This window comes from Natronosalvus vescus (genome assembly GCF_023973145.1).
Taxonomy (GTDB): domain Archaea; phylum Halobacteriota; class Halobacteria; order Halobacteriales; family Natrialbaceae; genus Natronosalvus; species Natronosalvus vescus.
Genome location: NZ_CP099546.1, coordinates 1761821 through 2220721 on the forward strand (window position 1 = coordinate 1761821; position 458901 = coordinate 2220721).

410 protein-coding genes, 7 tRNA genes and 6 pseudogenes (1 of these 423 running past the window's edge) are annotated in these 458901 nt (G+C 61.6%); 201 read left to right on the plus strand and 222 right to left on the minus strand.

The features are described from left to right. The 3 genes from NGM68_RS08490 to NGM68_RS08500 form a co-directional block, all read left to right on the plus strand. Window positions 1-280: the end of a DUF7983 family protein gene (locus NGM68_RS08490; RefSeq protein WP_252701208.1), read on the plus strand. Its footprint begins 650 nt before the window's first position; only the last 280 of its 930 coding nucleotides appear in the window; its start codon lies off the left edge, out of view; the stop codon is at window positions 278-280. A 145-nt stretch (window positions 281-425) separates the two neighbouring features. Then, complete coding sequence (gene hjc / locus NGM68_RS08495) at window positions 426-944, plus strand: Holliday junction resolvase Hjc (RefSeq protein WP_252701209.1); 519 nt, start codon at window positions 426-428, stop codon at window positions 942-944. 140 nt (window positions 945-1084) lie between these two features. Further along, window positions 1085-2416: a cytochrome P450 gene (locus tag NGM68_RS08500; RefSeq protein ID WP_252701210.1), complete on the plus strand. Its 1332-nt coding sequence runs from the start codon at window positions 1085-1087 to the stop codon at window positions 2414-2416. A 33-nt stretch (window positions 2417-2449) separates the two neighbouring features. Here NGM68_RS08500 and NGM68_RS08505 read toward each other — a convergent pair whose 3' ends face one another. The 5 genes from NGM68_RS08505 to NGM68_RS08525 form a co-directional block, all read right to left on the minus strand. Beyond that, window positions 2450-4339, minus strand: coding sequence for an acyl-CoA dehydrogenase family protein (locus NGM68_RS08505; protein WP_252701211.1), 1890 nt, complete (start codon window positions 4337-4339; stop codon window positions 2450-2452). Between the two features lie 244 nt (window positions 4340-4583). After that, window positions 4584-5582, minus strand: a complete 999-nt coding sequence (locus NGM68_RS08510; protein WP_252701212.1) for an NAD-dependent epimerase/dehydratase family protein — start codon at window positions 5580-5582, stop codon at window positions 4584-4586. A 476-nt stretch (window positions 5583-6058) separates the two neighbouring features. Next, complete coding sequence (locus tag NGM68_RS08515; protein WP_252701213.1) at window positions 6059-6691, minus strand: SWIM zinc finger family protein; 633 nt, start codon at window positions 6689-6691, stop codon at window positions 6059-6061. A 297-nt stretch (window positions 6692-6988) separates the two neighbouring features. Beyond that, window positions 6989-7693, minus strand: a complete 705-nt coding sequence (locus NGM68_RS08520; RefSeq protein ID WP_252701214.1) for a rhodanese-like domain-containing protein — start codon at window positions 7691-7693, stop codon at window positions 6989-6991. A gap of 223 nt (window positions 7694-7916) precedes the next feature. Then, window positions 7917-7989: transfer RNA gene (locus tag NGM68_RS08525), tRNA-Gln, on the minus strand. Between the two features lie 237 nt (window positions 7990-8226). On the opposite strand from NGM68_RS08525, the gene NGM68_RS08530 reads away from it, so the two are divergent. Then, on the plus strand, window positions 8227-8820 hold the full coding sequence (locus NGM68_RS08530; RefSeq protein WP_252701215.1) for an IMP cyclohydrolase: 594 nt from the start codon (window positions 8227-8229) through the stop codon (window positions 8818-8820). Between the two features lie 149 nt (window positions 8821-8969). On the opposite strand, the gene NGM68_RS08535 is transcribed toward NGM68_RS08530, so the two are convergent. From NGM68_RS08535 to NGM68_RS08565, 7 genes are all read right to left on the minus strand, one after another. Next, window positions 8970-9557, minus strand: coding sequence for an NAD(P)/FAD-dependent oxidoreductase (locus tag NGM68_RS08535; protein ID WP_252701216.1), 588 nt, complete (start codon window positions 9555-9557; stop codon window positions 8970-8972). Window positions 9558-9669: 112 nt separating this feature from the next. Next, the gene (locus NGM68_RS08540) at window positions 9670-11730 is read right to left on the minus strand and encodes a DEAD/DEAH box helicase (RefSeq protein ID WP_252701217.1); all 2061 of its coding nucleotides are present in this window, start codon (window positions 11728-11730) and stop codon (window positions 9670-9672) included. 205 nt (window positions 11731-11935) lie between these two features. Then, the gene (locus NGM68_RS08545) at window positions 11936-12322 is read right to left on the minus strand and encodes a cupin domain-containing protein (protein WP_252701218.1); all 387 of its coding nucleotides are present in this window, start codon (window positions 12320-12322) and stop codon (window positions 11936-11938) included. Window positions 12323-12570: 248 nt separating this feature from the next. After that, window positions 12571-12765 carry a cold-shock protein gene (locus tag NGM68_RS08550; protein WP_252701219.1) on the minus strand — a complete coding sequence of 65 codons (195 nt, stop codon included), beginning with the start codon at window positions 12763-12765 and terminating at the stop codon, window positions 12571-12573. 319 nt (window positions 12766-13084) lie between these two features. Then, entirely contained in the window at window positions 13085-13324 is a 240-nt protein-coding gene (locus tag NGM68_RS08555; protein WP_252701220.1) for a hypothetical protein, read from the minus strand. A gap of 384 nt (window positions 13325-13708) precedes the next feature. Beyond that, on the minus strand, window positions 13709-14485 hold the full coding sequence (locus tag NGM68_RS08560; protein ID WP_252701221.1) for a carbonic anhydrase: 777 nt from the start codon (window positions 14483-14485) through the stop codon (window positions 13709-13711). A gap of 602 nt (window positions 14486-15087) precedes the next feature. After that, complete coding sequence (locus tag NGM68_RS08565) at window positions 15088-15465, minus strand: hypothetical protein (protein ID WP_252701222.1); 378 nt, start codon at window positions 15463-15465, stop codon at window positions 15088-15090. A gap of 88 nt (window positions 15466-15553) precedes the next feature. On the opposite strand from NGM68_RS08565, the gene hemL reads away from it, so the two are divergent. Then, window positions 15554-16900, plus strand: a complete 1347-nt coding sequence (hemL, locus tag NGM68_RS08570) for a glutamate-1-semialdehyde 2,1-aminomutase (protein ID WP_252701223.1) — start codon at window positions 15554-15556, stop codon at window positions 16898-16900. A gap of 486 nt (window positions 16901-17386) precedes the next feature. Here hemL and NGM68_RS08575 read toward each other — a convergent pair. Further along, a pseudogene (locus NGM68_RS08575) lies at window positions 17387-18705 on the minus strand (RNA-guided endonuclease InsQ/TnpB family protein). A gap of 219 nt (window positions 18706-18924) precedes the next feature. Between NGM68_RS08575 and NGM68_RS08580 the strand changes: the two are divergent. Then, entirely contained in the window at window positions 18925-21366 is a 2442-nt protein-coding gene (locus tag NGM68_RS08580) for an ATP-dependent DNA helicase (protein ID WP_252701401.1), read from the plus strand. Window positions 21367-21508: 142 nt separating this feature from the next. On the opposite strand, the gene NGM68_RS08585 is transcribed toward NGM68_RS08580, so the two are convergent. Beyond that, window positions 21509-22861 carry an ABC transporter substrate-binding protein gene (locus tag NGM68_RS08585; RefSeq protein WP_252701224.1) on the minus strand — a complete coding sequence of 451 codons (1353 nt, stop codon included), beginning with the start codon at window positions 22859-22861 and terminating at the stop codon, window positions 21509-21511. A 281-nt stretch (window positions 22862-23142) separates the two neighbouring features. Between NGM68_RS08585 and NGM68_RS08590 the strand changes: the two genes are divergently transcribed. Together NGM68_RS08590 and NGM68_RS08595 are read left to right on the plus strand one after the other, a co-directional pair. Next, on the plus strand, window positions 23143-23718 hold the full coding sequence (locus tag NGM68_RS08590) for a DUF5518 domain-containing protein (protein ID WP_252701225.1): 576 nt from the start codon (window positions 23143-23145) through the stop codon (window positions 23716-23718). Between the two features lie 137 nt (window positions 23719-23855). Beyond that, window positions 23856-24812 (plus strand): AAA family ATPase, encoded by a 957-nt coding sequence (locus tag NGM68_RS08595; protein ID WP_252701226.1) that lies wholly within the window; start codon window positions 23856-23858, stop codon window positions 24810-24812. Between the two features lie 180 nt (window positions 24813-24992). On the opposite strand, the gene NGM68_RS08600 is transcribed toward NGM68_RS08595, so the two are convergent. The 5 genes from NGM68_RS08600 to NGM68_RS08620 all read right to left on the minus strand — a co-directional run bounded on the left by NGM68_RS08600 (window position 24993) and on the right by NGM68_RS08620 (window position 31299). Beyond that, complete coding sequence (locus tag NGM68_RS08600; protein WP_252701227.1) at window positions 24993-26738, minus strand: DUF7519 family protein; 1746 nt, start codon at window positions 26736-26738, stop codon at window positions 24993-24995. Next, window positions 26735-28030: a DUF58 domain-containing protein gene (locus NGM68_RS08605; RefSeq protein ID WP_252701228.1), complete on the minus strand. Its 1296-nt coding sequence runs from the start codon at window positions 28028-28030 to the stop codon at window positions 26735-26737. Before NGM68_RS08605 ends, NGM68_RS08600 begins: the two co-directional genes overlap by 4 nt. Further along, window positions 28027-28725: a DUF7269 family protein gene (locus tag NGM68_RS08610; protein WP_252701229.1), complete on the minus strand. Its 699-nt coding sequence runs from the start codon at window positions 28723-28725 to the stop codon at window positions 28027-28029. Before NGM68_RS08610 ends, NGM68_RS08605 begins: the two co-directional genes overlap by 4 nt. After that, window positions 28722-30587 carry a DUF4129 domain-containing protein gene (locus tag NGM68_RS08615; protein ID WP_252701230.1) on the minus strand — a complete coding sequence of 622 codons (1866 nt, stop codon included), beginning with the start codon at window positions 30585-30587 and terminating at the stop codon, window positions 28722-28724. Before NGM68_RS08615 ends, NGM68_RS08610 begins: the two co-directional genes overlap by 4 nt. 199 nt (window positions 30588-30786) lie before the next feature. Beyond that, window positions 30787-31299: a TRAM domain-containing protein gene (locus NGM68_RS08620; RefSeq protein WP_252701231.1), complete on the minus strand. Its 513-nt coding sequence runs from the start codon at window positions 31297-31299 to the stop codon at window positions 30787-30789. Window positions 31300-31652: 353 nt separating this feature from the next. Here NGM68_RS08620 and NGM68_RS08625 point away from each other — a divergent pair, with 353 nt between their 5' ends. From NGM68_RS08625 to NGM68_RS08640, 4 genes are all read left to right on the plus strand, one after another. Continuing rightward, complete coding sequence (locus tag NGM68_RS08625; protein ID WP_252701232.1) at window positions 31653-32444, plus strand: electron transfer flavoprotein subunit beta/FixA family protein; 792 nt, start codon at window positions 31653-31655, stop codon at window positions 32442-32444. Further along, complete coding sequence (locus tag NGM68_RS08630; RefSeq protein ID WP_252701233.1) at window positions 32441-33397, plus strand: electron transfer flavoprotein subunit alpha/FixB family protein; 957 nt, start codon at window positions 32441-32443, stop codon at window positions 33395-33397. Before NGM68_RS08625 ends, NGM68_RS08630 begins: the two co-directional genes overlap by 4 nt. Window positions 33398-33641: 244 nt before the next feature. Then, window positions 33642-34925: an ABC transporter substrate-binding protein gene (locus NGM68_RS08635; RefSeq protein WP_252701234.1), complete on the plus strand. Its 1284-nt coding sequence runs from the start codon at window positions 33642-33644 to the stop codon at window positions 34923-34925. Beyond that, a complete protein-coding gene (locus tag NGM68_RS08640) occupies window positions 34922-37432 on the plus strand; it encodes a methyl-accepting chemotaxis protein (RefSeq protein WP_252701235.1) in 2511 nt (836 codons plus the stop codon). The genes NGM68_RS08635 and NGM68_RS08640 overlap by 4 nt, the downstream gene beginning before the upstream one ends. 200 nt (window positions 37433-37632) lie before the next feature. On the opposite strand, the gene NGM68_RS08645 is transcribed toward NGM68_RS08640, so the two are convergent. The 3 genes from NGM68_RS08645 to NGM68_RS08655 all read right to left on the minus strand — a co-directional run bounded on the left by NGM68_RS08645 (window position 37633) and on the right by NGM68_RS08655 (window position 41462). Then, window positions 37633-38916 (minus strand): adenosylhomocysteinase, encoded by a 1284-nt coding sequence (locus NGM68_RS08645; protein WP_252701236.1) that lies wholly within the window; start codon window positions 38914-38916, stop codon window positions 37633-37635. A 268-nt stretch (window positions 38917-39184) separates the two neighbouring features. Continuing rightward, on the minus strand, window positions 39185-39955 hold the full coding sequence (locus NGM68_RS08650; RefSeq protein ID WP_252701237.1) for a hypothetical protein: 771 nt from the start codon (window positions 39953-39955) through the stop codon (window positions 39185-39187). A gap of 214 nt (window positions 39956-40169) precedes the next feature. Further along, on the minus strand, window positions 40170-41462 hold the full coding sequence (locus tag NGM68_RS08655; RefSeq protein WP_252701238.1) for an amidohydrolase: 1293 nt from the start codon (window positions 41460-41462) through the stop codon (window positions 40170-40172). 286 nt (window positions 41463-41748) lie between these two features. Between NGM68_RS08655 and NGM68_RS08660 the strand changes: the two genes are divergently transcribed. Together NGM68_RS08660 and NGM68_RS08665 are read left to right on the plus strand one after the other, a co-directional pair. Continuing rightward, window positions 41749-43215: a threonine synthase gene (locus NGM68_RS08660; RefSeq protein ID WP_252701239.1), complete on the plus strand. Its 1467-nt coding sequence runs from the start codon at window positions 41749-41751 to the stop codon at window positions 43213-43215. Between the two features lie 81 nt (window positions 43216-43296). Next, window positions 43297-44112 (plus strand): stage II sporulation protein M, encoded by an 816-nt coding sequence (locus NGM68_RS08665; RefSeq protein ID WP_252701240.1) that lies wholly within the window; start codon window positions 43297-43299, stop codon window positions 44110-44112. Window positions 44113-44240: 128 nt separating this feature from the next. Here NGM68_RS08665 and NGM68_RS08670 read toward each other — a convergent pair whose 3' ends face one another. Then, window positions 44241-46889, minus strand: coding sequence for a heavy metal translocating P-type ATPase (locus NGM68_RS08670; RefSeq protein ID WP_252701241.1), 2649 nt, complete (start codon window positions 46887-46889; stop codon window positions 44241-44243). 514 nt (window positions 46890-47403) lie between these two features. Here NGM68_RS08670 and hisG point away from each other — a divergent pair. Continuing rightward, window positions 47404-48258, plus strand: a complete 855-nt coding sequence (hisG, locus tag NGM68_RS08675; protein WP_252701242.1) for an ATP phosphoribosyltransferase — start codon at window positions 47404-47406, stop codon at window positions 48256-48258. A gap of 152 nt (window positions 48259-48410) precedes the next feature. Next, entirely contained in the window at window positions 48411-50144 is a 1734-nt protein-coding gene (locus tag NGM68_RS08680; protein WP_425493617.1) for an MATE family efflux transporter, read from the plus strand. A gap of 4 nt (window positions 50145-50148) precedes the next feature. Here the strand turns inward: NGM68_RS08680 and NGM68_RS08685 are convergent, their stop codons facing one another. Then, a complete protein-coding gene (locus tag NGM68_RS08685) occupies window positions 50149-50514 on the minus strand; it encodes a PLD nuclease N-terminal domain-containing protein (protein WP_252701243.1) in 366 nt (121 codons plus the stop codon). 413 nt (window positions 50515-50927) lie between these two features. Between NGM68_RS08685 and NGM68_RS08690 the strand changes: the two are divergent. From NGM68_RS08690 to NGM68_RS08700, 3 genes and pseudogenes are all read left to right on the plus strand, one after another. Continuing rightward, window positions 50928-52212, plus strand: a pseudogene (locus NGM68_RS08690) (RNA-guided endonuclease InsQ/TnpB family protein). Window positions 52213-52248: 36 nt separating this feature from the next. Beyond that, window positions 52249-52533: a DUF7967 family protein gene (locus tag NGM68_RS08695; protein ID WP_252701244.1), complete on the plus strand. Its 285-nt coding sequence runs from the start codon at window positions 52249-52251 to the stop codon at window positions 52531-52533. A gap of 166 nt (window positions 52534-52699) precedes the next feature. After that, window positions 52700-53308 carry an IMPACT family protein gene (locus tag NGM68_RS08700; protein WP_252701245.1) on the plus strand — a complete coding sequence of 203 codons (609 nt, stop codon included), beginning with the start codon at window positions 52700-52702 and terminating at the stop codon, window positions 53306-53308. Between the two features lie 131 nt (window positions 53309-53439). Here the strand turns inward: NGM68_RS08700 and NGM68_RS08705 are convergent, their stop codons facing one another. Genes NGM68_RS08705 through NGM68_RS08715 form a run of 3 tightly spaced genes read right to left on the minus strand, consistent with a single transcriptional unit; the run spans window position 53440 to window position 57891 of the window. Further along, window positions 53440-56172 carry a TRAP transporter permease gene (locus NGM68_RS08705; RefSeq protein ID WP_252701246.1) on the minus strand — a complete coding sequence of 911 codons (2733 nt, stop codon included), beginning with the start codon at window positions 56170-56172 and terminating at the stop codon, window positions 53440-53442. A gap of 11 nt (window positions 56173-56183) precedes the next feature. Continuing rightward, a complete protein-coding gene (locus NGM68_RS08710; protein WP_252701247.1) occupies window positions 56184-56777 on the minus strand; it encodes a DUF1850 domain-containing protein in 594 nt (197 codons plus the stop codon). Between the two features lie 34 nt (window positions 56778-56811). Further along, window positions 56812-57891, minus strand: a complete 1080-nt coding sequence (locus NGM68_RS08715) for a TAXI family TRAP transporter solute-binding subunit (protein ID WP_252701248.1) — start codon at window positions 57889-57891, stop codon at window positions 56812-56814. 156 nt (window positions 57892-58047) lie between these two features. Here NGM68_RS08715 and NGM68_RS08720 point away from each other — a divergent pair, with 156 nt between their 5' ends. Then, window positions 58048-60195 (plus strand): alpha/beta hydrolase family protein, encoded by a 2148-nt coding sequence (locus NGM68_RS08720; RefSeq protein ID WP_252701249.1) that lies wholly within the window; start codon window positions 58048-58050, stop codon window positions 60193-60195. Between the two features lie 378 nt (window positions 60196-60573). Here NGM68_RS08720 and NGM68_RS08725 read toward each other — a convergent pair whose 3' ends face one another. The 3 genes from NGM68_RS08725 to NGM68_RS08735 form a co-directional block, all read right to left on the minus strand. Continuing rightward, complete coding sequence (locus NGM68_RS08725) at window positions 60574-61317, minus strand: DNA polymerase sliding clamp (protein WP_252701250.1); 744 nt, start codon at window positions 61315-61317, stop codon at window positions 60574-60576. A gap of 237 nt (window positions 61318-61554) precedes the next feature. After that, window positions 61555-62055, minus strand: coding sequence for a PIN domain-containing protein (locus NGM68_RS08730; RefSeq protein WP_252701251.1), 501 nt, complete (start codon window positions 62053-62055; stop codon window positions 61555-61557). Beyond that, on the minus strand, window positions 62055-62348 hold the full coding sequence (locus NGM68_RS08735) for a UPF0175 family protein (protein ID WP_252701252.1): 294 nt from the start codon (window positions 62346-62348) through the stop codon (window positions 62055-62057). Before NGM68_RS08735 ends, NGM68_RS08730 begins: the two co-directional genes overlap by 1 nt. A gap of 344 nt (window positions 62349-62692) precedes the next feature. Here NGM68_RS08735 and NGM68_RS08740 point away from each other — a divergent pair, with 344 nt between their 5' ends. After that, window positions 62693-63472 (plus strand): 23S rRNA (uridine(2552)-2'-O)-methyltransferase, encoded by a 780-nt coding sequence (locus tag NGM68_RS08740; protein WP_252701253.1) that lies wholly within the window; start codon window positions 62693-62695, stop codon window positions 63470-63472. Between the two features lie 79 nt (window positions 63473-63551). On the opposite strand, the gene NGM68_RS08745 is transcribed toward NGM68_RS08740, so the two are convergent. The 4 genes from NGM68_RS08745 to NGM68_RS08760 form a co-directional block, all read right to left on the minus strand. Further along, on the minus strand, window positions 63552-64544 hold the full coding sequence (locus tag NGM68_RS08745; protein ID WP_252701254.1) for an ornithine cyclodeaminase family protein: 993 nt from the start codon (window positions 64542-64544) through the stop codon (window positions 63552-63554). A gap of 303 nt (window positions 64545-64847) precedes the next feature. Further along, entirely contained in the window at window positions 64848-66515 is a 1668-nt protein-coding gene (gene thsA, locus NGM68_RS08750; RefSeq protein WP_252701403.1) for a thermosome subunit alpha, read from the minus strand. A gap of 165 nt (window positions 66516-66680) precedes the next feature. Continuing rightward, window positions 66681-67466, minus strand: a complete 786-nt coding sequence (locus NGM68_RS08755; RefSeq protein WP_252701255.1) for a hypothetical protein — start codon at window positions 67464-67466, stop codon at window positions 66681-66683. A 205-nt stretch (window positions 67467-67671) separates the two neighbouring features. After that, a complete protein-coding gene (locus NGM68_RS08760; RefSeq protein ID WP_252701256.1) occupies window positions 67672-68229 on the minus strand; it encodes a KH domain-containing protein in 558 nt (185 codons plus the stop codon). Between the two features lie 78 nt (window positions 68230-68307). On the opposite strand from NGM68_RS08760, the gene NGM68_RS08765 reads away from it, so the two are divergent. Then, window positions 68308-68517, plus strand: coding sequence for a hypothetical protein (locus NGM68_RS08765; protein ID WP_252701257.1), 210 nt, complete (start codon window positions 68308-68310; stop codon window positions 68515-68517). Next, entirely contained in the window at window positions 68514-69230 is a 717-nt protein-coding gene (locus NGM68_RS08770) for a hypothetical protein (protein ID WP_252701258.1), read from the plus strand. Before NGM68_RS08765 ends, NGM68_RS08770 begins: the two co-directional genes overlap by 4 nt. A gap of 136 nt (window positions 69231-69366) precedes the next feature. Here the strand turns inward: NGM68_RS08770 and NGM68_RS08775 are convergent, their stop codons facing one another. From NGM68_RS08775 to NGM68_RS08795, 5 genes are all read right to left on the minus strand, one after another. After that, window positions 69367-70908, minus strand: coding sequence for an HTTM domain-containing protein (locus NGM68_RS08775; protein ID WP_252701259.1), 1542 nt, complete (start codon window positions 70906-70908; stop codon window positions 69367-69369). Window positions 70909-71388: 480 nt separating this feature from the next. Further along, on the minus strand, window positions 71389-72984 hold the full coding sequence (locus NGM68_RS08780) for an HTTM domain-containing protein (protein ID WP_252701260.1): 1596 nt from the start codon (window positions 72982-72984) through the stop codon (window positions 71389-71391). 126 nt (window positions 72985-73110) lie between these two features. Further along, on the minus strand, window positions 73111-74808 hold the full coding sequence (locus NGM68_RS08785; RefSeq protein WP_252701261.1) for a Coenzyme F420 hydrogenase/dehydrogenase, beta subunit C-terminal domain: 1698 nt from the start codon (window positions 74806-74808) through the stop codon (window positions 73111-73113). Beyond that, window positions 74798-76537, minus strand: a complete 1740-nt coding sequence (locus tag NGM68_RS08790; RefSeq protein WP_252701263.1) for a nitrite/sulfite reductase — start codon at window positions 76535-76537, stop codon at window positions 74798-74800. Before NGM68_RS08790 ends, NGM68_RS08785 begins: the two co-directional genes overlap by 11 nt. A 507-nt stretch (window positions 76538-77044) precedes the next feature. After that, a complete protein-coding gene (locus NGM68_RS08795; RefSeq protein WP_252701264.1) occupies window positions 77045-77890 on the minus strand; it encodes an NmrA/HSCARG family protein in 846 nt (281 codons plus the stop codon). A gap of 305 nt (window positions 77891-78195) precedes the next feature. Between NGM68_RS08795 and NGM68_RS08800 the strand changes: the two genes are divergently transcribed. Beyond that, window positions 78196-78519, plus strand: coding sequence for a 4Fe-4S dicluster domain-containing protein (locus tag NGM68_RS08800; RefSeq protein WP_252701265.1), 324 nt, complete (start codon window positions 78196-78198; stop codon window positions 78517-78519). Window positions 78520-78626: 107 nt separating this feature from the next. Here the strand turns inward: NGM68_RS08800 and NGM68_RS08805 are convergent, their stop codons facing one another. After that, window positions 78627-78791, minus strand: a complete 165-nt coding sequence (locus tag NGM68_RS08805) for a DUF6757 family protein (protein ID WP_252701266.1) — start codon at window positions 78789-78791, stop codon at window positions 78627-78629. Window positions 78792-78886: 95 nt separating this feature from the next. Beyond that, a complete protein-coding gene (locus tag NGM68_RS08810; protein WP_252701267.1) occupies window positions 78887-79672 on the minus strand; it encodes a PHP domain-containing protein in 786 nt (261 codons plus the stop codon). 148 nt (window positions 79673-79820) lie between these two features. On the opposite strand from NGM68_RS08810, the gene NGM68_RS08815 reads away from it, so the two are divergent. Next, window positions 79821-80108 (plus strand): DUF5789 family protein, encoded by a 288-nt coding sequence (locus tag NGM68_RS08815; protein WP_252701404.1) that lies wholly within the window; start codon window positions 79821-79823, stop codon window positions 80106-80108. 49 nt (window positions 80109-80157) lie between these two features. Here NGM68_RS08815 and NGM68_RS08820 read toward each other — a convergent pair whose 3' ends face one another. Together NGM68_RS08820 and NGM68_RS08825 are read right to left on the minus strand one after the other, a co-directional pair. Then, complete coding sequence (locus NGM68_RS08820; RefSeq protein WP_252701268.1) at window positions 80158-81051, minus strand: cupredoxin domain-containing protein; 894 nt, start codon at window positions 81049-81051, stop codon at window positions 80158-80160. 126 nt (window positions 81052-81177) lie between these two features. After that, the gene (locus NGM68_RS08825; RefSeq protein ID WP_252701269.1) at window positions 81178-82191 is read right to left on the minus strand and encodes a DUF5784 family protein; all 1014 of its coding nucleotides are present in this window, start codon (window positions 82189-82191) and stop codon (window positions 81178-81180) included. Window positions 82192-82301: 110 nt separating this feature from the next. Between NGM68_RS08825 and NGM68_RS08830 the strand changes: the two genes are divergently transcribed. Next, complete coding sequence (locus tag NGM68_RS08830) at window positions 82302-82475, plus strand: DUF5786 family protein (RefSeq protein ID WP_252701271.1); 174 nt, start codon at window positions 82302-82304, stop codon at window positions 82473-82475. Between the two features lie 337 nt (window positions 82476-82812). On the opposite strand, the gene NGM68_RS08835 is transcribed toward NGM68_RS08830, so the two are convergent. After that, entirely contained in the window at window positions 82813-83826 is a 1014-nt protein-coding gene (locus NGM68_RS08835) for an NAD(P)H-binding protein (protein ID WP_252701272.1), read from the minus strand. A gap of 37 nt (window positions 83827-83863) precedes the next feature. Beyond that, the gene (locus NGM68_RS08840) at window positions 83864-84880 is read right to left on the minus strand and encodes a YkgJ family cysteine cluster protein (protein ID WP_252701405.1); all 1017 of its coding nucleotides are present in this window, start codon (window positions 84878-84880) and stop codon (window positions 83864-83866) included. 132 nt (window positions 84881-85012) lie between these two features. Here NGM68_RS08840 and NGM68_RS08845 point away from each other — a divergent pair, with 132 nt between their 5' ends. Further along, window positions 85013-85288 carry a DUF7561 family protein gene (locus tag NGM68_RS08845; protein ID WP_252701273.1) on the plus strand — a complete coding sequence of 92 codons (276 nt, stop codon included), beginning with the start codon at window positions 85013-85015 and terminating at the stop codon, window positions 85286-85288. A gap of 59 nt (window positions 85289-85347) precedes the next feature. On the opposite strand, the gene NGM68_RS08850 is transcribed toward NGM68_RS08845, so the two are convergent. Further along, a complete protein-coding gene (locus NGM68_RS08850; protein WP_252701274.1) occupies window positions 85348-85536 on the minus strand; it encodes a DUF8028 family protein in 189 nt (62 codons plus the stop codon). A 419-nt stretch (window positions 85537-85955) separates the two neighbouring features. Further along, complete coding sequence (locus NGM68_RS08855) at window positions 85956-87089, minus strand: S1C family serine protease (protein WP_252701275.1); 1134 nt, start codon at window positions 87087-87089, stop codon at window positions 85956-85958. 131 nt (window positions 87090-87220) lie between these two features. On the opposite strand from NGM68_RS08855, the gene NGM68_RS08860 reads away from it, so the two are divergent. Beyond that, the gene (locus NGM68_RS08860) at window positions 87221-88600 is read left to right on the plus strand and encodes a tRNA pseudouridine(54/55) synthase Pus10 (RefSeq protein ID WP_252701276.1); all 1380 of its coding nucleotides are present in this window, start codon (window positions 87221-87223) and stop codon (window positions 88598-88600) included. A gap of 171 nt (window positions 88601-88771) precedes the next feature. Here the strand turns inward: NGM68_RS08860 and NGM68_RS08865 are convergent, their stop codons facing one another. Next, complete coding sequence (locus NGM68_RS08865; protein ID WP_252701277.1) at window positions 88772-90445, minus strand: hypothetical protein; 1674 nt, start codon at window positions 90443-90445, stop codon at window positions 88772-88774. 173 nt (window positions 90446-90618) lie between these two features. Here NGM68_RS08865 and rnhB point away from each other — a divergent pair, with 173 nt between their 5' ends. The 8 genes from rnhB (at window position 90619) to NGM68_RS08905 (ending at window position 94768) form a co-directional block, all read left to right on the plus strand. After that, entirely contained in the window at window positions 90619-91272 is a 654-nt protein-coding gene (gene rnhB / locus NGM68_RS08870; RefSeq protein WP_252701406.1) for a ribonuclease HII, read from the plus strand. Window positions 91273-91297: 25 nt separating this feature from the next. Further along, window positions 91298-91900 (plus strand): class I SAM-dependent methyltransferase, encoded by a 603-nt coding sequence (locus NGM68_RS08875; RefSeq protein WP_252701278.1) that lies wholly within the window; start codon window positions 91298-91300, stop codon window positions 91898-91900. 42 nt (window positions 91901-91942) lie between these two features. Continuing rightward, a complete protein-coding gene (locus NGM68_RS08880) occupies window positions 91943-92455 on the plus strand; it encodes a DUF5810 domain-containing protein (protein ID WP_252701279.1) in 513 nt (170 codons plus the stop codon). Window positions 92456-92662: 207 nt separating this feature from the next. After that, on the plus strand, window positions 92663-93073 hold the full coding sequence (locus NGM68_RS08885) for a DUF5809 family protein (protein ID WP_252701280.1): 411 nt from the start codon (window positions 92663-92665) through the stop codon (window positions 93071-93073). Between the two features lie 31 nt (window positions 93074-93104). Beyond that, window positions 93105-93251: a hypothetical protein gene (locus tag NGM68_RS08890; RefSeq protein ID WP_252701281.1), complete on the plus strand. Its 147-nt coding sequence runs from the start codon at window positions 93105-93107 to the stop codon at window positions 93249-93251. A 3-nt stretch (window positions 93252-93254) separates the two neighbouring features. Continuing rightward, window positions 93255-93677: a hypothetical protein gene (locus NGM68_RS08895; RefSeq protein WP_252701282.1), complete on the plus strand. Its 423-nt coding sequence runs from the start codon at window positions 93255-93257 to the stop codon at window positions 93675-93677. Beyond that, window positions 93664-94308, plus strand: a complete 645-nt coding sequence (locus tag NGM68_RS08900; RefSeq protein ID WP_252701283.1) for an NUDIX hydrolase — start codon at window positions 93664-93666, stop codon at window positions 94306-94308. Before NGM68_RS08895 ends, NGM68_RS08900 begins: the two co-directional genes overlap by 14 nt. Before the next feature lie 76 nt (window positions 94309-94384). After that, complete coding sequence (locus NGM68_RS08905) at window positions 94385-94768, plus strand: rhodanese-like domain-containing protein (protein ID WP_252701284.1); 384 nt, start codon at window positions 94385-94387, stop codon at window positions 94766-94768. A 176-nt stretch (window positions 94769-94944) separates the two neighbouring features. Here NGM68_RS08905 and yciH read toward each other — a convergent pair whose 3' ends face one another. Next, entirely contained in the window at window positions 94945-95238 is a 294-nt protein-coding gene (gene yciH / locus NGM68_RS08910; RefSeq protein ID WP_252701285.1) for a stress response translation initiation inhibitor YciH, read from the minus strand. Window positions 95239-95579: 341 nt separating this feature from the next. On the opposite strand from yciH, the gene radA reads away from it, so the two are divergent. After that, the gene (radA, locus tag NGM68_RS08915; protein WP_252701286.1) at window positions 95580-96611 is read left to right on the plus strand and encodes a DNA repair and recombination protein RadA; all 1032 of its coding nucleotides are present in this window, start codon (window positions 95580-95582) and stop codon (window positions 96609-96611) included. Window positions 96612-96623: 12 nt separating this feature from the next. On the opposite strand, the gene NGM68_RS08920 is transcribed toward radA, so the two are convergent. The 3 genes from NGM68_RS08920 to NGM68_RS08930 form a co-directional block, all read right to left on the minus strand. Continuing rightward, window positions 96624-97028: a hypothetical protein gene (locus NGM68_RS08920; RefSeq protein ID WP_252701287.1), complete on the minus strand. Its 405-nt coding sequence runs from the start codon at window positions 97026-97028 to the stop codon at window positions 96624-96626. A 99-nt stretch (window positions 97029-97127) separates the two neighbouring features. Continuing rightward, the gene (locus tag NGM68_RS08925; RefSeq protein ID WP_252701288.1) at window positions 97128-97562 is read right to left on the minus strand and encodes an iron-sulfur cluster assembly scaffold protein; all 435 of its coding nucleotides are present in this window, start codon (window positions 97560-97562) and stop codon (window positions 97128-97130) included. A gap of 121 nt (window positions 97563-97683) precedes the next feature. Continuing rightward, on the minus strand, window positions 97684-98871 hold the full coding sequence (locus NGM68_RS08930; protein ID WP_252701289.1) for an MFS transporter: 1188 nt from the start codon (window positions 98869-98871) through the stop codon (window positions 97684-97686). Window positions 98872-99190: 319 nt separating this feature from the next. Between NGM68_RS08930 and NGM68_RS08935 the strand changes: the two genes are divergently transcribed. Continuing rightward, complete coding sequence (locus NGM68_RS08935) at window positions 99191-99502, plus strand: bacteriophage holin (RefSeq protein ID WP_252701290.1); 312 nt, start codon at window positions 99191-99193, stop codon at window positions 99500-99502. Between the two features lie 150 nt (window positions 99503-99652). Here NGM68_RS08935 and NGM68_RS08940 read toward each other — a convergent pair whose 3' ends face one another. Both NGM68_RS08940 and NGM68_RS08945 read right to left on the minus strand, forming a co-directional pair. Then, complete coding sequence (locus tag NGM68_RS08940) at window positions 99653-100897, minus strand: aminotransferase class V-fold PLP-dependent enzyme (RefSeq protein WP_252701291.1); 1245 nt, start codon at window positions 100895-100897, stop codon at window positions 99653-99655. Window positions 100898-101015: 118 nt separating this feature from the next. Continuing rightward, window positions 101016-101876, minus strand: a complete 861-nt coding sequence (locus NGM68_RS08945) for a DUF8054 domain-containing protein (protein WP_252701292.1) — start codon at window positions 101874-101876, stop codon at window positions 101016-101018. Between the two features lie 164 nt (window positions 101877-102040). On the opposite strand from NGM68_RS08945, the gene NGM68_RS08950 reads away from it, so the two are divergent. The 3 genes from NGM68_RS08950 to NGM68_RS08960 all read left to right on the plus strand — a co-directional run bounded on the left by NGM68_RS08950 (window position 102041) and on the right by NGM68_RS08960 (window position 105077). After that, window positions 102041-102946 (plus strand): winged helix-turn-helix domain-containing protein, encoded by a 906-nt coding sequence (locus tag NGM68_RS08950; protein ID WP_252701293.1) that lies wholly within the window; start codon window positions 102041-102043, stop codon window positions 102944-102946. A gap of 254 nt (window positions 102947-103200) precedes the next feature. Further along, the gene (locus tag NGM68_RS08955) at window positions 103201-104205 is read left to right on the plus strand and encodes an ABC transporter ATP-binding protein (RefSeq protein WP_252701294.1); all 1005 of its coding nucleotides are present in this window, start codon (window positions 103201-103203) and stop codon (window positions 104203-104205) included. Then, entirely contained in the window at window positions 104202-105077 is an 876-nt protein-coding gene (locus NGM68_RS08960) for an ABC transporter permease subunit (RefSeq protein ID WP_252701295.1), read from the plus strand. The genes NGM68_RS08955 and NGM68_RS08960 overlap by 4 nt, the downstream gene beginning before the upstream one ends. A 69-nt stretch (window positions 105078-105146) precedes the next feature. Here NGM68_RS08960 and NGM68_RS08965 read toward each other — a convergent pair whose 3' ends face one another. Continuing rightward, window positions 105147-105449: a DUF424 domain-containing protein gene (locus NGM68_RS08965; RefSeq protein WP_252701407.1), complete on the minus strand. Its 303-nt coding sequence runs from the start codon at window positions 105447-105449 to the stop codon at window positions 105147-105149. 239 nt (window positions 105450-105688) lie between these two features. Beyond that, complete coding sequence (locus NGM68_RS08970; RefSeq protein ID WP_252701296.1) at window positions 105689-106486, minus strand: tetratricopeptide repeat protein; 798 nt, start codon at window positions 106484-106486, stop codon at window positions 105689-105691. Window positions 106487-106588: 102 nt separating this feature from the next. Here NGM68_RS08970 and thpR point away from each other — a divergent pair, with 102 nt between their 5' ends. The 7 genes from thpR to NGM68_RS09005 all read left to right on the plus strand — a co-directional run bounded on the left by thpR (window position 106589) and on the right by NGM68_RS09005 (window position 111574). Continuing rightward, entirely contained in the window at window positions 106589-107146 is a 558-nt protein-coding gene (thpR, locus tag NGM68_RS08975; protein ID WP_252701297.1) for an RNA 2',3'-cyclic phosphodiesterase, read from the plus strand. Between the two features lie 382 nt (window positions 107147-107528). Further along, entirely contained in the window at window positions 107529-108485 is a 957-nt protein-coding gene (locus NGM68_RS08980; RefSeq protein WP_252701298.1) for a hypothetical protein, read from the plus strand. 159 nt (window positions 108486-108644) lie between these two features. After that, window positions 108645-109709 carry a hypothetical protein gene (locus NGM68_RS08985; protein ID WP_252701299.1) on the plus strand — a complete coding sequence of 355 codons (1065 nt, stop codon included), beginning with the start codon at window positions 108645-108647 and terminating at the stop codon, window positions 109707-109709. A 178-nt stretch (window positions 109710-109887) separates the two neighbouring features. Further along, complete coding sequence (locus NGM68_RS08990) at window positions 109888-110040, plus strand: 50S ribosomal protein L39e (protein ID WP_252701300.1); 153 nt, start codon at window positions 109888-109890, stop codon at window positions 110038-110040. Between the two features lie 2 nt (window positions 110041-110042). After that, window positions 110043-110321 carry a 50S ribosomal protein L31e gene (locus tag NGM68_RS08995; RefSeq protein WP_252701301.1) on the plus strand — a complete coding sequence of 93 codons (279 nt, stop codon included), beginning with the start codon at window positions 110043-110045 and terminating at the stop codon, window positions 110319-110321. A 1-nt stretch (window position 110322) separates the two neighbouring features. Beyond that, window positions 110323-110988: a translation initiation factor IF-6 gene (locus NGM68_RS09000; RefSeq protein ID WP_252701302.1), complete on the plus strand. Its 666-nt coding sequence runs from the start codon at window positions 110323-110325 to the stop codon at window positions 110986-110988. Between the two features lie 142 nt (window positions 110989-111130). Then, the gene (locus tag NGM68_RS09005; protein WP_252701303.1) at window positions 111131-111574 is read left to right on the plus strand and encodes a DUF4870 domain-containing protein; all 444 of its coding nucleotides are present in this window, start codon (window positions 111131-111133) and stop codon (window positions 111572-111574) included. Here the strand turns inward: NGM68_RS09005 and NGM68_RS09010 are convergent. Next, a complete protein-coding gene (locus tag NGM68_RS09010) occupies window positions 111571-111900 on the minus strand; it encodes an ASCH domain-containing protein (protein WP_252701304.1) in 330 nt (109 codons plus the stop codon). The two genes, NGM68_RS09005 and NGM68_RS09010, sit on opposite strands and share 4 nt — an antisense overlap. A 212-nt stretch (window positions 111901-112112) precedes the next feature. Between NGM68_RS09010 and pfdA the strand changes: the two genes are divergently transcribed. Both pfdA and ftsY read left to right on the plus strand, forming a co-directional pair. Continuing rightward, window positions 112113-112574, plus strand: a complete 462-nt coding sequence (gene pfdA / locus NGM68_RS09015) for a prefoldin subunit alpha (protein WP_252701305.1) — start codon at window positions 112113-112115, stop codon at window positions 112572-112574. Between the two features lie 14 nt (window positions 112575-112588). Further along, complete coding sequence (ftsY, locus tag NGM68_RS09020) at window positions 112589-113884, plus strand: signal recognition particle-docking protein FtsY (protein WP_252701306.1); 1296 nt, start codon at window positions 112589-112591, stop codon at window positions 113882-113884. Window positions 113885-113994: 110 nt separating this feature from the next. Here ftsY and NGM68_RS09025 read toward each other — a convergent pair whose 3' ends face one another. Beyond that, on the minus strand, window positions 113995-114630 hold the full coding sequence (locus NGM68_RS09025; protein ID WP_252701307.1) for a DUF502 domain-containing protein: 636 nt from the start codon (window positions 114628-114630) through the stop codon (window positions 113995-113997). 209 nt (window positions 114631-114839) lie between these two features. Here NGM68_RS09025 and NGM68_RS09030 point away from each other — a divergent pair, with 209 nt between their 5' ends. Continuing rightward, window positions 114840-115211: a thiol-disulfide oxidoreductase DCC family protein gene (locus tag NGM68_RS09030; protein WP_252701308.1), complete on the plus strand. Its 372-nt coding sequence runs from the start codon at window positions 114840-114842 to the stop codon at window positions 115209-115211. Between the two features lie 117 nt (window positions 115212-115328). Here the strand turns inward: NGM68_RS09030 and NGM68_RS09035 are convergent, their stop codons facing one another. Next, window positions 115329-116198, minus strand: coding sequence for an alpha/beta fold hydrolase (locus tag NGM68_RS09035; protein ID WP_252701309.1), 870 nt, complete (start codon window positions 116196-116198; stop codon window positions 115329-115331). A gap of 84 nt (window positions 116199-116282) precedes the next feature. Between NGM68_RS09035 and priL the strand changes: the two genes are divergently transcribed. After that, on the plus strand, window positions 116283-117371 hold the full coding sequence (gene priL / locus NGM68_RS09040; RefSeq protein WP_252701310.1) for a DNA primase regulatory subunit PriL: 1089 nt from the start codon (window positions 116283-116285) through the stop codon (window positions 117369-117371). A gap of 12 nt (window positions 117372-117383) precedes the next feature. On the opposite strand, the gene NGM68_RS09045 is transcribed toward priL, so the two are convergent. Together NGM68_RS09045 and NGM68_RS09050 are read right to left on the minus strand one after the other, a co-directional pair. Then, window positions 117384-119402 carry a histidine kinase N-terminal 7TM domain-containing protein gene (locus tag NGM68_RS09045; RefSeq protein ID WP_252701311.1) on the minus strand — a complete coding sequence of 673 codons (2019 nt, stop codon included), beginning with the start codon at window positions 119400-119402 and terminating at the stop codon, window positions 117384-117386. A gap of 185 nt (window positions 119403-119587) precedes the next feature. Then, the gene (locus NGM68_RS09050; RefSeq protein WP_252701312.1) at window positions 119588-119842 is read right to left on the minus strand and encodes a DUF7472 family protein; all 255 of its coding nucleotides are present in this window, start codon (window positions 119840-119842) and stop codon (window positions 119588-119590) included. A gap of 149 nt (window positions 119843-119991) precedes the next feature. Here NGM68_RS09050 and NGM68_RS09055 point away from each other — a divergent pair, with 149 nt between their 5' ends. The 4 genes from NGM68_RS09055 (at window position 119992) to hisE (ending at window position 121846) form a co-directional block, all read left to right on the plus strand. Beyond that, window positions 119992-120153 carry a preprotein translocase subunit Sec61beta gene (locus NGM68_RS09055; RefSeq protein WP_252701313.1) on the plus strand — a complete coding sequence of 54 codons (162 nt, stop codon included), beginning with the start codon at window positions 119992-119994 and terminating at the stop codon, window positions 120151-120153. Between the two features lie 244 nt (window positions 120154-120397). Further along, entirely contained in the window at window positions 120398-120976 is a 579-nt protein-coding gene (pdxT, locus tag NGM68_RS09060; protein ID WP_252701314.1) for a pyridoxal 5'-phosphate synthase glutaminase subunit PdxT, read from the plus strand. Window positions 120977-121092: 116 nt separating this feature from the next. Next, a complete protein-coding gene (locus tag NGM68_RS09065) occupies window positions 121093-121560 on the plus strand; it encodes a bifunctional nuclease family protein (RefSeq protein ID WP_252701315.1) in 468 nt (155 codons plus the stop codon). Between the two features lies 1 nt (window position 121561). Continuing rightward, on the plus strand, window positions 121562-121846 hold the full coding sequence (gene hisE, locus NGM68_RS09070) for a phosphoribosyl-ATP diphosphatase (protein WP_252701316.1): 285 nt from the start codon (window positions 121562-121564) through the stop codon (window positions 121844-121846). Window positions 121847-122160: 314 nt separating this feature from the next. Here the strand turns inward: hisE and thsB are convergent, their stop codons facing one another. The 4 genes from thsB to NGM68_RS09090 form a co-directional block, all read right to left on the minus strand. Beyond that, the gene (thsB, locus tag NGM68_RS09075; protein WP_252701317.1) at window positions 122161-123825 is read right to left on the minus strand and encodes a thermosome subunit beta; all 1665 of its coding nucleotides are present in this window, start codon (window positions 123823-123825) and stop codon (window positions 122161-122163) included. Between the two features lie 373 nt (window positions 123826-124198). After that, entirely contained in the window at window positions 124199-125029 is an 831-nt protein-coding gene (locus NGM68_RS09080; RefSeq protein WP_252701318.1) for a PGF-CTERM sorting domain-containing protein, read from the minus strand. An 89-nt stretch (window positions 125030-125118) separates the two neighbouring features. Beyond that, entirely contained in the window at window positions 125119-125493 is a 375-nt protein-coding gene (locus NGM68_RS09085; protein WP_252701319.1) for a hypothetical protein, read from the minus strand. 224 nt (window positions 125494-125717) lie between these two features. Further along, complete coding sequence (locus NGM68_RS09090; RefSeq protein WP_252701320.1) at window positions 125718-126482, minus strand: SOS response-associated peptidase; 765 nt, start codon at window positions 126480-126482, stop codon at window positions 125718-125720. Window positions 126483-126678: 196 nt separating this feature from the next. On the opposite strand from NGM68_RS09090, the gene NGM68_RS18180 reads away from it, so the two are divergent. Then, complete coding sequence (locus tag NGM68_RS18180; RefSeq protein WP_256469943.1) at window positions 126679-126804, plus strand: hypothetical protein; 126 nt, start codon at window positions 126679-126681, stop codon at window positions 126802-126804. Here the strand turns inward: NGM68_RS18180 and NGM68_RS09095 are convergent. Beyond that, window positions 126801-127967, minus strand: coding sequence for an MFS transporter (locus NGM68_RS09095; RefSeq protein ID WP_252701321.1), 1167 nt, complete (start codon window positions 127965-127967; stop codon window positions 126801-126803). The two genes, NGM68_RS18180 and NGM68_RS09095, sit on opposite strands and share 4 nt — an antisense overlap. A 125-nt stretch (window positions 127968-128092) precedes the next feature. Between NGM68_RS09095 and NGM68_RS09100 the strand changes: the two are divergent. Beyond that, window positions 128093-128690, plus strand: a pseudogene (locus NGM68_RS09100) (archaellar assembly protein FlaJ); the annotation flags it as partial. 312 nt (window positions 128691-129002) lie between these two features. Here NGM68_RS09100 and NGM68_RS09105 read toward each other — a convergent pair. The 3 genes from NGM68_RS09105 to NGM68_RS09115 form a co-directional block, all read right to left on the minus strand. Then, window positions 129003-129149, minus strand: coding sequence for a DUF1328 family protein (locus NGM68_RS09105; RefSeq protein WP_252701322.1), 147 nt, complete (start codon window positions 129147-129149; stop codon window positions 129003-129005). 94 nt (window positions 129150-129243) lie between these two features. After that, window positions 129244-130038 carry an NAD+ synthase gene (locus NGM68_RS09110; protein ID WP_252701323.1) on the minus strand — a complete coding sequence of 265 codons (795 nt, stop codon included), beginning with the start codon at window positions 130036-130038 and terminating at the stop codon, window positions 129244-129246. A 124-nt stretch (window positions 130039-130162) separates the two neighbouring features. After that, window positions 130163-130233 (minus strand) — tRNA-Gly (locus NGM68_RS09115). A gap of 137 nt (window positions 130234-130370) precedes the next feature. Here NGM68_RS09115 and larB point away from each other — a divergent pair. The 3 genes from larB (at window position 130371) to NGM68_RS09130 (ending at window position 131794) form a co-directional block, all read left to right on the plus strand. Next, a complete protein-coding gene (larB, locus tag NGM68_RS09120; protein ID WP_252701324.1) occupies window positions 130371-131147 on the plus strand; it encodes a nickel pincer cofactor biosynthesis protein LarB in 777 nt (258 codons plus the stop codon). A gap of 104 nt (window positions 131148-131251) precedes the next feature. Beyond that, the gene (locus NGM68_RS09125; protein WP_252701325.1) at window positions 131252-131401 is read left to right on the plus strand and encodes a DUF7563 family protein; all 150 of its coding nucleotides are present in this window, start codon (window positions 131252-131254) and stop codon (window positions 131399-131401) included. Between the two features lie 123 nt (window positions 131402-131524). Then, window positions 131525-131794: a GIY-YIG nuclease family protein gene (locus NGM68_RS09130; RefSeq protein WP_252701326.1), complete on the plus strand. Its 270-nt coding sequence runs from the start codon at window positions 131525-131527 to the stop codon at window positions 131792-131794. A 37-nt stretch (window positions 131795-131831) separates the two neighbouring features. Here NGM68_RS09130 and NGM68_RS09135 read toward each other — a convergent pair whose 3' ends face one another. The 4 genes from NGM68_RS09135 to NGM68_RS09150 all read right to left on the minus strand — a co-directional run bounded on the left by NGM68_RS09135 (window position 131832) and on the right by NGM68_RS09150 (window position 135095). Then, complete coding sequence (locus tag NGM68_RS09135) at window positions 131832-132602, minus strand: methyltransferase domain-containing protein (protein ID WP_252701327.1); 771 nt, start codon at window positions 132600-132602, stop codon at window positions 131832-131834. A 12-nt stretch (window positions 132603-132614) separates the two neighbouring features. Beyond that, window positions 132615-133220: an OsmC family protein gene (locus NGM68_RS09140; RefSeq protein WP_252701328.1), complete on the minus strand. Its 606-nt coding sequence runs from the start codon at window positions 133218-133220 to the stop codon at window positions 132615-132617. Window positions 133221-133397: 177 nt separating this feature from the next. After that, the gene (locus NGM68_RS09145) at window positions 133398-134222 is read right to left on the minus strand and encodes a helix-turn-helix transcriptional regulator (RefSeq protein WP_252701329.1); all 825 of its coding nucleotides are present in this window, start codon (window positions 134220-134222) and stop codon (window positions 133398-133400) included. A 279-nt stretch (window positions 134223-134501) separates the two neighbouring features. After that, the gene (locus tag NGM68_RS09150) at window positions 134502-135095 is read right to left on the minus strand and encodes an NADPH-dependent FMN reductase (RefSeq protein WP_252701330.1); all 594 of its coding nucleotides are present in this window, start codon (window positions 135093-135095) and stop codon (window positions 134502-134504) included. Window positions 135096-135304: 209 nt separating this feature from the next. Between NGM68_RS09150 and NGM68_RS09155 the strand changes: the two genes are divergently transcribed. The 3 genes from NGM68_RS09155 (at window position 135305) to NGM68_RS09165 (ending at window position 137727) form a co-directional block, all read left to right on the plus strand. After that, window positions 135305-136729 carry a phosphoglucomutase/phosphomannomutase family protein gene (locus NGM68_RS09155; protein ID WP_252701408.1) on the plus strand — a complete coding sequence of 475 codons (1425 nt, stop codon included), beginning with the start codon at window positions 135305-135307 and terminating at the stop codon, window positions 136727-136729. A gap of 161 nt (window positions 136730-136890) precedes the next feature. Then, on the plus strand, window positions 136891-137145 hold the full coding sequence (locus tag NGM68_RS09160) for an amphi-Trp domain-containing protein (protein WP_252701331.1): 255 nt from the start codon (window positions 136891-136893) through the stop codon (window positions 137143-137145). Between the two features lie 213 nt (window positions 137146-137358). Further along, on the plus strand, window positions 137359-137727 hold the full coding sequence (locus NGM68_RS09165) for a hypothetical protein (RefSeq protein ID WP_252701332.1): 369 nt from the start codon (window positions 137359-137361) through the stop codon (window positions 137725-137727). A 17-nt stretch (window positions 137728-137744) separates the two neighbouring features. Here NGM68_RS09165 and NGM68_RS09170 read toward each other — a convergent pair whose 3' ends face one another. Then, the gene (locus tag NGM68_RS09170; protein ID WP_252701333.1) at window positions 137745-138410 is read right to left on the minus strand and encodes a metallophosphoesterase family protein; all 666 of its coding nucleotides are present in this window, start codon (window positions 138408-138410) and stop codon (window positions 137745-137747) included. A 426-nt stretch (window positions 138411-138836) separates the two neighbouring features. Here NGM68_RS09170 and NGM68_RS09175 point away from each other — a divergent pair, with 426 nt between their 5' ends. The 3 genes from NGM68_RS09175 to NGM68_RS09185 all read left to right on the plus strand — a co-directional run bounded on the left by NGM68_RS09175 (window position 138837) and on the right by NGM68_RS09185 (window position 143975). Continuing rightward, complete coding sequence (locus NGM68_RS09175) at window positions 138837-139541, plus strand: DUF7504 family protein (protein WP_252701334.1); 705 nt, start codon at window positions 138837-138839, stop codon at window positions 139539-139541. 150 nt (window positions 139542-139691) lie between these two features. After that, window positions 139692-139764, plus strand: a tRNA-Pro gene (locus tag NGM68_RS09180). A 182-nt stretch (window positions 139765-139946) separates the two neighbouring features. Then, the gene (locus tag NGM68_RS09185) at window positions 139947-143975 is read left to right on the plus strand and encodes an LAGLIDADG family homing endonuclease (RefSeq protein ID WP_252701335.1); all 4029 of its coding nucleotides are present in this window, start codon (window positions 139947-139949) and stop codon (window positions 143973-143975) included. A gap of 72 nt (window positions 143976-144047) precedes the next feature. Here NGM68_RS09185 and NGM68_RS09190 read toward each other — a convergent pair whose 3' ends face one another. Beyond that, the gene (locus tag NGM68_RS09190; RefSeq protein WP_252701336.1) at window positions 144048-144260 is read right to left on the minus strand and encodes a hypothetical protein; all 213 of its coding nucleotides are present in this window, start codon (window positions 144258-144260) and stop codon (window positions 144048-144050) included. Window positions 144261-144300: 40 nt separating this feature from the next. Further along, a complete protein-coding gene (locus NGM68_RS09195; protein WP_252701337.1) occupies window positions 144301-144627 on the minus strand; it encodes a hypothetical protein in 327 nt (108 codons plus the stop codon). A 568-nt stretch (window positions 144628-145195) separates the two neighbouring features. Here NGM68_RS09195 and NGM68_RS09200 point away from each other — a divergent pair. Next, window positions 145196-145543, plus strand: coding sequence for a hypothetical protein (locus NGM68_RS09200; protein ID WP_252701338.1), 348 nt, complete (start codon window positions 145196-145198; stop codon window positions 145541-145543). A 53-nt stretch (window positions 145544-145596) separates the two neighbouring features. On the opposite strand, the gene NGM68_RS09205 is transcribed toward NGM68_RS09200, so the two are convergent. The 3 genes from NGM68_RS09205 to NGM68_RS09215 form a co-directional block, all read right to left on the minus strand. Next, window positions 145597-146013: an Hsp20/alpha crystallin family protein gene (locus NGM68_RS09205; protein ID WP_252701339.1), complete on the minus strand. Its 417-nt coding sequence runs from the start codon at window positions 146011-146013 to the stop codon at window positions 145597-145599. Between the two features lie 201 nt (window positions 146014-146214). Then, window positions 146215-147021: a prephenate dehydratase gene (gene pheA, locus NGM68_RS09210; RefSeq protein WP_252701340.1), complete on the minus strand. Its 807-nt coding sequence runs from the start codon at window positions 147019-147021 to the stop codon at window positions 146215-146217. A 216-nt stretch (window positions 147022-147237) separates the two neighbouring features. After that, complete coding sequence (locus NGM68_RS09215) at window positions 147238-148227, minus strand: AI-2E family transporter (RefSeq protein ID WP_252701341.1); 990 nt, start codon at window positions 148225-148227, stop codon at window positions 147238-147240. Window positions 148228-148610: 383 nt separating this feature from the next. Here NGM68_RS09215 and NGM68_RS09220 point away from each other — a divergent pair, with 383 nt between their 5' ends. Beyond that, window positions 148611-149327 carry a DUF547 domain-containing protein gene (locus tag NGM68_RS09220; RefSeq protein ID WP_252701342.1) on the plus strand — a complete coding sequence of 239 codons (717 nt, stop codon included), beginning with the start codon at window positions 148611-148613 and terminating at the stop codon, window positions 149325-149327. Between the two features lie 78 nt (window positions 149328-149405). Here NGM68_RS09220 and NGM68_RS09225 read toward each other — a convergent pair. Further along, window positions 149406-149494: transfer RNA gene (locus NGM68_RS09225), tRNA-OTHER, on the minus strand. A gap of 243 nt (window positions 149495-149737) precedes the next feature. Between NGM68_RS09225 and NGM68_RS09230 the strand changes: the two genes are divergently transcribed. Further along, entirely contained in the window at window positions 149738-151639 is a 1902-nt protein-coding gene (locus NGM68_RS09230) for an ATP-dependent DNA helicase (protein WP_252701409.1), read from the plus strand. 273 nt (window positions 151640-151912) lie between these two features. On the opposite strand, the gene NGM68_RS09235 is transcribed toward NGM68_RS09230, so the two are convergent. The 3 genes from NGM68_RS09235 to NGM68_RS09245 all read right to left on the minus strand — a co-directional run bounded on the left by NGM68_RS09235 (window position 151913) and on the right by NGM68_RS09245 (window position 155886). Further along, on the minus strand, window positions 151913-153229 hold the full coding sequence (locus NGM68_RS09235) for a class I SAM-dependent methyltransferase (RefSeq protein ID WP_252701343.1): 1317 nt from the start codon (window positions 153227-153229) through the stop codon (window positions 151913-151915). Then, window positions 153222-154349, minus strand: coding sequence for a 60S ribosomal export protein NMD3 (locus NGM68_RS09240; RefSeq protein ID WP_252701344.1), 1128 nt, complete (start codon window positions 154347-154349; stop codon window positions 153222-153224). Before NGM68_RS09240 ends, NGM68_RS09235 begins: the two co-directional genes overlap by 8 nt. 91 nt (window positions 154350-154440) lie before the next feature. Then, window positions 154441-155886 carry a PQQ-binding-like beta-propeller repeat protein gene (locus NGM68_RS09245; protein WP_252701345.1) on the minus strand — a complete coding sequence of 482 codons (1446 nt, stop codon included), beginning with the start codon at window positions 155884-155886 and terminating at the stop codon, window positions 154441-154443. A gap of 537 nt (window positions 155887-156423) precedes the next feature. Here NGM68_RS09245 and htpX point away from each other — a divergent pair. The 3 genes from htpX to NGM68_RS09260 all read left to right on the plus strand — a co-directional run bounded on the left by htpX (window position 156424) and on the right by NGM68_RS09260 (window position 160192). Then, complete coding sequence (gene htpX, locus NGM68_RS09250) at window positions 156424-157308, plus strand: zinc metalloprotease HtpX (protein WP_252701346.1); 885 nt, start codon at window positions 156424-156426, stop codon at window positions 157306-157308. 83 nt (window positions 157309-157391) lie between these two features. Next, complete coding sequence (gene pspAB, locus NGM68_RS09255) at window positions 157392-157997, plus strand: PspA-associated protein PspAB (RefSeq protein ID WP_252697802.1); 606 nt, start codon at window positions 157392-157394, stop codon at window positions 157995-157997. Between the two features lie 107 nt (window positions 157998-158104). Beyond that, on the plus strand, window positions 158105-160192 hold the full coding sequence (locus tag NGM68_RS09260; RefSeq protein ID WP_252697803.1) for a MutS-related protein: 2088 nt from the start codon (window positions 158105-158107) through the stop codon (window positions 160190-160192). Window positions 160193-160271: 79 nt separating this feature from the next. Here NGM68_RS09260 and NGM68_RS09265 read toward each other — a convergent pair whose 3' ends face one another. Further along, window positions 160272-160724, minus strand: a complete 453-nt coding sequence (locus tag NGM68_RS09265; protein WP_252697804.1) for a hypothetical protein — start codon at window positions 160722-160724, stop codon at window positions 160272-160274. A gap of 147 nt (window positions 160725-160871) precedes the next feature. Between NGM68_RS09265 and NGM68_RS09270 the strand changes: the two genes are divergently transcribed. Beyond that, complete coding sequence (locus NGM68_RS09270; RefSeq protein WP_252697805.1) at window positions 160872-162002, plus strand: ORC1-type DNA replication protein; 1131 nt, start codon at window positions 160872-160874, stop codon at window positions 162000-162002. 40 nt (window positions 162003-162042) lie between these two features. Here the strand turns inward: NGM68_RS09270 and NGM68_RS09275 are convergent, their stop codons facing one another. Then, window positions 162043-162384: a HalOD1 output domain-containing protein gene (locus NGM68_RS09275; RefSeq protein WP_252697806.1), complete on the minus strand. Its 342-nt coding sequence runs from the start codon at window positions 162382-162384 to the stop codon at window positions 162043-162045. 327 nt (window positions 162385-162711) lie between these two features. Here NGM68_RS09275 and NGM68_RS09280 point away from each other — a divergent pair, with 327 nt between their 5' ends. Next, window positions 162712-162885 (plus strand): hypothetical protein, encoded by a 174-nt coding sequence (locus NGM68_RS09280; RefSeq protein WP_252697807.1) that lies wholly within the window; start codon window positions 162712-162714, stop codon window positions 162883-162885. A 37-nt stretch (window positions 162886-162922) separates the two neighbouring features. Here the strand turns inward: NGM68_RS09280 and glmM are convergent, their stop codons facing one another. Then, a complete protein-coding gene (gene glmM, locus NGM68_RS09285; protein WP_252697808.1) occupies window positions 162923-164239 on the minus strand; it encodes a phosphoglucosamine mutase in 1317 nt (438 codons plus the stop codon). Between the two features lie 97 nt (window positions 164240-164336). Then, a complete protein-coding gene (locus NGM68_RS09290; protein ID WP_252697809.1) occupies window positions 164337-165467 on the minus strand; it encodes an outer membrane protein assembly factor BamB family protein in 1131 nt (376 codons plus the stop codon). Between the two features lie 118 nt (window positions 165468-165585). Here NGM68_RS09290 and NGM68_RS09295 point away from each other — a divergent pair, with 118 nt between their 5' ends. Then, the gene (locus NGM68_RS09295; protein WP_252697810.1) at window positions 165586-166443 is read left to right on the plus strand and encodes an HNH endonuclease; all 858 of its coding nucleotides are present in this window, start codon (window positions 165586-165588) and stop codon (window positions 166441-166443) included. A 180-nt stretch (window positions 166444-166623) separates the two neighbouring features. Here the strand turns inward: NGM68_RS09295 and NGM68_RS09300 are convergent, their stop codons facing one another. Then, window positions 166624-167043, minus strand: a complete 420-nt coding sequence (locus NGM68_RS09300) for a CBS domain-containing protein (protein WP_252697811.1) — start codon at window positions 167041-167043, stop codon at window positions 166624-166626. Between the two features lie 232 nt (window positions 167044-167275). Between NGM68_RS09300 and NGM68_RS09305 the strand changes: the two genes are divergently transcribed. Next, the gene (locus NGM68_RS09305; RefSeq protein ID WP_252697812.1) at window positions 167276-168508 is read left to right on the plus strand and encodes a digeranylgeranylglycerophospholipid reductase; all 1233 of its coding nucleotides are present in this window, start codon (window positions 167276-167278) and stop codon (window positions 168506-168508) included. A 1-nt stretch (window position 168509) separates the two neighbouring features. Here the strand turns inward: NGM68_RS09305 and NGM68_RS09310 are convergent, their stop codons facing one another. Both NGM68_RS09310 and NGM68_RS09315 read right to left on the minus strand, forming a co-directional pair. Next, window positions 168510-168740: a YgaP family membrane protein gene (locus tag NGM68_RS09310; RefSeq protein ID WP_252697813.1), complete on the minus strand. Its 231-nt coding sequence runs from the start codon at window positions 168738-168740 to the stop codon at window positions 168510-168512. A gap of 129 nt (window positions 168741-168869) precedes the next feature. Beyond that, complete coding sequence (locus tag NGM68_RS09315) at window positions 168870-169610, minus strand: SDR family NAD(P)-dependent oxidoreductase (RefSeq protein ID WP_252697814.1); 741 nt, start codon at window positions 169608-169610, stop codon at window positions 168870-168872. A gap of 105 nt (window positions 169611-169715) precedes the next feature. On the opposite strand from NGM68_RS09315, the gene NGM68_RS09320 reads away from it, so the two are divergent. The 6 genes from NGM68_RS09320 (at window position 169716) to NGM68_RS09345 (ending at window position 178835) form a co-directional block, all read left to right on the plus strand. Beyond that, window positions 169716-170171 carry a universal stress protein gene (locus tag NGM68_RS09320; RefSeq protein ID WP_252697815.1) on the plus strand — a complete coding sequence of 152 codons (456 nt, stop codon included), beginning with the start codon at window positions 169716-169718 and terminating at the stop codon, window positions 170169-170171. A 203-nt stretch (window positions 170172-170374) separates the two neighbouring features. Further along, on the plus strand, window positions 170375-171160 hold the full coding sequence (locus NGM68_RS09325) for an SDR family oxidoreductase (RefSeq protein WP_252697816.1): 786 nt from the start codon (window positions 170375-170377) through the stop codon (window positions 171158-171160). Between the two features lie 81 nt (window positions 171161-171241). Continuing rightward, the gene (locus NGM68_RS09330; protein ID WP_252697817.1) at window positions 171242-173194 is read left to right on the plus strand and encodes an AMP-dependent synthetase/ligase; all 1953 of its coding nucleotides are present in this window, start codon (window positions 171242-171244) and stop codon (window positions 173192-173194) included. A gap of 398 nt (window positions 173195-173592) precedes the next feature. Continuing rightward, entirely contained in the window at window positions 173593-175554 is a 1962-nt protein-coding gene (locus tag NGM68_RS09335; protein ID WP_252697818.1) for an AMP-dependent synthetase/ligase, read from the plus strand. Between the two features lie 249 nt (window positions 175555-175803). Further along, window positions 175804-177612, plus strand: a complete 1809-nt coding sequence (locus NGM68_RS09340) for an asparagine synthase-related protein (RefSeq protein ID WP_252697819.1) — start codon at window positions 175804-175806, stop codon at window positions 177610-177612. A 143-nt stretch (window positions 177613-177755) separates the two neighbouring features. After that, complete coding sequence (locus NGM68_RS09345; protein ID WP_252697820.1) at window positions 177756-178835, plus strand: thiamine ABC transporter substrate-binding protein; 1080 nt, start codon at window positions 177756-177758, stop codon at window positions 178833-178835. 30 nt (window positions 178836-178865) lie between these two features. Here the strand turns inward: NGM68_RS09345 and NGM68_RS09350 are convergent, their stop codons facing one another. Further along, window positions 178866-179186 carry a thiamine-binding protein gene (locus NGM68_RS09350; RefSeq protein WP_252697821.1) on the minus strand — a complete coding sequence of 107 codons (321 nt, stop codon included), beginning with the start codon at window positions 179184-179186 and terminating at the stop codon, window positions 178866-178868. A 107-nt stretch (window positions 179187-179293) separates the two neighbouring features. On the opposite strand from NGM68_RS09350, the gene NGM68_RS09355 reads away from it, so the two are divergent. Then, window positions 179294-181201 carry an ABC transporter permease gene (locus NGM68_RS09355; RefSeq protein ID WP_252697822.1) on the plus strand — a complete coding sequence of 636 codons (1908 nt, stop codon included), beginning with the start codon at window positions 179294-179296 and terminating at the stop codon, window positions 181199-181201. Next, window positions 181191-182342 carry an ABC transporter ATP-binding protein gene (locus NGM68_RS09360; protein WP_252697823.1) on the plus strand — a complete coding sequence of 384 codons (1152 nt, stop codon included), beginning with the start codon at window positions 181191-181193 and terminating at the stop codon, window positions 182340-182342. Before NGM68_RS09355 ends, NGM68_RS09360 begins: the two co-directional genes overlap by 11 nt. Window positions 182343-182352: 10 nt before the next feature. On the opposite strand, the gene NGM68_RS09365 is transcribed toward NGM68_RS09360, so the two are convergent. Continuing rightward, window positions 182353-183159: a hypothetical protein gene (locus tag NGM68_RS09365; RefSeq protein WP_252697824.1), complete on the minus strand. Its 807-nt coding sequence runs from the start codon at window positions 183157-183159 to the stop codon at window positions 182353-182355. Between the two features lie 222 nt (window positions 183160-183381). On the opposite strand from NGM68_RS09365, the gene NGM68_RS09370 reads away from it, so the two are divergent. The 6 genes from NGM68_RS09370 to NGM68_RS09395 all read left to right on the plus strand — a co-directional run bounded on the left by NGM68_RS09370 (window position 183382) and on the right by NGM68_RS09395 (window position 189906). After that, window positions 183382-184182: an N-acyl homoserine lactonase family protein gene (locus tag NGM68_RS09370; protein ID WP_252697825.1), complete on the plus strand. Its 801-nt coding sequence runs from the start codon at window positions 183382-183384 to the stop codon at window positions 184180-184182. A gap of 269 nt (window positions 184183-184451) precedes the next feature. Continuing rightward, complete coding sequence (locus tag NGM68_RS09375; RefSeq protein WP_252697826.1) at window positions 184452-185432, plus strand: hypothetical protein; 981 nt, start codon at window positions 184452-184454, stop codon at window positions 185430-185432. Window positions 185433-185474: 42 nt separating this feature from the next. Next, window positions 185475-186251, plus strand: coding sequence for a helix-turn-helix transcriptional regulator (locus tag NGM68_RS09380; protein WP_252697827.1), 777 nt, complete (start codon window positions 185475-185477; stop codon window positions 186249-186251). A 491-nt stretch (window positions 186252-186742) separates the two neighbouring features. Next, window positions 186743-187030, plus strand: a complete 288-nt coding sequence (locus NGM68_RS09385) for a HalOD1 output domain-containing protein (protein ID WP_252697828.1) — start codon at window positions 186743-186745, stop codon at window positions 187028-187030. A gap of 181 nt (window positions 187031-187211) precedes the next feature. After that, window positions 187212-188117 carry an alpha/beta fold hydrolase gene (locus NGM68_RS09390; protein WP_252697829.1) on the plus strand — a complete coding sequence of 302 codons (906 nt, stop codon included), beginning with the start codon at window positions 187212-187214 and terminating at the stop codon, window positions 188115-188117. 103 nt (window positions 188118-188220) lie between these two features. Further along, window positions 188221-189906, plus strand: a complete 1686-nt coding sequence (locus NGM68_RS09395) for an aldehyde ferredoxin oxidoreductase family protein (protein WP_252697830.1) — start codon at window positions 188221-188223, stop codon at window positions 189904-189906. Window positions 189907-189933: 27 nt separating this feature from the next. Here NGM68_RS09395 and NGM68_RS09400 read toward each other — a convergent pair whose 3' ends face one another. The 5 genes from NGM68_RS09400 to NGM68_RS09415 all read right to left on the minus strand — a co-directional run bounded on the left by NGM68_RS09400 (window position 189934) and on the right by NGM68_RS09415 (window position 195526). Then, a complete protein-coding gene (locus NGM68_RS09400; protein WP_252697831.1) occupies window positions 189934-191553 on the minus strand; it encodes a hypothetical protein in 1620 nt (539 codons plus the stop codon). 112 nt (window positions 191554-191665) lie between these two features. Beyond that, the gene (locus NGM68_RS09405; protein WP_252697832.1) at window positions 191666-192643 is read right to left on the minus strand and encodes a hypothetical protein; all 978 of its coding nucleotides are present in this window, start codon (window positions 192641-192643) and stop codon (window positions 191666-191668) included. A gap of 588 nt (window positions 192644-193231) precedes the next feature. Continuing rightward, a complete protein-coding gene (locus NGM68_RS09410) occupies window positions 193232-193867 on the minus strand; it encodes a hypothetical protein (RefSeq protein WP_252697833.1) in 636 nt (211 codons plus the stop codon). 669 nt (window positions 193868-194536) lie between these two features. Then, window positions 194537-194662: a hypothetical protein gene (locus NGM68_RS18185; RefSeq protein ID WP_256469873.1), complete on the minus strand. Its 126-nt coding sequence runs from the start codon at window positions 194660-194662 to the stop codon at window positions 194537-194539. A gap of 78 nt (window positions 194663-194740) precedes the next feature. Further along, window positions 194741-195526: a helix-turn-helix transcriptional regulator gene (locus NGM68_RS09415; protein WP_252697834.1), complete on the minus strand. Its 786-nt coding sequence runs from the start codon at window positions 195524-195526 to the stop codon at window positions 194741-194743. A gap of 174 nt (window positions 195527-195700) precedes the next feature. Between NGM68_RS09415 and fni the strand changes: the two genes are divergently transcribed. Both fni and NGM68_RS09425 read left to right on the plus strand, forming a co-directional pair. Beyond that, entirely contained in the window at window positions 195701-196774 is a 1074-nt protein-coding gene (fni, locus tag NGM68_RS09420) for a type 2 isopentenyl-diphosphate Delta-isomerase (RefSeq protein WP_252697835.1), read from the plus strand. A gap of 122 nt (window positions 196775-196896) precedes the next feature. Further along, window positions 196897-198261: an oxidoreductase gene (locus NGM68_RS09425; protein ID WP_252697836.1), complete on the plus strand. Its 1365-nt coding sequence runs from the start codon at window positions 196897-196899 to the stop codon at window positions 198259-198261. Between the two features lie 73 nt (window positions 198262-198334). Here the strand turns inward: NGM68_RS09425 and NGM68_RS09430 are convergent. Further along, window positions 198335-198415: pseudogene (locus tag NGM68_RS09430) on the minus strand (IS6 family transposase); the annotation flags it as partial. A 6-nt stretch (window positions 198416-198421) separates the two neighbouring features. On the opposite strand from NGM68_RS09430, the pseudogene NGM68_RS09435 reads away from it, so the two are divergent. Next, window positions 198422-198626: pseudogene (locus NGM68_RS09435) on the plus strand (IS5/IS1182 family transposase); the annotation flags it as partial. Between the two features lie 67 nt (window positions 198627-198693). On the opposite strand, the gene NGM68_RS09440 reads toward NGM68_RS09435, so the two are convergent. Continuing rightward, on the minus strand, window positions 198694-199146 hold the full coding sequence (locus tag NGM68_RS09440) for a hypothetical protein (RefSeq protein ID WP_252697837.1): 453 nt from the start codon (window positions 199144-199146) through the stop codon (window positions 198694-198696). Between the two features lie 172 nt (window positions 199147-199318). Between NGM68_RS09440 and NGM68_RS09445 the strand changes: the two genes are divergently transcribed. Next, the gene (locus NGM68_RS09445; RefSeq protein WP_252697838.1) at window positions 199319-199969 is read left to right on the plus strand and encodes an HAD family hydrolase; all 651 of its coding nucleotides are present in this window, start codon (window positions 199319-199321) and stop codon (window positions 199967-199969) included. A 36-nt stretch (window positions 199970-200005) separates the two neighbouring features. Here the strand turns inward: NGM68_RS09445 and NGM68_RS09450 are convergent, their stop codons facing one another. Continuing rightward, window positions 200006-200422 (minus strand): RNA-binding domain-containing protein, encoded by a 417-nt coding sequence (locus NGM68_RS09450; RefSeq protein WP_252697839.1) that lies wholly within the window; start codon window positions 200420-200422, stop codon window positions 200006-200008. Window positions 200423-200430: 8 nt separating this feature from the next. Further along, window positions 200431-201051 carry an AAA family ATPase gene (locus NGM68_RS09455; protein WP_252697840.1) on the minus strand — a complete coding sequence of 207 codons (621 nt, stop codon included), beginning with the start codon at window positions 201049-201051 and terminating at the stop codon, window positions 200431-200433. 214 nt (window positions 201052-201265) lie between these two features. Between NGM68_RS09455 and NGM68_RS09460 the strand changes: the two genes are divergently transcribed. Both NGM68_RS09460 and NGM68_RS09465 read left to right on the plus strand, forming a co-directional pair. Next, window positions 201266-202192, plus strand: a complete 927-nt coding sequence (locus tag NGM68_RS09460; RefSeq protein WP_252697841.1) for an ABC transporter ATP-binding protein — start codon at window positions 201266-201268, stop codon at window positions 202190-202192. Next, the gene (locus NGM68_RS09465; RefSeq protein WP_252697842.1) at window positions 202189-203052 is read left to right on the plus strand and encodes an ABC transporter permease subunit; all 864 of its coding nucleotides are present in this window, start codon (window positions 202189-202191) and stop codon (window positions 203050-203052) included. Before NGM68_RS09460 ends, NGM68_RS09465 begins: the two co-directional genes overlap by 4 nt. A gap of 36 nt (window positions 203053-203088) precedes the next feature. Here NGM68_RS09465 and ligA read toward each other — a convergent pair whose 3' ends face one another. Next, window positions 203089-205182, minus strand: a complete 2094-nt coding sequence (gene ligA / locus NGM68_RS09470; protein ID WP_252697843.1) for an NAD-dependent DNA ligase LigA — start codon at window positions 205180-205182, stop codon at window positions 203089-203091. Window positions 205183-205337: 155 nt separating this feature from the next. On the opposite strand from ligA, the gene rio1 reads away from it, so the two are divergent. From rio1 to leuS, 3 genes and pseudogenes are all read left to right on the plus strand, one after another. After that, window positions 205338-206204 (plus strand): serine/threonine-protein kinase Rio1, encoded by an 867-nt coding sequence (rio1, locus tag NGM68_RS09475; protein ID WP_252697844.1) that lies wholly within the window; start codon window positions 205338-205340, stop codon window positions 206202-206204. Window positions 206205-206350: 146 nt separating this feature from the next. After that, a pseudogene (locus tag NGM68_RS09480) lies at window positions 206351-207230 on the plus strand (transcription initiation factor IIB). 136 nt (window positions 207231-207366) lie between these two features. Beyond that, entirely contained in the window at window positions 207367-210210 is a 2844-nt protein-coding gene (gene leuS, locus NGM68_RS09485; RefSeq protein ID WP_252697845.1) for a leucine--tRNA ligase, read from the plus strand. A 208-nt stretch (window positions 210211-210418) separates the two neighbouring features. Here the strand turns inward: leuS and glnA are convergent, their stop codons facing one another. Continuing rightward, window positions 210419-211774 (minus strand): type I glutamate--ammonia ligase, encoded by a 1356-nt coding sequence (gene glnA, locus NGM68_RS09490; protein ID WP_252697846.1) that lies wholly within the window; start codon window positions 211772-211774, stop codon window positions 210419-210421. A gap of 122 nt (window positions 211775-211896) precedes the next feature. On the opposite strand from glnA, the gene lrp reads away from it, so the two are divergent. After that, entirely contained in the window at window positions 211897-212358 is a 462-nt protein-coding gene (gene lrp / locus NGM68_RS09495; RefSeq protein ID WP_484549493.1) for an HTH-type transcriptional regulator Lrp, read from the plus strand. Between the two features lie 442 nt (window positions 212359-212800). Here lrp and NGM68_RS09500 read toward each other — a convergent pair whose 3' ends face one another. Further along, window positions 212801-215821 (minus strand): RHS repeat domain-containing protein, encoded by a 3021-nt coding sequence (locus NGM68_RS09500; protein ID WP_252697848.1) that lies wholly within the window; start codon window positions 215819-215821, stop codon window positions 212801-212803. 236 nt (window positions 215822-216057) lie between these two features. On the opposite strand from NGM68_RS09500, the gene NGM68_RS09505 reads away from it, so the two are divergent. Next, window positions 216058-216885, plus strand: coding sequence for a DUF4397 domain-containing protein (locus NGM68_RS09505; RefSeq protein ID WP_252697849.1), 828 nt, complete (start codon window positions 216058-216060; stop codon window positions 216883-216885). Window positions 216886-216924: 39 nt separating this feature from the next. Here NGM68_RS09505 and NGM68_RS09510 read toward each other — a convergent pair whose 3' ends face one another. The 4 genes from NGM68_RS09510 to NGM68_RS09525 all read right to left on the minus strand — a co-directional run bounded on the left by NGM68_RS09510 (window position 216925) and on the right by NGM68_RS09525 (window position 221724). Then, a complete protein-coding gene (locus tag NGM68_RS09510; RefSeq protein ID WP_252697850.1) occupies window positions 216925-218862 on the minus strand; it encodes an ABC transporter ATP-binding protein in 1938 nt (645 codons plus the stop codon). A gap of 211 nt (window positions 218863-219073) precedes the next feature. Then, a complete protein-coding gene (locus NGM68_RS09515) occupies window positions 219074-219214 on the minus strand; it encodes a hypothetical protein (protein ID WP_252697851.1) in 141 nt (46 codons plus the stop codon). A 118-nt stretch (window positions 219215-219332) separates the two neighbouring features. Then, window positions 219333-220511: an aspartate kinase gene (locus NGM68_RS09520; protein WP_252697852.1), complete on the minus strand. Its 1179-nt coding sequence runs from the start codon at window positions 220509-220511 to the stop codon at window positions 219333-219335. A 94-nt stretch (window positions 220512-220605) separates the two neighbouring features. Further along, window positions 220606-221724 (minus strand): ATPase domain-containing protein, encoded by a 1119-nt coding sequence (locus tag NGM68_RS09525; protein ID WP_252697853.1) that lies wholly within the window; start codon window positions 221722-221724, stop codon window positions 220606-220608. A 102-nt stretch (window positions 221725-221826) separates the two neighbouring features. On the opposite strand from NGM68_RS09525, the gene NGM68_RS09530 reads away from it, so the two are divergent. After that, window positions 221827-222285 (plus strand): hypothetical protein, encoded by a 459-nt coding sequence (locus tag NGM68_RS09530; protein ID WP_252697854.1) that lies wholly within the window; start codon window positions 221827-221829, stop codon window positions 222283-222285. 141 nt (window positions 222286-222426) lie between these two features. Here NGM68_RS09530 and NGM68_RS09535 read toward each other — a convergent pair whose 3' ends face one another. The 5 genes from NGM68_RS09535 to NGM68_RS09555 all read right to left on the minus strand — a co-directional run bounded on the left by NGM68_RS09535 (window position 222427) and on the right by NGM68_RS09555 (window position 226655). Then, entirely contained in the window at window positions 222427-223722 is a 1296-nt protein-coding gene (locus NGM68_RS09535) for a mechanosensitive ion channel family protein (protein WP_252697855.1), read from the minus strand. A gap of 79 nt (window positions 223723-223801) precedes the next feature. After that, complete coding sequence (locus NGM68_RS09540; RefSeq protein WP_252697856.1) at window positions 223802-224494, minus strand: hypothetical protein; 693 nt, start codon at window positions 224492-224494, stop codon at window positions 223802-223804. Between the two features lie 152 nt (window positions 224495-224646). Then, the gene (locus NGM68_RS09545; RefSeq protein WP_252697857.1) at window positions 224647-225072 is read right to left on the minus strand and encodes a DUF5807 family protein; all 426 of its coding nucleotides are present in this window, start codon (window positions 225070-225072) and stop codon (window positions 224647-224649) included. Window positions 225073-225249: 177 nt separating this feature from the next. Beyond that, entirely contained in the window at window positions 225250-225438 is a 189-nt protein-coding gene (locus NGM68_RS09550; protein ID WP_252697858.1) for a hypothetical protein, read from the minus strand. Between the two features lie 197 nt (window positions 225439-225635). Beyond that, a complete protein-coding gene (locus NGM68_RS09555) occupies window positions 225636-226655 on the minus strand; it encodes a phosphoribosylaminoimidazolesuccinocarboxamide synthase (protein ID WP_252697859.1) in 1020 nt (339 codons plus the stop codon). A gap of 296 nt (window positions 226656-226951) precedes the next feature. On the opposite strand from NGM68_RS09555, the gene cofH reads away from it, so the two are divergent. Both cofH and NGM68_RS09565 read left to right on the plus strand, forming a co-directional pair. Further along, window positions 226952-228331, plus strand: coding sequence for a 7,8-didemethyl-8-hydroxy-5-deazariboflavin synthase subunit CofH (gene cofH, locus NGM68_RS09560; RefSeq protein WP_252697860.1), 1380 nt, complete (start codon window positions 226952-226954; stop codon window positions 228329-228331). Window positions 228332-228518: 187 nt separating this feature from the next. Next, window positions 228519-228791: a hypothetical protein gene (locus NGM68_RS09565; protein WP_252697861.1), complete on the plus strand. Its 273-nt coding sequence runs from the start codon at window positions 228519-228521 to the stop codon at window positions 228789-228791. 94 nt (window positions 228792-228885) lie between these two features. Here the strand turns inward: NGM68_RS09565 and NGM68_RS09570 are convergent, their stop codons facing one another. Continuing rightward, window positions 228886-229434, minus strand: coding sequence for a metallophosphoesterase family protein (locus tag NGM68_RS09570; RefSeq protein ID WP_252697862.1), 549 nt, complete (start codon window positions 229432-229434; stop codon window positions 228886-228888). Window positions 229435-229736: 302 nt separating this feature from the next. Here NGM68_RS09570 and azf point away from each other — a divergent pair, with 302 nt between their 5' ends. Both azf and NGM68_RS09580 read left to right on the plus strand, forming a co-directional pair. Beyond that, window positions 229737-230477 carry an NAD-dependent glucose-6-phosphate dehydrogenase Azf gene (gene azf, locus NGM68_RS09575; RefSeq protein WP_252697863.1) on the plus strand — a complete coding sequence of 247 codons (741 nt, stop codon included), beginning with the start codon at window positions 229737-229739 and terminating at the stop codon, window positions 230475-230477. A gap of 220 nt (window positions 230478-230697) precedes the next feature. Continuing rightward, complete coding sequence (locus tag NGM68_RS09580) at window positions 230698-231534, plus strand: DUF7089 family protein (RefSeq protein ID WP_252697864.1); 837 nt, start codon at window positions 230698-230700, stop codon at window positions 231532-231534. Between the two features lie 12 nt (window positions 231535-231546). On the opposite strand, the gene NGM68_RS09585 is transcribed toward NGM68_RS09580, so the two are convergent. Together NGM68_RS09585 and NGM68_RS09590 are read right to left on the minus strand one after the other, a co-directional pair. After that, entirely contained in the window at window positions 231547-232125 is a 579-nt protein-coding gene (locus NGM68_RS09585) for a DUF7090 family protein (protein WP_252697865.1), read from the minus strand. 173 nt (window positions 232126-232298) lie between these two features. Beyond that, complete coding sequence (locus tag NGM68_RS09590) at window positions 232299-233441, minus strand: ABC transporter ATP-binding protein (protein ID WP_252697866.1); 1143 nt, start codon at window positions 233439-233441, stop codon at window positions 232299-232301. Window positions 233442-233889: 448 nt separating this feature from the next. Between NGM68_RS09590 and NGM68_RS09595 the strand changes: the two genes are divergently transcribed. The 3 genes from NGM68_RS09595 to NGM68_RS09605 all read left to right on the plus strand — a co-directional run bounded on the left by NGM68_RS09595 (window position 233890) and on the right by NGM68_RS09605 (window position 237659). Continuing rightward, window positions 233890-235041, plus strand: a complete 1152-nt coding sequence (locus NGM68_RS09595; protein ID WP_252697867.1) for an extracellular solute-binding protein — start codon at window positions 233890-233892, stop codon at window positions 235039-235041. Window positions 235042-235243: 202 nt separating this feature from the next. After that, window positions 235244-236854, plus strand: coding sequence for an ABC transporter permease (locus NGM68_RS09600; RefSeq protein ID WP_252697868.1), 1611 nt, complete (start codon window positions 235244-235246; stop codon window positions 236852-236854). Window positions 236855-236978: 124 nt separating this feature from the next. Then, a complete protein-coding gene (locus NGM68_RS09605) occupies window positions 236979-237659 on the plus strand; it encodes a class I SAM-dependent methyltransferase (RefSeq protein WP_252697869.1) in 681 nt (226 codons plus the stop codon). A 28-nt stretch (window positions 237660-237687) separates the two neighbouring features. Here the strand turns inward: NGM68_RS09605 and NGM68_RS09610 are convergent, their stop codons facing one another. The 6 genes from NGM68_RS09610 to NGM68_RS09635 all read right to left on the minus strand — a co-directional run bounded on the left by NGM68_RS09610 (window position 237688) and on the right by NGM68_RS09635 (window position 241234). Continuing rightward, entirely contained in the window at window positions 237688-238287 is a 600-nt protein-coding gene (locus tag NGM68_RS09610) for a DUF1684 domain-containing protein (RefSeq protein WP_252697870.1), read from the minus strand. Between the two features lie 45 nt (window positions 238288-238332). Beyond that, complete coding sequence (locus tag NGM68_RS09615) at window positions 238333-238731, minus strand: hypothetical protein (RefSeq protein WP_252697871.1); 399 nt, start codon at window positions 238729-238731, stop codon at window positions 238333-238335. A 136-nt stretch (window positions 238732-238867) separates the two neighbouring features. After that, window positions 238868-239236, minus strand: coding sequence for a sensory rhodopsin transducer (locus NGM68_RS09620; protein ID WP_252697872.1), 369 nt, complete (start codon window positions 239234-239236; stop codon window positions 238868-238870). A 206-nt stretch (window positions 239237-239442) separates the two neighbouring features. Next, window positions 239443-240189, minus strand: a complete 747-nt coding sequence (locus NGM68_RS09625; protein WP_252697873.1) for an OapC/ArvC family zinc-ribbon domain-containing protein — start codon at window positions 240187-240189, stop codon at window positions 239443-239445. A gap of 3 nt (window positions 240190-240192) precedes the next feature. Beyond that, a complete protein-coding gene (locus NGM68_RS09630) occupies window positions 240193-240591 on the minus strand; it encodes a DUF2073 domain-containing protein (RefSeq protein WP_252697874.1) in 399 nt (132 codons plus the stop codon). A gap of 4 nt (window positions 240592-240595) precedes the next feature. Beyond that, window positions 240596-241234 carry an Era-like GTP-binding protein gene (locus NGM68_RS09635; RefSeq protein WP_252697875.1) on the minus strand — a complete coding sequence of 213 codons (639 nt, stop codon included), beginning with the start codon at window positions 241232-241234 and terminating at the stop codon, window positions 240596-240598. A 209-nt stretch (window positions 241235-241443) separates the two neighbouring features. Between NGM68_RS09635 and NGM68_RS09640 the strand changes: the two genes are divergently transcribed. The 6 genes from NGM68_RS09640 to NGM68_RS09665 all read left to right on the plus strand — a co-directional run bounded on the left by NGM68_RS09640 (window position 241444) and on the right by NGM68_RS09665 (window position 251070). Then, window positions 241444-242682 (plus strand): hypothetical protein, encoded by a 1239-nt coding sequence (locus NGM68_RS09640; RefSeq protein WP_252697876.1) that lies wholly within the window; start codon window positions 241444-241446, stop codon window positions 242680-242682. Between the two features lie 69 nt (window positions 242683-242751). Next, the gene (locus NGM68_RS09645) at window positions 242752-244878 is read left to right on the plus strand and encodes a S9 family peptidase (RefSeq protein ID WP_252697877.1); all 2127 of its coding nucleotides are present in this window, start codon (window positions 242752-242754) and stop codon (window positions 244876-244878) included. Window positions 244879-244999: 121 nt separating this feature from the next. Further along, window positions 245000-245644 carry a SatD family protein gene (locus NGM68_RS09650; protein ID WP_252697878.1) on the plus strand — a complete coding sequence of 215 codons (645 nt, stop codon included), beginning with the start codon at window positions 245000-245002 and terminating at the stop codon, window positions 245642-245644. Continuing rightward, complete coding sequence (locus NGM68_RS09655; RefSeq protein WP_252697879.1) at window positions 245634-246083, plus strand: hypothetical protein; 450 nt, start codon at window positions 245634-245636, stop codon at window positions 246081-246083. Before NGM68_RS09650 ends, NGM68_RS09655 begins: the two co-directional genes overlap by 11 nt. 203 nt (window positions 246084-246286) lie before the next feature. Next, complete coding sequence (locus NGM68_RS09660; RefSeq protein ID WP_252697880.1) at window positions 246287-247591, plus strand: metallophosphoesterase family protein; 1305 nt, start codon at window positions 246287-246289, stop codon at window positions 247589-247591. Continuing rightward, window positions 247588-251070 carry an ATP-binding protein gene (locus NGM68_RS09665; RefSeq protein ID WP_252697882.1) on the plus strand — a complete coding sequence of 1161 codons (3483 nt, stop codon included), beginning with the start codon at window positions 247588-247590 and terminating at the stop codon, window positions 251068-251070. The genes NGM68_RS09660 and NGM68_RS09665 overlap by 4 nt, the downstream gene beginning before the upstream one ends. A gap of 59 nt (window positions 251071-251129) precedes the next feature. Here NGM68_RS09665 and NGM68_RS09670 read toward each other — a convergent pair whose 3' ends face one another. Next, window positions 251130-251288, minus strand: a complete 159-nt coding sequence (locus tag NGM68_RS09670; RefSeq protein WP_252697884.1) for a hypothetical protein — start codon at window positions 251286-251288, stop codon at window positions 251130-251132. Window positions 251289-251452: 164 nt separating this feature from the next. Between NGM68_RS09670 and NGM68_RS09675 the strand changes: the two genes are divergently transcribed. Then, on the plus strand, window positions 251453-252457 hold the full coding sequence (locus NGM68_RS09675) for a tyrosine-type recombinase/integrase (protein ID WP_252697885.1): 1005 nt from the start codon (window positions 251453-251455) through the stop codon (window positions 252455-252457). 99 nt (window positions 252458-252556) lie between these two features. On the opposite strand, the gene NGM68_RS09680 is transcribed toward NGM68_RS09675, so the two are convergent. Further along, window positions 252557-255985: a tetratricopeptide repeat protein gene (locus tag NGM68_RS09680; protein ID WP_252697888.1), complete on the minus strand. Its 3429-nt coding sequence runs from the start codon at window positions 255983-255985 to the stop codon at window positions 252557-252559. A 412-nt stretch (window positions 255986-256397) separates the two neighbouring features. On the opposite strand from NGM68_RS09680, the gene NGM68_RS09685 reads away from it, so the two are divergent. Then, on the plus strand, window positions 256398-258116 hold the full coding sequence (locus NGM68_RS09685) for a transglutaminase-like domain-containing protein (RefSeq protein ID WP_252697889.1): 1719 nt from the start codon (window positions 256398-256400) through the stop codon (window positions 258114-258116). A 186-nt stretch (window positions 258117-258302) separates the two neighbouring features. Next, window positions 258303-258599: a PadR family transcriptional regulator gene (locus tag NGM68_RS09690; RefSeq protein WP_252697891.1), complete on the plus strand. Its 297-nt coding sequence runs from the start codon at window positions 258303-258305 to the stop codon at window positions 258597-258599. A 163-nt stretch (window positions 258600-258762) separates the two neighbouring features. On the opposite strand, the gene NGM68_RS09695 is transcribed toward NGM68_RS09690, so the two are convergent. After that, window positions 258763-259014, minus strand: coding sequence for a hypothetical protein (locus tag NGM68_RS09695; protein ID WP_252697892.1), 252 nt, complete (start codon window positions 259012-259014; stop codon window positions 258763-258765). Window positions 259015-259211: 197 nt separating this feature from the next. On the opposite strand from NGM68_RS09695, the gene NGM68_RS09700 reads away from it, so the two are divergent. Continuing rightward, on the plus strand, window positions 259212-260351 hold the full coding sequence (locus NGM68_RS09700; protein ID WP_252697895.1) for a PDDEXK family nuclease: 1140 nt from the start codon (window positions 259212-259214) through the stop codon (window positions 260349-260351). Window positions 260352-260700: 349 nt separating this feature from the next. Here NGM68_RS09700 and NGM68_RS09705 read toward each other — a convergent pair whose 3' ends face one another. Further along, the gene (locus NGM68_RS09705; protein WP_252697896.1) at window positions 260701-262110 is read right to left on the minus strand and encodes a hypothetical protein; all 1410 of its coding nucleotides are present in this window, start codon (window positions 262108-262110) and stop codon (window positions 260701-260703) included. Between the two features lie 225 nt (window positions 262111-262335). Between NGM68_RS09705 and NGM68_RS09710 the strand changes: the two genes are divergently transcribed. Further along, window positions 262336-263811 carry a hypothetical protein gene (locus NGM68_RS09710; RefSeq protein ID WP_252697897.1) on the plus strand — a complete coding sequence of 492 codons (1476 nt, stop codon included), beginning with the start codon at window positions 262336-262338 and terminating at the stop codon, window positions 263809-263811. A 239-nt stretch (window positions 263812-264050) separates the two neighbouring features. On the opposite strand, the gene NGM68_RS09715 is transcribed toward NGM68_RS09710, so the two are convergent. Continuing rightward, a complete protein-coding gene (locus NGM68_RS09715; protein WP_252697898.1) occupies window positions 264051-264617 on the minus strand; it encodes a restriction endonuclease in 567 nt (188 codons plus the stop codon). Window positions 264618-264858: 241 nt separating this feature from the next. After that, window positions 264859-265914, minus strand: a complete 1056-nt coding sequence (locus tag NGM68_RS09720; RefSeq protein ID WP_252697899.1) for a hypothetical protein — start codon at window positions 265912-265914, stop codon at window positions 264859-264861. 191 nt (window positions 265915-266105) lie between these two features. Here NGM68_RS09720 and NGM68_RS09725 point away from each other — a divergent pair, with 191 nt between their 5' ends. Continuing rightward, window positions 266106-266420 carry a hypothetical protein gene (locus tag NGM68_RS09725; RefSeq protein WP_252697903.1) on the plus strand — a complete coding sequence of 105 codons (315 nt, stop codon included), beginning with the start codon at window positions 266106-266108 and terminating at the stop codon, window positions 266418-266420. Window positions 266421-266540: 120 nt separating this feature from the next. Then, window positions 266541-267026, plus strand: coding sequence for a hypothetical protein (locus tag NGM68_RS09730; protein WP_252697904.1), 486 nt, complete (start codon window positions 266541-266543; stop codon window positions 267024-267026). A gap of 258 nt (window positions 267027-267284) precedes the next feature. On the opposite strand, the gene NGM68_RS09735 is transcribed toward NGM68_RS09730, so the two are convergent. Then, window positions 267285-267965: an SHOCT domain-containing protein gene (locus NGM68_RS09735; RefSeq protein WP_252697905.1), complete on the minus strand. Its 681-nt coding sequence runs from the start codon at window positions 267963-267965 to the stop codon at window positions 267285-267287. Window positions 267966-268325: 360 nt separating this feature from the next. Here NGM68_RS09735 and xseA point away from each other — a divergent pair, with 360 nt between their 5' ends. From xseA to NGM68_RS09750, 3 genes are all read left to right on the plus strand, one after another. Further along, window positions 268326-269561: an exodeoxyribonuclease VII large subunit gene (gene xseA / locus NGM68_RS09740; protein WP_252697907.1), complete on the plus strand. Its 1236-nt coding sequence runs from the start codon at window positions 268326-268328 to the stop codon at window positions 269559-269561. Window positions 269562-269563: 2 nt separating this feature from the next. Beyond that, entirely contained in the window at window positions 269564-269764 is a 201-nt protein-coding gene (gene xseB / locus NGM68_RS09745) for an exodeoxyribonuclease VII small subunit (protein WP_252697908.1), read from the plus strand. Between the two features lie 159 nt (window positions 269765-269923). Continuing rightward, a complete protein-coding gene (locus NGM68_RS09750; protein ID WP_252697910.1) occupies window positions 269924-271015 on the plus strand; it encodes a hypothetical protein in 1092 nt (363 codons plus the stop codon). Window positions 271016-271086: 71 nt separating this feature from the next. Here NGM68_RS09750 and NGM68_RS09755 read toward each other — a convergent pair whose 3' ends face one another. The 4 genes from NGM68_RS09755 to NGM68_RS09770 form a co-directional block, all read right to left on the minus strand. Then, the gene (locus NGM68_RS09755) at window positions 271087-272238 is read right to left on the minus strand and encodes a tyrosine-type recombinase/integrase (RefSeq protein ID WP_252697911.1); all 1152 of its coding nucleotides are present in this window, start codon (window positions 272236-272238) and stop codon (window positions 271087-271089) included. Between the two features lie 575 nt (window positions 272239-272813). Then, window positions 272814-273350, minus strand: a complete 537-nt coding sequence (locus tag NGM68_RS09760) for a hypothetical protein (protein WP_252697913.1) — start codon at window positions 273348-273350, stop codon at window positions 272814-272816. Between the two features lie 501 nt (window positions 273351-273851). Continuing rightward, the gene (locus NGM68_RS09765) at window positions 273852-274610 is read right to left on the minus strand and encodes a helix-turn-helix domain-containing protein (protein WP_252697916.1); all 759 of its coding nucleotides are present in this window, start codon (window positions 274608-274610) and stop codon (window positions 273852-273854) included. A 1300-nt stretch (window positions 274611-275910) separates the two neighbouring features. Beyond that, window positions 275911-276081 (minus strand): hypothetical protein, encoded by a 171-nt coding sequence (locus NGM68_RS09770; protein WP_252697918.1) that lies wholly within the window; start codon window positions 276079-276081, stop codon window positions 275911-275913. A gap of 231 nt (window positions 276082-276312) precedes the next feature. Between NGM68_RS09770 and NGM68_RS09775 the strand changes: the two genes are divergently transcribed. Continuing rightward, complete coding sequence (locus NGM68_RS09775) at window positions 276313-277494, plus strand: restriction endonuclease (protein WP_252697923.1); 1182 nt, start codon at window positions 276313-276315, stop codon at window positions 277492-277494. Window positions 277495-278177: 683 nt separating this feature from the next. On the opposite strand, the gene NGM68_RS09780 is transcribed toward NGM68_RS09775, so the two are convergent. From NGM68_RS09780 to NGM68_RS18400, 8 genes are all read right to left on the minus strand, one after another. After that, window positions 278178-278402 carry a hypothetical protein gene (locus NGM68_RS09780; RefSeq protein ID WP_252697924.1) on the minus strand — a complete coding sequence of 75 codons (225 nt, stop codon included), beginning with the start codon at window positions 278400-278402 and terminating at the stop codon, window positions 278178-278180. 45 nt (window positions 278403-278447) lie between these two features. After that, on the minus strand, window positions 278448-278615 hold the full coding sequence (locus NGM68_RS09785) for a hypothetical protein (RefSeq protein WP_252697926.1): 168 nt from the start codon (window positions 278613-278615) through the stop codon (window positions 278448-278450). A gap of 103 nt (window positions 278616-278718) precedes the next feature. Then, window positions 278719-279054, minus strand: a complete 336-nt coding sequence (locus tag NGM68_RS09790; RefSeq protein WP_252697927.1) for a hypothetical protein — start codon at window positions 279052-279054, stop codon at window positions 278719-278721. 261 nt (window positions 279055-279315) lie between these two features. Continuing rightward, on the minus strand, window positions 279316-280491 hold the full coding sequence (locus NGM68_RS09795; protein ID WP_252697928.1) for a type I restriction enzyme HsdR N-terminal domain-containing protein: 1176 nt from the start codon (window positions 280489-280491) through the stop codon (window positions 279316-279318). A 477-nt stretch (window positions 280492-280968) separates the two neighbouring features. Next, entirely contained in the window at window positions 280969-281886 is a 918-nt protein-coding gene (locus NGM68_RS09800) for a PD-(D/E)XK nuclease family protein (RefSeq protein WP_252697929.1), read from the minus strand. Continuing rightward, the gene (gene rdfA, locus NGM68_RS09805; RefSeq protein WP_252697931.1) at window positions 281879-282511 is read right to left on the minus strand and encodes a rod-determining factor RdfA; all 633 of its coding nucleotides are present in this window, start codon (window positions 282509-282511) and stop codon (window positions 281879-281881) included. The genes NGM68_RS09800 and rdfA overlap by 8 nt, the downstream gene beginning before the upstream one ends. 22 nt (window positions 282512-282533) lie before the next feature. Beyond that, window positions 282534-284471: an archaea-specific SMC-related protein gene (locus NGM68_RS09810; protein ID WP_252697933.1), complete on the minus strand. Its 1938-nt coding sequence runs from the start codon at window positions 284469-284471 to the stop codon at window positions 282534-282536. Between the two features lie 423 nt (window positions 284472-284894). Then, entirely contained in the window at window positions 284895-285119 is a 225-nt protein-coding gene (locus tag NGM68_RS18400) for a DUF6199 family natural product biosynthesis protein (protein WP_484549494.1), read from the minus strand. Between the two features lie 319 nt (window positions 285120-285438). On the opposite strand from NGM68_RS18400, the gene NGM68_RS09815 reads away from it, so the two are divergent. The 8 genes from NGM68_RS09815 (at window position 285439) to NGM68_RS09850 (ending at window position 299983) form a co-directional block, all read left to right on the plus strand. Beyond that, window positions 285439-286098, plus strand: a complete 660-nt coding sequence (locus NGM68_RS09815; RefSeq protein WP_252697935.1) for a DUF7978 family protein — start codon at window positions 285439-285441, stop codon at window positions 286096-286098. Between the two features lie 444 nt (window positions 286099-286542). Then, window positions 286543-287067, plus strand: coding sequence for a hypothetical protein (locus NGM68_RS09820; protein WP_252697939.1), 525 nt, complete (start codon window positions 286543-286545; stop codon window positions 287065-287067). A gap of 739 nt (window positions 287068-287806) precedes the next feature. Next, window positions 287807-288568, plus strand: coding sequence for a hypothetical protein (locus NGM68_RS09825; protein WP_252697941.1), 762 nt, complete (start codon window positions 287807-287809; stop codon window positions 288566-288568). Window positions 288569-290127: 1559 nt separating this feature from the next. Then, on the plus strand, window positions 290128-290814 hold the full coding sequence (locus NGM68_RS09830; RefSeq protein ID WP_252697942.1) for a hypothetical protein: 687 nt from the start codon (window positions 290128-290130) through the stop codon (window positions 290812-290814). A gap of 202 nt (window positions 290815-291016) precedes the next feature. Beyond that, window positions 291017-291859 carry a hypothetical protein gene (locus NGM68_RS09835; protein ID WP_252697943.1) on the plus strand — a complete coding sequence of 281 codons (843 nt, stop codon included), beginning with the start codon at window positions 291017-291019 and terminating at the stop codon, window positions 291857-291859. Beyond that, the gene (locus NGM68_RS09840; RefSeq protein WP_252697945.1) at window positions 291856-295536 is read left to right on the plus strand and encodes a hypothetical protein; all 3681 of its coding nucleotides are present in this window, start codon (window positions 291856-291858) and stop codon (window positions 295534-295536) included. Before NGM68_RS09835 ends, NGM68_RS09840 begins: the two co-directional genes overlap by 4 nt. Further along, complete coding sequence (locus NGM68_RS09845; RefSeq protein WP_252697946.1) at window positions 295533-296132, plus strand: BREX protein BrxB domain-containing protein; 600 nt, start codon at window positions 295533-295535, stop codon at window positions 296130-296132. The genes NGM68_RS09840 and NGM68_RS09845 overlap by 4 nt, the downstream gene beginning before the upstream one ends. Then, window positions 296129-299983, plus strand: a complete 3855-nt coding sequence (locus NGM68_RS09850; RefSeq protein ID WP_252697948.1) for a hypothetical protein — start codon at window positions 296129-296131, stop codon at window positions 299981-299983. Before NGM68_RS09845 ends, NGM68_RS09850 begins: the two co-directional genes overlap by 4 nt. Window positions 299984-300006: 23 nt before the next feature. On the opposite strand, the gene NGM68_RS09855 is transcribed toward NGM68_RS09850, so the two are convergent. After that, window positions 300007-300384, minus strand: a complete 378-nt coding sequence (locus tag NGM68_RS09855) for a hypothetical protein (RefSeq protein WP_252697950.1) — start codon at window positions 300382-300384, stop codon at window positions 300007-300009. Window positions 300385-300529: 145 nt separating this feature from the next. Here NGM68_RS09855 and pglX point away from each other — a divergent pair, with 145 nt between their 5' ends. The 4 genes from pglX (at window position 300530) to NGM68_RS09875 (ending at window position 310852) form a co-directional block, all read left to right on the plus strand. Then, window positions 300530-304822: a BREX-5 system adenine-specific DNA-methyltransferase PglX gene (gene pglX, locus NGM68_RS09860; RefSeq protein ID WP_252697952.1), complete on the plus strand. Its 4293-nt coding sequence runs from the start codon at window positions 300530-300532 to the stop codon at window positions 304820-304822. 127 nt (window positions 304823-304949) lie between these two features. Beyond that, window positions 304950-307145, plus strand: coding sequence for a BREX-5 system phosphatase PglZ (gene pglZ / locus NGM68_RS09865; RefSeq protein WP_252697954.1), 2196 nt, complete (start codon window positions 304950-304952; stop codon window positions 307143-307145). 520 nt (window positions 307146-307665) lie between these two features. Continuing rightward, the gene (locus tag NGM68_RS09870) at window positions 307666-308586 is read left to right on the plus strand and encodes a DUF8159 domain-containing protein (RefSeq protein WP_252697955.1); all 921 of its coding nucleotides are present in this window, start codon (window positions 307666-307668) and stop codon (window positions 308584-308586) included. Between the two features lie 913 nt (window positions 308587-309499). Further along, entirely contained in the window at window positions 309500-310852 is a 1353-nt protein-coding gene (locus NGM68_RS09875; protein ID WP_252697956.1) for a DUF8159 domain-containing protein, read from the plus strand. A 241-nt stretch (window positions 310853-311093) separates the two neighbouring features. Here the strand turns inward: NGM68_RS09875 and NGM68_RS09880 are convergent, their stop codons facing one another. Then, window positions 311094-312374: a PD-(D/E)XK nuclease family protein gene (locus NGM68_RS09880; RefSeq protein WP_252697957.1), complete on the minus strand. Its 1281-nt coding sequence runs from the start codon at window positions 312372-312374 to the stop codon at window positions 311094-311096. A 79-nt stretch (window positions 312375-312453) separates the two neighbouring features. Continuing rightward, window positions 312454-314280 (minus strand): GmrSD restriction endonuclease domain-containing protein, encoded by a 1827-nt coding sequence (locus tag NGM68_RS09885; protein ID WP_252697959.1) that lies wholly within the window; start codon window positions 314278-314280, stop codon window positions 312454-312456. A gap of 186 nt (window positions 314281-314466) precedes the next feature. On the opposite strand from NGM68_RS09885, the gene NGM68_RS09890 reads away from it, so the two are divergent. From NGM68_RS09890 to NGM68_RS09900, 3 genes are all read left to right on the plus strand, one after another. Further along, entirely contained in the window at window positions 314467-317391 is a 2925-nt protein-coding gene (locus NGM68_RS09890; protein WP_252697960.1) for a helicase-related protein, read from the plus strand. Between the two features lie 295 nt (window positions 317392-317686). Further along, window positions 317687-318049 carry a hypothetical protein gene (locus NGM68_RS09895; RefSeq protein ID WP_252697961.1) on the plus strand — a complete coding sequence of 121 codons (363 nt, stop codon included), beginning with the start codon at window positions 317687-317689 and terminating at the stop codon, window positions 318047-318049. A 186-nt stretch (window positions 318050-318235) separates the two neighbouring features. After that, the gene (locus NGM68_RS09900; RefSeq protein WP_252697963.1) at window positions 318236-319213 is read left to right on the plus strand and encodes a hypothetical protein; all 978 of its coding nucleotides are present in this window, start codon (window positions 318236-318238) and stop codon (window positions 319211-319213) included. Between the two features lie 337 nt (window positions 319214-319550). Here NGM68_RS09900 and NGM68_RS09905 read toward each other — a convergent pair whose 3' ends face one another. Both NGM68_RS09905 and NGM68_RS09910 read right to left on the minus strand, forming a co-directional pair. Further along, a complete protein-coding gene (locus NGM68_RS09905; protein ID WP_252697969.1) occupies window positions 319551-320210 on the minus strand; it encodes a hypothetical protein in 660 nt (219 codons plus the stop codon). Between the two features lie 177 nt (window positions 320211-320387). Next, window positions 320388-320834, minus strand: coding sequence for a hypothetical protein (locus NGM68_RS09910; RefSeq protein WP_252697970.1), 447 nt, complete (start codon window positions 320832-320834; stop codon window positions 320388-320390). A 305-nt stretch (window positions 320835-321139) separates the two neighbouring features. Between NGM68_RS09910 and NGM68_RS09915 the strand changes: the two genes are divergently transcribed. The 4 genes from NGM68_RS09915 to NGM68_RS09930 all read left to right on the plus strand — a co-directional run bounded on the left by NGM68_RS09915 (window position 321140) and on the right by NGM68_RS09930 (window position 325909). Then, complete coding sequence (locus NGM68_RS09915; protein ID WP_252697971.1) at window positions 321140-322465, plus strand: toll/interleukin-1 receptor domain-containing protein; 1326 nt, start codon at window positions 321140-321142, stop codon at window positions 322463-322465. A 669-nt stretch (window positions 322466-323134) separates the two neighbouring features. Next, window positions 323135-323698 carry a MarR family transcriptional regulator gene (locus NGM68_RS09920; protein WP_252697972.1) on the plus strand — a complete coding sequence of 188 codons (564 nt, stop codon included), beginning with the start codon at window positions 323135-323137 and terminating at the stop codon, window positions 323696-323698. A gap of 403 nt (window positions 323699-324101) precedes the next feature. Next, window positions 324102-324635, plus strand: coding sequence for a hypothetical protein (locus tag NGM68_RS09925; protein WP_252697973.1), 534 nt, complete (start codon window positions 324102-324104; stop codon window positions 324633-324635). Between the two features lie 446 nt (window positions 324636-325081). Then, window positions 325082-325909 (plus strand): hypothetical protein, encoded by an 828-nt coding sequence (locus NGM68_RS09930; protein WP_252697974.1) that lies wholly within the window; start codon window positions 325082-325084, stop codon window positions 325907-325909. Between the two features lie 203 nt (window positions 325910-326112). Here NGM68_RS09930 and NGM68_RS09935 read toward each other — a convergent pair. Next, window positions 326113-326185 (minus strand) — tRNA-Arg (locus tag NGM68_RS09935). 102 nt (window positions 326186-326287) lie between these two features. After that, window positions 326288-327001, minus strand: coding sequence for a ribose-5-phosphate isomerase RpiA (gene rpiA, locus NGM68_RS09940; RefSeq protein ID WP_252697975.1), 714 nt, complete (start codon window positions 326999-327001; stop codon window positions 326288-326290). 344 nt (window positions 327002-327345) lie between these two features. Between rpiA and NGM68_RS09945 the strand changes: the two genes are divergently transcribed. Together NGM68_RS09945 and NGM68_RS09950 are read left to right on the plus strand one after the other, a co-directional pair. Continuing rightward, entirely contained in the window at window positions 327346-328242 is an 897-nt protein-coding gene (locus NGM68_RS09945) for an ABC transporter ATP-binding protein (RefSeq protein ID WP_252697976.1), read from the plus strand. After that, a complete protein-coding gene (locus NGM68_RS09950) occupies window positions 328242-329528 on the plus strand; it encodes an ABC transporter permease (protein WP_252697977.1) in 1287 nt (428 codons plus the stop codon). Before NGM68_RS09945 ends, NGM68_RS09950 begins: the two co-directional genes overlap by 1 nt. A gap of 101 nt (window positions 329529-329629) precedes the next feature. Here NGM68_RS09950 and NGM68_RS09955 read toward each other — a convergent pair whose 3' ends face one another. Further along, complete coding sequence (locus NGM68_RS09955; RefSeq protein ID WP_252697978.1) at window positions 329630-329923, minus strand: GYD domain-containing protein; 294 nt, start codon at window positions 329921-329923, stop codon at window positions 329630-329632. A 3-nt stretch (window positions 329924-329926) separates the two neighbouring features. On the opposite strand from NGM68_RS09955, the gene NGM68_RS09960 reads away from it, so the two are divergent. Then, the gene (locus NGM68_RS09960; RefSeq protein WP_252697979.1) at window positions 329927-330190 is read left to right on the plus strand and encodes a hypothetical protein; all 264 of its coding nucleotides are present in this window, start codon (window positions 329927-329929) and stop codon (window positions 330188-330190) included. A gap of 60 nt (window positions 330191-330250) precedes the next feature. Here the strand turns inward: NGM68_RS09960 and NGM68_RS09965 are convergent, their stop codons facing one another. The 5 genes from NGM68_RS09965 to lipA form a co-directional block, all read right to left on the minus strand. Continuing rightward, entirely contained in the window at window positions 330251-331834 is a 1584-nt protein-coding gene (locus NGM68_RS09965) for a dihydrolipoamide acetyltransferase family protein (RefSeq protein ID WP_252697980.1), read from the minus strand. Between the two features lies 1 nt (window position 331835). Then, the gene (locus NGM68_RS09970) at window positions 331836-332822 is read right to left on the minus strand and encodes an alpha-ketoacid dehydrogenase subunit beta (RefSeq protein ID WP_252697981.1); all 987 of its coding nucleotides are present in this window, start codon (window positions 332820-332822) and stop codon (window positions 331836-331838) included. Between the two features lie 6 nt (window positions 332823-332828). Continuing rightward, on the minus strand, window positions 332829-333938 hold the full coding sequence (gene pdhA, locus NGM68_RS09975) for a pyruvate dehydrogenase (acetyl-transferring) E1 component subunit alpha (protein ID WP_252697982.1): 1110 nt from the start codon (window positions 333936-333938) through the stop codon (window positions 332829-332831). A gap of 433 nt (window positions 333939-334371) precedes the next feature. Beyond that, on the minus strand, window positions 334372-335046 hold the full coding sequence (locus NGM68_RS09980; protein ID WP_252697983.1) for a hypothetical protein: 675 nt from the start codon (window positions 335044-335046) through the stop codon (window positions 334372-334374). A gap of 284 nt (window positions 335047-335330) precedes the next feature. Continuing rightward, complete coding sequence (gene lipA / locus NGM68_RS09985; RefSeq protein ID WP_252697984.1) at window positions 335331-336281, minus strand: lipoyl synthase; 951 nt, start codon at window positions 336279-336281, stop codon at window positions 335331-335333. A gap of 133 nt (window positions 336282-336414) precedes the next feature. Here lipA and NGM68_RS09990 point away from each other — a divergent pair, with 133 nt between their 5' ends. After that, entirely contained in the window at window positions 336415-337812 is a 1398-nt protein-coding gene (locus tag NGM68_RS09990) for an MATE family efflux transporter (RefSeq protein ID WP_252697985.1), read from the plus strand. A gap of 64 nt (window positions 337813-337876) precedes the next feature. Here the strand turns inward: NGM68_RS09990 and NGM68_RS09995 are convergent, their stop codons facing one another. Beyond that, entirely contained in the window at window positions 337877-338491 is a 615-nt protein-coding gene (locus tag NGM68_RS09995; protein WP_252697986.1) for a DJ-1/PfpI family protein, read from the minus strand. A gap of 256 nt (window positions 338492-338747) precedes the next feature. Here NGM68_RS09995 and NGM68_RS10000 point away from each other — a divergent pair, with 256 nt between their 5' ends. Then, entirely contained in the window at window positions 338748-340532 is a 1785-nt protein-coding gene (locus tag NGM68_RS10000) for an excinuclease ABC subunit C (RefSeq protein ID WP_252697987.1), read from the plus strand. Window positions 340533-340586: 54 nt separating this feature from the next. Further along, window positions 340587-340877, plus strand: a complete 291-nt coding sequence (locus tag NGM68_RS10005) for an SUI1 family translation initiation factor (protein ID WP_252697988.1) — start codon at window positions 340587-340589, stop codon at window positions 340875-340877. A gap of 34 nt (window positions 340878-340911) precedes the next feature. On the opposite strand, the gene NGM68_RS10010 is transcribed toward NGM68_RS10005, so the two are convergent. Then, window positions 340912-341904, minus strand: a complete 993-nt coding sequence (locus NGM68_RS10010; RefSeq protein ID WP_252697989.1) for an asparaginase — start codon at window positions 341902-341904, stop codon at window positions 340912-340914. A 208-nt stretch (window positions 341905-342112) separates the two neighbouring features. Between NGM68_RS10010 and NGM68_RS10015 the strand changes: the two genes are divergently transcribed. Together NGM68_RS10015 and NGM68_RS10020 are read left to right on the plus strand one after the other, a co-directional pair. Then, entirely contained in the window at window positions 342113-342418 is a 306-nt protein-coding gene (locus NGM68_RS10015) for an ArsR/SmtB family transcription factor (RefSeq protein ID WP_252697990.1), read from the plus strand. A 267-nt stretch (window positions 342419-342685) separates the two neighbouring features. After that, window positions 342686-343870 carry an MFS transporter gene (locus NGM68_RS10020; RefSeq protein WP_252697991.1) on the plus strand — a complete coding sequence of 395 codons (1185 nt, stop codon included), beginning with the start codon at window positions 342686-342688 and terminating at the stop codon, window positions 343868-343870. 87 nt (window positions 343871-343957) lie between these two features. Here NGM68_RS10020 and NGM68_RS10025 read toward each other — a convergent pair whose 3' ends face one another. Beyond that, window positions 343958-345337 (minus strand): carboxylate--amine ligase, encoded by a 1380-nt coding sequence (locus NGM68_RS10025; RefSeq protein ID WP_252697992.1) that lies wholly within the window; start codon window positions 345335-345337, stop codon window positions 343958-343960. 249 nt (window positions 345338-345586) lie between these two features. After that, window positions 345587-345862: a DUF7553 family protein gene (locus tag NGM68_RS10030; protein WP_252697993.1), complete on the minus strand. Its 276-nt coding sequence runs from the start codon at window positions 345860-345862 to the stop codon at window positions 345587-345589. 305 nt (window positions 345863-346167) lie between these two features. Here NGM68_RS10030 and uvrB point away from each other — a divergent pair, with 305 nt between their 5' ends. After that, entirely contained in the window at window positions 346168-348225 is a 2058-nt protein-coding gene (gene uvrB, locus NGM68_RS10035) for an excinuclease ABC subunit UvrB (RefSeq protein ID WP_252697994.1), read from the plus strand. A gap of 50 nt (window positions 348226-348275) precedes the next feature. On the opposite strand, the gene NGM68_RS10040 is transcribed toward uvrB, so the two are convergent. From NGM68_RS10040 to NGM68_RS10075, 8 genes are all read right to left on the minus strand, one after another. After that, a complete protein-coding gene (locus tag NGM68_RS10040; RefSeq protein WP_252697995.1) occupies window positions 348276-349187 on the minus strand; it encodes a CPBP family intramembrane glutamic endopeptidase in 912 nt (303 codons plus the stop codon). A 209-nt stretch (window positions 349188-349396) separates the two neighbouring features. Further along, window positions 349397-350689, minus strand: a complete 1293-nt coding sequence (locus NGM68_RS10045; protein WP_252697996.1) for a M48 family metallopeptidase — start codon at window positions 350687-350689, stop codon at window positions 349397-349399. Window positions 350690-351095: 406 nt separating this feature from the next. After that, window positions 351096-351512 (minus strand): LWR-salt protein, encoded by a 417-nt coding sequence (gene lwrS, locus NGM68_RS10050; protein WP_311136036.1) that lies wholly within the window; start codon window positions 351510-351512, stop codon window positions 351096-351098. A 101-nt stretch (window positions 351513-351613) separates the two neighbouring features. Then, window positions 351614-351895 (minus strand): 4a-hydroxytetrahydrobiopterin dehydratase, encoded by a 282-nt coding sequence (locus NGM68_RS10055; protein WP_252697997.1) that lies wholly within the window; start codon window positions 351893-351895, stop codon window positions 351614-351616. Between the two features lie 59 nt (window positions 351896-351954). Next, window positions 351955-353289 carry a glutamyl-tRNA reductase gene (gene hemA, locus NGM68_RS10060; RefSeq protein WP_252697998.1) on the minus strand — a complete coding sequence of 445 codons (1335 nt, stop codon included), beginning with the start codon at window positions 353287-353289 and terminating at the stop codon, window positions 351955-351957. Beyond that, window positions 353286-353942: a precorrin-2 dehydrogenase/sirohydrochlorin ferrochelatase family protein gene (locus NGM68_RS10065; RefSeq protein ID WP_252697999.1), complete on the minus strand. Its 657-nt coding sequence runs from the start codon at window positions 353940-353942 to the stop codon at window positions 353286-353288. Before NGM68_RS10065 ends, hemA begins: the two co-directional genes overlap by 4 nt. Before the next feature lie 25 nt (window positions 353943-353967). Beyond that, window positions 353968-355032, minus strand: coding sequence for a siroheme decarboxylase subunit beta (gene ahbB, locus NGM68_RS10070; RefSeq protein ID WP_252698000.1), 1065 nt, complete (start codon window positions 355030-355032; stop codon window positions 353968-353970). Window positions 355033-355110: 78 nt separating this feature from the next. Continuing rightward, the gene (locus NGM68_RS10075; RefSeq protein ID WP_252698001.1) at window positions 355111-355515 is read right to left on the minus strand and encodes a DUF5778 family protein; all 405 of its coding nucleotides are present in this window, start codon (window positions 355513-355515) and stop codon (window positions 355111-355113) included. A gap of 244 nt (window positions 355516-355759) precedes the next feature. Here NGM68_RS10075 and uppS point away from each other — a divergent pair, with 244 nt between their 5' ends. Next, window positions 355760-356755, plus strand: coding sequence for a polyprenyl diphosphate synthase (gene uppS, locus NGM68_RS10080; protein ID WP_252698002.1), 996 nt, complete (start codon window positions 355760-355762; stop codon window positions 356753-356755). A gap of 39 nt (window positions 356756-356794) precedes the next feature. Here the strand turns inward: uppS and NGM68_RS10085 are convergent, their stop codons facing one another. After that, window positions 356795-357175 carry a histone acetyltransferase gene (locus NGM68_RS10085; RefSeq protein WP_252698003.1) on the minus strand — a complete coding sequence of 127 codons (381 nt, stop codon included), beginning with the start codon at window positions 357173-357175 and terminating at the stop codon, window positions 356795-356797. Between the two features lie 180 nt (window positions 357176-357355). Further along, window positions 357356-357961 (minus strand): undecaprenyl diphosphate synthase family protein, encoded by a 606-nt coding sequence (locus NGM68_RS10090; protein WP_252701411.1) that lies wholly within the window; start codon window positions 357959-357961, stop codon window positions 357356-357358. A 335-nt stretch (window positions 357962-358296) separates the two neighbouring features. Between NGM68_RS10090 and NGM68_RS10095 the strand changes: the two genes are divergently transcribed. Further along, the gene (locus NGM68_RS10095) at window positions 358297-359610 is read left to right on the plus strand and encodes a DUF92 domain-containing protein (RefSeq protein ID WP_252698004.1); all 1314 of its coding nucleotides are present in this window, start codon (window positions 358297-358299) and stop codon (window positions 359608-359610) included. Between the two features lie 3 nt (window positions 359611-359613). Here the strand turns inward: NGM68_RS10095 and cgi121 are convergent, their stop codons facing one another. Beyond that, the gene (gene cgi121, locus NGM68_RS10100) at window positions 359614-360111 is read right to left on the minus strand and encodes a KEOPS complex subunit Cgi121 (RefSeq protein ID WP_252698005.1); all 498 of its coding nucleotides are present in this window, start codon (window positions 360109-360111) and stop codon (window positions 359614-359616) included. Continuing rightward, window positions 360111-362486, minus strand: a complete 2376-nt coding sequence (locus tag NGM68_RS10105; RefSeq protein ID WP_252698006.1) for an ATP-dependent DNA helicase — start codon at window positions 362484-362486, stop codon at window positions 360111-360113. Before NGM68_RS10105 ends, cgi121 begins: the two co-directional genes overlap by 1 nt. A 93-nt stretch (window positions 362487-362579) precedes the next feature. Between NGM68_RS10105 and NGM68_RS10110 the strand changes: the two genes are divergently transcribed. Then, window positions 362580-362825 (plus strand): ferredoxin, encoded by a 246-nt coding sequence (locus NGM68_RS10110; protein ID WP_252698007.1) that lies wholly within the window; start codon window positions 362580-362582, stop codon window positions 362823-362825. A gap of 406 nt (window positions 362826-363231) precedes the next feature. On the opposite strand, the gene NGM68_RS10115 is transcribed toward NGM68_RS10110, so the two are convergent. Next, a complete protein-coding gene (locus tag NGM68_RS10115) occupies window positions 363232-363540 on the minus strand; it encodes a non-histone chromosomal MC1 family protein (RefSeq protein WP_252698008.1) in 309 nt (102 codons plus the stop codon). 240 nt (window positions 363541-363780) lie between these two features. On the opposite strand from NGM68_RS10115, the gene NGM68_RS10120 reads away from it, so the two are divergent. Both NGM68_RS10120 and NGM68_RS10125 read left to right on the plus strand, forming a co-directional pair. Beyond that, window positions 363781-363978 carry a hypothetical protein gene (locus NGM68_RS10120; RefSeq protein ID WP_117365607.1) on the plus strand — a complete coding sequence of 66 codons (198 nt, stop codon included), beginning with the start codon at window positions 363781-363783 and terminating at the stop codon, window positions 363976-363978. Window positions 363979-364496: 518 nt separating this feature from the next. Beyond that, window positions 364497-365723, plus strand: a complete 1227-nt coding sequence (locus NGM68_RS10125; RefSeq protein WP_252698009.1) for a GNAT family N-acetyltransferase — start codon at window positions 364497-364499, stop codon at window positions 365721-365723. Window positions 365724-365826: 103 nt separating this feature from the next. On the opposite strand, the gene pheT is transcribed toward NGM68_RS10125, so the two are convergent. From pheT to NGM68_RS10160, 8 genes are all read right to left on the minus strand, one after another. Next, window positions 365827-367653, minus strand: coding sequence for a phenylalanine--tRNA ligase subunit beta (pheT, locus tag NGM68_RS10130; protein ID WP_252698010.1), 1827 nt, complete (start codon window positions 367651-367653; stop codon window positions 365827-365829). Beyond that, window positions 367653-369209 carry a phenylalanine--tRNA ligase subunit alpha gene (gene pheS, locus NGM68_RS10135; protein WP_252698011.1) on the minus strand — a complete coding sequence of 519 codons (1557 nt, stop codon included), beginning with the start codon at window positions 369207-369209 and terminating at the stop codon, window positions 367653-367655. The genes pheT and pheS overlap by 1 nt, the downstream gene beginning before the upstream one ends. Before the next feature lie 116 nt (window positions 369210-369325). After that, a complete protein-coding gene (locus NGM68_RS18190; protein ID WP_256469877.1) occupies window positions 369326-369451 on the minus strand; it encodes a hypothetical protein in 126 nt (41 codons plus the stop codon). A 240-nt stretch (window positions 369452-369691) separates the two neighbouring features. Next, window positions 369692-371011, minus strand: coding sequence for a hypothetical protein (locus tag NGM68_RS10140; protein ID WP_252698012.1), 1320 nt, complete (start codon window positions 371009-371011; stop codon window positions 369692-369694). Window positions 371012-371098: 87 nt separating this feature from the next. Beyond that, a complete protein-coding gene (locus tag NGM68_RS10145; protein WP_252698013.1) occupies window positions 371099-372709 on the minus strand; it encodes a tryptophan--tRNA ligase in 1611 nt (536 codons plus the stop codon). A 97-nt stretch (window positions 372710-372806) separates the two neighbouring features. Continuing rightward, on the minus strand, window positions 372807-374864 hold the full coding sequence (locus NGM68_RS10150) for a GAF domain-containing protein (RefSeq protein ID WP_252698014.1): 2058 nt from the start codon (window positions 374862-374864) through the stop codon (window positions 372807-372809). A 73-nt stretch (window positions 374865-374937) separates the two neighbouring features. Next, window positions 374938-375975 carry a tRNA-intron lyase gene (gene endA / locus NGM68_RS10155; protein ID WP_252698015.1) on the minus strand — a complete coding sequence of 346 codons (1038 nt, stop codon included), beginning with the start codon at window positions 375973-375975 and terminating at the stop codon, window positions 374938-374940. 76 nt (window positions 375976-376051) lie between these two features. Continuing rightward, a complete protein-coding gene (locus tag NGM68_RS10160; protein ID WP_252698016.1) occupies window positions 376052-376834 on the minus strand; it encodes a DUF91 domain-containing protein in 783 nt (260 codons plus the stop codon). 102 nt (window positions 376835-376936) lie between these two features. Here NGM68_RS10160 and NGM68_RS10165 point away from each other — a divergent pair, with 102 nt between their 5' ends. Next, complete coding sequence (locus NGM68_RS10165; RefSeq protein ID WP_252698017.1) at window positions 376937-377503, plus strand: DUF8054 domain-containing protein; 567 nt, start codon at window positions 376937-376939, stop codon at window positions 377501-377503. A 103-nt stretch (window positions 377504-377606) separates the two neighbouring features. Here NGM68_RS10165 and NGM68_RS10170 read toward each other — a convergent pair whose 3' ends face one another. From NGM68_RS10170 to NGM68_RS10195, 6 genes are read right to left on the minus strand one after another with little or no spacing between them, the layout of a single operon-like run. After that, the gene (locus tag NGM68_RS10170) at window positions 377607-378143 is read right to left on the minus strand and encodes a DUF7974 family protein (RefSeq protein WP_252698018.1); all 537 of its coding nucleotides are present in this window, start codon (window positions 378141-378143) and stop codon (window positions 377607-377609) included. Window positions 378144-378191: 48 nt separating this feature from the next. Further along, window positions 378192-379574, minus strand: coding sequence for an ABC transporter ATP-binding protein (locus NGM68_RS10175; RefSeq protein WP_252698019.1), 1383 nt, complete (start codon window positions 379572-379574; stop codon window positions 378192-378194). After that, complete coding sequence (locus NGM68_RS10180; RefSeq protein WP_252698020.1) at window positions 379567-380667, minus strand: ABC transporter ATP-binding protein; 1101 nt, start codon at window positions 380665-380667, stop codon at window positions 379567-379569. Before NGM68_RS10180 ends, NGM68_RS10175 begins: the two co-directional genes overlap by 8 nt. Next, the gene (locus NGM68_RS10185) at window positions 380667-381683 is read right to left on the minus strand and encodes an ABC transporter permease (RefSeq protein WP_252698021.1); all 1017 of its coding nucleotides are present in this window, start codon (window positions 381681-381683) and stop codon (window positions 380667-380669) included. The genes NGM68_RS10180 and NGM68_RS10185 overlap by 1 nt, the downstream gene beginning before the upstream one ends. Before the next feature lie 9 nt (window positions 381684-381692). Beyond that, window positions 381693-382649 carry an ABC transporter permease gene (locus tag NGM68_RS10190; RefSeq protein ID WP_252698022.1) on the minus strand — a complete coding sequence of 319 codons (957 nt, stop codon included), beginning with the start codon at window positions 382647-382649 and terminating at the stop codon, window positions 381693-381695. 27 nt (window positions 382650-382676) lie between these two features. Next, complete coding sequence (locus NGM68_RS10195; protein WP_252698023.1) at window positions 382677-384737, minus strand: ABC transporter substrate-binding protein; 2061 nt, start codon at window positions 384735-384737, stop codon at window positions 382677-382679. Between the two features lie 522 nt (window positions 384738-385259). On the opposite strand from NGM68_RS10195, the gene NGM68_RS10200 reads away from it, so the two are divergent. Then, window positions 385260-385775: a PH domain-containing protein gene (locus NGM68_RS10200; RefSeq protein ID WP_252698024.1), complete on the plus strand. Its 516-nt coding sequence runs from the start codon at window positions 385260-385262 to the stop codon at window positions 385773-385775. 102 nt (window positions 385776-385877) lie between these two features. Further along, on the plus strand, window positions 385878-388241 hold the full coding sequence (locus NGM68_RS10205) for a DEAD/DEAH box helicase (RefSeq protein WP_252698025.1): 2364 nt from the start codon (window positions 385878-385880) through the stop codon (window positions 388239-388241). Window positions 388242-388290: 49 nt separating this feature from the next. Here the strand turns inward: NGM68_RS10205 and NGM68_RS10210 are convergent, their stop codons facing one another. Both NGM68_RS10210 and NGM68_RS10215 read right to left on the minus strand, forming a co-directional pair. Further along, entirely contained in the window at window positions 388291-388467 is a 177-nt protein-coding gene (locus NGM68_RS10210) for a ribbon-helix-helix domain-containing protein (protein WP_252698026.1), read from the minus strand. A 55-nt stretch (window positions 388468-388522) separates the two neighbouring features. Beyond that, entirely contained in the window at window positions 388523-390943 is a 2421-nt protein-coding gene (locus tag NGM68_RS10215; RefSeq protein WP_252698027.1) for a twin-arginine translocase subunit TatC, read from the minus strand. A gap of 706 nt (window positions 390944-391649) precedes the next feature. On the opposite strand from NGM68_RS10215, the gene tatC reads away from it, so the two are divergent. Beyond that, a complete protein-coding gene (tatC, locus tag NGM68_RS10220; protein ID WP_252701412.1) occupies window positions 391650-392612 on the plus strand; it encodes a twin-arginine translocase subunit TatC in 963 nt (320 codons plus the stop codon). 297 nt (window positions 392613-392909) lie between these two features. On the opposite strand, the gene NGM68_RS10225 is transcribed toward tatC, so the two are convergent. The 5 genes from NGM68_RS10225 to NGM68_RS10245 all read right to left on the minus strand — a co-directional run bounded on the left by NGM68_RS10225 (window position 392910) and on the right by NGM68_RS10245 (window position 397888). Continuing rightward, the gene (locus tag NGM68_RS10225) at window positions 392910-393500 is read right to left on the minus strand and encodes a diacylglycerol/polyprenol kinase family protein (RefSeq protein ID WP_252698028.1); all 591 of its coding nucleotides are present in this window, start codon (window positions 393498-393500) and stop codon (window positions 392910-392912) included. A 142-nt stretch (window positions 393501-393642) separates the two neighbouring features. Continuing rightward, window positions 393643-394653, minus strand: a complete 1011-nt coding sequence (locus tag NGM68_RS10230; protein WP_252698029.1) for a DUF7972 family membrane protein — start codon at window positions 394651-394653, stop codon at window positions 393643-393645. Then, a complete protein-coding gene (sp36, locus tag NGM68_RS10235) occupies window positions 394646-394846 on the minus strand; it encodes a Sp36 family protein (protein ID WP_252698030.1) in 201 nt (66 codons plus the stop codon). The genes NGM68_RS10230 and sp36 overlap by 8 nt, the downstream gene beginning before the upstream one ends. Before the next feature lie 97 nt (window positions 394847-394943). Beyond that, window positions 394944-396755 carry a glycine--tRNA ligase gene (gene glyS, locus NGM68_RS10240; RefSeq protein ID WP_252698031.1) on the minus strand — a complete coding sequence of 604 codons (1812 nt, stop codon included), beginning with the start codon at window positions 396753-396755 and terminating at the stop codon, window positions 394944-394946. Window positions 396756-397036: 281 nt separating this feature from the next. Further along, window positions 397037-397888, minus strand: a complete 852-nt coding sequence (locus NGM68_RS10245; protein ID WP_252698032.1) for a CBS domain-containing protein — start codon at window positions 397886-397888, stop codon at window positions 397037-397039. A gap of 130 nt (window positions 397889-398018) precedes the next feature. Here NGM68_RS10245 and NGM68_RS10250 point away from each other — a divergent pair, with 130 nt between their 5' ends. Beyond that, complete coding sequence (locus NGM68_RS10250) at window positions 398019-398186, plus strand: DUF7556 family protein (protein ID WP_252698033.1); 168 nt, start codon at window positions 398019-398021, stop codon at window positions 398184-398186. Window positions 398187-398345: 159 nt separating this feature from the next. Here NGM68_RS10250 and NGM68_RS10255 read toward each other — a convergent pair whose 3' ends face one another. Then, window positions 398346-399041: an enoyl-CoA hydratase/isomerase family protein gene (locus NGM68_RS10255; protein WP_252698034.1), complete on the minus strand. Its 696-nt coding sequence runs from the start codon at window positions 399039-399041 to the stop codon at window positions 398346-398348. Between the two features lie 60 nt (window positions 399042-399101). On the opposite strand from NGM68_RS10255, the gene NGM68_RS10260 reads away from it, so the two are divergent. Both NGM68_RS10260 and NGM68_RS10265 read left to right on the plus strand, forming a co-directional pair. Beyond that, window positions 399102-399959, plus strand: coding sequence for a DUF7114 family protein (locus NGM68_RS10260; RefSeq protein WP_252698035.1), 858 nt, complete (start codon window positions 399102-399104; stop codon window positions 399957-399959). Between the two features lie 108 nt (window positions 399960-400067). After that, a tRNA-Thr gene (locus NGM68_RS10265) sits at window positions 400068-400139 on the plus strand. Between the two features lie 105 nt (window positions 400140-400244). Here the strand turns inward: NGM68_RS10265 and NGM68_RS10270 are convergent. Next, a complete protein-coding gene (locus NGM68_RS10270) occupies window positions 400245-402593 on the minus strand; it encodes a PAS domain-containing sensor histidine kinase (RefSeq protein WP_252698036.1) in 2349 nt (782 codons plus the stop codon). 201 nt (window positions 402594-402794) lie between these two features. On the opposite strand from NGM68_RS10270, the gene NGM68_RS10275 reads away from it, so the two are divergent. Beyond that, window positions 402795-403271, plus strand: a complete 477-nt coding sequence (locus NGM68_RS10275) for a MoaD-like domain-containing protein (RefSeq protein ID WP_252698037.1) — start codon at window positions 402795-402797, stop codon at window positions 403269-403271. A 283-nt stretch (window positions 403272-403554) separates the two neighbouring features. Next, the gene (locus tag NGM68_RS10280; RefSeq protein WP_252698038.1) at window positions 403555-403722 is read left to right on the plus strand and encodes a DUF1931 family protein; all 168 of its coding nucleotides are present in this window, start codon (window positions 403555-403557) and stop codon (window positions 403720-403722) included. A gap of 208 nt (window positions 403723-403930) precedes the next feature. Here the strand turns inward: NGM68_RS10280 and NGM68_RS10285 are convergent, their stop codons facing one another. The 3 genes from NGM68_RS10285 to NGM68_RS10295 all read right to left on the minus strand — a co-directional run bounded on the left by NGM68_RS10285 (window position 403931) and on the right by NGM68_RS10295 (window position 407335). Further along, window positions 403931-405007, minus strand: a complete 1077-nt coding sequence (locus tag NGM68_RS10285; RefSeq protein WP_252698039.1) for an MBL fold metallo-hydrolase — start codon at window positions 405005-405007, stop codon at window positions 403931-403933. An 80-nt stretch (window positions 405008-405087) separates the two neighbouring features. After that, window positions 405088-405990 (minus strand): phosphatase PAP2 family protein, encoded by a 903-nt coding sequence (locus tag NGM68_RS10290; RefSeq protein WP_252698040.1) that lies wholly within the window; start codon window positions 405988-405990, stop codon window positions 405088-405090. A 64-nt stretch (window positions 405991-406054) separates the two neighbouring features. Next, complete coding sequence (locus tag NGM68_RS10295) at window positions 406055-407335, minus strand: YihY/virulence factor BrkB family protein (RefSeq protein ID WP_252698041.1); 1281 nt, start codon at window positions 407333-407335, stop codon at window positions 406055-406057. Window positions 407336-407474: 139 nt separating this feature from the next. On the opposite strand from NGM68_RS10295, the gene NGM68_RS10300 reads away from it, so the two are divergent. After that, window positions 407475-407675 carry a hypothetical protein gene (locus NGM68_RS10300; RefSeq protein ID WP_252698042.1) on the plus strand — a complete coding sequence of 67 codons (201 nt, stop codon included), beginning with the start codon at window positions 407475-407477 and terminating at the stop codon, window positions 407673-407675. Between the two features lie 2 nt (window positions 407676-407677). Here the strand turns inward: NGM68_RS10300 and NGM68_RS10305 are convergent, their stop codons facing one another. Beyond that, the gene (locus NGM68_RS10305) at window positions 407678-408814 is read right to left on the minus strand and encodes a tRNA (guanine(26)-N(2))-dimethyltransferase (RefSeq protein WP_252698043.1); all 1137 of its coding nucleotides are present in this window, start codon (window positions 408812-408814) and stop codon (window positions 407678-407680) included. Between the two features lie 117 nt (window positions 408815-408931). Between NGM68_RS10305 and NGM68_RS10310 the strand changes: the two genes are divergently transcribed. Next, a complete protein-coding gene (locus NGM68_RS10310; RefSeq protein WP_252698044.1) occupies window positions 408932-409306 on the plus strand; it encodes a hypothetical protein in 375 nt (124 codons plus the stop codon). A gap of 106 nt (window positions 409307-409412) precedes the next feature. Here the strand turns inward: NGM68_RS10310 and NGM68_RS10315 are convergent, their stop codons facing one another. Beyond that, entirely contained in the window at window positions 409413-410756 is a 1344-nt protein-coding gene (locus NGM68_RS10315) for a cobyrinic acid a,c-diamide synthase (protein WP_252701413.1), read from the minus strand. A 226-nt stretch (window positions 410757-410982) separates the two neighbouring features. After that, the gene (gene alaS / locus NGM68_RS10320; protein ID WP_252701414.1) at window positions 410983-413757 is read right to left on the minus strand and encodes an alanine--tRNA ligase; all 2775 of its coding nucleotides are present in this window, start codon (window positions 413755-413757) and stop codon (window positions 410983-410985) included. 336 nt (window positions 413758-414093) lie between these two features. Here alaS and NGM68_RS10325 point away from each other — a divergent pair, with 336 nt between their 5' ends. The 3 genes from NGM68_RS10325 to NGM68_RS10335 all read left to right on the plus strand — a co-directional run bounded on the left by NGM68_RS10325 (window position 414094) and on the right by NGM68_RS10335 (window position 419109). Then, the gene (locus tag NGM68_RS10325) at window positions 414094-414744 is read left to right on the plus strand and encodes a hypothetical protein (RefSeq protein ID WP_252698045.1); all 651 of its coding nucleotides are present in this window, start codon (window positions 414094-414096) and stop codon (window positions 414742-414744) included. Further along, on the plus strand, window positions 414741-415466 hold the full coding sequence (locus NGM68_RS10330) for a hypothetical protein (RefSeq protein WP_252698046.1): 726 nt from the start codon (window positions 414741-414743) through the stop codon (window positions 415464-415466). The genes NGM68_RS10325 and NGM68_RS10330 overlap by 4 nt, the downstream gene beginning before the upstream one ends. A 376-nt stretch (window positions 415467-415842) precedes the next feature. Further along, the gene (locus NGM68_RS10335; protein ID WP_252698047.1) at window positions 415843-419109 is read left to right on the plus strand and encodes a GAF domain-containing sensor histidine kinase; all 3267 of its coding nucleotides are present in this window, start codon (window positions 415843-415845) and stop codon (window positions 419107-419109) included. Window positions 419110-419152: 43 nt separating this feature from the next. Here NGM68_RS10335 and NGM68_RS10340 read toward each other — a convergent pair whose 3' ends face one another. Next, window positions 419153-420157 (minus strand): replication factor C small subunit, encoded by a 1005-nt coding sequence (locus NGM68_RS10340; RefSeq protein WP_252698048.1) that lies wholly within the window; start codon window positions 420155-420157, stop codon window positions 419153-419155. 246 nt (window positions 420158-420403) lie between these two features. Here NGM68_RS10340 and NGM68_RS10345 point away from each other — a divergent pair, with 246 nt between their 5' ends. Further along, window positions 420404-421495, plus strand: a complete 1092-nt coding sequence (locus tag NGM68_RS10345) for a bactofilin family protein (RefSeq protein WP_252698049.1) — start codon at window positions 420404-420406, stop codon at window positions 421493-421495. Window positions 421496-421587: 92 nt separating this feature from the next. Continuing rightward, window positions 421588-421812 (plus strand): ubiquitin-like small modifier protein SAMP2, encoded by a 225-nt coding sequence (gene samp2, locus NGM68_RS10350; protein WP_252698050.1) that lies wholly within the window; start codon window positions 421588-421590, stop codon window positions 421810-421812. Window positions 421813-421982: 170 nt separating this feature from the next. Here the strand turns inward: samp2 and NGM68_RS10355 are convergent, their stop codons facing one another. After that, on the minus strand, window positions 421983-422660 hold the full coding sequence (locus NGM68_RS10355; protein ID WP_252698051.1) for a class I SAM-dependent methyltransferase: 678 nt from the start codon (window positions 422658-422660) through the stop codon (window positions 421983-421985). Between the two features lie 90 nt (window positions 422661-422750). Next, the gene (locus NGM68_RS10360; RefSeq protein WP_252698052.1) at window positions 422751-423665 is read right to left on the minus strand and encodes a DUF6159 family protein; all 915 of its coding nucleotides are present in this window, start codon (window positions 423663-423665) and stop codon (window positions 422751-422753) included. 136 nt (window positions 423666-423801) lie between these two features. Here NGM68_RS10360 and NGM68_RS10365 point away from each other — a divergent pair, with 136 nt between their 5' ends. The 7 genes from NGM68_RS10365 to NGM68_RS10395 all read left to right on the plus strand — a co-directional run bounded on the left by NGM68_RS10365 (window position 423802) and on the right by NGM68_RS10395 (window position 428719). Beyond that, entirely contained in the window at window positions 423802-424182 is a 381-nt protein-coding gene (locus NGM68_RS10365; protein WP_252698053.1) for a RidA family protein, read from the plus strand. A 6-nt stretch (window positions 424183-424188) separates the two neighbouring features. Further along, on the plus strand, window positions 424189-424455 hold the full coding sequence (locus tag NGM68_RS10370; RefSeq protein ID WP_252698054.1) for a DUF7981 family protein: 267 nt from the start codon (window positions 424189-424191) through the stop codon (window positions 424453-424455). A 71-nt stretch (window positions 424456-424526) separates the two neighbouring features. After that, a tRNA-Ser gene (locus NGM68_RS10375) sits at window positions 424527-424608 on the plus strand. Between the two features lie 234 nt (window positions 424609-424842). After that, window positions 424843-425427 carry a metalloprotease family protein gene (locus NGM68_RS10380; RefSeq protein WP_252698055.1) on the plus strand — a complete coding sequence of 195 codons (585 nt, stop codon included), beginning with the start codon at window positions 424843-424845 and terminating at the stop codon, window positions 425425-425427. Between the two features lie 104 nt (window positions 425428-425531). Next, on the plus strand, window positions 425532-426398 hold the full coding sequence (locus tag NGM68_RS10385) for a TIGR01548 family HAD-type hydrolase (RefSeq protein WP_252698056.1): 867 nt from the start codon (window positions 425532-425534) through the stop codon (window positions 426396-426398). Between the two features lie 99 nt (window positions 426399-426497). Further along, window positions 426498-428048 (plus strand): FAD-dependent oxidoreductase, encoded by a 1551-nt coding sequence (locus NGM68_RS10390; protein WP_252698057.1) that lies wholly within the window; start codon window positions 426498-426500, stop codon window positions 428046-428048. A gap of 86 nt (window positions 428049-428134) precedes the next feature. Beyond that, entirely contained in the window at window positions 428135-428719 is a 585-nt protein-coding gene (locus NGM68_RS10395) for an L-threonylcarbamoyladenylate synthase (protein ID WP_252698058.1), read from the plus strand. A gap of 53 nt (window positions 428720-428772) precedes the next feature. Here NGM68_RS10395 and NGM68_RS10400 read toward each other — a convergent pair whose 3' ends face one another. Then, window positions 428773-429516, minus strand: a complete 744-nt coding sequence (locus NGM68_RS10400) for a CRISPR-associated protein Cas4 (RefSeq protein ID WP_252698059.1) — start codon at window positions 429514-429516, stop codon at window positions 428773-428775. Window positions 429517-429627: 111 nt separating this feature from the next. Continuing rightward, window positions 429628-430218 (minus strand): conditioned medium-induced protein 4, encoded by a 591-nt coding sequence (locus tag NGM68_RS10405; RefSeq protein ID WP_252698060.1) that lies wholly within the window; start codon window positions 430216-430218, stop codon window positions 429628-429630. A 177-nt stretch (window positions 430219-430395) separates the two neighbouring features. On the opposite strand from NGM68_RS10405, the gene NGM68_RS10410 reads away from it, so the two are divergent. Beyond that, complete coding sequence (locus NGM68_RS10410) at window positions 430396-432543, plus strand: (Fe-S)-binding protein (RefSeq protein WP_252698061.1); 2148 nt, start codon at window positions 430396-430398, stop codon at window positions 432541-432543. A 23-nt stretch (window positions 432544-432566) separates the two neighbouring features. On the opposite strand, the gene NGM68_RS10415 is transcribed toward NGM68_RS10410, so the two are convergent. The 4 genes from NGM68_RS10415 to NGM68_RS10430 form a co-directional block, all read right to left on the minus strand. After that, the gene (locus NGM68_RS10415) at window positions 432567-432998 is read right to left on the minus strand and encodes a type II toxin-antitoxin system VapC family toxin (protein WP_252698062.1); all 432 of its coding nucleotides are present in this window, start codon (window positions 432996-432998) and stop codon (window positions 432567-432569) included. Continuing rightward, window positions 432995-433273 carry a hypothetical protein gene (locus NGM68_RS10420; RefSeq protein ID WP_252698063.1) on the minus strand — a complete coding sequence of 93 codons (279 nt, stop codon included), beginning with the start codon at window positions 433271-433273 and terminating at the stop codon, window positions 432995-432997. Before NGM68_RS10420 ends, NGM68_RS10415 begins: the two co-directional genes overlap by 4 nt. 55 nt (window positions 433274-433328) lie before the next feature. After that, complete coding sequence (locus tag NGM68_RS10425; protein WP_252698064.1) at window positions 433329-434045, minus strand: type 1 glutamine amidotransferase; 717 nt, start codon at window positions 434043-434045, stop codon at window positions 433329-433331. A gap of 304 nt (window positions 434046-434349) precedes the next feature. After that, on the minus strand, window positions 434350-435156 hold the full coding sequence (locus NGM68_RS10430) for an alpha/beta fold hydrolase (RefSeq protein WP_252698065.1): 807 nt from the start codon (window positions 435154-435156) through the stop codon (window positions 434350-434352). A gap of 140 nt (window positions 435157-435296) precedes the next feature. Here NGM68_RS10430 and NGM68_RS10435 point away from each other — a divergent pair, with 140 nt between their 5' ends. Together NGM68_RS10435 and NGM68_RS10440 are read left to right on the plus strand one after the other, a co-directional pair. Continuing rightward, window positions 435297-436457, plus strand: coding sequence for an HD domain-containing protein (locus NGM68_RS10435; protein ID WP_252698066.1), 1161 nt, complete (start codon window positions 435297-435299; stop codon window positions 436455-436457). Between the two features lie 325 nt (window positions 436458-436782). Further along, window positions 436783-437478, plus strand: a complete 696-nt coding sequence (locus NGM68_RS10440) for a hypothetical protein (protein WP_252698067.1) — start codon at window positions 436783-436785, stop codon at window positions 437476-437478. Between the two features lie 123 nt (window positions 437479-437601). On the opposite strand, the gene hisB is transcribed toward NGM68_RS10440, so the two are convergent. Beyond that, window positions 437602-438189 carry an imidazoleglycerol-phosphate dehydratase HisB gene (gene hisB / locus NGM68_RS10445; RefSeq protein WP_252698068.1) on the minus strand — a complete coding sequence of 196 codons (588 nt, stop codon included), beginning with the start codon at window positions 438187-438189 and terminating at the stop codon, window positions 437602-437604. 271 nt (window positions 438190-438460) lie between these two features. Here hisB and NGM68_RS10450 point away from each other — a divergent pair, with 271 nt between their 5' ends. Continuing rightward, complete coding sequence (locus NGM68_RS10450; protein ID WP_252701415.1) at window positions 438461-438721, plus strand: DUF8028 family protein; 261 nt, start codon at window positions 438461-438463, stop codon at window positions 438719-438721. A gap of 116 nt (window positions 438722-438837) precedes the next feature. Here NGM68_RS10450 and hisA read toward each other — a convergent pair whose 3' ends face one another. Further along, window positions 438838-439578: a 1-(5-phosphoribosyl)-5-[(5-phosphoribosylamino)methylideneamino]imidazole-4-carboxamide isomerase gene (hisA, locus tag NGM68_RS10455; protein WP_252698069.1), complete on the minus strand. Its 741-nt coding sequence runs from the start codon at window positions 439576-439578 to the stop codon at window positions 438838-438840. 200 nt (window positions 439579-439778) lie between these two features. Here hisA and NGM68_RS10460 point away from each other — a divergent pair, with 200 nt between their 5' ends. The 3 genes from NGM68_RS10460 (at window position 439779) to NGM68_RS10470 (ending at window position 442650) form a co-directional block, all read left to right on the plus strand. After that, the gene (locus NGM68_RS10460) at window positions 439779-440960 is read left to right on the plus strand and encodes an inorganic phosphate transporter (RefSeq protein WP_252698070.1); all 1182 of its coding nucleotides are present in this window, start codon (window positions 439779-439781) and stop codon (window positions 440958-440960) included. A 94-nt stretch (window positions 440961-441054) separates the two neighbouring features. Beyond that, window positions 441055-441444, plus strand: coding sequence for a ferredoxin Fer (gene fer / locus NGM68_RS10465; RefSeq protein ID WP_252698071.1), 390 nt, complete (start codon window positions 441055-441057; stop codon window positions 441442-441444). 171 nt (window positions 441445-441615) lie between these two features. Then, window positions 441616-442650 carry an A24 family peptidase C-terminal domain-containing protein gene (locus tag NGM68_RS10470; protein ID WP_252698072.1) on the plus strand — a complete coding sequence of 345 codons (1035 nt, stop codon included), beginning with the start codon at window positions 441616-441618 and terminating at the stop codon, window positions 442648-442650. Window positions 442651-442755: 105 nt separating this feature from the next. On the opposite strand, the gene NGM68_RS10475 is transcribed toward NGM68_RS10470, so the two are convergent. The 5 genes from NGM68_RS10475 to NGM68_RS10495 all read right to left on the minus strand — a co-directional run bounded on the left by NGM68_RS10475 (window position 442756) and on the right by NGM68_RS10495 (window position 445974). Further along, window positions 442756-442995, minus strand: a complete 240-nt coding sequence (locus tag NGM68_RS10475; RefSeq protein WP_252698073.1) for a hypothetical protein — start codon at window positions 442993-442995, stop codon at window positions 442756-442758. Between the two features lie 136 nt (window positions 442996-443131). Continuing rightward, a complete protein-coding gene (locus NGM68_RS10480) occupies window positions 443132-443551 on the minus strand; it encodes an HIT family protein (RefSeq protein ID WP_252698074.1) in 420 nt (139 codons plus the stop codon). Between the two features lie 125 nt (window positions 443552-443676). Then, a complete protein-coding gene (locus tag NGM68_RS10485; RefSeq protein ID WP_252698075.1) occupies window positions 443677-444321 on the minus strand; it encodes a uracil-DNA glycosylase in 645 nt (214 codons plus the stop codon). A gap of 94 nt (window positions 444322-444415) precedes the next feature. Next, on the minus strand, window positions 444416-445450 hold the full coding sequence (locus NGM68_RS10490; RefSeq protein ID WP_252698076.1) for a lysylphosphatidylglycerol synthase transmembrane domain-containing protein: 1035 nt from the start codon (window positions 445448-445450) through the stop codon (window positions 444416-444418). 227 nt (window positions 445451-445677) lie between these two features. Continuing rightward, entirely contained in the window at window positions 445678-445974 is a 297-nt protein-coding gene (locus tag NGM68_RS10495; RefSeq protein WP_252698077.1) for a DUF6432 family protein, read from the minus strand. A 108-nt stretch (window positions 445975-446082) separates the two neighbouring features. Between NGM68_RS10495 and NGM68_RS10500 the strand changes: the two genes are divergently transcribed. After that, window positions 446083-447090 carry a DUF7093 family protein gene (locus NGM68_RS10500; protein WP_252698078.1) on the plus strand — a complete coding sequence of 336 codons (1008 nt, stop codon included), beginning with the start codon at window positions 446083-446085 and terminating at the stop codon, window positions 447088-447090. Window positions 447091-447324: 234 nt separating this feature from the next. Further along, entirely contained in the window at window positions 447325-447708 is a 384-nt protein-coding gene (locus NGM68_RS10505) for a DUF5611 family protein (RefSeq protein ID WP_252698079.1), read from the plus strand. A gap of 323 nt (window positions 447709-448031) precedes the next feature. On the opposite strand, the gene NGM68_RS10510 is transcribed toward NGM68_RS10505, so the two are convergent. After that, window positions 448032-448511 carry a hypothetical protein gene (locus NGM68_RS10510; RefSeq protein WP_252698080.1) on the minus strand — a complete coding sequence of 160 codons (480 nt, stop codon included), beginning with the start codon at window positions 448509-448511 and terminating at the stop codon, window positions 448032-448034. A gap of 94 nt (window positions 448512-448605) precedes the next feature. After that, the gene (locus NGM68_RS10515; protein WP_252698081.1) at window positions 448606-449085 is read right to left on the minus strand and encodes a hypothetical protein; all 480 of its coding nucleotides are present in this window, start codon (window positions 449083-449085) and stop codon (window positions 448606-448608) included. A gap of 116 nt (window positions 449086-449201) precedes the next feature. Here NGM68_RS10515 and NGM68_RS10520 point away from each other — a divergent pair, with 116 nt between their 5' ends. After that, window positions 449202-449390, plus strand: coding sequence for a hypothetical protein (locus NGM68_RS10520; protein ID WP_252698082.1), 189 nt, complete (start codon window positions 449202-449204; stop codon window positions 449388-449390). A gap of 51 nt (window positions 449391-449441) precedes the next feature. Here NGM68_RS10520 and NGM68_RS10525 read toward each other — a convergent pair whose 3' ends face one another. Continuing rightward, entirely contained in the window at window positions 449442-450977 is a 1536-nt protein-coding gene (locus tag NGM68_RS10525) for a heme-binding protein (protein ID WP_252698083.1), read from the minus strand. A 256-nt stretch (window positions 450978-451233) separates the two neighbouring features. On the opposite strand from NGM68_RS10525, the gene NGM68_RS10530 reads away from it, so the two are divergent. Together NGM68_RS10530 and NGM68_RS10535 are read left to right on the plus strand one after the other, a co-directional pair. Next, a complete protein-coding gene (locus NGM68_RS10530; protein ID WP_252698084.1) occupies window positions 451234-451692 on the plus strand; it encodes a Tfx family DNA-binding protein in 459 nt (152 codons plus the stop codon). A gap of 383 nt (window positions 451693-452075) precedes the next feature. Beyond that, complete coding sequence (locus tag NGM68_RS10535) at window positions 452076-452873, plus strand: SDR family oxidoreductase (RefSeq protein ID WP_252698085.1); 798 nt, start codon at window positions 452076-452078, stop codon at window positions 452871-452873. Window positions 452874-453019: 146 nt separating this feature from the next. Here NGM68_RS10535 and NGM68_RS10540 read toward each other — a convergent pair whose 3' ends face one another. Both NGM68_RS10540 and NGM68_RS10545 read right to left on the minus strand, forming a co-directional pair. Then, window positions 453020-454159, minus strand: coding sequence for a sugar phosphate nucleotidyltransferase (locus NGM68_RS10540; RefSeq protein WP_256469878.1), 1140 nt, complete (start codon window positions 454157-454159; stop codon window positions 453020-453022). A gap of 6 nt (window positions 454160-454165) precedes the next feature. Then, entirely contained in the window at window positions 454166-454477 is a 312-nt protein-coding gene (locus NGM68_RS10545; RefSeq protein WP_252698087.1) for a DUF7091 family protein, read from the minus strand. A 129-nt stretch (window positions 454478-454606) separates the two neighbouring features. Between NGM68_RS10545 and NGM68_RS10550 the strand changes: the two genes are divergently transcribed. The 4 genes from NGM68_RS10550 to NGM68_RS10565 all read left to right on the plus strand — a co-directional run bounded on the left by NGM68_RS10550 (window position 454607) and on the right by NGM68_RS10565 (window position 457056). Next, the gene (locus NGM68_RS10550) at window positions 454607-455020 is read left to right on the plus strand and encodes a hypothetical protein (protein WP_252698088.1); all 414 of its coding nucleotides are present in this window, start codon (window positions 454607-454609) and stop codon (window positions 455018-455020) included. Window positions 455021-455188: 168 nt separating this feature from the next. Continuing rightward, entirely contained in the window at window positions 455189-456118 is a 930-nt protein-coding gene (locus tag NGM68_RS10555; RefSeq protein ID WP_252698089.1) for a replication factor A, read from the plus strand. Continuing rightward, window positions 456119-456745: an RPA family protein gene (locus NGM68_RS10560; RefSeq protein WP_252698090.1), complete on the plus strand. Its 627-nt coding sequence runs from the start codon at window positions 456119-456121 to the stop codon at window positions 456743-456745. Between the two features lie 146 nt (window positions 456746-456891). Then, window positions 456892-457056: a hypothetical protein gene (locus tag NGM68_RS10565; protein WP_252698091.1), complete on the plus strand. Its 165-nt coding sequence runs from the start codon at window positions 456892-456894 to the stop codon at window positions 457054-457056. A gap of 239 nt (window positions 457057-457295) precedes the next feature. On the opposite strand, the gene NGM68_RS10570 is transcribed toward NGM68_RS10565, so the two are convergent. After that, window positions 457296-457448 (minus strand): hypothetical protein, encoded by a 153-nt coding sequence (locus NGM68_RS10570; RefSeq protein WP_252698092.1) that lies wholly within the window; start codon window positions 457446-457448, stop codon window positions 457296-457298. A 182-nt stretch (window positions 457449-457630) separates the two neighbouring features. On the opposite strand from NGM68_RS10570, the gene NGM68_RS10575 reads away from it, so the two are divergent. Both NGM68_RS10575 and NGM68_RS10580 read left to right on the plus strand, forming a co-directional pair. Continuing rightward, the gene (locus tag NGM68_RS10575; protein ID WP_252698093.1) at window positions 457631-458221 is read left to right on the plus strand and encodes a DUF7978 family protein; all 591 of its coding nucleotides are present in this window, start codon (window positions 457631-457633) and stop codon (window positions 458219-458221) included. Between the two features lie 138 nt (window positions 458222-458359). Further along, the gene (locus NGM68_RS10580) at window positions 458360-458845 is read left to right on the plus strand and encodes an MOSC domain-containing protein (protein ID WP_252698094.1); all 486 of its coding nucleotides are present in this window, start codon (window positions 458360-458362) and stop codon (window positions 458843-458845) included. Window positions 458846-458901 lie beyond the last annotated feature (56 nt).

Genomic DNA, 458901 nt, shown 5'->3' on the forward strand with positions numbered 1-458901 from the left:
TGGCATCCCCCACGAGTGGGTGCTCGGCGTCGATCCGGACAAACTCGACGTGGTTCTGGCGGTTACCGACCTCGAGTCCGATGACGTCTACGACGTCGAACAGCAGGTGTACGTCCAGAAAACCGGCGTCGACGAGGGCGAGAAGTTCTCCCGGCTACAGGGTCTCGCCGATCGGCTCGACGAACTCGAACCGGCGGAGGCGGGTCGGCTCGACCAGTCGCTGTATGACGACCTCACCGACCTCGAGCAGCGTCTCGACGAGGCGCTCTCGGCGGGGTGAGCCTGACCTGGCTCTGACCCCGACACCCGACGAGTCTACCCGACACACGAGGTGGCGAGTTGGTCACGTCGATTCTCGAGAGCGGCTTCGAACGGAATCGATGGCAGTCGGCCCGTTTATATCGTTCCGGTGGCGAGAAGGGGGTATGTCTCAGGCGAAGGGCGATCGACGGGAACGCGAACTCGTCAATCGCCTCGACGAGGCGGGCTTTGCGGTCATGCGAGCGCCCGCCAGCGGCTCCGCGACCGAACGCGAACTCCCCGACGTGCTCGCTGGTGACGGTGAGGTGTTCTACGCCATCGAGGCCAAATCGAGTTCGGGCAACCCGATCTATCTCACTGGCGAAGAGGTCGAAGCGCTCATCTACTTCGCACAGAACTTCGGCGCGAAACCCCGTATCGGCGTCCGATTCGACCGCGAGGACTGGTACTTCTTTCACCCCGCGGATCTCCACGTCACCGGCGGTGGGAACTACCGCGTGAAAAAGGAAACTGCAATTGCTGAAGGAACGGACTTCGACGAGTTCGTCGGCCGATCAAAGAAGGTCACCCTCGAGGAGATCGGTGACGACGATCCAGGGCCGGATCCCGAAATTGTTCGCGTCCTCGAGGCGGTCAAACAGGACGTGATGGACGTCGAGGAAGCCGCTGATATTCTCGAGTAACCGTCATATCGTTCCATCGACCATCGTTCAATCTTCCCCTCGAGCGTACCGTCCCGTCGCCGACGCTGCTAACGGCACCGTTTCGACTGGAGAACACAGTTCGGGCAAACCGTCTTTTCCTCTCGAGTCGAAACACTGGTATGGCAGACCACGTCGTTCCCGGGCCGAACGGCGCACCGCTGGTCGGCGTCCTCCCCCGATTCGCCCGCGACCCGTTCGCGTTCCTCGCCCAGGTTCGCCAGGCCTACGGCGAGATTTCGGCGTTTGATCTCGGCCCCAACCGCACATACCTGGTCACGTCGCCCGCGTTGATCGAACAGGTGCTCGTCAGCGACGCGAGCCACTTCTCGAAACCGACGTTCCAGACCGACGCGCTCGGCCAGCTGCTCGGCGAGGGGCTCCTCCTGAGCGAGGGCGACCAGTGGCGGGAACGCCGATCGATGGCGAGCCCGGCCTTTGCGCCCGACAGAATCGCTGGCCTGGCACCCGTGATGGCGACGCGTGCGGAGGCGATGGTCGACCGTTGGAACAACGGCGAGACCCGGAACGTCGAGTGGGAGATGACCCGCACCACCCTCGAGATCATCGTCGAGGCGATGTTCGGCGTCGACCTCCCCATCCCGACGGCTAAAAAGACGGCCCGCCTGCTCGAGCCCATCGGCCGACGGTTCGAACCCGACCCGGTACGCGCCCTGATGCCGGAGTGGCTACCAACAGCCGAAACCCTCGCGTTTGATCGGTCGATCACGGGTCTCGAGGACGTGGTCGACGACCTCGTAGCCCGTCGAAAACGGGCGGGGATAGACGACGCTGACGACGACCTGCTCGCACTCCTCCTCCGAGCGAAGGCCCGCGGTGCCATCGACGAACGAGGGATCCGTGACGAACTCCTCACGATGTTGCTCGCCGGCCACGACACGACGGCGCTGGTGCTCACGTACACCTGGGCGTTACTCTCCGAACACCCCGCCGTCGAACGGCGCGTTCACGAGGAGGTCGATACCGTCCTCGAGGGTGAGCAGCCGACGGCCGCCTCGATGCGACGACTCACGACCCTGCGGAACGTCCTCCAGGAAGCGATGCGGCTCTATCCGCCGGTGTACGTCATGTTCCGCCAGGCGAGGCGGGACGTCACCCTCGGCGGATACGACGTCCCCGAAGGATCGCTGGTCATGTGCTCGCAGTGGGCGACCCACCGCGACCCGCGGTACTTCGACGACCCGGACACGTTCGACCCGGATCGGTGGAACGAACCGAGCCATCCGACCTACGCCTACTTCCCGTTCGGCGCGGGGCCGCGTAGCTGCATCGGGAAGGGGTTCACGATGCTCGAGGCTCCGATCATCGCCGCGACCGTCGCCCAGCAGTATCGGTTGCGGCGGGTGGACTCGGGGGCAATCGAGTTGCGGGGATCGCTGACAGCGCACCCAAGAGAGGGAATGGAGATGCGCCTCGAGCACCGATCTGATTAACGAGTGGTCGCGTCCGGATCGAGCGCCGCCAGTCTAGGAGTCGGTCGCGTCCCACTCGAGCACCGACGGATCGACCGATTCGTAGCGAACGATGGCATCGAAGTGCTCGAGGGAGAAGCGGTCGCCGCTGGTGATCCCGCGGGCCGGTCGATCGTCGAAGTGTCGGTCGACGAACCGCCGTGCGACGAGGGCGATTCTGGCGTCGCCGTTGGGTTCGCTGTCGCTGTTGCTGCCGTCGTCGTTTCCGTCTTTATCCGCCGAATCCGCCGAACCAGCCGAACCCGAATCAAGTGCCCGCTGGGCTTCCGCGAGCAACAGCGCGGCCGTGAACACGTCGAACACGTAGTGCACGAGTTCCTTGGCCTGTAGCTGGGCGTACTCGCCATCCTCGGTCGCGAGCGTCGCGAGAGCCTCCCCGAGTTCGTGGAACTCGGCCTCGACTACGTCTACGGACTCGCTGAGACCCGGGTGTGTAACCGACTCGAGGCGACCCTGGACGACCTCGAGGAACGGCTCGTGGGCGGCCTCGCGCTCGAGCGCGCGGAGGACGTCCAGTGAGAGGATGTTCTCGGTTCCCTCCCAAATGGGGAGTACCTGGGCGTCCCGGAGGAGGCGATTGGTGACGAAGTCGTCGACGTAGCCGTTCCCGCCCTGGATCTCCATCGCGTAGGAAGCCGTGTCGACGGCCATCCGTCCCGTTCTCGCCTTCGCGATCGGAATGAGCAGGCGCATGAGCCGGTAGGCGTGCTCGGCCTGGGCCTCGAGTTCCGCTCGGTCGGCGGCGTCGACCTCGATATCGCCGCGGGCCGCGCGTTCGCCCCGCTCGCGGATCGAAAACAGCCGGGCGGCCTCCATCGTGAACGCCGTCGCCGCCTCGTGATCGACCGCCATATCGACCAGATCCCGGCGCATGAGCGGGTACTGGTTGATGGTGTCGCCGAACGCCTCCCGGTTCGCCGCTTTAATCTTGCTCTCGAGCAGCGCTCGACCGATGACCCCACAGGAGGCCGCCGCGTTCGACAGCCGCTCGAGGTTGAGCATCTCGGCCATCTGCCGGAAGCCCGATTCTTCCTCGCCGACCAGAAACGCCCTCGCACCGCGGAACTCGACTTCCCCCGTCGGGACGGCGATCGTGCCGAGTTTGTCCTTCAGCCGACGGTAGAGCTGGTCGTTCGGCTCCCCCTTGAGTTCGTGTGGAACCAGAAACAGCGAGAGTCCTCGTGTCCCCTCGGGAGCGCCCTCGGTGCGGGCGAGTGCGAGGGTGCCCTGGGCGTCGATATTGGAGCAGAACCACTTCTCGCCGTACAGCCGGTAACACCCAGTTTCCTCGTCCCGCTCCGCGCGGGTTTCGGTGGCACCGACGTCGCTTCCACCCTGCTTTTCGGTGAGGAACATCGCCCCCTCGATCAGGTCGTCGTACTCGCGGCTGGTGAGACCTCCGTAATAGGACTCGAGGGCACCGTCGTCGAACTTCTCGAGGACGAGCGCGGCGCCGGCGGTCATCGCGACCGGACAGTCGAAGCCAACGTCCGCATAACAGAGGAGGGACTGCATCACGAGGTTGTGCGAGAGCGGCATGGGCTCTTCACGTCCGGGTGGGACTTCGAACGAATCGGCGACGATTCCGGATTCGTAGACCAACCGCTCGTTCTCGAGTTGCTCCGGTGGATAGTGAACGTGGTTCTGGATCTCCCCGTGTTTGTCGTAGGGCTCGAGTTCCGGCCCGTGGTCGTCGATGATATCTGCGTTGTCGGCGACGGTGTTCCCGATCAGGTCGCCGAACGCCGCGAGACGGGGCCGTGCCCACTCGAGTTCATCCTCGGTGTAGATCCGTTCGACCTCCCGCTCGAGCGTCCGGTCGAGTTCCCAGTAGTTGATGTGGCGACCCTCCTCGAAGTCGCCGTAGTCGATTCCGTCGGTCATGCTCGAGGATGGGTCGGTATGCGTGATAAATTGCCACGGTGACATCAGGTCGTGCGTTGTCACCGGTTTCGTCGGTGGTTTCGGAACGACGCTGAGTACGGTGACCGACACTACGATGCTGTGAAATGTTCAGTAAGTGTCGAGAATGGTCTGCTGCATACAGAACATATATACAGCACGGCCGTTGAGTCCTGTCATCTACTGAGTGCTTTACCAAGATAGTTGGAGAAATACGAGCACCTGTCTATGTGGCTTTTTGCATTCCAAGCTCGTCCATCTCCCAGTCGAGGTACTCACGCATCCCCTGCTCAAGCGGACGGTGTTCGAGACCAAGTTCGGTTTTTGCCTTCGTATTATCGACCGGCCAAATCACATTCGTAATGCCCCTGAGCGATTCCGCTTCGAACCCGTCCGGAGGAGTTCCGAAACGCTCGACTACCGCCATAATGCTGGCAAGGCCTCTGAACACTGCGGGTGGGGCAACGCGGGGAACCGATATGCCTGTAATCGTTTCGGCGCATTCATATATCTCAGTTAATTGTCGTGATTCGCCTGCGATGAGATACGTCTCGCCCGGTTCTCCGTGGGTCATTGCGAGCATATGGCCGTGGGCTATATCCCCCACATGATCCCATGGCGCGTTCCACCCGCGTGGGATCATCGGTAGCGTTCCTTGGAGATACGCTTGCACCGATTGCCGCGATGGCGAATCAAGTTTATCGCCCGGGCCGTACACGAATCCCGGCTGGACGATCACGAGGGGAAGCCCCTCGTCGATCATCGGTTTCGCAACCTCGTAGTGTGCTTGCCACTTCGTCCGTGTGTACACGGACCAGTCGGATCGGTCGGGTACCACGGATTCATCGAGCGTTTCTTCCCTCGACGGAGGGTACACCCCTATCGTGCTCGTATAGACTCCCTTGGGAACCTCGAGTTCCTTCATCAACTCCAAAACGTTGCGAGTCCCGCCGACGTTGATCCGCTCTGCCTGTACACTCTCACGAGGGCCAGGGCCGACGAAGTACCACGCAGCGATGTGGAAGACGCCATCCACCCCCGTCATCGCTTCACGCATACTCTCTTGCTCGGTGATATCGCCTTCGACCACTGTGACCTCTTCGGGCAGGGTATTCGCATTCGACCGTGAGCGGGTTAACGCGACCACCTCGTGCCCCTCAGTGAGGAGTTGATCGACGACGTGTGATCCGATCAGTCCAGTTGCTCCAGTGACAAAATACTCCATAATTTGTGGTATGCTACCATCTACCAAATGCGTTTCGCAGTGCAGTGAACCGACAATGACTCTCGGATACTGTCTCATTAGGTGGCGGCGTGGCCGCCTCCGGAGGTCGTTCGGAATCCGCTCCGTTCCGACCTGACCTTACCGTTGTATAGGGTGTTCTTGTAATTTGAACGTTTGGACTGGAAACTCTGGATAGGGTATGTGTCGTAGGTAACGGCGCGTATCCACGGCGTAAACACCGTGGTATTGCGCCTGCCCAGCTTATAATAAGATGTTCAGTACCTGCCGATGCAACCATCCGGAGGTGCATCAGTGCAACATACGCGCTCTGTATTCGGCGCGCTTCCTGAAACATCACAGATGGTAACGTATGCAACAGAGCCAAATTCCGAGTGGGTACTCGAGGCACTCTGACGAGCGGTCACGAGGTTCACAACGATCGAATATTCGAGACCCAGCGTTGATTCCGACGATTTTCAGACGACCTTCTCGAGTCGCGTCCGCGGGAAGACGTAGACGCGAAGGGATTCGGGAATCGGCCCGTTTCGACCGATCGTGGCGTGTGGATAAACGGCACCGACGACCGGCACGTCGCCGTCGTAGCGGGCGTTGGTACCGTACTCGGCGACGGTCGTCTCGGCGGCGGTGACGCGGACGTCGTCGGCCCGCCGGTCTGAAACCGCGACGACGGTGAGGAGGTCGTCGGTTTCCCGATCCCTGACGCGGTCGCCGGAGAAGATCCGGTGGTTTCGACAGTAGGCCGGGCCGTCCGCGTCGGGACCGTCCTCGTCGACGAACGTCGGCTCGCCACAGTCGACACACGGGAGGGCGAGTTTACCCGGTGGCGGGGTTCGTCCCTCGGTGATCTCGATGGCAACCCGTCGAATGTGCTTACAGCGGGCATCCCGGAAGATGTGATCCGGGCAAGTACAGCGGCCGGCCTCGAGGTCGATCAGGTAGGTGGCCCCGCTCTCGGCTTCGATCTCGTAGAGACCGCGGCCGAGCGCCAGGACAGACATGGTTTCGGTTCGGGCGCGAACCGCCCGGTCGTCGAGGGGCTGGTGGGCTGGCAGGGGGAGCGATGCTTTCGGTGACGCGAGTGTGTTCATGGGTGCGTCCTGTGTATGGTGGTGGTCGGCGGGCTATTCGACAGTCATAGGCGCTCGAGCAGCCTAAGTATCTCGTCCGTCGGAATCGCTAGAGGTCTCAAGGAGACGACGTTCTCGATTGCTGTGGTGCCATAGTGATTCGTGGAACTTTGAGGCAGTCGAGCCGAGCCGTCACCGCTCGAGTGTCTCAGGACTTCTACGAATCGCTATCACTCGAGATCGAGGAAGCGGTTGCTCCACTCGAATGGACGAGAACTGCACCGCGGGAAGGTCGCTGGAGGCGACGGCACGACCGACTCAGGCGGTGACCGGGCCATCGGTCAGCTCCTCGAGCGTCGCCTCGAGTTCGTGCTCCGGCGCTTTCAGCGAGAGGACGGTATCGTCGGAAAGGCCATCGAACCGGACGATCAGTTTGTAGGAGCCGTCGGCTTCGACCTGGGAGACCTCCCGCTGTGACTCATCCAGCGTCGTGAGCCAGACGTAGTTGCCCTCGTGTTCCGGGGCCGATCGGCCGACGATCTCGTAGGCCTCGAGCGATCCTGTTTCTTCGCCCACAGTCGGGTAGCCCGCGTCCTGCCATGCGGGAAACCCGTCGTCGAGCGCGTAGACGTCCTCGAATCCCTCGGACATGAGTGCACTGCCCCGCCAGACTGCAAGCGTGTGCGGGCAATCACAGTAGGTGACGATGCGGGTGTCGTGATCCCACGCTTCGGTCGGGTCGTCCTCGACGCCGTCCGGGGCCGAACTCAGGACGGCCCCCTCGATGTGATCGCTCTCGTACTGGCCCGGCCCGCGCGTGTCGACGAAACGCGTGTCGCCGTCGTCGAACCAGTCGTGGGCCTCCTCGAGCGGAACGAGTGGAACCGTCTGCCCCTCGTGTTCCTGGGCGTCGTAGCCGTCGACCGTTTCGCCCTCGTCGTCCCCAGTGATGTCACCGAGACACCCTGCCAGCGAGCCGAGGGAGGCCGCCCCGACACTGGCGAGTAGCGAACGTCGTTGCATACACGGGAACAGAATTCCCGTGTGTCTAAATCTTTCTAGGATCGGTCGGATCGAGTCGTCGGTGTGCCATCGCCTACACCGCCGGATCCAGCCGATTCGCGACCGTTCGATGGCGTCGACAACCCCCGTATTTCGGCTCCATAACCGGCTCGTTACGACCCCCTTATTTCCACTGGAAAACAGCAGACATGGCTCAGATAGTTCTCGAGTGGAAGTAATGAAGTAGACCCACCAGGATTCGAACCTGGGTCGAAGCCCCCAGAAGGCTTCAGGATTGGCCGCTACCCCATGGGTCTGTGAACGCAAAGTGAGATTTGTCCGGTTCCTATTTATGGCTGTCGGGTTCCATCAGGAGAAGCGAACGAGGACGAGTCGATTGTGATCTCCGACCAACGCCGAGAGTCCGAGCAGAATTGAGTGCCGAGTCCGTCGGGAAGCCGTCATCCGGAGCGACGGAATCGGTTTCTACCCGAAATTAGGACGTCTATGCATAGATCGACACCTATTTTCCCTCGAGATACGCACAGACGCGTATGTACATCGGACGATTCGTCGTCGTCGGCCCGAACGGTGGAGCCTACCGCGTCTCTTCCCGCTCGTTTCCCAACCGCCGGATCACCGCTCGAGACGAGGCGCTGACCGTCGGCCCGACACCGGATGCTCCGGAGACGGACAACCCCTACGTCGCCTACAACTGCCTGCGCGTCGTCGACACCCCGACGGGCGAGACGGTCACCTTCGGCAACGGTTCACACGTCGACCCCATCGCGGAGAAACTCGAACTGGGCTACCCAGCACGCGACGCGCTAGCGACCGCTCTCCTGGCGCTCGATTTCGAGAAGGACGACTACGACACCCCCCGGATCGCCGCGACCATCGACGCCGACGGCGAGGCCATGATCGCGACCGTCCGCCGTGACGCCCTGCTCGTCGAGACCGTCGAAGAGCCGACGCTGGTGGCGACCTACGAGACGAACTCCCCCGAGCCAGTCGACTTCGACGTCGCGAGCGCTCAGGAGGCCGCGACAGAGGCGATCGAGGCCGAGTTCGAGCACGCCGTCTGTGCCGCCGGTGTCGTTCGAACTGACGACGGTTTCGAGACGGCGATCGACAACGGCGAAAACTAAGTCGTCATCACCATCTCGAGTCTCCGAGCACTCGAGTGCCGAGGGTCGGTCGATCGATTCGAGATCGATGAAAACGCCCGGAAGACGAGAACGACGAGAACCACAAGCAGGACGAAAACGGCGACCAGGATGAAAACGACGAAAACGAGTTACTCGTCGTCCACGAGCGACCCGAACAGCGCCTTCGCGTCGTCCGGGACGTCGAAGTCGTGGAAGTGATCGCCCTTCTCTCTCGACAGAATGTTGAGGGCGGCCGCCGCACCGTCGCCCGCCGAAATGACGGCCTGCCACTCCTCGGTTCGGCCCATTGCTCCCGTCGCGTAGGCGTTCTCGAGGCTCGTCTCCATCGTGATATCGATGTCGACGACGCCCTGGTCGGTGAAGTCACAGCCCAATTGTTCCGCGAGGTCGCGGTTAGTACCCGTCGCGAGCACGAGATATGTGCCCGTCTTCTCCCCCTCCTCGGTCGTGACCCGGTAGCCGTCGTTGGTCGCCTCGACCTCCGTGACTTCGACCCCCTGCTGGCGGTCGACCCCAAAGTCGTCGACCTGCTCGCGAAGGGTCTCGAGGTATCGCGAGCCGTCCATCGACTGCACGCCGGGGTAGTTGAACAGGTGCGCCTTGTGCATCCACGTCCCGTCCGTGTCGTAGACGGTCGTCTCGAGGCCGTTCTTCCCGCTGAAGAGCGCCGCGCTCAATCCGGCTGGGCCGCCGCCGACGATCAGTACGTCTGGCATACCCCGCGATACCACAGAGAATTGGATAAGCGTGTGGGAGACGGAAATCCGTCACACTCCTTGTTCGAGTTGCCCAATTCACCCAATTCATAGGGGCAGGAACGAATCCGACTCAGAGATCCGAATCGCGTAACTCGATGTCCGCGATCAGGTCGTAGGGATGAGCCCCCTTTCGAATTCCATCGACGATCGCGAACGCCTCACCGGGCGAAAGGAAGTGTTCGGTGACGACCCGACCCAAGGGGGTGGGGCTGAAGCCGTCGATGAAGTCGTACTCGAGCAGTTTGCCGATCGCGTGGGTCGTCGGCACCTCCCCGAGCATTCGGTCGTTGAGCGCCTTCGCCGCCTTCCCGCCGACGGTGATGTTCGCCAGGGTCTCCTCGATGGCCCCGTCCTCGTCGTAGTGGGTCATTACCGGCTCCATCTCCCCTTTCAGGAGCTTGAAGGCGACCTCGTCCTCGGTCATCTCCATCGAGTTGTGGTAGCTGCAATCGGGTTCGACCAGGACGTACACCGTCCCCGTGTCGTGGTAGTCCGGCCGGCCGGCCCGTCCGAGCATCTGGTGGAACTCCTGGACGGAGAGCCACTCGATGCCCATCGCCAGGGAGTCGAAGATCACCTGCGAGGCCGGGAAGTCGACCCCCGCTGCGAGCGCGGCCGTCGTCACGACCGCCGCGAGTTCCTGGTCGGCAAACATTTGTTCGACCCGCTTGCGGCGCTTGTAATCGAGCCCCGCGTGGTAGGGGGCCGCGTTGTACTCGAGTTTGCGCGAAATCTCGTGACAGCGCCTCCGCGAGTTGGTGAAGATGATCGTCTGGCCCCGATACCCCTTCGAGGACTCGGTGTCGAACTCCCGCCTGACGAGTTTGTTCTCCACGTTCACCTTCTCACGACCGTCCGCGAAGGTCACGTGGCGTTCGATCGGAACCGGGCGTTCCTCGAACTCGATCAAGGTGGACTCGAGCGCCGAACCCAGTTGTTCGGCGTTGCCGACCGTTGCGGAGAGATAGATCCACTGGGCGCCGTCGTAGTCGTCACGAGCGGCCGCGCGCTTTTCGGTCGTGTACTTCAGCCTCGAGATGAGGCCGTCGAGGCGGTGGCCCCGTTCGTCCTCTTTGAGCGTGTGCACCTCGTCGATGACGACGGTGCCGATATCGCCCATGTTCTTGCCCGTCCGGAGGGCGTGATCGATCCCCTCGTAGGTGCCGACGATGACGTCCGCGTTGGGGTCGAACTGGTTGCCCGAGTCGGCGATCCGACTGGCACCGACGCGGATGGAGACGTCCACGAGGTGGCCGTACTCGTCCTGGAAGTCCTCGTACTTCTGGTTGGCCAGGGCCACGAGCGGTACGAGAAAGAGGAGTTTGCCCTTCCCGTTGAGGACACGATTGAGCCCCGCGAGTTCGCCCACGAGCGTTTTCCCGGTCGCGGTGGCACTGACGACCAGTTGGTCGTCCCCATCGATCAGGCCATTTTCGACCGAGAGACTCTGTACCGGGAGAAGCGTCTCGAACCGATCCTCGAGCAGGTTCTGGAGGCCCGGGTGCAAGTTGAGCGTATCGACCCGAACCGGATCCACCTCGTCGGTCGTCGCAGAGATGGTGTCGAACTTCGTGAGGTCGGGGTCGAGCCGTCCCTTGAGCAGATTGGTAATGCGTTCGAGATCCTGCACCTCGAGCATCAGCTCCTCGAGGCGGTCTTTCGCCGCGCCGGTTACGTTTCCAACGTAGGAGAGTTCGCGCTCGAGTTCGCGGGAAGCACAGTCGGTGCAGATCCAGTCCTGATCGCTCTTGACCGCCGTCTCGGTCGTGACCGGCGAATACCGTCCCGAGGAAGCGCAGTACCGGCAGGTTCGGACGACCTTCGTCTTCTCGTCGAGCTGGTAGCCCGCCAGCATGTCTTTGAGTTCTCGTCGTCCGTCAGGAGAGGTCTGCTCGGAGATGCGGATACGCCCGGCTCGACGGGCGAGATCGACGAACTCGTCGGGTTGCCGCGGTTCCTCGCTCGAGTTGCGTTTGACGCGGAACTTCGACGGTCGCGGCCCCGCGGCGGTTTCCGAGAGTCCGAGTTTTGCCCGGAACAGCCGCTTTCCGTCCCGGTTGACGACGACGAGATAGTCGTTGCCGGTCTCGTGACAGAAGAGCGTCTCCACCTCGGGAACCTGCTTTGACACGAACAGGTGTACGGCCGGCCGGTATTTCAGCGATTCGGACTCGAATTCGGGGGCCTCGCCAATCGCGGTCAGTTCGTCGTATGTTACTACGAATTGTGTACTATACTACTATTGTATTTGTAAATATTTAATCCAGATATCGAAGTGTGAGAGGACGATGGTGTGAACAGAGTTTTAAATGTGGGGAATACGACCGAACGAGGCCCTACTCGAGCAACTCGATCTCGTCATCGCCGTTGGGGACGGCACAGATGAACGCACCTTGGTCGTCACCCTCGTTTCGGTACCAGTGTGGCGTTCCAGCCGGGATCAACAGGGAATCCCCGGGGCCGACCTCGTACTCCTCGTCATCGATTCCAACGACGTACTCGCCCTCGAGAACGTATTGCTCGTGTTCGACCGCGTTCGTGTGCCGTGGCACTTCAGTACCGGCCTCGAGGGTAAACCGACGAATCGCGAAGGTGGGTGCACCGTGATCGTCAGCGATCAGGACGCCCTTCGCGAGACCCTCAGCAGCGTCGACGGCTTCGTACTCGATGTCGTCGTGGCGGCGGATCGTGGGTTCGGTATCGGTATCGGGTTGTGTATCCATGGGAGTGCGTGCGCGTAGGAGGACTAAAAACGTCCGGGTTAAGCCGGTTCACTCAGTGTCTTATGTCTCGAGTTGAAATACTAGTGAAGGTTGTCGAAGACGTCGATAGCGGCCCAGATACAGGTCAATTAACTATAGTCGAGACCCCTTCATTTCAAGTCGAAAGGTACCGTTTCTCGAGTCCCACCGTTGGCACTCGAGGGCGTAAAATATAGTTCTAAAAACGATGCCTCAGTGAATTCGCCGAATTACAGGCGCTCGACGTTCGTCGCGCGTGGGCCTTTGGGGGCCTGCTCGATGTCGAACTCGATTTCCTGTCCTTCTTCCAGATCCGGTCCGCCAACGTCTTCCATGTGGAAGAAAACGTCGTCGTCCGCGTCCTCAGTCTCGATGAATCCGTAGCCGCCAGTGTCGTTGAAGAAATCAACGGTTCCTTTCGCCATTGCTTCTAAAGAGAACGGCGGGACACAGATAACCGTTCCGATGTGGACGGGAGATCGTATGGTGACCTTACAGCGCCGAAGGAGTGCTCTCGAGACCTCTTGGCGCGTCATGGAACCTGACTGCTCATCGAGACGTAACGAGGAGTGTGTTCGAACCGTCGGTAATCGAACGTCGGTAGCATCGATCGGCGATCGATCATCTGACTTCTCGTTGCGTTACATTGAACGCCTGCACGCCCGAACGACTGAGTGAATCTCCGGAGCACTCGATGCCAGGACGGGAGCCCCCTGTTCGTGTCGAACGCGATCGGGACTAGATTCACTCCTCGTCCTCGAGTCGCTGGGCGACGATCGAGCCGAAGAAGACCGCCATGAACAGGCCGAAGCCCACGACGAGACCGAGGAGCCCTCCCCCAGTCAGACTGACGGGGCTCACGAGGGTTGCGACTGCGAAGGCCACCACGAACACGAGAATCGTAAGGATACCGACGGCGACGTAGAACCCAGTGTCACTCGAGAGATATCGCCAGAGGGAATCCCAGATCGGCGGTCGAGGCATACTCGAGTGTTCGGATTCGGATGAGAATAACGTTCGGTATCCGGATGGAGATCCAGAGCGGCCGTCGCTATTGCCGTCGCCTTTGCCGCCGTCGTCGAACATCCGTCGAGTACTGGAGAGTGGATTCGGATCGGATTCACGGAACCGTCCACAATCCGAATCCGAACGATCGCTGGAGTCGAAAGAGAGGGGTTCGAGCGAGGATCCGGTCGTTATCGTTCAGCTGGTTCGGTTGATAATCGGCTGGCGCGAGGCCAGTTCTACCGCAGTGTTACCGCGTCGATTCCACACTCGAGGTTGCGTCGATTCTACACTCGAGGGCCGGCACTCGAATACCAATCTCCCAATTGAAAACGGATAGACAGGAGCGAGCAGCCGCCGTAATCAGTATAGGAGACTACCGACGTTCTTCGCGTACGCATCCGGCAACTGGTCGATAATGTTCTCGGGAGACGTTTCGCCGTTCAGGTTGACCAGATGGGCTCGACCGGCGTCGCTGCCGTACACCCCGTGGAAGTCGTACACGAAGCCGTAGATGGCGACACTGTCCGGAACCGTCTCCGCCGCGTGCAAGAACGCAGCCTGTCGATCGACGTTGTACTCGACGAGCTGGTTGATGACTATCGGTCGCTCGGCGTCGGCATCGATCAGGTCGCTCTCGAGACCGTCCTCGATAACGGGAACGAGCATCTCGACCCACTTGGAGACGCCCGCTGGCCCCGGTGGCTCATTCCCGTTGGCGACGTCGTATGCGGCCGTCACCGCACCACACCCGGTGTGACCGACGATGGCGATGGCGTCTGTATCTGCATAGTAAACCGGATAGAGGAGACTGCCGTCGACGATTTTCTCGCCCTCGTGATCGTCCCAGGCCTGGTTCCCGATGTTGCTTGGGGTAAAGACGGCACCGGGGCGATCGACGGCCCACATCCCTTCCTGTGAGACGCGGGAATCGGCACAGCAGATCGTCACCACGTCGGGGTGTTGCTCCTCTCGAACGGGATCGAAGTAGTCCCCAGGAAGGCCATCGACGTGACTGTCGTTTCCTTCGAGCAAGGCGACGAGAATTTCGTCGGGATCAGGAGCGTCACCGTCGGTTCCTTCAGTCGAGTCGGCATCGCTCCCAGCTGGTGTTGTTTGATTGGATTCGCGCGTGGGCATACGTGATCGCTCGAGGTCGTCAAGTAAAATTGTGCGTGATTTAGAACGCGGTGACTGGCGATCGGACGGAATCACGCCTCTCCACTGCTGTCCATCGGTGTGCTTCCCCTGCACTATCTGTCGTTTCGTATTCACTGTGTCGGTCACTCTGTCGTTTCGCATTCACTACGCTGTCGGTGAACATCCATCGAGATCCCCGACGGCACTGTTTCAGTTCGACGCGGTACGATCTGGTGGTGATACTACTTGGAGGCGGTTGGATCCGGAATGGATGCAGTCGTCGTAAATGGGACAATGTTGTCGGTAAGAAGGAGGGAGGGTTGAGTGGAATGGTGTTCTGTGGACTGAAGGAATGATGAAAGTGTGATAAAATAACCCATGTGATAGTGTGGCAGTGATTGGTCGGGAACCCCCCACCCCTTTGTTTCAGGTGGAGAAGGAAACGAGAGGGTGGGGGTTAGAGGGTGACTTTTAGGATGGAAGGATTTATGATGATGCTGTCTGAATTAGTCCGTACTCCTAGCAAATACAGCATATTACTAGACGGGTTGTATTTAGTTACTAGAAGCTACTAGAATCATCGCTCAATCAGCTTCGAGTTACTAGACACTCCCTATTACCGGAATTCTGGCTTCTCGGACATCTCTTTCATCCGTTCGAGGCGAAAAACCACCCTGAGAACGAATCATTTCCACCACTAACCACCCAACACGCACCCACCGCTCCTCTGATCTCCACCTGAAACGAAGGGGTGGGGGTGTTCTGGATCGGGAATCTTGAGACGATTCTACCAATAATACTCTGAAATTTCTCATTAGATCCCTGACTACTCTCTTCATTTCGATCGAACACCCCTTCGTTTCCACTCGAGAAAACACCACAACTCGAAGCTTTGCCTCGAGGTTTCTCACTAACCCTCTCCGGCTTTCCACTATCATCTCCTGTTTCCTGACGTCTTTCCTCCTCTCGTCGTTGAGCATTCGAGCGTCCACCATCTGGGGGATCTCGTTGCCACCAACGAACCTCGGTACATCTTTGCCATCGGCCCGCAAATCGCCATTCATAAACATGCACGATGAACGCTCACGCGAGCTCTACGATCGGGCGCTCTCCGTCATGCCTGGCGGCGTCAACTCGGCCGTCCGGGCGGCGATCGAGCCCTATCCGTTTTTCGTCCAGAAGGGTGACGGCGGTCACGTCATCGACGCGGACGGCAACCGCCTCGTCGACTGGGTCATGGGACTCGGGCCGCTCCTTCTCGGTCACGATCTTCCCGATCCCGTCCAGGCAGCCATCCAACGGGCAGCCAGCGAAGGCCCGATGTACGGCACCCCGACTGAGGTCGAGGTCGACCTCGCCGAATTCGTCGTTCGCCACGTCCCGAGCGTCGAGAAGATCCGCTTCGTTAACTCCGGCACCGAGGCCACCGTCTCCGCCGTTCGCCTCGCTCGAGGCACCACCGGTCGAAACAAGATCGTCATCATGCAAGGTGGGTATCACGGCGCTCAGGAATCGACCCTCGTGGAAGGTGATGCCGACCATCCCGCTCCGTCGTCGGCTGGCATCCCTCATGAGTTCGCAAAACACACGCTTCCCGTCCCGTTCAACGACGAGGAGGCCATGCGTCGCGTCTTCGAAGACCACGGCGATGATATCGCCGGTGTGCTCGTCGAACCGATTCTCGCGAACTACGGCATCGTCCACCCCGTCGACGGCTACCTCGAGTTCCTTCGGGAGATCGCCGACGAACACGGCTCCCTACTCATCTTCGACGAAGTCATCACGGGCTTTCGGGTCGGCGGACTCGGCTGTGCCCAGAGTCACTTCGGCGTCACGCCCGATCTCACGACCTTCGGCAAGATTATTGGCGGCGGGTTCCCCGTCGGAGCGATCGGTGGCCGCGCCGACCTGATCGAACACTTCGCACCCACGGGCGACGTCTTTCAGGCGGGCACGTTCTCGGGCCACCCCGTCACGATGGCGGCCGGTCTCGAAACGCTCACGTTCGCCGCGGAAAACGATGTCTACGAACACGTCAACGGCCTCGGCGACCAGCTTCGAAGCGGACTCACCGATATTCTCGCCGACCAGGCGCCCAGCTACACCGTCGTCGGCACCGACAGTATGTTCAAAGTCGTCTTCACGCGCGAGGGGCCCGACCGGAACGACCTCGAGGGCCAGTGTGAAGCTGGCTGTGTTCAGGATCCCGACTGTCCACGATACGAGTACTGTCCGAAGAACGCCGCGGACGTCAAACGAGCCGAAACCGAGCGCTGGCGACGAATATTCTGGGGGGAGATGCGCGAGCAGGGGATCTTCCTCTCACAGAACCAGTTCGAGAGCCAGTTCGTTAGCTACGGTCACACGGAAGAAGACGTCGAACGGACGCTCGAGGCGTACAAAGTAGCGTTGTAGCGGCTCGAGATTGTATCCGTTGTAGGACTCGGGTAGGTATCTTCCCCTCCGGCGTACTCTTTACCGTTACAGAACCCACGGGAAACTCTCAACCGTTGCAAGACACCCCAACGCTCAAGTTCAGAGGCGATGCCCCTTCTTATGGCCACTGGGGGTGGCCATCTGGGAATACAGGGTCACGGCTGGTCGTCATCACGCGCAACGCACAACCAGTCTGTGGCAGTCCGTATGTCGACGCACGCTGTGGTGGCGTGCTGATTTTTGCCAGCATCGAGTAATTCGTCCTGTCACCTGTGTTCGTACATTCTCGAGACTGGAGCTTGCCTGTTCTCGTCCGTTCTCCAGGTCGGTTCCAATCCATACTCTCGAGACGGTTCCAACCTCCCTTCGCACCCCTTCACTTCGGGTCGAGCGTTGAGCAGGTTGACATCCTCCTCCGCGTTCACGCGGAGGAATCCCACGGCTTCGCACCGCTGAGTTGGGATATTAGGGTTTGCAGTCTACCACCTCTGCCCGAGGTTGGAATCCTCGGGAGAGGTCGTGAAGGTAGACTTCGGGCTGTGCCAACCAGGCGGTACTCCTATCTTCGTCCAAACTGGCCGAAGACTCAGAGTTACTTTCATTGATATCGAGACGGATGTTCTCCGCCCCGTTCACATCAGCGTTGAACGCGCCATCACACCCCTCATAGACGTACAGTCCACGTTCGACACGCTGACTATCTTCTTCTCTCCCGCAGATGCAACACGTCTTACTCGTGTCGCGTTCGGACACTTCTACGACCTCGATACCCGCAACCTTCGCCTTGTACGTGAGAATCGACGTGAAGCGGTCGAACGCCCACCCGTGCAGGTCGAGGTTACCGTGGCGACCCCAGTTTTTCGAGTCACCGTTCTCGTCCTCTCGAACACCAGAGAGTTTCCCGACGTTGATTCGACCCACGCCACGCTCGATACACGTCTCTACGATGTGTTTTGCGAGGCTGTGGAAGAAGTGGGTGCGGCGTTCCGACCACGTGTGGTGGTGTCTGGTGGCTGCTTTGCCACCTGAGTTGTCACATCTGGCGATCTCTTTCGGGAAGTAGTAGCCGTCCTGTTTCAGGCGGTTGCCGGGGTAGAGGTCGGCTTGCTCGGTGCTGTATGCGACCGCTGCGAAGTTACAGATACCGAGGTCGACACCAGCCGACTCGGTGCCGGGTGCAGCGGGCGTCTCGATCCCGTCTTTGCAGACGAGATGCAGTTCCCACCGCCCCTTCGCTCGGTCGTAGACGGCTCTGACCTGTTGCAGATTCTCGAGGGTGATGCCAGGGCGGGTTTCGTACTCGATGAGGATGTACTCCCACGCTTTTGGGTGTTCCTTGTGATTCGCGCCTTTTGAGAGCCGAACACGGTTGTTCTTCGTGTCGTGGCGGATGCCGTTTTGTTTCCACGTCACCGTGCTACGCGGGTGTTCTTCGTGGACGCGGCGGCCTTGTGAGTCGTAGTAGTTTTTTTGCGGTAGCCAGGGGGATTCGCTCGACTGTCAGACTTCCTCTTTCCGTACCACGAGTTGAAGGATTCAGCGAGCTCCTCCAGAACGCGCTGACTGGACTGCGAGTGCAGTCCTTTGTATTTTGGATGAGTCTTCAACTCGTCTTTGAGATCGCCGTGGTCGGGAATCTCGCCCGTCTCCTCCCAGAGTTGCCGGGAGTGGTAGGTAGCGACGTTCCAGAGTTTACTGGCCGACCATCCGTGCCGGTCGAGCATCCGTTCCACTTGTGAGTGGTTGAGGATTTTCGCTCGATGTGTACGATGGACTTTCATCACTCTGAACGCCTATATATTAGCTTATTATCGATCTTATTGTAAAGCTTTGAATTGTGAATGGTGGATATCCGGCCTTGTTATCGACGGTGGACAGTGGAGGTGTTGTCGGATTCATCCTGACCCTAAAGGGTCAGGTATTCTCCTCGATTCTGTATAACCAATGACGCGGCCAGACCAGTCCGTCAACGCTATGGACGACCGACGATGAGTACGGGAAGAATGACGAACTGGCGGACGGTGTTCGGCCACGATGAACCCTACGCCGAGCAAGTCGACGGGATCGAGACGGCCATCGAAACGGCCAGAGACGGTGGCTACACAGTCATCGAAGGTGCGTGTGGAACGGGAAAGACGATGATCGCGCTCACCGCCGGCATCGATCTCGTGCGCGATCCGGACAGCCGGTACGAACGAGTGCTCGTCCTGACGAGCGTTAAACAGCAACTGCGTCAGTTCGAGACGGATCTCGAGACGATCAACGCGAACCTCCCGGCTGACTGGAACCCCGTTTCTGGACTCACGCTCGTCGGTAAGGCCGACGTCTGTCCGTACAACCGGGAAGGAGCCGGTGGAATTACCGACGAGACTGTGTACGACCGCTGTGAAACCCTTCGCGAGCGCACGCGAGAGCTCACTGGCGAAGGTGGCTCGACGACGGCCGGAGCGCTCACAGCAACCGCCCGAAGTCAACAGATCGGCCTTGCCGACAGTGCGAACGCAGGCCCACAATCCGGATCCGGATCCGGGCCCGGTTCCACTGGAACCAGGGGGGCACGCTACCTCGAGACGGCGGGCGAACCCACGCCCTATCCGCCGGAAATGCCCGAATACAGCACCGGTGGGCCAGCGGGCAGCGAGGTCGAGTACTGTCCATTCTACGCGCAGTTCCTCGAGGATCTCCCCGAGGAAAGCAGCGATAGTGACGCGTCGGAGGCCGTCCCGTTCGACGTCACCGAGACGGGATTGCTCACCCCAACCGACCTCATCGCGCAATCCGTTCGCCACGGAACCTGTCCCCACTCGGTGATGGGGGCTGTCCTGGGCCACGTCGAAGTCGTCATCGGTAACTACTACCACGCCTTCGATCCGACGACGACCGCCGCGTTCACCGGTGCCCTCCTCGACGAGTCGACGTTCGTGGTCTGTGACGAAGCCCACATGCTCGAGCCTCGCGTTCGCGACCTGGTCAGCGATGGCGTCTCCGATACGACGCTTCGGGACGCCGAGACGGAACTCTCGCGTGTCCTCCAGCCAGTGAAATTCGATCGCGAAGGTCGCCAGACGCAGGGTGGCTCGAAAACCGCCGACGCGGATCTCGTTCGCGCCGAACTGAACGATACCGACGTCTCGGTCGAGGAACTCGAACGTACTCTCGAGTTCGTGCAGGATCTCCGTGGCGAACTCGACCGGCGCGTGCGGGCTCACCTCGAGCGGACGAACCGCGGCTGGCAGTCGAACCTCACGGATCTCGAGGACGACGAGATTCCGCTTCGAGATCCGACCGAACCGGCCGAAGACGAACTCTCCGAGTGGGCCAGCGAAGCCGGATACAGCGACGCGATCTGGGTACGAGCCCAGACGGTTGGTGCGGTCGTCGAGCGTATCCTCAACGAGGCCGAAGACGAGGAGAAAACGCGGGCGATGCCCACCGTCGGTCGACTTCTGGGGGAGTGGTATCGGCAGAATCACACGGCCTACTTCCGGGAAATCGAACTCGAGCGAACCTGGGACGAGATGGAACCAGCGGACTCCTGGCGGCGGGCGTACACCGCGAGACTCGCCCTCCACAACTGCGTGCCGAGCGACGCGATCGGTTCCCAGCTCGGGTCGTTCGGGGGCGGCATTTTGATGAGCGCCACGTTGGAGCCGATGGCGGCGTTCACCGAGGTAACCGGTCTCGACTACCTCGCACGGGAGGAGGGTCGTCCGGTGGTCGAGCGCCAGTACGGACTCCACTTTCCCGAGAAAAATCGCGAGAGTTTCGCGGTCTCACTTCCCAAATTCACGTACGACAATCGTGGCCGAACTGACGAAGAGACACCGACCCGAACCGCCTACGTCGATGCGCTGGCGAAAGTCGCCCGACTCCCGGGGAACGTCCTCGTCGGAATGCCGAGTTACGGCGAAGCGGAATGGGCTGCGGCAGCGATCGAGGAACGTCTCGAGCAGCGACACGACGTCGACAAACCGGTCTTACTCGATGCTTCGAGCAGCGACGACGCGACCGAATCGCTCAAAGACGAGTTCTTCGCGGGTGACGGGAAAGTCCTCGTTACGAGTCTTCGGGGGACGCTCACGGAGGGGGTCGATTACAGCGGCGATCGCCTCACCGCGGCCGTCATCTGTGGAGTACCGATCGTCAACACCTCGAGTCCGCGGACGAAGGCCGTTCGACGAGCCTACGATGACACCTTCGGTGATGGATTCACCTACGCGTTGACTGTTCCAGCGGTTCGAAAGGCCAGGCAGGCGATCGGGCGGGTGATCCGCAGCCCCGAGGACGTCGGCGTTCGAATTTTCCTCGACGAACGGTATGCACGGGATAGCTGGGATTCGGTTCGGCACTTCCTGCCCGACGAGGCGGAGTTTCAGCCGGTCAGTCCGGACATGCTCGAGTTCGGGCTCGAGCGGTTTCGAACGCGTATCGAAGCGAAGGAGTGACTGACCCGGAGCAAAGGCGTGACCGACTCGAATCGGAGGAGTGACTCCCTCGAATCGGACGGGAAGCCACTCTACGAAAACTGACGGCAGATCGAGGCGGACGAGACCGGCTCGAGGCGTCACACAGAAACGTTCCGGCTGCTCAGGGGTCGAACTGTTCCGACCAGGTGTCGAGCCACTCGGTAAATTCGGTTCGACGCGTTTCGTACGAGTGCGACAGGATGGTCGCCGGCTCATCTGCGTAGTCTGCATAGATTTCGTACTCTTCGGGGAACTCGAGTTCGACGATCGATCGAACCGGATACTGGCCGAGGCGTGGGGCCAGCCCAGCCTGCACCTCTCTCGTGAGGAGGAACTCGAGGAACGTGTAGGCCAGGTCGACGTGAATCGCCTCATCGAAGATTGCCATCTGGAGAGGCTCTGCGTAGCTTTGGCCGTCGAGATAGGTGATCTGATACTGGCGTGGCGTTCCGTTGTCGTCGGAGAACGGATCATCGTCGGTATCGTCTTCATCGTCGTTATCGGCTCCGTTTTCGTCGTCGGATTCATTTCCGTCGTCCGAATCATCGGTATCGTTCTCGTCGTCTGCTGCCGAGTCGGTACCGTCGTCGGAGTCGTCGTTGTCGACGTCGTCGTCGGCCGACTCCTCGTCATCGTCATCAGTTTCTTCATCTGGTTCGGGTTCGACCGCCGCATCGATCGCCGCGAGTGCATCCGACGCGTACGCGATGGCCATGGGCCGTTCGCCGACGGCGTACGCTAGCAGCGTCTCGATCCAGTTTTCCCGGATCTCGATCCCGTTCGTTTCCAGCGTCTCCCACGCTTCGAGCGCCCCGTCGTCGCCGAGTGTGGTGTACAACTGGCCCAGAAAACTTCGACCTCGTCCGCGACCGGCAGGCTGTGGTTTCGGCATCAACACCGCCTCGGTGACACTGGGGTCGAGGAGTTCGTCAAGCGTGGAGGGGGCCTCGGTTGCCGTCTCGTCCACCAGCACGCAACTGTACTGGGTGCTCACGGGAAGGATGCGTCCGTCAGGGTCGTCGAGTTCCAGGCCGGTTCGAATCCCCTCGAGGGTTTCGATCCGATCACGGTTGAGCGAGCGGAAGAGTCCACCACTTCCGAGTTCTGCGTCGACGAGTGCGAGTTCGTCGACGCTCAGTCCGACATACGCGTCGACGCCGGGGAAGAAGCCCCGCTGGTTGCGCTCGATGTAGTGTTCGATTCCGGCGTTCGGGACGACCCAGTCAATTTCGGCATCCTCGAACTGGTCTTCAAATTCCTCTTTTAGCCAGGCGGAGGCTGGTTCGTCCCCGTGGAAGAACGGTTCCGTTGTCGCGACCCGGAGGGTTCCCTCGTCTCTCGGTTCGTCCGGCTCTGCATCGCCGTTCGGATCCGGCGGTTCGGGATCCGGTTCGCGAGTTGCACAGCCTGCGAGTGCCGAAAGTGCCAGCGTCGACGTGCCGGAGGTGAGACGGAGGAACGATCGCCGATCCATTCCAATCGTGTGACTGTTTGGCGCGAAAGCGCATAAGTAGCGGTGTCGGTGAACTGGAACGAGAACGGGAACAAGAACTGGAACGAGCATTGGAACGATAACTGGAACAAGAACGTGAATAGGAACGAGAACGCGACCTTCGAGCACCATCATCGATACCGATCGATCCAATTATCCGGGGCCGATACGGACTTGAGCGGTGACGTTCGACGTGCCGTCCCGTGGATCGTTCCCGTCGTGGAAGCCTACTGTTATTTCACCGTGCGATGCGAAGTAACCCTATGGCTCGTTCGTCGATGGCGCTACACGCCTTCATCGGTGCGATAGTCGGAGTCGTCCTTTCGTTCATCCCGTTTTCAACCGTCCTCGGTGGGGCAGTCGCCGGCTTTCTCGAGGGGTCTGACGTACGATCTGGGGCCATAGCGGGCACCCTTTCTGGTGCGGTCATGTTTCTCCCGGTGGCCGGCGGATTCGCGTTAGTGGTCGGGTTTCTCGGTCTCGGACTCGGGTTCGGTGGGGTTCCGGCGGGTGGATTCGTCGCGCTCGTGTTCGTCCTCTTCGTGTTCGGCGTTTTCGTGGCGATGTACACGATCGGTCTCGCCGCAATCGGTGGCCTCTTCGGCGCTATGCTCGCCGAGGAGTTTCCAGAACAACGCCAGCGGATACAGCGCTCGCTCGGATTGACGCCGTCGAAAACGGACGCACGATACGCCGACCAACCACCGTCGACTCGAAGGGCCGAGACTGACACGTCCCCACGGTCGAGCGAGACAGTGAGAGACAGGTATGGATCACCCGACCTCGAGGACGAAGAGACTGATTTCACCACACTCGACGAAGACGAACGACGTCGATGAACGGCGACGCGTTATCGACAGTAGACATGGTTGACGAGCGGAGCGTCCTTACTAGGGAGTAGAACGTGACGAGCGGTGAACCGACTCGAGTCGGGCGGGCCGAACGCTATATGGTGGTTCCGTGACTGACAGCAATCATGAACGTTTCCGAGGCCTCGAGCACCTGTGAGGCCGTTCTCGAGGAAGTCCAGACCGCCGTCATCGGCGACAATATGCTGTTCGAGACGATTATGGCCGCGATCGTCTCCCAGGGCCACGTCCTGCTCGAGGACGTCCCCGGGACGGGCAAGACGCTGACCGCCCAGACGATCGCGACGGCGCTCGACCTCGAGTTTACGCGCATTCAGTTCACGCCGGATCTGCTGCCTGCAGATATCACGGGCACTCACATCTACAACGAACACGACGCCAGTTTCGAATTCGAGCGCGGGCCGGTGTTCGCGAACGTCGTCCTCGCCGACGAGATCAACCGTGCCCCGCCGAAGACCCAGGCCGCCTTGCTCGAGGCGATGGGCGAAAAACAGGTGTCGGTGGCCGGCGATACCTACGACCTGCCCGAACCGTTTTTCGTTATCGCGACCCAGAACCCGGTCGAACAGGAGGGGACGTTTCCGCTGCCGGAGGCCCAGGTCGATCGGTTCATGATCAAGACGACGATGGGGTATCCCGACCGAGACGGCGAGTTGACGCTGATCGACCGACGGGCGAGTCGACACTCGAGGACTCCTGTCGTCGAATCCGTCGTCGACCAGCAGTCAGTACTTGACCTCCAGCAGGTACCCGAGGAAATCACCGCCGACCCCGCCGTTCGGGAGTATCTGATCGACGTCTGTCGGGCGACCAGGGAGGACAACCGTGTCGAGGTTGGGGTCTCCCCACGAGGCGTCCAGCGGCTGTTCGAGGCGAGTCGCGCTCGAGCGGTACTCTCTGATCGGGATTACGTCGCTCCGGAGGACGTTCACGCAATCGTCCACGCCGTACTCGATCATCGACTGGTGTTGACGACGGAGGCGGACGTTCGCGGCGTCGATCCAGAAACGATCGTCGACAGCGCGCTCAACAGCGTCCCTGTACCGGCGATGGCCAACGACTGAGTGCGCTTCGGCGCTCGTCCTCGAGTCCGACGTGGCGGCCGCTCTCGAGACGTACCGTTCGAGCGCGACCATCTGATTGGAGAGACGACGCAGGATTGAGCCACTGGGTGTGATCTGCTTCTCGAGCCACTGGCTGGACGTTCCTGCGTCGAGTCACACTTTCATAGACCAAGAACGGCGTTACTTTCGGAGAGCCCAGGCCACCAGTACGACCGCGAGCAACCCCGTTCCGAGGGCGGCCCCGGCGAGCCACCGCTCGACGATCGGGGCGTCGGTGACGACCCACCGATACAGTCCCAGGGTGGCGAGGGCGACTCCCGCTCCGGTGAGAACAGCGGCTGCGGCGTGTACAACTTCTGCTCGCATCGTCGCCGCATCCCGGCCGAGTTCGGTTCGCATGCCGTCGGCGTACTCGCCGATGTCCCAGACGACGAACGCTGCGGCAGCCGTCCAGATCGCGGTTTCGGTCTGCCCGATAACGGACAACGAGAGTGCCAGCCCGAAGATACCGATGGCTGCCAGTGCGGCACCGATTGCTCTCGCCGGCAGGATTCGAAACGTCCGGAGCATCGAGACCGTGAACAACAGCGACGAGAGCATCCCCAGTGCGACCACCAGTAGGCCGACGACGAGTGCGAACGTCGGGAACGCGAGCAGCAGTTCGGCGACCGTCTCCGGTTCGATTCGACGGATAATCGCCTCGAGCGTGGCTTCGACGCCTGGATCTGTAAGGACGTATGCGAGCGAGAGCGTCACGACTGCGCCGCCGACCATCGGGGCGAACAGGCGGACGAGCACCGACGCCAGCCCGCGACGAAGCGCCCGTCGAATCCACTCGGCGAGTACCAGGAGTGTAACGACGCCGACAACCGCGATTAGCAGGTACCGGAGTCCACTCGAGGTCAAGAGCGTCGCGACCCACTCGCCGAGTGGAGCTGGTACCTCCCCTCGGAGGTCCTGTGGGGAGAACGGAACGTCGTGGAAGTTTTCGAGGAACGCGGGGGCGAGGATAGCGACGAAGACGGCTCCGAGCGAGAGTTTGATTGCTACCGAGCACATTCGTTTCACCCCTCCGATGCCGGTGGAGATGACGTCACGCCGATCCGGCGGGGCGAGTCGTTCGAAGGGGATGTACTCGACGGTGGCCATCGTGAGTGCGGCCGCGACGAATAGCAGGGCAAAAAACGAGAGGACTGCCGACCGACTACCAGGATAGATGACCAGGTCTATCGCGAGCGCTGTCGCATCCGAGAGGGCCGTCCCGGCGTGTTCTCTGACGCCAGCCTCGGGGAGTATGCGGGCGAGTAGCACGATGACGACCCCAATTAGCGCGAGTGTCGCGCCGGTCGACGCTCGTCGAGCCCCGCCGTCACCGAGGTAATCCCAGGAAATCAGCGTACCGGCGAGTGCGGCGAAGATGAGCGACCAGACGGTGATCGCGGCGAATGGCCCGAAGCCAGCAATGCCAATGGCGAAGGCCCAGGCGAGCGTGATGGGCGTCGCGACGAGGGCTGCGACGGGAACCGCGATCGCACCGCCAACGGCTCGACGAAGCGGATTCCGACTCGCGAGCAAGGTCGCGGCCAGTGCCGCTCCAATGCCCGCTCCGGTTGCGACTGCGGCTAGCCGCGCCCCGATCAGTGAACCGCCGACGACGAGACAGACGACGATCGTACAGACGAACGCGGCGACGTCGCTCGCCGTTGGTTGGGCCAGCCCACCCCGAATCGCCTCGAGAACGCCGGTCGTGGCGCGCGACCCGAGCGTCAGGAGCGTCGACTGGAGCGTTTCAACCCGACCGCTCCCCCCTGATTCACCCTCGCCACCGATGGCCGCCGACCCCGGTCTTTCGGACGTTCGGCGACCCACGCTCGAGGTACCGCCGTCCGGCTGGAGTGACGATCCGGAGCGGTCGGAGCCGGTCATCGGGCCACCCCTGTCGAGCGCAGTGCACGGACGATGTCGACCGAAAGCGGCTCGGCCAGGTTCCAGTCGACGACGGTCGAGCCGAGTCCACGTAGCTCGTCGAGTCGGTTCCGGCGCTCGAGTCGCGAAATCATCGCGCCGGGTGGCGTATTGGTCGTTGCATCGATGGCCGTGGCGCTCTCGCTGTCGCTGACGCTGGTCGTCATGTCAGGACTGATGACGGTAACGGCTCGTCCTCGCAATCGGAGGTACTCGATCAGATCGACCGCGGTATCGTCGGTGAGCGGGCTGCAAAAGACGACCTGTGCGTTCCGGGGGAGCCGATTCTCGATATCGATCGCCAGACGGCCGCCGTCGGCACGAATCCGGTGGGGGGCCTCGTCGTCGATTGTCTCTTCGACCCGTTGGCGCACGTCGCTTCCGCTTCCTGGATCGATCCAGGAGCCGTGCTGGAGCAGCCCGAACCCGGTTCGGTTTCCGTCCTCGAGCGAGGCCAGGAGGCCCCGGGAGGCCGCGTACAGCGTGAGGTCGAAGGAGTCCGGCCCGCCCGAGAGCGAGCCCCGGTGAACGTCCCGTCTGTCGTCGACGAGAAAGACCATCGTGACGGCTCGCTCCTCACGGTGTTCGATCGTCGCGAGCTCGCCGGTTCGGGCCAGACGGTGCCAGTCGATTCGATTGATAGGGTCGCCGTGGCGGTACTCGCGGGCGGCGTAAAACTCGATTCCGTTGCCGCCGTCGTCGGTTGGCGTCCGGCCGACATACTGGATCGTTTGATCGTGCAGCGAGAACGAATCGAGCAGCGTCTCGCAGGTGAACGACGTCGTCCCGTCGACGTCGGGTTCGAGGGTGTCGAGTGCGCTCGAGGCGAGATTTCTGACGCGAACCCGCGGTGATCCGAACTGGTACTCCCCGCGGGGTGGCAGCAGTTCGTACTCGTGGGTGACCGTTTCGCCGGGGCGAATCGCCGTCGCGGTGGCGCTCGAGCCGTCGATCACCGGCACGTCGTCGGGGACGACATCATTGAGTCGAACGTCGGGGAGGACGCGATCCCCCTCGTTCGTCATCGAGAGGGTGACGCGAATCGGCTGACCGGGTCGGGGTCGATCGTCGTCGATCGTTCGCTCGAGGGAAAGCGTCGTTGCCGGATCGGCGCTGACGATGCTGACGAGGACGTAGCCGAGTGGGACGACGCCCAGCATGAACAGTGCTGGTGCGCCGAGAAGGACTGCTGCGAGGCTCACCAGGAGGGTGACCACGAGCGCTCCCTGCCAGCGTGGGAGTCGTCGACTCACGCCGATCCCTCCGCCGCCATCTGGAGTCCCTCGACTGACTGGAGTTCCGCGATGGCGTCGATCGTGTGCTCGAGGCTCCGATCGAACGGATCGGTCGCGCTCACCAGATCGAACAGCCAGAGTGAAAGCGGCGTGGACAGGCCGTCGTCGTCCGCGAGCAGGGCGGCGGCACGTCTATCGTCCGTCCACTCGCCGGCACGAATAGCTGCCATTGCAGCCGACTCCTCGATGCCAGCCTGTCTGGCGTAGGCGTCGGCGGCAATCTCTCGAAGCGACTCGACGAGGGCCGCTCTGGCTTCCGCTCGCAGCCACCGTGGCTGGTCGTCGTAGGCCGTTGCCTGTTCGATCTGGGTCTCGAACGCACGCCCCACCGGATGCCGGTTCTGACGAGCGCTGGTGGTACTCGAGGTGGCCGACACCCCGACGGCCGCCGACTCGTCCACGGGATCGATCGGTGTCGGCGACTCAGCCCGAATCCGACCGGCGATACCGATCGTCGGTGCGGCGACCAGCAACAGGAGTACCAGTCCGACTATGAGTAGTCGTGGGTCGACGTCCGCCAGCGCTGCCTCGAGTTCGGGGACGATTTCGAGGAGGGCGTCGGGTCGGTACAGCAACGCCCCGCCCAGGACGAGCAAGCCGGCGGTGACGGTTGTGACGAGCGTCAGGGCCAGTGTAGAGGAGGGGCGACTCATGTATCCTCCATTCTCCTGCGAACTGACGATTCATCGTCGCTCTCGAGCGTCGTGGCGAGCGAATCCTGTGCCGCCATCGTCTCGTCGACGTGGCGAGCAGGGTCGCGATTGCCGTACTCGACGTCGCGGAACGCGTCAGTGATCGTCTCCACCGGTTCGGCCGGCGCTCCCTGTGCTTTCGCGCTCGTCGCGACGTCGGATGGGGTCGCGACCGACAGGGGATACACCGTCGAGAGTGCGGCCACGGCGTCGAATGCCTCGCGGATGTGCTCTCGAGCGGTCGCCCGATCGGTATCTGGAATCGTCGCCTCCTCGTTCACAGATTCGTTGGTGCTGACGAGCGGCAGCGTCGATCGAACGGAATTCGCTTTCGATCGGAGGGATGCGAGCGCACTGATCACCGCCCCCCGGACGAGTCCGGGCAGCTCGGCAATCGACTGAACCCCTGCCAGTTTGGTGTACGCCCGCTCGAGCAGATGCGAGCAGGCGACGACGGCCCCCATCGCGACACTGACGAGTCGGCTCGGGAGCGCCCGAAGTGCGGCGATTGGGTCGTCGTTCGTCAGGAACAGGTAGCCGACGATCAGAATGAGTCCGATGAGGAGTGCGCTCACTAGCGGTCGGTCGCCGAGTGTGCCGACCGAGTCGCCGAGTGACTCGAGGAAGCTCCCTTCGTCATCGTCTTCGGTTTCGTCATCGCCGTCCCCCTCGTCGCTCTCGCGCTCATCGTTGGTTTCGCCGTCATCACTCGCTCGATCACTCGAGGCGTCGGTTCCGTCGTCTCCGTCGTCGTCGCTGGTCGGGTCATCACTCGCCGCATCACGCTCGCTCTCCGATCCCACGTCGCCGTCTTCGACGTCGGATCCCGTCTCCTCGTGGTCGGCCCCGTCCGAATCGCCGTCTTCCCATTCCGCAGAACCGTCACGCGGCTCGTCTGTCCCGTCATCCCACTCGCCGTCGTGGTCATCCCACTCGTCGTCACCATCGGACTGTCCATCGGCATCGTCCCAGTCTCTGTCGTCACTGGGCACGTCATCGTCCCCATCGTCGAAACCGTCGCTCCACTCCGGTTCGCCCGAGTCGTCCCACTCGCTTCCATCACCATCCGTCCACGAACTCCCATCCGTCGCTGTTGCATCGTCGGCATCCGTCTCGACGCCGTCCATCTCGGCCTCCTCGATGAGTTCGGACTGGGTTTGTTGGTCGTCGACCAGATCACCGTAGCCACCTTCGAGCCCGCTCGAGGAAGTTGGGACGTCGAGCAAGCCACCGGACGTGCCTTCGGTGGCTCCGTCCTCGAAGTCGTCGGGGATGTCACCATTGTAATCCTCGAGGCCCCCGTCGAAGTCAGCCGGGTCGACGGCGGACGGGTCGCCCCCTGCACCAGCCATCTCACCCGGCGATCCGCCGATTGAGGCGTAGATTGCCGCAAGTCCGAACAGAACCTCACTCGCGAGAGGATCCGTGAACATCTCCTCCTGGCCGTCTACGGCCGCCAGCACCGCCGCTTGAGTGAGTTCGTCGTCGATCAACGCGCCGTCGGCACCGAGTTGTCCGTCGGCCTGTCCGGCACCGCCGGCCAGATCGTCCCCGTCACCGAACCCACCGCCGTCATCGTTACCGAATCCACCACCATCACCGTCGCCCGCGTCGGGATCGTCTTCCCCGGCTGCCTCGAGCATCGCCTGCTGCAGCGCTCGCTCGCGCTCTTCGGCGGCTTCCTCGTCCTGGAAGGCCGCCGCGACGGGCGTGTCAGAGGCGACCATCGGCATCGCACTCGAGGCGAGGAGGATCCCGCCGATCGCACACCCGATTGCGACGACGGCGAGGAGCCGGCTCACTGCATCCGATGTGAACGCCATTCAAGAGAGACATAACAGCAGCTCTATTTACATGTTGTTGCCGCCGGCCTGACCGCTGTCACTGATTCCGGATGAAGAACTGTCTGCAAACGGTGTGTCCACCGTGTTCGGTCAGTATTCCCGACGCAGGTGTACTCGCATCGATCGGCCCGGCAATTGCCGGGGCTCAAAAGAGGATCTGTCCACGCTGTGACTCCGATCAGGAGCCCCAGAAGTTCTCGCGGCTGCCCAGTTGCTCGCGTGGTCTGCGCCGTCTGTCTTCGCCGTCATCAGCGTCTTCGGCGTCGTCGACCTCCTCGTCGCTCGCCTCCTCGCTCTCGTCGTCGTCATCGGTTGCTGGCTCGTCGTCGTCATCGTCATCATCGTCATCGTCGCCGTCGAGCGGCAGTCGTTCGACGACGTCGGCGCGAGCGTGGTTGCTGTGGACGCGCGTAATTTCGGCTCGAGCGCGGGCCTCCGGGAGGATGCCGTCGATCATGACGATGAAGCCGTCGTCAGTTCGACCGACGCCAGCGCCGCTTTCGTGCATGTCGACGACGTCGACGACCACTTCTTCGCCGCGTTTCACCGGCTGGGTTTTCAGATCGTCGATGGGCTGGTTGTACTGGTTACACCACTCTTTGCCGCCGCGGTCACCGTAGTGTGTACACCCCATTCCTGTAATGCGCTCAGAAAACTTCGGGCAGTCATCTGCGAGTGGACAGTCCGCCATACCCCTAGTATCCGTGGAATCGTTAAACCGCTTCCGGAACGGAAACGACGCCACAACGACCCGAAACACCAGTTTGGGAGAGTGTGTTGGGTTCACCGATCTCACGCTCGAGTGGCCAGTGTTACACGCTCGAGTAACCACTGGTTCAGGTTCGAGCGACCAGTCAATCGGTTCGCGTACTCGCGAGTGATCGCTGTAGCCACAGCGCATCGTTACCGTACTACAGCGATCGTCAGGTGGTGTCTCAATCACGGTGTCGCTCCCCGAGGAGCACCAAAACGGCAAATCAACCGAATACCCGATAATAGCCGTTTCGAAAACGTTTACGCACAGGAGAGCACAACTCCCTAGTGATGAAGGTACTCGTACCGGTCAAGGAGGTTGCGACCGTCGACGACGAGTTCGAAATCGACGGCACCGCCATCGACGAGCGGTATCTCGGCGCCGATCTCAACGAGTGGGACGACTACGCCATCGAGGAAGCCGTCCAGCTCGAGGAAGACGGCATCGTCGACGAGGTCGTCACCGTCACCATCGGCGACGAAGACACCGAACAGACCATTCGGCAGGCGCTGGCGAAAGGCGCCGACCGCGCCATTCGCGTCTGGGACGACGCCCTTGAGGGCGTCGACCTGCTCGACGTCGGCGCGAAAGTCGCGATTCTCGAGGCCGTCGTCGCGGCCGAAGCACCCGACCTCGTTCTGACGGGTGTCCAGTCCGGCGACGACAGCTTCGGGGCGACCGGCGTCGCGCTCGCCGAGGCCGTCGGCTACCAGTGGGGGGCCGTCGTGAACCAGCTCGACCTCGAGAACGGGGCCGAGACGGCGTCCGTCCACCGCGAACTCGAGGGCGGGATCGAGGAGCTGACCGAGATCGACCTGCCGGCCGTCCTGACGATCCAGACGGGGATCAACGAGCCACGGTACGCCAGCCTGCGGGGCATTCGGATGGCCCAGCGCAAGGAACTCGAGCACCAGACGCTCGACGACCTCGGTGTCGACGCGAGCACCGTCGCCGGTGACCTCCGTCTCACCGAGATGTACGAACCCGAGAGCCAGAGCGACACGACCGTCTACGAGGGAAGCGCCGAGGACACCGCTGCCCAACTCGCTGATCTCCTGCGCGAGAAGGGGGTGGCCCAATGAGCGACGTTCTGGCCGTCGCCGAACACCGCCAGGGCGAACTCCGCGACGTCAGTCGCGAGGTCGTCACCGCCGGCAGCGAACTCGCCGACGAAACGGGCGGGGATCTCCACGTGGCCGTCATTAGCGGCGACGTCGAGACCTTCGCGGACGCGCTGAGCCTCGAGGGCGTCGACACGATCCACACCGTCGCCCACGGCGAGGAGTTCAACCACGACGTCTACACCCAGGCAATCACTCAGCTTGCAGACGAACTCGCGCCAGGGTACGTCCTCGCCCCTAACAGCGTCAACGGCCTCGACTACGCGCCCGCGGTCGCGACCCGACTCGGCGTGCCGCTCGTCACCGATACGGTCGACCTCGCGACCGACGGCGAGACGCTCGTCGCCACGCGAGAGATGTACGGCGGGAAAGTCGAGACGACGACGGAAGTCGACGGCGACCAGGTCGTCGCGACCATCCGTGGAGCCGAGTGGGCGCCCACGGAAGCAGCGGGCGACGCGACGATCGAGGCGTTCGACGCCGAGATCGACGAGGACGCGATCGGCTCGACGGTCACCGGCTTCGAGGAGGTCGCCGGCGGCGACGTCGACATCAGCGAGGCGGACGTGCTGGTGTCGGTCGGCCGCGGGATCGACGAGGAGGATAACCTCGATCTGGTTCGCGAGCTCGCGGAGGCGCTGGACGCGACGCTGTCGTCCTCGCGCCCGATCGTCGACGCCGGCTGGCTGCCCGCAAACCGTCAGGTCGGCCAGTCGGGGAAGGTCGTCACGCCGGACGTCTACATCGCGATCGGCATTTCGGGGGCCGTCCAGCACGTCGCCGGGATGAAAGGCTCCGATACGATCGTCGCGATCAACACCGACCCGAACGCGCCGATCATGGACATCGCCGACTACGCGATCCACGACGACCTGTTCGACGTCGTGCCCGCGCTGATCGAGCAGTTCTCCTGAGCCGTTTCGAGCAACCGGCTTCGTCTTTATCATCGGTGTGCCTCGAGGGGCGTCCCCACTGGCTCCTCGAGCACACATCGAGGTCGTCGCTGCATAACAGTCTATCGCCAGGTACAAACGTGGCGCTGGCGTGGCAAAATTTGAAGAATTATTACAACACCCATTCATTTATTTATGGTATGTATATTGTAGTTTTTCTACTAATTGCCGGTACAATTATGTAGGTTATCTCATATACAGGTGTATGACCAGTTCTCCGAGACGACGCGAGTTGCTGTCAGGTCTCTGTGTTGGTGGGCTTGGTGCGTTAGCAGGGTGTCTCGACGACGTTTCCGAATTCGTCTCCCGAACGTCGACTGATGACGTCGGTGGCACCGATCGGACGATCAAACTCGGCATCATGCAACCATTGAGCGGTGACCTCGGTGCTGTCGGTGAACCGATACGAGATGCGGCGATCCTCCCGGTCGAACAGGTTCGTGATGACGTTTCGATGGATCTCGACGTTACAGTTGCCGACACCGCCGCTGATCCAGCAGTTGGGATACAGGAGGCCGTCAAGCTCGTCGACGCGGGCTATCCGATGATCAACGGCCCGGCGGCGTCGGGTGTCACCCTGCAGGTTACTCAGCAGGTGTTGATTCCCTACCGGGCCGTGACCTGTTCACCAGCGAGCACGAGTCCGACGATTACCGCGCTGAACGACGGCGGTCTCGTGTTTCGAACCGCGCTCTCAGACTCCTTGCAGGCGGTCGTTCTCGCCGAACGTGCCGCTACGGATCTGGGACACACCAGCGCGGCGACCCTCTACGTGAACAACGACTACGGCTGGCAGTTGAGCCAGGCGTTCACCCAGGCGTTCGAGACTGACCACGACGGGACGGTGACCGCGCAGGTGCCGTTTCAACCGCTCGAGGGAGAGGACGACGACCGGACGTTCGAGGCGGAGTTCGAGCGGGCACGAACGGACGACCCCGACTTGCTGATCATCATCGGCTATCCCCAGACCGGTGCGCAACTCTTCACCGACTTCTTCGAAACTGGGGGTGAGGAGGACGTGCTCGTCACCGACGGCCTGCGCGACGGGACGCTTCAGGATCACGTCGAGTACAGCCTCGAGGGGATTCGTGGGACAGCCCCGTTGACCGCTGGCCCCGGTGCGGAAGCGTTCAACGAGTTGTTCGTCGACGAGTACGAGACCGAGCCCGGAATTTTCACGGCCCACGCCTACGACGCGTCGGCGGTGTTGTTGCTCGCAAACGCGTTCGCCGGCCAGAACGACGGAACGGCGATCAGGAGCGCGATGAACGCCGTGACCACCGAACCGGGAACGGTCGTCACGCCCGAGAACCTCGGCGAAGGCCTCGAGTTAGCTGCGGCTGGTGATCCTGTCGAGTATCAGGGCGCCTCGAGTTCGGTCGTGTTCGACGAGAACGGCGACACCGTCGACGCGACGTTCGAGTACTGGGCGTTCGACGAATCGGTGGATGGCGGTATCGATACCCTCGAGGAGGTGTCCGTCCAATGAGCCGACTCGCTCGCCTCGTTCCGGGACCGATCCGACGACGGTACCTGCTCAAGTTCGTCATCTCGATTCTCGCCGTCACGCTCGTCATCGGTGCGGTCGGCGCGGTCAGTTACGCCGAGATCGATGAAACGGTTCGCGAGGATTCGACGGAGCAACTCGCCTCGACGGCCGAACTCCAGGCGGAGGGGATCGGCGACTGGGTCGAGACGATGCGCGTCCAGACTCGTACGACGTCGACCGACGCGACGCTTCGATCCGACGACGTCCAGGAAGTCCAGGGGGCGGTCGTCGAATCGCAGGCGCGACTCTCCGTCGACGTTCGGGCGATACATGTCGTCGACACCTCGAGCGGCGAAATCGAGACGAGCACGGACGCCCAGCGTCGAGGCGTCGCACTCGCTGACATTGGCGAACCGTGGACGGACGTCGACTTCGCGGCCGAACTCCGCGCCGACGAGGCGATCTGGAACTCCCCGGAGGCCTACGAATCGGCCACGCTGGGCGATCAGGTGATGGCCTTTGCCAGCCCGGTCAACGGACACGACGACCGGGTCGTCGTCCTCATCGGGACGCTCGAGTACCGGGTCAACCAGCTCGATCAGCCGGGGGCCGCCTCCTCAACCATCATCGTCGACGCCGACGACACCAGCGTGCTGGAGCCATCGGAGACGGCGTTCGACGCCTCGGACGTCGATAGCTCGGCGGTAGAAGCCGCCCTCGGCGGTCGGATGAGCGTCGCCGAAGAGGACGGCTTCGTCCGGGCGTACGTCCCGGTTGCGGACACGCAGTGGGTGGCCGTCACGAGCGTCGCAACCGCCGATGCCTACGGTGTCGCGACGGATGTCGGCCGAAACGTCCTCGCCATGCTCGGTGTGAGTCTTCTCGCGCTCGGGCTGGTCGGCGTCGTCCTCGGGCGACAGACCGTGACGCCACTGACGCGGTTGCGTGATCGAACCGAGGAGATGGAACGGGGCAACCTCGACGTCGATCTCGAGACGAATCGAACCGACGAGATCGGCCAGCTGTTCGTTGGGTTCGACAGCATGCGAAACTCGCTTCGAACCCAGATTCAGGAGGCCGAGTCGGCTCGTCACGAGGCCGAAACGGCCCGTGCCGAGTCCGAAGCGATGACCCGCCACCTCGAGTCGAAAGCCGACGAGTACCGCCAGGTGATGGAAGCGTGTGCTGCCGGCGACCTGACCCAGCGACTCGATTCCGAGAGTGAGAGCGAGGCGATGACCGACATCGCCCACTCGTTCAACGCGATGGTCGAGGAACTCGAGGAAACGACGAGCCACGTCAAGGCGTTCGCCCACGAGGTGGCGACGGCCAGCGAGGAGGTCACCGCGAGCGCGGAGGAGGTTCGCTCGGCGTCCGAGCAGGTGACCGCCTCAGTCCAGGAGATTTCCGACGGCGCTGATCGCCAGCACGAGGAACTCGCGGCGGTCTCGAGCGAGATGGAGGGACTGTCGACGACGACCGAGGAGATCGCCGCATCCTCGAACGAGGTGGCAGACATCGCCGAGCGCACGGCCCAGACCGGTCGAAAGGGCCGGGCGGCCGCTCAGGAGGCTATCGACGGGATGGCCGAGATCGAAGCCGAGTCCGAAGACGCCGTCGAAGCGATCGCCGCCCTCGAGGCGGAGATGGAACAGATCGACGAACTCGTCGAGTTCATCTCCGACATCGCCCGGGAGACGAACATGCTCGCGCTCAACGCGAACATCGAGGCCTCCCGCGGCGGCAGCGGCGAGGATCGCGAGAGCGGCTTCGCGGTCGTTGCCGCCCAGGTCAAGGAACTCGCTGCTGACGCGAAGACGACCGCCGACGACATCGAGGATCGACTGGAAGGGATCACCGACCAGACGCACACGACGGCCGCCGAAATCGAGGGGACGGCCGATCGAATCGCCGCTCACAGCGAGTCGATCGAGAACGCGGTGGCGGCGCTCGACGAAATTTCGCGGTACGCCCAGCAAACCAACGACGGCGTGCAGGAAATTTCGGCGGCGACCGAACAGCAGGCGGCGTCGACACAGGAGGCGGTCTCCATGGTTTCGAGTGCGACGGGGATTGCGGATTCGACCTCGCGGGAATCCCAGCACGTGGCAGCCGCGGCCGAAGAACAGACCTCCGCGCTCTCGGAGGTCACCACGAGCGCGAGTTCGCTGACCGATCAGGCCGCCCAGCTCAGTGTGGCTCTCGAGCGGTTCGAGACGGACACCGACCGTGCGGATACGGAAGCGGATTCGGATGCTGAATCGCCGCCAGCGGTCGAGTCACCGGACGTCGCCCGATTGACGGCCGCTTCCGAGTCGTTGAGCGAAACCGGTGACCACCGAGACGAGCCACCGATCCTCGACGACGCAGACGAGGACGCGAACGGTTCGGATGACGAAAGTGGGACGACTTACGAAGCTGAGGATACGGTTAAATCGGTCGACAGCACAACGACTGACGAAGACGGCGCTGACATGTTCACCTTCGGCGACACCGAGGACGAATAGTTGGGATAGACTCCAGCCGATCGCTGAACGGTCTGTTCGCCCCTGGATCCTGGCTCGAACCGTTTTCACGTGGACAGTGGACGCACGAACACGTACCTGCTCGAGACGTCTCTCTACCGTTCGAGATCGGAAAATAATCCCCACGTCGAAGAGCCAATCCACCGGTTACCGCGTGGTGGGGTCAGCGAGCGGTTTCCGCCCTACGTCCCGTGATCCCACGAGCCCATGTACTCGCGCTGGACGTCGGTCAGGTCGTCGAACTCCACGCCGTCGGCCGCGAGTTTGATCTCGGCGATTTTCCTGTCTAACTCGTCGGGCACGTCGTGGACGCCCGCGTCGTAGTCCTCACCGTTATCGACCAGCTCGCGCACACACGCCGCCTGGACGCCGAAGGACTGATCCATGACCTCGACCGGGTGGCCCAGCGAGACCGGGGCCGCTAGGTTCACGAGTCGCCCCTCCGCGATGACGTTCAGCCGACGTCCGTCCGCGAGTTCGTACGCGTCCACGCCGTCACGGGCCTCGTAGCGGTCGGCAGCGAGGTCGTTGAGCGCCTCGAGGTCGATCTCGATGTCGAAGTGGCCCGCGTTGGCCAGCAAGACGCCGTCCTGCATGACTTCGAAGTGCTCCTCGACGATGACGTCGCGGTTGCCCGTGGTCGTGATGAATACGTCGCCGACCTCTGCTGCGTCGGCCATCGGCATCACGTCGTAGCCCTCCATGTGGGCCTCGAGGGCGCGGCGAGGCTCGACTTCGGTGACTATGACGTTCGCGTTCTGACCTGCTGCTTTCCGGGCGACGCCTTTGCCACAGTAACCGAAGCCAGCGACGACGACGTTCTTGCTGGCCCACGAGAGGTTCGTGGTCATCGCGATGCTCGCGAGGGAGGACTCGCCGGTGCCGTGGATGTTGTCGAACAGCCGCTTCATCGGGGTGTCGTTGACGGCGAAGACTGGATACTCGAGGGCTCCGTCGTCGTCCATCGCGCGCAGGCGGTGGACACCCGTGGTGGTCTCTTCGGCCCCGCCGACGATGCCGTCGATGAGTTCGGGGTAGTCCTCGTGGATAGCGGCGACGAGATCCATCCCGTCGTCGACGGTGATCGTCGGCTCGAGGTCGATCGTGGCGTGAATCGCGTCGTAGTACCCCTGATCGTCGACGCCGCGTTTGGCGTAGCTCGTGATGTTCTCGTGGGTGTCGAGCGCCGCGCTCACGTCGTCGTGGGTCGACAGCGGGTTGCAGCCGGTGACGGCGACCTCGGCGCCGCCGTCAGCTAGCACTTCGACGAGGATCGCCGTCTTGGCTTCGACGTGCATGGCCATCGCGATGCGCTCGCCTGCGAGAGGCTGGTCGGCCTCGAACTCCTCGCGGATGGCCGCCATAATCGGCATGTGCTGGGCCGCCCAGTCCATCTTGCGTCGCCCCTCTCGCTGGGCCGACTCGAGATCCGATAGCTGCTCGCTGATCGGTGGGTAGTCGTTCATAGCTCGACAGACGACAAGGGCGCTCAAAACCCTACCGAAGGCGGCTTCCGAGGATGGGTTCTCCGTTGGAGTGGACTGTACGGCGGAAAATCGTCGAAAACGGAATACAGCGGACGTGCGGTACGGGGTGGGTGCCTCTGGAAGCGTGCTCGAGTGGGGTACCGTCACGCCAGCGGTGCAGTGCCCGCGTTTGACGGCGATATCGACGCCGAAACCGAACGCGGGTGGGTTACGTTACGAGTTGGTGTGTCCGAAAGTTGACGTCCGATCAGGCGTCCTCGACGTCGTCGCCGTCGTCACCGTCTTCTTCCTCGTCGGCGTCAGCTTCTTCCGTGTCATCGCCACCAGGGCCAGCGTTGGCTGGTGGGCCGCGCTCGTCATCGTCGTCCTCGGATCCCGCGTGTTCAGGTGGGCCGCGTTCGTCATCGTCACCGTCCTCTGCGTCGTCACCGGAGCCAGCGTGGGCTGGGGGGCCGCGTTCATCGTCAGCCGGTGGGCCAGCGTGGGATGGCGGGCCAGCGTGTTCTGGCGCGTCACCGGGGTTGTTCTCGATCACGAAGTTCGCCACGGCGATGCCGAACGGACCGTCCGTGTCGTCTTTGTTCTCATCGACGAACTGTGAGACGAGCGCACCGAAGGAGCCGGGTTGCTCGTCCTCATCGTCGCTGTCCTCGTCGTCCGCGGCCTCGAGGGTTACCGTAATCTCATCGCTCAACCCGCCGGTGGAGGCGGCGAGTGTGACGTTGACGGAGTCGTTCGGCGTTACCAACTCGACCGATCCGCTTTCGTCGGTCGTGTAGTTGCCGACGCCCTCGTAGGTGTCGTTCTCATCTTCGAGCGAGACCTCGAGCGTGGTGTTTTCGACAGCGGTGTCGTTGTGCGTGACCGTCACGACAACGCCGTCGGTCTGGTCGACGTCGATCGAAAGGTCGTCGTTCGTTGCAGCCGTCGCGGCTCCGGCCGCCGCACCGAGTGGGGCCAGCACCGCGAATATCATGGCCGCAGCCAGTGCCACTGCGGTGAGTGTGTGTCGTTGCATCCAAATGGTACGGGGCCGACGACCCTCATAAACCCCGTCAGCAGTTCGGTTCCGTTGGGGGTCGTTTTTAGGCACTCAAAACGGTTTTTAGCGTTTATCGGATTCTGTGAACGTTTAGATTCCGTTCACAACCTCTTCGGATCGATCGCCCGTTTACGTTCCTGCTAAGACGGAAGAACAGGAAACACCTGCAGAGATCTCTCGAGACACACCTTCAGACGCGATCGAGCACGTCCGTCGCGTGCGTGCGTGCTCGCTCGAGGACAGCACCCTCGTCGAGCGTCTGTACCTCGCGCTCGCGCATCAGCACCTGTCCGTCACAGACGGTGTGGCGGACGTCGCTCGCGCTGGCGGCGTATGCCAGGTGACTCACCGCGTCGTGAGCGGGCGTCAGGTGCGGGCTCTCGAGGTCGATTACGGCGAAATCGGCCGCCCCGCCGACCTCGATTCGACCGGTCTCGAGACCGATGGCGTCGGCGCTGCCGGCGGTGAGCATGTCGGCGACCGCCGGTGCGGGGACGGCGCTGGCGTCGTCGGCCGCGAGTTTGCCGAGCATCGCCGCGTCGCGGGCCTCGTCGAGCATCGAGAGGTCGTTGTTGGAGGCCGCGCCGTCGGTGCCGAGACCGACCGTGACGCCCGCGTCGAGCAGTTGCTGGACGGGGGCCATCCCGCTTGCGAGTTTCATGTTCGAGGCCGGGCAGTGGACAACGCTCGCCCCCGACGCCGCGAGGAGGTCGATCTCCCGGTCGTCCAGGTGGACGCCGTGGGCCAGAAAGTCGCCCTCCTCGAGCATCCCGAGGTCGGCGGCGTACTCGAGCGGGCGGACGCCGCGTTCCTCGACGATGGGGTCGACCTCGTCGGTCGATTCGTTGGCGTGATAGTGCAACGGGACGCCGGCGTCGCGTGCTTTCGGGACGAACTCCGACAGGACGTCCTCGGAGACCGTTGTCAGCGAGTGGGGCATGAACGCACTCGAGATGCGCCCCTCCGCGGCCCCGTCGAGTTCGATCGCCATTTCCAGACCCTCCTCGGCGTCGGCGCGTGCGTCCGCCTCGTCCTTGCCGACGGTGACGATGCCGTGGCCGAGTCGGGCGCGAACGCCAGCCTGCTCGACGACGGAGGCGATTTCTGGCATCTCGAAGTACATGTCCGCGAACGTGGTGACGCCGCCTTTGATGAACTCGAGGACGCCCAACTCGGCCCCGACACGGATGTCCTCGGCCGTGAGCGCGGCTTCGACGGGCCAGATGTCCTCTTGCAGCCAGGCGTCGAGGGGTTTGTCGTCGGCGTACCCCCGCAGGAGCGTCATCGCGACGTGGGTGTGGCCGTTGACGAAGCCGGGCGTGACCAGACAGCCCGAGGCGTCGAGGGTTTCGTCGGCCCCGCTCCCGAGGTCATGGCCGATCTCGAGGATCTCGCCGCTCGTCTGCTCGACCAGTACGTCCGCGCGTTCGACGGTGTGGTCCGGCCGGAGGAGGTCGCCGCCGGTGATCGCCAGCGTTGTCATTGTTCGATGTTTCGGCGGGGTGGGCCTTAATCTGGCGTCTCGAGTTCGTCGGTAATTTCTGCCTTGTGGGCGGCGTGGTGGCCTCGTAGTGCATGGATCCAGAAGTGTAGGGCATTTCTGCGGACGGACACGGATTGGAAATGCAATGCTACAGAAAGTGTGCCTATGGCGGTAGTAGTGTATTACTACCGAAAGTATAGCTATGTAGACCCCACTCGATGGTGGTGCACTGACCGCCTCACCGAGAGCCAGTAGTATAAGTGGCGGCCGACCGTTCCCCCGCTCGATGGCCCCCGAGGACTCCCTGGCAACCCGTCACCGATCGCTCGCCGACCCGTCGATCACCTACCCGCTCGAGCCGGCACTTACGGCCGGCTGTCCGGAGACGAGCACCGACGAGATCCAGTACCCCGTGGGCGTCGATTACGACTACGACGCCGTCGATCCCGGACTGTTCGATCCCGCCGGTTCGACGTGGGGGACGCCGGGGCTCGAGCGCTGGCAACCCCTCCTTCCTCCGCTCGCAGCCGACACGCTCGGTGAGGGGAACACACCGTTGCTTCCGGTGGACGACCTCGAGAACTGGCTCGGTCTCGAGTCCTGGCACGAGCCAGCAGGAGCATCGAACGCCGATGGCGGCTCCGACACGACGGTGTTCCTCAAAGACGAGTCCCAGAACCCGACCTGGAGCCACAAGGATCGGCTCAACCGCTGTACGGTCAGCGCGGCCGTTCGCGAGGATGCTGCGGGTGTCGTCGCCTCGTCGACGGGCAACCACGGCGCTGCGGCCGCCGCCTACGCCGCTCGAGCCGGCCTCCCCTGCGTCGTCTTCACCGCGCCACGGACGCCCGCGGCGGTGCAGGCGTTCATCCGGAGCTACGGCGCGGTCGTCCTCGCCGTCGACGACATCGACGCTCGTCAGCTCGCGGTCGACCGGCTGACCGAGGAGCACGGCTTCCACCCCGTCAGCAGCCGCACCGCCGTCCACACCGGCCACGCCTGGGGGCCGGAGGGGTACAAGACGATCGCTTTCGAACTGTACTGCCAGTTCGGCGGGGCGGTTCCGGGCACGGTCGTCATCCCGACGTGCTACGCGGAACTGCTCTACGGCGTCTGGAAGGGGTTTCGCGAACTCGAGCATCTCGACGTCGTCGATCGAACCCCGCGGATGGTCGCCTGCGAACCAGGCGTCCGGGCACCACTCTGTCGCGCCCTCGAGTCAGGGGCCGAGGTCGCCCACGTCGAGGCCGAGCCGACCGAGGCGTACTCCATCAAGGCAACGACCAGCAGCGTCCGCGGGCTGCGGGCGATCCGCGAGAGCGACGGCATCGCCGTCGGCTTCTCGGAGGCCCACCTCGAGGCCGCCCAGCACCGACTCGCCCAGACAGGCTTCTGGCAGGAGTCCTCCGGCGCGGCAGGGTTCGCGGGACTTCGGGCGCTGACCGACGTCCTCGACGGGAACGCAGCCGGAAATTCCGCCGCTCGAGCGGTGGCCGCCGACGGAACCGAACTCGAGAACCAGCGACTCGAACTCGAGCTCGAGACCCCCGTCGCCGTGGTCGCGACCTCGAGCGGCTTCAAAGACGGCGCTGCGCTCCCGGGCGATCGGATGGGTGGAGCGATCGACGGAGTGGACGAGACCGCCGACGGCCGACAGGGAGGGGCCGGCGGCTGGTTCCTGGCACCAGCGGTCGACCCCACCTGGGAAGCGATTCGAGAAGCGCTCGAGGCACACGATGGGGTGCCGGTCTGAGTGTAGACAGTGCCCGAGGAGGCCACAGACCCAACTGTCTCAGTCGGCGGATTTATCGCCACGTTGACCGAACGAATGCGTATGGACACGCAGACGCGTTCACAGTCAACCGTGACCTCGGCCACTGGCCGCCTCGTCCTCGCGTTGACGGCCCTGTCGCTCCTGATGGCCGTGTATCTGGGGCTCAGTCAAGAGAGCGCTCTCCCGGCCGTCGGCGCGACGTTGCTCGCGCTTGGGTTCGCCGCGTTTCTCGTCGGCGACGTCGCTGGGAAGGTTCTTACGCTCGGCGCCCTCGAAGTGAGCTGGGTCGAACACCGTCGGTACGTCGGCTTCGCCGCCGGCACGTTCGGGTTCGGTATCCTCCTCGGAGTGCTGTTGTACGTCGCCGGCGTCGACCTCCTCGAGTTCTTCCTCGAGATGCTCGGTGAGGAGTTCACCGAGAGCGAGTCGCCAGACCCCGATACCTTCGAGTTCGACCTCACGGCGGAGTTCTTCATCCTCAACAACACGCCGCCGTTCCTGTTCTCGATTCTGGGTGCCGTTACGCTCGGGCTGTTCACGCTCGTCGTGATGGTCTTCAACGGTATTTTGATCGGGAACATCGGTGTCGGCGCGGGCGCAGAGATGGGATTCGACCTCATGTTCGTCCTGCTCGTTCCCCACGGCATTTTCGAACTGACAGCCCTCTTTATCGCCGCTGGCGTCGGATTCCGTCTCGTCCACCGCTTCGCCCAGCGCTTGCGAGGGACTCGAAAGTCGTTCCTCACGAAAGCCTACATCTATCGTACGTTGCTGTTCGTATTCTTCGGCTGGCTGTTGCTCGTCCTCGCGGCGTTCGTCGAAGCCTACGTGACGATTGCGCTCGCCGAATTCCTCTATGGAGATCTGCTCGAGTGAGTGGTGTCGTTCTCTCAGTTGAGTGACTGGCGGTGGTGCCGGTGGGACGCCGACTCGTGCACGTATGCGACTCACGACATGTGCTGATATTGACAGTAAAACAAATAGTACGTTTTAAACGACTTTCTTCAGCCGCGAATCCACTCGAGTGGCTTCAACAGCCACAGCGTGTAGTCCTCGTGTGGGTCGTAGGTCGCGAACGAGAGGCTGTTCGCCATCACGCTCACGCTCGAGCTGGCCATCGCGAGTCCGGCCAGGGCGGGGTTGAGCAGCCCCAGGGAGGCGATCGGGATGAGCGTCGTGTTGTAGGCGAACGCCCAGAAGAGGTTCTGACGAACCTTCGAAATCGTCGCCTCCGAGATACGGACGGCTTTGAGGACGTCTGCCGGATCGTCACGCATCAGCGTCACGTCGGCGGACTCGATGGCCACGTCGGTTCCCGACCCGATCGCGACGCCGACCTGGGCCGTCGTCAGCGCGGGGGCGTCGTTGACGCCGTCGCCGACCATCATCACGCGTGAGTCGTCCGTCTGGAGCGCCTCGACGTGATCGGCCTTGTCCTCCGGAAGCACCTCCGCACGGACGTTCTCGGGATCGATGCCGACCGTCTCGGCGACGGCTCGAGCCGTTCGCTCGTTGTCGCCGGTGAGCATGACGACCTCGATGCCGCGTTTTCGCAAAGCGGCGACGGTCTCTTTGGCGCTCTCGCGGATCTCGTCGGCCACGGCGACCACGCCCAGCAACTCGCCGTCGACGGCGACCGGGATGGCGGTCTTTCCCTCGTACTCGAGTCGAAGCAGCGTCTCCTCGGCGGGTTCGGGGTTGATCCCCTCGTCCTCGAGCAGTTTCCGTCGGCCGACGACGACCGTGCCGCGGGTGGTTTCGGCGCGAACGCCGTGCCCGGGAACGTTTTCGAACTCCTCGAGGTTGCCGACGTCGACCGCTCGATCCTCGGCACCTGACACGATGGCACGGGCGATGGGGTGTTCTGACCCCGACTCGGCGGCAGCGGCTGCCCCGAGAACGAACGCCTCGAGGGACTCTTCGCGTTCGGCCAGCATCCCGCCGTCAGGCAGGCGGTCGTCACCGTCGCCACCATCGGTTCGGGCCGCCCCTTCATCGAAAACGACCACGTCGGTCAGCGTCATCTTTCCGTGGGTCAGCGTCCCCGTTTTGTCGAAGATGACGGTGTCGATGCCCCGAACCTGCTCGAGGACGTCGCCGCCTTTGAACAGGACGCCGTTTGTCGCCGAGAGCGTCGATCCGACCATCGTCGCGGCGGGTGTCGCCAGTCCCAGCGCGCAGGGACAGGCGATCAACAGCGCGGATGCGAGAACGACGACGGAGAACTCGAGGATGGGTACGCCACCGGTGACCGGGCCGCCCCCGACGGGGCTCAGGATCGGAATGTACGAGCCGAGCCAGGCGGAGGCGCTGTAGAGCGTCTCGGGGAAGAACGCCCAGACGAGTGCCCAGAACACGGCATTGACGATCACTGCAGGGACGAAGTAGGCGCTGACTTTGTCGACCAGCCGCTGAATCTCGGGCTGGCGCGACTGGGCTTCCTTGACCCGTTCGACGATCTGTTTGAGCGCCGTCTCGGAGCCGACTTTCGTCGCTTCGACGTAGAGGACGCCGTTCTCGTTGATCGTGCTGCCGACCACGTCGTCGCCCTCGCCCTTTTCGACCGGGACGGACTCGCCGGTTAGCATCGATTCGTCGACGGCGCTCTGGCCCTCGAGAACGACGCCGTCGGTCGGAATCCGTTCACCGGGACGAACCTTGAGGACGTCACCGACTTCGACGTTTTCGAGGGCGATCTGCTCTTCGTCGCCGTCGCCGTCGCCGTAACCACGGACGACGGTCGCCTCGTCGGCTTCCATCTCGAGCAACTCTCGCAGGGCGTTCCCGGCCCGGGCCTTCGAGCGAACCTCCAGCCAGTTACCGAGCGTGATAAACCAGAGGATGAACGCGACGGCCTCGAAGTAGAGCCCTTCGCTGACGATGACGCCGCTGAGTGCACCGACGCTGTAAATGTAACCGGCGGAGGTGCCGACCGCAACTAAGGTGTCCATGTTCGCCCGGCGATTGTGTTTGAACGCCCGCCAGGCACCGACGATGAACTCCTTACCGAGGGTAGCCATCAGAACCGTCGCGAGGACGAACTCGAGCCACCCCGGTGGGTGGGAGATTGCCATCGGCACCGGCGAGGTCAGGCCGAACTGGACGACCACCATGTCGACCATCATCGGGATGAAGGGGAGGGTGAGCAGGCCGCCGAAGATGACTAGCTTGCGCTGACGGGATAGTTCGCGCTCGACGGCTCGCTCGCGCTGATTCTCCTCGCCGTCGTCGTCCTCCCGAACGGGTTCGTAGCCCGCATCTTCGATCGCTCTGTGGATCTCGGAACGGGAGACGTCGGCCGGGTTGTACCGAACCCGTGCCTCGTCGGAAGCGAAGTTCACGTCCGCGGCGAGAACGCCCGGGAGAGACTCGACGGCCTCCTGTACCGACCCGGAACAGGTCGAACAGGACATTCCCATTACGGTGATCGATTTGGTCTCGGTCGCGGCCTCGTAGCCGGCGTCGGCGATCGCCTCGACGATGGTCTCGAGGGAGACCACCTGGGGATCGTACTCCACGACGCCCTCGTCGGTGGCGAAGTTCGCGCTCACCTCGGCGACGCCTTCGATGTCGGTTACGGCATCCTCGACGCTCCCCGAACACGTCGCACAGGACATGCCGGTGATCTCGAGGTGGGCCCGTCTGGTTGTCATGGCTAGTACTATGGGTTGGGGGTTCAAGCGAGTTGTGCCTTTGAAAAGCCGATTTATCCGTACTTCAATCTCCGATTCTAAACTACTCTCGTCGTCGCCTTCCGGTGACGTTCGCGCTCCGGCCGTGAACCGACAGACTGGCTGCTCCCATCCACAATAAACAACTCGATCAGTCCGAGTTACTCCGCTTGTGCTGGTCAGCTTTCCACACGGGAAATATATCCAGGCTACGTCAAGTTCCAGACTACGTCAAGTTACGACACCGCTCGAGCGGTGCCCCTCGAAAAACTGCTGTCTTCCGACTCCGACTTTAGATTCGAAAGCTCGCGGTGGGTTGCGCTGTGGAATCAGCGGGGCGTCTCGTGGCCTGCCGTCGGGTTCAGTTCACTCATCCGTCAGTGTGCGTGACGTCGGTCGAATTGGACGCCGACGTGGTACTCGATCCCCGTCGCCCGAACGCGCAGTGGCCCTCGAGATGGAAAGACAATTGGCCGCTCGCTCCCAACTCCGGTCAATGCGTATCGCCGTCCCCAACAAGGGCCGCCTGCACGATCCGACGATCGACTTACTCGAGCGGGCCGGTCTCCATCTGGAGAACGGGGCCGCCAGGAAACTGTACGCCGACACCGTCGACCCCGAGGTGACGATCCTCTTCGCTCGAGCTGCCGACATCCCCGAGTACATCGCCGACGGTGCGGCCGACATCGGGATCACGGGCCTCGATCAGATGCGAGAGGCGAACGTCGAGTCCGTCGACGAGTTACTCGACCTCGCGTTCGGGCGCTGTCGCCTCGTCCTCGCCGCTCCCGAAGACGGTGACATCGACACCGTCGACGCGCTCGAGGGAAAAACCGTCGCCACGGAGTTCCCCAACGTCACCCGCGCATTCTTCGCGGAGCACGGCCTCAGCCCGACGATCGTCGAAGTGACGGGCGCGACCGAACTCACTCCCCACGTCGAGATGGCCGACGCAATCGTCGACATAACGAGCACGGGGACGACGCTCAAAATGAACCGCCTCGCCATCATCGAGGAGGTGCTCGCGAGTTCCGTCCGGCTGTTCGCCCACGAGGACGTCCGCGAGGAGCCGAAAGTTCAGGAGATTAAAACGGCGCTCTCGTCCGTCCTCGCCGCCGACGGCAAGCGCTACCTGATGATGAACGTCCCCAGGGATCGACTCGAGGACGTTCGCGACGTGATCCCCGGGATGGGTGGGCCGACGATCATGGACATCGCCAACGGCGGCGGCGAGAAGGTGGCCGTCCACGCCGTCGTCGACGAACGGGACGTTTTCGAGACGATTACCGAGGTCAAAACGGCCGGCGCGAGCGATATTCTCGTCACCGAAATCGAACGCCTCGTCGAATAGCGTACGGTACACCGACTCGGCGGGCGTCGCGTGCCGGCTTCAGAACGTTCATTGCGCTTCCACATCACATCCCAGCAGTGAGCGACGAGCACAGTTACTCGAGTGACGAATCCGACGGCTCGAGTACCGACTCCGCTCCCGATCGGTCGATAGTGACCGACGGTGGAGGGGAACGCGGGGACGACTCGAGCGGGGTCGACGGTGGCTCGAGCGGGGGTGACGGTACCTCGAGCGGCGACCCGTCCGGTTCGGACGATGACGTCTCGGTTGGTTCGAACGGCGACGCCACGTCCGATTCGAGTACTGAGGCGTCGTCCGACTCGACCGGCGACGAAGCTCCTCGAGACTCGATCACCGAGGGGAGTCTCGTTCGCCCGCTCTTTCACCTCGCCTGGCCCATCGTCGTCATTCAGCTGTTGCAGGTCACCTACAACGTCGTCGACACCCTCTATCTCGGCCGGCTCTCCGCCGAGGCCGTCGGCGCGATCAGCCTCGCGTTCCCCCTGATCTTCCTGCTGATCGCCGTCGCCGGCGGCTTCACCACCGCGGGGGCGATCCTGGTCGCCCAGTACACCGGCGCGAGCGGCGACCGCTCGGCCGGCCTCGTCGCCGGGCAAACGCTCTCGTTCGTCGCCTTCCTCTCGGTGTTCATCGGCGTCGGTGGCTACTTCTACACCCGCCCGGCGCTCGAGTTGCTCCCCAGCGACCCGGACACGGCCGCGACCGTGATCCCGCTCGCCGCCGACTACATGGAGATCATCTTCCTGGGGATCCCCCTCATGTTCGGCTTCTTCGTCTTCTCCGCGTTGATGCGGGGGTACGGCGACACCCGAACACCGATGCTCGTGATGGTCGTCTCGGTCGTCATCAACGTCGTCCTCGACCCGTTCCTCATCTTCGGCTTCGCCGACAACCCGCTGTTCACCTGGCTCGGCCTCCAGGGGCTCGAGGCTGCCATCTACGCCCAGACCGGCTTCACCGGCTTCGGCATCCAGGGGGCCGCCCTGGCGACGATCCTCGCCCGCGGCGTGGCGACCGGGATCGGCCTCTGGATTCTCTTCACGACGGCCAGTGGCCCGGCCGTCACCCTCGAGCACCTGTACCCGGATCTCGAGTTTATTCTGGATATCGTCCGTCTGGGCGTTCCAAGTACGCTCGAACAGACCACGAGCGCGATGGCCATGATCACGCTGACGGCGATGGTCGTCACGTTCTCACCGCCGGTCGTCGCCGCCTACGGGCTCGGCAACCGGCTGATCTCGCTCGTCTTCCTGCCAGCGATGGGGTTGGGTCGGGCGATCGACACGATGGTAGGCCAGAACCTCGGGGCCGACCGGAGCGACCGCGCCGAGCGCTCGGTTTGGCTCGCCGCCTCGACGGGTGCCGGGGTGATGCTCGTCGTCGCCGTGATCGCGGTTGCGTTCACCGAACCGATCGTCAGCGTCTTCCTCGGGGACGTCCCCGACGCGCCAGCGACGATCGCCTACGGAGTCGAGTACGTCCAGATTCGCTCCGTCGAGTTCGCCTTCATCGGCGTCTCACAGGTAATCCTCGGGGCGTTCCGTGGCGCCGGGAACACGAAGACCGCTATGGTGATATCGATGCTCACGCTGTGGGTCGGCCGCGTCGTGAGCGTCCTCGTCCTGGCGCTGTCGTGGTCGATCACGCTCCCCGTCGTGGGAATCACCGTCGCCGCACTCGACTGGGGGGCGACCGGTATCTGGGTCGGCATGGCCCTCGGCAACGTCCTCGGTGCCATCGTCGGCGTCGTCTGGTTCACTCGCGGCACGTGGAAGGAGAAGTACATCGACGACGCCGATGTCGAAGACGAGCCGACCCGAGCGGCGGATGGACAGGAACTCGAAGGGACACCACAGGAAGACTAGCGGTCTAGTACCTCTCTACGCCGCCCTGTGAGTTCGTCCGGTCTTCGGCTTCTGATTCCGATTCAGCGTGAGAGTCGGCTTCGGACACTCTCTCGCGGCCGCGGACGTCCCACGGCACCTCGTCGGCTCGAGACGGGTGGACGTTGACCGCTCCGTCCCGGTAGGGATCGGTTTCCGGATCGTAGTCGAGTTCGCTCCGGGTTAGCAGATAGATGATGAAGCCATACACGGGGACGAACAGGACAATCAACGCCCACCGGCGCGGATTCTTCATGCCGATGTCGGTCGCGTCGTAGTAGGTGAACGCCGACAGTAAAACGAGGACGAACACCGGGATGAAGACGAGTGCGACGAGCAACAGCGTGCTCATACGGGATCTTCGAGGCGGAGCGACGTAAAGCGATTGCCTCGACTGATGCAAAGAGTGGGGTGATCTCGTTCGAGCGGCATTCGTCACGCTCGGATCGACCCCCGCCGTCGCCATTTTTTAGCTGAAAGTAGGTGCTAAGCCCCCTTCCTCAGCGAACGCCGACCGAACGGGAGGCGTGAGCAGGGAGGGGATACAGCGCCGCACAGTTCTCAAACACGTCTGTTGCTCGGCCCACAGGCCAACGCTTCATCGAAGCTATTATACGTGTAACGTGCATAGTGTGCATTACGGTGAAACGGAAGACAATCACTATCCGAGAGGATCAAGACGAGTGGATAGAGGATCAACACCTCAACCTCTCGTCGTTCATCCGAGAGAAACTGGACGAACTAATTGAAGAACGGGAGTAACGGATGTACTACGCCTACAAGTACCGTCTCAATCCGTCCGACGCCCACCGTGAGGAGTTGAACCGCCACCGTGAGGAGTTGAACCGCCACCGTGAGGAGTTGAACCGCCACCGAGACATTTGTAGGCAACTGTACAATCACGCGCTCTATCGCTTCGACCAAATCCCCAAGGACGCAGGCACGCTCAATCAACGCGTCCGGTCTATACGAGACGAAATCCCGTCCCTGAAAGATTGGTGGGATGACCTTTCGAACGTGTACTCGACAGTTCTGCAAACGGCGGTCATGCGAATCGAGCAGAACGTCAAAGGCCTCTCCGCACTCAAGAAAAACGGCTACGGCGTCGGCCAACTCACGTGGAAGCCGCCACGGGAGTTTCGCAGTTTCACGTACAGTCAGTCTGGCTTCAAGCTCGACAAGAAGGGCGGTCAGACTGTCCTATCACTCTCGAAACTTGCGGACATACCGATACGGCTTCACCGCGCCATCCCCGACGACGCCACACTCAAGCAGGTCACGCTCAAGAAAGAGCCGACGGGCGAGTGGTTTGCCACGTTCGGTATCGAAATGAACCGTGAACCTCCTGAACTGCCCGATACTCCCGAGAAGTGCGTCGGTATCGACGTGGGGGATTCTCACGTATGCCCACGATACGGACGGCACGGCGGTCGGGTCGCTCGACCTCTCGAACGAACGTGAACGCTTGGAACGCAAGCAACGGAAGCTCTCGCGGAAGCAACACGGGTCGAACAACTACGAGAAGCAAAGACGGCGCGTAGCGAAGTGTCACGCCAACCTCCGACGGAAGCGCCGCGACTTCTTGCACAAACTCTCGGCGTACTACGCTCGGGAGTATGACCTCGTGGCAGTCGAAGACCTGAACGTCAAGGGGATGATGGAATCGCCGTCGAACAGCCGCAACACCGCCTCTGCCGCGTGGCGAACGTTCCTCTCGTTGCTTGAATACAAGTGCGAACGCGAGGGAACACACTTCGTGGCGGTCAACCCGAGAGGGACGACTAAGGAGTGCGCGTCCTGCGGCGTCTCGACTGACAAGCCGTTGTGGGTTCGTGAACATTCCTGCCCCGCTTGCGGGTTTGAGGCGGACAGGGACGCAAATGCGGCGTGGAACGTTCTTTCTCGCGGTATCATGAAGCTATTAGGAGTGGGATGCTCCGAATCAACGCCTGTGGAGACTGCGCTCCCTGTGGAGACACCTGTATCTGCAAAGCGCGTCGTGGAAACAGGAAGCCCCTCCCTCAAGCGCGGGCCGTTAGGCGAGCGATAGGGTGGGGTAGTTCACTCTCGCCGTCGAATCACGCGTATGGCGGCCGAAACCGACGACACGGTACGTGTCTGGCTCGTCGAACGAACGTACTCCGACGACGAGCAGAACCTCATCATCCTCACCTACGCCACCACCGATGGCGAGCGGTACTTCCGCAAGGAGCGAGCGCTCACCTCCTTCACCGACGTTCGTGACACGACCGCCGCCGTCGAGGCCGAGCGGGATAATCTAGGCACCGTCGACGACCCCGAATTGCACAAGCAGTACGCGACCGAGGCGACTCGAATGGCGGCGGAGCACGATCCGAACGACGTCATCTGAGTCGATTCGGAACTCGAATCCCGTCCTGCTGTGAGAACCGATGGCCTCATTTCGCGGCCGCGTGAACGGGCGCTATGGAACGCCGCCCTCGAGCACTCGAGTGCGACTGCGACCGCGACCGGTTTCGCTCGGCCGCCCGAGAAGGTACCAGCGGCGGTGATCGGCCATGACCGACACCTACCGAACGGTTGACGAGGCCGCCACCGCGCGGTTTGTCGTCCAGGGCTCGGAGTTCATCGGCCACGTTCGCCCGGTCGAAGACGTCGAGGCGGCCGAAACCTTCGTCGAGGCGATCGAAACGGAGTTCGACGACGCGACGCACAACGTTCCCGCCTACCGTGTGCGCACCGGGGCCGACGGCGGGATGCTCCGGGAGTACTCGAGCGACGACGGCGAACCCACCGGTTCGGCGGGCAAACCCGCGCTCAACGTCCTCACCCAGCGCGACCTCGAGAACGTCGTCGTCGTCGTCACTCGCTACTACGGCGGAACGAACCTCGGGGTGGGTGGTCTCGTTCGCGCCTACTCCCGAGCGGTCAAAGACGCCGTCGACACCGCGGGGGTGGTCGAAGAGCGCCCCCACGAACGCCTCGAGATTACCGTCGAGTACGACGATTCGGGCACCGTGCGGGGGATCCTCGAGAGCGAGGGGCTCGAGTTCGAGGCCGACTACACCGAATCTGTGCATTTCGACGTCCGGGTACCGGTGGCCGAGGCCGCTCACATACGGGATCGGATCCGGAGCGCGACGAGCGATCGGGCCGTTCTCGAGTAGCCGGTTTCCGGGCCTGAACGCTGTGTTGCCGTCGTCTCACGTCTCGAGTTCCGTGGAACCCGTACCTCGAGTTTTTCAGGATGTAGTCTGTTATCCGAAACGTAGAACGATCGCTGGTTCGAGGACAACGATCAGCTGTCGCCCCCAGCCACTGCCGGGCCGTCAGCACCGGCCTCTTCGGCGTCAACGCCGCGCGACCGGTTTTGGTTGGAGAGGACGACCAGCATCACGAGACCGATCGCCCGGAGGGTGCCGGTGATCGAGAAGATGAGCAGATCCGAGGGGATACCGGCGAGGGTGAAGATCCCTTCGGCGATCAGGAGCGGAATCTCGGGTACCATCAACAGGATGGAGGCGACGGCGTAGAGCGCGCGATTGAGCGGCCTGACGCTGGCGTACTGGTAGCCGATGATCGTCACCCCGAGGGCGTACACCCCGAGGAACATCCCGGTCACGGGGATCACGACTTCGGGGACGAAGAAGCCGAGGTCGGCGACGTCAGCCCAGCCGATGACGTACCACTCTTCTTCGCCCTCGCGGAGGAACATGATCCCCGGCGAGAAGACGAACGCGAACGGCACCAGCACTTTGTTCAGCGAGAGCAGGAAGGCGATGATCGCCGTCGCGAATTCATCGGCTTTGGCGACCCCGGCCCCGGCGAAGGCGGCGACGGCGACCGGCGGGGTCACGTCCGCCATCAGCCCGAAGTAGAGCACGTAGAGGTGGGCCGCGAGGATGGCGATCCCGGCGGCTTCGATGGGCCCACCGAGCATCGCGATCAGGATGATGTACATCGCCGTCGTCGGCATCCCCATTCCGAAGATGATCGAGCCGATGCCGGTCAGGACGAGCAAGACCAACATCGAGCCCCCGCTGACGGCGTCGATGAGCGCCGCGAGGTTCGGCCCCAGCCCGGAAACGCTGATCACGCCGGGGATGACGCCCGCCGCCGCGACCGCGATCACGACCGTCGTCGCCGTCCGTGCTCCCGAATCCATCGACTTCAGCACGAACGTGCCGAAGCGATACGCACGGTTTCGCGAGAGCGTCGGCCGACCGATCCGTGAAGCGACCTCGGTCGCCGTGTCGTCGACGGCGTCGTCGAGCTCGAGCAACGACGCATCCTCTCGTGGGCGGGCCAGCAAGAACGCGACGCTGACGAGCGTGACGATCAGGCCGAGATCGCTGGCGGCGACGAACGCAGCATCCTCGAGGCCCAGACCAGCGCCCGCAGTCTCGAGGCCCAGAGCGACCTGGATCCCGTCGACGAGACCGCCACCGACGGCGGCGTAGCTTGCGGCCTGGGCGAGCGCGAGGACGACGATCGTTCCGATCAACGGAACTCGAGAACGCTCGCTGTAGGCCGCGACGAACGCGATGAGCGCGATCACGGAGACGATGGTGAACCAGCCGGCGCGGTTGATCGAGAACCGGGCGATCACGAGGAAGTACAGCAGGAGGACGATCGGCACCAGGTAGAACCAGCCGGTACGAACGAGGAGCCTGGCGTCGGGCAACTCGGCCCGCGGAAGCCCACCGATGCCGCCGCGAACGGCCTCGAAGTGTACCATCACCCACATCCCGAAGAAGAAGGCGATGGCTGGCAGGGTCGCGGCGATGATCACGTCCGCGTACGGGGTGCCCGTGAATTCGACGATCAAGAACGCGGCGGCACCCATCACGGGCGGAAGCATCTGTCCCCCGGATGAAGAGGAGGACTCGACGGCCCCGGAGAACTCGGGTGAGTACCCCGACCGCTTCATCAGCGGAATCGTGAACGCACCCGTCGTCACCGTGTTGGCGATCGACGACCCCGAGAGCATCCCCATGAACCCGCTAGAGACGACACTGGCCTTCGCGGGGCCGCCCTTCCGGGTACCGGTCATCGAGTAGGCCAGATCGATGAACCACTTGCCGGCCCCGCTCATCTCGAGGAACGCGCCGAAGAGGATGAAGATGTAGATGAACCGGACGCTCACCGTCACCGGCGTACTGAACACGCCAGCTTCGACGGTGTACCAGAGGTTGTAGACGATGTTCGCCCAGTTCTCGGGCTGGATCGCCAGCGCGCCGAGGGGGGAGTCACGCGGGATGACGTGGCCCCAGCGGGCGTAGACGATGAACATCCCGACCAGGCTCATGAGGAGGATGCCGAGTGCGCGCCGGGTGGCCTCGAGAACGAGCAAAAGGCCGAGGACGCCGAGCCAGAACGCGTATGAAACCTCGTCGAGCGGGATGCCGAGCCAGGCGATTCCCATCACGAGGGGCTCGAGGAATTGGACACCCTGGAACGTGAGCACCTCGTGGATCGCCTGGGTACCGTCGAACCGATGAACGGCAATCGTTCGGATTTCGTCGTACTGGGTGACGATGTAGTGGGCCGGCAACAGCGCGAGGACGATCATCACGACGTCGATCGGCGTCACCCGGTTCATGTTGGGGTCGACGACGGCCCACCGAACGAACCCGGCGAGGCGTCGCACGCCTCGCGTCAACGGATGCCCGTCGCCGAACCGTCCACGGACGGCGGGTTCGATCCGACCCAGGCGGCGGGCGAGAAAGCCGTCCCCGCGACTGGCCGGAAACAGCAAGAAGGCGATCACGAGCGCGAACGTGACGTGAATCGCGTTGACCTGCAGCAACTGCAACGAGCCAAGGCGGAGCGTGCCGTACAGCGGGAGCGTCAGTTCGAACGTGAAGCTGCGAGCGGCGATCCACATCTGGAACGCCGAGAAGGCGATGCCGATGAACGCGACGACGATGGCTGCCACGCCGGTGAGCGTTCGCCGTCGCTCGACCTCCTGTAGGATCTGCTCCTGTTCGGCCTCCGATAACTCGTCCGTGCCCCCAGTGTCTACGCTCATGAGTGGTCTAACTAGGTTCGTGTGCTTGCGTGGTGGCCAGGGTGGATATGTGTATGGGTGTGTATCACGCCGCTGGCCACGTGATCGTCTCGCCCGTCGCTGGTACTATCTCCGAGAACGCGCTCGAGAACGTTCCGATCGTCGACGTCGACGGCGATGACCACCGGGCCGTTCGAGCGGTCGACGAGATCGAAGCGGTCGCCGCCGACGATCAGTTCGTGACCGGCGATCGCCCCCGGTGTGACGCGCAACGTCTCGAAGGTGGTGTTCCGCTCGACGACGAATCCGTCGTCAGTCCGCTCGACCGTCTCGTCCGACGGCAGGCCAGCGCCGTGTGACTGAAACACCATTCTCGTCATCCGAAGCCGGTCGTCGTCGACCACGTAGACGTCATCGACCTGGGTTTTCTCGACGCTGTGGGTGTACGACAGCGTGACCTCGGTGCCGTCGTCGACCTCGACCGCGAGCAGTTGCTCGCCGGACTCGGCGTCGGAAACGACGAGCGTACGCGTCGGCTCTGATTGCGCACTCGAGACGAGCGCGACGCTGGCCACGACGAGAACGAGGAGTGCGACGACGAGCGTTCGTCTCCGGCGGTGAAACACGATCGAGCCTGTCGGTGCCAAAACGGGTCAGTCGTTACCCGAAGTAGGCCTCGGCACCCGGGTGGAGGTCGATCGGCATTCCGTCCTGGGCGGTGTCGGCGCTGATGAAGTCAGCTTTGATGCTGAAGTCGTCGGTGTTGTCGAAGATGGCCGTGGTGACCTCCTCGACGATTTCCTCGTCGACGCCGTCGTGAGTGGCGATCATCGCCTGCACCGAGACGGTCTCGACGTCGTCGTCGACGCCGTCGTAGGTGCCGCCGGGGATCGTGTCTTCGGCCATCCACTCGGCGTCTTCTTGCACCTGATCCCGGACGTCGCCGTCGACGGAGACCAGCGCGATGTCCTCCGAGGAGGCGAGTTCCTCGACCGAGCCGACGGGCCACCCGCCGACGATGACCGCGGCGTCGATGTCGCCGTCGCGGATCTGGTCGGTGGCCGACGCGAAGTCGGTGTTCTGCTCGTCGAAGTCATCGATACCCGCGGACTCGAGGATCTGCAGCGCGTTGACCTGCGTCCCGCTGCCGAGGTCGCCAGTGTTGATCGTGGCGCCCTCGAGATCCTCGACGGATTCGATCCCCGAATCCGCCTGGGTGATGATGTGGATCGTCTCGGGGTACAGCGTCGCGACCCCGCGAAGGTTCTCGATCGGCTCATCCTCGAAGTCCTCGATGCCAGTGCCGTTGTAGGCGAAGTAGGCGATGTCGTTCTGGATCAGCGCGAACTCGGCTTCCTCGCGACCAAGACTGCCGACGTTCTCGACGCTGGCACCGGTCGACTGCACCTGGAGGCCGTGTGGCGTGTGCTCCTCGACGATGGATTTCATCTCACCCGACAGCGGGTAGTACGTGCCGCCGGTACCGCCCGCGTGCCAGGAGAGGACTTCGCCGCCCTCGTCTGGATCGGCGTCACCGATGTCCTCCTCGTCGCCGTTTCCGTTACCGTTCCCGTTACCGTTGTCGTCGGTGTCGTCGGTGTCGTCGTCGCCATTACCGTTGCCATTACCGTTGCCGTTACCGTCATCGTCGACATCGTCACCAATACAACCGGCGATGCCGGCGAGTCCAGCAACCCCAGTTGCCGCAATGAAGCGGCGGCGTTTGATACGTTGCACCATGCACACTACCTACGTTCCGGGACGGGATTAATATTTTGCACGTACATTGATATCCACGCTGAATTTCAGTGCACTCTGACAATCTTCACAGGTAACTGTCTCCACTTGGAACCTACGAACCGAAACCTATAATCGGAACCAATCGGAGTGGTGACTATGCACACGGTCGATCCCGCTGACGTTCACGAGATCACACAGGTTTCCGATCCTCAGATCGCCCCTGATGGCGAACGAGTCGCGTTCGTCAGGAAACGTCCCACGGACGACGAGTCCTACGAGGCGACGGTGTACGTGGTTCCTATCGGCGGCGACGAGCCGAGACAGTTCACCGTGAGCGAGGGCGTCGACAGCCAGCCCCGATGGAGTCCCTGTGGCTCGTACCTGGCGTTCGTCAGCACCCGCGGTGCCGACGACGACCGACCACAGCTCTGGATCCTCCCGACCGACGGCGGCGAGGGTCGACAGGTCACGAGCGTCGTCGGTGGCATCTCCCAACTCGAGTGGAGCCCCGACGGCTCTCGACTGCTGTTCTCCCAGTCCTCGACCGTCGAGGATCGTGAGGAGGGGCGCGATTTCGCCGTCGATCCCGAGTACGAGCCCGAGGCACCCGATCCTCGGGTGATCGATCGACTCGTCTATCGGGCCGCCCAGCGGTATATGGACGGCCGCCGAAGCCACGTCTACACCCTCGACGTCGCGACGGCGCTCGAGAACGGGGTCGTTACCGAGGGGGACAACGAGGCGATGGAACGACTCACCGACGGCGACACTGATTACGTTGCACCGACGTGGGGCGACGACGACACCATCTACTACGCGACCAAACGCGGCGAGGAACCCGACGACTCGATCGAGTTCGAGATCCTGGCCCACGACCTCCCGTCCGGCGACGTCGAGTCGGTCGTCGAGACGCGGGGCTGGATCGCCTCGCTCGAGGGGACGACCGACGGTCGAATCGCCTACCCCTGGACGCCCGAGGAGGGGTTTACGCTTCGCCAAACCGAGCTTAAGGTGTTCGATCGGCAGGACGACTCGGAGCGAACGGTCACCGCCGACCTCGATCGCACGATCGGCTTTGGCGGCTACGAGTGGGATCCGGACGAGGAGACCCTCTACTTCGGGACGCCCGACGAGGGGACGGTCGCGCTCTGGTCGGTTCCCGGCGACGCGAGCGAGGAACCGAGGCGCGTTCTCGGCGACGCCACCCTCGAGGGCTTTTCGGTGGGCGAGCACGCCGTCGCGTTCGTCCAGAGCGAGTGGGATCACCCCGGCGACGTGTTCGTCTCCACGCGCGGCGGCAACGAGGCCACCCGACTGACACGGGTCAACGCCGACTACCTCGAGGATCGAGCCGTCGCCCAGCCCGAGGAGCTGTGGTACGAGAGCGAGCAGGGGCCGGTACAGGGCTGGCTGTTGATGCCGCCGGAGTTTGGGGGCGAGGCGCCACGCGCCTCGGAGTCGTCGAGCGGGCAGCGCCCGGGAGACCCCGAGGAAACGTATCCGCTGGTCGTCGAGATTCACGGCGGCCCCCACTCCCAGTGGACGACGAGCGGCACGATGTGGCACGAGTTCCAGAGCCTCGCCGCCGCCGGGTATGCCGTCTTCTGGTCGAATCCACGCGGTTCGGTTGGCTACGGCGAAGAGTACGCTGCGGCGATCGAACGCGACTGGGGAGACGTGACGCTGACCGACATCCTCGCTGGCGTCGACCTCGTCTGCGAGCGCGAGTACATCGACGCCGACGAGCAGTACGTTACCGGCGGGAGCTTCGGCGGGTTCATGACCGCCTGGACGGTCGGCCAGACCGACCGCTTCGGTGCCGCGGTCAGCCAGCGTGGTGTCTACGACTTCACCAGCTTCTACGGCTCGACGGACGCCTTCAAACTGGTCGAGGGCGACTACGGCGTCACGCCGTGGGAGGATCCCGACTTCCTCTGGGAGCAGTCCCCGGTCGCCCACGTCCCGAACGTGACCACGCCGACGCTGCTGATTCACTCCGACCAGGATTATCGGACGCCCGCCAACACGGCCGAACTGTTCTACCTCGGGTTGAAAAAACACGGCGTCGACACCCGGATGGTGCGCTACCCTCGAGAGGGCCACGAACTCTCCCGCTCGGGCGAACCAGGCCACATGGTCGACCGAATCGAACGCATCGTCCGCTGGTTCGACGGCTACTCGACGTACACCGAGGCGTCGCCAGCGCTCGAACGAGACCCGAACGAGGGACTCACGGCGGGCAGCGACGAGAACGGGGAGGAGGAGGACGACGCTGACGGTGACGACGATTCCCAGGCCGACTGATAGGGTACCAGTGTACCGTCTATCGCCGACCCTCTGGCGGGTGATCGGCGGTACGTGACTACAACGATCCCTGTGACTGCTCGCGTATGGCCTGAACACCGCGGAATCGTTTTCACCGTCGTGGTCGGGTCTGCGAACCCGGACTCGTTGTCGACGGCGCTCGAGAAGACCGTGATCACACTCGCTCGAGTGAGACTCTGCTGTCGATCCGGTGAAACGGCGCTGAGCATTCCTGCGTGAACTGGCGGGGTGCTCGACACACAGCGCAGATTGATCCACAGCCCTCTCGATCAACGTTCAGGCAGGGCTTGGGGTGACACTGTCAGAAACCAACGTACGCGGATAGTCCGTGAAACTGCCCCGATCGATGAACCGCGCTCAGTCGCTCTGAATCCGCGGGGCAAGCATGTAGGTAACCTGTCCCTGCCCCTCAGCGAAGCCGAAGTAGAGCTTGATGGGGAACTCCTCGCCCAGGTCGAGGGTGACCTCCGTATCGCCGGGGATCGCCTTGTTCATGTCCTTCAGGTAATCCAGCGAGAACAGCGAGTGGGCCGGGCCCACCTGCAGGTCGATCAGGTCGTCGCTCGTGAGCTCGAGGTGGACGTCGTCGGTGTCCCCCTCCGCGTTGACGTAGAAGAACTCGTCGGCGTCGTCGACGCCCAGCGCGATGTGATCGCTCACCATGTCGGCCGCCTTCACCGAACGGTTGACGTCCTTCCCCTCGAGGACGACCCGTGCGGGCAGGTCGAGATCCGGGATGTCGGGCTCCTGGCGGATCGAGTCGGGATCGATCAGCGCCAGAGTGTACTCGAGTCCGTCGATCTGGATGTGCAGTTTGCGGGTCTCTTCGTCGAGTTCGAGCTGGATGAGCTGGCCGGATTCGGCCATGCCGGCGATGTCCTCGAGTCGGGAGAGGTCGACGCCGATCAGGCCGCCGTCGGCTTCGTAGGATTCGAACGCGGCCGCCTCGAGCGAGAGGTCGACCATGCCGACGTTGGCGGGGTCGACGGCCCGAATGGAGAGTCCCTCCTCCTCGAGGTGGATCTTACACTCGTCGACCAGCACGCTGACGGAGTCGAGCGCGCTGGTGAGCGTTTCCGCGCTCACGATGGCCTTGAACATATATGACGGGCTACGGACGGTCGGTACAAAAAGGCACCCTTTGGCGGCGAACAGGGTGGTCGACTGGTGGCTGTCCGTCGCCGCTGTGACCCTCGACGTTCGGGTGCCCTCGAACACCCGCGACTCGAGCGGACTTATAGCGATTTCTGAACGTTCTGATACGGTCTGCTGTAGTCTCTTCCCGCTGAGTGCCGACCCGGTAGTGCAATCACCGGTAAAAAGTCACGGCAAACTGTATCAGTGGCCCCCTTCTTCCCCCAGTTCACGGAGTTTCTTCTGCACTTGCGCGTAGACTTTCGGGTGCAGGTTCATCCCTTCGTCCACGAGGCTGTACAGGACGTCGGTTGCCTCGTCCCGCGTCACGTCTCCTTCTTTCGTACACCTGAGCAACAACGTCGTCACCCACCAGCACTCGACACCGTGAGAGCGGGCAACGTCGATCAGCCCTTTGTCGTTCGCGAGAAGGATCTCCTCGTCGACATCCGCCAACAGGATCACCGACGCATCGGCCACTGCAATTCCTTCCATCGACGCCACATCGTCGGCTGTCTCCGGTGTCTCGTGGATAGCTGCGTCCGACAGAAACTCCTCGAGCGTCGCGGTACCGCGTTTCCCTTCCGTGAGGACTTCATCCCGAACGGCTTCCGTCGTCCGAATATCGTCAAAGGCGGTCGAGACGAGGTCGAGTCGTCCGATCCACGCGAGCGGAATCAGCGCGGAGGAATCGACGACGACCATTAGATGCGATCGAGGTCGCGTTCGAGGTCGTCCGTCGTGTACCCGACGTCGATTCCCTCGTCGGAAGCGAGGGTCACCATCTCGAGGTACGAGACGTCCGCCAGTTCCGCTGCCTTCCGCAGCGTGATACGGTGATCGCGGAGCTGGTCGAGGGCTCGCTCCGTGCGCCAGTCCGAGAGCCCCTGTCGGATCAGACGGCGAAGCACCTCGGATCGGTCGGCGCTCATCTCCTCCTCGAGTTCGGCGAGCGCCTCCTCGTCGTCTTCCGGGATGCGCGTAGTGACGGTTTTCATCGTTACGATTCACTCCGTTACGATACACAATAGTTGTAACGGAAAACCTCATCTCCCGTTTCGAATCCGAAACGGTAGCGCACCGACCGGATCGCTCGATCAGAACATCTACAGGTGAAACGAGCACGTCGAGAACCACGGGTTCGGAAAGTGGCGCGAATTTGCGCTCGGTGCGTGTGCACGATAGTCGTTGCCACGGGGTGACGAGACGCGTTTGCAGATCACGGCAGTTGACAGCGACTATCCGATGTCCCTTTCCGAGTTGGGAACGTCACGTTCCGTATGAACGCAGATCCACAGACCGTTCCGACGTGGAACGGAACACGGGATTCGGTGAGGTACCCATGACGCGAAAGGACGACTACTACAACCGAGCCAAGCAACAGGGCTACCGTTCGCGGGCGGCCTACAAACTCAAACAGCTCGACGACCTCGAGAACCTCATCTCCGGTGGCGACACCGTCGTCGACCTCGGGGCGGCCCCCGGCGGCTGGCTCCAGGTTGCCGCCGAGAAGGTCGGCCCCCGGGGCCGCGTGATCGGCGTCGACCTCCAGCGGATCAAGGATCTCGAGGATTCCGACCTCGCCGACCGAACCGAAACCCTCCGGGGCGACATGACCCAGGAGAAGACTCTACAGCGCGTACTCGACGCCGCAGGCGGCCCAGTCGACTGCGTCGTCTCCGACATGGCTCCTAACATGTCCGGGGAGTACTCCCTCGATCAGGCCCGGTCGCTGCACCTCGCCCGGATGGCCTACGAGACCGCCCTCGAGTTGCTCGACACGGGCGGCAATCTGGCCGTGAAGGTGTTCGAAGGCTCCGACGTCGACGCCCTCCGCGAGGAGATGAGCGAGGAGTTCCAGTACGTTCGGGCGACGAGCCCCGACGCCTCCCGGAAGTCCTCCTCCGAGATCTACCTGCTCGCGAAAGGCCGGCTGACGGCACCCGTCGACGTCGGCGACGAACTCGAGGTCGAGATTATCGACGTCGGCTCCGAAGGCGACGGCATCGCCTCCGTCGACGGCTACCGTTTGTTCGTGAATGGGGCTGAAGAAGGAGACACCGTCACCGTTCGCGTCGAGGACGTGAAGCCGAATTTCGGCTTTGCAACACAGCTCGAGTAACCGGGTCCGAGTTTCAAGTATCTATGATCGCCGTCCGAGTATTGAGTATCGAGTATCGTACCTCGAGCTTCGAGCGAGCCTACTCGTGGACGCCGACGAGGTCGAACGGCGACCCCTTCTCCTCGCTCGCGGCCTGCTCGTAGACGACGTGAGCGGCGGCGACGTCCTGGATGGCGAGGCCGGTCGAGTCGAAGACCGTCACGCCGGTGTCGGCGTCGCGGCCGGTCTTCCCGCCCTCGACGAGCTGGCCGATCTCACCGTAGATGTCGTCGTCGGTGAGCGTTCCGGCGTGGTAGGGGACGTTGATTTCGCCGGAGTGGGTGCACTGTTTGTGGTCGTCGATGACGATCCGGGCCGCCAGCAGCAGTTCGTCGGCCAGTTCGTGTTTCCCCTCGGCGTCGGCCCCCATCGCATTGATGTGGGTGTGCTCGGCGACGTCCTCGAGGGAGACGATCGGCTCCTCGACGGGCGTGACGGTGGAGAGGACGTCACAGTGGCCGGCTTCGCTGATCGATCCGGCACGAACGTCGAACGCGTCGCCGTAGGTGTCGATGAATCGCTCGACGCGGGCGTCGTCGAGATCCGAGACGACGACCTCCTCGATGGGGCGGATCGCGGCGATGGCGTCGAGCTGGGTGTACGACTGCACACCGGCACCGACGATCCCCAGGCTGGTGGCGTCCTCGACGGCCAGGTAGTCGGTCGCGACGGCCGCGGCTGCGCCAGTGCGTTTCATCGTGAGCTCGGTTCCGTCCATCACCGCCAGCGGGAACGCCGTCTCGGGGTCGGAGTAGATCATCGTCCCCATCACGGTCGGGAGGTCGTGGTCTCGCGGGTTGTCGGGGTGGACGTTCACCCACTTCAGTCCCGCCGCGTCCCAGTCGCCGGCGTCCATGTACGCTGGCATCGAGCGAAAGTCGCCGTTGTACCGAGGGAGATCGATGTAGGACTTCGCCGGCATCTGTGCGTCGCCGCGTTCGTAGGCGGCGAAAGCGTCCTCGACGGCGCTGATGACGTCGGCCATCAGGGCGTTCTCGTCGACGTCATCGCTGTCCAGCAGGAGCGTTTGCATAGGCGCGAATATTGCGGGCCAGTACTTAATTCATGAGATATTCCGGCGACGGCCTCGAGTTGCGATAGACGTGTCTGCTCGAGTCTACGTGCCCGTTGCACAACGGGAGGAACATGCTCCGCTGATCGAGTCACAAACGCACACAAACCGTAAAAATCGGGCCGACTGTGCGCGGATCTGGATGGGTTCGATGAAATTGCTCCTGACGTCGCAATTTCTTCTCGCAGGCGGTGCCCGCTCGCATTTACGCAGTTCTCGTCTCGCTCCGAACTGCGCCTGGCTCACGGCTCCGCCGCGCCTCGCCTACATCGCGCCGCCCATTCCACCCATTCCGCCCATGCCGCCCATTCCGCCACCCATGCCGCCGCCGGGTGGCATCTCGTCCTCGTCGTCGTCGCTGCCGCCGCCTTTCAGCTCGCCAGCGGCGATCACGTCGTCGATGCGCAGCAGCATGACGGCTGCTTCGGTGGCGGACTCGATGGCCTGGCTCTTCACGCGGAGGGGCTCGTAGACGCCCTCCTCGCCCATGTCGATCGTGTCGCCCGTGTAGGCGTCCAGTCCAGCGGCGACGTCGCCGCCGTCGTGGGCGCTACGGAGTTCGACGAGCGAGTCGATGGGGTCGAGCCCAGCGTTCTCGGCGAGCGTGCGTGGGATGACCTCGAGCGCGTCTGCGAACGCTTCGATCGCGAGCTGTTCGCGGCCGCCGACGGAGTCGGCGTAGTCGCGCAGGGCCAGCGAGAGTTCGACTTCGGGGGCACCGCCGCCAGCGACGACCTTCCCGTCCTGGAGCGTCGTGCGAACGACGCCGAGGGAGTCCTCGATTGCACGGTCGACCTCGTCGATGACGTGTTCGGTGCCACCGCGGAGGATGAGGGTGACCGCTTTCGCGTCGTCGACGTCCTCGACGAAGATGCGCTGGTCACCGGCGATGTCCTTTTGGGCGACGCTGCCGGCGAAGCCGAGGTGCTCCTCGGTCAGGTCGTCGACGCTGTTGACGGGACGGGCACCGGTCGAGCGGGCCAGTCGCTTCATGTCGCTGGATTTGACCCGGCGGACGGCGATGATGCCTTCCTGGGCCAGGTAGTGCTGGGCCATGTCGTCGATGCCGCCGTCGACGAAGACGACGTCGGCGCCGACGGCAGCCAGCTGGTCGACGATCTCCTTGAGCTGGGCTTCCTCCTGCTCGAGGAACTGCTGAAGCTGGTCGGGGTCGGTGACGTTGACTTCGGCGTCGATCTCGGTCTCTTTGATCTCGAGTGCGCCGTCGACGAGCGCGATGGAAGCGTCCTCAGCGAAGTACGGCATGTTCTCGTTGACGCGCTCTTTGTCGACGATGACGCCCTCGACGAGTTCGGAGTTCTCGATCGAGCCGCCAACGACCTTCTCGACTTTGACGTTGTCCGTGTCGATGCCGTCCTCGTCGGCGACGGTCTGGACGGCGCGAACGACGAGTTCGGAGAGCAGATCCTTCGCGTTCTCCGCGCCTTTCCCGGTCATCGCGGTGGCTGCAATCTGCTCGAGAATCTCGTCGTTGTCCGCGTCGACCTCGACGGCGATGTCCTCGAGAACCTCGGTCGCCTTCTCGGCGGCCTGGCGGTACCCCTGGGCGAGGGTGGTCGCGTGGATGTCCTGCTCGAGGAGTTCCTCGGCACGCTTGAGCAGTTCACCGGAGACGACGACGGCGGAGGTGGTGCCGTCGCCGACTTCCTCCTCCTGGGTCTCGGAGACTTCGACGATCATGTTGGCGGCTGGGTGATCGATCTCCATCTCCGTCAGGAGCGTGACGCCGTCGTTGGTGACGACGACGTTCCCCGTCGAGTCGACGAGCATCTTGTCCATCCCTTTCGGGCCGAGAGTCGTGCGGACGGCCTCGGCGACTGCTTTCCCGGCCGAGATGTTCATCGATTGTGCGTCTTTTCCGGACGTACGCTGACTGTCGTCGGAAAGTACGATAAGTGGCTGGTTGCCCATCTGTTGTGCCATAGTCATGGATTGATTGTTTGCTATTCTATATAAAGGCTTCGTTATGGGGTGTGCCAATGAACAACACAACGCTTCAGTGGGGCGGTTGTACGTTCGCCGTCCGTGAGGTATATATGTACATCCTGGCAGTGTCGTGACTCCCTGGCAGTTCGCTCACTCGGCGTCTCGATCGTCAGTTTCGTTCGCCCAGTCTGGCGTTTCGAGGTCGATCGACTCGCCGATTCGGTCGATTCGGTGCTCAACCGAAACGTCGACCTGTTCGCCGTTCCGAATGCGTTCGCCCTCGAGCGAGAGGTATTCGATGACTCCACGCTCGGTAAGAATCAGCGTGAACGTCGTATTCTGATATGGGATGGCGTTACCGGATCCGGTCAGGACGTACCGAGGCCGATCGCCAGAGCGGTCGACCGAAACCGACTCGACGGCCGTAAACAGCGTACTCGCCACGACGGGCAGCCGGGTCGCTGGATTGCTGATCTCCCGACCACTCGAGACGGTTGCTTCTCCCCGCTCGCCGACCACCCGGTTCGTCACCTGGTCGCCGTCGACCCACTGTGTCGTCGTTCGTGTCGTCGTCACGTTCGTGGCGCGATCGTACACGTATCGGGTGTGTTCGGTATACTCTCTCCCGTCAGCGGTGATAACTGCCCGCTGAGTGGTGTTCGACAGCACTGTCCCGTTCGCATCAACGTACGTCGTCTCCATCGTGCGCACGTAGGACGTGTCCGTGAGCCGTTCGATATGCCCGTACCACAGCGCCTGCCAGCTGGTGACCCTGTCTCCGGAAACGCCGGCGAGCCCGATATCGTTCGTTGGTTCGACCGGTTCGTCGACGCCGTACGGATCGCGGTCGACCTCGCTTCCGACCAGACCGGTACACCCTGCCGTGAGGAGGCATACGGCGAGAACTATCGGTCGGATACCGGGCGGGATGCGCATTCGACGGTGCTCATTGTGTCCAGACCACAATAAACCCGTCCCACGAACTCACCGTTGGTCGTACCCACCGCAAATTTCGATCGTCCGCCGATCGGATCGGCTCTCGCCAGTGGTACCCGGTGATCGGATCGGCTCTCACCAGTGGAATCCGTCACTCGAGATCTACGTGGTACGTTTAGCGGCGTTCAGGATTCGTTGACGGCGTTCAGGACTCGCCGCCGGGGTACCGGTGGTACTGCATACCCTGGTGTTTCATCTCGTTGTGGCGCTCCTCGAGGTAGGAGTAGACGGCCCCGTGGGGAGCCCCATCGAGGAGCATCTCGGCTGCCGTCCGAGCGGCGTCGACTTCCGGCGGCGTGCCGATGATGCCGAGTGTCGAGCCGTAGATGACGACGGAGGCTCCGGAAAGCTCTTCCATGAGTTCGCGGGTGCGACCGCCCTCGCCGATGAGCCGCCCCTTCTGTCGCTGGAGGTCGTTTTTGTTGCGGGAGGCGGCGTCGATGTCGACCAGATCGAACAGCATCATATCGTCTGCCAGGAGTCGGAGGGCGTCATCGGGGGCGAAGCCGCGGCCGATCGCCCGCACGATTTCGGGCCCTTTGAGGCCGCGGACGGGGTCGCCAACTGCGTCGACGGCGACCGAGCCGTTCTCGGAGTCGATGTCGAGTCGCACTTCGGCTTCGGACTCGATTCGACGCATCGTCTCCCCGCCTTCACCGATGAGAACGCCGATCCGATCCTGCGGAATCTTCACGTGCTGCATACACCCGCTGTACTCGGTCTGGCTGGTTAAGGCCTTTGTCCGACCGGACGTTCCATCGGGTGGATCGCCCCCTCCGTCGTGCCTACAGACTCCCCCGAGCCACAGACCATCTTTCGAACCCACAGCCCCTCTCTCGAGTCCGAACTCGCGCTGGTACTCGCGCGCAAGCGACGCTACCGAACGTCGACACCCCGCGCCCATCACGTCGAACGCTCCACCTGCCACGAGACGTCCGCCGAAACCAGCACACGTTTTGGCCGGGGCGTCGAACGACGACTCGAGGAATGAACCGTCGTGAGACCGGCACACCCGCGTCCATCGAGTTCGACTGGGGTCGGGCACTCGAGCGGCTGTGTTTTCTGTACCCGCCGGTGATCGGCGTCGGTGCGATCGGTGTCCTCGGCGACCTCGATCCGGGGGTGCCGGGTGTCCAGTGGGCACTCCTCGCGATCGGTTCGTTCGGGTACACGGTCGTCACAATCGGTGTCATGGTGGCGCTCTATCTCGATGCCAATCGCTTTCGTGATCACCCCTCGTGGCATCCCAGCCCGGTGGTGTATCCGGCCCTGGCGTTCGTCGCCGCCCCGCTGGTCGCCGTCGTCTACCTCTCGAGACGCCATCGACAGCTCGGAACGCCCGCCGGGTGGGACGGCTGGTGGCTCGTAATCGCCCTCTCGCTGTGTACCTCGGTACTCGCCATTGCGACGTTCGTCGTCGCCGTCGTATTCCAGTTACCGGGGCTTCTGGTGACCGCGGCGGGGGTCGCCGGGACGATCGCTGTCGGGGCGTTTCCGGTGGCGATCCACCAGGACGCGGCGTTCGTCTCCGTCCACGAACCCGGGTGGCGACCGAATCCGGGAACCTACCTCGGTCTCGCGTTCGCCAGTCTCTTCGTTCCGGTGTTCCAGCCGCTGCTCGCTGCGTTCTACCTGGTTCGGCGGTGGCAAACGTGGGGGCTCGAGTGGCCCTCACGCCCCGAGCGGCCGGCTGTGCTCGAGTAGCCCCGGCCACGCTTCAGAATCCTCACCTCGCTCATGGCGCTCTCATAAGCCGTGAGTCTTTGGGCGACGGCCTCGAACGCTCGATTTGATCCCTTCACCGTTCACAGCTCGAGTGCTTCAACATCGTGTGGTGGCGTCAACAATCGTATTCGATAACCGTGCGGTGTCGGACGTCGTCGTACTCGCCGTCGATAGGACTCGACTGGAGGAACCGGTGGACGGTCACCGACTCGACCTCGGCGTGACCCTCGAGGTTCTCGGTAGCCGATTGACAGGCCCACTCGGCGTAGTTGACGGCGATGAGCCCGTTCGTGTCGCCGCCTCCGGAGTCCCGGACGGTCTCGAGGTACTTGCGCTCGCGGAAGTCAGCGTACTCCTGTGAGGCGTCCGGTGGGCGATCCGCGGTGACGGTTCCGCCGTCGAACGGATCGACGGTCTGGCCGATCGCTAGCTCCGCCTCGACCGCGTACCAGCTGTAGGCTGTCGAGGGGTTCGGCGCGTACAGCCCCCAGCGCTGTTCGTTGAGGTGCTGGTGATCGATCTCGTCGGGTACCTCGTAGGACGTCACGTCGGCGGCGCTGAACAGGACGATCCAGACGAGCGCGAACAGTCCGATGATCGAGACGAACGAGCGGGCGTATTCAACGCCGAAGTCCGCTACCCGCTCGTAGTCGCTTTCGCGGAGTTGCGCGAGCACTCGGCGCTCGAGCGGAGGCTTCGAGAGCGGGCCCAACGCCTCGGCAGTCGGTCGGTAGCGGGTGACTCGATCGGGAACGCGGCGGGCGATGGTGTCCCAGAACGGCGGCGTCAGATACGCGAGTACCGAGGCGGTCAACACGAGCGGAAACAGGCCGACCGACATCGCCGTCGCCATTCCCGCGAACGCGCTGATGTACACGAGGGCGAAAAACGCACGAAGCCGCCCAACTGTCAGGAATAAAAAGACGATAGATCCGCTCAGGAGGACGACCCAGCCGTAGGTAAGTCCCTCGAGCAGGGGTGGAAACGCGGTGAGGTAGTTCCCGAGGTAGACCGTCATGACGTCGTTGGCCATCGCGATCTCGAGGGCCTCGCCCTGGTACCAGGTGTCGCCCTCGTGTTTTTCGACCGCGTTTGCGGAGAACACCGCGAGCGGTTGGGCGAGCAACGCGAGGGTAGCGAAACCGGTGACCTGCGTGCGGGCCGACCCTCGGCGGAGGGCGTCGATCGACCAGCGTTCGCCGATGGGCGTCAAGATCGCGAGCAATAACAGCACTCGAAACAGCCGATCTCCCCCGTTGAGGACGGCTGGGTTGCGCGCTTGCAACGAGACCAGAAAGACGAGGGAGACGATCGCAACCAGCCGCGTGCGATACCCCAGGATCAGGGCGACCGCGAACAGCGCGGCGATCACGAACAGCAGCTGCTGGAACCACACCTCCCCCGACCAGGCGTGCATCGAGAGGCCGGTAAACCGGCTGTAGGTCGTCTCGTACGCTGACACGGGGTACATACCGTAATCCGAATAAAACAGCTCGATACCGCTCCAGCGGTGGGCCAGGTCGATCAGAATCGTCACACCGAGGAGGATCCGGAGGGCGGCCAACGCACGCGTATCGACGGTTGCCCGTGCCCGAACGCGGTTCCAGACGGCGGCTCGGCTGGGGCGAGGAAGGGAATCTGGCTTCAGGTCAGTCACACGCGTTTTCACGTCCATAGGTCTTCGTTCGAGGGTGCCCCGACGGACGAATCGCTCACGTGGGCGTCGATCCGACTGTCGTGGAGGGCGATATACTACCTGTTGTGAAATTGACCGGTAAATACTTTCTCCCTCGTTGTCGTGTGGCGCGTGTCCGACGCTCGAGGCACGACTCCCCTCGAACCGAGCGCCGGCATGTGCGTATTTCGACCTCGCCGTTTTCGAGCTGATTGGTGACCGCTCGAGTCCGGGTGGCGATCGTACCCGGTACCTCCCCACAGTCTCGCCTCTGTGAGTCCCTACGTTTCGGTGTTCACCCCCGTGGCGTATTCTCCAATACGTCGCTGGCGACCCTGTACGCTCGAGCGACCGTCGGGTTCCGGTGTGGGAGCCCGAGAGGTTGTTACGACATCCAGCGTGCCTGCCCCGTACTCCGCCGTCTCTCCGCCGTCTCTCCGCCGTCTCTCCGCCGTCTCGAGGTCACGGGCGCATGCTGTCCGGGAAATTGATCTGCTCCGGTTCGTGATCGCCACAGCCGTACTCGTAGAACAGCCGCGAACTGCGGTCGCGGTCTTCGGGGCTGTTGATCGTCTCTATCGTGATATCCTCGCTCACGACGTACATATTGATGTGGGTGAGCGTGATGTCGTGTTCTTCCTCCCAGGTCGTACACAGGTGTTCGGCCAGCAGTGCTGGCGTGTTGCTTCCGTCGCCAGCCCGTCGCACGCTGTTCATGTAGAACCGCTCCCGGTAGGTGCCGTACTGCTTCTGGAGTTCCTGGTGGGGCCGGTCGAACGTCAACGGCCGATCGTTGTAGACGTCGAGCAACTCACCGTTGTCGGTCTGGGCGACGAAGACGTGGTACCGATCGGTCGTTCGCGGGTTCGGGGCGAACACCGTCCAGTCGGGCTGACTGATCATGTAGGCGTTCGCCGTCGATTCGATCTGCTGTTTGTGCGGCGCGTCTTCGTCCACGAGGGCCCCCGCGGGGAGGTACGGCCCAACCGAGAACAGGAGAATCGTGACGACGATGGTCACGATCGCGAGCGTGTACAGCTGCGATCTAGCTCGGCGCTGGGCGTCCCCCCTGAGCCGCCAGTCCGGAACCGCGTGGGCGACGTGCTCGAGTCGTTTCAGGCGGGCGTGCGGCTTCTCGATATCGACGTCGAAATATCGGAGGACGGCTTTTCCGTCGCGCCAGATCTGGGGCTGTATGAACAATAACAGGCCGGCCATCGCGACGTACGCGAACGCGCCGATTCGAACCGTGATGGCGAACGCGAAATGCCCACCCATGAACAGCGCGACCAGGCCCATGCGCTTTCGCCCCACGAGGACGAGCAACAGCGGCGAGATGAGCATCATGGCATACCACAGCAACCCGCCGTAGCTGAGCAGTGTCGGCATCGCCCGTACCTGCTCGGCCAGCAGAAACGTCATGTCGTCGAGGCCGAGGACGAGTGGGGCGGCTTCGCCGGTTCCCCACACGTCCGACTGGGCCTTGTGATAGCCGTTGTAGAAGTACATGAATACCATCTGGCCCAGGATCAGCGTGGAGGCGACGCTCGCGATTTCGGCCCGCGGATTCCGCTCCCGGTGAACGGCGTCGATCGACCACCGTTCGCCGAGCGGAAGGAAGATTGCCCAGAACACGAGCAACCGGAACAGGACGTCGGCGTAGCTCGTGACGAACGGGTTGTGGTAGTCGAGCGAGATGACGAACAGGAACGACAGAATCGTCGCCAGCCGGGTCTTGTAGCCGACGATCAGCTGAATTGCGATCAGCACCTGGATGATCATCAGCCCGGCGATGACGGTCGGATCGGTCGAGATGTGGTAGATCGAGAAGGCGTTGTCGGCAGTCACCGCCATCGCGTGGGAACGCGGGACGACACCCTCGTCCGTATAGAAGAACCAGAAGTTTCGCGAGCGCAAGAGGACGTCCGCGATGATGAGCAACCCGACGAACACCCGAAACACCGCGAGCGACCGGGCATCGATGGTGACCGATTCCTTGAGGTTGCGGCTGACTCGAGAACGGAGGGCAGATCCCGTTAGCCGTGTGTCACGGACCATCTGATCGCAGACTCCAGTCGTGCTCGTATATTTTTTGTGGTGCCGTGTCAGATCGTCGGTCATACGCACAGGACAGTCGGTCGAGTGCAAACGGGAAGCGCGGTCACGGATCCGTCCGAGACGCCTTCAGTGCCCGGTGTCGTGTGGATTCAGTTCCGTCCCGTACCACTCGGCGTGGTCGGTGTAGTCGATGAATCGCGGTGCGTCGGCATCGAACGGTCGCTCGAGGCTCTCGAACGCCTTTTTCTTGTCCCAGCTCTGGAGGCCGCCGACGGCTCCTCGATCCTCGAGGTCATGGTAGTCGAGGTCGGGTTCGGTCAGCTCCCAGGCTTTCAGCCCCTGTTCGGTTCGAACGATGACGCTCGAGTACTCGTCGCTCGAGCCGACCGAGCCGACGGTGAGATCGGCACAGTAGCCGGTGAAGTCGGCACACTCGTCGCAGCCCTTGAGCGCGGCGTCGTGGAAGTTCCCGATGTCTTCCTCGAGGATCATCTCGCCGTCGTGGTCGTACACCATGAGCTTCCCGTGGAGGACGTCCATCTTCCCGACGTCCGCGCGGGCGATCCCTCGCTTCTCCTCGAGTTGCTCGCCCATCAGGCTGTAGTAGTTGAAGTTCTTGGTGCACATGAGCGCGATCGTGTAGTCGACGGCGCGGACGCCTGCCTCGTGGGAGTCGTACTCCCACTCGAAGTCCTGCAGGGCGCGGATCCCCTCGATCTCACAGGGAGTGCCCACGAGAGCGAGGCTGATCTCCTCGAGCGGCTTGTCGGGGAGTTTGTGCGTCCACTCGTCGAGGTCGAGGTGACCCAGCGCCATCGTCTGGTTGTAGATCGTCCCCGCGTTGGCGATCAGATCCTCGTAACTCGTCGCGAGGTAGCTCTCGGCTTTCCAGGGTTCGTCCTCGCTCTCGGTCGCGATCAGCGCCCCGTCGATTTCGCCCGCCTCGAGCAGGTGCGCCAGCACGGTCGTGACGAGGCCGCCGTCCTGTGCGTTTTCGGTCCACTCCTCGTCGACGCGCGCGGAGAACTCCGTGATTGGGTCGCCCGCGCCTGTGACGTTGTCGTCGCCGCCGGTGATCTTCCACTGGCGTTCGTACCGGAGCCCACCGCGGGGACAGAAGTCCCAGCAGAGCGAACAGCCGGTACACATCTTCACGAGTTCGGGCAGGTCGTCGTCGCCGATGCCGATCGAGTCGGAGGGGCAGGCGGCGACGCAGGTTCCACACTGGATACAGCGCCCTTCGTCGATGACGGCCTCGTCGAGTTCCATGAACCACGTCTTCTCGTCCGGCGTTTCGATGTCGTTCATGGACGATCGAATCGAATATGACGGCGTCTCGAGGTCGACACCCTCCGGAATCCCGACGCGAGTAGCGGGGTCGCCATTATCGACGTCCTGGCTCACGTCCCCGGCGGGCGTCGTGAACTCGAGGTCGGTCAGGTTGCCGCCCTCGTCGACGTTCGAGACGCCCGCGCCGTCGGCGCGGATTGCCCGTTCGCCGCAGGTGCAGTCGTTCGGGCTGCAGCCGTCTTCAGTCAGTTCCGTTTCGCGGTCGTTCGTCCCTGACTCGACCGCTCGAGCCCGATCGGGCGTCGCCGCCGGAACGACGTCCTCGTCTAGACCCGTCGCGCCTTCGATTGCCGGAACGCCCGGGTACGGCTCCTCGTGACCGCCGTCGGTGAGGATGTGGCGGCCGCTCTCCGTCACTGCGCCGTCGCGTTCGTCAGCACCGTCGTTCTCGACCAGTTCCGGGGCGGCGTCGGCGGGAGCGTTCGTCGGAACCGTCTCAATTGGATCACTCGAGTCCCGCCCGTCAGTCGCCATGGGCGACACCTCCTGCAATCGGGGCGTCGGCTCGACGAGCGATCTCCCGGAGGCGATCGTTCTCGAGGCGACGAGTCCACTCGTAGAACCGCTCGCCTTCGGAACGGTCGTCGGAGTACGCGTCGAACAGCGACTCGAGGGCGGGGACGACGGAGTCGGCGGGGACGGCGGTCTCGATCCAGTCGAGGAACTCGTTGTCGGTACCGAGGGAGCCGCCGAGGCCGACGTCCATCCCTTCGACCAAGGCGTCTCCATCTCCCGGGCTCTGCCCGCTCGATCGTGTCGCGGAGCCATGCTCCGCGCCGTCCCCGTCGGAATCGAGTTTCACCGTCTCGCCGCGAAAACCGATGTCCGCGATCTGGGGCTGGGCGCACGAGGCCGAGCAGCCGGACATGTGCATTCGGATCACCTCGACGTCGTCGGGGACGTCGATGCGTTCGTCGAGTTCCCGCGCCCATCGTTTCGTGCGCTGTTTGGTCTCGATGATGGCATATTTGCAGAACTCGTTGCCCGTACAGCCGACGGCTCCGCGCGAGAACGGCCCCGGATCGGGGCTGTACTCCTGGGCGAACGGTTCGGCGAGGAGGTCGTCGACGCGCGCTTCCGGGACGTGGGTGATCAGGAGGTTCTGGTCGGTCGCGAGTCGAACGGAGGCGTCGTCGGTGCCATAGCGCTTCGCGGCTCGAGCGGCGGCGGCGAACTCGTCGCCGCCCATGCGGCCGGTGACGACGTTGAAACCGACGTATTTGAGGCCGTCCTGTTTCTGGTCGTGGACGCCGACGTGGTCGCCCTGGTAGCCCACGGTGAGCCCCTCGCCGCTCCCGGGGAGGTCGACCGTACACCGATCTCTCACGGCTTCTTCGAATTTCTCGGGGCCGAGCTGTTCGACGAGGTAGCGCATTCGGCAGAGGCCGCGATTGTACCGGTCGCCGAGTTCCTTGAACGTCTGGGCGACCGCCCGCACGAACTCGACGGCGTCCGCCGGCGGGACGAACACGTCGAGTTCGGAGGCCATTCGCGGGCCGTCCGAGAGGCCGCCGCCGACTCGAGCGTGGAAGCCGTAGGTGACCTCGTCCGCCTGCGTCTTCCTCGCGGGCACGAGGCCAACGTCGTTGATCTGGGACTGTGCGCAGTCGTGTGCGCAGCCGGTGATCGTGAGCTTGAACTTCCGGGGGAGGTTGGCGTACTCGCGGTTTTCGGTGAAGAAGTCCGAGACGGCGTCGACGACCGGCTGGGCGTCGAAGCACTCGTGGCCGTCGAGGCCGGCGGCGGGACAGCCGAGGACGTTCCGCGCGGAGTCCCCACAGCCCTGCACCGTGGTCAGGCCGACCTCGTCGTAGCGATTCCAGAGTTCCGGCACGTCCTCGATCCGAATCCAGTGTTTCTGGATGTCCTGGCGGGTCGTGATGTCGAGGTAGGCGTCACCCCACAGCTCGTTCTGTTCCGCGCCGCCGTACGCCCCGGGGGCAACGGCGAAGTCCGTCGCCGCCTGGCCGATCACCTCAGCCTGCTCAGGCGTGAGGTAACCACCCGGAACCTTCGTCCGGATCATAAAGTATCCCTCCTGTTTTTGCGCATACATGCCGGCCCACTTGAGGCGTTCCCACTCACCGTCGCCCGCTCGAGCCTCGATTTCCTCGAACGACAGTCCCTCCTGGGCGTACTCGTGGACGTCCTCGAGGACGTCGAGGGGGTGTTTTTCCTGTTTGTGGCGCTCGGTCGTGTTCACGGCGACCACCCCCGGGAGAAGGCGGGAGTTGGGCGGATCGTCGCTGCCGGTGTGGCGGAGAGTGACATAGGGGGTAGTCACGAGTGACGCACATACCGCCGTGCGTTCAGGCGAAGCCTGGCGTCTATCGGCTGTTCCGGCAATCATTGCTCCTCCGGAGGCTGCTCCAACTCGGAACCGAGTCCGAACGGGGGTGATGTAGGCGTCTCGAGCGACGAACCGCGAACCACGTCACTGATCGCGGCAATGCTCTCCTGAACCGGACACGGAGGTTCAGGCGGCAGCCGGCTGGCTCGAGCCGCCGCGCACGCCCGACTGCCATTCCCATCGGTCTCGGAGCTACCGCGCACGTCCGACTGCCATTCCTCGGCTGCCTCGAGTTTCTGGTATGGGTGTCAGCTCTAGCACTCGCTCTCGGTGCCCACTCTAGGACTTGTTATCTGCATCCGCTCGAGCACCCGCTATCCGTGCTTTTCGATCCGTCCCTCCAGTCGATGTCCGTCGCGATCACCATTCGCGGACGAGGTAGTCCTCGAGTCGGTTGAAGTCGACGGCATGCTCGGCCTGGATCTCGTCCATCGGCGACTCGTAGCCGTACTCGTTGAACCACTCGAACATCACCGCGTACTCCTCGCCCTGGTGTTCCTCGACCTCGTCGATCGAGAGATGCTGGGCACGGACGCCGCTTCCGAGCGCGTCGGCGAACCTGACTGCCATCGCCCGCACCGTGAGTTCGTCGCCCGCGAGCTCGAACGCCTCGTCGATGTAGCGGTCGGGGTCGGCGAACGCTTCGGCCACGAACGCGCCCAGATCCTCGACGTCGAGTACCTGCAGCGGGGTTCGTGGCTCGAGCCCCATCGCGAGGGTGCCGTCCTCGATGGCCTCGCGGAATCCCTCGAAGTTCTGGGCGAAGAAGACCGGACGAACGACCGTCGCCGGCACGTCCAGTTCGTCGATCCGTCGTTCGATCTCCCACTTCGAGTCGAAGTGCGGGATGTCGGTGTCGCGGTCGGCACCGCCGACGGACGAGAAGACGAGGTGTTCGACGCCGACGTCGGCGGCGAGTTCGACGACGTTCGTCCCCTGTTCGACCTCGTCGTCGTAGCCGTGCTCCCAGAAGTTCGTCATCAGGAAGACACCGTCGGCGTCCTCGATCAGCGCCTCGACGTTGTTTTTCGAACTGATCGTCCGTTCGACGAGCTCGGCCCCTTGGTCGGCCAGTTCCCGAGCCTCTCCCTGGTCGCTGTCTCGTGTGAGGGCGAGCACGTCGACGTCGCGCTCGAGGAGGTGCCTCGTGACGGCCCCGCCCTGCGTGCCGGTCGAGCCGATCACCAGGATCGTGTCTCGTTCCATGGTACCACCACTACGGAGCGCATCGCCACAAAGCCTCGACAGGCGAGTGCAACGGAGTCGACCGAATCGAAACGTTCCTCGAGGTAGCTGGATTCCCGAATCAGCGGCGTCTGTGGGACTGCTCGATGACCCACCGCCGCCCCTTTCGAACCAACATATATACGAACGAGTCGACGTTTCCGTCACTCTCAGCGGTACGCCGCTCCGTCTAACACTTTTAGGCCGGCCTAACTCGAACGAAAAGCCGTTCCTATTTAAGGAAGTGCATATCTTTAAGTGGCCGTCCGACGATTCCCCTGCTAGCAATGGCCATTGATCCGCAGTTCCACGAGAATCGGGAGAAAGTCGGTGAGGAAAACGGCGTCGCAGTCTGGGGGCCGGTCGACGAGCCCGAACAACTCGGTATTCACGGCACCCATGTCGCTGTCGACTACGACCTGTGTATCGCCGACGGGGCCTGCCTCGAGGACTGCCCGGTCGACGTGTTCACGTGGGTCGATACGCCCGGCCACCCCGAGAGTGAGCAGAAGGCCGAACCGACGAACGAAGCCCAGTGTATCGACTGCATGCTCTGTGTCGACGTCTGTCCGGTCGACGCAATCGACGTCGACGCCGGGCGCACGGCCTAGTTCACTGTCTACACTGGTCGGTGTCAGGGACATTCGAACCAGCCGACTGACTGCTTTTTCGTCGGCTCCTGAGAAGGGACAGAACGAGAGAATCGACTAGCGAAACTTCACTCCGCACGGTCGACGTTCACTTGCTCTTTGAGCGTCTCGAGCCCGTCTGCCTCGGCGAGTTCTTGCAACCGCTCCCGGAAGTGCTCCTCACAGAGGCCGACCCTGAGCCCGTCGGACTCGGCGGCGAAAGCGGCTTCCTGGTCGCAGTAGTGGCAGTTCATACTCGACCGTATGTAGCCAGCCACATTGAAGGCTCCGTTCTCGGCTGCCACTGCCAGTGTTTTCTGTTCAGGGTCGACACATCGACCCGTCCACGTTACGTTGAGACCGACTCGAGGCCCAGTTCCTCGAAGGAAGCCCGAGAGAGTCCGGCGCGACCCAGTTGGTCGTCGTGGGCGTCGCTGCCGCCGGTCTCGAGCAGGTCGTTGCGCTCGATCGTCCGCTCGACGGCCGACAGGTCGACTGCCCGCCCGTAGGGGTACTCGCGTTCGACCGCGTCGAGGTCGGCCGCCAGCTCGAGTGCGCTCACCGGATCGGGATACCGTAGCGGGTGAGCGAGGGAGACGACGACGCAGGCCTCGGCGAGTATCTCGCGTCCCTCCTCGAACGGGCAGACGTCACGGGCCACGAAACACGGCCCGTCGTTCCCGATGAGGTGGTCGAACGCCCCCTCGTAGTCGTAGCCCGAGTCGGGGTCGGCGTCGATCGCTCGCGCCACGTGAGGACGGCCGAAGCCGGTATCGACGTCGAGGTCGAGGTCGATCCCGAGCCGATCATCGACGTTCTCGACGATCGCTCGGCCGCGTTCGCGTCGGTCGCGCTGGATGCGTTCGGTCTCGGCCCGGAGGGCATCGGTCGGCTCGACGCCGTAGCCCAGTAGGTCGACACGCTGGCCGTCGTCGGCCTCGACCCGGAGTTCGATACCGTGGACGAGCGTCACGCCGTCGCGCTCGATTACCGGGGCCTCGAACGGCTGGAGGCGGTCGTGATCGGTAACGGCGACGACGGAAACGTCGGCGCGACGGGCGGCGGCCGGGACGTCCGCCAGCTCGAGGCTTCCGTCCGAGCGCGTCGTATGGACGTGCAAGTCGGCGTAGGGCATGCCTATCCCTTTCCGTGACTCCCTAAAGCGGTTGTGACCCGTTCGCGACCGTCAGTTCTAGGGGCATTAAGGAAGCCTAGGTGTCGGGTGTGCCTGAAAGACGTTTATGGACAATGTTTATAATTATCGTTCAGGTGGTTTGGGTGTGATGTTCCGTAACCGAACCGGCGAGTTCATCGACACTCACGAGTACCCCGCAACCACCGAGGAACTGATCAACGCCTACGGCGAGGAGGATCTCGAGTTGGCGAATGGGAGTGAGCGACTCGCGGACGTCCTCTCCCGCCTCCAGAACGAGACGTTCGAGTCGCCGGACGACGCCCGACTGGCGGTCTACTCCGCGATGAGCAACGAGGTGGTGGGTCGCGTCGGGTACTCCGACCGCGATCCGACCCCTCTCGGCAGTCGGTACGCACCCGAGCCGATGTCGTTCTGAGCATCCAGCTTCGCCTTGCTGAGGAACTGATTGCTCGAGCGTGATACGATTACAGTTCGATTTCTTTGTTTGCGTCGTCGATCTCGTCCCAGGAGACCTGTCCCTGCTCGAGGATCCGGTCTGGCTCGAGGGCGGGGTCACTCAGCACAGTCATCGCGGCACCGACCGGTGGTCTGGGTTCGGGTGCACCATCCCCGTTCTCGTCTTCGCGCTCCGGTTCGTCGTCACCGTCTGCCGACTCATCGCCGCCGTTGGCGTCGCCATCAGTGGCGTCGTCTCCGTTTCCGCCTCCCAATCCGGGAATCGGTTCCGCACCCGGCCCGGTCGCCTCTCCTACGACGAGTCGGACGACGTGGCCGAACAGCTCGTGTGGGCCACAGTGCATGTCGTACACGCCCGGTGTGTCGAACGTGTAAAACCAGGACGCACCGACCGGAAGCACGGGTGACGAAACCGGCGGGACACCGTCCGGAACCCGCTGCTGGATACCGAGCGCCGGATGGAACGCCGTCACGCTGTGATGTGGCGAGACGAGCAGGAACTGAACGGTCTCACCCGGCTCGAGCGCGAGCCCCGTCGGTTCGAAGAAGAACTCCGGGATCTCGCGGTCGTCACGTGGCGTGATGTGGGCTTCGATCGTGTGGGCCGGCGCGGCCGGCGGCTCGACCTCGTTATCCAGTGCCGAAAATCCAAAGACTGGATGCATACCCTCGCCGGATCGATTGGCTTGCACCCCATCTTCGTCGTCACCTTCTCGATCCCGGTCTTGGTCTTGGTCTTGGTTTTGGTCGTCGCAGTCAGTTCGTCGTTGGCCGTCGCTCGCGAGAACCGACCCGGTGCCGATCGTTGCGAGAATCGCTCCTGCACCGAGGGTCTGGACGACGGTTCGTCGATCGAAGCCGACGGTTTCGGTGGGTTCGCTACGCTCGTTCTGTGGATTCATAGCTCCACCAGTCCCGGCGACTCGCGGCAGCATAATACTATCATACGACAAACAATTTGATTATAGAACAGTCGTTACCTGGCTATAGGGTACTCACCAGGCCCGAAACCGGTTGCTGGTCTTCGGTCAGCTAACAAATGATATTACGTCGTCCAGCTCGAGTGGCACCGATCCCTTCCGGTACCCTTCGATCCGGCCATCCGGTCGAGCGCGGTAAACCACTGCGGGGCGGTGCCTGACGTCCGGCTGTTCGCCCCGGACGGCCGCCCAGGCGTCGTCTGGGAAACTCGAGCAGTCGACGAAGAGCGTCGCGCCGCCGCCGTGTTCGGCCAGTTGGCCGCTGGTTTTCGTCTCGGCGGTGTCCCGGACGGCTGCGACGGGACCGGCGGCAGCGCGGTTGGCCGGCGGCTGCGGTCGGGTGACCTCGACCAGGACGTTGGTGTTCGTCGCACGATCGACGGCCCGGTAATCGAGGGAGTGGCCGGTCGTAACCTCGATTTCGGGTGTGATCTCGTAGTCGGCATCGACGAGCACCTTGGCGGCGATGAACTCGGCCATCGCCGCGCTCATGCGGACGCGGTCGACGTGTGGACTCGTGCCGAGTTTGCCGGCCATGACGTCTCGGTACTCGTCCAGGGCCCCGGTCTCGAGGATCGACTCGATGTATCGGGTGCTCTCGCGTCGACCGGCGTCGGGAAAGCCTGCGGCGTGTTCGCGAAAGAACGCCCGGGTCGATTCTCGGCCGTCCTTGGACATGAACACGGGGAGGAAAAACCACGAGAGGTAGGGGTAGTCGGCCAGCCACGCATCGCGTTCGTGCAGCGTCGCGAGCAGCTCTCGCTGGGACCACCGAGCGACCTGGTACGGGACGGACTCCCAGCCGAACTTGTCGGTTCGCCACAGCGAGGACGGTGTTTCGGTGTTCCCCATCCAGTAGGCCCCGTCGTCCGAGCGAGCGAAGAGGGCGACGTCACCGTTTGCCATCTCGAACCGGTGGGTGTCCCACGATCCGCCGATGGCGAACCACGGGCCGGCGGCTCGAGCGCCGAGATTGTTATTTAGCGGGGTGTAAATCTCCTGGTGAACGCGCTGATCGCTCCAGCGTTGGGGCGAGTATCGAAAGCGAAGCGGCCGTGCCACGAAAGAGGGTATGGCTCGCGTCGCAATACGTCTTCCTTTCTTTCGATCCGATCCGTATGAACGACCGTTACATTCATATGAGATAGGTGCCTACAGTGTGTGTACTTACCATGTCAATGGGTGCCTATGACGAAGACGAGCACGAGCGCCGTGAACGCCAGGCGTCGAAGGTCGACACCGATTTCGACGACGAGCGAACGATCTATCACGGGAAGGTGGAGTACGACTCGGGGGAGTCTGCGGAAGCGCTTCTCGATAAGTTCCAGGAGATCAAGTCGAACTAGCGACGGACGAACGATCGGCTCGTGGGTCACGGTCTCGTCGTTACAACATCACTGAGAGTGACATCGCCGTGCTCACGGCGATGACTCTACACATGAGTAGTGTAACGTGTCCACATAGCGCGACGCTCGCCCACCAGCAGGTACCGATCCAATAGCCGACATCCTAGCGGTTCCAGCGGAGCAACAACACGAATCCAGGGCGAATTCCGGCGGTTCCGACCCATAGCTCGTCGATCCGAGCGTTCGATTCTCGGCAGCGCCCTAACGAGGCGCTCGTACACCCATGTCTCACCGTGCTGGGGCTTTCCAGCGCCGGACTCGTCGTGGATGACTGCGGTCACGGCTTCTCCGCCGTTTGCTCGGGGTGTGCTCGATCGTGATCGTGGTCGTATCCGTAACCGTGATCACGACCCCGACTGCGACGAGCCGAGTTCGACTCCGAACTCTGCCTGACGGATGACGCTTGCCGGTCGGCTACTGTCCGGCGCACGGCGGCGTCGAACCCCATCGGCTGCACCTCGAGGAGCGACTCGAGGCGGTCGTCGGTAACGACGACAGGATTTTTCATTCCCTCGATGAGCGGGGAAGCCACGTTCGTGGGGACGTCGGTCACGAGGCCAACCCAGTACGACGACAGTTGGAGCGAGCGCACGGGAACTGGCAGAATACGTGGCTCGCGCCCACCGCAAATACGCGCGATCTCGAGCAGCATTTCCCGGAAACTGAGGGCCGCTGGCCCGCCGATCTCGTACGTTTCGTTGGCAGTCTCCGGCGTCTCGAGGACGCCGACCAGATACTCGATCACGTCCTCGATCGCGATTGGCTGACAGGGGGTATCCACCCAGCGGGGCGTGATCATCACGGGCAGTCGGGTTGCAGGTTGGAAGAGCATTCGAAAACTCGCGCTTCTTTCGCCAACGATCACAGCGGTTCGGAGCACCGTGAGGTCGTACGATCCGGCTCCCAGCAAAATTTCGACCTCGCGGCGCGACCGAAGGTGCGCCGAGACCCCGTCTCGATCGGCCCCGAGGCCGCTGAGGTAGACGACTCGGTCGACGCCCGTCGCGCTCGCCGCCCGTTCGAACGTGCGGGCGGCCTTCCGATCCCGGGCTGCGATGTCGCCCGACGATCCCATACTGTGAATCAGGTAGACAGCCACGTCGACGCCCGCGAGTGCTGGCTCGAGTCGCTCGCTATCGGTGACGTCGCCTTCGAAGACGGTCACGTCGTCGGGAAACGCTGTCGTCGTCGCATCCCTGACGAACACCGACACATCGTGCTCCCGGGCACGCAGCGTCTCGAGCAGGCGACTCCCGACGAAGCCGGTCGCTCCCGTGAGGAGGATCCGCATATGGCCGGTACGGGCGGAACTGGCTTAATGGATGGCCCTACCCGCCGGCTTCCTCGTTCTCGAGTGCGTCCCACCCAGGGGTCGGTGGTGCGCCGTCAGCCACCTCGAACGAGCCGTCGATGGCGGACGAGACGGCCGTTCCCGGCGCATCGCCGTCGGCAGCCTCGAGGCGCTCCCACTCGCGGATCGCCCGACCGGCCCAGGAGTCCGCCTCGAGTACCTGCGTTCTCGCGCGTTCGGCGTGTGGTTCGGAGTGGCTAAGCGTGCCTGGTGCTGAGGCGGCCGCGATGGCGACGAACGTGGCCCGATCCTCGTCGGTCGCCTCGCCGGCGACAAGTCGGTCGATTCGACCCTCGAGTGCCTCGGGATTGGGATGGACGAAGAGCTTCTGGCCGATGGCCTGTCGTCCGAGCAGGAGGCCGTCTGTGGGATCGGCGTCGACGGTGACGGTGATTCCGCGACCGGCGGCGGTCTCGTCGCGGCGAATTCGCGTCCCGCCAACCGCCCGTTCGACTCGTTCACACTCGGTCTCTTGCTCGAGGGCCACGTTGTGGGCGGGGTAGGCCGCGCACTCGTCCGGATACCGGCTATCTTCGTGCAGGCGACACTGGAGGGTGTCGGGATCGAGGAAGACACAGGTGGGGAGCCACGCTCGCGTCGTCCGACCGAAGGGCGCGACCGGTTTTGGTGGTTTTCTGAGGCCGACGAAGAAGGTCGGGCGACCCTCGATGGCAGCGAGGTCGTAGCCGTCGACCGTGACCGCGTCGTCGACGGCGTCGGCTTCCCACAGCCGCGGGATCAACACGTCGCCCAGGCCGGTCTCGAGGAACGCCCGGATCTCGTCGCGGGTGAGTGGGACGAGGTTGTAGACGTCGTCGATTGCGGGTCGTCGACGGAGTCTGCGTTCGTGCTCGTGGCCGTTTTCGTCGGCCTCGTCGACGGCCGTCTCGTCGTGCCCCTTCGTTCGTGTCGGTTGTGTGGGACGCTGGTCGTCCTCGAGTAGCGGCCGCCAGTCGATACAGCACCCGGCACAGCCCTGGCAGTACACCTCCATGGTCGATCCCTCGCCTTCCAGGCGTATCAATCGCTCTCCGTGCAGCCACCCGTCGGAACACGTTCACCGAGAACGCATCGTTACAGTCGAGCCAACGCGAACGACTTTGCGCCTCGAGTCCAACCACTCGGTATGGGTCGAACCGCCTGTGACGGCTGTGGTCGCCCGATCTCGATCACCGGCGGCATCGCCAACTTCTGGACGTTCGGCGACCGCGACGGAACCGATGGCGCAGCGCTGACGCTCGAACTCGAGGACGGCTCGAGTCACCTGCTGTGTTATCCCTGTATCGACGCGCTGCCGGAACACCCGACGGCGGCGGATGTCGAGACGTTATCGACGGCAGATCACGCGGACTCGGTGGACTTGGGTAACTCCGTGGAATCCGGGGACTCGCCAGCCGAGTAATCGGGGTCGTCGGGGCTCTCGCCCTGTACCACCTATAGAAGACACCCTCGAGCAGCCGGTCACCGCCTTCGCGAATCGGGATACTCGTGGCCAACGATGAGCGCCACGACGTTGATCGCCACGAGGGCGACGAAGAGGCCGAGCCGAGTCGTGGAGTTCAATCCGGTGAGGAAGACGGGCACGTAGGCGAACGGCAGGAGGGTACCGACCCAGAAGCCGACGGCCGTGATGGTCTGTCCAAGGGACATCGGTTACTGGGTTGTGTGACGTCGGCGATGTGGGCTGGAATCGCGTTCGACGGCTTGCCTGGGGTGTTTGGTTGGCGTTACAGACGGACGTGAGGGGATCGAGACAATCAGTGGCGGGCGTTCATCGGGGAACTGAATGGACGTCATAGCTGGGGCATGGCGGTCGTGCGCCACACGTCTCTACACGAAACGGGGCTATTGTTATCGGCCGATTACCCCGAGACACCCGGCGATTGTGAAACGGATACGAGTCATTTCGGGATGACTTCACACCGGCTGTGACTCTCTCGAGTCCTGAACTGTACGCGGCCGTTACTCCCATCTGCGCCGTTTTTTGGCGGTAGGCTCCGCTTGCATCACGGCTCGAGGAGGGGTCGGGTCTTCGATGGCCGCATTCGAGTACTGGGTCACCCAGGTTCTCAGAACGGACTCGATCCCGGTTCGGGCCGCGCGCCAAGCGTGAGGTCGACGGTTTCCTCGTCGTTATTCCGCGAGACCGTGAGTTCGACCGTGTCGCCCGGATCGGTCTCGAGGGCCAGATACGTCGAGAGGGCGTGGTTATCCGGGATGGGTTCGCCGTCGACCTCTCGGATGACGTCGCCGCCGGTGGGAATTTCCCCCGGCGAGCCGTCGCTCGGCTCGAGAACGCCGTCGGCGGGGCCGTCGGGTTCGACCTCCACGATCAGGATACCGTTCGCCCGCTCGAGGTCGTTCGCCTCGGCGATCGTCGGATCGACGGGGAGCAACCTGATCCCCATGTGGGAGTGGTGGAATTCGCCCTCGTCGATGAGTTCGGGGACGACACGGCGGCTCAACGCCGCGGAGATCGCCAGCCCGATGTTTTCGCCCTGTGTGGCGTGGACGACGCCCACGACTTCGCCGTTCATGTCGACCAGCGGGCCGCCGCTGTTGCCGGGGTTGACGGCCGCATCGGTCTGCACTACGTTCGGGTACGAGAAGTCGTGCCAGGCGGGCGAGATCGACCGGTTGACGCCACTGACGATCCCCTGTGACATCGAGCCGTCGAGCCCGACGGGGTTCCCGATGGCCAGTACCTCCTGGCCGACGACGGGGCGCTCCTCGGTGAACGCGAGCGGCTGTATCTCGTCGGGAACCGCCTCGACCTCGAGGACGGCCAGGTCGCTGTAGAAGTCGGTGCCGACGACCTCTGCCGTCGTCCACCGGCCGTCGGTGTACTGTATGTCGACGTCGACGTCGTCGCTGCTGAAGACGACGTGATCGTTGGTGACGACGTAGCCGCTGGGGTGCAGAAAGCCCGACCCCTCTCCCTGTGCGGGGCCGCCGAATCCGCCCTCGCCGTGGACGCGGACGAGCGTCACGGCGTCGATGGTCGTCTCGTAGACGTCGGTGTACGCGGAGCCGTCGGCCAGGGATCCCTCGTCGGTGTCGACCGAGGCGGCGTTCGGTTCGGAGTCGGGCTGGTCGGGTTGGCCCGTGCTGGAGCCAGGCTCGGCACAGCCGGCGATAGCCGCGAGCGCGCCCGTCCCTGCGAGCGAGAGAAAGCGACGACGATCTACTCTCGAGCGTGTCATGCTAGTGCGATCGATTCCTATACGGGTAAAGCTCATGCCAACGTTCCGTGGCTCAGTCGTTTCTCCTCCCGTGGCCCAGTCACGACCGGGGAAGGGAAAGGATGTTACCGTCGGCCTCCCCATACCGGTACATGACGCTCACGGAAGACGCCCGCGAGCTGCTCGCGGCGGGGCCCGTCTGTGACGCCTGCCTGGGCCGCCCGTTCGCCGACCGCAGTTTCGGGCTGACCAACGCCGAACGCGGCCGGGCGCTGCGGACGACGATTGCCCTGGCCGACGACGTCGATTTCGAGCCGGTCGAACCGGCCGACTGCTGGGTGTGTGAGGGGTACTGCGGGACGTTCGACGCCATCGCCGAGATGATCGTCGATCAGCTCGAGGGGGTCGGCTTCGAGACCTACCAGGTCGGAACGCGGGTGCCGCCGCTGGTCGAGGAGAACGACCGACTGCTTCGGGAGGACGCCGGTCTGGCCGAGGACGCGGGCGAGCCGCTGAAACGCGAGGTCAACCGCGAAGTCGGCCGCCGCGTCGGTAAACGGACGGGTGCCGAGTTCGATCTCGACCGCCCCGACGTGCTCGTCGTGATCGATCTCGAGGCGTTCGATCCGCTGACGATGATCGCTGACGACGAAGCGGGCGATGCCACGGTCACGAGCCACGCCGCCGACGTCCAGATCAACCCGGCGTTCGTCTACGGCCGCTACCGCAAACTCGAACGGGATATCCCGCAGACGGAGTGGCCCTGCCGTGAGTGTGGCGGGAGCGGCGTCCAGCTCGGCGACGACGGCGAGGAACCCTGTGAGTACTGTGGTGGCTCGGGCTATCTGTACGACACGAGCGTCGAGCAGGTCGTCCGACCCCACGTCGTCGAGGCGATGGACGGCGACGAGGGAACCTTCCACGGTGCTGGCCGCGAGGACGTCGACGCGCTGATGCTCGAGGGTGGCCGACCGTTCGTCCTCGAGGTCAAGCGACCCAATCGACGTTCGCCCGATCCCACCGAACTCGAGGAGGCGATCAACGAGGCTGCCGACGGCGCCGTCGAGGTCGAGGGGTTGCGGCTGGCGACCTACGAGATGGTCGAGCGGGTGAAAGAACACGACGCGAGCAAGCAGTATCGAGCCGACGTGACCTTCGAGGAGCCGATCGACGAGGAGACGTTCGCCGAGGCGCTCGCGGAACTCGACGGGGCGACCCTCGAGCAGTACACGCCCGAGCGCGTCGACCACCGGCGGGCGAGCCTGACACGGACGCGGACGGTGCATTCGATCGAGGGCGAGTTGCTCGAGCCCACTCGGGCGGAGATCCGCGTCCACGGGGAGGGTGGGCTCTACATCAAGGAACTCATCAGCGGCGACAACGGGCGCACCGACCCGAGCGTTGCCGGCCTCGTCGGAACGGGTGCCGAGGTGACGGAACTCGACGTCCTCGCCGTCGAGGGTGAGGACGAGCCGTTCGAACGGGAGGCCTTCTTCAGGGACTCGCCGGACGACGACGACGAGGCTGTATAGGCTCGAGAACGGCTACTCGCCAGCCGCTTCCCGAGCTCTTCGCGTCCATCGCCACTCGAGCACGTCAGATCGAACCGGTACGATCCTCAGCACTCTTCGAAGCGTCGACTGACGAGCCGAACCGGACGCCGACCATCGGTTCGGCTCCTCACTACAGCCCTCGAAACGCACTCACTCCGCCGACCGAAACACCTCGGTGAGCTTCTCGATCACCTCGTCGTGTTCGTCGACCCGTGACTCGAGCGACCGCTGTGTGGCGTCGACGCCGGCGTGGTCGGCCTCGAGTGCCTCGAGTTGCGATTCCAGCGCGTCGATCCGTTCTTCCAGGGTTTCCTGGCGTTCGTCGAGTCGTGTTTTCAGCGCCTCGTGGCGTTCCTCGAGATCGTTCTGCCGTTCGTCGATCCGCGAATCCAGCGCGTCGATCCGTTCCTCGAGCGCGCTCTGTCCCTCATCGATGCGTGTTTCGAGCGTGTCGTGGCGCTCTTCGATCGCATCGTGGCGCTCGTCGATCTGGACTTCGAGTGCCTCGTGGCGTTCCTCGATTCCCTCGAGCGCCTCCTGGGCGGCCTCGGCTTCCGCGATGAGTTCGTCGGCGGTACCGCTGTCGTCGATAAACGCTTCCATCGCGTCCGCGTAGGCACCGATCTCTTGCACCCGTCCCTCGAGATACGTGAGCCGGACGGCTTTGCTCCGGCTGTCCACGACACCGAGGGCATCCCGAAGCCGCTTGCGTTGCTCGTCGTCGGCGTCTTCGAGTTCCGCGAGGAGGCGCTCGAGCGTGTCGGACTCGGTCTCAAAAGTCGCGTCACCGGTTTCGACTTCGGATTTGGTTGGTTCGATCGGTTCGGTCGGTTCGGTCGGTTCGGTCGGTTCAGTCGGTTCGGTCGATTCGGTCGACAAACTGCTCTCGTCCTCGTCCAGTACCGCCTTGTCGCCGGAGTCGACCGCCCCACCGCCATCCGTCGCACCCATGCCCGCCGTCGAGGTGTCCGTTGCCGTCCGGGTCGGTTCGTCCATATCGTCCTCGCCGTAGGCAACCGTCTCCGCGAAGCTGAGTTCGTCTTCCGGCCCGCTCAACTCGCTTTCGCCTTCAGCCTCGAGCCACTCCGCAACCGCTCCTTCGGGTTCGTCGTGCCCGCCCGGAATCGTGTGCATCGTTTCTGCCGCCTGGACGTAGGTCAGTTGTTCCAGAGAATCGACGACCGTCTCGACGTCGTCGCTCGTTGCAATTACAGGCTCGATGGCCGCCGATCCGTTCCTGTCGTGGGTATCGCCGTCTGCACGTCCGCTCGAGACGACGGTACACATCGACTCGAGCCCGTCCAGCAGCGCCTGCTCGTCGGTATCGGAACTCCCCGCGGCGAACTCGATGTGGATCCGCGCGAGCGTTCGCCCCGCCGTGTCGGCTCCGTCCAACTCGCCGCCATCACCGTCTGCGGCTGTGGACGTGTCGTCTTCGCCCTCCTCTTCAATGAGCACAGTCTCGACAATTTGCGGTGTTTCGGAGATCGCCTCGACCTGTTCCGGCCGCTCACACCGGATGGTGTAACAGGTCTCGATCACTGCCGACGGCTCGATTCGACTCTCGAACGTCACCGTTGCCTCCTCGAGCGACCACCTATCGGCGTGCTCCACAAACTCGACAGCCGCCGCCAGCCCCGGGGGCACCTCGTCTTCGAGGACGATGGTGTACGGCTCGTCGGCCGCCGACTCGAGTCGGACGTGGACGTCCGCTTCCGTTTGTCGAGTCGTTTCGATGTCTTTCTCGACCGTTATTTGTCCTATTTGGTCTATTTGCCCTCGATGGCTCTGTTCCCCCTTCGTCTCACGTTCGCATCCCCCCATACGACCTCGAAAAACCAGTCAAGACAGTTAAAAATAGCTACCGTTTACATGTTTTGAGACGCGTCAACGCGTGGTTGACCCCCGGACGCCGGCGTGTGAGGCCGAACCGTCGAGCACGGTCTGGCCAGTGGACAGTAAAGGCTATTGGCCGGGCGACAGCAGTCGCAATCATGATCGCGTTCGGCGTCGACGAGGCGGGCAAGGGGCCGGTCTTCGGGTCGATGTTCGCGGCTGCCGTCGCCGCCGATCCCGATCGGCTCCCCGACGGAATCGCCGACTCGAAACGGCTCTCACCGTCCCGGCGGGAGACCCTCGCCGCGACCCTCCACGAGGACGACCGCGTTCACGTCGGCGTCGCCGAAATCACGCCCGCCCGCATCGACACCTCAGACACCGACATGAACAGCTTGACCGTCGAGGCGCACGCCCGCGCCCTCGAGGTGGCCGGAACCGACCTCTCGCTCGACCCAACGCAGATCGCTCGGTGTGACGCCTGCGACACCGACGCCGATCGGTTCGCACGCCGGGTTGCCGACGCCTGCAGCCTCGACGTCGCGGTCGAAGCCGAGCACGGTGCCGACGACGACGACCCGCTGGTCGGGGCCGCGAGCATCGTCGCGAAGGTCGAACGCGACGCCCACGTCGACACCATCGCCGCGGAGTACGGCGATATCGGGAGTGGGTACCCCTCCGATCCGACCACACGAGCGTTTCTCGAGGACTACGTGGACAGCCACGGCGACCTCCCGCCGTTCGCCCGCGCCTCGTGGTCGACCTGTGCCGACGTCCTCGCGGCGGCCGAGCAGACGGGACTCGAGCAATTTTGATGGGTCAGGGTCGAGAAGGACGGCTGTGAACGAAGACGACGTCGCCAGCACCCTGTCCGCCTACGAAGCCGACGTCGACGCCTACGTCGAGAAATACCGCTCGATGTCAGTGCTCGAAGCACACGGCGAGCCGTTCCTCGAGGCGATCGACGACGAGAGCGAGGACGGGAGTGGCTGTCGGATCCTCGACGTCGGCTGTGGCCCCGGCAGCGACCTCGAGGCGCTTTCAGCCCGTGGCTACGAGGTGATCGGGCTCGATTTCACCGCCTCGTTCCTCCGTGCAGCGGCCGAACACGTTCCGGTCGCGAACCTCGTTCGCGGTGATATGCGGGAGTTGCCGCTCGCGGACGACGCCATTCACGGGGTCTGGGCCAGCGCATCGTTTCTGCACGTCCCGCGAGCTGACGCATCGCGCACGCTGTCGGAGTTCCGGCGCGTTCTCAGACCCGACGGGGTGCTGTACCTCTCGGTGAAGCGGGCGAGATTCGCGGCTCGAGACGACAGCGAGCGCGCCTTCGAACCCTATGATCCTGATGCGATTCGAACGCTGCTCGAGACCGCCGGCCTCGACGTACAGGTCGTCCACGCCAGCGACGGCTGGGTGGCGGCGCTCGCGACCGCGAATTGATCGGATGGTAATCGACTTCCGTCCGGCGCTCGAAGCTCGAGTATGGGATACGTCTGCCCCGTCTGCGATGCCGGCGTCGTCGACACCCGCCAGCTGGCCGACCACGTCGCCGTCACGGCCTCACTCGGGCGCGCCGACCACCTCGAGTGGCTCGAGTCCCACGCCCCGGAGTGGGAGTCCTCGACGCGCGAGGAGCTCGCCGCCGTCGTCACGGAGTACGCCCTCGAGATGGAGACGCCCGTTTCCGAGGACGACCCCGAAGGCCCGAGGCCGTCGTCACCAGGACAGGCACAGGTTCAGGAACCGATGCTCGAGGACGCCATCGCCAGACAGAGCCGCGGCCCTGGCCGCGGGGAGTTGACCGGAACGGCCGAGTCGGTGCTCGAGGAGGCGATGGCGATGACCAGAGAGATGGAGTCGACAGACGGCGAGGCCGATGACGAGGACGCCGGTGCAGCGGACTCGAGTTCGGACGACGGGAGTGGCTCGAGTTCTCCCGACGACGATCAATACTCGAGCGATAGTGCTGTGGACGATGACGAGTGCGACCCGTAATCGAGGCACAGAACCGATGCTACACTTTTCAAAGCTTTGCTGACCGCGGCCACCCTCAAAACTACAAAATCAATAGTGATGGCTACGGCGAGTGCAGCCCCGGGTCAGGCCGCTGCTCTCCGGTGGTAGTGGCACTCGAGCAGCAAATTGGTGACTCTCGAGCAGCGAACGAAAACGCGTAACTGCCCCGGATCCGACACCCCAGGTATGCACACAGTGGGAACGTTCGCACCCGACACCCTCGAGGAAGCCCGCGAACAGTACGACTCGGTCGGCCCCGCGGCCCAGACCGTCGTCCGCGAAGTCGCCAGGGCCATGGACTTCGACCGCGAGGAGTACGGCGACCGCGTCTCGAGCGACGTCGTGGAGACGGCCCGAGATGCCCTCTTCGCGAGTTTGCTCACCGTTCACGTCGCCAGTCGAGAGGAGTACGACGAGTGGCGCGACGGCTACGACGGCGAGGTGATCGAGGCCGGGAGTGAGCACGTCGACAACGTAGCCTGGCACGCCGGGCCCGCGGATGAGGCGGTTGCGGCGACGTTCCAGGAACAGGAGGAGGCGGCGATCGCCACGCTCAGACGGCAGGCGTTCGGACGGCTGTACCGAGAGCAGCTTTGAGAACGCGGAAGACGCTGTTTTCGTCCGTTCGGTGCCGTCTCGTCACTCGGCGTTTTCGTCCACGTCCACGCCCTCGAGTCGCCTGCTCGTCCTCGAGGTCGGCCGCCTCGAGTTCCCGGACGAGCACGGGGCCACACCGACGACGAAACGCGTATCTTTCGTCGGCCCCGACCGCTAGCCAATGCGCCGACGGAATCTGTATCTCCTCATTCTGGTCGTCCCGCTGGTCGTCTTGCTGGCGCTCGGGGCGCTCCCCTCCCTGATCGGCGGCGGCGACGTCTACTACGTCGTCGCGACGGAGGTCGACCTCGAGGACGGCGAACCGCCGACGGAGAACGTCACCGAGACGATCGACGCCGCGAATCTCTCGGCGAATCGCTTCCCCTACACCACCGCCGCGCTCGAGGACGGCCGCTCCGATGCGTACGAGGAGGGCCGCTTCGGCTTCGAATCCGCGTTCACCCACACGCCGTTCGACGAGTTCAGCGAGTTCGAGGCGTGGAACAGTGCGGCGACCGACCCCGAGGGGGACGTCGCTTACGTCGAACGGAACGGAACCTACTACCGACTCGAGATCACACCGGCTAGCGATGTCGACACCTGATCCGGACGCCGATTCCGATCGCGACCCTGATTCCGATCGCGACTCCGATTCTGGCTCGTCGTCCGACGACGTAGATTTCGCTTCGTCCTCCGACGGCGATGAGCCGCCAGCGTGGCCCGTCCTCGAGTCGACGACCGAGTACGAGACCGGCTGGTATGACGGCGGCTACGACCTGGTCGAACAGCCCGACGGCTCCGAGAAACGCTACTACTGGGCCGACCTCCCACGGGCGGTCGTGATCGTCGCCGACGCCGGCGAGGACATCCTGTTCGTCGAGCAGTACCGCCCCGCGATCCGGGAAACGCACCTCGAACTCCCCGCCGGAATCGTCGAGGACGGCGAGTCCTATACGGCCGCCGCAGCGCGGGAACTCGAGGAAGAAACCGGCTTCCGTCCCTCGAGTCTCGCCTTGCTCCAGGAGTATCGCGTCGCGACGGGCGTGCTCAAACATAACCGTGGCGTCGTCTACGCCGAGGGGCTCGAACCCGGCGAGCGCGAACTGGACTCGAACGAGTTCCTCGAGGTGCACGCAATTCCGAAGTCCGAAGCGCTGGCTCGCGCGCGAGAAGAACCTGCGAACGACTCGACGCTCAGCGCGCTGTTGCTGGCGCGCGAGGACGGGTTGCTGTGAGCGCTGTGAACGCGTGCGTTTCACGACCCCAGACCCGCATCGCTTAACCGCCTCGCGGCCAAATCATCCGTAACCGATGGACGGTGAAATCACGATCGACGACCTGCACGACCTCCTCGAGCGCGACGACGACGTCCGAATCGTCGATATTCGCAACTCGATGCAGTTCGAACACGGACACATCCCCGGCAGCGAAAACGTCCCGTTCCACGAACTCACCGCCCGTATCGATGAGTTCGATGACGCCGACCGCGTCGTCACCGTCTGCCCGGTCGGCAAATCGAGCATCCAGGCGGCGCGGCTACTGGCGTCCTACGAGGGGAGCGCCGACGCCCACATCGAGAGCCTCGCCGGCGGACTCGATGCCTGGGCGGAGTCCTACGAGCTGGTGTCGGGTTCAACCGAAGCGGATACGACGTCGAACGACGCTGCCGACACGGACTCGAGCGCGCCGTTCTGATTCTCCGTTTAAACTGACGTGAACGAGGTGTTTGAGCCCGACACGAACTCGAGGCCAGTGACTGCCTCGAGCGCGACGGCTGGGGGTAAAAACGCGGAAAAAGCGCCGCTGATCGTTCGTTGCTCGAGCACGCGTCGCCGTGGATCGGAAGTCCGGTCAGATCATCGCGGGCATAGTTAGGCGACGTTGAAACCGCGATCGCGGAGGAAGTCCTCGATGCGACCGCGGTGGTTGCCCTGCAGTTCGATGTGACTGTCCTCGACGGTACCGCCACAGGCGAACTTCGACTTGAGATCCGACGAGAGACTGTCGAGATCGACGTCCTTCGGGTCGAATCCTTCGATGATCGTTACCTCTTTTCCGTATCTGCGCTCGTCAATGCGGATGTTGAGTTGCTGCTGGCCCTTGGCTACGTCTTCACAGACGCAGAGTTCCTGAGGCAGCCCGCACGTCGAGCAGACTTCCGACATTACGTTCGTCCGTACGAAATGAGCATATTAAACACTATCGGGACTCCCACCGCGCTGGGAGCGATTCGAGGTGACGGCTCGCGGTTTCTGCCCGTGCCTGCAGTCGCTCGTGCACACCCGAGGATTGATTTCGTTTGTTTTTGTCAACGTTCGCTTTCTTTCTGTCACCTGTCTCGAGCAGCGCTCGAGTTCCAGGAATCACCTGGGTGACCGCTGACGGCCGCGCCCTTCCTATAGAAACTCTCGTACCCGTGCCCGGTTCACCCCGCCACTGTCCCACACTTTCACTTTCATTTTGGTGTTAACGAGGGTTTATACCCGATCCCGCGCAACGACGAAGTATGCCAGAAGTTGATCTCGAGACGCTCCCCGGCGTTGGACCGGCAACCGCGGACAAACTCAGCGAAGCGGGCTACGACTCCTACCAGAGTCTGGCCGTCGCCTCACCCTCCGAACTGTCGAACACGGCCGACGTCGGCGAGTCGACCGCGGGCGACATCGTCCGCGCGGCTCGAGACGCGGCGGACATCGGCGGCTTCGAAACCGGCTCGGCGGTGCTCGAGCGACGCAACCAGATCGGCAAGCTGACCTGGCACATCGACGAGGTCGACGACCTGCTCGGCGGCGGGATCGAGACCCAGTCGATCACCGAGGTGTACGGCGAGTTCGGCTCCGGGAAGTCCCAGGTCACCCACCAGATGGCTGTCAACGTCCAGCTTCCCCGTGAAGTCGGCGGGCTCCACGGGAGCACCATCTTCATCGATTCGGAGGACACCTTCCGTCCCGAGCGGATCGACGACATGGTTCGCGGCCTGCCCGACGACGTCATCGAAGCGACCCTCGAGGAACGCGAAATTGAGGGCTCACCGGGCGACGAGGAGACGATGGAGGAACTCGTAGGCGACATCCTCGAGAAGATCCACGTCGCGAAGGCGTTCAACTCCAACCACCAGATGTTGCTGGCCGAGAAGGCCAAAGAGATCGCGAGCGAACACGAGGACTCGGAGTACCCCGTTCGCCTCCTCTGTGTCGACTCGCTCACCGCGCACTTCCGCGCGGAGTACGTCGGCCGTGGTAACCTCGCGAACCGCCAGCAGAAGCTGAACAAACACCTCCACGACATCGACAAGGTCGGCAACCTCTACAACGCGGCCGTCATCGTCACCAACCAGGTCACCTCGAACCCCGATGCGTTCTTCGGCGACCCGACGAAGCCGATCGGTGGCAACATCCTCGGCCACAAGTCGACCTTCCGAATCTACCTCCGCAAGTCCAAAGGCGACAAGCGGATCGTCAAACTCGTCGACGCGCCGAACCTCGCCGACGGCGAGGCCGTGATGCGCGTCCAGGACGGCGGCCTGATGCCCGAGTAGTAGCGTTTCGCCTTATTCGATTCGTTTTTCCAGCACCTCGAGCGCCCGCTGTCGCCGGTCGACGACGCCGTCGATTCGGTCGGACTTGTCCTCCGCGTCCTCGAGCCCCTCGAGCCAGCGAAGACCGGTGTAAAACGACACCAGCGCGTCGATCTCGGCTTCGGAGAGGCGGCCGAGGTTCGCCGCGGCGCTCGCGTACAGGACGGGCTGGTCGACGCGCTCGGTAAGCTGTTCATACCGACCGTCCGAGGCGAACGCCTCGAGGTAGTCGTAGGCGCGAAGTTCTGCGAGCAGCCCCTGACGAAGCCGCCGGGTGGCGTCGCGTTCGCGCTTCCAGTAGCGGAGGTACGAGCCGACCGCCGTAGCGATCGACCCGATCAACGCACCCAGCACGAAGCCGACGGCGGTGTCGACCATACCCACGTACCCGCTGCTCGCCGGGTAGTGCTTTGGCTTGCGACGATTTGGAAATCACAGAACAGGCGCTACTGTGGCGTGTTTCGATCGAAGTGCCGATCAGTCGTCTTCGGTCGTCGTCTTCTCGGCCTCGAGTTCGCCCCGATAGATCTCCGCGCCGTCCTGGGCGACCTTTTCGGCGAGAACGGCACACTTGATCCGCATCGGCGAGATTTCGACGCCGAGCATGTCGACGATGTCGTCGCGATCCATCTCGAGCAGTTCGTCGACCGTCGTGCCAGGGAGCTCCGTCGAGAGCATGCTGGCGGCGGCCTGGCTGATCGCACAGCCGTCACCCGAGAAGGCGACCCGCTCGATGACCGCCTGGTCGTCGTCACCGTCGTCAGCGAGGCGAACGTCCATTCGGATCTCGTCGCCACACATCGGGTTCTCGCCGACGTGGGTGAACGTTGGATCCTCGAGTTCCCCGTAGTTGCGGGGACTCTTGTAGTGATCGAGGATCTGCTGTCGGTACATATCCGAGCCAAGTCCCATATGCATTCGTGTAAGCGAGTGGCGTCCAAAAGGGTTCCGGGGCGGCCGCCGCGGCTCGAGGTGGCTCCAGACGCGGTCGGGGATGTCGTGGGTTCACCCGTCACTCGCGTGAGTTCCGTGATCAGTAACCGAACCCCAGCACACGGTTGCCGACGAGCAGACTGAGTGCGACCCCCAGCAACACGCCCAGAACGCCGACAGCGACGGGCCAGCTAGCCAGGTCGGCGACGAACCCCACGACGACAGCGCCGCTCGCAGAGAGCACCATCGTGACGCTCTGGGTGAGTCCGAAGCCAGCGCCGCGTTCCTCGGCACCGAAGAGATCCATGAATCGAGCCATCACGGCCGCGAAGGCGCTCAGCCCGAGGCCGACGAGGACGATGCCCGCGGCCACGAGGGCGAGCCCGCTCCCGAGGACGAGGACGGCGAGGCCGCCGATGGCGAGGGACAGACAGGCGACGGTCACCGCATCTCGGCCGTACTGGTCGGAGGCAGCACCGACGCCGACCTGGGCGACGCCCTGGACGACGAAAAACAGCGAGAACATCATCGCTGCCAGCGTCTCGGAGTGGTCGTGGTGGGCGATGAGAAACGTCGGCAGGAACGACGCCAGTCCCTGCCAGACGAAGGTGATGATGACGGCGATGGTGACCGAGAACGCGACCGGTGGCCGAGAGAGCACCGCAACCAGCGGCTCGAGGCGAAACTGCTCGCGCACCTCAAGGTCGGGTTTCCGGGGCGGCGTCGGTCGAACGTACCGGTAAAAGAGGACGAAGACGGGGACGGCGACGATGGCACCGATGGCGACTGCCGGCCGCCAGCCGATGCGGACGGCGATCCAGGCGGCGAGAATGGGGCCGATGAGGCCGCCGCCGGTGCCGCCGAGGGTGTGCAAGCCGATGGCCGTCCCGACGTCATCGTACGTGCGGGTGAGCAGCGTGGTCGCGACGCTGAAGTGTAAGCCAGCGAGCGAGCCGAGGACGATGGTCGCGAGCGCGAAGAGGACGAACGTGGGTGCGATGGCGATCAGCGCGCTGCCGAGTGCGGTGCCGAAAACGGCGATCAGGATGATCGGCCGTTCGCCGTACCGATCCGCGAAGACGCCGCTCGGGTACTGGGCGAGCCCGTAGGCCAGCCACATCCCGGTGAGAGCGAGGCCCACGGCCGCGTTCGTGACGCCGAAGTCGGCCATGATCGCGGGCACCAGCGGACTGATCGCTAACCGGGCGACCATCGTCGCGAGCAGGGCGAACGTACACAGCGTGAGGACGGTGTGGCGATAGGGCCACCGCCTCGAGGCGGTCGTCATCGACGTCGACTCCTTTCGGTTACGTGTTCTGGGGGAACGCCAAGGGTGTATCGTTCGCGGAACCGGCGGTGAGTACTCACGAGCGGGGTGTACGTCTGGCGAAATTCGAATGGAGCACACGAAACGTTCGCGGCTCGAGGGTACACCAACGGTTGACCACCTCCGGTGTGGTATAGTAACAACTGAAACGATTTATACGCCGATCGCGGACACGTTTTGCGATAGGACGTGTATTGACTTTCAGTGGCTACTATAGTTCACTCCACGCTGGAACTACCAAGCCGTGATTTCATCCGACACGGCGGAGATATCCGACAATATGAGTGACTCACATTCCTCGTTCGGAGAGCGGATCCGCAGTTCCCAGGACGGATCCCCCGAGGCCGCAGGCAGGGTCGATCCACGTGCACTCGGTCTCACGGCCGGGATCGTGTGGGGTTCAGCGGTCGCCTTCTTCGAACTCGCAGCCGGGACGCGGTACGGTGAGCGCTGGCGACTGTTGCTGGCCGATCTCTACCCAGGGTACAGCCACGAACCGGGCGATCTCGTCTGGGGAACGGTTCTGGGGTTCATCGACGCCTTCGTTCTTGGGTACCTGTTCGGAAGGCTGTACAATCGCCTGGCGAAATGAACGATCCATCCGGTTTCGGCTGCATCGCCACGAGAATACGGGTTTTGACTGAATTGGCACTGCTCGGTTCATAACGGCTGCGTGCCAAAGCTGTCCCTCGAGTCGAAACCGACTACAGAGAACGCTCGCCCCACCTGATCCCAGTCTGGCTCAGGCGAACAGTTGCCGCGCGCTGTCGATCGCATCCACCAGCGCGTCAATCTCCTCGCGGGTGTTGTAGACGTAAAACGATGCGCGGGCCGAGGCGGCGACTCCCAACTTGTCGTGTAGCGGCTGCGTACAGTGGTCGCCCGCCCGGATCGCCACCGCGTGGTCGTTCATGATCGAGGCCAGGTCGTGGGCGTGGACGGATGCGAGGTTGAAGCTCACCAGCCCGCCCCGGTCGGGCCCTGGTTCGGGGCCGTAGATGTCGACGTCACCCTCGGCGGCCAGTCGCTCGTAGGCGTAGGCCGCCAGCTCCTCCTCGTGGACGCGAACGCGCTCCATCCCGATCTCCTTGAGGTAGTCGATCGCGGCCTCGAGGCCGACGGCTTCGGCGATCGGCGGCGTACCGGGTTCGAACTTCCAGGGGAGTTCGGCCCAGGTGGAGTCCTCGAAGGTTACCTTCTCGATCATGCCGCCGCCGTAGAGGTACGGGGTGAGCGCCTCGAGCAGTTGTCGCTTGCCGTAGAGGACGCCGATGCCGGTGGGGCCGGCCATCTTGTGGCCCGAGAACGCGTAGAAGTCGGCGTCGATGGCCTGGACGTCGACGGGACGGGTCGGGACGGCCTGGGCACCGTCGACGAAGATGTAGGCGTCGTGGTCGTGGGCGATATCGGCCAGATCGGCCACGGGGTTGACCGTACCGAGCGTGTTCGAGACGTGGACGACGCTCACCATGGCGGTGTCGTCGGTGATACACTCGCGGGCGTGCTCCATGTCGAGGCGGCCGTCCTCGCCGACCCGGATGTACTTCACGTCCGCGCCGGTGCGGTTGGCGATCTGTTGCCACGTCACGAGGGAGGCGTGATGTTCCATCTCCGTGAGGACGACCTCGTCGCCGGGGCCGAGTTCCTGGAGGCCCCAGGAGTAGGCGACCAGGTTCTCGCTCTCGGTGGTGTTTTTCGTGAAGATGACTTCCTCACGACCGTCAGCCCCGATGAATTCGGCGACCCGGTCGTGGGCCTCCTCGTAGCGAATAGACGCCTCCTGACTGAGGTGGTGGATGCCCCGATGGACGTTCGAATTGTACTGGCGGTAGTACTCGCTCATGGCGTCGACGACTTGATCGGGCGTGTGGGTCGTCGCTGCGTTGTCGAGATAGACGAGTTGATTCCCGGCAAACTCGCGCTCGAGGATCGGGTAGTCGTCCCGAATCTGCGCGACGTCGAGGGGCTCGACCTGCTGATGGCTCATTGTGTACTACGAGGAACCGGAGACAAAACACTCCTTCGGTCGTTTCCGCGTTTACCGGTGTCGATGACGAGGACTTGGGGTGTTGACGACGAGGAGGTTCGCGGATTTACACACCCGATCAGGCGTCGACCTCGAGCAACCGCGCGCCACAGTCGTCGCAGGTGATCGCGTACACCTCGTAGGAGCGACAGCAGGATTCGACGGTGTCGGTGTCGATCGAGATATCACCATCACAGTCGGGACAGAACTCGAGGAACGCGCGCATCCCGTTGGCGAGCTGGCTTCGCTGGTCGAGCGGATACGCCTCCCAGTCGGGCAGGCGCTCGCCGAGCACCTCGAGGGCGGCGAGGTCGGCGACGAGCGCCGGCGGTGACTCCCAGTGGGCCATGAACTGACCGTCGACGTGAACTCTGACGTGGTCGCCGCTATGGGGACTTGTCACGGCGACGCTCTCTGGATCGGTCTCGAGGAAGGCCGCGAGTTCTCGTTCGCGGTCGCCGTCGCGAACGGCGTGCATCCGCGCCCGCCACATCGCTTCGACGTCTTCGTCGAGACAGAGGTCGTCGCGGTCAGCACACGGTTCGACGACGTCGGCCTCGAGCAACACTGCTTCTGGATCGAGTCGGCTCTCTCGGTCTTGCATCGGATCGGGGCCGTGTTCGGACTGTTGTTTGGCCTCGAGGCCGTCACCGTCGACGCCGTAACCGGGTGGCGCCTTTTCGAACTTCGCCAGTACCCAGTCGGGGAAGTACCGTTTCGTGAGCGTCGGCGTTCCGGGGATCAGGTAGCCCCGGAAGTAGATCGCGAGTATCGAGAGGACGAAGGCCGCGACGCCGATCGGTGGCGAGACGATACCGATCGCGACGCTACCGATTGCGGCGATGACGACGTTGACCGAGGTACACGGGATACATCGGTTCTCGCCGGTGTACTCCGGCTGGCGTACCCGTTCGAGCGCTCGAGCGAGACCTGATTGCATATCTGTGGGGTTCGACGGTATGATAAAAAGCACATCGGTATTGCAGGCTGCTATCACAGACCGTGTTCTCGTTTCGTCGTTCCTATCGGGCCACAATCCGGTACACCGACGGGGGAACCGTTTTTCTCCCCTCCCAACGAGTATCACGACGACGCGTGCATTCGATGGATCCGGCGTCGGCGTTCGCCATCCTCGCCGACGAGACGCGACTCGCCATCCTTCGAGCGGTTGCCGAGGCTGAACGGGAGGCACAATCGTTAACCGGAACGCCGACGCTCTCCTTCTCGGAACTCTACGACCGGGTCGACGTCTCGAACTCCTCCCGGTTCGCCTACCACCTCGAGCAACTCACGGGTACGTACCTCCGAAAAACCGACGACGGCTACGCGTTCACCTACGCCGGCGAGCGTGTCGTTCGGACGATCATCTCTAATTCCTACAGCGAACCGGCCACGTTCGATCCCGTCGCCGTCGCCGGTCGCTGTCCCACCTGTCGAGAGCGCCACCTCGAGGCGCGAGCCGAGGCTGTCCAGTTACGGATCCGCTGTACGGGTTGCGGGCAGGGCGTCGGTTCCCATCCGCTGACGCCCGCGCTGGTCGTCGACCGCGACCCGCAGGAAATCGTCGACACCGTCGACCGAAACATGCGAGCGATGGCGGTTCGCATGCAGGCGGGTATCTGTGACGAGTGTGGCGGGGCGCTCGAGCAGGCCGTTCACGAGACCGAGATCGTCGAGAACGACCCCTACCTGGTCGTGTGTCGATGTCGGCAGTGCTGGATGCGTTTTACGATGCCGCTGTCGATGCAGGTACTCGTCCACCCGGCGACGACGTCGTTCTACTGGGAGCGCGGTATCGACGTTCGAACCCGGTCGTTCCGGTGGCTGCTCGACGCGCTGGCCGAGGATCGCTGGTGCGTCGATCCAATCGACGAGCAAAATGCCGCGGGCGACGGCACGTATCGCGTCACGATCCGAGAGCAGGGCGACGAACTACGCGTCGTCCTCGAGTCGGATCTCACCGTGGTGCAGGCCACGCGTGTCGTCAGCGATCGAGGACGACGTAACTGATACGAGGTGAACGATACGCAGTCGACGACCGCGGAGTGACGAGAATCGACGAATCTGTCATCGGTCGTGCTCAACGCTGGTTGAGTGGGCAGCGACCTCGAGCGATTCCTCGCCCCGAACACCCCCGGATTCGAGTGCGCTGGCTCAACGACGTTTGTGTACGGATTGGGACACGTGTTCTTTCCACAACAACTTTTATTTGCGTGGGTTCCGCGAGTGGAGGGCATGACCGGGAACGAAGGGAGGGGAAATCGATGAGTGCGATAGAATGCCACGATCTCACGAAACGGTTCGGTGACGTTACCGCTGTCTCGGGCCTCGATCTCTCGATCGAAGAGGGCGAAGTGTTCGGCTTTCTGGGCCCCAACGGTGCCGGGAAATCGACGACGATCAACATGCTCCTCGATTTCACCCGGCCGACCAGGGGATCGGCGACGGTACTCGGCTACGACGCCCAATCGGAGGCGGACGCGATCAGTCGGCGCGTCGGCGTCCTCCCCGAGGGGTTCGGGGTTTACGAACGTCTGACCGGCCGCAAGCACCTCGAGTTCGCGATCGAGACGAAAGGCGGCGACGACGATCTCGAGGTGCTCCTCGCGCGGATCGGTCTCGATCCGGACGCCGCGGATCGACCGGCAGGCGGCTACTCGAAGGGGATGCGCCAGCGCCTCGCGACGGGGATGGCCCTCGCCGGCGACCCCGACGTACTCATCATGGACGAACCGTCGACGGGGCTCGATCCGACCGGCATCCGCGAGATGCAAGCGCTCGTCCGCTCCGAAGCCGATCGGGGTACGACGATCTTCTTCTCGAGTCACATCCTGGAGCACGTCGAAGCCGTCTGTGACCGCATTGGCGTCCTCAACGAGGGCGAACTCGTCGCGCTCGATACGCTCGAGGGGTTACGCGAGTCTCTCGGCAACGGGGCGACGATGACCGTCACGTTCGCTGAACCGGTTGCGGACGCCGCCGACCTCGTCAGCGCCATCGACGGCGTCGAGAACGTCGCGGTCGCCGGACGCCGCCTCGAAGCGTCGGTGATCGACCCGACCGCCAAAGCGACCGTCGTGACGGCGCTCGACGGGGCTGGAGCGACGATGACGGACGTTCGAATCGAGGAGACGTCGCTCGAGACGATGTTCTCGAGGCTGGTGGGTGGCGAGGTCGGCCACCCGGGGTCACAGTCCCAGCCGGGTGCACCACCCGAGGCGACGAGACAGCCATCGGCGAACGCGCCACCCGTGGGGGCGGACGAATGAGCGGCCACATCGGGACGGTCGCCCGCAAGGACTTCGCCGACGCGGGGCGGTCGAAACTCCTCTGGGCGATCGTCGGTCTGCTCGTCGCACTCACCAGCATCGGCTACGTGGCCGTCTGGGCGACCGTCGACGACGTGAGCGGCGGCGACGTCCTCGGGTTCGTCGCCCTCCCGCTGAGCGTGCTGTTGCCGGTCGCCGGACTCATCGTCGGCTACATGGCCGTCGTCGGCGAGCGGCGATCGGGCAGCCTCAAACTCCTCCTCGGGTTGCCGCCGAATCGGACGGACGTCGTCCTCGGGAAACTTATCGGGCGAATGGCCGTCATCACGACGGCGGTCGTCCTCGCGTTGCTGGTCGCCCTCGTCCTGAGCATCGTTCTCTTCGGTTCGATTCCGCTGCTCGAATGGGCCGGCTTCGGTGCGGTGAGTGTCCTGTTCGGCCTGACCTTCGTCGGTCTCGCGGTGGGCGTCTCCGCTGGCGTCGCCACCCGTGGCCGGTCGATGGCGATCGTCGTCGGCATCTACATGGTGTTTCTCGGCCTCTGGGAGCTACTGACGGCCGGGGTGTACTACGTTCTCTACGACGAGACGCCCGCCGTCGCCGCAGAGACGTGGTACCTCTTCGTCCAGCAGTTCAACCCGCTTTTGACGTACGCCCACCTCTCGAGTACAATTCTCGACCAAGAGGTGTTCCCGTTCCTCTTCCGGTACGGTCTCGAGCCGTTCGAGGCACAGGGACTGACTCCGGCTGAGCGCTACACCGGCGAGGCGCCGTTTTACCTCCAGGAGTGGTTCGGTGCCGTCGCGATGGTGTTCTGGATGGTCGTGCCGATCGCCATCGGCTACTACCGGTTCCAGCGGGCCGATCTCTGAGCCGGCTTGGGGAGCTCTCTACGTTGCTGGTAACCTACTTGTAGGGGCGACAGATCAGCCGACCCACTCTCACATCCGCAAGAACTGGGCGTGTCTCGTCCCCTCGAGTTCGAGGACGTTCCCCTCCTCGACGAAGCCGGCCTCGATGGCGACGGCGACCGTCTCGTCGCCTACGAGGTTCGCGACGCTCGCTCTCGCGAGGCTGTCGACCACCGTCTCGTCGTCGACGGCATCGGCTCCGTCGCCGTAGAACTCCTCGGAGACGGTCAGGGACGCCTCGCCCGTCTCGGCGTCGAAGGTCTCGCCCAGCACGTCCCGATCACAGACCGAGACGAGCAGCCCCTTTGGCGTCTGGCGTTCGACGAGTAACAGGGGGCCGTCCTCGTCCCCGGATTGTTGGCTGTCGCCTGCGGTGTCGCTCGTCCGTTCGTCCTCGCTCGAGGGGGTTGTCTGGCTGCCATTGCTCGAGGAGGTTGTCTGGCCCCCGTCGTTCAGGGTGTCGGCCGTCCGGTCATCGTCACTCGACGTGTTGGAAACCCGGTCGTCGTTCGCTTCCGTACCCCGACCGGCCATCGGCACCTCGTCAGCGAGTGGATGCTCCCCGGTCACGGCTACTCACGCATCTCTTCGCGCTCCTCGACGAGTCGCTGTTCGGCCCGCTCGCGGAGTTCGTTCGCTTCCTCGGCGAGTACGTTCGCCTCGTCGTATTCGCCCAGTTCCTCGAGAATCCGAGCCTTTTCCTCGAGCACCTGGGCGTTCCGCAGGCCGAGTCTGATCGCGTTGTCGATACAGTGCAGCGCCTCTTCGTTGAGGCCACGGTCGGCGAGGAAGAACGCCCGGTTGTACCACCCCTCCGCAAAGCGATCGTCGACTTCGACGGCGCGTTCGGCGTGCTCCAGTGCCTGGGACGTGTCACCGAACTCCCAGAGGGCGTAGGCGAGGTTGGTGTGAGCGGTCGCGGTCTGTTCGGGGGAGGCGCGATCGTACTCGCCAGCGTCTTCCTCGGCCTCGCGGGCGATTCGGAGCGCCTCCTGGTGGGAACCGATCGCCTCGTCGTACTCCTCGAGTTCGGCGTGGGCGACGCCCTTGTTGACCCAGGCCTCCTGCTCGAGGGCGGGGTCGTCGGTGAAACGGGCGACGCGTTCGAACGCCTCGGTCGCCTGTTCGTAGCGGTTGATCTGCATGTAGCTCAGGCCGACGTCTAGCAGTTCCTGGGCGTCGACGGCGTCCGTGCCGAGCTGGCGCTCGTCGAGCAGGTCGGTCAGCGCGCGGGAGTCGATCGGGTCGACCAGCGAGGGATCGACACCGAGTTCTGGCGGGTCGAGGTCGAACTCCTCGTAGGATTCGTCGAAGCCAGCACCCGAAGAGAATCGGTGCTCGCGAGACGACTCCTCGTTTCGGTCGGTCATTACCGCGAGTTGGGGAGCCGACGGGTTAAGACCTGCGTTCGACAGCCTGCAGACGGCGCGGTCGCCCGACCATTCAAGCCTGCGAAGCGCCGAGAGAACGGTATGCGTCTGTTCGTCAGCGTCGACCTTCCGGACGCCCTCGCCGACTCGATTCGTTCCCTGCAGGACGACCTCTCGGCGGCGTCCGGCCTTCGGCTCACGGATCCAACGCAGGTACACGTGACGCTCGTGTTCCTGGGGGACGTCGACCCGGAGCGTCTGCCAGCCCTGAAACGCGAAATTCGGGCTGGCGTCGACGACGCAGACCTCGAGCCCTTCACGGTTCGCTTCGGTGGCCTGGGCGTGTTCCCCAGCCTCGAGTACATCAGCGTGGTCTGGCTGGGCGTCGAGGCGGGCGGCGACGTGCTCACCGACCTGCAGACATCGATCGAGAACCGAACGACGGCGATGGGATTCGAATCGAACGACCACGAGTTCACCCCGCACGTCACCCTCGCACGGATTGATCACGCGGGCGGCAAAGCCCACGTACAGTCGCTCGTCCGCGAGCGATCGCCGACGGTCGGGACGATGGAGGTGACGTCCGTGACCCTCACCGAGAGCACGCTCACCCGTTCCGGATCGGTGTACGAAACGGTCGAGGAATTCTCGCTCGAGTGACCGTCATCGTTCGGTGTCTGTTCGACTCTCGAGACACTCTCGAGAAACAATCTGTTTGGTGATACGTAATGTGTTATATGAATTGAAACTGACTTCCCTACTTGTTGTTACAGGCTGTGTAATTGGTGTTATCGTGGAAATACAGTCCGAACAGTAATATCGGATTCTGTTGTAACATTTTCGGTATGACGGGGACAGAACCGAGGATGCAGGCCGATGGTGAACGCCCGGCCAGTGTGGGTGAAATGATAGCGGTTCCTGGAAGTCCTGAGACCCTCGAGCGTGACCGTCTCCGCTCGAGGGTCTCGACAGTTCCAGGAATCGCTGTGACGGCAGGTGTGGATGGGGGCGACGAGCACCCCTTCCGTCTCCCCTGGAGGTCATGACCGCGCCGGACGACCAGGACACCACCCAGGTGCCGTCCACGGGCGACGTCGTTACCCGCAGAGAGGTGCTGGCAGCCCTCGGCGGGGCAACCGTCCTCTCGTCGACGACCGACACCGTGACTGCTGTCGGTGGGGGAACGGTTCACGTCCGCATGTACCCGGGGACGATTCCGACCACCGGCTGGGCTCGATACGGTTGGCAGGGCGTCACCACGGGCTGGGCGCCGCCGTTCGAGGACGCCCTCGAGGCTGTCCGCGAGGCGTTCGAACAGGTACAGCGGTACGCGTGGGCGGACGGACGGCTCGAGGACGTCGACGTCGTGATCGAACGTGGCGGTCGGGTCGACCTCTCGCTGGCGTCGATCTCCTCGCCGCGTGAGGCGGTCGCGCCGAGCCAGCAGGAACTCCTCGACGCCTTCCGTTCGACGCTCCTGGATCGGGGGGCGATCACCGGTACCTGCTCGCACCTCCTGTGCTGGTGGGGGCCGCTCCACTACAACGTCGGCTACGGCGGGACGCGACGGCCGAACGGACACGTCGCTGCCGTCGACGGCGAGGGGGCCCAGGTCGTCGCGAACCTCGGTGCCACGGAACTGTGGGACTCCCGTGCAGTCACCCGCAACATCGCGATCCACGAGGTGCTCCACACCTTTCTCTCGTCGTCGGTCGTCGAGAGCGTGATCGACAGCCGCTGCGATCACGACCTGGGCACCGCCGTCCGCACCGACGATCGGACGCTCGAGGTCTCGCCGATGGCGACCGCCTACGCGGGCCCGGAGGAGTTCGGTGGCGGCACCCGGTTTCACGGCACCGCCTGTTACGACCACGACGCGTTCGCCCAACACGACGGCTACGACGGCGTCGAGAGCTGGGTGTACACCCCGACGCTCAGCGACGCGACCCTCGAGGCGGTGACCCGATACGTCGAACATCGGTTGCTCGATGATGGGTGAGACACGTTTCCCGTGGACGTGGGCTGTGTCTCGAGCGCCTGACAGCGCGCCTCGAGACGCGCTCGTGTGGCCGACCAGCGGTGATCGCATGAACGTCCCCTTCGGTTCGATGGCCGACGTCACAACACATTTGATCGATCGATTCGAAGGGGGTGACGAATGGATCTCGATTTGACCCGGCGACAGTTGCTGGCCGGCATCGTCGGCGGCGGTGCCGTCGTCGGGGGCGGTCGAGCGACGTACAACGTCTTCCTCGGCTACGATCGCTTCACCGGCACCAACCTCAAACGACAGGATCTCGATCCACTGGTCGCCCAGCGGCTTCGCCCGTCGGATGCCGATATCGCCACCGTCGACGGCCACCGCCTGGCCTACAGTTCGGGTGTCGTCTCGACCACTCCCGAGACCGAGAACGACGACGGCGCCACAGTCTCGATCGTGGACGATCCGGCCGACGCCGCCGCCCTCGACGACGAACTCGGCCTCGAGGACGCCCCGCTCGAGCAGCTCGTCGCCGACCTCGGCGCGATCGATGCGCTCGAGCTGGGCACGGGTGAACCCGGCGAACTCGACGAATCCAACGAACCCGGCGAAACCAGGGAGGTACGTTTCACGTACCACAGCTATCCCGACTTCTTCGCGTTCGTCGACGCCCACGAGACCCGCCCGTACACGGTGAACGCCCTCCGGGGATACAAGACGGCCGACCCGGCGCTGATCGAGGCGTTCGCCGACGCCGACCCCGCCGATCCGAAGGCGGTCGCCGAGGGACTCGTCGACGGCTTCCGCGAGCACACCAGCTACGACATCCCGCGGTACGTTGCCGGCTCGATCGAGGACAACGTGCTCTTTCGAACGCGCGATCTCCGCCAGTACTTCGAGACGCCGACCGACTTCGACGCGATCCTGGCGGACGAGGACACCGGCCTGTTCTGTTACGAACTCACGCGCCGCTCGGTGGAGGCGCTCCAGGCCGTATCGGCCCTCGAGCAGACGACCCCCGTCTTCGGCGGCTTCGTGAAGAACACCCGCCACAAACACGTCTACACGATTCTGGCCAGCGTCGTTCGGGACGAATATGGGGGTCTCGTCGTCCCCGTAACGTTCCTCGATTACACGCACACGACGCTGTACGACGATTTACGAATCCGGCGGCTGACGGGCGAGGGACTCGATGCCTACGACAGTCGCCATCGGGCGACATCTGTCGCCTGGTATCACTGATACGGTCAATTGTAGTCGCTTACCGGTGGTTTTCGACCCGTAAGGGAATCACCGATAATCCGGTACAACAGTCCGTACGAACGAGTTCGCCTGCTACCACTGAACACGGCCCGTTCGCCGTTCCTGGGGCACACAGATGGACAAGATTTTAAGCCAGCGTGGGCTACGTGCGTCCACTATGGGTAAAAAATCGAAGGGCAAGAAGAAGCGTCTTGCCAAACTCGAGAACCAGAACAGTCGCGTTCCCGCGTGGGTCATGCTCAAGACCGACATGAACGTCCAGCGAAACCCCAAGCGACGCAACTGGCGTCGGAACGACACTGACGAGTAAGCATGAGTGCAAGTGATTTCGAGGAACGCGTCGTTACCGTTCCGCTGCGCGACGCGAAGAAACGCCCCAACCACGAGGCCGCCGACTACGCGATGACGCTCGTCCGCGAACACCTCGCGAAACACTTCGCCGTCGACGAGGAAGCCATCCGACTCGATCCCTCGATCAACGAGACGATCTGGTCGCAGGGCCGTTCGAACCCGCCGCGAAAGCTCCGCGTTCGTGCCGCCCGGTTCGACGACGCCGGCGAGGCGGTCGTCGAGGCCGAGGTCGCCGAGTAACTTGCTTCGCGCCGCCTTCGGCGGGTCGTCGTACATCGGCGTCTTCGCCCGTACGACCGACACGCACCTGTTCGTTCGCCCCGACGCCGAGGACGACCTCGTCACCGACCTCGCCGACGAACTCGACGTCGAGCCCGTCCAGACGACCGTTGGCGGCTCCTCGACCGTCGGCGCGTTAGCTACGGGTAACGAAAACGGCGTCCTCGTCAGTTCGCGCGTGCTCGAGTACGAGCGCGAACGACTCGAGGAGGCCCTCGATGTCCCCGTTACCGAACTGCCCGGCAGCATCAACGCCGCCGGTAACGTCGTGCTGGCGAACGACTACGGGGCCTACGTCCACGCCGACCTCTCCCGGGAGGCCGTCCAGGTCGTCAAAGAGGCTCTCGACGTGCCGGTCGAACGCGGCGATCTCGCTGGCGTCAGGACGATCGGAACGGCCGCCGTCGCGACCAACACCGGCGTACTCTGTCACCCGAAGGCGACCGACGCCGAACTCGACCACCTCGAGGCGGCGCTGGACGTACGAGCGGACGTCGGGACGATCAACTACGGCGCCCCCCTCGTCGGCTCGGGGTTGCTGGCGAACGAGCACGGCTACGCCGTCGGCCGCGATACGACGGGGCCGGAACTCGGCCGCATCGAGGACGCGCTGGGCTACATCGACTGACGGCTTTTCTTGCCCTTCGCTGCTGCTGACACCGTCTGATACGTCGAAATCCGGGCCACCGGTACGTCCATCTCGAGCGATAGCGGTTCGCTCCAGACGTCAAAAGGCGAACTACTTTCACCGGCGGCCTCGAGGGGCCGCTATGAACGCTCAGTACTGCCCCGACTGCGGCGCGGAGGTCGCTACCGGCAGTCGATACTGTTCGAACTGTGGAGAACGAATTACGGCGGTCACGCAGTCACCGACGCAGACGACAGACCCTGGTTACGCGCATGCTGCCGAAAAAGACACCACCTTTGCCGCCATCACGCACGTTCTCGCATTGTTCACGTGGGTGCTCGGCCCGCTGATCGTGTTGCTCGTGACCGACGACGCCTTCGTCCACGAGAACGCCCGGAACGCGTTGAACTGGCAGATCATGTTCACGGTGTACATGATCATCTCGGGGATTCTGGTTTTCGTCCTGATCGGGATTCCGCTCATCATCATTATCCCGTTGCTGGACATGGTGTTCTGCATTATCGCGGCCCTCAAGGCGAACGAGGGGGAGGCCTGGCGGTATCCCGCGACCCCCGATATCGTTTAGTCGCCGGTGGAATCGCTCACCCGTTCGAACCGGTGGCGAACGATCTCGCTCTCGTCGTGCCACTCGAAGTCGTCGTGGGCGCGCTCGAGCAACTTCCGGTAGGCCTCGAGATCCGGCACCCCCTCTTTTTTGGCGTCCTCGTCGGTCAGATCGCCGAGTCGTCGCTCGGTGATGGAGGTGACTTCGAACTGTTCGCCCTCGACGGTGAACGTATCGCCTTCCTCGGCGTAGGCGTGTCCGCGGTGGATCTGGCTTACCTCGCCCTCGAGCGCCTGGGTTCGCATTCTGGGCGACGGCAACAGGGTGTCTGGATCGAGTTCGGTCATAGCCGTTCGTTCGCCGGGGAGCGCAAAAACGCTTGAGCCTACTCGGCGCTCGCTGTTTCGCCGTCCGATTCTTGCTGGGCTCGAGGAGCGCTCGCACGACTGGGGAAGGGAACATTCTTCCGACTGCCTGACGGACGGCTAGCCATGCGAACAAACACGAGCTACGAGGCGACGCGTCCAGTCACTGCCGCTCGAACCGAGGTGGCCGAGTGATGGGTGCCAGCCAACAGCAGCTCCAGGAACTCTCCCAGCAGCTACAGGAGATCCAGGAACAGATCGAACTCCTTCGAGAGGACGTCGAAGCCGTCCGCGACCAGCAGGACGCCGTCGACGAGGCGACCGACGCGATCGAACAGCTCGAGTCCGGCTCGACGGTGCAGGTACCCCTCGGCGGCGGTGCCTACGTCCGGGCGACGATCGAGGACATCGACGAAGTGATCGTCGAACTCGGCGCCGACTACGCCCTCGAGCGCGATCAGGAGGGTGCTATCGAGACGCTCGAGCACAAGAAGGATCGACTCGACGACCGTATCGAGGAGCTCGAAGACCAGATCAGCGAGCTCGAAGCCGAGAGCGGCCAGCTCGAACAGCAGGCTCAGCAGCTCCAGCAGCAGGCGATGCAACAGCAGATGCAGCAGATGCAGCAGGGTCAAGAACAGAGCCCTGACGAGTAAGGGAGCCGACGCCCATGTTCGACAACCTGAAGGAGAAACTCGGGAGCTTCCGGAAGGAAGCCGAAGCGGCCGCCGACGAGAACGTCGAAGATGTCGACGAGTCCGAACTGGAGGACAACGACCTCGAGGAGCCGGTCGATGCCCCGGCCGACGATGCGCCGGTCGACGAGGTGACTGCGGACGAACCGACCACTGACGCATCGGATGCCCCGTCGGAAACGGCAAGTGCTGGGGCAGCCGATGCCCAGGCGGCCCCGACGAGCGTTGATGAGCGAGCGTCGGCGAGCGTCGGCGACGAACTCGAGCGTGCCGACGACGTGGCCGAGCGCGATCCTGTCGATGCTGCCGATGTGCCCGCCGACGACGGTGGCGACGAAGCCGATGTCGCTGGCGACACCGACGAAACTGACGACGACAACGGCACCGGCTTCGGCCGCAAAGCCCGCTCGCTCGTCCGCGGGAAGTTCGTCATCGAGGAGGACGACCTCGAGGGGCCCCTGCACGAACTCGAACTCGCCTTGCTCTCGAGCGACGTCGAGATGGGCGTCGCCGAGGAGATTCTCGACAACATCCGCGACGAACTGATCGGTGAGACGCGGACGTTCACCACCTCGACGGGGGCCGTCGTCGAGGAAGCCCTCCGCGATGCGATTTACGACGTGATCAGCGTCGGCCAGTTCGACTTCGACGAGCGGGTCGCCATCGAGGACAAACCCCTCGTCATCATCTTCACGGGCGTCAACGGCGTCGGCAAGACGACGTCGATCGCCAAACTCGACCGCTATTTCGAGGAGCGGGGCTACTCGACCGTGATGGCCAACGGCGACACCTATCGGGCCGGGGCGAACGAACAGATCGCCGAACACGCCCGGGCGCGGGACACGAAGCTCATCGCCCACGACCAGGGGGGCGACCCCGCTGCGGTGCTGTACGACGCCGTCGAGTACGCCAACGCGAACGACATCGACGTCGTCCTCGGCGACACGGCGGGTCGTCTTCACACGAACGAAGGCCTGATGGATCAACTCGAGAAGATCGGCCGCGTGGTCGATCCCGACATGACGCTGTTCGTCGACGAGGCCGTCGCCGGCCAGGACGCGGTCAACCGCGCTCGCGAATTCAACGAGGCCGCCGAGGTCGACGGCACGATTCTGACGAAAGCCGACGCCGACTCGAACGGCGGCGCGGCCATTTCGGTCGCCCACGTGACCGGAAAACCGATTCTGTTCCTGGGTGTCGGCCAGGGCTACGACGACCTCGAGCGCTTCGACCCCGACACGATGGTCGATCGGTTGCTCGCTGACGAGTAGTGGTTGCCCCGATTTCCACTCGAGATACGATCATACGGTCATTTGTCGTTTCTTCCCGGTGAGACCCAATACCGTGTGTGGCTACCGGTAAGCAGGTACACCCACTCGTATCAATTCTCGTCGACGTGATTCGACGCGACCCCGAGCGTCGCCGTAATCCGAACGGCCTCCTCGACGCTGATGTCGACGTCGTAGACGCTGTCGGCGGGGGCGTGGACGATGAACCCGTTCGTCATCGGGTTCGGACCGAGCGGGATCATGACCGTCTGCATCTCCGTCGAGTTCACGGAGGCTTCGATCGCCGCGGGGGTGTCGGCGGTCAGAAACCCGAGCACGTAGGTGTCCTGGTGGGGGAACTCGACGAGTTTGACGTCCTCGAACTGATCGACGTCGTCGTCAACCAGGACGTTGCTGGCCTGGCGAACGCTCGTGTAGATCGTCCCCACGCCCGGAATCGTCTCGATCGTTCGGTGGAACCACCGGGAGAGGTATCGACCGGGCGTGTACTCCGCGGCGAACCCGACGAGGAGGAAGAAGGCGATCAGCGACCCGACCGTCACCGCCTGCATGACCTCTCGCGGCGGCTCGTTGGCCCAGACGTAGTCGACGCCGGCGACCACCGGCGAGAGCAGGCTGAGAACGAACTCGAGGACGACGAGCAGGACGATGAGCGTGACGATGATCGGAATCGTGATCACGACCCCGTTGACGAACCAGCGTCGCAGCCGCGACGACAGCGCCTTCATATGCCCGGCGTTCAACACCTACCTATGAAATTCGTTCGGCCTGGTGTGAATCGGCCTGTCGACATGAATGTGCCGGCGAGCGCTGCCGTGTCGACAAGCCGACGAATGCGGCTGCGTCGATTACGGTAGGCGGTAGGCAGTCTCTAATCGAGCGTCGCCGCTGTAACTCAGGGAACAGCTCTTTTGGCCGCCACCTCGTCAATTGACGTATGTCGGAGACGCCTCCGCGACTCGTGTACGACGACGACTGCGGCTTCTGCACCTGGTGTGCCGAGTACGCCGACGCTCGTGGGGAGTTCGAACTCGTCGGCTTCGAGGAACTCAGCCCCGACCAGCTCGCCCGCCTCCCCGACGACTACGAGAACTGCGCCCACCTTCTGACCGAGGATCGGGTGTACTCCTGTGGCGAAGCCCTCGAGGAAGCGGTGGCTCGCCTCGAGTCCCCGTCGAAGTACGCGGCTCGGGGGCTTCGCCGACTGCCGGCCCACGAGCGGATACGGGAACGGGGGTATCGGCTCGTCGCGGACAATCGCGTGTTGTTCGGGAAGGTCGCCAGGCGGGATCCGCCGGCTCGTCAATGAGTCGGTGATCCGGACGCTCGATGTCATCAATACTGGAAGCGGTATCGTCCTCTAAAACTCCAAACTCTATATCAAATAACTACAGATTCTATACCACGTGGTCGCCTCGAGGTAAGCTCACGCGGTCGGTGTCGTCTCCGTAACCTGCGCCAGAAACGTCCGAATCCGGTCGGTAACGCGCTCGTCCTCCTCGATGAAACAGCCGTGGGAGCCCCCCTCGAGTTCGAGATACTCGCTTCCCGGCACGCGTTCGGCGAGCAGCCGGCCGTTCTCGACCGGCACGATGCGGTCGTCCGTGCCGTGGATGACCAGCGTCGGCACGCGGAGGCGTTCCAGCCGGTCGTGCACGTCCATTCGCTCGAGCGCGCCGAGCTGGGCCTCGAGCGCCGGATCGTCGGGATCGTGGACGAGCCGCCACTCGACGAGGCGATCCATGAGGTGAGGGTTGCGGTTGGTGAAGCGCTCGCTGAAGAACGGCCGCGTCCGCTCGCGGATCGCCTCCCGTTTCGAGCCCGACGTGGCGAGTAGCCGGTCACGAACGTCGTCGTCCATCGCGACCGCATCCTCACCACCAGGAGTCGTCCCGACGAGCGTCAGCGAGGCCGCCCGCCGGTACTCGAGCGCGTAACGCTGGGCGATCAGCCCGCCGAGGTCGACCCCGACGAGGTGGGCATTGTGTACGCCGGCGTCCTCGAGCACGGCTTCGAGGTCGGCAGCGAGGGTGTCGCCGTCGTAGCTGAACCGGCCCCGGAGGAGCGGCGAGCGAAGCCGCCGGGGCAGGCTGGGGAAAACCGGGGGGAGACCGGCGTCCGATCGACCCGTGCCGCGCGTGTCGGGGGCGAACAGGTCGTATCCTGCCAGCCCCTCGCGCTGCCAGCGCCACTGCCAGCGACCGGTACCAACTCCCTGCAGGAAGACGACGGGATCGCCTTCGCCGCGATCGTGATCGTAGTAGATGGACACCCCATCTCGCGTGACGGTTGGCATACCTCCACTGAGGATCCGAGCCCTCTTGAAAGCTCGAGACGGTAATCCGTGTGTTTATCCACTCCCGGTTGAATGTTCGGAGTGATGAAACGGCTCCACGCGCGATACCCGTTCCTCGAGGGGGCTCGCGAGGCCGTCGCCACCGAAGCGGTCGACCTGGCGACGGTCGTCGAGCAGGACGAGGCGGTCGTCGACCGCGCCCGTGAGCGGGTGCTCGCCGCCATCGAGGACGGCGACGTGGGCCAGCCGAGCCGGGATACCCGCATCGAGTTACTCTCCTATCCGGTCGCGCGGGTACTCGTTTCGCTGGTCGCCGAACGGGTGTTGATCCGCAGGTACGCGCGGGCAGAGGCCGAGACGGCGTTCGACCGGTTCACGGCCGACTTCACCGACACGACCGAACTCAAGAGCGTCGAGTCGACGGGCGTCTCCCTCGAAACCCTGCTCTCGGAGTTCGACCTCGAGAACGCGGTGCGTCCGGTCGAGGAGGAGGGATCGGCCGACTACCGGATCGACGTCGGCACCTACCTTCCGCTGGCGGGCGACCTCTGGGAGGACGAGTGGCGACTCGTCAATCGGGCGCTCGCCGACGGCGAGGTGCCGGTGACCGAAGCCGAACTCCTGACGCTCGTCCGGGAAGCCGTCCGCACCCGCGTCGAAGACGGCCTCCCGTTCGACGTCCCCGACCCGATCGCCACGGTGCTCGAGGACGACGCCGAGGAGATCCGGGAGGTACTGGCCGACCTGGATCTCACCCGCGAGATCGACACTGTCGTCCCCGACCTGTTCCCGCCGTGTATGAAGGCGCTGCTCGACGACATTCAGAAGGGCGAGCATCTGCCCCACCACTCCCGGTTCGCAATCACGGCGTTTCTGACGAGCATCGGGATGGACACCGACGAAATCGTCGACCTCTACCGCGTCAACTCGAGTTTCGGCGAGGAGATGACGCGCTATCAGACCGACCACATCCGCGGCGATAGCTCGCCGACGGAGTACTCGCCGCCGTCGTGTGCGACGATGCAGTCCTACGGCGACTGCGTGAACAAGGACGACCTCTGTGAGCGGATTCCACACCCGATGGCCTATTACGAAAACCGTCTCGACGACGCGGACGAGGACGACCTCGAGGACTGGCGCGAGGGGCGGGCCGAGGCGTCCGAGAGCGACTGACCCGGTTCCCGCTCACCGGTCCGTGACGACGACCTGTTTGCCGGTCGTGACGTCGAATCTGGCGCCGCCAGTGGCGCTCTCACCGACCTCGATTCGCCAGCCGTGCACTTCGACGACGTCGCGTACGATCGACAGGCCGAAGCCCGTTCCGTCCTCGGTCGTCGTGTGTCCGCGCTCGAACACGAGCTCTCGAGCACCCGGCGGAATGCCGACGCCGTCGTCTTCGACGACGAACCCGCTGTAGGGGTCGTCTTTCGGATGTCGCACGCGAACCGTTACCGCCGCGTCGTTGTGCTCGGCGGCGTTGCGAAAGAGGTTCTCGAAGCAGTGGAGCAACTGGAATCGGTCGCCGACGACCGTCCACCCCGCCTCGAGGTCGCACTCGAGACCGGCGTCGCCCGTCGGGGTCGCGGCCCACGCCCGTTCGACGATCGCCCTCACGTCTACCGGCGTGGGCTCGTCGAGGGTCGTCCCGGTGCGAGCCATCGTCAGGAGGCTCGTGATCATCTTCTCCATTCGATCGTGGGCCTTCTCGAGCGCCCGAAAGTCGTCGTTGTCGGCGGTTTCTTCGGCGAGCTGTGCGTAGGTTCGAGCGAGGTGTAACGGCGTTCGCAGGTCGTGACTGAGGACGCCGGCGAACTCGTCTAGCCGCCGGTTGGTTCGCTCGAGTTCGCGCGCTCGTTCGTTCCGCTCGGTGACGTCCCGTGAGTTGATGACGATGCCGTCGACGATGTCGTTCTCCAGGAGATTCGCGGCGACGCCCTCGAGGACGACCCAGAAGCCGTCGCGGTGGCGAACCCGGTACTCGAAGCGTGGCTCGTCGCCCGGATGCTCGAGGAGGCGTTCGAACGCGTCGGTCGCATCCGGGCGGTCGTCGGCGTGGACGACCTCGAACAGCGACCGGCCCGTGAGTGCGTCCGGATTGTACCCGACGACCGTGCGCATCGAGGGACTGGCGTAGGTGATCGTTCCGTCCTCGTCGACGACGGTCACTACGTCGGAGACGTTCTCGATGAGCGCCTGAAAGCGTTTTTCGGCCCGGCGCTGCTCGGTGACGTCCCGGAGCATCAAGACCAGCCCGTCGGTTCGTTCGTCCCGCACCCGGGAGACGCTCGCCGTGACGACCGCATCGTTTCTGGTGAGCGTCATCGTCTGGGCGTCACCCCACAGAAGGGGTCGGCACTCGGGCAACACGTCGTCGATCGAGTTTCCGACGACGTTCGCGTCGCCGAGGAAGGCTCGAGCGGCGGGGTTCAGGTCGACGATGCGCCGTTCGTCGTCGACGACGAGGTAGCCGTCGCGCATCCCCTCGATGACGCTGTCACGGGCGATGGGGACGAGGTCGAGCCAGCGGTAGCGATACAGTGCCAGGGCGATCAGCGCGCCGGTAGCGCCGAACCCCCACACGGAGTAGTTGATCGCCGTCAGTTCGGTGTGGGCGAAGACGTTTGTGACGCCCGGGATCAGTGGGGCCAACACGACGAGTCTCGCCTGTTTGTGGTAGACGCCGCTTCCCCTGGCGTCGACGTACTCGTGTGCGAACACGTAGATCCCTGCGCCCGAGAGCCCCCAGTTGTAGAGGACGTACAGCCAGTACACTGGGGTCTGGTAGGCCTCAATCGGGAGGAGCACCGTCGTGAACGTCGTTGGTTCGTGCATCAACCCGTGGGCGGGGTTCGTCCAGGTCAGGACGACCCAACCAGCAGTGACGAGGTAGACGACCGCGAGCCGTCGCCGCTCGAGCCAGGGGGTGCGACCGGAGTACGCCATCGCGAAGTGGAACAGCCCGGTCGACATGACGACCGCGCCCGAGTCGACCGCTTTCGCGAGGACGAACCCGACGGTGGGGTCGGTTTCGACGAGGAGGAACCCCTGTGGAATCGTCCAGGCAGCGATTCCGCCGAGAAAAATCGCCAGCGGAAGTACGTCCTCTCGTGGCCGGATTCGGGGGACGAGAACGGCGAGTACGAGATTCAACACGCCGATCGCGACGAGCGTCAGGGCGTGCATCGTCGTGAATTCCGCCGCCATCCCTCTCGAATGGGACGGTAGTGTCAAATACGTTGTGCCGAGGTGGCGCCGATTCGATTGTCGGTTCGGACTCGAAAGCGTACGAATCCGGATCCGAACTACCGACCAGTGACGCCCCTCGAGGGGTCACTCCCGATCTCTCGAGGCGTTATCCCAAGACCGGCCACGTACTTTGCCGTGACGATTCAGGCCGCGTTTTCGGAACCGTCCTCAGTCTCGAGGCCGTCTTCCGGGGCGTTCGTCAGGTACGCGAGGACGATGCCGACGACGAACATGAGGACGACGAAGCCGATGACGGCACCGACGAGCGCCTGTCCCCCTTCGGCCGTGAGATCCCCGTTGGTCGCGTACCTCTCGCCGATGGTCATCATCGCCCCGATCATGAGGGCGACGACCGGGATGGCGATCGCGATTTCGATGAGCCGCTCGCGCTCGAGCATGATACCCAGGCTTTCGTGGCACCGGGCAAAAGCGCTTCGAAGGGCTGCTGAACGGGTGTCGGTGGTGGCTGGGGTCTCGAGGATGGGCGATGTCGGGTAGGGCGCAATCGGGTCGAAAGATTTAGTGCCGCCCCCACACAACGACGGGTATGGACAGAGGACAGAACACGGGCGGATTGATGTCCAGTGCCGGACTCGTCCGGTACTTCGACTCCGAGGACTCGAACGCCATCCGTATCGATCCCAAAACGGTCATCGCGTTCGGCGTCTTGCTCGGCGTGCTGGTACAGCTCCTGACGTTCGTCGCGTAAGGCATCACCCGTTCGATTTCTCGCGGCGACTCCTTCGAGGAGCGACGGCATTCTGACTCGAGCACCGGGAGTCGAACACGGATATCGAACGATGTCGAGCACCGGGTATCGAACGATGTCGAACGAGAGAGCGTGACGACTCGTCGTCGATGCGTCTCACGTCGCGTCTCATCGTGATCGGATCCTCTCGCCGCTCCCATCCTATGGCGCGGCACTTTTCTACGTCCCCAGCCTCTGCTCGGCTATGTCACTGGTTGCCGGGGTCATCGGGGTTCAGGGAAACGTCAGCGAGCACCGCGACGCCATCGAACGGGCGTGCACCGCTCGCGGGGATGACGTCGTCGTCCACGAAATCCGAACGGCCGGAGTCGTCCCCGACTGTGATCTGCTCGCGATGCCAGGCGGGGAGTCGACGACCATTTCACGGCTCATCCATCGCGAGGGGATCGACAGGGAGATTATCGATCACGTCGAGGCCGGGAAGCCGCTGCTCGCGACCTGTGCGGGGCTGATCGTCGCCGCCAGCGACGCTCAGGACGACCGTGTCGAGACGCTCAACGTCGTCGACGTTCACGTCGAACGCAACGCATTCGGGCGGCAGAAGGACAGCTTCGAGGCCCCACTCGAGATTTCGGGCCTCGAGGATCCGTTCCACGCAGTGTTCATTCGCGCGCCACTAATCGATCAGGTTGGGGACGTCGAGGTGCTCGCGACCTGGGATGGCCGTCCGGTCGCCGTCCGGGACGGGCCGGTCGTGGCGACGTCGTTTCACCCCGAGTTGACGGACGACGACCGGATTCACGCGCTAGCGTTTTTCGAGTGACCTGTCGATCGAGCGAACTGGAATTGACGACCGCGACCGACGACCGACGAGGGATCGACCGCCCACCCGCGCGCTCGAGGCAACCACTTTTCTCGCCGGCCGTCGTGAGGTGGCGTATGAAGGCATCGATAGACGCGGTTCGCGTCGCTGGAACACCACAGGGGCCGGTGCCGGTCGTCGTACTCGCCGTGGAGGGGGAGAGCGACGTGGTACCGATCTTCATCGGCTTCGAGGAAGCGACCAGCATCGCTCGCGGCCTCGAGGCCGAGGACATCGGGCGGCCGCTGACCCACGACCTGTTGCTCGACGTGATGGAGGAGCTGGGCGGGCGAATCGAGCGGGTCGTCGTCAGCGAGATTACCGAACGCGACGACGGGCAAGGTGGTACCTACATCGCGGACTTGCACGTCCAGACGCCCAGAGACACGGTTGTGGTCGATGCCAGACCCAGCGACTCGCTGGCGCTCGCCGCACGGACGAACGTCCCAATCGAGATCACTGAAGACGTGTTCGAATCCGGCCGAGACGACAGGGAGAAGTTCGAGGAGTTACAAGACGTGCGTGAGATGCCTGGTGACTTCTAGGATGGACGGGACGCTTGCGGAGTTGTTTGCCGTAATTGAAGAGCGAAAAGCGACGCTGCCGGAGGATTCCTACACCGCCTCGCTGTTCACCCACGAGAAAGGCGAGAACGCGGTACTCGAGAAACTCGGCGAGGAGACGACCGAACTCGTCCTGGCGGCGAAAGACGACGACACCGACGAGATTGCCTACGAGGCAGCCGACATCGTCTATCACCTGCTCGTGTTGCTCGCGATGAAGGACATGGAACTCGCGGATCTCGAGGCGGAACTCGAGGCTCGACGATAGTACCGATAGTTGAGTGTTCCCGGAGGCACTTCCTCTGTTCTCGGCCGTTGATCGATCGGCGTTCCCGTTCTACTTGTTGTAGATGACGGCCTGCGGTAGATGACGGCTTGGATCACACGCATTCGATGGAGTGCGATACTCGACAACGGGAACGAAAAACGGGAACCGAACGCAACGGCTCACTCGAGTGACTGTAAATCGGTTCAATCCAAGGAACGATCGGTAGGGTCGTGTGAAAACGAATCGATCAGCGATCGGTCAAACGCGGTTCCGCGATGAGTCGGGTATGGAGCGGTGTGGCTTCCGGACGAGGCTTACATCATGCCGCCCATGCCACCCATGCCGCCGCCCATGCCGCCGGCACCGGGTGCACCGCCTTCGTCGTCGCCTTTGTCCGTCGACAGGTCGCCGGCGGAGATGATGTCGTCGATCTTGAGCACCAGGTTCGCGGCCTCGGTGGCCGAGGAGACGGCCTGCTCTTTGGCGTGGGCCGGCTCGACGACGCCCGCCTCGAAGGTGTCCTCGACGTCGCCCGAGAACACGTTCAGGCCGGCACGGATCTGGCCGTCCTCGTGGGCCGCACGGAGGTCGACCAGCGTGTCGATGCTGTCGAGACCGGCGTTCTCCGCGAGCACGCGTGGGACGAGCTCGAGAGAGTCCGCGAAGGCCTCGACGGCGAGCTGTTCGCGTCCGGAGACGGAGTCGGCGTAGTCGCGGAGACGCGAGGCGAGTTCGACCTCGATCGCGCCGCCGCCGGCGAGCACGCGGCCGTCGGAGACGGTCTGAGCGACGACGTCCAACGCGTCGTTGACGCCGCGCTCGAGTTCGTCGACCACGTGTTCGGTGGAGCCCCGAAGCAGCAGGGTGACGCCGTGGGCGTCGTCGCCGGTGACGTAGAACAGTTCGTCCTCGTCGTCGCGGGTGACGTCACCGAAGCCGAGGTCGTCCTCGGTCGCGCTCTCGAGGTCGGAGACGGTCGACGCGTCGACGACTTCCGAGAGGAACTCGAGATCGCTCTTCTTGGCGCGGCGGACGGCGAGGATGCCCTCCTTCGCGAGGTAGTGCTGGGCGAGGTCGTCAATCCCCTTCTGACAGAAGACGACGTCCGCGCCGAGATCGACGATGTGCTGCACCTTGTCCTTGAGCTGTTTCTCCTCACGGTCGAGGAACTTCTGGAGCTGGTCGGGGTCGGTGACCGAGACTTCGGTGTCGACGTCGGTCTCTTCGACCTCGATGGGGTCGTTCAGCAGCAGGATGCTGGCGTCCTCGGCGGAGGTCGGCATGTTGTCGTGGACGGGATCCTTGTCGATGATGCCGCCCTCGAGGAGGTCGGACTGGTCGACGGAGCGGCCGGTCTGGGTCTCGATCTTGAGGAACTCGAGGTCGACGACGTTGTCGCCTTCGTCGGTCTCGACGGTGACGCCGGAGACGGCGTCGACGATGAGCTGGGCGAGGTGCTCTTTGTTGACCTCGGCCCCTTTGCCGGTCATGGAGGTCTCGGCGGTCTTGCGTAGGAGTTCCTCGTCGTTGGTGTCGATCTCGGTCGCGATGTCGTCGATCTCGGCACGAGCCTGCTCGGAGGCCATGTGGAAGCCCTTGATGATAGCCGTTGGGTGGATGTCCTGTTCGAGGAGATCCTCGGCGTTTTTGAGGAGTTCGCCGGCGATCGCGACGGCGGTCGTGGTGCCGTCACCTGCTTCGTCCTCCTGGGTTTCGGCGACTTCGACGATCATCTCGGCCGTCGGGTTGTCGATGTCCATCTCCTGGAGGATGGTGACGCCGTCGTTGGTGATGGTTACCGATCCCATCGAGTCGACGAGCATCTTGTCCATCCCTTTCGGGCCGAGGGTGGAGCGGACGGCCTCCGCAACGGCGCGGGCGGCCTGGATGTTGTAATCCTGCGCGTCGCGGTCTTTGACGCGCTGGGAATCCTCGCTCATGACGATCATCGGCTGTCCCTGTTGCATTCGCTGGCTCATAGTCGGTCGAATCATTGTTTGGCCTTCTATAAAAAGATATTGTTTTCACGGAGGTTCGAGCACCGTTCGACTCGCCATTCCCTGTGAGGAAACCTCTGGAAGGCGGTGGGGTAGCTCGCCTTCTATGTGATTCGATACCATTCGACTTATGTGGGGTTGATATGGGTTGTTCTCCACTTTTTAAATACTGGCTTCCGCTGGTGGTTCGCCGAGCGAACGGGTCAAACGAGGTGTCGACCCCGTCCAACACCGCTGAACCAATCGTTCGACGGCTCGAGACCCAGCCGACCGTCGAAGCACCATGTGCCGAACGTCGTGGACTCTCTCGTGACGAATCTCATCTGCCGACGAGTCGTCCAGAAGCAACAGCCAGTTAGCGTCGACGCCGGTTCGAGGTGCGGACACGAAAGAGCAGCCCAGATCCGAGGAGTCCGACAACCCCAACGAGTGGGCCGAATCCCGGGATCGAGTCCGCATCGTCTGTCGACGGTTCCTCGCTGTCACCGCTCCCGCGGTTCTCGCTTCTGTTTTCGTCGTCCGTCCCCGTGCCACCATCCTCGCCATTTCCTGATCCGCTCGAGTCGTCCGGTTCGTCCTCGTCATTTGACCCCGTATTGGCGTCCTCTTCGACCTCGTCATCGGGATCTCGCCACTGGACGTAGATCGGCACCGTCATCTCGAACGTCCGTTCCTCGAGTACGTACGTCGCGTCGACGGCGGCCGGCGTCACGGCGGCGAGATCGTCCTGGTCAATCGAATCGTCGCGAACCGTGACGATCGCGGCGCGGTCTCGATCCGGAACCCGACCCGTGATCCCGTAGCCAACCCCGTCGATCCCGTCACCGAGTTCGTCGGCAAGGTGGTCGGCAGCGACCTCGGCCGCCGCCGGAAGACAGCGGGTTTCGCCCCACCGTTCCCACGACGAGGTGGCAAATTGGGATGGCTGACGCTCGCCGTCTTCGTCGCTCGAACCCCACGCCGCGACGTACCGCACCTCGTCGTCGTCCTCGAGGTACTCGACGTGTTCGTTGTCTTCGACGAGGCGTACCTCGAGGTCGATCTCGAGTTCGCCGCGAACGGGCCCCGTCGCGTGGACGGTCTGGTACGCGTCGTCGTGATTGGCCGCTGCGACGGAGTGGCTGGTCGGGGCGGCGATTCCGACCACAGCGATCCCGGCTGCTGTGAGGTACGAACGACGGTTCATACGCTTCGTGGGTCGAGATCGAGTAAATTCTTTCTGCAAACTGAAATCATCGTTTTACCATCCATTGGCACTCGACGCTCATCGAGCATTCATTCGCGACGGCTCTCGAACGCGAGGGTGCCGGCTGTGAGTACGCCAACGAGTATCGGAACGAGCACCATCCCCAGCAGCACGTACTGAAGGACGCTACCGGCCTGGCTCGGCGAGATCGGCCATTCTCGATCGAGAGCGAAGTACGGAATCGCGGTGGCTAGCAACAGGAACGACCCGAGAACGAACAGCGTGAGTGATGCGACGCCGGCTTTCGTCACGGTTGCCGGCCAGGAGACGGTCGACTCGTCGTCGTATCTGTGTGACCGACGCTCGAGGGAACGTTCGGCCACTGACGTCGCATACAGCGAGCAGGCACCCAGGAGACACGCCAGTGCCACCACGAACGGGACGTCGGCGATCGGATCGGACACGGAACGGTGCAGCGCCAGCCGCCACAGTCCAAGCGAACCGCAGCGGTTCCGAGCAGGACAGCGGTCACTGGTCGCGTGAACCGTCCGTGTACTCGCTCCAGGGTCGCTATCAGTTCCGGACGTCGCGCCGATACTATAAAATGTGTAGCAAGACCCCACCCTGCACGCACGGTACGCCTTCCAACCACCTACCTGCCCTGCACGCTCGGCACCCCTCCAATCGGTCACCCCTCGAGCGGTTCCACCAGCGAGGGCTCGTCGACCGACGGGCTGTTCACGGCCGCCGACACCGGATACGCCCGCATCTCCTCGGCCGGGTACGGCTCGAGCAACCCCGCCGGATCGTCGGCCGTTAGCCACTCCCGTTCGTGAGCCGGCTCGAGGATCGCCGCCATCCGGTTGTGGAGGTCGTCGACCACCGCGTTCGGCTCGGTGGTCACGACGGTGAACGTCTCGATGACGTCGGGTTCTGGGTCGTCCGCGGCATCGCTCGTCCCGCCGCCGAACGACTCGAGGCCGGTCTGGGTCGTCTCCCGCTCGGGTTTCCACCGTTCCCACAGGCCGGCCATCGCGAACGGACGGTCGTCCGCGAACGCGACCCTGTATGGTTGTTTCCCCGCGTCCGTTTCGACCCACTCGTAGAAGCCGTTGGCCGGTACCAGACAGCGTCCTGAAGCGAGCCGTCTGGCTCCGCTTCCGGACGATTCGTCTCCCGCTTTGAGTGCGTACGCTGTCCGGAAACTCCGCTTCTCGGCCACCGTCTCCGCCCGCGCGTTGATGATCCCGGAGGTCTCCTCGTCGGCCCAGGCGGGCCGCAGCCCCCACTCGAGTCGCTGGAACGCGCCCGGTTCGTCGTGGGTGATTACGGGCAGGCGCTGGCCGGGCGACACGTTGTATCGCGGCTCGAACGAGTCGTCGTCCGGGAACCTGGCGTCGAAGCATTCCTCGAGGTTGCCCCGCTCGAGAAACAGGGTGTACCGTCCACACATACGTGAGCCGATGCGGGCCGTCACCAAACCGATGTCGCCTGCGTGGAACTGCGAGACGGCGAGGCCTGAAAACCGTCGACCGCAGCTGCCGAACGATCGACGTAACCCATCGAAAAACACCGTAATTACCCCTTACCGCTCCGTTTTTGGGAGTAGTCGGGTCGTACTGATAGGGGTCGCTGTGGCCGAACGTGGTATGTCATCCGATTCCGGACGCGCCTACGAGGCACTGTTCACCAAAGACGGGCAACTCGAGATCCGGGAACACGACCAACCCGAGCGCTGGATCGCGACGGATTCGCCGGTGGAGTGTCACCGCTAGCTGCCAGTCGCCTTTTTTCTACCGTCGACGGGAAACGCCCGAAGCCGCCAGACGACGACGGTCAATCCGGCCGCGAGCACGACCGGCAGCCACATCGCGAGCGCGATCGACCAGCGTTCGGCGACGACCCCCATCACCACCGGAACGGTCGCGATACCCCCGTAGGTGCCCGCCGTGGCCAGCGCGCTCACCGGGCCGCTGTAGGCCGGGGCGACCTCGACGCCGTAGGCCGAGAGCAACGGGAACAGCGCCGAGATGGCGAGCCCCGCGCCGAAGGCCGCGAGCAGGAGGCCGGCACTCGAGCGCGTCCAGGCTACTCCCGCGAGCAAGGGAATCGCGAGGCCCGCGGTGACCACCGAGAGCCGGAGGTACGACACTGAGTCGATCGCTTTCGCGTAGGCGTAGCGGCCAGGGACGTACGCCAGTAGGTACGCCGAGAGCGCGAGCGGGGCGAGCGTCGGCTCGAGAAACGTCCCCGCGTAGTAGGGCAACCAGGTGAAGATCGCGCCTTCGATGCTGCCGACCAGGGCCATTCCGGCGATGGTGCCGCGAATTTCCGGCTTCGCGAGCAGGGAACGGAGGGCGTCGACCTCGAGCGGTTCTTCGTCCCACTCGGTCGGCGTCTCCGCGCGCCAGACGGCGAGTACGATGGGGACGAACAGGAGGCCGAGCAGGACGTACACAATCTCCCAGCCGGCGACCTGCAGGACGACGCTGACGAGCACCGGCCCGGTGACGGCCCCCAGCGCCCACGCGAGTCCGTAGAGGACGAACACCCGACCCAGCCGCTCGGGGTAGAGGTGACTCAGGAGGGGGCGATCGACCGCGCGAAACACCCCGGCGGCGGCTCCCTGGGCGAGCAGGGCGAGCAGAAACAGCCAGTAGACGGGGGCGACGGCGATGGCGAACAGGAACGCGACCATTGCGCCGGCCCCGACGACCATCGTGAGCCGGACGTCGAGTCGGCCGGCGAGCAGCCCCAGGAGGACGATCGCGGCGACGAAGCCGACGGTGCCGGCGGGAGCGACCAGTCCCAGGAGCGACTCCGAGACGCCGAAGTCGGCTTCGAATCGGGCGAGCAAGGCGCCTCGAGATTGCATGGCCATTGCGTCCCCGGCGACGAAACAGAAGGCGGCGAGTAGCCAGCGGCGGCGGTCGGTCACGGGCGACTCGAGGTCATGGTCGCTTCTATATCCGGTGGTTCCGGAGGGGTTTGCGATTGGTTCGTGTCTCGAGGGTGTGTGTTGGATTTTGGATTTTGGTCTCGTGGTCGGGGCTCGAGTCTTCTATCGAGAGCCTGCGCCACAAGGACTTCGGCTCGCTGACGAAGAACGTCGACGCCCTCTACAAACGGCTCAATATGCGGATCGACGACGTTCGCTCCTGGCGGCTCTTCGCAGCGGAAACACCTCATCCAGAAGTTCGGGGACATGTACGTCGTCGGCCGGCAGATGGGTGGGGATCCGAAACTCCTCGGGCAGGTCATCAGCAAGAATCAGAACCAGGTGCTCAAGGTACGAGAGAAGCGCCAACAGGCGACGACGACGCTTATCGGCGTCCTCTACGGCATCTCCGCCTCGAGCGTCTTCGCCTTCTTCATCGGCCTCGAGGTCGTCGAGATAATGATGGAGATCACGGGCGAGATGGATCTCGACCAGGAACTCGTCGGGAGCCTGCTGCACACCGAACAGTACAACCTCGCCGTGATCGAGTACCTGCTGATTATGACGATCTTCATCAACGCGATGCTCTCGGCGATCATGATTAGGCTGACCGACCGTGGCCATCTGCTCAGCGCGCTCGTTCACTTCGTCTTCATGTCGTGGATGGGGGCGGTCGTGGCTGCGGCGACGACCTACATCGTTAATGCCGTGGTGGCAGTCTGATGCCGTGGTGGCAGTCTGATGCCGTGGTGGCAGTCTGGTTTCTGACATCGGTCAAACGCCATGGTGGTGTGGTCGACGCCTCGAGTGTAAAGCTGGAGGCCGGCTCTCGACCCCTAGTACTGGTACTATCCGTCTCAAACTGCGGCGGTGGTACGATCCGTGACGAAGCCTCTCTTCGAAGCGGGCGACCCGCTCGAGGGTGAATTCTCCTGTCTCATTTCGGCCCGTGAGCGGTAGGGAACCGGCCCGTGGGCGACGCGTTACCGACGTCAAGTCCCTCGGTGGTGGTCGAGTGACGTTCCTGGGTCGCTGCTACAGGAGCAACGAGAGGACGGCCAGTGCCAGGAAAATCAGTACCAGCCACTTCGCGATCGACATCGTCAATCCGGCGACACCACCGGCTCCGAGTGCACCGGCGATGATCGCGATCACGAAGAACAGGATTGCTAGTTCGAGCATGGAGCCATAGCAAAGTCGAGAGCGAGGATACGGATTCGGCCTGCAGGCGAAAGGGACACCCCAGGGGAGCGATATATTGGGGCGTAGAGTTTGCCTACTCGAGGGGTTCCGGCGACGGGGGAACCGTTCGTTTGTGAGCGCTGGCCGCGTACAATCCACGAACCATCTCGACGGTGTCGGGGTCGACCTCGAGTCGGCGGGCTGTGGCCCCGACCGAGAGTGGGCCGTCGACGTGGGTCACGAGGATCGCGTCGAGGGTGTCGTAATCGATGCCGAGTTCGTCCTCGTCGGTCTGGTCGGCCCAGAGTTCGGCCGTCGGGGTTTTCGTAACCAGGTTCTCCGGGACGCCGAGCGAACGCGCCAGTTGTCGTATCTGCTGTTTGTACAGGTTCCCGATCGGGTGGCAATCGACGGCCCCGTCGCCGTACTTGGTAAAGTAGCCGACGGCGGCCTCGCTGCGGTTGCCGGTGCCGAGGACGAGTCGGTGTTCGTGGTTCGCGACGAGGTAGTTGAACACCGCCCGAACGCGGGCTCGGGCGTTGCCGACGGCTTCGTGATCCCCCTCGGCCTCGGGGTAGGCCTCGAGGAAGGCATCCACGACGGGTTCGACTTCGATCACGTCGTAGCCGATCTCGAGGTCGCGGGCGACGCGTTCGGCATCGCTCATGTTTTCGTCGCTGCTCACTCGAGCGGGGAGCACGAGGCCGTGTACCGCGTCGGCGCCGAGGCCCTCGACGGCGAGGTACGCCACGGTCGTGCTGTCGATCCCGCCTGAGAGCCCGAGGACGACGCCGTCGACGCCGGCCGCCTCGACCTGTTCGCGAATGAAGCCAGTTATGTGGTCGCGTCGCGCCTCGAGTTCCGATTCGGAAAACCGTAGGTCGATCATCAGGCAGTCGTTGGCTCGAGAGCGACTAATAGCCTTGCTTGTGGTGAAAAAAGTGGACGATCGTTAGATTTGGGGGCCTGCTCGAGAGGACACTGTGACGCTCGAGATGTTGGTTGCCACAGAATGCGCGGTCCGGGAATTGAACCCGGGCTATTAGCTTGGGAAGCTAATGTCCTACCACTGGACCAACCGCGCTCACCGCCCCCTATGTCGTTCTCCGTTAAGTGCGTTCCTTTCTGGGGCGATACTCGAGGGCTGTCCGAAACTCAGACACCACCACTCAGCTGACGCCGTGGCGACGCATTCGAGTACACCGAGCGCGGAGCACCCGTATGCGCGAACTACTCGAGGCCGTGGCTGCCGGGGAGCGCTCTCCCGCGGAAGCCGAGGCCGAACTCAGGGGGTACGTGACCAGCGAGGACGGCCGATTCGACGCCGCCAGATCGGATCGCCGGGGGATTCCGGAGGCGATTCTGGCCGAGGGTAAAACCGCCGACCAGGTCGCCAATCTCGCGACGACCGCCATCGAGACGACCGGCCGAGCGCTGGTCACTCGCCTCGACCAGGCCCAGACAGAGGTGCTCGAGGAGCGACTCGAGACGGATTTCCCGCAGGCGACGGTCGACCGCAGACGGTCGACACTGCTGGCAACGTCCGCGGCCCACGACCGCCCGACGCTCGTGACTCGCGTCGCCATCGTCACCGCGGGGACGGTCGACGGGCCGGTCGCCGACGAAGCCGAACTGGTCTGTCTCGACGCCGGTATGACGATCGACCGCATCGAGGACGTCGGCGTCGCCTCCCTGACCCGCATACTCGACCAGCGCGACCGACTTCGAGAGGCGGACGTCATCATCGTCGCCGCCGGTCGGGAAGGGGCGCTGCCGACGGTCGTCGCCGGGTTGGTCGACACCCCCGTCATCGGGGTGCCGGTCTCGAGTGGCTACGGCCACGGTGGAGACGGCGAAGCAGCCCTCGCCGGGATGCTCCAGTCGTGTACGGTGCTCTCGGTCGTCAACGTCGATGCCGGATTCGTCGCCGGAGCCCAGGCGACACTCATCGCTCAAGCGATCGATGTTGCCGTCAACCCCAAGAACGAGGCCGACTGACGAAAGAAAACATCTCCTATAGCAAACTCTTAACAGCGTTTGGGAAAGCCTATTTAACTAATCGGCGACTAGTCCCCAGTGCCGGTCGTCGTACCGGCGAGATCATGCCAACGTGTACCCACTGCGGCGCGCACGTCTCCGAACGCTTCGCACGCGTCTTCGCCGACGAAAACGGCGACGTTCACGCCTGTACCAGCTGTTCGGCTAACGCTGGAATCGCAGAAGTAGCGAGAGAGCGCGCTCGAGGTACCTGAGACACGGCCTCGTGTACCGCCGCAACCGAGCATGCTGTCGACGCCCGTCGACACGTCACCACCGACCACCGGCTGACCCCTACTGCCCGAGGCTTTTTGTGTCGCCGTTCGTATCACCGAGCGATGAGTGCCCACGTCGTCTACGTCCTCGAGTGTGCCGACGGGACGCTGTACACTGGCTACACGACCGACCTTGAGCGACGGGTCGACGAACACAACGACGGAACCGGGGCGAAGTACACCCGCGGGCGGACTCCCGTGTCTGTCGTCCACACCGAGCGCTACGGGACGAAGTCGACTGCACTGTCCAGGGAGTACGAGATCAAACAACTCTCTCGCGTGCAAAAAGAGCGATTGGTCGGTCCCGAGTGCGGTACTGATGGCCAGCCTTGAGTGCGGTACCGAAGGATGGCTCAGTAGCGAGTTCTCGCTATGGTTTCCTGGCGCACAGCGAGATACTTTTCACACCGTATTTCTGACACGCGTTTGCCGCTCGATCCGAGGTGAAATGGTACTGGGTGTTTTCCCGCACCTCTTCTAGTTCGAACCCAGCGGTTTCGACGAGCGACGTGTAGCTGTCGACCTGCTCGGCCCCACCGATACAGGCGGCCCAGAGATCCGCGTCGTTCTTGATGCTCTCGGGCATCTGTTGTTCGCTGATGATGTCGGCCAGTGCCAACCGGCCACCCGGTTTGAGTACCCGGTTAGCTTCCTCGAAGACGCGGTCTTTCTCGGCGGAGAGGTTGATCACGCCGTTCGAGATCACGGCATCGAACGAGTCGTCCTCGAACGGCAGCTCCTCTATGTACCCCTTGCGGAAGCTGACGTTGTGGAAGCCGTTGTTCGCCGCGAGGTCGCGGGCTTTCTCGACCTGTTCTGTGGTCATGTCGACCCCCGTCACCGTCCCGGTCTCGGTCACGTGCAATCCGGCGACGAAGGCGTCCATCCCCGAACCGCTGCCGAGGTCGAGGACGCTCGATCTCGGCTGTAACTCCGCCAGATCGAAGTAGTATCCGACCCCGGCGAACGAATCGATCGCTGCCTCCGGGACGTACGTCAGATCGTCCGGATCGTAGCCGAGGCGCTCGGCGAGGTCACGGCCCGTCTCGAAGTGGAACTCGCCGTCAGCGGACTCCGCGACGTCCCGATACATGGACTTGACCTCGCGCTCGAGTTTTGCCGTGTCGAGTGATTTACTCATCAAGATCACCCGTTAGTCGTCGCCCGTCACCGTAGCGGGCGTGACGATATTCATTTCGACGTCTTGTGCAAGCGAGACGAGCGTGTAGACGGGCGCTCGCCGTGCCCACTCGTCGATCAGATCCTGATCGATATCTTCGCCGTCAATCTCGACCTCGGCAGTCAGGTTCTCGTACACCGAGTCGGCTTCTTTGAGTTCTTCGAGGCTGAAGAGTACTGCTGGATCGAAATCGGTTCGAACGCGCGTCTGGAGTCGCTCGATGTCGACGTCGTTCGCGGCAGCGTTGATAGAAATGCCGACGTTGATGCAGGCGGCCAGCGCAGAGAGCGCGGCCTCGATCGGCTCGAGCCGGTCGGTAGCGCCGAGCCATCCGCCAGCGTCCATCACTTCCCTCCAGGCGCCGTAGGGAATCGTGTACTCGCGTGTCTCACGAGCGATCGTCTCGCCCCCGAGCTCGTAGCTATCGATTTTCGCCAGGCTGTGCGCGGCCGTCCCTTCGTACGTTGCGGTTGCTCCGAGGCCAAGCTGGACGGCTTCGGGATTCTCTTCTGCGTGTTCGGCAAAGCCCTCGAGCGTTTCGAGGTCGATGCCGTGTGCGGTATGCTGGTTGTCAGTCATGGTGTGTCTCCTCCCGCCAGCGACAGTACGAACCCGGAGATGGTGTAGCTATTTTGTGCCATCTCGGCGGCTCCTGCCGTGTTTGCACGTACTGCAAATCGGTCACCAACTGCTCGCTGCGGACTGCCGTCACCGAACCTCTTCTCCCGCACACCAGGACACGGTGAGCACGAAAAGTCACTCGACGATTCGTCGTGCTTCGACTGGTCGACCCTCGGCTTCGTAGCGTTCGTAGAGCGACTCTGCCCACTCGAGCACTGCCGGTGCATCGGTATCGATTAGCGCCTGAACCGTCCCGCTACCTGGCTCGAAACAGCTGATAGTGGCGTGTGTATCGAGGAGTCCGATTCCGTACGGAGGGAGGTCGTCGTGCGCGAGAACCGTGAAATTGTCCCGTTCCACCATCTCCGGGCTGTGCTCGGGGTACCTCGAGAAAAAGTACGTATGACAGGTTGGCCGATCGATCAACGTGATGTCCACGCCGTCGTCGACCAGCCGTCGAAGGACGTCGAAACAGGGCTCCATCAGGGAGATTTCGGGCCGAAGGGATCGAACCGTCGTCGCCTCTCGGAGAAGCGACTCGAAACGGTTCACCGGCCGGTACGGGAAATCGGGATCGGCGACGGTGACGGTCAGCGCTGCCCACGTTTCGATTGGGAACGCGCTCAGCTCGTCGGGGAGCCAGTGCCAGATGTGTCGTATTTTCCGCTCGGTTTCGATCCGCTCGATCAGACTCTCCACCCCAAACGCGACCTCCTCCCCCAGCCGTGTTGCCACGTACTGGTAGCCGTCTTTGCGGATCCAGATCCGGTCTTCGAACTCGTCCAGTGTCCGCCGCATCGTCGACGAGGAAACGCCGGTCAACTCACAGAGTTCAGAGCGACTCCGGGGACGCTCTGTCAGCGCGACGAGTGCTGGGACGCGGTGTTCGGATCGTGCGAGATAGGCTATATCGCCGATCGGCGAATCGGGAGTGTGGTGTGCCACGTTACCAATGACCATACACTGTGTATGTGACGAACGATCAAAACAATTTGTTCATATTTCGAGACGATTTAGGAGGAATCAGTCGGATTGGCCCACGAAAATGACGCAGACGGGGCCTCAGCCTTCATATCCGATCCTTGGGCCGACGTGACTGCCTCTCGATCACTTTCAAAGATCCGAGGCTAGATCCAACGGGCCACCTGGCCCGTGGCCGGTGACCTCGAGCGAGCCAAGTCGGCGGAACCCGAATACGTTCGTCACGCCACGAGCAAACAGATTCGCTGACGCGCCGTTTCAATCGTCGACCGCTGGCGCTTCCGGCGCGTTCACGTCTGGGGTGATGAACGCGTACTCGGTGAGCATCCGGCCCAGTTTCTCGACGCGCTCCTCGAGCTTCGGCTCGATGAACGCTCGTCCGTCGATCGCGTCGGGGTCAGCTTCGAACTTGTTCGACGCGTTCCGAAGGCCGACCTGGTGGGGGAGCACCCAGCCGTGGACGCCGCGGACGGTGATCCGGAGGTGATCGAGCGTCGAGCCGTAACTGCCGCCGCCGGCGGTCGCGAGCAGACCAACGGTGGTGTCCTCGTACTCGTCCCAGCCGCAGTAGTCGTGGAAGTTCTTCAGCGCCCCCGAGTAGGATCCGTGGTAGACGGGGGTGCCCAGAGCGACGGCGTCGGCGTCGCGGACGATTCGCTTGGCGGCTTCGCTGTCACCCTGTCCCTCGATATCGGGGTCGTAGACGGGTAGATCATATTCGCGGAGGTCGAGGAGGGTCGTCTCCGCGCCAGCCTCAGCGGCTGCATGGAGGACGTATTTCAGCGCCGTTCGGGTGTAGCTCTCCTCGCGAATGCTTCCCGAGACGGCGACGACGTGGGGGGCTGCTGGCATACGTCGTTCTATCGTTTCGATTCGTAAAACCATCTCGGTAATCGGCACGTGTGTCGCTGTCCAGCCACGTCGGTCGGGCATATGCACTCGAGCCCGTTCCATCGGGGTTTCACGCTCCACGACCTGCAGCCAGGCGGCGGTTTTTTCGCGACAGGCAACGACGACCGCGTATGGATCGGGAGACGCCGGATTCTGAAACGGACGACGATATGTCGGCGATCAGTTTCGGGACGGATGGGTGGCGGGCCCAACTCGAGGTCTTCACCACGCCTCGGGTTCGGATGGTAGCGCAGGCGATTGCGACGACCCTGCGTGCGGACGGCCAGTCAACCCCGGTCGTCGTCGGCTACGACGTACGGGAGACGTCTCGGGGGTTCGCCGAGGAGGTGACGCGTGTGCTGTGTGCCAACGGCTACGACGTCCTCCTGAGCGAGCGCGACCGACCGACGCCGCTGTGTGCCCACGCTGTCGTCGACCGAGGATTCTCGGGTGCGGTCGTAATCACGGCTTCGCACAACCCGCCGTCGTACAACGGCATCAAGTTCATTCCAGAGGACGGCGCGCCCGCCCTGCCGTCCGTGATGGACGCCATCGCCGATAACCTCGCCGAACCACAGCCCAGTCCCCAGGACGAGCACGGAACCGTTCGGGAAGTCGACCTAGTGGACGCCCACGCAGAGGCCTGTCTCGAGCTGATGGGATCGATCGTCGACACCGACACCGACACCGACTTCGATGTCGACACCCCATCGAACCCGCTCGAGGGGGTCACGGTCGCCTACGACGCCATGCACGGCAGCGGCCGGGGGACGACTGACGCGCTGCTCGAGCGAGCGGGAGCTCAGGTCACTCGTCTTCGTTGTGAACGCGACCCCGAGTTTGGGGGTGGTGCACCCGAACCCGCCTCGGAGAACCTCGAGGCACTGATCGAGGCCGTCACCGAGGGTGAGGCGGATCTGGGAGTCGCGAACGACGGCGACGCCGACCGGGTCGCTATCGTCACGTCCGAACGAGGGTATCTGGACGAGAACCTCTTCTTCGCCGCGCTCTACGACTTCCTGCTCGAGGCCGATTCCGGCCCGGCGATCCGGACGGTGTCGACGACGTACCTGATCGACCGCGTCGGGGAGGCCCACGGTGAGTCCGTCCACGAGGTGCCCGTCGGCTTCAAGTGGGTCGCCGAGGCGATGGCCGAGCACGCCGCCCTCGTCGGCGGGGAAGAGTCCGGCGGGTTCACCGTCCGCGGCCACGTCCGCGAGAAAGATGGCGTCCTGATGGGGCTCCTCGCGACAGTCATGCATGCCGCAGAACCGATCGACGAGCGCGTCGACCGTCTGCTCGAGGATCACGGCGAAGTCGTCCAGGGGAAGATCAGCGTTCCCTGCCCGGACGACGAGAAGGCGGCGGTGCTCGCCGCGCTCGAGGACGAAATTCCTGAGACGGTCGCGGGGACGTCGGTCGCCGGCGTCAACACCGCGGACGGGTTCAAGCTGGCGCTCGAGGACGGCTCCTGGCTGTTGATCCGCCCGAGCGGGACGGAACCCGTCCTCAGGGTGTACGCCGAAGCCGAGAACGAAGCGCGCGTGGATACCCTGTGTGACGCGGGCGAGGCGTTGCTCGAGCCGTCGACGTGAGCGTCGCTGAACGGGACGGTTCGTCGTACTGTAGGCACGACACGGTGGGTTCGAAGGGACGATACGTGCTGCCGTTCGAACGACCGGGCCGGGGGTGTTAGGGGGTCGTTACCCACCATCGGCAGGCCAAGGTTTTTGCAAACAGTCGGTGGCGATAGCCCATGGCGGATACGACCACCTACAACGACACGCTGACGAGGGACGAAACGGCCGACCTGCTCCAGGAACTCGCCCGCGAACTGCGCGGTACCGGTGCTTCGAGGGTCACCGTCGGCAACAAGACCGTGACGCTTGAGCCCGCCGACGAAATCGACTACGACCTCGAGGTCGAGGAACGATCGCCGATGCTCGGTGGCAAACACGAGGAAATCTCGATCTCGATCGAGTGGGCTGTCAAAAAGGAGCCACAGGAGTAGCGAGGAAGCCGCTTGGGCTACCTGTCACTTCGGGGCAGTTCTGGCCTCCGTTTGCTCCAACCACCTCTACTCCACTGACTGCAACTACTCCACTGACCACCACCAGTTACACAACAACCTCGAGCGGATCTCTGGCTCAGTGCTCCCGATCCTTTGGCTCGAGGTTGCCATTTCCGGGTCGCTACCTTTCCCCGAAGGGGTCGTCGTTCACGTATGGGACGAGGCGATACTGACGAGGCGGCGTTCATGGAATTGTCGTCGGATAGTTGGCACCAGGTCGACGAGGGAGGATACGCGATCGACTGCCCCGAGTGTGGATCGAAGGCGTCGCTCATGGGCGTCGTCGAACACGGTCGGTGCAACGGCTTTCTCGACCGCCAGGAGGAGGGAGAGGACGCCGGCACGGACTGTACGGCCAAACTCTGGTTCGAACTGGGGTACAAGTCCGAGCCAGCGGAGTCGGACGCCGGCGAGGGGGGCAGGACGGCGGCCGGCTCGAGCGACGAAGGCGATGACGACATCGATGACAAACACGACAAGCCACCGGGTACCGATGGCACGGTCGACGCCGACTCGCAGTAGCCTGCTGGTGTGGCGACTCACTCGCCGCGAGCTAATCGGGTGCCGATCCGTTCGGGCAACCCAGCCTCTGTGACCGCCGCCTGCACGCGGTCGACGTCGTAGTCGACGCGATGGGTCTCGACCGTGAGCGTCTCGAGATCCAGGATTGCGTAGGCCGCTCGCGGATCGCCATCGCGGGGTTGCCCGACGCTACCGGGATTGACCACTATCCCCTCGGCGTAACGCTCGACGTGCTGGATGTGGGTGTGGCCGAGGACGAGGACGTCCTCGTCCTCGAGCAACCGTGGCGAGAAGTCCCGCGGGTAGGTGTAGCGATCGGGATCGGCTGGATGGCCGTGTATAAGCTTTAGTCGCCCGTCGAACTCGAGACGCTCTGTGGGTAACGAAGTCAGCCAATCCCGCTGAGGCTCGGTCACCTGCTCACTGGCGAGTTCGACTCCCGCGGCGGCCATCTCGTTGAATCGGAAGGTCGTTTCCTGGACGACCGCCCGGTCGTGATTGCCCATCACGGTCGGTACCTCGAGGTCGCGGAGCCTGTCGATACAGTCGGCGGGCCAGGGATTGTAGCCGACGACGTCACCCGCACAGACGATTGCGTCCACGGCCGATCGCTCGAGTTCCTCGAGCACGGCCTCGAGCGCCGGGAGATTGCTGTGGACGTCCGAGATGATGCCGACGTGCATGGCTCACAGTGAAGCCGTCGAGGGTCATGTATGTGGGGGATGAGGGTACCGGCCGTGTTCAGACTACCGCGAGTATGCGGAACGCGGTTCGAACCGGTTTCAGGCCAGTCAGCGTGTACGCTGAACGCCGTCGAGGGCACCCTGCCTTTGCGGTAGGGCCATCCAGCCACGGAGCACACAGTCCGTGGTCGCTTCCACACGCGACATCGCTCCTACAGACGACGACACACCGCGTTGGACATCGACAGTGTTGTGCACCGACTCGACTCGAGGCTGGACGCTCACCTGGCGAATTTCGAAACCGAACCGGGCTGTGTGACTGCTGAAACGGCCACAACGATTATCGTGATCTGTTAGCGGCCGGAACAGTAAAGAAACAACCCGCCGACCTATCGCGTACGTCGGATTTCGTCCGTCGATAGAGCTATGGAACCGAGTCTTCCCGAATCAGTCGACGCCCCATCGAACGTGTTGCTCGTCCACCGTACACACCGGGCAGCACCAGCCTGCCAGGAACTCTGTACATCCTGTGTGGACGCTGCAGAGCTTCGCGTGACGTTCGCCGATACCGAGCCAACGCGCGGCCCGATCGCCAGCGACGGCCCGGCGAAACTGGGCATCGTCTCCGTCGGGGACGTCCTCCGTGCAACGGAGACCGCGGCGGGCCCGGATTACACCGCCCCGTTCGTCGTCGACGCCATCGACGACCCGACCGATCTCAGCACCCTTGGCGTGAAGATCAGCGAATTCTGCGAACACTGGGGCGACGACTATCAGATCACGGTCTGTTTTCACTCCCTCGATATGCTGTTGCGCCACGCCACACCCAAGACGGTGTTTCAGTTCGTCTACGTTCTCACCAACCGACTCTCGAGCGTCGGTGCGCTCGCACACTTTCACCTCGACCCGACGGCACACGACGACCGCATTGTCTCGACGTTCGGCTCGATATTTGACGACGTCGTCGTCGACGAGAGCGTCCAGGTCGATCTCCCTGAAGCGACGGACGAGGAAGTTGCCTCGCTGCTCGAGGAGTGGGACGATAGTGATGACGACGCGTGGGACACCACGGCGGCCCAGGTGTCACAGGAAGCGACTGACGACGATATCGCTCGCTTGCTCGGCAACTGAGGCTGCGTCGATGGTGTTTTGGGACGCGTTCGTCCGATCCTCGAGCGTGGCTCCACCTCGAGGGTGTTGGATGTCGCGTGCGTCCCGATGGCACGCACACCCGACGCCAAACGAAACCCTTTATCCACTCCGCCCAGAAGTGGGGGGTACGGGATCGTGGGTTAGCCTGGTATACTTCGGGCCTTGGGTGCCCGTGACCCCGGTTCAAATCCGGGCGATCCCATCGTTTTGCTGTCCTCGCCGTCGTGAACGGTGGCTGATTCGTTCACCGCCCACTCGAGTACGTCTCGAGCTTCTTGAGTGGTTATTCCGCGGTACGTGATCGAGCCACGACCGGCTCAATCACGACCACTTCCAGTCTGCTATACGACCATTTATACCCCATGCCGACCCTAGCCCAGTGCAATGGCGCAAGCGGGCAACTCCGAACTCGTCGATGCTTTCGAGCAGTTCTTCCGCAACTACTACGACAACGAGATCAAGCAGCTCGCCCAGCGGTACCCCAACGAACAGCGGTCGCTCTACATCGACTGGCAGGATCTCTACCGCTTCGATCCGAACCTCGCCGACGACTTCATCAACCAGCCCGAACAGCTCCAGCGCTACGCCGAGGAGGCCTTGCGGCTGTACGACCTTCCAATCGACGTCAGTCTCGGCCAGGCACACGTTCGCATCCGCGGACTTCCCGACACCGAGTCGCCGGAGATTCGCGACATTCGAGCCCGGTACATGAACAAGCTCGTGCAGGTTCGCGGGATCATCCGGAAAGCGACCGACGTCCGCCCGAAAATCGAGGAGGCCGCCTTCGAGTGCCAGCTCTGTGGCACGCTCAACCGCATCCCGCAGTCGACCGGCGACTTCCAGGAACCCCACGAGTGTCAGGGCTGTGAGCGACAGGGCCCCTTCCGGGTCAACTTCGACCAGTCGGAGTTCGTCGACTCCCAGAAACTTCGCATTCAGGAGAGTCCGGAAGGGCTCCGCGGCGGGGAGACCCCGCAGGCAATCGACGTCAACATCGAGGACGACATCACGGGCGAAGTGACCCCCGGCGACCACGTTTCGGCCGTCGGTGTGCTCCGCCTCGAGCAACAGGGCAACCAGCAGGAGAAGTCCCCCATCTTCGACTTCTACATGGAGGGGATGTCCGTCGCGGTCGACGAAGAGCAGTTCGAGGACATGGACATCACCGACGAGGATAAAAAGCAGATCTACGAAATCTCCCGCCAGGAGGACGTCTACGAGCAGATGGTCGGTTCCATCGCGCCGGCCATCTACGGCTACGACGACGAGAAACTCGCGATGATGCTCCAGCTCTTTTCGGGCGTGACGAAACAGTTGCCCGATGGCTCGAGGATCCGTGGGGACTTACACATGCTGCTTATTGGTGATCCTGGTACGGGTAAGAGCCAGATGCTCAGTTATATCCAGAACATCGCCCCCCGATCTGTCTACACATCGGGGAAGGGTTCGTCCTCGGCCGGGCTTACCGCTGCAGCTGTGAGAGATGATTTCGGCGACGGCCAGCAGTGGACGCTCGAGGCCGGAGCACTCGTTTTGGCTGACCAGGGGATCGCGGCGATTGACGAGTTGGACAAGATGCGGTGTGTTACCGGTGACACGTTCGTTCACACTGGGAACGGGATCAAACAAATCCGTGAACTTGCACACGAGTCGGTAACTGAGGGCTCAATCGAAGAACTTCAGAACGGACGGACGATTCGCTATGTCGATACGGACGTCTGGACAATGACCGAGGACGGAAAACTCGTCAGACGCGACGTCCTTGCCATTCACGAATATGACGCACCAACTGAACTGTGTGAGGTCGAATTGGAGAGTGGAGAGAAGCTGACGACGACGGTTGACCATCCCTTCTTCGTTCTGGACGAAGGGTGCCGAACGGAGCGTCAAGCGCAGCATCTTTGCGAGAATGACTGGGTATACGTTCCGAGTACGATTCCAACAGAAATCACGGATGGCGGTGTCAGTGTGTTACCTGACCCCCATCCGGTGCCTGAGAAGAGCACCGTAACCGAGGCTCATGGTGCCGTTTTGGGTTATCTTGCAGGAGATGGAAATATCTTCTACAACCGACAGGCGGGGAGTTACGGCTTCCGCTTTACGAACAAAGAAGAGCAACTCTTGAGCGACTTCGAAGCAGCTTGTGAGGATGCGTTCGATACACAAGCTGTCCGGCATCCAAGCGAGCAGCGGAGTGACGGCGTCGAAACGGTTCATGTTCACGGCAAACAGTACGTTGACGAACTCTTCGAATCGGGTGCGAATCTCGAAATTTTCGATGGAAAACGACTTCCGAAGGGGGTCACTACTGCCTCTCGAGAGACCAAAGCTGCCTTCGTTCGTGCCCTCGCGGATTCGGAAGGGACAATCGGCGAACGGGCCGTCAAAATCTATTCATCCAGCTATGAGCTACTCCTCGGAACGAAGATGCTCCTCCTCGAGTTTGGGGTCGCGAGCCAAATACAGACACGAGAGCGTGAAGACAAAAGAGATGTCTTCGTTCTCGCGATCACGGCTCACCGGTCGCTTGCAGCCTTCAATCGACATATCGGGTTCACTCTCGACCGAAAACAGCGCGCGTTAGAGCGGGCATGTGAACGAACGACTGGGAATCGAACGATCATAGACGTTCTTCCCGAATGCGGTGACTTGTTTGAACAGGCCCGTGGAGCCCTTCGTTTGTTCCAATCTGAGTGCGGTCTCGAACATGATTCGACGTACTGTAACTTCGAAAACGGTGATGCCAACGCCTCACTGCGACTTGCGAAACAGATACTCGAGACGTTCGAGGAGCGAAAGGAAGCTGCAGGTGAGCACTACGATGAACTGGCCTCCCAAACTACGTGGAAACGACTCGACGAACTACGAGAACGATATCACGTCTCACAACGTGAATTGGTCGCAGAAATGTCTCTCTCCCAGCCGCACATATCCGCTTGTTGGGGACGTGATCCCGATCTCAGAGGACGAGTTCGTCACCGCCTGCGTGAGCTACTCGAAATCCCTGCGTCGGTCACTCTCGAGCCACTCCAGAACGTGATCGAGGCCGACGTGAAGTGGCGTCGAGTCGCGTCAGTTCGATCGGTTGACTCTGAAGCACATACAGACACGACGGTTCGGGTTCTCGAACATCGCCTCGCCGACGAACTTGGTATGAACAGTACGGAATCTGTTCGTGAGCAGGCACGTTCGTTGATCCAAAGCAATACATCGCCCGAAACGTGGGACGAACTCAGAGCGGAACTCGACGCGTATGGGATTTCATTCCAGCGCGTTGCAACGGAGATGGACGTGGCTGGGTCGACGGTATCCCGATGGTTCTCGGGTGCTGTCGATGTCAATAATTTCGCCACCGTTCAGTCTGTCTGTGACCAACTGATCGAGTCGAAGCGACAGCGTCTCACGGAGCTATGTGAATCGATCGATCGAAGAGACCGCCCGCGAGTGTACGACCTCACAGTCGACGGGACGCACAACTTCATCGCGAACGGAATGGTCGTCCACAACTCCGAAGACCGCAGTGCCATGCACGAGGCCCTCGAGCAACAGAAGATCTCGGTCTCGAAGGCGGGGATCAACGCCACGCTCAAGTCCCGCTGTTCGTTGCTCGGCGCAGCGAACCCCAAGTACGGCCGGTTCGACCAGTACGAACCCATCGGCGAGCAGATCGACCTCGAGCCGGCGCTCATCTCGCGGTTCGACCTGATCTTCACGGTCACCGACCAGCCCGACGAGGAGAAAGATCGCAACCTCGCCGAGCACATCCTGAAGACGAACTACGCGGGTGAGTTGACCACCCAGCAACAGCAGATGCCATCCCTCGACGTCTCGACCGAGGAGATCGAGTCGATGACGGAGAAGGTCGATCCGGTGATCGACGCCGACCTGTTGCGCAAGTACATCGCCTACTCGAAGCAGAACTGTCACCCGCGGATGACCGAGGAGGCCAGGGACGCGATCCGGGACTTCTACGTCGACTTGCGTTCGAAGGGAACCGACGAGGACGCGCCGGTGCCGGTCACGGCCCGGAAGCTCGAGGGCCTTGTCAGGCTGTCGGAAGCCAGCGCTCGGGTTCGCCTCTCGGACACGGTCGAACTCTCGGATGCGGAGCGGGTGATCGAAATCGTCCGGTCGTGTCTCCAGGACATCGGCGTCGATCCCGAAACGGGGGAGTTCGACGCCGACATCGTCGAGGCCGGGACGTCGAAGTCCCAGCGTGACCGGATCAAGAACATCAAACAGCTCATCAGCGACATCGAGGAGGAGTACGACGACGGCGCCCCGATAGACGTCGTGCTGGAGCGGGCTGGCGAGATCGGGATGGACGAGTCGAAGGCCGAACACGAAATCGAGAAGCTCAAACAGAAAGGCGAGGTGTACGAGCCGAGCACGAACAATTTGCGGACGACGTGAGCGGGTTCGGTGACGATCACTTGCCACCCCCTCGAGAACGCGTTCCGATGCGCCCCGCCGCGCTGAGGGTGACTACCTGTTCAACAGTTCGTGCACGAGTTCCGCCAGACCGAGGAGGATCACCACCGCTGCTCCATTGGTGACCAGAACCGAGGCTCCGAACGTGTAGATCGCGTACGAAGGAACGCCGACGAGCGAAAGTGCCGTTCCGACGACCCGGACGTTCGTCCAACGCGACCGCCCACTCCGTCCGTCCTCGGCTGAATCCGTCTCCGGGACGGTCACGCCCGCCCCGCGGAGCGCGTCGAACGTCGCCGGGAGCCGATCAGTCGGGACGAGAAACGGGTCTGACAGCAGGAACCGGGTGAAGAACGGCAGTGTGTGCCTCGATCCGGACGAGTGCCACCGTTCCAACCGTCCGTACCGACACGGACTCGACGCGCTCGAGATCCACCGTCCGTTCGTGTCCGTTCCCGTATTCCGCAGTCAGCGTCCGGGTGGTGCTATCGATCCGCAGACGTGTGTCGTCGTAGAGGTAGACGCCCGTCCACCACAGAATTAATGCGAGAAATCCACAGAGTCCGACGATCCCGTTCGAGAGTCGCGGGTCGATCCAGAGGCCCCCGAACAGGGCACCGACCGGGAGGGCCACGAAAATCGATAACCACCACAGCCGGCTCGTCGAACAGGTCGCGAGCACGAGTCGCGTGAGCGCTGGTGTCCCGTCGACTCGGTGTTCACCGTAGCCGATGATCCATCCGAAGGGCGCGAATGTGTGGACATACGCAGATTCAGTCCCCCTACCGAAGCACAACTTTTTTCATACCTATAGCGATCGGATTTTCCTCGTCCACGGATCGATTCGGATGACTCGGTCGGGTGCCGAGCCGGCTCGCGGAAACGGCGTGGGATATTAGACATCGACAGCGTCGACGAGATGAGGAGTCGAGATTCTTCGGGAATGGCGGGATTCGTACTCGGCGTCTACTCGAAGAATTGGTGTCGATCGGCCAGACTGTTGACCGCACCAGTCTCAGTGTCGGGATCCATTTGCGGCCATAAATCCCCACGTATTTGAGTAACTCGAGAGAACACACGGGCGTAATGTCCGATTACGACACCGCTCGACGGTCGTCGATCACTCGAGCGGGATCGATACGCCAACACGGGATCGAGGCACGCGTGAACGATGAAGGCAGCTCAACGGACGTGGTCGACGCGTGACGCTCGTCAGTTCGCTGGTCGCGTTCTTCGTCGCGTTGCTCGTCGGCGGCCTGGCGATCTACTTCGCCGCGGGTGTCGTCGTCGACGCGGACAGCTACTCCCACGCGGTCGTTACCGCTATCCTCGGCGCGTTCGGCTGGGCGCTGACGGCCTGGATTCCGCTGTTCGGCCCGCTGATCGCTCTCCTCGTCTGGATCGGGGTCATCAACTGGCGCTACCCCGGTGGCTGGGTAACGGCGGCGATGATCGGCGGCCTCGCCTGGCTGTCGGCGCTCGTCATCCTGTTCGTACTCGACGGCGTACTCGGCCTCGGCGTCGGTGCGTTCGGGGTACCGGGCACGTAGGTGTGTAGCGGCCGCTCGAGCGTGTTCGGTACAAAAACGTCGCTCCGGTCGCGTTACTCGATGTCGATCTGCCGCGAGTCGTCGGACTCCTCGAGTTTCGGCAACGTCACGGTCAGCACGCCGTTGTTGTAGGTTGCGGAGACGTTCTCCTCGTCGACCGGCTCCGGGAGGTGGAGCCGTCGAGTAACCGAGCGACGCGAGCGCTCACGCCGAAGGTACTGGTCGTGTTCCTCGCTGGTGTCGGTTTCGTGGTCGGCCTCGAGTCGGAGCGTCCCCTCCGAGAGCGTTAGTTCGATGTCGTTGGTCTCGAAGCCCGGGAGGTCGGCAGTCACGACGTATTCGTCGACGTTGTCGACCACGTCGACGGCGACCGAGCCGGGAACGGAGAGGTCGCCGCCGACGCCCGCTTCGATCTGTTTGCTGACACGGTCGAGCATCTCTTCGAGGTCGTCGAACGGATTTCGTCGCATGGGCGACGGTACACGCTCGACGGAGATAAAATCTGCCCCCTGCGTAACGACAGAACCGTTGATCGATCGAGGTCGTCGGTACCGACAGTACGCGTGACCGCTCGAGGTCGCCGGTACCGACGATACGTGCGCCCGCTCGAGCGCACGGAATTCGAGTTCGAGCGTGGCGCCACGACACCGAGTGTGACGCCGCGTCGACCGTCAGTCGACGACGTGCTCGAGGTCGTACGACCCGAGGCGGCGAACCCATCCCTTATCGGCGAGCGTTTCGAGTTCCTCGAGCGCCGCCTGCGTTCGATCCTCGTAGAGTCCGCCGGCGATGTCGATGTGGAAGACGTAATCGCCCAGGCGCTCGCCGCTGGGTCGAGATTCGACGCGGCTCAGGTTGATGTCACGCTCGGCGAAGGGCTTGAGCAACTCGAGCAACAGACCGGGGTAGTTCGCGTTCGGATAGACGACGAGTGAGGTCTTGCCCCCGGCAGTCGAACGATGGGCGACTGGCGCGACGGCGAAAAACCGCGTCGCATTCGAGGTCTGATCCTGGATGTCGGCGGCGAGCACCTCGAGGCCGTTGCCGGCGTTGTCGGGGTGGCCGATGCCGGCGACGGTGGGATCCTCGCGGGCGTACTCGACGCCCTGGGCGGTGCTGGCCACGGCCTCGAGGGTGGCGTCGGGATGCTCGCGCTCGAGGTAGGTGCGACACTGAGCCAGCGCCTGGGAGTGGCTGGCGATGGTCTCGAAGTCGCGATCCTGTGCGAGCAGGGCGTGGCGGATCGGCGTGACGATCTCGCGGACGACGGCGATGTCGTACTCGGCGACGGCGTCGAGGCTCTCGGTGACGCTCCCTTCGATGCTGTTCTCGATGGGGATGACGCCGCGCTCGAACTCGCCGCTGGCGACGGCGGCGACGATGTCGGTGACGGACTGGCGAAAGACGATGTCGTCGTCGATCGCTCGCGTGGCGCGATGGGAGTAGGTACCTTCGGGCCCAAGCGTGACGGCTGTCATAGGTGGTGCTACCGGGGGCAGGTCGGAAAAGCGTGCCGACAGTGGAGATATTGGACGTGTTAGGTGTTCGAGGTCGGGGTGGTGGTTCCGATCACCCTCGAGCGCCCTGACCTGCTAGGCACTCGAATTTCGTCGTGTTCCGCCCTGTTCCGCCCTGTTCTGCCCTGTTCCATCTTGTTCTGTCGTGTTCCGCCCTGTTTCGTTCTCCCGTCCCGCTCACAGGTCGTCGTAGTGTTCGTTAAATATCGAGAGGGTGGCGACGAGCGCACCGAGGAGGACGGGGCCGAAAAACAGCCCCATCAGGCCGAACGCGGTGACGCCGCCCAGGACGCCGACGATGATCACGGCCGGATTGAGGTCGGCGTACCGGTCGACGACGATCGGTCGCAGGTAGTCGTCGGCGACGCCAACGACGATGGCGCTGTAGACGGTGAGCGCGACCGCGAGCACGGGTTCACCGATCACAAGGAGGTAGATGGCTGCCGGCCCCCAGACCAGAAACGCGCCGACCAGCGGGATCAGCGAGAGGACGATCATCACCATCGTCCAGAACAGCGCGTTCGGAATGCCCGTCGCGAACAGGGCGATCCCCGCAATGGAGCCCTCGATGATCGCGATCAGGACGTGTCCCGCGAGCACCGCCCAGGTCACCTCCTCGAGTTCGTCGAACAGCTCCTGCTGGACGGGCTCCGGAATCGGCGTGACCTCTTTCAGCCACGCGAGGAGGTCGTCGCCGTCTTTCAGGAAGTAGTAGAGGAGAAAGAGCGCCAGTCCGATCCCGATCATGATATGGGTGACTCCGGTGACGACCTCGAGGCTGCGTTCGGCCGCCATCGCGCCGACGTCCCTAGCACTGTCGAATATCGCCGCCTCGAGGTCGATTCCGAACCGCTCGGCGAGGCTCTCGAGGGGTTCCGGTGGGAACGCGTCGGGGTCGGCCTCCTCGAACACCCGCAGTGCGTCCTGAGCGACGACCGCGATGACCACGAGCACGGGGAGGATGAATCCGAGCAACGCGAGGATCACGAGCGCAAATGCCGCGATCGTCGGGGAAACCCGCCCCTCGAGACGTCGCTGGAGCGGCGACAGGACGAACGCGAGCAAGACGGCTGCCAGCACGTACTGCAGGTACGGCAAAATGAGCTGTGCCGACAGCACGACCAGGATCGCGATGAAGACCAGCAGCGTCCCTCTCGAGCGGTTCACGACCCGCCGTCCCACGCCGCAGCCGATAAAGTGAGGGCTGGCAACGGACGATTGTGCCGTGAAACGGTAGCTCGTTTGCCTCGAGCGTCGTCTACGAGGGGTAGATGCTCGTCACATCCGGGCAGCTCCCCGTCACGGCCGATTTGATCACCACTGGCCGAAATACGACCGTAGAGGTGACAAACGTTAGCACTAACTGTGACGATTCACACACCGGTCGTGGGCTCGTTTTGTGATCGGATGTACAGCGACGGTCAGCGGCTCCTGTACTACTCTCGACCCCTCCTCAATCACTCCCAAACCGGCGCGTAACGTATTCTTCGTGGCGACTGTCGTCTCCGACGTAACACGGATTCAAGAGTCTGGTACGCCAAGTACGTCCTATGTCGACGCAGCTCGATCCGCTCTCGATATCGGGCGACCTCCTCTATACGGTGAAGACGGGCGGCGACCGCTCTGCACTTCGGGATCGGCTCGCGGCGTTCGACCGCTCCCAGCTCGAGCGAGCGTTGCGGGGTCGACCCCAGAAACTCGCGTTCTGGCTCAACTGTTACAACGCCTACGTCCAGATCCTGCTCGAGGACGACCCCTCGTTGCTCGACGGCTCCGCCCTCGACCGATGGCGTTTTTTCGCCCGCGACCGCATTCCGATCGCCGGCGTCTGGCTCAGCCTCGACGACATCGAACACGGTATGCTTCGGTCGTCGAAACACCCCTGGGGAATGGGGTATCTACCCCGGCTCTTTCCCTCGACGTTCGAACGTCGGTTCCGCCTCGAGTCGGTCGACCCACGGATTCACTTCGCGCTCAACTGCGGCACCGAAAGCTGCCCACCGGTTGCGGTCTACTCGCCGAGCGACGTCGAGTCCGAACTCGAGATCGCGACCGAGTGGTTCCTCGAGGAGAACGTGAGCTACGATTCGGACGAGGGTGTCGCTCGCGTCCCACGGGTGTTCCTCTGGTATCGCGGCGATTTCGGGGGCTCTGACGGAATTGGGTCGTTCCTCGAGCGGTACGACGTGATTTCGGGGGACGCAGATCCGGCGATCGAGTACGACGAACACGACTGGTCGATCGAGCTGGGCGATTATCGCCAGTGACGTCGTGGGTGTGGTGTCGGCGATCTCGTGGGGTCGTGACGCGACACGCTATCGCCCGAGTATCGTGAAAATGAGAAGCGGAAGGGGTGGGATTCGAACGCCACGAGGCCATACTGGCCGCCACGTGTCGAAGACGACGTGGTGCTCTGCCGCTGAGCGACCCTTCCGTATCCCACTCGAGGGGCCACCGCCTGATTGTAATCGAGCAGCTACCCCGGTGTATGTCGGAGATACTGGCTGTAAGCGTGGGCTACACGCGATGGAGGATGTCGTTCACTCGAGCGGTTATGTCTCCCTGCGAATCCACCTTCCGTGGCCGACGACCCGACAAGCCCTTGTGACATCCCGGACGCTGCACCGCGAGCGACACTCCGCAGCCTTTAGGACGACGCCCGCCGGTGACTCGAGTGGTGCATCCAGACCGGATCTTCGAGGCGTTCCCCGCGCCGAGTTACCGAGGGAACCAGGAACAGGCCCTTCGGGACATTCGCGACGCCTTCCAGGCAGGAAACGACGTCGTCTTGGTACGCGCGCCGACGGGTAGTGGCAAGTCCCTGCTGGCGCGCGCCGTCGCGGGCTGTGCCCGGACGGTCGACGAAGCCGAGCCGAGCGAGGCGACCGGTGCCTACTACACGACCCCGCAGGTCTCCCAGCTGGACGACGTGGCCGGCGACGACCTCCTCCAGGATCTCAACATCATTCGGGGCAAGTCGAACTACACCTGCATCCTCCCCGGCGAACTCGACACGCCGGTCAACCAGGCCCCCTGCGTTCGCGAGCGGGGCTACGACTGTTCGGTACAACACCGCTGTCCGTACTTCTCGGATCGAGCCATCGCCTCGAACCGCTCGATCGCGGCGATGACGCTCGCCTATTTCATGCAGACAGCTGGCAGCGAGGTGTTTCGCAAGCGCGACGTCGTCGTCATCGACGAAGCCCACGGCCTCTCCGAGTGGGCGGAGATGTACGCGACCATCCAGCTCGGCCCGCGAACGGTGCCGTTCTGGGACGACCTGCGCGTCCCCGAAGTCGATTCCGTCGAACGAGCCGCCCGCTACGCTGAAGCCCTGGCGCAGCGGTGTACCAGCCGTAAAGACGACCTCCTGGCGCAGGAGACGCTCACCCCTGGCGACGTCCGCGAGCGTGACCGCCTCCAGGAACTCATCGGCGAACTCGAGTTCTTCGTGAAGGACTACCGGGATCCGGAGAGTCCGACGACGTGGCTGGTCGATCAGGGCGACGCCGATGGGGGTGGCGGAGTGGGCTCGAGTGGGAGCAATAATTCGGACGACGGCGGGGACGGCGAACCGCAGGGCGGCCCGCTCACGATCAAACCGATGGATCCCGAGCGCTACCTCCGCTACACCGTCTGGGATCGGGGCAACAAGTTCGCGCTGCTGTCGGCGACCATCCTCAACAAGGACGCCTTCTGTCGCCACGTCGGCCTCGAGCCCTCCCGGGTCGCCCTGGTTGACGTCGGCCATACGTTCCCCGTCGAGAACCGGCCGCTGTACGACGTCACGCAGGGAAAGATGACCTACGAACACCGCGAGGAAACCCTCCCGAAGATCGCCCGGACGATCGTCCGGATCATGCAGAACCACCCCGACGAGAAAGGGCTGATCCACGCCCACTCGTACGCGATTCAGGACGAACTCGAGTCGCTGCTCACTGACTTCGGGGTCGGCGACCGGGTTCGCTCCCACAGCCGGGACGACCGGGATGCCGACCTCGAGGCCTGGAAGGCCAGTTCGGATCCGGACGTCTTCCTCTCGGTGAAGATGGAGGAGGCCCTCGACCTGAAGGGCGACCTCTGTCGCTGGCAGGTGCTGTGTAAGGCCCCGTTCCTGAACACGAGCGACTCCCGGGTAGCCCACCGACTCGAGCAGGGCCAGTGGGCGTGGTACTACCGGGCGGCCCTGCGGACGGTGATCCAGGCCTGCGGCCGGGTCATCCGGGCACCCGACGATTACGGCTCGACGTACATCGCTGACTCGAGTTTGCTCGACCTGTTCGAGCGCGCTCGAACTGATATGCCCGACTGGTTCGCCGCCCAGGTCGACCGGCTCGAGGAACCCGATCTGCCTGCGTTCGAGCCACGGGCGGCCTCTGACTGTCACGCTCGATCGAGATCCGACGGCGATGGCAGGGGGTCGAGTGGGAACGACGGAAAAAGCGACACCTCGAGCACTGACGCTGGTACCGCCTACACCCGCACTCGGGACACCGGCCGCACGAACTCGGGGTCGAGCCGGGGCCGACGCTCACGATCACGTAGCCCGCTCGCCGACGTCTGGGACACCGACGGCTAGAAAATAGTCGCTGCGCCCCAGGCGACCATCGAGGTAACCATCAACAGCGCGAAGAGCGCCGCGATGATCTGGTTCAGGTTCATACACGGTTTTCTCACTGGGGAAGTATGAATTTGACGTCCATATGTTGTGAGTTTGGCTCGACGAGGGTTTTGCTCGAGGCCGATCGGGCACGTTCCTGACGAGGGGTCGATCGATTCGGTGCGTTCCTGACGAGGGGTCGATCGATTCGGTGCGTTCCTGAAGAGGAGTGGTGTGTCTCTGCCGTGGGTGTCACCTTACGCGAGCGTCCACCACCACGTGTTCGACGCCCGCGCTGTGGGATTTGACGCGTCGCGTCTCGAGCACCTCGAGACTCCGCCCAACCCGCTCGACGGCGGCCTCGAGCCGACCGATCGGTCGCTCCCACAGCTCCGCCTCGGGCGTCGCCTCGTGATAGTGGATCACCCCGCCGGGCTCGAGCGCCTCGAGGGCCGCGGGGAGAAAGTCGACGGCCTCGTCGGATCTCGCGCCGTGGCCCTCGTCGTCGACGCCATCGGCGACGCCGTAGTAGCCCATGACGACCCGGTCGGCGGTGACGTCCGCCGCCAGATCGCGACAGTCGCTGTGGTAGGCGTCGACCTGTCTCGAGACCTCGTTGGCCATCGCGTTCTCGAGCAGGTAGCGAAACGCCGTCGGGTTCAGTTCGGTCGCGGTCACCCCTGCTCCCGCCCGCGCCATCGGGAGCGTGAAGTAGCCGACGCCGGCGAACATGTCGAAGACGCGTTCGTCGGGCTCTACGACCGTCGCCATCCGTCGACGCTCGGCCTGGTTCCCCGGCGAGAACATCACCCGTGTCGGGTCGAGGGCGTAGTGCGTGCCGTCCTCGACGTGCACCGTTTCGGTGTCCCTCGAGCCCGCGAGCAGACGCGTCCGGGGTTCGCGGTAGGTGCCGCTCTCCGCCTCGTTCGCGATTCCGTCGTCGGCCAGCACGGTCTCGGCCTCGCCGTGCAACTCGAGCAAGGCTTCAGCGACCTCGGTTTCGTCGTGGCACTCCGGAGGCAGCCGAACGAGGATCACCGAGCCGACGACGGCCCACGACCCCGGTGCCGTCTCGAGGTCGGCGTCGCTCCACCCGCGCTCGCGGAGGTGGTCGGTGAGGTCGCGGGTACGATAGTCGGGGTCGACCTGACGGATTACCTCGAGGACGGCCGTGTCGGCGGGTGGCTCGAGCACCGGCAGCGCGACCGTTTCGGGGCCGTACTCCCGCACCCGGCGGTCGTCGTCGTAGACGCCCTCGGCTTGCAGGGATTCGATCGCGGTCTCGGATCGTGACTTCTCGACGACGACGGCCAGGGGGTGTAGGTTCGACTCGAGGGTTGGGTCGCTGGAGTCTGTGTGCTGGGTCGGGACGGCTTGGCTCGAGTTCGTGTCCTGATTCAGGTTCTCCGGGCTCGAGTCGGCGTCCCGGTTCGAATCGCCATCGCTCTGCGATTCCCTATCTTCCTTCGCTACAAAACCTGTAGCTTCAACTTCAGAATCCGTAGTAACTTCACTATCCGTACCGTTGGACTCGTTCTCGCCTCGAGCCCCCTCGTCTTCCTCACGCATCGTTCTCCGGGAGGACGTGGAGGCCGGCGCGACTCTTGAGGGTGGGAACCGTCTCAGTGTCGGGATCGACGTAGTCCGGTCGAGCAATTGTCTTCGCCTGGAAGGTTTCGGGATCGAGCACCTGGATCGAGCGCTCGTCCTCGACGGTGACGACGGTCGTCTCGACGGCGTCGTCGTGCTCGCCGAGTTTGCGCGCATCGGGAGCGTTCCCCTCTTCGTAGCTGGCTTCGTAGCGCTCGCCGGTCGTGAGCCGAATACCCTTGAGGTTGCCGTGGGCGCTACTGACGAGGACGGGCCCGCCGTCGTCGTACGCGAGATCGATCACGTCGCCGGGGACGTACGGGGGGAGTCGGACGGCGAACGTGACGCGGTAGACGCCGTTGCCGTCTTCGTCCTCGGTGACGAGCGTTTCGGCGTCGTTCACGGTGCCGCCGAACTCCTCGACCATCTTGTTCGCGATCTTCTTGCCGATCTTGTTGGTCGAGACCCGCATGTTGAGGCCGTCGTCGGTCTCGGTCGTCTCGGTGATGAAGGCGTTGCGGTCGCCCGTCGCCTCCATGTCGGCGACGATGTCCTCGGCGATCACCTTCGCGCGTTCGATCTCTTCGGTCGTGGGGGTTCGATCCTCGGCGCGGATCTGGACGATGCTGGCGTAGTAGTCGCCGGCGATCCGGCCACACCGGGTACAGGTCTGGCGGGCGATCTTTACGGGTACCATCACCTGTTCTTCGACGGGTGTGCCACGGACGATGCCGGTGAAATAACTGTGCATCCGTACCGTATTCGGGCCGACTTCCTCGGGTTCGACCTGCCAGGCGACGTCGTCGACGTCGACGTGGACGGCGAGCGCCTCGCTCACCTCCTCGATGGCGACGTCGGTGTAATCCTGGGCACCGACGTCGACCCAGCGGCGACCCCGGTGGACGGCCCCACACTGGGCGCAGACGCGGACGTCGATCCGGTCTGGCGCGTCGATGAACTCGAAATCGTCGAAGTAACAGCTATCACAGAGGTCGACCTCGGCGCTCGGGCGCAACGGGTCGACGGCAGCGTCGTCGTCCTCGCGTCGATCCGGGACTGGATCGCCACAGCGAGGACAGAACGCACGCGAATCGGTCATGTCCCCTCGTTTGGGTCTGAGAGAGTTAAGCGCCGCGTTCGACTGACGCCCCCCCAGACGCGAGTCGACGGTGAGCCCCGAACGCAGTCGACTACTCTACCGGGTCGTCCAATCCGTCAGCTCGACGACGTAGCCACTCGAGGGTGAGCGCCCCGCTAACGACACCTGCGCCGGTCGTGAACCCGGGCATCCCGTCGTCCTGCTCGTCCGTCCCGTCGTCCAGTTCGGTACCGAAGACGACGTCGTCATCCTCGTCCGATTCTCCGTCGCCTTCGTCCGTTTCCGTTTCTCCGTCGTCCGTTTCATCATCGTCGTCAGCTCCGTTCTCGTCGTCAACCGATTCCGCGTCGTCACCGTCGTCGCTTTCGTTCGCCTCGCCATCGTCTTCGTCCGGATCGTCGACTCCGTTCTCGCCTCCCCCGGATCGGATCGCGAGGAGTCCGTCGTCGCTGGCGAAGACCGTCCCGTCGGCGAACGCGAGATCCGTCGGGCGCGACTCGGTTTCGACGACCCACTCGAGGTCGTCCTCGACGACGTCGAACGCGGCGACACCCGTCCCCTCGCTCGAGTCGTCGATGCCGACGTAGACGGTCGGGCCAGCACCCACCGGCATGCCGAACGTCGCGTCCTCGATCGTCGACCGCCAGTGCTCCTCCCCCGTCTCGTGATGGTAGCCGACGATCCCGTCCTCCGCCGCCATGTAGACGTGTTCGCTTGTGGCCAATCCGACTGCAGACCCCGATTTCCCCCAGTTGAGTTCGCCTGTGTCCGTCTCGTAGACAGCCACCAGGTCGTCACCGCCGGCCTGGGTCGAGACGGCGCGGTTGGTCGCAACGATGAGTTGCGCTCGATACTCCCCGTGGTCGTTCGTCCACCGCTCGCTCCCGTCGTCGATCTCGGTTGCGTACAGCGTCTCGCCGTCCGTCGTGAAGACGGCCCCGTCGCCAGCGGCGACGGGCTGTTCGATCAGCGAGCCGTCGTCGGGTTCGAACGTCCACGCCTCGTCCCCGTCGTCGGCCTCGATCGCGTAGAGCGTTCCATCCGCGACGACGAACACCGTTCCCTCGACGACGGTCGGAGACGGAACGGCGTCGTCGGGCTCGAGGTCGATCTCCCAGCCGACCTCGTCGTTGCCGATATCGATCGCGGTCAACCGGTCGCCACCGACGTAGAGCGTGCCGTCGACGACGGCCGGCGTGCCACCAGCCCCAATGTCGTTGGTTTCTCCGAGCAGTTCCCCGCTGTCCGCGTCCAGTGCGTGGATCGCCCCGTCGACGGTCAGGAAAACGATCCCGTCGACGACGGCGACCGGGCCGCCGTGGTCGTACTCCCAGGCGACGGCGGCAGATGCGTCCGGCCCGCTCTCATCCGGTACGTAGGCGGTGTTGCCCGCGTTTCCGCGGATGGACGACCAGCCAACAGCGGACGCCCCGTTCGAGCCGCTATCGGCAGTTGCCGGGCGCGTAGAGAGAATCCCCCCGACGGCAACTGTTAGCCCGGTGTACTTCAACACGTGCCGTCTCGTCGTATTCGTCATGATCGCGAGTGTGGTAGAACCACCGGCACTTTCCTATGGGCACGTTAGCATCGTCCCACCCGGGTAAAGCGTTCCGATCGATCGTTCGAGCAGCGCAACTGTACGTCCAAACCCCCGTTGGATCCTTTGCTCGTGGTGAAACGATACCCGTTCTCACCGTGGGTCACGAGATCCCGGTTCCAGGCGAAACGAGGGGGTGTTCCGATCACGGTTTGTTCGCCCTTCGATTCGAGACCAATCCGACTTCCTCCGACCATCAGCGCAGCCTGTTGCGATTTTAGTTTCTCGACCTCGAGGCACGTCCGATCGTTCTCGTTCCTGACCCTCGTCTCGAGTGGAGTCCCAGCCGACCGTCGGCCATACGTCAGACGCCCGTCATACACCCACAACTGTTGACGTGTCAGACGTGCTACCTCCTCGTGATCTCCATGCGAAATGAGGGGGTTTACACGCGAGCGGTTGAAACGACAGAAAATTGATTTTCTACGGGTCGTGTCGCCAGTAGAACTTATTCAGCCAGACCCCCTCTATCGAACCATGGACTGGAAACCGGACTGGGGACTTCGATTTCGGATGTTCCTGACGATGTTTCTGCTGTTCGCCCTCTACATCGTGTTCGCGGGGGTGCTCACCGCCTATCTCACTGGCGGGGCGAATCTGCTCGTCTTCGCGATGCTCTTTGGTGGAATGTCGTTCGTTCAGTACTACTTCAGCGACACGCTGACGCTCAAGACGATGGGCGCGAAGAAGGTCTCCCCTCAGGAGTATCCGCAGCTTCACAGTTCGGTCGAACGCCTCTCCCAGCAGGCTGATCTCCCGAAACCGAAAGTCGCGGTCATCGATTCGAAGGTGCCGAACGCGTTCGCAACGGGCCGGAACCAGAAAAACGCCGCCGTCGCCGTCACCACGGGGCTGATGGGAAAACTCTCTCGCGAGGAACTCGACGGTGTGATCGCCCACGAACTCGCCCACGTCAAAAACCGGGACATGATGGTGATGACCATCGCCTCGTTCCTCTCGACGGTCGCGTTCATGATCGTCCGCTGGGGCGCGTTATTCGGCGGTCGCGGCCGCGGCGGACGGGGTGGTGGCGTCGTCGTCGCCATCCTCGTCTCGCTGGTCGTCTGGATCATCAGCTATCTCCTCATTCGGGCGCTCTCGCGGTACCGGGAGTTCGCCGCCGACCGAGGTGCTGCAGCGATTACCGGGAACCCCGCCGCCCTCGCCTCGGCGCTCATGACCATCTCGGGGGAGGTGGACAAGATTCCGGACAAAGATCTGCGCGAGGAGGCCGAGATGAACGCGTTCTTCATCATCCCGCTGAAGTCGGGCGTCGTCGGTCGCCTGTTCTCGACCCATCCACCGACCGAGCGCCGCGTCGAGCAGTTGCGGGAACTCGAGCGGTCGATGGAAATGGTCTGAGGCGCTGACTCGAGCAATCTGGCATTCCAGGACTCCGAGGAGAAAACGCGAGCTTTCAAACCCTCGCCACCCAACTGGGGAACATGGGACTCCTGGACGGACTCCGTGCCGTCCTCGGCATACGCGCGGAATCGGACGCCAGCCGGGACGCCGACCCCGACGACCTCTTCGGGATGAGCACCGCTTACCTGACGATGGAAGCCGACCTGGGCTACGACTCCGTCGACGCCGGTGCCCTCTGCTTCGCGGGCGTCGACTCGAGTAGCTTTCGCGATGCCGTCGACGAGGTCGAGGCCATCCTCGAGGCCGGCCGCGAGGACACGGGCACCGACTTCCGGGTCACCGAGGACGACCACGGCTATCACTGGGTCGTCCTCGAGGACAGCGACCCCGAGGATCTCATCACGAGCCTCCACTTCGCCGCGGACACGTTCATCGAGCGAAGCTACGGCTCGCGGCTTCTGGCGGCCGTCTTCGGCTACGAGCGCGACGGCGACCCGGCCTACTGGATCTACTCCTTCCGCCGGGGGGCCTACTACCCCTTCGCGCCCCGACCCGGCCGGGAACGGGACTCGAGTATGGAGTTCAAACTCGAGTCCGTCCTCGACGGTGAACTCGAGATCGAACCAGACAAGGAGTACTGGTACCCGTTGTGGCCCGGCTCGAGCGGCAGCCACCCCTGGGAGTGACCGGACAGCTGTCTCGTGTCGGGTTCTGGGTGGAACACCCCCGCGTGCGACCCCCACCCGAGAACGGGGCGTGACCTTTTTCTCGTCTCGGCGGGACGTGCTGGCCGATGGAGACCAATCTCGAGTCGATTCCGGGCGTCGGCGAGAAAACCGCCCGCGCACTGGCTGAACTCGACGACCCCGAAACCGCGCTCGAGACCGGTGACGTCGCCGCACTCGCACGCGCACCCGGGATCACCGTCGGCCGCGCGGCCCGCATCGCCCGCGGCGCGATCCGCCAGGAACACGACGACCCCGGCGGCTTCCTCGCCACCGACCGCACCCGGGAGATCTACCGGACGGTGCTCTCGCTGTGTCAGGAACGGACGGTAACCGACTACGCGGCCCACCGCCTCGAGACGCTGTACCCGAGCCCCCGGCGCTCGCGCATCGAGGAGGTGCAGTCGTTCACCCGCCGCGCGCTCGAGCGCGACCCCGACCCGGCCGTCCTCGAGGCCCTGGAGGGCGTCGAACCGCTCGAACGACCCGGCGACGTCCGCGTCCGCGACCGGTGTTTGGCGACGACCGACGCCGAACGCTACAGCGAAGCGCGGGCAGCGATCCCCGAACTCTCTGTCGAAATCGTCGAGGACGCCCAGGGGCTGGCCGAGCTAGCCAGAGGCTACGCGACCGTGATCGCTATCGACGAGTCGTTCGCCGGGATCGACCTCGAGGGTGACGTTCGGGTTCGCCCCGACGCCCTCGAGGAACCGGCGTCGATCGTTCCCGAGCGACCGCTGGCGTTTTTCGCCCGCAATCGGGAACGGCTGCGGGCGGCGGTAGCGGTGCATCGGGCGCTCGAGGGGGACAAAAACGACGGTTTCGAGGGCGGCGACGAGCACGGCGAGGACGGAACCGGCATCGTGGACGTCGACACGGACGTCGATATCGATCTCGCGGCACTCGAACGCGGCCTCGAGCGCCTGGACGACGACGGCACCGTCGCGGGCGACGACGAACTCGATCGACTCACCGTCGCCGTCGACGATCTGGATACGGTGGTCGGCGTCGCCGAGAGCGTGGCGAACGACCGCCTTCGGGAGGCGATTCAGGAACAGGACGTCACCATCGAGGGCGCCGACCTGCTCTCGCTGGTCGAACGCGGCGCCGGTGTCGACTCCTTGCTCTCGCGGGAGCTCGCCGACGAGTACGCCGCGGCCGTGACGGCCGCTCGAGAGCACCTGACCGACGCGCTGGATCTCGACGTCGGGGAGGCGGAGTTCGCCCAGCGAATCTTCCGCGACGAGCCGACGTTCCCGGTCGAGCGCGACGAGAACGCCGTCTCCCGCCTGCGAGAGGAACTCGTCGCCGCCCGTGATCGACGGGCCGCCACACTCAAGCGCGACCTCGCGGCCGACCTGGCCGCCCAACGCGAGGGAGCACAGGAACTCGTCCGCACGGCTCTCGAGTTAGACGTCGAACTCGCCATCTCTCGGTTCACCCGGGATTTCGCGTGTACGATGCCCGAGTTCGTCTGGGACGCCGACGCCAACGGCAACAACAACGGAGCGACCGTCGGCTTCGCGATCGAGGGCGGCCGCTCGCCGGTACTCGAGGAGCCCCTCGAGGCGATCGATCCCGTCGACTACGAGGTATCGGGCGTCACCCTCCTTTCCGGGGTCAACAGCGGCGGGAAGACCTCGACGCTGGATCTGGTCGCGAGCGTCGTCGTGTTGGCCCACATGGGTCTGCCGGTGCCAGCCGAACGCGTCCGTCTGCGCCGCTTCGACGACGTCCACTATCACGCCAAGAGTCAAGGCACCCTCGACGCGGGGGCGTTCGAGACCACCGTCCGGGAGTTCGCCGACCTCGCCGCCGGCGGCGAGGGCTCGCTCGTCCTGGTCGACGAACTCGAGAGCATCACCGAACCCGGCGCGAGCGCGAAGATCATCGCGGGTATCCTCGAGGCGCTCACCGAAAACGGGGCGACGGCGGTGTTCGTCTCGCACCTGGCGGGGGAGATCCGCGAAACGGCGGACGTGGACGTGGCCGTCGACGGCATCGAAGCCGTGGGGTTGGTCGACGGCGAACTCGTGGTCAACCGGTCGCCGGTGACCGATCACCTCGCCCGCTCAACACCGGAGTTGATCGTCGAGAAACTGGCCGGCGAGGACGACACCCAGTTCTACGAGCGATTGCTCGAGAAGTTCGAGTGAGTTTCTGTGGCCGTGGCTCCAGTGGGGCGGTTTTTCGTGGGAGCCGCTCACGCCGAAGCATTTCACTCGAGCCCCGCACTCACGACGACGCCTCGAGTGAACCAGCCTCTCGAGCGCTCAAGTCGTCTCCGACGGCTCGCATCCCCCTGTAGCCGCCGACGGTGACGAGCGCGCTCGCGAGGAACGCGACGAAGATGCCGGGTTCGGGGGAGACGGTGACGTAGTGTGCGGGGTACCCGGCGGCGAAGACGTTCTCGAGGGAGGTGTAGAGCACCCCGAGCGAGAGCACGGTCAGTGCGCCCACTGCGGTGGTCACTTTCGTCTCGAAGGCTGTCCACTCGCGCATGTAGACGACCCAGAGACTGATCGCGCCGGCGAGCGGGGCGAGATACCCCATGCCGGAGAACCCGTTCGACGTCGTGGTCGTGCCGAGGACGTCGATGCTCGCCCAGGGCAGGAAGGCACTCGCAATGAGGAGGGCACCACCAACGACAGCCAGCCGTTCGTTTCCGTCGGAGGGAATGTCGATCATCACGCCGTTCTGGCCCCGTTTTCCTATATAAACTCGGGGACGATCCGAGGCCGTCGTTCCGGGACGCCTCGAGTGCTCGCGCTTCGATCCGAACCCGCCGAAACCGACCGCAAACAACTAAGTAGCTTCGAGAGCGTGGTGAAAGTGATGACTGGCGACCCCGAGGAGGGGATGTTGTCGTGGGACGAGTCGGTGTTCCGCAACGAACACGTCTTCGAGATCGACTACGTCCCCGAGACGTTCCGCCACCGCGATTCGCAGATGCAGAGTCTCACCTACGCGCTGCGACCGGCGGTTCGGGGGTCGCGTCCGCTGAACGTGATGGTACGTGGTCCACCGGGCACCGGGAAGACGACCGCCATCCAGAAACTGTTCGACGAGGTCGGTGCCCAGACCCGCGACGTCCAGACGATCCGGGTCAACTGCCAGGTCAACTCGACGCGGTACTCCGTGTTCTCGCGGCTGTTCGAGGGCTGTTTCGACTACGAACCGCCCTCTTCGGGCATCTCTTTCAAGAAGCTCTTCGGCCAGATCGCCGAGAAACTCGTCGAGGACGACCGGGTGCTCATCGTCGCGCTCGACGACGTCAACTACCTGTTTTACGAGAACGAAGCGTCGGACACGCTGTACTCGCTGTTGCGCGCCCACGAGGAACATCCCGGCGCGAAAATCGGCGTCGTCGTCGTCTCCTCGGATCCGGCGCTCGAGCCGATCGACGAACTCGACACGCGCGTCCAGAGCGTGTTCCGCCCCGAGGACGTCTACTTCCCGATGTACGACCAGCCCGAAATCGCCGACATTCTGCACGAGCGCGTCACGCGCGGCTTCCACGACGAGGTGGTCGCCACCGACGTTCTGGATCGCGTCGCCGCACTGACCGCCGAAAGCGGCGATCTCCGGGTCGGAATCGACCTCCTTCGGCGGGCAGGGCTCAACGCCGAAATGCGCGCCAGCCGCACCGTCGAACTCGAGGATGTCGAGACGGCTTACGAGAAATCGAAGTACATCAACCTCTCGCGCAGCCTCAACAACCTGGCCGAAAACGAGCGCAACTTGCTCGCGGTACTCGTCGAACACGACGGTGCCCAGGCGGGGGACGTCTACGACCTGTTTCACGACGAGACGGGACTCGGCTACACCAGGTATTCAGAAATCGTCAACAAACTCGATCAGTTAGGGCTGATCGACGCCGAGTACGCCGAGATCGACGGTCGCGGCCGGTCTCGAGCGCTCTCGCTGGCGTACGAACCCGAGGCGATTCGGGATCGGCTCGAGTGATCGCCGACCGTTTTGGTGCCCGCCGAATGTGGTGTGACTTTTACTCCAGCGGCTCGGTCACTTTGGCGGGATGATTCGGCCGCGAGAGCTGGATACGTCCATCGCCGATGACGGTGATCCGGTACCCCTCGTAGACGAACTCGAACGTCTGGCCGGGGCTGCGTTCGGCGGTGCCGGAGCGGTGACTGAACAGCGTATTGAGGGCGTCCGGATCGACGACCTCGTAGATCGGTGCCAGTTCGATCGGTGACTGGCCGTCGACGCGGGCGACGAGGTCGACGATCGCCTCGATGGGGCCTGTTGCGAGGTCGAACGACTCCGTGTAGGTTCGTTTTGTCGCGCTACGAAGGGAGGGCGGTGTCGAGTCGTCGGCGGAATCCATACTCGTAGCTCACCGGTCGTCCCTGTAGATGCAATGCTGGCCATATCAACCCATTAAGTACTCGTTACTGATGGGTCACTCCGGTTGGGGTGTGCCGTTCCCGATCCAACCGGCCGATTCGAAACGCTGTTACCGGGTGTGATTTCGGGACAGTAGGCAACGCATTCGGTATCCGTGGCCGTCCTCGAGACGATCGGGGCTCACTCGAGTGATGGCCGATTGTCTTCTGTGTCCAACCGACATCCACAGAGAGCACCCGACGTGTCGGGTTCGGTTCGCCGAGCAGCGCACACAACGCTCATGTCAGTCGACGGGCAAAGGTAACGTATGACTGCGCCCCTGAAACTCGCCGGGTTCGTCCTGGTGGCCCTGATCGCCCTCTGGATCATCTTCCAGGTCGTCGTCGGCATCGTCACGACGGTCGTGAATCTCATCGTGAGCCTGGTCGTCCTGGCCGTCATCGTCGGCTTGCTCTATCTGGCAGTGACGGCGTTGACCTGATCGTGACGGCATTGACCTGACCGTGACGGCCTCGGCGTTAGCCCTGAGCCGCCTCGAGTAACTCGATCGCCTCCGTACGCAACGCGTCGGCTCGCTCGGCCGAGCGGGCTTCCGCCGTGACGCGGATGAGCGGCTGGGTTCCGCTCGCCCGGAGCAGGAACCAGCCGTCGCCGCGGTCGACCCGGACGCCGTCGAGCGCGTCGACCTCGTCGAAGCGGTCGGCCACGAGGTCGCTGACGGCGGCCATCACGGCCCCTTTTTCGTCGACTTCGAGTGAGTCACGCCGGATCGGATACGTGTCGACGCTCCCCACGAGTTCGGAGAGTGGGCCGCGCTCGGCGACGAGAGAGACGAGTTTCACGGCCGCGAGCGGGCCGTCGGGACAGAGCGTTTCCTCGGGCCAGATCCAGGCGCCGCTGGGTTCGCCACCGAAGACGACGTCGTCGTCGGTTGCCCGTTCGGCCACGTAGACGTCTCCGACGGGCGTTTTCGTGAGCGATGCGCCGACGGCAGCCAGTGCGTCGTCGACGGTCAGACTCGTGTCGACCGGCGCTGCAACGCGGTCGCCCTCGCTGGCTGCTTCCCTGGCGAATAGTGCCAGGAGGACGTCTTTCGGGACGAACGCCCCGGTTTCGTCGACGGCTACCATCCGGTCGGCGTCGCCGTCGTGAGCGATGCCGAGGTCGACGTCGGTGTGAGCCACCGTCGCCATGAGCGTCTGGAGGGTGTCCTCGTTCGGTTCGCTCGGGCGGCCTGGAAAGGCACCGTCGGGCTGGCCGTTGAGCGTTCGCACTCGACACCCTAACTCGTCCAGCACGTCTGCAGTGACTCGGCCTGCACCGTTTCCGAGGTCGACGACGACTGAGGGCGTCGTCTCGAGGTCGACCGTCTCCCGGATCGCTTCGGCGTGGCGGTCGGCGGCGTCGGGGTTCGTGCGTCGGCTGCCGTGGCCGTCCCAGCCTGTGAGGTCGTACTCGCCATGCTCGACGCGGTCGGCGATAGCATCGCGCTGTTCGGGTCCGAAGGCCTTCCCGGAGGGGTTCCAGAGCTTGATCCCGTTGTCGGTCGCCGGGTTGTGCGAGGCCGTGATGACGACGCCGGCGTCGGCCTCGAGCCAGTCGACGGCGCGGGCGACGGTCGGGGTGGCGGCGACGCCGACGTCGACGACGTCCGCACCACACTCGCGGAGACCGGCGACGAGGGCGTCTCCGAGCACCTCACCGCTCTCTCTGACGTCGCGGCCGACGACGACCCGGTCGTAGCCCTCCGTGGCGACGGCCCGGCCGACCGAGAGGGCGAGATCAGCAGTGACGACGTCGCCAACAGCACCGCGGATACCGCTCGTTCCAAACATAGCGGTCACTGGCACGTACGTCGATGTTATACTGTCGGTCGTTGGTCGTGGCCTCACTCGTTGGCGTCCCCGGGCGCGGATCTGATGACCTGCGAGCCTACGGCGGCGTCTCCCACTCGAGACACCGAAGCTGTCCGTCCTCCGTCCCGACGAACAGCCGTCCGGTTTCGGCGGGTGCGTGGGTCGCCCCACTGCCGGAGGTTGCCGCACGGGAACCGCCGTCGAAAACGGGCGCTGGCGTTCCCGCCACGCCCGACTCGAGTGGCAAGTGCCACCGAAAGTCCGGGTCGGTGGCGTCGACGCCGTAGAGCCCACCCGTCCCGTCGCCGACGATGACGACGTCTCCGGCGACGACCGGATCGGTCGTCGGGGTACCGTCGAGCGGGAGCCCCGCCTTCGAGAACAGAAGGCCCCGGAGCTTCCGGTTGCCGAACGTCGTATCGGTGACGTGGAGGGTGTCGTCGTCGGCGGCGACGAACAGCGTGTCGTCGCCCTCGAGCACCGTGGGTGCGGAGGTGAAGCCACCACGAATTTCGTAGGTGAACCACGTCCGGCCGTCTTCGATACCGAGGGCGAGCAGCGTCCCGTCTGAGTCGGCGACATACGCGCGGTCGTCCGCGAGCGTCGGCCCACCGACGACCGTGCCGTCGGTCGGTACGCTCCAGACCGTCTCGCCCGAGCCGAGCTCGAGGGCCTGTACCTGCTCGTTCTGGGTCGCGACGTACACCTGTTCGTCGTCGACGGCAGGCGCACCCACAGGAGTTCCCTCGAGCGTCGCCGTCCAGATCGCCTCGCCGGTTTCCGCTCGAAGGGCCAGCAGGCCGTCGGAGTTCCCGACGAGGAGCAACCCGCCGTCGAGCGTCGGCGGCGTCGTGTACAGCCCCTCGACCGGTCGCTCCCATTCGAGGGTACCCGTGGGGGCGTCGATGGCGACGAGGGTGTCGGCCAGACAGCACACGACCCGGTGGCCGCCGACGGCCGGGGCGAGCGTCGTCGAAGCGGTCGTCTCGTACACCCAGCGACGCCGCCCCTGGTAATCGACGGCGTAGAGGTGGCCGTCGGCCGTCCCGACGTAGACCGTGTCGTGGTCGACGACTGGGGGGCAGCGAACCGGGCCGCGGAGATCGGTCGTCCAGGCGTCGGCCGGCCTCGCCTCTGGCCCCGTGAGATCGCGACCAATTCGTCCCGTGTTGTGCTCGTCACCCCGAAACTGGTTCCACTCGCTCACTGGCCATCCTTTCGGGTGACTGGGCATAAGACCGGCGAACTCGAGTGTGTCCACAGCCCCAACCGGGGCGCAGTACCTGGAGCGGAGCGCTTTTGCCTCGCCGGTGTGAGTTCGACTCGTGGAACCAGGATCAGGGCCGGGAACGCGAATGTGGGAGGCCGATCGCGCGGCGGTGTTCGACCGCGACACCAGGACGTGTCGACACTGCGAACGGACGCCGAGTACGTCAGGCACGTCGGGCCTTCGGGTGGCGGCCGTCGGCGACGTTCCGCTGCAAGGAACGGTTCACGAGAGCGCACTCGTGACCCTCTGCGATGCCTGTTTCGAGATCCTTCACGGTACCGAACGGACGACGATCGACACGCGTGAGGCGCTCTTCGAGACGATTCGATCCGCTACCAACCGCCAGAGCGAGGCGATTTCGACCGTCGCCGTGTTCGCGTCGCTGGCGACGACGGTTCCAGCGGCGATCGAGGAGGACGACGACCCCGACTACGTCGCCCACCGCCAGGACGCCCACCTCGTCCTCGCCGTCGTGGACGCGACTCTCGAGCAACTCGAGGCACTCGTCGGATCGGATGCGCTCGAGGCGCTCGATCCGGGCACCGAACCCGATTCCGATCTCGACTCGGCTCTCACAGCGTTCTGCGAAAGCGCGACGACGCTCCAGAACGAGCTACGAGAGGTGATCGACCTCGCGGAGGTCGTCGCCGTCGGTCTCGGACGCTGCCAGGGTTGTTTCGAACCGCTCGAGGTCGACCCGGATCCTGAGACTGGCGCGCAGTCAGCAGCTACTCGTCCGTGCTCGACCTGTGGCCTCGAGCCGCGCGATATCGGGGCGTGGCGGCGCGACGACGGTACCGTTCGCTTCAACGACCTTTTTGGAGCGATCAACGCCGCTTTACAGGGCAGTTCGGCGACGACGACGACGCTCACCGCCCGGACGCAAGTGGTTGCCGAACGGCTGCTCGAGTGATCGGTCGAGCGCTCTCGGATCTGTTGGCTCGGTCAAAAGACGGTGACTGTGTGGTGTGTCGAACTGGCTCGAGGGTTCAGCGATGCAGCGATGCCGCATTTAAGCGGTTCAGCGGTGCCGCATTTCAGTGGGTCAGCGGATCAACGGATCAGCGGATCGGCAGATCAGTGGGTCAGCAGTTCAGTACGGCGCTCGCTGCTCGCGAATCACGCCGACGAGTTCGCTCTGTTCGTCGGCGAGCAATTCGCTCAGGTCGTCGAGGGTGATGATCCCGGCCAGGTGGCCGCCGTCGTCGACGACCGGAAGCCGACGGACGTTGTGCTCGTTCATCCGTTCGGTCGCCTCGTAGAAGCCGGCATCGACGCCGATTGTGTGGACGCCGTCGGACATGATCGACTCCGCAGTGGCGTCGGGGCCGGCGTCCTCGAGGAGCGTCGCGAGGGCCAGATCCCGATCCGTCACGATCCCCACGGGTTCGTCGCCGTCGGCGATGACGACGCTGCCGACCATCTCGTCGTCCATCATCGTGGCGAGTTCGCGAATCTCCGTGCCTGGACTGGCGGTAACGACGTCACTGCGGGCGAGTGTCTCGAGCGTCATGCGGCGGTGTCTCCGACTGCCGGCCACGTAATGCTATTGCCGGCATATGCTATTTACTCGTGGCTCGGGTATCACTAGTACCGATGGGGTGGGTTCACGTCGCTGGTGGCGGCGGTCGTGGCGTCGCGGATTCAGTAGTCGCATCACCCCCTCTCGAGGCGAACCGGGGGGCCTCATCTCGTCTCGAGTCGAACTGGGTATACTCATAATGCTCCAGCACAGTCTGTGGGTCATGAACGAAGATTACGACGTGGTAATCGCCGGTGCCGGCCCCGCAGGTGGACAGTGTGCGCGGGATCTGGCGGCTCGAGGCTACGACGTCGTCGTCCTCGAAACGGAAGCCGAAGACGAGTTCCCGAAACAGAGCAACAAGTCCACGGCCGGAACGTTCCCCTCGATGATGGCGTCGTTCGGTATCCCCGACGACGTGGTGCAACAGTTCACCGAGACCGTGGTACTCGAATCGCCGAACGCCTACTACATCCAGGAACAGCCCGGGGCGGTGCTCGATTTCGGAAAATTCAAACGATTTCTGGTGGAGGATTCCCGAGAAGCCGGCGCTGAGTATCGTTTCTCCTCGCGGGCAACGGCCCCGATAATCGAGGGTGGGGAACCCGTCGGCGTCACGTACAACGGCTCGGAGGAGATCTACGCCGATATCGTGATCGACGCGACCGGCCCGGCGGCCCCGATCGCGAAGAAACTCGACGTGAGCGACCTCAAACGCGAGAACCACGCGATCGGTATCGAGTACGAACTCGAGGGAATCGACATCGACCACCCCGGATTCGCCGACCTGAACGACGCGATGATGCTCCGGTTGGATCACGACATCGCGCCCGGTGGCTACTCCTGGATCTTCCACACCGGCGAGGACACCGCCAAGGTGGGCGTCTGTTACATCCAGAACGAGAGCCACAGCCAGTACGGTCGAGACAACTTCAGCATCGACGACTACCTCCAGCACTGGATCGACACCGATCCCCGCTTCGAGAACGCCGAACGGATAGAGGGCCGCCAACACCGGGGTTCGGCGCACATCCAGCTACCCGGTCAGATCCACACCGATCGCTTCATGGCCATTGGGGACACCGTCCCCACCGTTGACCCGCTCTGGGGCGAAGGCATTCACACGTGCATGAAATCCGGACGCGCTGCTGCCATCGCGGCCGACAGCTGTCTCAAACACGGCCAGATCGAACCGACAGCGGAGAACCTCGAGGTGTACGACACGCTCTGGCACCGCGACGTCGCGCCGAACGTCGACACCCGCCTGCTGATGACCCACCTGCTGTATCTGGCCTCGAACGATCGGTACGACAAACTCATGGCCGACTTGAACCGCCTCGACAACGACACGCTCGCCAATGCCAACAAGGGAAGCAAACGAGCGATCATGAAACTGCTCGGGGTTCGAGACCTCTCGCTCGTCGCGCAGGTGCTGCGAAAGCGACGCAACTGGTAGTTTACTGTCCCTTCTCGCAGGTATTGATCCCGAGCAGTCGATTGCCGAGACACCGTCGCGTCATCGCCGTCACGAGGAGGATCGCCGCCAGGATCAGTGATACCCCCGCAACCAGCGTCTGTGTGTCGCCGGTCACTCCATCGGTCGTCACCGCGGCAACCGCAACTGCGAGGGCACCCAGGCCGAGCGTGATCCGGACGGTTCGATCGAAGCCCCCAACGTTCGGTTCCATACGCGATATGGCGACCTCGAGGCACTTGAGTCTGGGCGTGGCCGTTACTCGAACGGTCGCCACGGCCACGTTACTCGAGCGGCCGTAACGGGCGCCTCACTGACGGCGGATCGTTGGCGAGGAGAACACTCAGACTCGCTCGGGCAGCCAACCGCCGTCGACCTCGAGGTTCTGGCCGCTGACGTAGTCGGCGTCTGGATCGAGGAAAAACAGGAGCGGACGAACGAGATCGTCAAAGCTCGCGGGTCGGTCTCGCGGGAGTTCCGCGGGGAACTCATTGGAGTTTTCGACGACGTACGGCGAGATGGCGTTGACCGTGATGCCGTCGTCCTGGGTGTCGGCGGCGAGCATGCGCGTGAACATGAGGACGCCTGCCTTGGCGACGAAGTAGGGGAAGTTCTTGGGGTTGACCAGCCCCTTCTCGCTCGAGGCGTAGCCGACGTTGACGATGCGGCCGTATTCGTTCTCGGCCATCGCCGGCAGCGCGCGTTTCGCACAGAGGTAGGTGCCGGTGAGGTTCGTCTCCAGCACCCGATTCCAGGTCTCGAACTCGATGTCGGCCCAGTGTGCGGGGGCGAAATCGCCCACATTGTTTACGAGGACGTCGACGGTACCGAGTTCGGCCTCGACAGCCGAAAACAGACCATCGACACTGTCGGGATCGGTCACGTCGCCCTGGACAGTCATCGCGGCGTCGGCTCCCCGTTCACGGGCGGTCTCGGCGACATCGCGAGCGGCATCCGCACTCGTGTGGTAGTGAACGGCCACGTTCGCGCCGCAGTCGGCCGTCGCGAGCAGGAGTTCGCGGCCGACGCCGCGTCCGCTGCCGGTGACGAGCACGGTCTGTCCGGTGAGGTCGGGTTCGTCCATACGGAGCGGTCGGCGAGCAACTGGAAAAACACGGGGGGTAAATGTTTACTCGAGTCTGAGTAATATTGTGAACGTTTAAGTCGATTGCCGGTGTGAGTAATGGATATGACACTCGAAACGATTCTCCTCGCGGTCGGCCCCGGAGATGCTGAGCGAACGAGCGAACTCGCCGAAGCGGTCATCGAAGTCGGTCGACCAGCCGGTTCGACGGTCGTTCTGGGACACGTCTTCACGCAAGACGAGTACGACGACGTGCTCGAGCGCCTCGCCTTCGATCCCGATGCGGAGGCTGTCGACCCCGACGACGTCGCGGGTCGCCACGCGACGATTCGTGACCTTCGACGCCTACTCGAGGATGCCGGCGTCGAGTACGTGATCCGCGGTGCGGTCGGCGATCACGGTCGAACGATCGTCGACCTGGCGACGGATGTCGACGCCGACCGGGTCATCGTCGGCGGACGAAAGCGATCGCCCACCGGCAAGGCGGTGTTCGGCTCGACGGCACAGGAAGTGCTGTTGTCCGCGCCCTGCCCCGTTACGTTCGTCCGCGGCGGGGAGTGACAGGGAACGGCCGGGTGGCAGTTCTCGGTGGCATCCACTCGAGGTAGCTGCTCGAGGCGGCTACTCGAACGTCGTTCGGGAACTTCGGGTTTGGGTCGCCGGTCGCCTCGTTCTCGACGACACACGAGGACAACGACCCCCTCAGTCCAGTCAGCTGGGAACCACCATCTGCGTTTATTCCCCTGCTCGTGGTTCGAGCGCCTATGACAGCGCTCCTTGCCGAGAAGACGGCCGTCGTCACCGGCGCAGCCAGCGGAATCGGACGCCAAATTGCCCACACGTTCGCCAGCCACGGGGCTGACGTCGTCGTCGCCGACATCCAGGAAGAACCCCGCGAGGGCGGGACGCCGACGCACGAACTGATTCGCGAGGATACCGCGACCCAGGCGGAGGCGACGTTCGTCGAGTGCGACGTGACCAGTCGAGACGACGTCGACACCGCCGTCGCCGCCGCAACCGAGTTCGGTGGCCTCGATATCATGGTGAACAACGCCGGCATCGTCGGGCCGACCGCCCCAATTCAGGACATCGATCCCGACGAGTACGACCGACTCCTCGAGATCAACCTTGACGGCACCTACACCTGCTGTCAGGCCGCCGTCGAGGCCATGCTCAAGCGCGGCGAGGGCGGTTCGATCGTCAACATGTCGAGCGTCGCGGGTATCGCCGGCTACGCGAACCTCACCCCCTACAGCATGGCGAAAGGTGGTATCCGTATGCTCACCTACAGCCTCGCGGCGGAGGTCGGCCAGCACGGCATCCGGGTCAACGCGATCCATCCCGGCGTGATCGAGACGGAAATGACGACGAGTGACTTCCCCATCGTCGGCACCGATGAGGAAGCAGCGACGCTCGAGACGATCCCCCTCGGTCGATTCGGGAAACCGGAAGACGTCGCCAACGTCACGACCTTCCTCGCGAGCGACCTCTCGAGCTACGTGACCGCCGAATCGATCGTCGTCGACGGCGGGGCGTTCCGGTCGGCTTGAACGGAACCCCAGAATAAACCGGCGGCAATCGCCAAGCAGTTCCCTCACGTTTTATCGCCCGGGAGACCCTCGCTCGAGCATATGAACTGGCGGGACGCAGAACGCGAGTACGACGACGCGGTAATCGCCGAGACAAGCCTCGGTCGGCTGTTCGAGGACACCGCCGACCGACACCCGAATCGACCGGCTCAGCGGTACAAAGGCGGCGTGTACGACCGCTCACTCACCGACGAGGTGCTCCCTGCCGCGCCCGCAGGCGACTTCCGGGGGATCTCCTACACCGAGATGCGCGAGATCGTTCGCCACCTTGCGGCCGGCTTCCGCGACCTCGGCGTCGAGACAGGCGACCGGGTCGGCATCTTCTCCACCACGCGCATGGAGTGGGCCCAGGCGGACTTCGCCCTGCTCTCGGCGGGAGCCGTCGTCACCACCGTCTACAAGAGTTCCTCGGCCAGTCAGGTGCAGTACTTGCTCGACGACCCCAACGCAACCGGTGTCGTCGTCGAGAACGGGGACGCCCTCGAGCGGGTGCTCGAGGTGGAGGACGCCCTCGACATCGAGTTTATCGTCACGATGGACGCGCTCGAGGGGTACGACGACCGCGAGGACATTCTGACTCTGGCGGACGTCCACGCCCGCGGGGAGGAGACCTTCAATCTCGAGGCGTACCAGACGTGGGTCGACGAACCGGAGCAGGACGATCTAGCGAGTCTGATCTACACCAGCGGGACGACGGGCCAGCCCAAGGGCGTCCAGCTTACCCACGGCAACTTCCGGGCCAACATCAACCAGATCCGAAAGCGCTACGGCCCCCGTCCCGACAAGGCCGACGATGTGCCCGTTCTCGACGAGAACAGCCAGACCGTCTCGTTCCTGCCGCTGGCGCACGTCTTCGAGCGGACGGCCGGCCACTTCCTGATGTTCGCTAGCGGGGCCTGCGTCGCCTACGCCGAGGATCCGGACACGCTTAAGGAGGATTTCGGTGCCGTCGGCCCGACGACGGCGACGAGCGTCCCGCGCGTGTACGAGAAGATCTACGACGCCATCCGCGAGCAGGCCAGCGAGTCGTCGGTCAAAGAGCGGATCTTCCACTGGGCGACCGACGTCGGCCGCGAGTTCGCCGAATCCGACGAGCCGAGTGGCGTCCTCGCGGCCAAACACGCGGTGGCCGACCGCCTCGTCTTCGCCCAGGTTCGGGAGGCCCTCGGAGGGAACATCGAACTCCTCATCAGCGGCGGCGGCAGCCTCTCGGCGGAGCTGTGCACCCTCTATCACGGGATGGGCCTCCCCATCTACGAGGGGTACGGCCTGACCGAGACCGCGCCGGTGTTGACGGTGAATCCGCCCGAGGAGCCCAAAATCGGCACCATCGGCCCGGCGCTCCCGGACGTCACCCTGCGGATCGACGAGTCGGTCGCAGACCAGGACGTCTTCGACGACCCCGGCAAGGTGGGCGAACTCCTCGTCCAGGGGCCGAACGTGACCGAGGGCTACTGGAACAAGCCGAGCGCGACCAACCGGGCGTTCCTCGAGGACGGGAACGAGCGCTGGTTCCGCACCGGCGACATCGTCCACCTTCGACCCGACGGCTACGTCGAGTTCCGCGAGCGGGTCAAACAGATTCTCGTGCTCTCGACGGGCAAAAACGTCGCTCCCGGCCCCATCGAGGACGCCTTCGCCGCCAGCGAAGTCGTCGAACAGGCGATGGTCGTCGGCGACGGCGAGAAGTTCATCGGCGCGTTGCTCGTCCCGAACCTCGAGCACGTCCGCCAGTGGGCTGACGAGGCGGGGATCGACCTGCCCGCAGAGGCCGAAGCAGTCTGTGAACACGAGCGCGTTCGCTCGTACGTCGAGGAGGAAGTCGACCGCGTCAACGAGAACTTCGAGCGCCACGAGACGATCAAGCAGTTCCGCCTCGTCCCGGTCGAGTTCACCGAGGACAACGAGATGCTGACGCCGACGATGAAGAAGAAGCGTCGCGTGATCCTCGAGCGGTTCGATGATCGGGTCGAGGATATCTATGCGGGTGTGTAAGAACGGTAATTATACATTTTCACGACAGGTGTAGCGGATATGATCAGTGCGACGGAACGTGGCATCCTTCTCCTCTCTTTGGGAGCGATGTGCGTCCTGGCTGCCCTCGTTCTCCTGTGGGAATACGCGCTCCCGGTGGCGTTGCTCGTCTGTGGCCTCCTTCTCATCACCAGGGGAAAACACAGGCCGTGATGCTCGACCCCGTCAACTCCGGGAGTAATCCCACTTTTCCAGACAGGTCGTTCGTCCGTCACCGGTTCGTCCGACAGTGAGAGCCACTCATCCACACCCATCCTCACTCAACCGATTCTCGAGCGAGCGATCACCCTTGAGCGGGTCGAAACACTCTGAACGACCGAATAGTTCAAGAGCTATCGTGTGCATTGGATGCCCATACCATGGAGTGGCGGGAATCCGAACGACAGTTCGACGACGAGGTGCTCGAGGTGGACACGCTTGGCCAGATGTTCGCGAAAACGGTCGAGCGAAACAACGGGAAACCTGCCCAGCGATATAAAGGCGGCATCTACGACCGATCGCTCGCGGGGGTCGCGTTCGATCCGGCCCCCACCGGCGACTACGCGATGCTTACCTACGACGAGATGGGCGCGATCGTCAACACGCTGGCTGCGGGCTTTCGCGACCTCGGCGTCGCGGCAGGCGACCGGGTCGCGATGTTCGCCGGCACACGCCTGGAGTGGGCTCAGTCGGACTTCGCCCTGCTCTCGGCGGGCGCGGTCGTCACGACGGTGTATCGAAGCTCCTCATCCCGGCAGGTGCGATACCTGCTCGAGGATCCCGGTGCGACCGGCGTCGTCGTCGAGAACGAGGAACTGCTCAAGCGGGTGCTCGAGGTGGAGGACGACCTCGACCTCGAGTTCATCGTCTCGATGGACGACCTCGAGGGGTACGACGACCGCGACGACATCGTGACGCTCGCGGAGGTCTACGCACGCGGCGAGGGCGGCGAGGACGCCGTGGAAGACTGGCTCGAGGAGCGAACGCCGGACGACCTGGCGAGTCTGATCTACACGAGCGGGACGACTGGCCAGCCGAAGGGGGTCGAGTTGACCCACCGCAACTTCCGGACGAACGTCAATCAGGTGTACCGTCGGTACGGGCCGCGGCCGGGGAAGCCGGCGGGGTCGCCGTCGATCGATGGCGACACCCAGACCGTCTCGTTCCTGCCGCTGGCGCACGTCTTCGAGCGGACGGCCGGTCACTTCGTGATGTTCGCCGCTGGCGGCTGTGTCGCCTACGCCGAGAGTTCCGACACGCTCAAGGAGGACTTCCAGCTCGTCGGCCCGACGACGGCGACGAGCGTCCCGCGCGTGTACGAGAAGATCTACGACGCCATCCGCGAGCAGGCCAGCGAGTCGTCGGTCAAAGAGCGGATCTTCCACTGGGCGACCGACGTGAGCCGGGACTACTACCGTGCGGACAGCCCGGGAACGGGCCTGAAACTCAAGATGAAGATCGCGGACAAACTCGTCTTCTCGCAGGTCAAAGAGGCCCTGGGCGGCAACGTGGAGTTCCTCGTCAGCGGCGGCGGAACGCTCTCGGCGGAGCTGTGTACGCTGTATCACGGGATGGGCCTGCCCATCTACGAGGGGTACGGCCTGACCGAGACGTCGCCGGTCGTCACGACGAACCCTCCCGAGGAGCCAAAAATCGGCACCATCGGCGTCCCCGTCCTCGATTGTGAGCTCAAAGTCGACAAAACCGTCGTCCCCGAGGAGAGCACCTCGACTACCGTCGGCGAGACCGGCGAGTTGCTCGTCCAGGGGCCACACGTGGCCAGAGGCTACTGGAATAAACCCGAAAAGACCGCCGAGGCCTTTTTCGAGGACGAGGACGGGCGCTGGTTCCGCACCGGTGACATCGTCACCATCCGTTCGGACGGCTACCTCGTCTTCCACGAGCGCTCGAAACAGATGCTCGTGCTCTCGACGGGTAAAAACGTCGCCCCGGCACCGATCGAGGACAGCTTCGCCCAGAGCCAGGTGGTCGAACAGTGCATGGTCGTCGGCGACGGCGAGAAGTTCGTCGGCGCGCTCATCGTTCCCAATTTCCAGTACCTGCGGGACGTACTCGAGCTCGCGGACGACGAACGGATCGTCGACAGCGAGGCGGCTCACGAGCTGGTGCAGGCCGAAGTCGACGCCGTCAACGAGGACTTCGAGAAACACGAGCAGATCAAGCAGTTCCAGCTGGTTTCCGAGGAGTTCACCGAGGAAAACGAGATGCTAACGCCGACGATGAAGAAGAAGCGCCGGGTGATCCTCGAGAAATTCAACCAGGAGGTCGCCGACATCTACCCGGAGCGGTCGGCCGACACGCCGACAGAGCCGGCTGACTGAGCGTCTCCGATCACCACCATCCTTCGGTGTCAGACCACGCAGTGTCATCGTCGCGAGCAGTGAGACCGACGGCTGTCAGTTGGTGCGATATTCGCGGCTGAACATACGCACGAATCCGTACTCTCCGTTTCCTCGAGGATAAGACATGGTTCGATTTCCGAACCAATACACTTCAAAAACAGTACTTTTGACCCACTCCGTATCTGTATGACACCCAACCGCTATATAGAACCACGACCGAGGACGTGTATGCAGGTGGCGCTCCACCACGAAGGCTGGGTTCGTTTCGGTGGCGTCGCCGTTCGCGGCCGGGCGTTCGAGGGGGACTCGCTCCTCGAGGCACCGGCCATCGCCGCACGGTTCGCTCGAGTACTCGAGTCCGGGACTGTCCCGTCCTCCCTCGAGGCAGTCGCCGACTGCGCGGCCGGTCTCGAGGGATTTTTCGCCGCCATCGTCGACCTCGACGGGGCGGATCGGACGTACCTGGTGGCCGACGGCGCGCGTTCGATCCCGCTCTACTACGACGGCGGCGGCGAGGTCGTCAGCGACCGCGGTCGGGCCGTTCGGGAGAGCGTGGACGCGCCTCGAGATCCGATCACCGAGCGCGAGTTTCTGTTGACGCGGTACGTGACCGGCCCGGAGACGATCTGGCGTGGCGTGTTCGCCGTCCAGCCGGGGGAGGTCGTCGAACTCGCATCGGACGATGGTGCTGGTGACCGTGACGGCCGCAGGTCGGTAACCCGCCGATCGTACCGCGAGTACTGGCCGGCGGCCAACGAGGCCCACCTCGGTTCGTGTACGGACGACGATCTGTCGCCGCTCGAGGCGGGCCTCGAAACCGCGCTCGAGCGCCTCGAGGCCGTCGCCGGCGACCGCCCCGTCGTCCTCCCGCTGTCGGGTGGGTTCGACTCGCGGTTGCTCGCGGCGGCGCTGGTCGAGCGTGGCCGGGAGGTAATCGCCTTCACGTTCGGCCGGTCGGGCCACCCCGACGTGGAGGTCAGCCGTGAGGTCGCCGCTGAGTTGGGGATTCGCTGGGAGTTCTACCCCTACTCGCGGGAACGGTGGCGCGAGTGGTACCACGGTGAAGCCGGCCGCCGCTATCGTGGGTGGGCATTCGGCGGCGACGCCCTCCCGTTCCTCGCCGAGTGGCCGGCCGTCCGGGGGCTACTCGAGGCGGGCCGCCTCCCGGAGGACGCGCTCTACTGTCCGGGCCACACCGTCGCGACGCCGAGCGAGCGCCTGCCGCGGTTCGTCGGCGAGGAGCCAAGCGACACAGAAGTGGGCGAGGTCGGCTGTGGGCCGGCGGTCGACGCCGACGACGCCGACAGCACCGTCCCGCAGATCGAGCCCACGGTCGAGGCGCTCACCGAGTACATTCTCGAGCGTCACTACGCGCTCTGGGAGTGGGAGGACGCCGGGTTTCGACGGGCGGCCCGCGAGCGCATCCGCCGCGGACTTCTCGGCGACCGGGACGCCAACAAAATCTCCTCACCGGAGACGGCCGCCGCGGCCTACGAGCGCTGGGAGTGGCGCGGCCGGATGTCGACGTTCACCAACGGCGACCTCCGGGTGTACGAGGACGCCGGCCTCGAGTGGTGGCTGCCGCTGTGGGATCCCGCGTACGTTCGCGCGTGGGAATCGATCCCGCTGGCGGATCGGCGCGGGAAACGACTCCACGCCGACCTCGCCACGGCCATCTACTGGCGGGTCGCCGGCGTTCCCCACGACCGGGCTGCCCTGACTGACCGGACGCTCGAGCCCGCCGACCGCTTCCTCTCCCTCGTTCGCCACACCCCTGCGCATCAGTTCACCGAACGCGACGGGGACTGGGAGCCCGCGTTTCTCGCCCCGCGCTCGAATTGGCGCAAGCCCGGCAGCCATCCGCTGGCGTGGGACGGCGCCGTCGACGACGCACTGCTCGAGGCGGTGCCCGCGAGCCGGAACTTCTACGCGTTGCGGACGCTGTCGGAGCTGGGGTGGCTCGATCTGGCGGAGCCGTCGTGGCTTCCCCAGGGTGAGAAGCTGCCCTCGAGGGTGGCCGAATCGGTCGTGGAGTGATGGGGGTGGGGAGCGGCCGCGGTTCACGTGGCGCTCGACCGAGGTAACCGGCGGTCTTGCAGCTGAACGGGGCTCTCGAGGCTGTTTCACCCCACCGACCCAGACCGCGCGACTTACGTACCACCAGGTACGACCACACGGTAATGAGACGACGCACGTTTCTCACTGGTGTCGCAGGCGGAACCGCTGTCGGGTTCGCCGGCTGCATTCAGGATACGTCGGACGACGAGTCAGGGAATGGGAACGGCGATAACGACACCCTCCACGTCGCCACCTACAACTCCTTCATCGACGCGCCGAGTGACAGCCCCGGCGTCTGGATCAAAGAGGAGTTCGAAGACCGCTACGACGCTACCCTCGAGTGGCACGCTCCCGAGCAGGAACTCACCCACTACATCGAACGGCACAACCAGGGTGCCGACATCGAACCCGACCTCTACCTGGGCGTGAGCCCGCACGAACTCGTCCGCGCCGACGAGAACACCGAAGGCGACCTCTTCATCGAGACGGATCGCTCGCGCCTCGAGCACGCCGCCGACGTCGGCGAGGAACACGAGTTCGACCCCGAGGGCCGGGTCATCCCGATTTTCAGAACCCACTGCGCCCTGGTCTACGACGGCCGCAACGTCGCCCAGCCCGAATCGTTCGACGACCTGCTCGACCCCGCCTACGAGGGTCAGATGGCTGTCTCGAATCCCCAGCGTGGTACCACCGGACTGCTCTTCATGCTCTGGACGATCAACCAGTTCGGCGAGGACGGCTACCTCGCGTACTGGGAGGACTTACTCGAGAACGACACCCGCGTGCTCGACTCCTGGAGCGAGGTCTACACGCAGTTCCAGGAGGACGAAATTCCGGTCGTCGTCTCCTACTCGAACGACCGGGTGTACGCAAAGCGCGCCGGAAACGACCTCGAGAAACACCAGGTGTCGTTCCTCGAGAACCAGGCGTACACCAACTACTCGGGGATGGCCCGCTTCGCCAACGCGAGCGACGACGGCCTCCTCTATGACTTCATGAATTTCGTCCTCGAACCGGAGGTGCAGGCGGTGATCGCCGAGCGCAACGTCACCGACCCGGTCAACGAGCAAACCGAACTCCCCGAAGTGTACGCGGAGTACGCTGAACTCCCCGACGAGCCGGTGTTCTTCGACTACGACGAACTCAGCGGCAACCTTTCGGGCTGGCTCGACGACTGGGGTCGGACAGTGGTCGGGAACTGAGGGATGGTGTCTGCCCCCTTCGACCCCCGTTCACTCTCCCCGGCGCTCGCTCGTCGCCTCCCGCCCGAGTTCGCCCTCGACAGCGTCGACCTTGTCGCTCGCGGTCAGCTTGACTTCGCGTTTGTCGTCGACCTGGACGAGCGTCTGGACGTGTCCGCGGTCGACGGCCTCGTGGGCCGCCGCACACGCGGCGAACAGTTCGTGGACGTCGTCGGCCTCGAGCGTCGTCGCCATGGGCGTCGTCTCGTAGGTGACGTCGTACGCCTCGAGGGCCTCGATGGCGGCGGCCACGTCGGGCGTGATATCGTCTTCGGTGATGGGCGTGACACGGAGCAGTGCGAATACGGTCATGATCGGCCGTTCGGTCGAAGTCGTGTTAGTGGTGGTGGTTGCGCCACTCGAGCGGCGTGCTCGCGGTCGGTGGAGTACTCGCTATCGAGTTCGCTCGAGGTGGTGACGTGACCGCCTCCGACCCACATTCGGAATCCGATCGTTCGCAGCCAGTTGACGATCCGTCGGTTTCGGCACCGACCGCCGCCGGTACTGCGAGGGTCACCGACGCCGGAAGCGATGGCCGTCCACGAACCCGCACACGCCGTGTCCGCGACCGCCTCGAGCGCCGGGCCATCGTCGCCAGCGCCGTCGTGACGACGCTACTGCTGCTGGTGATGTTCTACTACCCCGTTGCGACCGTGTTCGTCGAGTCCATCGTCGTCGAGGGGGTCGTCACGCTCGCTATCTTCGCCGATCTCCTGCGCAATCCGTTCTATTTCGGCGACTTCGCCCGACTCATTGCGGGTGAGTCTCCACTGGCGGTGGGTCAGGATTTACTCTCGAGCGACCGTCGGCTGGGGATCGTCGGCTTCACCGCCTACCAGGCGTTTCTCTCGACGCTACTCTCGCTCGCGCTGGGGCTGCCGATGGCGTACCTCCTCGCACGCTATGAGTTCCGGGGACGTCGGACACTGCGATCGCTGACGATCTTGCCGTTCGTGCTGCCGTCGATCATGGTCGCCGTCGGCTTCGTCGCGACGTTCGGACAGAACGGCACGCTCAACGCCGTCCTCGGCGCGTTCGGGCTTGGCCCCGTCTCGCTCATGTTCAGCCTCGAGGCGATCCTCATCGCCCACGCGTTCTACAACGCGCCGCTGGTGGCGCGGGTGACGACCGCGGCCTGGGAGTCGGTGGACGCGAGCGCGATCGAGACGGCCCGCAGCCTCGGTGCCAGCCCGTTTCGGGCGTTCCGGGACGTCGTCGCCCCGCAACTGTACCCCGCAGCGTTGATGGGGGCGGCGCTGACGTTCGTGTTCACCTTCGGGACGTTCCCCATCGTGCTCGCGCTCGGGGGGATCCAGCTGGCAACCGTCGAGGTGTTCGTCTACCAGCTGATCCAGGATCTCAACTACGCCGAGGCGGCCGCACTCGCCATCGTCGAACTCGTGATCTCGCTCGGGGTGCTCTACGGCTACCTCCGGTACGAGGCGAAACACACGGTTCGCTCGCGTGGCGTTCGACCGCTGCCCCGCAAGTCGCTCAGCCCGCCGTCGCTCTCCGTGCGCGAACTGACGCCACGATTCGGCCTGGCGATCTACGGCGTCATCGCACTCTTCGTGTTCGTCTCCCCCGTTCTGAGCCTCATCTACCGAAGCGTCGCCGGCCCAACCGGCGGCTTTACGCTCGCACACTACCAGTTCCTGATCGACCGGCAGGCGACGGGCGCTGCCTACCAGGCTCGACCCTGGCCGGCGATCCGAAACTCCCTGTTGTTCGCCGCTGCGGCCCTCGCTATCTCCCTGCCGATGGGGGTCGTGATCTCCGTGTTGACGACAAGACGGTATCGCGGCCGGAAGCTCATCGACGTCGTCGCCATGGCGCCGCTCGCCGTGTCGGGGATCATCGTCGGCATCGGCCTCCTCCGAGGCCCCGTGTTCGGATTCGAAGTCGGTGACTACCGGATCACCGTCACCGGCGCGGTCGCGATTATCGCCGCCCACGCCGTCGCCTGTTACCCGTTCGTCGTCCGCACCGTCGCCCCGGGCCTCGAGTCGATCGATCCCAGTTTGCTCGAGTCGTCACGCGCGCTCGGTGCCTCGCGAACGCGGGCGTTGATCGACGTCGAACTGCCGCTGGTCTGGCCGGGCGTCGTCGCCGGAGCGGCGTTCGCGCTGGCCATCTCGATGGGGGAGTTCTCCTCGACGGTGATCCTCGCGACGGGTACCGACCAGTACACGATGCCGGTCGCCATCGAGCGGTTCATCGGCCGGCGACTCGGCCCGGCGACGGCGATGGGCGTCGTCTTGCTCGTCGTTACCTCGATCAGTTTCGTCATCATCGACCGTCTCGGGGGTGAGAGCTATGGCCTTTGAGCGGCGAGTTACACGCGAATCCGTGGAGTCACCGGCACCCGAATCCGAGACCGAAATCGAGGCCGAGTCCCAGTCCAGGACGCCGATCGCCCTCTCCCTCGAGGGCGTCACCAGACGATACGCCGAGACGACGGCGGTCGACGACGTCACCCTCCGCGTCCGCGAGGGGGAGTTCTTCACGCTCGTCGGCCCCTCGGGCTGTGGGAAGACGACGACGCTCCGTCTGATCGCTGGCTTCGAGCACCCGACAACCGGTCGGATCCGTTTCCGCGGCGAGGACGTCACAGACGTCCCGCCGGAGGATCGCGACATCGGCGTCGTCTTCCAGAACTACGCGCTCTTCCCCCACATGACCGTCGGCGAGAACATCGCGTACGGCCTCAACTTTGCCGACCCGCCGGGTAACGTCTCGGACGAGCAACGCGTCTCAGATCTGCTCGAGTTGGTCGACCTCGAGGGGATGGCCGATCGGGAGCCCGATCAGCTCTCCGGGGGGCAACAACAGCGCGTCGCCATCGCCCGTGCGCTTGCGCCTGGGCCTGACGTTCTCCTCCTCGACGAGCCGATGAGCGCCCTCGACGCCCAGCTTCGCGAGCGCCTGCGGGTGCAGGTGAAGGCGATCCAGCAGGAACTCGACATTACGACGGTCTACGTCACGCACGATCAGGAGGAAGCGTTGGCAATCTCCGACCGCGTGGCAGTAATGCGTGCGGGTGCCCCCGAACAGATCGCCCCACCACGTGAAATTTATCGGCGGCCAGCGACCCGGTTCGTGGCCGATTTCGTCGGCGACAACAACGTTTTCGACGGGACGGTCGTCGGCGTCGAGGAGCGAGGCGGCGAGTCGTCTGCTCGTGTCACCGTCTCCGGAATTGAGTTCGCTCTCACGGTGGATGGCCACGACGTCCCGAGTCTCGGTGACACCCTCACCTTTTGTGTCCGCCCGGAACACTTCTCGCTCGAGCCCGAGACGAACCCGCTCACCGCGACCGTTCAGAGCGCGGAATTCCTCGGCGAGACCACTCGCGTCCACCTCGAGTGGGAGGGCCAGGAGTTGCTGTTACGGACGCGCGAACCCCTCTCGGGGGAGGTTCGAGTCGGGTTCGACCCGGCCGACGCACACGTCGTTTCTTGGCGCTGATCGGCACCCATCAGATGTCGTTCGTCGGAATCGCCGTCCGAGCCGTCACGAGGTCGGCATTTCGCTCGATATCGTCAGTGGCGAGGTCGCCCGGGAACAGAAACGCGAAGCGGTCGCGAACAGCGTCGTCCTCGAGGCCGCGTCCCGCGTCGGTGAGCACCATCACGAGGGTTGCCGTCGACTCCTCAGAGTCGACCTCGTAGCCGACACCGAAACCGTGCCACTCGTCGTTCGACGGCGTGAGTGACATCTCGACGTGCGTGTCCGTCGATATCTGATCGCAGAGGCGTTCGACGACCGAGTGGTGCTCGAGGAGGCGATCGGAACCGTCACTCGCGTCGGCGATCGACTCGAGGCTGATGGTGTCGTCGGACTGGCCGACGGTGCGGAGAATCGCCTCGTCCTCGCCTACCGCGTGTGCCGTCCCGTCGTCCTCGACGACGCGGTCGAAGGATCCCACAGTTCCGTCTCTGGTGACCTCCAGCAGCTCTGTCACGTCCGCGGCGTCGAACGATCCGACGAGGATTCTATAGGGGTCGATCATCGCGCGGGCGTCGACTCGCGAGGCCTCGATTCCAGAGACCGATTCGCCGACGGCTTCTCGAAGCGCGTAGTCGTCGACGTCGACGAGAGCCGCGGGGGCGTCGGCCGTGATGTACAGCTCGCGGTCGTCGGACACGGCGGCGTTCGGGATTCGGTTCAGTGCCGTGGTTGGATCGACGTCTCGGTCGGATTCGTCGTCTCCGAACAGCGTCGTACAGCCGGCCACGGCAGTGGAGAGTCCGGCAACGCCGACGAGGTACGCTCGTCGTTTCATACGCACCGCTGTCCGTCGCAGCACATCGGCTTTGTGGTATCAGGGTTCGAGAACATTTGCCGTCGGTGTCGCCGGGTACGTCCGGGCTCTCACCGCCGACTCGAGCGCTGACGAGGATGGGTAGTCGTGTGACCGGTGCTGTCCGGCCTGTCCGGGTACGAGAACGTAAGCGGAAGCGGAACGGTACCATATCTTCATCGTGTTCGAGTCGAATGAGCGCGTATGCCGGTCGAGAAACTCTACCGTCTGAACACCGCCACGTGGACGCTCGATTACAGTGCAGCAACCCAACTGCAACAGCCAGGTGAACCGTTCCCGGGCTGGTGTCCGTGTTACCTACTCGAGCACCCGGAGGGACTCGTCCTCGTCGACACCGGGGTCAGCCACGAGATGGCCGAGGATCCGCTGTCCTACGGCCCACAGGGTGCGCCACATATGGTCGACTTCGTCGACACACTCGATCTCTCGACGGGGAAGATGCCGACGGAACACCTCGCCGACCTCGGCTACGAGCCCTCGGACGTGGACACGATCGTCATGTCCCATCTGCACACCGATCACGCGGGGAACCTCGACGCGTTCCCCGAGGCGACCGTCGTGGTCCAGAAGGACGAACTCCGGTACGCGTTCTGGCCCGACGGCGCCCAGCGTCTCTTCTACCTCGAGGGGGACTTCCACCACCTCCGTCGACTCGACGCCGACGTCGTCGCCGTCACCGGGGAGTACGACGTCTTCGGCGACGGTAGCATCGTCGCCTTCCCCACGCCGGGCCACAGCCCCGGCCACCAGTCCGTCGAGGTTCGCCTCGAATCCGGTACTGTGATCCTCGCTGGCGACGCGGCCAACAGCCGCGTCGGCTACGAACAGGGGCTCGTGGCTGCGTTCGCGTGGTCGCTCGAGGAGTCGATCGATTCGCTGACGGCGATCGAAACGCGGGCGCGGCAGGCCGATGCAGACGTCATCGTCCACCACGATCCCGAGGATCAGGGACGATTGCCGGAGCCACCGAACGCGCTCCACTGATCGCCCTTCACCTGGTGGATGAGACCCGTTCTCGTCGGATTTCCGGCACTTGTTACCGTAAACAAACGGGAACATTTAATGGGTTCCCTGGCGGGATTGTGTGTACCGATCACAGTCATCGAATCGACGCCTATCGCGAACACGTGGGTGCCATTGGGACGAAGCGACCGTCACCACTCCCGTCCCTGTCCGATTCAACGAGAACGTCCGCCACGATACGCTCGGTTCGCTCGTTCAGGCAACTGATCGTCCATCAACTGCTCAATCCCATGCCACTCACGGACATCGACCTCACGGAGTCATCGCACCTCGAGAACATCGACCGGTGTTCGTTGCCTGCGCACCTGACTGAGGTTATCGACGCGTACGAGGCCGTCGGTGGCGAGCGAGACCGGTTCCTCTGGCAGTGGCTGTACTACGTTTTCCCGACGATCGAACTCTCCTGTGTCGAACCGGATGCCAGCCAGCAGGTTCGCGAGGTGAAGTTCCTGGCGTCGATGTACGTCGTCGTTCTTGACGACCTCGCCGAGGCCGCGAAGGATCAGCGAACGTTCCAAGAGGCGTCGAAGATCCCGTTCGATCACCTCGAGCCCGATATCGACGATCCGGCCGTCGACGCGGATCGGGTCGCGTTCGCAGTCGCGGTCTGGGAACGCGTCATGGCGACCCTCGAGAGCGCCCCACGGGGGTCGACGTTCGAGGACGTGTTCCTGTTCGACATCGCGCAGACACACACCGCGATCGAGTACTCTGCGCTCGTCAACCGCCATCTCGAGCTGGCGACGGTGGAGTCGATCACGGCCTACGACAGCTACAACATGATGTTGTTCACCTACGCCGACATCGATCTCTGCTTTGGGCCAGCGTTCGATCGAAACGAAATCGGTTCGCTTCGCCGGATCACGAGGCGCGCACAGATGATGGCTCGCATCGGGAACTGGGTGACGACCTGGGAGCGAGAACTTCGTGAGGGTGATTACAGTTCGGGGGTCGTGATCGCCGCGCTGGAAGACGGTGTGGTTTCACGTGAGCAGGTGCGTGCGTGTGGCGACGACGCTGAAACGACGGAGGCGTGTATCGACGCCATCGCCGACGCAGGGATCGAATCCCGGTTTCTTCATCAGTGGGATACACACTATCAGGAGATCAAACGTCTCGCACCGGCACTCGAGAGCGTCGACGTCGATGCGCTATTAGGGGGATTGGAAACGCTGCTCGAGTGTCATCTGGTCAGTCGGGGGCACAAATGACGGCTGGAACACCGCTGCACATCGACTACACGGAGGGTATCAATGAGTGACAGACCGAACACGGATGGATCGAGGGAATTCGTTTCGACGGTCATGAGTCGCGCGGAACTGCTCGAACGGCTCGAGGAGTCACAGACGGTACGCGAGCTCGCAGACGAACTGTCGATGGCGCGCTCGACCGTCCACCGGGTGACCGAATCGCTCGAGGAACACGACCTGGTCGAGAAACCTAACGAACACATCGAACATACCGGCCTCGGCACCGTCGTCGCGGCGGAACTCCAGACGTTGCGTACAAAATTGGAGGCTGCCCAACGGCTCGAACCGTTTTTGAATACGCTCAATGGCGAGGTAACGGACATCCCGCTCGAGCGGTTTACCGACGTGACGGTCACCCAGTCACAACACCGGCAAGCACACGTTGGTGCCAAGCGCATTACGGATCTCATCGAACGTACCGACTCGCTGCGAATGTTCTCGAGTATCATCTCGCCGCTGTACGTGGACGTCGCCCTTCGGGAGATGCTGAACGGCACCGAAATCGACGTGATCTTCGATCAGGAAATTATCGGCGTCGTGGCCGAGCAATACTACGACCAAGCCCAGGAAGCGCTCGAAACAGGCCGGTTTGGACTACACATGACCGACGACGTCCCGTTCGAACTCTTCCTCTTTGACGACCGGATGGGGATGGCTGCCCACGACGACGACGGGATCGCTCGTGCGTTCGTCGAGTCGACCGATCCTGCGGCCCGTGAGTGGGCCGAATCGCTCTATGCGGAGTACGCCAGCGAGGCCGAAACGGTCACGTTTGGCTGAGTTGGATCGATGGAACCGGCAGGGGCGACCACACCAGGTCTCCTCACTTCTTCGTCTCGGGTAGTGACCGCCGAGTTGCGACCGAAGTGGCGATCAATAGAACGCAAGGAGGAAGCCCAGGAATCCGACGGGCGGACTAACCGGCCGTGACTGGGCTGACTCGCCCGACGCTCGAGCGATCGATACGCATCCGAACCCCGCGAGTGGTTCTCGAGTCAGCGACAGGATGAACCCACATCTGGACTCGAACTCGATCGCCTGCCGTGGCCAACGCTGTTTTATTTATGTAACAAATTCGATTTCTGCACAACTATCGATTGAAACACAACATCCGATCAGTGATAACCGTCTGGTTTTTCGAAGAAATATACCGTCGAATTTAACACCACGGTCGGTGTGAAATTGGACAGCGGAGACCACCAGAAGTACGACGACTGATCCTGGTGTCGCTCCAAACTTACCCAGTCATGAGGCACCCTGACACCACCCCATTGCCAACGAGAATCGGTTCGGACACCGAGAGCGAGGAGTTCACCGTCGACGACCGTGGCGCCTTGCTGTCGGTCGTCGATGCAATGTCCACGACGCTCTCGTGTACGCCGACCGATCTGGAACCGATTTACCACGATGTCGACCCACCCGCTCTCGAATCGGTGATCGACCATCCCGGCCACCAGCACCTCTATTTCGAGAGCAACGGACTCGCCGTCACGATCTCGAGCGACGGCCGTATCGCCCTGGCACCGTTGGACGACGGGGCGAGTGCGGCCGGGAGCTGAGGGGTACGAGCATCCGGGCAGCGGTGTGACTCGCCCCCTCGAGTGGGGTGATTGGAACGTTCGGTTGCCGGGTAGCAACTTCGTTGTTCGTCGTCTTTCGTCCGTTGTCGGTCACCCACACTCGTGGGCACGTAGCTGGCGGTGACGACTATATTCCTGTATCGCAAAACGTCCCGCATAGATGACACGCGGCCAGCACACTGACGCTTCCTTGCGTCCCGGAATGGACGTCACCTCGGTACACCTCCCCGGTGCCGACGTCGAACTCCACGCCGTGACGGCAGGGTCGCCGGACGACCCGCTCGTCGTCCTGTTGCACGGCTTCCCGGAGTTCTGGTACGGGTGGCACGCCCAGATCCAGCCCCTCGTCGACGCCGGCTTCCGCGTCCTCGTGCCGGATCAACGCGGCTACAACCTGAGCGAGAAACCGGATAGAATCGCCTCCTATCGTCTCGAGACGCTCTCGCGGGACGTCCGGGCGCTGATCAAGGCGCTCGGTGAGGAGTCCGCACACGTCGTCGGCCACGACTGGGGCGGCGGCGTCGCCTGGGATGTCGCCTTGCGCTATCCCGGGGTCGTCGACCGACTGGCGATCTGTAACGCGCCGCATCCAAGCGTGTTCCGCTCACACTTGCGATCGGACTGGCGACAAATTCGAAAGAGCTTGTACATACTCTTTTTCCAGCTCCCGGCCGTCCCCGAGTGGGTGCTCAGTCGAAACGAGTACGACGCGCTGTGGACAGCGATGACCGACCAGGCGGAGCCGGGATCGTTCACCCCTGCGGATCGACACGCGTACCGGCGAGCCTGGTCACAACCCGGCGCGCTCTCGGCGATGCTCAACTGGTATCGCGCCTCGTTCCGGTACCAGAACCAGGACACCCCACCGCGAGAACGGATTTCCCAGCCGACGCTCGTGATCTGGGGCGAACAGGATTTCGCCCTGCGATCGGAGATGGCTCTCGAGAGCATCGAACACTGTCAATCGGGCCGACTCGAGCGCTTCCCGAACGTCGGCCATTGGATCACCCACGACCGCCCGGACGCGGTCTCGAGGCTGCTCGTCGACCACTTTACCGCGGAGTAACTCAGAGAAACGACGAGTGACGTTCCGACTGCGACTCGTGGCCCGTTAGTTCGCCGGTCGGGCGACCGGTATCGTTTTGCACGCCGGTATCGCACAGTATCCCATGATCCACGCCAGGGGATCGCTCTGTTCGATCGACCTCGACGAGCGAACCACGACCACAGAGTCCATCGACGACGTGCTCGAGTCCTACGTCGGTGGCCGCGCTGTCGGTACCAAACTCGCCTACGATCGGATCCCGTTCGACGCGGATTCGTTCGGCCCCGAGAACCGCCTGTACTTCGCTACCGGCCCGTTTCAGCACGCGACGATGAGCTTCACGGGTCGGATGTCGGCAACGGCGCTATCGCCGCTGACCGATGGGTTGCTCTCCTCGAACGCCGGCGGATTCCTCTCCCGGAACTTCACCGCGACGGGGTACGGGGCCGTCGAGATCACGGGCGCAAGCGACGACCTCGTGATCGTCCACGTCCGCGACGACGGCGTCGAGTTCGAGGCCGTTCCCGACCTCGAGGGGGCCGAAACGAGCGACATCTGTGCCTACATCGAGGACGAACACGACCTGGCGGCCGAACACACCGTCACGGTCGGGCCGGCCGGCGAGAACCGGGTTCGATTCGCCTCGCTCATGACCTCGCGCGAGCGGGCGTTCGGCCGCGGTGGCCTCGGAGCCGTCCTGGGGGCGAAGAACGTGAAGGCGATCACTTTCGACGGCGACTCGACGCCCGCGGTCGAGATTCCGCCCATCCAGATGGACGTCCACCGGGAGGCCGCCCAGAGCGACCACATCATGAAACGCCAGGGGACGTCCTCGATGACGGAGTTCGCGAGCACCGTCAACGCGCTGCCGACCCGATACTTCTCGGAGCTCTCGTTCGAGGGTGCCGAGGGGATCAGCGGCGACCGCGTCGAAGAGAAGAAGTACAAGAAAGGCACCTGTTCGGCGTGTGCCTTCGCCTGCAAACTCCCCACGCGCGACGAGGGGAGCGGCCTCGAGACCGAAGGCCCGGAGTACGAGACGGTAATGGCGTTCGGCTCGAACTCGGGTGTCGACGACATCGTGGACGTGATGCACTCGAACAAACGCTGTGACGAACTCGGGATGGACACCATCTCCTGTGGCGACACGGTCGCGGCGTATCTGGCCAGCGAGGACGCCTTCGGCGACGTCGACCTGATCCACGAAACCGTCGAGCAGATCGCCCACCGCGAGGGCATCGGCGACACCCTGGCGGAGGGCGTCGCCCGCTGTCACGACGACCTCGAGGTCGAGGACTGGAGCGTCAAAGGCATGGAGTTCCCCGCTCACGACGGACGGACGCTCAACGGCCAGGGGCTGGCGTTCGCCACCTCGAACCGCGGGGCCGATCACATGTACGCAGAGTTTTACTCGCTCGAGTATCCGCTGGTCGACGAGAAGCAGGCTCTGGACAAGGAGGGACTGGATGGAAAGCCCGCCAAAGTCGTCGAGAAGGAAAACCTGAACGTGATCAAAGACAGCGCGGTGCTGTGTAAATTCTCCCGGGATTTCGTCGACGCCGACCGCCTCGAGACCCTGCTCGATGCCGACTACGACGACCTGCTCGAGATCGGGGGCGAGGTCGTCGCGATGGAACGCCACTTCAATAACCAGCGCGGGATGGATCGGGCCGACGACCGCCTGCCCTACGAACTGGATGGGTTCGAGGACGCGCTCGACGCCTACTACGAGGAGCGCGGCTGGAACGACGACGGGACAGTTCCTGCCGAGGCTATCGACGGCGATGCGGCGATTTCGACCGCGGACTGAGCCGCCGAAACGACTCCGGTCAAACCGTCACACACTCCCTTCTTCGAACGCCTCGAGCCGACGCCGCGCGTAGCGATAGCCGCCGACGCCGACGCTTCCGGCGACGAGTGCGCTGACACCGGCCGTCACCGCCGCGCCCACCGGTACCAGCGCGACACCCGTTCCGAACCCGACGAACAGCGGGCTCGAGAGGACGACCATCGCCGCCAGATACGCCAGCATGGCGTACAGCTCCGGCGGGGCGAGGGAGGCCTCGGTCGGGCCCTCGAGGTTCGGCAGGTACGCCCCGAGTGCAAGCGACAGCCCGATACCTCCAATCGTCACCGCAGCGATGGCGAGGGCGAACGTCAGCAATGTCCAGGTCGGGTAGCCGACGGCGGTTCCGATCAGGATCGAGACCGCGAGGACGATCGGGAGCCCGGGAACCAGTGCGGCGAGGGCGTGCCCGCGAAGGATGGCGTCTTCGCCTCCAGGGGTCGTCTGCACGAGCGGCAGGGCGACCCGCTCGTTGCCGAGGGGATTGAGCGTGGTGCCCAGGCCGACGGCGCTGGCGACGTACACGCTGACGAGCGCGGGGAGCAGCGACGGCGCGGTCGAGGACACCTCGACGGTGACCGGGCCGACGAACGCCAGCGGCAGGACGACGTACACCATCGCGCGGGGAGATCGACGCATCCGATGCCAGACGGTGCGGGTGGCACCCGCGGTTCCGCGGCCGAACTGGCGCTCGAGGCCGGCCTCGAGCAGCCGCCGGAACCGTCCCTGGTGGCCGTCGCCGACGGTGCCGTCGTCGAGCACCGCCTCGGCGAACCAGAGCGAACGGGCGCCGACGACCGCGAGCGCGACCGCCAGCGGTACGGCCACGAGCGTGCCGGTCAGGGCGAGGACGGCTCGTGACGGGACGGCCTCGAGCGCCGGCGTCGTCGCCAGCAGGAGATCGCCGTACCAGCCGAGCGGGGTCGCCGCCAGCGTGCTCCCGGCGGTGCGGCTGAGCGAGAGTCCCAGAAACAGGACGAACAGGACGACGACGCTGATGCCGTACCGGGCGGCGTACAGCCGCGGCGACCGTCGGATCGACGCCCGGAGGGCGATCCCGACCGCGGTGCCCATCAAGAGGCCAGTCACGAGGATGGCGCCGCCGCCGACCGCCGCTCCCAGGATCGACAGGGGTTCGCCCGTTCCGACGGTGAACGCCAGGACGCCGCCGAGGACGACCGGCCCGACGAACCAGCTGCTCTCGAGCAGTTCGTCGACGAGGACGCCGGCGATCGCGACGGGCAGTGAGACCGCGGTCACGAGTTCGACGGGCGGCTGTTCCCAGTCGTCGCTCGTCGTGGCGCTCAGTGCCCCCAGGCCGGCGGTGGCCACGAGGACGATGGCGGCGAGTTCCCGGGCGAGGGCGAGGACGAGGTCGCTTTCGTTGGCCGCAATCGTGCCGTAGTGATACGCGCCGGGTTCGGGCCAGAGGGAGCCGACCACCGGGAGCGGAACCGAGCCGACGACCAACAGCGTGCCGAACGTCGCCCCGAGCAGTACCGCCGCGACCAGTTGCGGGTGTTTCCGTCGATGGCGGAGCTCGACGCGATGGCGGACGCTCCCGATCAGCCGGACGGCCCGCGCGACGCTCGCAACCCGCGACGCAATCATCTGGGTTCGGCTATCGGGGCTGGCGCAATAACGGTGTCTTTCCGGTGTGTGCTGTGGTGGCGTGGTTCGTGACTGAGCGCGGTGTCACTCACAAGCTGAGTGCTCGACCCCCTCAATCGACCCGCCAGCGCGCTCGGAGCGCTCGAGCCACGCCGAGCGTCACCCCGATGAGGCCGATGGCTGTGAGTCCGCTCCCGAGCAGCCACGGGAGGCCGGACTCGAGTCCCCAGCGGAGCCCGAGACCCGCGACGGTCGTCGCTCCACCGACGATCACCAGCTGTTGATCTGTCGGCTCGAGCCGTCGGGGATCGATCCAGCCCCACGTGCGGCGCTCGAGCGTGTCAGAAAGCGGAAGCACGCGGACGCCGACACGCTCGAGGGCGTCCACGAGATCGGCGGCCGCGGGTTCGGGAACCGCGAGCCAGCGCAACCGATCCAGCGCACGATCGCCGCCGAGACGGATCACGACCAGGTCGCCGACGACGGTCGTTCTGGCGGTCGGGATGTCCTTGAGGTCGACGTCGCGGCCGGCGAAGGCGAGCGATCCAGGTGTCGTTCCAGTTCCAGTCCCGGGCTCGAGTCGTCCCGACGCAGCGCCGTTGCCGACGACGCTCGCTGCGGCGCCGGTTGCCGCTGTTGCCGCAAGTGCGACGATTCCCGTGGTCACTAGGCCGAGTGTCGCCAGCACGGCCGCATAGCCGACGACTCCGAGGACGAACGCGCCAGCCACCTGGTCGGCCTCGAGCCCCCAGCCGGCACCGCCGGGTCGCCAGCGCTCGAGCGGTGCGGCCGCGAACCCGTACCGCCAGGCGAGGACTGCGGCGAGGCTCACCATCGCGAGCGCGAGCAGTGCCCAGACGCCGCCGGTGATCGCGAGGTTTGCCACGCCGAGCAGGGCCGCGAGTCCCAGCGCGCCCTCGAGGGCGGCGACCTGCCCGTACAGCACCCAGCGACCGGTGTGAGTCGTCGCAGGTTCGACCGTCCACTCGAGGGACTCTCGCCGATCTGTGGCCGTCGAGCGACTCGAGACGGTTCCCTCGAGTTGTGGTCGCTCGCGGGTGGCCGGCGCGGATCCCTCCGGGGTGGTCATTGCGACCGGCTACGCAGGGTGGCCCGTTCACTCTCACGCTATACTATTTGTACCAATAAAATATGATTTCTATAGTAAGCATAACAAACATAGCAGTACGAGTTACTCGAACTATCGACTGGGTGCTCAAGCCGGTAGCCAGTGATTCCCTGCACGGAGGGATCGTTGTCGCCACGAGCCGCGACCGCCCGCCACGAGGTCGTCGAGCGACGGTACAGTGCTAACCCGTTTCCTCTCAGGCTCCGACCGACATCGGTTGGGTCGTCGCCCGATCCTCGTCGAACGCCGATTCTGCCCACTCGTGCATCCCCAACACATCGGTGTCTATCTCGCCACGGGCGTACACATCTCGGACCTGTTCAGCAGGGGCTCGTAAGGCTGTTCCGTACAGTTGCGTAGGCGACGAAGCCTTTTAGTGCAGGCACGCCAGCTGGCTTGTCTATCTGTCCGTGTGATGTCTCGATCGCAAAACCATCGATCAGTCTGGATGTACCAACGACTATCGAAGTAATGACCGGAAAGGGAAAATCTGATCAACCAACTTGTCGCGTCATGTCGGTATCCTTAAATAAGCTGTTGGGATGATGGCTATATGCTGGAAAAATCGTCAAAAGAGAACGATATTCGGGCGGAAATGTTGGTACTCTCACCAAACAACCTATCTTCTTCAAATTTAGTCTCAGTTCGGATCTCAACAATACTAGCCTCTTCTGATGATTTTGATGCCCTAAACTCAGTCCCAAATTGGTAAAATTCTGGTGATGACCTTGGTTCTAATTGGTGGATTCTCCAGTTCCCTTGTTTGCTTTTCGACCTGTCCTCGATATCCAGTTGATAGTTGGAACCATTTTGCGAATCATTTGCTGGAACCATGTTCGTCATATGATCCCGAACTGTTCCATTAATTGTCCAATCGTGGATCATCTGAAACTGTGTGTGTTCCCACCTATCCTCTTGTGGATCTGCACTATATTCAGCCGATAGAGAATATAAAAATTCATTAGCAGTTGCTATCACGCCTATTGATGATGTCAAACGTATGTCTCCCGAGACATGGTTTTTCTCTATTGACTCTGTCGCTATATCAGTATGATCTTCTGAAATTGAGAGATCCTCATTTCGGTATGTGAATACTCCCTTTTCCGACCCTGTTATATTAGTACATCCAGAGAATGCTATAGACATAGCCCCAACTGTTGTAAGAAACTTTCGTCTTCCCACCATTGGTAATACTTCAAACTCCTTGAAAATACAAAAATATTCTCCTCAAGATCCTCGAACGTCTCTCTCGCGTCAATGAAATCCGAACACTCACTCGCGATTCGGGCCGGCATAAGGCCGGGAATGAACGGGTCGGATCGAATTTCGAGTAGCAGTTCGTACAGTGGTCGCTTCTCAACCGGGACGGTCACGTCGTCCGTTGGCCGCATCCCACGGAGGTGAGATCGACGGTGTCCACCGCCACGAGGGGTCGTTCGGGAGTTCGTGTTCCGTGGTGTTGGGGTTCAATCGGAAGTCATGGCTCACTACCTGCGAACCCCTCGAGTGGGCGTTCGTCGATAGCGAACTCTCGTTCGGGGATTTCGAAGGCGTGTTCGACGCGCCGGCACGGATTGTGCTCCCGAGACTCTCGGCGACCAGCTCGCGGTAAATCCGATCGGAGTAGCAATCCGTACTCGTCGTGAACGGAAAGTCGTAGTTGACCGACCAGAACGTGATGCGAAGGAAATCGCTGCATTCGTGGGTCTCGCGGTCGATCCACCTGTACACGTCGCCGATGCCCTCGCCCTCGTTTGTGGGTCACGCGAGGCGGTGAACTAACCCACTCGACGACCGAGGGTGACTCGAGGTGGTCGGCTATCCAGTGCCGTACGTCCTCGGGGAGTGGGACGGTCATTGGTCGGCCTCCGATCGATCAGTACCCGTGTCTGTGGAGCCGTCGACCGGATCGTTCGAGTCGGTGATCGGGATCGAACCGTCGACTGGATCCTCTGAGTCGTCCGACGGGAATCCTCCCATACGGTCGGTTGTCACTGTTCACCGGTACGACCACACACGGTATCGGGTCTCACCGGCACGAGACGACAACCGACCGTATTAGGCTTCGACCGACATCGGCTTTGCCGCCGCCCGATACTCGTCGAACGTCGATTCTGCCCACTCGCGAACCCCCGACTCGTCGGTGTCGATCAGGGCCCGGACGGCACCCGTCTCGGGCGAGTAGATGGTCACACTGACGCAGCCGTCGAACAGGCAGAGGCCGAACGGCGGCTGCTCGTCGAGCACCAGCACCGTGAGGTTCCCGCTGTCGAGCGTCCGCGTCGAGAGGTCGGGATAGGTCGATCGGATGTAACGGACGACACTCGGGGGGTCGATGATCACGGCTTCGACTCCGTCGATAATCCGCTGACAGAGTTCGTCCTTGCAGGGCTCGAGCAGCGCCAGTTCGAAGCCGACGAACCGGAACGTCTCGGTCTCCTCGAGCAGGGTGCGAAATCGGGTAACGGGTCGATACGGATCGTCCACGGTCGCCATCGTGACGGTCGCCTCGGCGATTCCCTCGAGGGGCAACGCGGCGACGTCGTCGGGGAGCCAGTCCCAGATCTCCCGGAGGGTACGCTCGGTCTCGAACCGATCGATAAGTGCTTGCAGTCCGACGGCGACGAACGATCCTAACTGGGTCGTCTCGTACCGGTGTCCGTTCCGCGCGATCCAACGGCGCTTTTCGAACGCCCGGAGCGTTCGGCTGACCGTCGACGCCGAGGCACCGGTCACCGACTGGAGATCCCGTCGGTCTCGAGGCTGCTCGGCCAGCGCGGTGAGCATCGGTGCTCGGTGGGGCGAGCGCGAGAGGTATTCGATCTCGGCGAGCACGTCGTCCATGGCTACAGGTAACACTCCACACACTATGAATGCGGGTGATCAATGCGGGGATGCTGACGCCGGTCGTTGTCTCCGCACGATCCGCACACCAGGCCGATCGAGCCTTGGCGACCCGCGACCCCGAAAGGACACCTTTTCAATACCCCCGGCTAACGACTCATCAGAGACGAAGCGATGCCCGAGACATCCGACCGCAAAGACGACCATATCCGCATCATCGAAGAAGAAGACGTCGAGACCTCGGGAACCGGGTTCGAGGACATCGAACTCGTTCACGAGGCGCTTCCGGAGATTCACCGCGACGAGATCGACACCAGCGTGTCGCTCTTTGGGGAGGAGCTGGCCGCCCCTATCGTCATCGAGAGCATGACCGGCGGCCACCCGAACACGACGAAGATCAACCGCCACCTCGCGGCTGCCGCCCAGGAGGTCGGCGTCGCGATGGGTGTCGGCAGCCAGCGCGCGGGCCTCGAACTCGACGACCCCGACCTGCTCGAGTCCTACACCGTCGTCCGGGAAGCCGGCCCCGACGCGTTCCTCTACGGGAATGTGGGCGCTGCCCAGCTCCTCGAGTACGACGTGGGTGACGTCGAGCGCGCCGTCGAGATGATCGACGCCGACGCGATGGCCGTCCACCTCAACTTCCTCCAGGAGGCCGTCCAGCCCGAGGGTGACGTCGACGCCCGCGGCTGTCTCGCCGAGATCGAAACCGTCGCCAGCGAACTGTCGGTACCCGTGGTCGTCAAGGAGACGGGCAACGGCATCTCCCGTTCGACGGCCGAACGGCTGACCGACGCCGGCGTCCACGCCATCGACGTCGCGGGCAAGGGCGGCACCACCTGGTCGGGCATCGAATCCTACCGCGCCGCCGCCGTCGGTGCCAGCCGCCAGGAACACGTCGGCAAGCTGTTCCGGGCCTGGGGCGTCCCCACCGCGGTGAGCACGCTCGAGGCCGCGAGCGTCCACGACACGGTGATCGCCAGCGGCGGCGTCCGCTCGGGAATGGATGTCGCGAAGGCCATCGCGCTGGGGGCGACCGCGGGCGGGCTCGCCAAGCCGTTCCTCGCGCCGGCGGGCCAGAGCACCGAGGCGGTCGTCGACCTCCTCGAGACGCTGGTGCTCGAGTTGCAGACGGCGATGTTCGTCACCGGTTCGGGCTCCGTCGTAGAACTGCAGGACGCGGAGTACGTCGTCCTCGGGCGGACGAAGGAGTACCTCGAGAGTCGCGGACACGGGCACGGGCTGTAGACGGTCGCGGAACGGGCACGGTCTGTCGGCTCGAGTCGGTTCGGGCGTTTCTTTTCGGATGCCGCGCCACCACACCTGGGAGCCGGCGCTACCCTCTTGTGTCACGCCATGGAAGTGGATCCATGACACGGCTCGAGGCACCGCTCAAGATCGGTGGCGTCGAGATCCCGAACCGGCTGTACCGCGCGCCCGTCCTCGAGTGCGCGGGCAACGGCCCCGACGCCGTCGACACCCTGATCGACGACCTCGAGCCAGCCGCCGAGTCGGGCGTGGGCCTCCTCTGTCAGGGCGCGACCATCGTCCGCGGTGAGGGCGGCTGTGCGGCCCCGGGGATGACGCGCGTTCACGATCCCGCGTTCGTCGACCGACTCTCACGGCTCACCGACCGGATCCACGACCACGGGAGCCGGATCTTCGTCCAGCTCGAACACGGCGGCCTCCGAAGCATGGAGACCTGGCACGCTGGCTACCGGCGGAAACACCCCGACCTCGAGCAACTGGCGGTGTCGCCGCTCCCGTTCCCGTTGCGGGCGCTCGACAGTGCGGGATTCCTCTCGTTTCAGCCCCAGGTGCTCACGACCGAGGAGGTGTACGAACTTGCCGCCGACTTCGGTCGGGCCGCCGCCTACTGTGCCGACGCCGGCTACGACGGGATCCACCTCTCGGGGGCCAACATGGGGATCGTCCAGCAGTTTCTGTCCCCGTTCTACAACCGGCGGGACGACGAATTCGGCGGCTCGCCCGAGGAACGGCTGGCGTTTCTCGCGCTCGTCCACGACGAGGTTCGCGAGCGGGCCAGCGACGTCCCCCTCATCACGAAGGTGCCCGCCGAGACGCCGGCCCCGCCGTGGCCGTTCGTTCGCCGCAAACTCTCGCTTGAGGACGGGGTCGAAATCGCCCGGCGACTCGAGAACATCGGCTACGACGGGGTCGTCCCCGTCACGACCTCCGTCGCGTGGGACATGAGCATCGTCCGGGGCCAGTATCCGAAGCGGGCCTGGGCGAACGACGCCCTCCGGGACGAGTACGATGAGGCCTTCGGCGGGTCGTGGCGACGGCGCATGGTCGCCCTGGGCAACCGCCTCGAGTCGCTCGTCTACGACTTCGACCCGGCGTGGAACGAGCATTTTTTCCGGCGCGTCCGCGAGCAGGTGTCGATTCCCGTCCTCGCAGAGGGCGGAATTCGCGAGCGCGGCCAGATGGATCGGTTGTTGGGTGCCGGAGACGCCGATCCCGCTTGCGACATGGTCGGGATGGCTCGGCCGTTCTACGCCGAACCCCGACTGGGTGCACGGCTGCTCGAGCCCGATTCCGTTGGAAGAGAGCCGTCGCCGGCGACGCGCGTCCTCTGTGAAAACTGCAACAACTGCACCGTCCCACAGGTGACGGGCGCGCCGGGAATCTGTCGCACGCCGTCGGTGCTCAGACGCCGGGGCGACCTCGAGCGGGCGGGTGCGTACGAGCGACCGGACGCCGACGCCGAATGAGTCAGACACTCGACCGTCGACACAGCCGGCAACGGGTATCGTCCAATCGACATACTCGCTGACGGGGCACTGTCTAGTTTAGCACCTCCTCAGCTGGCGTTCGTCCGTCGAGCGATTGATACGGTCGCTGCTGGTTGTAGTAATGCACGAACTGTTCAGTCACGATATACAGATTGGCTGGCAACTCGCCCGCCGCAACGGGGGGCGAGTTGCATAGCCTCGCTGCGGAAAAAGGCTACGACTGGAAGCGCTTACGTGAAAAATTGCGAGAGGAGGGCGTGAGACCGCTGTTCAAGTATCGAGAGTTCCGTGAAATTGTCCTGATGTGTGTCGTCTACAACATCAAGCGTGCCATCAAACAGTGATATCAACCGCTGCATGGCGATTCACCACGACCAACGAGAGGTGACGAATTCGTCGATTCCACCTATCTCAGCGGACGGCGAGCAGTACCAGGCCCACAACGGCGAGGAACAGAACCACAAACACTAGACGCCAGCGGCCAACGGATGCGTGGTTTACGGCACCGCGTTGGCGGAGTTCGTATGCGATCCAGGTTCCGACGACGATGGGAATCGCCCCGACGAACGCGAGAATCAGGACGACAAAATCGAGTCCGAACAGCGACGAGCCGACGATCCAGCCGGTTGCCAATCCCAGTAATCCTCCACCGAGTAGTGAGGCCGTAGGGAGTGCCCGCCACAGGCCCAGCCCCGCGGTCGCAAGCGCCAACGCGACGAGCCAGACCGCCACCAGTAGGTCGCCGAAACCTCGAAGCGGAGCGGCCGTCAGCGCGATCAACGACAACCCGGGAGCTACCGCACCGAAGAGGAAGGCTTCGCCGAAGGTGTACAGATCCGGCCTGTCGTCTTGCTCGTGTATCATATACATGTGGATTGGTATAAACGAAGATAGGCCTTGTGTTATCAGACTTTGTATGTGTGGAAAGATGGGGAGGGGGGTCGTCGGACAATGGAACGGCCCCGCGGCTAGATCGTCACGTACTCGAGTCGATCGTCCAAACCACTATGGCCACCGGGATGGTACCCCGAGCAGTATGCACGCAGTGCTCTTCGACATGGACGGTGTCCTCGTCGACTCGGAGGATTACTGGGTCGACCTCGAGCGCGAGGAACTCTTCCCCGCGGTCGTTCCCGACCAGGACGTTGCCGTCGCCGAGATCACCGGCATGAACTACCGCGAGATCTACGACTATCTCGACGCGGAGTACGAGACGGCGGTCTCCCGCGACGAATTCATCGACCTGTTCGATGACGTCGCCCAGGACATCTACCACGAGCGAGTGGCACTCCTCGAGGGCACTCACGACCTCCTCGAGACGCTCGAGGAACGCGGCGTCGTGCGGGCGGTCGTCTCCTCGTCGCCCCACGACTGGATCGATATCGTCCTCGAGCGGTTCGATCTCGAGGATCGGTTCACCACCGTGGTTAGCGCCGAGGAGATCGACGACCCCGGCAAACCCGAACCCGACATCTTCGAGCACGCCGCGGCCGTCCTCGACGTCGACCCGGAGTCGTGCGTCGTCGTCGAGGACTCCGAACACGGGATTCGGGCGGCCGCCCGCGCGGGTACGACCTGTATCGCCTACGCCATCGACGCCCACGAGGGGATCGACCGATCAGCGGCCGACGTCGTCGTCGACAGCCCCCAGGAACTTCGGGCGGCCGTGCTCGAGCGGGTGTCCTGACGCGACGGGAGTACTGCGGTAGCGAAGTAAAAATCTTCAATCGGCGTCAACCGGTCGCCCATCCTCCGTCGGTGGGGCGATGTGATCGACGTACGCCTCGAGGTCTGGTTCGTCGACGCGAACGCGGACGGCAATCTCGCCTAACTCGTCCGGTTCGCCGACGGAAAAGTTGACGCGCCCCTCGAACGCGGCCTGTTTCTTGAGCGCGAAGTGGAACGTGTCCCCCTCGCGATGTTTGAAGAACTCGCCGCGGGCCGTGTCGAGGATTTCCTGTCGGTGAAGACACTCCGAGAAGTGCTCGAGAGTGTGTACTGTCGCGGTCACCTCGCCGAACCGCTCGTCGGGTTCGGCGTTCGGAAACAGATTCCGTACAGCGTCTTCGACGCGACTCGTGACCTCCGTGTCGTAGACGGGCGCCGTGATCTCGACGTCGACGCGATAAATGGGTGCCATCGGGACGATCAGTGCTCGGTCTCGAGGTTCGGGTTCGCTTCAGTCTGGACGCCACTCAACTCATCGCCGTCGACGGTGCCGTCGGCCGCCGCCTCGAGAACCGTCCGAATCCTATTGCGGAACACCTCGAGCGTATCGGTGTTCTCGATGACGACGTCCGCACGATCCATGGCGTCGTCCATCCCGAACCCACGTTCGCGCTCGTCCCGGGCCTCGAGCCCCTCGCCACCGTCGCGTTCGTCGGCGTCCCGGCCGCGGTCGGCCAGGCGCTCGCGACGGATTTCGAAGGGGGCCTCGATGCTCACCAGCGTGAACGCGTCGCCGAAACGCGCCTCGAACACGTCGACTTCGGTTCCCGAGCGGATGCCGTCGACGAGGACGGCCTCGTTGCTCTCGAGGCGATCCTCGAGCATCGGCAGGGAGCGTTCGGCGATGGCCGCGGGGCCGTTTTCCTCCCGGAGGGCATGGGCGACCGTCCCGTGGTCTTTGCTCGGATCGAGGCTGCGGTCGGCGGTCTCCTGTCGAACGACGTCGCCCATCGTGACGACCGGAAGGCCTTCCTCGCGGGCGACGGTGGCCGCCTCGCCCTTGCCGCTTCCGGGCAGTCCGACGGTTCCGATGACGTACATCGGCCGTGAGTACAGGCGACGGCAGCATAAGGGCTGTGTCTCGAGTCAGCCTCACTGCGGACGGGCTGTATTCGACTCTCCCCTCCGGCGGCGGCGTCCTTTCAACGAATCCGGCTGGTGACGAGCATCCACAGGCGAATTTCCAACATGAATTACCTATAGGTACAAAAACAATATCGGCGGGTATTAAGTGATTGGTCACGATGGAGCCAGTATGAACGCGATCGCTGTCACCAACGTGACGAAGCGATTCGGCGACGTCACCGCCCTGGATGACCTCTCGCTGACCGTCGAAGACGGCGAAATCTTCGGGTTTCTTGGCCCGAACGGCGCCGGCAAGTCGACGACGATCAACCTCCTCCTCGATTTCATCCGCCCGACGAGCGGATCGGTGTCCGTCCTCGGGATGGACGCCCAGGAAGAGAGCAAACAGATTCGCCAGCGCCTCGGTGTCCTCCCGGAAGGGTTTACCACGTACGACCGCCTGACTGGCCGCCAGCACCTCGAGTTCGCCATCGAATCGAAAGGCACGAACGACGACCCCGATGCCCTGCTCGAGCGTGTCGGTCTGAGCGCCGAGGACGGCGACCGCAAAACGGGCGGCTACTCGAAAGGGATGGCCCAGCGACTGCTCTTCGCGATGTCGATGGTCGGCGACCCGGACATGCTGATCCTCGACGAGCCCTCCACCGGTCTCGACCCCAACGGTGCCCGAGAGATGCGCCAATTGATCCGCGAGGAGAACGAGCGGGGGACGACGATCTTCTTCTCGAGTCACATCCTGGAGCAGGTCGAAGCTGTCTGTGACCGGGTGGGCATCATCAGGGACGGCGAGATGGTCGCCATCGACAGCGTCGAGGGGCTTCGCGACTCCGTCTCGACCAGCGGCCGACTCCTGATCGAGGTCGACCGCGTCGACGAAGGAGGGCTCGAGGCCGTCCGCGCTCTCGACGGTGTGAGCGCGGTCGAGGTACTGGAAAACGCCGGCGGCGAGGGTCAGACGGTCGCCGTCGAAACCGAGGGCTCGAAAACGGCGGTACTCGGTGCGCTCGAGGACGCCGGGATCGTCGTCGAGGACTTCTCGACGGAGGAAGCGTCGCTCGACGAGGTCTTCCGCCAGTACACGGAGGTACCCGCATGAGCGTTACTGCCATCGTCCGGAAGGACTTCCGGGACGGCATCCGCTCGAAGCTGCTCTGGTCGCTCATGGCGCTGTTCTTGCTCTCGATCGGCGGATTCACGTACCTGGCAACCCGTGGAAGTCCCGAGGGTGAAGGTGATATCGTCCTGCTCGGGTTGCTCGGCTTTTCGGCTATCTTCGCCGTGATCTTCCTGATACCACTGACCGGCCTGGTCGTGAGCATTAAATCGATCGTTCGCGAGCGCGAGATGGGGAGCATCCGCATTCTCCTCTCGTTGCCACACACCCGTGGCGAGGTCATCCTCGGGAAGTTCATCGGGCGATCGGGTCTGCTCACGGCGGCGATCCTCACCGGGTTCGTCCCGGCTGCGCTCATCCTGTTCGTCCAGACGGGCGAACTGCCGGTGTTCGAGTACGTCGCACTCGTCCTCGTGACGATCCTCTTCGGCGTCGTCTTCGTCGCGATCGGCGTCACCGTCTCGGCGTTCACCAGCACCGAGACGCGCGCGACCGTCGCCGGCGTCGGCGTCTTCTTCCTCTTTTACATGTGGGACAGCATCTTCGGCTACGTGAACGGCCAGCTCGACTTGTTCACCGGAGATCTGTACCTGTTCATCCTGCGATTCGACCTGTTCATCATCTTCATGGACGTCCTCTTTGCCATCCTCTCGCTGCGACACGACATCCCGAACACGTCGTTCGTCGACGCGAACCAGTTCTTCGTCGAGAACCCCGAGGCGGTCGACGCGGTCTCACAGCCGTTTTACCTCCAGCACTGGTTCGCCGTCCTGATCCTCGCGGCCTGGATTGCCGTGCCACTGGCGATCGGCTATCTCCGGTTCGAAAACATCGATCTCTGAGGTGTGGTCTCGTCGCGATACTCGCTGAAACAGGGATCACGCCTCCAGTCCTCGTTCCTCGAGGAACGCCCAAAACTCTGCCTCCTCGAACCGTTCCACGTCGTTCTCCTCGGCATCCGTCAGCTTCGTCGCACCCGGATTCGCGCCCGTGACGAGGTAGTCGGTGTTCCCCGAGACGCTGCTCGTCGCGTTCGCGCCGTGGCGTTCGACGAGTTCCTGTGCCTCCCCGCGAGTCCTGTCCTCTAACGCGCCCGTGAAGACGAACGTGAGGCCCTCGAGTTCGTCGCCCGCCTCGTCGACGTCGACCTCCTGTGGGCTCACGTGCTCGAGGATGTCGTCGACTGCCGCGGCGTTGGCCTCGCTCGCGAAGAACTCGTGGATCGTCTCGGCGACCGTCTCGCCCACGTCGTCGACGCCTTCGAGCGCGGCGGGATCGTCCACGGCTGTCTCGCGGAACGCCTCGAAGGTGCCGAACTCGCGGGCCAGTTCGCGGGCGGTCGTCGGGCCGACGTGGGGGATGCCGAGCGCCGAGAGGAAGTCGGCGAGGGGCGGTTCGCGCGCCGCCTCGAGTTCGCCCACCAGGTTCTCGACGCTCGTCTCGCCCCAGCCCTCGAGGGCGAGCAGTTCCTCGCGCCGGTCGAGGAGTCGGTAGAGGTCGGCGACGCCCTCGAGCAACCCGGCGTCGACTAGCTGGCGGACGGTCTCCTCGCCCAGGCCCTCGAGGTCGAGGCCGTCGTCACTCGCGTAGTACTCGATCGATCGCCGAAGCTGGGCGTCACAGGCCAGGCCGCCGGTGCAGTAGGCGAGGGGGCCGTCGCGTTCGATCGCGCTGTCACAGACGGGGCAGGTATCTGGAAGGTCGTAGTGCCCCTCGCTCCCCTTCTCGACGACCTCCTCGACGTAGGGGATCACGTCGCCAGCTCGCTGAATCCGGACGGTGTCGCCGACGTTGACGTTCTTCGCGGTGATCTCTTCGGGATTGTGGAGGCTCGCCCGCGAGACCGTCACACCGCCGACGTCGACCGGTTCGAGCAGGGCGACCGGCGTCACGCGGCCGGTACGGCCGATCTGGACGGCGACGTCGACGATGGGAGTCACCTCCGCACGGGCGGGGAACTTGTAGGCAAACGCGTAGCGGTCGTGGCGAGCGGTGCGTCCGAGTTCCTCGCGCGCCTCGCGGGCGTCGACTTTGATGACCACGCCGTCGATCTCGTAGGGGAGGTCGTCTCGTTCCGCGAGCAGCCGGTCGCGGTAGTCGATCGCGTCCTCGATGTTCGTCACGCGATCGACGCGGTCGTTGGTTCGCAGGCCGCACGTGGGGAACGTCTCGAGTTCCGTGAGGTGGCTGTCCTCGAGGTCGCTCGCCTCGAGGACGTCGAAGTAGAACACCTCGAGGGGGCGCTCGGCGACGACGGCGGGATCGAGCTGACGAATCGTGCCGGCCGTGGCGTTTCGCGGGTTGGCGAAAGGATCCTCGCCGCGCTCGATCCGCTCGCGGTTGTGCGCCTGGAAGGCGTCTTTGGGCATGTAGACCTCCCCGCGAACGGCGAAGAATTCGGGCGGGTCGTCGTGCAGTTTCTGGGGGACGGAGCCGATCGTACGGGCGTTTCGGGTCACGTCGTCGCCCTCGCGGCCGTCCCCGCGTGTGACCGCTCGCTCGAGGCGTCCGTCCTCGTAGACGAACGCCATCGAGACGCCGTCGAACTTGGGCTCACAGACGTAGGCGATCTCGCCGTCGTAGCCCGCCGCCTCGAGTTCCCGGCGGACGCGTGCGTCGAACTCCCGGACGTCGGCTGCTTCGCCGGACTGATCGATCGAGAGCATCGGGGCGACGTGCTCGACCGTCTCGAAGGCCTCGAGCGGTTCGCCACCCACCGCACGGGTCGGACTGTCGGGGTGGGAGAGGTCAAAGGCCTCCTCGAGTTCCTGCAGCCGCGAGAAGAGCAGATCGTAGGTGTGGTCGGCGATGATCGGATCGTTCTCGACGTAGTAGCGCCGGTCGTGTTCCCGGATGGCCTCGCGTAGCTGTTCGACCTGTCGCTGGGCGTTCTCCAGCCCCAGTTCCTCGGGGGGCTCGAAGTCCGTCGGCGGTTCGCGGAGATAGGGGTTGTCCTCGTCGGCGACTGGCATTGTGCGAGCGTTGGCACCCCTTCCCGTTAAATCTGCACGGCTCGCGGCCGGCGGGGTCTCGAGGCCCCGTCGGTGTGTCATCGTTCGGCGTCGTGGCTGGCTAGAGCGATGCAGTACCCACGGTTTTACCCGTCTGGGCGCCTACTCTCGAGTAGATGCCATCGGAGTTCGGACTGGTCGACCTCGAGGAAGCGGACACCCCCGGTGACGAGTGGGAGGAGATCGACGTCACCGACACGGAAGCCGACCGGATCGCCAGAAAGCGCGACCGCGAGTTCGAGCAATTCGAGAAACGGATCAAGGACGCCGACCAGTTCAAAGTCGAGCAGTCGGTGTTCGACGACGCCACCTTCGCCGCCCTCTACAAACTCGTCCAGGACGGCCACGTCGAAGCCTTCGGCGGCCCCATCTCGACTGGCAAGGAGGCCAACGTCTACCACGCCCTCGGCGACGACCGCGAGGTCGCCGTCAAGGTCTACCGGATCAACGCCTCGAACTTCCGCCAGATGCGCGACTACCTCGAGGGGGATCCCCGGTTCGAGGGGCTGGGCGGAAAGAAGAAGGACGTCGTCCTCGCCTGGGTGAAAAAGGAACTGGCGAACCTCGAGCGGGCCCGAAAAGCGGGCCTCCGCGTGCCGGAACCCATCGCCACCGAGCGTAACGTGCTCGTGATGGAGTACATCGGCAACGAGGACGGCCGGGCGAAACGTCTCGGGGAAGTTCACATCGAAAACCCCCAGACGGCCTACGAAGTCCTCCGGGAGTATATGCGTCGACTCTATTCGGCCGGGCTGATCCACGGCGACCTCAGCGAGTACAACGTCGTCTTCCACGAGGGCCAGCTCGTCGTCATCGACCTCGGCCAGGCGGTGACCGTCCACCACCCCAACAGTCGCGACTTCCTCGAGCGCGACTGCAAGAACGTCGCTGCCTTCTTCCGGCGGCAGGGGCTCGAGGTGACGACCGAGGAGGTACTCGAGTTCGTCACCCAGCCGGAACCAGATCCGTCTCGCGACGGGTAGCGAAACGGTGCGTTGTGAACGGATGCAACACCTGTCTCTCTCTATCAATTCCGAACCGATCGAGTCCCGACGCTCTCGACTCACTAACTTCCAATACAGATAATATCTTGATTATTTAAATACAATTAAATTAGAAATAATGGGTGATGGCGAAAGACGCAGCAGGTACACGCTGTCCCGAATGTGACGGTCGGTTGCGGACGTGCGAGATCGAGACGCTCTGTGAAGACTGCGGGCTCGTGTGTGGAGGAAACGATCGATCGGGGGCCGGAGTGGCGATCCTTCGGAGACGAAGACGAGTCGAGACGACGAACAGGAGCACCGCTGACGCGCTCGCGTCACGACCGTGGGCTCTCGACGGAAATTGGCTACCGCTCGAGCACCCGGCTCACTGGCCGCAAACGCCGCCGATTCCACCGACTCAGACGGGAGCACAACCGGGCGCACATCCCAACGAAAGCCGATCGAAATCAGGTACACGGGTTCATCGAAATCCATCGCGTACAGACTCGCCTCTCGCTACCAACCGCCGTTCGCGAGCAGGCGTGTTCGCTCTTTAAGTCGGCACAGCGCGAAAACCTGCTTCAGGGCCGCTCGCTCGAAGGGTTCGATGCCGGCTCGGTGTATGCAACCTGTCGCGTCCAGTCGCTGCCACGGACGATCGACGAAATCGTCGGCGTTGCACAGGCGACCGAAGCCGAACTCAAAGCCGCCTACAGGGCGCTCAATCGCGAACTTGGGTTGCCGATCGGACCAATCGATCCGACCCAGTATCTGCCGCGATTCTCCTCGAAACTCGAGGTAGACGCGGATATCGAGCGACGGGCCCACGGCCACGTGACTCGGCTGCTCGAGGACGGGCAGATCGGCGGCCGACACCCCGGTGGCGTCGCCGCTGGCTGTCTGTATCACGCCTCGCGATGTCTCGATCCCGATCCCATCACCCAGGCCGGGGCAGCCAACGTTGCCGACGTCTCGCCGGTGACGATCCGGTCGACGGTCGAGTTGCTCGAGGGGGTGGAGTGACGGTACGAACGTGCCGTGGGTTGGGATCCGCTGTTGAATCCGATTGAGGGTTCCGTTCGACACACGCCGCTGCGTTGAAACAGATCCGTCAGTCAATGTGGGAGTCCTTTTATCTACCCCACGACAAGAGGCATCCATGAGCTACGACCCACAGGAACTCGAGGCCCGCTGGCGCGAGCGGTGGGCCGAGACGGGGCGCTACGAGGCCGACCCCGACGGCAGAGATCCGGACGAGTCGACGTTCGTGACGGTGCCATATCCGTACCCGAGCGGCGGGATGCACATCGGTCACGCACGAACGTACACCGTCCCCGACGTGTACGCCCGCTACCGTCGCCAGCAGGGCGACAACGTCCTCTTTCCGATCGCCTGGCACGTCACCGGGACGCCAATCGTCGGCGCGGTCGAACGCCTGAAGAAGGGCGACGAGAGCCAGATCGACAGCCTGCAAAACGCCTTTGGCGTTCCCGAGTCGGATCTGAAAAACCTCGAGACGCCGATGGGGTATGCCCGGTATTTCATCGAGGAAGCCGACTGCAGCTACAAGACGGGAATGCGCCAGCTCGGCCTCTCGATCGACTGGCGACGCGAGTTTACGACGACCGACGAGCGCTACCAGCGCTTTATCACCTGGCAGTACGAGACGCTCAAAGAGCGTGGCCTGCTCGAGAAGGGCCTCCACCCGGTCAAGTTCTGTACCGAACAGGAGAACCCCGTCACGACGCACGACTTACTCGAGGGCGAGGACGTCGAGTACCAGGAGTACACGCTCGTCAAATTCGAGGGCGACGGCACGACTTTCCCGATGGCGACGCTGCGCCCCGAGACGGTTCGCGGGGTCACCAACGCGTACGTCGACCCTGCCGGCGAGTACGTCGAAGCCGACGTGGACGGTGAGCGCTGGGTCGTCTCGGTCGAAGCCGCCGAGAAACTCGAGTATCAGGCGCACGACGTCGCGGTCGAACGCGAGGTTCACGGCGAGGAATACGTCGGCGAGACGGTCACGAATCCGGTGACGGGCGACGAGGTACTGATCCTTCCGGCCGACTTCGTCGACACCGACAGCGGGTCGGGCGTCGTCATGTCCGTCCCTGCTCACAGTCCCGACGACTACCTGGCGTTGCAGGAGGCTACGGCCGACACCGACCGACTCGAGGCCTACGGCCTCGACGCCGACGTCGTCGCCGACATCGAACCCGTCCCGATCCTCTCCGTCGAGGGCTACGGTGAGGTTCCCGCGAAGGATGCCGTCGAATCCGCGGGGATCGACGCCTCGGACGACCCCGCCCTGAAGGACGTCACCCAGGAGGTGTACAACCGCGAATTCCACCAGGGTGAACTGAACGACGAGTACGGCGAGTACGGCGGTGCGGTCGTCGAGGACGTTCGCGACGAACTGAAAGCCCACTTCCAGTCCCAGGGAGCCTTCGATGCGATGTACGACTTCCCTGAACCCGTGATCTCTCGAGCCGGCGGCAAGGTCGTCGTCTCCTATCAGGACACCTGGTTCCTTCGCTACAACGACGAGGACTGGAAGGCGAAAACGAAGGAGGCAGTCGCGAACCTGGACGCGATTCCGTCGAACACCCGTGAGCAGTACGACCACACTGTCGACTGGCTGCAGGAGTGGCCCTGTATTCGAAACTACGGACTCGGCACGCCGCTGCCGTGGGACGAGGACTTCATCATCGAGCCGCTGAGCGACTCGACGATCTACATGTCGTACTACACGGTCGCCCACCGGCTCCAGGAGGTTCCCGAAGAAGCGCTCACTCGGGAGTTCTTCGACACCTTGCTCCTGGGCGAGGGCGACAACGAGACCGCGCTGGAACTGCGCGAGGAGTGGGACTACTGGTACCCCATCGACTACCGCTGTTCGGCCAACGACCTCATCTCGAATCACCTGACCTTCTTCCTCTACCACCACGCCGAACTGTTCGACCAGCCCAAGTGGCCCGAGGGGATCACCATCATGGGCATGGGGCTGCTCGAGGGTGAGAAGATGAGTTCCTCGAAGGGCCACGTCGTGTTGCCCGGCGAGGCCATCGACCGCTACGGGGCGGACACGGTTCGATTCTTCCTGCTCAACAGCTCCGAGCCGTGGCAGGACTACGACTGGCGCGCCGAGGAGGTCGGTTCGACGCGCGACCAGCTCGAGCGGTTCTGGAATCGTTCCGTCGAGCTAGTCGAGGGAGACGACGGGGCCAGGGAACTCGAGCAGGTCGACCGCTGGCTGCTGGCTCGACTGCAGGAGACGGTTCGGGCGGTCACCACTGCCATGGAGCGCTTCGAAACCCGAAAAGCCAGCCAGACGGCCTTCTACCGCTTCGAGGAGCACCTCAAGTGGTACCGCCGTCGTGCCGACCTCGAGCGGCCGGGGGCGCGCTGGACGCTCCGGACGGTACTCGAGACGCGCCTGCGGTTGCTGGCGCCGTTCGTCCCGTTCGTGGCGAACGAACTCCACGAGCGCCTGACGGGCGAACCGGCCGAGGACGTCCCGTGGCCCGAACCGGTGCCCGAGTTCGAGGAAGCGAGCGTGCTGGCCGAAGAGGGGCTGGTGAAAGACCTGGTCGAGGACGTTCACGACATCGTCGACGTCACCGACACCGATCCGGAGACGATCCGGATCTACGCGGCGGCCGACTGGAAGCGCGAGGTGTTCGATACGGTGGTCGAAACCGGCCCGAACCAGGGCGCGGTGATGGGGCAGGTCATGCAAAACGAGGCACTACGGGAGAAGGGCAACGCCGTCAACGACCTCGTCGGCGACCTCGTTTCGTTCGTTCGCGAGCGCGACGACGACACACTCGCGACCCTCGCTGGCATCGACGAGGTCGGGGTCTACGAGGAGGCCGTTGACTTCTTCGCTCGCGAGTTCGACGCCGACGTCGAGATCTACGCCGAGGACGCGGATCCGGTCGACCCCGCCGGCAAGGCGAGCCAGGCCCGGCCGTTCCGGCCGGCGATCCACCTCGAGTAAGCGCGACGTCGCCGATTCTTCTCGCTACCGAGTCGCTTTTTGATCCTCTCATCGAGCGTCATCGCTCACGATACCGACTCGAGGGCAACACTCGTGGTATGGTGTGGACGAGGGCCACACGTGGTATGGTGTGAAAAACGGGCCGCAACTGAACTGGCAACGAAGAACGTTGGCGTGAAACCGCCGATCTGAGGCCGTCAGTTAGCCGTTAGAACGTCTCGAGGTACTTCTCGATCTCCCACTCGGAGACCTCGATCAGGTACTCGTTGTACTCCTGTTTCTTCGCCTCGACGAACTTCGGCCCGACGTGTTCGCCCAGCGCGCTGAAGATTGCTTCGTCCGCCTCGAGTGCCTCGACGGCTTCGCCGAGGTTCGTCGGGAGCGTGTCGATGCCGTACTCCTCGCGTTTCGCCTCGTCGAAGTCGTAGATGTTCTCTCGAACCGGGTCGGGTGCCTCGAGGTTCTGCTCGATGCCGTCGAGACCGGCGTGGATCATGACGGCGAGCGCGAGGTAGGGGTTACACGACGGGTCGGGCGAACGGAGTTCGATACGCGAGGCAGCGGGCACGCGGGCCGCCGGTCTGCGGATGAGCGCCGAGCGATTGCGGTCAGACCAGGCGACGTACACCGGGGCCTCGTAGCCGGGTACCAGGCGCTTGTAGCTGTTGACCGTCGGGTTCGCGATGGCCGTGATCGCCGGGGCGTGCTCGAGAACTCCTGCGAGGAACGATTTGGCGCTGCTCGAGAGGTTGAACTCGTCGTCGTCGTCGTGGAAGGCGTTCTCGCCGTCCTTGGTGAACAGCGAGATGTGGGTGTGCATGCCCGAGCCGTTGACCCGCGGGATCGGCTTCGGCATGAACGTCGCGTGATAGCCGTGTTCGGCCGCGATGGCGCGAACGACCGTCCGGAAGGTACCGACGTTGTCGGCGGTGGTGAGCGCGTCATCGTACTCGAAGTTGATCTCGTGTTGGCCTTCGGCGACCTCGTGGTGGCTGGCTTCGATCTCGAAGCCCATGTTCTCGAGGCCGTAGATGATGTCTCGGCGGACGTCGCTCGCGAGGTCTTTCGGCGCGAGGTCGAAGTAGCCGCCGGCGTCGTTCGTTTCCGTCGTTGCACGACCCGATTCGTCCTCCTCGAACAGGAAGAACTCCGGCTCGGGGGCGGCGTTGACCGTGTACCCCATCTCGTTCGCGCGCTCGAGAGCGCGTTTCAGGATGTAGCGCGGGTCGCCTTTGAACGGTTCGCCGCTCGAGGTGTTGTAAACGTCACAGATCATCCGGGCGGAGGCGCTCTCGTGGCTCTGTCTCCACGGCAAGATTGCGAACGTGTCGGGGTCGGGCACGAGACGCATGTCCGACTCCTGGATACGCACGAAGCCTTCGATCGAGGAACCGTCGAAGTAGATCCCCTCGGTAAACGCCTTCTCGGCCTGCCGTGCCGGTACCGCGACGTTCTTTACGACACCCAGAATGTCGGTAAACTGGAGGCGAAGGAAGTCGACGTCTTTTGCCTCGATTTCGTCCAGAACTGCTTGCTCGGTCGAAGTGAGATTTCCGCTTGTCATCTTCTCGTCGTTCTACCCAACGATGTCTACTACTAAAATCCTGCTGTTCTGAGCAAATCTGCCCTGCCTGGTTTGAAACTGGATATTCGTAAAGTTCTAATGGGTGGGGGGAGTTGGTGAACGTGATGACGTACGAAAATCTCGACGCAAAGTTGGTGAATGCACTTCTGGGCGACGGTCGGGCCAGTCTCCGCAGCCTCGCCGAGGAACTCGACGTCTCCGTCACGACCGTCTCGAATCACCTCTCGGCTCTCGAAGAAGAGGGTGTCATCCAGGGCTACACCCCGCGTGTGAACTACGACGCCCTCGAGTACGACGTTACGGCCGTGATTCAACTGAAAGTCGAAGGGAACGCGCTGCCGGATATCACCGAGACACTGAAAGAACACCGTCAGATGATCTCGGTGTACGAGGTTACCGGGGACTACGACGTGATCGCCGTCGGCAAGTTCAGAGACACCGACGGGATGAACGACCAGATCAAGGCGCTGCTCACCGACCCCGACATCAAGGAGTCGAACACGAGCGTCGTGCTCAACGCCGTCACCGAAAACGAGCAGTTCGAACTCGAGATCGACGAGTAACACCGATTCGTCCCTTTTTGAGCGTCACCCCTGCGTACTAACGAGTTTGTCAGGGGTTCGGTGTTCGACCGTCTCTTTGCGCTCACTCGCCGACAGCATTCGTCGTCGCTATGCTGGTCACGCCTTCGAGCGGATTGAACTATAAAAAGTATAGTTTTATACACCCTGTTCCATAGCCGTCGATACCCGACGCTTCGGCTGACCGTCGCCGTCGTTTTCGACGGAACCGAAACGGAGCCCGTCCTGCTGGGGGTCGCTCGCGCCGTCGAGCGCACTCGAGTTTACGTTCTCGAGCGAACGCGAAGTGGTACCTCGAGGGTGAGGACGTTCTCGGGGGTGAGAAGAAGAGCGAGAGCGAGGTAGCTCGAGGCGTTGCCCGCTTGAGACGGGGATATGAGTGCTGTGATCCGGTCGGTGAGATGACGGGGTCTGGTCGTCGTTTTCAACTCTCACCGGAGTTATCGTTGCCGTCGGTATCGTCGGTATCGTCGGCGTCTTCGGTGCCGTCGGTATCGTCGGTATCGTTGGTTTCCTCGGCGTCTTCGTCGTTCTCGCCGTCATCACCGTCGTCTCCCGTCCCGAGGACGGTCACCTCGGTGCTGTCGCTGTCAGTACTCGAGCGCACCGTCACCGAAAACGTCTGATCGGTCTCGACGGGGTGAGTTTCCCAGCCGAAGGCGGTGTACTCCGTGGACTCACCGACGAGCGTCCACTCGGCGCTGTCGAGGACGGTTCCACCGGAGTCGACCAGCTCGATCGTATCGGTCACCTCGTGGTCGTGGCCGTTACCAAGCGAAACCTGCACTTCGAGATACTCGCCCCCGGTGACGCCGTCGAGCACCTCCGCGATGGAGACGTTCAGCCCCGCCTCCGGATCGGGATCGTCGTCATCGTCCTCCCCGTACGCACTCGCTGGCTCCGTCGCAACCTGCACTGGTTCCAGATCACCGAACGCCGAGAGGTCGATCGTCCACTCGAGGCGTTCGTCCCCATCCTGGGGCGTCCAGTGCACCGTGAACGAGTCGCTGCCGCTGGTGAGTTCGTTCGGCGGTGACTGGTCGGCCGTCCCGTCGGTGAACGAACTCCCTACCACGATGGACACGTCGTTCGGGTTGGTGTAGCCGAACGTCACGTCGTGGCCGTCGTCGTCGTCCGAGACCGACTGCACCTCGAGGCTCGGCACTTCAGGATCGATCGCACCACTACAGTCGTGCGGGTTCGAGTGGGTGGTCGAAGCCCCCATCGCGCTCGGGTCGCTGATCCCGGTGATGGCCGTGCCGAGTTCGCCGTAGTCGTTGACGGTGACCGTCGCGCTCGAGTCGTCCCCGGAGACGCCGCGCTCGTCGCCGATCTCGAAGACGATGGTACCGGAGAACGGCGCGGGGACGTGGTCGCCGATGGCGATGAGATCCTCGCCGGTCGTGGTGCCGACGCCGTGATCGGTGTTGAATACGGTGTGTGCCGAGATAGTGTCGCCGTCCTCGAAGCTGCCGGTGATCTCGACGCGCGAGCAATCGACGAAGTCGACCTCGAGGTCGCGGTCGTCATCGTCTCCATCTTCATCCTCATCACCGTCCCCATCGTCCGTCTCCAGCCCGCGTACCTCGACCGTTCGCGTGTCGCGCTCGCCATCGACCTCGATAGCGATCGGGAACGAAACGTCGCGCCTGACCGGATACGTCTCGTAGCCCAGCGTAACCGTCTGGGTGCCGTCGCCGGCCACCGTCACCGACTCGCTCTCGAGGGTCTCCCCGCCGACGAGCAACGACACGTCCTCGGTGACGTCGGTCGCGCGCAGGTTCTCGAGGTCGACGGTCACCTCGAGCCACTCGCCAGCGTCGACGGGGTCGTTGACCGCGCTGACCGTCGGCGAGAGCGAGGGCAGTTGCTCGGCGAACACCCGCACCAGCCGTCGGTCACAGGCGCCGTCGGTCTCGACGGAGAGGGGGAACTCGACGTTTTTCCGCACCGGATACGTCTCGTAGCCGAGTTCGACCGTCTCGACGTCGCCAGGCCCGAGTTCGACCTGTTTCGAGGCCACGCGGTCGCCCGCGACGAGGTGGACGGGCTGGCTCACCGACGCTGTCCCGGTGTTCTCGACGTCGGCCACGGTGGAGAGTGTCTCGCCCGCGAGGACGGGCGCATTAGTCTCGAGCATCCTGACGTCGAGATCGGCGACGCCGTCGGCGACAACCGAGACGGTTCGTTCGTCGGTGTCGTCACCGGTCGAAACCCAGACGGGGAACTCGACGTTCCGTCTAACGGGATAGGTCTCGTAGCCCAGCGTGACGGCGTCCATCTCGCCGCCGTCGACGGTCACCGTCAGGGAATCGACCGTCTCGTCGCCGACGATCAGTTCGACTTCCCGCGTGGCCGACCCGGTGCCGGTGTTCTCGAGATCGACGTCGACCTCGAGGAACTCGCCTGCGGCGACGGGGGCGTTGGTCTCCGTGATCGACGCCTGCAGGGGGCCGCCGTCCGTCTTCGTCACTGTCCACGGAGTGACCCTCGCCGTGGCGCCCCCGCTGCCGGCGACCCAGAGCTGGATCGGACAGCCGTGACAGAGGACGGCCCCGTCGACCTCGAGGGTCGCGGTATCGCTGTCGCCCGAGACAGGCGTGACGTCGAGGACGCGGTCGGCGTGGCCGAGCCACCAGACGACGTGCTCGAGTGCACCGGCCGGATCGCTCACGTCGGCGCGCAATTCCACGCTTTCGCCGGCGGTGGCCTCGAGCGTGCCCGGCGCTGGCGAGACGCCGTCGATTTCGGGCCCGTCGGTGGCCGCGGCGTCGACCTCGACCGTCCACCCGGCGGTCGCGTTTTGCTCCTCGCCGACGACGCTTGCTCTGATCGCGTACGTCCCGGGCTCCTCGAAGGTGTACTGCCAGTAGTCTCGCCCCGTCCAGCCGAAGTACTCGGCGTTCCAGGGCCCCATCGACCACCCGGAGTAGTCGTCGTCGAGATACCAGTGTGTCAGGCCACCGTAGCCGCCGTCTTCGTCGGGTTCGACCTCGAAGGTAACGGTCGTCCCAGGCGTGACCGATACCTGCGAGCCGGGTCGAACCCGGTCGTCCGCCAGGTCGTCGATGCCGGTCACCGAGACGGTGCGTTCGTCGACGGTGTCCCCCGCGGCGATGCGGACGGGGAACTCGACGTCCTGTCTGACCGGGTAGGTCAGGTGACTGAACTCGAGCGGTCGCGTGGCTCCGCCCTCGAGGGTCACCTGCCAGCGTCCGCCGATCGACTCGCCGCCAATGAGACACTGTGCCTCGACCTCGATTGTTTCGCTGGTCGTATTCGATACCTCGGCGACGACGTTGAGGAACTCGCCCGCCTGGACGGGATCGTTCGTCTCGACGATCTCTACCGACAGGTCGTCCGTGGTGGCCGTCGTTCCACCAGTGATCGACACGAGCACGCCGACGCCGGTTCCGAGCCCCACCAGATAGCCTCTCCGGCGCATAGTAATCGACTACGGAGGCCAGCACCAATATATTTCTCACATACTCACGGGAATTTAACCATTACTCGATGAGAGTCACGAACGGTGATAGATGACGCGTTTCTCCCGACAGCTGTAGGATCACCTTACCGTGACACTCCCGTGCTCGAGACCGTCGTAGACAGGGTCTACGCGCTGAGAGTCAGGGTAACTGACGCAGTGCTTTATGCGTTCGATCCGCCGACGTTCCCCGTATCATGACTGCTTCCAGACGACCGCTTACAGCCGCCGACCCGGCGACTGGCGTGACCATTGCCAGCAGCGTGTATGCACGCGGTGAACACGACGACGACGAACGCGACGACGGCGATGATGACGAAGGTGCCGACAGTGAAGCCGACGAAGGTGTCGACGGTGATACCCCTGACTCGGAGACGAACGGAGACGATACTGCCGACGAGGGGATGCCCGGCGACCGGCAGGCACCACTTACGGCCGTCCGCGTCGCTCACTTCTCTCCCGACGCCCCGGCCGTCGACATCTACGTCGACGGCGACCGCATCGTTTCGGAGCTGGAGTACGAGACGCTGACGCCGTACCTCGAGCTCGAGCCGGGGACGTACACGGTCACGATCAGACCCGCTGGCGACGAGGAGACCGTCGCCTTCGAGCGCGACCTCTGGCTCGGCCGCGCGTTCTACACCATCGCGGCAATCGGCTCGCTCGAGGCCGGCACCCTCCGGACGCACGTCCTGATCGACGACGGTTCGGTGTTGCTCCGGGCCGTCCACGCCGCGCCCGACGCGCCGGCGGTCGACCTCTACGCGAACGACGGCGACCGGCCGATCGTCGAGAACCTGGCGTTCGGTGATACCACCCACTACGTGTCGATTCCGGCCGCCAGCTACACCCTCGACGTCCGTCCGACCGGCGACGCTGCGACGACGGTCGCCTCGTTCGACGTGGATCTCGAGCGAGCGCACGCCTACACCGGATTCGCCGTCGGCTATCTCGAGCCGGGCGACGACGAGGATCGGGCGTTTACGCTTCGCGCGACGATCGATGGCGTCACCGGCACTCACTGAGCGCCGTCGACAGCTTTCACTGACCGCCCTCGCCGATGCTTACTGACCGCTCTCGCCACCATCGGCGAGGGTCTCGAGCGCCTCGTCGAGGTTGCCCGCCTGGGCCTCCCAGAGGGTCGCGTACCGTCCGTCGGCCGCGAGCAGCGTCTCGTGATCGCCGCGCTCGACGACTCGCCCGTCTTCGAGGACGAGGATGGTGTCGGCGTCGCGGATTGTCGACAGGCGGTGGGCGATGGCGAGCGTGGTACGATCCTCGGTGAGTCGATCGATCGACTGCTGGATCATGAATTCGGTCTTCGTGTCGACCGCGCTCGTCGCCTCGTCGAGGATCAGAATTTCGGGATCCTGCAACACCGTTCGGGCGAGCGCCACCCGCTGGCGCTGCCCGCCCGAGAGCTTGATCCCGCGTTCGCCGACGCGGGTGTCGTAGCCGTCCTCGAGGCCCTCGATGAACGCGTGGGCCTGGGCGGCTCTGGCAGCTTCTTCGACCGCATCGTCGCTCGCGTCGAAGTTGCCGTAGCGGATATTGTCCGCGATGGTGCCGTCGAAGAGGAACGTGTCCTGGCTCACGTAGCCGACGGCCCTACGGACGTCGTCGATCCGTAAGGAGCGGACGTCGTGGCCGTCGAGGCGAACCTCCCCGTCATCGACGTCGTAGAGACGGAGCAGGAGTTTGAGGAGCGTCGACTTGCCGGCGCCGGTCGCGCCGACGAGCGCGACCGTGTCACCCGGATCGGCGACGAAAGAGACGTCCTCGACGATGAGCTCCTCGTCACCCTCGAGGTCCTTGCCCAGCGCTCGGGCCTCGTCGGTCGCGTAGCTGAAGGTGACGTCGTCGTACTCGACGCGACCGTCGACGCGCTCGAGGTCGACGGGGTCGTCCGGGTCGGTGACGTAGACGGGGATGTCCATCAGTCCGAAGACGCGCTCGCTCGAGGCCTTCGCGTTCTCGTACTGGTCGACGATGTTCGAGACCTCGGCCAGCGGCGCGACGATGAACTGCGTCAGAAAGAGGAAGGTGACGAATTCCCCGACCTGGAGGGTGCCGGTCATCGGGCCGGGGGCGCTTTCCATGGCAATCCACCAGCCGCCGACGAGGAAGGTTGCGGCGAACGCGAGGCCAGCGAGGAGTTCCATCCCGGGTCGGTAGAGGTACGAGAGTTTGAGGACGGCCATCGTATCGTCGAAGAACCGTTTGGAGGCCTTTCGAACGCGCCCGACCTCGTGTTCTTCGCTGCTAGTCGTCTTCGTCAGGCCGACGCCCGAGATGCTGTTCTCGAGGCGGGTGTTGAGTCTCGCGACCGCCGAGCGCTGGCGGACGTAGCGGGGTTCGACCACCCGCATGAACCAGAGGGTGAAGACGAACATGGCGGGCACGGCGACGAGGGTGACGAACGCCAGTTGCCAGTTGAGCAAGAAGAGAATGGCCGTGATGCCGCCGACCATCACCAGCAAGCGCAGGGAGTTGACGAGCGCGTTGTCGAGGAACATCTCGAGGTTTCGAGTGTCGTCGTTGAGGACGGCCATCACCTCGCCGGTCTGTTTGTCGTCGAAGAAGGTCATGTCCAGGTTCTGCATCTTGGTGAAGCAGTCGACCCGGACGGAGTGCATCACCTCGTGGGCGAACAGGTTGGCGGAGACGCCGTAGATCCAGGTGCCGATTCCGACGGCGATGAACGCAGCGGCGATGGCGCTCACCGAAAACCAGAACTGCGCCATCTCCGTCGCCGGCAGCCACGCGTTCGGGACGACCGGAAGCGAGTAGGCGCCGTCACCGGCGAAAATGGCGTCGATCGCCGCCCCAAGGATCAGCGGCGGGATGAGGGAGGACATCTGGGCGATGAAGTTCGCGACCATGCCGATGGCGAACCAGTGGAGCCGTCCTGGCCCGTACTCGAAAAAGAGCCGCCAGAGCGGTCGGTCGACCTCGTCACGGTAGGCGTCGAACGGTGTCTCGTCGTCGGTCGTGGTACTCACTGGCGCATGCGTACTGTTTCGAACCGTAAATGGTGTACGATTCCGGCGAGCGGTACGGCCCTCGGTCTACACCGACCGTCGACGCACCTGCGGGCTTTCGGACTCGAGTCGCTCTCGATCTCAGTTCGCGCTCGAGGGGCTCGCTGAATCGACGGACGCACCTTCGGAACGACGCTCGAGAGCCTCACCGGGAAATCGACGCTCGAGTGCGTCACCGTACGTACAGGATAGCGATGCCGAGCGCGAGCAATCCGAGCCCCCACCACAGTGAGTCGCCGGGGAGGAAGACCAGCAGGAGGGTGACGATACCCGAGGTGAACAGCGACCAGCCGATCGTCGTTTGATAGGCCATATCGACACTACGCCGTCGAGCCCATTGAACAGCGGGGGTGGCTCGATCGGGTATGGGTCGCAAGGGTTCCGAACAGAATCGATCCTGGAACCCGATCAGAACAGAGTCTTGAATCCGATCAGAACAGATCCTGGGTGATCTCGAGCGTGCGCTCGCGGTCGTTCCAGTCGACGAAGAGCGCGACGCTGGTCGCGGAGGTGATGAGGTCGTGGACGTTGATGCGCGCTTCCGCGAGCGGGCCGACGATGCCCTGGATGACGCCTGGCTGGTTCGGCAGTTCGCCGCCGGTCACCCGAACGACGGCCAGGGGGGCGTCGACGGTGACGCTCGAGAGTTCGTTGCGGGCGATGACCTCCCGGTGGAGGATGTTCTCGGCGCGCTCGGACTCGTCCTCGTCGACGTAGAACGTCACGGAGTCGAGGCCGCTGGCGACGGCGTCGATGTTGATGTCGCTCTCGCCGAGAGCGGCCGACAACGACTGGAACACGCCGGGCTTGTTGCGAATCGCTCGCCCGGCGACGGTGAGACAGGCCAGAGGTTCCTCGCGCATGTCGACGAGGCTCTGGAACTCCCCTTCGATGCTCGTCCCGCCCGAGAGCAAGTCGCCGTGCTGGTAGTGGACGACGCGGACGGTGAGCTGACCATGCTTATAAGAGAGCGCGGAGGGGGCGACGACTTCGGCCCCGCGGAACGAGAGGTTTCGTAGCTCGTCGACGGAGATCTCCCCGACGTTTCGTGCGCCCTCGACGACGCGGGGGTCGCCGGTCATCACGCCTTCGACGTCGGTCACGATGACGACCTCGTCGGCGTCCATGTAGTTGCCGAGCATCACCGCCGACGTGTCGGAACCGCCGCGACCGAGCGTGGTCACCGAGCCGTCGGGGCCTTCGGCGAGGAAGCCGGTGATGACCGGGACGGTTCCCTCGAGGTCGCCGGCGAGGTCGGCCGCGCGGCGTTTGGTCTCCTCGACGTCGACCTCACCGAACTCGTCGGTGATGACGGGCCACCCCTCGCTGCCCGGTTCGTAGAAGGCGGCGTCGACGCCGCGGGCGGTGAGGGCGGCTTTGAGCATCCGGACGGAGGTACGCTCGCCCATGCTAACGATCTGTGCGCGGTCGGCCTCGTCGGCCTCGAAGGTGATCTCCTCGAGCAGGTCGTCGGTGGTCGATCCCATGGCGCTGGCGACGACGGCGATCTCGTGGCCGTCGGCGACGGCGGCAGCGATGGAGTCGGCGGCCCGATTGATCCGGTCGCCGCTGCCGAGGCTGGTGCCGCCGAACTTGGCTACGACGCGCATCGAATCACCCGGGTGGCTGACGGCGTCGCGGTGGCATCACGCATGTGCCCTCGTTACCAGAGCGAGCAAATAACTGTGTCCCTCTGTCCGATTTTTACCCCTGTTTCGGCTCGTTTTCGGGCTCGCTCGAGGCGGTTTCTCCGGGCACGGTCGCCCCCTTCACGTCCTTCGATTCGCCGGTTTCGATACCGTTCTTCGTCCCGTTGCCCTCGTCGGATTTTTGCTCCCCTTTGCCCCCGTCGCTCGCGTTCGCTTTCACCTCCTCGAGCGGGTCGAACGTCACCATCCCGAGGCCGCTCGTGTACTCGTAGGTGTGCCACTCCGAAACCGTGAGGACGCCGCGAAGCTTTCGCACGCGGAGCCGTCGAAAGAGTGTGTCCTCGATCACAGAGCCGTCGAGCGCTAGGTCGACGACGCCGTCGGCGACGTAATCGAGGTTCCGCGGGAACGAATCCGCCTCGCCAGCCACGGTCGCGCCGGCGATGATCGGGACGAATCGCCCCTTACAGACTTCGGCTCTGACGTTTTTGACGAAGTCGTAGGCCTGTACCGGCTGGACGAGCGAGCCGAACTCCGCGATCGAGTCGACGACGACCAGTCCCGTCTCGACCATCTCGAGCGCCTCGAGGCAGTTGTCGAGGGCGTTCTGTACCTCGTAGCTGTCGCTCGGATCTCTGACGGCCGTCGTCTGGGGCTCGGTCGCCCGACGGAGGTGCGTGTTCCAGGCGGTCATCCGATCGTAGAGGCGCTCGCGGTCGTCCATCCGGTAGGTGAAACAGTCGACGATGTGTAGCTGGTCGCGCTCGAGGTACGGCAGGACGTTCCAGTCCATCGCGAGGAAGTTTTCGACCACCGAGGTCGGCGGCTCGGTGAACGCGACGATGACGGCGGGTTCGCCGCGCTCGAGGGCGCGCCAGACCAGTTCGGCTTCGATGGCCTCCTCGCGGGTGCCGGAGTTTCCGAGCAACAGGACGAACGAGTTGCGCGGCAATCCCTGGGGGAGACAGGCGTCGAGACCGGCGACGCCGGGTCTGACCTTCCGGTGGCCCTCGCTCCCGGTAACCGCTCCCCCGTTGTCCTCGTGCGCGTTTCGGCAAGTCTGTGAGCAAAACGCCAGCGTCGTCCCGCCTTCCTCGATAGAGAGCGGCTCGAGCGGACACGTCTGCTGACAGAACGCACACGTCTGCCGGTCGGCCGCGGAGTCGGTGGGCATACCGTGTCGTTTGCTCCCGCTGCACAAGAATGTGTTTGAACCCCTATACGTTCGTCAATCTTCGGCTGGATTTATGGTAGTGCGAGTCAATACCACACACCAATGAACGTACGGGATGCCCTCGAAGCCGACGCCGATGCGCTCGCGTCCATCGCCGACTCCCCCACCGACGTCATGCGAAACCTCGTTCACGACCGGACGGTTCGCGTCGCCGAGGACGGCACCCACGATCCGAACGCCGACGTCGGAGCGGCAGACGACGACGGCCAGCCCTCACAGTACGGCGAGTCGAACCCCGAGGATCTCCTCGGCTTCGTCAGCTTCGACGTACAGGGAGATACCGTTCACGTCACCCAAATTGACGGCACCGAAGACGCCTGCGAACGGCTGCTGGCCGAACCCGTCCGATTCGCCGAATGTGAGGGGATGGCCGTCGAAGTCCTCGTCCCGACTGATAACGACACCGTCGAGGATGCGGCCGCCTCGCTGGGCTTCGGCAGACAGGGATTCGGTCCGCGGTTCGACGGCGCTCGCACGGTTCGGTTCCGTCTCGAGCCCTGACAGTCAGTTCTGGTGTTGGGTTGATACGGACGCCTCGAGCGACGGGTTCGAGCAGGATACTGGATACTACTGGATCGATAACCGGCCCAATGCTCACACTGGCCTGTGTAGGTCGCTGGGTTACGATACGGCTGTGCTGACTCACTCTCGTTTGTCGGGGTCGGTCGGTGCTGTTTGCTCCGGATCGGCGGCCGCTGTCGTGTCGGTGGTGTAGGGGCGACGCTGGCCACCTGGCGTGGTCTCGGCTTCGGATGTGTCATCCGTTCGTAGCGGGCCCAGACTCGCGTGTTCGTCGAACCGGTGTTCGGCACCGTCCTCGAGAAACGAGAGTTCCCGCTGGGGGAACGGAATCGTGATCCCCGCATCGTCGAAGGCGTCGTACACCCGGCGGTTGACCTGGTCGATGGCCCGTTTTTTCGTCAGCGGGTGGGAGATAAACGCCTGCAATTCGAAGATGAGCGCCGAGTCGCCGAACTCGTCGAACAGCACCCGCGGGACGGGCGACTCCCGAATCAGTGGCGCGTCTTCACACGCCTGGAGTACGAGTTCCTCGACTTCGTGGTAGTCCGTTCCGTAGGCCGCCGAGAGCGGGACGCGAATTCGAATGTGACGCTGTGGGGCGGTCTCGTTGACCACCTGCGTCGAGTTGAGCACGGAGTTGGGCACCGTCACGAGCACGTTGTCGGTCGTGAGCACCGTCGTTGAGCGAATACCGACATCGGTGACCGTCCCCCGCATCTCGTCGTCGACGTGGATGACGTCGCCGATCTTGTACGTGTTGTCGAAGTAGAGTGCGACCCCACCGATCAGGTTGCTGATCGCGTCCTGGGCGGCAAAGCCGAGGACGATCCCCAGAATCCCCGCCGACGCGAGAAACGGCGTGATCTCGAGGTTCCAGATCGAGAGCAACAACAGGAGACTCCCGACGACGACCCCGATCGTCCACAGGTTCTTGAACATCGGCGCGAACTCGTAACTCGCGCCGACGTCGTTGAGGTACCCGATCCAGCGATTGCCGATCCGGATCGCGGTACGTGCCCAGATGACGACTGCGACGGTTGCGATGGTGCCCGGCAAGACGGAAGCGGAATCGGGTACGTTGAGCACGTCGAGGCTCAGGTAGATGCCGAGAAGCCCGACCGTGATCGCGACCGGCGTGTGAATCTCTTCGAAGACGGCTCGAGTGAACGACGACCCCTCGGCTACTGGTTCGGCGAGTCGCCGACGACTCCACCAGGTGATCGCCCGCGCCAGCAGATACGAACCCACGAGGATAAACGGGATCAGGGGCCACCGGTCGGTATCGGTGGTTTCGAAGAAGCCCGTGAAGCTCTCGAGCCACGGGCCGAGAAACGCTATCCAGAACACCAACCCGCTGGCGTCGCTCCAGTCGATCGCGACTGCGAGCGCGCCATCGACGAGGGTGGTGAGGGCCATGTAACGTCGATTTACCCCTAATAAACGAGCTGTTATAACTCTTTGAGTCGGCGATAGATGGCAAGAGGGTCTCGATCGATCACTGCCTCGAGAGGAAGTACCGTAACACGAGTTGCAGGACGTGGACGAACACCCCGGCAACGGCGATGTAGACGCCGATGGTCTGGAGGGCGACGGAGGCGTTTCGCTGGTCGCGAACCTGCCAGATTTCGTAGCCGAGTCGCAACAGGAAGCCGAGGAAGATCAGGACGAACCCGACGAGCAACACGGGCGTGACGAACGTCCCGATGGCGATGGCGATCACGCCGCCGATGAACGAGAAGGTGGCGAACCGTCCCCAGCCCTCGAACGTCTTCGACCGAGCGTAGACGTAAGTGGCGATGACGGCGGTCACGACGGCGACGACGATGGCCGTCGCGCCGAGGATCGTCGGCTGTTGAGCTCGCGGAGCCAGGCTGAGGACGCCGGCACCGAACACGCCGAATGCGAGCTGGAGAATTACCATACCGATGAACGCGATGCCGAAATCGCCGCCGGTGACGCCGCGTTCGGCGATCAGTTCCCCGCCCGTGATGGCCGCCCCGTAGATGAGGACGCCGACGATGGGATACTGGAAGAGGACGGCGTTGACGCCCTGGAGGGGCGTGACGACGATGGCGTACATCAGGGCGACGTTGATCGCCATCAGCGCCGTCGCGCCACCAATAACCCGAAATTCACGGCTCGAGAGACCGGTACTGGTGTCGGTCTCGTACGACGAATCGATGCTCATAGGCGGTGGCTACCGTGCTGACGTACAAAAAGGTGTGTTACTTCACTGGTAACCGACCGAGTGAACCCGTTGACGGCGGGCTCACTGCTCGAGCCTCCGGACGAACGCGACGCAATCGAGCCCCTCACCGGACGAACGCGACGCTCGAGGGGCTACCCCTGGACGACCCACCGATCGGAGTACGCCGTTCCACAGGTGCAGCGGGCGTAGGCGTGGATCACGTCACCCTCGCCGTACACTCCGCCCACGTCCTCGTTCTGAGCTTCGGCAAAAGCGAATACGAATTGTACCGCGTGGTCGCCTTCATCGGGGTTGTCGGGACAGGTGCCGCCGGCCAGGTCGTCGTCGATAATCCCCTCGTGTTCCATCGCCTGGCGAGCAAAGCCCATCGCGTCCGTGCCGGTGGCGGCGTTGAACGCGTTGCGGCCGCGTTCGCCGTCGACGACGATCAGAACTCCTCCCTCGACGGTCTCGCCGTAGTCGGCGAGTCGGTCGTCGGAGACGTACGATTCCGCCAGAAAGAGCGCGACGTCCTCGAGTCGCTCGCCGGCGAGAAACGCCTCGCGTGCCTCGGTCATGCCGAGCAGTTACACGTCAGGAGGGAAAAAGGACGCGACACCGCGGTCGTTCGACGGAAAGACGCCACTGGCCGGTGCGCGGTAATCAAAAACCCGTCGGTTCCCCGGGTAACGGTTTCCCACCGATCGCCAATCCTGTGGCAGGTAATCGGCAGTACGTTACCAAAACGATCCCTATCAGTCCCCGTGCTGGACGTCGGGTTCGAGCGATCCCGTGTGCGTAGCGGCGTTGAGACGCTCGGCCCACGTGTCGGAGACGACGGGGGCGAGGGCGAAGAACGTGATGACGCTGATGAACGTCAGGAGGGCGATGCTCGAGATGACGGTGACGATAACCGTTGGATCAGTAGTGAGGAAGCTCAGCATGGTGATCGTGGACTATCCGTTTCTACGAAATCTACCCATATGAGCGTTACTTTGTTCGATTATCGTCGTTATTAATTGTGATTGTTGTGTGGTAACGACACTCACTGATAACCTGTCTCGTTCGTCCGCGGTCGGATCGGGGGCCGCGACGCGCCGGGCACCTCGCCCCTGGCGACAGCCGTCGTGATGGTGGCGGCTTACAGCCGATTGACGGCACCGATCGCACTCGAGAGCGGCGGTGCATCGAACAGCTCTCGGCCGATGTAGGCGTTCGCCCCCGCACAGTACATCGACCGGGCGACCTCGAGGACGTCCTCCTCGAGCGAGGCCGGGTCGCGATCACAGAGGGACTTCCAGTCGGCGACGTCCTCGGCTTTGGCCTGTGCCTTCGCGTCCGAGACGGCCTCCACCCACTCCGGCTGGGTGCGCTTGTGATACTGCCGAATGACCTCCTTCGAGAGTTGCGTGCCCTCGTAGCTAAAGCGGTTCTCGTCGAAGGTGCCGACGACGTCGGCCACGCGGATCTCTCCCCGGTAGTATAGACACTCGATCTTGCCGTCCTCGTGGGACAGCCCGGCCTCTTCGGCCCGATCGGTGACCACGCGGTTGACCCCACGAGCGACTTCCTCGAGGTCGTCGATGACGGCTTTCCCGGCGATCGCGTCGGCCTCATCGCGGTCGAGATACCGGTCGCCCTTCTCGTACTTCGTCGAGAACTCGACGATCGGTTCCGCGAGGTCGACGGCCTCCTCGGGCCAGCTCTCGAGGTCGAGGCCGTGGTCGGCGGGGTCGGTTCGTCGACGAAGGCTCGAGCCCACAGGGACGCGGTTTCGGAAGATGATCTCGAGGGGGATCAGGTAGTTCTCGCCCGCCTCGGCGTGGTAGGCGTCGTAGTCGTAGGTGCGCCCCTCGTGTGGCAGGTCGGGCACCTGCGTCAGTTCGATCGCCATCTCGAAGGGTGGACGGGTAGCGTCCGCGAGGGAGCGGACGTCGCCGTCCTCGACGACGCCGCGGTAGTGCGTCGAGATGCCCGCTGCCTCGAGGCGTTCGAAGTTGAACGCGCCCATCGCACAGAGGCTCGCGCCCTTGTCAGGGATCTGGTCGGGCATCTTCCCCCAGTCGAAAACGGAGTACTCGTCGGTGAAGATGAACGCGCCCCGCCCCAGTTCGTCGGCGGTGGCCGCCTCGTCGATCCGGAACTCCTTGACGCTCGTCACGCGAGCCACCTCGAACGCGAACTCGTCGTCGGTGCCGTTGGTGTGGCTGTCACCACAGAGCCGCCATACATATTCGAGAAGCCGTTGTCGCGGCCTAAGAAGGTTGCAGTTTCGCGCTCGTCCGCTCGAGCCCGGATCTCGTCCCCGGCCGTCGTCTCATCGCACCAGTGAGCCCTCTGTGCGGTCTCCGATTCGCTCGGAGGGTGTTCAGTCTCCCGTTCGCCCGGAGTGTGTTCAGTCGGTGAAACCGACCCCTTTCAGCACGTTTTTCCCCTTCTACCCACATCGTCTCCACGATGGACGCCCCGGTGACCGACGACGACCTCGCGTTCGAACACCGTCCCGAGACCGATCAGTCGTTCGAAAACGCTCTCGAGAAGGCTCGAGACGGCATCCGACTGACGGTCGAGGACGGTATCGAGTTGCTCACCACGGGCACCGACCGCGAGGGAATCGATCGTCGCCGGAAGGAACTGGTACTCGAGGCAGCCGACCAGCGCCGACGGGAGGTCGTCGGCGACGAGGTCACCTTCGTCGCAAACCTGAACAACAACGTCACGACGGCGTGTAACGTCGGCTGTCTCTTCTGTAATTTCAAGGACACCGCCCACACCTTCGAGGTCGACTACGACGGCCCCGAGACGGCGGGGTTCACGAAGACGCCAGCCGAATCCCGCGAGATCGTCAGCGACGCCGTCGAACGGGGGATCTACGAGGTCTGTTCGGTTTCGGGCCTGCACCCGGCGTTCGCGCTGGACGACGAACACCGCGAGATCCTCGAGGCCCGCGATCCGAAGGCGGTCAACTACATCCCGCCCGAGCGCTACGAGACCGATCCCGGCACCTACGCCGACCAGCTCGAGGCGATGAGCGTCGACGGCGTGCACGTCCACTCGATGACGCCAGAGGAGGGCTACCACGCCCGCCGAGGCACCGACTGGTCGTACGAGGAGGTGTATCGTCGCCTTCGGGACGCCGGACTCGACACCGTGCCGGGGACGGCCGCCGAAATCCTCGTCGACGAGGTGCGCGACGTCATCTGCCCGGGGAAGATCCGCACAGGCGACTGGCTCGAGGCGATGGAGGCCGCGGCGAACGTCGGTCTGGGGCTGACGGCGACGATCATGTACGGACACGTCGAGAACGAGGCCCACCGCGTGATGCACCTCGAGCGCGTCCGCCGGCTCCAGGAGCGCGTCGACGGCGCGATCACCGAGTTCGTGCCGCTCTCGTTCGTCCACCAGCACACGCCCCTGTACGAACACGGGGTCGTCTCCGGCGGTGCCAGCCAGGACGAGGACGAACTCATGATCGCTGTCTCGCGGCTCTTTCTCGACAACGTCAATCACGTCCAGTCATCGTGGGTCAAGTACGGCGACGAAGGCGGGCTGAAGATGCTCACCTGCGGGGCCGACGACTTCATGGGGACGATCCTCTCCGAGGAGATCACGACTCGCGCGGGCGGCGAACACGGCGAGTTCCGCTCGTTCGCCGACTACGTCGAGTTGATCACCTCAATCGGCCGGGTGCCGGTCGAACGCTCGACCGATTACGAAACCCGGCGGGTGATCGATCCCGACGACCCGCCGTTTGGGCCACAACTCGGGCCGAAAGCCGACGGGACGCCCCTGCTCGAGGCTGACGTGGGGAAACGGTCACCCGCCGCGGACGACTGACACCGCGGACGACTGATAGGGACTCTCGTAACAATGCACTGCCGAGCGCTCGCCACGGAGTCGGCACTTTACGGTACGTGTCTCCAACAGTCCCAATGACGGGTCTCGAGTTCGCCAGCGCGAAGGCCACCAGGAGCCCGCCGCCAGCGTCACCACGATTTTTGTCGTTCCCGTCCGTCGTTCGCGTATGAATCACCTCCGTCCCGCAGCCGACGAGCGCTGGCACCTCCCGAAACACGCCCACATCGTCGTCTACGAGCGAGGCACCGACGAGCGGGGTCTGCTCACGATTTACGACTGTGGGGCCGCCCAGAAACCGCCGTCGGCACAGCTACTCGGCCAGCTCGAGAGCGTCGACGCCCGGGCGCAAATCGAGTCGATCCCGACGGGACGGGTCGTCAGCATGCGCGAGCGATCGGTGCTCGAGCGCCGCGAGGGTGATCGGTTCGTCATCCGGTGAGCCTGATCTCGACCGGCTCTGTCGACTCAGGAACTGTCCCATACTCCACGTCGACGTTACAACGGTAAACCTCGGGGCTCGACCTAGAGGCGGTTCACGGCGACTCGTGGAGCGTTACGTCAACAGCACCCGCAGATACCTCGACAGTCATCATCGTTGCCGTCCCATCGGCTGGGCCGACGCCCGTCGCACTCCCCGGGTTCAACACCCGAACACCGTCGTGATACTCGTCTTCGACTTCGTGGCTGTGGCCGCCGATACCGACGACTTCGTCGTCCGCGTCAGCTCTCGCCCGTGCCGTATCGGCGACGGCGTCGAGCCAGTCGTCGCGGTCGAAGACGACGCCCTCCGAACTCGACACCGCCCGCTCGACGAAGTTGATTATCCCGTGTGAAACGACGAACGTCACACCGCTGACCGTGACCGACGCAACTGCCGGAAGATCGATACCGACCGGGTCGGCGTTTCCGTAGACCGCCGTGAGGTCGTCGGCGAGTTCTCGCACGTTCGCGAGCGCCTGATTCGAACCGAAGTCCCCTGCGTGAACGACGTGGTCGGCCTCCTGGACGTGCTCGCGGAACTGATTGGGCAACTGCTCAGCTTGATCAGGAACGTGCGTGTCGGAGAGAATAGCGATTTCCATAATCCCGGGTTGTTCCATCGTAGTAAATATGTACTGGGTGTGTCATTTCCCCATCATTTTTCGTGTTCAGCAGCCTGTTTGCGACAGCGATCGATGCATCGGTTACTGCTCCGCTACCTGCTTCCACTGTTCTCCTCACGAAGATCGCTTCCCTATCATTCTCGAGGAGCCGCCAGTGTCGCCGTACCGAATCCACCTCGAGCGCCGACCGGCGTCCGTTTCCGAATCGACACCGCACCGCCTCGAGCACGCCGACGTCGAACCGCACGTTTCTTATCACCCCTCGCCTACCACTCGAGTGAATGCACACGGTCCTGCTCACGGGGGCTGGAGGACGCGTCGGCGACGCGATCCTCGACGAACTCGCCGACGACTACGAGTGGCGGTTGCTCGACCGGGATCCGCTGACGGGCGACCTCCCGGGGGAGACTGTCGTGGCCGACATCACCGACGAGACGGCCGTCCGGGAGGCCATGGAGGGAATCGACACGGTGATCCACCTCGCGGGTGACCCGCGTCCGGAAGCCCCCTGGGACAGCGTCCTCCGCAACAACATCGACGGCACGCAGACGGTGTTCGAGGCGGCGGTCGACGCCGGTGTCGAGAACGTCGTCTTCGCCTCCTCGAACCACGCCGTCGGGGCCTACGAGACCGAAGCTCGGCGACCCGACCTCTACCGGGAACACGACGAGTTTCGACTCGACGGCTCGGAACTCCCCCGGCCCGGCAACCTCTACGGTGTTTCGAAAGCCGCCGGCGAGACCCTGGGTCGGTACTACTACGACGAGTACGGCCTCTCGGTCTGCTGTGTCCGCATCGGGAACCTGACGAAAGGCCATCCGCCCATCGATTACGAACGCGGACAGGCGATGTGGCTCTCCTATCGCGACTGTGCGCACCTCGTCGATTGCGCGATCCAGGCTGACTACGATTACGAAATCGTCTACGGTATCTCCGACAACGACCGCAAGTACTACTCCATCGACCGCGCTCGCGAGGTGCTCGGCTACGAGCCACAGGACAATTCGGCGGCCCACGAGTAGCCTCGAGGCGACGCTCCCTGCCTCCTTGCCTTCCTCCCTGCTTTCTTCGCTCCCTCCTTCCCAACCCCCATCCACGTCGAGGCGCCGCAAGAGATGGATTTAAGCGAGTCGCCCGACGACTGCCCGCTATGAGCACTGCAACGAAGGTCGTCGTCAGTACGATCGCCGTCTCCGCACTCTTGGCACTGCTGCTTATCGCCCAGTCGATCGTCGCCGCCTGATGTTCGAGGAGCGTTCGCTCTCGCCGGCCGTCGACGCCGTCCGAGCGGAACACGCCCCAGAGACGCTGGTGTTCGACGTCGACCGGGACTTCGAGACCGTGCCGCCGGCACAGGCCGAGTCGCTCGGGTTGTTCGTCGAGTCACTCGAGCCAGCCAGATATCCGTCGGCCTGGCTCCCCGCGGACGCACCCCACCTGTTGGCTCGCTACGCTGGCTCCGACTTTACCATCGGCATGCCCGGCGACGGCAGCGTCGTCTGGACGCGCCAGACCAGCCCGCCCGTCCTGCTGGTCAAGGCTCGTGTCCAGGGTGCCCCCGAGTCGTTCATCGACTTTCTGCTGGCGGAAGCGCTGGTGCAGGTCGGCCTCGAGGTTCCCGAACACTTCCTGGGCTTTTTCGAAGACTCGTACCGCGACCTCGACGCGGCGGTGCCGCTCGACCCCAACGCGACCTACCAGATCGCTGCCGCGCTGTACGACGGCTGGGTGGGCCTCCAGACCGGCCCGATCTTTGCCGGCTGGGACGACGACCATCCCGAGCTGGCCGCAGCGTGGCACGACGCCGGGAGTCGCCTCGAGGGGCGGCTCTCGGGCCTTCCCGGGGCGGTCGCTCGCGGGGAGACGGACTTCGCCGATGCGACCGAACTGGCGTGTGCGGCGATCAAGCACGCCTCCGACCACGATTACGACAACGGCCACGATCAGCCGCTCGAGCTACCGGCCCCGTTCGCCGCCCTCCAGACCGGGGCCTATCGCGATCACGGCCCTGCCTACGCGATTCGCTGGGCCGAAAAGACGTTCCGGGCGCTCGAGGATACCGATTCGTCGGGTTCGTAGCCGATTAGACGCTCAGAACGCTGTCGTCACGTTGCCTGCTTCGTCCAGGTCGACGATTCCGTCGAACAGCGCTCTGAACTGCTCGACGATCTCGTCGTCGTGTACTTCTTCCGAGAGGTGAAAGAGGCCGATCGCGTCGTGTGCCTCGAGCAAGTTTACCAGCCGTTCGACCGTCTCGAGTGCGGCCCGCTCGCCGGCGTAGTAGGCGAGTTCGGTGACCGAATCGAAGCTAACTCGCACCTTCCCGTCGTTGGTCTCGAGGAAGCGTTCGACCTGGCGGACGATGCCGTCGACGTCGTCGGGGGCGGCGACGTAGTGGACGTTGTCGCTCGAGCGACGGGAGTAGCCGCGTTCGATGCTCAGCGTGTCGAGGATGACGGCACGGGATTCGTCGACGTCGTAGTACTCGAGTTTCTGGGTGACCTCTCGAGCGGTGGTTCGCGTCGAGACGACGAGAAAGGAGTCGGTGTCGGTTTTGAGAAAGTCGGTATCGATACGATCCGTCTCCCCGGTGCTCGGATGCAACAGAAGCACGCTCGTCCCACCCGGAACAGTATCGGGCGTGTTCTCGATTTCGAGTGTGTAGTCCATATTGGAGTGAACAACTTGCGGGATTGACTTAAGGATGCGGATATCTGGCAGGCGGCGGTCGCCCATCCGATGTTCGGGGTGTATCCGGTGCTCGAGGTGGTATTGTATCGCAATTACACTCGAGACACGTCACCGTCAGTTGACCAGACGGCAAGACGCGTCAACGCAGCGGCCTACATCTGGTCGTTGCGCGTCGGGAACCACGCCAGATCGTGTGTCGCCCCCAGGTCGACACTGACTGGCTCGTTGAGATCGATCTGGTCGGCGTGGTTGTGCATCGCCTCGACGGTAATGCCCGAATCGAGTTCGATCCGATAGAGGATGGTCGGTCCGAGGTATCGACGGTAGGTCACTTCGCCGTCGGCGTTCTCGGGCGTGGTCGGCGTGGCGATCACGTCGTCCGGGCGGAGCAAGACGTCGATATCGGTTCGGTCGTACTCGAGGGCGAGGCCGTGGATCCGGTCACGGCCGATGGGGCCGAGCGTGGTGTGGACGATGTCGCCGTCGACACGGCCGGGGACGAAGCTGGCGTGACCCAGGAAGCCGGCGACGAAACGGGATTTGGGGTGCTGGAAGATGTCCTCGGGCGTATCGATCTGTTTGAGCTTTCCGCCGGCCATCACCGCGACGCGGTCGCTAATCGAGAGCGCTTCTTCCTGGTCGTGCGTGACCGAGATCGCGGTGACGCCGGTGGCTTTCAGGATTCGGCGAACCTCCTCGCGCATTTCGACCCGGAGGTCGACGTCGAGGTTCGAAAACGGTTCGTCGAGCAACAACATTTCGGGTTCGGGTGCGAGTGATCGCGCGAGCGCGACCCGCTGTTTCTGTCCACCCGAGAGCTGTTCGGGCGAGGACTCGCCCTGATCGCCGAGCCCGACGAGCTCGAGCAACTCCGCGACCCGCCGGTCGCGCTCGGCTTTCGGGAGGTCGCTGATCCCGAAGGAGACGTTCTCGGCCGCCGTCATGTGCGGGAACAGCGCGAAGTCCTGAAAGACGACCCCGACGTCTCGCTGTTCGGGTGGGACGAACGTCGAGTCGTCGGCGACGGCCACTGGCTCGCCGTCGATCCGAATCGACCCGCTCGAGGGGCGCTCGAGGCCGGCGAGTAGCCGGAGCGTCGTGGTCTTTCCACAGCCAGACGGGCCGAGCAGCGTCAGAAGTTCGCCTTCGTCGACCGACAGCGAGAGCGTTTCGACGGCGCACTCGTCCCCGAAGAACTTCGAGACGCCGTCGACCTCGAGGATAGGGGTGGTCTCTGACAGTTCGGTCTCGGTGCGGGTCGGTTCGGTCAGCGTGCGTTCGTGTTCGACGGACATGAGAGCGAGAGTGATCGACCGACGTGAGTCGCGAGGAGCGCCCGTTCGGCGTCGATTAGTGAAGCGGGCGTGCCTACAGGCGCGTCGGTGCTAGTTCTGTCCCCACATTTACGCCCCTAGGATTTAGGCCTTCCTAAAATTCCCAGTTTCGCGCGTACGCGACCCCTCCTCGATGTCTCGACTCGAAATCTCGAGGTTTGTTTCGGGCGAGTGCATTGCCGGGGCGCCGATGCCCTGAATCCGCCGACGGATTCCCCCTCTCTTTAGGCTCGCCTAACAATCGACACGCTCAAGCGGCATAGGCTCCCCTCAAACAAATAGTTCGTCATAACTGACGTGAAACCCGTAACGTCAGGGGTTCCTACCACGTCACAATCTAGTTTTGTCCTGTTTTTGGCCGACCAAAATCGATGGCTATAAGTGTTTTAGGCTGGCCTAAATTAGGTAGATGGCGAACGACACACGACGACGTTTCCTCGTAACGACCGGCGTCGCGGCGAGCGGTTTCGCCGGGCTGGCCGGTTGTCTCGGTGGAAGCGACGATGGCAACGGCAACCCCAGTTCGATCGCTGACGCCGAACCCCTCGGTTCACCCGTCGACTCCTCTGCGGTGAGCTGGGACGATCTGGGCGACCTCGAGGGCGAGGTCACCATTTACTCCGGGCGGACGCGAGAGCAGATCGACCCCGTGTTCGTCGAACTCGACGAGCGCTACGAGAACCTCGACCTCAACCTCTTCCACGACGACAACGACGTCTACGTCAACCAGATCCTACAGGAGGGCGACGCCACGCCAGCGGATCTGATGTACTCACAGGATCCCGGCGCACTGGGCGAACTCGAGCGCAACGACGCGCTGCAAGCGCTCCCCCAGGACGTTGTCGACGCCGTTCCGGAGAGCTACCGCGACCCAGACGGCTACTGGACGGGCGTCACCGGCCGAGTTCGGTCGATCATCTACCACACAGAGCGCTGGGCGGATCTCGGCTACGACGCCGACGACTTACCGACGAACATCTTCGAGTACGCGACCGACGAACGCTTCCAGGACATCATCTCGACCCGGCCGAACTCCGGGACGTTCCGTGGCTTCATCCAGGCGATGGTCGAACTCGAGGGTGAGGAGGCAACCCGGGAGTGGGTTCGCGGGATGGTCACCGATCAGAACGTCCAGCTGTTTTCGGGTGGCTCCAACCAGGCGGCGGCGATCGATCTCGGTGGCGATGGCGATCCGATCGTCGGCCTCGGCAACAGCTACTACGCGGCGCGCATTCTCGACGAAGATCCCGACGCGCCGATCGATGTCGCGTTCACCGAGAACGATCCCGGCTGCCTGTTCAGCGTCGCGGGCGTCGGCGTGATGAACGAGGTCGACGACCCAGAACTCGTCGCCGAGTTCGTCCGACACCTGCTGGCCGCGGAGGGACAGGAGTTCATGATGGACGCCAACGGCGAGTATCCCGTCGTCGAGGGCATCGATTACGTCGGCGACCTGCCAAATCTCGAGGACATCAACCCGCCGTCGTTCGACCTCAGCAGCTTCGACATGGATCTGCGCGAGGCACAGGATCTCCTCAACGAGGAGGGAATGACCGTCTAATATCGACCGTTCACCACATTGTCGAAGTGCCACTCCTTATAGGGAACCGACGCCTTCCCCCGAGGACGGTTCGTTCCATTTCGAGCCGGGACACCGAAGACGCGACTTGATCGACCGCGCACGTACCGAGGGGACTCGAGGTGCGTATCAGTGGGTTCAAGCGAGTCGAACCCCAATCTCCGTCTCAACGACTCTCGCTCCAATGAGGCCTCTCACGCGCTATCTCGATTCGGCCGGCCGCCGACTGCCGGAGAGCTCGCGATTCGACCAGTCGGCGGTGGTGCTGGCGCTGCTGAGTGGACTCATCGCGTTTCTGGTCGTCTCGCCGATGTTCTGGCTGCTCTGGCAGGCCGGCACGGTCGACCCCGTGCGTGCGTACGGGCTCCTGGTCTCTTCACAAACGGCATCGGTGACGCTCAACAGCCTGGTGTTGATGGGAATCGTCACCGCGTGTTCGATCCTGCTCGGGGTTCCGCTCGCGGTGTTGACGACCCGGACCGATCTGCCGTACCCGCGCTTTTGGACCGTCGTCGCCGCCCTGCCGCTCGTCATCCCGAGCTACATCGGTGCCATCGCGTTCGTCGCGATGTTCGGTTCTGGCGGCGAGATCGACAGTCTGCTGGGGGTGACGATTCCACGGATCGACGGCCTTCGCGGTGCGGCGTTCGTCATCACCCTCTACACCTATCCCTACGTCTTTTTAACGACCCGGGCGGCCCTGCTGTCGATGGACTCCTCGCTCGTCGACGCCGCGCGAACGCTCAACCACGGCCGCCTCGGTGCGTTCCGTCGAGTTACCCTCCCCCAGATCCGTCCGGGAATCGCCGCTGGTGCGCTGTTGGCCGCCATGTACGCCGTCTCCGACTTCGGCACGCCGGCGTTCATGCAGGTGAGCGTCTTCACCAGCACGATCTACTGGGAGTTCCGCGGCTTCGCCGTCGAGTACGCCGCCTTGCTCGCCTTGCAGTTGATCGCCATCGTCGCGGTCATCCTCGTCATCGAAGCCGGCATCGGTCGCGACGAGGATGCGAGCGGCGGAACCGGACGGGGAACCACGATTCGACTGGGCTTCTGGAAGTGGCCCGCGATGGGATCGATCGCCGCGCTGGGCGTCCTCACCCTCGTCGTCCCCGTCGCCATCTTCACACGGTGGCTGCTCGTGAGCCAGGGCGACCCGATTCCCTCCCTGGAGTTCCAGTGGGAGTTCGCGTACAACTCGGTCTACCTCGCGCTGCTGGCAGCGCTGGCGGCCGTTTCGTTCGCACTCCCGGTTGCGTACTACTCCGGGCGGTACAACTCCCTGCTCTCGCGGGTGTTCGAACGGGCGACCTACCTCGGATTCGCCGTGCCTGGTGTCGTCATCGGCCTCGCGCTGGTGTTTCTCGGCACCCGGACGCTCCCCTCGCTGTACCGACAGGGCGTGTGGCTGCTCGTGTTCGCCTACGTCGTCCGATTTCTCCCCCAGGCCGTGGGCACCGTTCGCTCCTCTGTGCTCCAGATCGACGCCAGGACGGTCGAGGCAGCGAGCACGCTCAACGCCGGCCGCCTCGAGACGTTTCGCCGGGTCACCCTGCCACTGATCGCCCCCGGCGTCGTGGTCGGGGCCGCGCTCGTCTTCCTCACGACGATGAAAGAGCTGCCGATGACGCTGATGTTACAACCGGCCGGAATGGACACCCTGGTGATCATCATCTGGGGTGCCCAGAACGCGCTTGCCTACCGGTTCGCGGCCATCCCTGCGCTGTTGTTGATTCTGATCTCCGGGCTCTCGATGTTATTGCTTCTCCGGCAGGAAGGATACGACGTGAGCTAACCGGTCGACGCCCAGAACGTCGATAGAGTGTTAGAGACGAATCCCAGGCGATCCGACGCTCACGACCGGTCGCTGGCTGCCGGCGAACGAAACTTCCTTTCCCGGCCCGCTCGAGAGTGGGCGTATGAGCGTTCGCGAGGAGTTCGACGCGTGGGCGGCCGACGGCCGCGACAAAGGGATGGAGACGCGCCACTGGCACACCGCCAGGCACGCACTGGCACGGATGCCGGTCGAAGCGGGCGAGACGGTGCTCGACCTGGGCTGTGGGAGCGGCTACGCCGGACGCGCCCTCCGGGTGACGAAGGGTGCCGGGCGGGTCTACGGCCTCGACGGTGCGCCAGAGATGGCACACAACGCCGCGGGCTACACCGACGATCCGCAGATCGGGTACGTCATCGGCGATTTCGGTGCCCTCCCGTTCGACACGGACAGCATCGACCACGTCTGGACGATGGAGGCGTTCTACTACGCCGCCGATCCACACCGGACGCTCGAGGAGATCGCCCGCGTGCTCCGACCCGGCGGGACGTTCTACTGTGCGGTCAACTACTACGAGGAGAACGTCCACTCCCACGACTGGCAGGAGCACATCGCCGTCGAGATGACCCGATGGAACCGCGAGGAGTATCGAGAGACGTTCCGCGACGCCGGGCTCGTCGTCGCCGCCCAGGACAACATTCCGGATCGAGAAACGGAGATCCCCGACGTCGACGCGTTTCCGACCGAGGACTGGGAGACTCGAGCGGCGATGCTCGAGCGCTACCGCGAGTACGGGACGTTGCTGACCGTCGGCGTCGCGCCCTGAACGCTGCCGTTTTTCTCTCAGCCCCCTCTCATTCCGGTGCCTTCTCCCCCGCCGGAATCGCCACCTCGAGCCAGTTCTCCTCGGGCGGAAGCGGGCAGTCGAACGTCTCGCTGAAGGCACAGAACGGCGAGTACGCCAGGTTGAAGTCGACGAGCAGGTCGTCGCCGTCCTCGAGGCCGCCGTCGACTGCGAGTTCCATGTACCTGCCCCCGCGGTAACTCTGCTGGCCGGTCGTCTTGTCCCGGAACGGGACGAACAGCGTCTCGAGCCCGCCGTCCTGGCTGTAGGCCGCGAGTTCGTACCGGCCGTCCTCGAGATCCGGATCCGCTCGAGTGAGGTCGAACGCGAGCGTGGCCACGCGGAGATATCGCATCTCGCGACCGGCGCTCGTCTCCATCGCCACGGGATCGGCCTCGGGGTCGTCGACGAGCGAGACGGTTGCGTCGACGCGGTAGTCCGGATCCGGCGGGAAGTACTCGAGCCCCTCGAAGTTCGAGCGCTCCTCCGGCGGAATCGGCGACTGGGGGTGGTCGGCGAAAAATTGGTCTTTCTCCGCGCGCTTTGCCTCGAGCGTCTCCCGATACGCCTCGGGATCGGTATCGGACGTGAGGTCTGCTGGGTCGGTCATAGCCGCCGGTTCGCCGTCCGGACGGGTATGCCTGTCCCTCTCCGGTCAATCGACTCGATCCACGGCCTCTGCTGACTCCCGCTCTTTCGCTGCCTCGTACGCGATGTGGAACTCGTAGCCGAACCAGCCAACGACCGTCAGCCCGGTGATCGCCCAGATGGTCAGGCGTTCGAGGCCGCTCGCTCCGCCGACGAAAAACAGCGCGAAGACGACGGTCAGGAAAACGACAATGCGGAGGCGCGTCACCGTGGATCGCTCCGAACCGGTGGCGGCCAGATACAGCTGTGGCGCGGCGACGCCGAGTCCGACGACCAGCAGAAAGCCGAACAGCGGGCTCGACCAGTGTGGCAACCCGAAGGCTGCCGTCACGACCTCGAGCCCCACCACGATGACGGCGATGAGCGCCATCGACACCAACAAGACGCGACTCTCTCGAGAGACCATACCCTCGATTCGAGCGCCAGGGGTTCAGCCGTTTTGGTTCGTCGCTCGAGTGGCGTCGTTATCACTGTTCGATATCGCTCCTGCTCGTCTTCGTCATCGCCCCTGCTCGTCTTCGTCTTCGTCGTCGACAACCCGATCACTCCAGCGGGTGTGCAATCGTCGTCAGCAGGGCGTTCTCCGCCTGTCTCGAGTCCAGTCGCGTGTGCTGACAGACGACCGGAATATCCGATTCGATCACGCTCGCGAACGGCTCACCTCTGGGAATCGGTTCCGGTTCCTCGAACTCGTTGAATCGGAAATGCCTGGTTCGCTCTGCGGGAACGGTCTTCTCGTACGGGCCGACGGGCTCTCGATCGGTGAAGTACACCGTAATCTCGATGGCCGCGTCCTCGTCGGTCGTGTTCAGGACGCAGATGGTCTCGTGGCTCTCCATCTCGGGTTCGGGGCCGGTGCTTCCATCTGGAACGTACCCTTCGGGAATCGCCCAGGTGTGTGTACCCGTCATCGTGTCCGTGCCGTCCATAACCACGGGGATAACCCCGTGGCTTGTACCCTCAGGCGTCTACGACACTCGAGCGGTACTCGAGTAACAGCCGATCGACAGGAGAATAGCACGCGAGCGGTACTCGAGCGAATACGTCGTTTGCCACGAAAATTCCCCCGAAAACAGCCGTTGGCGGTGATTCAGATCGCCGTCGAGGTGACTCGCTCTCAGGAATCGTCGTTCCCTTCGCGCCAGGAGTCGGGAACGTCGATGACGTACCGGCCGTCCTCCTGGAGGGAGACGATGTACTCCTCGCGGTCGTACAGTTCCATCAGGTTCAGTTCGTACTGGCCCGGGCGAACGATCTTGATGCTCTCGAACTGATCGTTCAACTCCTCGCGCAGCTGGTCGAGGGAGGGACGTTCCGCCGTATCCGTTGGCTCGCTGACGACACGACCACTGTCAGGGCTCGGCGCGTCGTCGTCCGGTTCGTCCGGGCTCCGTGACCGCGGGAGTTCGTCGCTCGAAACGATTTCGCTACGGGCGCTCGCCTGCGCAGAGTCCTCGCTCGATGGCGGGGCCGGCTGTGACTCGACGGTGGCGTCACCGTCGGCCGTCGACGAATCGCGTTCCGTCCGCTGTGGATCGGTGTCTGGTGCACTCGCTCGATCCGCTGGCCGCCTGGCGGTTTCCGGCCACTCGCGGAAACTGGATTCGGTCGATTCGGATCCGGTCTCGCGCGCTGGCGACTGCTCGGACGGCGTCGTGATGCCCGACGGCTCGTCCTGTTCGCTCGAGGCGGCAGTGCGGTTCTCGGTCGTGATTCCGTTCCCGCCGGTCTCGTCGGGATCGCGCGGTGGCGTACTCGAGGGGGTGAACTGGAACTTGTTGCCGCCACAGTCGGGACAGCCCGATAGCATCTCCTTCGAGCCGTCGGGAAACGTCCGCTCACAGGTGGTACACTGGTGTGGCATTCGTCAGCTTCTCGAGACGAGCGCGCTGATGAGCGTCTCGTCTTTGTGCAGGGTTTCGATCTGGTTGGCCGGGCCGATCACGGTGAGTTTGTTCGAGGTGTCGTCGTTGCCCATGAGCCGCCCGAGCAGCGAGGAGTCTCGCGTGCCGGACTTCGGATACGTCTCGATTTCGATGCCGTTGAACTCGTCGGGGCTGATTTCGGCCATCGTCACCTCGATGAGTTTGCTCTCTTCGTCCGGGGAGAGTCCCTCCTCGAGGATCACGATGTTGCCGTCGTGAACGCCGTCGAGGATCATTCGAATCTTCTCCATGCTGGCCATCCCGTCCATTCGCTCTCCGCTGATGAGGTCGATCTGGACGCCGTCGCGACGGTCGTCGTTTGCTTTCGTTGCTCCCGGCATCATCTCACCCGAAGTACTCCGCGATGTTTTCGTACACTTCGTCCATATTCTCGCCCTCTTTGGCCGACAGCGGCACTGTCTTGTGCTGGGGGAACGCCTCCTCGATGCGCTTGACGCTCGATTCGGGGAGGTCGATCTTGTTCGCGAAGATCAGTACGGGCAGGTCGCGCGATTCGATGATCCCGATCAGCATCGTGTTGACCTGCGTGATCGGATCCTCGGCGCTGTCGAGGACGTAGATGACGCCGTCGACGTCCTCGCGAAGCCAGTGCATGGCTTCTGCGACCCCTTCGGTCGCCTCTCGAGAGCGCCGGATCGCGTCGTCCTTTTCCATTTCGTCGGTGAACTCCTCGTAGTCGACTTTCGTCGTCACCCCGGGGGTGTCGACGATGTCGATGGTGACCGATTTCCCGTTTCGTTCGATCTCGACGTCCTCTTTGCGGCGGGCACGTCTCGTTTCGTGGGGAATGTGACTTTCCGTACCGATTGCGTCACCGGTCCAGTCGCGGGCTATTCGATTCGCTAACGTCGTCTTTCCGGCATTTGGCGGGCCGTAGATGCCGATGCGCTTTGGCTCCTGTTCGGAGAACAAGCCATCGGTCACGCGGGAGATGCTATCTTTGAGTCCTGTAAACAATCCCATCCTGGAGATCCTCCACACACCAGTGAGTGTGTCTGCGCGTACTACAGAACCGGATTCACTTAAGTCTACGTCAGACAGCGGGAAAGTCACACCCGCGAGCGTGTTCGGTTCGAAGAGACGCCCGGTTCGGTCTCGAGGCGTCGTCTGCAGCGTGGACGGGACGTGACTGGACGCGAACATTCATGGCCGAGCTCTCGCATGGATGTGATATGAGCGCCGCCGCCGACCGCCTCGCGGAACCGCAGGTACTCGCGCATACGAAGCGCGCCCTGTTCCCCGCCGAGGACGACGCCTACGCCGTCGTCGACACCCAATTCTCGACGGACGAGTGGCGGCCGGGCCACCGCCTCGAGTCGGATCTCCTCGAGGCGCTCGCCCCGTTCAATCACGTTCGCGTCGGCGGCGGCTACCCCGACCTCGTCGGCGTCCGGTGTCTCGAGTCCGAATGGCTGGCGGTCGACCGCCTTGGGGACGAGCCACCCCTGGTTGCCATCGAAGCGAAGGGGTACACGACGGGCGGCGTCGACACCGAACGCGGGATCGTCCAGGCGTACGACCGCCTCCACGAGGCCAACGCGGCCTACCTCGCCGCCCCGGCGGCCGTCGTCTCCCAGACCGATCGGACGCTCGCTCGCGAACTCAACGTCGGCATCCTCGGCGTCACCCCGTCGGGCGCGGTCGAGCCGCTCGAGGTGCCCCGGATCGTCGGCAATCGGACGACGACCGAAGCGAACGCGATTCGGTTCCAGGCGAGCGCCCAGGGCGTGACCGACCGCTCGTTCGGTCTCAACCACCCGAAGAACTACCTCGGCTATCCGCTGGCCCACTACGCCGACGGCGAGACGGCCACGCTGCTCGAGACGTACAAGGTTGTCGGCGCGGTCGACGAGGCGCGACGCGGGGCGGCGTTTCTCGGCCTGGTCGACGACCGCTCCGGACGGGTCGACCTCACCCCGCTCGGCCAGGAGGTGGTTCGCTTCGCCCTCGCTCGGTACGGCTCGGTCAGGGCCGCCCTCGAGACCTTCTCGGACTGGTATCGCTCCCGAAAACGCTTCGTGGAGGTCGCGCCGGCGTGGGGACAGCTCGCCCGCCGAATCGTCTATCAGTATCCGGCGACGAAACTGCTCGTCACCGAGCTCCAGACCGCGTTCGAGGACGGCGAGCCCGAACCGTCGCTCGTCGACCTCGTCTGTCGCCTGCACGAACTCCACCCGTCGTTCACCGTTGAGTTGTTCATCCGGGGCGATCAGGCGGTTCGCCGCCGGGTGCTGACAGCCGACGGCCACCTTCGCGAGACGGCGCTCGAAGACGGTGCCGTCTATCACGCACCCACGGTGTTCCAGCTGAAGGCAATGCTGTACCACACGGGGATTCTGACCAGCCGTGGGGCGGAACCGCATCGGCTCGAGCCGCTCGAGGACGTGTGGGCGCTGTGCGAGCCGGTCTGACTGTCTGACGCTCTGTTCCACGGTGCCGCCTCACACACCTTTACTATCGTCCGACGTCCTTTCGGGAGTATGTCAACGCCGTACGGCGAGTGGCCGTCGCCGCTCGACGCGCAAACGGTTGCCGAGAGCGGTCGCGGACTGTCGGCTGTACAGATCGATGGCGAACACGTCTACTGGCTCGAGCGCCGGCCCGATGAGGGCGGACGCGGCGTCATCGTTCGGCAGTCGCTGGATGGGGCGGCGGCTGAATCGGGCGATGTCACCGAAGTCACACCCGACTCCGTCGACGTCCGGACGCTGGTTCACCAGTACGGCGGCGGCGACTTCCTCGTCGAGGACGGTTTAGTGTGGTTCGCGGCACTCGAGGATCAGCGACTGTGCCGTCTCGAGGTCGAGGCCGCCGAGGTCGAAGCCGAAGAGCTGGACGTCCCCGATCCCGAGGCGATCACCCCGGAGCCGCCGGCCGACCGCTCCCACCGCTACGCCGACCTGACGCGAACACCCGACGGGAGGTGGCTCTACGCCGTCAGGGAACGCCACCACGAGGCCGACTCGGAACCGAAAAACGAACTCGTCGCGATTCCCTCGACAGGGGGCGAGCCGATCGTCGTCGCCGAGGGCCACAACTTCTACGGTGCACCGCGGGTCTCCCCCGATGGAGAGCGACTGACGTACCTCCAGTGGGATCACCCGCAAATGCCGTGGGACGGCACCGAACTCGTCGTCGCCGACCGCGCGAGCGACGGGACGCTCGAGGACGGCGCGGTGGTCATGGGCGGCCCCGCGGAGTCGGTGTTCGATCCCCAGTGGCACCCCTCGGGAGCGCTGTTCGCCGTCTCGGATCGCACGGGCTGGTGGAACCTGTACGTACTCGGTGCGGAGCCCCGGGAGACCGACCCCCGGAACTGCCTCGAGGCGTCGATGGAGTTCGGCGTCCCGGGGTGGGTGTTCGCCCTTTCGACGTACGCGTTTCTGGACGATGGACGGATCGCGACGCTGGTCACCGACGACGGCCGGACGCGGCTTCGTTTTCTCGAGCCCGCTGGAGACGGCATCCCTGGGGCCGGTACTACTGGATCCGGTATTGCTGAAGACGACACCGCTGGGGACGGCAGTTCACCTGTCGACGGGAGGGAGTGGACGCTCGGCGAACCACAGCTGCTGTACACCGCGTACCGCCCGGCCTCGCTCCGCTCGGACGGGGAGCGACTGGCGTTCATCGCCGGTCAGCCGACCGAACCGACGGCCGTCGTTTCGTGGACACCCGGTGGGGAACCGGTTCGCCACCGTGAGGCGATGACCGTCGACCTCGAGGAGGCGTTTGTCTCCGTCCCCGAATCGGTCGCGTTTCCGACCGGGGACGCCGTCGACGCGGAGGAGACCGTCGCCCACGCCCACTACTATCCGCCGACGAACCCCGACGTCGAGATTCCCGAGGACGAGCACCCGCCGGTCGTCGTCACCGTCCACGGCGGGCCGACGAGTCGCTCCAGGGCGACGCTCGACCTCGAGACGCAGTTCTTCACCACGCGCGGCATCGCCGTGCTCGACGTGAACTACCGCGGCTCGACCGGCTACGGACGGGCCTACCGCGACGCGTTACAGGGCGAGTGGGGCGTTCGCGACACCCTCGACTGCGTGAACGCGGCCCGCTACGCCGCTCGAGCGGGCTGGGTCGATCCGGATCGACAGGCGATTTCGGGCGGCAGTGCCGGCGGCTACGCCGTGCTCGCGGCGCTCGCCGGCTACGACACGTTCGACGCCGGAACCAGCTACTACGGCGTGGCCGACCTCGAGGCGCTCGCCGCCCACACTCACAAGTTCGAGTCCCGGTACCTCGACGGCCTGGTCGGCTCGCTTCCGGAAGCCGCGGACGTCTATCGGGAACGCTCACCCGTACACCGGGCCGATTCCATCACCGGGGCGCTGCTGTTGCTCCAGGGCGGCAAGGACGAGGTGGTTCCGCCCGCCCAGGCCGAGGCGATGATCGACGCCCTCGTCGACACCGGGACGCCCTATGCATATCTCGAGTTCCCCGAGGAACGCCACGGGTTCCGCGACGCCACAAACGTCTCCCGGGCGCTCGAGGCCGAACTCGCGTTCTACGGCGAGGTGTTCGACTTCGAGCCGGCTGGCGAGTTGGATGGGGTGACGTTGCTCGAAGGGAGGTATCCGGAGTCGGGGGACTCGACGTAGAAGTGGGGCATTGCGGAGGTGTATAGCACAACCAAAAGTGGTTGTATTAGAGTTATACAACCAAAAAAGGTTGTACTTACGAAATACAACCATATATGGTTGTGGAGCGTAACAGGCGAATATGTCACCTCCGGAAGCGACGGAACGGTACGTCATCCTCGGGGACGTGATCGACTCGGCCTCGATCGAGGATCGATCCGCGTTTCGAACCACTCTCGCGGCGGGTCTCGAGCGGGTGAACGACGAGTTCAGTGCCGACATCCACACGGATTTCGAGTTGCTCAAAGGGATCGACGAGTTCGGGGGCGTCCTCACGAGCCTCTCGAGGGTGTACGAACTCCTCGCGACGATCCTCGAGTCGTGTCATCCGACGATGGTTCGATTCGCCGTTGCTGGCGGGCAGATCGACGTCGAACCGTCGAACGAAATTCACCAACTGGATGGGGAGGCGTTCCACAGCGCTGATACGCTTCTCACCGCCGTCGAAGATGACGATCTCTACTGTTACGTCGACACTGGACGGGCGGTCGACACCCTGCTCGCGATCAGCATGAACCTGTTATTGGGACAACGGGCGGGGTGGACACCACGCCAGGCGGATGTCGTCCGCGCCTACGAACGCCAGGGAACGCAAGCGGCGGCGGCGTCGGAACTCGGAATTCGACAGCAAGCAGTTTCGAAGTCCCTCCGCCAGATCGATTATTTCCAAACGAAACTGTTAAGAGAACATCTCCTGGATGTACTCCCAGTCATCTATGGGGAGTGAGTTTTCGACGACCGGCTCGTTCGTCAAAACGGATCTGGCCGCCCTGGGCCTCGGCCTGACTTTGCTCGCCATCCACGTCGTTCCGATCGCACAGCTCCCGAATCGGGCCGTTCCAGCGGCGGAACTGGCCGCCTACGGGATTCTCCTGGGAACCAGTACCATCGTGGTGAACGGCGGTCTGTCGCTCTTTACCGGCGACCAAGTCGCGACCGACAGCGATTTCGACCAGGACACGGGCTGGCTCATCGGAAAAATGGAGAACGTCCTGGTGTTGACCTTCGTTCTGCAGGGGGCCTACACCGCACTGAGTATCGTCTTCGCCGCCAAGTCGTTCATTCGCAAGGAGGACATCTCGAGTGGCAATACGACGTACTATCTCGCAGGGACGCTGCTCAATTTCACGTACTCGGTGGTGATTGGGCTGGTCTTCTCGCTGTGAGGGGCTGTCTTCGACGTATCAATTTCGTTCTGTAGGATCGCCAGACGGCAAGTCGACACGCTCGGTATCGATGTAGAACGTACAACATTCGGTAGGTCGACTCAAAGACGCGAAACGTTCGTTCGTCACCGTCATTCGTTTCACCCCAGTGGATTTATCCCCCCACCATAACAACCGGTCTGGTATCTCTCTGGAGGACGGCAATGCAAGACGCACACCTGAATCTGTTGTGTACCGGCGACATACATCTGGGTCGCCACCCGACCAGAATCCCCTCGGAGATAGACGGGCAGCGTTTTTCGCCGAAATCGGTCTGGTCGTCCACGGTCGACGAAGCGATTCGTCGAGCGGTCGATGCAGTCCTTATCTCCGGTGACGTCGTCGACCGGGAGAACCGATTCTTCGAGGCCTACGGCGCGTTCGAGAACGGAGTCAGACGCCTCGAGGAGGCCGACATCCCGGTCGTCGTGGTCGCTGGAAATCACGACTTCGACGTCCTCCCCCGGCTCGTTCGAGAGCTGGATCGCGAAAACCTCCATCTGGTCGGGAACGATGGCGACTGGGATCGCTGGACGCTGTCGAGGGACGGACAGGCCGAACTCCACGTCGATGGGTGGTCGTTTCCGAAGGAGCACGTCATCGACTCGCCACTCGAGGACTACGAGCCCTCGCCCGACCCTGACGTTCCCGTGATCGGGCTCCTTCACGCGGATCTCGATACGCCCGGGAGCGAGTACGCCCCCGTCCAATCGAACGACATTCTCGGCAAACCCGTCGATGCGTGGGTGCTCGGGCACATTCACAGACCAGCCGTCCACAACGAGGCGGATCCGCTCGTCCTCTACCCCGGGTCGCCACAGGCGCTCGATCCGGGTGAACGCGGCGCGCACGGGCCCTGGATGGTGCGGATCGACGGCTCGGGCGACGTGGACGCCGAGCAGATCCCGCTAGCGACCGTTCGATACGACCACGTCGGCGTCGACGTGAGCGACGCTGACGACCCGAAGGCGATCCCCTCGATGGTGAGAGACCGGATCGAGGATCGGGTTCGATCGGACGTGGAACTGGGGGCGCTCGAACTCCTGCTCGCTCGAGTCCGCCTGACAGGCCGGACGGCCGCGCATGGCGAGATTCATCGGCGAAAAGCGTCGATCGAGGACGATCTCGGACTCAAAGTCGGCACGACGCCCGTGCGCATCGAATCGATCGAGGTCGACACGAAACCGGCGGTCGATCTGGCGGCACTGGCACAGGGCGAAAGTCCCGCCGCGTACGTCGCCGACCTTCTGCTCGCGATAGAGAACGATCGCGTCACCGACGAGTACGGGTCGCTGGTTCAGGACGCACTCGCGTCGATACAGGAGGCCCACGAATCCGGCGCGTACAGCGTACTCAGACGTCAGGGGGAACTCGACACGCCGGACGAGTCGGACGCGGTCGAGACGCTCGAGTCCCAGGCGAGGGTGTTGCTCGATACGTTGCTCGAGCAAAAGGAGGGTGCCGCATGAGCGAGGATGGACTCCACGTCGAGACCCTCGACATCGTTCGTGCACCGGGGTTCACCGCTCGAGGATTCCAGGTCGACGACCTCTCGGAGGGCATCAACGTCGTGTATGGCCCGAACGCGAGCGGCAAGACGACGATGGCGCTGTCGATACAGGAACTGCTCTGGCCCGGAGCGGTGCGGGACGGAACCGAACTCGTCGGCCACCTGTCCCTGAACGGTGACGACTGGCGGGTCGAGACGCGTGATGGTCGAGTCACGTACCAGCGAAACGGGCAGGACGCGAACGGGCCCGGTCTGCCACCCGCAGAAGAACGTGACCAGTACCACCTCTGCCTCCACGACCTGCTCAGTGACGAGACCCGAAACGAGTCGTTCGCTGCGACGATCGAGCGGGAGTCGGCGGGCGGCTACGACCTCTCGGCAGCCGCCGAACGGCTCGAGTTCGACGACACTCCGAACTCGAGGAGAATAGGGGAGGTGTCGGCGGCCGAGTCTGCCGTCGACGCCTGGCGGACAGCTCGATCCGAGATGGACGCGCTGCGAAACGAGGAGCAACGACTCGGACGGCTTCGAACCGAACTGGCTGAAGCGAGGAGTGCCACCGACCGAGTGAAGCTACTCGACCAGGTAATCGAGTTTGCCGAGGCCAGGACGGAACTCGAGACGGCCCAGGAGGCGGTATCGGCGTTCCCCGAACTTCTCGAGTCGATCGACGGTGACGAAGCCGAGGCAGTCGACGAACTGCGTGAGGAGGTCGGTGAGTGGGAGGACGAAAAAGAAGCGGCCGAGGAGGCGGTCGTCGAAGCGACCGACGCGATCGAGACGGCGGCTCTTCCGGACGACGGCGTCCCAGATGGGCTGGTGGAACGGCTCAAATCGCTGGCCAGCAAACTCGAAGACCTCGAACGAGATCGCGACGACAGCACGGCGGATCTCGACGAGAAACGTGCAGAACGGGCGAACTGCCTCGAAGCCATCCCGCTCGACGTCAGCGAGGAGACGCTCGAGAGCCTGGATCCGGCTTCGTGGGGAGCGGTATCCGAGTTCGTTCGAGACGCCGAACAGCTTCGATCGGATCGATCACAGTACGAGTCCGCTCAGCAGTGGTTGCGCGAGCGCGAGACGCCAGCCCAGGATCTCGCCTCGCTTCGGAACGGACAACAGGCGCTCGAGAACTGGCTCAAGACCTCGAGCAACGAATCGGCCGGGAGTGGATCACACCCGCTTGTCATCGGGACGATTTCCGCACTCCTGTTCGGAGTAGCAGGGGTCACGTTGGGGTTCTTCGTTCACCCGGCCCTGTACCTGTTCGTCGCTGCAGGCGTCGGACTCGGCGTCTACGGGTACAGTGCGCACCACTCGGGGACGGACGAAACAGAGCCCGGAGCAGCCCACCGGGAGGCGTTCGCCGATCTCGGACTCGAACCGCCCAAGTCCTGGGGGCCGGACGCCGTCAGGCATCGGCTGACCGAGCTCAACAGGGAGATTGCCGCACACGAACTCGAGCGTCTCGTCGAGGAGCGTCGCGACGCTATCGAGGGCGATTTAGAACAACTGGAACGCCTCGAGGACGAGCTTAACGAGCGACGATCCGAGCTTCGAGAACGGTTCGGGATCGACATCGACGTCTCCGATCTCGAACTCCTCGTCTTCGCGAACGGGATCCTGCGATGGCAAAAGTACAATGACCGCGTCGTCGGCCTCGAGAACAAGATTGCGGAGATCGATGCACAGATCGACGAGACACGTGCCGACCTCGAAGCGACCCTCGAACCGTACGGGTACGAGACCGTCGACGATGCGGCCCACGCCAGGGCACACATCGCCAGCATCGAGTCACGAGCGACTCGACACACCGACGCAACGCGAGACCTCGAGAGTGCGGCGAAAACCATCGAGAAGGCGACCGAGAAGATCGATACCCTCGAAACGAAGGAGGCCGACCTCTTCGCCGAGATCGGTCTCGACACCGACGAACTCGACCGACTACGAAAACTCTGCGACCAAGCCGACGAGTGTCAGGAAGCCGTCGAGACGGTTCGCCAGAAAAAGAGTATCGTGGATCGGGAGGCGGGCAAACTCGAATCCTATCCCGGGTTCGACTCCGACCTGCAGACCAAACCGATACCCGAACTCGAGCGCGACAGACGCCGGGCCGAGGAGACGGCCGCGTCGTACGACGCCATCCACGAGGAAATCACGACGATCGAGACGCGGGTACAGGAAGCGAAAACCGACTCCGAAGTGGAGGACGCCATCACGGAAAAACACCGTGCACTCGACTCGTTACACGAGAAGCTGAACGAGGACTGCGCGTCGCTGGTCGGAGACGCCCTCACGGAGCACGTCCGAGAGACGACGGGCGAAACGAACCGGCCAGCAGTTTTCGAACACGCACGGACGGTTCTCGCGCGGATCACCCACGGCCGCTATCGCCTCGACCTCGACGACGGGGACGGAACCTTCCGGGCCTTCGACACGGTCACCGAGACGGGATTCGACCTCGACGAACTCTCGAGTGCGACCAGACTCCAAGTACTTCTGGCCGTCCGGATCGCGTTCGTCGAACAGCAAGAACAGGGCGAACAGCTCCCGCTGATACTGGACGAGACGCTGGCGAATACGGACGACGGGAAGGCCGAGGTCATCATCGAGTCGATGCTCGAGCTCGCGAAGGATGGGCGGCAGGTGTGGTACTTCACGGCGCAGGGCGACGAGGTACACAAGTGGCGTGGGGCTCTCGAGGACGTCGAGGACGTCGACTACTGTGAGATCGACCTCGCGACCGTTCGCGGTCTCAGCGAGGAATTTCACGTCCCCGATCTCGGGGATCTCGAGGTTCGTGCGGTTGCCCCGCCCAGTCCGGATCCGGACGGGCACGATCACGACTCGTACGGTGATGCACTCGACGTGGAATCATTCAACCCACGTCTGGGCGCCGGCAGCGCACACCTGTGGTACGTCGTCGACGACGTGACGCTCCTGTCCCAGCTCCTCGAGCAGGGGATCACGCGATGGGGCCAGCTCCAGACGCTCCTTCAGCAGGTGGATCGGGCGGCTCTCGTGGACGAACCGGATCGATTGAGGGTAGTTGAACGGAACGGAACTGCGCTGGAGACGTTCGTCCACTCGTGGGAGACGGGCCGTGGTGACCGAGTCGATCGCCAGACGCTCGAAGACTCCGGAGCCGTGAGTTCGACGTTCATCGATCGGGTCGCCGACCTCGCCGAGGAATGCAACGGCGAGGGCGAACGGATCATCGACGGTCTCAGAAACGGCGAAGTGAACCGATTCCATAGCGACAAAACGACGGAACTCGAGACGTATCTCGAGGAGAACGGGTACATCGAGACGGTGGAACCGCTCGAACCTGAGGCAATTCGCCTTCGAGTGGTGAATGCGTACGTCGAGAACGGTCTCGATCGGGAGGCCGCGAACGACGAAGCCGATGCGCTCCTCAGCAGGCTGAAAACGGTGTAGTCGGTTCGCTCGTCTCGTTTCACGGGCCACTGTCTGGTATTTCTGAACTCCTCGGTACTTTAACTCGAGTGCGACCGACACAACACTTCCTGGCGCTGGCGGATCGTATCTTCCTCGGATCGGACGTCGTAGTGTTCGTCGATGATTGCGGGTAAGACGGTACATCGCTCGCTCACGACCTGTACGTCGACGCCGGCCCCGTTCGGAATATGACCCAACTCTTTCGTGCAGATAGCGCGTGTTTTATAAACTTCTTACCGCGGTCTATCGAATCCACATCGTTCACAAAACGAACGGGCGCGACGGGCATTCGTTACAGCCTGTGAACGGCGAATCACCCGACAGCGTCGACCTGTTTTCGTGATCTCCGGAGAATACGATGATGAATTTAGAACCCATCGACCCGGAGACAGCCCTCGAAATGTACCTCGACTCGAGAGAGCGCGAAGTAACCGAAGCGACACTCAACTCCCATCGATCGCGATTGCAGTACTTCACGGCATGGTGCTACGACAATGAGATTGAGAATTTGAACGAGCTAACTGGGCGTGACATCCACCGGTATCGCCTATGGCGACGCAACGACGGCGACCTCACTGCACCCTCTGAGAAAACTCAGATGGACACGATCAGAGTGTTCATTCGATGGTTGGAGTCCATCGACGGGGTTCCCGTTGACCTCTTCACGAAAGTTCAATCCCCGACGCTCTCTGACGGGGAAAATGTTCGTGACGTTCGGGTAGACTCGGAAGAGGCTGACGCGATCCTCACAGAGTTGGCCACGTTCGAATACGCCGGAACCATTCACGTTGTGCTATTGTTGTTGTGGCGTACGATGATGCGACGGAGTTCTGTCCGCGCACTTGACGTAGAGGATTACCACCCCGACGAACAGTATCTTGCAGTCACGAACAGACCCGATACCGGAACACGACTCAAGAACGGTGACAATGGAGAACGATACGTCGCTCTTCGGGAGCAGACGTGTGCCGTACTCGATGACTGGATCGAGCGCCAACGGCCAAACGTGACCGATGACTTTGGGCGTAACCCCCTTATTTCCACTGCGCAAGGCCGAATCCACGTCAATACGATCCAGACGTACGCCTACGCCACTACACGTCCTTGCTTCTGGGGAGAGGGATGTCCCCATGATCGTGATCTCGATGACTGTGATGGCACGAAGACGAAAAACCAAGCGCATGTCTGTCCCTCGAGCAAGGGGCCACACGCTGTCCGGCGCGGAGGAATCACGCACAATCTGAAGGAGGGACGCCCCGAGAAATTTGTCAGCGACCGTGCCGACGTGAGTCCGGATATTCTCGAGAAGCACTACGATCGACGTACAGAACACGAAAAGATGGAACAACGAAGGGAGTACCTCTAACAATTGAGCTTTTCCCTGCTATCTCTACATATCAAATATTAGTGTCTGTGCGAGTATGTGGTGAAGTTATCATGGAATGTATCTCCGGTTGGGATTGGATTAAGAGAGATGTTCGTTGCGCAAGTGGTCTGGTAGTGACTCGCAGTCGAATTCCATGTTGCATGATGAAATAGGGCAGATCTGCATAAAGGTTGGACTTAATCCATTATCAAGCGCAGTTTCATATTCATTGATTGCACGGGCGACTTCTCCTTGTTCAGCTAAATAGGATGCGAAATCTCGTCGAAGGAAGGGGGCAACGGGGGTTTGATCGAGACCATCTTCGTACAGCTCGATCGCTTTTTTGGTTTCCTTTTGCTCGGTCAAAAACGCAGCGAATTTTCCTCGAAACATTGCATCACCAGGGGTGTGTTTGAGACCTTCTTCATACACCTCGATTGCTCGCTCGATTTCTCCTTGCTCGGCCAAAAAGGAAGTATACTTGAATCGTAGCGTTTTGTCGGTGGGAGTGTGGTCGAGACCTTCTTCGTACACTTCAATAGCACGCTCGACTTCCTCTAGTTCAGCCAAAAAGGAAGTGAAGTAAACTTGAAGGTCGGTATCTCCAGGAGTGTGATCGAGGCCTTCTTCGAACACGCCGATTCCTCGCCCGATTTCCCCTTGGTTGGCCAATAAGATAGCAAAATCGGTTCGGAACCCGGTGTCGCTGGGAGTATGTTTGAGACCTTCTTCGTAGACCTCGATCGCTCGTTCGGCTTTCCCTTGATCGGCTAACAAGGAAGCGAATCTTTCCCGGAGGTAGGTGTCTTCAGGGGTGTATTTGAGACCTTCTTCGTAGACCTCGATCGCTCGTTCGGCTTTCCCTTGATCGGCTAACAAGGAAGCGAATCTTTCCCGGAGGTAGGTGTCTTCAGGGGCCTGTTCGAGACCTTCTTCGCACACCTCGCTCGCTCGCTCGCCTTCCCCTTGCTCGACTAACGAGGAAATGAAACGCACTCCGAACGCGGTGTGCCTTAGAATGTGTTTGGAACTTTCTTCGTAGACCTCGATCGCTCGTTCGGCTTCCCCTTGATTGGCTAGCAAGGAAGCGAATCCTCTTCGGAGGTCGGCATCTCCTGGGGTGTGTTTGAGACCTTCTTCGTAGACCTCGATCGCTCGCCCGACTTCCCCTTGCTCTGCCAAAAATAAAGCGAAATCCCGTCGAAGGTCGGTATCTCCAGGTGTGTGATCGAGATCTTCTTCGTACATCTCGATTGCTCGCATGACTTCTCCTTGGTCGGCTAACAAGGAAGCGAAATCCCGTCGAAGGAAGGGGGTGTGTTTGAGACCTTCTTCGTACACCTCGATCGCTCGCTTGACTTCTCCTTGGTCGGCTAACAAGGAAGCGAATCTTTCCCAGAGGTAGGTCTCTTCAGGGGTGTGTTTGAGACCTTCTTCGTACAGCTCGGCAGCTCGCTCTGTTTCCCCATGCTCGACCAAGATATAAGCGAACCAAACTCGAAGGGGAGGCTCTACATAGGTGTGATCGAGACCTTCCTCGAACACATCGATCGCTCGCTCGACCCTTCCTTGTTCCTTTAAAAATTGCGCGAACGAACGCCGAATCGACGTATTGGTGGCTTCTTCTTCTAAAGCTTCTTCATAAATTTCGTGTGCCCGATCAAGTTTGCCTCGCCTCTCGAGATACTCCGCGTAGCTCGCATACACGGATATTGTCTCTCGACTCAGTTCGATAGCCTTCTCAAAGTGAGTGTTCGCCATCGACTGAAATCTTGCTCCAAAGCGGTCGTGATAGACAAATGATTCTGCGAGGAACTGTGCAAAATTAGCGTGGACGATTGCAGGCAAATCTCGCTCTGAATCCCCGCTAAGTTCCCACTCGAGAGCCGAGTCTTGTAAGGCTTCACTCAGCTCTTTCAACTCTCTTTCGTTGCCCTTGAAATCAGGTACTGACTGATCAATCGCTTCAAGACGGAAGTCGTGAATCTGTAGCCTTGTGACTTGGTTCGTCTTCTCCACAAATACCCATCCTCGACTGTTCAGATATTTCAATCCAAGTTCGAACTCACGTTTCCCATCGCACCACTCTGTATAGAGGTATTTGACCGGCGCTGCGGTTAATGAAATATCGAGGCGATCAACAACCCAGAGTGCTTTTAGAATCCGGTAATAGTCGGGCTTCTTGCTTTCTAATTGCTCGCACCTTCTAATCCATGCATTGAGAGCATCTTCAGGTAGGTTGTCAGTGTACGCTGCAGTCAATCTCCCATCTGTTTCATCCCGGACTGTTTTACAGATTGCATCAACATACTCGGGATTTGGAGCGGTCTTCACTACCTGTTGCACTAGTTTTTGACGGACTCGGGGGTTTGCGTCGATATTGTATTGTTTGATAGCTGAGTCGACAAGTTGATCGACACGCTCTTCGGTGAAATATTCGGGGTCGTCAATTTCGGCAGTCTCGAACCCCTTCCAAAACTCACCGCTCAGTCGTTCTGGGCGATCCTGCTCTTCAAACACTTTATCAAATTCTTCACGACGGATCGTCAGTCGAACCCAGAGGTTGTGACCGTCATCTTCTACTTTCGTACGAAGTTTCTGGATGACGGATTTAATTCCGTCGTTGCTATCAGCAAACTTGTGAATGTCGTCCCAGAGGAACAGAACGTCGCCCTCGTAGTTCCGATTGCACAATGGTTCGACATCAGCGAGTGTCCTGAACGACCTCTTTGGAATGATGACCCGGTCGAGATTCTCAGTGTTGATCTCGCCCAACGTTTCCAGAAGAGCCCGAGTTTTACCAGTGCCTGCCCGACCAACTACCAGCAGGTATTGGTGATCGGCAACTGCCGTAAGCCCTGACGGAGGGGTATACGGTTGATAATACTCATCCACAGCCAGCGTTCCAGATGCTCGCTCTTGCCATTCGCTGTGCTGGCGGGTATCAATTTCATGAAAATGCTCATAGCGATCGAGGTATCGGTCGATGAGTTCCAATTGATCACTTATCTGCCTCAGTTCGGTGATAACATCCCTATTGACTTCGTGTTGAAGCCGCTCTGCAAGTTCTGTCCCTTCAATCTCATCTGCAAATTTGTGCAAGGAGTGAGCGTACGCCGTTTCGATAGCTCTCCGTAACACGCCAGATTTGGCGTACTCAGCAGGTAATTTTTGTTCAAAACTGGCTTCTATAGCATTGCAGATCTGATCAACGACCTCCTCTTGAGCTTCGTATGTGATGTTCATCTCGTTTAACTCAAGAGCAATCTTGTCCCAATTCTCGGCAACCTCTTCCAAATGTTCGTCGTCGTTCTCTCGAGCGATGTGACTCACGGCAACTTGCAGTTTTTCGTGGAACACTGTTGCTGTCCGTTCGAGTTCTTCATCCCACTTCTTGCGCTGGCTCTCGCTTTTATACAATTTTTTTGCTGATTCAATAGCATCGCTGACTCCCTTCTCGAAAGCTTTCTCGCCAGTTTTCACAACCAACGGAGCAACAAGAGTTGCACCAACCAACGGATCGACCATTATTGGCTAAAACATCATTCAATCAAGAAGTAATTACTGGCCATCATGTGTGTAACACGGCGTCACAAACCAAAGCCCTCTCGTGAGATTAGTTGGTAAATGATCGGGGAATTCTGTCAATCACCAACTCAGTGGGATAGAACAATAATCTTGCTTGAACGCTCCAGCCAAAGCTATCTCTTAGCGTGTTGACCTCATCTCAGGGACATTATAGGCGAGTTCGCGGTACTTACTAAACATAATTTCGACTACTCCAATCATCAAATTCATTTTCGAGTTTGAAAGGGAAGTGATGAATTAGCTGTCCCACAAGAGCTGGTGAAAAGCGTACGAAGATATGCTACCCACATCCCTAATGATGGTTTTCAAAACAGATAGGAGAATTTATTAGTATCTATCTTTGACACAATCCATGGACAGAAGGGTGTTACTTTCCACGGTTGGTGCGGGAGCAGTGAGTGCTTTGGCTGGTTGTACCTCAATTTTAGACTCGGACACTGAACCCACTGATGACTCGGGTGATGATACGACCGATGATGAGGCATCGGGTCCAACACAAGAAGAGCGCAATGAGAGGTATATCGAGAGAGTGACCAAGGATGGCAAACTCCTCTATGGGCACAACCTCCATGTGACATCAATCAAAGATATTGCACCAAACTCCGTCACTGTGGAACTAAACATAGCCGTCAATCCACTTGCAGACTACGACATTCATGCCCACTACATCCCACTCTCTGAAGCGGCAGATGCAGAGTGGAATATCACAAAAACGACAGAGATTGTCCGTACACAGGGAACGGTGGACTCCCACGATAGTCTCTACGATGATGAGGCACACGAATGGAAGGAAACTGGTACTCTAGCACACTTCCGATACGATATTATAGATGAGAACCCACCCAAACCCGTCTCGAAAATCACCATCCCACAGGAGAGCTACAAAGATAATTCGTTGCTCCCTTATGTAAATGTGCCAATTGGTGGTGATTATCACGTCGGGCCAAGAAGCCCAGTTGGTCGCGTCTTTGATTTCAAATTCGACCTTGATATGGAAATTCCCAAATATGAACCGTTCGTTATCGGGTTCTCCTGGGAAGACGAGTATAACCACTCTCCACGAGGGGGCGAAATCATCACGCAGACCCAGCAAGCGGCTCGCGTTGGAGAAGAGGAATTCATCTATGCAAGCCGCTTTGAAGACCAGGGCGACTGGCTCGAGTTCCGAAGGAAACAAACGTGGGATATGTACGAGTGGCCTGACGTAAACCACTCTAGCGTAGAAGAAACCAAAGACGGGTATCGAATGAAGACCTGTCGGCTCTCCAGCTTCAGTATCTACTCAGAGCGATACCAGGAGTTCCTCGATGAAATCGAAGAACGAGAGATTCGAGATGGAATCTCCATGGGGCATCTTCTCGAAGAAGCCGCCCCTCATTTCACGAGTTCCCCTGTTCAGAATCTCTGGGGTGTTGACGTACAGTTCAGTGAGCAGGAGCTTTCTGACGCAATCCAAACAGCCCAACAAATCGACGTTGAGACGGAAGGGTCATTGGTGAAGGCTATGTCAAACGCGCCAGAGGTCGTAGAGAACCCGATTGTCCAAGAAGTCGCCACACAGATTGCCGACGAGTGCGACCGTCGTGGAGCGAGTCCCGTCGAACAGCTACGGTTCATCGTTGATTTCGTCCAGTTCTTCGACCACAGTTGGGATTTGGGTGGTAACCCCCGAGATGGGGTAGCGTTGGCTCCTGGCACGGCTCACCCCGTGCGGACGTTCTCTCGGACGTATGGTGATTGTAAGGACTACACAGTGCTGATGAACGCACTCTTACAGCAGGATGTCTTCGATTTCGAGACGCGCATCTTCCGACTCCCCGATATCACTACGTTCACTTCGGACACTGGGCGAAGTATAGATGTTGGACACGTCACACCTGCCGTTCGGATGCGTGATATGGGCTTCGAGGATATTAACGAACAGCGACAACTAGGTAGGCACCCACACGTTCTTGTTCCATACCAGCGGGAGATTGATGGGGAGCAGTACATGTATGTCGAGTCGTCGTTCGGAATGCCGCTCGGATACATCCCGCCACAGTGGGAAGGACTCAGTGTTCATGTTCTCTAAAGTCTGACTGAAATAGAACGTCGGATAGACCGTTGACAGTTGATTCTGGCTCTTCGTCAAGTATGCAGATAGATGTTGATCTATAGATTTTACCCCTCCTTTCTCGGTGTAGACACTGTGAAACCCAAGCAGTTGAATTGTATGCCGCCTATTACAATTATCGGATAAGTGCCATACACTAGCATCATGGACGATCTGACGGGGTTCCAGCGCGACCTCCTATACGTGATCGCTGGGGCCGAACGACCTTCAGGCCAAGAAGTAAAGGAAGAATTGGAACAGTACTACAGTAGCGAGATAAATCATGGACGACTGTACCCGAATCTCGATACAGTGGTCAATAAGGAGTTCGTCAAGAAAGGGGAACTCGATCGCCGAACCAACTATTATGCGATTTCAGAGGCAGGCAGACAGCGGATTCAGGAGCGTCGAGAGTGGGAAGCGCAATACGTCGACACGGAGGGACACAAAATCATAGGCTAACATTGTTCAGTGAACACCACGGAGTCTAACCTTTCTGGGATTTGTTGCCAGGTACTCGTTGTAGAACCCCTCTGTCTCTCTGAGGTCGTGACGGATGTTGTGAAGATTGTTCCAGAGGTCGTTACTGTGACTAACCTTCCCTACCAAATGTTGTTCAGCAGCGTCAAGATCGGCATACGTCGCCTCCGGTTGAACTCCGCAGGATCGTCAGCCAGTCGGTAATCCATGGGGCTTCCCACAGCTTGATGAACGGTCTCAGATCCTCCTCCTTACATTTTTTCGTGAACCGATCAATCCTCCTGTTCACGCCACCAACCTTACTCTCAAAGGTACTATCTGCAGTTATCTTCACATCAACTAGTCCGAATATCCATGCCGACTTCATCTTGGCGTCATACTGTTCTTTCTTGCTCATCTAGACACCATGAGGCTTTGCCTCAAACCCGCCGAGGGAATTGTATCGGTGCAAGACGTACACAGCCCCCATGAGTAGGGGGACGAATGAGGTGAGCCATGCATAACACCTATGGATCAGTCAGAAGGGGGTGGGTTATCCCGAGATTCGAATACATAGGCACAAATTCTTATTTATGTTTAGTTTTGATATGATGCATGCGTGCTTATGAGCTACTCGAAGGGGAAAATCCGGTAGAGAGGGAGATCAGTCCGTTTCCGACCGAGGAGAAACTAGAACATCTTCTGAATCGAATTCCCTCCCTTCTACTCGACGAACAAATACTCCTGATTGGCCGACAGGTCACTGTTGAAACTGGGACGCTCGATTTACTGGGGATTGATAAATATGGGAATGTGGTCGTATTTGAGTTGAAAAAAGGTGAGAGTGGTTCTGGGAGTGCCTCTGAAGCATCTATTCTCAGTCAGCCCCAGCAGTATGCGCAAGCTCTTCAGTGGTTCACGTATGACGATCTCGATCAGGTCTTTGCAGAATACCGTACGGAATCACATACAAACGACTGGCTACCGTCGTCCGGTCTCGAGCAGGAGTCTTTGGCTAATGCATTCAATACTTTCTTTGGAAGACCGGTGAAGCCGGAAAACTTCAATCAATTCCAGCGAATGGTCATTGTGGCTGAAGAGGTCACTGATCAGACAGCGGCAAACGCACGGTATCTTCGCGACGAAGGGCTGAACCTCCAGTGTGTCGAAGTACAGCGGTTTCGACTTTCCAAAAATGAGGGCGAGTCCCCAATACTCGTCGCCTCGACGGTCGTCGATTATGACAACAAGCGGGTGCAACCACGAGGTGATCAAAAACCAAACTATGCAACGACCAATGAAGCGATTATCACTCGAGCGTTCGCTCAATTCAAGGATATCACGAAAGCGCCTGATCCCGAAGACCTGTTTCCCAAAGGGTTTGATTGCCGCGAACCAAGAATGCGATCACGGCATCCCGGTCATCCAGATCCAGTTCGTTACACACTCCGTGTGAGACCTCTCGAAAGCAATAGCGTGTGGATCTCAATTGATATCACTACTCGAGGATTGGATATCAAGGAAGTCAACAAGGACAAATTAGCGGATCATATTCGGACAGCGGAAACACGCTTTGAAGATGCTGGCTTTGAGGTCAGTCACAAGCGTAATACCTTCAGAGTCGTCGAGAAAGAGTGGCCTATTGATAATTTGTCCGAGATTCGGAATGAGGCGTTCCTCAATGAGGTTGCAGAACAATATGCAAAACTAGTGAATATTGGCCATGAAGTAATGCTAGATAGTGATTTTCAATGATACAGCAAACTACTTCGGCAGCAGTCAATTTCACCGAGAGCCAGACTCTGGGGCAGAAGGCTCAGCACTGTGAGTGAGTTGGATCCGATCTAAACAACGTCAAGGCGTTCCGGGTCGCTTATTGTGTTTGGTACTCGGGCTGCAACTCGTCTCGTCGCTCTTCGGTAAGTTAGCTGGTGTTAAACGGGTAGTTCATTCGCGCTCATACGAAATGAATCGAGCCACCGAGCTGCATACGTCCTCTGTATCCAGCAGGCTGTTCCTATCACCGATTGAGGAGTTCAACAGACCCCTAAATAGAGTCTCTGTGGAAATTGAACGAGATTCCTGACTTTTTCCATTTGACAGCTCAGACCAATTCGAGGGGTTCGGTGTCGATTGAAACCGTGTTGTCGATTTCTTGACTTGCCATATAGATGTTCTTCAGCCTCTCTTGATGGAGAATCACAACCCCCTTCTCTTCAAAGTCTTCTACAACCTCTTCGTTCAGACTCTCTGGTGACTGTGGTGTAGCAATACATGGTGTAAGCATACGGATCGGGATTGATTCTGACTTTTCAAATACATACTCTTGTACGCTATCGAGAGCATTTGCGGCTATTGCTTGGCTTCGGTCAAGAAGCGACTGTTTCTCCGAGATCCCGGCATTTGTACATTCGACGAATAGAATCTCGGAACTATCTGGTGCATACGCAATTATGTCGATTTCCTGGTATCCTCGGCTGGAATCTTCATGTGACCAATTTGGAATATTGTACTTCCCTTCTCCGTACATTTGAACCTGATACCCCGCTGTACTCAAGAGATTGAGAACGGCAAACTCAAAGGCATCTGGTTCCTCCCCCTCAAGATAACTGACCATCTTATCTCTCTGGTCGTATTCGTTCAGAATCTGAAAGCGTGGATTTGCCTGCAGAACGTCGATTGGCGTATATCTAATCATATCCAACAACTCGTCGTCGAGATACAGGTTCACGTAAATGTGTTCAATGTCATCTAACTCGAGATGCTGAGAAAATTTGAGACGGCCATCATCCACCGTTTCCAGTCTATCGGCGTCAATATCAATTCGGCTCCCTTTGTGCTGCCCATATGGTCGTTGTGGTAGTAAGCTAACGAAGAAGTCATCTACAAGCGGTTCAGGAAGAACGATTCTTAACCGATCGTCTGCAAGACTGTAATCAATACGAGGATCCGCAAACAGCAGGATCTTTGGGTCATCTGCCCTCTTTGCAAATACGTATTCGAAGTAATAGTCTTGGCACCGACCTGTATCATAATATGGTTCTACTGCTCTTTTTAGTAGGTCGTCGACCTCTTTTCGTTTAGTCGAGTACTGGTTCTCTTGTACTTCTGAAAGGGGGATATCAACTACGGTGTTTATCTCTGTTACTGGTCTATCTTCATGAACACGTGATTCCTCCAAACTCGTCTGAAAGTACCCACTCGTATTGTGTGAATGAATCTCCGTATCCAATTCGATGGTTTCGTCTGTAGTTTGAATATTACCTTCAACAATCTCCTCAAGAAGTTCGAATGGCGAAGAGGTTACGACCTCGTGGATCGTAAAACAACTTTCACAGTATCGAACCTCACTCTTTTCCTTTTGGGATTCAGATGAAAAAACCAACTCACCACTGGGAATCTGTGTCCCGTCATCAAGTTCTATCGTTGCAATTCGGAGAGTAGCAGATTTCCAAATCCCATCGAACAACTCACGGTAATAACCAATCTCATCTGGGGATTCAATATAGGTCATCAGTTAGTCTCCTGGTTCGACACCCTATGAAACTTCAGTTTCTTGAATATTGACCAGGGATAGGATGTACCAAGCGGTAAACTCTGGATGTTCAGATTTGACGAATCGGTTCTCTCAGACTGAGATTTCGGTGATGCTGCCTCCCACACCATGCGTTCCTTTACGGATTGTGTCGATGGTTTCTGCTGAAATCATCTTGACGGCGCTCTTGACCGTTCCCAACAGATGGGTCTCTTGGAACACTCTCTCCTCCACAGATCATTTTCGGGTGAACCTGCAGCGTGGATTCCGAAAAACCTTGTCAAAGAAATGTTTACATATTATCTATTCTTTGGAGGAATCATGCCAAGTTTCACGTCACGGCGTGCATTTCTTTCAACTGCCCTCATCGGAACACTCGCGGGTTGTGCGGAATATTTTGGAGATGAAGAAGAGGGAACAACCGCCAACACCAATACCGACATGGCTGCCGAGACTGATGTTTCTCAACCACAGACATTAACAGACGAGGCTCGTAAACACACAATCTCCGTTGATACAGAACCTTTCGAAGACACCGGTATTGGTTTTGAGTTGCCAGCATCGCACGTTCGAAAGTATAGTTACGAGTCCATTGAGGTTCGAATTGAACCAGATTCCCCTCTCCTTGGATTGCTCGAGAGTGAGACAGAGTATGTAATTGAAGCACTCATTCTCGATTATTCTACAGGGGAAGAAGTTGGGCATGGAGAGTCTGAAAAGTTCGTTCCAAGCGAGCTGAACGAACCAACTCATGTAGCTGTGGAGACGGTGTTCTATGTACCCATCCCGGAAAACGTGGTTACTTACTATCTGGTGTATCGAGAAGCATCACATCCACCAACAGTTGGTCGGTTTTTAGGTGAGCCGCTGATGGCCACAAACCCATTTCGAGTTACTGAAGAGGGTATCGAACAGGCAACCCCAGAACATGAGCGGGAAAGTAAGACCATCGACTACAGAGATCTCTCCACACAAGAGTATCACCCTCCAACAGGAACCTATTCACGGATAAACGTTGAGGGTGGGTATCTCGTCTATTTCTCACCGGAGACACCATCTTGGGCACCGAAAATCCAGTCAGAAATGCCGTTCTACATCCCCAAGATGACTTACGACAAGTGGAAGAACCAAGACCGCCCCCGAGTCCCAGAAAGTGCAGCAGAGCGGACACGCTACATCACAGAGTCGTTTGAAATTGGAATGGGTAACCATATTGCAAATATTATTAATAACTCAGGATTCCAGCAGGGTGTTCGTTCACCGGAGGAACTGCTCGAATACATCAGTACCTTTGTTCAAAGTCTTCCGTATGCTCTTGACTCAATCAGTACGGGATATGCAGATTATTCGCGGTACGCTTCTGAGACTTTAGTAGACGCCCAGGGAGATTGTGTAGATACGTCGATTCTATTAGCAGTGGCCATACTCGGTGGCCCATTGATGGCAGACGTAGGATTGTTTTCGTACGACTCAGATGCAACGGGTGCAGATGCAGGTCATATTGCTGTTGCTGTAAATCCAGAGAACTTTTCGTTAGATGGGCCAACTTTCAATACCGGTTCGGGAAGATACCATTATATCGAACCAACTGCGTTTTGGCGGCCTGGTGAAGTTCCTTCTCAGCTCCGTTTTGACCAGGGAGCCTTCCACGAGATTCAAGAACCGGAAGGTGGGTTTTAGACTCCACAAGGGTGTCGGCTTCGAGGTACTGTGGAACGTCAATCTGACTGAACCAGATGTTCGCATTGTCCCAGTTGCGGTGTTGATTGTCCGAGGCGCGGGACAGACTAGTGAAATCCGGTTTTAGTGAGTATTTTGGGCGTGATTAGTGATTCACTGGGTATGTGAAATGCAATCGATACGCAGCAAATCTTCGACTCCTTCAGTACATATCTCGGTATGCAACTAGCCACTGCCCTCTACCGCTGATCGTCAAATTCTTTCGCTGCCTTTTCAATGTCATCACTCCATATCTTAGAAACCGACTCGGTTCTTTCTGGGTTTATATGTTTCATGCTGATAGATGAATTTGGCTCGGGTTCGGCAGGGGTTTTCTTCGGCTTCGTTTTACTGTCGTTGCTAGTACCTGCTTCGGTTGCCGTCTCAGACGGAAATAGATCCTCGAGAAGGCTTTTGCCCTCGCTTTTCAACAATTTCACCAGTTCCAGTCCGTTTACAGTCTCTACATCGAGATCTTCCGCTAATTTTCTCGCCTGTCGCGTATAATTCCCCGTTGTAACGATAGCAACCGTATTGACGCTCTCTTCCTGGTCATACAACGTTCTGTACTCACGAATCTTCTGGCTCCCTATCTTATTTCCGTGTGAGTACTTCTTCGTCTGTATCAGCTGTGTTCTTTTAAACGGGTCTTCCTTCGATGCGATAACGTCAATTCCTCGGTCTCCACTTCCTTTCACCACCTCCGTATCATATCCCATCTCGCTCCAAAGATTCCCTACTAATCTCTCAAATTCATACGGACTCATCGACAATAATTTCGTTAAAACTGTTACATTATCGGGAACAGATCTCATTCTCCTATACGAATATGTCCTACAGAACAAAACTATAAATCAGTTACTTGGAAGTTCACCACTACGAGTGAGGAAGGCTACTCGGATCTCGGAACGTGCTGCTGATTTCTCGCGGACTCTCGGCTTTCATCTGCGTCCATGAACACGACCTGAGGTCAAGCGGGCTACGATCTGGAAAACGAGTTCCTACGGTTCAATTGAAGTGTTCGTTGATCTCGTCTTCACTCACTTCCGCCACCACCTGCACCCGATCGTCGTCGGTCACAATATCAAGCACTTCGCCGGTGTCGCTGGGCATGAGTTCTTCGCGAAGTTCGTCCTCAGAGGGCACTTCGCCTTCGGGATACAACGCCGCGAACCGCGCTGCTGCCGTGTCACCGCCGACACCATCCTCGGAATCGGGAAGCACCAATGTTCCGATGAAACTATTCACGCTCTCGAATATTGGATTGTCCTCGATGTTTAGTGTGTCTTCATCCTCCTCTTCACCAGCCTGCAAGTCCTCTTCTTCAAGGCCTTCAACACGCCAGAAACCTGTTGCCATATCCGCTGGGCCAGTACTCTCAAAGAGCCACTCACCGTCTTCATCGTCCACAATGCGCCCCACTTCGTTAATTCGGTTGTCGAGGGCATCGTCAAGGTTGCTGACGGCTTCCTCGTGATCCTCAACACTCTCTGGGGATATGGCAGCCACGATGGCATCCTCAGAAACGGCGTATGCGAGTTCCTCCGTGCCTCCACCCGCTTGCCCTTCAAACACAGTGAAGCCATTGGCCTCACGCTCGTCGAACCCCTCAGCGTACTCGTTTGTGAACACCTCGGGATCGTACTCTCCATGGAACACAAACGTACCCTCGGTCATTGTGAGTGCCTCAGTCGCCATGCCATCTGGTTCATTCTCGCTACCGAGCGTACCGTGCCAGGGGTAGTCCCACAATCCAAAGTAGAACCATAATGCCGTTACCATGAACCCGTACCCTGGAAGGGTGAGCAAAACGTCCTCGACATCCTCCGTGGGTTCATCGTCTTCTTCGTCGTCGGCCTCGTGAAGATGCCGGATATTGAGGTGACCAAACAGTACGAAGTCGTTCGTGCGCGGGTCGTCCGGCGGCCACGCACTGTACGCAGGAATGTCGTACGCGGAAAATTCGGTGGCTTGCTCTGCGTCGGGGTTGCTCCCAAGACAGCCTGCAAACGCTAGTCCGCTTGCTGCAATGGTACTCGCCTGGATGAAGTGCCGACGTTCCATATGCTCCTGTCCACGGATCTACATATAAATGGGAGGCCGTCCGCACACTAATCTGTCATAGACTGCCATTGATATAGGTGCTATTCGTGTAAAACGGCCATTCGAGGCGACCACCATTCGTTCTTGAGGAATTTCTACAGGAAAAAGAGTTTCCACCTCAATTTATCAATTACCTATACTTAGTATGGAATATGTCTCAGAGAGACATTCCAAGTCAGTACGAACGCCCTGCGCTTTCTCAATCTGAACTATCTGCCAGAATCAAGGCGATGGAAGTTGGTGACGAAGTCGTTTTTGGAGACAGAAAAAATCCGCTTGAGGTAGTAGAACATAATGCAGAAGGAAATAACATCGTCGGGGTTAGGATCAAAAGTTCATTCGATGGGAAAGACCCTCGTGGCGTATATCACATCTTATCTTACGATGGTGATTACTACCAAAGCAGTTCAAATATCGCTCGACGGAGCTTAGAGTGGGTCATGAACGTTACAGCAGAGCGCCATTGAACCTAGCTCAAGTCCGAGCATGTTTCTGACTTTAGGCGCTTCTCGGAAGGGCATTGGAACGTCTCTCATTTGAATTTGATCGGACGTTAGATTGAAGATGCAACAATTAGGATTATCTCCATGTCAATTTCCGAACCAACACAGGTCTCAATACCAGACTGGGCAGATTCTATCCTTTCGGGCCATTTACTCGAGAACGAAAGGCCAATAGCTAGTTATGATGAAGAGGATCTTGCAATCATAGTTACAGACCGTCGCCTATTTTCAATCACTCAAGAGTACAATGATGTTCATGTGGATTCAACTCACTTACGAGGGGATCATATTATCGGATCAAATGTTTCAACTTCTGAAGATGAGGATGCTGCAGGGGGAGGATTAATTCTATTGCTGATTGGGGGTGGTTTAGCATACGTCGGTGATGGGCTTGTTTTCCTATTAGGGCTGGTTCTCGTTGGATTGGGTATTTTTGCTCTTATTGCACCACCTGAGAAGAATACCACTATCGAGATTCAAACTACAGACGAGCCCATTCAATTCGAAATTCCAGAAGATGCAAAACACCTTGGGCAGACAATTTCCAAGGTTGTTGGCGGAGATATGTGATTCGGAAACGGTAGTGAATCGTCATTCTGAGTTGGAAAGTTCTGGTATCCATTCCGCCTTCATATCACATTGAAGTGTAAATGTGGTTGGGCGACACTGATTTCAGCGCCCCCTCTACTGCGATTGGAAGGCAACCCTATTCCACTTCATTCTCTCAAAATAATTGCGGACACCCCCCGTGTCTGTCATCTTCTCTACAGCTATAGACGGATAGTTCTTATTTTCTCATGATGGTTGAGAACCGCCCCCGATTGATAGTTAGATCCTTTTTAACAATTCACTCTTCTTCTCCTGAAACTCTTCACTAGTTATGATATCGTCATCACGCAATTCCTTCAATTCACGTAATTTCTCAGTCTCGCTTGATTTTGATTCCTTAGCTACCTCAGAATCTTCGGTACTAGCGGTTGTATTACTTGAAACTTCGTCCGGGCGTAATACTATCTTCTCGCGATTCCGTCGCCGAGTTGCCTTTTCGTATGCATAGTTTCCTGCACCAAATGTCCATAGGCCAGTAAATAACGCGACTACACTGTGGCGTCCAACTCCGCCACCCTTTGACGAGTACATAACTACACGTTTGTTCTTATTATCAATCTCAGCAATCTTCCAACCAGCTTTCTGCCGATCTGCGGCTTTTTGTCGAAGATTTTTGTTTGTGATCTGTTGAGGCGACAGTTCTTTTGATGGGTACCCAGGGAGTCCTCCTTCCCGTTCAAAATCACCCTTTGTTTCTTTTCTTGATCCACCATTAGAAGAATTCTTCACCCCTTGTTGCTTTCCCTTTTCAAACTCACTCGCTACCTTTCCAAAATCCATATTGATGTAGAAGTTATACATTAGCAGAATGATGAACGTCACAAATGAATAAACTATGAACGCTTCTCCATCAAATATGAAGTATAACACAGTGATGCATGATAAAAACACAAGTGCCATCACCTTTCCACTTGCTTGATAATTTTTAAGAGTAGACGGTCTCTGGTTGGTCATTGTAGTTCGTGTGTAGAAATATGATTTGTCTAATATTTCAGGATTGTGGGCGGCATCGGTATCTTATTTTACTTAGCGGTCTATCGATTGCACTTCGAAATTAATCCAGTAGTATGATTGATGGACGGTGGAATGACGAAATGAACGGGATAGGATTCCGAGCAATCCTGGAAAGCGATAATGGGTAAACGCAATCTCTGTACTGATTATCACCAACTTCCCAGTCTGTACCATATCTGTGCCCTGAACCCAGCCCAGTCAACATGGCAAGAGTCTTTTTCTACCTGTAAATGAATCGTAGTATCGATGGGAGTTGACTCAGGTTCGCACGACGATAACGACCAAACCCAGAGCCTTGAGTCCCTACGAGAAACCCTAAACAGCGAGTCGATCACTTTCGTCGACACACTCAATACACAAATCAGTGAACTCCTTGAGAACGTGCCGAATCTCCAGTACGAGTACGTTGTCGGTGACGTTTCCGATTATGGCATCTCTGGAAACGGGCACGCTCATTTCGATTTGGTGCATAACGGTTCGAAAATCCACTGTGTGATATTCCAGTATCAGCTTTCGACGATGGATGTTGAGGTCGAAGATGGGACACAGATGGCCGTTAAAGGCGACCTCTCATACTATGATTCCAACGGGAGTGTCTCATTAATCGTTCAGCATTGCGTGCCTGTTGGTGAAGGGAAATATGAGCAAATCTACCACAAGAATCGAACAATACTTGAGGAAGATGGCCTCCTGAATGACGATGAAAAACAACCGTTGCCCACGTTGCCACGATGCGTTGGTGTCGTCACGAGCGCCGACAGTGATGCTCGAAAAGACGTAGTGACGAGCTTGCATGATCGGTATCCTGATCTGGATATTCTCATCCAGCATTCCACAGTCCAGGGCAAGGACGCCATGCTCTCGATGATGCAAGCGATCAGCCGACTTGACGATAATGCTCGAGTCGACGTGATCATCGTGACCCGTGGTGGGGGTTCAGAAAAGGATTTGCGGGTGTTCAACGAGACGCCGCTTTGTCGCGTGATTTTCGACACCAAGACACCAATAGCCGTTGGCATCGGCCATGAAAATGATCGGACACTTGTTGATGAGGTGGCCGATCTGCGAGTGATGACGCCCACCCATGCAGGTGAGGTTGTCCCAAAAAAAGAGGCTCTTGAGAGTGAGTTAGAACTGAATCGGAAGCGTCTGGCAAATGCGTACACCCGGACGACTAGAGAGCGTCTCGACTCCTACACAACCGATCTCGAGAAAGGGTATCAACAGCTAACAAGAGACCAACTTGGTGCGTTCGAACGTGAACTCGATCAAGCCTATGAAACAACGGTTTCACAGCAGATTACGACGTACGAGAATCGACTAGAGAACGGCCTCGACCGACTTGAACAGCAGAAAACCCACGAACAGGCCCAGGCTGACGCTCAAGAGAAGTTCGAACGAGAGAAGCGACGGCAGCGTATCGCCATTGCCGTCCTAATTGTCCTCCTCCTCGGCTTGCTCGGCTACATATTCATACTGTAACCATGACTGATGACACTGACTCAGAACAAGAGGTATCGATCGGCGAGCAAACAGCTCGACTGGAAGAGATAATCACCACGTTAGAAGATGGCGAGGTATCCCTCGAGAGAGCGCAGCAGTTGCACGAGGAGGGGCAGACGATCTTAGCGAGGTTGGAAGATGACCTCGAGGTCGGTGATGGGACAGTCAAGGTCGAAGAGTGAACCACTATACAACCTCATCTGATTTTCCGGTTCTTGTTCCCACCTTCTAGCCATCAGCCGACAGCTCGGTCTTTGCCTTTCCAATAATTCCTCAATACTTCTGTGAGACAAAATTGACAATGCTAATGACATATCGTGGGAATTGTGTTGTCAATTATCATGCCCACTCTCAAACGGTACCAGAACAAGCCTGGATACTATATTAATGCAGGAATTGATGGCCGTGTAATCACGTACCAAACCTCGCCTAAGGCGAGACAACTCTTTGACGGACTCGGATTCAATCATGGGAGTTCCATTTCCTGGAAAATGATCCAAGACTTGCAGAGTCGTGGGGATGTTTACACAGGCGGTTCTGGAGTAGAGTCGATCGATACTGACGATTCGATAACTGGCCTATCGTCGGAGCAGGAGAAGATATATGAGATGTATCTTCAGTATGATTCGCTCCAGCGATCTACCGTCAACCGTGTCGATTCTATTTTCCACAGCCTTGATGACGCTCTCTCGAGTAACGGCCTGAAAACGACGATCCATGACTCACTGATAGCTCACCCAATTGAAGGTATTCTTCACTGCTTAGAAGCTTTGGCCGAACCACCTTACCCTATTACGAATTTCGACCTCAATGGGCCTGATCTCGTTCTCGAGTTTACTGTTGAGGATAGTGCAGTCCTCTCTTTTCGTGATGTTCGATGGACGGATGTCGATCACGATTTTGAAGGGAGTGTCGAATATAAGACAGCAGAGGGAACTGATGCGACCTATTCAGTGAAGGACGGATATTTCACCGATTGGGCAATGGCGGATGGAAACCACTGTGAGACAGACGATTGGGAAAAAGCGCACAAATCTGCGTTCAATGCTGACTTTGGAAGGAGGAGAGGGTTAGGTTTCAACATCTCTAATTGGACAGAGGTCGTTCGAAAACTCTTCTTATTCCTCAACCACTACGATATCCGCCCTTATCGCTCTGCACATAGGGGACTTTGTTCACTTCAGGAACTCGAAGGCAAGCATATCTGGGTCACAGCTAATCACACAACAGCAACCCAATCAAGCGGCCACTTCGTTATCACTGACGAATTGGCAGATCTCCATCCAATCGGTGTAAACGAACTTGGCGACTACCTTGTTGAGGTTGGTGAAATTGACCGAAAGAAGGCTTCGGCACGCCCTGTACCACTGATTGCCGGTTCCGATGACTTGCATTCTGCCACTAATAAAAGCCTGATAGCAGTTGATACCTAAGCGGTCAAAGTCTGTAGTTTGACAATCAGGGGGTTCGGGTTTGGGTTCAGCAGGCTCAGCACTTCAAAAGGCTATTCACCTCCATACGCTGGGATGTGACACAGATCCTTTAACCGCGCTTTTCGGCGCTCCTCATTACTCCTCTCATCATAGTGATCTTTGATAACCGAAGGCGAAGCATCACAACGCTCACTGATCACTTCTATATCAACTCCTTGATTAGCTAAATGAGTAATATAGCCCTTCCGAACCGCTTTTGGGGAAGCGTTTTCTTTACAATTGTGCGCTCGGTCAGTATAGCCTAAGCACTCCTCTGGCGATAGTCCGCTGGGACAGATTCCTTCTGTAACACACGGACGAGTGAGTTCGTAACAATACTTCCGTATCGTCGATAATCCGATTCGGCCTGTTCCTGGCGCTAAGAGTGGTTTGCGGCCATATTCATCGATCACATCATTACGGTTGTGGCTAATGTAATTATCGAGAATTTCACAACAGGTGCGAGTGATTGTCACATCTCGTTCCCCGTCTTTCCCATTTTTCAGACGAACACCATCCTCGGGATCGTCACCAAACGATACTCCTGTCTGGGGATCATCTCGGAATTTTAGCACCCCTCCCTGACCATTCCGTTCGTAATGACAGACATCCAGCGCTCGAATATCGCTGGGTCGGCACCCTGCCTCAGCCATGAGCGTCATTACGACGTGGCGGGTGGTAGCATACTTGAATTTGTCTGCATACTGAAGCGATAATTCCGCATTCACGGATTTGAACACTTCTTTCCGCTCGGTTTTCTTCCCATTATGATCGGGTTTGATTTTGGGAATGTCGACTTTCTCTGCTGTCCCGCGTTTGATGAACTCCCTGTTTTCACACCAACGGATAAACCGCCTCACCGCCTTCATATTCTCTCTGAGCGTATACCTGCTGAGTGACCCCTCTGCATCGTTGCCTTCTCCTTTTCGCCAGTTGTAGAAGTCCTCATTCAACTCTTTCCCGCCGATTTCGCCCAGTATTTCATACTCTCGTTTCTGACACCATGTGACAAAGAACGAAAGGACAGTCCGATAACTACTGACTGTTGACTGTCGAATCTCCTCGCTTCTTCTCGTCAAATAGCGCTCTACGGCCTCATCGGGGGAAATTTTGAATAAATGCTCCTCAGGTACGTACCTTTCGAGATGATCATTATCGCTGTCCTGATCCTCAGCACTCGACATGGTACTCACCCCCAAATGTGAGGTTATCTTTGTTCAGGTTCAGTTCCTGCGACTCGTCGACGGTTGAGGAAGCTGACTGGTTTTCAAACTGTTCATCATTGCTAGATCCACGGGTATCGATGGTAGACAGAACCGTGTTGATTGGTTTGCTATTCATTGTTCTAGTGGCTCATCGTGCGAGAGATGACTGGGTGCAGGATTACGCGATGCACCAAGCGCGGCCGTTTGGACGGCGAAATGGGAATCCAGTCTGATTAGGTAGATTCAGTCTTTTGTGTAGTTGAGTCCAGTCTTTTCTACGGACTCGTGCCCCCTCTCGCAGAGGTTCAAGCTAACCTGAACTACCAACCTCCATACTTAAACAAGTTTCATCGAGAATATCTCTGCTAGTGTAGCCGATCCCTTGATCACACCGCTACTAATGTGGGTCAATACAAAATCGATAGTTGATGACATCATCCAAAATACAGGACACATGTGTCATAGGGCGGCTCCAAGATCGGATATCGCTCTATCCAGTTAGCTTAGAGTGTACAAGAACGGCTAATTCTCCCGAAATGATTTCGCCCACTTGATCACAAGTCGAAGAGGCCGCCGCCTCCCGACTCTTTTTCCCTAGAACTGCCAAAATTCTCTTTCCGCTTCCAGATGAATGTTACTTGCCCCCGTTGGCCACCGAGACCACCGCCCATTCCCATACCCATGCCTCCTTGTTGATCATACTTGCTCTGTAAATGCCGCCATCCATCCACGTCCTTTACGCCGCAGGTACACGCGATGACATACGGATAGATATCTCGGTATTCTTCGATTTGGCCCCTAAACTTCTTCGTTTGACTGTTCGTTAGGTCTCGTTTCAATTCGATACCGACGACATCGTTTACGACGATATCAGCATTGGCGTTGCCCCGTTCCTTCGAGACGACGTACGTCTCGCCTGTGCCTCCCCCGAACCCGCCGAGTAACCCATCGCCTCCACCGGAGTTCAACCGGTCATCAAGATACTGCTGAAGATCGTTCTGGAACTTTTTCTCCGTCCGGTAGGCTCGTTTAGGAATCCAGTCTTCGACTGCTCGTGCGACCTTCTGGAAGGTCTGGTGTTCGCCACCCATCATGATTTTCTCTAGACACCGGAGGCCGAGCTGGAGAGGCCTTTAGGCCCGGCCAGTGTCCCGACGAATGTGTGGGTCGGAATACACCCCGGCGATTTTGGTGCCATTGTTTGGTAGTCACAAGGAACTGACTTGAATCTTTACTAGCCTTTTGTGAGCGGTTGATTCGGACGCTCACGAGTCGGCTAATCCAGTCCATCTCTCGTGGTTGCGTCTTCGTCGTTCTCGTTGGTACGGCGCTCTTCTACGTGAGTGGTGTCGGACTTCTCACGGCGCTCACGCTGACGGTTATCGTGTATTCAGCTCGGGCATTCTTGTCGGATCTCATCCGCTACTGGTACCTTCATTGGGTGCTGAAGGCTCCGATTTGCACTCTCCAGGTGGCCGATTGGTGGGAAAGAAATTGGCCCTTCTCCTCCGGTGGTATTGGATCCCGGGTCTCATTGTGTGGTGAGTGCTGTAGGTTGGGTGTGTATTGCGTGACTGAATCTCCTGTTGGATTCACCTGTTACGTTCGAACTTCTTCTTGTGAGCCTTCTCCCGGTCTTCCCAGTCAGTCATCGTCTTGGTCGGAGAACTCCACTCGTTCATATCATAGAACGCCTCTAGGGATCTAATCCACGGCTTGACCATTTTGTTGATGAACATCGAATGTAATCGCTGTCTGTGGCCGATTCCATTGATTGACTTACCGAGCGAATTCATCCCACTATCAATTTTATCCAGCCGATTACGCATCTCAATCCTGAACTCCGGATCAACAAGTCGCTCGAGTTTGCTGAGGCGTTCACCGTGCTTATCAGCCAACCCTCTGATCATCGTTTCCAGCGCGTCTTCGCCCTGTTCAATCTTCGAATCCAATCGGGATACTTCCCGCTCATACTTTCCCCGAAGTTCCTCTACCTCTGCTCGAAGTTCTTCAATCTCTTGCTGTTGCGAGTGCCATTCAGCTGCCCAATCGATATCATCATCCACAAGGATGTCCCCGCTGAATTCGTCTAACCACCATTTCCCATCAACCGTTAGTTCAGCATGCAAAGGAGCGGGGATTGGTCGATTATCGTCCCGTTCAGAGGGTTGCCACGTTTCAATCAATTCTCGCTCTTCAAGATCGCGGAGAACTCGCACACGTTGAGTCGTGTGGTCAAGGCCAAGGCGCTGGCCTATATCTGTTGACGTAATCGTTTGACTTGGCGATTCGATAAACATCTTCAGCACCTCGAGTTCTCTCTCAGAAAAGTCGTATTTCCTATAACTCATACATGAAAATAAGGGTTGTTTGATTAAAAACATTGCTACATTTTAAGGACACATGTTTTATTGAGTGTTGGAAACAACCCCCGAAAATCGGGTTCGCGTCAGTGTAAGAGAGGGGAATAAGTAGAGGGATGCTCACCAAACGTGGTGAGGGTCGTCAGCGGCACGACTTGCCTCGTGGTTCAATCGCCACCACTTTCTCGCTCAGAGAGGACATGCCTGTACTTGGAATTGATCTCATAGAATACTTACTCGAGTGTTGCGGAGGGAAACTCTGTCTCAAGCCATCACGAACACACACCGGTTTTCCAGTGTTCTGGCACAGAGTGAACCCAAGCACTCAGGTACACAGTGGCCACGCCCCTCGTCACGAGTGAGCGAATGAACATCCTCTCGAGTGGAAGGGAAGGAACATCCAAAACTGTAGTTAGGAATCCAACATTCATCGAGGGGATTCAGGTGTCATCCCCGCTGCCCCGACTTGAGCGACACACATCGCTCACATGTGTACGAGGAACATCCAACGAGGGTGTTCTCGATGCTCTCCGCACGAAGACGCATGTTACTACGGACTGAACGGAGTAGTCTGGTGGGTCTCTGTTGGAACCATATATCAATCACCAATTTTGACTTATCTGCTTGAGAGGTGTGTTTATCACAGATAGGGGGCTATCCAGAGTATGAATTTACTTGATGAATCCGTACGGTCTGCGTTGAACACGTTCGCAAGCGAGGCACTCGACTGATCTTGAATGGGCGAAGAGAACGGGAAGCTATCAGTCTTTTCGCATTCAGGTCACTGGTAAAACAGGTGAACGCAGATGGAGTACTAAGAGATTCGAGTCAAATTGGACTGGAGGTTCCTGTTCCGCAGGTTACAGTGGGTGATGAGAGTAGTACCAATAAGAAGAACCAGGTATGTAAGGACGTGGTCATCTGGCCTGAACCCCGCATGACGTGCTGGGACGAGAGTCAAGATCCATCAGTACCACCAATGGCGATCCTCGAATGGAAATTCGATCGAGCCAGTATCTATGGCCCTGATGTGAACTGGTTAGAGGCTTTCACAGCGAAATATCCGAACTGTATCGGCTACGCTATAACTGCGAATCAACCATCTTCACGGTTCACACTCTCCTGTACCCAAGTCTCGGTTCGCCGAACTCAATCGAGATGGCTGCACATCGCGTGACAACTCGGTAAATCGGATCTAAAATTGGGATGGTCACGACGGCATGATGATTCTATTCACTCTATTCAGTTCCTCATTTGTGGTAATTGCCGATGATTCACCAGAGCCGGATTACTCCATCAATGGAATTAGGAACACACCGACGACTGCGGCAAGGCCGAACAGCGCAGCGAACGGCCCTGCGATAGTGGTTGGATCTCCGCCCGTTACAGTCAGCCCAATTGCGAGCGCGACAAATGCAGCAAGCCCGAGTGACAACACTCCGATTACGGGATTTGACATAGGCCTAACCACAACGGATAGTGACATAAATGCTAGCTTGACTGACCAGATGTCTGACCAGAAAAATGGATTGAGCGATCGCGATCACTGTATTCAGCACGCTCTTTCTAACAGCTTCTGAGGGTTCGAACAGACCTGCTCCACATCATTTTGATTTTTCTCGAGGGAATAGTCTGGTATTGCTTTGAGAATGAGCAAGAATATTACCAATTGAGCGGTGATAGGTTCGATATGGCCGAGACGAAGCTGTTCCCATATAACGAATTATCAGATGCAGACTTGGTCGTCGACGCAGTGTACGAGGGTGGTGACGCAAATAATCTCTCAGCGGCGTTGCTTCCTGACTTACTCGGAGTGGGAACAGGTGGGGGTTTTCGAGCGAAAAGGTGCCCGACTGATTCGCAGAAGTATTCGTATGTCGTATTATACACCACATTCAGTGAACCAGATTGGCCGGATGATTTAGACCGAGAAAGCGGGATTTTCACGTATTATGGAGACAACAGGGATCCGGGCTCAAGAATACACGAGAAAGACGGAAACAAAATTCTAAGGGAGGTCTTCCACAACCTCCACAGCGGCCAGCGACAAACAATCCCACCGTTCTTCGTGTTCACCAAAGAGGAAGGATGGAATAGGAAGTTTAGGGGTCTTGCCGTGCCAGGTGACCGGCTCGAAAATCAATCTGAGGATTTAGTCGCCGTTTGGAAACATAACGGAGGAGACCGATTCCAGAATTATAAAGCTACGTTCACAATTCTTGATGTCGATAGGGTATCCCGTGCATGGATTTCTGATCTCCAGGAGGGGAAGTTTTTGACTGAGAACACACCAGATGTGTGGGCAAAGTGGAAGAACACTGGAAAGTACACCCCGTTACAGGCCGATCGGACGAAAGATCATAGAACGAAAGTTGAACAGCTGCCGACGACGGAAAAAGAGAAGACCATTCTGCAGACAGTCTATTCCCATTGTAAGAACGACTCAAACCAATCACGAAAGTTTGAGTACGTTGCTTCAGCCCTCTTTGAACTTATGGACTCTAACGTCCATCAATCCAAGGTCACCAGACAATCAAGAGACGGTGGGCGAGATGCAATTGGAACGTATCACATCGGATCTATAGGAGATAGCGTTGACGTTGAGTTCGCATTGGAAGCCAAGTGTTACAAACCCAGTACTGGAGTTGGAGTCCACGACACAAGCCGACTGATTTCTCGCTTGCGGCACCGACAATTCGGCGTCTTCGTGACAACATCCTACGTCCGTAAATCAGCCTACGAGGAAATTAAACAAGATGGCCATCCGGTGCTAGTTCTCAGTGGTGGGGATATTGCGAAGATTCTGCAGAAGAACGGGTTCACCTCCAAAGCAGAAGTGAAAAATTGGTTAGACAGCCAAGGCCCCGCTTAGCCATGTATACTCACAACTGTCGAATCAAGGATGCAATTCCGCTCAGAAACAGACCGGATCCAATTGCGAGGAATAGTGTAGAAGAGCCGAGCGACAACCCGCTGAGCCAAGTGAACACCTATTCAACGAATCTCAGTAACCGTGGCATTGGGAAACCCCATACAGTCACACTGATGGTGAAACAGTCCCTCGCTGAGAATCTCAACAGTACCTATTGATTGGTTTGAACAATCGTTCGGACACAGAGATCTGGCCAATAGAACATCAAGGAACCCCTATTCCCAATCAATTGTGCCTTTCGAACCCACTCCACAGCGAGTCCAATGTATCGTGTTGGTACTGAGTTAAGTCGATCCGGATGAGCAGCTATCCGTTGCTCATTGAATGCCGGATTGTTGAACGGTTCTCTCACCGTAATTCTCTGTCAGGTGGGACTTCAGCGTAACCCTTCTCTTTCTCGCGATCGAATCCAGCTCGAGAGCTGAAGATGGACGACCTGGTCGCCATACTGTACAACCCGTTGTCCTCTCTAACCACTCCAAATTCTTTGAGTGGTTTCACCCCTTGCTCAGCGAAATTCTCGCTGACGCCAGCCTCAGACGCGATATGAGACACTGAGCGAGACCGATCCAATTCCCTCAAAGCCCTCGCCAAACGCTCCGAGTCCGACCGTTTTTCGGCGTTCATATTACGGGTACAACTATGTCTCCGATTTTGATTTCCGCAATGTTGCCATCAGGACACAGCGATAATGTGAGCAGATCGCTCTCGTCGTTTGAGTCGGCGATAAATATGCGTCCATCATGCCACTTACAATCTGCACAAATCAGCGTTTCACCTATTTTGGCCGCCATGTGATCCGCTTCCTCCGATCCCTGTAACTCTGACCAGTCCTTTAGTTTGATCATGTGTCTACCACTCAACATCTACATAAAAGGGTTTGCGGGGGCAGCTCACTCAATCTGGAGGACAGCATCCTCTAATGAAAGGCCGTGTTGAGCAGCTATCTCGATGGCAAGTTCCCATGCCCGATCTGCCCTGTCTGGCTCAAACTCCTCAATCTCGCGGGACAGCTGGATCAATGCTTCCACAATGAGCAAGTCGTCTTGGGCGTGGCGCATGGATCTGTGTTGCCTCTCCCTCATTTAAAATCTCACTGGTCTAGTTGACTAAAACAAATCCGCCGTCGACGGCGGTTGAGAAATAGCGACATGAATTGCGTAGTTAAAATCCGTCTGGTATGAATTCTGGATGGATCCAGTCCAATTCCTCAGAATTTGCTTCGACCCACGTTTCGAGATCTTCGTACTCCAACCGCTCCCCGGTGAACGTCACGGTTCCGTGTCGCGGAACACTGTAGACGCCAATCGATGAGCCACTCCCTCCACTGAAATGGATAAGGGCTTCGTGGCCACGTTCACGGAGTGCGAGGATCTGAAATGTTGAGTCGTGCCACCGCAGGAGATTCGCGACCATCGACGAAACGTTCCCTTCCCGCAGTTCGAGAAGTCGCTCGCCCAGCTGGTAGCGAAGGACGCGCCGTTCAGCTTCCAGCTCCATATTGCTTGATTAAGTGCTTCCGACTTAATCTGCTAGTTCGAAACCCACCTAACGTAGAAAGAAGGGACAATTGGACGGACAGGAACCCCCATTCCTGGTCGCTTGCGCCTTTTCGAACCCGCTCCACAGCGAGTTCAATATTTCATATGCAGTCCTGACTTAAGTAGATCTGTTGTGAGCAGCCACCGATTGTCCAATGAACACTCATCACTGGGATAGGAACCCCGAATGTGCCTGCTGCGTTAGCACAACTGAGGTCGATCAAAAGAGGTCGTCAGTTGTCGTTGCCGTTCTCAGCTTACCGAGTGTCGTGTCTCGGCGTGATTGTGGATACTTCGATTCAAATGGCACTGGATCCTTCAGTTCATAGAATGAATCTCGTTTGAACGTAATGACTTGTTCTCCTTCTTCAATATCATATTCGTCTAAATCGCGTTCTAAGCCAGCAACACTCGGCTCTACGACTGCATCAGTTTCTGCAAAGAACTGGACTTCACCCACATCCCCAGAGATGTACATCGCAATATAATCAAACTCCTTTCCTACTCTCACGAAGCCCCATGCTGCGTTCTCTCTTAAGAAGCGGAGGCCCGATTCGCGAGAAGCGTAGACAGCGACGGTCGCATCATCGTCGCCCTCGATCTCTTCACGAGAGATGGTTCCAACGACTCTGTTCCGCCGAGGCTGTAGTTCATCACTCTCATCCTCAGTTGGTGGGCTCGCTTGTGGGTTGGGGTTTTCAGTTGGCCGGTCTTCGCGAACGAACTGGCGTTGTTCACGGAGTGCAGAGACCAGGTTCTGAACGAAATCTCGCGATTGTTCTTCCAAATCCAGCGGAACCTCCCCAAGTTCCCCTTCCACTGCTGAACTCACCGTCTCTGCTACGTTACTCTCGTTCTGGTTGAGGTATCTGATAGCCTCATTCGTTTGGGCCACCTGAACGGCTATCTTATCAGCTTTCCCAGAACGGATCGCTTCCTTGGACAGCAATTCGAGAACATCTGGACTCTCGGCAAGGTCGTCGAGATCGAATTGTACCACTGAAACTTCTTCACCACCGTTGCTATGCTGATCTTTGGTGAGTACCTCGAACTCCTTTCCGTTCGTAAGAATCCCCCAGTCTACATCGAGTTCCTGGCGCATGTAGCTCTTGAGTTGCGTGACGTGGTGTGAACTCAGCCCTGAACTGGCTGCCTTCGCTTCCACGAAGACTACTGGGGAGTCACCGACGAGGAGTGCATAATCGACGTGCGTACTTCCAGACGCCATTGGAACCGTGTACTCGAGTTCGACTTCAGTTGAGTACAGATCCCATCCGAGGAGTTCGAGTAGCGGTTGAACGAGCCGCACTTTTGTATTCTGCTCGTTCATTCGTGGGGATGCCTCGAGCAGTTGTTGTGACCGCTCGACGTATTCACCCACCTCTTCTGCGTTCATATGTCCGCAATTGGAATACCAACTACAAATAATCAGGTGGGCTGAACAAACTCCGGAAGAGAGACAATGGTCATAGAATCCGTGATCAACATACTGAAAACCCTCGTGATGAAGTGTCAATTATGACCGTCACTGGCAATGAACAAGTGTATGTGAGCGAGGCCTCGCACATGTTCCATCTCTCATTGCGATGCGCTGGAGACCGTCGAGACGTAATGTCACTCCGTGAGGCAGCAGGAACCTACGAACCATGCTGGAATTGTGTGGGCGGTGATGTCCAAGAATACATGCGAGACGAGTGGAACCTCTGACAAACTCATCTTCAAGCGGCTGTCGGCATATGTGCCTATTGATAAGGAACACCGCCGTCGACGACGGAGTGATCAAGTATCCAACAAAACCGCCGTCGACGGCGGATCTATCATACTTCTAACTAAACCGCCGTCGACGGCGGATTGCCTTCACTATACATAACCGTTAGTCCCATCGGGTTCCATTGACCAGTTCGCTCACGAGAATTGCCTCCGCTTTGAACCGGCTCCAAATTCTCTGTGAGTCTGGCCAGTCATCACTGGTTGACGAGAAGACCGCATAGTCTCCTCGCTCACGACCAAGTCGAATGACCTGCGTTTCGGCTGAAAGCGGACAGAGATGCCGATACGCCAGGGCTTGCATCACATATTTCGCATAGAACCACTCTGAGGTCTTGAGATCGACCGTCTTGTGTTTCCCATCACGTTCATAGATCAGGTCGATCTGGCCACCAAAACCAGCCGACTGCGTGCCATGCTCGTTCGGCAATGGATGAACGCCCATCCATTCGACTGCTTGTACGGTTTCCTGAGTGATCCCTAACTCGGAGCTGGCAAGCTCCCAATTGCGTCGGATTTTGCGTACATCTTCACGAGCCTGTCGGAGGAGTGCGCCATCCGTGGAAATAACCTCAAACGCTGGATCGTCTCTCCCAGTAACCCATCCTCGACTCGCAGCTACGGAATAGACGATATCATCGTGCGTATCCTCTCTGACCTCAGATTCATTGAGTTCTGTCAACTCGCGTTCGGCCAGTGTCAGTTCGTACGACCCAATATCACGGTATTGAGAGGCGATCTGATGATGTGCTAATCGGCCGACCTGCCGTGAAAACCAAAAGAGATGACTGGGGTCAACATCACAGCGGTCGCTGACGGTGGCCTCACCATATTGCTCATGGATGATCGGATCGATCAACCGTTCCTTTGAGTTCCAATGATCAATTCGGGAGGTGATTGTTGGGACGCTTGGATACTGGTTCCCAGCCGAATCAACATAAACCGTGATTCCACAGTCTGTGGTGTACCGCCGCTGCACCGCGTTTGGGGCGTTGTACCACGTACTGGGCTGCTTCTCAGTCATTCTCTTCCTCACCTTCCTCGGAACAGCACTGGGAGCATCCTCCTGCATCGACAAATTCGGCGTAACTCCAGCGTCGATGACAAGAGCCACAACTCACGGTAATCTCAACGTCGAGCCGTTCAATTTCCGTACGAACGAGTCCATCATCAGCGAGACGGACGAGATTTTCTTCCAAGATTTTTCGATTGCGATGAACAATGTCGTCACTTTGTTGGATTGCTTTCGCCGGAGTCAGTGACTTCCACTCTCGTGACGTGTCGACCCCGAGGCACTTGTTGAAGTGCTTCCGGACGGTTCCGTACGAGACAAACTCGCCAGTATACCGCTTCGCAGGATCCCGTGCGAACGGCTTCGGATCGAGCCCCGCCTCTCGAAGACTCGTTTTCGCTTTTTCCTTCTCATCTGATGCATTTTTGCCATACAGATGCTCATAATGAGCCTCCAACGCACTCAGTGGTCGCTGAGAGCCCGCTGCGAAGTAGGCCTCTTGAAGCAAGCGTGCATTTAACCGATCCGCCACGTCACGCAAGCTGAGATCTTCATCATCATCATCATCGTCATACCAGGCTTCGAGATCCGCTGTAATCCCGTACTGTTCGATTTGCGTGCAGACTTTGCATGTCATGGGTGAGTATCGATCGATGTGACTAGTGGTTGGCCTGTTCTGGGACTGCTAATTCATCGGCAGGGATGAGCTGATGTGCATGCGATACTGCCGTTGCATCTTCTGGAAGAAGAGCGGCAATTACGTGGGGAACATCGACCGTCTTGCAAACGTATTCGAGAAGCACATCGATATTCCTCCTATCAAAGCTCTCCAGTGAGTCGAGCAGGAGGACTGGGACATCGCTGTCGGCGATTTTCCGATGTGCGATACCGGTTGCGATACCGACGACGAGTCCGACGAGTTCCCGCTCGGCTTCGGAGAGCGTGGTTAAGTCGTCTTCGTAGACTTCCCCAGACTTGTTCTCGCGCACGACGACAACGCGGAACGATGAGTAGGTAGTCGGGTTATCTGTTGGCTGACGGTCGACCCGAACCCGAGCGATATTGTCCAAGCGGAGTAACTCGAGAAGGTCGTCCATCGCCTCAGTCACCCCTACCGTGACCTCTTGTTCGACCCGCTCAACGTGGTTGTTCAGTTCACGAATCTCACTGCTGAGCCGGGATTGCTTTGCCTTCAGATGCTCCTCATCGGATATGCGGTCTTCGAGGTCGGTGAGATGCGCCGTAGTTTCTGCGATATCTGTCTCGAGTCGGTGTGCAGTGTGTTGATGCTCTGTTAGTTTTTGATACTGTTCATAGACGGCCTCATTCTGTGAGAGATCAATTGCTTCAATTTCAGCAGTGAGCGTCTCCAGTTCAGCTTCAACATCGGCTACTTCCACCTGCGCGTCCTCGATCATCTCTTGTGTCCTTTCGATTCCCTCGTCTAGGTCAGTGAGTGACTGTTCGAAGCGGTCACGTGTATCCTCCAGTGATTGATGGTGTCGCCGCTGTTTTTCAAGCCGATCGCGTTGTGATCGCAACTCGTCGATGTCGGTGGCATACCCACGAGCAATTTGGTGAAGTTGGTCGAGGCGGTCTTCGACAGATCCCTGTGTTGTCTCCGACTCGCAAAGCGGACAGGTTAGCCGCCTTGCTGACGGGTTGAGTCCATCAGTCAGTGTCTCCGTGGTGAATTCAGCCGGAAGGCCGGAATCGATGAGCCGTTGGGCGGATTCAACGAGCTGATCGGTCGTTCGCTTATCCCGCTCGAGCGTCTGCAATTGGGTGGTAACGGCAGCGATTTGTGACTCAGTTGGTGCTTCGGACGACGCTAGTTCCTGTTCAGCGACCTCCAACTGTTCTCGAACGCTCGCTCGCTCTGCGTTCCGGCTCTCGAGGCTGTCTTCGAGCCGGTTGATTCGGTTGGTGATCTCATTTCGTTTCTCGCGCAGTTGTGTCTGTTCGCGAAGGGAGTCTTCGAACTCTTCGGCATCAGAACGGCTAACGCTCGATTCAGCAATGGCCTCCTGGATCGTGTCGATTTGGTCGTTCGCCTCGTTCAGTTTTCGTTCGCGCTCGCTGAGTGCCTGCCTCTGGCGCACAAGTTCTTGTTTTGCGTGTTCGATTTCGGCTAACTCATCGGCAACTTGACTCGCACGGCGACGAAGTACATTGCGCTCGTCTTTGAGTCCTGCTTGGTCGACAGGAGACATGACGATATTGCCAAGCATGGTATCTACATCCTGGTGATCACCGGTTTCGATGAGACGACGGACTGGATTATCCCGCAGGAGAGTTACCATGTCTACAATCGGTCGACCGCTTCCAGAGTCCGTCCCTTCATCAGTTGGGGCATCCAATTCGCGTGTGTACTGTCTTCCACCCAGCTCGAGTTCAACCGTGCCTCGATCGGTGTCTGATTTTGGACGTGCCATCGTTCCCCCAAGGCCGCCGTTGATGGCCCGGAGGAGGGACGTACGGTTTGTGGCGTTCTCACCGACGAGAAGCGTTAATCCCGGCTGAAACGTGAGTGTCGTCCGGTCAATCCCGCCGATGTTCGATACTTCAATCTGCCCATCGCTGGTACTGTGGCTCATCCTGGCCAGGGTCGACGACAGCGTCAGTATATAACTCCTGGTGTGGGCTCAGTTGCTGCGGATTCTACGCTCAGCACTGATCGGTCTCTCGTGCGCTGCTGATTCTGATTCTCACTGTTACGGTTACTGGTCACAAAATCCGTTCCTGTGAACGTGATTCTCTGCGGTTGATAGCCACATAGCATCCGTTTCACGATAGGGGAGGGGGAGGGGGGTTGTCCGCAATTATACCACCACCGTAAGCGGGAATCCCTATTCATCTCCTTTTACGATACGAGTAGATAGAGGGGGAGGGGGGGGGGGGGTTGTCCGCAATTATACCACCACTGAGGGTGTCATAGAATACTTCCCATGGAATTGATTGCGTCGGCTTCTGCGGTAGATAAGCCGATACATACAGATGCGAACTGAACAAACAATTTCCTAAAAGAGGCCGACTCTCATGGTCGGGCCCCATACGAATATTACCCATAGACCAACCAAAATAGAGAAAATACCTCCGACACGGTAGAGAAGAACGCCTGTTTCGTTCAGACCGGATTCAGATGTTACTGAGACTGGATGACGCAGTTTGAACAGTAATTGCGGACGTGCAATCCCAAGCGTACCGAGTCCGATAGCAAACAATCCAACGAGAACATCAAGCATATGTAATCGAAAATTGGCATCTCATATAAGTTTCAATCATTAGCTGGATATGCTCACTACTTCGCCTGTACTGATCGTTTGTTGGTAGCCGTATAGAGGATGTGAGAACGATTCTATGACACCCTCCCACCACTAGTAGCGGGAATTACTGACCATCCGCTGTTGTAACATGAGCGTGTTTGCAAGTATGACTTCTTTCGATTCACCAGATTGGGCTATGAGACGTGTTCTATGACACCTAGGTTGGTTAGCTAATTATGAGGGAAAGTGGTAAGATAGCCGTCAAGATTAATTCACATGACTGAGAAGTCCACCTGTAATGTCAAACTCAGAAAAAGATAGCGGCAATGGGAGACGACCGGCTGGTCAATCTAATGCTGGGCAGGAACGTTCATTTCTGGATGATGTACCCTGGAAGCGGGCGCTCTTATTTGGGATCGGGGCCTTCGTTGTCGGGATGGTTCTCTTTACTGGCCTCATCTTTGTTGAGGGAGCGATAGGTGACGATCTATCAGAGGATCCATCCGATGAAACTGCCGAGGACGACGAACCAGGGGTTGCCACGCTTGTCGGTTGGCTCTACTTTGGCGGACAGTTTGTTGATATCGAGATGTCGTGGGCGTTAGGCACAGAGAGTATGAACCTGCTTGACGAAACGTCTGCGGATCTGACGATTCCAACGGTAGTCTATTATCTAGTACCCGTACTGGTTCTCATCGCCGCTGGCTACAAGTTGGCCTCACAAACACTCGCTGAAGGTTCAACACCAGAAGAAGGAGCAAAGATTGGTGCTACTATCGCAGCGGGTTACATGGTTGCTGTCGTATTTGCCACTCAAATATTCACGTGGAGCATTCAGGACGGGAGTACGACTGGAAGCGTAAACGTGGCGTTCACGGAAGCGATTCTGATATCCGGTCTGATGTATCCACTACTCTTCGGAGCGATTGGTGGGTATCTCGTTTTCCGTGAGAACTAAGCCTTCACAATGAGTCTGCGTGGCATAGAACACGTCTCATACTCTCCACCTGACGATTATACGCCACCCTGTTCGTGTATGACCCTATAATTTCGCCAGCCATTGATTTTGGACAAAACGAGATTAAGGACGGTAGCCTTAATGATCTACATTGATGGCGATTTCACTTGTGTGGGTTGAGACCGGTCAGGACAGATTCCAAACACGATTCACTCCTGATTCCAAGGAATGCAACAGATTTCCTATCCAATTAGCTCATTTTCTCCCCCGCTAATGGAAACCGGAACCCGTAATTCCACACCACACTACCATAACACCCCGTTGATTCACACTTACTGGCATTCAAGTGTTGGGGGTTCAAGATCGAACCGTAGATTGTATTAAATGGGCCAAATGTCCACTTCTGGGCAAATGCTTATGCGCTTCCGGACAAAATATGAGTCAATGATTCATCAGAATAAGAATCTAACAGAACAGGATGTTGTAGCAGCTGTACGTAAGCATGGTTCAGAGCAAGTTCTTTCTCATGTAAAGGATGCTAAACGGCACAAGATTGACCCTGAGGTTGTTCGCTTTGTCGTAGAGGATACAGTATCCATCTGGTCGAAACTTCAATTGGAAGTGCCTTACCATACAACAGACCCGACGTTCATAGAAATTTTATCACACATTAGCCTCGATATGGCGGAAGATCGCCTCAACTCACTATTCACTGACACGGCGCAGATAACCGTACTCGAGAGACTGAATGAATCGGCAACGATCGCAATTGGCGAGAGAGATGGCCACGTAGGAGAATTCTTGGATGATTGCTATCTAGTTTCTCAATCATTGTTGGTAGAAGCCCATACTGAGATGGCCAGTCAGTGGGGTATTGATGTGTGTTTGTATGATGGCTTGGTCTTCAGTGTGCCAATTGAGGAGCTTGAGAGGGTAGAAAATGCTAAATACAACGTTCCAAGCTTGTGATCATCATATCGTAACGGGCTTCGCAGGGTATTGCTTTTGGTACCAGAAGCTCTTCTTCAATCCTTCGTAGGAGATACCCGCCGTCGACGGTGCTTTTCACTCATAGAAGGGTTTTGCTATTGATTCAAGCTTCTCGAGAGTGATAAACCAAAAATGAAAATCCGTTTGCTGCCAAGCAATCTGCCTCATAAAATCCTGAGCGTACACTGGTCAGAGTTTATCCTTTCTGAACGAAAGTCACAATGTCAATCTCCGGGAAATCGAGTAGTTTCGCACGATCCCAATTCCCGACATGGAATCGAAATACTTGATGGAATAAATTATAACGGGATCAACAGCCACTCGCTGAAAGACCTATTGGTGCAGAAACTTTGTATCCAGAGAAGGGTGACCTTCAACAAATAATGGGGTCGCCTCGAAGACAGATGCCAGTTGCTGAACTCGGACGGCTTCCAAAACAATAGTGAAGCGGATTCAGTACTTTTTAAAGCACCTTTCAACAGGAGATACGAACTCAAAGATCTTTATAGGTGGTCTATTCGGTTCTAAGGCCGCGCTGTCATTCACGCAGAACTATATAAGCGTAGAACACTCTGAGATTATTATGTAATGACATCATTACTAATTCAGAACAGTAGTGTTCTGGAAAACATTAGTAGAGAAACGAGGTTAACAGCGTTCACAGCCAACGAACAGACCACTCCTGAAGTCGTGTATGGGGGATTAAGTGGTGAGTCATATGCTTGCTGAAGTAAATAACGATCCCCGAGTCTGTTGTCCTATCATCTGTGGGGAGTATATGAGAGCTACTGGGTTCTTCTATACTACTGGCACAGAGAACTACTTAATTACCGCTCGTCACAATGCGTTGCCAACAAAAGCCACCATTTTGAGTCCGTTCACTGGAGGAAAGTATTACTCGATCACCACTAACGACTTTCTGCCGGTGATTGATATCTATCTCCGAAGAAAGGACGAGTGGTTCCATCATCGGTTAGATCTGCGCGATATGCCGAACGGTCATGTTATCACCATTCCGAAGCTGGATCTGCTGGCGATTCGGATCCCGTTCGACCCAACCACATTCCAATACTCCGTGTTCACTGGCCAGGATGTCACGCTCCCATCGGAGGAGGAAAACACGCTATCGGGATATGGATTTGGAGGTGGAGCCTTTTCTGACGAAGAGGAGTGTCACGATGTAACTGACCCGGGTAGTTATATCTCAAACCCTATGGAGATAACCCTCGAGAATACCGCGATTCACGTACCAGAGAAAGCAAAGCAGTTTGAGCCAGTTTTTGGTATTAGTTGTGACCCCACACCGGAGATCGACTCAATATACAACGGCATGAGTGGGTCACCAATTATTGGAGATGGCCTCGTAGGGGTGTGGTCAGGTACTGCCAGGGTTCCCAGCGTTGATGATCCCAAACATGAGACGTATCTTCGTGTTCACTACTTTGGCGTGGAACTACTCAAGCGGGCCTTCAACTCCTAATAAACGGCATACCTTCTCAACGTTCATACATCATCTCACTGTGATCGACTAATAGCGAACTGGTACCAGGTGAGAACGAACGAGTGAAAGACTTAACTCCGAACATGAGTTATTTCTCTGATTAATATTTCGAGGGTGGATGGTGTCCAGACGGGAGTAGATCGGATCAGATGGCAAAAGTTTGCATCAAGACCGCATGTGAACTATGCAATTGCTATGATGTAAGCGAGGCCATAAGAGCTTCTTTGAGCATATCACATCAGCTTCATTTGAAGGTGCAGAGGTTGAAGATCGACTCGATGATCTACAAGGCCAACCTGACTAAAGCGAATACCGCCGTCGGCGGCGGCTTCGTGTAATAATTGCGGACACCCCCGTGTGGGAGAGTTAATCGAAACCCACATTCGGCTTTCCCACACCGCTGATCACGAAAAGAGGGGTACCTACACTGAGCCAAAATCAGTCTGCCATCTCTCCCATCTCAAAAGTAAGTGGACTTTTGGAATATCTTATTCGTGGCACCTCAATTTATACTGAAACGGTTGACAGACTGGACACAAGCTTTGCCCGAAACCGACAATTCTGCGCTGGATTTAGGCGAGTCACCACGAGCAGGTGTGCAGTGACTCTCAGTGGCTACGATAGCGGGTTTGTCGTCCCTGCCGAATTGCCGATAAAACGAACGCTATTTCTTGAAATGTTTTTTGCTACTATTTTTTGTGTCTGCTGATCTACGATACCCTTTGTAATTGTGGAAGCTGCTGTCGATGAGGTCGGATACCAACATTACTTTTCCATCGAATATTCCTTCCCGTAATAGTGTAACTTTGTGTTCGTCTGAAACCTTAAGATCGGAAGTAGAACACTCGGTATGGCCTCGGCAACGGCCACTGAATCAACATGGACAAAACACAACGTGGCCGATCATAACTGAAGCAGAAGGAATTGTCGAACACTACAATGAGGACGGTGGGGGAATGAAATTCTAGAAATATGCATTTATAAATGCAACAAGTATAAGTCAATACTACTCGTACTTTACCGTATGACGCCTAGTAGAGCGTAACGAAGGGGGTGGTTGCCCGAGGACGCTCTAGTGGCAACAGAAAAACTCCACCAAATTTCACGTTCTATTTACTTCTGCTTGATTCTCGAGATCGACTGTCTGAGTGGACTACATAGTCGATTTGAGTTCATACGTTCGTTACTACGACAGCCGTTTCCAGATGGCCTCGTCTGCAATGGCGACGGAGTCGAAAGAGTCGGAGCCTATAACGTGTTACAAAAAATTTTATATGAAAACCCGCTTCGATTTGAGTTGATAATTGGTTTGACTTCGAATCGAATTGTTGCTATACCAATTGAACAGTTGTTACTCCTCTTGGTGATTCACCAATCGATTTAACGAGGGTTGATTGAATTCGATAATCACGTGAACCACTTCAAGGGCAGGTCTTGGAATATTCCGTCATAATCTTCACAGAGTTACGATAGTCCGCTAATAATATTTTCCAAATATGGCTAATGCTTTTCTTCATTGACTTCGTATATTATCATATATGAGTGGTATAACTCTCTCTGACGAATTGCTTTCAAACTTTAACCAGGTCGCTAACGAACGGGGTGACGATCCGGATGCTACCTTAGAGCGGATGCTTCAGGATTACATCAATCGTTCAGACATGACGAGGAAGATTGACGAAATCCACGCGGTGCTGGTCGTGGAAGGGGAAGACGCTGATGTGACTACATTCACTGAATCACTCTCCGATTACGATCCAGAAGATCCTCAACCAGTCTCTAAATCTGCATTGACAGAAATTTCGGAGTACGATGCCTGTGAGATTCAGATCGATCGCAATGATGTGAACGAGATACCCGGAACAAGACTGGAAAGGCGACGCCTTATTCGTGCTATCGCAAGATATGAGTGTGATGCCATCACAAAAGCCGAACTCACAGCTCTCGCTGATGATCTCATAGGTCTCGAATCGGATTATTACCGAAATGAGTACGTCGACAAGATCTGGGAGAAACTGATCAGAAGCGGGTTTGATCACAAACTTCGGTTCACGGACAACAAGGCCGCGCTAGCGTATATGGATCAACTCCTGGAAGATGATGATGAGGTGAATCCGGTAGAGATTGACCAGATAACTGGTCTATTAGCTAGAGAATACCGTGATAACTACGAGATGGCCGTTTTGAACGAGTATCGAGAACAGGTGAACCTCGACCCAATGTAGGAGCGGTTGGTATCGGTCTCGTTCTTCATCCGCCGTCGACGGCGGATTGATTTCTCTATTCACCCTGAAGAATTGCACTCTGATTTGATTACTACCTCACATCACCTGAAAACAATTGTCGGTCGGTGCCTCTGAGGGGGGCTGAGTCTATCCTCATAAGCCCGACCATATCAAATAAGTGTCCTCAATGGCTCGAGAGAGTATGAACAATCGTAGGGACGATCATCGGGCGGCCATTCCATCACTCGATGGTGCCTTCTCTCGAGATACCGTCTCGATGGATCTGACGATGTGCGGCCTCCTTGTCGACAAGGCAGAGGAGATGGCGCGCCTCTACGCGACACATCGAGACTGGACGACTGTAGAGGATAGATGGTTCGACGAGCGCCGTGATGGTCGAAGCACTCGAGGCAGCTCGCGCAAAGTCTATCGCGTCTTGAGTTCACGCTTCAAAACTGCTGATCGTAAACTGCCTGCGATTACGCAACTCCCGTCAGTCTTTAAACAGTGTGAAACCACACGCGATAAAGCACAGGTTCTGTACTTCTATCTCGTCGAAGAGGATCCGCTGGTTCAGTATGCTATTCACACATATATTAACCGACTCCTCGAAGACGGAATCGAGGCACTCCAGTTCGATCAAGAATCCATCGAGGCAATTCTCAACGGCTTCAGCTACGCTGATGGGGGCGAATTTGACTACGCTGCGTCAACGACAGTTCGATGGGGCGAAGGGTTTCGCGGAGTCCTCCGTGAGATTGGCGTAATTGAATCCCAACAAGCACTCGGTGGTCAGGTTCCCACCATCGGTACAATCCCACTCTTAGTCGCCTCAGGATATTCGTGGGAGCAAGATGGTGAAGAGTGGCTCACACAGCCACTGGGATGGCTCTATCTCTTCCAGCAGCACCCATACTGGGAGTCATTGGCCGAACGACTCAGTCAACATCCAAGTTGGGACGCGAGCGGGCTTCATGGTGAAATCAAGTTGCAGCCTGTTGGTGATACGTACGGATGGGCAGACGTGTCGGAGGTGGAGAAATGAGGAACGATGAGTGGTTCGCCGCCAATATTGGGGCTACGTTCGAAGAGTCTATCCGAATTGACCGGGAGGATGATGAACGCGACCACCGATTGGAGTCGATCCAGACCTACCACATTACCGATGAGGCTGAAGACTTCCTGGAGGACATTTTCTCTCGTCTGCTCGGTCGATCCGAGGATCTCCGTTCGGGAGCGAACTACTGGCTCTACGGCTATTACGGAAGTGGGAAGAGTCACCTCCTTACCGTCCTTCGGGGGCTGATGGATAGCGAGTGGAGCCACCAGCAAGACGCGCTCTGGAGTCAGTTGGCAGACAGCCGTGATTTGCCCACACTGGAGGCGACGTGGGACACGATCCATACAGACTACGACGTTATTCCGATCTCGGTAAACCTACTGAAATACCAGGGGCAGAAGCAACGTAGCTTCAGCGAGATCGTCCTCCGTGCCGCCCATACCTCGGATCGACTGACTGGGGTCGAAGGCGGTTTCTCCTCACAACTCGAGGTGGCGTTCTTCGAAGATTGGTATCGGACAACCGATTCGTGGAATGATCGAACCACGCACACGCGCACTGCCCTCGAGGGAATCGTCGACGACCCTGAAGCCTATAGCTGGCAAGATGTTCAGCGCTACAGCGCCCTCGCTGACGTGGTTCTGCCGACATTATTCGAAGCCGAAACCGGGACGGTGGATGGACTCGATGATCTGACGCCATCCGACCTTGATCCGGAAGCGATGGTGGAACGACTCGAGGAGTTACGACAGGAGCGAGAACGTGAGCAAGAACAGCCGGTTAAACTCGTCTTGCTCCTCGACGAAGTGAGCCTCTTCATCGGGACGGACTTCGATCGGTTGACTGAACTGCAGACCCTGGCTGAGAGTGTTGACGAAATCGGAGACGGCAACATTCAGCTTGTTGCAACTGCGCAGGCCAAGATTGAGGACGTACAACCCCAGTTCGCCGCACAGGGGGCCGACTTCAGTATCGTCAAAGATCGCTTTCCCCACCGCTTCGGCCTTCCGAGTCGCCACGTGGGCGAGATTTCGACTCAGCGATTGTTGAAGAAGACGGATGTCGGTGAACAGGAGACCGAGCAACTCCTCGAGCGAGCAAGTAACGATCCCGATACATTGCTCGTATACTCTGGGATCGAGCAGAATACCGAACCTCCACTCAACACGATCGACCACGACCTTCTCATCGATTTCTATCCATTCCTTCCCTACCAACCAGCGTTGTTCCTGGAAGTCCTCTCAAACCTCCGGCAAAAGGCCCACGATCCCGCGAAGTCAATCTTCTCGGGGACGGCACGCGCAATCTTAGCACTTGTTCACGGCCTTCTCCAGACGTGGTTCCAAAAGGGTGAAGAGGCACACGTCATCTCCTTAGTTGACTTTTACAATCTGATCGAACCGGAACTCGAGGACATCACGCCACGAGATGTCGAAGTCGTCTCCGAAATAGAGGAGAAATACGAAGACGGCGACTTAGAGGCGATCGATGTGTCGGTTACAAAGGCGGTATTACTCCTTCAACACATCCCGGGGACGATCCCACTGACGGAGCGGAATATCGCTGTCGCCATCCTGACCGACCTAGATGGGCCGACACAGTTCCAGATGGAGAATCGTGTCGAAGAGTCGCTCCACCGGGTTCGGAAATTCATTCGTCCAACCCACGACGACACCGGCCCACGATATACCTTTGCGAACCAAGAGGAACGCGAGATATACGAGTCGACCGAGGAACGCCTCGCCAACCCGGAGTGGGATTCGATCATTGATGCCGTCGACCACTATCTGTGGGACGACATCGTGCGCGAACTTCCACTCCCAACATCTGCAACGTACGGAGAGACGACAGATGAGTATCCAGTTCGCTACGAGTTTACTCTCGACGGCCTCGAGCTTAAGACGGCAGTAGAGACGGATGACGCACTCGAGATACCAGTCGCCATCGAGGGAATTGTCCCGACAGCCGGGGATTTTGACTACGATGGCCATCCACTCGAGTGGACGGTTGGGGAGGATGGCCTCGACGACCTCCGTGATAGCCTCATCGAGTGGTGGGCTCTCAGAGCAGCTGTGGGGGATCACGAGCCACCACGATCCGTTAAACGCGACCTCGCGGATCGAGCAAGCCGCGTCCAAAGCAAGGTCACCGGGGCACTCACCAGTGGCACGCACACTGTCAAGGATCGAACGGACATTCGAGGCCTCTCAACCGCAGTTGAGGAAGTTGTCTCCGTTCGCTATCCTGACGACTTCCATCCAAAGATGTTGCAAATCAACGAAGGGCACCTTCAGGAACTTCAGCGACTCACGGCTCAAGACCCACTCCCCGAGTGGGCGCGACAGATCGAAGTTGCAACAGAAGATCCTGAAACCCACGGTGGATCCATCCAGAACAATGTTCGGGCGTACACCGGGCAGCAACTCACCCATCGGGGTGGTAACCTCGCGATGGCGACCATCCTCGACGGCATTATCGAGCGCCAACCAATGTACAAAAACGCGAAACCTGCGCTGTGTGCGATCATCTGGGGACTCTGCCGGAAGGGCGACTTCCTACCGGTCGATGAGACTGGTGCCTCCATCGAGTTGGATGCCGTCATTGATCTAACGGCGGTGACAACAACACGGCTGAAAATTAGCGGTGGTGGGGACATCCGAGGAATCCTCGCAAGCGGTGGATTCATCGATAGTACAGAAACCGTTCCTGATGGGGTTGTCAGACTGCAAAATGCGAACGACACGCTTGCGGGCCGCCTGGGAAGTCTCTCCGAAGACGTAGAGTTAGTCGCAGAGGGAGACATCGAGACCAACGCTGTTCGTGATCTACTGGACGCCTTCACGGAGGGACTCGAAACACGAACACAGCAAGCTGTCGAGCGACGCAATGCCGTTAAATCTCGCGACACGGATTGGGAACAGACAGTCGAAGCGACAAACACCGCTCGTGAGTGGTATGAAGAGGTCGCTGAAGTCTGGGAGTTGCGGTTGCCTGCACTCGTCCAACTCGATGCGCAACTCGTCGTCTCCCAACAGTCGTTCGAGTGGCTAACTGATGAATGCGAAACGGCCTCTCAGCAACTCCGAGATGAACTCCGCCAATTCGACGATACATGGTGGACACACGATGGCTGGGACAGGTTCAATGACGTGCAAACGCTCTCGCCCTCGATTGATGGCGCACTTGAATCCGCGTGGAGTGACTTCCAAGCAGCAACAGACGTTGACTCGCTCGTTGCTGACCTCCGTGAGCATGAATGGGTTCGCTCCGTCGGCCAGTACGAAGCCAATATTCGGCCAGCTTTCCAAAACCAGTATCTGGCCCCCCTTCAGGCCACTGTTGACTGGTTCGAGACCATCTCCGATGCTCTCGATACGGTAACAAGCGGGCTGACGACGACGGACGTAGGCGACGTTATTCGGGCAACTAGTTCGATCACCGATACTCGACCGCTTCTGGAAGTCACTGGTTGTGAGGTAAGTGAACTGCAACCGCTCTTTGAAGACCTCCAGACTATCGTTGGCGAGCGGTCGCTGTCTGAAGTGACCATGATTGGAGTTCTCCCCTCCGATCGGGCTTCGATCGATAGCGAACTCGAGTGGTTGGTTGACCAGCACGAACTCAATATCGAGCAAACTGAGACGGGGGTGATCATTCGATGACAAGTGACCTCTCGAATAAGAGTGCAGATCCGCTCGCCGAATTCAAGAAACGGCTCTCTCGGTTCGCAAGTGGAAGTCGAGGGATTCGGAATCCGTTCGTTATCGTCCCGGTTCAACCGAGGTACGAACTGCGTGTCGCGGATTCGTTGCTGGAGTGGGTCGAAGATCCACACGATTCAGAAGACTTCCCCGAAACCGGAACCGCCCAAGTTCTCCGACTGGACGAACTCTTCGTCGAAACGCCAGTGTTCGATCTCGCTATCGACCTTGGATCACACTCAACGCCTGAAACGATCACGGATACGATGCAAGATCGATTGGCCGAAGAACTCGTCGACGTATTGTATTCACAGATTACGGCACCCGAGGAACAACACCACGTCGTTGTACTGACCCACCTTGGGAGTTTATATCCGTTTACCCGAGCATCCGAACTTCTCGATGAACTTGACCGACGAAACGTTCAATCAACGATCGGCATCCCCTTCCCGGGGGACATAGTTGGCGGCAAACTGAATTTCTTCGGTGAGGAATCGCGCAACTACTACCCGGCCCACCAGATCGAGGGCCGAATCGAGGAGGAGCATCTCCAATGAGCGATACTCGAATTCACGACATCTACCAGCAGTCACCGACTCGCGAACTCGAAGAGGTACAGAAAATTAACGCTCGTGAGCAGGCACAGAATGACGTTCGCGAGTTCTATGAGACGGAAAGTGCCCGGAACGTTCTCACTACGCTTGGCACCCTCATCGATAAATACCCACACGAGGAATCGCGTTTCCTCTATATTTCGGCGACGTTCGGTTCGGGGAAGACACACCTGCTCAAACTCGCTGGATTCGCTGCCGATACTGAGTCGGAGTATGCTGACCTTGGTGAAGAGTTAGGTAATCGATGGGCGGGCTTTCAATCGCTCAGACAGAGCATTGCGAACTCCCACGTTGATCGGCTGAAACCCGTTTTCCTCAACCTCCTCAACCGGGATGCTTCACAGGAACCACCACTTCCGTATCTCATCTACGAGGCAATCGGGCGGGAACTCGGCTATCCGACCGACCCGAACTGGCTCCTCGAGTGGGCGTGGCAACTCGACATGAACGAAGAGTGTTGGGATGCCCTGCTCGACCTCGAGTATGATGGAAAGACGTTCGCGGATGTGTACGCCGAGCGGGCGACACTACGGAGCTGGTTGTACGACGCGGTACCGACGCTCGATGACTCACCGTTCACCTCACCTGCGGAGGTGAAGCAGTCGATCGATGACGCTATCGACGAAGTCGATCCGGACGAATTCAGTCCTTCGGACTTAGTCGACCGAATCGAGCAAGCCCAGGCAGCACTGAGTACACCTGAGACGACAACTGAGTTGCTGATCGGGCTCGATGAAGTCGCGCTGTTTATCGGTGATGGCCGCCACCGATACCGTGAATTCCAGCGGACGATGGAAGCACTCACTGAAGTGGGTGGCGGGCCGAATCCACCAATTGTTGGCACGGGTCAGTACCCAATCGAGCGTATTCACGGTGAGTTCGAGGACAGTAACGTAACGTCGGAGTCGTGGTTCGGGAAACAAGAGCCCCTCGAGGGTGCGGATACGGAGATCATCGTCCGCAAGCGGTGGTTACAAAAAACCGGGGAGGGGAGGGATGCCGTCCAGACCGCTCTCGAGCGTGTACCTGATCTTACCCTGCACACGTACGGGGACGTTGTAGGCTCGGATCCCGACTCAGTCGAGTCGTATCCGTTCCGAGAGTACGATCTTGCACTCCTTCGGAAGGTAATTCAGCAGTTGATGCCTCGTGGTCGGGTTACAGAGGATGAGTACGTCCAGGGACGGGCGCTCCTCATTCTCGTCCGATCACTGTTCACGCGCTTCGACTGGAGCGAGAAGTCCGTTGGCACGCTCGTCACCTGGGACGAACTATTCGACTTGCTCGTAGAGGAGACGACATACGTACCGCTCTGGGTACAGGAAATGCTGGATCGAATTGAGCAACTCCCGTCCGGAGACGACCCTGAATCGATCGATCCAGTCCGTGTTGCGAAGACCCTCTATCTCTTGAATCAGGTACGCTCGACCGTCCCATCGACCCCTGAGAACGTAGCCCGGTTGATAGGTGACTCGGCGGACGTGTCACTGGACACGCTTGTTGATTGCGTCGAGGATGCACTCCAAAATCAGGAGTACGGACTTGTCGAACACAGATATGTCCTGGCCGAGACGAACGAACAGGGTGAGACCGAGTATCTCCTCGTCTCTGAAGAGCAAGAAGACATTCTTGGGCGAGCGAAAGCGCATGCCCAACAGATCTCCTCACATCGTCTGTCGGCTAAACTCCACACCACGTTCCAGGAGGCCAGCAGTCATCTCCTCTCAGCGGGCAGTCGGCACGAGATTGACCTCGAGGGTGAACGTAACGTCCCGATCCGGTTCGAATACTCAGTTCTAGATCCGATCGAACGGGCACCAATACCGGAGTTCGACGCTGTTCGGGTTCGGCTCGTCGCTGATCATCCTAATAGGGTTGCTGATCAAGTGAAGGCGTGGCAATCAACAAACGAAGGACGTGACGGTGGTGAACACATACTCATTGCAGTATCCGTCTCGAAATCACTCGTCGACCGCCTTCGCGAGGTAATGGGAATGCAGGAGGTGCTGGACAATGAGACCGAGACACATGCAGACCTCCGAGCAGACCACCATGACGACCAGCGAGAGTTAGAATCCACCGTTCGCGAGCAGCTCGCTGACGCGGATGTATTCGGACGCACTGGAAGTGCCCGTGGTCGATATGAGACTGCCTTCACAAAACTCGTGAGCGAAACGGTACAGGCAGCCTTCGGGCAAACTCGGTATGTATTGACGAACGGTATCACAGAAGTCCCCGATTCGGAACAGATGGGTCGGTTTTTCCGTGGCGCTGACGACTGGCCACTCTCGACCGAGGATGCCGTCATGCTGGGTGTCGATACACCCAATGGTGACTTCGGTGAGGGATGGTGCCAGGACTTCCTCGACGCATACGATACCCGTCAATCGCTACGCGCTGAAGACCTTCTCGCAGAAACCGTCCAGCGTGGCGGGAAGTATCGCGGAACGCCCAGGGAATCGATCGCCGCCCTCCTCATTACGCTTGCGACGGCGAACAAAATCGCGCTCAAGCGTGACGATGAGTACCTGACTGACCCCAAGGCGATCGGTCGGGCTGTTAGAAACAAAACCAAGCTCGTCAACGTCACAATTCGGTTCGAGTCGCTGGAAGGAATCGATCCCGATCAGATCCGTTCAATCGTTACAACGCTTACCGGTACGTCACCATCAGGGAGCGATCCCGACGCATGGCTTGCTGAATTAGGCGAGTGGGCGAACGAACACAGCGTGCTGGTCAAGCGAACCTTGCGTGGCGTTCGTCGAGAGTTTGGTGACGAGGCATTGGTTGATGCGTTGTATGAGGCACTCGAACCCGCGCTGAGCGGTGAACCACTCGCGACCGAGGACTTCGCATCGGATGAGGTCGAGAAGCAAGCCAAGCGGTTTGCCCACGCGACAGATTTGTTCCGCCCAGACGAATCCAGTGAGACGCTGTGGGATCGCTTTACCGACCAAACAGCGGAAATGCAGCGTCTACACTCGGGTGCTGATATTACGGGTGAGATGCAATCGATTGTCGCCAGTGACGACGTACCGAGTTCCGAGCGGTTGCGAGCGACGTTGGATGACGCCGACGCCCATCGCCGGACAGTCGTTCGGGAACAGTACACACGTATTATAGGTGAGATACCGGATGAAGACGAGCCAGAGCAGGTCGTCTCGAGTCTCGTCACATGGCTCTTCACACACGATGAAAGCAGCAAAGAGATAGCAGATCAGGTATCCGTAGAGTTCGAAGGGGTACAGATCGATGAGCTGTACGCCCTCCTCGAACGAGCATGGGATGGCGATACGTTCACCGAAGCTGAGCTTGTCGACTCATCGGTCATCGACCAAACGAAGCGGTACGCGAACGCCCGCCAGCTCCTCGCAGGTACGGCCGGTGAACCAAGTCTCTGGTCGAAACTTCGCGATGCGTCGCGGCGTCTCGAGGAGGACTACCCAAATCATCCGACGACGAAGAAGGTACAATCGACACTCGTCCGGTCACGTCCCCCAAGCTTTGATGAAGTAGAGCAACTCCTAGAGGAGGCAAAGAATCCGTTCGAACTTTACGAGCGACTTGGAGATCTTGCTGAAGAACTACAAGCGGAGTATCCTGGTCACGAAACAACGGAAGTTGTCGTCGGGGCTGTCGAAGCAACCGAGCCACCACGAGATGAGCGACTCCTCGAACTGATTGAAGAGGCGGAACAGATACTTGAGGGGACGGGGGAACAGTTACGGCAGATCCGAGAACTGATGGGCGAATTGGAAGATGGTTCCACCGTATTGATCGAATCACTCGAATAACGCAAACGAGTTGACTGAGCTACTCATTCCTCTGCATATTTGACTTCTACTGCTGCCTTGCTCATCCCATAGACTTTCAGTGTATACTCTGCACTTCGTCCGGCTGTGTAGGCATATGTCTGTTCTACCATCTCAAACGGGAAACTCCACTCCTCAACTATTCCCTCTGCAACTGTTTCAAGTTCAATATGTGTTTCTTCATATACACTACCGCGTTCTATCACTTCGACATGAATCTGAACTGACTCTCCTTCTTCAAGCTCAAACCGCCAATGCTGACGTGAATGAGCTTCTCCATCAACAATTGTATCATCACTTGCAAGGCAACCTGAAAGCAATGTAATGCCCCCAACAACAGAACCTGCAAACTGTCGTCGTGTAATCTTAATATTGTTTCCCATGTGGATTGTCTACACTCGAGTCTATTATTTATTTCTGCTATTCCACTTCTGCCGGATTACACTTCAACCGGGAGGACGCCGAACCAGGGATGGACAATCTTCAAGATACCTCCATGTCTCTGATTGAGACATCACTGACTCTCGTATGGAAGGGGAACCTACTCACTTGCGAAAGGCTCAACTCGACAAAGAAGAGCGCGAACATCTCGAGGATGTCGTCACCGAGATGCGCGATCGCGTCGAAGCGAACGTAAGGTACCAACTTGAAGATGTTCACAATATCGAGGATCGACCCAGCAAAGATGCTTCGCTAACTGAGGAGCAGGAAAAGCTCATCGAGGCGATTAAACTCGAAGCCGTCGAAGGCGCCGAATGGGAAGATGGGTTCGAGCAGTATCTGACCGGTGTCGGGTATACAATCGTAAACCGTCTCGCCGCGCTGCGGTGTATGGAGGTTCGTGGTTTTATCGACGACGAGGTCACAGCGTTCCGTGACGACGGGCTGACGCCTGCTGCCGACCGACTGGTCACTGAAGAGTTCATGCTCGAGGAGGAAGCCGTCCTCGAAGCGTACCATAGAGCCTGCGAGAAGCTGGCCGAGGAGATTGAGATTCTGTTTGATCGCTCGACTGCGTATAGTCTTCTCGACCCAGACGACGATACATTCGAAGACCTCTGTCGGCTGCTTGATGAGGTTCCTGACCAAGTTTGGCGAGCCGACGACGTGCTGGGCTGGGTCTATGAGTACTACAATGTCAAACTCCTTGACGATCTCCGTCAAAAGGGTGAGCAAGTCGGCCTCGACCCTGAGGACGTTCCTCCGGCAAACCAGTTCTATACTCCCCACTGGGTCGTGCGGATGCTCACTGACAACTCTCTCGGAAAACTGTATCTTGAGGACACGGGCGAACTTCAGACCGTTGTCGGAGCGCAGGAGTCGCTTTCGCCAGAAGAACGGAAGAACCGGCCACTCTCGCCCGATGAATCACCGGGTATCGTCGATTTCTGCACATATCTTGTTCCCTCTGGGGAAGGGGGGGAGCCACCGGCGTTCGAAAGTCCCGAAGACATTCGTGTTATCGATCCTGCCTGTGGAAGCGGTCACTTCCTACTGTATGCGTTCGACGTATTGGAGCGTATCTGGCGGGCCGAAAGCGACCTCGACCATGCCAAAATTCCCCGAGAGATTCTGCGCCACAACCTCTACGGCGTTGACCTCGATATGCGAGCATGCCAACTCGCCGCATTCAACTTGTACCTAAAGGGACGAACTCGATCCGAGGCTGAAGGTGCTGACGGTTTCGAGATGCCGAAGGTAGGGATTGTCTGTGCCGACGCGAAGGTGGCCGATATCGAGGGTGTTGAGGAAGTGTTTGACGAGGTTTCTGCCGGAAAACCCGAAGTGGAAGACGCACTCCGGCAGATTCTCGACGCCTTCGAAGAGGTTCACGGTCTTGGTAGTTTACTGGACGTTCGAGGGACACTTAGAGATCTGTTTAAGGATGGAATAGACGAGAAGAGCGTACAGATTACGTTGAGTGATGACCCTCGAGAAGATCATACCCTTGGCCAAATCCTTAGTAGTCTGCGTGAAGCAGTGGACGGGCAGCGCGAATCAGATTCGTTCTTGGCACAAGATTTGCGGAGCTTCGTCCGGTTGCTGGATGTGCTGGCACAGGATTACGATGTGGCGTTAATGAACCCGCCGTATGGCTCTGGTGGTTTGATGCCTGATCCTGTCCAAAATTATGTTGAACAGCATTATAGGTACCAACCTCAATTTTATGTGAATTTCTTTGAGGCCTGTGAGAACCTCACAAAAGAACGAGGGAGGATTGGTATGTTGATCCCACGAACGTTTATGTTTAAACGTAGTTTCGAAGATTTCCGAGAAGATTTTATTGGCCCTCTTGGAAGCTTTGACTTTCTAGCCGAATTCGGATTGGGGATTTTGGACAATGCTACAGTTAGAACAGCAGCTACTGTTGTGAAAAAAGAGACACACATGTCACAAAATCAAATGTCTGCTTTTCTTCGCTTGCATGACGTACCTGCAAACGAGAAGGAACGGACATTTTTAGACTCTCTATTCGGTGATTTGGAGCAATCTTCAGAGCAAAGGCTATACAATGTAGACATTAACGAATTCTCCAAAATACCTGGCGCACCGATGTCGTATTGGGCTCATCCTGGTCTCCGAAGTCTATTTGACTCCGAATATGTGTTAGACTCTAAAAATGCCAATTTAAATAGAAAATCAGGTGGATCGGTAAAAGCTGGTCTGAGTACCGGAAACAACGACCGATTCGTATCTTACTTCTGGGAAAAACGACCAGGGAACTGGGTTCCCCTTGCAAAAGGTGGTGGTGAAAGTTGGCATGTCGCATTGACGCAACATCTTGTAAATTGGAATTCAGATGGGAAAGAACTGAAACGTCTTGGGAACTCGTATGTTCGAAACGAGGACAGATATTTTTCAGAAGCTTTGACATATCGCTACCATGGAGAGGGAGGTCGACGTTTTGGCTATATTCCTGAGGGTGCTGTTTTCCACCACTCTGGCAAGGTTTTCATTCCTAACTCTGACCCCTGGGCATTTCTCGGGTATTTGAATAGTTCATTAGCCACATATTTGATGCTTTGCCAAACTCCTGAGAGGAGGTGGGAAGTCAGCCAAGTATCAAAAATTCCATGGTTCCCAGAATTAACGGAGAGTGAGGAAGTTAGGAAAAACACTCGCCACCTTGCCACGCTCTTAATGGAGTTATACACGAGTGACTTCACGTCTTTCAATTATTCTGGGGCACAACTCTTGAAACCTCTAGGAGTCGAAAGCTCCTTCCAGTGGCACACATCACACGACTTCGTTTCGCTTTCCGATGAGCTTCCAGAACCCATTCAAATAGAACAACACCCACCTTCCACACCGATATCTCAGTTAATCCAGGTAAACAAAAACCACATTCAACAGATCAAATCTGAAATAATAGCCACATTAGAAAAACTGGACAATGCAGTTCTGTCATCAATTGAGATTTCGGATGATTTAGCAGAGGTTGTGAAGCAGGAGGTGGCTACACAAACGCCTGCTAAAAACGGTTATGAAGGGGAAATTGATTATCTGATAGATATTCCTGAGCCAACTGAAAAAAATCAAGCTCGTGAACTTGTACATCACTTTGCACTATTATCGCTGAAGGAAAAAGAAGATGGTATTATACCTCTTGAAAGCGCTGGAAATCAGCCGAACATGCACGATCTAATAATAGATCGGTTTAGAGAGATCTATGGGAAACATGCGGAAGACCGCCTTGTAGAGGTGGACGAAATTCTCGGTGCAAAATCCGCCGCCGACGAGGCCTACCCTAACCTCCGTGCGTTCATCACCGACGACCTCTTCGAGCATCATATCGAACGAATGGAAAAAACACCCATCCTCTGGAAGGTCATCTCTAAACGCATGCTTGCCGACGAAACAGGAGAAGGCTTCGCCTGTTTCGTTGACTACCACGAGATTGATGCAAGTCTTTTTGATCGATTGAGTAACCAGTACCTCGAGCCGCGAAAGGCCGACCTCCGAGAGCGACGCTCAGCGGCGAATCAGCGCCGGAACGACGAGTCGCTGTCGACAACCGAGCAGGCTGAAGCAACAGAAGAGTTCGCGTTTTGCACGAGCGAACTTGAGCAGATTGCCGAACTCGAAGAAGTCATGCAGGAACTCGAGAGTACTACCGAGCGGGCGTTCGACGCTGACGACCGCGCACGTGCGGAAGAACTCGCACCAAAGATCGCCGCGTTCCGAGCGGAGACGGCCCAGCGCATCGAGACACTAGCGGAACTTCGAAAGCGCCACGGTGAGGAGTGGTTCCAGGATACCTTCTCACCCGGCTTCTGGGACAAAATCGACGACTGGCGAGAGGAGTGGCTCGACGCGCTTGAGGAACTTGAGTATGCCTGCAAAGAGTACGCTAAGCCAAGTGACGAGCCGGTTGAGGCGCATCTGGCCGACCTCTTCGACTATTTCAATTGGCGACTCAAAGGATCTGGCCATTACTCGAGTTCGGGTATCCTCTTCATGACCTACTACTTCGAACGCGAAGGTGCTGATTTGCTGGACGAGGACGGCGAGCCATTCGACACGCTGACCAAGGACGAACAACTGCTTGCCTCGCTTGCAATGGGATTAGACGATCCTTCCATTCTGGACAGCGATGTTGACGACTCCGGACTCGAGGAATACAAACAACTCGCTGAAGAGATCGGTGAGGGCTGCAAGACAATCCACAAACGAATCCCGTCTGACTGGGCGGATCGCGCCCTCTCCGAGATCACTACTGACGGGTATCGGCCAAATCACAAACACGGTGTCGCAATCAATATCACCCCACTCAGTGAGAAGCGCATCGTTCCAGACATCGTCGAGGACAGAGTCTTGTAGAAATTTTCTCGTGAGTCTGCTGGAATAGTATTCAAACTGTTGAACATACCAATGAGCAGCGAAGCAATTAATACCCCTACGGTTCGCTTTTTCATAATGAAAGCTGGCGAACCGGATCTTCTCTAGTATGTACAAAACACGACCCCTTCCTGACGCGGCTACGGAGATCATCGAACGTGAATTCAAGCGGGCAGAGTCCGTTACGCCAACCGTTCTGTGGTGGGACGACGGGAACCATCTTGAAGAAATTATTAGACGAGCGTGTGACGACCTCGATGTCCACTTGAAGATAGCGACAGAGACACCATTAGAGCTTCGCGCAGATCCAGTTGACGACAAGCAAGTGTGGTATGTTCCACACGCCAAAGATCCAGACGAGTTCGAAGGGAACTACGATTGGTTCCGTGATGTACAGAACACTGGTGGGGAGGTCGAGATGGCCATCGAAGATCTCGCCGTCCGCGTGTTCAAGGGCAACACGCTCGATGCGTGGGAGTTGAAGAACGTAACTCGAGCTGACAACCCAGAAAAACGCGAGCAGGTTGCACGCATCCTCAAGGATCAACTCACCGGTGGGCAACTGCCGACGCTCGAACAACTCGAGACACAGATCGTTACCGGCGGGTACGCCGATTCGGTCGCGTTCGTCCTCGAGAACGGGTGGGGAGACCTCGATCACAGCGACAAAACGATCGAGCAGATGTCAGACCTGCTGGTCGCTGAAGGAGTCGATCCAGTTGCCCACGAAGTCGACCCAAATGGTATCGTCACGACCACTCGTCGCTGGGCAGTCGCAGAGTGGCTCATCCACGCTGGTGTCGATCCCGACTTCTTCCCGTCGGAGTATCAGGCAAACACCGCTGGCCTTCGAGCGATCCCGAAACTCAAATCGGTATTAAACAATACGAGTTCGAGAGCCCACATTGCAGATCGCTATCTTGACGAACTGATGTGGCCAGAGGTTATCGACGATCTTGAGAACCCATGGGAGGTAGCAGACTGTCTCGTCGACGCTGCACTCGAACATCGACTGTGGAATGAGTGGCTCGCATCCTACGAGGATGGGGACTATCAGCAGTGTCTCACCAACGCCGAGCAACGATTTGAGGCACTTCGGGGCACCAAGGATCACACCGGCTACTTCAAGGGTGCCTATGGTGCTGACAGCCCATGGACGCAAACGTGGGAACAGGCCACCCAAATCGCTCGCCTTGCCTATAGGCTCGATACGTGGGATGACGAACCCACAGACGATGTTGTATCGCTGTATGCAGACGCCGAAGATGGCACATGGCAGATCGATAATGCCGTCCTCAATCTCGTCGTTTCGGGTGAACCGGAGGCGGACTTGTCCCACGATCATCCCGCTCGAGATGCACTCGAAGAGTTACGGCAACAGCTCCAGTCAGCATATCTCGAGTATCTCGAAGATCTCGGCGATCTGGTTACTGAGACTGTTGAAGCCGGAGCCCCGTTTGTCGACGAAGATCACGCTTACCAATTTTTCGCGAAAGAATCCAATGGCCTTGAGAGTGGCCAAACAGTTGCATTGTTCGTCATCGACGCATTGCGCCTCGACCTGGCTCGGAAACTTGCAGAGGAACTTCGTGAATACGTCGCACTGCTTCCATCCAGTGGGCCTGATTTTACGGTCGATGAAAGCGTGTGGATCGGTACGCTCCCCTCTGAAACTGTATTCGGCAAGGCCGCACTCACACCGGGAAAGGCTCGACTGTTCAAAATATCGCTCACCGAGGATGGCGACCTCGAACCGCTTCGAAACAGTCGGCCTGTAACACCTGGTCGGCGAAAATCCTTGCTCAAGGGAGACGGCTGGACGGAAACACGCAAGAAAGACGACGGGTGGAACAAAAAGCGAGTCGCCTATTTCAAAAACGATCTTGACAATATCGGCGAGAAGGAGTTGAGCGAACTCGAGGAGTTGCTTGACCGTCGGGTTGAGTCGCTCGCAGCGTTCATCGGTGACAAAATTGAACAGGGCGAGTGGGATCAAGCGTATGTCCTGACCGATCACGGCTTCGTTCTCCTCCCGCACGAGGCTACTCCGGAGGCGATCAATCGTCCTGCGGAGGAAACCGATTCTGGACGGCGATGGATCGCTGGCAAAAACGTCGATGAAGATTCACCAGGAGTACTGCTCGACTCGAGTACCCGACTGGGATACCTTAATGCCAACGTGAGTATTCTCGCCAGCCCCCTCAAGCGATTCAAGAAACGAGGTGTTGGTGATGCTCGGTTCTATCACGGAGGACTACTGCCTCAGGAATTCGTGTTGAATTTCATTAGTATCACACAAGAGTAGCCAGTCCCCTCAACTGAGTGGAATTACCGTAGATTCTCATACGTTCCAGTCTATTAGATAAAAATATGTTGAACCGATGTACAAGAAGTAAAGATCGTATTCCTCAAATCTATAGCGTGTCATAGAATACGTCTCACACCCTCTACCTGGTGATTATACAACTCCCATTTCGTTCGTAACCCAGTGGTTCACGCCAGTCGTGGGTTCTACTCAGAATAGGGGGGTGTGAATAGTGTCTGTTGAGAACCATTGTATGACACGCTCCCGAGAACGAAAGGAAGAAGCTCGATCATGAAAAGTACAGCGTCCCCATCACCGCCGTCCGGTTCAACTACTACGATGATGACGGGCACGAATACATCGGCCGCAGCTGACTCATCGACCCGCACACCACCCCTGAATCCCCTGAGTTTATATTGAAGTCGTTGATTCGAATTTCATTGTTGCATCAACATCCCATAATTAGTTGGTGGATTGACCACTTGATAGGTTTAAGAACAGGTTCGTGGGCCGTACTAACATGGCCCACACCAGATCTCCGGAGGAAAAGCGGGAACTGGAGCGTCTAGCAGAGACAAATCTTACCACGATCACTGTTCTCGGGGCGTTGACTGGGCCTTTTGCGTACCTATGGCTTGGAAAACCACGGCTCGCACTATTCAATATAGTGACCCTGAACTGGGCGCTAACCGGGTTAGTAACGGTACCACTGCATACACGGAAACTGGTACGGAATGCACGGACAGAACTCGCAGAGGCTGATTTTGAACATGACGAAGATGGAGTCAGTGCTGAATCTGGTGCAGCATCATCCCAGTCTGTCACAGGTAGCGGAAACGATACCGCGTCTCAGAACTACTGGGTGGAGCGTTGGAATGTTACTCGACGGCAAGCAATAATCGGTACCGTTGGAGTACTTGGCGGGACGGCGATACTTGCGAGTCTCCCTGATGAAGAGGAATTGGAAGGGCCGGGCGATAATGAAGCGAGCGGTGAACAGTCGATCGGGTCATCCAATGATCAAGATACCTCTGGCGATGCGTCAAATGACGGTAACGAAGATGAAGTTTCAGAGTTACTGACCGAATGGGCTACCCTAATTGAACAGAATCATGGAGTGGAGGTGCTTGAAATCAATGATGCAAGCACCCATTCTTGGTACTTCTACTTCCACACAGAGGGAACTTCTGACGCCACCGAATACGAGATTGGAGCGGTTGCAGATGCGTACGCCTGGTTTATTGGGGAAAATCCTACCGAGGCTCCAGAGAATCTACTCGTGTACGCTGTGAGTGACCCTACCGCAGACCCACTCAGCGACGAGGCTATTGGTGCGTTCTATATCGAACAGGAGTGGGCACGGGACTGGCTCGATGGAGCAATCTCAGATGAGGAGTACGTAACGTGGATTCTGGCGACATACGAAACAGACCCACCATAGGTGAGACACATGAAAACGAACGATAAGACCAACTCAAAACCAAGCAGACGAACGATCTTAGGCGCGATAGGTACCCTAACTGGATCACTTATCGCTACGGGTAGTGCTACGGGCGACGACTGTCCTGAACGGGATCCAGCAGAACGAGGACGAACTGGTTCGCTCATGTGTGGTGAACTCCCAGCGGAACACCACGAAGGGAGTAATGAGTCCTGGTATGAGTCATCAATCACGTTCCAAAATTGCTCGTCCTGTACACGCTCTATAGACACTCGCGTCACGGACGGGCACATTCACGAGGATAAAGAAGAAGAACCGCACGAGTCTGACCAAACGAGTGTTCTCACCGATCGTCTCGAAGGGGGTGAACGGAAGACGTTCTGGTTCACAGGCAGTATCAACAATTTCGATCTTGGAGCAGCAGATATGAACGTCGCCCTCAGCCAACGTTCAGTTGAACACGCGCCAGATGTACATTGCTACCGTTTGGCTGATGAAACGGATGATAGAACCGATTCCGATGATGAGTGCCCAGAGGGAGATCCAGCAGAGGGTGGTCGAACCGGCTCGCTCATGTGTGGTGAACTTCCAGCGGAACACCACGATGGAGGTGATGAGCCCTGGTATGAGTCGTCAATCACGTTCCAAAACTGTTCGAGTTGTACTCGGCAGATATCCGTTGGGATCAGCGGTGGACAGATTCACGAGAATAAAGACGTAGAACCGCTCGAAGACGATCAATCAAGGAGCCTGTCATATCACATTGAGGGCGGTGAACGGAAGACGTTCTGGTTCACTGGAAGTGTCGGTTACCTTGACTTATCCGAGCCTTCGGATATGAACGTCGCCATTAGCCAACGCTCTATCGAACACGCACAATCATCACGGTGCTACCGACCCTGACACCATTGATATGACCATGAACCGCAGGAATTACCTCTCGACAGTCGGAACAACGGTCGGCCTGGGTGGATCGGTCAATTTGCGGCAAGCGTTCCTCTCAAATGGTTCACCTTCGATCAATATTACTGAGACAAACGCACCGCTTGAAGGTGGTGACCTGCTCGAAGTAATAGCTACTGTGGAAAACCAGGATAACAGCCGACACACTTTCGACACCAGGTTATTCATCGACGAAGAGAAGGCAGTAAATGAAACGGTGTCCATCGATCCTGATGAGACTGAAGAGATTGAGTTCGAATACCGGACGTATCCAGTAATAGCTGATATTGACATTACTGTTCGCGTTGATGCTGATGGGTTTGCAGATCAAGAGTTAATCGAGCTGTCTGCTGTTGAGGAACTCCATGATGAGGATGTGAAACCCGACCTTGATCTAACGGTACAACCGGGGGCTAAAATGGTGTTCGAAGTTGATGAGACTCTCACGGACGACCCTGATTACGGAAATACACACTGGTTCATTAACGGTGAGTACACCCATCAATCAACGGAGCCCTGGTTCCACGAGAGGCAAACCGAGCGTTATGAATACTGGCCCCATACGTTTCAATCCAAAGGCGTCTATGATATTGCCGCTGCCGTCGACAACGATGAGCAGAACTACACCTACCAATGGGTGATCTCAGTTGACGAAGACGGTATTGAACCCCCAACTATTGAGAATATTGGGTCAGAAACAATTGGGGATGACTCAGGGAGTAGTTACGATGTCGAAATTGAGGTCTCCAGCCCAAGCGAAGATATTGATCGCATTATTTGGTGGGACGAGGATGGATCCAGTATTGAAGCGGTGACCGAGATAAGTGGAAGCGAAGATACGGTCGCAAGATCAATACCAGGAGGATTCGCTCCAACCATCTGGGCGATTACGGAAAACAACGTGGTTACGGAAGCCAATCCATGGAGAGTAGAAACGACAGAGGATGAGCGTGACGAGCCCAGCGAAGAACGACCTGTTGAGGAACTCCGATCCGTTACAGAGTTCAGATGGCGACTAGAACGAGAGGGTATTATCGTAACCTACCTCCAGATGGTTATTGATCAGATAAACCTCGACTATCAAACACGAGCAACCACACAAGATGAAAAATATCTCGAAATTGGAATTGTAGCATCAGCGTATGTTGATCTCGTTGCATCCGGACACGAGTCCCAATTGTTACACGTAATATTTGTAGATAATTATGGATTTGATCTAGGGGGATACTTCATCATGTCCGAATGGGCTCAAGCGTATGCTGACGGGCACATCACCGGACAAGAATTCTCCGATCTGATTCTAAGCACATTCGGGTATGAATAGCGGAGTATCGGTAAGTAGAGTTAGGAATTCCACTCATTTCCTAAGATAACAGTGGATGTGAAGTTTGATAAGGGCTTAATTAGATTCTGTAGTTGGTCTACCTTTGGTGACGCTCGTATAGAGTCACGTCAATGGCATACCTTTATTTGGATCTATTCAGTAAATCTCATCTTTCAATTTCTATAGAGCAATGGAACAAAACTATGGATTGCCTTTCTAATCGCTATGAGTCTCGTACAACTCACTTCTCCCGAACGTTTTCGACAGCTTCGGCAACGATCTTGTCAACGATCGCCGCCAGGGGTAGATGCTCTTCGAATGCGGTGGCCAGGGTGGCAAAGTAACTCTCCGGAAGCCCAGCTTGATCGACGTTGTACACCTTCTCCGTGTAGTTTTTCTTTTGTCCTTTGTTTGTAATCTCGTTCTCGTCGAGAACTGGTTTGAGTTGTTTCTGCCACCGTTCACTATTGTACAATCGGTAGAACTCATTCCGGAGTTCAACTCGAGTTGGTGAACGCAGGAGGAACGTCAACTCCCCTCGGCTGAAGGACTCTTCCTTCCGTATGAGGTGAACGAAATGCAATCGGAATCCAGTGTTCCCCTGTGTCTCTGAGTAATATCGTGTGGTTTCGAGGCCGTCATCATCTAAGTACCATCCATCTTTGAAGATGCAACCATACTTTCCGGCGTCTGGTCGCGTATGCCACTCGTCTGTCCATAGCTCGTTATCAAGCTGGTTTTGAAACAGCTCTGGCCACTCTTCGATTGACCGTTGACGAAGCGATTCCGCAGCGCCGAGGAGGTCATCAATCTCGTCACGGTACGTACTGAGCAATCGAACCTTCTCCTTCTGTATCGTTGTATAGTTATCATCTTCCATGTTTGACACCTGAATTATTGTTGAGAGAAATTCTCGAAGTTGACTTACGCTACGTTCCGGATAGGTACCATGTGAGCTTCTGAGTTCGTCGTCAAATGCCTCGACGACGTGCCGCCAATACAAATCAGCGAACCTAGGTGCATTGGAGTCTGGTGTGTGTTTCTTCGAAAGAAACACGTAATGGTGGCCATCGGGAGGATAGTCGGCTTTTTCTTCGGCACCGAGATGTGCGTCAGTGACGTATCGATAGGTCTGCTTTTCGCCCTCAGTTGCATCGACTTTCGATTCGATACATACGAACCACCGCCCTGGGACACGGATCACAATATCAAGGCGATTGTCTGCTGGTGAGGTAACCTCAGTATCGACCTTGACGAGTTCGAGATCGCGATGATAGTACTCGAGCGGGATGCCTGCTTCTCGCTGTGCCGTATCGAGAAAGCACTTGAGGAAGTCAACACCGAACCCGTGAGGTTGTGTTGGATCGAGAAAGTACGCTAAGAACGTATTCCATTTCTGTTCAGACCGTGCCGATCCGAGTATTCGTAGCGTCGATTTTGGCGGCTCCGACACCACCGGAAGGGCTTCGAGTGAAGATTGAAGCTCTCGGAATCGAACCTCCAGTTCATCGCTCATTGCCATCAGTACATGATTATCGCGGTGTGTGATAAATACACAACCAGAAATGAATGAGGACTATGTCGGATTCGATAGTGTCGTGTTAGGTCTCTGTGAAGCGGGATTCTTCTGTTGACGGTTCACCAAGCACCTCGATTAGTTCCTGCTTGATGAGATCCCCCCGTGCTTGCAGGAATTTATCAAAATTCCCAATCTCGTAGTAGTCAGTGTTCTCCGGGATCAGATGCCGTTTGTAGAAAGCGTCGTCTCGAGTGGTGATCCACTGCTCAAATGGCTTATCCTGTTTGGCTTCGTTTTCGCGACCGGTGAGCAGTTGAAGATTTCCGAACTTGTCTGCATGCTCTTCGAATTGAATCGCCTTCTCAGGCTCGACACCTTGTTCAATGAGCTTTTCAGCGGTGAGTCGGTTGCTCGGGAAAATGTGATCTTGGTGGTACTGAATACTCCCAAAGTCGTGCTGTTCGTACAGGAGAGTTAACGCGAGGAACGTTCGGTTGCCTCCCTTTTCGTATTCGAGGATGTTTTCAGCAATCTCTTCATCGAATCCGACAATCTTCCCGAGTTGTGCCATCTCGGTGTTGAGGTTGTCAATCGGGAAGTTGTTCCCGTCATGGTCTCGGATAACGTCCCGAGTGCGGCGAAGAACGGTGTCTGCGCTCCCGGAAAACGTTCCATGAAGGAGTGAGGTGATCAACCATCGTTTGATGTCACGTTTGATTTGCACCTTTGATGCTTCATCCGACTGCAGCCGTTCCGCTGTCAACCCGCTCTCTTTGAACCAGTATGCGAGTGGGATAACGGCGTTTCTGCTAAGCAATGTCTTCTGATGGATCCCAAAGTAGTTTATCAATGTCGCAGCCTCGAGTATAGAGTGCTTGATCGTTGGCCAATTCTGTTCAATTTCGGAGACGTTTTCACGTTTGAATTGTCCGACTCGATACTGAACCGGTAGATCGGAGAGAACGAGCGAGGATTTCAGGAGGAAGTCTTTGCCATAGCTATTCGTTTTTGGGAGTTGCATGTTCAGGTGATCGACAAAGCCAGTGAGTTCCTCCCGGGCGTCGTATTCCTGCCAATTTGCTTGTGCAATCGAGAGCAGTAAATCGGATTTTTGTAATTCCGTTCCGCCGTCGTTTGTTCGGATGAATATTTCGAGGACGCGATCGATGTTTTGCTCTTTTTCCTCGAAATACGTGATGTAGGTTTTTTCGTGGATAGCGTACCGGAGGTCGCGTAAGTTTTGCCCGACCCACCGTTCCTGTTCCGAGGTTAAATCGTACTCCTGCTCGATGCTGGAAATGTAGTCCTCCAAGTCATTTCGATCGTTGTAGTCGAGTATCGCACCGACTCGAAACCAGTGATCCTCGCCTCGGTCAACGATCTTTCCGGAGTAGGTGCTTTCCGGAAGGAACATGAATTCGTAACGTGTCTGTCGGTCGCCACCCTCTTCCAACAACTCGCTTGGGTCTGATGTGATGTTCAAGTAGAGGCGAGACCGTTTCCACGCACTTGGGTTTCGGTACCATTTCCGATTTTGTTTGTACGTGTACGTGCCCTTGAGTCCGATATAGAACGATGAAAGCCGCTGTTGCCCATCGAGAATGAGTTTGAGATCACCTGCGCCGTCAGGAATGACCTTCGAATTTCGCGTTTGCGCGTCAGTTTCGATGTATTTTGTAGTAGTGATGTAGTTCTTGATGAACCCGTACATGGTGTACTCGTCACGATTGTCGTCATCCAGATCCCAGTAGAGGAACGTCCCTATCGGATAGCCCTGCAAGACCGAGTCGAATAAGTCAGTAATTTGCTCGCGTTCCCAGACGATCTCCCGCTGGATTGCGGGTAGCAGATAGTTCTCTTTCTGAATTTCCTCAACGGCCTCCTGGATCGTCGCACCCTTATCGTACATACGACCACACCGTGTAGAATCGTGAAATATCTTTTCCTGGAATGGGACGTAAGGGCCTAGGGTGTCTCTGCGTCCAGATGACTGGGATAGAGCGCCACTCAAGTGATAACAGCGGATGTCCACCGCCGCTGATAATGGGCCACCAACATTCAAGATTCCATGCTTCGTTGACAGACCCATCACCCGATGACGAACACTACACGGTTCTCGCCCGGTCAACGGGTCGTTCTCAACGGTACGACTGCAGAAGTCATTTACACCCAGACCGTCGGCGATCTGGAATATCTGCGTGCGTATATCGACGGTGAGGGCATCAAAACCGTCTGTCTTGACGACGTTGACATCCATCTACATCAACAGCCGCTCGAGAACCTATCGGGACAGCACCTCGAGGCTTTTCATCCTGGTCACGACAAAACTTCAGCTCAGTGGTTCGATCTCCAGACACAGGCGACGAAACTCAAACTCGCGCATGAACAAGGTCAGCTCCTTTCCATCTCCAGCTCGCTCGTTCGGCTCGAACCCTATCAGCTCGCCTGCGTGAATTGGGTGATGCAAAAACTTCGCCAACGGGCACTCATTGCAGATGACGTTGGTCTGGGCAAGACGATCGAGGCTGGACTCATCCTCAAAGAACTCTCCGCCCGTAATCGAGCTGATCGAATGCTCTTCGTCGTCCCTGCGCACCTGCAAAAGAAGTGGGTTCGGGATATGGAACGGTTCTTCGACATCGATCTAACGGTCGTTGATCGGACGTGGGTCGAAGCCGAACGACGCCGTCTGGGTGAAGAAGCGAATATCTGGAATCAAGATCACCAGCAGTTAGTCACGAGTATGGCGTTTCTACGCCAAGACGAATTCCGGCCTGTCCTTCGTGATGCGTTCTGGGACGTTGTTGTCGTCGATGAAGCGCACAAAGCGTCGAAGCGGGGTGATTCACCTAGTAAAACGGCAAACACAGTCGAAACAGTGGCCGAGACATCCGACTCGTTGCTTTTGTTGAGCGCAACCCCCCATGACGGCAAAGGTGAGGCGTTTCGTTCTCTCGTGGAATACATAGATCCGTTTCTTGTCGCTGAAAACCACGACCTTTCTCCCGAGACCGTCGATCGCATTATGATTCGACGAGGGAAGGAGAGCATCTACGACGACAATGGTGATCGGGTGTTCCCTGAACGAGATGTAGGGGCCATCTCTGTCGATATGACGCACAACGAGCGCCAGTTCTACCGTGAAGTAACAGACTACGTGCAACATGTCTACAACCGGTCTGAGCAACTGAACGAGCCAGCTGTCGGGTTCGCGATGGCGCTCATGCAGAAACGACTCGTCAGCAGTGTTGGCGCGATTCATGCGACGCTGCGGCGGCGATTGACCGACCTGCTCGATGAGCAGATGGCCACAGATGAACTGTCTCCTGCGGCAGCCGCTTATTTAGCGGGTGAGGATCTCGATGAAGACGACAAGCAACGGGCTGAAGACGAAATTGCGGGCCTCTCTCTCGCCGAGACCGATGAACAACTCGAGGAAGAAATCGAGACACTCAGACGATTGGTCTCGCTCGCTGAGGGGCTTCCGGTTGACTCGAAGGCGCAAAAGGTGCGACGCTTCATTCAGCAACTCCTCGACGATGAACCCGATGAGAAACTCCTCGTGTTCACCGAATATCGGGATACCCTCGAGTATCTACTTGACCTCGTCAAAGACGAACCGTGGGCTGATGAGATACTCGTCATCCATGGCGACGTTGATAAAAGCGATCGAACGCGCATCGAGGATGAGTTCAACTACGGACAGTCACGACTCTTGTTTGCGACCGATGCCGCTAGTGAGGGGATCGACCTCCAACACAGTTGCCACATTATGGTGAATTACGAATTGCCGTGGAATCCGAATCGACTCGAACAGCGAATCGGTCGGATTCACCGCTACGGCCAAGACAAGGAGGTCAAGGTGTGGAACTTCCTATTCGAGGACACACGCGAAAGCGAGATTTTCGAGTTGCTCGAGGAGAAAGTCGAGGAGATTCAATCCAAACTTGGGAACACGGCTGATGTACTCGGGATGCTCGACGACGTTGATGTTGACTCTCTCATTATGGAGTCTATCCGGAACAACGATCCACCGAGTGCAACGCGGGCAGAACTTGATCAACTGTTGGACGATCGACAGCGAACGCTCGAAGAGTGGTATGAACGAAGTATGGTCGAGACTAGTACGTTCGATGCCGAAAGCCGCCAGGAAATTCAGAAGGTTGTCGATGAGTCAGAGAATATCTACGGCACTGAAGCCGATATCAAAGCGTTCTTTGAGCAAGCAGTAACGGCGTTCGGTGGGTCGATCGAGCGTCAGGGGGCAAATCTCTATCGAGCAGAGTTACCGAACGACTTTGAGGCCATGGAGAGCCAGTCGTCGTTTGGCCCTTTCACGTTCGATCGCGAGTTTGCAATGAAACACGATGGGATCTCCTATTTAGCACCCGACTCGGCTGTACTCGAACAGCTGATGGAACAAGTCCTCACCGACGAACGAGGAACCGTCGGGGTGAAACTGCTCCCCTTTGTCGACTCACCAGGCATCACCTACAATTACCGCGTTGCGTTTGAGGATGGCACCGGTGAGGTGATACGCGAGGAGATGATTCCTGTCTTTATCGACGCAGAACAGCGAGATGCTCAACGGGTACTTGGTGAACGTGTTATTGATGGAGATTCGATAACGGCAAAGCCAGATACAGGGAGTCTGCGAACAATCTTCGATGTTGAAGATGAGTTGCGCGATGTGGCTGATCGGTACGTGAGCGAAGAGATACGGAAAATCAAGTCCACGCTCCGCGCGCAACGCCACGAAGACATCTCCAGTGAACTCGAGAATATCGAGGCTTACGCAGAAGCTGAACGGGAGCGAATTGAATCTTTCATCGATGAGTATGAGCGGAAAGCAGAGGGCGGTTCCGATATGGGAATCGCGATTCGTGGCCAGCGTGAGCGACTGCAGAAACTCGAAAAACGAATCCAATCGAGGCGTACCGAACTCGAACGGCGTGAACGGATTATCTCACTGGCACCGGAAGTCGAGAACTACTGCTTGGCACTTCCAATTCAGTCATGAGCGACGTGCCACATCTTTCTCGATAGATGTATGAATTCACGGTCTCTGAAGGATCCCTTTTATCCCAGTCCCTTCGGTCTAGCAGCGGGTTTCGAACCTATGTGTGATGCTGGTTGGGTACGATCGTATGACACGCTGATAAGTTGTATCATGTCCTCTACTCCCTGTGATGCAATTTTATACTAGTGAATAGGATCCTCAATTAGTAGAAAGTATTAAGTGATTTTTCCAATTCGGGCATTTCTTGTTTAATGGAAAAGGCATATATTTGCGAGGAATAAAGATCCATATATCTATGTCGGAAAGAACAGAGATGGAAATTAAGCATCGAACCGAGACAAAAATCGAAGAAGGAGAGGTTCCACTCGAATTTGAAGCTGAGGGAGTCAAACACAAAATCATTTGTGTCCACCACGACGGACAACTTGATTATGCCGTGCCAGTCTCGTGGGATGGGGTAGAATGGATGATTAGTGCTGATACGAGTGCAACACCTGGCCCTGGCAGATGGGCGGACGATATCGATCGAACGAACTCGCTTAAAGAATACTTGCATGGGTGCGGTGCTGAGTGGCTTGCCGCCATAACGCCATGGGCAGCAAAACAGTGTGATGAGTTACCAGAAGGAGTCAAAATCCTCGATATGCAATCGGATTGATACAGCAAATCACTGGCATCAACAACTTCAGACTGATTTCTGGAGATAGATCATAACGCTACACTCTAGGCGAGTGGTCATGTCAATGTACCATTCGAGGCTTTCGTAGGTCTCGAGAGGTTCGCTCGTAACGCTGAGAAGGCGGATCCTGGGGCCGGTGAAGAACTCGTTTCAGAGTCACCTGAGGTGGTTGAGGCGGTCAGTGCAGATGAACCAGAAAATATGCAGCAAGCCATGTTTTGTAAGTTAGTTCGGATGAGCGCCGGATCAAAACGAATGGTGAAGATGACGCATAGGCAGATGAACACGCGAAAAACAGCAGAAACAGAAGTAACCATGATAAACAGTAATACGGAAGCAGAATTGGAAGAAGTACAGATTGAAGAATACCCTCGAGAAGACTCAGCAGAAGTACAGGTTGGCCGTACAGTACCGTTTGATGGAGTTGCTGAAGAAGCAGTTCCCGCTGGCTGTGTTCCGATTTCGATGATTGATGTGAACGTAGACGATTACACTGTTAAATATGAACCAGAGGGACTTGGGGGAGTCACCCGGATCGTTGGAGATGGAACATGCGGGCTTGTGAGTGTTATCACAAACCGTCTCAATGATGAGATTGACGTATCAATCAAAGCCGAAGGATGTGCGTCTCTCGGGGATCAAACCGCTATTCTCCTCGAATCAATATTTGTGGATGGTGCGAACGACAACGGCAATACCGACGAAAATGAACCCATTCTGATGACTGACGGCGGCGTCGACGTAGACGGTGAACAGAGAGATAATGAGACAATTGTGGATATTCCACGAAACCCCCTCAAAACTATGATGAGATTCTCGGTTCTTCGCGATGAAGCCTACGCACTGGGAATCAACGAGGAGGGCGTTTTCACGAGATTGATGACCGCTCGTGACGCGAACCGCTACCAACTGGGATGGCACATCAGGATATACGATCTCCCCTTCTCCGTTCAATCATCGCCGCCGTCTGAGTTGTGGTCGGACTACCGCGATGAATACGATTCGCACGATGAGTTCCGGAACGATTTTGACGAGAATCTCGACGTTGAGATTGAGAAGGCTGTCCCTGATGTCGGAGAGCGATTCGAACTGAAAACCTCTGATGTGATCGTTGAGGTAACTGGTGATCGTGATGAGCAATGAGCGAAATGGCCACTTCACGATCACCTTGGCCAATTATCCGGGTGACATAGCTAGTCTTTCCAAAGCTCACACCGACACCACCGTTCTGTACAAGCCATTTCTCTAAATTAAATTTTGCTGGCATTGGATAAGTCTAGCCGTCGATAGAACGTCAATATTTCACCAAGAATGTATTAAATGGGGATACTAGATCATCTGCCGGTTTAATCGGAGTCTCACGATTACCTGTAAGATTGGCCATCTTGTTGAAAATACTCAGTCGGCGACAATCCTCAGAGAGTCTGCTGACTGCAGAGCGCGAATGTTGCACCCAGCAACGATCAACCTCTTATCTCCATTAGGAATTCCCTCGCCAGACAACATCTCCAGATGCATCTATTCCGATCGCACGCTCCCTATCATTATTCAGTAAGTACAGTGTGGCTTCTTTCTGAGTTCCTTCGAACTCCATCTCCGGTCTAGCTATAGAACCCTCATACCGCCCAGTCATTTCACCTGAGATTGTATCGAAGATACAGATATCTCTGTATTCCAGAGCCGCTGCCAATTTACCATCACTCGAAATAATACAATCCGAAAGTGATGAATCAAATTGTTCATTAGCAATCTCATTCCCGTTACTATCCATTACAACAAACCGACCAATATAATCAACATCAAATGGGTCGGATCTATCGGTAATCGCTACGGTGCCATCGTTCGAGATATCCGCATTTATTGCATGACCAAACTCCTTAGCGTATACTGCCGAAAAATTTTCATCTAATAAGACCACAGGGGCTTTCTGATCCATATCCGTCATACCGTACAAAAATCGCCATTGTTTATTAGGTGAGTCTATGGCCAGGAGTTCAATCTCATCACCTTGATATTCTCCATCAACCATACCAATAGCTGAGGGATCGTCCAAAACCAGGTCAGGCATTTGTACATGCTCTTCTGATTCCGAAGGCTCTTCGTCATCCTCCGAACTTGTAAATCTGTCAAATAATCCCATGTCAAAGAATATTATGAGAGAACTTATCAAGATTTCTCATCCTGAAGAGTGTCATAGAAAGGTTCGCACGGTCTGTCTATCCTATACTTGTCAGACTCGCGTGCCAAGATACAAGGCGCATATTCAGCATGCACTGTGGTGAAATTGAGGCGGTTTGAATCAACGGGTACAGACTATCTAAATATCGATTGTGGGAAGTGATTCCACGACCCGTTTCCGGATACGCTCGGGGATACTCTCAACGAAGACTTCTTCGTCTTTGTTATTGACTGCTACTCCCGGTGCGCGTAGCGTGAGATAGTTCAGTTCTTTCTTTTGACCGGTCGACAATTTCTCTATGTAAATCCCGGAGGGGTTCATTTCTATCTGGTATTCGCCTCCCCTTGATTTCCCCTTTATATGGATGAAGTAGCCTTCCCTGTTGATTTGCATGGTGGGTGGCTTGAGAATCCCATATTCAGACCCATGATCCCAGCTCCCAGCTTTCCATTCTGCTGTCACACTCCGATACCCTTCGACTGTGTTAAAGAAATGTTCAACTACCTCCACGACAATAGATTCAAAGTTTCCTTCATCAATGGCTTGGATTTCACTTCCATCCCAAGTAACGACGAGTCCTGCCATAATGCAATAGATGATATTTCAAGACATAGTTGTTTTGCCGACTTTGACCGATGAGTTCGTACACCTATTTACCGGCTGTTCTCCACCCTTCCGCGTGGAAGAAACCATGCAGGCTTACGCCATCCATCTTCTATATTCAGCAGACATCTTCTGACAGAACCTGAGTAGAACATTCAGTTTCTGCTGAATAGGAGCGCGAATGTGACACGTCGCTGTACCAAAATTAAGATTTGATTGATCCGGTCAGTACAGGAATGTCTCATATCACGAAAATCCCTATCTCTACAATGAAATATGAATCTGACATGGGCGGATTTGAACCTATTATTTATAGCTGGATGATCCCTATTCGCAGTCAAATGTCCAATCACATCACCACTATAGTCTCCGACAAAATCACTCGGAGAATCAAAGAGAACGATTTTGAGAATTATATTCCAGACAACACCTTTCTTAAGCGTTGGACAGAGTTTTCCCCGAATAACATCTTCGCAGACCATCTTGTTCTTGATCTTGATCTCACCGAGCATATCGACGACGCAGAACTGCTTGACCACCCGCTAAACCGAATGCTCGGCGGGAAACAACGTGAATTAGCTGAAGTTGATCACAACATTGAGCCGCTGTTGGAGACCTTTCAAGACCTGAAGAGAGAAGATTACGTCGAGAATTACCTTGACACTGGAAATAATCTGACGGTGATCTACAGCGACCTGACCAAAATCGACAATGGGTCAAGATATAGATGGACTCATAGTCATTCTTGGCTGCGGAAATCACAGATCCTTGCCCGAACAATACCTCTGGACGAAGCTAAACTCCGCAAAAAAGGGATCGAGGAGTACGAGATCGTTACCAAATCTCAACCGATTCATGATTATTTCGACTATGTCGACGGATACACACATATCTTGGACTTCGACGAGATGGCAGATGAAAACCCCGAATCCATCGCACTATCCACTGAAGACAACGTGATTGCCGCCTTGATAAGCAAGTATAGAGACGATTCCAAGAATCTCCGTGATATCAACGGTCAATTCATCCTCTTGCCTCAGCCCACCCGACTTCATCCCAAGCCTCAAGACTTGATCGACGCACTTGTGGAAATCGGACAAGCCAATGACAATAAGGCAAAAGCATCTAATACAGACGGTCAACAAACAACCGGATCAGTAGGTGGAGAAATGACACAGCCCGACGATTCCGGTGAAGAGAAATGGGACATTTTCATATCCCATGATTCAGACGATAGCCAACTCGCAGACTCAATCTACTCCGCATTAGAGGATCGGGACATCAAATGCTGGTTGGATGACGCAGTTCTTGAACTCGGAGACAGCCTAACACAGCAGATCGATCATGGACTCACAAATTCGGACTATGCGGTAATCATCGTTTCAGAAAACTTTGTGAAAAATGTGGGTTGGGCTTCCGACGAGTGGGAAGCTCTTCGATCAAGAGATGCAGGAGAAGATGAAAAAGTGATCTTGCCTGTCTGGTATAACATTTCTAAGAGTGAGGTTATGAGATACTCACCGTGGCTGGCCGAAAAAATAGCGATTTCGGTATCAAGTTCCGATGAAGGGGAGAAGGTCGCTGAAGAAGTGGCTCAGATAATCACCAACTGAAAGCTCAGAAGTACGTAGGAATCTATATTTAGAGATTTCATACTGTCCCATGATCTTAGAGACGTTTATAGACCCTCTGCTGAATCCATGCTCTGCATTTTTCACGACTGTCTTAACAGAACTTAATTAGTTCGTTCGATGACTGCTGAAATCAGAGCGCGAATGTGACACAAACTGAGAGCCGATCTGCGATGGAGATGATTGATTGTATTTACCACGTCGCATGAAGTCAGTCACTTGCCAAAGGTTCAACAGAACCTATTGGTAAAAAATCGCAGAAACCACCGCAGCCACCATCAGGACAGCAATTACACCGGCGGTAAACCACGAAAATAGCGGGGTCGAAGCCAAGCCTACCCAGATTTCGATGCCAACCATGGCCAATGGCCCTGCGATGACTATGAGTACGATCGCTCCAATGAAGAACTGGAGATTAATCTGACCTCGGTTTGATCCGACTGTGTTTGTTTTCGAACTATTATTCGGGGATCGTTTCTGCCCAATATCTTGTCTACCAGACATTCGGACGAATATCTGTTAAGTGGGCATAAAAAACGAAAAGGCCGTTCACAGAACCCATACCCCGGGTTTGCGGCCATCAGGGGGGCTCCTTATGAGTATAAACCCTCGGCTCAACATTTTTGATTCTCCCTCTCATTACAGAAAGGTATGGCGACTGTTCCTGATGAGTTTCACAAAGAATTTGATAAAAAAGGAGATACTTTCTTTGAGATTGCTGAGCTGCTTTATACCCAACCTGACCGGGAATTCACACAGGATAAACTTGCAGAAAAAGTTGGCCGATCTAACACGACCATCAGCAAACATACCAGTATGATGGAAAAAGAAGATTGGATTAACCGTCAAGATAATCAGACCACATTCACTTGGAATGTGGAGACACATAACCCGGCCAGGACTGAAGGAGTCGCAGCTGTCAAAATGTTTTATATGGACTTTTTGGATTTATTGAAGAAACACTCAAATACAGTTCCGGGTTCCTTTGCGATAGTTGGGTTTGCGCTGATTCTCACGGCAATTGTCATGTTCGCGTTTTTTGTAGGACTCTCGTTAAAAACGTCGGTGAGTTCAGGCGTTCCGAACGGAGTATATTTTGCAATCGCTGTCGGTTCATTCCTGACCGGTGTTATTGTCACGTCACTTTCACCGTTGCAGGCTCATTTGACTCAATTAGTACTGCGCTATTTCCCAAAGAGTCTGTTGCGAAAATAGGGTCTGTTGCAACCCTCTTTCGGTGATAGGTTTGAACAGTTGTGCTGAATAGAGAGCGCGAACGTGGCACAGACTGAGAGACGATCTGCGATGGTAGTGTTCGCTAAGTACAGGTGAACGATATCGATGACTGTTTGGTATCACGCCCCGCTTTCCCGAACACCTGTACTGTGACCAGAAAGGACTTATAAAAGCACACAAGTGAAGTGGTATGAGATTTCGGCGAGTGTCAGTTTTCTCAGCACTTGTAATCCTCCTCCTGTTAATTTGCGTTTTTCACGCGGGAGTACTCGTTCTTAACCCCTATCATTCAAATGAACCGAGGTATGAGGTTGCTCATAACTCGACCGACGCTTTCAACCAAACTAACCAGGACTATATTGATTGGGCCAGTCCAACTTCTGTGAGCGAACTCTCTGGTGACGCCCAACGGCTCTTTCTCGAAGCCAAAGAGCAACCAGTAGGCTCAACTGGATGGCAATCCTACAATATGAAACATTGTAAACCGGTTGTGTATTATTGTGACCAGTATTCGGAACGACCTGAGTTTCCTTCCGACGGGCATGGTGACTATATCACCTACAGTCTTCTCGAAGAGAACGGTGAACTCTACATATTAGCAACATCATACCAACATGGGGGCCTAGATTTCACATTTATGCTCGAGGCCGTTCTCAAGGGAATAACGCTTATTCCATACGCGCTGATTCTCGGATGGATAGCGGTGGCTTCGAACGCTTCTCCAAAGCAAGAGGTCGCATTTGCAGGAGCTGGCTTAGCGGTGATCATCGCAGCCTTTGCCTTCCCATACATTCAGATGGCTTTCGGGGTCTTCCAATCAATTTGGCCGCTTCTAATTTGGATAGGATTGACGTGGGTGGTAATATTCCACATGATCAGGACTGGTGTAACAGGTACGCCTCGTACTGATAGCTGAGTCGCACTACTCATCACCGGAGTGAATACCCTGCTACAGTGGGGCTTTGGATTCGGTGTGTACGTGTAGTGAACAGATGGTTCACCGCTTTCGGTGTGAAACAAACGGGGTCTTTGTGGTGCATCCATGCTCTATATTCATAACTCGCTTCCTCTCAACAGTTGAGGATTTCAACAGAGCCAGTTAATTCGAAATCTGACTTCCATCATGTTCCTATAGACTCCCTTGGTGAATTCCTCCCAATCATAGACCAGAAACCGTTCTGCAGCATATTCGTGTGGTTCCTGGGGGTCATCCCAGTCTCGAAGGTATCCTTGTTTCGGTGGTCGGATTGAAATGTGCCTTGTTAACCAAATCGTTTATTATTAATGACTGATTCGGGTAATGACATGAGTTTAAATCCCTCAACCTATTTCCAAGAAATGCGTAGTGACTATCTGAAACATTTGGAAGAAGAACACGGAATAACTTCTCTCTTCGAATACTTTGAAGCCTATGATGTGTTTCAACAAGCAAATGACCCTAATGAATTCAGAGATTATGTGGCCAGCATTGAGTACGATCTTGGACTGCTGTTTCAGGTTGCCCCGGTTGCTGATCAAGATATTGTGCTAGTGTCGCTCAATCCAGGACTTCAACAAAATATGTCTCCATCAATATTTGAGGGGACTCGGGAATTCGCTCGACGATGGCCTTATGAAGATGATTTGGAAGCGTTAGCCCAGACAATTGCTCGAAACCTTGATGGCTATCTTACAAGTGCGACCGGATTCAAGAGGATCCTTCCTCGTCTCCACAGTGAGCTTGATATCATATCCTCACCTAATGAAATACCCTACGAGAACTGGATTCACACTGAGACGGTCGCTCCAAATGAACCAAACGTGTTGAGTGAGATGTACTTCACTCGGGTGTATAAATTTCCAACCTACGGGAAAGGGCCGTTAACAACCGATGATATGGCGTTCGGGCGACGGACTTTACAGAACGAACTCCAAACGCTTCTGGATCCACAACTCTACGTGTGTACTGGGATGGATGCGTGGCAAGCCATCCACGACCTGTTTATTGAGAGGGGGTATGAGATCAAACCTCGTAACGAGTCTACGCTAATCCGAGACTCTTTCAAGTTCTATGAGGAAGGAGGGGCAAAAGGGGGTCTCTATGAGGTACCAGAGGCTGATTCGTGGATACTGACAACAAAACATGGTAGTTATCCAGTCAACACGGACAGGTTGGAATCTAATATCAGGTATCTCAACGCCCATCTCTAATTCACCACATGAGGGTTCAACAGAGCCATATGTCTATGTCGGTACCACAGATTTATGTTGGTTGAGGGAATTGTTGGTTTTGGAGATCGCAAGACTGCGTCGACCCGCGTTACGTGGCGTAACGAACTCTCATCGGTAGTCTGGCACCCCATTTATAAACGCCCCGGTGCCGTCTATCGATTTTGAATCGTTATGTTTTGTAACGGGCGCGACGGGATTTGAACCCGCGACATCTTGGTCCGGAACCAAGGACTCTGTCCACTGAGCTACGCGCCCTTACCGGTAGTGACCCACCACGAGCCTATAACGCTTCGGTCACCGGCTATGACTGCGCTCGTCTCGTTTGCGCCGCCCATCTCTGTTCCGAGTTACACTGACTCAGTAAGTCCGCACCTCGAGCCCCCCATCGACCCCAACATACGTTGAATCAGCCATCCCGACGAACATCCCATGCTCGAGCACGCCCGGGATCGCCCCGAGTTCCTGCCCGAGCGCTCTCGGATCCTCGATCGTGCCGAACGCACAGTCGAGGACGAGGTTGCCGTTATCGGTGACGACCGGCCCGTCCTTCTGGGATGCCGACCGCAACGTGGGCTCACCGCCCAGCTCGCGAACCCGCTCGGCGACGAGGGTGTGCGCCGCGGGGATCACCTCGACCGGCACCGGAGCCTCGAGCGTCGCCACCAGTTTCGAGGGATCGGCGACGACGACGAATCGCTCGGCGCTGGCAGCAACCACCTTCTCGCGGGTATGCGCCGCGCCGCCGCCCTTGATCAGAGCCCCGTGAGCGGGCGAGTCCGGGCTGTCGACGACCTGATCGGCACCGTCGATCGCCAGGTCGACCCCCTCCACGGCGTCCAGTTCGGTCAGCGGAATCCCAACCTCGATGGCCAGTTGCCTCGACTGAAAGGACGTAGGAATCCCCCGAATCTCGAGGCCGTCCTCGATCGCCCGTCCGAGCGCCTCGATGGCGTAGGCGGTCGTCGACCCGGTGCCAAGTCCGACGACCATTCCGTCCTCGACGTCCTCGGCGGCTCGCCCCCCGGCACGACGCTTGTGGGCGTCCGACCCGCCCGACGTTTTCGCGCTCATTGCTACGTACACGAGTGAGCGGAGACGGGAAAAGCGTAGCCTTCTCTTGCCTGGTGGTGTTCGGATCACACGTTTACTGGCCTGCACCCGATTCGAACACCACGAAAACCCCTGGCCCGTTCGACCCCCCGGGCTCGCTGTGCGCGCTCGCTTCGCTCGCGTGCTTTCGTCGCCCGGGAGGGATCGACCGTGCCAGCCCCTTTCATTCCCACCCCACGGTGGCTGGTCAACCATCCGACACGTGTGGGAATGAAAGGGGCTTTCGTGGTGGTTGCATTCCGATTCCTTGCGGTTGCGTCTCCCCCGAGAAGGCTTTTTGCCCCGGCCATCCTGTAATCAACCTAATGGATCACCCCGACGACGCGCTGGCGATGACCGACGTGCGCAAGACCTACCACGTCGGCGAGCCGGTACACGCCCTCGACGGGGTCTCGTTGTCGATTCCCCGGGGATCGTACACGGCGATCATGGGGCCGAGCGGGTCTGGGAAATCGACGCTGATGAACCTCATTGGCTGTCTCGACACACCTACCGAGGGAACGGTGGTCATCGACGGCCAGGACGTCGCCCAGCTCTCTGAACGCGAGCGAACCCGTCTCCGGGGAACTACCGTCGGGTTCGTCTTTCAGACATTCAACCTCATGCCCCGGCTGGACGCTCTCGAGAACGTCGCCCTCCCCCAGTTGTTCCGCGGCGCCAGTCGAAGCGAGCGACACGACCGTGCCGAAGACCTCCTCGAGCGCGTCGGCCTCGGCGACCGGGTCGATCACCTCCCGAACGAACTCTCTGGTGGGCAGCGCCAGCGGGTGGCACTTGCGCGGGCGCTGGTGAACGACCCGGCGATCGTGCTGGCCGACGAGCCCTCGGGCAACCTCGACACGGAGACCGAAGCCGAAGTGCTCGACCTCTTCGAGGCGTTTCACGACGCGGGGACGACGCTGATCGTCGTGACCCACGAGCGCCACGTGGCCGAGCGCGCCGACCGGATCGTCCACCTGCTCGACGGGAGGATCGAACGGATCGAGGAACTCGGTAGCCCTGCCGCTCCCTCGCCACCAGCCGACGGCGCTCGAGCCGCCTCGAGCGCCCGTGCGAACGAGCCAGCGACTGGGAACCCACGATCGGATACGGATTCGATGCCGACCAGCGACGACACCGACTCGAGGACGAGCAGCGACGATACCGAATCGAAGACGGAAAGCGACGACACCACACCAGCGGATACGGGGGAGAACCGCTGATGCGCCCACTCGAGTCCCTGCGCCTCTCCTGGCGCTCGATTCGTGGGCACCGACTTCGATCGACGCTGACGACCCTGGGCGTCATCATCGGCATCGCAGCGGTGATCGCCTTCGTCGCCCTCGGGGCGAGCCTGCAGGCGGGCATCATCGGGGACATCAGTCCTGACGACCAGCGCAACCTCTACGGGTGGGCGGCCGATCCCGACACCGAAGGCGGGCCGATGGCCGGAGCGCAGTTCCTCTTCAGCCAGGACGACCTCGACGGGGTGAGCGACCTCGAGGCCGTCGAGGCTGCCTACGGCTACGCGACCATCGATGCCCAGTCGGTGACCTACGCGGGTGACACCCGCCTCCAGGGGGATGGGCTGATCGCCGCCGGCCCGTCCTACATCCGGGAGTCCTCGTTACGCGAGGGCCGCCAGTTCGAGATGGGCGAACGCGAGGCCGTCATCAACCCGGCCGCCGCCGCGCAGTTCGAGGAGAACGTCAGCGTCGGCGACGAGCTCGAGGTTCGGATCGTCACCGGAGGGACTGAAACGGTGACAGTCGTCGGCATCACCGACACCAACGAGGGGCTCAGCCCGTTCGAGGGGTTCGAGGCGGCCCCCAGGATCTACGTGCCGACTGATCCGCTCTACGTCGAGCAGGCGGTGGGGCCGGCGGCGGGATCCGATTCGACTGCTGGGGACGAGAACGGTGACACCACCGACGTCCGTTACCTCGCCATCGTCGTCGAAGCACCCACCGCCGACCAGGACGATGTCGACGCCGCTCGAGACGCTGCCACCGCCTACTTCGAGAGCGACGAGGCGGACGCGGGTGAGTTCCTCGGCGACGACCTCGCGGTCACGCTCCAGACGAGCACCGAGTTGCTCCAGCAGCTCGAGAACATCCTGGGGCTGCTCCAGAACTTCATCGTCGGGATCGCCGCCATCTCGCTGGTCGTCGGCTCGATCGGCATCGCGAACATCATGCTCGTCTCGGTCACCGAACGTACCCGCGAGATCGGCATCATGAAAGCGGTCGGTGCCCAGAATCGTGACGTCCTCGGGCTGTTCCTGACGGAGGCGATCATCCTCGGCGTCATCGGGGCCATCGTCGGCACCGTACTCGGTCTGGCCGTCGCCGCCCTCGGTGCGTGGTACATCGACCTCCCGCTGGTGTACCCGCTCGAGTACGTCGCCCTGGCGATCGCCGTCGGCGTGCTCGTCGGCGTCGTCTCGGGGTTGTATCCGGCCTGGCGGGCGGCCAGCACGGATCCGATCGACGCGTTACGGTACGAGTGAACGACGCGCCCTCTCGTTCTTCAGCTGACTTCGTGTATCGCAATCGTTCTTACCGCTACTTTCCCGGTCACTGTCTGCATACGGCGGAATCGGTGCGTCCGTCACGGCATGGCGTCGACGATGTTCCGAAACTCCTCGAGCGTGAACGCCTGGAGCGGTTCGACCGTCACGTTGCCGCTTTCCGCAAGCGTGAATGCCGCCTGTGCTGCCGTCGCGTCGTCCGGGAAGTCGGCGATAATCACTCCGTCGTACCGACCCATCGTGATGAAGAACTCGTTCCAAGTTCCGCCGAGTGACTCGATCATCTCCCTGGCGTGTTCCGTTCGGCGGGGGCTGTCCCGGACGTTTTCGACTCCTTGCCGGGTGAAGCTCGTCAAGAGCACGTACGTGGGCATGACGTGAACGGTACCACGAACGGAACGATAGTCATAGCCCTGGGATCGTCCGGCACTGCGAAGACGGTATCGTGCGGAATCATGCCCTGTTTCTTCCACGAGTTCACGATCGGCCTCGAGACCGGGGGTGTTTCGGAATCCGATTTGGACGACAACGCGGACGACGATGTCACAGGCAACGGTGACGTAGACGATGATCCAGAATTGAGCGGTGAGGAGCTGTTATACGCCGGTGCGTCTCTTCTCGGCAAGCAGTTGCCCTACTGAAGCGGTGCTCCGTGTGTGGTTCGACAGATCCGATAAGAAGAACGATCGCGCCGCCCGTCCCTACTCGAGCAAGAGCAACTCGGGGTTCTCGAGGTACGTCATGACCTCGTTGCAGAACGACGCCCCCTCGGCACCGTCGATCAGACGGTGATCGAACGAGAGCGAGAGCGTCATGACCGAACGGGGTTCGATCGACTCGTTGCCGTCCTCGTCGGTGACTACGCGGGGTTTGCGCTTGATCTCGCCGACGGCCAGAATCCCCGCCTCGGGGTAGTTGAGGATCGGTGTGGCGTACTCGCCGCCGATGCCGCCGATGTTCGTGATGGTGAACGTCGAGCCCCGGAGTTCGTCCGGGGAGATGGTGCGCTCGCGCGCTTTCTGCACCAGCTCGTTCATCTCCGAGGAGAGCTGGAGCATGCCCTTCTGGTCGGCGTCCTCGATCACGGGCACCATCAGCCCCGCGTCGGTCGCGGTCGCGACACCGATGTTGTAGTAGTTGCGGTGGACGATCTCCTGGTTCTCGTCGTCGATCATCGCGTTCATCTCGGGGAACTCCCGGAGGGCCGCGATGACGGCCTTCATGATGAACGGCATGTACGTCAGGGACATCCCCTGCTCCTCGGCGACCGGTTTGAGCCGTTCGCGAGCCTCGACGAGGCGGGTGACGTCGACCTCGTCGTGGTGAGTGACGTGCGGGGCGGTGTACTTCGAGCGCTCCATCGCGTCCGCGATGGTCTTGCGGACGCCCTTGAACGGCTCGCGCGTCTCACGCGGCCCGGTTTCGCCGGCGGCGACGGCCGCGGCGTCGGCCTCCTGGGCCTGCTGCTGGGCCTCGGCGTACTCGACGACCGCCTCGGGCGTGACGAACGCTTCACCCTCGCGCTCTTCGGTCGCCGGCACAGCGTTGATGTCGACGCCGTGTTCCTCGGCCACGCGGCGGGTCGCTGGTGCGGCCAGCGTCCGCTCTCGGTCGGCCGATTCGACCGATGCGGGGGCCTGGGTGCTCGAGCTACCAGCACTTGCACTTGCACCTGAACCTGCACCCCCACCCGTAGCCTCGTCGCCGTCCGCGTGACCGCCAGCGGTTGCGTCGGCTCCGCCGGCGTCGGCCGCTGTTTCGGCGGATTCCGTTTCGGCCGCACCGTCGCCCGCCCCCTCGGCGGCAGCCTGCACGTCGCCCTCCGTAATGCGACCGCCGGGGCCGCTGCCCTGGACGCTCGAGATGTCGACGCCCTCCTCGCGGGCGAGTCGGCGAACGCGGGGTGGCGCGAAGATGCGGCCGTCGGGGGTGTCGACCTCCTCGGTCGTGTCGTCGGCTGTCTCGTCGGCTGCGTCGGCTTCCTCGGCTTCGGACGCCGCACTCGAGTCGTCAGCTTCCACCGCAGCTTCGTCGCCGTCGTCCTCACCGTCGACGTTGAACGTGATGATCACGTCGCCGACGGGCACCATCTCGCCTTCCTCGGCGAGCAACTCCTTGACCGTCCCGTTGTACGGCGAGGGCACTTCGACCAGCGCTTTGTCCGTCTCGACTTCGGCAACGGGCTGATCTTCGGAGACGGTGTCACCGGGCTCGACCAGCCACGAGACCAGTTCGCCTTCCGCCACGCCCTCGCCGACGTCGGGCAGTTTGAACTCCTCGACCATGTTAGAACTCCATCGCCTCCCGAATCCCCGTCTCGATGCGGGCCGGCTCTGGCAGGTAGTAGTCCTCGAGCGCGTACAGCGGGAACGGCGTGTCGAAGCCGCTGATGCGCTTGATCGGTGCCTCCTGGTACATGAGCGCCTCCTCCTGGATCGTCGCCGCGATTTCGGCACCCATGCCGCCTGTCTTCGGGGCCTCGTGGACGACCGCGCCGCGGCCGGTCTTCTTGAACGACTCGACGATGGTGTCGATGTCGAGCGGCGACACGGTGCGAAGGTCGACGACCTCGACGTCGATCTCGCCCTCGAGGTTCTCCGCGGCCTCGAGGGTCGGTCGCGTCATCGCGCCGAAGGTAAACACCGAGATGTCCGATCCCTCGCGCCGGACGGCGGCCTCGCCGAGTGGTACTTCGTAGGACTCGTTGGGCACCTCCTCGCGGAACGCCCGGTAGATGAGTTTGGGCTCGAGGAAGATGACGGGGTCGGGCGAGCGAATCGCGCTCGTGAGCAGCCCCTTGGTGTCGTATGGGGTCGAGGGGATGACGACCTTCAGGCCGGGCTGGTGGACGAACATCGCCTCCGAGGACTCGGAGTGGTGTTCGGGGGCGCGGATGCCGCCGCCGTAGGGGGCCCGGATGACCATCGGACACGTGAATCGGCCGCGCGAACGGGTTCGCAGGCGCGCGGCGTGGGAGACGATCTGGTCGAACGCGGGGTAGATGAAGCCGAGGAACTGCATCTCGGGGACGGGTCGGAGGCCGTAGGCGGCCATTCCGATAGCCGTTCCGACGATGCCCGACTCCGCGAGGGGCGTGTCGATGACGCGATCGTCGCCGAACTCGTCGTAGAGCCCTTCGGTCGCGCGGAAGACGCCGCCGTTTTTCCCGACGTCCTCGCCCATGACGATGACGTCTTCGTCCCGTTCCATCTCCTGATGCAGTCCGTCGCGAACTGCCTGTACCAGCGTGAGGTTTTCAGATTCTGCAGCCATATTTGATCAGTCCTCCAGTAACGCGTCGTCGCCGTATTCGTCTCGGATCTGTTCGAACCACTCGAGCTGTTCCTCGAGTCGCCGCGGCATGCCCTCGTAGACGTGGGCGAAGATCTCCGCGGGATCGGGTCGCTCGACCGCTTCGGCGGCGTCGATCGCGTCGGCCACCTGGTCGGTGATCCGCTGTTCGAGCGCGTCCGCGGCCTCGTCGTCGAGCATGCCGTGGTCGCGCAGGAACGTCTCCATGCGTGGGATCGGATCCTTCTGCTTCCAGCGCTCGACCTCCTCGTCGTCGCGGTAGACGGATGGGTCGTCCGCCGTCGTGTGCGCGCCAAAGCGGTACTGGACGGCCTCGATCAGTGTCGGTCGAAGCTCGTCGTCCCCGGGGTTTTTGGCCTTGTCGATGGCGTCCCGGGTGACCTTGTAGACGGCGAGGGGATCCATGCCGTCGACCTGGACGCCCTCGAAGCCGTAGGCCGTGGCCTTCTGTGCGATGGTCTCGCTGGCGGTCTGGCGTTCGCGGGGCACCGAGATGGCCCACTGGTTGTTGTTACAGAAGAACACCGCCGGGGCGTCGAAGACGCCGGCGAAGTTCAGTCCCTCGTGGAAGTCGCCCTCGCTCGTCGCGCCGTCGCCGAAGTAACAGAGGAACGCCTTCTCCTCGCCGGCGAGCCGGGAGGCCCACGCAGCACCGGTCGCGTGGGGGATCTGCGTGGCGATGGGCACGGCGACCGTGAAGATGTTCAGGTCGTCGGGGATGGCGTTGCCCGATTCGTGGCCCATCCAGTACAGCAGGGTCTGTTTGAGCGAGAGGCCGCGAACGAGGGCGGCTCCGTGCTCGCGGTAGCTCGGGAACAGCCAGTCCTCGTCGTCGAGCGCGTGGGCGCTCGCGATCTGTGCGCCTTCCTGCCCCGACAGCGGTGGATAGGTTCCCATCCGGCCCTGGCGCTGCAGACTCACCGCCCGCTGGTCGAAGTGGCGGGCGAGTTTCATCTGCTCGTAGATATCGAGGAATTCGTCCTCCTCGAGTTCCGGAACGTCGGCTCCCTCGAGGACGCGTCCGGCGTCGTCGAGTACCTGTACGCGTTCGCGAGGGTCGTGCTGTAGTGTGCTCACGGATATACCCACCTTCGCATACCCTAATGGTCTATCGCTCACGTTAAAGGAGTTTCGTAAATAATTTACTATCAGCACGATTCTTGCGATGCATTGACAAAGTTCCCGGTCGATAGGACGCGAAGTCGATCAGATGTCCAAATAAACTCGCGTATGTGCGAATACAGTTGGTAGTATCGCGGAATAGTCACTGGTTACTGGACAGATGGTCGCCACCGATTCGAGGGCACCCATACGGTAACACATGACCTGATGCCATCCATCTCGCCAGTCAGAATCAGGAACCCGGCGTGGTGACCGGCGATATGGTGGGGGACTCGAGTCGTCAGTGGGTACGCTCGAGGGCCATTTCGTGGCTTTCCAGGTCTGTACTATCGGGCAAAATCGAACGCCACCGCCTGATTTCGCTCAGCAGTCGACGCTTCGAAGCAGACTAGGCTCGTTCGGCGTCGAGTGCATCGGATTCCGGCGGCCTGTTCTGCACGAGCCAGACCGATCCGGCTGCAACGACGCCGACGCCGATGGCGGTCACCAGCGAGATGATGAGGAGGCCGCCGAAGTCGACCGAGAGGCCGTCCACGGCGACCGATGTGAAGATTGCGCTGGTCACGAGGAGTGCAATCGTCCCGATGCCCGTACTGATGGCGGCGACGAGCATGGTAGTGGTGTCGTCGGTCTCGAGAGTCGCCCCGAAGTAGAGGCCGATGGCGGCGGCGAGGACGACGCTCCAGAACAAGGCGTTCTCGGGTGGGAGGCCGAGCATGGTGCCGCCCATCCCGCCCATGCCGTCGAACTCGAACATCGACTCGTCGACGACGTCCAGCAGGAGCATCACGAGGCCGATGCCGACGCCGATCAGGGCGAACTGGGACGCCACGAACGTCGTCCAGGTCTTGACGATCGGTTGCTGGGCCAGATCCAGTACTGAGGGATCGTCGTCGGTCTGTGCGACTGCGTCGGTCGCTACGCCGGTATTTCCGCCGTCCGTCGAGACGGGCTCTCCTGCTGACGGATCGACGGTCGACGGCGACTCGGCTTCGCTCGAGGTAACCTCTTTGTCGTTCTCGTCGTCCACCGACTCGTCCGCAGTCGACGGTTCGTCGCTCATCGACACTCCCCCGCTACTGCCGTCGATCGCTGAGGCCAGTCTCGGTTCGTTCGCTCGGATTTACCGATCCGTTCTGGTAACGCTGTTCGTTTCAGGATACGTGACATACCGGCAGTGGGGAACTAACCGCTATAACCTTCAGCTATGGCGGATGTAACCGCACAGGTTACCCACACGTAACGTCGTTTCAGCGTCGCCAACAGTTCTCGAGTGCGACACACGGTCTATGCCTCGCTCGCCGATCAGTGCTCCGCACTACCAGGTACCTGTTTCGCCCCTTTCCGTCAGTTCGACACCGCCGACCGGCGCGCCTCCGCTCGAGCGTCCTCGACGCTCTTTCCCTCGCGAAGTACGGCGTCGACGAATAGCTCGCCCGCCTTGTAGGACGACCGAACCATCGGGCCGCTGGCGCAGTACAGGAAGCCAAGCTCCTCCTCGGCGACGCGTCGCCAGGTCTCGTACTTGTCCGGATGGTCGTAGCGTTCGACCGGGAGGTGGCTCCGGGAGGGCTGGAGGTACTGGCCGAGGGTGACGATGTCGACCCCGCGCTCGCGCAAGTCGGCCAGCGTCTGGTACACCTCGTGGTCGTACTCGCCGTGGCCGAGCATGATCGAGGTCTTCGTGTAGATGTCGGACTCGCGCTCGACTTGCTCGAGGACGCCGAGGCTCTGTTCGTAGCCGGCCCGACGGTCGCGGACGGGGAACTGGAGCCGTTCGACGGTTTCGACGTTGTGGGCGATGACGTCCGGTTGGGCGTCGATGATCTTTCGGACGAGGTGTTCCTCGCCCTGGAAGTCGGGGATGAGGACTTCGACGAGGATGCCCGGATGCCGGTCTTTTATCTCGCGAATCGTCTGCGCGAAGTGACCGGCCCCCTGGTCGGGGAGGTCGTCCCGGTCGACGCTCGTGAGGACGACGTAGTCGAGGCCGATTTCGGCGATTGCCTTCCCGACGTTTACTGGCTCGTCGGGATCGAGCGGCTCCATCCCGCCGGTCTCGACGTCACAGAAGTTACACCCGCGCGAGCAGCGATGGCCCATCAGCATGAACGTCGCGGTGCCGCCATCGCCCGACGCACTCTCCCGGCCGCTCCAGCACTCCCCCAGATTTGGACAGTTCGCCTCCTCACAGACGGTGTTGAGATCGTGCTCGCGCAGCGTCTCCCTGATTCCGGCGAACTCCCGTCCCGACGGCGGTCGCATCTTCAGCCAGTCGGGCTTTCGCGAGCGGCTCATACCACATCCTTGGTGCCGGCGGTGAAAAATCGTGGTGGTTCCGACGTCACCCTCGACCTGATCCACGGGAACACGAACCATATTCCTAAATATTTATATTATGGTGGCACACTCTTGTAACAGACCACCGACGATGGCATCAGTACCGCGTGAGGAAATCACGAACGGCTCGCTCCCGAAAGCGCTGCTCGTCCTTGCTGCGCCGTTGCTCGCCCAGAACCTCGTCCACGTCGCCAACCAGCTCATCGACGTCTTCTGGCTCGGACGCCTCGGCGGCGACCACGTCGCGGCCGTCGGGCTCAACTTCCCGATCATCGCGTTGCTCTTTACCGCCGCCATCGGCGTCTCCGTTGGTACCCAAGTCGTCGTCTCCCAGCGCGTCGGGGGCGAGAACCTCGAGTCGGGCCGACGAGCCATCGTCACCGGTACACTCACCGGACTCGTCGCCGGGACGATCCTCGGCCTGCTCGCGTTCGTCTTCGCGCGGGACGTGATGGGGCTGTTCGCGGCCGAACCCGCCGTACTCGAACTCGCCGCCGCCTACCTCGCGGTCATCGCCATCGGCATTCCGCTCGCGACCGCGAGCGACTCCCTCGAGGCCGGTTTCGTCGGCTGGGGGGACGCTCGCGCGGCGCTGTACATCAACCTGGCGACGGTCGTCACGAACGTCGTCCTCGACCCGTTTCTCATCTTCGGCTGGTGGGTGTTCCCCGAACTCGGCCTCGAAGGGGCCGCCCTCGCGTCGATTCTCGGCTACACCGGCGGGTTCCTCCTGGCGATCACTCTGGCGCTGTACGGCCGGGACGAACTTCGGATTCGACTCCGTGACGTCGGCTTCAGCGTGAGTGACGCCCGCGAAATCGTCGATGTCGGCTGGCCTAACGCTGGCCAGTTCGTCGCCAGCCAGTCGGTTCGCGTGATCATGGTCGCCATCGTCGCCGTCGCCGGCGGGACGGCGGCGGTCGCCGCCTATACGATCGGTGCTCGCGTCGCCTCAGTCGCCTTCATCCCGGCGCAGGGACTCCAGCAGGCAGCCCAGAGCGTCATCGGGCAGAACCTCGGTGCCGAGAACCCGGGTCGGGCGACGAAGACGACCTGGATCGGCGTCGCCATCGCCGCGGGTGCGCTCACACTCGTCGGCGTGGTGCAGTGGCTCGTCCCCGAGACGCTGACCGTGGTGTTCGTTCCCGACGCGACGGCGGCCGAACTCGCCTACACGACCGACTACCTGCGCATCCTCGCCTACGGCTACTGGGCCATCGGGGCGACGTACCTGCTGATGGCCGGGTTCAACGGTGCGCGGCGCACCAGAACCAGCTTCGTCGCCACGCTCTGTCAGTACTGGTTCGTTCGGCTCCCGGTCGCCGCTGGCGGCGTCTACCTCCTCGGCTTCGACGCCACTGCCGTCTTCTGGGCAGTCACGTTCTCGAACGTTGCCGCCGCCATCGGCCTCGGGCTCTACTACTGGTACGAGACCGGGAGCGGCATGAACCACCGGGCCGTCGACGTCGCGACCTCGAGCGCCGATTGAGAGGGAACCGTGTAACCACGCACCGCCGGTTGCTGACCCCGTGTGCGATCACGCCGGAACGCTTTCAGTTCCCCGTTCGGACGACATCTCGACTGCGCTCGTGTTCCATCTCCGTTGCGACCGCCGTCGCCACGTCCGCACCGAACTCGCGCTCGAGGAACCACAGCGCCAGGTCGATCCCCGACGTCACGCCGCCGGCGGTGAGGATATCGCCGTCGTCGACGACGCGCGCATCGTGGACGTCCGTGAACGCCGCCAGATCCTCGAGGGCGACCTGGTGGGTGACGGCGGGTCGTCCCTCGAGGATGCCACCGTGGGCGAGCACCATCGCACCCGTACAGACGGAGGCGACCGTCGCGCCCGTCTCGTGTCGCGTTGCGACGGCTTCGCCCAGGTTGCCGTCGTTCACCACCCGTCGGACGCCGCCGTCTTCGGTCGTCCAGCCGCCGCCGGGGACGACCAGCACGTCCGGGCTCCCGAGGGTGCCGTCGGGAACGATGATAAGACCGTGACTCGCGTGTACGCGGTCGGTCGGTTCGAGGGTGACGAGCCGGGTCTCGAGGTCGGCACCCGCCTCGGTACCGTTCTGAAACACCTCGTAGGGGCCGATGGCGTCGAGTTCGTCGAAGCCGGGAAAGAGGACGATTTCGGCAGTTGTCGTAGACGTGGTGTCGGTCATACTGGCCTCCTCGAGTGCCGCTGGGAAACGTCTTTCGCGCACTCGTGAGGTTGAGTTCGAGGGCCGCCCGGCAGGGCCTCGAGGTCTCGGGATTGCGCGACTGGGGTCGCCCCGAAGTGGTTACTCGAGTTGGATTCTCGCGAAATCGTCGGTCGAATTGGATTCCCTCGAGCTGGTCGCTCGATCGAGGTCGCCTCCCGAAGCCCTGCCGAGCGCGGACGGTACACTGAAATCGCTCGCCACGCTAGGGGAGCCGATGAACGGCGAGACGCTTCGAGCGCGGGCGAGCGACCTCCCCCGTGAGCCCGGCGTCTACCAGTTTCGAACCGGCGGGACGACCCTCTACGTCGGCAAGGCGGTCGACCTCCGTTCGCGCGTTCGTTCCTACGCCGACCCGCGGAGCGCCCGGATCCGTCGGATGGTCGAGCGCGCCGACGATATCGAAATCGCCGTCACCGACACCGAGACCCAGGCGCTGTTGCTCGAGGCGAACCTGATCAAACGCCACCAACCGCGGTACAACGTCCGGTTGAAAGACGACAAGTCCTACCCGATGGTGCAGTTCACGGCCCACGAGGCCCCGCGGATCGAGATCACGCGGGATCCGGAGCACACGGCTCGAGCCGATGGTGGCGCGGCCGCCGGCACCGACACGACGACCGTCTTCGGCCCCTTCACCGACAAGGGTCGCCTCGAGACGGTCGTCAAAGCAATCCGGGAGACCTACGGCCTGCGGGGCTGCTCGGATCACAAGTACGCGGGTCGAGATCGTCCCTGTCTCGACTACGAGGTGGGGCTCTGTACCGCCCCTTGCACCCGCGAGATCGACCTCGAGGACTACCGCGAAGACGTCCAGTCCGCGATCCGGTTTTTCGAGGGCGAGACGGGCGTGCTCGCCGACCCGCTCCGACGGGAGATGGAGACGGCAGCCGAGAACCGACAGTTCGAGCGCGCGGCCCACCTCCGCGACCGACTCGAGACCGTCGAGGCGTTCCACGGCGATGGCGACGCGGCCGTCCAGTCCATCGGCGACGAACGCGTGGTGGACGTCATCGGCGTCGCAATTCGGGGCGAGGACGCCACCGTCGCCCGACTCCGGGCCGAAGACGGCAAACTCCTCGAGCGCGATCGTCACACGCTCGAGGCCCCACGGACGGACGACCAGGCGGACAGCGCCGTGCCGGGCGTCCTCGCGGCGTTTCTCGTCCAGTACTACGCCGAGCGACGCCTCCCCGACGCGCTGTTGCTCCCCGAACGCCACGAGGACGACGAGGTCGCGGCCTGGCTCGATGCCGAAGGCGTGTCGGTGCGGGTGCCCGGCACCGGACGGGAGGCGACGCTGGTCGACCTGGCGTTGAAGAACGCCCGCCAGAACGTGGGGCGACGCGACGAGTGCGGGATGCTGGCCGACGCGCTCGGACTCGATGGGGCTCGCCGCCTCGAGGGGTTCGACGTGAGCCACGCCCAGGGAACGGCGGCGGTCGGGAGCAACGTCGCGTTCGTCGACGGGGGTGCCGACAAGAGCGCCTATCGGCGGAAGAAACTGACCGACGAGAACGACGACTACGCCAACATGCGGACGCTGATCGCCTGGCGCGCCCGCCGCGCCGTCGAGGGGCGGGACGACCGCCCCGACCCCGACCTGTTGGTGATCGACGGCGGGAGAGGCCAGCTCGAGGCGGCGCTCGAGGCCCTCGAGGACGTCGGCTGGAGCGTGCCCGCGATCGGTCTCGCCAAAGCCGAAGAGCGGGTGGTGACACCCGACCGGGAGTACGACTGGCCCGACGACGCGCCCCACCTGCACCTCCTCCAGCGGGTGCGAGACGAGGCCCACCGGTTCGCGGTACAGTACCACCAGACGCTGCGCGACGACGTCTCGACGGTGCTCGACGACGTTTCCGGCATCGGGCCGGAGACGCGAAAACGCCTGCTGCGTCGCTTTGGCAGCGTCGAAAACGTGCGGGAGGCGAGCGTCGAGGAACTCCGGAGCGTCGACGGCATCGGGGAGAAGACGGCCCGCCTGCTCGAGGATCGGCTCTGACCACGCGTCGGCTGCCGGGATAGGTCTTTGTCACTTGGGAACATAGCACGCGTTGTGCCAGACGATCTCGAGGACTTACTCAACGAACTGGATGCCCAGGACGATCTCACGGTCGCCGAGCAGGTACTCTCGATCCGGGTCGAGAAACGACGCTACGGCAAGCCCGTGACGATCATCGAGGGGTTCGACCTCCCCAAATCGGGGCTGCAGACGACCGCTTCGGAACTCAAGGGAGCGCTCGGTACCGGCGGGACGGTCGAAGAGGGGCGGATCGAACTACAGGGCGATCACCGCGGTCGAGTACCCGAACTGCTCCGAGACCACGGTTTCCGGGTCGAGGAGTGAGCGGCGGATCACGGACGCCGGTCGCCTTGCTGGACTACTCGAGCGACTCGAACGTCGACCGAACGCTTTCGAGATCCAACCCCTCCGAACGCCCCAGCCACAGCGTCAGCCTGGCTTTCCACGCCGAGAGGTCGCCGCCACGAACTGCACCGGCTTCGAGCAGCGTCGCCGCCCCGCCGGGCCCGCCGTAGACGCCCGCAGTGGTTCCCTCGTAACATCGAGACGTGAGGACGACCAGCACTCCCGCGTCGAGGGCGGTCTCGAGCGCCCCGCCGAGTTCGGCAGTCGCGTTCCCGAGGCCGGTACCGGCGAGGACGACCCCGTCGATGGCGTCCGCCTCGAGGCCCCGTTCGAGCGCCCAGCCGTCGACGCCCAGGGCGTTCGTGACGAGCATGATGCGAACGTCGGGGTCGAGCCGACCGCCCGGGAATCGCGGGACGGGTACGCTCGGGTTCTCGAGGATCCGCAGGCCGTTCGGCGTGCGCTCGGCGACCGCCGTGAACCCCGGTGACTGGAACGTCTCGAGGCGACTGGTGTGGGTTTTCGTGGCGTAGCGAGCCGCGTGGACGGTATCGTTGAACGCCACGTACGCGCCGCCGGCACGTCGAAACCGATCGTCGGCTGCCGTTCGGACGGCCAGTCGGAGGTTCGTCGGCCCGTCGGTACCGAGCTGGTCGAACGATCGCTGGGCACCCGTGCAGACGACCGGAATCTTCGCCTGGAGGACGGATGCGAGGAGGTAGGCCGTTTCGGCCATCGTGTCGGTGCCGTGAGTGACGACGACGCCGTCGACCCCTTCCGCAGCGGCCCGCTCGACCACATCCGCGAGTTCGTTCCCGGTCGAGGCGTCCATCTGGAACCCCGAGACCTGGCAGACGTCCGTGACCTCGAGTGAGAGGCCGTCGTCGATCCCAGGAGCGGCTTCGACGATCGCCGATCCCGATTCGGAGGGGATCTTCTCGCCATTATCGGCCGTACTGGCGATCGTTCCACCCGTCGAGAGGACGCGGATTCGTGGTGGGCTCATACGGTGGTCGAGGGCTCGAGTCACCAAGTGCGTTTGTGCGGCGTCGGCGAACTGGGGCGGCGCAATGCGTGCAGCAACGGGTGGCGACTGCCGACAACAGACGCGACGCCAGCCTGGTCGGCTCTGACAGTCGGAGTGCCCCCGTGTCGAAGACCCAAAACTCCAAACTATTTTGGCGATGATTTTTCCCTGCGTACTGGCCCTCCATATGGATATGGACGCGTTCTTCGAGGCATTATCGGATATCGAGCGCCGTCGGATACTGGTGGATCTCCTCGTCCCCTCCCCGCAAACGGACGGTGGGACGCTCGCTGTGGGCGCCGTCGAGCAGCAGACGACCGAATCACACGTGGCGCTGTACCACACGCATCTTCCGAAGCTGGCAGACTGTGGGTTTATCCGTTGGGATCGTGATTCCAACGAGGTAACGAAAGGCCCTCGTTTCGAGGACGTCAGACCGCTTCTCGAGGCGATCGACGACCAGGCCGAGGAACTGCCGGTCAACTGGATCTAACCCCTTTTGAGCCAGGTTACGCGGGATATTCGTGGTGTTCACGCTCGGTAGCTCCAGTAATCACGCCCGTCCAACAATTCGCTAGCCGCTGCTCGCGTTTGGCATATCGGTTCCCCCTCACGATCGAACCATGGACCGGGTAGCCCGATTCGACGCGCCCTCAGCGTCTGCCGCTATCGACGCGTTCTTTGTGTGTACGGGGCGATACGTGGATAGACAGGCCTCTCGAGTCGCGAATTACACTCGGGGATGCCCCCACGACACACGATGGATGTGCTGACTCGCTGGCGCTACCGGGACACCGTCCTCGCGCTCTGTACGCTCGCTTTCTTCGCGACGATGGTCGCCCGTCTAGTGATCAGCCCGGTCGTCCCCGACGTCGTCGAGGAATTTTCAGTCTCGAACACCGTCGTCGGCGTGGCGCTCTCCGGACTCTGGATGACGTACTTTCTCTCACAGTTCCCCAGTGGCATCCTCGCCGATCGGTACGGTGAACGCCCCGTCATCCTCCTCGCGATCGGCGGCACGGCGGTCACAACCCTCTTCATCGCCCTCGCCCCTTCGTTCCCGGTCTTCTTGCTCGCGACGCTCGCCCTCGGTGCGCTCGCCGGGTTGCACTACAGCGTCGCGACGACGCTGCTCACCCGCACCTACGACAACATTGGATTCGCCATCGGGATGCACAACGGCGGTGGCCCGCTAGCCGGTCTGATCGCCCCCGCGCTGGCCGCCTCGGTCGCCGTTAACTTCGGGTGGCGGTACGCCATCGCAATCGGCGTCGTCGCTGCCGTCCCGATCTACGTCCTGTTCGCCTGGCGGGTCGAACCGACCGAGCCGCGACGACCCGACCAGCCAATGCGCGAACGCTTCGAACTCGAGCCGCTCCTCGAGTTGCTCTCCCGGCCGGCAATCGCGTTCACCGTCGTGTTGGCAATCTGTTGTGCGTTCGTTTGGCAGGCGGTCGCCTCTTTCCTCCCGACGTTTCTCATCGAACACCGCGGCCAGAGCCAGACGCTCGCGGGAATCGTCTTCTCGGCGTACTTCGTCGTGCAAGCGATCACGCAGGTCGGTGTCGGCGCGGTCTCCGACCGGTACAGCCGCGACCTCGCCGCCGTCGGCTGTATGGTGCTCGGCTCGATCGGCCTCCTGCTGTTCGTGTTCGTCTCCGGCACGCTCGCGCTCCTCGTCGCCATTTTCTTCGTCGGAACGGGACTGGGCTGGGGGGCGGCCCTGTTGCCGCGGGTGATGGACAACTTATCGGAAGCCGAACGCGGCGCTGGTTTCGGCCTCGTGCGAACGGTCTACGGCGTCATCGGTGCCCTCGGTTCCGTCGGGACGGGACTGTTCGCCGACCTCCTCGGCTGGGACGTCGCGTTTACGATTTTGGCCGGTTTCCTCGCCGCCGTGCTCGTCGCGCTCGTGGCGAACTGGGCGCTCGAGCTGGGGTACTGATCCTGGTGCGGTACCGACGGTAACGCCGCTGTCGGCACCGAATCGGTCGTCGCTGCCGACACTGAATCAGACGTCGCCAGCCCGCCCTCACCGTGGTTGCCCGTGTTGTTCCTCGAAGGGTTCGTGATCGCTACTCGAGCCATCGCCATCCGCAATCGCCGCCCGTGGCGTCCCGCCGTCGGTGTCGGCCTCCGTCAGCGGTGCCGTAACGACCGGCTGGCTGGATCCCGCTGACTCGTCGCTGAAGACGGCTCGAAACTGTTCGCCGACGGCGTCGCGAACGAGATTCCAGCTGTCCTGGACGAACGGTTTGATGTCGTCCGCGACGGCGTAATCGAATCGCGGTTCGGCCACCACGGAACGCGCAACCTCGCTACAGGCCGTCGTCAGTGCGGGCCGTTCGACCAGGGGGAAGTCGTCGGCGACGATGCTGTGGAGGTAACACAGCTCGCCGCGAATCAGGTGGCCGCCGATGCCGACTTCGTAATCGCCGTCGGCCGTAATCGGCTCGCCCGTCGCCAGTTCCCAGTAGTGGAGGGGGAAGTCGACGCCCGCCCGGACGGAAAACGGCAACGACGACCAGAAGCGGGGATTGATCTCCATCAGTTTGAACTCGCCAGTGTCCGGATCGCGCAGGAACTCGACCATCGCCAGGCCGTGCCACTCGAGTTCGTCGAGCAGCGCGAGTCCGGCCTCCTCGAGTTCGGGGATGTCGGTCGATTCGCGGTAGGAGCTGGGTCCACCACTGTACTTGTAGCCCCGTTTCTGGCAGTGCTGGAAGGTGGCGACGGGCTCGCCCTCGTCGTAGAGGGCGAAGAAGCCGTACTCGCTGGAGTCGGGGACGTACTCCTGCACGATCGGGACTTGGCCCCACTCGTTCATGGAAGACTCGACGGCGGGTGGCGTCCCCGGCTCGTGATAGACGGTCGATCCGATGTCGCTGAGGTCGGAATCGTGTCCCAGATACTCGGGGGCAGCGACCGTGTATCGTGGTTTGATGATCGTCTCGCGAGACCAGTCGTCCCACTCGTCGAGGAGGGTCGTCTCGGGCGTGGCAACGCCTGCCCGGTCGGCCGCGGCGAAGAGTTCGACGCGATCCTGCACCTGCCGAAGCGTTTCGAAATCCGGCCACGGCGTCCCGATCACCTCGGCGAACTCGGCTTTGTTCGCCGCGAGGACGTAGATGTCCTCTTCGCGAACCGGGATGATGGTTTCGACCGAGGGCCGGGCGGCGAGCGAGAGAAGCGTCTGGCCGTAGGTCTCGAGATCGGAGCGAGGGTCGGGAAGGGTGATGAACCGGTCACAGTACGCCGAGACGGAAGCGGGTGTCGTCCGATGTTCCGAGCCGACGATCGTGTATATCCCGTGAGGACTGAGCGAACGCAGGCAGGCGACGGTGCTCGGTGCCGTGATCCCCGGCACGATCACGCTCGCCCTGTCCGTACGTCCGTGAGCAGACGACTGCATACCTGACTCGAGGGGGCCATACCGCTATTGTTATAAGTGCGTTACCGGGTTTTGGTTCCCATACGGAGCGATGGTCTGGAGTGTAAGCCGGTCGTACTTCTGTCTCAACAGGAGTAGGCGCTCCGTACGGCCGTTTCGGTTTCATCGAGAGGCGTTTTCGTCTCCTCGAGACACTGGCGGTTGCCACTCGAGTGCGTTCGTTTCGGTGACTGTCGCTCGAGCCCCATCGCTTCGATCCGTTCGAACCGCTCAGGCCTGCTCGAGCCCCGTCCGGTAGGACTCGGCGTGCTCGAGGGCGACCTCGAGCCGGTCGGCGGTCTCGCCGGTCGCATCGGTACCGGCCTGTCGCAGCGTGTTGAGATGGGCGTCGAACGTGGCGTGGTCGGCGTCGCGGTCGGTCGTGGTGAGCGCCGAAAACGCGGCCGCGACGTCCCGCAGGTCGTCGCGAACGTCGTCGTCGGCCGTTTTGACGGCTGCCTCGAGTTCGTCACGTGCTCGCTGTAGATCGGCGTCTTGACTGGTCATATCCGTCCGACCACGAGGAGGGGCAAATGCGTGGTGGTCGATGCGAGGATTGTCGCCGGCGAACGCGTTCGGATGCTGCACGTATCGTCACTATAGTAGCCACTGCAAGTCAGTACACACCTGATCGCCTGAGGGATCGGCGATCAGTGTGTAAACCGTTTCAGTTGTTGCTATAGCCGACCTCGTTTCCTCCACCGGCCTCGTCGCGTTCATTCACGATCCTCGTCTGCAGATACACCGTCCGTTTTCGCGACGGACGCAGACGAGCGGCTTACATGGATCGAGACCCTGCCTCGAGATAGACAATGAGCGACACTCGAGGCCCCCTGCAGCCGGATCGACCCGATGCCGCCCAACCGTTCGCGGTCGATGCGCCCTTCGAGCCGGCGGGCGACCAGCCCGCGGCCATCGAGGAACTGGTCGACGGCTTCGACGACGGGATGGATCGCCAGACCCTCCTCGGCGTGACGGGATCGGGGAAGACCAACACCGTCTCGTGGGTGATTGAGGAGATCCAACAGCCCACGCTCGTCATCGCCCACAACAAGACGCTGGCGGCTCAGCTCTACGAGGAGTTCCGCAACCTGTTTCCGAACAACGCCGTCGAGTACTTCGTCTCCTACTACGACTACTACCAGCCCGAGGCCTACGTCGAACAGACCGACACCTACATCGACAAGGACGCCTCGATCAACGACGAGATCGATCGACTACGCCACTCCGCCACCAGATCGCTACTCACCAGGGACGACGTCATCGTCGTCGCGAGCGTCTCGGCCATCTACGGGCTGGGTGACCCGCGAAACTACGTCGACATGGCGATGCGCCTCGAGGTCGGCGAAGAGGTCGGCCGCGACGAACTCCTCAAGCGACTGGTCGACCTGAACTACGAGCGCAACGACGTCGACTTCACCAACGGGACGTTCCGCGTCCGCGGCGACACCATCGAGATCTTCCCGATGTACGGCCGCTACGCCGTCCGCGTGGAGTTCTGGGGCGATGAAATCGATAGAATGCTCAAGATCGACCCGCTCGAGGGCGAGGTCAAGTCCACCGAACCGGCCGTCCTCGTCCACCCGGCGGAACACTACTCCATCCCCGAAGAGCGCCTCGAGCGAGCGATCGAGGAGATCCGTTCCGACCTGGACTCGCGGATCTCGTACTTCGAACGGGCAGGCGATCTCATCGCCGCCCAGCGCATCGAGGAGCGGACGACGTTCGACCTCGAGATGATCGAGGAAACCGGCTACTGCTCGGGGATCGAGAACTACTCGGTGTACCTCGACGACCGGGAGTCGGGCGATACGCCGTACACCCTGCTCGATTACTTCCCGGACGACTTCCTCACCGTGGTCGACGAATCCCACGTCACCCTCCCCCAAATCAAGGGCCAGCACGCCGGCGACAAGTCCCGGAAGGACTCGCTGGTCGGCAACGGGTTTCGCCTGCCGACGGCCTACGACAACCGCCCGCTGACGTTCGAGGAGTTCGAGGAGCGGACGGACAACACGCTGTACGTCTCCGCGACGCCCAGCGACTATGAACGCGAGGAGAGCGACCAGATCGTCGAACAGATCGTTCGCCCCACCCACCTCGTCGACCCCGAGGTCGAGGTTGCCCCCGCGACGGGGCAGGTCGACGACCTCATGGATCGCATCGACGACCGGATCGAGCGCGACGAGCGCACTCTCGTCACCACCCTCACCAAACGGATGGCCGAGGATCTCACCGAGTACCTCGAGGAAGCGGGCGTCGACGTCGCTTACATGCACGACGAGACGGACACCTTAGAGCGCCACGAGATCGTTCGCTCGCTGCGTCTGGGCGAAATCGACGTCCTCGTCGGGATCAACCTCCTCCGGGAAGGGCTGGACATCCCCGAGGTGAGCCTGGTCGCCATTCTGGACGCCGACCAGGAGGGCTTCCTGCGTTCGGAAACTACGCTCGTCCAAACGATGGGGCGGGCCGCACGCAACGTCAACGGGGAGGTCATCCTCTACGCGGACGAAGTTTCGGGTGCGATGGAGTCGGCCATCGACGAGACGCGCCGTCGCCGCGAGATCCAACGTGAGTTCAACGAAGAACACGGCCACGAGCCGATGACCATCGAGAAGGCGGTCGGCGAGACCAACCTGCCGGGGAGCAAGACAGACACCTCGAGCGTCGCCGGACGGGAACTCGCGGACGAGGACGACGCCGCACGCTACGCCGCCGAACTCGAGGAGCGGATGCAGGAGGCGGCGAGCAACCTCGAGTTCGAGCTCGCGGCGGACATCCGGGATCGGCTCCGGGAGGTTCGTGCGGAGTTCGAACTCGGTGGCGATGCTGACGAGGGGGTTGCGCCGCCGGCCGAGGAGTTCTGATCGGTCGTCGGCACCCTCGTTCAGGACGCTGCGCGCCGATAGGGGCCTTGTCAGGCCAATTCGCTCCGTGCCTGCTCGGTATGCTTCTCCTCGAGCGGCGACACCGGCCGATCCGTCCCCCAGCCACGAAGCGACTGGGGGCTCCAGCCGACGACGAGAATCGCGACGAGGGCGGCGATACCCAGCACGACGGCGGGGTACATCTCCGGGGAGAACCCCATCGTCTCGCCGGTGAGGTTGCCGACGAAGTGGAGGACGATGACCGCGAGCACGCTCCGCCGGGTGTTGTTGTAGATCCAGGTGCCGACGATCGCCGTAAGGACGATGCTGGGCAGCCACCACCACAGGTCGGGCTGGAACGTCGTCCCCTCGAAGTAGCCAGTCATGTACACCAGCGGGACGTGCCAGGCGGCCCAGACGACGCCCAGCACCAGACTCGAGGCGAGCGCGCTCCAGCGCGCCTGGAGCCGATCGAACCAGTAGCCACGGAGGCCAATCTCTTCGATCGCCGGGAACAGGACGGCGACCGCGACCAACAGCACGAGTGCGCCCGGATCGAGGAGTCTATCGAGCGACGCGACCTCGAGCGGGGTCGCCGTCGCCCCGACGGCGAGCGCGATGCCGGCGTTCACCAGGGTGAACAGCGGGTAGAGGAGGACGATCGCGAGCCCCCAGCCGAGGCCGATGCGATCGATCTCGAGCAGTCGCCGCCGGAGGTCGCGGAATCCCGCTCGACCGTACTCGAGCCACAGGAGCGAGAGGCCGGCCAGCAGCGGGCTCGAGCCGCCGACGAGCAGGAAAACCACGTTTGGGAACGACCAGACCGACTCGCTGGAGGCGACAATCGGGAGCCACCAGGCGTACGCCCAGCCGAGATACAGGAGCGGAAATCCCCACGGAGTGGTTCGGCGAACGATCGCCGTGGGCAGTGCACTCGAGCGTCGTTCGGAGGGTTGTTCCATTGCCCCTTCTACGAGACGCTTCACCGCTCAGTGGCAAAGAGGGACGAGCCGGTTTGCACTGTTTGAGATACATCCGACTGGCTCCGTTCTATCACGCACGTATCGACCACGCACGGATCGACCGATCACGAACGTGTAATACGTGGCGTCGGTTTGGCGAAGACAGAACGATCGAATGAGGCAGTCGGTTCTGACCGTCACCGACCCATTCAGGCGGGCTCGTCAGACCCCGTCACCGTCGCCGATACGTCCTCGCCAGCGTCCTCGAGCCCCTGAATGTAGCGAATCCGGTCGGGAATCGGCGGATGGGTGTAGTGAAACGTGGCGTACAGCGGATGGGGGAACGGGTTCGAGAGGTTCTCGCTGGTGAGTCGACACAGTGCCTCGATCAGTGGCTGGCCGCTTCCCATCACGTCCGTCGCGAAGGCGTCGGCCTCCCGCTCGTGCGCCAGGGAGAGTTTGTTCTCGAGCGGCCGGGTGAGCTTCGCCAGCGGCTGCACCCAGAGGGTCCCGACCGCGAGTCCCACGTAGGCCGTCTCCGGCAGCCCGAACATCGCGTACAGCCAGGTCGTCTCGAGCAGCGCCCAGAGCACGAGGAAGACGGCACCGATCCGGAGCGTGCCGACCCCGAACTGCTTCCAGATGTGGGCGCGTTTCCAGTGGGCGAGTTCGTGAGCGAGGACGGCCTCGATTTGCTCGAGGGGCATCTGGTCGACGAGCGTATCGAAGAGGACGACGCGTTTCGTCCGGCCGAACCCGACGAAGTAGGCGTTCGAGTGGGAGGAGCGCTTGCTCGCGTCCATGACGTAGATGCCGTCACAGGAGAAGCCAGCGCGGTCGAACACGTTCTCGACGGACGCCCGGAGCTCTCCGGTTTCGATCGGTTCGAAGTCGTTGAAGAGCGGCGCGATCACGCGCGGGTAGACGACGAGCATGGTGAGCGAGAAGGCGACGTAGAGGGCGACGGCGGCCAGCGGCCAGTAGGTCGGGACGACCGAGATGAACCAGAGGATGCCGGCCGCCAGCGCAGCCGTGATGGCGACGCCGATGACCGTCCCGAGGACGAGATCCTTCAGGAACAGGGCGGGCGTCTGCTCGTTGAAGTCGAATCGCTCCTCGACGACGAACGTGCTGTAGGCGTCGAACGGGACCGACAGCACCTGCAGGGCGACGACGACCCCGGCGAAAAAGAGGACGCCGGTGGCGACCGGGCCGTATCCGAGTCCCTCGAGCGCGTCGACGGCGGCGGCGAGCGCACCCGAGTACAGTGCAGCGAGGACGAGGGCGATCGTGACCCAGGTCTGAACCTGTGAAACCATGGTCGTCGCCCGCTGGTAGGCCGCGACCAGATCGAGGTCGTCGAAGCCAAGTCGTGCGGTCACCCACTCCCGTTCGCGCTCGAGGGCCCGTTTCCCGTAGCGGACGTTTAGCAGCGAGAGGACGCTGAAGAACGCGGTCGTCCCGACGACGAGCAGGAGAAAGGCGACGTGATAGCTGCGCATACTCGAGTTCTGTCACGCGGGCTGGTTAACGGTGTTGGTGGGTGGTGGTAGCCGGATTGACGGTGTTGGTGGGTGGTGGTAGCCGTGTGTAGATACAACTGCGAGTACTCGGAATGCGGTGCAACCACCACGAAAGCCCCTGGCCCGCTCAACCCTCCGGGGCTCGCTGTGCGCGCTCGCTTCGCTCGCGTGTTTTCGTCGCCCGGGAGGGATCGACCGTGCCAGCCCCTTTCATTCCCACCCGGAGTGGTTGGTCGGTCAGCCGGCACGAGTGGGAACGAAAGGGGCAGAGGCTTTCGTGGTGTTCGAAACGGTTGTAGTCCAGCCTGGGTGTACGCTGAACGCCGTGGCTGATGGTTGATGGCTGATGGCTGGTGAAGTCCGCACTCCAGTCTCGTGCCCATTGTCACATCTCGAGCCCGTGATCGACCCCCACCTCGAGCGAGGAGGCGAAGTACTTCGAGAGCACCTCGGTCACACTCTCGGCTTTGAACGACTCGAGGTTGGCCTCGATTTCGTCCTCGAGCGCCTCGAGGTACTCCTCGTCGGTGTAAAACGCTCGAAATTCGACGTCCTCGACCGGTAGACCGAGCTTCTCGGTGAACAGTGCTCGGCCGTAGGCGGCGTCGGTGAGCTCGCCACGCCAGAGTAATTCGCGAAACCGCCGCCAGCCGTCGGTACCTGGCTCGGCGGCCTCGAGAAAGCACCGACGCTCCACGGTTGGATCCTCGAGGCTACAGTCCGCGGCGACGGGCTCGAGGCGAATCGTGACTCGGAAGGCGTACCGTGCGCGCATGGCTATCCGTTCGCTCTCGCCTCGCATTCCGATTGCGCCTGCGAGGTAGTTGTAGCTGTAGCCGTTGCTGTTTCCGTTGCCATTGCAGTAGCTATTGCCGAAGCTGTAGTTCCGCCCATTACTACCCGCTACGCCGCGTGTTCGGACTCGATAACGTCGGCCATCTCGAGGTCGTTGTCGGTGATGCCGCCAGCGTCGTGGGTCGTCAGCCGGATCTCGACTTCCTTGTACCGAATGCGGATCTCGGGGTGGTGGAACTGGGCCTCGGCGATTTCGCCGACCATCTGGGCGAAGTTGACGCCGTGGAGATAGTCGTCGAACTCGTAGACGCGAACGATTTCGTCGTCGTCGCGTTCCCACGCCTCCGGGAGGCGCTCGGCAATCTCGTCGTCGGAAAGCACGTCCGTCATACGCTTCCGAACGGAAGCCAATGAAATAACAATTGTGCCCGGGTGAGGGACGGCGGCGATCAGTCGTCGTCCGTGATGCCCGTGGAAACGTCGGATTCGGCGCTCGAGACTGATCTACTGCCGTCGTGTGTTACCCCAGTGAACGCCATCTCCGGCCCGGCTGGATCGAACAGCTGGAGCGCCGTGTTGATCGTCGCCCAGTCGTCGTCGGCGGCGGCCTCCCGGAGGCTCTTCGTCGGCGGAGCCAGCAACTGCCCGACGAGTGCGTCGGCCATCGCTTCGACGATTTGGCGCTTTTCGTCGGTAAACGCCTCCTCGCCCCCTTCGAGGCGGGCGAACGCCGTCTCGAGTTCGCGCTGTTTCATCCGTTCGGCCGATTCGTACATCGCGGCGATGACCTCGTCGGCCTGTGCGCGTTTGAACCCCTCACAGAGCAGGTCGAACTCCGCCTGGACGATGGCCTCGACCTCCCGGGAGGCATCGAGGCGCTGTTCGCGGGTCTCGGCGGTGATCTCCTCGAGGTCGTCGAGGTCGTAGACGGTGACGTCTTCGAGGTCGGCCGTGCTGGGACAGACGTCCCGTGGCTGGCCGAGGTCGACGACGACCTGGCGACGGTCGCCGAGGTGGTCGGGCGTGAGTAGCGGGTCGGGGCTGCCGGTGGCAGCGACGACGACGGCCGCCTCACGCGTGGCTGACGCCAGCGACTCGAGCGAGACCGCTTTGCCGTCGACTGCGAGTTCCTCGACGATGTGTTCGGCGTGGGGAATCGTTCGGTTCGCGACGACGACCGCACCGGCACCGGCGTCGGCCAGGCTACGGGCGGCGAGGTGCCCCATCTCGCCGGCACCCACTACGAGTGCTGGTTCGTCCTCGAGGTCGACGGTGCGGGCGGCCAGCCGAGCGGCGGCCGACCCCAGCGAGACGACGCCCTCGTTGATCGTCGTCTCGGTTCTGGCGCGTTCGCCGACGTGGATCGCCTTTGTTATCGCTCGCTCGAGTAGCGAGCCGATGCCGCCGGCGGTGCGGGCGTCCTCGTAAGCGGTTCGAACCTGGCCGATGATCTGATCCTCGCCCAGGATCACCGAGTCGAGGCCGGTTGCGACCCGAAGGAGGTGCTTGAGACTCTCCTCGTGGTCGCTTCGAACGAGCACGTCGTCGTCGACGCCATCGAAAAAGGCCTCGAGCGCACTCCGGCCGTCGGCCGGGTCGGCGGTCACGACGTACGCCTCGGTTCGGTTACACGTCGAGAGCACGTATGCCTCTTCGATATCGGGTGCCGACAGCAACGTACTGACGGCGATGCGCTGGCTCTCGGGGCTCGCCGCCGCGATATCGTCGACACTCCCCGTTTCGTGGGTCACACGCATCCCGGAGACGACACCACCCCGAATCACGCTGACTCACCACCGAAGACCTGTTCGTTTTCCAGCACGTCCTCGATCACTTGCTGGCAATTGGAGGTACCCGTACGTAAAGCTGTCCAAACGGCGGACGACTTGACGATGTCGGTGACGATTTCGCGTCGTCGCTCGGGTTCGACGCCGCGGTCTTTGAGCTCCCGCCGTAACGCGGCGACGACCGTCGCCATCTCCCCCGCGCCCTCGAGCGTCTCCTCGAGCTCCTCGCGAAGGTGCTTGCTGAGCGCTGGGGCCGTCCCGCCGGTGCCGATGGCGACGGTCACTGGTGGTTCCTCGACGGTCGCCGGAACGACGACGCTCCCCGGATCGCGGCCACCGGCTCGGTCTGCTCGGTTAACGAGGACACCTCGCTCCTGGGCAGCCGAGACGACCGCGTCGTTGACCGCCTCGTCGTCGGTCGCTGCGACGACCAGGGCGGGTCGGTGGCGCTCGAGCCACGCCGGCACCTCTTTTGGATCTGGCGCCGCACGAACCAACTCGCTCGCGCCAAACTCGTCGTCAATAAAGTCCGGGCTGACGACGATTACCGTCGCTTCGCGGGCGAACCGCCGGGCTTTACGAGCCCCGACGGAACCGCCGCCGAAGACGAGTACCGTCGCGCCGGTGAAATCGTGGAAGAGTGGGATCATCGTCTCGAGGGGGGTTGGTGAACGGTCACTGCGCCTGCGTGTTCGCCTCGGCTCGTTCTGCGAGGCGGATTCCCGTCTTCTTCAGGATCTGGGTCGAGAACAGGGTGTCCCAGTCGTCCTCGGTGACGTCCCAGTACGCCGCCATCGTTTCGCGAACCTGCTCGACGCGACGGTCGCTCTCGGCCTCGCTGCGGCCGTGCGTCATCGCGAAGACGTTGTACGGCCAGACGCCCTCGTGGCGCGGGCGCTCGTAGCAGTGGGTGACGAACGGGAGCGCGGCGACCTCGGGGCCTACAGTCGAGACGAGGTCGTCGGGCACGTTCCAGACCGTCATCCCGTTTTCCGTGTACCCCAGCGCGTAGTGGTTCGGGATCACGCCGATACGCCGGATCTTCCCCTCCCGTTCGAACCGCGTGATCGTCTCGAGCGTCCACTCGAGTTCCCGGTCGATCGCCGCGGCGACGTCGGCGTAGGGCGTCTCGGTGATCGGCAACCCGTCCTGGATTGCGAGGACTAGGTCGCGTTCGGCCGGCGTCAGGGTGGTCGCGTCGGTCGGCTCGACGGCGGGCCCGAGGTCGGTCAGATCGAGGCCGCCGTCCGCAAGTGGGCCGTCGACGTAGAACTTGGCCTCGACGCGGAATTCCTGTAATTTGGGCAGGTTGTACGTCTCCTGGCCGGTCTCGTCCTCGATGGCTTCGAGCACCGTATCGACGCGGGCTTCGTCGGCGACGCTCACGACGAACCAGACGTTGAGGTGGGGATGTTCGCGCTCGTAGTTGTGGGCGACTTCGCGGTGACCGTTCACGGTCTCGACGATCTCGTCGAAGCGATCCTCGGGGGCGTGCATCGCGACCAGGGTCGCCGCGCCGCCGATCTCCTGGGCGTTGACGAGGGGGCCGAAGCGAGAGAGGACGCCCCGCTCGTCGAGGTCGCGAACGGTCTCGAGGAGTTCGTCGGCAGCGATCTCGACCCCGGCTTCGCGCATCGCTGCGGCTGCGGGATCGAACGGTGACTCGACGACGGGAAAGCCACCCTGGAAGGCGTTGACGACCGCCCGCTCGCGCGTCGTCAGCTCGACGTCGGTGTGCATACCCGTTCGTCGGGACGGACGGGGCATAAGCGACTCGGGACTGGGTGGGACGGTGACAACGAGCGAATCGGCCGTCGCTCAGTCGCCTTCGACGCCGGTAACCTCGTGTCCAAGCTCCCGAATCCCCTCGAGGATCGCCTCGTGGTCGGCGCTCGCCTCGTAGTAGATGACGATGTCGAAGGTTCCCTGGCGAAGCAGCTGCTGACACTCCCAGACGAACTCCTCGCCGTCCAGCGTCAGGCCCTGGTGCTGGTTCGAGGAGAAGTCTGAATCGTCGTTCCCCGAGTAGACGAAGCAGTCTTTCGGATCGTGACCGGCGTGTTCGGCGATGACGTCGCCCACGTCGATCGTCGCTTGCATCATCTGGACGTCCTGATCAGAGCCATACTCGGTGTGGACGATCGCTCCGTTGAGCTGGATCTCGCCGGGCTCGAGCAGGGCCTTCGTCCGGGCGTAGAGGTCTGGATCGATTACGTCTGCCATTGGCTGCTCGTTGGCGCGCCGACGGATAGCCGTCACGGTTCGGGTTCCTCGGGGTTGTTACGATCGGATCCACGTACGCTGGCGCAGCCGTCGACTGTCGTCGGTAGATCCGTGCGGTCGCATCGATCGCCGTTGCTGGCTCCAGGCGGTCACTTCGTTCACCACGCTCGAGGCCTCGAGGACTGGGTTGATGGCAACATTTCACACACAAGAACCATATTCGTCGCTGACGCTAGTACCGACGATGAGGAGTTGGCTGCGCCGACGTATCAACTGGGGCTACGAGCAGTTGCTGTCCCGGGAAGTGTCCGGCGCACCGACCCACGTCGCCGTAATCCAGGACGGCAACCGTCGCTACGCTCGCCAGCGCGGCGACGACGCCCCGGACGGCCATCGCGCGGGGGCCGATACCACCGAACGCGTCCTCGAGTGGTGCCAGGAGATCGGCGTCGAGGAACTCACGCTGTACGCCTTCTCGACGGAGAACTTCGACCGCCCGGAACACGAACGCGAGGCGCTGTTCGACTTACTCTGTGAGAAACTCTCCGAGTTCGCCGACGCCGATCGCGTCCACGACAACGGCGTCTGCATCCGCGCCATCGGCGACCTCGAGCGACTCCCACCGCGCGTACGTGAAACGATCGACTACGCGGAATCACGGACTGCGGAATACGACACCTTCGTCCTCAATATCGCGCTCGCCTACGGGGGCCGGGCTCAGCTACTCGAGGCCGCCCGAAGCGTCGCTCGAGACGTTGCCGATGGAAACCTCGACGCGACGGAGATCGACGGCGAAACGGTGCACGAGCGATTGTACGCCCAGCCGGTTCGCGACGTCGACCTGATCATCCGCACCGGCGGCGACGAACGCACCTCGAACTTCCTGCCCTGGCACGCCAACGGCAACGAGGCCGCGGTCTTTTTCTGTGCACCGTACTGGCCGGAGTTCTCCAAGGCCGACTTCCTGCGAGGCATCCGCACCTACGAATCCCGCGAAGCCTCGTGGCGACGAACGCGCGCCCGTCGCGCACTCGCCCTGATTCGAGCCGTCGGGAGTCAGGAACTGTCCGAGGCGACATCCGTCTTGGCTCGTTTCCGGGATTCGCTGCCGACTGCCGAACAGCCGGAGGCGGCGACGCTCGAGGGGACGGAATCGACCGGTACCGAGGGAGACCCGGGACAGGTCGCCACCGACGGCGGGGACGCGACTGACGTGGCTGGCAGTGACAGAACGCAGTAAGCACGTTCCTCCATCCAATCCCGAGCGAATTCGAGTCGCTCAGTCACCGAGACGCTGGCATCGCTCGATCCAACACACCTCGTAGGTCTCCGGTTCGACGACGCGACCGCTCAAATCGTGAATCGTTTCGATCCCTTCGTCCGCACACCAGTCGATACAGGTTCGGTACACCTCCAAATCGCATTCCTCGCGGACTCGCTCGTCACGATGGATCCGAATCGTGTCGGCACCAGCGAGAGCGGCCACGAAGGCTCGCGTGTGTCCATCAGAGAAGTACCACGCTCCCTCGTGTTCGAACACCGGCAGCGAATCATAGTTCGGATCGTCGACGTCGAACCACTCGAGTACCGCTACGAGTTTTTCTTTCGAGAGATAGAGCTGGGTTGGGCGGACATCCTCGAGTCGCAAGCACCGGCTCATGACATTCCGTCTCTCTCACCGCTTGTGAGCGTTTGGTACACACGATCACCGAGACACCTGTTCACCGACTCGGCTTCCGCGACACCAATACACCGACGCTGCCGGACTGCCGGCGACGGCTGGCTATGGCCGGCTGTCGGCGAAGGCGGCCGGCTGATGGCGGCCTGCGGAACGAGAAACTCACGTCCCGAATCGCCTCGAGCGGTTACAGAACTCGCGGACGGCCCGGAGGAAGTCCCGTTTGCGAAAGTCCCGCCAGTTGACGTCGGTGAAGTACAGCTCGGAGTACACGGACTGCCAGATCATGAAATCGGAGAGTCGCTCGGCACCGGTCTTGATCACCAGGTCGGGTTCGTCGGGAAAGATCAGGTGTGCTTCGACGGCCTCGTCGTCGATGGCATCGGGCTCGAGTTCGCCAGCCTCGACCTGCGTTGCTAGGGTTTGTACCGCTCGGGTAAACTCGTCTTTGCCGCCGAGGCCGATTCCGATCTGGATTGGGGCGTCGGCGGGGTGGCTGTCGTCCGGCCCCCGAACGGCTACCTCGCGTGGTGTCTCGAGTTCTTCGAGTTCCCGTTTGAGCGTCGGGACGGCCGCCCGGTCGAGCACGCTGACGTAAACGGTGATCCGGTCGGCGTACTCGACGGCCCACTCGAAGAACGCCGCGAGCGTCTCGTAGGCACCGCGCTCGAGCAGGTCGCGTTCGGTGATAACGAGGGCGACGTGTGCCGGGGGCTCACCACCGTGGCGGCGTATTCGGGCGGCGAGGTAGCGTTCGTACAGACCCACGGACGCTCGTTTCGTCGGCCGCTCCATACCGATTTCGATGTCCGGCGACGGTTCCGGAGGTCGGAGTGGAAGTGGAAGTGGAAGTGGGAGTGAGAGGCGACGTTCCGGATCGTTCTCGAGACACTGTGCACGCTCGTCACCCGTCACGACGGATTCAGGAGGTGTTCGACGCCCGTCACGACGCGGTCTCGTGACGGGAGAACTGCGATGCGTCGGTGATGTCCTCCCCACGTCTACCCAGCCCTCCCGCGGCGCACGCTGGCGACTAGTGGTTCGTTGCACGCCCATGGCCGTTGACGAACCTTCAAGTACCCCCCACAGAAAGATCCGATATCGTGTCGACACCAGTCCGACGGGCAGGTGCCTTTGGCGCACTCTGTACGCTCTCGCTGGCCGTTCCGATTCTCGGCCCGGAGCTGTCGGCCCCGATCGCGGTCGTCCTCGCGCTGGTCGCCGTATCGGTCACTGACGGCCCCATTTTCGACCTCTTTGCGTTTCCGGACGACTACTCCGAGGGACGGCTGTTCGGTCTGTTGACCTTCGTCCTCGCTGCGACGACGCTCGGACTCCTCGCCGTGAACTGGTCGCTCCCGATGTCGGTCTTCGTCGGCGTGGTATTCCTCGTCGGCTACGGCGGATTTGCCGAGGCGGTGGCTCGTTCACGAACCGACGCCGACATCCTGCAGACGATCGCGTTCTGTACAGTCGGTGCGCTCGCTTCCATCGCCGGACAGGCCGGTTCCCGATTTGCCGAGGGGCTCCCGATCGAGAGTGCGGTTCCAGTAATCGTCTTTCTCGCCGTCAGTGGGACGCTTCTCGCCGCGTTACTTCGGGACGTCCTGATCAGCTACGACGACCCGATCGTGTTGCTCACCGTCGGCCTCTCGCTGTGGCTGCTGGCCGAACTCGAGCCGACGATTGGCGTCACCGGGATCGCCGTCGCACTCGCGATTACGATCGCCATCGGCTACGTCTCCCACGCCCTCGGGGCGGCGTCGATCGCCGGGATGCTCACCGGCATCCTGCTCGCACTGTTAACGATCGTTCTCGGCGGGTACGACTGGTTCGCCGTCCTCATCACGTTCTTCGCCGTCGGCAGCGTCTCGACGAAGTTTCGGTACGAGCAAAAGGCCGATCGCGGTGTCGCCGAAGGCAACGACGGTGCCCGCGGCAGTTCGAACGTCATTGGCAACACGGCGGCGGCGATGGTCGCCGTCCTCGGATTCGCTGCCAGTGAAGTCGATTTGTTGGCCGTCGATCCACTGTTGTTCCTGTTCGCCTTCGCCGGTGCCGTCTCGACGGCCCTCAGCGACACGCTCTCGAGCGAGATTGGCAGCGTCTACGACAATCCTCGCCTGATCACGACACTCGAGTCAGTCGAACCGGGAACCGACGGCGCCGTCACCTGGCAGGGCGAACTCGCGGGGATCGTCGGCGCGGCGGCCGTTGCAGGGGTCGGCTACGCCGTGTACCCGGAGGTCGGACTCATCGGTGCGCTCGTCATCGCCATCGCCGGCTTCGCCGGAATGACCGCGGACAGCGTCCTCGGGGCGACGCTCGAGGGCGAGTTCCTCGGGAACCAGAGCGTCAACTTCCTCGCGACGGTGGCGGGTGCACTGACGGGGATGCTCGTGTACGCTGCATTCTGATCGTTACTTCTCGACCTCGAGCAACGCCACCCGCTCACACACCAGTTCCTCGAGGGTCGCCGCCGTCGCCGCCCGTTCGGCGTCGGTGATCTCGAAGAACGAACACAGCGTCTCCTCGTCGGTTGGCTCGAGCGTCGACCCGTTCTCGAACTCGAACCGCGCCTCGACCGCTTCGGCCGCTCTGGCTTCGTCGCCGTCTCCGTCGATCAGCACCACTACGTCGGGTTCACCCTCGCTGACCCCCATCTCGAGGGCACGATCGATCTGTCGGCGGCCAGCAGCGTACAGCAGAATTTCGACGGCTCGATCGCGAGCGACGTTTTCGCCGCGTCCGATCGCTCGATCGGCGCAGTCGACGGCCCGCTCGAGGTGTCGGCGACCGGCGACGTACCGCGCATCGAACGCCTGGATCGTCACGTCGTGGCCGTCAGCGACCTCGCCCAGTTCGGCGACGAACGCGTCGAGGTCGTCGACGACGAGTCGTCCCTCGAGTACCTGCATCAGAAATCACCGAGGGAGGCCTGGGTCTCTTCGTCTTCCGTGTCGTCTTCGTCCACGTCGGCGTTCCCCCCAGCGCCACCGCTCGTGGACGTCCGCGTTGATCCGTCGGGCGCTCGAGGCTGGACGCCGTCCATCGAGGAATCCTCGCGACCGGCGTTCTCGAGGATCGTCTCCGCCGTTTTCTCCCCTTTGAGTGCGCCGAGGACGACTCCCTTGTCGGCCTCACGGAGATCCGCAGGCGTCTCGAGACCGGCGGCGTACAGCTGGCGGGCGCGTTTGCGACCCACCCCACGAATCCCGACCAGTTCGAGCAGCTCCTCGCGGACGCCGTGTTCGACGCGGGCACGAGCTTCTCGCACTGCAACCGTCCACTCGCTGTCGGTCTCGGCGGCGAGCGACTCCGCCGCCCCGAGGAGCCACTCCGCGGTGTCGACCTTTCCCCGGAGGTCGCCGGGTCCGATCTTGTACCGGTCGGTGAGGCGATCCTCGTCGTCCTCCTCTGCCCAGTCCTCGAGCAGCTTGCCGGTCTTGAGGGCGGCGAGCCAGTCCTCGAAGCGGGCGTCCTCGTACTCGCTCGGGGCGTCCCCAAGCAGTTCGCCCTCGCGTTCGTAGAACAGTTCGCCGTACTGCTCGTCCTCGCCCGATCGGAGATACAGCTCGTACATGTCCGGCGTGCGGGCGATCAGCTGGTACAATCCGAGGGGGGTAGGTCGTTCGTCCGCTTTCTCGAGCCCGTGGACGATTTCGGCGGCGCTCATCGGATCGAGGTAGAGTCTCGAGACGGTGTGACCGAGGCTCGTCGCCCGGAGGTCGATGTCTTCCCCGTTGACGGGGTCGTCGGCCAGGTCGGCTGCGGAGACGAACCCGTCGACGTCTCCCTGGGTGCCACTCGACGAACCAGCGCCACCCGGCCCCTCGCGCTCGATGAAGTCGTTTCGCTCGAGGTAGCCGAGCACCTCGTCGGTGACCGTCTCGAGGCGGCCGCGCTCGCCCGACTGGCTGGCGTACAGGGTTTCGGCCATGAACGAGAGCAGTCCCTCGCGGGTGGTCGCAAAGCCCGAGGCAATCGTCGCGAGCACGTGCGTCCGGAGGGCGGGTTCGGCGGCGAGCTTCGAGCGGACGTCTTCGGGGTCAGCCCAGACGTAGCGGTCGAAGAGGTCGTCCATCTCGTCGTGGCTCTTCGCCAGGAGGACGGCCTCTCCGTAGGGGTCGAGCCCCGGTCGACCGGCCCGCCCCATCATCTGGTGTACCTCGAGGACGTTCAGCGGGGCCATGCCGCCGGCGGTGGCGTCGAAGCGCCGCCAGTCCCGGACGACGACCCGGCGGGCGGGCGTGTTGACCCCGGCGGCGAGCGTCGGCGTCGCGGAGATGACCTTGAGCAGTCGCTCCCGAAACGCGTCCTCGACGAGGGTGCGGTGCTCGCTCGCGAGTCCGGCGTGGTGAAAGGCCGAGCCCTGTTCCACGCAAGTCGCGAGATCCTCGCTCGTTTCGGTGTCGCTCACGTCCCGGATGTCGGCGGCCAGTTCGGCGAGCCGACCCTGCTCGTCGGCCGTGAGCTGTGGCCCGCTCGTCCGCGCTAACCGGCGGGCCGCCGCCTCCGCGTTCCGCCTCGAGTTGACGAACACGAGCGAGGAGCCGCCCTCCTCGAGGATGTCCCTGACGAGGGCTTCCTCCTGTTTCTCCGAGCCATCGACGGGAACCTCGCGGGTCGTCCCGTCGTTAAAGTGCAAGGCGTTGCCGTAGTGGACGCCCGTCTGGAGCTCGATGGGTCGCCAGTCGCTGTCGACTAGCGAGGCGTCGAGCCAGTCGGCGATCTCGTCGGCGTTGCCGACCGTCGCCGAGAGGGCGACCACCTGCAGGGAGGGGTTCAACTGGCGAAGCTTCGCCAGGGTGACCTCGAGCGTCGGCCCTCGGTTGCGGTCGTCGATCAGGTGTACCTCGTCGCTGACGACGCAGGTCAGCTCCGAGAGCCAGTCGGCCCCGTTGCGTACGAGCGAGTCGACTTTCTCGCTCGTGGCGACGATCAGATCCTTGGTGGCGAGCCAGTCGCTCGTCGACTCGTAGTTCCCAGTGGTGACGCCGGTCGTCACGCCAAAGCGCTCGAACGCGTCGAATTCGGCCTTCTTCTCGCTCGCCAGTGCTCTGAGGGGGACGATGTACAGCGCCTTGCCGCCGCGTTCGATCGCCGACAGCATCGAGAGGGCGGCGATCATCGTCTTTCCGCTCGCCGTGGGGACGGCGGCGACGAGGCTGTCGCCCTCGAGGATACCCGCCTCGACGGCCTCGGCCTGGGGCGGGTACAGCGACTCGATGCCCTCTTCGCGGAAGTGCTCGAGCGCACCGGGTGGCAGCCCCGAAAGCTCCTCGACGTTCATTGCCGTTCGTTCGTTCGTCCTGTGGTTTAAACTGTCGCCTCACGGCTGCCATGTCCCGTCACTGCTTTACCCTCACCGGCACAACAGTCGGTCATGAAGGTGGAGTTCGACGAGGACACCTGCATCGGGATGTACCAGTGTGTCGCCGAGTGGAGCGAGTTCGAGAAGGACAAGACCGCGGGCAAGGCCGTGTTGCTGGATTCTGAGGAGGTCGAAGATGGCATCTTCGTCCGTGAGGTTCCCGAGGACGCCGAACTCGATGCGAAGTTCGCCGCTCGCACTTGCCCCGTCGACGCGATTACGATTTACGACGACGACGGCGAGCAGTTGATCCCCTGAAAAAGTCTGTTGGACTGGTTTACCGGTGATTGCCCTTGTGGGTCAGTAATAACCAGTATAGCGACTACAATTGCCCTGTTGAAACCCTCGGTCGGTGTTCGATTTTAGAATCCGTGTTGAATACATTGCGCGAACTTTTTCCACCTCGGGTTCCCCTGCGCCGAACCGCTCGGCGCAAAAACTTCGATGAAAAAGGCGGACGACGAGGTTGAAGGCCGAGTCGTCCGGGAACCGCGCTCGCTTTGCACGCGACCAAGGGTTTCAACAGAGTCACTCCAATAGACCGTATGACGCTTCGAGTCCCGAACCAGATTGTCTGTCTCCTCCATCCAGTGCCACCATCGATACCCGCCTAGCGATGGCTATCGTGACCAGTGTCCCAAGAAATCGTCGTGGTGTAAACGACTTACTCGTCGAGGTGTTCGATGCCCTTCTTCGAGACGTTCGCCTCGGTGATATCGCTCGGCATCCAGTCCGGCTTGTCGTCGGGTGCCTCCTCTTCCCAGGCCCAGCCGTCGTAGATGTGAACCTTCTCGGTTCCCTTCTCGCGAAGCCTGAGTTCGACGCGTTCGGCTGCGTCTTCGCTCGAGCCAGCCTCGAGTCGTCGAGCGGCTTTCAGCGCTGCCTGTCGAGGTGTGTTGCCCGAGAAGACACTCGATTCGTCGCCGCTGTTGTCGCGCAGTGCAAAGTTCCGCTTACCGTCTTCACGTACCATGGTTTGCTACCTCCGTGTCAACCGAGCACACGGTTCACTATAAAGATATCCCCGAAAACCGACCGACTGCGCCGGTATCTTTAAGTCCATACGAGCCACCATCCTTCGGCAAGATTCGTAGACGACGCCATGGTATCGAAATTGACGTGTTTGTGCCGTCCGTGTGAGTGACAGTCAGTCGCTGTGTCGTAGAAAACACTTAAGTATATCCTACGGCGAAGTTCGTGCTAGAAACCCGCGATGGTACGGAAAAAGAAGCTGAGTCCAAGCGGTGCGAAAGACGAAGACGGTAACTATCACAACGTCCACCTGAATCTCCACGAGGATGAACTCGCAGTCGCGGGTATGGATATCGGCGACGAGGTCTTTGTCCGTGTCCGGGACGGTAAGATCATCATCCAGAAAGCCGACAAAGACGACGTCGAACACGAGTTCTGATACGGATCGTTGTAGAGACGTACCGCCGTTTACCGACCACGGGGTAGGCAAATGGCCGTACAGTAGTACCACATTCCCTGTGAACACCCCCTCCGTTCGGTGACCACGAGCCCCTTGAGTGACTACGCTGGATGCTCGCCTCATCTCTCGAGTGACGTGTTTGTCCCACTTCTCGAGTGATGCGATTCCCGGCCGTCCGCCGAACGGGAAGCGGTCTTCCCTGTGAACGAAACGCTCCGTGTCTCAGCCACCGTCACCGGAACGCAATGATCTGGTGTGCACGCACGTTCGTAGGACTTGTGAACGGCGTGAATCTCATATATGTCCTGAACGCCATGAACGCCGTGGACGCCGTGGACGCCGTGAATAACAGGCTTTCTCCCGCTGACTAAAGAGAGGTTGCCAGTGCAGGGTAGAACTCTATTCGAGTCGTCGATGTTGGTTGGTGAGTATACAGACTACCGAACGGCGACAGTTGAGCGTTTCACACCACTCCCCAAGTGTTCCCCACACAATCCGTGACACAGCAACACACCCCTCGCCTCTCGGCGTACACCATCGACGACTTCCGCCCAAACGATCGTGAGGGGTTTCTGTCCCTTTACAGCACCGTCTTCGGCGTCGAGCGAACCGACGACTGGTTCCGGTGGAAGTACGAGCGCAACCCGTACGTTGACCACGTGCCGATCACCGTCGCGAGAGACCGGGACACTGGCGAGGTCGTTGGCTGTCGTTCGTACTTCCCGCTCGAGGTCTGTTTCGACGGCGCCTCGCGGGTCGCGTTCCAGCCCTGTGATACGATGGTGCACCCCGAGCACCAACGACGCGGGCTGTTTACCGCGATGAATCGGTGGGGACTCGAGCGCTACGAGGGCAAGGCGGACGGGCCGGCGTTTTTCTTCAACTTTCCAAACGCCCAGTCGAAACCGGGGAACGAACGCCTGGGATGGAAGCCGGTTGGGACGGTTCCAATGTATTATCGGCCGCAGAATCCGGTCGGCGTTCTCTCCCGGTGGGCGCAAGCGGCCACGAATCGTCACGGCTTCACCGACCAATCCACAGGCCTTCCGGAGGATGCAGCCGCTATCGAATCGGTCACGAACCCGGCAGACACGCTCGAATCCGTCGAGCACACCCTCACCAAGGCAATCCAGATCAGCCATCGGCTCTGTGATCAAGCGGTCACACGCAATCTGCCGACGACGATCCGGATCGACCGCTACGACGCGCCACCGATCGCCCACCTCGAACGTCTGGCGCGCCGATCCGCCGTCGCAGGTGTCGCCGTTAGCCGACGCGCCCCGTTCTACCGCTGGCGGCTCGACAATCCGGCCCGCGAGTACGTGACGTTTCTCGCCGCGCGACGGGACAGTGGGCGACCGCTGGCCGCACTGATCGTGTCGCCGGTCGACGATCACGTCCGAATCGTCGACTCGTTTCCGAGAGCCGTCGCCCCATCCGACTCCACTGACGCCGAGAACGCACTGGCTCCCCTCGAGTCACTCCTCGAAACCGTCCTCGGTACCTATCAAGATCGGGCCTTCGTCACGGCCTTCGGTAACGTTCTCCCGCGGCCGCTGCGCTATCGGTTCGTTCCCGACACGCAGTCACCATTGTCCTCGATCATCAAGCCAACCGCTCGGACGCTGTATGCGCGTGGAGTGGGCGATTTCGAGACGGCTACGCTACGCTCGAGTTCAGTCGATGACTGGCACCTGTCGCGACTGGATCTGGATACGGCGTGAGCCCACTGTGAAATCAGCACCGTCGTGAGCGTGCTTCGACGTCAGCGACGACACGGCAGTCTTTCGAGGGGGAGGCGTGGCCGAACGGAACCACAAAACGCCGTTACTCGCCGCCCAGTGCCTCGAGATCGAACTCGAAGCCGGCGACGGGTACCTCGAGGTCGTGTTCGACGAGCACCGCGGGGTGTACCTCGCCGATGACGCCGACGCGCTCGCCGTCGATGACGACTGCTGCCGTCCGTCCCGGGATGAACGAGGGGTGCTCGGCTGGTGGCGTCTCGAGGTCGCCGCCGAAGCTCCTGACGAGCGCCTGCAGCCGGGATTTGGCGTCCTCGAAGCCGGCGTCGTGGCGGGCCACCACGGCGCTGACGTAACGCCCCTCGGCGACCCCCGTATTCTCCGCGTCGTCGACGCGTGCCGCGAAGCCGATCTCTGCCAGATCCTGCGGATACCGGCGGTGGGTGTTGTTCTCGAGCACCATCAACAGCGACGGGAACACCCACGTCCGGAGCATGGTGTAATCCTCGCTGTATGGGCCTTTGATCGTCGCGGGCTCGCCCGCGCCGTAGGCGTCCGCGTTCGGTTTGCGGCTGTCGCGGTTCGGATCGTCGCGGTTCGGATCGTCGCGATTCGGATCGCCACCGTCCGGATCGTCGCCGGAACGCGGTTCCGGCCGCTCGAGTCCCATTCGATCGAAGTTCTCCTCCTCACTGATCATGTGGAAGTTCAACAGATCCTGGAACCCGAGACCGACCAGACGCGTCCGGGCGGCGTTCTCGAGCCGGGAGCGTTCGTGGCGTCCGCCGATCGTACCGATCTCTGGATAGCGCGGCTCGAGGTCGTTGAAGCCGTAAGCGCGCCCGAGGTCGTCGATGACGTCCAGCGGGTGAAGGACGTCGACGCGGTAGGGTGGGATCGTCACCTCGTAGGCGAGGTCGTCGTCGCGGTCGCCGGTTCCGTCCTCGTCGAGGATCGCTGCCTCGAGCCCCGACCGCTCGGCGAGGTCGACGACCGCTGCCGAATCGAGTTCGATCCCGAGAATCGACTCGATGCGGTCGTGAGCGACCGTCTTGGTTTTCGTCGAGAAATCCGGGCGGACGAGTTCCTCGTCGCCGTAGTCGACGACGACCTCCTCGATGGTGGCGCCGCGGGCTGCCAGCGCGTAGCAGACGATGGTCAGCATCTTATCGATCGTCCACTGGTCGGTACCGGTCATCTCGACGAACAGGTCGCGAGACTCGGTCGAGACCTCCGTGCGACGGCCGTTGATCACCGGTGGGAACGAGAACAGGCCGATGTCGTCGTAGATCGCCGGATAGCGATCGTACTCGCTGACGAGGTCGGCGTAGGTCTGTCCGGTCTGGTGTTCTTCGAGCACCTCTGCGGGGGTCAGCTCCTGATCCGAATCGAGGGGGACGAACCGGTCGCCGTCCGGCTCGACGCCGACGTAGCGGATCGTCGGGTTGCCCTCGGTGGCTGGGGCGCCCCGGAGCATCGTCAGGTCGTGGATCCCGATCGCCCCTTTCGCGCGCTTTCGCCCCATCGTCGCGTGCAACTTCTCCTGGAGTTGAATCAGCGAGTCGAGGGCGTCCTCGTCGAGGTCGACGCCCCGGATCACGGCACCGGTGACGTACGGGCGCTCGTCGGGGACGGAGTCCTCGACCTCGATCGTCCAGTCGGGCGCGTTCGTCGACGGCACGTGGACACCGCGGGCGTCGCCGTAGTGATACCGCAGCGAGCGGGCGACCCCCTCCACCGAGAGCCGGTCGAGGCGGTCGGGGGCGAACTCGAGTTCGAACTCGTCGTCCTCCGTTCGGCCTTCGTACTCGAGACCGAGCCCGAACAGATCGGTTTTGAGTTCGTCGTCGCTCTTGTCCTCGTGGCCGGTCAACTCGCGCAGTTCGTCCGGATCGATTTCGACCGTGGGCATCAGTAGGTCACCTCCGTCTCCCGCAGCAGTTCCAGGTCACACAGCGTCCCGTGGATGTCCCGGATGTCCTCGAAGCCGTACATCAACATGAGCAGGCGCTCGAGGGCGAGTCCCCAGGCCATCACGTCGCACTCTACCCCGAGGGGCTCGAGCATCTCCTCGCGGAAGATGCCGGAGTTGCCGATTTCGACGAGCTCCCCCGTCGTCGGGTGGGTACCGAACAGCTCGAAGCTCGGCTCGGTGTACGGGTTGTAGTGGGGTTTGAACTCGATGTCGTGGATGCCGAACTGGGCGTAGAACTCCTCGAAGGTGCCCATCAGGTCGCGCACCGACAGGTTCTCGGCCATCACCCAGCCCTCGATCTGGAAGAACTCCAGCAGGTGAGTCGGATCGAGCGTGTCGTTTCGATACACCTTCTCGACGCTGAAGTACCGCTGCGGTGGCTCGAGCTCTCCGATCTGGTGGCCCGAGAGGTACCGCGCGGAGAGCGAGGTGGTGTGGCCCCGCAACGCGATTGCCCGGGCGAAGTCCTCGTCCCACGGCGAGTTGTACCCCTCGCCGTCCTCGCCGACGCCCTCGCGATGGGCGTGCTCGACGTGCTCGACGAGCTCTTCGGGCAGATGGTCGATGTGGGTTGGATGCTCGAGGGCGAACCGATCCCAGTGCGTTCTCGCCGGGTGATCCTGGGGCATGAACAGGCAGTCGTTGATCCAGAAGTCCGCGTCGGCGTGGGGGCCGTCCATCTCCTGGAAGCCCATGCCGACCAGGGTGTCCTTGACTCGCTCGGCGGTCTGGCGGAGGATGTGGACGTTCCCACCGTCGATCGCTTCGGCGTCGGCTTCGACGTTGTACTCGGCGAACTCGGCTTCGCGCCAGTCGCCGCTGGTGAGCAGTTCCGGGGTGAGCTGGCCGACCGTCTCGGCCGTCTGGACGCCCGCCATCAGCTCCGTGACGCCCGCGTCGGTGAGCGTCACCTCGCGGACGGTCGACTCGCTGCGCTCGAGGAGGCCCCGGCGCTCGAGCTGGCCGAGGGTGTCCTCGTCGACGTCGATGTCGACCGTGAGTACCTCGTCGGAGCCACCGCTCGTGTCGGCCGCGGTTCCCGCCTCTTCGAGGGCCTCGAGCGCACGTCGCTCGTCGTCTTCGACTGGGTCGGCGTCCGCGTTCGCCGTCACCTCGCCGCTGTCGATGACGCCGTAGCCCTTGCGGGCGAAGTTCGAGAGGGCGATGTTGATCTGTGGCCCCTCGAGCCCCGAGCGACCGACGACCTGCCCCATCTGGACGGCCGTCTCATCTGCACCGGCCTCGAGGGCCGCTTCGTGGAATCGGCTCTCCGGGAGGCCGTCGTCGGCGTACTCTTCGCCTTCGTCGGTGAGGGTGATCGTTTCGTCGACCCGTTCGGTGACGGTGACCAGGCCGGCCTCCTCGAGTTCGAACACCGCGCCGGTGACGGTCTCGGGTGGCAGGTCGGTCGCGTCAGCGAGGGCGTCGACGGTTCGTGCCTCGTCTGCGCTCGCGGTTTCGAGAACCGCGACCTGTGCTGGTGGGAGTTGCATTCGCTTGTTCCTATGGCTGTGTGTCGCTTAGTTAGCGGTTCCGATGTCCAGTGGGTCTCGAGCGTACGAGACCCACGCCAATCCGGTCAGTTTCGTCTCGAGTCCAGTGACCGTCGTCAGCGACGAGCGGCCGGGCCTCGAGCGTCCACCGATCGGTCAGCGCCGGCGAAAAAGTCGAATCCCGGGGTCGAACGCGGTAGCTGTCGGCCGGTGGCGGCACGAATTCGGGATTCGGATGCCATACCGGCTACTGTGCGGAGTCGGCGCAAAAGCGTTGCGGTGAGTGCTGCTGGGACGGGTCGGTCAACGGGTAACCAATCACCCACGGTGACGAGTGCTGTCAGTGCCTGGATACCCGTGTCGTCTCGAGCGGTTCGGACTGAACCAAGACGAAACCCGATGCGTCGTCGATCGATTTCGCCGTCGGGTGCGTGGCTGGATCGACCGTCTGGTCGAGGGGAATCCGTGCCACAGTAGACTCACTACCCGGTAGTTCCGGAAGAACACTCGTCGTCCTCGAGCAAGCCCGAAACGGAGACATACTCGCTGGTTTCGAGGGCTGCCCCGACCGCCAGTACCCGTTCGTCTTCGGTGTGGGTCGTCCCGGCACCGAAGCTGTCGTTCGAGACACGCGCTGGTTGTACGCTACCGATCAGATCTCCGACGTCGTCTTCGGTTTGCCCATCCGTTCGAACGTCGTCGGGCTTTCGATAATCGTCCCTCGAACAATTCTCGCTGTTTGCATCGACGCCGTTCCCGTCACTCGAGCACCCTGTTGTCCGCACGACGTCGGAGGCTCCCAATGGTGAGCGTCCCCGATCTACGGTCGACCCCTGGTTCGAGGCGTCGGTTCCCCAGTCGTCAGTCAACGTCGATTGTACCCCCGTCTCTGACTTTGGCCGGCACTGCCGCTCATCGCTGGAAGCTCGCCTCCCGTCGATGGGCGACGTCGTATCGCTCTCCTCGAGAACCGACGCCGATTGGCGGTCGTCGACAATCGGCGTGTCGGTCGGCCGCGTCGAACGCTGCTTTCGCTCCCGATTTCCTGTTCGCTCGAGTGCCCACGCTGGCCACGGCGTCTCGGCGGCCGTCGCTGTAGTGCCTGCCGTTGCTGTCGCGGGGGGTTCGATGGCGGACTGCGAACACCCGCGCGGATCCGGCACGTACGCCTCGAGTCCGTACGGACACAGCAGCGGGTGTTCGTCCGGGTCGACCGTGATATGTTCCCCGTAGGTCACTCGCAGTCGTTCGATCGCTGTGGACTCCACCAGCACGGCTTGCCAGCGATCGGTGCCCGACGCCAGGAGGACGAATTCGACGTCGGTACCGACGAGGACGCTCGTCTCGATGGACTCGAGAATGGCCGGGAGATTGTCCGTCCCGAGCGGCGTCGACGGATAGCTCGCCGTCGCCTTCCGCGTTCGACCCGACGGATCGGTGGCCTCGAGGTCGAACCCATCCACACCGGCGGTGCGGTTCAGCGTTGCCGACCAGCCACAGGCCTCGAACACGGCGTCGAGCGCTTCCACGAGGGAGTCGTCTGCGTACCGGGCCGGACAATCGATGCCGCGTGGGGACTGTGCGATCGTTCGTCGGAGGACGGTCGTTCGCGCTCGAGAATCGTCGAGTACTGCCGACAGCACCGACTCGATGTCGCTCTCCTCATCGTCCGTCCACCGGGCCGTACCCGTTGTGGCGGCTGCCTGTTCACGGAGCATCTCGGGGGTGACGCCGAACGCCCCGAGGATGTCGGCACACACGAGAACGTCCGTGTCGGCGTTGCTCGCGGGGCGGTGAACCATAGCCGAGCACACGATATCGTCCAATTTATAGTTACGTCAGACGTTCACACTGTCCGGGATCCGGTTCGCTCTCGAACGTCTCGGCGTTCACCCGCGACGGGTCGACTCGAGTTCGATGTCGGCCGCCTCGAGCAAGTCGGCGACCTCCTCGCGTTTCTCCTGGTGCTCGGCGAGGAACTCCTTCATCAGCTGGGCGGCCTGTTCCTTGCAGTCGCCACAGAGGCGGTCGCCGCCGACGCACTCGTCGTACACCAGCTTCGCGAACTCGTCGTCGTCGCCGGCCAGCAGGTAGGCGTACAGCTCGTAGACGGGGCACTCGTCGGCCTTCCCGCCGAGTTCTCGCTGGAGTTCGGCCGTCTCCCGGCCGCCGGTGGTCGCCGCCTTCACCTTGTCGTAGCCGTCCTCGGGGTCGTCGAGCAGCGAGATGTGGCTCGCGGGGATCGAAGAGGACATCTTCCCGCCAGTGAGGCCGGTCATGAAGCGGTGATAAATGGACGACGGCGGAAGAAAGCCGTAGCCGCCGTTGGCGAGTTCGATCTCCCGGGCCAGCGCCTCGGCCTCGTCGTGTACGAGGTCGAACGCGTCGACGTGCTCGTCGAAGACGCGCTTTTCGCCGTCGATGGTCTCGATGAGCGCCGCGAAGGCGTCGTCGGTCGCGCGTCGGTCGAGGAATCGGGTTCGGGGCCGAAGCGGCTCCATGCCCGCGTTCTCGAGTTTCGAGATGGTGGTGCCGCGGACGTTATCGGGGACGGTCTCGAGAACGTCTTCGACGACTCCCTCGACACCGTCCGCGGAAACGGCCTCGCTCTCGGCGTCCGCCAGCCACTCGGCTGCCTCCCCACACCGGGGCAGGTCGGGATCCTCGGCGTACGTCTCCCGAGCGTCGTACGCCGCCGCGACGACCTCGAGTTCCGTGTCCGTCGCCTCGAAGCTCGCGTAAGCGGTCGTCACGCCGAAAAACCGCATCCGCGTGGCGAGGTCGCGAGCCAGCCTGACGTGGGGATCCTGATCCGGGCCGACGGGGATCACCGTCGGTTTGGGCTCCTCGAGCTGCGGGTAGAGGATGTCGGCCATCTGGGTGACGACCGACTGCATGTGGGCCACGTCGGTCTCGCCGTCGAAGCCGTAGATCGCTCCCAGCTCGGAGAAGTTGGCGTCGATCCCGAGTTCGAACGCCAGATCCTGCACCTCACGGTTGGTCGACTGGCGGTACAGTGTCCCTTCCTCGGGGTCGAAGCCCAGCGCGAGCAGCGAGAGCAGGTAGTCCCGGGCGTGTTCGTCGATTTCATCCCAGCTGAGCCCGCGTGCGGCGTGGGCCTCGAGGTCGGCGATCAGCGCGTAGGCGTCCCCGCCCTGCTGTTGGTGCCAGATGATCTCGTCGAACACCAGCTTGTGGCCGATGTGGGGATCGCCCGTCGGCATGAACCCCGAGAGGACGGCGAAGGGCTCGTCCTCGGCCATCGCCTCGAGCACCGGCCGGTAGTCGCGGTGGCCGAAGATGACGCCCCGGCGCATCAGGTAGTGTGGATGGGGAACGTCCTCGAGCAGCTCGTCGAACGTTTCGATCCCGAACTCCTCGAACAGCTTGCGGTAGTCGGAGACGCTCGAGGAACCCCACGGGTCGAGAGCGACCTCATCAGCCCCTGCAGCCCCTCCATCCGTCAGCGGTTCCTTCGCTCGCTCGTGGTCTCCGGTCATTAGTCCGGAGTGGCGCCCGGGCGCGCAAAAACCTTCGCTTCCGCGTCGCTCGCTCCCGACCCCATCCGACCGCCGCCACTCGTTCAGCGCGCTCAGATCACGGTCGAAACTCGAGCCGAAGGCCACCGTCTGCCCCTCCTGTGGCGTCGACCGTCCAGCCGAAGGCATCCGCGACTCGCTCGACGATCGCCAGACCTAAACCGGTTCCCTCGGTTCTCGCGGAGTGTCCGTACTCGAATATTCGCTCGTACTCCTCGGGCGGAACGCCTGGCCCATCGTCGGTCACGGAGAATCCGCCCGACTGGAGGGGCTCGACCCGAACCGTCACCGAGTCGCCACCGTGGATAACGGCGTTGTCGAAGACGTTCTCGAGCAGTTCGCGAAACGGCCCTGGTGTAGCCCGCACCGATCCCAGGTCGGACGACAGTTCGAGGCTCGCATCCGCGGTGTCGACCGTCTCCCAGGCCCGCTCTGCCGTGGTGCCGACGGCGACCCACTCGAGGGCCGCCTCGTCGATGTCGGCCCGAACCAGCGTCAACACGTCGTCGATGAGGTCGTCCATGCGCTCGAGTGACTCCTCGATCGCCTCGAGGTACTCGTTGTCACTGACACCGGTCTCTTTGTGAAGTTCGAGATTCCCTTTTGCGACCGAGAGCGGATTCCGAAGGTCGTGTGAGACGATCGCGGAAAACATCTCGAGGTGCTCGTTCGACGTCCGTAAGTCAGTCACCAGCTGCTCGAGTTCTCGCTGGTACTGATGGCGCTCGATCGCCGCTGCGAGCACGGTAGCGATCGTTTTGACGAATCTGACGTCCTCCTCGGCGAACGTCCGCCGATCGTGGTCGTGGACGCCGAGAATCCCCCACGGGTCATCGAGCGGGCCAATGATGGTGCTGACACCGCTCCGAACCTCGTGGCTGGTTAGTAGTTCGGGCCCGTTGAATCGGGGTTCCGACTCGAGATCCTCGACGACGATCGGCTGGTTGTGCAACAGCGTGTACGACGCCTGTGAGTCCGCGTCGGTGGCCGAGACCGTCGCCTCGCCGACGACCCCATCGTCCCATCCGACACCGTGTCTGAGTGCCAACTCCTCGCCACCCTCCTCGAGGTCGAGTACTTTGGCGTATTCGCTGTCGAGAATCGTCGCCACCTGGGAAACCGCCTCGTCCATGAGTTCGTCGATATGGTCGCTCTCGAGGGCCAGTTGCCCCAGATCAGCGACGACCTGTTGCTGGGTCGCTCGTTGCTCGAGTTCCCGTTCCCGCTCGGTTCGTTCGAGGGCCGCGGTCGCGTTTTCCGCTAAAATCCGGACGAATCGAACGTCGTCGACGGTGAACGCTTGCGGCTCGGTGGCGACGATGCCAAGCACGCCGTACGTGCTGAGCGGCCAGATCAGACCCGACGACATTGGGTTCGCGGGATCGCTGAGAACGTCGCTCTCGTCGATTCGGCACACCTCGAGTCCGTCGGCGTCTGCCATCGGCGTGTCGGTCGATTCGTCGAAGCCGATCGGGTTCTGCGTCCCGAACGCGGTACCCGCCAACGACCCGTCGAACGGAATCACCGGGGGGATCCCGCCGTGCGCCTCCCGTTCGTCCGTCGTCGCGACGACCTCGAAGTGGCTGGCGCGTTCGTCGTACCGGAAGACGGTCGTCAGCGGTTGTTCGAGCAGGGTACTCGCCGATTCGACGGTTGCTTCAGCGATCTCTAGCGGCGTCGAGGCACGAAAGAGAATCGGTGTCGCCGTCTGAATCGCCCGTAAGATCGCCTCCCGTCGGCGTCTGGCTACCACTCGTTCGACGTGTTCGACCAGAGCGTCGACTGCGTGTGACGGAAACGTCACCGGCTCGTAAGGCAGTTCGATACTGCCGTCCGTTTTACCCGTTGTGGTGTGTGAACCACCATAACGGACGACTGCACACGAGGGATCGTTCACCTGGAGCCACTCGAGCAGGGCAGCCTGATCGTGCTCGGACACGCATCCATCGACGACGAGACAGTCCACGCCCCCGCCCTCGAGTCGATCGAGTGCCCCCTCGACCCTCCGCTCGTGATCGATTCCATCGCTGGAGAGACAGTTCTCGAGGGCGTCGCGACCGTCGGTGTTCGCCCCGACGATCAACACATCTGGAAGTCCACGGAGATCCGTCTCCATTGGATCACTGTTGGATTACGGACAGAAATACGTTCGTGTCTCTGCATCGACGCAGTGGGGCGCTGTCGATCATTCAGGGCGTCAACCGCTCGAACGACCACCACTCGACCTCACCATCCTCGACGAGCGCGAACACCATCGTCTTCCGGACGCCGTGGGCCAATCGAACGTCGAGGGAGAGATCCCGTGGCTCGAACACGTGATCGGCCGGTAGTACCCGGATCAACAACTCGGAGTGGCCCAGATCGTCGACCGACTCCACGTCCGCGTACGTTCGAAAGTCAGCCCCGAACTTGTAGCCCGTCTTCGGAACGATGCCTGCTTCCCGCAGCAGGCGATAGACCGTCAGCCGCCGGTCGAACCGATCGCCTTCGACAGTCCGCCCACGCTCGAGGATCGCCTCGGCCTCGAGGTCGATCGCCCCTGCCTCCGCGAGGTGGGCCGCTTCGAGGAGCGAACACTGTAGTGTTGGCCGGTCGTACTCCCGACCCTCGAGGGGCTGTCCGTAAAACGTTCGCTCGTACAGCTCCAGCGGTGGCTCCCAGAGGACGACGCGGTCGGCGAGCAAGTCGGCGTCGACGCCGGTTGGAAGTCCGGACGCGCTCGTGCCGGACACGTTGGGCTTGCTCACCTCGAAGTACGTAATTTCGCTTTCCTCGTCGACGACGGCGAGCGCGCCCGACTCGAGCGTCGCCGCGGGAACGTCCGTTCGCTCGCCGACGACGCGAAGGGCGTACTCGAGTTCGCCATCGCCGGGGCCTTTCCCGCGGGGAAAGACGGCGAACTCGGCAGCGGGCGGGTCGTCGACCCACGGCTCGCGTGCCGGTGAGAGGTAGAACCCCCGCGACCGGAGGTCGGCGTAGACGAGAAATCGCACGCCGAAGGCTGATCCCGGCTCGCGGGCGAGAAACCCCCGAAAGTCGAGGCGCTCGCCGTCGTCGATCACGGCGGCCAGGTCGTCGCGATACAGGAGGTGGGCGGCTTCGACCGGCGCGAGGGCAATCTCGTTGCCCGAAAGCGGGTAGCCGTAACCGCGTGCGTCGTGAAACCGCTGGCGTGCGTCGCCACCGACGTGGACGCCGTCGCCGTCGAACCGACCCTCGAGTTCCATACCTGCAGGTCTCGAGCCGTGCACAAAGCGCCTGCGGATCGACTCGCGTGGCTGGCGTCCGCTGGATGGTGACCGCTCACCGGTCGGCAACCGCTCGAGCCTCGGCGTTCTTATCGTCTCGAGCGTCCTGGAACCGATCGCACGTCGCGTCCAGACATCGGGTGCCGGTCGTCGTCTCGAATGTCGGCAGGCCGCAGGCACACTCGCCGTCGACGACACCGGTCGGGATCACGAAGCCGGTCTCGCAGTCGGGGTAGTGCTCACAGCCGGCGATGAGGCCGCCCCGGCGGAGGATCAGGAGGTCGCCGTCACAGTTGGGACAGTCCCACTCGCGGTCGAACGCCTCGTGGACGGCATCGCCCAGGGACTCACACCGCCGGTCGAGACAGACGTGGAACGCGAGTCCGCGCTCGACGCGCATCCGCGGGAGCCCACACTCACAGCGGTCGTCGCGGATCGTCGCGTCCCGGGGAATGGCGTAGCGGTCGCCACAGCCCACGCAGTGGATGCCGTTCGAGCGGACGAGCACGCTGGTACAGTCGTCGTTCGGACAGTCGCCGACGGGGACGCCGGCGCTCGAGGCCGGATAGCTGGCGAACCCATCCTGGTCGTGGGCGGCGATCCGGAGGATCTGGGTGTCCTTTTTCGCGACGAGGGTGAAGCCGTCGGCACGGTCGCTCGAGACGCTGTCGGCGCGGGTGAGCCAGGCGACGGGCTGGTAGCCGTCGACGTCGTGGACGAGGACGGTGTTGTCGGGCTTGACGATGGTCGTGATGCGGCCGCGGTACTCCTCTCGGTCGGTGCCGTCGGCGATGACGGTGCAGTCGCCGGCGAGGACGCGAATCGTGTCGGCTGGCATGGGTGGTCTGGCCGCGTCTCCGTATATAAACCCTCGAGCGTGAGTCGAGATTCTCAGGGCTGAACCCGAACGCCTTTGAGCGAGCAATCGGAACCCACAGGTATGACCGAGCGCACGGCTGCGGATCGGATTGCGTACCGGCGTGAGAACGCCGTCGATCCGGAAACGTTTCTGCTCGAGGCCGATGCGGTTACCCGAACCGAGGACGGAACGAATCTCCAGTTCACCGACGCGTTCCAGCGAGCAGTCAACACCAAACTCGAGACCGTCGATGAATCCGGGGTCGATTCCCATCACATTGCGGCGCTGTTCGGTGTCGACGTCGAGGCCGTTTCGCGTGTCGACCGACCGACGCCCGCGTTCAAAATCCGTCACACGATCCGCAACTGGTCATCGGACGCAGCGTTGCTCGTCGACGTTGCGGTCGACTGCGTGCTCAGGGAACAAACCGCGGAGTGGGACGACGTCCCGGGCCGCCAGCGATATCGGATCTTGCAGTCGCTACGTCTCTTCCAGGAGGAGTGTCCGTTCTGTGCTGGCACCGTCGTAATGGGCGACCCAGGCTCCCGACCGACGCCTACCGGGGAGCAGGAACTCACACCTGTCGTCTGTGACGCCTGTGACCGGCTGTTCGCCGAATTCGTTCCAGGATCGGTTCCGACGAAGTGACCCGACGGGCGTGTCTCGGTACGCTCGTCAGTAGTCCTGGTACGCTCGTCAGAGTTCGCAACCTCGAGTTCCCGCACACCATCGATTCACGAACAGGGCCGACTCAGGGTTCGATGTGGACTGTCGTCTCGTCGTAGAGAGCAGCGCCGACCGGGTCGTCGACGTTGATCGCCGCACTGATCGTGTACGTTCCCGGCTCCGCTGGCTCCCACTCGCGTTTTCCCGTTCGAAACAGCTGTGACCACTGTTTTCGGAACGTCACGCGTTCGCCACGAGTGAAGTTGAACTCGCCCGCTTCGTCCGGTGGGTTTCGAAGCTGAACGTGTGAAGCCTCTTCGTGGTCGTCGACGTGCCACGACCAGAGCAACGGCGACTGCGTCCTGACGGTAATCGGTATCGGAAGCCGATTTCGCATCGTCACGCGAAACGGGATCGTCGCCCCCGACTCGTAGGTCGATTGTGGGATGGAGACGTCGACGGAAATGGCCCGATGGCGAACCCAGTGTGGGATCAACCGCTTGCTCCAGGCGGAGCCGTTCACCGAACGCATCGACTGCGGTCGAAAGAACTCCTCCTCACCGGGTTTGAAGGGATCCGTGTCGTCCCGAGAGACCGCCCGCGAGTCGTAAATCCGGCGCATAACCAGTACCAAGCGGCCCTGCCGACAAAACGATTTCGAGAGCGGTGATCAGTCGTCAGCGACGGCGTCGGAACGTCCATCGGCGCTCGTTGCGTGCTCGGCTACACCGTCGTCGAACAGGAGACAGGCGATTTCGTGGGTCTCGCTGCGTGACACGGGTTCGGGAACTGTCTCCTCACATGGGGACGTAAAGGCGTCTTCGAGCACTGCGGCCGCGCCTTCGATGTCGTCTTTCCTGAGTCGATCGACCGATCGATTGAGAACGGTCTCTGCCTCGGGATCGGGTAACGGTGACGGCAGGCCGAACTCCTCACGCACCCGGCTCTCGAACGCCGACGCGGAAAGATCGAGGGCCTCGCCGTCGGTCGCTTCACCTTCTTCGGTGAGCGTGATCACGTTCGTTACCGACTCCGCGTCGTCGACACGAAGGCGATAATCGAGCACCGATCGCCACGTTGTCTGATCGAGATCCACTGCGGCCGGTTGAATCACGTCCGGACAACGCGTGTGAAACCGACAGCCACTCGGCGGGTTCAGCGGTGACGGGACGTCACCCTCGAGGAGGATCTTCTCACCCTCCCAGAGCGGATCGGGCTCTGGGATCGCTGACAGCAACGCCTCCGTGTATGGATGCGAGGGCGAGGCGAAGATCTCCTCGGTCGTTCCGACTTCGGCGAACTCGCCGAGATACATCACGGCAATCCGATCGGAGATGTGCTCGACGACGCTCAGGTCGTGAGCGATGAAGATGTACGAGAGGCCGAACTCCTCCTGGAGATCCTCGAGTAAGTTCAGAATCTGGGCCTGGACACTGACGTCGAGTGCACTCACCGGTTCGTCACAGATGATGATCTCGGGATCGACCGCCAGTGCGCGAGCGATACCGATACGCTGGCGCTGACCGCCGGAGAACTCGTGTGGATACCGGTGAGTGTGACTCGGGTTGAGTCCGACGGTCTCGAGCAACTCCTGTACCCGTGCGTCACGGTCGTTTTCGTCACCGATGTCGTGAATATTGAGCGGTTCCTTGATGATCTCACCGATGGTCAATCGCGGGTTGAGACTCGAGAACGGATCCTGGAAGATGTACTGAATGTCGGTTCGCAGGCTTCGCAGTCGTTTACTCGAGACTTCGATGAGGTCGATCTCCTCGTCCATCCCTGCGTCCGATGTGGACGACCCTTCCTGTGGATAGTAGTAGACCGATCCGTCGGTCGGCTCGATGAGACGTAACATCGCCCGGCCGAGGCTGGTTTTCCCACACCCACTTTCGCCGACAACACCGAGTGTCTCACCCGGATACAGCTCGAGGTCGATGCCGTCGACGGCCTTGACCCAGTGTGAGCGACCCAGGAGGTTGTCGATGAAACTACTGCTCGACTGGTAGTACTTCGTCAGCCCCGTCGTTCGGAGGATCGGTTCGTCACTCATTGTGGTCACCCGAAGAGATCGTATTCGTATTCGTTTGTGTGCGCAGGTCTTCGGGGACGGGTTCGTCTCCCTCGACCGTCACTTCGAAGTCGAGCCCCTCCACCAGCTCACCGGTGTACTCGAGACACTTCGCAGCGCGCGTGGTCGCTGGCGTCGTCTCTGAGCCGGTGTCGAGGTCGAGCAGCGGCGGTTCCGTCTCGACGCAGGCGTCCTCGGCGAACGGACACCGGGGGTGGAAACTACAGCCCGAGGGCGTCTCGATCAGGTCGGGCATCGTCCCTGGGATCGTCTGGAGCCGATCCCGATCGTCACCGACGCGTGGAATCGAACTCATGAGGCCGACGGTGTAGGGATGTTTGGGATCGTAATACAGCTCTTCGACGGGCGCTTTTTCGACCGGTTGCCCGGCGTACATCACCATCACACGGTCACACAGCTCCGCGACGACGCCGAGGTCGTGTGTGATCAGCTGGACGGCCGTGTCGAACTCGTCGGCCAGTTCCTCGAGCAAACTGAGGATCTTTGCCTCGGTGGTGACGTCGAGTGCCGTCGTCGGCTCGTCGGCGATCAGGATGTCCGGGTCGCACGAGAGCGCCATCGCGATGACGACGCGCTGTTGCATCCCGCCGGAGAACTCGTGTGGGAAATCCGAGTATCGCGTGTCCGCATCGGGGATGCCAACCCGATCGAGGAGCTGAATCGTTCGTTCTTTGGCCTCCGCGTCGGAGTAATCGAGGTGGTGTCTGATCGCCTCGGCGATCTGTTCGCCCACCGTGTACACGGGATTGAGTGCCGTCTGGGCGTCCTGGAAGATCATCGCGATCCGATTGCCCCGGATACTCCTGACCTCCTTTTCGCTCATCTCGAGGACGTCCTCGCCGTCGAAGCGAATCTCCCCGCTCTCGATGACGCCGGGACTCTCGATCAGGCGTAGCAGCGACAGTGCGGTAACGCTCTTTCCGGCGCCACTTTCGCCGACGACGCCGAATTTCTCCCCGCGTTCGATCTGATAGGAGAGTTCGTCGACGGCGGTGACGACCCCCTCGGCCGTGTAGAAGTTCACGGTGAGGTCGTCGACCTCGAGGAGCGCCATTATCCACCACCTCCGTGGTTGACGTTGTCGACCTGTGCGTCGAGTGCGTCGTTGACGGCGTCACCGACCATGTTCATCGACATGACGAAGAGGAAGATCATCAGCCCGGGGAACACCGTTGCCCACCAGTGCCAGTCGGAGTCGGGGCCGGACATCAGCGTATCCGCTTCGGCGTCGAGGATCGTCCCCCACTCCGGCGTCCCCGGATCGAATCCGAGGCCGAGGAACCCGAGGGCTGCGACTCCGATGACGACGGTACCGATGCTGAGCGTCGCCTGGACGATTACGGGGGCGATCGCGTTCGGGATGACGTGTTTGAAGAGGACGCTTCTGTCCCGTGCGCCGAGGGCTTTCGCGGCCAACACGTACTCGTTTTGTTTGACCTTCAGAATCTCGCCCCGAATGAGGCGGGCGTAAATCGCCCAGCCGACGAGGGCAAACGCGGCGGTCAGTTGCCAGAAGCCGCCACCGAACATGGCGACGAGCAACAGCGCGAGAACGAGTCCCGGGAACGCGAACACGACGTCGAGCCCACGCATCATGATCTCGTCGACCCAGCCGCCAAAGTAGCCCGAGATGCCACCGTAAAGGACGCCGAACGTCGCCGCGATCGCCGTCACGATGAACCCGATAGAGACGCTGTAGCGAGAGCCCACGAGAACCCGCGAGAACATGTCCCTCCCGAGTCGATCAGTCCCCATCGGATGGGTGAGTGATGGCGAGTCGTATCGGTCACCGACACCGGTTCGTGCAGGATCGTAGGGGGCGATATCGAACGGTTGTATCGTCGTCCCGAATATCGAAACGGGTCGTGAGAAGACCACCGCAAACAGCATCAGTACGACGACGGCAAGTCCGATCAGTGCGAGCCGATCGACGATTATCTGGTTGACGATCCGCCGCCAGCGGCTCATGACCACGGTGTCTTCGTCGTCACTCCAGACGGCGTCATCCTTCTCGGTTACGCGGTCGGGGTCGAACCCGGATATCTTGATCCTTCCTCGTTGTGTTGACATAGGTAGTAGTTAATACTCGTCTCGAATTCGCGGATCGAGCAACGCGTACACGATGTCCGCAAGCAGGTTTGCAATCACGATGAACACTCCAACGAACAGGGTAATCGCGAGCAGTAGGTTGATCTCTCGAAGATTGATCGCTTCGATGAGCAAGGCACCGAGGCCGGGCCAGCCGAACACCACCTCGACGACGACCGACCCCGAGACGATGCCTGCGGTCAAGAACGCGGCGACCGTCGCGACCGAAATCAGCGAGTTTCGTAACACGTGTTTCATGATGACGGTTCGTTCCGGGAGTCCCTTGGCCCGCGCGGCGGTCACGTACTCTTTGTTCATCTCCTCGGCCATCGAGGTTCGCAGGATACGCATCAGGTTGGCGGATGCGGCCGTCCCGATCGTGATCCCTGGGAGGATCAACCACCACAGCATCTCTCGAGAGAGGAGGCTCGTCTGTGGGTCGAGCACGGGGAACCAGTTGAGTTCCACCGCGAAGATGGCGATCAACATCAGCCCGAGCCAGAAGTTCGGGATCGAGATACCCGACAGTGCGGCGAATCGGCTGACGTCGTCACCGAATTGATCCTTATTGACTGCGGCGTAAATCCCGCCGGGGATGGCGATTAACAGGGCGAACACCCATCCGAACAGGCCGAGCGCGATCGTCTCGGGGAGTCGAGCGAGCATCATTCCCTGTACGTCAGGGCCGCGGGAGTACACCTCACCGAGGTCTCCGGTCAGTATGTCGGTCAGCCAGACGAGGTACTGTTCCCATATCGGGAGGTGGAGGCCCAAGTCCCGACGGAGCGCCGCCGCGTCTGCGGCCGAGGCGTCCGGATTGTTCGCGACCATCAGATCGACGATGTCACCCGGCGTGAGGTGGATCAACGCGAAGGTAATCACGGAAACGCCAAATAACACTGGAATCGACGCCAGCACCCGCCTCAGAACGAATCGTCGTAAACTCATAACTATGAAAGGGAGGTATCGCTGGGCTTACTCGTCGCGATCCAGGTAGATGAGCTGCTCGTCGACCGGCGAGTGTAGTGCGTAGCTCAGGAGCGACTGGGTCGCTGGATGGGCGTTCAGTCCGACGACTTCGTCGTTCGAACAGATCGTCGTCAGCGAGTAGTCGATGATCGTATTCGCCGACAGCTCGGCGATTTCGGGCCACAACTCGTCGTACCGACTGCGACGGAGATCTTCGTCGGCCGAAACGTCTTCACCGAAGCGGCAACTGCGTAGGAGGTCGACGAACTCGTCGTCGAACGTTCCTTCCGGGAAGAAGAAGTTACAGCAGCCGTTGTAGTTGTCCGGGTCGTGGATCGCTTCAGCGTAGCCGTGCGGGTCGAACCCGCTCGCGAGTCCGATACAGGCGGCTGCATTCCGTTCGCTGTTCTCTGTTCGTGCTTCTTCCTGGTAGAGGTCACCTGCGGTCCAGTCACCGAGGGCCGCAGGCGTCTCGATTTCCGCGTTGAACAGCTCGCTGGCGTTCAACTCGTCGACGAGGAGTTGCATCTTGTCGATTCGCTCTTCGTCGTCGGCGTTGGTCTGGATGATGACGTCGACCGGGGCCTCGAGACTCGACTCTTCGATGAGTTGTTCGGCCTGTTCGACGTCCGGTTCGGCCGGGTACGCCCAATCCTCGTCGAACAGATCCTCGTACTCTCCCTGGGTCGCCAGATCCGCTGCTGGGAGCGGGAACGGCACACGTGCCGGGTCACCCCACCCCTGCTCGACGATGTCGACGATCGTCTGGCGGGGGGCCAGGACACTGACCGCCCGTCGGATCTCCGGTTCGGCGAACGCCCCACCCTCGTCGGTCTCGTCGACGGGGAACTGCAAGAACTTGAACCCGGTTCCCGGCGTCCCCGAGACGACGTAGTCGTCGGAATCGTAGAAGCTGTTCCGGGCGTCGGACTGCAGCTCGTAGGCGATGTCGACGTCACCGTCTTCGAGTGCCGCAGATCGCTGGGCACTTTCCGGAACGAACCGAATGTTGATCTCGTCGATGACGGGGCCGGCGGGGAACTCCTCGGGGCCGTCCCACCACGGGAGGGCGTCGAGACCGAGATCCTCGAGCCAGTAGTTTTCGTTTTTGACCAGGACGAGCTGTGAGGCTTCTTCGACCGTTTCGATCCGGTATGGACCGGTACCGATTGGAACCATGTCCTCGTCGTCGCGTGGATCCAACTCACCTGCGGGGACATCGAAGTGCTCGGACGGGAAGATTTCGATCGGTGGCAGTTGCAAGAACGCCTGTGCGTCGGCCGTCTGTGAGTACAGTTCGAACGTGTAGCCGTCGTCGCCGTCCGGTGCTTCGGCGTGGAGGAAGCTGTCGAAGACCTGGCCCTGATTGTCCGAGCCGACGAATCGGTCGTAGGATCGGACGATGTTTTCGGCCGTGAGCTCCTCGCCGTTGTGGAACTCGATCCCTTCGTGGAGTCTACCTTCGACGCGGGTGCCGAAGACGCCGTCAGCGACGGCATCGCCGGCCTCTTCGCGGGTCAGGATGCGAACGGTGTCGCCTTCCTCGACCCCTTCCAGGTCGTCGGGATGCTGGAGAAGTGCCATGTTGTTCTCCTCGAGATCGTAAAACGGGAACCCGTCGGACACCTCGACGACTTCCTCTTCGCGCATGTACGACTCGTAGTCGAGGACGTCGACGTCGTTGGAAACGTCGACATCGTACTCCTCGGCCATCCAGAGAACCGTCTCCCCTTCGGTGTTCGTCGTCAGGAGACCATCGTAGACGGTCGAGAGAACCGTCGTGTCCTCTGCGGCGGTACTCTGTGCGGCATCGTAATCGGAGATGTCCTCACGGGGGATGGCGAACTCGAGGCGGCCTCCCTCGACGACTTCGTCGAGATCGACCTCGTTGCGGTCGAGGGCATCCTCGATGTCGGAATCACCGTTACCGTTGCCGTTACCGTTACCGTTGCCATCGTCGTCACCGCCGATACAACCGGCGACGGCAGCAGCGCTGGTGGCAGCGATTCCCTGGAGAATTCGTCGGCGGTCGATACGTGAGTGAACGTCGTGCGTTTTTTTGGACATGAGTTTCCGTATAGCGTTTGGCGGATTGTCGATCGGTGGTTGACTACAGTGCACTTACGTACGTTTGGTACCCAATTTGGCACCCTTCTTGGTGCGGAGACCGTTGGGATATTAGCGTGATAACGTCAATCACACATGTTTGTTAATGGCTGGTTGACTGCTTATATATTTTTCCTTCTTATATTTTGACTTTGCCGGTGAGAATTTGAAAAACAATCGTTTCTCCTATTCCATAGCAACATACGTCCATAAATTCGGTTTGGAACGGGCGCCTCGGGTTTGCTCTAATTCAGCGAATCTCGTTACTCTATTTGGATTTTCGGTAGATGTTTTGGTCGTATACCGGGTGTAAAAGAACGACTCACAACTGCCAGTATCGGCCTCGACCGACGACGGTTTTCGTGACAATCGTACGTCGATTCGAGTCGACCGAGGATTTGGAGACGAAACCGTGCAGAGTCGGAGAATCGATACGTGAGAATCGGTATCGATGTTTTTGAGCCAGTTCGTCGTAGCCGGCCCATGGGGAACGATTTCGACGCGGACTGGCTCCACCTGAGCGACGGCGAAACCGTCGTCTGGCAGAGCCGTCCGCATCCGATCGCAATGGGGTGGCGGTTGCCGCTCGGGCTGGGACTCGTGTTGCTGGGGATGTTCTTTCTCGCGCTGTCGGCGACGAACAGCAATCAGCTCGTGACGGCAACGGGACTTGTGTTGTCGACCGTCGGCCTCGGCGTGTTGCTCGTGGGCTACGTCTTCTGGACGAACACCCGGTACGTGCTGACGTCGGGAGAGTTGTACCAAAAACACGGCGTCGTCTCGCGAGACGTCACGCAGTTCCGCCTCGAGCGGATTCAGAACACGAGCCTCCAGCAGGGGTATCTCGGCCGTCTGCTGGGGTACGGTGACCTAACAGTGTACACCGCAGGCTCGGCTGACCCCGAACTGACCTTCCGGTTTACGCCGCGTCCCGAACGGGCTGCCGCACACCTCAACGATCAGCTCGAAGGGGTGAGTCGGCGGAACTCGCCGAAGTAAGCGACATTGGGGCCGGGTATAAACCGACGGGTCGCCGTCCGGTACACCCCTGATCGACCGCGACAGAAACGCCTTTCACGGGGCATACCCCCTGTCCGAGTAATGGAGGTCGCTGAGGTTCTCCCTGACTTTGCCGATGCCTTTGCCTTCGAGGCGTTCAATCGGATGCAACGCGAGGCGCTGCCGGCGTTGCTCGAGTGCGAGGACAACGTCGTCGCGAGCGCGCCCACCGCCTCGGGCAAGACGGCGCTGGCCGAACTCGCGATCTGTAACGCCCTCGCCGACGGCGGGACGGCGCTGTTTATCGCCCCGCTTCGTGCGCTAACGAACGAGAAAGAAGCCGACTGGGAACGCTTCGAGTCGCTTGATTACTCGGTGTACGTCGTCACCGGCGAACGGGACTTGAACCCGCGCCAGGCCGCCCGCGCGGACATCCTCGTGATGACGCCCGAGAAACTCGACTCGGCGACTCGAAAACACGACTCCCCGCGCTACGGGTTCGTGACGGACATCGACGTCTGCGTCATCGACGAGGTACACCTCCTCGACGCCGAACGCCGCGGCTCGGTACTCGAAGTGACGGTCTCTCGCCTGCGCCGACTCTGTGACCCGCGTGTCGTCGCGCTCTCGGCGACCATGCCGAACGTCGACGACGTGGCGGCCTGGCTCGACGCACCCCCCGACTGTACGTTTGTGTTCGGCGACGAGTATCGCCCCGTCGACCTCAACGCGGGCGTCAAAACGTACACCCACGGCGAGAACACCTTCGCCGACAAATACCGACGCCTCTACCGGGCACTCGACCTCGCCGAACCCCACCTCAGGGAGGACGGCCAGGCGCTCGTGTTCGTCGCCTCGAGACAGGACACCGTCCGGGCAGCCGAGAAGGCGCGCGACGAAATCGCCGAACGGGACGTCGAGATGGGGGCTCGCGGCGACTACGACTTTCATACCGAAACCAAACGCCTCGAGAACGATACCCTCCGAAACTCGGCATTAGACGGCGTCGCCTTCCACCATGCTGGCCTCTCGAAGAACGACAAGGATCTGATCGAGGAGTGGTTCAAGCAGGGGAAGATCGAACTCCTGTTTTCGACCTCGACGCTCGCCTGGGGGGTCAACCTCCCCGCCCGATGCGTCGTCATCCGCGATACGAAGTACCACGACCCGCTCGAGGGCGAAGTCGACATGAGTCCTCTCGACGTGCTCCAGATGTTAGGCCGGGCGGGTCGGCCGGGCTACGACGACGTCGGCTACGGTTGGGTCGTCTGCGATACGGCGGATGCCGACAAGTACCGGCGCCTGTTGCGAGACGGCAAGGAGATCGAATCCCGCCTCTCCGAGAGCCTGCCGACCCACCTCAACGCCGAGATTGCGATGGGTACCATCACCGATCTGGACGACGTGATGGAGTGGCTCGAGACGACCTTCTACTACGTTCGCGGGCAATCGAAGCCGGAGGAATACGACTTCCAGCACCTTCGTCGGCGGGTTCGCGACTGCCTCGAGGAACTGGTCGACCAGGGCTTCGTCGAAACCGGCGAGGATCTCTCCGTGGAGGCGACGCCTCGTGGGGTGCTCACCTCGACGTACTACCTCCGACTGGAGACCGCCGCTGGATTCGCCGCGCTGTGTGATCACGCCGTCGACGACGATTCGGATCCCCTCGAGGCGGGCGACGTCCTCCAGGCCGTCGCGACCGCGACCGAGTTCGACTCCGTCTCCGCCCGTCAGTCGGAACGCGACGCCATCAGCGCGGTGCTCGTTGGCCAGGAGACCGGCGACCTCGACGCCGGCCAGCGAAAGGTACTCGCCATCCTCCGAAGTGCCGCCAACAACGGCAACACGCCGCCCGACCTCCGGAGCGACGCCTGGGTGATTCGTCGGAACGCCCTCCGACTGCTCGCCGCCTTGCGCGCGTTCCTCGAGCGGTTTGCAACGCCCCACGACGCCAACCTCGCACGCCGGCTGGAGGCACGGATCGAAAACGGCGTCAGCGACGACGCCGTGGGGCTAACGGCCATCGACGGCGTCGGCCCCGGCCGTGCCAGCAAGCTCTCGAAAGAAGGGCTGGCGACGCCCGGCGACGTTGTCGAGGCGGGCGTCCCGGGCCTCGTCGAAGCGGGTCTCGGCGACAGCATCGCCGAGCGCGTGTACGAGGGTGCACAGACCCTCCCCGCCGTCGACGTCGAGTGGGGATCGTTCCCCGAATCGATCGGGACGGGCGAGAACACCGTCTGTGAGGTCACCGTCCGCAACCTCGGCGAACCGGCGAAAGCGGGCATTCGCGTGACGGTCAACGGGATCGAGATGACCGCCACGACGACGTATCTCCGCGAGTCAGAGAGGGTGCCGATCGGCGTCTTCGGTGCCGACGCGGACGAACTCGAGTACACCGTCAGCGTCGCCTTCCCCGAGGAGCCGCTGGTTCCGGCCGTCGACAGTCGGACGGTGGCCGTTCGCTGATTGTCGGTTCAGACGGTTGCCGTCGTTGTGTGCCGGAATTACGTCCGTCTCAGGGCTCGTCCTCGAGTCGGTCGTGTCTGGCATCGATCTCGTCGAGGATGTCGAGCGTTTTGCGTATCGAGGAACGAATCGCGTCGCTTCGATTGACGAACTTGCCGTCGTCGCCGACGTGCTCGTCGAGGTCGTCGAGCAGTTCCTGTGGGATCTCGACGCTGATCTTTGGCATGCCGGGTGTTTCGAAGGCGTGGTTCTTAAGCCGTTTGTCCGGGGTTGGCCATCGATCACTCGATGAACTGCGAGCCCGTCGAGCTCCCCTTCCCACCGGCGGTGAGTTCCTGGGCGGCCTCCGATCCGGTTCCCGAATCCGGCTTCGAACCCGGGTCGGAGTCGCCGCCACTGCCACCGCCGCCGAACAGTCGGCCGCCGGCCGTCAGCACGTAGAGGACGGCCAGCCCGAGCACGTAGGTGAGCGCGAGCGGCGTCGCGAGCAGGATCATCGTCAGGATCCCTCGTGGACTGGCGAACGCCGCGAAGGTGAAAATACCGACGACGACCGGTCGCCAGCGTCGGAGCATCGTCCGGTAGTTGATGATGCCGCCCACGTGGAATAGCGCCATCGTGACGATGATGTTGAACAGGAAGCCGATACCGACGGTCGTGAAGATCACGAGCCAGAAGAAGCTCTTGATCCGGTAGGAGACCACCATCCCGTTGGCGATTGCGTCCGCGACCAGATAGGAGATCACCGCGGGTGCAATCCAGAAGAAGCCGAGGTAGGTACCCGCAGCGAATCCGAGTGCGAGCACCCCGCCCCAGACGACGAACACCCGCTCGTCGCCGCGAACCAGGCCGCGCTCTCTGGCCGCGGGCCAGGCGTAGTACAGCAACAGGGGGAGTACGGCGACGATGCCCGCGAGCACACTGATTTTCACCGCGAAGATCAGCACTTCGACGGGGTGGAGCGCGATGACCAGGTCGGTTTGCTCGAGGAACGTCGCCGCGTCCATCCCCTCGGGATCGAGGTCGTTCTCGATGGCGACCGTCTCGAGGACGTGATCGGGCATCCGATTGAGGAACAACTCGAGGGTGTCGCCGACCCCGCCCTGGTAGAGCCAGAAGAACGTCCCGGCCATGACCGCCATGAACAGGCCGACCAGGCGGAACATCTTGGAGGTGAGACTGTTGAAGATGAACGCGAGGTCGTAGGCGTAGCCGCCGATGTCCTCTTCGGTGGTCTCGTCTTCGGTGAACGGATCGAGCACGCCGGCGGCGGTGCTCGAGAAGATGCTGCCGCCGTCACCGTCGTCAGTCCCGTCACCGGCGCTCTCGGCGGCCGCGTTGGCCCCCGCTGCTGTGGCACCTGCGACGTCTTCGTCTCCCGTCTCGTCTTCCTCGGCCGCTGCGTTGAGCGTATCGTACCGGTCGAGGATCGCCTGGGCTTTCTCCTTCTCGTCGTCGTACATCGCCTCCCGTGCCTCCTCGAGGGCCTCGTCCTCGCTCATCTTGAGGAAGACCTCCGGTGGGGCGCGTTCGATCGCATCGGCCTCGAGCATCCCGAGGTCGATCTCGGAGGGGTCAGTCGCCGTCCGAATAGCCGACTCCCGGGGATAGACGGGGCTCTGTAACACCTTGAGCGTGTACAGGATCAGGATCGCGAAGGCAACGACGAGACCGATGATGAGTCCCGAGGCGGCAGCCCCCAGGAGACCGTGTTCGGCCGGCAGCGTCTCGAGCAGGGAACCACCGCCGGGCTGAAGCCAGGCCGGCAATGTCGGGTAGACCTCCTCCTCGAGGTACTCGAAGCCGCCGTAGCTGATGGCGAGGGCCGCTGCCGTCGATAGCGAGAGGATGACGAGGCCGAACTGGAGGACGCGCCGTTTGACCAGGTTGGTGCCGCTGTCGAGTTCGGCCGCGCCTTTCCGGCGGATGTTGGCGACGAGTTTTGCCAGCCCGAGGCTGAACACGTAGAGGACGATCATCGGCGTCGCCCACATGACCAGCGTGAACGGGTCTGGTGGCGAGAACAGCGCCCCGAAGACGGTGATCGCGACGATGGCGTGACGCCACTTCTCGCGGAAGGTTTCGTAGGGGACGATTTCGGTGTACGAGAGCGTGCTCATGAACAGCGGAAGCTGTGCGGCCAGCCCGAAGGAGATCGTCAGGAGGGCGATGAACTCAGTGAACTCGGTGATGCCGAAACTTGGCTTGATCCCCATCGAGACGGCGTTGCCCGCCAGGAAGTCGAACGCGTAGGGGAAGAAGATGACGTAGGCGTAAAACAGGCCGGTCCAGAAGAGGGCCGCCGACAGAAGGACGAAGCCGGCGACGTACGTCTTCGAGATGGGGACGACGCTCTGGACGCCGCGCTCTCGCAGCTTCTCGCGGGAGAGATAGAGCAGGGCGGGAATCGCAATGAGGACGCCGACGATCATCCCGATTTTCGCCTGCAGCAAGATCACTTCGAACGGCGTCCGCGTGATGATGTCCGTCTTGTCCGCGACGTGGGTCGCCATCTCGGCTTTCGCCGTCGCCTCGAGGAAGTCCCAGATCCAGAGGCGCAGGGCGTAAAACGAGCCGATAAAGCCGATTACGAAGATGATAAAGACCTTCTGGAGGTTCGCTTGGGCGCTCGAGAACATCGCTCCAAGCGTGTCCCGCCCAGCGTTGATAGTACGGACGGTATCCTCGTCGATGGCGCTCATTCGGTGCCCCAAGGTAGCTTATATCCAGTTATCAACCTTTCGAGTCAATCCGTTTCGAGGGTTGGGTAGGGGATGGTTACCTGTCCCGCAACCGCGTGGCGTAAGAAAAAGGCCTATAACCAGCGGCCTATCTATATCCCGATAGATGCCGGACGAGTCGGATGCGGGGTCGGACAGCGGAGCGCCCACTGAGTCGCCACGCTCGAGCGACGAGACGGGCGAATCAGGCGGTGACGAACCCGAGACTACTGCCGACGGGCGACCAGCCGAGACCGACGACGGGCCAGTCTCAGAGTCGGACGCGGACGCGGAGGCTGAAGCCGAGTCTGATGCCGGTCGTGGCGAGGGAACGCGTTCTTCGGATGACGACGAGGAGGGTACCACCGAGGAGGTCGAAGATGACGGGTCGGCAAACGCGATGGATGTTGATTCTAGCGCCTCCGGAGACGGTTCGCTCGAGGGGACAGCCGACGACACCGACACTGAGGAAAGCGACGACACCGACACTGAGGAAAGCGACGACTCGCAGGACGGTGCGGACGACGACGCCGAGGACAATACTGACGGCGACAACACCAGCGAGGACGTCGACACGGACGACGACGCTGCCAGCAACGATACCGACACCGGTGGCCTCACCAAACACAGAGACGCTCCTCCCGGAGTCACCCCGTTCGAAGACCTCCCGCTCGAGGAACGCCCTCAGATGGGACCTCGGGCCGTCGGCGCGTCTCGAGGCGATGACCGGGCTCGCGAGGACGACTCGAGTGAAATCGATGGCGAGCCGAAAACGTCCATCTCGGACGCCGAAACGCGGGATCCGCCAGCCCCACCGGAACCGCCGGAACCAATGGCGAAAACCGACGGCCACGGCCACCACGACGACAACCGCGAGCGTCAGGAGCCGACCTATCCCTCACCGGACGAGGACATCGGCGGGATTTCGACCCCGCCGGACGACCAGGAGATGCCCCTCGCCGACCACATCGAGGAGATGGTTATGCGACTGGCGGTCGTCCTCCTCGTCGGCTCGGCCGCGACAGCGATCGCTCTCCTGTGGTCCTCACAGGCGATCGGGATCATCTGGGAGTTCGTCTTCCCCTCGGCGGTCGACGAACCGCCACACGTCTATCACCCGCTCGAGCTGTGGCTGACTCGGATCAAAGTCGCCGCGTTGGCGGGGATCATCGTCGCGATTCCGATGCTGGTCTACGAGGGCTACCTGTTCATGCGTCCCGGGCTTTATCCCCACGAGCGCAAGTACTACCTCGCGGCCGTCCCCACGAGTGTCATCCTCGCAGGGATCGGGATGTTGTTCTCGTTCGCGGTCGTCCTCCCGATTCTGTTCGAGTACTTCACGTTCTACTCCCGCGGAAGCGCGGAAATCGCCTACGCCCTCGGCGAGACGTTCAACCTGATCATCACGCTCACCGGTTTCCTCGCGATCGTGTTCCAGATCCCGCTGTTCATCATCCTCGCGGTGATGATGGGCGTGACGACCCGCCGGTGGCTCGCCGAGAAGCGCCTGTACTTCTGGGCGGCCTTCGCCGGGCTCTCGTTCATGTTCACGGTCGACCCGACGCTCATGGCCCCGATTATCGTCGCGATCATCATGATCATCCTCTTCGAGGGCACGCTGTTGCTCCTGAAGTGGACCGGGCGGGAGTGAACGGTTCTCGCCTCGAGCGTTGTGGACGTCTCGAGTGTTCTGGTTCCCTCGAGTTCGAGTGCCATCGACGGTTCCTCGAGCGCTAACAGTCACCTACGCCATACCAACTCGTCCCCCTCGTCTCACCGCCACCAGCCCGATTTTCCTCCCGCAGCGTCGACCTCGAGGCGATTGTGGTACACGGGGTCGCCGTCATCGAGAACGCGGACGGAGACGATGGCGGCTGCTGAATCTATGTTTTCGCCCGCCAGAAGCGAGAGACTGGGAACAGAATACGGGTCACCGTGAAATCGGCGACTACAGCGGCACGAACTCGAGGGTCAGATACGCCAGTACGCTCGCGTAGATCGGAATGGTCAGGTTGTCGTCGACGATGAAGTCCCTGATTCGGAGCTTGACGCCGTCGGCGATCGTCGCGCCGAGAGCGGCGGCGACGGCCACCAGCGGCGCGTCGAGGAAAAACGGCAGCGCGAGAGCGGTGCTGACGACGAACATCGTCACGAGCGTCTTGGGATGTTTCACGCGCTTGAGCGTATTGTCGGAGACGAGACCGCTGATCGGATCGCCGATGGCGAGCATCAACATCGCCGGAAGCGCGATTTCCTCGGGAAACAGGAGGACGGCGACGGTCATGCTGACCATGTAGTAGCCGTAGCCGGCGAACTGGTTCTGTTCGTACTCCCGTGTCAATTTCTCGTAGATCCACCACTCGAGGCCAACCCGGAGGCGCAGGAACTCGAGACCGATCGTGCCCAGGGCGAGGACGACCATCAGCACCTGGAACCGGGGCCAGGTCAGCCCAAGGTCGAGGGCGTTCGCGAGGAGGTAGAGGACGACAAGGCCTGCGCCGCTGGCGTGGACGAGCCGTCGCTTGAGTTCGTCGGCCATTTCCTGAATCGTTCTCGGGCGGGATATTCAGTTCGTCGGTTACGTTTCGCCACGGCGACGGCCGCGTCGAACGCTGCCCTCGAGTCCGAGAACCAGTCACGTCGATTCGACGGCGTCTCGATCCGACACCATCACGACCGCGTCAGCGCTGAGAGCCCCGCAGGATCAGCGGCCCGATGGCGAGCGTTCGCTTGGCGACCGTCGTCACGCGGACGATGTAGGCCATCAGCAGGAAAAACGGGACGAGCGTGAACGTGAACGCGACCGCGACGACCCACAGCAGGTTCTCGGCTCCGAAGGTGGTGCCGACGACGGTCTGATCGCCGACGAAGGTGAGCATCATCCCGCTGACGAGCAATGCTGGCACGCTCACGTAGAGGATCAGCCGCGAGAGGTTGATCAGCTCCCACTGGAAGTACAGCGTCTTGACGTGCTCTCGAGCGGGGCCGAACATCACGAGTGCGCGGCGAAGCTCCTCGAGTGCGTCCTGTTGCTCCGGATCGAGCACGTCCTCGTACTCGTCCTGGATGCGCTCGACCTGAAAGATCTTCCAGCCGTAGTTGAAGTCCATCGCGGCGTAGACGACGTCGAATGTTCCAAAGGAGGCACCCTCGATCTTGTCGGTGACGGTGTCGGCGTTACCCGTAATGCTGTCGACGAACTCCTCGATTTCGTCCGCGAGCTCCTCGTCGTCCGTCCCCTCGATGGCGTCCTCAAGGTCGATCGCTCGCGTGCGTGCGGCCTCGACGATGCTGCTGATGAACGCCGAGGGATCGGCGGGGGCTGGTTCGCCGACCAGTTCGGTGACGTAGCCGCGAAAGTCCATCGTCGCGCTCATCCGCTGACGTTGCTCGCCGAGGGGGCCGTTCTCCTGGGAGACGATGAGCTGACCGATCGTGACGACCAGCGTGACGGCGGTGATGATCGCCGTCAGCATCGAGGAGAACATCGCTTCGATCACGGCCCGTTCCTGGAGGAGCGTCGAGAGTCGGGGCTCGAGCAGCGCCCCGAGCATGAAGAGGACGAAGAAGGTGACGGCCACCACGCCGGTGACGACCAGGCGGTTGGCGCCGATGAGCAGCCAGATTTTGAGGCGACTCTCGTCGGCCCGTTCGCGCATCGTGTCGGCGGTGCTAACCTGATCGTCAGTCATCGTCGTCACCGATCGGCCGCTTGAAGACGAGGTACTTCGTCCCTCCTTCGGTGTAGTCGATGGTGTCGACGAACTCCCATCCGTCGGCGCCGTACTCGTTGAGCAACGCCTTCGGATCGTCGGCTTCCCGCATCGTCGCTTCGCGAGGGGGTCTGACCGTCTCGTACTCCCACTGCGTCGACGCCGGTGCCATACCGGCACTATCACGAAATCCGATAAAATCGTTTGGCTTGCGCCCGGCCTCGAGGCGACGCGTGGTAACGACCGTGGCGACCGCCCAATGTCCACGCCTACGACTCGAGTTCCTCGAAAGCGACGTCGCCCGCACGCAGCGCCGACAGCGTCTCTGCCAGCGAGTCGATCGGGAGGCGCTTCTGGGCGGTCGAATCGCGTTCGCGGACGGTCACCGCGCCGTCGTCGAGGCTCTCGTAGTCCACCGTCACGCAGAATGGGGTGCCAACCTCATCTTGTCGACGGTAGCGGCGGCCGATGTTGCCCGAGTCGTCGTAGGTGACCGAGAGGCCGGCCGCGCGTACCGCTTTCGCGACCTCCCGGGCCGTCTCCTCGAGGTCGTCGTCGCTCTGGAGCGGGAAGACGCCGACGAACGTCGGGGCGACTTCGGGCTCGAGCTCGAGGTACGTCCGATCTTCACCGTCGACTTCGTCCTCGGCGTAGGCGTGATGGAGCACGGTGTAGAGCAGTCGGTCGACGCCGAAGGAGGGTTCGATGACGTGGGGGGTGACGTGTTCGCCCGCGATGGTTTCCTCCTCGACGGCGAAGCCGGTCTTTTCGACGGGGATCTCGTGGGTTTCGCCCTCGAGGTCAATCTCGACGGTGTCGCCGTCGAACGCCTCCCGATTGCTCGCAGCCAGCGCCTGGAGCGCATCGACGACCGTACCGGCGCCGCCGCCGAATTGGGGGCCGAGGTAGCTCATGTCGGGATCGACGGTGGCGCGCTCGACGGTCTGTGGCTCGTCGTACTGGCGGAAGACGGTGAAGCGCTCGCCGGAGCCCGCGGCGTGTTTCGAAAGGTCGTAGTCGCCGCGGTGGGCGAAGCCGGCGATCTCGATCCAATAACCGGAAGACGGCTCCGCCGACTTCCGTTGTTCGGAATCGTCCGATTCCTCACTCCCGTCGATCAGCGCTTCGGCGTCCCAGCAGTCGCTCGCGTAGTGTGAGCGCTCGCCGGCGAGGTGCTGGCGGAAGCGGAACCGGTCGGGATCGACGCCGACGGACTCGTACCACTCCTGGGCGATGCCGAGGAAGTAGGCGATCCAGGGATCTGCGATGGTGCCGTCGGCGACGGCCTCGCCGATGGTCGTCTCGCGGAGGTCGCCATTGTCTGCTTGCTGTTCAGTCGCTGGGTACAGCCGCACCTGGACGTTCTCGACGCCCGAGAGGTCGGGGCCGTCGCCCTCTGGGTCGACGAACTGCTCGAGTTCGGCCTGGGTGAACTCGCGGGTGCGGATGATCGAGCGCCGGGGACTGATCTCGTTGCGGTAGGCGCGACCGATCTGGGTGACGCCGAAGGGGAGGGTATTGCGAGCGTACTCCTTGAGCCGCGGGAATTCGACGAAGATGCCCTGTGCGGTCTCGGGTCGGAGGTAGCCCGGCTGGGAGTCGCCGGGGCCGATGCTCGTCGCGAACATCAGGTTGAAGTCGTCGACGGCCTGGCCGGCGAGGCCGGCGCCACAGGATGGACAGACGAGTTCGTACTCGGCGATGATCTCCTCGACATCCGGAATCGGGAGGCCCTCTGCGTCCTCGTAGTCGGTGTTGTCCTCGACGACGTGATCGGCGCGGTGGCTCTCGCCGCACTCGGGACACTCCACCAGCATGTCGTCGAACGTCTCGAGGTGACCCGAGGACTCGAAGACGGGTTCGGGCATGATCGTCGGCGCGTCGATTTCCAGATTGCCCTCCTGCACCGAGAACCGGTCGTGCCAGGCGTCCTCGAGGTTCCCCTTCAACGCTGCGCCCTGGGGGCCGAACGTGTAGAAGCCGCCGACGCCCCCGTACGCGTCGGAGGACTGGAAGAAGTAGCCGCGTCGCTTGGCGAGTTCGGTCAGCTTCCTGCTCGTCGATTCCGCGTGCTCACTCATCGGTCGATCAGCTCCGTTCGGGGCTCGGCTCGGTCGACAGCCACGACACGACGACGTGACCGCGACGAGCGCAACGATTCGGTCATACTCATCCGTACCGAGCCCCGCCGGACAAAAGTCACTTTCGAGGCTGCGTGAGGGCGTGTCATCCTGTGCATTCGAACCGTGTTCGATCGACGTGTGTTACGGTCGCCTCGAGGAGCGCCCTGCAGAACGGGGCGTCGCGAGATGAACTGAAAACCCGGGGGATCGTCGTGAGCGAGAGCCTAACTATCGGCCAATCAGTGATACAGCGCGCGCAGCAGATCGACGTCGCGAACGATACCGACGAGGTCGTCGCCGGTGACCATCGGAATCTGCTCGATGTCGTTGCGGATCATCAGCTGGGCGGCTCCCTCGATCGTCTTGGTTTTCGAGACCGTCACGACGTCCTCGGTCATGAACTCGCTGACCGGGCCGACCGGCAACTCGATGTCCCGGGTCGGGAGCGCTCGGCTGCCGACACCTTTGATCCCCTCCCAGGAGTAATCGGCGTCCTGATCCGGGAAATTGTTCCCGGTCTCCTCTTCGCCCTCGACGATTCGGGCGACGTCGATGATGTCGACTTCCGTGATGACGCCACTCATCCGCCCGTCGTCGTCCAGGACGACCGCGTAGGGGACGTTCGCGTAGTAAACTTCGCGTTCGGCGACCGGCAGGGGGACACCCTCGTACGTCGTGTTCACGTCTCGGGTCGCGTACTCGCCGACCTCGGCGTCGGTCTCGGCGTCGCCCGTCGCGATCGTGTGGACGACGTCCGTGACCGTGATAATTCCCTCGAACTCCCCGTCGATGACCGGAATTCGACGGGACTCACTCTCGACCATCACCTCGGCAATCTCCTCGATGCTCGTCTCGGCGGTCGTCGTCGGCACGTCCTCGAGCAACATCACCAGCTGATCCTCGTCTGGCTGTTCGATCAGCGACTCGCGGGTGACGAGCCCCCGGTACTCGGCGGTGCCGTCGTCGGTCTGGACGACCGGCACTGACGAGAACGACCGCTCCTGGAGATACTCGAGTACGTCAGTTCTGGTTCCCGGCAGCGAGACGGAGACCACGTCGTCGCGCGCCGTCATTGCGTCAGCTACGTTCATATCTCCTCGATACGGTGAAAATCGGTATAAAGGCAGTGCTTCTGTGTGTTCGCTTCGGGAGGCCTGATTCGGCAGGCGTCGACAGAACCGATCCGACGGGTTTATATGTCCGAGTACGTGACCTCCTCTCATGGTGACGGATCACACGTGCCACACGTCCGTGTCTACGGACACTGTCTGCAGTTCGATTGACTCCGATGGCGGCCGCGAAACGTACGTTATTGCGGACATCTCCGCAGATGGTGCCTGGCTCTCGATGCGAGCGGACGATGCGCCGACACTTGCGGCCTGGCGATAATCCCTTTTCAATCGGCCGAATTGGCCACTTTGACCGGTCGCATGTTCTCGAGTGAACAGAGATGGACGTGGAAGTGCCCGCGACGGAGCATATCTGCGGCGACCAGAACGAATCAGAGAGACGTCACAGAGCGAGTGCGTCCCGCCCCGCTCGAGTCGCTCATCGTCGATCGGCGACATCCTCGCCGTACGTCTCGACCAACCGTCCGAACGCCGTCGCTTCCCGGTCTTCCTGAACCGATCGCTCGCTGTCGTCCCGCAGGCGGGATTTCAACACCTCGAGTGTCTCCGGCGGATGTTCGGCCATCGCCGTCGCCACTGCAACCGGGTCGTCGACGACCTTTGAGAGCAGTCCCATCCGACACGCTTCCTCGGCGTCGATCACCCGACCCGTACAGGCGAGATCCAGCGCGTTCCCCTCGCCGACGATTCGAGGCAGCCGAACCGTCCCGCCCCAGGCACCGAACAGGCCGAACGTGACCCCCGGTTCGCCGAACGTCGACGCCGGCGTTCCGACCCTGAGGTCACACGCCAGCGCCAGCTCGAGGCCGCCACCGCGGGCGGGCCCGTCGATCGCGGCGACGGTAATCGCCCGAGTCGACTCGAGCAGGCGAGCAACCCGCTGGCCCAACCGGGCGAAGTCCTCGGCTTCCGTCCGATCGAGGCCGGCCACCAGATCCAGATCCGCCCCCGCACAGAACGCCGACCCGTTACCCTCGAGAACGAGAATTGGTTCCGTGGCATCTTTCACTGCCGCCTCGAGGGTCTCGAGGCCCGCCCGGGTGAGGGCGTTCCGGGCCTCCGGGCGCGCGAATCGAATCGTTCGAACCCTGCCGGTCGTCTCGGTCTCGATCATGCTCCCCGTCGGTGGTGTCTTTCCAAAGGTCTTTGGCTGCTCCGCCGTAAGCCCCTGTTGATGGATCGGGTCGACACCTGTCGGCAAGCCGCCTGCGACGCCATTTCGGACGTCGAACCGGCAGCGTTGAATGAGTTCTTGACCGACACGCTCGAGGCAGCATCGATGACGCCCGGCGTGTTAACCCTCGCGTGTGCGAGCGCTCTCGAGCGCGCGAGTGCGAACGCGACCGCGAACGCAACTGCGACTGCGACCGTGAGCGAAACCGAGAGCGAAACCGAGAGCGACGCCACCGCTGGATCCTCCGTGTCACGGACGGCCACTCCCACCGAACTCAATCTCGAGGCCGTCGCCCACCACGCCGCCGGCGTCCAGCTCATCTACGAAGGGCTGCGACTCACCAGGATGCTCGCCCACGAGGAGCCCTGGGCCGAGACCACCGGCGACGGCCGCGCCGACCTCGAGATTCTCGCCGCCGACATCCTCGTCGCCCGCGGCTTCTACCTCTTGGCGCGTACCGACGCTGCCACCACCGCCGTCCGCACCGTCCGCCAGTTCGGCCGTGATCAGACGCTCCGGGCCGACGCCACGACTGCCGACGCCACCGCCCTCGACGCCAATCTCGAGCGCGACGTTCTGGAACTGGCCGTTTGTACCGGCGCGACAGCCGTCGACGCCCACACCTCGTCGGCGCTGCTCGAAGTCGCCTCGACCGTCGCCGCCGACGTCGGTGCATCGTTTCCGCCAGCAGGGGAGTGTATACCATCGCGATCGGTACTCGAGGATGCGGTGGATGAGTACGAACCGGAACGGGAACGGCAACAGGGGCGAAAACGGAAACGGGACGCCGAACCGGATCTCGAACGCCCACCCACCGAACTCACGACCGACCGTGTGACGTCTGCAGGCGACCCGTAGCCGCGCTCGAGGGACGTACGGCTCCTGTCGCGTTCAGTGTCACACCGACACACCCACAGGGGGGAATCGAAACCCATAAAGACGACTCCGGTCAACCAACGCATGCCTGCCTGGGTAGCTTAGCGGTAAAGCGCGTCCTTGGTAAGGACGAGAGCCCGGGTTCAAATCCCGGCCTAGGCTTTTTCTCATCTGTTACCAACCACGAGCGTCGTCCACCGCTCGCGTGTTGTCGTGATCGTCCCGGATGTGACCGACCAAGTCCCTCGAGTCGTAGTTGACGATCAGTTAGCGCTCCTCATCGCTGGCCGGAATGGTAAAGGAAAACGCCGCACCAGTTCCCGGTTCGGACTCGAGCCAGATCCGGCCGTTGTGGCGCTCGACGATCCGACGACAGAGCGCGAGTCCGATGCCGGTTCCGGCGTACTCGTCGTGGGTGTGGAGCCGGTGAAACACTTCGAAGACGTGATCCGCATCGTCGGGATCAATTCCGATTCCGTCGTCGCGTACCGTGATCGTCCAGTCGTCCCCGTCGTGGTCGGCAGAGACGTGAACGCGCGGCGGGGCGTCACCGCTGTATTCGATCGCGTTGTCGAGCAGGTTCTGGAACACCTGTCGGAGTTGACTGTCGTCACCCAGTACGGTCGGGAGTGATTCGACGGAAACGTCCGCGTCGTGTTCCTCGATCGTGAGCTGGAGATCCTCCAACACGTCGTCTACCACCGCATCGAGATCGACCGGTTCGAAGGGGTCGCCCCGGGTTTCGACGCGGGAGTATTGCAGTAATCCGTCGATCATCTCTCGCATTCGCTCGGCTCCGTCGATGGCGTACGCAAGGAACTCCTCGCCGTCTTCGTCGAGTGTGTCAGTGTATCGGGTTTCGATCAGTTGCAGGTAGCTCGAGACCATTCGGAGCGGTTCTTGCAAATCGTGAGACGCCGCGTAGGCGAACTGTTCGAGGCGCTTGTTCGATTCTCGGAGATCGGTGATGTACTCTCGTCGGTCGAAGTGGAATTTCAGTAGCGTTGTGAGCGTATCGATTAGTTTCTGCTCCTCCTCGAGAAACCCTGCCGGTTCGGCGTCTGCCTGGTCAGCCTCGTCAGGATCGTCGTACAGGATGACGTCGACCGTGATCGGCGTCCCCTTGACGGTATGGGTGCGAGACCGAATTCGATTGTCGAGCGACCTGTATCCCTCCGTGGTGGCCTGGGTGTCACCGATCGAGACACGTGCGGCAGTTCGCTCCGGTTGCTGGAAAAATTGCGGGAGAACGCCCACGAACTCCTGGAGGAGTTGATCCACCGGTTGCTCGCCGGATTCGAGCAGGTTCGTGGCGAGCCTCACGGCTGCGAGCTCTTTCTCGCGTTCCTCGAGATCTTGTTTGCGCCGCTCCGCTAACGCTTTCAGATCCGTGATATCCGTTGCCGTCTCAACGACTTGTGCTGGTTCCCCGTGCTCGTCGGGTATCGGTCGTGCGTTTATCGAGAGCCACCGTCGTTGTCCGTCCGACCGTTTCAGGAGAACTTCCTGATCACTCGCGGGCTCGCCCGTCTCGAAGACGCGGAACACGGGTCGCTCCTCGATGGGAAGGTAGGTGCCGTTCTCGTCGTACACGTCCTGCTGTGCGGTCGAGTACGATTCGGCCGTCGAGGACACAGTGAGCAAGTCGGCCATTCGTTCGTTTGCTCGAGCAGTCGATCCATCCGGGTTTACGACGGCGATACCGACGGGGCTCGTCTCCAGAATTTGCTCGGTGAGGCCGTACTCGCGTCGGAGTCGTCGCTCGCTGTCACGCCTGGCACGTTCTGCGTCTTTCCGGTCGGTGATATCGTAGTAGAGTTCGACTCGTCCACCCTCGTATCGACCGGACTCGATCGGTTTACTCCGGTGCTCGAGCCAGCGCGCTTCGCGGTCGTCAGCAGCCGTGATCTGGCTTTCGAACTGTTCGACGTAGGTGTTATCGTCGTAGGTTGCCAGAACCGTCTCCGCGAAGGTGTCGGAATCGGTGAATTGGTTCCGGATCGTCTCCTGAATAAGCGTCCGTTTGTCTCGGCCGATGACCGCAGTTCGATCGAGGCCGAAGTAGTCTTCGATCGTTTCGTTGATCCACACGACGTCGAACGTTTCGTCGAGGACGAACACGCCGATGTCGGCTTCGTCGATCACGGACGAGATCGACTCGTAGGTCTCCCACCGTGACGGGAGGTGAGTCGTCGTTTGCTCGTGATCATCGAGTATCCGGGTGACGCCGACGGTTCCCGCCAACTCACCATCGTGTACGATGAGGCTGAATCGAAGCTCGCAGTGAACCCGATCACTATCAGTCGTCTCGATCGCAAGATTGAACGTGGTATTCGGATCCTCGCCACGTTCGAGCCGGGTGTGGATTTCACGTTCGAGACGTCTGGCATCGACATCGTCGATAAGAACAGAGACGTGCTCGCCAAGGAGTTCGTTCCGCGCGTATCCCGTCGTTTCGGTGATGACGTCGTTTACGGCGACGAACCGGCCCTCGGCGTCGAGTTGATAGATACCGTCCTGAACGGTATTGAGGAGCGTCAGAGAGTGCTGGAGTGCCTCGGAGTCATTCGTGTAATCCTGAAAAGGCGTGTCCGGTGCGGTATCGTTACTCTCCATTGTCACATATAAAGTGCCGCTCGAACTAAACCCTTGGCGGCAAGAGTCGGTGTATTCGAGTCCGATCCTCTCGAGCTGGCGGTACCGGTCGAGTACGTTTCAGGCGGACGAGAGTATCGTTGCAGGAGCAAAACGGTTGATTGACACGAAAGCTGTGCTTACCACATAGAGCGCAATACACGAGTTTGTGGTGGCTGGCGTATGTCGAAACTCAACAGACGGAGCGTCATCGTCTCTGGATCGGCACTGCTGACGACCGGCGTCATCGCGACGGTGGGTGCAGGAAGCACCGAGGACGATGGAAACGAGAGCGGTACGGACGTGGACGACGAAACGGAGATCGACGCCGACACTGGACATGCGTTCGATGCCGAGCCCACCGGACGAGAAATCGGTCGAAGACGGTGTCTTGGGCGTCACCCGACGATTTCGGGGGCTGACGCTCGAGCAGGCGTTGGGCTCCCTGGAGAACCTCGGTGGCGAGCGAGTCGGTTAGGGGGCGAGCGGATCGACGAGGGGGTGATCGAAGGCGACGGCTGGCGGGCCGACTGCTCGTCCGGGACGGTTCCGGTTCGGCCATCGTACCGACTTACCGAGGTCACGATCCGCTGGACGGGAACGCACGATCGACTCGGGCTCGTCCAGTTCCGATCGAAGGCGTTCCGCGCGCCCGGGTGATCGGATGACGGCTTCGTTGCTCAATGTCTATCGAACACCGTGTCACGTGGTGGTTATTTTAAAACTTCATTTATCTACCGACGACACTTTCGGCGGCAATCGATAGCGCGCGCGAGCGCTCGAGCGGTGTCTCGAGGGGGTGTAGCTGCCGCCTCGGACATCATTGCTCATATACTTTCCGGTGGCCCGGGCCCGTAAACACGCAGTACCGGCCCTCTCCGACCCGAATTCGCCGTCGATAAACAGAACCTTTATAAGAGGGAAACGGGAACGGGTAACTTGTATGGCAGATCTTATCGTCAAAGCCGCCGTCAAGGAAGCACTCGATGACAAGAACGTTGCGTCGGACTTCTACGAAGCACTCGACGAGGAAGTCGCTGAACTCCTCGAAGACGCTGCTCGCCGCGCCGAGGACAACGACCGAAAGACGGTTCAGCCTCGCGACCTGTAAGCTGCGACAGTTCGATAACTGATTCATTTTATTGGGCGCTACGCGACGAGTGACGACGCTCTGCGACGAGCCATCGTGCCGATCGGACAGTCTCCGTCGTGAGAAACCTCTGTAGACGGCGTGTGCGGTGTGTGGTGTGGGTCTGTGAGTCACTCGAGCGACGAGGGCTTCGCTCTAGTGCTCGTCTCAGTCGAACCCGCTGCACTTCTCAGTCGATCGTATCTCGAGCCGTCGAGAGCGGCCAGCGACCGTCCGAACAGGCGGCCAGTTGCGTTCGTCCCGCTTCAGTCAGCCGGTACGGGTGGCCGTCGACAGCGGCCCGGTCGTGCTGATCGATCGCGTCGTGTTCGCGTCGCTCGATCGCTACCGCCCCGGTGTCACGCAGATGCTCGAGGTGGGCGAAGGCTTCCCCCGGGCCGTGGAGGATGTGGATGTCCGAGAGGTCGCCGAACAGCCGGGCGCTGACCGTCCAGGCGTCGGCCGGGCCGATTGCCTCGAGTGCCGACGCCACCCGGAAAGCACGCTCTTCGTGATGCTCGAGGATGTGCCGTGCTCGTTCTGCTGGCTCGTCGATCGGTGTCCGGTGACCTGGCCAGGCGCGGGCGTACCCGCGATCGATCAGCGTCTCGAGCGTCTCGACGTAGGCGGCCAGGGCCCCCTCGAGGCGGACGTCGGCGCCGCCGACGTTGGGGGTGTACTGCGGGAGGAGCGCGTCGCCGGTGTACACCGCCGCCCCGGTTCCCGTCTCACGCTGGGGAACGAAACAACACAGCCCTGCCGTGTGCCCCGGGGCGTGGAGCACCTCGAGACGCAGGTCGCCGACCGAGAGCGTGTCGCCGTCGGTGATGGGCGTCACGTCGACGGCCTCGCCGTAGATGCCGGCCTCCTCGCCGGCCTCGAGAAACGCGAGAAGCTCTTCGCGCGCGTCGTCGGGCATCCCCCACTTGTCGAACAGCTCGCGCTGGGTCGCCTCGAGATTCGCCCACGCGGCTGCGTCCCCGGCGATGAGCGGGGCGTCGGCCTCGTGTGCGTAGACGGTGGCACCGCTTTCGGCCTGTATCTCCCCCGCCAGGCCGGTGTGATCGGCGTGGTAGTGGGTGAGGACGATGGCGTCGATGTCAGCGAACGCGATCCCGTGTTCTGTGAGCCCCGCCTCGAGTTCCTGGCGGGTGTCGGGAACGGCGACGCCGGTATCGAGTAAGACGGTCGCGTCACCGTCGTGAAGGTAGGCGTTGTTCGCCCCCTCGAAGACGGTGTTTCCGAGCGAGATCCGGTGGAACGTCATTGTGGATGCCTTGGCGTCGGACTACTTACCGTGTTGTGATCTCGAGTGGCGGCTGCTGGGCTGCGCGGTCACTGCTCGAGCTATCCGGCTACTGACTCCTCGAGTCGCCCGTTCCCGGCGTTCAATCGCGGCAACAGGCCGACGACGGTGCCGCCAAGAAGTCCGACGAGCAGCCAGACGGCGTGACCATCGAATGCCAGGAGGAGGAGGGCGACGACGCCGAGGCCGCCGATGCCGAACGTGGTCTGGCCGATCTGTCTGGGCGAGACGGGCCAGGGGTCACGCGGCGGTGGGGCGACGAGCCAGACGAGCCAGAGCCCGACCGCCCCGCCGAGGAGCGCTGCGGCGTCGGGTTGACCCCCAATTGTCCAGGAGAGCGCTGCGATGAGGGTGACGGTCGCGAACGTAGCGCTCGTCGGATCGACGGTGGAGTGATCGGCGGCCCAGCGACGGGTGGCGAGGATCGCTCCCAGATACCCGAGGGCGAGCGCGATGCCGACCACGACGTCGACCGGGTAGTGTAACCCGAGGGCGATGCGGGAAAATCCGATGAGGGCGACGACCGCCGCCGCCCCGATCAGGCGCACGCGGCGCGACCACACGTTCGTCTCGAGCGCCAGCATACACCAGATGATGGTACCGGCCATCGCGTGGCCGCTCGGAAAACTCGAGGAACTCACCTCGACGAGCGGGGCGTAGACCACGGCGAGGGCCGTGGGTAGCACCTCCGGCGAGATAGCCGGGCCGACCCCGGGTCGACCCAGGCCGACGTATCCTTTCGCCCCGACCACGAGGGCGTAGCCGCCGATGACGGTGGCGACCCAGGGGAGGAACCGATGGCGATTGGCGAACCAGAAGGCGAGGACGACGGCGGGGGCGACGAACCAGACGCTCCCGAGGGACGAGAAAAACGCCCAGAGAAATGCCATCCACTCCGGGAAGGCGTCTCTGGTCGCTTCGACGTGGGCCGATTCGAACCACATACGCGGGGCGTTCACGCTCGAGGTGCGTATACGTGTCGATTATCCAACTGCTGCGCACCGGGCGTCAGGATCGCCACTCCGAGGCCCGATCGCGCAGCCGGCCGGGAATCCCGAGCAGTGAGATGCCGGTGCCAAAGAGCACCATCAGCGCGTAGACGCCGAGGGTAGACGTCCAGACGACGAACATCGCGAGGATTGCCCAGATCCCGCTGAGGAAGTAGAACGCGGCGATGGTCATTGCGGTACCGTACAACAACACCAGGTACGGCCCCCAGCCGTGGGCGTGGCCGCGACGGGCGCGTCGGCGAACGTACCGCTTGAGGTCGCGCTCGAGTGACTGGCGATCGACGGTGCGACTGTCGACGGAGGATTCGAAGTCCTCGAGGCGATCCTCGAGCTGGCGGAGTTCCTCACGGAGGGCAGCCGGATCGTCGGCTCGGTCGCGGGTGCGAGCACTCGGCTCCGGACTGGCGTGTGTCTCATCGTCCCACCCGTCGGCTCCCGGTTCGTCCTCAGACATCGCTTCTGTCGACATCTGTCGCGGGCCGAGACTTTGTAGCTGCCGGTCTACATCAACGCCACCGACGACTGCGTTCACGACGACGCCGAACACGAGGATGGCGGCCCCGATATACAGCCAGATGAGCACGAGCAAGACCGCACCCAGCGCACCGTAGACGACGTAGTCTCCCGCGACGGTGGTGTACAGCGAGAAGGCACGCGTCAGCGTGAACCACCCGACCGCCGCGATCAGGGCACCGGGGAGGGCGTCGCGAACCCTGATGTCCACGGCGGGGTACACCACGTAGATCGGCAGAAACGCGGCGAAGAGGCCGACGAGGACGAACACCGATCCGAGTCCCACCGTCAGCCCCGGAACGAACCGGATCGCGAACTCGAGGGCAGCGACGAACGCGAGGCCGATACCGACCGTCAGGAGGACGATGGTCGAATTCCACAGCGTGTCCAGGAACGTTCTCGTCTCGATCGTTCCGTACACGGACGCGAACACCTGATCGAGACCGCGCAGGACGCGACTGGCTCCCCAGAGAACGCCGAAGGCCCCGACGACGGTCGCACCCTGTCTACCCGGCTCGTCGACGAGCGTCTCCGTGAGGATCTCCTGGGCTGCCGGCGTCAGAACGTCGCTCGCCGCGCCCGCCACCTGCGAGGCCAGCTGCTCGCCGCCGAGGGTCGCCGCGATCCCGAGCGCGAGCAACGCGAGCGGCACGAGCGAGAGGAACGCGTAAAACGCGACGGCGGCGGCCAACAGCGTGAGCTGCTGGGTTCGGGCGAGGGTCACGACCCGATAGGTGGCCTGGATAGCTTGCTGGCGATCGATCACGGTAGTACGTGGGATTTCGAGCCTAAAAGCCGCTAAGTTCAGTTCCAGGTCGTGCAACTGCGGTCGAAACGTCGTCGCTTCCGGAACTCCATCCACGACAGGACGACGTTATTTTAACACTCTGACGAAACGTTCACGTATGGCTTTCCACCGCTGTCCCGACTGTGGCGTCACCATGGAAGTGACTACCGTTCGCTCGAGCGACGGCTTCTCGCTCCGGATCGACACCGGCAAACGGGACAGCCTCCTCGGGAAACTCGGCGTCGGCGGGACGGCGTCGGTCGACGCTATCTGCTGTCCGGAGTGTGGGCTCGTCCGGTTCTACGCGGATCTCGAGTAAGCTTATCCCAATCCTGCTTCGGTCGCCTCGAGAATTTCGCCCACGTCGGCATCGGTCTTGAACGCCGTGCCGCTGTAGTGTGCGGGCGACGTCCGGAATCCCGCGGCCTCGAGGTCGGCCAGGAAGTCGGCCATCGCGTTGGCGGACAGCCCCCAGTTCTTACAGAGCTTGTGCTGGTCGTAGTGCGTCGGCGTCTCGAGTTCGTCCTCGAGGGCCGAGAGCAGTGCCCGTCCCTCGTCGGCCGTCTCGAACGCGTCGGGGATCCGGTCGCGAACGTCGGCGACGAACGCCCGATCCTGCATCGATCCGAGCCAGAGCGGGCCGGCGACCAGCAGGCGATCACCCTCGCAGTTGGGACAGCGTTGCCGGGGGAGGTCGCTCGAGGGTACGAGGCCGAACGCGTGCTCGCGGTACAGACAGTCCTCGCAGTGGACGAGGAAGCCGAGTTCCTCGAGGGTGGCGTCGGCCGCCGTCGGTTTCCGGCCGAGTTCGAGGAACGTCCGCACGTAGTGGCTCTTCGTGTAGCTCAGGATGGGGGTGACGCCGACGTCGAACCGGGCGGCGCTTCGGGCGAGCGCCGAAAGGAGCGTCCGGATGCCCATCTCCGTGTGGTACTCGGTGTTTCGGGGGACGGCACCGTACGAGCGCATCCCGCTTTTGAAGTGCGCACCACACAGCGGCGCCGTATCAGTCGCCGTGACGCAGACGAGGTGGCGACAGCGGGCGAACGCCGCGTCGGCGAACGGCATCGGCGTCCCGTACGGGTCGAGGTCGATCACGTCGAAGACGGCGTCGTGCATCAACGCGTTCGCGTTTCGATGCACGACCTCGGCGTCGTGTCCGAGGTCGAAGCCGGCCCGCTCGAGGTTCGATCGGGCGAGCTCGATCGCGTCAGGCTCGCGGTCACAGCAGGTGACGTCCCAGCCGTCGACGGCCGCCCGAAGCCCGCGGACGCCGCTGGCGGTCATCGCGTCGAGATAGCGCCTGGCGCTGGGTTCGCGCTCGCGGAACGCCCGCAGGGTTGCGATCGTCAGATCCCGGTTCAGTTCCTGTCGCGGGTTGTAAAACACCGACTCCTCGACGCCTTCGGTCTGCTCGCCGGGCACCTCGAGTTCGACGCCACCCTCCGTCACGCGCATATCAGTAACTCGAGGGGCGGGAGGCGAAAAACGGTGTGATCTCGATATCGCCGTCGGTCTCGAGCGATCGAACCCCACACCCAAACCGATTTGACGGTTCGACCGAGAGTAGCGGACGTGCCCCGGTCGAACTCCGGCTCCGATCCCGATCCGGTCGAACGCTGGCAGGCCACCCTCGAGGAGGCCGGCAGGCTCACGCCCGAGATCGTCGAGCGGATCTCGCGGCTCCACGGCGACCGCGGGGTGCGCGCCATCGAGGCCGTCGCCGAGGGACGGGTCAAAGTCTATCGGGATTTTACGATCGTCGTCGGGTACGAAGACGAGTACGTCGTCGAGGGCCAGGGCTGTACCTGCAAGGACAGCGAGTTCAATCTAGATCCCGACGACCCGACCGATCTGTGCTGGCACGTCCTCGCGGTGTCGATCGCCCGCCGGGTCGGTCACCTCGATTATCACGACATGTGGTACTCCGAGGTACGGGAGTTTCTGTGATCCGTGGAACCTAACTCGAGTGATGGTGTTTCCGCCCACTTGTGAGTCCAGACCGCATCGATACGCGGGAGCCGACCGCACGACCCTGACCCTACGACAACTCGGATCAGGACTCGAGCGAGTCCAGGAACCGATCGAACGCGCCGCTCTCGGGGTGGACGTGGGCGTACGTGCCGAGAGCGGCGTACTCGGCCAATCCGTCTCGCTCACCGGTGATCCCCCGTCCGCGAACCGTCTCGAATCGGAAACGGGCGTCGGTGCCGACGTCCGCGCGAGAATAGTGGAACTCGTGGCCGCGAATTTCCTCGCCGCTTCGCGCCGTCAGCGTCCGCTCGAGCGCCTCGAGTTCGACGTGGTCGAGCGCCTGGTAGCGATCGCACATCGTCACTGTCGCGGGGAGTATTCCGGCCATATCGTATCGCTCGCCGTCGACTGTCGTCAGCGACTCGCTCATCGCCATTAGCCCGCCACACTCGCCGAACACCGGCAGGCCGTCGCTGGCGAGTCGGCCGAGGTGCTCGAGGGTGCCACCGCCCTCGAGGCGTTCCCCGTGCAGTTCCGGATACCCACCGGGCAGATAGACCCCGTCGCAGTCGGGGACGGGATCACCGGCGACCGGCGAGAACGTCCGGACGGTCGCTCGCTCGCGGAGCCGTTCGATCGTCGCCGGATACCGAAAACAGAAGGCCGCGTCGTCCGCAAAGGCGACTGTGAGTTCGCCGGTCTCGTCCTCGCCGCCCCCGGACGCCGCGGAAGCGGACTCGAGCCCCGGCGGAACCCGTGCAATCGATGCCAGGCGCTCGGCGTCGATCGTTTCGGCGGCCTCGTCGAGCGCATCCCGGGAGATCTGGGTCTCCGATCCCATCTCGAGCCCGAGGTGTCGATCCGGGATCTCGAGTTCTTCGCTGGGTGGAACGCGACCGAAGTACGCGAGGTCGTCGGGCAAGGCCTCACGAATCCCGTGCTCGTGGCGACCGCCGTGGGCCCGCTGGGCGACGATGCCGGCGACCTCGACGTTCCGATCGATCCGTTCGGCGTAGGCGGCGAACCCGAGCGCTGTCGCGGCGACGCTCTCCATTCCCGCGTTCGCGTCGACCACGAGGACGACGGGAAGGTCGAGGGCCTCGGCGACCATCGCGGTACTCGAGCGGTCGCCGTCGTACAGGCCCATGAGTCCCTCGACGACGCAGATCTCGCCCTCGCCGCGAGCGTAGTTCCGACGAAGCCCGTCCTCGCCACAGAGCCACCGATCCAGGGTTCGCGAGGGACGTCCCGTGATCGATTCGTGGTGGCTCGGATCGATGAAGTCGGGGCCGGCCTTCGCGGGCTGGACGGCGTAACCGGCGTCCTCGAGTGCGCAACCGATCGCCAGCGTGGCGACGGTCTTTCCGACGCCGGAGCTGACCCCGCCGACGACGAACCCGGCCGGGACGGCGCTCGAGTCGTTCATTCGCGGAGCGGTCACGGTCGATCACCGGCCACGCGGGGTGGCGTAGAACGAGTCGGTTGGTGGAGACGGCTCGCGCACGGGCGGGGAGCACGACGGGAACGCGGGCGACGACGCATACTGGCCGTTCTCGCTCGTCGCTTGTGAATCCTCCCACCGGGTTGCGTTTGGGGCGTACGAAGCTCTCGCTGTTCGGCCTCGAATCGCTGGACGACGGAAAAAGATCGTCTTACGCGTTCAGCACCTGCCGAAGCACGTCGGGAGCGTCCTCGAGCGCGTCCTCTAGCGCGTCGACGTCCGGGCCGCCACCCTGGGCGAAGTCCGGTGGGCCGCCACCGCCGCCACCGACTCTCGAGGCGAGTTCGCCGACGACCTCGCCGGCGTTGACGTCAGCGCCGTCTGGGACGGCGACGACGAACTGCGCGCCGTCAGCACCGGAGCCGATGACGGCGATCTGACCCTCGTCGGCGAGGGCGTTGGCCGTCGCCCGCAGTTCGTCCATGTCGGCGTCGATACGCTGGACGACCGCGGTCGTCTCGCCGATTTCGACTTCTTCGCCGCCACCGCCGCCGCTGGCGCGAGCGGTCGCGAGCTGTTCTTTCAGGGCTTCGATCTCCTTGCCGCGCGCTTTCCACTCCTCGAAGAAGCGTTCGGCGGTGTCGGGGACGTCCTCGGGGGAGACGTCGAGCGCCTCGGCGGCACCGTAGAGGGCGTCCTCGGTCCGCTGGGTGGCCTCGATGGCGGCGTCGCCGGCGGCGAAGACCAGCCGTTCGACGCCGTCCTGGACGCGCTCGGCGTTCAGGATCTTGATCGCGCCGACGTCGCCGGTGCGGGCGACGTGGGTACCACCGCAGGCCTGGACGTCCTCGGCCACGTGGATGAGCCGGATGTTCGTTCCCGGCGGAATCCCGCCCTGATAGAGGTCGAAGCCGTGTTCTGCTTCTGCCTCGTGGCGGTGGGGCCACTCCTGGGTTACGGAGACGTTGTCCATCACCATCCCGTTGGCGACGCGCTCGATGCGCTTGACGTCGTCGCGTGAAATCCGGTCGTAATGACGGAGGTCGACCCGGGAGGAGGAGACGCCCTTCTGGGCACCGGCCTGACGGACGTGTTCGCCGAGCACCTGTCCGGCCGCGTGCATGACGATGTGGGTCGCCGTGTGGTGGCGCATCAATTGCCGGCGTCGGGGCGCGTTGATCTGGCCGTTCACGAACTCGCCCTTGCCGGGATCCTCGTCCGTCCGGTGGCGAATAACGCCGTCTTCGATCTGGACGTCGGTCACCTCGACGGTCGCGTCGTCGGTCGACAGCGTTCCCCGGTCAGCGGGCTGGCCACCGCCCTCGGGGTAGAACATCGTCTGGTCGAGGACGACGTCGTAGCCGTCCTCGCGGTCGAAGACGTCCAGCACCACGGCCTCGAACTGGGTTCGCTGCTGGTCGTCGTAGTACAGCTTTTCCGTCTCCGGGAGGTCGGCGAAACGTTCGTCGCCCTCGGACTCGGCGGTCTCTTCGGCGACGGCGGTGTCGTGTCGGTCGGCCACGAGGCTGTAGAAGTCGTCGGGGACGTCCACGTCCGCGCCAACGGTCTCGGCGATCTCCTCGACCATGTCGGGCTGGATGCCGTGGCTGTCGTAGAGTTCGATGAGCTCGTCGACGGGAATCGCCTCGTCTCGTTCGGCGTACTCCTCGGCGAGCTGCTCGACCCGACGACCGCCGCGCTCGAGCGTCTCGCGGTACTTTTCGACCTCGGTGCGGACGATATCCCGGATCGTATCCCGGTTCTCGTAGCCCAGCCGATCGGCCTGCATGTCGACGAGTTCGTCGAGCGGGGCGTCGACGCCGACCGTGTCACAGAGACGCTTCGTCCGCCGGAGCACCATCCGTGCGAGGTACCCGGTGCCGACGTTCGAGGGGACGATCCCGTCGCCGAACATGTACGCGAGCGTCCGGCAGTGGTCGGCGATGGCGTAGATCCGCTCGAGGGGCTCGACGAGCGTTCTGAGTTCCCTCACGTCGACGCCGAGTTCGTCCGCAATCTCGCCGCGGGCGGCCTCGACGTCGTCGACGTCGTCGATGTCGAGCTGTCCGGAGAGGCGGGCCGCGCGGGCGACGAGGGCGGTCTCGTCGTCGGTGTACGCGAGCCCGGCGTTCTCCCTGAGGAAGGCGATCATCTCGGGGTAGATCGCCTCGTACACCGTCGGCGTGCCCTGGCTCATCCAGGTCCAGCGCTCGAGCCCGTAACCGGTGTCGACGATGTAGGTGTCCATGAACGAGTAGGTGTTCCCGTCCTTGAGTTCGTACTCGCCGTCTGGATCCTGTTCCATGCACATGAAGACGAGCGTGGCCAGTTCGAGGCCGCGGTAGATGACCTCGATGGCGGGGCCGGCGTTGCCGCCGCCGACCCACGGATCCTCGATGTAGGTGACGGCCTCGATGTCCGCACCCAGCGAGTCGAGCAACTCGTCACAGAGCTCGACGGTGCGATCCTTCCAGTAGACCTCGCCTTCGTAGGCGTACTCCGCCTCGGCGTCCTCGCGGACGTTGAACGCGTGGTGGGCCATCATCTCGAAGGCCATCGTGTGCCGTCCCGTCTTGCCCACGTTGTCGATGTCCTGCATCCGGATACAGGGCTGGCTCACGGTGAGGGGGTTCGCCGGCGGCGGCGTCTGCCCGGAGGTCACCAGCGGCTGGAAGTCGTAGATCGACGCCTGGGTGAGGAGGACGTCGTCACGCCAGCGGTTCGCCGCGACGGGATACGGCTCGATCCGCTCGTGGTCGTGTTCCTCGAAGAAGGAGAGAAACGCCTCTCGCATCTCCTCTAAGGTGTACTCCTCGTCGAACCCCGGGTTGTCGATGAAATCGTACTGTGCACAGGGTGGCTCCCCGCAGGTGTCGCGATCGTGATCGCGCGTCCAGAAGTGTGCCCCACAGGAGGGACACTCCGTCCGGACGAACCCCTCCTCCTCGAAATACTCGAGTTGATACTCGTCGGCCAGCTCGCTCATTCGTATGGTGTGTTGGCCCTGCAGGCGGTAAAACAGTTCCGCAACGCTCATCACCGCTCGTGGCTGATTCGGGCGGTTCGATGGGTTCCCATCGGGTCGATTGACTGGCAGCCGGATGAACGGTTCACCCACACCCTCGTCGCCGCTGTTCCGCCGGGTCGATTCATCCGCTGGGACGTCCGGTTCGTCCACAGGCCCGACGATTCCGTGCCACATTCGTCCTGACAGTTCATTCAGAAAATATAAACATATTGGAAAAGTATCGGGTTCGTAGACGGTATTCGATGACACCGACAGTCACAGATCAGGTGCACACACGGGTATGGGTGGGTGGTAATGGCTGACCCTACCTCAAGCCGTCGGCGAATCCTGCTCGCCGGCGGGTTGACTGCCGTCGGCATCGCGCTCGTCCCGTCGCCGCCGGGCGAACCGACCCTCGGACGCGTGGAATCGGCCGATACGACGGTCGACATCGCGGGCGTCGACGACCGACGAATCGAGACGGAATCGCAGTCGTCAGTGGCCCGGTACCAGTACCGCCGCGGCGAAGCCGGGTTCGAGCCGACGGCTCCGATCAACGTCGTCTTCGCCCTCGAGGATGCCGTCGGGGGTCTCGAGCGCGTGATGACGGTTCTCGACGATGCTGGCTGGGCGCGCTCGCCAGAGGAGTACACTCGCTACGCCTTTGACGCTGCGCACGATCGATACGTTCGCCAGCAAGCGACGGCCGCCGAGACGTACTACGGAACGAGCGGGCGTCGTCACGTTCGGTGCTGGCAGTTCGGCGACGTCGTCTCGATGCAGGCACACGAGGATACGGGTGCCCGGCCGAAACACGGTATCGAATCGTACGCCGATACACGAGCGTACATCGAACGGCTGTACGCAGGTGCGGACTGGGTAGTTACACCGAACGCGCTCGACCTCGCGAACGCGAGGGCACCCGACCACGACGGCTACGCGACGCTCATCACGGAGGGACGATGAGCGACCTGACCGAGCCCGTCGACGAGACGGAGACCGAGGCGGCGGTCTCGATACCGGGCACGGTGTCGATCGGGACGGCGCTCTGGCAGAACCCGCTCGTCGGTCTCGAGCCACGGCGGACAGCGGCGACCGCAGTGATCCTCGGCTGTTTTTCCCTGCTGTTCGCGGTGAGCCACGCCGGCGGCGTCGTGACCGTCGGTGGCCAGCCGATCGATACGACGACGACCCTTTTCGACAGCCTGAGTGCGTTCGTGATCGTGTTCGCCGTTGCGTTGATCGTCGCTGGCCCCATCGGCTACGCCGTCTGGAACGGCGGCCCCGTCGGTGCCGTCGTCGTCGCACTCGCTCCAGTCGTCCTTGGAGAGATGGCGACGGGACGATATGCGCTCGGTCTCGACGGCGCGATGGCGATGACGACCGGCGTCGTCGGCTGTGTGCTCGGCCTGTACGTCGTCGACGTTCGGGAAACGGCAACGCTCCGGCCGTGGCGAGTTCGTACGTGCTCGCGAGAGCAGTTACTCCTGGTGACGGCCATCGCACTCATCGGCGTCGCCTCGGTCGCCCGCTTCGTCTCGAGTGCGCCCGATCTCCTCTGGGGGATCTATGCGCCGTTTGCGGTGCTCTGGCTCGTTCCCATGGGGGTGCTCGGTCGCTACTGGCTCGCCCACGCTCGAGGCACCGACTCGAGTCGATCCACTGGAGCCGGCTCTGATGCCAGCTAGCATCCTTCCAAGCGTCGACTGATGAGTGAAAACGGATGACCGACAGCGATTTGATCCATCAGTTCAGGCTTGGAACGCCACTGGTGGTTTTCACTGGCCTACACTGCTGAGCGAAACACGGGTGGTAACGTTCGATTTCGTTCAGCAGTCGATACCTGGAAGCGTACGAGGCTGGTGTGGTTCCCTGACGTCTTCTGTCTAGTCGGCTACGTACCCGTTCTGGTGGGCCAATAGATTATTAGTGATTGTCGATTCTTCTAGAGGTGAATACGAGCAGGGTCGGGACACCACGGTCGCATTCGACGAACTGTGTGACTGCCGTCGCCAGCGATCGTGGACTGACATCACTGCTCGGTGTCGGATCGACGCCGACCACATGACTGATACCCGCTCTCTACTGTATTTCGCGGCGTCCGCGCCGACGGCAGCATCGGGTGCCTGTGCTCTCGAGCGGGTGGCTTCGCACTACTCGGTGACGCCTGCAGTGTCTGCCGTCAACGGCGACGAGCCTCGCGATGGTGACGCTACGGCGGCACGTGTGGACGACCGCGTGCTCGCGGTGGCCGACGCTGCCGATCTGGCTGCGCTCACCGCCGACGTCGATTGTGCCGTCGTCGCTGATTCCCCAAAGGCGACAGACACTGATTCGCTCCTCGAACTCTTTGGCGCCGCTCTGGCCTCGGTTCCGGCCATCTACTTCGCAGCCGGTGAGGTCGATCCGGCCGTCGCCAGATCGACCCCCGTGATCGACGGCTTCGTTCGACAGCGGTACGCGGACGATCCGCTCGAGGATACTGCATCCGATGGCGCCAACCTCGACGTGCCCGTTCCCGACGATCGGTGCCTCGAGCACCTGGTCGACGAAATCGAGTGGCAGTGTTGTCTGCCCTCGTGCGAGCGCCGGCTGACACGCGGATCCTCGGCGGCCACGGACACGGTGCCGACACCCGGGGAGTCAACGGACGACCGGCCACGCCCCGCGGTCGCCGATTCCGACACACCGCAGCCTCGAGAAACCACCATTGAGGAACCACGGTTCGAACGGGGCCACCTCGAGACCGACGCTGCACACACGGCAGTCGCCCAACTCCACGAGATGGCCACCCAGATCGTCGCCTGTCGATCGGAAGAGCCCCTGTTCGAGCTGGCGCTCGAGACGGCCGACGACGTCCTCGGTTTCGACGCCTCGGCGTTCGTTCTCGCCGCCGATGGCGGTGATCCTCCGTCGGTCTATACCAGCGGCTACGATGAACAGGATCTCACTGTCGCTGATCCGTCGCTGTCGGCTGGCGTTCTCGGCAAGACCTATCGGGAGAAACGGTCATTTCTGATCGAAGAGGTTGCGGCCGAACCGGAGGCACGCCCGTACGAGGACAGCTACCGATCGGCGATCAGCGTCCCCGTCGGCGAGTACGGCGTCTTTCAGGCGATCTCGACCGAAGCGGCTGCCTATAGCGAGGTCGATCGCAAACTGGCCGAGGTGCTGGCCGCCCACGTCGGCGAGACGATTCGTCGCATTCGCGTCGAGCACCATCTCCGGGAACGCCAACAGACGGTGACGAGCCTTCACGAGAGCGTCGTCAAACTGGTCAGCGCCGACACCGAGACTGCTCTCTTCGAACGAACGGTCGCTGCGGCCGAACGGATTCTCGAGCTCGACGTCTGTTACCTCGGCATCGTCGAGGGAGACAGCTTCGTTCCACGGGGTCGCTCTTCCTGGCCGGTCAGGGACGATCTCGAGCCACTCCCCCTGACCCACGGCGTGATGGGGGAGACCTACCGAACCGGCGAGTCGGTCTACATCTCCGACGCCGCCGACGACGACCGGACGAACGACCACAACGGCGGGTTTCGTTCGGCGCTCACGGTACCCGTCGGCGAGTTCGGTGTCATACAGGCGGTCTCGACGGCGGTCGACTGCTACGATGACGTCGACCGCGAGCTGTTAGAACTGCTGGCGACGCACGTCGAACAGGCGCTCAGCCGCTTTCGCGTCGAAGCCGAACTTCGCGACCGTCGCGAGCAGCTAACCAGACTCCACCAAGGCGCGGCCCGTATCATCGGCGCACCCGACGAGGGGACGATCTACGAGCGCGCACTCGAGACCACCGAGACCGTGCTCGAACTCGACGTCTGCGTGTTCCTGTCGGCGGATCTCGACAACGACGAACTCGTACCCGAAGCGTACTCGTCGGCGATGGACGAGCGCTTCGTCCGACGGGTGTCCCTCGAGTACGGGGCCGTCGGCTCGGTGTACCAGTCGGGTGAGCCGTCGATCATCGACGATCTCGGCGAGTCTGCGGCCGTCGACGACGAGTGGGAGCAGTACCGATCTGCACTCACCGCCCCGATCGGTGAGCAGGGGGTATTTCAGGCCGTCTCCGACACGGTCGCTGCTTTCGATTCGGCGTCGCTCGAGCTGGTCGAACTGCTCTGTTCGCACGTGTCCGAAGCACTCGCCAGGACGCGTGCGGAGACGAAACTGGTCGAAGAGCGTGACCGGCTTTCGGCACTGTTCGAGAACGTCCCCGACCCGACCGTCCAGTACGAACTCTCGGGTGGGGAAGCGACCGTTCAGGCGGTCAACGACCGGTTCGAGGCGGTGTTCGGGTTCGACGCGGAGACGATCATTCACGAGGACGTCGACGAGTTCATCGTTCCGCCGGAGTACGAGGAGGAAGCCCAACGGCTCAACGAGGCGTTGCTCGCGGGGGAGACGCTTCGAACTGTCACCCGTCGCCAGACCGCGACGGAGGTGCGGGACTTCCTCATCAACGTCGTCCCCCTGACGGCTGGTGAACGGAGCGTCGAGGGCTACGCGATTTACACGGACATCACCGAACAGAAACGTCACGAACGGGCGCTCACCGCGAAGAACGAACGGCTCGACGAGTTCGCGAGCATCGTCAGCCACGACCTTCGAAATCCGTTGAACGTTGCCCAGGGCTACCTCGAGATCGTCACCGACAGCGGCGACCACACCCATTTACGAGAAGTCGAGGATGCACTCGATCGAATGGACGAACTCATCGATCAACCCCTGACCCTCTCGCGTCACGGCACCCTCATTTCGGAGACCGAACGCCTCACCCTCCACGCCGTCGCTCGCCAGGCGTGGTCGCTCGTAGACACCGGGGATGCCGTCCTCGAACTCGGCGATGACGTCGCGTTCGAGGCCGACCGGGCGCGGCTGGCCGAACTGTTCGAGAACCTCTTTCGGAATGCTGTGGAACATGGTTCCACAAGCCATTCGATCGCTGACGCTCCCGACTCGACGGACGACGACGGGACACAAACCGAGCTGACGATAACTGTGGCACCCCTCGAGGACGGATTCGCCGTTTCCGACGACGGAATCGGGATTCCGGCGGCAGATCGCGAGTCGGTGTTCGAATCGGGGTACACCACGAGCGACGACGGCACTGGCTTCGGATTGAGCATCGTCGAACAGATCGCCGAGGCCCACGGGTGGACGGTCGCCGCGACCGAAAGCGACGCGGGTGGGGCCCAGTTCGAGTTCCGGGACGTTGTTTCCGATGACACGGACTCGACGGACACGACGGAATCGACAGACACGACGGAATCGACGGACACAACGGACACGACGGACGAACACTTCGAGGACGGCTCGACTATCGAGTAATCGTTCGGTGCCGCTAGCGATGTCGATTCTGCCGTCGGGAAAACTACTCCTCGAGGGCCAGCGACGCCAACATCGCCTCGAGCTGGAGGCGCTCGTTCGCCCCCTCGGTGATCCGGTAGTCGACCTCGCCGAGGCGCTCGAGCAGCCTGACCGTCGCCAGTTCCTCCAGGTCGAACTCCCAGGCCGACCGGTGAAGCTGGTCGATCACGTCGCCGCCGGCGAGTCCCCGGTCGGTCAGTAGCGACTCGAGGGTGGCTCTGGCGGCGGTGAAATCGCCCGCGATGGCTTTCTCGACCATCTCCTCGACCTCCTCCGGGCGGGCGGTGGCGGTGATGGCGAACACACCCTCCTCGTCGACCGTTTCGCCCATGACGGCGGCCGCCTGGAGGCCGTTGATCGCCTTTCGCATGTCTCCCGCCGCGGCGTAGACGAGCGCGTCGACGCCGTCGGTGGTGACATCGATCTCTTCCGTGGCCGCGATCTCCCTGACCTGGGCCTCGACGGCCTCATCCGACAGCTCCGTGAAGCGAAACACCGCACATCGGGACTGAATCGGGTCGATGATCTGGCTCGAGTAGTTACACGAGAGGATAAAGCGGGTGTTGTGCGAGAACTGTTCCATCGTTCGGCGCAGGGCCGACTGGGCGTCCTTCGTCAGCGCGTCGGCCTCGTCCAGGAAGATGATGCGGTAGTTGTGGCCGCCGAAACTCGAGCGCGCGAAGTTCTTGATTCGGTCGCGAACGACGTCGATGCCGCGCTCGTCGGAGGCGTTCAGCTCGAGGAAGTTCTCCCGCCAGTCCTCGCCGTAGAGTTCGCGGGCGACGGCCTGTGCGGCGGTCGTCTTCCCGGTTCCCGCCGGCCCCGAAAAGAGCAGGTTCGGCAGGTCGTTTTGCTCGACGTAGCTCACCAGCCGTGGGACGATGTTCTCGTGGCCTTTGATCTCGTCCAGCGTCTCTGGCCGGTACTTCTCGATCCAGACTTCGGTTCGGCCGGCGACCGACTCCTCACGGGGGGCCTCCGGTGACGACTCGGGCTCGTCCTCGCTCATACCCGCGACGAGGGGAGCGCCGACAATAAAACGACCGAAGCGGCTGGCGGGGTAACGTTCGAGTCGCCGCCGAATCGTCGCTGGGGTCATCGTGGAATCGGTGCTCGAGTTCGGGAGACGTACATACTCAGGGGTGTACTCGGTGTGCTCGACCTGGACGTTTTCACGTACTCTCGGTGCGGATGATCGTTCCTCTCGGGTGGAACCACCGTCGCATTTTATTACCGAGATAGGTGTCCGTTCAGTATGTCACCTCATTCACACCTCCGCCAGTTCCTCGTCACGCTCGTCATCGTGGCGCTGGTCGGGGTCGCGCTCGCGCCGGGAACGGCGCTGGCCCAATCCCAAACGGGTACCGGTGGCAACGTCGTCGTCGAAGCCGGCGAGACCGTCGACGAGGTCAACGCCTTCGCCGGAAACGTCCGTATCGAGGGCACCGTCACCGGGGACGTCAACGCCGTCGCTGGCAACGTCGTCGTCGAAGACGGTGGCGAGGTCGGTGGCGACCTCAACGGCGTGGCCGGCACCATCGAGATCCATGGCCACGTCAGCGGCGACGTCGCGGTCGCCGCCGGCACCCTCGAGGTCGGCGAAACCGGGACCGTCGACGGCGTCCTCGAGGCCGGTGCCGGGACGATCGTTCTGGATGGGACGATCGCGGGCGACGTGACCGTCGGTGCCGAGGTCATCACGCTCGGGGAGACGGCGGTGATCGAGGGCGACCTCCGGTACGACGGCGACCTCGAGGGGAACACGGACGCCGTCGCCGGCGACATCACGCGCGACTCGACGCTCGGCGTGGATCTCGCCCCGGTGATCGTTCCCCTCGCGACCTGGGTGGCTGCGGCGTACGCCCTGGCGGCGAATCTGCTTCTGGGGGCCATCCTGCTCGCGCTGTTCCCGCGGTTTTCCGACGGCGTGGCGGCCAGGGTGGCGACCGATCCGCTTCGAACGGGTGCGATCGGACTGGTGGCGCTCGTCGGCATCCCGATTCTGTTGGTCGCGATCGCGATCACCGTCATCGGCATTCCGATCGCGCTGGTTGGGATGCTCGCGTTCGCCCTGTTCGTCTGGGTCGGGATCGTCTACGGCCGCTTCGCCGTCGCCGCGTGGGCGCTCTCGCTGATCGACGTCCGCAACCGCTGGCTGGCCCTCGTCGTGGGATTGGTCGCGGGCGCGTTCCTGACGCTCGTGCCGATCGTCGGCTGGTTCCTGAACCTCCTGATCACCGTGCTCGGTCTCGGCGCGCTCGCGGGTGGGCTGGTCGCGCACCGCCGCCGTGTCAGTCAACCAGAGTCGGATACAGGTGTCACCGAAGCGGCGTCAGGGCCACGGTAAGGTCACGCCGACGCCACGAGATGCCCGACCCTCGATGACGAAGACGGCTGAGCGACGCGCTCAAGTGCACTCGAGGGCAACGACGCGTAGGAATGTCCACTCGCGTCACCGTCGACGTCAAAGGTGAAGGGGTGCAGGAACTCGCGTTCGAGTCACTCGAGGACGACGGCGAGGTGCCCACCTACGCGGACGCGCTGGCCGCCGTCGATCTGAGTCCCCACGAGGTGAGCGTCCTCGTCGACGGCCGTCCGGTGCCCGAGGATCAACCGATCGACACCGAGACGATGACCGTGTTGCGGATGATCAAGGGCGGATAGCGACCTGCTCGAGGCTGTTCGCGTTCGTGATTTCCTTCCCTCGAGTCGTCGCTGTCTCTCGTGACTCGAGTCACAAATTCTGTCGTAAAATGTTACCAAATCTGTAGTGTTTACTTTAGAAACTATAGTATAGACCATACCCAGTGTTTGTCGCCGTTTGAGCCCACTCCTCACCCCTCGAGTCGTGCCTCGAAGAATGTCCAGGGGGCGTCATCGTCGCCATCCTCTCCATTGCCGTTATCGTCGTCCTCGTCAGCCCGATCAGTCGCCAGCGAGGACGGGCCGCCCCACACGTCGACGATGGAAAACCCGGCGTCCTGCAGGTGTGCTCGCGCCTTCTCGGGGCCGGCGATGTCCCACTGCATGTGCACGCCGCGCTCGAGCCAGTCCGGGTTCTCGCCGACCCACTCGGTCGTTCCCTCACAGAGCAGGACGCGACCACCGGGGCGCAACACCCGGGCGAACTCCTCGAGAACCGTCGGGTGGTCGTCCATGGGAACGTGGATCAACGACCAGTAGGCGACGGCCGCGTCGAACGACTCGCTCTGGACGGGGAGCGAGGTCATATCACCCTGCGCGAGCGACGCGTTGGGGGCGTTCGCCGCCGCCAGCTCCAGTTGTACCCGAGAGAGGTCGATTCCGACGGCACTCACGTCCGGGTCGTCGCTCAGCCGGGTGAGAACGGGCCTGCCCGGCCCGCAGCCGGCGTCGAGAACGAGCGCCTGGGCGGGCAGCGACTCGAGAAACGGCTCGAGCAGTTCCATCCCGAGGTCCGACGTGGATCGTTCCTCGAGGTACCCGTCGGCTAACTCGTCGTACGCCCGGCGAATGTCGTCGATATCGACCATCACCGGTGGGTCGGACGCCTGTTAGTTAACGTTGTGGCCGGTGTGGTATCCGTTGGCAACCTGGGTCTCGAGGCGGAAGACGATGAGCGGTCAGTCGTCCATCCGAACACTCGCCGCGTCCGCTCGACCCGGCGTCGCCGACTTCTCCGTGCGGCCGCCGAGCGTCTCGAAGTCGAAGTTCTCGAAGTCCTCGGGCGTTTCGCCCTCCACGGCGTAGACGTACAGCGCCGTCTTGGCGATCCCCCAGACGGTCTGGTTGAGCAGGTAGGCGGTGACGAACGCGCCGCCGACGAGGAAGATGCCGAGGACAATCCCCGGCCCGGGGAACACTGCGGCCACCGGAACGGAGACGACCAGCGCGAGCGCCACCATTCCGATGCCGAGCAGGCCGACGATCAGGGTGATCCCGAAGCCGGCACCGATGGTCTCACCCCAGGTCTCCTTGAACGCGCTCCCACTCTTTTTGAACATCGAGGTCACCGAGACGTCCTCGAAGACGATCACGGGGACGATCAGGAACGTCATGATCGACCAGCCGACGGCGAACAGCGTCCCGAGCAGTGAGGCGATCGGATTGTCGGCCTCCTCGAGCGATTTCAAGATGATACTGACGGTTGCAGCGATCGCCGACCAGACGATGATCGGCCCCAGTCGATCGTTGATGGCTCCCATGCACTTGCGAATGCCGGGCTCTCGCCCGTGAAACGCCTCGTTCGCGCCGTAGACTAACGCCGCGGAGAAGTAGGTGCTGAAGAACGTGGTAACGAAATAGAGGCCGAAGAGGACGACGTACTCGAGGCCGCTGCCGACCAGATTCGCGACGAGCAGGGGAACGAAAAACAGGACGAAAAAGAAGAGACTCGAGAGTCCGGCGAGCAGCGGGAACACCACGAGCTTCGGATGGTGGCGAATCACACTGAAGCTGTCCTTCGTGAGCGTCCACCCGGTTTTGAAGCGATCCACGATACCGATCCCACCTGACGTTGATCGTGTCCCCAGTGACATATGACACTGATAACGAATAACGGGTAATTAAGTGTTTATCTCGAATAAGATGTCACTCGCTCCGGTGGGATCTGACGCTGACGTAGTCGCTTCCGTTTCGCCGGTTTTTAAGTCACCCTGGCGAATCTCTCCGCGTATGAAGCGCATTATCAGCACTGACGACGCACCCGCCGCCGTCGGCGCGTACAGCCAGGCGACGACCGACGACTCCCTGCTCTTTACGGCGGGCCAGATCCCGCTCACCCCCGATGGCGACCTGCTCGACGACGAACCGATCGCCACTCAGACCGAACAGTCCCTCGACAACATCGAGGCCGTCCTCGAGGAAGCCGGAGCGACGATGGACGACGTCCTGAAGGTGACCGTCCTGCTCGCCGACATCGAGGACTTCGAGGCGATGAACGAGGTCTACGCGGGCTACTTCGGCGACGAACCACCGGCCCGGAGTGCGTTCGAGGTCGCGAACCTCCCCAAAGGCGTCGGCATCGAGATCGAAGCGATCGCCAGCCTCGAGTAGTCGTCCGTGGACGTTCGCGTGAAGTCGGCCCTCCTTTGGGGGGCCGTCGGGTTCATGGCCTTCCTGGTGCTCGTCCAGGGGTACGCGCTCCTCCGGGAGCCGCTGGTGTCGATCACCCAGGGGTTCGTGGTCGCGGTGCTCGTCGGGATCGGCGCAGCGGGCGCCGCGTACCTGCTCGAGCACCGGATCGCGGCGTGGTCTGCCGCCCGTGCTCGCGCTGGGGATCGTAATGGCGATGGCGATGGTGATGGTGGTAGTAAGAGTGCGAAATGAGGACACGGCGCTCGGTACCGCCGACGCCTATACGTAACAGTTAAACGACCGACCCGGTTATGCTCGAGTGAGCCAGGATGGCCGAACGGTAAGGCGCACGCCTGGAAAGCGTGTTCCCTTTCGGGATTCAGGGTTCAAATCCCTGTCCTGGCGCTATCGTGATTTCACACCCTGGGAGCGGCGCGTAGCGACGCGAGCAATTCGAAATCACGAGGCGCGATACACGGGGATTTGAATCAGGGAGGTCGCACGGAGCGAGCAACGCGAGCGAGTACGTCCGACCGTGGTTCAAATCCCTGTCCTGGCGTCTTCTGCGAAGAATAATCGTGTGGATCGCGGAACGTCCAGAAACCATACCATTACAACCCACCGCTCGAGAGCCAGCGTATGCCACTCGGTGCCCACCTCTGGAACCTCCTGACTGCCCCGGGCGTCGTCGTCCACGAGTTCGCACACAAACTTGCCTGTGACATGACTGGTGTCCCCGTGACGGAGGTCGCGTACTTCAGGCTGGGTGACCCGCCGGGATACGTCCGACATCACGAACCGTCCCGGTACCTGACGTCGTTTGCTATTAGCGTCGCCCCGTTTTTCGTCAACACCGTGATCGCGAGTGCGCTGTTCGCCGGCTGCTGGCTCCTCCTGTCGACGCTAACGACTGGGCCGCTCGAGCCCACCCTGGCGCTGCTCGAGACGCTGCTCGCCGCCCCGCGTGAGATCCTGGGCGGTACGATCGCGCTCGCATGGGTTGGATTTGCCACGGGACTGCACGCCTTCCCGAGCACCGGCGACGCGAACACGCTGTGGACGCGAACGCGCTCGGAGTGGCGAACCGCGCCGCTCGTCATCGCGGGGATTCCGTTCGTCGTTCTCATCTACCTGGCCAACCTGCTCTCGTGGGCCTACGCCGACGTACTGTACGCGCTGGGGCTCGCCATCGCCACGTTCGTACTCGTCGGAGCGGTCATCTAACGCGTCAATACGGAGTCGATAGTCGTCTATCGCGCTAACGCGATCGTCAGACGCACCAACGCGGAGTCGATACGTCCATACGGGTGGCCCGCCACGCTTCGCCCATGAACGCAGACGCCGTCGTCCTCGACATCGACGGAGTGGTAGTCGACGTCGCCGACTCCTATCGCCGGGCCATCGTCGAGTCCGTCGAGCGAGTGTACGACCGGACGATTCGCAAGGAGGACATTCAGCTGTTCAAGGACGCGGGCGGGTTCAACAACGACTGGGAACTCACCTACGCCGCCGCGCTCTACGTGCTGGCCGCCGGCGAGGGCTACCAGCAGTCGCTCGAGACCTTCACCGATGCCATCGCCGCCGAAGGCGGGGGGATCGAGGCCGCTGAAATCGTCGTCCGAACGGAGATCGGTGCACGAGCGACTGAGCGCGTCCGTCGCCGCTGGGATCGCGAGAGCCTCCGGGACGTCTTCCAGCAACTGTACCTCGGGAGCGACCTGTACCGAGCGCTCGAGGGCAGCGATCCCGACATCGAGTGGCGGGGGTTCATCCACGACGAACCGCTGTTGCTCGACCCCGACACGCGGGACGTCCTCACTGGCCGCTACGAAGTCGGCGTCCTCACGGGTCGTCCGGCCGCCGAGGCCGACATCGCCCTCGAACGTGTGGGGCTCGAGGTGTCGGCCGATCACCGGTTTACGATGGACGACTGGGAGGAGGGCAAACCACACCCGCGCGCGCTGCGAACGCTCGCTGAACGATTCGACGCCGACACGATCGTCTTCGTGGGGGACACCCTCGACGACGTCCGAACGGCGGTCAACGCGAGCGAGGTCGACCCCGACCGAACCTACCACGGCGTCGGCGTCCTCACCGGGGGGCTGACCGGCGACACCGGCCGGGGAAAATACGACCGTGAGGGTGCCGCGGCCGTCCTCGAGTCGGTGAACGAGTTGCCGTCGTTGCTCGAGTGAGTTGTTGTGGTGCTGATGGGGGGCCACCACCATCGAACCTGACTGTCCACGCAGGATCGCCCACCTGTTTTTTGCCCGTTGGCACCGCATTCGTGACCCATGTCCGGTGAGTTCACGCGCCGCGTCGACGAACTACCTGGGGAACCGACCTCGCCGTGGCTGGCGACAACGCCCGATGCGGCGTATCCCGCGCTCGAGGACGACCTCGAGACCGACGTCTGCGTCGTTGGCGGCGGTATCGCCGGTCTCTCGACGGCGATCGAACTCCGTGACCGGGGGCTGACGGTTGCTGTGCTCGAACGCGACCGCGTCGCCTGCGGAACGACGGGGAAGTCGACGGCGAAGGTGACGAGTCAGCACGGCCTGTGCTACGATTCCCTTCGACAGCAGTTCGGTCGCGACGCGGCCAGCCAGTACGCCACGGTCAACGAAGCCGCGATAGACGCGGTCGAAGCGCGGGTCGACGAGCTCGAGATCGATTGCGGGTTCGAACGCCAGCCGGCGTACTGTTACGGTGACAATCCCGACGAGTTGCGCCGGGAGACTGACGCCGCTCGGGCGGCCGGCTTACCTGCGTCCCTGGTTCGGTCCGTCCCCCCGTTCGAACGGGCGATGGCGGCCGTCAAGTTCGACGACCAGGCGTGGTTCCACCCACGGGCGTACCTCCTCGGGATCGCCGAGGCCCTGCACGAGAACGACGGGGCACGGATCCACGAACGGACGCGCGTCACATCGGTTCACCCGGGGAACCGGCCCCGCGTCGAGACCGAAAGTGCGTCGGTGACGGCTGATCACGTCGTCCTCGCGACCGGGTTCCCGCTCCTCGACCGGGCGGGCTATTTCACCCGGCTGTATCCAAAACGATCGTACGTCCTCGGCCTACGAATCGGCGTCGAGCCACCCGAAGGGATGTACTACCGGGCGGACGACTCCTATCACTCCGTACGATCCCACCGCGATGGGTCGGGGACGCTCCTCCTCGTCGGCGGCGAACCGCACAAGACAGGACAGGGGGGCTCCACGGCCGAACGATACCGACGCCTGCTTCGGTGGACCCGTGATCGCTTCCCCGTCGAGTCCGTCGCCTACCGCTGGTCGACCCAGGATTACGTCTCGGTCGATCGGCTCCCGTTGATCGGCCGTGCCGGCCCAGGCGCACGGAGCGTCTCCATCGCGACCGGCTTCGGTGGCTGGGGGATGACGTCGGGAACCGCCGCGGGTCGTCTCCTCGCCGATTCCATCGCGGGAGATGAGCCACCGGCGCTCGAGCTGTTCGACCCGCTTCGGTTCACCCCGAAAGCGTCGCTGTCGAAGGCCGTCACCGAAAACGCCGACGCGGCGAGCCAGTTCGTCACGGACTGGGTTCGGACGCTCGTTTCGCCCGACACGTCGGCGATCCAGCGAGGTGAGGGTCGAGTGCTTCGTGAGGGCCCTAGACCGATCGCCGCGGCACGGGACGACGACGGCGAGTTACACACTCGCTCGGCGGTTTGCCCCCACACCGGTTGTCTCGTCGACTGGAACGACGCGGAGTGTACCTGGGACTGCCCCTGCCACGGCTCCCGATTCGAGCCCGATGGGACGCTGCTCGAGGGGCCGGCAACGTCGGATCTCTCGTCGGCGCGAGAACTGGAATCGGAACGGGATTGAGCAACACGGGAATCGCGAGCGCCCGGGGATCGCTCGAGACCAACGCGGTACGTTTTTGCTCCCCACAACCTGACGGTGGTGTACGTATGAGCGATCTCGGGCGAGCGGCCACGGCGATTCGAACCGGCGAGGCCGTCGTCTATCCGACCGAAACGGTGTACGGCCTCGGTGCAGACGCCCTCGACCCCGACGCGGTCGAACGCGTCTTCGAGATCAAGGGCCGGGATCGATCGAAGCCGATCTCCCTCGCCGTCCCCTCGGTGCCGTCGGCGCTCGAGTACGTCCGCGCGAGCGACCGCGAACGCCAGTTCATGGCCCGGTTTCTGCCCGGTCCCGTGACGGTGCTCTGTCGCCGCCGCGAGGTCGTTCCGGACGTCTTGACTGCCGGTGGCGACCGTGTCGGGATTCGGGTGCCGGATCACCCGCTCGCGTTGCGCCTCTGTGAACGGGCGGCGACGCCGATCACGGCGACGAGCGCGAACGTCAGCGGGAGCGGGAGCGTCCGACACCACGCGGATCTCGATCCGTCGGTTCGGGAGGCCGTCGCCGTCGTCCTCGAGGCTGGGGAAACCGGGGGTACCGAGAGCACCGTCGTCGACGTTTCTGCCGGGACGATCCATCGACGAGGCGCACACGCCGACGAGATCGAGGGCTGGCTGGGGGCTCACTGAGGTCTGTATCGATTCTCGAGTACCGTCGGCGTTGTTTGATCATCGATACGGGCCTACCCGAACCCGAGCAACGAACGGAGACTCCGCGTCCGTACCCCGCAGGTGTCGGCGTACGCACAGGCCGAGCACTTCTCCCGGTTCGAAATACGTGGTGGCGGGCCATCGATCTCGGCGACGGTGCGAAGCGCCCGGCGGTACTCGGCCTTCCGACGGGTCGTCATCGGCACGTGGCGAATCTCGCCGTAGGCCGGATACTCGAGCCACGCGCCGCCGACCGGCCGCTGGTGTTCCCAGGCGAGCGCCTTGGCGGCGGCGACGGCGTGGACGCGCTGTGGCTTCCAGACGCCTTGCTCGGGTGGGCGTCCGGCCGACACGAGCACCGGTTCGAGGGGGTCGTGAAGGATTTTGTGAACGATGCCGCGACAGTCCCGACCGGTAACCAGCGCGTCGGTTTTGGTCGGTTCACACAGGTCGTTCCAGCGATTTCGGTCGCTCTGGTCGTCGGTACGCGTGGCCTGATCGGAGGCAGGCGATTTCCCCGGCGTCTCGGTCTCGAGCGAGGAGAGCCGATCCCGCGTTCGAGACAGCCTGGCTCTGTACACCGGGGCCTCGAGTTCGATCGGTTCGGCCTCGAGAGCGTCGTCGCTCGCGGCGAGCAGGTCGGGATAGCGCGTGGCGAGGTTGCGGACGGTGGCGACCCGTGCCGGCGGCTCCCGATCGGGATCGCGGCGGGCGTAGTACAGCTTCCGCGGACAGTACGTGGCCATCCGAAGATCGCTGAACGCGACGAGGGACATGGCCCGTCTGGCCCCGTCTTCATATATAAACCGTCGGCTCGAGTATAGTCCGCCGGCTCGAGGGCGGTCGAACGGCAGTGGCGGGAACTCGTGGTGTCCCGTCGAGTCGAATTAGAAGGAGACGTCCGTTTCCATGCCCTCGGTCGCATCCTCGAGCCCGTCCTCGCGAACGTCCGTCGCCATCCGGGAGGCGAGATCGGCGTCAGCCAGCAGGCTGTCGAACTCGTCACGGTAGCGATCGTTCGCCGCTCGCGACTCCTCTTTGGCGGCGGCGACGAGCCGATACCGGCGGATCGTCTCCGGATCGACGTCGTACTCCGTTGCGATCGTGGCGTCGTCCTCTTCGCGTTCGCGGATCGCGACGAGGTCGACCTCGTCGGCGTCGCCCTCGTCGACGAGGTGGAGAGCCCGGCGAGCCTCGAAGATCGTTGATTCGGGGACGCCGAGTTCTTCGGCGATAGTGGCGTCGCTCTCGCGGTCGTAGTACCGTTTGGCGACGGTTCGGAGTTCGTCGTCCGACAGCGGCGTCTCGAATCCGTACCGCTCGCGCATCTGGTGGATGAGCGTCCCGAGGCGCTCGTCGACGGTTCGCTCGTCTTTCTCGAGCGATCCCCGGGTGTCTTCCTGGGATTCGGTGACCGTGTCTTCGCCGTCGGTGACGCTGGTGAAGATGTCTCGAAGTTCCTCGGTTTTCTCGTTCATGAGTGCACACTGGCGACGGGCGGCTATTTAAGCCTGTTGCCAGATAGCGTCGGTCGCGAACACCTCACTTGCCCGAACATAAACTCACAACCAGGTTCTGATTCCCGGAAGAGGGCGACGGGGTCGCTACTGGGGCTTGTGACAAGAGTTAAGTAGCGTCTCGCCACGTCATAGTACATGATAGTTGTAGCGCAGTCGGAGGTGACACGGGAGACCTACTACGGGATCTCCTCGGTGGAGAAAGTCCTGTTTTACTTTCTCGCCGCCGTCGCAATCCTCGTCTTCCTGTACGGTGTGTACGCGCGCTTCGCACGATACGCCGAGGGGGACGCCGACCCGTTCGCTCGCGTCAACGCCCTCCCGAGTCGGGTGGTCACCGCGGCGAAGATCGTCCTGACCAACGAGAAACAGTTCAATCGCGACCTCTACGGCGGCTTGATGCACGCATTTATTTTCTGGGGCTTTCTCTCACTGTTTATCGCGACCTCGATCCTCGCTTTCGACGAGTACGCCTACGGGCTCGTGACCGATACCTCGTTCTGGTACGGCGACTTCTATCTGGCCTACCAGTTCATGGTCGACGCGATGGGCCTGCTGTTCGTCGTCGGGATCGGGATGGCGATGTACCGACGCTACTGGGTACGCAACCACCGTCTGTGGGGGCGTCACACATCCTTCGAAGACGATCTGTTCATCTGGCTGCTCTTCATCCTCGGCGTCGGCGGATTCGCCCTCGAGGGCGTTCGGATTTACGCGACGGGGATGCCCGAGTTCGAGGTCGTGAGCTTCGTCGGCTGGGGGATCGCCATGTCGCTCGCTGCACTCGAACCGATGGGAATGACCGAATCGCTGGCGGATACGTTCCACTGGTGGCTCTGGTGGTCTCACTCGATCTTCGCGCTGTTTTTCATCGCGTGGATCCCCTACGCCAAGCCGTTCCACATACTCTCGTCGTTCGCGAACGTCGTCACTCGAGACGAGAAAGCGGGTGCGCGTCTCCCCGGCGTTCCTGCCGACCTGGACGCGACGAACGCAGAGTCTATCGACGACTTCACCTGGAAGGAGATGCTCGACCAGGACGCCTGTACCAAGTGTGGCCGCTGTTCGTCGGTCTGTCCGGCGAAAGCGTCGAATCGGCCGCTCGATCCACGGGACGTCATCCTCGACCTGAAAACCTACCGTGAGGGCCTCGACGACGGCGCGGAACCGAAGCCGATCATTGCCGACGGCGGCACTTCGGTCATCGACGCAGAGACGATGGAGTCCTGTATGGCCTGCATGGCCTGTATGGACGCCTGTCCCGTCGAGATCGAACACCTCCAGTCGTTCACCCGACTCAACCGCCAGATGGTCGACCAGGGCGACGTGAAATCGAGCATGCAGGACGTCTTCCAGAACGTCATGCAAAACGGCAACACGTTCGGCAACTCCCCGCGAAACCGCGGCGACTGGGCAGAGGAGGTCGACGTCGAGGTAACCGACGCCCGCGAAGAAGACGTCGAGTACCTCTGGTACGTCGGTGACTTCCCGAGTTATGACGAGCGCAACAAGCAGGTCGCCCGTTCGCTCGCGACGATTCTCGACGCCGCCGACGTCAGCTTCGGTATCCTCTTCGAGGACGAGAAGTACGACGGCAACGACATCCGCCGTGTCGGCGAGGAGTTCCTCTACCTCGAGCTGGCGGGCCACCACGTCGAGTCGTTCGAGGCCTGCGAGTTCGAGAAGCTGATCTGTACCGACCCGCACAGCTACAACACGTTCAAAAACGAGTACCCGGAGGTCGACTTCGCGGAGTTCGCGGACGACCCGATGATGCCGTTCGAGTACGACGAGTACTGGAACCAGGACGGCTCGGTCGAGGTGCTCCACTGGACGCAGGCCGTCGAGGAACTCGTCACCTCGGGGGGCCTCCCGCTGTCGGGCACCGAACTCGACTACACCGTCACCTACCACGACCCGTGTCACCTGGGACGGTACAACGACGAGTACGAGGCCCCGCGCGAACTCGTGACGGCCACTGGCTGTGAGCTCTACGAGATGCCACGCAACCGCGCGGACTCGTTCTGTTGTGGTGGCGGTGGCGGCGGCCTCTGGATGGACTTCGAAGAGGAGCCAAAGCCCAGCGAGGAACGCCTCCGGGAGGCGCTCGAGGACACCGACGCAGGCGCTGCAGTCGAAAAATTTGTCGTCGCATGCCCGATGTGTATGACGATGTACGAAGACGGCCGCAAGACCGGCGACTTCGAGGACGAGATCGAAATCGTCGACGTCGCCGAACTCATCGTGGAAGCGCTCGGAGAAGCGGAGACGGCGGGCCTCGAGTGAAGGTTCACAGGGGATTCGACTGTTTATAAGGTGTCTGGATCGATTCGATCGACGATACCGTCGAAGTCGTCGTCGAAACTCAACACCGCGTCGATATCGTATTCCCCGAGAAGCGCAATTGTACTCGCGTCCGTGAAGCTCAGTGCGTGGTCGTTGTACCGTTCGAACGTTCGAACAGACCGATCGAATTCCTCGGCGGAAACGAACAGTAGGTCGATCAGCTCGGGAAACTGCCCCCGTCCGGCGATCCTGTCACCGACGATTCGAGCCTCGCGGTACGTTCCAGTTCGTTTTCGAACCAGTGTTACCGTTTCGTCGTACACATAATCGCTCGTGTATAGCGCACCGAACTCACCATCTATCGCCGTTTTCATCGCATTCGTCGCGCTCTCGTGGTGTTCGTCACGCTCGTTTTGAAGTGCGACGAATACGCCAGTATCTATCAGCAGACTCATTCGCCGTAGAGAACGTCGTCAATTTCTTCCTCAGTCGTCTCGATTCCCCAGTCAGAAGTCCCCGACAACCACTGATCGATCTCCGCTTCTGACGGCGACTCGAACTCGTCACGAAACGAATCGATCAGCGCAGCTTTCGATTCGTACGTCTCCGATACAATTCGCTCGAGCAACGCCTGCTGTGTGACGTTCTTCCCCGTCTCGAGACGTATTTCGGCCTGTAGTTCCTCGAGGCGGGATTTCGTCCGGTCGGTTACTTTGACCGATGTACTCATGGTGGCTAGTAGAACGTGCTACTGAGAAAAGTGTTCTCCCAGATTCTCCGGGCACCTACACTGAGACGTCTCGAGCCCCGTCCGCAACCGCATTCCTCTGCAGTTCGCGGACGTACTCGGTAAAGTTCTCGAAGACGAGGCTCGCCGGTCGCGTCTTCGCGTGATTCTCGTCGGTGACGTCGGCGAGCAGACGCTCGCGGGTCTCGTCCTCGAGTTCCTTGTTGTGCAGCAGTTTTCGCATCGTCGCCTGGTCGAACTCGGGGTGGAACTGGACGCCGAACACCCGGCCTGCTCGATAGCCGTGGTTCGAGTACTCGTTTTCGGCGATGGGCGTCGCCCCCGGTGGCAGCTCGAGGACGGCGTCGGAGTGACTCGTGTAGGCGGTGAATCGACTGTCGATGCCGTCGAACAGCGAGGAGTCGCCGGTGTGTTCGATCTCGCTGTAGCCGACCTCGTACTCGCCCATGTCGTCGACGGCGCCGCCGAGGACGTCCGCGAGCAGCTGGTGCCCCCAGCAGACCCCGAGAAACGGAATGTCGCGGTCGATCGCCTCGGCGACCCACTCCTTCGCCGGTTCGATCCACGGTTCGTCCCAGTACACCGAGGCTCTCGAGCCCGTGATGACGACGCCGTCGTAGGCGAACGTCTCCGGGAGGTCGCCGTCGGTGATGTCGAACTCAGCGAGCGACGCGTCGAGTTCGCGCCGAAAGTTCCGTCGCGTCTCCTCGCCGTCGTAGGCGGCGTTGAGCAACGCGAGTCGCACCTGTGTCATTGGTGGTTCCAATACGCTCCGGACAGTAAGCCCTTGTGACCTGCGGGCTATGAACGGACGACCAGGGAGGTGTCTCGAGGCTCAGGGCAGAGGGGACTGTGACGAACGAATGCGAGTACCAGTCCAGTTGAAAATGACGCGGGGAATGGTGGTGGTTGGTGGTGATTGTGAGGGCGGAACGGACTGCCAGCCGACGATCAAATCGACAGACGGTTGCCCCCAACCCCGCGCGGCTGAAGGAAGGTATCGAGTGAGCATGAAGCCACCGGTAAATGTCAAATTCTATGTATACGAATGCCGTCCGTCACAACGACTCCCGTTGCGATTCGAGGAATCCAAATAACCGATCACTGACGGTTCTCGAGTGTTCGACGTTCGCGAGGTGACCGGCCCCCTCGAGGGGAACGAAGGACCCTCGTGGCAGCCCGCGAGCGAGGTCGCGACCGGCCGAGTCGGGAACGCGTTCGTCGGCCATCCCGTGGAGCACCTGCGTCGGCTGGGTCACGTCGACCAGCCAGTCGCGGGCGTCGAATCCCGAGAGTGCCCCGCGTTGAGCGTGAAAGCCCGCAGGCGTGGCGTCACCCTCGAGCCGCCAATCGACGATGCCGTCGACGACGTCGGGGTGGCGGTTCCGAAAGTCGGGAGAGAGCATGGCTGCGGTGGAACGACGGACGTCGTCTCTATCGTACTGATCACTCGATTCGACATCCTCGAGCGGGGCTCCCATGGGCTCGAGGTCGTACGCCGATTCGTGGGCCGCCGTCCCGATCAGCGTCAGCGTTTCGACGCGGCTCGTTCGGTGGGCGGCCGCGAGCGCGATCGCCCCACCCAGGCCGAGGCCGACGACGTTGACCCGTCGAGCACCGACGGCCCGGCAGACGGCCTCGAAGTCGCTCACGAGCGTCTCGAGCGCGTACGGGCCTCCGGGGGCGTCGGATCGCCCGGTTCCACGCAGATCCCAGATGACCGTTTCGAAGGGGCCGGCGAGAGCGGCGTGTTGCCAGCCCCAGAGCCAGCCGCCGAGTCCCGCGTCGGCGATAAAAACGATCGGCGGCCCCTCACCGTCGACGCTGTAGTAGAGTGACGCGCCGCGGTTCGTCACGGTTGGCATACGTGACTCGAGGACGGCCGGCCTGACGGGCCTTTCGGTCTGGGTGAGCGGCTTTTTGCTTTCGTCTCCGCACGGTGGCCCGTCCGGTGGGGTCGTCGCCGTTCCGATTCCATTTTGTCGTGGCCGCCTCGAGAAGAGATATGAACGCGATCAAAGACGCCGTCCACGACTACGTCGAAGTCGACGGCGTTGCCCGGGACTTACTCGACACGGCGGCGATGCAGCGTCTCAGACACGTCAAACAGCTTTCGACGGTGCGCCTCGTCTACCCCTCGGCCAGCCACACGCGCTTCGAACACAGTCTCGGCGTCTACCACCTCGCCCGGCAAGCGCTCACCCAGCTCGGCATCGACGGCTCGCGCGCGGAGGCCGTCCGCGCGGCAGCACTCCTCCACGACGTCGGCCACGGCCCCTACGGCCACCAGACCGAACGGATCATCGAGCGTCGCCTCGGTCGACACCACGACGACGTCCACCACCTGTTCGAGTCCTCCGAACTCGCGGCCGTCCTCGAGTCACACGGGCTCGCCCCGGACGTCGTCGCCGATCTGATCGCCGGGAAGGGAAAACTCGGCCAGCTCGTGTCGGGTGACCTCGACGTGGATCGAATGGACTACCTCGTCCGGGACGCCCACCACACTGGCGTGCCGTACGGGACGGTCGACCCCGGACGGCTCGTTCGCGTCCTCCAGTTCGTCGACGGCACGCTCGCCCTCGAGGAGGGGAACGTGCCGACGGCGGAGAGTCTGCTCGTCGCCCGGGCGCTGATGAACGCGACGGTGTATCGTCACCACGTCTCCCGGATCGCCGGCTCGATGCTCGAGCGTGCCTCCGAAACCTTGCTCGATTCGACCGATCTCGCCCCCGAACGCTTCGCCCGGATGACCGACGCCGAACTCCTGGCGGCCCTGCGGGAGTGCCCGGAGACGGCGGACGCCGCCAAACGTCTCGTCGAACGGCGCCTCTACAAACGCGCCGTCTGGGCCGAACTCGAGGCCGTTCCCGACTGGCTCCTCGAGACGAATGACGCGGATCAGCGCACCCTCGAGTCCGAGATCGCCGACGAGGCAGGCGTCGAGCCGGGGTCGGTGATCCTCGATTGCCCCGGTCGCCCGAGTATGCCCGAGACCGACACCCAGGTCGTCGTCGCTGGCTCCGTCCGACGCTTACACGAACAGTCGCCGCTCGTTCAGGGTCTTCAGGCCGCCCAGCAGGCCCAGTGGCGACTGGGCGTGTATGGGCCCGAGCCAATGCTCGAGGCCGTCGAGTCGGCCGCTGAGTCGGTGCTCGAGATCGCGTAATGCCATACTGATCGCTCGCTGAAAACGAACTGTGTACTGCTCACTCGCTGAGAGTGTTGTGTGGTGCCCGTTCCCATTTCCACAACAAGGGGAACCGGCCGACCCTGCGCGCGATCGGCCGAATTCGATGGTGGTTGGCGGATTCGATTCGTCTTCGCCCGTCCTCGGTACCCCTACCCAGTGACAGGCTATGTGGTGTATGCTGGCGTGGCACATGACTGTGTCGACCTCTTTCGATCCGTGCAACGCCCGCGGACGGTCGCCTCTCGAGGCGTCGACGGCCGTCTGACACACGTTTTTTACCGTTCGACACGGACGGCCTGCTATGCGCGCAATCCAGACCTGTGACTTCTGTGAGCGGACGGCCACTGGCACGTTCGAGGTCGTCCCACAGCCGCTCGAGCCAACCGAGGCAGAACAGCGCCGAGTCGTCCTCTGTGAGGCCTGTCAGACTCGCCTCGAGTCGTTGCTCGAACCGCTATTCGACCGCCTGCTCGACGGGAACCGAACCGAGGGTGAGGAGAGCGACGCGACCACGGACGCCAGCCACAGGGAGCGAACGGCTACCGAGGGGATCACGCTCGGTGCGCCCACGTCGTCGGTCGAGACGAACGCCGACACGCACGCACCCGACGACCCTGCCGAGGCGACCGCGGAGACCACCAACGTCGAGCCGGCCGATCAATCCGACGACTCGAGTGCCGGTGGAGAGGGAGATGCCGAGGACGATTCGGTCGACGCCGACGAAACTGTATCGGCTGGGTCGGTTGCCGGTGACTCGAGCGACGGAACGGACTCGAGTGAACCTGCGACTACAGACGATCGAAACCGACCACCAGCGGCCTACGGGAAAGTACTTCGCCTCCTCAGTAACCGCGAGTTCCCGATGGCGCGATCGGACGTCGAGGGCCTCGCCGCAGGGGCCTACGAGCTCGAGGGGCACGAAGTGGAGGCGATCATCGACCACGCGATCGAGACTGGCGAGTTCGTCGAAGACGGAAGCCAGCTTCGACGAACCTAGTGGCGTTCCAAGCCTGATCTGCTGAGCGAAATTAGCCGGATGCGTTCTACTTCACGCAGTGATCAACGAGTGAAAGCGTCCTGAACGACTCGAGGGATCTTGCTCAGGGTGTCCCCTTCGTGCTTAGAGCGTTCCCTTCGTACTCGGCGTTCCATCCCGTCGCTCGTCGAGTCGGGTCGCGTCGTCGAGCGTTCGAGCGAGCGCCTTGAACAGGGCTTCGACCTCGTGGTGGGCGTTTTCCCCTTCTATAGCGAGGTGCAGCGTCAGTCCCGCGTGCATCGCCAGGGACTCCCCGAAGTGCCGGGCCATGTCGCTCGTGAACTCACCAATCTGTTCCTGTGAGAACGTCCCGTCGAAGTAAAACCGAGGGCGGCCACTGACGTCGACGACCGCACCCGCAACCGCCTCGTCGAGCGGCACGCGCCGGTCGGCGTAGCGAACGATCCCGTCACGGTCACCGAGGGCTTCGTCGAACGCGGTGCCCAGCGTGATCGCGACGTCCTCGACCGTGTGGTGGTCGTCGACGTGCAGATCACCGTCGCAGGTCACCTCGAGGTCGAACAGGCCGTGTTTCGCGAACGCGGTACACATGTGATCGAAAAAGCCGATGCCGGTGTCCACTGTCGCCGTTCCCGTCCCGTCGATGTCGAGCGTACACTCGATCGAGGTCTCGGCGGTTTCCCGGGAGACCGTCGACGTTCGCTGACTCATACCCGAACATCGCGGCTGATCGTACAAGGCGATTGTGTTCGTGGCGATACGTCGGTTCGAACACCTTCCGCCCGTCAGCGCCCACTCTCTGACCGAATCGGAAACGAGCGGTTCTAGAGCGGTTTTAAAACGTCTACTGGATTTTAAAAACGCCAAAAAATGAATTTCGCGATTGTTAACGTGATGAAACGAGTCGAATTCACGCCAATATTCTGGCGGCTATATGCTGTGTGCAGTGAATGTCTGTTTTAGCCAGAGGTGCCTGATGACCATGCCCAACCCCTCCCCGCCCACAACCGAATCGTCCACGCCGTCAGCCGGTGAGTACGCCACCCACCTTCGCCGACTTGGTCGTACAGTTAAACCCTCAGCACAGTTCCTGAGCTTCTGGCTGGCAATCGGCCTGCCGTTCGTGTACCTCCCCCTCCTCGCGAACGGACTCGGTGATCCGACGGTTGCCCTGACGTTCGTGACGCTGTTGTTCGTGAACGTCCTCGCTCTGTACGCTGGTCACGGCTACAACCGCACCTGATACTGGCGGATACCCCGGTTTACACACCGATCGTACTCGAGACGTGATCTCGTGTTGACGAACGGGTGTCACACCGACTGCCCCTCTGGCGCTCCCCGTCCGCTACGACAATCGACTCACTCACTGCGAGCGACGGCCGTGGCTTCCTCGAGCGTAAACGCACCTTCGTACAGCGCGCTCCCGACGACGACGGCACTCGCGCCAGCCTCACGGATCGCCGTAATATCCTCGAGCGTCGCGACGCCGCCACTGGCGATTATTGGAATATCCGTCGCTGATGTCAGTTCGTGGACGGGGGCGGTCTCGACGCCCTCGAGTTGTCCTTCGACGTCGACGTTCGTGAAGAGAATCGCGGCGGCTCCGAGTTCCTCGTAACGTGTGGCGGCCTCGACGGGGCTGATGCCGGTTCCTTCCGTCCAGCCCTCTACGACCACTTCCCCGTCTCTTGCATCGAGGCTGACGACGACGGACGCCGGATGGCTCTCGCTGATGTCGGCGACGATCTTGGGGTTCTCGACGGCGGCCGTCCCGAGAATCACCCGATCGAGCCCGCGCTCGAGCAGGTCGATCGCTCCGTCGGCCGTTCGGATCCCGCCGCCGAGCTGGGTCGGGACGTCCACGGCCTCGAGCACTGCGTCGATCGCCTCGGCGTTCCGGCGCTCGCCCTCGAACGCACCGTCGAGGTCGACCAGGTGGAGGCTTTCCGCACCCGCCTCGATCCAGCGTCTCGCCGCGTCGACTGGATCGCCGTAGCGTTTCTCGGTGCCGCGTTCGCCCTGGACGAGCTGGACGACCTCACCGCCCTGTACGTCGACGGCGGGGATCACCTCGAACTCGGTGACCTGCTGTGTGGTCATACTCGAGAGAGCGGGGGCCCGCGAGTAAAGTCCCTCGTTTCGAGCAACTGATTACTGACGATCGTTCCGGGCAACTGACTACCGACGAGGTACACCAGGCGTCTCGAGGTGGTGGAGGATCATCGAGCCGACCTGGGGGTGGAAATCACGTCGGTGTCAAAAACAGACGTATTTTTAGCCTCCACCGCATACAGTCGTTCGTGTCGGACATACTGTTATACGCCGGTATCGTCGTCGCGATTTTCGTCGGCTACAACATCGGCGGCGCGACGACCGGGCCAGCGTTCGGTCCCGCTGTCGGGGCGAACGTCATCACAAAAGTCGCCGCCGCCGCGTTGATGTCCGTGTTCTTCTTCATCGGCGCATGGACGATCGGTCCAGCGGTCGTCGACACGCTCGGAAACGACCTGATCACCGACAGCGATATTTTCACCCTCGAGGCCAACGTCGCCGTCCTCTTCTTCATCGGCGGTGCGCTGTTTATCGGAAACTACGCTGGCGTCCCCGCCTCGACGTCGATGACGGCCGTCGGTGCGATTGCGGCTCTCGGTCTCGCGACAGGCGAGTTGGACACGGCCGTCGCCGGTGAAATCGCCCTCTGGTGGGTCGTCGCCCCAGTCATCGGCTTCTGGGTCTCGGGTGTCGTCGGTCGGTACTTCTACCCGCAGATCAACGCCTGGGTCGCCATCGAACCCAACCGGGACGGCGATCCCATGATCGCGATGGATCGCAGCGGCCTTCTACCCACGATTCGCTTCAGCGAGGGAGCGAGCCGACGGAAATCGAGTGGTGCACTCATCGTCGTCGCCATCGGCTGTCTCATGGCTTTCAGTTCGGGAACGAGCAACATCGCTAACGCGATCGCCCCCATCTACGGGGCTGGCGGCCTCGAGCTCGGCCCGCTCATCATCATCGGGTCGATCGCCGTCGCCGTCGGCGCGTTTACGATCGCTCGCCGCACCCTCGATACGCTCGGCAACGACATCACGAACCTGCCGTTAACGGCGGCGATCATCGTCGCCGTCATCTCCTCGACGATCGTCATCCTCCTCTCAGCGATGGGGATTCCCGCGAGTTTCGTCGTCGTCGCCACGATGTCCATCGTCGGTTTGGGCTGGGGGCGGGCAACCCGCACGACGACGCTCCCGGACGCTGCCAAGGGCGAGGAGACGGCCGTCTCGATCGGAGCGCTCACGGCGGATGAAGAGGGCGAACAGCTCCCGGAAATTGGGGAAGAAGATACCACCGACATCCCTCGAGCATCCGACCTGTTCGACCCGTCGACGACGGCACGGGTCATCCTCATGCAAAACGTCGTACCACTCATCTCGACGGCGGCGGCGTTTCTCACGTTTCGCTTCGTGCCGTTCTTCGGCTTCTAAGAGCGGTCGTTTCTCTTTTTCGGAGTGTCAGGTCTGATAAACCGTTGCAAATGAACAGCAAGCTATACCAGTACGGGCCTCGAAGCGCCACCTGATGCCCACGGTAGAATACCTCAACTACGAAGTGCTGGACGATCAGGGATGGGACATGGACGACGACGACCTCTTCGAGAAGGCGGCTGACGCCGGGTTCGACGACGAGGACTACGGCACTCTCGAGGTCAACGAAGGCGAGTACATCCTCGAGTCTGCCGAGGCCCAGGGCTACGACTGGCCCTTCTCGTGCCGTGCTGGCGCGTGTGCGAACTGTGCGGCCATCATCAAAGAGGGCGAGATCCAGATGGACATGCAGCAGATCCTCTCGGACGAGGAAGTCGAGGACAAGAACGTTCGCCTGACCTGCATCGGTACCGCCGAATCCGAAGAGGTCAAAATCGTCTACAACGCGAAACACCTCGACTACCTGCAGAACCGCGTCATTTAAACGCGCGTTCTCTGGATTCAGGATCGTGTCGGTCACGTTCCGACACCCCGTTTTGAGATTGTTTCGAGCGGCATCGCTTGTGCCGTCGATGACAACGTATTCGTAGAGCGGGCTCAGGCCATCCTTCCTCGAGCCGTAACACTGACGACCCGTCGGCCCGCCGTAGCGCACGTGTACGACGCTGTCCCGATCGCTTCGACACCCGACCTCCTCCGGCTCGTCGTCGTTCCCGTCTTCGCCTGGGCGGCCGTCCGCGACGTCAAGACCCGGCGGATCTCGAGCACGGTCTGGATCCCGCTGTCGGCGCTGGCGGCGATCCTCTTTCTGTGGGACGGCTGGGTCGCCTCTCGAACGGGCGGGTACGTCTGGACGCACGAGTTCCTGATTCCGGCGGCGATGAGCCTGGGACTCGTCGTGCCGCTCGCGTACCTCTTCTGGTGGTTCGGCGGCTTTGGCGGAGCTGACGCGAAGGCGCTGCTGGTACTCGCGCTGTTGGTACCCACGTATCCGGCCTACGTAATCGGCTCGTTGACGTTCCCGGCCGTCGCCCCGCAGACCGCGATGCCGTTCTCCCTGACGATTCTGACGAACGCCGTCCTGATCGGCGCGTTGATCCCGGTCGCACTCGCCGTTCGAAACGCTGTCGCCGGTCGGATTTCCCTCGTGATGTTCGTCGGCTGGCCGACAGCCTGGGACGCGATCCCGACGACGCACGGACGTCTGCTCGAGACGCCCGAGGGTCGCACTCGCCACGGCCTCGACCTGGACGCCCTCCGGATGTACCTGCGCTGGCGGGGACTCTCCCTCGAGGAACTCCGGGCTGACCCCGAGGGCTATCGCGACCCGGTGAGCCTCCCCGCAGAACCGAACCCACCGACGGATGGGGCCGTCACCGCGACGGTCACGGAAGCCACCGCGGATGGCGGCTCGAGTGCGGCCGCCGATGGCGACGGGGCGGATGGAGTGGCGTCCACGACCCGACCAGACCCAGTCGGTGACGACCCCTGGGGTGTCGCGACGTTCCTCGAGGACATCGACGGGACGGCCTACGGCACCGACCCGGAGACGCTTCGGGACGGGCTCGAGGTGCTGGCGACTGAGGACGTCGTCTGGGTGTCCCCCGGGACGCCGTTTCTGGTGCCCGTCTTCGGTGGGCTGCTCGTCGCGCTCGTCTACGGGGATCTGTTGCTCGGCCTGGTGTTCTGACTCTCGATAGCACTCGAGTGGCGGAGTGATCGCCAAAATGGGCTACCGGTCACCGGCCACCGGCTACCGATTACCGATTATTGATTATCGATTTCCGATTACTGATCACAGTGTGCGCTCGTACAGCGGCACGACCAGCGTCCAGAACACGACGAACAGACCGCCGCCAGCGATCACGAACAGCCACGGCAGATCGCTCGAGAGCTGGCCGGTCGGCGGCCCGCCGGCGATCGCACCCACGGTGGCGACGACCAGCACGAAACAGCCGAGAAAACTCCCGAGTTCGATCGTCGCCGCAACCGGATGCGCGCGAAAGCGGGCCACGAAGCCGGTGAGTCCGAGCATACCTCGAGGTGTCCCTCGAGGGTGATAACTCTCCCGGCAGCCAGTTTCAGGGTGGGCTCATACGGTTTGCTGTAGTCTCTAACCGGTGATTGTCGACCCGGTGGGCAATCACCGGAAAAAGGCACAGCAAACCGTATCAGGCGCGCTCGTCGATCGCCGCCGCGATCTCGTCGAGTTCGTCGTCCTCGAGCGTCGGTGTCTCGCCCGCGATGGCGTGGATGGGGCCGCCGCCGTCGCCCTCGAACCGCGGCACGATGTGACAGTGGACGTGGGGAACCTCCTGGCCCGCTTCCTCGCCGTTGTTGAACGCGACGGTGGTCGCATCGGCGTCGACGCTCTCCTCGACGGCCGGTACCAGGCGGTGGATCGTCGCGTACAGATCCGCCGCGACGTCGTCGGGAACGTCGTTCAAGCGCTCGTACTCGTCCTTTGGAATGACGAGCGTGTGACCGGGCGCGAGCGGATTGGCGTCCAGGAACGCGAACGTCGTCTCGTCCTCGTACACGACTCGAGCGGGGATGTCACCCGCGACGATCTGGCTGAATATCGTCGACATGGTCGAACGTGTGATGGCCCGAGCCAAGAACGTTACTCCCGTTCGCGTTCGCATTCGCGCTCGCGTTCCTGCTCGAGACAGCCCCCGATCGCTCCGTCGAAACAGCCCTCGTGTCAGCTCTCGAGTCACCCCTCGAGACAATCCTCGAGCACCCCCGCGAGCGCCTCGCGGTACTCGACAGGTTCGTAACCCAGTCGACCGATCCAGACGTCCTGATACGACGGGTGCAGGATCGGAACCAGCCACACGCCCAGCCGTTCGCATGGGCGGGGCTCGAGCACCGTCTCGAGAAACCCCTCGAGCGTCTGTCCCTCGGCTGCGAGTACCGACTTCGTGGCGTGTTTCCCCGTCGCGAGGACGACCGTCGGCTCGACGGTCTCGAGTTCGGTCAGGAGGTGGTCTCGGCAGGCCGCCCGCTCTTCCTCGGTCGGTTCGCGATTGGTCGTCGGGTCGTCCGGGTCGGCGGGGAAGCACTTGACGGCGTTGGTGTAGTAGGCGTCGTCGTAGCCCAACTCCTCGAGCAGTCGACGGATGCGCCGGCCGGAGTGCCTCGAGGTGTAGGCCTTCCCCGTCCAGTTACCGCCTCGCCATCGGTCGGCGTCAGGAGTGCCGTAACCGGGTGCTTCGCCGATGACGAACACTGAAGCATCCAGCGGGCCGGTACCCCACGAGATGCACTCCCGATCTTCGACGAGACGGGGACAGCGCCGGCAGTCGGGCTGGAGGACGTGGCGGTCGGTCGGAAACGACGGTGATGGCGTATCCGTCACGGGCGCTACTCGGTACGAACGGGATTTAGCGAGCACGGTTTCGACTCGAGTCCAGTCACGGTCAGCGATCAGTTGGCCGGGCGACAATACCGCCTCAGTCAACGGGGCGGGGATCGACGATCGTCAGCGCCACGGAGGTTGTCCCGCCGACGGCGACGGTGAGCCAGTAGGTCGCGAACCGGTACAGAATCGCGATCGCCGTCGCGGTCGCGACCGTCATCCCGACGTCACTCGGGGCGAGCAGGTAGACGACGGTCGCGAGCGTGGCCTCCACGCCGCCGAGCCCGCCCGGCGTGGGGACGATAAATCCGAGTTTACTGAGGGCGACGCTGAGCAGGACGATCCCGACCGGGAGCGGCGTGCCCACCGCCGCCGCCGACGCGTACAGCGCCAGCGCCAGCCCGAGCCAGGCCATGTGGGCGTACACCAGCGCGAGTGTCATCGAGCGCCGGTTTCGAGAGACGAGCTCGAGCGTCAGCGTAAAGTCCTGCAGTCGACGTTCGACGTTCTCGCGGGTGAGGAGGCCGGCACGCCGTGGCGAGATACGGGCGACCACCCCGCGAAAGCCCACCAGGGCTCTGACGATCGCTGTCTTCAGCCGTGATCGTTGCGTCCAGAGGAACAGGGCGAGAAACGCGAAGATAGCCACCATCCCAACAGCCGGAAAGAGGTACGGTCTGGGATCGATCGGCGGGGACACCCGGGAAAACAGGTACACGACGCCGACGAACCCGAACGTGTAGTAGGGGACGTACGTCATCACGTCGGCGCTGACGACCGCGGCGAGGCTCTCCTCGTAGGCGGCATCGGTGTACCGCGAGACGATCGCGGCGTTGCCGACGCCGGAGGCAACCTGTCCGTAGGGGGTCACGTACTTGATGAACGTCGCCGTGGTGAACACGCTGGCGACCAGCCAGTACGGTCGCGGCTGGTCGACGACCGAGAGGACGCGCCGCCAGACCTCGCTCCGGAACGCCAGCGTGATGAGCGAGCCGACGATTGCGATGGCGTACACCGATAGCGACGCCCGTTCGATCGAATCGAGGACGTCGTCCCAGCCGACCAGGCTGATGAATATTCCGAGCAACAGCACGGAGAGGCCGAGTGCAACGGCAGCACGTCGTCTCATTGGCGATGTTCGCGACGGGTGTCGTCCACTCGAGTCGCTCGAGTCGCTCGCCCCTCTGGTTCCGGTTGTTCACTCACGAGTGCTGTCACGTCGTTGATCTCTACGAACGTCCGACTCACCACGTGCAGTTAATTGTTGATACTTTTTGATGCTCGAGTGACGGCTTGCAAGCGAGAGAGGACGCAGGTCAGAACGGAGTAGCGCAGACTGGAGCCGGTCAGTCAGAATCAGAACGGAAGCCGATCGCGCAGCCAGTCGGCGAGCGACTCGTCCGGATCGAGTTCGTCTTCGTCGGGGATCACGCATGGGTCGGGCTTGATGACGGTTCGGCTGCCGCCTGCCTCGACGACGATCAGATCGTCGTCTTTCAGGGTCGCGAGCGCTGCCTCGAGGTCGTCGATGTCGACGGCGACCGCTGCCCGGAGTTCGAAGACGGTCATGCCGTCGTCGTTTCGATTGACGAGCGCATCGAGTACCTCGACCTCCGTCGAGGGGCGGTTTCGGTACTCCTGTTTGGCTCTCATCCACGTCTCCCTTCGTGACGGCGGGATTTGACGTTTGCCGTTTACCCACTCTCTGGAGGGTTCGATTTGCGGTACGTTTTTTATGTCCTGACTCGGAACGATTGGACAATGGCCCTTCGATGTTCGTTGCTCGGACACGATTTCGGCGAGACCGAGGTCGATCGTGAGCGCGAAGAACGGGGAAGTGAGGTCGTCGTAACCGTCACGGAGTACGAAAAGTGTCTCCGATGTGGCAAGAAGACGGTCACCAGTGAGAACACCGAGGTGACCGCGCTCGACGCCGGTTTCGATGCAGACCCCACGCCCCCAGACGAGTCCGTGCCAGCCCCCGAATCAACCCCCGACACTCCCAGCGACGCCGCCAGCGATGACTCGCTCGAGGCCGATGCCGACGTCGACGTCGACGCCACTGTTGACGCTCACGACACCGGCAAAATCCTCGATGCTGAGGCGGGCGATACCGACGCCCCGCCTAGCGAGCCGACGGAGGTGCCGTCGGATGGCGAGGAACAGTCCACCGTCCCACCTGCCGACGCAGTCGACGACGACATCGACGTTCCGACGGACGAACACGGCGAACCGATCACCGACGACGCCGAGATTCTCTCCTCGGACGACGCCGAGCGCGACGACCGCGATCGCGGGCACGGCGAGTGGCCCGACAACGACGACGTCGGCCCACCGGTCGGGGCCAGAAACGAGCCGGCGGCGTGGCCGGAGGACGAGCCGGCGGCGTGGCCGGAGGACGAGCCGGAAGCACAAGCAGACCTCGCAGCGGACGCGACCGGCACCGAGACGACGTTCGCAGAGGACGACGTCGAGCAGGCAGCTGTCGACGACGGTGACGACACCGACGCGGACGAACCCGTCACCGACGACGCCGTCTTCGTCGACGCCGATCCGGATCCGACCCCGGAACAGTCCGGCTCCTACACCGGGATTGCGAGCGCCCAGCGCGCTCCGAACCCCAGCGAGAGCACGACCTCGAGCGGCACCTTTACCGAGTTCTTCTGCCCACAGTGTTCGTTCGTCGCTCCCGGCGACCGTGGCTCGCTTCGCCAGGGCGACATCTGTCCGGAGTGTCGGAAGGGGTATCTGGGCGAGCGCGACCGCTGAGTGCGTTCGCTCCTTTTTTCGACCTGCCTTCGGCCCCGCCGTAGACCCGTTACCGACTCGTTGTAGACCCGTTGGCAGCTCGTTGGTCACCCGTACTCGGCAAGGAACCGATCCGTTTTGCCCATTCGGCACGGTGTCGACTCACCGTCACACACCTCAGCTATCTGTCACGGTGTTCACACCCACCGACGGTGATGAAAAGAGGTAAACACTCCCCCCGTATACTCCACAGCCATGAAGGAGTACAAGATGCGCCGTGGTGAGCACCTCGAGGATCGAATCCCCGATATGAAAGCCACCGTCGAAGACTACTTCGGCTCGATCACCGGCACCGAGGAGTTCAAGGGCAGTGACCTGTACGTCGTCGGCGAACCGAAAAACCCAGTCTTCGAACGCATCGTCGTCGGTGCCGTCCAGTACTCCGGCAAGAAGGACAAACTCGCCGTCGACTTCGTCGAGCGCGACCCCACCGAACTCGGCCCGGACGAACTCGAGGCCGCCGGTGAGGCCGTCTCCGCGAAGAACGACTTCCTGCTCGAGGCGACCGCACGCGACGCCAAATCGCGCCGCGAGTCGCTCAAGCGCTCGGTCGAGGACGACCCGGATCACGATTTCTAAGACCCACCTTTTGCGCTACGGTCTGCTGCGCTGACGGCTTCGCCGCACAGCGCAGCGTCCCTCGGCAAAAGCTGGACCAAAAGCACTCCTCACTCCCGATGGTCGTTCGTCGGCCCGCTCGCTCGGCGTCGCCTCGCTCGCGGTGTGACTGCTGGCCCGCAGCACCGCTCAGCGGCCTACCCTCCCCCGGCGCTCGAGCATCGCCGATTCGACGACGCTCGATTACGGCCACTCTTCGGTCAGATACGGAACCGAATCAGATCCGGGGACGACCCGGTGGCGATCCGAGCACGCGTCGATCGTGACTGACTGCAGAATTTGACTTATCGATCCTCGCGACGCCGATGCACCTCGAGCAGCCCGATCCCGTCGTTGCTCTCCCGGACGTCGATCGCGTCACCGACACGGATCTCGTTGAAGTCCTCGGAGACGATCGCGACGGATCGACAGCCGGTCGCGTTATCGGGATCGCCAACCGGCGCTGTGTCGCATATCTGGGCGCGAAGCCGCACCTCGTAGTACGCGTTCTCGAGATCCTGTCGAAAGTCGCCCTCGAATCGCAGTGGCTGGTCGTCCTCGAACGCGCCCTCGAGATCCTCGTGGACGTCGTGATACACCGGCCCGTTCTCGTCGTCTCGTCGCAAAAGCAGGGTAAACGTCCGCTCCTCGCCGCTGTCGAGGTCGATCTCGGTCGCCTCGATCGACTTCTCGAGGACGATCACGCGCTCGGTCAACCCGAGTCGACGCAAACAGCCCGCGAGGGCGATCGTCGGCAGCGTCGCGAGGAACGCGCGTCGATGCACGTTCGCTGATCTGGGGTGGAGACAGGAGTACTTTTCCACCGACGATCGAGGATCCGTCGCTCGTCCTCCTTTGAGCCCCACGCTGCCCGAAGAACTACTCCGGAGCCGACTCCTGAAAGGCCCGTATCTGGGCCATCGACTCGTCAGCGAAGTTTCGCTCCATCAGCGGAATGTCGTCCTCGTAAAACCAGTAGTTGACCAGCGACGCGTGAACGCCGTACAGCAGTCCGATCCACCACAACGTGTGCCGGTGTTCCCAGAAGTGTTCCTCGAGCCGTTGTCGATCCGGCCGCCGGTCGATGAGCGAACGGTACTCGTCCGCGGCACCCTCCTCCGGCGTGATGACGCCCTCTTTCTCGAGCAGATACGCCGTGATGAACGGTTCGCCGAGACTGGGTACAGTTCGTTCTACCGTCTCGTCGTACAACGCGTCGTGGACGATTTTCACCGCGTCGTAGGGGGTTTCGTCGTACAGTTCCCCCTTCATCCGTTCGACGTGTTCGGTTACCTCCGGGGCGGGAGATCCGAAAACGGTCTCGATCGTCTCCCATGTCACTGGGTCGAAGTCGCTCATTCGAAGATCTGTTGTGAACGAAGCGCCCCGTCTACCTAAGCGTACGCCATGTCCCCCGGATACCGGAATCGAGGCGGTTCGAAATCACTAAACGCTCGCCCTCGAACCCTCGAGTAATGGATTTACAGACGTTCCTCGCGGCGACGCTCACCGCCCACATCGGCTTTGCGATCTTCGTGACGGCACACGCCAGGATGACCGACCGGGAACTGGGGAAGTGGCCGTTGATCACCCTCGTGTTCGGCCTCGCTGGCGTCGCTGGCTACTTCTTCTACGACGAGTCGGCGAAGTCGGGTCGGATCTGAGTCGACCGGTTCGATCCCCATTTTGGCCAGACCAAGCCAGACCAGGCCAGATCAGGCCAAAAAGACGTGTCGCGGTCGATCGGCCAAAACGTCGCGTCCCCACTCCACCGTCTCGGCGAACGCGTCGCTGCGGAAGAACGCCATCGCGTCCTCGCGGGCGTCCCAGCGACTGGCGATGAACATGTCGTTCTCGTCCTCGAGATTCGCCAGTAAGGCGGTCTTTCGGTGGCCGTCCATCTCCTCGAGCAGGCCGCCGACGTCGGCGAAGGTGCCGACGAAGTCCTCGCGGTGGTCGGGCTTGACGGTGTAGAACATCCCCATCGTGCCCCAGGAGTCCTCGTCGTCGTCGCCCGCCTGGCGAACGATGTCGGGGAGGTCGGCCAGGAAGCCCGCGGCGGTGCTCGCGGCGCGGTCGGTCTCCCAGAGGCTCACGACGGCCGACTCCTCGTCACCTTCGGCGTCGTAGACGGCCGTTTTGACGTGGCTGTCGTAGTGATCGAAGTTCGTCCGCAGGCCGTCGACCTCTTCGAACAGCTCGTCGACGTCGGCTTCGGAGTAGAGGACGACCGCGTGGACGTCCTCGCCGTGGGGTTGGCCGGCGTAGACGCCGACGTCCTCGAGTTCGCTGCGGACGCGTTCGTCTTCAGCGGTGTCGTCCCCGTGGGCTCCGCCAGAGCCATGACCATGGCCATGGCCATGTCCGCTCGAGTCGTCGTGGCCGTGTCCGTGCCCGTTCCCGTGTCCGTGCCCGTGATCGTGTCCGTGGTGGCCCCCGTGACCCCCGGCCTCCGACGGTTCCTGTGAGACGTGCTCCCCGGCGAAGTACGCACCGAGTTTCTCGGGTGCGATACGCCGACCGAAGCGGAACCGGCCGAACTCCCCGAAGCGCGAACTCGAGGGATCGAAGCGCATCTCGTAGAGCAGATCCTTGATGTCGGCCGGATCGTCCGCGAAGAGGGTCACGCCCCACTCGTGGTCGTCCAGGCCGACGCTGCCGGAGATGATCTGGGTCACCTTGCCGGCGTAGTCCCGGCCGATGTCGCCGTGGGCGGACATGTACTCCTTGCGCTCGTCGAACGGCAGGTCGTACCAGTTCCACTCGGCGTCGCGGCGCTTGTCCATCGGGTAGAAGTTCACGTACTCGGCGTCGGGAATCGAGGGTTTCAGCCGTGTGTCGATGTAGCGGGCGATGCCCGACTCGGCCTCGCCGTCCTCCTCGAAGTACGCCTCGGACATGTACCCCGAGACCTCCGTCACCGAGAGGTAGGAGTCGGTGTGTTCGGTGAACCCGGCGAGGGGCGTCTGTTCGAACCGACGCTCGAGCACCTCGAGGTCGGCGATCGTCGGCCGCAGGTGCAAGAAGAGCAGGTCGGCCTCGTGGCCGACCAGCGCGAAGGTGGCCGACCCACCCTCGTCGCTCTCGACGTCCGCGAGGGATTCGGCGCTCGAGAGGTAGTGGATCCCTTCCTCGAGGGCGCGTTCGCGCTCGTGGTCGGGGGCGCTTCGCCAGGCGTCCCAGTCGACCGACCGGAAGTCGTGCAGGACGTACCAGCCTTCCGCCGTCTGTGGCGGTCTCCGTCGTTCCATACGCGAGGGTGTGTGCCCAGGGGTGAATAACGAACGGTTTTCCGCTCGTGGTTGGATTGGTACTGCATTCACTATACAATCAATAGTTTAACACTACAGAATTTAGAGTGGATGCGATCTCGAGCCTCCGTTCTCCGTGGGCGACGACGACCGGAGACGCTTTGGGGATGCTCCCGCCTAGAGCCGATATGGTCGCCGACGAACACACACCGGGCGTGGCCGCCGTCTCGCGAGCCACCGGGTGGGGGTGTCGCTCGTGATCGAGGAGGCCGAATCGGTGCTCGAGGAGGTCGGCTTCGACCCCGCCTCGAGCGTCCTCACTCACCGCCAGGCACAGGTGCTGGCCCTCCGAGAGCGGGGCTTCTCCCAGGCAGCCATCGCCGAGGCGCTCGGTACCTCGCGGGCGAACGTGTCCTCGGTCGAGGGGAGCGCCAGGGACAATCTCGAGCGGGCGCGCGAGACGGTCGCGTTCGCGGACGCGTTACGCGCCCCCGTCCGGGTGCAGATCGAGGCGGGAACGGATCTCTACGACGTTCCCGATCAGGTGTACGCCGCCTGCGACGCGGAGGGGGTGAAGGTCGAGTACAGCGCCCCGGATCTGATGAAAGTGGTCTCCGACGCTGCCGGTGACGCGATCAGCGGCCGGCAGGTCGCCGAGTCGCTGGTCGTCGGCGTCACCACCGACGGCTCGATTCAGGTTCGGGTGAGCGAGTGACGGACTCGTCGGGTGTTCCGCTTGTGCTCGAGCCGCGCGGTTTTCCGTTCGTGCGACCCGCTAAGCTTCTTGTGACGGTTTCGTTCAGCGTACACGCTGACTGATTTGCAACCGTATCGAACCAGCAGAAAGCCCCTGCCCCGCTCGACTCAGGGGTTCCATGCGCGCGCTCGCTCCGCTCGCGTGCTTCGTCACCCGAGCGGTCGACCGTGCCAGCCCATTTTATTCCCACCCGCTTTGCTTGCTCGGCCAGCCGACACGAGTGGGAATGAAAGGGGGCTTTCACGGTGTTCGAACCGCGTTCCGACTATTCGCGGTAGTTTCTGGAACGACTCCTTGCCCCAGCCCCGAGAGATATGTCCGTCGCTGCCGTACCGTCAGCCATGGATCTCGACGTCGACGGCAACGCGGCACTGGTAACGGCTTCCTCGAGCGGCCTCGGCCTGGCGAGTGCGACGACGCTCGCCAGCCAGGGCGCCAACGTCGCCATCTGCGGGCGCGACGAGGAACGACTCGAGGCGGCGCGCGAACGCGTCCTCGAGGCGGCACCGGACGACGGGGACGTGGAGGTGCTCGCCAGGCGGACGGATCTGACCGACCCGGACGAGGTATCGGAGCTCGTCGAGACGACCGCCGAGGCCTTCGGCGGCATCGACCACCTGGTCACCTCCGCTGGCGGCCCGCCGAGTACGACCTTCCTCGAGACGACCGAACGCCAGTGGTACCAGGCCTACGATCTCCTGGTGATGAGCGTCGTCTGGACGATCGAGGAGGCCCACCCGCACCTGCTCGAGTCCGACGAGGGATCGATCGTCTGTATCACCTCCCGCACCGTCCAGGAGGTCGCCGACGGCCTCCTGCTCTCGAACGCCGTCCGTCGCGGGGTGATCGGCCTCGTCAAGACCATCGCGCGCGAGTTCGCTCCAGAAATTCGAGCCAACGCCGTCCTCCCGGGAACGATCGAGACACCGCGCATCGAGGAGCTAATCGAGGCCCGAATCGAGAACGGCACCTACGAGAGCTACGAGGCAGGGCTCGAGGCGCTCGCCGCCGACATCCCGATGGGTCGGATCGGCGATCCCGGGGAACTGGGCGACGTCGTCGCGTTCCTCTCGAGTCCACACGCGAGCTTCGTCAACGGGGTCGAGGTACCGATCGACGGCGGGCTGATGCGAAGTTAAGTGATCGATGGGGGGAACTGATGCGGAGTTAGGGGCCTGGCGACGGCGATCATCGATCGTCGATCGCCGTCAGTTGCTCACCGGCTCTCGCGAGTTCGGCGGCTTTTGTTCCCCCTCAAGTTCCTTATTTCGACGATCGCCATCCCTCACTCCCCCTCGCGAAGCCGGTCGGCAACGGTTCCGATACGGTCGGCGTCCGATCGTGGTGCCACGAGCACTCGATCGTCGACCACGGCGACCACGAGGTCGTCGACGCCCACTAACGAGACCTGTTTGCCCGGTGCGGCGACGACGTTTCCGGCCGCCTCGAGCGCATCCACGTGCGTCTCCCCGATCGACGCGTTCGCTTCGCCATCGGTGCTCGAGATGTGACCGAGCGCATCCCACGTGCCGAGATCGTCCCAGCCGACCGAAAGCGGGAGGACGTAGGCGTCGTCAGTTCGCTCGAGGATCGCTTCGTCAACGCTGATTGGGTCGACCGTGGCGAACGCGTCGCCGGGATCGACGCCCGTCTCGAGTGCGTCGACCAGCGGCGCGAGCGGAGAGTCGCGCGCAGCCTCGAGCAGTGCTTCGGGCGTCCAGGCGAAGATCCCGGCGTTCCAGGAAGCACCCGCCTCGATGAGCGAGGCGGCGGTCTTTCCGTCGGGTTTCTCGCGGAAGTCGGCAACTGGTGCGAACGCTTCGGCGGCGAGGTCGCCCTCGGGGAGAACGTACCCGAAACCAGTCGCCGGCCGCGTCGGTTCGACACCCAGTGTGACCAGCCCCTCCGTCTCGAGGGCGATCGCGGCCGCCCGCTCCAGCGCGTCGGCGAATGCCACGTCGTCGTCGACGTGGTGATCGCTCGGCAGCGTCACCAGCACGGGCGGCTCCTCGCCCACATCGGCGAGTCGCCAGGCGGCGTACACCAGCGCGGGGCCGGTGCCTGCGGGCTCGGGTTCGATCAGGAGCGGGACGTCGGGCGCGCGCTCGTGAACCCCCGACGCGAGGGGTTCGGTCGTCAGGACGTACTGCTCGTCGCTCGCCCGGCGCGCTCGCTCGAGGGTGCGCTCGAGTAGTGACGTGTTGCCGTCGCCGTCGTCGCAGTCATCGTCGCCGCCGTCGCAGTCGCCATCGGCCTCGAGCTCGAACTCGAACGCGAGGAACTGTTTCGGCCGATCGGGCCGGCTCAACGGGTACAGACGGCTGCCGGAACCCCCAGCGAGGACGCAGGCGATAATCGGCCGATCGCAGGGCCGATCGTGGGAGCGAGCACGAGCGCGAGCGTGACCGCGAGAGTCGTTCCCCATCCGTCGTCACCAGGTCTCGATCCGCCCCTCGTGGACGTCCTCCACGCAGCCCTCGCAGTCGGGGTGGTCGGCCTCGTAACACGCCGGGCGGTACTCCTCGTCGAGTTTTGCCGCCCGTCGTTCGGCGAATCGTCGGCAGACGATCTTCGCGCGCCCGGCGTCGTCCGTGGGGAGGCTCTTGGCGTTTCGGGCGGCACGATAGGCCTCGCGAGCCTCATCGAGCTGGCCGTCCGCCGATCGGCGAACCTCCTCGTACTGCGTTCCCGCCTGCTGGAGCTTTGTGCGGAGAAAACGCTCGATCCGACGCCGATCTGCCATTCTCGATGGGTGTTCGTGGGCGGGACACATAGGCCCGTCGCCAGGCTTCCGGTGTTGTGACTACCGTCTCCCGTTCGACGTGTCCCATCGACCAGACATTTTATCACGACCCTGCGTATTGTACAGAATATGGAACGCCGTGCTTTACTCGGGACACTTGGTCTCGTCACGACGAGCGGCTGTCTCTCGGTATTACGGGATTCTGCTTCCGTTACGTTTGAGATCGTCAATTTCAGAGCGGAGCGGTTCACCGCAGACGTCACGCTTCGCCGCGACGGTGCCGTCGTACTGGACGGGTTCGTCGATATACCTGCGCGAGAACCCGATGAAGACGCCTCCGGGTTGTCGCTTCAGACGCTCGAGAGCGTATCCAACGGGGACGCCATCGACGCCCGGGTCGAGATCGACGGTCGGGAGTACGAGTCCCGGTACGAAATCACGTGCTCTGGCAGTGATCGAGCGGCGAACACGTTCCAGTTCACCATCTGGTCGAGTGAAGACCGTGGAGACGATGGTATGGCGTTCGAGGGAAGCACGTGCTGATCGGAGATGACCGCGACGGACTGGTTTGCCGCAACGCGTGCTATCGCTCCCCTCGAGCGATTTCGCCTCTCGCCACGTCCACTTTCACTCCGGTGGCGGCAGTTTAAATACGATCGGGCGCGAACGTCGGTATGCCTCCCATGGATACACAAGAGGAGGCGTGATCCGATGAGCGACGTACGCCAACACGCAGAAGACATACACGCGCAGTTTTCAGACCACATCGACGTCGACGTCGACGACGTCGCGGAACGACTCAGCACCCTCGTCGACGAGTACAAAGTGCCGATGGACGAGGCGCGCCGTTCCGTCACGACGCACTACCTCGACGCGGCCGGCCTCGAGCGCGAGGACATCTCGAGCGGCTCGAGCGAACGCGCCCAGATCGAGGACGTCGACGAACCCGAGGAGTGGATCGACCTCCGCGCCAAGGTCATCGAACTCTGGGAGCCCCGCAGCGACTCCGTTGCACAGGTCGGCCTCCTGGGAGATCCGACGGGGACGATCAAGTTCACCAAGTGGGCCAAATCCGACCTCCCGAGCCTCGAGGAGGGCGGCGTTTACGACCTCCGGAACGTCGTCACCGACGAGTACCAGGGCCGGTACTCGGTGAAACTCAACTCGACGACGGTCGTCGAGGAACTGGACGAAGACATCGAAGTCGGCGACGACACCTCCGAGATCGAGGGAGCACTCGTCGACATGCAGAGCGGGAGCGGCCTGATCAAACGCTGCCCCGAGGAGGGCTGTACCTACGTCCTCCAGAACGGCCGCTGTCCCGACCACGGCGAGGTCGAAGGCGAGTTCGACCTCCGCATCAAGGGCGTCGTCGACGACGGGATCGACGCCCACGAGGTCATCTTCGACGCCGAGGCCACCGAGGGGCTGACCGGGATCAGCCTCGAGGAGGCAAAGGAGATGGCGATGGACGCCCTCGATACGACCATCGTCGCCGACGAGATCCGCGACCGGATCGTCGGCACCTACTACCGCATCGAAGGGCCGACGTTCGGCCGCTACGTCCTCGCGGACGAGGTCGAGGAACTCGACGGGCCGGTCGATGGCGAGGAACTGCTGATCAAAGCGAGGTCGATGTAAATGTCTCAGACGCAACTCACCCGCGAAGTCGCAAAGCGCGTCTTCGCCTCGGAATTCAACGATTCGACGTACGCGTTCAAGGAGTCGGACGACGAGCGCGCACCGAACTACGCCCTGTTGCCGACCGGCGACCGCGCCAACCGCGTGTTCTTCGTCGGCACCCTCACCGAAACCGAAGACGTCGGCGAGGAGAGCGAGTACTGGCGCGGCCGCGTCGTCGACCCGACGGGGACGTTCTTCGTCTACGCCGGCCAGTACCAGCCCGAAGCCGCCGCCGTGCTCCGGGACACCGAACCGCCGGCGTACGTCGCCATCGTCGGCAAACCGCGCACCTACGAGACCGACGACGGCACCGTCAACGTCTCCGTGCGACCCGAATCGATCGCCGTGGTCGACGAGGCCACCCGCGACCGCTGGGTCGTCGAGTGCGCCGACCGCACCCTCGAGCGCATCGAGGCGTTCACGGAGTGGGAAGCCGAGCAGGAGGCCCCCGAAAGCGGCTCCGTCGCGCCGACCAACGAGTACGCCCAGATGGCTCACGAGCGGTACGATTTGCCCGTCGAAAATTACCGCCGTGACGTGATTCAGGCCTTAGAGAGCCTCGAGGAGCTCGAGGCCTCGGCCTGACGACCGTTCGGGCGCTCTGTCATCTCGCACCACACCGTTTTTGACCCATTGTCAAGGATGTCGGCTCGTGTAATCGCGCGTTGCCGATCGTGACCGATGAGCGCTGTGCGAGCCCTTTATGTAGACCGGGTTTGAAAACTCCACCAATGAGCACCGACGAAACGCTATTCAGCGGTGAAAACGAGGACGCGATTCGGAAAGCCATGTACATCATGCTCGCCTGGATTCTGGTGGTCGTCGCTGCCGGCATCGCCCTGGTCGTCTTTCGCGATGCGTTCAGCGGCGTGTTCACCCTCCTTGGCCTGTTTTAACGGCGTCTACTGACACGGATCGACGAAGGTGGTGGGTCGTGCGAGTGTAATCGACCGAGCGGCTCGATTGTGCCGACATTTCAATCCGCGTTCGGACGTCCCCGGGGTGGATCGAACCGTGTACGACGAATCCACCCACAGCCCACGCGGTGTCGTCGACCCGCCCGGCGACACACCGTTCTCGATGAACCGTCGGGTCGACGTCTCGCTACGTGTGACTCGAGCGTCTGTCGAGCCCGTCACAGCGTCCGGTATCGGACGAACAGATAGATGATGACGAAGACGAATGCGCTGGCGAAGAGGTACTCGCCCAGCGAGAGTGCATAGACCAGCGCGCCCGCATTGAGCGCGATGCCGAACAGATAGATTGGGGCCAGTCGCTCCGTGTTCACGCGTCATCACCGCCGCGTCGCTTCCATCGAGTGAGTGATTCCATCTCTGGATTCATTGATCGATATCGGTGCGGAACCACCGTGAATCCGTCGCTCTCGGCTGTCGACTCGGTACGTTCGTGGGTACGTCTGGCACCATTATATCGCCTATAAATTTACCCGAACGTCCGAAACACGAGGCTATGTCCGAACGCACACACTCGAGAACGTCGTCGACGGCGCTCCCGCTGAAAGAAGGTGCACTCGGGGGTGTCGGCGCGTTCGTCGCCGGCTACGTCCTCACCTACCTGCTCGTCATGGTGGATTCGGAACTAGAGTACACCGACGAGTCCTCGGCGTTCGAGCTGATCGGCACCGTGTTCTACAACGCGCATTTCGTCGACGCGGAGTTCGTCTTCGCCTCGGGAACGGTGTTCGAGGGGACGCGGCGACTCAACATCATCGCCGAAGAGAGTACCCAGTTCCCCGAACCGGTGTTTTACCTCGTGCCGGTCGCCATCCTGTTCGGCGTCGGGGCACTGATCGCGCACCGATCGCTTCCGGCGGCGGCGACCGGCGTCGAAGGGGCGAAAGCGGGTGCCTCGGTGGTCGTCGGCTACCTTCCACTCGCCGTCGTCGGCAGCGTCCTCTTCGAGGCGACCGCCGAGTTCGAGATTCTGGGCGAAACGATCAGGTCGACGTTCGGCCCCGACATGTTGATGTCCATCATCTTCGTCGGGCTCGTGTTCCCGCTGGTTCTGGGCGCTGCCGGCGGCTTCCTGGCTCGTCGGTAGTCGCCGGATCTCGTCTGTGCCTCGAGTATCGGATACTCGTCGGTGCCTGGGACTTGGTCGAAGTGAGGCCGGCGGATTCACAACGATTCGGAGCGAAACGACGATGTCCACTGCGAACGCAGGTACGGACACCAGACCATGACGTCCGGCCGTATCCGCGCGATCCACATCGCCCCCGAACAGGGCGCGCCACCCGAGTCACGTGCGCGCGTCAAGGCGGTCGCCGACGCCGGGCTCGAGGGCGACCGCTACTTTCACTCCTCGGGTACGTTCGCCGATCGGGAGGGGAGCGACCTCACGCTGATCGAATCAGAAGTCCTCGAGGCGGTCGAACGCGACTGCGACCTCGCGCTCGAACCCGGCGTCCACCGCCGAAACGTGACGACCCAGGGGGTCGCGTTGAACCACCTCGTCGATCGTCGCTTCCGCATCGGCGAGGCGGTCTGTGTCGGCACGGAACGCTGTGAACCGTGTTCGTACCTCGAGTCTCACCTCGAGCAACGTGGCGTCCGCGAGGCGCTGGTTCACCGGGGTGGGCTCAGAGCCCGGATCCTCGAGGGTGGCGTGATCGAGATGGGTGATCCGATCGACGTGCTCGAGCCATCAGGCCAACAGGACGAGTAGTACGAACGCCGAACGACGATTCCGAAGTAGAAACGCATAGATTCGGCCAGTCCTTT

What these genes read in the sequence shown, in the direction of transcription:
- hjc (WP_252701209.1), top strand. Translation starts at nt 426, where the DNA reads ATGTCTCAGGCGAAGGGCGATCGACGGGAACGCGAACTCGTCAATCGC.
- NGM68_RS08500 (WP_252701210.1), top strand. Translation starts at nt 1,085, where the DNA reads ATGGCAGACCACGTCGTTCCCGGGCCGAACGGCGCACCGCTGGTCGGC.
- NGM68_RS08505 (WP_252701211.1), bottom strand. Translation starts at nt 4,339, where the DNA reads ATGACCGACGGAATCGACTACGGCGACTTCGAGGAGGGTCGCCACATC.
- NGM68_RS08510 (WP_252701212.1), bottom strand. Translation starts at nt 5,582, where the DNA reads ATGGAGTATTTTGTCACTGGAGCAACTGGACTGATCGGATCACACGTC.
- NGM68_RS08515 (WP_252701213.1), bottom strand. Translation starts at nt 6,691, where the DNA reads ATGAACACACTCGCGTCACCGAAAGCATCGCTCCCCCTGCCAGCCCAC.
- NGM68_RS08520 (WP_252701214.1), bottom strand. Translation starts at nt 7,693, where the DNA reads ATGCAACGACGTTCGCTACTCGCCAGTGTCGGGGCGGCCTCCCTCGGC.
- NGM68_RS08530 (WP_252701215.1), top strand. Translation starts at nt 8,227, where the DNA reads ATGTACATCGGACGATTCGTCGTCGTCGGCCCGAACGGTGGAGCCTAC.
- NGM68_RS08535 (WP_252701216.1), bottom strand. Translation starts at nt 9,557, where the DNA reads ATGCCAGACGTACTGATCGTCGGCGGCGGCCCAGCCGGATTGAGCGCG.
- NGM68_RS08545 (WP_252701218.1), bottom strand. Translation starts at nt 12,322, where the DNA reads ATGGATACACAACCCGATACCGATACCGAACCCACGATCCGCCGCCAC.
- NGM68_RS08550 (WP_252701219.1), bottom strand. Translation starts at nt 12,765, where the DNA reads ATGGCGAAAGGAACCGTTGATTTCTTCAACGACACTGGCGGCTACGGA.
- NGM68_RS08555 (WP_252701220.1), bottom strand. Translation starts at nt 13,324, where the DNA reads ATGCCTCGACCGCCGATCTGGGATTCCCTCTGGCGATATCTCTCGAGT.
- NGM68_RS08560 (WP_252701221.1), bottom strand. Translation starts at nt 14,485, where the DNA reads ATGCCCACGCGCGAATCCAATCAAACAACACCAGCTGGGAGCGATGCC.
- NGM68_RS08565 (WP_252701222.1), bottom strand. Translation starts at nt 15,465, where the DNA reads ATGCTCAACGACGAGAGGAGGAAAGACGTCAGGAAACAGGAGATGATA.
- hemL (WP_252701223.1), top strand. Translation starts at nt 15,554, where the DNA reads ATGCACGATGAACGCTCACGCGAGCTCTACGATCGGGCGCTCTCCGTC.
- NGM68_RS08580 (WP_252701401.1), top strand. Translation starts at nt 18,925, where the DNA reads ATGACGAACTGGCGGACGGTGTTCGGCCACGATGAACCCTACGCCGAG.
- NGM68_RS08585 (WP_252701224.1), bottom strand. Translation starts at nt 22,861, where the DNA reads ATGGATCGGCGATCGTTCCTCCGTCTCACCTCCGGCACGTCGACGCTG.
- NGM68_RS08590 (WP_252701225.1), top strand. Translation starts at nt 23,143, where the DNA reads ATGGCTCGTTCGTCGATGGCGCTACACGCCTTCATCGGTGCGATAGTC.
- NGM68_RS08595 (WP_252701226.1), top strand. Translation starts at nt 23,856, where the DNA reads ATGAACGTTTCCGAGGCCTCGAGCACCTGTGAGGCCGTTCTCGAGGAA.
- NGM68_RS08600 (WP_252701227.1), bottom strand. Translation starts at nt 26,738, where the DNA reads ATGACCGGCTCCGACCGCTCCGGATCGTCACTCCAGCCGGACGGCGGT.
- NGM68_RS08610 (WP_252701229.1), bottom strand. Translation starts at nt 28,725, where the DNA reads ATGAGTCGCCCCTCCTCTACACTGGCCCTGACGCTCGTCACAACCGTC.
- NGM68_RS08615 (WP_252701230.1), bottom strand. Translation starts at nt 30,587, where the DNA reads ATGGCGTTCACATCGGATGCAGTGAGCCGGCTCCTCGCCGTCGTCGCA.
- NGM68_RS08620 (WP_252701231.1), bottom strand. Translation starts at nt 31,299, where the DNA reads ATGGCGGACTGTCCACTCGCAGATGACTGCCCGAAGTTTTCTGAGCGC.
- NGM68_RS08625 (WP_252701232.1), top strand. Translation starts at nt 31,653, where the DNA reads ATGAAGGTACTCGTACCGGTCAAGGAGGTTGCGACCGTCGACGACGAG.
- NGM68_RS08630 (WP_252701233.1), top strand. Translation starts at nt 32,441, where the DNA reads ATGAGCGACGTTCTGGCCGTCGCCGAACACCGCCAGGGCGAACTCCGC.
- NGM68_RS08635 (WP_252701234.1), top strand. Translation starts at nt 33,642, where the DNA reads ATGACCAGTTCTCCGAGACGACGCGAGTTGCTGTCAGGTCTCTGTGTT.
- NGM68_RS08640 (WP_252701235.1), top strand. Translation starts at nt 34,922, where the DNA reads ATGAGCCGACTCGCTCGCCTCGTTCCGGGACCGATCCGACGACGGTAC.
- NGM68_RS08645 (WP_252701236.1), bottom strand. Translation starts at nt 38,916, where the DNA reads ATGAACGACTACCCACCGATCAGCGAGCAGCTATCGGATCTCGAGTCG.
- NGM68_RS08650 (WP_252701237.1), bottom strand. Translation starts at nt 39,955, where the DNA reads ATGCAACGACACACACTCACCGCAGTGGCACTGGCTGCGGCCATGATA.
- NGM68_RS08655 (WP_252701238.1), bottom strand. Translation starts at nt 41,462, where the DNA reads ATGACAACGCTGGCGATCACCGGCGGCGACCTCCTCCGGCCGGACCAC.
- NGM68_RS08660 (WP_252701239.1), top strand. Translation starts at nt 41,749, where the DNA reads ATGGCCCCCGAGGACTCCCTGGCAACCCGTCACCGATCGCTCGCCGAC.
- NGM68_RS08665 (WP_252701240.1), top strand. Translation starts at nt 43,297, where the DNA reads ATGGACACGCAGACGCGTTCACAGTCAACCGTGACCTCGGCCACTGGC.
- NGM68_RS08670 (WP_252701241.1), bottom strand. Translation starts at nt 46,889, where the DNA reads ATGACAACCAGACGGGCCCACCTCGAGATCACCGGCATGTCCTGTGCG.
- hisG (WP_252701242.1), top strand. Translation starts at nt 47,404, where the DNA reads ATGCGTATCGCCGTCCCCAACAAGGGCCGCCTGCACGATCCGACGATC.
- NGM68_RS08685 (WP_252701243.1), bottom strand. Translation starts at nt 50,514, where the DNA reads ATGAGCACGCTGTTGCTCGTCGCACTCGTCTTCATCCCGGTGTTCGTC.
- NGM68_RS08695 (WP_252701244.1), top strand. Translation starts at nt 52,249, where the DNA reads ATGGCGGCCGAAACCGACGACACGGTACGTGTCTGGCTCGTCGAACGA.
- NGM68_RS08700 (WP_252701245.1), top strand. Translation starts at nt 52,700, where the DNA reads ATGACCGACACCTACCGAACGGTTGACGAGGCCGCCACCGCGCGGTTT.
- NGM68_RS08705 (WP_252701246.1), bottom strand. Translation starts at nt 56,172, where the DNA reads ATGAGCGTAGACACTGGGGGCACGGACGAGTTATCGGAGGCCGAACAG.
- NGM68_RS08715 (WP_252701248.1), bottom strand. Translation starts at nt 57,891, where the DNA reads ATGGTGCAACGTATCAAACGCCGCCGCTTCATTGCGGCAACTGGGGTT.
- NGM68_RS08720 (WP_252701249.1), top strand. Translation starts at nt 58,048, where the DNA reads ATGCACACGGTCGATCCCGCTGACGTTCACGAGATCACACAGGTTTCC.
- NGM68_RS08725 (WP_252701250.1), bottom strand. Translation starts at nt 61,317, where the DNA reads ATGTTCAAGGCCATCGTGAGCGCGGAAACGCTCACCAGCGCGCTCGAC.
- NGM68_RS08730 (WP_252701251.1), bottom strand. Translation starts at nt 62,055, where the DNA reads ATGGTCGTCGTCGATTCCTCCGCGCTGATTCCGCTCGCGTGGATCGGA.
- NGM68_RS08735 (WP_252701252.1), bottom strand. Translation starts at nt 62,348, where the DNA reads ATGAAAACCGTCACTACGCGCATCCCGGAAGACGACGAGGAGGCGCTC.
- NGM68_RS08740 (WP_252701253.1), top strand. Translation starts at nt 62,693, where the DNA reads ATGACGCGAAAGGACGACTACTACAACCGAGCCAAGCAACAGGGCTAC.
- NGM68_RS08745 (WP_252701254.1), bottom strand. Translation starts at nt 64,544, where the DNA reads ATGCAAACGCTCCTGCTGGACAGCGATGACGTCGACGAGAACGCCCTG.
- thsA (WP_252701403.1), bottom strand. Translation starts at nt 66,515, where the DNA reads ATGGGCAACCAGCCACTTATCGTACTTTCCGACGACAGTCAGCGTACG.
- NGM68_RS08755 (WP_252701255.1), bottom strand. Translation starts at nt 67,466, where the DNA reads ATGCGCATCCCGCCCGGTATCCGACCGATAGTTCTCGCCGTATGCCTC.
- NGM68_RS08760 (WP_252701256.1), bottom strand. Translation starts at nt 68,229, where the DNA reads ATGCAGCACGTGAAGATTCCGCAGGATCGGATCGGCGTTCTCATCGGT.
- NGM68_RS08770 (WP_252701258.1), top strand. Translation starts at nt 68,514, where the DNA reads ATGAACCGTCGTGAGACCGGCACACCCGCGTCCATCGAGTTCGACTGG.
- NGM68_RS08780 (WP_252701260.1), bottom strand. Translation starts at nt 72,984, where the DNA reads ATGGTCCGTGACACACGGCTAACGGGATCTGCCCTCCGTTCTCGAGTC.
- NGM68_RS08785 (WP_252701261.1), bottom strand. Translation starts at nt 74,808, where the DNA reads ATGGCGACTGACGGGCGGGACTCGAGTGATCCAATTGAGACGGTTCCG.
- NGM68_RS08795 (WP_252701264.1), bottom strand. Translation starts at nt 77,890, where the DNA reads ATGGAACGAGACACGATCCTGGTGATCGGCTCGACCGGCACGCAGGGC.
- NGM68_RS08800 (WP_252701265.1), top strand. Translation starts at nt 78,196, where the DNA reads ATGGCCATTGATCCGCAGTTCCACGAGAATCGGGAGAAAGTCGGTGAG.
- NGM68_RS08805 (WP_252701266.1), bottom strand. Translation starts at nt 78,791, where the DNA reads ATGAACTGCCACTACTGCGACCAGGAAGCCGCTTTCGCCGCCGAGTCC.
- NGM68_RS08810 (WP_252701267.1), bottom strand. Translation starts at nt 79,672, where the DNA reads ATGCCCTACGCCGACTTGCACGTCCATACGACGCGCTCGGACGGAAGC.
- NGM68_RS08815 (WP_252701404.1), top strand. Translation starts at nt 79,821, where the DNA reads ATGTTCCGTAACCGAACCGGCGAGTTCATCGACACTCACGAGTACCCC.
- NGM68_RS08820 (WP_252701268.1), bottom strand. Translation starts at nt 81,051, where the DNA reads ATGAATCCACAGAACGAGCGTAGCGAACCCACCGAAACCGTCGGCTTC.
- NGM68_RS08830 (WP_252701271.1), top strand. Translation starts at nt 82,302, where the DNA reads ATGTCAATGGGTGCCTATGACGAAGACGAGCACGAGCGCCGTGAACGC.
- NGM68_RS08835 (WP_252701272.1), bottom strand. Translation starts at nt 83,826, where the DNA reads ATGCGGATCCTCCTCACGGGAGCGACCGGCTTCGTCGGGAGTCGCCTG.
- NGM68_RS08840 (WP_252701405.1), bottom strand. Translation starts at nt 84,880, where the DNA reads ATGGAGGTGTACTGCCAGGGCTGTGCCGGGTGCTGTATCGACTGGCGG.
- NGM68_RS08845 (WP_252701273.1), top strand. Translation starts at nt 85,013, where the DNA reads ATGGGTCGAACCGCCTGTGACGGCTGTGGTCGCCCGATCTCGATCACC.
- NGM68_RS08850 (WP_252701274.1), bottom strand. Translation starts at nt 85,536, where the DNA reads ATGTCCCTTGGACAGACCATCACGGCCGTCGGCTTCTGGGTCGGTACC.
- NGM68_RS08855 (WP_252701275.1), bottom strand. Translation starts at nt 87,089, where the DNA reads ATGACACGCTCGAGAGTAGATCGTCGTCGCTTTCTCTCGCTCGCAGGG.
- NGM68_RS08860 (WP_252701276.1), top strand. Translation starts at nt 87,221, where the DNA reads ATGACGCTCACGGAAGACGCCCGCGAGCTGCTCGCGGCGGGGCCCGTC.
- NGM68_RS08865 (WP_252701277.1), bottom strand. Translation starts at nt 90,445, where the DNA reads ATGGGGGGATGCGAACGTGAGACGAAGGGGGAACAGAGCCATCGAGGG.
- NGM68_RS08880 (WP_252701279.1), top strand. Translation starts at nt 91,943, where the DNA reads ATGGGATACGTCTGCCCCGTCTGCGATGCCGGCGTCGTCGACACCCGC.
- NGM68_RS08885 (WP_252701280.1), top strand. Translation starts at nt 92,663, where the DNA reads ATGCACACAGTGGGAACGTTCGCACCCGACACCCTCGAGGAAGCCCGC.
- NGM68_RS08895 (WP_252701282.1), top strand. Translation starts at nt 93,255, where the DNA reads ATGCGCCGACGGAATCTGTATCTCCTCATTCTGGTCGTCCCGCTGGTC.
- NGM68_RS08900 (WP_252701283.1), top strand. Translation starts at nt 93,664, where the DNA reads ATGTCGACACCTGATCCGGACGCCGATTCCGATCGCGACCCTGATTCC.
- NGM68_RS08905 (WP_252701284.1), top strand. Translation starts at nt 94,385, where the DNA reads ATGGACGGTGAAATCACGATCGACGACCTGCACGACCTCCTCGAGCGC.
- yciH (WP_252701285.1), bottom strand. Translation starts at nt 95,238, where the DNA reads ATGTCGGAAGTCTGCTCGACGTGCGGGCTGCCTCAGGAACTCTGCGTC.
- radA (WP_252701286.1), top strand. Translation starts at nt 95,580, where the DNA reads ATGCCAGAAGTTGATCTCGAGACGCTCCCCGGCGTTGGACCGGCAACC.
- NGM68_RS08920 (WP_252701287.1), bottom strand. Translation starts at nt 97,028, where the DNA reads ATGGTCGACACCGCCGTCGGCTTCGTGCTGGGTGCGTTGATCGGGTCG.
- NGM68_RS08925 (WP_252701288.1), bottom strand. Translation starts at nt 97,562, where the DNA reads ATGGGACTTGGCTCGGATATGTACCGACAGCAGATCCTCGATCACTAC.
- NGM68_RS08930 (WP_252701289.1), bottom strand. Translation starts at nt 98,871, where the DNA reads ATGACGACCGCCTCGAGGCGGTGGCCCTATCGCCACACCGTCCTCACG.
- NGM68_RS08935 (WP_252701290.1), top strand. Translation starts at nt 99,191, where the DNA reads ATGAGTGACTCACATTCCTCGTTCGGAGAGCGGATCCGCAGTTCCCAG.
- NGM68_RS08940 (WP_252701291.1), bottom strand. Translation starts at nt 100,897, where the DNA reads ATGAGCCATCAGCAGGTCGAGCCCCTCGACGTCGCGCAGATTCGGGAC.
- NGM68_RS08945 (WP_252701292.1), bottom strand. Translation starts at nt 101,876, where the DNA reads ATGCAATCAGGTCTCGCTCGAGCGCTCGAACGGGTACGCCAGCCGGAG.
- NGM68_RS08950 (WP_252701293.1), top strand. Translation starts at nt 102,041, where the DNA reads ATGGATCCGGCGTCGGCGTTCGCCATCCTCGCCGACGAGACGCGACTC.
- NGM68_RS08955 (WP_252701294.1), top strand. Translation starts at nt 103,201, where the DNA reads ATGAGTGCGATAGAATGCCACGATCTCACGAAACGGTTCGGTGACGTT.
- NGM68_RS08960 (WP_252701295.1), top strand. Translation starts at nt 104,202, where the DNA reads ATGAGCGGCCACATCGGGACGGTCGCCCGCAAGGACTTCGCCGACGCG.
- NGM68_RS08970 (WP_252701296.1), bottom strand. Translation starts at nt 106,486, where the DNA reads ATGACCGACCGAAACGAGGAGTCGTCTCGCGAGCACCGATTCTCTTCG.
- thpR (WP_252701297.1), top strand. Translation starts at nt 106,589, where the DNA reads ATGCGTCTGTTCGTCAGCGTCGACCTTCCGGACGCCCTCGCCGACTCG.
- NGM68_RS08980 (WP_252701298.1), top strand. Translation starts at nt 107,529, where the DNA reads ATGACCGCGCCGGACGACCAGGACACCACCCAGGTGCCGTCCACGGGC.
- NGM68_RS08985 (WP_252701299.1), top strand. Translation starts at nt 108,645, where the DNA reads ATGGATCTCGATTTGACCCGGCGACAGTTGCTGGCCGGCATCGTCGGC.
- NGM68_RS08990 (WP_252701300.1), top strand. Translation starts at nt 109,888, where the DNA reads ATGGGTAAAAAATCGAAGGGCAAGAAGAAGCGTCTTGCCAAACTCGAG.
- NGM68_RS08995 (WP_252701301.1), top strand. Translation starts at nt 110,043, where the DNA reads ATGAGTGCAAGTGATTTCGAGGAACGCGTCGTTACCGTTCCGCTGCGC.
- NGM68_RS09005 (WP_252701303.1), top strand. Translation starts at nt 111,131, where the DNA reads ATGAACGCTCAGTACTGCCCCGACTGCGGCGCGGAGGTCGCTACCGGC.
- NGM68_RS09010 (WP_252701304.1), bottom strand. Translation starts at nt 111,900, where the DNA reads ATGACCGAACTCGATCCAGACACCCTGTTGCCGTCGCCCAGAATGCGA.
- pfdA (WP_252701305.1), top strand. Translation starts at nt 112,113, where the DNA reads ATGGGTGCCAGCCAACAGCAGCTCCAGGAACTCTCCCAGCAGCTACAG.
- ftsY (WP_252701306.1), top strand. Translation starts at nt 112,589, where the DNA reads ATGTTCGACAACCTGAAGGAGAAACTCGGGAGCTTCCGGAAGGAAGCC.
- NGM68_RS09025 (WP_252701307.1), bottom strand. Translation starts at nt 114,630, where the DNA reads ATGAAGGCGCTGTCGTCGCGGCTGCGACGCTGGTTCGTCAACGGGGTC.
- NGM68_RS09030 (WP_252701308.1), top strand. Translation starts at nt 114,840, where the DNA reads ATGTCGGAGACGCCTCCGCGACTCGTGTACGACGACGACTGCGGCTTC.
- NGM68_RS09035 (WP_252701309.1), bottom strand. Translation starts at nt 116,198, where the DNA reads ATGCCAACCGTCACGCGAGATGGGGTGTCCATCTACTACGATCACGAT.
- priL (WP_252701310.1), top strand. Translation starts at nt 116,283, where the DNA reads ATGAAACGGCTCCACGCGCGATACCCGTTCCTCGAGGGGGCTCGCGAG.
- NGM68_RS09045 (WP_252701311.1), bottom strand. Translation starts at nt 119,402, where the DNA reads ATGGCGGCGGAATTCACGACGATGCACGCCCTGACGCTCGTCGCGATC.
- NGM68_RS09050 (WP_252701312.1), bottom strand. Translation starts at nt 119,842, where the DNA reads ATGCTCGAGCGCGAGCGGCTCATCGAAATCGCGATCGCCATCCCGGTC.
- NGM68_RS09055 (WP_252701313.1), top strand. Translation starts at nt 119,992, where the DNA reads ATGGACAGAGGACAGAACACGGGCGGATTGATGTCCAGTGCCGGACTC.
- pdxT (WP_252701314.1), top strand. Translation starts at nt 120,398, where the DNA reads ATGTCACTGGTTGCCGGGGTCATCGGGGTTCAGGGAAACGTCAGCGAG.
- NGM68_RS09065 (WP_252701315.1), top strand. Translation starts at nt 121,093, where the DNA reads ATGAAGGCATCGATAGACGCGGTTCGCGTCGCTGGAACACCACAGGGG.
- hisE (WP_252701316.1), top strand. Translation starts at nt 121,562, where the DNA reads ATGGACGGGACGCTTGCGGAGTTGTTTGCCGTAATTGAAGAGCGAAAA.
- thsB (WP_252701317.1), bottom strand. Translation starts at nt 123,825, where the DNA reads ATGAGCCAGCGAATGCAACAGGGACAGCCGATGATCGTCATGAGCGAG.
- NGM68_RS09080 (WP_252701318.1), bottom strand. Translation starts at nt 125,029, where the DNA reads ATGAACCGTCGTTCGTACCTCACAGCAGCCGGGATCGCTGTGGTCGGA.
- NGM68_RS09090 (WP_252701320.1), bottom strand. Translation starts at nt 126,482, where the DNA reads ATGTGTGGACGGTACACCCTGTTTCTCGAGCGGGGCAACCTCGAGGAA.
- NGM68_RS18180 (WP_256469943.1), top strand. Translation starts at nt 126,679, where the DNA reads ATGTCATCCGATTCCGGACGCGCCTACGAGGCACTGTTCACCAAAGAC.
- NGM68_RS09105 (WP_252701322.1), bottom strand. Translation starts at nt 129,149, where the DNA reads ATGCTCGAACTAGCAATCCTGTTCTTCGTGATCGCGATCATCGCCGGT.
- NGM68_RS09110 (WP_252701323.1), bottom strand. Translation starts at nt 130,038, where the DNA reads ATGATCGACCTACGGTTTTCCGAATCGGAACTCGAGGCGCGACGCGAC.
- larB (WP_252701324.1), top strand. Translation starts at nt 130,371, where the DNA reads ATGCGCGAACTACTCGAGGCCGTGGCTGCCGGGGAGCGCTCTCCCGCG.
- NGM68_RS09125 (WP_252701325.1), top strand. Translation starts at nt 131,252, where the DNA reads ATGCCAACGTGTACCCACTGCGGCGCGCACGTCTCCGAACGCTTCGCA.
- NGM68_RS09130 (WP_252701326.1), top strand. Translation starts at nt 131,525, where the DNA reads ATGAGTGCCCACGTCGTCTACGTCCTCGAGTGTGCCGACGGGACGCTG.
- NGM68_RS09135 (WP_252701327.1), bottom strand. Translation starts at nt 132,602, where the DNA reads ATGAGTAAATCACTCGACACGGCAAAACTCGAGCGCGAGGTCAAGTCC.
- NGM68_RS09140 (WP_252701328.1), bottom strand. Translation starts at nt 133,220, where the DNA reads ATGACTGACAACCAGCATACCGCACACGGCATCGACCTCGAAACGCTC.
- NGM68_RS09145 (WP_252701329.1), bottom strand. Translation starts at nt 134,222, where the DNA reads ATGGTCATTGGTAACGTGGCACACCACACTCCCGATTCGCCGATCGGC.
- NGM68_RS09150 (WP_252701330.1), bottom strand. Translation starts at nt 135,095, where the DNA reads ATGCCAGCAGCCCCCCACGTCGTCGCCGTCTCGGGAAGCATTCGCGAG.
- NGM68_RS09155 (WP_252701408.1), top strand. Translation starts at nt 135,305, where the DNA reads ATGTCGGCGATCAGTTTCGGGACGGATGGGTGGCGGGCCCAACTCGAG.
- NGM68_RS09160 (WP_252701331.1), top strand. Translation starts at nt 136,891, where the DNA reads ATGGCGGATACGACCACCTACAACGACACGCTGACGAGGGACGAAACG.
- NGM68_RS09165 (WP_252701332.1), top strand. Translation starts at nt 137,359, where the DNA reads ATGGGACGAGGCGATACTGACGAGGCGGCGTTCATGGAATTGTCGTCG.
- NGM68_RS09170 (WP_252701333.1), bottom strand. Translation starts at nt 138,410, where the DNA reads ATGCACGTCGGCATCATCTCGGACGTCCACAGCAATCTCCCGGCGCTC.
- NGM68_RS09175 (WP_252701334.1), top strand. Translation starts at nt 138,837, where the DNA reads ATGGAACCGAGTCTTCCCGAATCAGTCGACGCCCCATCGAACGTGTTG.
- NGM68_RS09185 (WP_252701335.1), top strand. Translation starts at nt 139,947, where the DNA reads ATGGCGCAAGCGGGCAACTCCGAACTCGTCGATGCTTTCGAGCAGTTC.
- NGM68_RS09205 (WP_252701339.1), bottom strand. Translation starts at nt 146,013, where the DNA reads ATGCGACGAAATCCGTTCGACGACCTCGAAGAGATGCTCGACCGTGTC.
- pheA (WP_252701340.1), bottom strand. Translation starts at nt 147,021, where the DNA reads ATGACAGCCGTCACGCTTGGGCCCGAAGGTACCTACTCCCATCGCGCC.
- NGM68_RS09220 (WP_252701342.1), top strand. Translation starts at nt 148,611, where the DNA reads ATGTCGACGCAGCTCGATCCGCTCTCGATATCGGGCGACCTCCTCTAT.
- NGM68_RS09235 (WP_252701343.1), bottom strand. Translation starts at nt 153,229, where the DNA reads ATGCGTGAGGAAGACGAGGGGGCTCGAGGCGAGAACGAGTCCAACGGT.
- NGM68_RS09240 (WP_252701344.1), bottom strand. Translation starts at nt 154,349, where the DNA reads ATGACCGATTCGCGTGCGTTCTGTCCTCGCTGTGGCGATCCAGTCCCG.
- NGM68_RS09245 (WP_252701345.1), bottom strand. Translation starts at nt 155,886, where the DNA reads ATGACGAATACGACGAGACGGCACGTGTTGAAGTACACCGGGCTAACA.
- htpX (WP_252701346.1), top strand. Translation starts at nt 156,424, where the DNA reads ATGGACTGGAAACCGGACTGGGGACTTCGATTTCGGATGTTCCTGACG.
- pspAB (WP_252697802.1), top strand. Translation starts at nt 157,392, where the DNA reads ATGGGACTCCTGGACGGACTCCGTGCCGTCCTCGGCATACGCGCGGAA.
- NGM68_RS09260 (WP_252697803.1), top strand. Translation starts at nt 158,105, where the DNA reads ATGGAGACCAATCTCGAGTCGATTCCGGGCGTCGGCGAGAAAACCGCC.
- NGM68_RS09265 (WP_252697804.1), bottom strand. Translation starts at nt 160,724, where the DNA reads ATGATCGACATTCCCTCCGACGGAAACGAACGGCTGGCTGTCGTTGGT.
- NGM68_RS09270 (WP_252697805.1), top strand. Translation starts at nt 160,872, where the DNA reads ATGACTGGCGACCCCGAGGAGGGGATGTTGTCGTGGGACGAGTCGGTG.
- NGM68_RS09275 (WP_252697806.1), bottom strand. Translation starts at nt 162,384, where the DNA reads ATGGATTCCGCCGACGACTCGACACCGCCCTCCCTTCGTAGCGCGACA.
- NGM68_RS09280 (WP_252697807.1), top strand. Translation starts at nt 162,712, where the DNA reads ATGACTGCGCCCCTGAAACTCGCCGGGTTCGTCCTGGTGGCCCTGATC.
- glmM (WP_252697808.1), bottom strand. Translation starts at nt 164,239, where the DNA reads ATGTTTGGAACGAGCGGTATCCGCGGTGCTGTTGGCGACGTCGTCACT.
- NGM68_RS09300 (WP_252697811.1), bottom strand. Translation starts at nt 167,043, where the DNA reads ATGACGCTCGAGACACTCGCCCGCAGTGACGTCGTTACCGCCAGTCCA.
- NGM68_RS09305 (WP_252697812.1), top strand. Translation starts at nt 167,276, where the DNA reads ATGAACGAAGATTACGACGTGGTAATCGCCGGTGCCGGCCCCGCAGGT.
- NGM68_RS09310 (WP_252697813.1), bottom strand. Translation starts at nt 168,740, where the DNA reads ATGGAACCGAACGTTGGGGGCTTCGATCGAACCGTCCGGATCACGCTC.
- NGM68_RS09315 (WP_252697814.1), bottom strand. Translation starts at nt 169,610, where the DNA reads ATGGACGAACCCGACCTCACCGGACAGACCGTGCTCGTCACCGGCAGC.
- NGM68_RS09320 (WP_252697815.1), top strand. Translation starts at nt 169,716, where the DNA reads ATGACACTCGAAACGATTCTCCTCGCGGTCGGCCCCGGAGATGCTGAG.
- NGM68_RS09325 (WP_252697816.1), top strand. Translation starts at nt 170,375, where the DNA reads ATGACAGCGCTCCTTGCCGAGAAGACGGCCGTCGTCACCGGCGCAGCC.
- NGM68_RS09330 (WP_252697817.1), top strand. Translation starts at nt 171,242, where the DNA reads ATGAACTGGCGGGACGCAGAACGCGAGTACGACGACGCGGTAATCGCC.
- NGM68_RS09335 (WP_252697818.1), top strand. Translation starts at nt 173,593, where the DNA reads ATGGAGTGGCGGGAATCCGAACGACAGTTCGACGACGAGGTGCTCGAG.
- NGM68_RS09340 (WP_252697819.1), top strand. Translation starts at nt 175,804, where the DNA reads ATGCAGGTGGCGCTCCACCACGAAGGCTGGGTTCGTTTCGGTGGCGTC.
- NGM68_RS09345 (WP_252697820.1), top strand. Translation starts at nt 177,756, where the DNA reads ATGAGACGACGCACGTTTCTCACTGGTGTCGCAGGCGGAACCGCTGTC.
- NGM68_RS09350 (WP_252697821.1), bottom strand. Translation starts at nt 179,186, where the DNA reads ATGACCGTATTCGCACTGCTCCGTGTCACGCCCATCACCGAAGACGAT.
- NGM68_RS09360 (WP_252697823.1), top strand. Translation starts at nt 181,191, where the DNA reads ATGGCCTTTGAGCGGCGAGTTACACGCGAATCCGTGGAGTCACCGGCA.
- NGM68_RS09365 (WP_252697824.1), bottom strand. Translation starts at nt 183,159, where the DNA reads ATGAAACGACGAGCGTACCTCGTCGGCGTTGCCGGACTCTCCACTGCC.
- NGM68_RS09370 (WP_252697825.1), top strand. Translation starts at nt 183,382, where the DNA reads ATGCCGGTCGAGAAACTCTACCGTCTGAACACCGCCACGTGGACGCTC.
- NGM68_RS09375 (WP_252697826.1), top strand. Translation starts at nt 184,452, where the DNA reads ATGCCACTCACGGACATCGACCTCACGGAGTCATCGCACCTCGAGAAC.
- NGM68_RS09380 (WP_252697827.1), top strand. Translation starts at nt 185,475, where the DNA reads ATGAGTGACAGACCGAACACGGATGGATCGAGGGAATTCGTTTCGACG.
- NGM68_RS09390 (WP_252697829.1), top strand. Translation starts at nt 187,212, where the DNA reads ATGACACGCGGCCAGCACACTGACGCTTCCTTGCGTCCCGGAATGGAC.
- NGM68_RS09395 (WP_252697830.1), top strand. Translation starts at nt 188,221, where the DNA reads ATGATCCACGCCAGGGGATCGCTCTGTTCGATCGACCTCGACGAGCGA.
- NGM68_RS09400 (WP_252697831.1), bottom strand. Translation starts at nt 191,553, where the DNA reads ATGATTGCGTCGCGGGTTGCGAGCGTCGCGCGGGCCGTCCGGCTGATC.
- NGM68_RS09405 (WP_252697832.1), bottom strand. Translation starts at nt 192,643, where the DNA reads ATGACCACCCCGGAGGGATCCGCGCCGGCCACCCGCGAGCGACCACAA.
- NGM68_RS09410 (WP_252697833.1), bottom strand. Translation starts at nt 193,867, where the DNA reads ATGGTGGGAAGACGAAAGTTTCTTACAACAGTTGGGGCTATGTCTATA.
- NGM68_RS18185 (WP_256469873.1), bottom strand. Translation starts at nt 194,662, where the DNA reads ATGGGAGGATTCCCGTCGGACGACTCAGAGGATCCAGTCGACGGTTCG.
- NGM68_RS09415 (WP_252697834.1), bottom strand. Translation starts at nt 195,526, where the DNA reads ATGGACGACGTGCTCGCCGAGATCGAATACCTCTCGCGCTCGCCCCAC.
- fni (WP_252697835.1), top strand. Translation starts at nt 195,701, where the DNA reads ATGCCCGAGACATCCGACCGCAAAGACGACCATATCCGCATCATCGAA.
- NGM68_RS09425 (WP_252697836.1), top strand. Translation starts at nt 196,897, where the DNA reads ATGACACGGCTCGAGGCACCGCTCAAGATCGGTGGCGTCGAGATCCCG.
- NGM68_RS09440 (WP_252697837.1), bottom strand. Translation starts at nt 199,146, where the DNA reads ATGATACACGAGCAAGACGACAGGCCGGATCTGTACACCTTCGGCGAA.
- NGM68_RS09445 (WP_252697838.1), top strand. Translation starts at nt 199,319, where the DNA reads ATGCACGCAGTGCTCTTCGACATGGACGGTGTCCTCGTCGACTCGGAG.
- NGM68_RS09450 (WP_252697839.1), bottom strand. Translation starts at nt 200,422, where the DNA reads ATGGCACCCATTTATCGCGTCGACGTCGAGATCACGGCGCCCGTCTAC.
- NGM68_RS09455 (WP_252697840.1), bottom strand. Translation starts at nt 201,051, where the DNA reads ATGTACGTCATCGGAACCGTCGGACTGCCCGGAAGCGGCAAGGGCGAG.
- NGM68_RS09460 (WP_252697841.1), top strand. Translation starts at nt 201,266, where the DNA reads ATGAACGCGATCGCTGTCACCAACGTGACGAAGCGATTCGGCGACGTC.
- NGM68_RS09465 (WP_252697842.1), top strand. Translation starts at nt 202,189, where the DNA reads ATGAGCGTTACTGCCATCGTCCGGAAGGACTTCCGGGACGGCATCCGC.
- ligA (WP_252697843.1), bottom strand. Translation starts at nt 205,182, where the DNA reads ATGCCAGTCGCCGACGAGGACAACCCCTATCTCCGCGAACCGCCGACG.
- rio1 (WP_252697844.1), top strand. Translation starts at nt 205,338, where the DNA reads ATGCCATCGGAGTTCGGACTGGTCGACCTCGAGGAAGCGGACACCCCC.
- leuS (WP_252697845.1), top strand. Translation starts at nt 207,367, where the DNA reads ATGAGCTACGACCCACAGGAACTCGAGGCCCGCTGGCGCGAGCGGTGG.
- glnA (WP_252697846.1), bottom strand. Translation starts at nt 211,774, where the DNA reads ATGACAAGCGGAAATCTCACTTCGACCGAGCAAGCAGTTCTGGACGAA.
- NGM68_RS09500 (WP_252697848.1), bottom strand. Translation starts at nt 215,821, where the DNA reads ATGCGCCGGAGAGGCTATCTGGTGGGGCTCGGAACCGGCGTCGGCGTG.
- NGM68_RS09505 (WP_252697849.1), top strand. Translation starts at nt 216,058, where the DNA reads ATGACTGCTTCCAGACGACCGCTTACAGCCGCCGACCCGGCGACTGGC.
- NGM68_RS09515 (WP_252697851.1), bottom strand. Translation starts at nt 219,214, where the DNA reads ATGGCCTATCAAACGACGATCGGCTGGTCGCTGTTCACCTCGGGTATC.
- NGM68_RS09520 (WP_252697852.1), bottom strand. Translation starts at nt 220,511, where the DNA reads ATGCGCGTCGTAGCCAAGTTCGGCGGCACCAGCCTCGGCAGCGGCGAC.
- NGM68_RS09525 (WP_252697853.1), bottom strand. Translation starts at nt 221,724, where the DNA reads ATGCCCACCGACTCCGCGGCCGACCGGCAGACGTGTGCGTTCTGTCAG.
- NGM68_RS09530 (WP_252697854.1), top strand. Translation starts at nt 221,827, where the DNA reads ATGAACGTACGGGATGCCCTCGAAGCCGACGCCGATGCGCTCGCGTCC.
- NGM68_RS09535 (WP_252697855.1), bottom strand. Translation starts at nt 223,722, where the DNA reads ATGGCCCTCACCACCCTCGTCGATGGCGCGCTCGCAGTCGCGATCGAC.
- NGM68_RS09540 (WP_252697856.1), bottom strand. Translation starts at nt 224,494, where the DNA reads ATGAGCATCGATTCGTCGTACGAGACCGACACCAGTACCGGTCTCTCG.
- NGM68_RS09545 (WP_252697857.1), bottom strand. Translation starts at nt 225,072, where the DNA reads ATGACCGAGGCACGCGAGGCGTTTCTCGCCGGCGAGCGACTCGAGGAC.
- NGM68_RS09550 (WP_252697858.1), bottom strand. Translation starts at nt 225,438, where the DNA reads ATGCTGAGCTTCCTCACTACTGATCCAACGGTTATCGTCACCGTCATC.
- cofH (WP_252697860.1), top strand. Translation starts at nt 226,952, where the DNA reads ATGGACGCCCCGGTGACCGACGACGACCTCGCGTTCGAACACCGTCCC.
- NGM68_RS09565 (WP_252697861.1), top strand. Translation starts at nt 228,519, where the DNA reads ATGAATCACCTCCGTCCCGCAGCCGACGAGCGCTGGCACCTCCCGAAA.
- NGM68_RS09570 (WP_252697862.1), bottom strand. Translation starts at nt 229,434, where the DNA reads ATGGAAATCGCTATTCTCTCCGACACGCACGTTCCTGATCAAGCTGAG.
- azf (WP_252697863.1), top strand. Translation starts at nt 229,737, where the DNA reads ATGCACACGGTCCTGCTCACGGGGGCTGGAGGACGCGTCGGCGACGCG.
- NGM68_RS09580 (WP_252697864.1), top strand. Translation starts at nt 230,698, where the DNA reads ATGTTCGAGGAGCGTTCGCTCTCGCCGGCCGTCGACGCCGTCCGAGCG.
- NGM68_RS09585 (WP_252697865.1), bottom strand. Translation starts at nt 232,125, where the DNA reads ATGGACTACACACTCGAAATCGAGAACACGCCCGATACTGTTCCGGGT.
- NGM68_RS09590 (WP_252697866.1), bottom strand. Translation starts at nt 233,441, where the DNA reads ATGTCCGTCGAACACGAACGCACGCTGACCGAACCGACCCGCACCGAG.
- NGM68_RS09595 (WP_252697867.1), top strand. Translation starts at nt 233,890, where the DNA reads ATGGCGAACGACACACGACGACGTTTCCTCGTAACGACCGGCGTCGCG.
- NGM68_RS09600 (WP_252697868.1), top strand. Translation starts at nt 235,244, where the DNA reads ATGAGGCCTCTCACGCGCTATCTCGATTCGGCCGGCCGCCGACTGCCG.
- NGM68_RS09605 (WP_252697869.1), top strand. Translation starts at nt 236,979, where the DNA reads ATGAGCGTTCGCGAGGAGTTCGACGCGTGGGCGGCCGACGGCCGCGAC.
- NGM68_RS09610 (WP_252697870.1), bottom strand. Translation starts at nt 238,287, where the DNA reads ATGACCGACCCAGCAGACCTCACGTCCGATACCGATCCCGAGGCGTAT.
- NGM68_RS09615 (WP_252697871.1), bottom strand. Translation starts at nt 238,731, where the DNA reads ATGGTCTCTCGAGAGAGTCGCGTCTTGTTGGTGTCGATGGCGCTCATC.
- NGM68_RS09620 (WP_252697872.1), bottom strand. Translation starts at nt 239,236, where the DNA reads ATGACGGGTACACACACCTGGGCGATTCCCGAAGGGTACGTTCCAGAT.
- NGM68_RS09625 (WP_252697873.1), bottom strand. Translation starts at nt 240,189, where the DNA reads ATGCCACACCAGTGTACCACCTGTGAGCGGACGTTTCCCGACGGCTCG.
- NGM68_RS09630 (WP_252697874.1), bottom strand. Translation starts at nt 240,591, where the DNA reads ATGCCGGGAGCAACGAAAGCAAACGACGACCGTCGCGACGGCGTCCAG.
- NGM68_RS09635 (WP_252697875.1), bottom strand. Translation starts at nt 241,234, where the DNA reads ATGGGATTGTTTACAGGACTCAAAGATAGCATCTCCCGCGTGACCGAT.
- NGM68_RS09640 (WP_252697876.1), top strand. Translation starts at nt 241,444, where the DNA reads ATGAGCGCCGCCGCCGACCGCCTCGCGGAACCGCAGGTACTCGCGCAT.
- NGM68_RS09645 (WP_252697877.1), top strand. Translation starts at nt 242,752, where the DNA reads ATGTCAACGCCGTACGGCGAGTGGCCGTCGCCGCTCGACGCGCAAACG.
- NGM68_RS09650 (WP_252697878.1), top strand. Translation starts at nt 245,000, where the DNA reads ATGTCACCTCCGGAAGCGACGGAACGGTACGTCATCCTCGGGGACGTG.
- NGM68_RS09655 (WP_252697879.1), top strand. Translation starts at nt 245,634, where the DNA reads ATGGGGAGTGAGTTTTCGACGACCGGCTCGTTCGTCAAAACGGATCTG.
- NGM68_RS09660 (WP_252697880.1), top strand. Translation starts at nt 246,287, where the DNA reads ATGCAAGACGCACACCTGAATCTGTTGTGTACCGGCGACATACATCTG.
- NGM68_RS09665 (WP_252697882.1), top strand. Translation starts at nt 247,588, where the DNA reads ATGAGCGAGGATGGACTCCACGTCGAGACCCTCGACATCGTTCGTGCA.
- NGM68_RS09675 (WP_252697885.1), top strand. Translation starts at nt 251,453, where the DNA reads ATGAATTTAGAACCCATCGACCCGGAGACAGCCCTCGAAATGTACCTC.
- NGM68_RS09680 (WP_252697888.1), bottom strand. Translation starts at nt 255,985, where the DNA reads ATGGTCGATCCGTTGGTTGGTGCAACTCTTGTTGCTCCGTTGGTTGTG.
- NGM68_RS09685 (WP_252697889.1), top strand. Translation starts at nt 256,398, where the DNA reads ATGGACAGAAGGGTGTTACTTTCCACGGTTGGTGCGGGAGCAGTGAGT.
- NGM68_RS09690 (WP_252697891.1), top strand. Translation starts at nt 258,303, where the DNA reads ATGGACGATCTGACGGGGTTCCAGCGCGACCTCCTATACGTGATCGCT.
- NGM68_RS09695 (WP_252697892.1), bottom strand. Translation starts at nt 259,014, where the DNA reads ATGAGCAAGAAAGAACAGTATGACGCCAAGATGAAGTCGGCATGGATA.
- NGM68_RS09700 (WP_252697895.1), top strand. Translation starts at nt 259,212, where the DNA reads ATGCGTGCTTATGAGCTACTCGAAGGGGAAAATCCGGTAGAGAGGGAG.
- NGM68_RS09705 (WP_252697896.1), bottom strand. Translation starts at nt 262,110, where the DNA reads ATGACCTATATTGAATCCCCAGATGAGATTGGTTATTACCGTGAGTTG.
- NGM68_RS09710 (WP_252697897.1), top strand. Translation starts at nt 262,336, where the DNA reads ATGGGTCTCTTGGAACACTCTCTCCTCCACAGATCATTTTCGGGTGAA.
- NGM68_RS09715 (WP_252697898.1), bottom strand. Translation starts at nt 264,617, where the DNA reads ATGAGTCCGTATGAATTTGAGAGATTAGTAGGGAATCTTTGGAGCGAG.
- NGM68_RS09720 (WP_252697899.1), bottom strand. Translation starts at nt 265,914, where the DNA reads ATGGAACGTCGGCACTTCATCCAGGCGAGTACCATTGCAGCAAGCGGA.
- NGM68_RS09725 (WP_252697903.1), top strand. Translation starts at nt 266,106, where the DNA reads ATGTCTCAGAGAGACATTCCAAGTCAGTACGAACGCCCTGCGCTTTCT.
- NGM68_RS09730 (WP_252697904.1), top strand. Translation starts at nt 266,541, where the DNA reads ATGTCAATTTCCGAACCAACACAGGTCTCAATACCAGACTGGGCAGAT.
- NGM68_RS09735 (WP_252697905.1), bottom strand. Translation starts at nt 267,965, where the DNA reads ATGGCACTTGTGTTTTTATCATGCATCACTGTGTTATACTTCATATTT.
- xseA (WP_252697907.1), top strand. Translation starts at nt 268,326, where the DNA reads ATGGGAGTTGACTCAGGTTCGCACGACGATAACGACCAAACCCAGAGC.
- xseB (WP_252697908.1), top strand. Translation starts at nt 269,564, where the DNA reads ATGACTGATGACACTGACTCAGAACAAGAGGTATCGATCGGCGAGCAA.
- NGM68_RS09750 (WP_252697910.1), top strand. Translation starts at nt 269,924, where the DNA reads ATGCCCACTCTCAAACGGTACCAGAACAAGCCTGGATACTATATTAAT.
- NGM68_RS09755 (WP_252697911.1), bottom strand. Translation starts at nt 272,238, where the DNA reads ATGTCGAGTGCTGAGGATCAGGACAGCGATAATGATCATCTCGAAAGG.
- NGM68_RS09760 (WP_252697913.1), bottom strand. Translation starts at nt 273,350, where the DNA reads ATGGGTGGCGAACACCAGACCTTCCAGAAGGTCGCACGAGCAGTCGAA.
- NGM68_RS09765 (WP_252697916.1), bottom strand. Translation starts at nt 274,610, where the DNA reads ATGAGTTATAGGAAATACGACTTTTCTGAGAGAGAACTCGAGGTGCTG.
- NGM68_RS09770 (WP_252697918.1), bottom strand. Translation starts at nt 276,081, where the DNA reads ATGTCAAATCCCGTAATCGGAGTGTTGTCACTCGGGCTTGCTGCATTT.
- NGM68_RS09775 (WP_252697923.1), top strand. Translation starts at nt 276,313, where the DNA reads ATGGCCGAGACGAAGCTGTTCCCATATAACGAATTATCAGATGCAGAC.
- NGM68_RS09780 (WP_252697924.1), bottom strand. Translation starts at nt 278,402, where the DNA reads ATGATCAAACTAAAGGACTGGTCAGAGTTACAGGGATCGGAGGAAGCG.
- NGM68_RS09785 (WP_252697926.1), bottom strand. Translation starts at nt 278,615, where the DNA reads ATGCGCCACGCCCAAGACGACTTGCTCATTGTGGAAGCATTGATCCAG.
- NGM68_RS09790 (WP_252697927.1), bottom strand. Translation starts at nt 279,054, where the DNA reads ATGGAGCTGGAAGCTGAACGGCGCGTCCTTCGCTACCAGCTGGGCGAG.
- NGM68_RS09795 (WP_252697928.1), bottom strand. Translation starts at nt 280,491, where the DNA reads ATGAACGCAGAAGAGGTGGGTGAATACGTCGAGCGGTCACAACAACTG.
- NGM68_RS09800 (WP_252697929.1), bottom strand. Translation starts at nt 281,886, where the DNA reads ATGACTGAGAAGCAGCCCAGTACGTGGTACAACGCCCCAAACGCGGTG.
- rdfA (WP_252697931.1), bottom strand. Translation starts at nt 282,511, where the DNA reads ATGACATGCAAAGTCTGCACGCAAATCGAACAGTACGGGATTACAGCG.
- NGM68_RS09810 (WP_252697933.1), bottom strand. Translation starts at nt 284,471, where the DNA reads ATGAGCCACAGTACCAGCGATGGGCAGATTGAAGTATCGAACATCGGC.
- NGM68_RS18400 (WP_484549494.1), bottom strand. Translation starts at nt 285,119, where the DNA reads ATGCTTGATGTTCTCGTTGGATTGTTTGCTATCGGACTCGGTACGCTT.
- NGM68_RS09815 (WP_252697935.1), top strand. Translation starts at nt 285,439, where the DNA reads ATGTCAAACTCAGAAAAAGATAGCGGCAATGGGAGACGACCGGCTGGT.
- NGM68_RS09820 (WP_252697939.1), top strand. Translation starts at nt 286,543, where the DNA reads ATGATTCATCAGAATAAGAATCTAACAGAACAGGATGTTGTAGCAGCT.
- NGM68_RS09825 (WP_252697941.1), top strand. Translation starts at nt 287,807, where the DNA reads ATGCTTGCTGAAGTAAATAACGATCCCCGAGTCTGTTGTCCTATCATC.
- NGM68_RS09830 (WP_252697942.1), top strand. Translation starts at nt 290,128, where the DNA reads ATGAGTGGTATAACTCTCTCTGACGAATTGCTTTCAAACTTTAACCAG.
- NGM68_RS09835 (WP_252697943.1), top strand. Translation starts at nt 291,017, where the DNA reads ATGAACAATCGTAGGGACGATCATCGGGCGGCCATTCCATCACTCGAT.
- NGM68_RS09840 (WP_252697945.1), top strand. Translation starts at nt 291,856, where the DNA reads ATGAGGAACGATGAGTGGTTCGCCGCCAATATTGGGGCTACGTTCGAA.
- NGM68_RS09845 (WP_252697946.1), top strand. Translation starts at nt 295,533, where the DNA reads ATGACAAGTGACCTCTCGAATAAGAGTGCAGATCCGCTCGCCGAATTC.
- NGM68_RS09850 (WP_252697948.1), top strand. Translation starts at nt 296,129, where the DNA reads ATGAGCGATACTCGAATTCACGACATCTACCAGCAGTCACCGACTCGC.
- NGM68_RS09855 (WP_252697950.1), bottom strand. Translation starts at nt 300,384, where the DNA reads ATGGGAAACAATATTAAGATTACACGACGACAGTTTGCAGGTTCTGTT.
- pglX (WP_252697952.1), top strand. Translation starts at nt 300,530, where the DNA reads ATGGAAGGGGAACCTACTCACTTGCGAAAGGCTCAACTCGACAAAGAA.
- pglZ (WP_252697954.1), top strand. Translation starts at nt 304,950, where the DNA reads ATGTACAAAACACGACCCCTTCCTGACGCGGCTACGGAGATCATCGAA.
- NGM68_RS09870 (WP_252697955.1), top strand. Translation starts at nt 307,666, where the DNA reads ATGGCCCACACCAGATCTCCGGAGGAAAAGCGGGAACTGGAGCGTCTA.
- NGM68_RS09875 (WP_252697956.1), top strand. Translation starts at nt 309,500, where the DNA reads ATGACCATGAACCGCAGGAATTACCTCTCGACAGTCGGAACAACGGTC.
- NGM68_RS09880 (WP_252697957.1), bottom strand. Translation starts at nt 312,374, where the DNA reads ATGGCAATGAGCGATGAACTGGAGGTTCGATTCCGAGAGCTTCAATCT.
- NGM68_RS09885 (WP_252697959.1), bottom strand. Translation starts at nt 314,280, where the DNA reads ATGTACGATAAGGGTGCGACGATCCAGGAGGCCGTTGAGGAAATTCAG.
- NGM68_RS09890 (WP_252697960.1), top strand. Translation starts at nt 314,467, where the DNA reads ATGACGAACACTACACGGTTCTCGCCCGGTCAACGGGTCGTTCTCAAC.
- NGM68_RS09895 (WP_252697961.1), top strand. Translation starts at nt 317,687, where the DNA reads ATGTCGGAAAGAACAGAGATGGAAATTAAGCATCGAACCGAGACAAAA.
- NGM68_RS09905 (WP_252697969.1), bottom strand. Translation starts at nt 320,210, where the DNA reads ATGGGATTATTTGACAGATTTACAAGTTCGGAGGATGACGAAGAGCCT.
- NGM68_RS09910 (WP_252697970.1), bottom strand. Translation starts at nt 320,834, where the DNA reads ATGGCAGGACTCGTCGTTACTTGGGATGGAAGTGAAATCCAAGCCATT.
- NGM68_RS09915 (WP_252697971.1), top strand. Translation starts at nt 321,140, where the DNA reads ATGGGCGGATTTGAACCTATTATTTATAGCTGGATGATCCCTATTCGC.
- NGM68_RS09920 (WP_252697972.1), top strand. Translation starts at nt 323,135, where the DNA reads ATGGCGACTGTTCCTGATGAGTTTCACAAAGAATTTGATAAAAAAGGA.
- rpiA (WP_252697975.1), bottom strand. Translation starts at nt 327,001, where the DNA reads ATGAGCGCGAAAACGTCGGGCGGGTCGGACGCCCACAAGCGTCGTGCC.
- NGM68_RS09945 (WP_252697976.1), top strand. Translation starts at nt 327,346, where the DNA reads ATGGATCACCCCGACGACGCGCTGGCGATGACCGACGTGCGCAAGACC.
- NGM68_RS09950 (WP_252697977.1), top strand. Translation starts at nt 328,242, where the DNA reads ATGCGCCCACTCGAGTCCCTGCGCCTCTCCTGGCGCTCGATTCGTGGG.
- NGM68_RS09955 (WP_252697978.1), bottom strand. Translation starts at nt 329,923, where the DNA reads ATGCCCACGTACGTGCTCTTGACGAGCTTCACCCGGCAAGGAGTCGAA.
- NGM68_RS09965 (WP_252697980.1), bottom strand. Translation starts at nt 331,834, where the DNA reads ATGGTCGAGGAGTTCAAACTGCCCGACGTCGGCGAGGGCGTGGCGGAA.
- NGM68_RS09970 (WP_252697981.1), bottom strand. Translation starts at nt 332,822, where the DNA reads ATGGCTGCAGAATCTGAAAACCTCACGCTGGTACAGGCAGTTCGCGAC.
- NGM68_RS09980 (WP_252697983.1), bottom strand. Translation starts at nt 335,046, where the DNA reads ATGAGCGACGAACCGTCGACTGCGGACGAGTCGGTGGACGACGAGAAC.
- lipA (WP_252697984.1), bottom strand. Translation starts at nt 336,281, where the DNA reads ATGAGCCGCTCGCGAAAGCCCGACTGGCTGAAGATGCGACCGCCGTCG.
- NGM68_RS09990 (WP_252697985.1), top strand. Translation starts at nt 336,415, where the DNA reads ATGGCATCAGTACCGCGTGAGGAAATCACGAACGGCTCGCTCCCGAAA.
- NGM68_RS09995 (WP_252697986.1), bottom strand. Translation starts at nt 338,491, where the DNA reads ATGACCGACACCACGTCTACGACAACTGCCGAAATCGTCCTCTTTCCC.
- NGM68_RS10000 (WP_252697987.1), top strand. Translation starts at nt 338,748, where the DNA reads ATGAACGGCGAGACGCTTCGAGCGCGGGCGAGCGACCTCCCCCGTGAG.
- NGM68_RS10010 (WP_252697989.1), bottom strand. Translation starts at nt 341,904, where the DNA reads ATGAGCCCACCACGAATCCGCGTCCTCTCGACGGGTGGAACGATCGCC.
- NGM68_RS10015 (WP_252697990.1), top strand. Translation starts at nt 342,113, where the DNA reads ATGGATATGGACGCGTTCTTCGAGGCATTATCGGATATCGAGCGCCGT.
- NGM68_RS10020 (WP_252697991.1), top strand. Translation starts at nt 342,686, where the DNA reads ATGGATGTGCTGACTCGCTGGCGCTACCGGGACACCGTCCTCGCGCTC.
- NGM68_RS10025 (WP_252697992.1), bottom strand. Translation starts at nt 345,337, where the DNA reads ATGCAGTCGTCTGCTCACGGACGTACGGACAGGGCGAGCGTGATCGTG.
- NGM68_RS10030 (WP_252697993.1), bottom strand. Translation starts at nt 345,862, where the DNA reads ATGACCAGTCAAGACGCCGATCTACAGCGAGCACGTGACGAACTCGAG.
- uvrB (WP_252697994.1), top strand. Translation starts at nt 346,168, where the DNA reads ATGAGCGACACTCGAGGCCCCCTGCAGCCGGATCGACCCGATGCCGCC.
- NGM68_RS10040 (WP_252697995.1), bottom strand. Translation starts at nt 349,187, where the DNA reads ATGGAACAACCCTCCGAACGACGCTCGAGTGCACTGCCCACGGCGATC.
- NGM68_RS10045 (WP_252697996.1), bottom strand. Translation starts at nt 350,689, where the DNA reads ATGCGCAGCTATCACGTCGCCTTTCTCCTGCTCGTCGTCGGGACGACC.
- lwrS (WP_311136036.1), bottom strand. Translation starts at nt 351,512, where the DNA reads ATGCGAGGCGAGAGCGAACGGATAGCCATGCGCGCACGGTACGCCTTC.
- NGM68_RS10055 (WP_252697997.1), bottom strand. Translation starts at nt 351,895, where the DNA reads ATGACGGACGTGCTTTCCGACGACGAGATTGCCGAGCGCCTCCCGGAG.
- NGM68_RS10065 (WP_252697999.1), bottom strand. Translation starts at nt 353,942, where the DNA reads ATGATCCCACTCTTCCACGATTTCACCGGCGCGACGGTACTCGTCTTC.
- ahbB (WP_252698000.1), bottom strand. Translation starts at nt 355,032, where the DNA reads ATGCACACCGACGTCGAGCTGACGACGCGCGAGCGGGCGGTCGTCAAC.
- NGM68_RS10075 (WP_252698001.1), bottom strand. Translation starts at nt 355,515, where the DNA reads ATGGCAGACGTAATCGATCCAGACCTCTACGCCCGGACGAAGGCCCTG.
- uppS (WP_252698002.1), top strand. Translation starts at nt 355,760, where the DNA reads ATGAGGAGTTGGCTGCGCCGACGTATCAACTGGGGCTACGAGCAGTTG.
- NGM68_RS10085 (WP_252698003.1), bottom strand. Translation starts at nt 357,175, where the DNA reads ATGAGCCGGTGCTTGCGACTCGAGGATGTCCGCCCAACCCAGCTCTAT.
- cgi121 (WP_252698005.1), bottom strand. Translation starts at nt 360,111, where the DNA reads ATGCAGGTACTCGAGGGACGACTCGTCGTCGACGACCTCGACGCGTTC.
- NGM68_RS10105 (WP_252698006.1), bottom strand. Translation starts at nt 362,486, where the DNA reads ATGAACGTCGAGGAGCTTTCGGGGCTGCCACCCGGTGCGCTCGAGCAC.
- NGM68_RS10110 (WP_252698007.1), top strand. Translation starts at nt 362,580, where the DNA reads ATGAAGGTGGAGTTCGACGAGGACACCTGCATCGGGATGTACCAGTGT.
- NGM68_RS10115 (WP_252698008.1), bottom strand. Translation starts at nt 363,540, where the DNA reads ATGGTACGTGAAGACGGTAAGCGGAACTTTGCACTGCGCGACAACAGC.
- NGM68_RS10120 (WP_117365607.1), top strand. Translation starts at nt 363,781, where the DNA reads ATGGTACGGAAAAAGAAGCTGAGTCCAAGCGGTGCGAAAGACGAAGAC.
- pheT (WP_252698010.1), bottom strand. Translation starts at nt 367,653, where the DNA reads ATGCCCACGGTCGAAATCGATCCGGACGAACTGCGCGAGTTGACCGGC.
- pheS (WP_252698011.1), bottom strand. Translation starts at nt 369,209, where the DNA reads ATGCAACTCCCACCAGCACAGGTCGCGGTTCTCGAAACCGCGAGCGCA.
- NGM68_RS18190 (WP_256469877.1), bottom strand. Translation starts at nt 369,451, where the DNA reads ATGGCATCCGAATCCCGAATTCGTGCCGCCACCGGCCGACAGCTACCG.
- NGM68_RS10140 (WP_252698012.1), bottom strand. Translation starts at nt 371,011, where the DNA reads ATGGTTCACCGCCCCGCGAGCAACGCCGACACGGACGTTCTCGTGTGT.
- NGM68_RS10145 (WP_252698013.1), bottom strand. Translation starts at nt 372,709, where the DNA reads ATGACCGGAGACCACGAGCGAGCGAAGGAACCGCTGACGGATGGAGGG.
- NGM68_RS10150 (WP_252698014.1), bottom strand. Translation starts at nt 374,864, where the DNA reads ATGGAGACGGATCTCCGTGGACTTCCAGATGTGTTGATCGTCGGGGCG.
- endA (WP_252698015.1), bottom strand. Translation starts at nt 375,975, where the DNA reads ATGGAACTCGAGGGTCGGTTCGACGGCGACGGCGTCCACGTCGGTGGC.
- NGM68_RS10160 (WP_252698016.1), bottom strand. Translation starts at nt 376,834, where the DNA reads ATGCCAGCCGACACGATTCGCGTCCTCGCCGGCGACTGCACCGTCATC.
- NGM68_RS10165 (WP_252698017.1), top strand. Translation starts at nt 376,937, where the DNA reads ATGACCGAGCGCACGGCTGCGGATCGGATTGCGTACCGGCGTGAGAAC.
- NGM68_RS10170 (WP_252698018.1), bottom strand. Translation starts at nt 378,143, where the DNA reads ATGCGCCGGATTTACGACTCGCGGGCGGTCTCTCGGGACGACACGGAT.
- NGM68_RS10175 (WP_252698019.1), bottom strand. Translation starts at nt 379,574, where the DNA reads ATGAGTGACGAACCGATCCTCCGAACGACGGGGCTGACGAAGTACTAC.
- NGM68_RS10180 (WP_252698020.1), bottom strand. Translation starts at nt 380,667, where the DNA reads ATGGCGCTCCTCGAGGTCGACGACCTCACCGTGAACTTCTACACGGCC.
- NGM68_RS10185 (WP_252698021.1), bottom strand. Translation starts at nt 381,683, where the DNA reads ATGTCAACACAACGAGGAAGGATCAAGATATCCGGGTTCGACCCCGAC.
- NGM68_RS10190 (WP_252698022.1), bottom strand. Translation starts at nt 382,649, where the DNA reads ATGAGTTTACGACGATTCGTTCTGAGGCGGGTGCTGGCGTCGATTCCA.
- NGM68_RS10195 (WP_252698023.1), bottom strand. Translation starts at nt 384,737, where the DNA reads ATGTCCAAAAAAACGCACGACGTTCACTCACGTATCGACCGCCGACGA.
- NGM68_RS10200 (WP_252698024.1), top strand. Translation starts at nt 385,260, where the DNA reads ATGGGGAACGATTTCGACGCGGACTGGCTCCACCTGAGCGACGGCGAA.
- NGM68_RS10205 (WP_252698025.1), top strand. Translation starts at nt 385,878, where the DNA reads ATGGAGGTCGCTGAGGTTCTCCCTGACTTTGCCGATGCCTTTGCCTTC.
- NGM68_RS10210 (WP_252698026.1), bottom strand. Translation starts at nt 388,467, where the DNA reads ATGCCAAAGATCAGCGTCGAGATCCCACAGGAACTGCTCGACGACCTC.
- NGM68_RS10215 (WP_252698027.1), bottom strand. Translation starts at nt 390,943, where the DNA reads ATGAGCGCCATCGACGAGGATACCGTCCGTACTATCAACGCTGGGCGG.
- tatC (WP_252701412.1), top strand. Translation starts at nt 391,650, where the DNA reads ATGGGACCTCGGGCCGTCGGCGCGTCTCGAGGCGATGACCGGGCTCGC.
- NGM68_RS10225 (WP_252698028.1), bottom strand. Translation starts at nt 393,500, where the DNA reads ATGGCCGACGAACTCAAGCGACGGCTCGTCCACGCCAGCGGCGCAGGC.
- NGM68_RS10230 (WP_252698029.1), bottom strand. Translation starts at nt 394,653, where the DNA reads ATGACTGACGATCAGGTTAGCACCGCCGACACGATGCGCGAACGGGCC.
- sp36 (WP_252698030.1), bottom strand. Translation starts at nt 394,846, where the DNA reads ATGGCACCGGCGTCGACGCAGTGGGAGTACGAGACGGTCAGACCCCCT.
- glyS (WP_252698031.1), bottom strand. Translation starts at nt 396,755, where the DNA reads ATGAGTGAGCACGCGGAATCGACGAGCAGGAAGCTGACCGAACTCGCC.
- NGM68_RS10245 (WP_252698032.1), bottom strand. Translation starts at nt 397,888, where the DNA reads ATGAACGTAGCTGACGCAATGACGGCGCGCGACGACGTGGTCTCCGTC.
- NGM68_RS10250 (WP_252698033.1), top strand. Translation starts at nt 398,019, where the DNA reads ATGGTGACGGATCACACGTGCCACACGTCCGTGTCTACGGACACTGTC.
- NGM68_RS10255 (WP_252698034.1), bottom strand. Translation starts at nt 399,041, where the DNA reads ATGATCGAGACCGAGACGACCGGCAGGGTTCGAACGATTCGATTCGCG.
- NGM68_RS10260 (WP_252698035.1), top strand. Translation starts at nt 399,102, where the DNA reads ATGGATCGGGTCGACACCTGTCGGCAAGCCGCCTGCGACGCCATTTCG.
- NGM68_RS10270 (WP_252698036.1), bottom strand. Translation starts at nt 402,593, where the DNA reads ATGGAGAGTAACGATACCGCACCGGACACGCCTTTTCAGGATTACACG.
- NGM68_RS10275 (WP_252698037.1), top strand. Translation starts at nt 402,795, where the DNA reads ATGTCGAAACTCAACAGACGGAGCGTCATCGTCTCTGGATCGGCACTG.
- NGM68_RS10280 (WP_252698038.1), top strand. Translation starts at nt 403,555, where the DNA reads ATGGCAGATCTTATCGTCAAAGCCGCCGTCAAGGAAGCACTCGATGAC.
- NGM68_RS10285 (WP_252698039.1), bottom strand. Translation starts at nt 405,007, where the DNA reads ATGACGTTCCACCGGATCTCGCTCGGAAACACCGTCTTCGAGGGGGCG.
- NGM68_RS10290 (WP_252698040.1), bottom strand. Translation starts at nt 405,990, where the DNA reads ATGTGGTTCGAATCGGCCCACGTCGAAGCGACCAGAGACGCCTTCCCG.
- NGM68_RS10300 (WP_252698042.1), top strand. Translation starts at nt 407,475, where the DNA reads ATGGCTTTCCACCGCTGTCCCGACTGTGGCGTCACCATGGAAGTGACT.
- NGM68_RS10305 (WP_252698043.1), bottom strand. Translation starts at nt 408,814, where the DNA reads ATGCGCGTGACGGAGGGTGGCGTCGAACTCGAGGTGCCCGGCGAGCAG.
- NGM68_RS10315 (WP_252701413.1), bottom strand. Translation starts at nt 410,756, where the DNA reads ATGAACGACTCGAGCGCCGTCCCGGCCGGGTTCGTCGTCGGCGGGGTC.
- alaS (WP_252701414.1), bottom strand. Translation starts at nt 413,757, where the DNA reads ATGAGCGAGCTGGCCGACGAGTATCAACTCGAGTATTTCGAGGAGGAG.
- NGM68_RS10325 (WP_252698045.1), top strand. Translation starts at nt 414,094, where the DNA reads ATGGCTGACCCTACCTCAAGCCGTCGGCGAATCCTGCTCGCCGGCGGG.
- NGM68_RS10330 (WP_252698046.1), top strand. Translation starts at nt 414,741, where the DNA reads ATGAGCGACCTGACCGAGCCCGTCGACGAGACGGAGACCGAGGCGGCG.
- NGM68_RS10335 (WP_252698047.1), top strand. Translation starts at nt 415,843, where the DNA reads ATGACTGATACCCGCTCTCTACTGTATTTCGCGGCGTCCGCGCCGACG.
- NGM68_RS10340 (WP_252698048.1), bottom strand. Translation starts at nt 420,157, where the DNA reads ATGAGCGAGGACGAGCCCGAGTCGTCACCGGAGGCCCCCCGTGAGGAG.
- NGM68_RS10345 (WP_252698049.1), top strand. Translation starts at nt 420,404, where the DNA reads ATGTCACCTCATTCACACCTCCGCCAGTTCCTCGTCACGCTCGTCATC.
- samp2 (WP_252698050.1), top strand. Translation starts at nt 421,588, where the DNA reads ATGTCCACTCGCGTCACCGTCGACGTCAAAGGTGAAGGGGTGCAGGAA.
- NGM68_RS10355 (WP_252698051.1), bottom strand. Translation starts at nt 422,660, where the DNA reads ATGGTCGATATCGACGACATTCGCCGGGCGTACGACGAGTTAGCCGAC.
- NGM68_RS10360 (WP_252698052.1), bottom strand. Translation starts at nt 423,665, where the DNA reads ATGTCACTGGGGACACGATCAACGTCAGGTGGGATCGGTATCGTGGAT.
- NGM68_RS10365 (WP_252698053.1), top strand. Translation starts at nt 423,802, where the DNA reads ATGAAGCGCATTATCAGCACTGACGACGCACCCGCCGCCGTCGGCGCG.
- NGM68_RS10380 (WP_252698055.1), top strand. Translation starts at nt 424,843, where the DNA reads ATGCCACTCGGTGCCCACCTCTGGAACCTCCTGACTGCCCCGGGCGTC.
- NGM68_RS10385 (WP_252698056.1), top strand. Translation starts at nt 425,532, where the DNA reads ATGAACGCAGACGCCGTCGTCCTCGACATCGACGGAGTGGTAGTCGAC.
- NGM68_RS10390 (WP_252698057.1), top strand. Translation starts at nt 426,498, where the DNA reads ATGTCCGGTGAGTTCACGCGCCGCGTCGACGAACTACCTGGGGAACCG.
- NGM68_RS10395 (WP_252698058.1), top strand. Translation starts at nt 428,135, where the DNA reads ATGAGCGATCTCGGGCGAGCGGCCACGGCGATTCGAACCGGCGAGGCC.
- NGM68_RS10400 (WP_252698059.1), bottom strand. Translation starts at nt 429,516, where the DNA reads ATGTCCCTCGTCGCGTTCAGCGATCTTCGGATGGCCACGTACTGTCCG.
- NGM68_RS10405 (WP_252698060.1), bottom strand. Translation starts at nt 430,218, where the DNA reads ATGAACGAGAAAACCGAGGAACTTCGAGACATCTTCACCAGCGTCACC.
- NGM68_RS10410 (WP_252698061.1), top strand. Translation starts at nt 430,396, where the DNA reads ATGATAGTTGTAGCGCAGTCGGAGGTGACACGGGAGACCTACTACGGG.
- NGM68_RS10415 (WP_252698062.1), bottom strand. Translation starts at nt 432,998, where the DNA reads ATGAGTCTGCTGATAGATACTGGCGTATTCGTCGCACTTCAAAACGAG.
- NGM68_RS10420 (WP_252698063.1), bottom strand. Translation starts at nt 433,273, where the DNA reads ATGAGTACATCGGTCAAAGTAACCGACCGGACGAAATCCCGCCTCGAG.
- NGM68_RS10425 (WP_252698064.1), bottom strand. Translation starts at nt 434,045, where the DNA reads ATGACACAGGTGCGACTCGCGTTGCTCAACGCCGCCTACGACGGCGAG.
- NGM68_RS10430 (WP_252698065.1), bottom strand. Translation starts at nt 435,156, where the DNA reads ATGCCAACCGTGACGAACCGCGGCGCGTCACTCTACTACAGCGTCGAC.
- NGM68_RS10435 (WP_252698066.1), top strand. Translation starts at nt 435,297, where the DNA reads ATGAACGCGATCAAAGACGCCGTCCACGACTACGTCGAAGTCGACGGC.
- NGM68_RS10440 (WP_252698067.1), top strand. Translation starts at nt 436,783, where the DNA reads ATGCGCGCAATCCAGACCTGTGACTTCTGTGAGCGGACGGCCACTGGC.
- hisB (WP_252698068.1), bottom strand. Translation starts at nt 438,189, where the DNA reads ATGAGTCAGCGAACGTCGACGGTCTCCCGGGAAACCGCCGAGACCTCG.
- NGM68_RS10450 (WP_252701415.1), top strand. Translation starts at nt 438,461, where the DNA reads ATGCCCAACCCCTCCCCGCCCACAACCGAATCGTCCACGCCGTCAGCC.
- hisA (WP_252698069.1), bottom strand. Translation starts at nt 439,578, where the DNA reads ATGACCACACAGCAGGTCACCGAGTTCGAGGTGATCCCCGCCGTCGAC.
- fer (WP_252698071.1), top strand. Translation starts at nt 441,055, where the DNA reads ATGCCCACGGTAGAATACCTCAACTACGAAGTGCTGGACGATCAGGGA.
- NGM68_RS10475 (WP_252698073.1), bottom strand. Translation starts at nt 442,995, where the DNA reads ATGCTCGGACTCACCGGCTTCGTGGCCCGCTTTCGCGCGCATCCGGTT.
- NGM68_RS10480 (WP_252698074.1), bottom strand. Translation starts at nt 443,551, where the DNA reads ATGTCGACGATATTCAGCCAGATCGTCGCGGGTGACATCCCCGCTCGA.
- NGM68_RS10490 (WP_252698076.1), bottom strand. Translation starts at nt 445,450, where the DNA reads ATGAGACGACGTGCTGCCGTTGCACTCGGCCTCTCCGTGCTGTTGCTC.
- NGM68_RS10495 (WP_252698077.1), bottom strand. Translation starts at nt 445,974, where the DNA reads ATGAGAGCCAAACAGGAGTACCGAAACCGCCCCTCGACGGAGGTCGAG.
- NGM68_RS10500 (WP_252698078.1), top strand. Translation starts at nt 446,083, where the DNA reads ATGGCCCTTCGATGTTCGTTGCTCGGACACGATTTCGGCGAGACCGAG.
- NGM68_RS10505 (WP_252698079.1), top strand. Translation starts at nt 447,325, where the DNA reads ATGAAGGAGTACAAGATGCGCCGTGGTGAGCACCTCGAGGATCGAATC.
- NGM68_RS10515 (WP_252698081.1), bottom strand. Translation starts at nt 449,085, where the DNA reads ATGAGCGACTTCGACCCAGTGACATGGGAGACGATCGAGACCGTTTTC.
- NGM68_RS10520 (WP_252698082.1), top strand. Translation starts at nt 449,202, where the DNA reads ATGGATTTACAGACGTTCCTCGCGGCGACGCTCACCGCCCACATCGGC.
- NGM68_RS10525 (WP_252698083.1), bottom strand. Translation starts at nt 450,977, where the DNA reads ATGGAACGACGGAGACCGCCACAGACGGCGGAAGGCTGGTACGTCCTG.
- NGM68_RS10535 (WP_252698085.1), top strand. Translation starts at nt 452,076, where the DNA reads ATGGATCTCGACGTCGACGGCAACGCGGCACTGGTAACGGCTTCCTCG.
- NGM68_RS10540 (WP_256469878.1), bottom strand. Translation starts at nt 454,159, where the DNA reads ATGGGGAACGACTCTCGCGGTCACGCTCGCGCTCGTGCTCGCTCCCAC.
- NGM68_RS10545 (WP_252698087.1), bottom strand. Translation starts at nt 454,477, where the DNA reads ATGGCAGATCGGCGTCGGATCGAGCGTTTTCTCCGCACAAAGCTCCAG.
- NGM68_RS10550 (WP_252698088.1), top strand. Translation starts at nt 454,607, where the DNA reads ATGGAACGCCGTGCTTTACTCGGGACACTTGGTCTCGTCACGACGAGC.
- NGM68_RS10555 (WP_252698089.1), top strand. Translation starts at nt 455,189, where the DNA reads ATGAGCGACGTACGCCAACACGCAGAAGACATACACGCGCAGTTTTCA.
- NGM68_RS10560 (WP_252698090.1), top strand. Translation starts at nt 456,119, where the DNA reads ATGTCTCAGACGCAACTCACCCGCGAAGTCGCAAAGCGCGTCTTCGCC.
- NGM68_RS10565 (WP_252698091.1), top strand. Translation starts at nt 456,892, where the DNA reads ATGAGCACCGACGAAACGCTATTCAGCGGTGAAAACGAGGACGCGATT.
- NGM68_RS10575 (WP_252698093.1), top strand. Translation starts at nt 457,631, where the DNA reads ATGTCCGAACGCACACACTCGAGAACGTCGTCGACGGCGCTCCCGCTG.
- NGM68_RS10580 (WP_252698094.1), top strand. Translation starts at nt 458,360, where the DNA reads ATGACGTCCGGCCGTATCCGCGCGATCCACATCGCCCCCGAACAGGGC.